The organism is Streptomyces sp. ERV7, assembly GCF_001653515.1.
In the GTDB taxonomy this organism is placed as follows: Bacteria; Actinomycetota; Actinomycetes; order Streptomycetales; family Streptomycetaceae; genus Streptomyces.
Genome location: NZ_LYOY01000001.1, coordinates 452136 through 903351, shown reverse-complemented (window position 1 = coordinate 903351; position 451216 = coordinate 452136). Strand labels below are relative to the sequence as shown.

General features: G+C 72.3%; 400 protein-coding genes, 1 rRNA gene, 28 pseudogenes, 3 riboswitches and 2 other annotated features (2 of these 434 only partly in view). Of the genes and pseudogenes, 212 read left to right on the top strand and 217 right to left on the bottom strand.

Going from position 1 to position 451216, the window contains the following annotated elements; translation table 11 throughout:
* Positions 1-1241 (top strand): annotated as a pseudogene (locus A8W25_RS04005) (replication-associated recombination protein A); it begins 149 nt to the left of the window's first position.
* A 60-nt stretch (positions 1242-1301) separates the two neighbouring features.
* Here the strand turns inward: A8W25_RS04005 and A8W25_RS04000 are convergent.
* Entirely contained in the window at positions 1302-2000 is a 699-nt protein-coding gene (locus A8W25_RS04000) for a DUF2470 domain-containing protein (protein ID WP_067155805.1), read from the bottom strand.
* A gap of 243 nt (positions 2001-2243) precedes the next feature.
* Between A8W25_RS04000 and rpsD the strand changes: the two genes are divergently transcribed.
* Positions 2244-2858 (top strand): 30S ribosomal protein S4, encoded by a 615-nt coding sequence (gene rpsD / locus A8W25_RS03995; protein WP_067156702.1) that lies wholly within the window; start codon positions 2244-2246, stop codon positions 2856-2858.
* Positions 2859-2872: 14 nt separating this feature from the next.
* Here rpsD and A8W25_RS03990 read toward each other — a convergent pair whose 3' ends face one another.
* Positions 2873-4996, bottom strand: a complete 2124-nt coding sequence (locus tag A8W25_RS03990; protein ID WP_067155802.1) for an ATP-binding protein — start codon at positions 4994-4996, stop codon at positions 2873-2875.
* A gap of 196 nt (positions 4997-5192) precedes the next feature.
* Here A8W25_RS03990 and A8W25_RS03985 point away from each other — a divergent pair, with 196 nt between their 5' ends.
* The 13 genes from A8W25_RS03985 to nusB all read left to right on the top strand — a co-directional run bounded on the left by A8W25_RS03985 (position 5193) and on the right by nusB (position 17738).
* Complete coding sequence (locus tag A8W25_RS03985) at positions 5193-5615, top strand: DUF948 domain-containing protein (protein WP_079125788.1); 423 nt, start codon at positions 5193-5195, stop codon at positions 5613-5615.
* Positions 5616-5622: 7 nt separating this feature from the next.
* Complete coding sequence (locus tag A8W25_RS03980) at positions 5623-5964, top strand: DUF6167 family protein (protein WP_067155796.1); 342 nt, start codon at positions 5623-5625, stop codon at positions 5962-5964.
* Positions 5964-8633, top strand: a complete 2670-nt coding sequence (gene alaS, locus A8W25_RS03975; RefSeq protein WP_067155793.1) for an alanine--tRNA ligase — start codon at positions 5964-5966, stop codon at positions 8631-8633. Before A8W25_RS03980 ends, alaS begins: the two co-directional genes overlap by 1 nt.
* Positions 8633-9097 carry a Holliday junction resolvase RuvX gene (gene ruvX, locus A8W25_RS03970; protein ID WP_067155789.1) on the top strand — a complete coding sequence of 155 codons (465 nt, stop codon included), beginning with the start codon at positions 8633-8635 and terminating at the stop codon, positions 9095-9097. Before alaS ends, ruvX begins: the two co-directional genes overlap by 1 nt.
* A 101-nt stretch (positions 9098-9198) precedes the next feature.
* Positions 9199-10917, top strand: coding sequence for an endolytic transglycosylase MltG (gene mltG, locus A8W25_RS03965; RefSeq protein WP_067155785.1), 1719 nt, complete (start codon positions 9199-9201; stop codon positions 10915-10917).
* Positions 10914-11759, top strand: a complete 846-nt coding sequence (locus tag A8W25_RS03960) for a shikimate dehydrogenase (protein WP_234386150.1) — start codon at positions 10914-10916, stop codon at positions 11757-11759. Before mltG (A8W25_RS03965) ends, A8W25_RS03960 begins: the two co-directional genes overlap by 4 nt.
* A 221-nt stretch (positions 11760-11980) precedes the next feature.
* Complete coding sequence (aroC, locus tag A8W25_RS03955) at positions 11981-13165, top strand: chorismate synthase (protein WP_067155782.1); 1185 nt, start codon at positions 11981-11983, stop codon at positions 13163-13165.
* On the top strand, positions 13162-13680 hold the full coding sequence (locus tag A8W25_RS03950) for a shikimate kinase (protein ID WP_067155778.1): 519 nt from the start codon (positions 13162-13164) through the stop codon (positions 13678-13680). Before aroC ends, A8W25_RS03950 begins: the two co-directional genes overlap by 4 nt.
* Positions 13677-14771, top strand: a complete 1095-nt coding sequence (gene aroB / locus A8W25_RS03945) for a 3-dehydroquinate synthase (RefSeq protein ID WP_067155774.1) — start codon at positions 13677-13679, stop codon at positions 14769-14771. The genes A8W25_RS03950 and aroB overlap by 4 nt, the downstream gene beginning before the upstream one ends.
* Positions 14768-15208, top strand: coding sequence for a type II 3-dehydroquinate dehydratase (gene aroQ, locus A8W25_RS03940; protein WP_067155771.1), 441 nt, complete (start codon positions 14768-14770; stop codon positions 15206-15208). Before aroB ends, aroQ begins: the two co-directional genes overlap by 4 nt.
* A 362-nt stretch (positions 15209-15570) precedes the next feature.
* Positions 15571-16677: an aminopeptidase P family protein gene (locus tag A8W25_RS03935; protein WP_067155767.1), complete on the top strand. Its 1107-nt coding sequence runs from the start codon at positions 15571-15573 to the stop codon at positions 16675-16677.
* A gap of 60 nt (positions 16678-16737) precedes the next feature.
* Positions 16738-17304 (top strand): elongation factor P, encoded by a 567-nt coding sequence (efp, locus tag A8W25_RS03930; RefSeq protein ID WP_067155763.1) that lies wholly within the window; start codon positions 16738-16740, stop codon positions 17302-17304.
* A 2-nt stretch (positions 17305-17306) separates the two neighbouring features.
* A complete protein-coding gene (gene nusB / locus A8W25_RS03925; RefSeq protein ID WP_067155760.1) occupies positions 17307-17738 on the top strand; it encodes a transcription antitermination factor NusB in 432 nt (143 codons plus the stop codon).
* Between the two features lie 198 nt (positions 17739-17936).
* Here the strand turns inward: nusB and bldD are convergent, their stop codons facing one another.
* Positions 17937-18437 (bottom strand): transcriptional regulator BldD, encoded by a 501-nt coding sequence (gene bldD / locus A8W25_RS03920; protein ID WP_067155757.1) that lies wholly within the window; start codon positions 18435-18437, stop codon positions 17937-17939.
* A 228-nt stretch (positions 18438-18665) separates the two neighbouring features.
* Between bldD and pyrR the strand changes: the two genes are divergently transcribed.
* From pyrR to A8W25_RS03850, 14 genes are all read left to right on the top strand, one after another.
* Positions 18666-19241, top strand: a complete 576-nt coding sequence (gene pyrR / locus A8W25_RS03915) for a bifunctional pyr operon transcriptional regulator/uracil phosphoribosyltransferase PyrR (protein ID WP_067155754.1) — start codon at positions 18666-18668, stop codon at positions 19239-19241.
* Positions 19242-19335: 94 nt separating this feature from the next.
* Positions 19336-20322: an aspartate carbamoyltransferase catalytic subunit gene (locus A8W25_RS03910; RefSeq protein ID WP_067155751.1), complete on the top strand. Its 987-nt coding sequence runs from the start codon at positions 19336-19338 to the stop codon at positions 20320-20322.
* A gap of 2 nt (positions 20323-20324) precedes the next feature.
* On the top strand, positions 20325-21611 hold the full coding sequence (locus A8W25_RS03905; protein ID WP_067155747.1) for a dihydroorotase: 1287 nt from the start codon (positions 20325-20327) through the stop codon (positions 21609-21611).
* Positions 21608-22198: a hypothetical protein gene (locus tag A8W25_RS03900; protein WP_067155744.1), complete on the top strand. Its 591-nt coding sequence runs from the start codon at positions 21608-21610 to the stop codon at positions 22196-22198. The genes A8W25_RS03905 and A8W25_RS03900 overlap by 4 nt, the downstream gene beginning before the upstream one ends.
* Positions 22195-23334, top strand: a complete 1140-nt coding sequence (gene carA, locus A8W25_RS03895) for a glutamine-hydrolyzing carbamoyl-phosphate synthase small subunit (protein WP_067155741.1) — start codon at positions 22195-22197, stop codon at positions 23332-23334. The genes A8W25_RS03900 and carA overlap by 4 nt, the downstream gene beginning before the upstream one ends.
* Positions 23327-26635 (top strand): carbamoyl-phosphate synthase large subunit, encoded by a 3309-nt coding sequence (gene carB / locus A8W25_RS03890; RefSeq protein ID WP_067155738.1) that lies wholly within the window; start codon positions 23327-23329, stop codon positions 26633-26635. The genes carA and carB overlap by 8 nt, the downstream gene beginning before the upstream one ends.
* 57 nt (positions 26636-26692) lie before the next feature.
* Positions 26693-27802 carry a quinone-dependent dihydroorotate dehydrogenase gene (locus tag A8W25_RS03885; RefSeq protein WP_067155735.1) on the top strand — a complete coding sequence of 370 codons (1110 nt, stop codon included), beginning with the start codon at positions 26693-26695 and terminating at the stop codon, positions 27800-27802.
* Positions 27799-28638, top strand: coding sequence for an orotidine-5'-phosphate decarboxylase (gene pyrF / locus A8W25_RS03880; RefSeq protein ID WP_067155732.1), 840 nt, complete (start codon positions 27799-27801; stop codon positions 28636-28638). The genes A8W25_RS03885 and pyrF overlap by 4 nt, the downstream gene beginning before the upstream one ends.
* A gap of 274 nt (positions 28639-28912) precedes the next feature.
* Positions 28913-29236: an integration host factor gene (locus A8W25_RS03875; RefSeq protein WP_030493613.1), complete on the top strand. Its 324-nt coding sequence runs from the start codon at positions 28913-28915 to the stop codon at positions 29234-29236.
* A gap of 38 nt (positions 29237-29274) precedes the next feature.
* Positions 29275-29868, top strand: a complete 594-nt coding sequence (gmk, locus tag A8W25_RS03870) for a guanylate kinase (protein ID WP_067155728.1) — start codon at positions 29275-29277, stop codon at positions 29866-29868.
* 26 nt (positions 29869-29894) lie between these two features.
* Positions 29895-30167 (top strand): DNA-directed RNA polymerase subunit omega, encoded by a 273-nt coding sequence (gene rpoZ / locus A8W25_RS03865; protein WP_003970369.1) that lies wholly within the window; start codon positions 29895-29897, stop codon positions 30165-30167.
* A 78-nt stretch (positions 30168-30245) separates the two neighbouring features.
* Positions 30246-31463, top strand: a complete 1218-nt coding sequence (gene coaBC, locus A8W25_RS03860) for a bifunctional phosphopantothenoylcysteine decarboxylase/phosphopantothenate--cysteine ligase CoaBC (protein WP_199831654.1) — start codon at positions 30246-30248, stop codon at positions 31461-31463.
* A gap of 241 nt (positions 31464-31704) precedes the next feature.
* Positions 31705-32913 carry a methionine adenosyltransferase gene (metK, locus tag A8W25_RS03855; RefSeq protein WP_067155725.1) on the top strand — a complete coding sequence of 403 codons (1209 nt, stop codon included), beginning with the start codon at positions 31705-31707 and terminating at the stop codon, positions 32911-32913.
* Positions 32914-33013: 100 nt separating this feature from the next.
* Positions 33014-35161, top strand: coding sequence for a primosomal protein N' (locus tag A8W25_RS03850; RefSeq protein WP_067155722.1), 2148 nt, complete (start codon positions 33014-33016; stop codon positions 35159-35161).
* A gap of 123 nt (positions 35162-35284) precedes the next feature.
* Here A8W25_RS03850 and A8W25_RS03845 read toward each other — a convergent pair whose 3' ends face one another.
* On the bottom strand, positions 35285-35875 hold the full coding sequence (locus tag A8W25_RS03845; protein WP_067155719.1) for a hypothetical protein: 591 nt from the start codon (positions 35873-35875) through the stop codon (positions 35285-35287).
* A 296-nt stretch (positions 35876-36171) separates the two neighbouring features.
* Between A8W25_RS03845 and fmt the strand changes: the two genes are divergently transcribed.
* Positions 36172-37101 carry a methionyl-tRNA formyltransferase gene (gene fmt / locus A8W25_RS03840; protein WP_067155716.1) on the top strand — a complete coding sequence of 310 codons (930 nt, stop codon included), beginning with the start codon at positions 36172-36174 and terminating at the stop codon, positions 37099-37101.
* A gap of 101 nt (positions 37102-37202) precedes the next feature.
* On the top strand, positions 37203-38660 hold the full coding sequence (locus A8W25_RS03835) for an RsmB/NOP family class I SAM-dependent RNA methyltransferase (protein ID WP_067155712.1): 1458 nt from the start codon (positions 37203-37205) through the stop codon (positions 38658-38660).
* Positions 38661-38713: 53 nt separating this feature from the next.
* Here A8W25_RS03835 and A8W25_RS03830 read toward each other — a convergent pair whose 3' ends face one another.
* On the bottom strand, positions 38714-40918 hold the full coding sequence (locus A8W25_RS03830; RefSeq protein WP_079125787.1) for an MMPL family transporter: 2205 nt from the start codon (positions 40916-40918) through the stop codon (positions 38714-38716).
* A 181-nt stretch (positions 40919-41099) separates the two neighbouring features.
* On the opposite strand from A8W25_RS03830, the gene rpe reads away from it, so the two are divergent.
* Both rpe and A8W25_RS03820 read left to right on the top strand, forming a co-directional pair.
* Complete coding sequence (gene rpe / locus A8W25_RS03825) at positions 41100-41783, top strand: ribulose-phosphate 3-epimerase (protein ID WP_067155709.1); 684 nt, start codon at positions 41100-41102, stop codon at positions 41781-41783.
* Between the two features lie 79 nt (positions 41784-41862).
* Positions 41863-42915 carry a sugar-binding transcriptional regulator gene (locus tag A8W25_RS03820; RefSeq protein WP_079125786.1) on the top strand — a complete coding sequence of 351 codons (1053 nt, stop codon included), beginning with the start codon at positions 41863-41865 and terminating at the stop codon, positions 42913-42915.
* Positions 42916-42944: 29 nt separating this feature from the next.
* Here the strand turns inward: A8W25_RS03820 and A8W25_RS35390 are convergent, their stop codons facing one another.
* Complete coding sequence (locus A8W25_RS35390) at positions 42945-44765, bottom strand: amidohydrolase family protein (protein WP_079125824.1); 1821 nt, start codon at positions 44763-44765, stop codon at positions 42945-42947.
* 178 nt (positions 44766-44943) lie between these two features.
* The gene (locus A8W25_RS03810; protein ID WP_067155701.1) at positions 44944-46488 is read right to left on the bottom strand and encodes an ATP-dependent DNA ligase; all 1545 of its coding nucleotides are present in this window, start codon (positions 46486-46488) and stop codon (positions 44944-44946) included.
* Positions 46489-46546: 58 nt separating this feature from the next.
* On the opposite strand from A8W25_RS03810, the gene A8W25_RS03805 reads away from it, so the two are divergent.
* The 3 genes from A8W25_RS03805 to A8W25_RS03795 all read left to right on the top strand — a co-directional run bounded on the left by A8W25_RS03805 (position 46547) and on the right by A8W25_RS03795 (position 48896).
* Positions 46547-46975, top strand: coding sequence for a ribonuclease domain-containing protein (locus A8W25_RS03805; protein ID WP_067155698.1), 429 nt, complete (start codon positions 46547-46549; stop codon positions 46973-46975).
* Complete coding sequence (locus A8W25_RS03800) at positions 46972-47316, top strand: barstar family protein (RefSeq protein ID WP_067155695.1); 345 nt, start codon at positions 46972-46974, stop codon at positions 47314-47316. Before A8W25_RS03805 ends, A8W25_RS03800 begins: the two co-directional genes overlap by 4 nt.
* 98 nt (positions 47317-47414) lie before the next feature.
* The gene (locus A8W25_RS03795; RefSeq protein WP_067155692.1) at positions 47415-48896 is read left to right on the top strand and encodes a GuaB1 family IMP dehydrogenase-related protein; all 1482 of its coding nucleotides are present in this window, start codon (positions 47415-47417) and stop codon (positions 48894-48896) included.
* A gap of 102 nt (positions 48897-48998) precedes the next feature.
* Here the strand turns inward: A8W25_RS03795 and A8W25_RS03790 are convergent, their stop codons facing one another.
* On the bottom strand, positions 48999-49982 hold the full coding sequence (locus tag A8W25_RS03790; protein WP_067155689.1) for a GDSL-type esterase/lipase family protein: 984 nt from the start codon (positions 49980-49982) through the stop codon (positions 48999-49001).
* Between the two features lie 335 nt (positions 49983-50317).
* On the opposite strand from A8W25_RS03790, the gene A8W25_RS03785 reads away from it, so the two are divergent.
* Together A8W25_RS03785 and A8W25_RS03780 are read left to right on the top strand one after the other, a co-directional pair.
* Positions 50318-51802 carry an amino acid permease gene (locus A8W25_RS03785; RefSeq protein ID WP_067155686.1) on the top strand — a complete coding sequence of 495 codons (1485 nt, stop codon included), beginning with the start codon at positions 50318-50320 and terminating at the stop codon, positions 51800-51802.
* 10 nt (positions 51803-51812) lie between these two features.
* The gene (locus A8W25_RS03780) at positions 51813-52268 is read left to right on the top strand and encodes an Lrp/AsnC family transcriptional regulator (RefSeq protein WP_067155683.1); all 456 of its coding nucleotides are present in this window, start codon (positions 51813-51815) and stop codon (positions 52266-52268) included.
* Positions 52269-52274: 6 nt separating this feature from the next.
* Here the strand turns inward: A8W25_RS03780 and A8W25_RS03775 are convergent, their stop codons facing one another.
* Positions 52275-52784 carry a Repetin gene (locus A8W25_RS03775; RefSeq protein WP_079125784.1) on the bottom strand — a complete coding sequence of 170 codons (510 nt, stop codon included), beginning with the start codon at positions 52782-52784 and terminating at the stop codon, positions 52275-52277.
* Between the two features lie 226 nt (positions 52785-53010).
* Between A8W25_RS03775 and A8W25_RS03770 the strand changes: the two genes are divergently transcribed.
* Complete coding sequence (locus A8W25_RS03770) at positions 53011-53808, top strand: carbon-nitrogen hydrolase family protein (protein ID WP_067155673.1); 798 nt, start codon at positions 53011-53013, stop codon at positions 53806-53808.
* A gap of 59 nt (positions 53809-53867) precedes the next feature.
* On the top strand, positions 53868-55577 hold the full coding sequence (locus tag A8W25_RS03765; protein ID WP_067155669.1) for a flavin monoamine oxidase family protein: 1710 nt from the start codon (positions 53868-53870) through the stop codon (positions 55575-55577).
* Between the two features lie 75 nt (positions 55578-55652).
* Here the strand turns inward: A8W25_RS03765 and A8W25_RS03760 are convergent, their stop codons facing one another.
* Both A8W25_RS03760 and A8W25_RS03755 read right to left on the bottom strand, forming a co-directional pair.
* Positions 55653-56582 (bottom strand): LLM class F420-dependent oxidoreductase, encoded by a 930-nt coding sequence (locus tag A8W25_RS03760; RefSeq protein WP_067155664.1) that lies wholly within the window; start codon positions 56580-56582, stop codon positions 55653-55655.
* Entirely contained in the window at positions 56546-57313 is a 768-nt protein-coding gene (locus A8W25_RS03755; protein ID WP_107470592.1) for a DUF5995 family protein, read from the bottom strand. The genes A8W25_RS03760 and A8W25_RS03755 overlap by 37 nt, the downstream gene beginning before the upstream one ends.
* A 107-nt stretch (positions 57314-57420) precedes the next feature.
* On the opposite strand from A8W25_RS03755, the gene A8W25_RS03750 reads away from it, so the two are divergent.
* On the top strand, positions 57421-58602 hold the full coding sequence (locus tag A8W25_RS03750) for a glycoside hydrolase family 6 protein (protein WP_420708397.1): 1182 nt from the start codon (positions 57421-57423) through the stop codon (positions 58600-58602).
* Here A8W25_RS03750 and A8W25_RS03745 read toward each other — a convergent pair.
* Positions 58584-60002 carry a uracil-xanthine permease family protein gene (locus A8W25_RS03745; protein WP_067155657.1) on the bottom strand — a complete coding sequence of 473 codons (1419 nt, stop codon included), beginning with the start codon at positions 60000-60002 and terminating at the stop codon, positions 58584-58586. The two genes, A8W25_RS03750 and A8W25_RS03745, sit on opposite strands and share 19 nt — an antisense overlap.
* A gap of 206 nt (positions 60003-60208) precedes the next feature.
* Here A8W25_RS03745 and A8W25_RS03740 point away from each other — a divergent pair, with 206 nt between their 5' ends.
* On the top strand, positions 60209-61525 hold the full coding sequence (locus A8W25_RS03740; protein ID WP_079125783.1) for an alginate lyase family protein: 1317 nt from the start codon (positions 60209-60211) through the stop codon (positions 61523-61525).
* 72 nt (positions 61526-61597) lie between these two features.
* On the opposite strand, the gene A8W25_RS03735 is transcribed toward A8W25_RS03740, so the two are convergent.
* Positions 61598-62836, bottom strand: a complete 1239-nt coding sequence (locus A8W25_RS03735; RefSeq protein ID WP_067155654.1) for an MFS transporter — start codon at positions 62834-62836, stop codon at positions 61598-61600.
* A gap of 127 nt (positions 62837-62963) precedes the next feature.
* Here A8W25_RS03735 and A8W25_RS03730 point away from each other — a divergent pair, with 127 nt between their 5' ends.
* Positions 62964-64097 carry an ROK family transcriptional regulator gene (locus A8W25_RS03730; protein WP_067155651.1) on the top strand — a complete coding sequence of 378 codons (1134 nt, stop codon included), beginning with the start codon at positions 62964-62966 and terminating at the stop codon, positions 64095-64097.
* 115 nt (positions 64098-64212) lie between these two features.
* On the opposite strand, the gene A8W25_RS03725 is transcribed toward A8W25_RS03730, so the two are convergent.
* Positions 64213-66609 carry a chitinase C-terminal domain-containing protein gene (locus A8W25_RS03725; RefSeq protein ID WP_067155648.1) on the bottom strand — a complete coding sequence of 799 codons (2397 nt, stop codon included), beginning with the start codon at positions 66607-66609 and terminating at the stop codon, positions 64213-64215.
* 287 nt (positions 66610-66896) lie between these two features.
* A riboswitch (FMN riboswitch) is annotated at positions 66897-67027 on the top strand.
* A gap of 161 nt (positions 67028-67188) precedes the next feature.
* Between A8W25_RS03725 and ribD the strand changes: the two genes are divergently transcribed.
* The 10 genes and pseudogenes from ribD to A8W25_RS31900 form a co-directional block, all read left to right on the top strand.
* Positions 67189-68271, top strand: coding sequence for a bifunctional diaminohydroxyphosphoribosylaminopyrimidine deaminase/5-amino-6-(5-phosphoribosylamino)uracil reductase RibD (gene ribD / locus A8W25_RS03720; protein WP_067155645.1), 1083 nt, complete (start codon positions 67189-67191; stop codon positions 68269-68271).
* A 2-nt stretch (positions 68272-68273) separates the two neighbouring features.
* On the top strand, positions 68274-68882 hold the full coding sequence (locus A8W25_RS03715; protein WP_067155643.1) for a riboflavin synthase: 609 nt from the start codon (positions 68274-68276) through the stop codon (positions 68880-68882).
* The gene (locus A8W25_RS03710; RefSeq protein ID WP_067155640.1) at positions 68879-69523 is read left to right on the top strand and encodes a nicotinamide mononucleotide transporter family protein; all 645 of its coding nucleotides are present in this window, start codon (positions 68879-68881) and stop codon (positions 69521-69523) included. The genes A8W25_RS03715 and A8W25_RS03710 overlap by 4 nt, the downstream gene beginning before the upstream one ends.
* Positions 69520-70809, top strand: coding sequence for a bifunctional 3,4-dihydroxy-2-butanone-4-phosphate synthase/GTP cyclohydrolase II (locus tag A8W25_RS03705; protein WP_067155637.1), 1290 nt, complete (start codon positions 69520-69522; stop codon positions 70807-70809). Before A8W25_RS03710 ends, A8W25_RS03705 begins: the two co-directional genes overlap by 4 nt.
* Before the next feature lie 52 nt (positions 70810-70861).
* A complete protein-coding gene (gene ribH / locus A8W25_RS03700; protein ID WP_067155634.1) occupies positions 70862-71347 on the top strand; it encodes a 6,7-dimethyl-8-ribityllumazine synthase in 486 nt (161 codons plus the stop codon).
* A 35-nt stretch (positions 71348-71382) separates the two neighbouring features.
* Positions 71383-71664, top strand: coding sequence for a phosphoribosyl-ATP diphosphatase (locus A8W25_RS03695; protein ID WP_067155631.1), 282 nt, complete (start codon positions 71383-71385; stop codon positions 71662-71664).
* Between the two features lie 45 nt (positions 71665-71709).
* Complete coding sequence (gene hisG, locus A8W25_RS03690) at positions 71710-72558, top strand: ATP phosphoribosyltransferase (protein ID WP_067155628.1); 849 nt, start codon at positions 71710-71712, stop codon at positions 72556-72558.
* 37 nt (positions 72559-72595) lie between these two features.
* Complete coding sequence (locus A8W25_RS03685; protein ID WP_067156687.1) at positions 72596-73051, top strand: PH domain-containing protein; 456 nt, start codon at positions 72596-72598, stop codon at positions 73049-73051.
* A 204-nt stretch (positions 73052-73255) separates the two neighbouring features.
* Positions 73256-74608: a hemolysin family protein gene (locus A8W25_RS03680; RefSeq protein ID WP_067155624.1), complete on the top strand. Its 1353-nt coding sequence runs from the start codon at positions 73256-73258 to the stop codon at positions 74606-74608.
* A pseudogene (locus A8W25_RS31900) lies at positions 74605-75628 on the top strand (hemolysin family protein); the annotation flags it as partial. The gene A8W25_RS03680 and the pseudogene A8W25_RS31900, both read left to right, overlap by 4 nt.
* 280 nt (positions 75629-75908) lie before the next feature.
* Here A8W25_RS31900 and A8W25_RS03670 read toward each other — a convergent pair.
* Together A8W25_RS03670 and A8W25_RS03665 are read right to left on the bottom strand one after the other, a co-directional pair.
* Positions 75909-77795, bottom strand: a complete 1887-nt coding sequence (locus tag A8W25_RS03670; protein WP_067156686.1) for an AAA family ATPase — start codon at positions 77793-77795, stop codon at positions 75909-75911.
* Between the two features lie 355 nt (positions 77796-78150).
* Positions 78151-78780 (bottom strand): uridine kinase family protein, encoded by a 630-nt coding sequence (locus A8W25_RS03665; RefSeq protein ID WP_067155618.1) that lies wholly within the window; start codon positions 78778-78780, stop codon positions 78151-78153.
* A 177-nt stretch (positions 78781-78957) separates the two neighbouring features.
* On the opposite strand from A8W25_RS03665, the gene A8W25_RS03660 reads away from it, so the two are divergent.
* Complete coding sequence (locus A8W25_RS03660) at positions 78958-80340, top strand: peptidase C39 family protein (protein ID WP_067155615.1); 1383 nt, start codon at positions 78958-78960, stop codon at positions 80338-80340.
* 136 nt (positions 80341-80476) lie between these two features.
* Positions 80477-80638: an SCO1431 family membrane protein gene (locus A8W25_RS33235; RefSeq protein WP_107470590.1), complete on the top strand. Its 162-nt coding sequence runs from the start codon at positions 80477-80479 to the stop codon at positions 80636-80638.
* On the opposite strand, the gene A8W25_RS03655 is transcribed toward A8W25_RS33235, so the two are convergent.
* From A8W25_RS03655 to A8W25_RS03645, 3 genes are read right to left on the bottom strand one after another with little or no spacing between them, the layout of a single operon-like run.
* The gene (locus tag A8W25_RS03655) at positions 80616-81503 is read right to left on the bottom strand and encodes a hypothetical protein (RefSeq protein WP_067155612.1); all 888 of its coding nucleotides are present in this window, start codon (positions 81501-81503) and stop codon (positions 80616-80618) included. The two genes, A8W25_RS33235 and A8W25_RS03655, sit on opposite strands and share 23 nt — an antisense overlap.
* A complete protein-coding gene (locus A8W25_RS03650; RefSeq protein WP_234386148.1) occupies positions 81500-82441 on the bottom strand; it encodes a DUF6114 domain-containing protein in 942 nt (313 codons plus the stop codon). The genes A8W25_RS03655 and A8W25_RS03650 overlap by 4 nt, the downstream gene beginning before the upstream one ends.
* A complete protein-coding gene (locus A8W25_RS03645; protein ID WP_420708405.1) occupies positions 82432-82980 on the bottom strand; it encodes a DUF6230 family protein in 549 nt (182 codons plus the stop codon). Before A8W25_RS03645 ends, A8W25_RS03650 begins: the two co-directional genes overlap by 10 nt.
* A 168-nt stretch (positions 82981-83148) precedes the next feature.
* On the opposite strand from A8W25_RS03645, the gene A8W25_RS03640 reads away from it, so the two are divergent.
* Positions 83149-83778, top strand: a complete 630-nt coding sequence (locus A8W25_RS03640; protein WP_067155606.1) for a TetR/AcrR family transcriptional regulator — start codon at positions 83149-83151, stop codon at positions 83776-83778.
* A 55-nt stretch (positions 83779-83833) separates the two neighbouring features.
* On the opposite strand, the gene A8W25_RS03635 is transcribed toward A8W25_RS03640, so the two are convergent.
* A complete protein-coding gene (locus A8W25_RS03635; protein WP_067155603.1) occupies positions 83834-85081 on the bottom strand; it encodes a glycoside hydrolase family 18 protein in 1248 nt (415 codons plus the stop codon).
* Between the two features lie 337 nt (positions 85082-85418).
* Here A8W25_RS03635 and A8W25_RS03630 point away from each other — a divergent pair, with 337 nt between their 5' ends.
* The 3 genes from A8W25_RS03630 (at position 85419) to A8W25_RS03620 (ending at position 88947) form a co-directional block, all read left to right on the top strand.
* On the top strand, positions 85419-86591 hold the full coding sequence (locus A8W25_RS03630) for an acyl-CoA dehydrogenase family protein (protein ID WP_067155600.1): 1173 nt from the start codon (positions 85419-85421) through the stop codon (positions 86589-86591).
* A 109-nt stretch (positions 86592-86700) separates the two neighbouring features.
* A complete protein-coding gene (locus A8W25_RS03625) occupies positions 86701-87822 on the top strand; it encodes a hypothetical protein (RefSeq protein WP_067155597.1) in 1122 nt (373 codons plus the stop codon).
* 30 nt (positions 87823-87852) lie between these two features.
* Positions 87853-88947, top strand: a complete 1095-nt coding sequence (locus tag A8W25_RS03620; protein WP_067155594.1) for a phosphotransferase family protein — start codon at positions 87853-87855, stop codon at positions 88945-88947.
* 7 nt (positions 88948-88954) lie between these two features.
* Here A8W25_RS03620 and A8W25_RS03615 read toward each other — a convergent pair whose 3' ends face one another.
* Positions 88955-89383 carry a hypothetical protein gene (locus A8W25_RS03615; RefSeq protein ID WP_067155590.1) on the bottom strand — a complete coding sequence of 143 codons (429 nt, stop codon included), beginning with the start codon at positions 89381-89383 and terminating at the stop codon, positions 88955-88957.
* A gap of 203 nt (positions 89384-89586) precedes the next feature.
* On the opposite strand from A8W25_RS03615, the gene A8W25_RS03610 reads away from it, so the two are divergent.
* The 4 genes from A8W25_RS03610 to fxsA all read left to right on the top strand — a co-directional run bounded on the left by A8W25_RS03610 (position 89587) and on the right by fxsA (position 93579).
* Positions 89587-90027: an Lrp/AsnC family transcriptional regulator gene (locus A8W25_RS03610; RefSeq protein WP_067155585.1), complete on the top strand. Its 441-nt coding sequence runs from the start codon at positions 89587-89589 to the stop codon at positions 90025-90027.
* 9 nt (positions 90028-90036) lie between these two features.
* Positions 90037-91716 (top strand): amidohydrolase, encoded by a 1680-nt coding sequence (locus A8W25_RS03605; protein WP_067155582.1) that lies wholly within the window; start codon positions 90037-90039, stop codon positions 91714-91716.
* 413 nt (positions 91717-92129) lie between these two features.
* Positions 92130-92897 (top strand): polyprenol monophosphomannose synthase, encoded by a 768-nt coding sequence (locus A8W25_RS03600; RefSeq protein ID WP_067155579.1) that lies wholly within the window; start codon positions 92130-92132, stop codon positions 92895-92897.
* Positions 92898-93009: 112 nt separating this feature from the next.
* Positions 93010-93579, top strand: coding sequence for an FxsA family membrane protein (gene fxsA, locus A8W25_RS03595; protein WP_067155576.1), 570 nt, complete (start codon positions 93010-93012; stop codon positions 93577-93579).
* Positions 93580-93707: 128 nt separating this feature from the next.
* On the opposite strand, the gene A8W25_RS03590 is transcribed toward fxsA, so the two are convergent.
* From A8W25_RS03590 to A8W25_RS03575, 4 genes are all read right to left on the bottom strand, one after another.
* Positions 93708-94082: an RNA polymerase-binding protein RbpA gene (locus A8W25_RS03590; RefSeq protein WP_067155573.1), complete on the bottom strand. Its 375-nt coding sequence runs from the start codon at positions 94080-94082 to the stop codon at positions 93708-93710.
* 254 nt (positions 94083-94336) lie between these two features.
* Positions 94337-95692, bottom strand: a complete 1356-nt coding sequence (locus A8W25_RS03585) for an MFS transporter (protein ID WP_067156684.1) — start codon at positions 95690-95692, stop codon at positions 94337-94339.
* Positions 95693-95749: 57 nt separating this feature from the next.
* Positions 95750-96514 carry a glycerophosphodiester phosphodiesterase family protein gene (locus tag A8W25_RS03580; protein WP_067155570.1) on the bottom strand — a complete coding sequence of 255 codons (765 nt, stop codon included), beginning with the start codon at positions 96512-96514 and terminating at the stop codon, positions 95750-95752.
* A complete protein-coding gene (locus A8W25_RS03575; RefSeq protein WP_067155567.1) occupies positions 96511-97242 on the bottom strand; it encodes a YczE/YyaS/YitT family protein in 732 nt (243 codons plus the stop codon). Before A8W25_RS03575 ends, A8W25_RS03580 begins: the two co-directional genes overlap by 4 nt.
* A 64-nt stretch (positions 97243-97306) precedes the next feature.
* Between A8W25_RS03575 and A8W25_RS03570 the strand changes: the two genes are divergently transcribed.
* Positions 97307-98803 (top strand): PLP-dependent aminotransferase family protein, encoded by a 1497-nt coding sequence (locus tag A8W25_RS03570; RefSeq protein WP_067155564.1) that lies wholly within the window; start codon positions 97307-97309, stop codon positions 98801-98803.
* A gap of 123 nt (positions 98804-98926) precedes the next feature.
* On the opposite strand, the gene A8W25_RS03565 is transcribed toward A8W25_RS03570, so the two are convergent.
* Together A8W25_RS03565 and A8W25_RS03560 are read right to left on the bottom strand one after the other, a co-directional pair.
* The gene (locus A8W25_RS03565; RefSeq protein ID WP_067155561.1) at positions 98927-100480 is read right to left on the bottom strand and encodes a hypothetical protein; all 1554 of its coding nucleotides are present in this window, start codon (positions 100478-100480) and stop codon (positions 98927-98929) included.
* Between the two features lie 36 nt (positions 100481-100516).
* Positions 100517-100711, bottom strand: a complete 195-nt coding sequence (locus A8W25_RS03560; protein WP_067155558.1) for a hypothetical protein — start codon at positions 100709-100711, stop codon at positions 100517-100519.
* Positions 100712-101033: 322 nt separating this feature from the next.
* On the opposite strand from A8W25_RS03560, the gene A8W25_RS03555 reads away from it, so the two are divergent.
* The 5 genes from A8W25_RS03555 (at position 101034) to A8W25_RS03535 (ending at position 109150) form a co-directional block, all read left to right on the top strand.
* Entirely contained in the window at positions 101034-101426 is a 393-nt protein-coding gene (locus A8W25_RS03555) for an ankyrin repeat domain-containing protein (RefSeq protein ID WP_067155555.1), read from the top strand.
* A gap of 257 nt (positions 101427-101683) precedes the next feature.
* Positions 101684-103099, top strand: coding sequence for a hypothetical protein (locus A8W25_RS03550; RefSeq protein ID WP_067155552.1), 1416 nt, complete (start codon positions 101684-101686; stop codon positions 103097-103099).
* A 131-nt stretch (positions 103100-103230) separates the two neighbouring features.
* Positions 103231-104340, top strand: coding sequence for a glycosyltransferase family 4 protein (locus A8W25_RS03545; RefSeq protein ID WP_067155549.1), 1110 nt, complete (start codon positions 103231-103233; stop codon positions 104338-104340).
* Positions 104337-105578 carry a glycosyltransferase gene (locus A8W25_RS03540; protein ID WP_079125782.1) on the top strand — a complete coding sequence of 414 codons (1242 nt, stop codon included), beginning with the start codon at positions 104337-104339 and terminating at the stop codon, positions 105576-105578. Before A8W25_RS03545 ends, A8W25_RS03540 begins: the two co-directional genes overlap by 4 nt.
* Positions 105575-109150, top strand: a complete 3576-nt coding sequence (locus A8W25_RS03535) for a hydantoinase B/oxoprolinase family protein (protein ID WP_067155546.1) — start codon at positions 105575-105577, stop codon at positions 109148-109150. Before A8W25_RS03540 ends, A8W25_RS03535 begins: the two co-directional genes overlap by 4 nt.
* Here A8W25_RS03535 and A8W25_RS03530 read toward each other — a convergent pair.
* The 4 genes from A8W25_RS03530 to A8W25_RS03515 are packed head-to-tail and all read right to left on the bottom strand — an operon-like array spanning position 109138 to position 112707.
* Complete coding sequence (locus tag A8W25_RS03530) at positions 109138-110031, bottom strand: biotin-dependent carboxyltransferase family protein (protein ID WP_067155543.1); 894 nt, start codon at positions 110029-110031, stop codon at positions 109138-109140. The two genes, A8W25_RS03535 and A8W25_RS03530, sit on opposite strands and share 13 nt — an antisense overlap.
* The gene (gene pxpB / locus A8W25_RS03525) at positions 110028-110648 is read right to left on the bottom strand and encodes a 5-oxoprolinase subunit PxpB (protein WP_067155540.1); all 621 of its coding nucleotides are present in this window, start codon (positions 110646-110648) and stop codon (positions 110028-110030) included. The genes A8W25_RS03530 and pxpB overlap by 4 nt, the downstream gene beginning before the upstream one ends.
* Positions 110649-110662: 14 nt before the next feature.
* Positions 110663-111433 (bottom strand): LamB/YcsF family protein, encoded by a 771-nt coding sequence (locus A8W25_RS03520; protein ID WP_234386143.1) that lies wholly within the window; start codon positions 111431-111433, stop codon positions 110663-110665.
* On the bottom strand, positions 111430-112707 hold the full coding sequence (locus A8W25_RS03515) for an MFS transporter (RefSeq protein WP_067156680.1): 1278 nt from the start codon (positions 112705-112707) through the stop codon (positions 111430-111432). Before A8W25_RS03515 ends, A8W25_RS03520 begins: the two co-directional genes overlap by 4 nt.
* A gap of 29 nt (positions 112708-112736) precedes the next feature.
* Here A8W25_RS03515 and A8W25_RS03510 point away from each other — a divergent pair.
* A pseudogene (locus tag A8W25_RS03510) lies at positions 112737-114947 on the top strand (hypothetical protein); the annotation flags it as partial.
* A gap of 33 nt (positions 114948-114980) precedes the next feature.
* Here A8W25_RS03510 and A8W25_RS03505 read toward each other — a convergent pair.
* The 8 genes from A8W25_RS03505 to A8W25_RS03470 all read right to left on the bottom strand — a co-directional run bounded on the left by A8W25_RS03505 (position 114981) and on the right by A8W25_RS03470 (position 126165).
* The gene (locus A8W25_RS03505; RefSeq protein WP_067155535.1) at positions 114981-116558 is read right to left on the bottom strand and encodes a GMC family oxidoreductase; all 1578 of its coding nucleotides are present in this window, start codon (positions 116556-116558) and stop codon (positions 114981-114983) included.
* Between the two features lie 19 nt (positions 116559-116577).
* Positions 116578-118173: an APC family permease gene (locus tag A8W25_RS03500; RefSeq protein ID WP_067155531.1), complete on the bottom strand. Its 1596-nt coding sequence runs from the start codon at positions 118171-118173 to the stop codon at positions 116578-116580.
* A gap of 83 nt (positions 118174-118256) precedes the next feature.
* Positions 118257-119726: an aldehyde dehydrogenase family protein gene (locus A8W25_RS03495; RefSeq protein WP_067155528.1), complete on the bottom strand. Its 1470-nt coding sequence runs from the start codon at positions 119724-119726 to the stop codon at positions 118257-118259.
* Between the two features lie 121 nt (positions 119727-119847).
* The gene (locus A8W25_RS03490; protein ID WP_067155526.1) at positions 119848-120984 is read right to left on the bottom strand and encodes an aromatic ring-hydroxylating oxygenase subunit alpha; all 1137 of its coding nucleotides are present in this window, start codon (positions 120982-120984) and stop codon (positions 119848-119850) included.
* Positions 120981-122192, bottom strand: a complete 1212-nt coding sequence (gene solA, locus A8W25_RS03485) for an N-methyl-L-tryptophan oxidase (RefSeq protein WP_067155523.1) — start codon at positions 122190-122192, stop codon at positions 120981-120983. Before solA ends, A8W25_RS03490 begins: the two co-directional genes overlap by 4 nt.
* Positions 122193-122276: 84 nt before the next feature.
* On the bottom strand, positions 122277-124742 hold the full coding sequence (locus A8W25_RS03480; RefSeq protein WP_067155519.1) for a GcvT family protein: 2466 nt from the start codon (positions 124740-124742) through the stop codon (positions 122277-122279).
* A 166-nt stretch (positions 124743-124908) separates the two neighbouring features.
* Entirely contained in the window at positions 124909-125712 is an 804-nt protein-coding gene (locus tag A8W25_RS03475; RefSeq protein ID WP_234386141.1) for an IclR family transcriptional regulator, read from the bottom strand.
* Positions 125713-125730: 18 nt separating this feature from the next.
* Positions 125731-126165, bottom strand: a complete 435-nt coding sequence (locus A8W25_RS03470; RefSeq protein ID WP_067155515.1) for a hypothetical protein — start codon at positions 126163-126165, stop codon at positions 125731-125733.
* A gap of 351 nt (positions 126166-126516) precedes the next feature.
* Between A8W25_RS03470 and A8W25_RS03465 the strand changes: the two genes are divergently transcribed.
* Genes A8W25_RS03465 through A8W25_RS03450 form a run of 4 tightly spaced genes read left to right on the top strand, consistent with a single transcriptional unit; the run spans position 126517 to position 130732 of the window.
* Entirely contained in the window at positions 126517-129258 is a 2742-nt protein-coding gene (locus A8W25_RS03465; protein WP_079125781.1) for a nitrate- and nitrite sensing domain-containing protein, read from the top strand.
* Positions 129255-129695 (top strand): roadblock/LC7 domain-containing protein, encoded by a 441-nt coding sequence (locus A8W25_RS03460; protein ID WP_067155511.1) that lies wholly within the window; start codon positions 129255-129257, stop codon positions 129693-129695. The genes A8W25_RS03465 and A8W25_RS03460 overlap by 4 nt, the downstream gene beginning before the upstream one ends.
* Before the next feature lie 10 nt (positions 129696-129705).
* A complete protein-coding gene (locus tag A8W25_RS03455) occupies positions 129706-130146 on the top strand; it encodes a DUF742 domain-containing protein (RefSeq protein WP_067155507.1) in 441 nt (146 codons plus the stop codon).
* A complete protein-coding gene (locus tag A8W25_RS03450) occupies positions 130127-130732 on the top strand; it encodes a GTP-binding protein (RefSeq protein WP_067155504.1) in 606 nt (201 codons plus the stop codon). Before A8W25_RS03455 ends, A8W25_RS03450 begins: the two co-directional genes overlap by 20 nt.
* 117 nt (positions 130733-130849) lie before the next feature.
* Here A8W25_RS03450 and glpK read toward each other — a convergent pair whose 3' ends face one another.
* The 5 genes from glpK to A8W25_RS03425 form a co-directional block, all read right to left on the bottom strand.
* Positions 130850-132361 (bottom strand): glycerol kinase GlpK, encoded by a 1512-nt coding sequence (gene glpK / locus A8W25_RS03445; RefSeq protein WP_067155501.1) that lies wholly within the window; start codon positions 132359-132361, stop codon positions 130850-130852.
* Between the two features lie 52 nt (positions 132362-132413).
* Positions 132414-133139 carry an MIP/aquaporin family protein gene (locus A8W25_RS03440; RefSeq protein ID WP_067155497.1) on the bottom strand — a complete coding sequence of 242 codons (726 nt, stop codon included), beginning with the start codon at positions 133137-133139 and terminating at the stop codon, positions 132414-132416.
* Positions 133140-133443: 304 nt separating this feature from the next.
* Positions 133444-134640, bottom strand: coding sequence for a lipid-transfer protein (locus A8W25_RS03435; protein WP_067155492.1), 1197 nt, complete (start codon positions 134638-134640; stop codon positions 133444-133446).
* The gene (locus A8W25_RS03430; protein WP_067156672.1) at positions 134637-135065 is read right to left on the bottom strand and encodes a Zn-ribbon domain-containing OB-fold protein; all 429 of its coding nucleotides are present in this window, start codon (positions 135063-135065) and stop codon (positions 134637-134639) included. Before A8W25_RS03430 ends, A8W25_RS03435 begins: the two co-directional genes overlap by 4 nt.
* 97 nt (positions 135066-135162) lie before the next feature.
* Positions 135163-135969: a M15 family metallopeptidase gene (locus tag A8W25_RS03425; protein ID WP_067156662.1), complete on the bottom strand. Its 807-nt coding sequence runs from the start codon at positions 135967-135969 to the stop codon at positions 135163-135165.
* A 92-nt stretch (positions 135970-136061) separates the two neighbouring features.
* Between A8W25_RS03425 and A8W25_RS03420 the strand changes: the two genes are divergently transcribed.
* Positions 136062-136592, top strand: a complete 531-nt coding sequence (locus A8W25_RS03420) for an NUDIX domain-containing protein (protein WP_067155489.1) — start codon at positions 136062-136064, stop codon at positions 136590-136592.
* Between the two features lie 4 nt (positions 136593-136596).
* Positions 136597-137172 (top strand): annotated as a pseudogene (locus tag A8W25_RS03415) (hypothetical protein); the annotation flags it as partial.
* Positions 137173-137269: 97 nt separating this feature from the next.
* On the opposite strand, the gene ptsP reads toward A8W25_RS03415, so the two are convergent.
* Together ptsP and A8W25_RS03405 are read right to left on the bottom strand one after the other, a co-directional pair.
* Complete coding sequence (gene ptsP / locus A8W25_RS03410; RefSeq protein ID WP_067155484.1) at positions 137270-138934, bottom strand: phosphoenolpyruvate--protein phosphotransferase; 1665 nt, start codon at positions 138932-138934, stop codon at positions 137270-137272.
* 95 nt (positions 138935-139029) lie between these two features.
* A complete protein-coding gene (locus A8W25_RS03405; protein ID WP_067155479.1) occupies positions 139030-139479 on the bottom strand; it encodes a PTS sugar transporter subunit IIA in 450 nt (149 codons plus the stop codon).
* A 438-nt stretch (positions 139480-139917) separates the two neighbouring features.
* Positions 139918-140136: a sequence feature (23S ribosomal RNA rRNA prediction is too short), on the top strand.
* A gap of 11 nt (positions 140137-140147) precedes the next feature.
* Positions 140148-140410 (top strand) — a sequence feature (23S ribosomal RNA rRNA prediction is too short).
* Positions 140411-140527: 117 nt separating this feature from the next.
* On the opposite strand from A8W25_RS03405, the gene rrf reads away from it, so the two are divergent.
* The 5 genes from rrf to A8W25_RS31890 all read left to right on the top strand — a co-directional run bounded on the left by rrf (position 140528) and on the right by A8W25_RS31890 (position 145368).
* Positions 140528-140644 (top strand): 5S ribosomal RNA (rrf, locus tag A8W25_RS03400).
* 159 nt (positions 140645-140803) lie between these two features.
* Positions 140804-141412, top strand: a complete 609-nt coding sequence (locus A8W25_RS03395) for a CDP-alcohol phosphatidyltransferase family protein (protein WP_067155476.1) — start codon at positions 140804-140806, stop codon at positions 141410-141412.
* Positions 141413-141522: 110 nt separating this feature from the next.
* Positions 141523-144018, top strand: coding sequence for a mannose-1-phosphate guanyltransferase (locus A8W25_RS03390; protein ID WP_067155473.1), 2496 nt, complete (start codon positions 141523-141525; stop codon positions 144016-144018).
* A gap of 97 nt (positions 144019-144115) precedes the next feature.
* Complete coding sequence (locus A8W25_RS31895) at positions 144116-145039, top strand: DUF881 domain-containing protein (RefSeq protein ID WP_079125780.1); 924 nt, start codon at positions 144116-144118, stop codon at positions 145037-145039.
* Positions 145036-145368, top strand: coding sequence for a small basic family protein (locus A8W25_RS31890; RefSeq protein WP_003970459.1), 333 nt, complete (start codon positions 145036-145038; stop codon positions 145366-145368). The genes A8W25_RS31895 and A8W25_RS31890 overlap by 4 nt, the downstream gene beginning before the upstream one ends.
* 177 nt (positions 145369-145545) lie before the next feature.
* Here the strand turns inward: A8W25_RS31890 and A8W25_RS03380 are convergent.
* Positions 145546-148575, bottom strand: a pseudogene (locus tag A8W25_RS03380) (S8 family peptidase); the annotation flags it as partial.
* Between the two features lie 200 nt (positions 148576-148775).
* Between A8W25_RS03380 and A8W25_RS03375 the strand changes: the two are divergent.
* The 3 genes from A8W25_RS03375 (at position 148776) to A8W25_RS03365 (ending at position 150785) form a co-directional block, all read left to right on the top strand.
* A complete protein-coding gene (locus tag A8W25_RS03375) occupies positions 148776-149750 on the top strand; it encodes a helix-turn-helix domain-containing protein (RefSeq protein WP_067155465.1) in 975 nt (324 codons plus the stop codon).
* Positions 149751-149842: 92 nt separating this feature from the next.
* Positions 149843-150325: a DUF456 domain-containing protein gene (locus A8W25_RS03370; RefSeq protein WP_199831651.1), complete on the top strand. Its 483-nt coding sequence runs from the start codon at positions 149843-149845 to the stop codon at positions 150323-150325.
* A gap of 88 nt (positions 150326-150413) precedes the next feature.
* Complete coding sequence (locus tag A8W25_RS03365) at positions 150414-150785, top strand: PPOX class F420-dependent oxidoreductase (RefSeq protein ID WP_107470589.1); 372 nt, start codon at positions 150414-150416, stop codon at positions 150783-150785.
* A 3-nt stretch (positions 150786-150788) separates the two neighbouring features.
* On the opposite strand, the gene A8W25_RS03360 is transcribed toward A8W25_RS03365, so the two are convergent.
* The 3 genes from A8W25_RS03360 to A8W25_RS34275 form a co-directional block, all read right to left on the bottom strand.
* On the bottom strand, positions 150789-151244 hold the full coding sequence (locus tag A8W25_RS03360; RefSeq protein WP_067155456.1) for a MarR family winged helix-turn-helix transcriptional regulator: 456 nt from the start codon (positions 151242-151244) through the stop codon (positions 150789-150791).
* 93 nt (positions 151245-151337) lie between these two features.
* The gene (locus A8W25_RS03355) at positions 151338-152435 is read right to left on the bottom strand and encodes a calcium:proton antiporter (protein WP_067155453.1); all 1098 of its coding nucleotides are present in this window, start codon (positions 152433-152435) and stop codon (positions 151338-151340) included.
* A gap of 68 nt (positions 152436-152503) precedes the next feature.
* Positions 152504-152959, bottom strand: coding sequence for a hypothetical protein (locus tag A8W25_RS34275; protein ID WP_067155450.1), 456 nt, complete (start codon positions 152957-152959; stop codon positions 152504-152506).
* Positions 152960-152999: 40 nt separating this feature from the next.
* Here A8W25_RS34275 and A8W25_RS03345 point away from each other — a divergent pair, with 40 nt between their 5' ends.
* The 6 genes and pseudogenes from A8W25_RS03345 to A8W25_RS03320 form a co-directional block, all read left to right on the top strand.
* On the top strand, positions 153000-153779 hold the full coding sequence (locus A8W25_RS03345) for a DUF881 domain-containing protein (protein WP_234386221.1): 780 nt from the start codon (positions 153000-153002) through the stop codon (positions 153777-153779).
* An 82-nt stretch (positions 153780-153861) separates the two neighbouring features.
* Positions 153862-154803 (top strand): FHA domain-containing protein, encoded by a 942-nt coding sequence (locus A8W25_RS31885; RefSeq protein WP_079125779.1) that lies wholly within the window; start codon positions 153862-153864, stop codon positions 154801-154803.
* A 58-nt stretch (positions 154804-154861) separates the two neighbouring features.
* The gene (locus A8W25_RS03335; RefSeq protein ID WP_067155444.1) at positions 154862-155605 is read left to right on the top strand and encodes a MerR family transcriptional regulator; all 744 of its coding nucleotides are present in this window, start codon (positions 154862-154864) and stop codon (positions 155603-155605) included.
* 53 nt (positions 155606-155658) lie between these two features.
* Entirely contained in the window at positions 155659-156132 is a 474-nt protein-coding gene (locus A8W25_RS03330; protein WP_006123076.1) for a bifunctional nuclease family protein, read from the top strand.
* A gap of 186 nt (positions 156133-156318) precedes the next feature.
* Positions 156319-156951, top strand: a complete 633-nt coding sequence (locus A8W25_RS03325; RefSeq protein ID WP_067155441.1) for a MerR family transcriptional regulator — start codon at positions 156319-156321, stop codon at positions 156949-156951.
* A 93-nt stretch (positions 156952-157044) separates the two neighbouring features.
* Positions 157045-158304, top strand: a pseudogene (locus A8W25_RS03320) (DNA polymerase IV); the annotation flags it as partial.
* 13 nt (positions 158305-158317) lie between these two features.
* Here the strand turns inward: A8W25_RS03320 and A8W25_RS34680 are convergent.
* Positions 158318-158698: a PRC-barrel domain-containing protein gene (locus tag A8W25_RS34680; protein WP_067155438.1), complete on the bottom strand. Its 381-nt coding sequence runs from the start codon at positions 158696-158698 to the stop codon at positions 158318-158320.
* A gap of 111 nt (positions 158699-158809) precedes the next feature.
* Positions 158810-158907: riboswitch (glycine riboswitch) on the top strand.
* A 195-nt stretch (positions 158908-159102) separates the two neighbouring features.
* Here A8W25_RS34680 and gcvP point away from each other — a divergent pair.
* Positions 159103-161988 carry an aminomethyl-transferring glycine dehydrogenase gene (gene gcvP, locus A8W25_RS03310; protein WP_067155435.1) on the top strand — a complete coding sequence of 962 codons (2886 nt, stop codon included), beginning with the start codon at positions 159103-159105 and terminating at the stop codon, positions 161986-161988.
* A gap of 135 nt (positions 161989-162123) precedes the next feature.
* Here gcvP and A8W25_RS03305 read toward each other — a convergent pair whose 3' ends face one another.
* The 3 genes from A8W25_RS03305 to A8W25_RS03295 form a co-directional block, all read right to left on the bottom strand.
* Entirely contained in the window at positions 162124-162330 is a 207-nt protein-coding gene (locus A8W25_RS03305; RefSeq protein ID WP_067155431.1) for a DUF5999 family protein, read from the bottom strand.
* A 338-nt stretch (positions 162331-162668) separates the two neighbouring features.
* Positions 162669-163256: a hypothetical protein gene (locus A8W25_RS03300; protein ID WP_067155427.1), complete on the bottom strand. Its 588-nt coding sequence runs from the start codon at positions 163254-163256 to the stop codon at positions 162669-162671.
* Between the two features lie 13 nt (positions 163257-163269).
* Complete coding sequence (locus tag A8W25_RS03295) at positions 163270-163674, bottom strand: hypothetical protein (RefSeq protein ID WP_067155424.1); 405 nt, start codon at positions 163672-163674, stop codon at positions 163270-163272.
* Positions 163675-163837: 163 nt separating this feature from the next.
* Here A8W25_RS03295 and A8W25_RS03290 point away from each other — a divergent pair, with 163 nt between their 5' ends.
* Positions 163838-164641: a CPBP family intramembrane glutamic endopeptidase gene (locus tag A8W25_RS03290; protein WP_067155421.1), complete on the top strand. Its 804-nt coding sequence runs from the start codon at positions 163838-163840 to the stop codon at positions 164639-164641.
* A 114-nt stretch (positions 164642-164755) separates the two neighbouring features.
* Here A8W25_RS03290 and A8W25_RS03285 read toward each other — a convergent pair whose 3' ends face one another.
* The gene (locus tag A8W25_RS03285) at positions 164756-165571 is read right to left on the bottom strand and encodes a PhzF family phenazine biosynthesis protein (protein WP_067155418.1); all 816 of its coding nucleotides are present in this window, start codon (positions 165569-165571) and stop codon (positions 164756-164758) included.
* Between the two features lie 191 nt (positions 165572-165762).
* On the opposite strand from A8W25_RS03285, the gene A8W25_RS03280 reads away from it, so the two are divergent.
* Positions 165763-166353 (top strand): PadR family transcriptional regulator, encoded by a 591-nt coding sequence (locus A8W25_RS03280; RefSeq protein WP_067155415.1) that lies wholly within the window; start codon positions 165763-165765, stop codon positions 166351-166353.
* 81 nt (positions 166354-166434) lie between these two features.
* On the opposite strand, the gene A8W25_RS03275 is transcribed toward A8W25_RS03280, so the two are convergent.
* The gene (locus A8W25_RS03275) at positions 166435-166863 is read right to left on the bottom strand and encodes an SRPBCC family protein (RefSeq protein WP_067155412.1); all 429 of its coding nucleotides are present in this window, start codon (positions 166861-166863) and stop codon (positions 166435-166437) included.
* A gap of 85 nt (positions 166864-166948) precedes the next feature.
* Positions 166949-167146 carry a hypothetical protein gene (locus tag A8W25_RS03270; protein ID WP_067155410.1) on the bottom strand — a complete coding sequence of 66 codons (198 nt, stop codon included), beginning with the start codon at positions 167144-167146 and terminating at the stop codon, positions 166949-166951.
* 231 nt (positions 167147-167377) lie between these two features.
* Between A8W25_RS03270 and A8W25_RS03265 the strand changes: the two genes are divergently transcribed.
* From A8W25_RS03265 to A8W25_RS03255, 3 genes are all read left to right on the top strand, one after another.
* Positions 167378-167920, top strand: a complete 543-nt coding sequence (locus tag A8W25_RS03265) for a Clp protease N-terminal domain-containing protein (protein WP_420708396.1) — start codon at positions 167378-167380, stop codon at positions 167918-167920.
* A gap of 31 nt (positions 167921-167951) precedes the next feature.
* Complete coding sequence (locus A8W25_RS03260) at positions 167952-169019, top strand: EamA family transporter (RefSeq protein ID WP_079125776.1); 1068 nt, start codon at positions 167952-167954, stop codon at positions 169017-169019.
* 161 nt (positions 169020-169180) lie between these two features.
* Positions 169181-170140: a DMT family transporter gene (locus A8W25_RS03255; protein WP_067155407.1), complete on the top strand. Its 960-nt coding sequence runs from the start codon at positions 169181-169183 to the stop codon at positions 170138-170140.
* Positions 170141-170185: 45 nt separating this feature from the next.
* Here the strand turns inward: A8W25_RS03255 and A8W25_RS03250 are convergent, their stop codons facing one another.
* On the bottom strand, positions 170186-170848 hold the full coding sequence (locus tag A8W25_RS03250; protein WP_107470588.1) for a pyridoxamine 5'-phosphate oxidase family protein: 663 nt from the start codon (positions 170846-170848) through the stop codon (positions 170186-170188).
* Between the two features lie 36 nt (positions 170849-170884).
* Between A8W25_RS03250 and A8W25_RS31880 the strand changes: the two are divergent.
* A pseudogene (locus A8W25_RS31880) lies at positions 170885-171559 on the top strand (GntR family transcriptional regulator); the annotation flags it as partial.
* 107 nt (positions 171560-171666) lie between these two features.
* Here A8W25_RS31880 and A8W25_RS03240 read toward each other — a convergent pair.
* Positions 171667-173760 (bottom strand): prolyl oligopeptidase family serine peptidase, encoded by a 2094-nt coding sequence (locus A8W25_RS03240; protein WP_067155397.1) that lies wholly within the window; start codon positions 173758-173760, stop codon positions 171667-171669.
* Between the two features lie 64 nt (positions 173761-173824).
* On the opposite strand from A8W25_RS03240, the gene A8W25_RS03235 reads away from it, so the two are divergent.
* The 6 genes from A8W25_RS03235 to A8W25_RS03210 all read left to right on the top strand — a co-directional run bounded on the left by A8W25_RS03235 (position 173825) and on the right by A8W25_RS03210 (position 179375).
* Positions 173825-174694: a HipA family kinase gene (locus tag A8W25_RS03235; RefSeq protein WP_067155394.1), complete on the top strand. Its 870-nt coding sequence runs from the start codon at positions 173825-173827 to the stop codon at positions 174692-174694.
* Positions 174691-175074: a DUF3037 domain-containing protein gene (locus tag A8W25_RS03230; protein WP_067155391.1), complete on the top strand. Its 384-nt coding sequence runs from the start codon at positions 174691-174693 to the stop codon at positions 175072-175074. The genes A8W25_RS03235 and A8W25_RS03230 overlap by 4 nt, the downstream gene beginning before the upstream one ends.
* 148 nt (positions 175075-175222) lie before the next feature.
* A complete protein-coding gene (gene fabG, locus A8W25_RS03225) occupies positions 175223-175984 on the top strand; it encodes a 3-oxoacyl-ACP reductase FabG (RefSeq protein ID WP_067155388.1) in 762 nt (253 codons plus the stop codon).
* A 17-nt stretch (positions 175985-176001) separates the two neighbouring features.
* The gene (locus tag A8W25_RS03220) at positions 176002-176769 is read left to right on the top strand and encodes an SDR family oxidoreductase (protein ID WP_067155385.1); all 768 of its coding nucleotides are present in this window, start codon (positions 176002-176004) and stop codon (positions 176767-176769) included.
* A 269-nt stretch (positions 176770-177038) separates the two neighbouring features.
* Positions 177039-178583 (top strand): ABC transporter substrate-binding protein, encoded by a 1545-nt coding sequence (locus A8W25_RS03215; RefSeq protein WP_107470610.1) that lies wholly within the window; start codon positions 177039-177041, stop codon positions 178581-178583.
* A 108-nt stretch (positions 178584-178691) separates the two neighbouring features.
* Positions 178692-179375, top strand: coding sequence for a uracil-DNA glycosylase (locus tag A8W25_RS03210; RefSeq protein WP_067155379.1), 684 nt, complete (start codon positions 178692-178694; stop codon positions 179373-179375).
* Positions 179376-179422: 47 nt separating this feature from the next.
* On the opposite strand, the gene A8W25_RS03205 is transcribed toward A8W25_RS03210, so the two are convergent.
* The gene (locus tag A8W25_RS03205) at positions 179423-179896 is read right to left on the bottom strand and encodes a hypothetical protein (RefSeq protein ID WP_067155376.1); all 474 of its coding nucleotides are present in this window, start codon (positions 179894-179896) and stop codon (positions 179423-179425) included.
* Between the two features lie 409 nt (positions 179897-180305).
* Entirely contained in the window at positions 180306-180827 is a 522-nt protein-coding gene (locus A8W25_RS03200) for a DinB family protein (RefSeq protein ID WP_067155373.1), read from the bottom strand.
* Between the two features lie 145 nt (positions 180828-180972).
* Here A8W25_RS03200 and A8W25_RS03195 point away from each other — a divergent pair, with 145 nt between their 5' ends.
* Positions 180973-181878 (top strand): Gfo/Idh/MocA family protein, encoded by a 906-nt coding sequence (locus A8W25_RS03195; RefSeq protein ID WP_067155370.1) that lies wholly within the window; start codon positions 180973-180975, stop codon positions 181876-181878.
* Here the strand turns inward: A8W25_RS03195 and lnt are convergent.
* A complete protein-coding gene (gene lnt / locus A8W25_RS03190; protein ID WP_067155367.1) occupies positions 181802-183406 on the bottom strand; it encodes an apolipoprotein N-acyltransferase in 1605 nt (534 codons plus the stop codon). The two genes, A8W25_RS03195 and lnt, sit on opposite strands and share 77 nt — an antisense overlap.
* Before the next feature lie 148 nt (positions 183407-183554).
* Positions 183555-184040, bottom strand: a complete 486-nt coding sequence (locus tag A8W25_RS03185; protein ID WP_067155364.1) for a nuclear transport factor 2 family protein — start codon at positions 184038-184040, stop codon at positions 183555-183557.
* A 109-nt stretch (positions 184041-184149) separates the two neighbouring features.
* Between A8W25_RS03185 and A8W25_RS34270 the strand changes: the two are divergent.
* Both A8W25_RS34270 and A8W25_RS34265 read left to right on the top strand, forming a co-directional pair.
* Positions 184150-184755, top strand: a pseudogene (locus A8W25_RS34270) (crotonase/enoyl-CoA hydratase family protein); the annotation flags it as partial.
* Positions 184747-185208 (top strand): annotated as a pseudogene (locus A8W25_RS34265) (acyltransferase); the annotation flags it as partial. The pseudogenes A8W25_RS34270 and A8W25_RS34265, both read left to right, overlap by 9 nt.
* 39 nt (positions 185209-185247) lie before the next feature.
* Here A8W25_RS34265 and A8W25_RS03175 read toward each other — a convergent pair.
* Positions 185248-186111, bottom strand: coding sequence for a DMT family transporter (locus tag A8W25_RS03175; RefSeq protein ID WP_067155361.1), 864 nt, complete (start codon positions 186109-186111; stop codon positions 185248-185250).
* Positions 186112-186233: 122 nt separating this feature from the next.
* Here A8W25_RS03175 and A8W25_RS03170 point away from each other — a divergent pair, with 122 nt between their 5' ends.
* From A8W25_RS03170 to fxsT, 5 genes are all read left to right on the top strand, one after another.
* A complete protein-coding gene (locus A8W25_RS03170; RefSeq protein ID WP_067155358.1) occupies positions 186234-186806 on the top strand; it encodes a helix-turn-helix domain-containing protein in 573 nt (190 codons plus the stop codon).
* A 201-nt stretch (positions 186807-187007) separates the two neighbouring features.
* The gene (locus tag A8W25_RS33795; RefSeq protein WP_158942375.1) at positions 187008-187196 is read left to right on the top strand and encodes a hypothetical protein; all 189 of its coding nucleotides are present in this window, start codon (positions 187008-187010) and stop codon (positions 187194-187196) included.
* A 16-nt stretch (positions 187197-187212) separates the two neighbouring features.
* A complete protein-coding gene (locus tag A8W25_RS03165; protein WP_067155355.1) occupies positions 187213-189681 on the top strand; it encodes an FxsB family cyclophane-forming radical SAM/SPASM peptide maturase in 2469 nt (822 codons plus the stop codon).
* Positions 189682-189775: 94 nt separating this feature from the next.
* Positions 189776-191140: a TIR-like protein FxsC gene (locus A8W25_RS03160; RefSeq protein WP_067155352.1), complete on the top strand. Its 1365-nt coding sequence runs from the start codon at positions 189776-189778 to the stop codon at positions 191138-191140.
* Positions 191124-195074, top strand: a complete 3951-nt coding sequence (fxsT, locus tag A8W25_RS03155; protein WP_067155349.1) for an FxSxx-COOH system tetratricopeptide repeat protein — start codon at positions 191124-191126, stop codon at positions 195072-195074. The genes A8W25_RS03160 and fxsT overlap by 17 nt, the downstream gene beginning before the upstream one ends.
* Before the next feature lie 161 nt (positions 195075-195235).
* Here fxsT and A8W25_RS03150 read toward each other — a convergent pair whose 3' ends face one another.
* From A8W25_RS03150 to A8W25_RS03115, 9 genes and pseudogenes are all read right to left on the bottom strand, one after another.
* Entirely contained in the window at positions 195236-196102 is an 867-nt protein-coding gene (locus tag A8W25_RS03150) for an alpha/beta fold hydrolase (RefSeq protein WP_067155345.1), read from the bottom strand.
* Positions 196103-196236: 134 nt separating this feature from the next.
* Entirely contained in the window at positions 196237-196644 is a 408-nt protein-coding gene (locus A8W25_RS03145) for a CoA-binding protein (protein WP_067155342.1), read from the bottom strand.
* Positions 196645-196672: 28 nt separating this feature from the next.
* Complete coding sequence (locus A8W25_RS03140) at positions 196673-197569, bottom strand: class I SAM-dependent methyltransferase (RefSeq protein WP_067155339.1); 897 nt, start codon at positions 197567-197569, stop codon at positions 196673-196675.
* Positions 197569-198363, bottom strand: coding sequence for an alpha/beta fold hydrolase (locus tag A8W25_RS03135; RefSeq protein ID WP_067155336.1), 795 nt, complete (start codon positions 198361-198363; stop codon positions 197569-197571). The genes A8W25_RS03140 and A8W25_RS03135 overlap by 1 nt, the downstream gene beginning before the upstream one ends.
* Positions 198360-199013: a LysR substrate-binding domain-containing protein gene (locus A8W25_RS03130; RefSeq protein ID WP_067155333.1), complete on the bottom strand. Its 654-nt coding sequence runs from the start codon at positions 199011-199013 to the stop codon at positions 198360-198362. Before A8W25_RS03130 ends, A8W25_RS03135 begins: the two co-directional genes overlap by 4 nt.
* Complete coding sequence (locus A8W25_RS34675; protein ID WP_234386219.1) at positions 199006-199239, bottom strand: DUF6182 family protein; 234 nt, start codon at positions 199237-199239, stop codon at positions 199006-199008. The genes A8W25_RS03130 and A8W25_RS34675 overlap by 8 nt, the downstream gene beginning before the upstream one ends.
* A gap of 1409 nt (positions 199240-200648) precedes the next feature.
* Positions 200649-201506, bottom strand: coding sequence for a class I SAM-dependent methyltransferase (locus A8W25_RS03120; RefSeq protein ID WP_067156653.1), 858 nt, complete (start codon positions 201504-201506; stop codon positions 200649-200651).
* 84 nt (positions 201507-201590) lie between these two features.
* A pseudogene (locus A8W25_RS31865) lies at positions 201591-202004 on the bottom strand (GH3 family domain-containing protein); the annotation flags it as partial.
* On the bottom strand, positions 201991-202641 hold the full coding sequence (locus tag A8W25_RS03115; RefSeq protein WP_067155327.1) for a hypothetical protein: 651 nt from the start codon (positions 202639-202641) through the stop codon (positions 201991-201993). The gene A8W25_RS03115 and the pseudogene A8W25_RS31865, both read right to left, overlap by 14 nt.
* Positions 202642-203026: 385 nt before the next feature.
* Here A8W25_RS03115 and A8W25_RS03110 point away from each other — a divergent pair, with 385 nt between their 5' ends.
* The 4 genes from A8W25_RS03110 (at position 203027) to A8W25_RS35670 (ending at position 206441) form a co-directional block, all read left to right on the top strand.
* Positions 203027-203653, top strand: a complete 627-nt coding sequence (locus A8W25_RS03110) for a YigZ family protein (protein WP_067155324.1) — start codon at positions 203027-203029, stop codon at positions 203651-203653.
* A 70-nt stretch (positions 203654-203723) separates the two neighbouring features.
* Positions 203724-204905: an exonuclease SbcCD subunit D gene (locus A8W25_RS03105; RefSeq protein ID WP_067155321.1), complete on the top strand. Its 1182-nt coding sequence runs from the start codon at positions 203724-203726 to the stop codon at positions 204903-204905.
* Positions 204902-205981: an AAA family ATPase gene (locus tag A8W25_RS03100; protein ID WP_420708395.1), complete on the top strand. Its 1080-nt coding sequence runs from the start codon at positions 204902-204904 to the stop codon at positions 205979-205981. The genes A8W25_RS03105 and A8W25_RS03100 overlap by 4 nt, the downstream gene beginning before the upstream one ends.
* Complete coding sequence (locus A8W25_RS35670; RefSeq protein ID WP_420708394.1) at positions 205890-206441, top strand: SbcC/MukB-like Walker B domain-containing protein; 552 nt, start codon at positions 205890-205892, stop codon at positions 206439-206441. Before A8W25_RS03100 ends, A8W25_RS35670 begins: the two co-directional genes overlap by 92 nt.
* A 29-nt stretch (positions 206442-206470) precedes the next feature.
* Here A8W25_RS35670 and A8W25_RS03095 read toward each other — a convergent pair whose 3' ends face one another.
* A complete protein-coding gene (locus A8W25_RS03095) occupies positions 206471-206917 on the bottom strand; it encodes an Lrp/AsnC family transcriptional regulator (protein WP_067155318.1) in 447 nt (148 codons plus the stop codon).
* Between the two features lie 94 nt (positions 206918-207011).
* On the opposite strand from A8W25_RS03095, the gene A8W25_RS03090 reads away from it, so the two are divergent.
* Positions 207012-207500 (top strand): rhodanese-like domain-containing protein, encoded by a 489-nt coding sequence (locus A8W25_RS03090; protein ID WP_067155315.1) that lies wholly within the window; start codon positions 207012-207014, stop codon positions 207498-207500.
* Between the two features lie 68 nt (positions 207501-207568).
* On the opposite strand, the gene A8W25_RS03085 is transcribed toward A8W25_RS03090, so the two are convergent.
* Positions 207569-209251: a DUF885 domain-containing protein gene (locus A8W25_RS03085; protein WP_067156650.1), complete on the bottom strand. Its 1683-nt coding sequence runs from the start codon at positions 209249-209251 to the stop codon at positions 207569-207571.
* 50 nt (positions 209252-209301) lie between these two features.
* Complete coding sequence (locus tag A8W25_RS03080; RefSeq protein WP_067155312.1) at positions 209302-209832, bottom strand: Lrp/AsnC family transcriptional regulator; 531 nt, start codon at positions 209830-209832, stop codon at positions 209302-209304.
* 59 nt (positions 209833-209891) lie between these two features.
* On the opposite strand from A8W25_RS03080, the pseudogene A8W25_RS34670 reads away from it, so the two are divergent.
* Positions 209892-211097 (top strand): annotated as a pseudogene (locus tag A8W25_RS34670) (trans-sulfuration enzyme family protein); the annotation flags it as partial.
* Here A8W25_RS34670 and A8W25_RS03070 read toward each other — a convergent pair.
* Both A8W25_RS03070 and A8W25_RS03065 read right to left on the bottom strand, forming a co-directional pair.
* A complete protein-coding gene (locus tag A8W25_RS03070; protein WP_199831669.1) occupies positions 211033-212499 on the bottom strand; it encodes a GNAT family N-acetyltransferase in 1467 nt (488 codons plus the stop codon). The pseudogene A8W25_RS34670 and the gene A8W25_RS03070 sit on opposite strands and share 65 nt — an antisense overlap.
* A 182-nt stretch (positions 212500-212681) precedes the next feature.
* Positions 212682-214265: an alkaline phosphatase D family protein gene (locus A8W25_RS03065; protein ID WP_067155306.1), complete on the bottom strand. Its 1584-nt coding sequence runs from the start codon at positions 214263-214265 to the stop codon at positions 212682-212684.
* Between the two features lie 314 nt (positions 214266-214579).
* Between A8W25_RS03065 and A8W25_RS03060 the strand changes: the two genes are divergently transcribed.
* Positions 214580-214993 carry a VOC family protein gene (locus A8W25_RS03060; RefSeq protein WP_067155303.1) on the top strand — a complete coding sequence of 138 codons (414 nt, stop codon included), beginning with the start codon at positions 214580-214582 and terminating at the stop codon, positions 214991-214993.
* 96 nt (positions 214994-215089) lie between these two features.
* Here the strand turns inward: A8W25_RS03060 and A8W25_RS03055 are convergent, their stop codons facing one another.
* Entirely contained in the window at positions 215090-216559 is a 1470-nt protein-coding gene (locus A8W25_RS03055; RefSeq protein WP_079125772.1) for a PLP-dependent aminotransferase family protein, read from the bottom strand.
* Here A8W25_RS03055 and A8W25_RS31860 point away from each other — a divergent pair.
* Positions 216550-217443, top strand: a pseudogene (locus A8W25_RS31860) (DMT family transporter); the annotation flags it as partial. The gene A8W25_RS03055 and the pseudogene A8W25_RS31860 overlap by 10 nt on opposite strands.
* Positions 217444-217494: 51 nt before the next feature.
* Here A8W25_RS31860 and A8W25_RS03045 read toward each other — a convergent pair.
* Positions 217495-218325: an alpha/beta fold hydrolase gene (locus tag A8W25_RS03045; protein ID WP_067155293.1), complete on the bottom strand. Its 831-nt coding sequence runs from the start codon at positions 218323-218325 to the stop codon at positions 217495-217497.
* A gap of 196 nt (positions 218326-218521) precedes the next feature.
* On the opposite strand from A8W25_RS03045, the gene sigJ reads away from it, so the two are divergent.
* The gene (sigJ, locus tag A8W25_RS03040) at positions 218522-219430 is read left to right on the top strand and encodes an RNA polymerase sigma factor SigJ (RefSeq protein ID WP_067155289.1); all 909 of its coding nucleotides are present in this window, start codon (positions 218522-218524) and stop codon (positions 219428-219430) included.
* A gap of 251 nt (positions 219431-219681) precedes the next feature.
* Positions 219682-220443 carry a GntR family transcriptional regulator gene (locus A8W25_RS03035; RefSeq protein ID WP_067155286.1) on the top strand — a complete coding sequence of 254 codons (762 nt, stop codon included), beginning with the start codon at positions 219682-219684 and terminating at the stop codon, positions 220441-220443.
* Between the two features lie 6 nt (positions 220444-220449).
* On the opposite strand, the gene A8W25_RS03030 is transcribed toward A8W25_RS03035, so the two are convergent.
* From A8W25_RS03030 to A8W25_RS03020, 3 genes are all read right to left on the bottom strand, one after another.
* Positions 220450-221607, bottom strand: coding sequence for an ROK family transcriptional regulator (locus A8W25_RS03030; protein ID WP_067155283.1), 1158 nt, complete (start codon positions 221605-221607; stop codon positions 220450-220452).
* Between the two features lie 88 nt (positions 221608-221695).
* Positions 221696-222346, bottom strand: a complete 651-nt coding sequence (locus tag A8W25_RS03025; RefSeq protein WP_067155279.1) for a response regulator transcription factor — start codon at positions 222344-222346, stop codon at positions 221696-221698.
* Between the two features lie 4 nt (positions 222347-222350).
* Positions 222351-223523, bottom strand: a complete 1173-nt coding sequence (locus A8W25_RS03020) for a sensor histidine kinase (protein WP_067155276.1) — start codon at positions 223521-223523, stop codon at positions 222351-222353.
* Between the two features lie 107 nt (positions 223524-223630).
* Here A8W25_RS03020 and A8W25_RS03015 point away from each other — a divergent pair, with 107 nt between their 5' ends.
* From A8W25_RS03015 to A8W25_RS33790, 4 genes are all read left to right on the top strand, one after another.
* Positions 223631-224680: an ABC transporter ATP-binding protein gene (locus tag A8W25_RS03015; RefSeq protein WP_079125771.1), complete on the top strand. Its 1050-nt coding sequence runs from the start codon at positions 223631-223633 to the stop codon at positions 224678-224680.
* 3 nt (positions 224681-224683) lie between these two features.
* A complete protein-coding gene (locus A8W25_RS03010; protein WP_067155273.1) occupies positions 224684-225430 on the top strand; it encodes an ABC transporter permease in 747 nt (248 codons plus the stop codon).
* A gap of 124 nt (positions 225431-225554) precedes the next feature.
* The gene (locus A8W25_RS03005) at positions 225555-225992 is read left to right on the top strand and encodes a hypothetical protein (RefSeq protein ID WP_067155270.1); all 438 of its coding nucleotides are present in this window, start codon (positions 225555-225557) and stop codon (positions 225990-225992) included.
* Positions 225993-226096: 104 nt separating this feature from the next.
* Complete coding sequence (locus tag A8W25_RS33790; RefSeq protein ID WP_067155267.1) at positions 226097-226498, top strand: hypothetical protein; 402 nt, start codon at positions 226097-226099, stop codon at positions 226496-226498.
* Between the two features lie 206 nt (positions 226499-226704).
* Here A8W25_RS33790 and mug read toward each other — a convergent pair whose 3' ends face one another.
* Genes mug through A8W25_RS02985 form a run of 3 tightly spaced genes read right to left on the bottom strand, consistent with a single transcriptional unit; the run spans position 226705 to position 229611 of the window.
* Positions 226705-227241 carry a G/U mismatch-specific DNA glycosylase gene (gene mug, locus A8W25_RS02995; protein WP_067155264.1) on the bottom strand — a complete coding sequence of 179 codons (537 nt, stop codon included), beginning with the start codon at positions 227239-227241 and terminating at the stop codon, positions 226705-226707.
* Between the two features lie 40 nt (positions 227242-227281).
* Positions 227282-228724 carry an adenylosuccinate lyase gene (gene purB / locus A8W25_RS02990; RefSeq protein WP_199831649.1) on the bottom strand — a complete coding sequence of 481 codons (1443 nt, stop codon included), beginning with the start codon at positions 228722-228724 and terminating at the stop codon, positions 227282-227284.
* 59 nt (positions 228725-228783) lie between these two features.
* Positions 228784-229611, bottom strand: a complete 828-nt coding sequence (locus tag A8W25_RS02985) for an SGNH/GDSL hydrolase family protein (protein WP_067155259.1) — start codon at positions 229609-229611, stop codon at positions 228784-228786.
* A gap of 65 nt (positions 229612-229676) precedes the next feature.
* Between A8W25_RS02985 and A8W25_RS02980 the strand changes: the two genes are divergently transcribed.
* Both A8W25_RS02980 and A8W25_RS02975 read left to right on the top strand, forming a co-directional pair.
* Positions 229677-230720, top strand: a complete 1044-nt coding sequence (locus tag A8W25_RS02980; protein ID WP_067155256.1) for a maleylpyruvate isomerase family mycothiol-dependent enzyme — start codon at positions 229677-229679, stop codon at positions 230718-230720.
* Between the two features lie 224 nt (positions 230721-230944).
* Positions 230945-231241, top strand: a complete 297-nt coding sequence (locus tag A8W25_RS02975) for a holin (RefSeq protein WP_079125770.1) — start codon at positions 230945-230947, stop codon at positions 231239-231241.
* A 16-nt stretch (positions 231242-231257) separates the two neighbouring features.
* On the opposite strand, the gene A8W25_RS02970 is transcribed toward A8W25_RS02975, so the two are convergent.
* From A8W25_RS02970 to bioB, 9 genes are all read right to left on the bottom strand, one after another.
* On the bottom strand, positions 231258-232277 hold the full coding sequence (locus tag A8W25_RS02970; protein WP_067155253.1) for a hemolysin family protein: 1020 nt from the start codon (positions 232275-232277) through the stop codon (positions 231258-231260).
* Positions 232274-233743 (bottom strand): hemolysin family protein, encoded by a 1470-nt coding sequence (locus A8W25_RS02965; RefSeq protein ID WP_079125769.1) that lies wholly within the window; start codon positions 233741-233743, stop codon positions 232274-232276. Before A8W25_RS02965 ends, A8W25_RS02970 begins: the two co-directional genes overlap by 4 nt.
* Before the next feature lie 225 nt (positions 233744-233968).
* On the bottom strand, positions 233969-236533 hold the full coding sequence (locus A8W25_RS02960; RefSeq protein ID WP_067155250.1) for an ABC transporter permease: 2565 nt from the start codon (positions 236531-236533) through the stop codon (positions 233969-233971).
* Positions 236534-236539: 6 nt separating this feature from the next.
* Positions 236540-237427 carry an ABC transporter ATP-binding protein gene (locus tag A8W25_RS02955; RefSeq protein WP_067155248.1) on the bottom strand — a complete coding sequence of 296 codons (888 nt, stop codon included), beginning with the start codon at positions 237425-237427 and terminating at the stop codon, positions 236540-236542.
* A gap of 134 nt (positions 237428-237561) precedes the next feature.
* The gene (locus A8W25_RS02950) at positions 237562-238233 is read right to left on the bottom strand and encodes a class I SAM-dependent methyltransferase (protein WP_067155245.1); all 672 of its coding nucleotides are present in this window, start codon (positions 238231-238233) and stop codon (positions 237562-237564) included.
* A 135-nt stretch (positions 238234-238368) separates the two neighbouring features.
* On the bottom strand, positions 238369-238722 hold the full coding sequence (locus tag A8W25_RS02945) for a VOC family protein (RefSeq protein ID WP_067155242.1): 354 nt from the start codon (positions 238720-238722) through the stop codon (positions 238369-238371).
* Positions 238722-239414, bottom strand: a complete 693-nt coding sequence (bioD, locus tag A8W25_RS02940; RefSeq protein ID WP_067155240.1) for a dethiobiotin synthase — start codon at positions 239412-239414, stop codon at positions 238722-238724. Before bioD ends, A8W25_RS02945 begins: the two co-directional genes overlap by 1 nt.
* A gap of 1 nt (position 239415) precedes the next feature.
* A complete protein-coding gene (locus A8W25_RS02935) occupies positions 239416-240723 on the bottom strand; it encodes an adenosylmethionine--8-amino-7-oxononanoate transaminase (RefSeq protein WP_067155237.1) in 1308 nt (435 codons plus the stop codon).
* Complete coding sequence (gene bioB, locus A8W25_RS02930) at positions 240716-241903, bottom strand: biotin synthase BioB (protein ID WP_067155234.1); 1188 nt, start codon at positions 241901-241903, stop codon at positions 240716-240718. Before bioB ends, A8W25_RS02935 begins: the two co-directional genes overlap by 8 nt.
* A 144-nt stretch (positions 241904-242047) precedes the next feature.
* On the opposite strand from bioB, the gene A8W25_RS02925 reads away from it, so the two are divergent.
* A complete protein-coding gene (locus A8W25_RS02925) occupies positions 242048-243190 on the top strand; it encodes an 8-amino-7-oxononanoate synthase (RefSeq protein WP_067155231.1) in 1143 nt (380 codons plus the stop codon).
* Between the two features lie 16 nt (positions 243191-243206).
* Here A8W25_RS02925 and A8W25_RS31855 read toward each other — a convergent pair whose 3' ends face one another.
* Together A8W25_RS31855 and A8W25_RS02920 are read right to left on the bottom strand one after the other, a co-directional pair.
* Positions 243207-243455, bottom strand: a complete 249-nt coding sequence (locus A8W25_RS31855; RefSeq protein ID WP_079125823.1) for a DUF397 domain-containing protein — start codon at positions 243453-243455, stop codon at positions 243207-243209.
* Between the two features lie 10 nt (positions 243456-243465).
* On the bottom strand, positions 243466-244323 hold the full coding sequence (locus A8W25_RS02920; protein ID WP_067155228.1) for a helix-turn-helix domain-containing protein: 858 nt from the start codon (positions 244321-244323) through the stop codon (positions 243466-243468).
* A gap of 242 nt (positions 244324-244565) precedes the next feature.
* Between A8W25_RS02920 and A8W25_RS02915 the strand changes: the two genes are divergently transcribed.
* A complete protein-coding gene (locus A8W25_RS02915; protein ID WP_067155225.1) occupies positions 244566-244997 on the top strand; it encodes an ATP-binding protein in 432 nt (143 codons plus the stop codon).
* Between the two features lie 109 nt (positions 244998-245106).
* On the opposite strand, the gene A8W25_RS02910 is transcribed toward A8W25_RS02915, so the two are convergent.
* The 3 genes from A8W25_RS02910 to A8W25_RS02900 form a co-directional block, all read right to left on the bottom strand.
* Complete coding sequence (locus A8W25_RS02910; RefSeq protein ID WP_067155222.1) at positions 245107-245580, bottom strand: C40 family peptidase; 474 nt, start codon at positions 245578-245580, stop codon at positions 245107-245109.
* A 3-nt stretch (positions 245581-245583) separates the two neighbouring features.
* A riboswitch (cyclic di-AMP (ydaO/yuaA leader) is annotated at positions 245584-245768 on the bottom strand.
* Positions 245769-246083: 315 nt separating this feature from the next.
* Positions 246084-246392: a hypothetical protein gene (locus A8W25_RS02905; protein WP_067155219.1), complete on the bottom strand. Its 309-nt coding sequence runs from the start codon at positions 246390-246392 to the stop codon at positions 246084-246086.
* Between the two features lie 5 nt (positions 246393-246397).
* Positions 246398-247030 carry an ATP-dependent Clp protease proteolytic subunit gene (locus tag A8W25_RS02900; protein WP_067155216.1) on the bottom strand — a complete coding sequence of 211 codons (633 nt, stop codon included), beginning with the start codon at positions 247028-247030 and terminating at the stop codon, positions 246398-246400.
* A gap of 103 nt (positions 247031-247133) precedes the next feature.
* On the opposite strand from A8W25_RS02900, the gene A8W25_RS02895 reads away from it, so the two are divergent.
* The 8 genes from A8W25_RS02895 to pstB all read left to right on the top strand — a co-directional run bounded on the left by A8W25_RS02895 (position 247134) and on the right by pstB (position 253572).
* Entirely contained in the window at positions 247134-247415 is a 282-nt protein-coding gene (locus A8W25_RS02895; RefSeq protein ID WP_067156647.1) for a type II toxin-antitoxin system Phd/YefM family antitoxin, read from the top strand.
* Positions 247416-247625: 210 nt separating this feature from the next.
* Positions 247626-247928 (top strand): urease subunit gamma, encoded by a 303-nt coding sequence (locus A8W25_RS02890; RefSeq protein ID WP_067155213.1) that lies wholly within the window; start codon positions 247626-247628, stop codon positions 247926-247928.
* A gap of 14 nt (positions 247929-247942) precedes the next feature.
* Complete coding sequence (locus A8W25_RS02885; RefSeq protein WP_067155210.1) at positions 247943-248254, top strand: urease subunit beta; 312 nt, start codon at positions 247943-247945, stop codon at positions 248252-248254.
* Positions 248247-249968: an urease subunit alpha gene (locus tag A8W25_RS02880; RefSeq protein WP_067155207.1), complete on the top strand. Its 1722-nt coding sequence runs from the start codon at positions 248247-248249 to the stop codon at positions 249966-249968. The genes A8W25_RS02885 and A8W25_RS02880 overlap by 8 nt, the downstream gene beginning before the upstream one ends.
* 13 nt (positions 249969-249981) lie before the next feature.
* Positions 249982-250656 (top strand): urease accessory protein UreF, encoded by a 675-nt coding sequence (locus A8W25_RS02875; RefSeq protein ID WP_067155204.1) that lies wholly within the window; start codon positions 249982-249984, stop codon positions 250654-250656.
* A gap of 44 nt (positions 250657-250700) precedes the next feature.
* Positions 250701-251690 carry a phosphate ABC transporter permease subunit PstC gene (gene pstC, locus A8W25_RS02870; RefSeq protein WP_067155201.1) on the top strand — a complete coding sequence of 330 codons (990 nt, stop codon included), beginning with the start codon at positions 250701-250703 and terminating at the stop codon, positions 251688-251690.
* Positions 251690-252766, top strand: coding sequence for a phosphate ABC transporter permease PstA (gene pstA / locus A8W25_RS02865; protein ID WP_067155198.1), 1077 nt, complete (start codon positions 251690-251692; stop codon positions 252764-252766). Before pstC ends, pstA begins: the two co-directional genes overlap by 1 nt.
* Positions 252767-252795: 29 nt before the next feature.
* The gene (gene pstB, locus A8W25_RS02860) at positions 252796-253572 is read left to right on the top strand and encodes a phosphate ABC transporter ATP-binding protein PstB (RefSeq protein ID WP_067155195.1); all 777 of its coding nucleotides are present in this window, start codon (positions 252796-252798) and stop codon (positions 253570-253572) included.
* Between the two features lie 367 nt (positions 253573-253939).
* Here the strand turns inward: pstB and A8W25_RS02855 are convergent, their stop codons facing one another.
* Together A8W25_RS02855 and A8W25_RS02850 are read right to left on the bottom strand one after the other, a co-directional pair.
* The gene (locus tag A8W25_RS02855; protein WP_067155191.1) at positions 253940-254938 is read right to left on the bottom strand and encodes an inorganic phosphate transporter; all 999 of its coding nucleotides are present in this window, start codon (positions 254936-254938) and stop codon (positions 253940-253942) included.
* A gap of 5 nt (positions 254939-254943) precedes the next feature.
* Positions 254944-255564 carry a DUF47 domain-containing protein gene (locus A8W25_RS02850; protein WP_067155188.1) on the bottom strand — a complete coding sequence of 207 codons (621 nt, stop codon included), beginning with the start codon at positions 255562-255564 and terminating at the stop codon, positions 254944-254946.
* Between the two features lie 206 nt (positions 255565-255770).
* On the opposite strand from A8W25_RS02850, the gene A8W25_RS02845 reads away from it, so the two are divergent.
* Positions 255771-256109 (top strand): metal-sensitive transcriptional regulator, encoded by a 339-nt coding sequence (locus A8W25_RS02845; RefSeq protein WP_067155185.1) that lies wholly within the window; start codon positions 255771-255773, stop codon positions 256107-256109.
* A 123-nt stretch (positions 256110-256232) separates the two neighbouring features.
* On the opposite strand, the gene A8W25_RS34255 is transcribed toward A8W25_RS02845, so the two are convergent.
* Together A8W25_RS34255 and A8W25_RS34665 are read right to left on the bottom strand one after the other, a co-directional pair.
* The gene (locus A8W25_RS34255; RefSeq protein WP_420708393.1) at positions 256233-256406 is read right to left on the bottom strand and encodes a hypothetical protein; all 174 of its coding nucleotides are present in this window, start codon (positions 256404-256406) and stop codon (positions 256233-256235) included.
* A 135-nt stretch (positions 256407-256541) separates the two neighbouring features.
* Positions 256542-256850: pseudogene (locus A8W25_RS34665) on the bottom strand (hypothetical protein); the annotation flags it as partial.
* 149 nt (positions 256851-256999) lie between these two features.
* Between A8W25_RS34665 and ureG the strand changes: the two are divergent.
* From ureG to A8W25_RS02820, 3 genes are all read left to right on the top strand, one after another.
* The gene (gene ureG, locus A8W25_RS02830; protein WP_067155176.1) at positions 257000-257677 is read left to right on the top strand and encodes an urease accessory protein UreG; all 678 of its coding nucleotides are present in this window, start codon (positions 257000-257002) and stop codon (positions 257675-257677) included.
* Positions 257674-258447, top strand: a complete 774-nt coding sequence (locus A8W25_RS02825; RefSeq protein ID WP_107470607.1) for an urease accessory protein UreD — start codon at positions 257674-257676, stop codon at positions 258445-258447. Before ureG ends, A8W25_RS02825 begins: the two co-directional genes overlap by 4 nt.
* A 109-nt stretch (positions 258448-258556) precedes the next feature.
* The gene (locus A8W25_RS02820) at positions 258557-260134 is read left to right on the top strand and encodes an alpha/beta hydrolase (protein ID WP_079125768.1); all 1578 of its coding nucleotides are present in this window, start codon (positions 258557-258559) and stop codon (positions 260132-260134) included.
* Between the two features lie 54 nt (positions 260135-260188).
* Here the strand turns inward: A8W25_RS02820 and A8W25_RS02815 are convergent, their stop codons facing one another.
* The 7 genes from A8W25_RS02815 to A8W25_RS02790 form a co-directional block, all read right to left on the bottom strand.
* On the bottom strand, positions 260189-261223 hold the full coding sequence (locus A8W25_RS02815; RefSeq protein ID WP_067155167.1) for an NAD-dependent epimerase/dehydratase family protein: 1035 nt from the start codon (positions 261221-261223) through the stop codon (positions 260189-260191).
* A 64-nt stretch (positions 261224-261287) separates the two neighbouring features.
* Positions 261288-261989 (bottom strand): lysophospholipid acyltransferase family protein, encoded by a 702-nt coding sequence (locus tag A8W25_RS02810; protein WP_067155164.1) that lies wholly within the window; start codon positions 261987-261989, stop codon positions 261288-261290.
* Positions 261990-262049: 60 nt separating this feature from the next.
* On the bottom strand, positions 262050-262208 hold the full coding sequence (locus A8W25_RS34250; RefSeq protein ID WP_180357116.1) for a hypothetical protein: 159 nt from the start codon (positions 262206-262208) through the stop codon (positions 262050-262052).
* An 83-nt stretch (positions 262209-262291) separates the two neighbouring features.
* Positions 262292-263242 carry a cytochrome c oxidase assembly protein gene (locus tag A8W25_RS02805; RefSeq protein WP_067155161.1) on the bottom strand — a complete coding sequence of 317 codons (951 nt, stop codon included), beginning with the start codon at positions 263240-263242 and terminating at the stop codon, positions 262292-262294.
* A gap of 105 nt (positions 263243-263347) precedes the next feature.
* Complete coding sequence (locus A8W25_RS02800; protein ID WP_067155157.1) at positions 263348-264373, bottom strand: 6-phosphofructokinase; 1026 nt, start codon at positions 264371-264373, stop codon at positions 263348-263350.
* Between the two features lie 159 nt (positions 264374-264532).
* Positions 264533-265261, bottom strand: coding sequence for a type 1 glutamine amidotransferase (locus A8W25_RS02795; protein ID WP_067155154.1), 729 nt, complete (start codon positions 265259-265261; stop codon positions 264533-264535).
* A 23-nt stretch (positions 265262-265284) separates the two neighbouring features.
* Positions 265285-266523 carry a MurT ligase domain-containing protein gene (locus A8W25_RS02790; protein WP_067155151.1) on the bottom strand — a complete coding sequence of 413 codons (1239 nt, stop codon included), beginning with the start codon at positions 266521-266523 and terminating at the stop codon, positions 265285-265287.
* Between the two features lie 117 nt (positions 266524-266640).
* On the opposite strand from A8W25_RS02790, the pseudogene def reads away from it, so the two are divergent.
* Positions 266641-267180: pseudogene (def, locus tag A8W25_RS31850) on the top strand (peptide deformylase); the annotation flags it as partial.
* Between the two features lie 31 nt (positions 267181-267211).
* On the opposite strand, the gene A8W25_RS02785 reads toward def, so the two are convergent.
* Positions 267212-267862 carry a TetR family transcriptional regulator gene (locus A8W25_RS02785; RefSeq protein ID WP_067155148.1) on the bottom strand — a complete coding sequence of 217 codons (651 nt, stop codon included), beginning with the start codon at positions 267860-267862 and terminating at the stop codon, positions 267212-267214.
* Between the two features lie 214 nt (positions 267863-268076).
* On the opposite strand from A8W25_RS02785, the gene A8W25_RS02780 reads away from it, so the two are divergent.
* On the top strand, positions 268077-269306 hold the full coding sequence (locus A8W25_RS02780) for an acyl-CoA dehydrogenase family protein (protein WP_067155145.1): 1230 nt from the start codon (positions 268077-268079) through the stop codon (positions 269304-269306).
* 81 nt (positions 269307-269387) lie between these two features.
* Here the strand turns inward: A8W25_RS02780 and A8W25_RS02775 are convergent, their stop codons facing one another.
* From A8W25_RS02775 to A8W25_RS02765, 3 genes are read right to left on the bottom strand one after another with little or no spacing between them, the layout of a single operon-like run.
* The gene (locus tag A8W25_RS02775; RefSeq protein WP_067155142.1) at positions 269388-269876 is read right to left on the bottom strand and encodes a glutathione peroxidase; all 489 of its coding nucleotides are present in this window, start codon (positions 269874-269876) and stop codon (positions 269388-269390) included.
* A gap of 32 nt (positions 269877-269908) precedes the next feature.
* A complete protein-coding gene (locus A8W25_RS02770; protein ID WP_067155139.1) occupies positions 269909-270787 on the bottom strand; it encodes an acyl-CoA thioesterase in 879 nt (292 codons plus the stop codon).
* Positions 270788-270815: 28 nt separating this feature from the next.
* The gene (locus tag A8W25_RS02765) at positions 270816-273329 is read right to left on the bottom strand and encodes a DEAD/DEAH box helicase (protein ID WP_067155136.1); all 2514 of its coding nucleotides are present in this window, start codon (positions 273327-273329) and stop codon (positions 270816-270818) included.
* A gap of 123 nt (positions 273330-273452) precedes the next feature.
* On the opposite strand from A8W25_RS02765, the pseudogene A8W25_RS02760 reads away from it, so the two are divergent.
* Both A8W25_RS02760 and A8W25_RS35530 read left to right on the top strand, forming a co-directional pair.
* A pseudogene (locus A8W25_RS02760) lies at positions 273453-274232 on the top strand (metal-dependent hydrolase); the annotation flags it as partial.
* Between the two features lie 83 nt (positions 274233-274315).
* Positions 274316-274558, top strand: a pseudogene (locus A8W25_RS35530) (hypothetical protein); the annotation flags it as partial.
* A 32-nt stretch (positions 274559-274590) separates the two neighbouring features.
* Here A8W25_RS35530 and A8W25_RS02755 read toward each other — a convergent pair.
* The gene (locus A8W25_RS02755) at positions 274591-276372 is read right to left on the bottom strand and encodes an ABC transporter ATP-binding protein (protein WP_067155133.1); all 1782 of its coding nucleotides are present in this window, start codon (positions 276370-276372) and stop codon (positions 274591-274593) included.
* Positions 276369-278198 (bottom strand): ABC transporter transmembrane domain-containing protein, encoded by a 1830-nt coding sequence (locus tag A8W25_RS02750; RefSeq protein ID WP_067155130.1) that lies wholly within the window; start codon positions 278196-278198, stop codon positions 276369-276371. The genes A8W25_RS02755 and A8W25_RS02750 overlap by 4 nt, the downstream gene beginning before the upstream one ends.
* 158 nt (positions 278199-278356) lie before the next feature.
* On the opposite strand from A8W25_RS02750, the gene A8W25_RS02745 reads away from it, so the two are divergent.
* Positions 278357-279931: a peptide-N4-asparagine amidase gene (locus A8W25_RS02745; RefSeq protein ID WP_324616178.1), complete on the top strand. Its 1575-nt coding sequence runs from the start codon at positions 278357-278359 to the stop codon at positions 279929-279931.
* A gap of 139 nt (positions 279932-280070) precedes the next feature.
* Here the strand turns inward: A8W25_RS02745 and A8W25_RS02740 are convergent.
* Both A8W25_RS02740 and A8W25_RS02735 read right to left on the bottom strand, forming a co-directional pair.
* Positions 280071-282230: pseudogene (locus A8W25_RS02740) on the bottom strand (FAD-binding and (Fe-S)-binding domain-containing protein); the annotation flags it as partial.
* A gap of 12 nt (positions 282231-282242) precedes the next feature.
* Complete coding sequence (locus A8W25_RS02735; RefSeq protein ID WP_067155124.1) at positions 282243-282686, bottom strand: MarR family winged helix-turn-helix transcriptional regulator; 444 nt, start codon at positions 282684-282686, stop codon at positions 282243-282245.
* Between the two features lie 150 nt (positions 282687-282836).
* Between A8W25_RS02735 and A8W25_RS02730 the strand changes: the two genes are divergently transcribed.
* Positions 282837-284642, top strand: coding sequence for an ABC transporter ATP-binding protein (locus tag A8W25_RS02730; protein WP_067155121.1), 1806 nt, complete (start codon positions 282837-282839; stop codon positions 284640-284642).
* A gap of 27 nt (positions 284643-284669) precedes the next feature.
* Positions 284670-285518, top strand: a complete 849-nt coding sequence (gene mltG, locus A8W25_RS02725; RefSeq protein ID WP_067155118.1) for an endolytic transglycosylase MltG — start codon at positions 284670-284672, stop codon at positions 285516-285518.
* Between the two features lie 70 nt (positions 285519-285588).
* On the opposite strand, the gene A8W25_RS02720 is transcribed toward mltG (A8W25_RS02725), so the two are convergent.
* A complete protein-coding gene (locus tag A8W25_RS02720; protein ID WP_067155115.1) occupies positions 285589-286686 on the bottom strand; it encodes an NAD(P)-binding domain-containing protein in 1098 nt (365 codons plus the stop codon).
* Between the two features lie 85 nt (positions 286687-286771).
* Here A8W25_RS02720 and A8W25_RS02715 point away from each other — a divergent pair, with 85 nt between their 5' ends.
* Positions 286772-287191, top strand: coding sequence for a secondary thiamine-phosphate synthase enzyme YjbQ (locus A8W25_RS02715; RefSeq protein WP_067155111.1), 420 nt, complete (start codon positions 286772-286774; stop codon positions 287189-287191).
* Here A8W25_RS02715 and A8W25_RS02710 read toward each other — a convergent pair.
* Positions 287175-287786, bottom strand: coding sequence for a TetR/AcrR family transcriptional regulator (locus A8W25_RS02710; RefSeq protein ID WP_067155108.1), 612 nt, complete (start codon positions 287784-287786; stop codon positions 287175-287177). The genes A8W25_RS02715 and A8W25_RS02710 overlap by 17 nt on opposite strands.
* A 246-nt stretch (positions 287787-288032) precedes the next feature.
* Between A8W25_RS02710 and A8W25_RS02705 the strand changes: the two genes are divergently transcribed.
* The 8 genes from A8W25_RS02705 to A8W25_RS02670 all read left to right on the top strand — a co-directional run bounded on the left by A8W25_RS02705 (position 288033) and on the right by A8W25_RS02670 (position 296406).
* Positions 288033-288596, top strand: coding sequence for a 2Fe-2S iron-sulfur cluster-binding protein (locus A8W25_RS02705; RefSeq protein WP_067155105.1), 564 nt, complete (start codon positions 288033-288035; stop codon positions 288594-288596).
* Positions 288593-289585: an FAD binding domain-containing protein gene (locus tag A8W25_RS02700; protein WP_067155102.1), complete on the top strand. Its 993-nt coding sequence runs from the start codon at positions 288593-288595 to the stop codon at positions 289583-289585. Before A8W25_RS02705 ends, A8W25_RS02700 begins: the two co-directional genes overlap by 4 nt.
* Positions 289582-291729, top strand: coding sequence for a xanthine dehydrogenase family protein molybdopterin-binding subunit (locus A8W25_RS02695; RefSeq protein WP_067155099.1), 2148 nt, complete (start codon positions 289582-289584; stop codon positions 291727-291729). Before A8W25_RS02700 ends, A8W25_RS02695 begins: the two co-directional genes overlap by 4 nt.
* Positions 291722-292909, top strand: coding sequence for an XdhC family protein (locus tag A8W25_RS02690; protein WP_067155096.1), 1188 nt, complete (start codon positions 291722-291724; stop codon positions 292907-292909). Before A8W25_RS02695 ends, A8W25_RS02690 begins: the two co-directional genes overlap by 8 nt.
* Before the next feature lie 183 nt (positions 292910-293092).
* Positions 293093-293563: a hypothetical protein gene (locus A8W25_RS02685; RefSeq protein ID WP_067155094.1), complete on the top strand. Its 471-nt coding sequence runs from the start codon at positions 293093-293095 to the stop codon at positions 293561-293563.
* A gap of 10 nt (positions 293564-293573) precedes the next feature.
* Positions 293574-294788, top strand: a complete 1215-nt coding sequence (locus tag A8W25_RS02680; RefSeq protein WP_067155091.1) for an MAB_1171c family putative transporter — start codon at positions 293574-293576, stop codon at positions 294786-294788.
* On the top strand, positions 294785-295843 hold the full coding sequence (locus A8W25_RS33785; protein ID WP_158942373.1) for a DNA-binding protein: 1059 nt from the start codon (positions 294785-294787) through the stop codon (positions 295841-295843). Before A8W25_RS02680 ends, A8W25_RS33785 begins: the two co-directional genes overlap by 4 nt.
* An 86-nt stretch (positions 295844-295929) precedes the next feature.
* Entirely contained in the window at positions 295930-296406 is a 477-nt protein-coding gene (locus A8W25_RS02670) for a DUF3574 domain-containing protein (protein ID WP_067155089.1), read from the top strand.
* Positions 296407-296424: 18 nt separating this feature from the next.
* Here A8W25_RS02670 and A8W25_RS02665 read toward each other — a convergent pair whose 3' ends face one another.
* The 5 genes from A8W25_RS02665 to A8W25_RS02645 form a co-directional block, all read right to left on the bottom strand.
* Entirely contained in the window at positions 296425-299277 is a 2853-nt protein-coding gene (locus A8W25_RS02665) for an NHLP bacteriocin export ABC transporter permease/ATPase subunit (protein WP_067156643.1), read from the bottom strand.
* A 4-nt stretch (positions 299278-299281) separates the two neighbouring features.
* Positions 299282-301555: an NHLP family bacteriocin export ABC transporter peptidase/permease/ATPase subunit gene (locus tag A8W25_RS02660; RefSeq protein WP_067155086.1), complete on the bottom strand. Its 2274-nt coding sequence runs from the start codon at positions 301553-301555 to the stop codon at positions 299282-299284.
* On the bottom strand, positions 301552-302358 hold the full coding sequence (locus A8W25_RS02655; protein WP_067155083.1) for an HlyD family efflux transporter periplasmic adaptor subunit: 807 nt from the start codon (positions 302356-302358) through the stop codon (positions 301552-301554). The genes A8W25_RS02660 and A8W25_RS02655 overlap by 4 nt, the downstream gene beginning before the upstream one ends.
* Positions 302359-302432: 74 nt before the next feature.
* Complete coding sequence (locus A8W25_RS02650; protein WP_067155080.1) at positions 302433-302660, bottom strand: hypothetical protein; 228 nt, start codon at positions 302658-302660, stop codon at positions 302433-302435.
* Between the two features lie 368 nt (positions 302661-303028).
* Positions 303029-304081: a chitinase gene (locus A8W25_RS02645; RefSeq protein ID WP_067155077.1), complete on the bottom strand. Its 1053-nt coding sequence runs from the start codon at positions 304079-304081 to the stop codon at positions 303029-303031.
* A 195-nt stretch (positions 304082-304276) separates the two neighbouring features.
* Here A8W25_RS02645 and A8W25_RS02640 point away from each other — a divergent pair, with 195 nt between their 5' ends.
* Positions 304277-305278 (top strand): tellurite resistance/C4-dicarboxylate transporter family protein, encoded by a 1002-nt coding sequence (locus A8W25_RS02640; RefSeq protein WP_067155074.1) that lies wholly within the window; start codon positions 304277-304279, stop codon positions 305276-305278.
* A gap of 89 nt (positions 305279-305367) precedes the next feature.
* On the opposite strand, the gene A8W25_RS02635 is transcribed toward A8W25_RS02640, so the two are convergent.
* Both A8W25_RS02635 and A8W25_RS02630 read right to left on the bottom strand, forming a co-directional pair.
* Positions 305368-305691 carry a cupin gene (locus tag A8W25_RS02635; protein ID WP_067155071.1) on the bottom strand — a complete coding sequence of 108 codons (324 nt, stop codon included), beginning with the start codon at positions 305689-305691 and terminating at the stop codon, positions 305368-305370.
* Between the two features lie 147 nt (positions 305692-305838).
* Entirely contained in the window at positions 305839-306534 is a 696-nt protein-coding gene (locus A8W25_RS02630; protein ID WP_067155068.1) for a type 1 glutamine amidotransferase domain-containing protein, read from the bottom strand.
* A 149-nt stretch (positions 306535-306683) separates the two neighbouring features.
* Here A8W25_RS02630 and A8W25_RS02625 point away from each other — a divergent pair, with 149 nt between their 5' ends.
* From A8W25_RS02625 to A8W25_RS02615, 4 genes are all read left to right on the top strand, one after another.
* On the top strand, positions 306684-307229 hold the full coding sequence (locus A8W25_RS02625) for a lanthionine synthetase LanC family protein (protein ID WP_158942371.1): 546 nt from the start codon (positions 306684-306686) through the stop codon (positions 307227-307229).
* Between the two features lie 78 nt (positions 307230-307307).
* A complete protein-coding gene (locus A8W25_RS34245) occupies positions 307308-307433 on the top strand; it encodes an ALQxL family class IV lanthipeptide (RefSeq protein ID WP_199831648.1) in 126 nt (41 codons plus the stop codon).
* 158 nt (positions 307434-307591) lie between these two features.
* Positions 307592-308308: a L,D-transpeptidase gene (locus A8W25_RS02620; protein WP_079125766.1), complete on the top strand. Its 717-nt coding sequence runs from the start codon at positions 307592-307594 to the stop codon at positions 308306-308308.
* Positions 308309-308434: 126 nt separating this feature from the next.
* The gene (locus tag A8W25_RS02615; protein WP_067155062.1) at positions 308435-309880 is read left to right on the top strand and encodes a glyceraldehyde-3-phosphate dehydrogenase; all 1446 of its coding nucleotides are present in this window, start codon (positions 308435-308437) and stop codon (positions 309878-309880) included.
* Positions 309881-310010: 130 nt separating this feature from the next.
* On the opposite strand, the gene katG is transcribed toward A8W25_RS02615, so the two are convergent.
* On the bottom strand, positions 310011-312236 hold the full coding sequence (gene katG / locus A8W25_RS02610; protein ID WP_067155059.1) for a catalase/peroxidase HPI: 2226 nt from the start codon (positions 312234-312236) through the stop codon (positions 310011-310013).
* Positions 312237-312265: 29 nt separating this feature from the next.
* Positions 312266-312649: a hypothetical protein gene (locus tag A8W25_RS02605; protein WP_158942369.1), complete on the bottom strand. Its 384-nt coding sequence runs from the start codon at positions 312647-312649 to the stop codon at positions 312266-312268.
* A 68-nt stretch (positions 312650-312717) separates the two neighbouring features.
* Between A8W25_RS02605 and A8W25_RS02600 the strand changes: the two genes are divergently transcribed.
* Positions 312718-313128: a Fur family transcriptional regulator gene (locus A8W25_RS02600; protein WP_067155053.1), complete on the top strand. Its 411-nt coding sequence runs from the start codon at positions 312718-312720 to the stop codon at positions 313126-313128.
* A gap of 162 nt (positions 313129-313290) precedes the next feature.
* The gene (locus A8W25_RS02595; RefSeq protein WP_067155050.1) at positions 313291-314442 is read left to right on the top strand and encodes a hypothetical protein; all 1152 of its coding nucleotides are present in this window, start codon (positions 313291-313293) and stop codon (positions 314440-314442) included.
* A 154-nt stretch (positions 314443-314596) separates the two neighbouring features.
* Here the strand turns inward: A8W25_RS02595 and A8W25_RS02590 are convergent, their stop codons facing one another.
* Positions 314597-315673, bottom strand: coding sequence for a polyprenyl synthetase family protein (locus tag A8W25_RS02590; RefSeq protein ID WP_079125765.1), 1077 nt, complete (start codon positions 315671-315673; stop codon positions 314597-314599).
* Between the two features lie 123 nt (positions 315674-315796).
* Positions 315797-317239: a dihydrolipoyl dehydrogenase gene (gene lpdA / locus A8W25_RS02585; protein WP_079125764.1), complete on the bottom strand. Its 1443-nt coding sequence runs from the start codon at positions 317237-317239 to the stop codon at positions 315797-315799.
* Positions 317240-317454: 215 nt separating this feature from the next.
* Here lpdA and A8W25_RS02580 point away from each other — a divergent pair, with 215 nt between their 5' ends.
* Together A8W25_RS02580 and A8W25_RS02575 are read left to right on the top strand one after the other, a co-directional pair.
* On the top strand, positions 317455-318345 hold the full coding sequence (locus A8W25_RS02580; RefSeq protein ID WP_067155044.1) for a LysR family transcriptional regulator: 891 nt from the start codon (positions 317455-317457) through the stop codon (positions 318343-318345).
* Positions 318346-318532: 187 nt separating this feature from the next.
* Complete coding sequence (locus tag A8W25_RS02575) at positions 318533-319222, top strand: phosphatase PAP2 family protein (RefSeq protein ID WP_067155041.1); 690 nt, start codon at positions 318533-318535, stop codon at positions 319220-319222.
* A 7-nt stretch (positions 319223-319229) separates the two neighbouring features.
* Here A8W25_RS02575 and A8W25_RS02570 read toward each other — a convergent pair whose 3' ends face one another.
* The 22 genes and pseudogenes from A8W25_RS02570 to A8W25_RS02465 all read right to left on the bottom strand — a co-directional run bounded on the left by A8W25_RS02570 (position 319230) and on the right by A8W25_RS02465 (position 347623).
* On the bottom strand, positions 319230-320564 hold the full coding sequence (locus A8W25_RS02570; protein ID WP_067155038.1) for a glutamate-1-semialdehyde 2,1-aminomutase: 1335 nt from the start codon (positions 320562-320564) through the stop codon (positions 319230-319232).
* Between the two features lie 24 nt (positions 320565-320588).
* Positions 320589-321137, bottom strand: coding sequence for a dTDP-4-dehydrorhamnose 3,5-epimerase family protein (locus A8W25_RS02565; protein ID WP_067155035.1), 549 nt, complete (start codon positions 321135-321137; stop codon positions 320589-320591).
* Positions 321134-322357: a polysaccharide pyruvyl transferase family protein gene (locus A8W25_RS02560; RefSeq protein WP_199831647.1), complete on the bottom strand. Its 1224-nt coding sequence runs from the start codon at positions 322355-322357 to the stop codon at positions 321134-321136. The genes A8W25_RS02565 and A8W25_RS02560 overlap by 4 nt, the downstream gene beginning before the upstream one ends.
* A complete protein-coding gene (locus tag A8W25_RS02555; protein WP_067155032.1) occupies positions 322354-323301 on the bottom strand; it encodes a glycosyltransferase family 2 protein in 948 nt (315 codons plus the stop codon). Before A8W25_RS02555 ends, A8W25_RS02560 begins: the two co-directional genes overlap by 4 nt.
* Positions 323298-324596 carry a hypothetical protein gene (locus A8W25_RS02550; RefSeq protein ID WP_067156634.1) on the bottom strand — a complete coding sequence of 433 codons (1299 nt, stop codon included), beginning with the start codon at positions 324594-324596 and terminating at the stop codon, positions 323298-323300. The genes A8W25_RS02555 and A8W25_RS02550 overlap by 4 nt, the downstream gene beginning before the upstream one ends.
* A gap of 5 nt (positions 324597-324601) precedes the next feature.
* Complete coding sequence (locus tag A8W25_RS02545) at positions 324602-325885, bottom strand: DUF4910 domain-containing protein (protein WP_067155029.1); 1284 nt, start codon at positions 325883-325885, stop codon at positions 324602-324604.
* On the bottom strand, positions 325873-326898 hold the full coding sequence (locus tag A8W25_RS02540) for an NAD-dependent epimerase/dehydratase family protein (RefSeq protein ID WP_067155026.1): 1026 nt from the start codon (positions 326896-326898) through the stop codon (positions 325873-325875). The genes A8W25_RS02545 and A8W25_RS02540 overlap by 13 nt, the downstream gene beginning before the upstream one ends.
* Positions 326899-326901: 3 nt before the next feature.
* A complete protein-coding gene (locus tag A8W25_RS02535; RefSeq protein ID WP_067156630.1) occupies positions 326902-327549 on the bottom strand; it encodes a PIG-L deacetylase family protein in 648 nt (215 codons plus the stop codon).
* Positions 327546-328340 (bottom strand): sugar phosphate nucleotidyltransferase, encoded by a 795-nt coding sequence (locus tag A8W25_RS02530; RefSeq protein ID WP_067155023.1) that lies wholly within the window; start codon positions 328338-328340, stop codon positions 327546-327548. The genes A8W25_RS02535 and A8W25_RS02530 overlap by 4 nt, the downstream gene beginning before the upstream one ends.
* Positions 328337-329572, bottom strand: coding sequence for a class I SAM-dependent methyltransferase (locus tag A8W25_RS02525; protein WP_067155020.1), 1236 nt, complete (start codon positions 329570-329572; stop codon positions 328337-328339). Before A8W25_RS02525 ends, A8W25_RS02530 begins: the two co-directional genes overlap by 4 nt.
* Positions 329569-330810 carry a glycosyltransferase gene (locus A8W25_RS02520; protein WP_067156632.1) on the bottom strand — a complete coding sequence of 414 codons (1242 nt, stop codon included), beginning with the start codon at positions 330808-330810 and terminating at the stop codon, positions 329569-329571. The genes A8W25_RS02525 and A8W25_RS02520 overlap by 4 nt, the downstream gene beginning before the upstream one ends.
* Positions 330811-330818: 8 nt before the next feature.
* The gene (locus tag A8W25_RS02515; RefSeq protein WP_067155017.1) at positions 330819-332117 is read right to left on the bottom strand and encodes an O-antigen ligase family protein; all 1299 of its coding nucleotides are present in this window, start codon (positions 332115-332117) and stop codon (positions 330819-330821) included.
* Between the two features lies 1 nt (position 332118).
* A complete protein-coding gene (locus A8W25_RS02510; RefSeq protein WP_067155014.1) occupies positions 332119-333654 on the bottom strand; it encodes a right-handed parallel beta-helix repeat-containing protein in 1536 nt (511 codons plus the stop codon).
* On the bottom strand, positions 333575-335701 hold the full coding sequence (locus A8W25_RS02505) for a heparinase II/III family protein (RefSeq protein ID WP_234386134.1): 2127 nt from the start codon (positions 335699-335701) through the stop codon (positions 333575-333577). Before A8W25_RS02505 ends, A8W25_RS02510 begins: the two co-directional genes overlap by 80 nt.
* The gene (locus A8W25_RS02500; protein ID WP_067155011.1) at positions 335698-337878 is read right to left on the bottom strand and encodes a bi-domain-containing oxidoreductase; all 2181 of its coding nucleotides are present in this window, start codon (positions 337876-337878) and stop codon (positions 335698-335700) included. Before A8W25_RS02500 ends, A8W25_RS02505 begins: the two co-directional genes overlap by 4 nt.
* Before the next feature lie 16 nt (positions 337879-337894).
* Positions 337895-339841 (bottom strand): asparagine synthase (glutamine-hydrolyzing), encoded by a 1947-nt coding sequence (gene asnB, locus A8W25_RS02495; protein WP_067155008.1) that lies wholly within the window; start codon positions 339839-339841, stop codon positions 337895-337897.
* A 3-nt stretch (positions 339842-339844) separates the two neighbouring features.
* Positions 339845-341371: a Wzz/FepE/Etk N-terminal domain-containing protein gene (locus A8W25_RS02490; protein ID WP_067155005.1), complete on the bottom strand. Its 1527-nt coding sequence runs from the start codon at positions 341369-341371 to the stop codon at positions 339845-339847.
* On the bottom strand, positions 341368-342735 hold the full coding sequence (locus tag A8W25_RS02485) for a Wzz/FepE/Etk N-terminal domain-containing protein (protein ID WP_067155002.1): 1368 nt from the start codon (positions 342733-342735) through the stop codon (positions 341368-341370). The genes A8W25_RS02490 and A8W25_RS02485 overlap by 4 nt, the downstream gene beginning before the upstream one ends.
* Positions 342732-344044 (bottom strand): annotated as a pseudogene (locus A8W25_RS02480) (glycosyltransferase family 4 protein). The gene A8W25_RS02485 and the pseudogene A8W25_RS02480 overlap by 4 nt, the downstream one beginning before the upstream one ends.
* Complete coding sequence (locus tag A8W25_RS02475) at positions 344001-345326, bottom strand: nucleotide sugar dehydrogenase (protein WP_067154999.1); 1326 nt, start codon at positions 345324-345326, stop codon at positions 344001-344003. Before A8W25_RS02475 ends, A8W25_RS02480 begins: the two are co-directional and overlap by 44 nt.
* 79 nt (positions 345327-345405) lie before the next feature.
* Complete coding sequence (locus tag A8W25_RS02470; RefSeq protein WP_067154995.1) at positions 345406-346884, bottom strand: sugar transferase; 1479 nt, start codon at positions 346882-346884, stop codon at positions 345406-345408.
* 97 nt (positions 346885-346981) lie between these two features.
* A complete protein-coding gene (locus A8W25_RS02465) occupies positions 346982-347623 on the bottom strand; it encodes a M16 family metallopeptidase (RefSeq protein WP_067154992.1) in 642 nt (213 codons plus the stop codon).
* Between the two features lie 398 nt (positions 347624-348021).
* Between A8W25_RS02465 and A8W25_RS02460 the strand changes: the two genes are divergently transcribed.
* The 6 genes from A8W25_RS02460 (at position 348022) to A8W25_RS02435 (ending at position 356247) form a co-directional block, all read left to right on the top strand.
* Positions 348022-348831, top strand: a complete 810-nt coding sequence (locus tag A8W25_RS02460) for a glucose 1-dehydrogenase (protein WP_158942367.1) — start codon at positions 348022-348024, stop codon at positions 348829-348831.
* Positions 348828-350771 carry a hypothetical protein gene (locus A8W25_RS02455; RefSeq protein WP_067154989.1) on the top strand — a complete coding sequence of 648 codons (1944 nt, stop codon included), beginning with the start codon at positions 348828-348830 and terminating at the stop codon, positions 350769-350771. Before A8W25_RS02460 ends, A8W25_RS02455 begins: the two co-directional genes overlap by 4 nt.
* Before the next feature lie 46 nt (positions 350772-350817).
* The gene (locus A8W25_RS02450) at positions 350818-351582 is read left to right on the top strand and encodes a dTMP kinase (RefSeq protein ID WP_067154984.1); all 765 of its coding nucleotides are present in this window, start codon (positions 350818-350820) and stop codon (positions 351580-351582) included.
* Entirely contained in the window at positions 351579-352802 is a 1224-nt protein-coding gene (locus A8W25_RS33215) for a hypothetical protein (RefSeq protein ID WP_067154981.1), read from the top strand. Before A8W25_RS02450 ends, A8W25_RS33215 begins: the two co-directional genes overlap by 4 nt.
* On the top strand, positions 352799-353200 hold the full coding sequence (locus A8W25_RS02440) for an NUDIX domain-containing protein (RefSeq protein WP_067154978.1): 402 nt from the start codon (positions 352799-352801) through the stop codon (positions 353198-353200). Before A8W25_RS33215 ends, A8W25_RS02440 begins: the two co-directional genes overlap by 4 nt.
* Before the next feature lie 89 nt (positions 353201-353289).
* Positions 353290-356247, top strand: coding sequence for an AfsR/SARP family transcriptional regulator (locus A8W25_RS02435; protein ID WP_234386132.1), 2958 nt, complete (start codon positions 353290-353292; stop codon positions 356245-356247).
* A gap of 55 nt (positions 356248-356302) precedes the next feature.
* On the opposite strand, the gene A8W25_RS02430 is transcribed toward A8W25_RS02435, so the two are convergent.
* Entirely contained in the window at positions 356303-356488 is a 186-nt protein-coding gene (locus A8W25_RS02430) for a hypothetical protein (protein WP_067154975.1), read from the bottom strand.
* Positions 356489-356729: 241 nt separating this feature from the next.
* Here A8W25_RS02430 and A8W25_RS02425 point away from each other — a divergent pair, with 241 nt between their 5' ends.
* On the top strand, positions 356730-357305 hold the full coding sequence (locus A8W25_RS02425) for a PadR family transcriptional regulator (protein ID WP_067154972.1): 576 nt from the start codon (positions 356730-356732) through the stop codon (positions 357303-357305).
* Positions 357306-357340: 35 nt separating this feature from the next.
* On the top strand, positions 357341-359059 hold the full coding sequence (locus tag A8W25_RS02420; protein ID WP_067154968.1) for an acyl-CoA dehydrogenase family protein: 1719 nt from the start codon (positions 357341-357343) through the stop codon (positions 359057-359059).
* A 104-nt stretch (positions 359060-359163) separates the two neighbouring features.
* Here the strand turns inward: A8W25_RS02420 and A8W25_RS02415 are convergent, their stop codons facing one another.
* Positions 359164-359610, bottom strand: coding sequence for a MarR family winged helix-turn-helix transcriptional regulator (locus A8W25_RS02415; protein WP_067154965.1), 447 nt, complete (start codon positions 359608-359610; stop codon positions 359164-359166).
* Positions 359611-359710: 100 nt separating this feature from the next.
* On the opposite strand from A8W25_RS02415, the gene A8W25_RS02410 reads away from it, so the two are divergent.
* Positions 359711-360103, top strand: coding sequence for a nuclear transport factor 2 family protein (locus A8W25_RS02410; RefSeq protein WP_067154963.1), 393 nt, complete (start codon positions 359711-359713; stop codon positions 360101-360103).
* Between the two features lie 104 nt (positions 360104-360207).
* Complete coding sequence (gene phzG, locus A8W25_RS02405; RefSeq protein WP_079125762.1) at positions 360208-360909, top strand: phenazine biosynthesis FMN-dependent oxidase PhzG; 702 nt, start codon at positions 360208-360210, stop codon at positions 360907-360909.
* Positions 360910-360983: 74 nt separating this feature from the next.
* Here phzG and A8W25_RS02400 read toward each other — a convergent pair whose 3' ends face one another.
* The 7 genes from A8W25_RS02400 to A8W25_RS02370 form a co-directional block, all read right to left on the bottom strand.
* Complete coding sequence (locus A8W25_RS02400; RefSeq protein WP_079125761.1) at positions 360984-362069, bottom strand: methyltransferase; 1086 nt, start codon at positions 362067-362069, stop codon at positions 360984-360986.
* A gap of 81 nt (positions 362070-362150) precedes the next feature.
* Positions 362151-363194 (bottom strand): phosphotransferase family protein, encoded by a 1044-nt coding sequence (locus A8W25_RS02395; RefSeq protein WP_067154957.1) that lies wholly within the window; start codon positions 363192-363194, stop codon positions 362151-362153.
* A gap of 96 nt (positions 363195-363290) precedes the next feature.
* A complete protein-coding gene (gene helR, locus A8W25_RS02390) occupies positions 363291-365462 on the bottom strand; it encodes an RNA polymerase recycling motor ATPase HelR (protein WP_067154954.1) in 2172 nt (723 codons plus the stop codon).
* 420 nt (positions 365463-365882) lie between these two features.
* Positions 365883-366752 carry a ribosome-inactivating family protein gene (locus tag A8W25_RS02385; protein WP_067154951.1) on the bottom strand — a complete coding sequence of 290 codons (870 nt, stop codon included), beginning with the start codon at positions 366750-366752 and terminating at the stop codon, positions 365883-365885.
* A gap of 61 nt (positions 366753-366813) precedes the next feature.
* The gene (locus A8W25_RS02380; RefSeq protein WP_067154948.1) at positions 366814-367704 is read right to left on the bottom strand and encodes a hypothetical protein; all 891 of its coding nucleotides are present in this window, start codon (positions 367702-367704) and stop codon (positions 366814-366816) included.
* 176 nt (positions 367705-367880) lie between these two features.
* On the bottom strand, positions 367881-368105 hold the full coding sequence (locus tag A8W25_RS02375) for a hypothetical protein (protein WP_158942365.1): 225 nt from the start codon (positions 368103-368105) through the stop codon (positions 367881-367883).
* A gap of 115 nt (positions 368106-368220) precedes the next feature.
* Complete coding sequence (locus A8W25_RS02370; protein WP_067154942.1) at positions 368221-370191, bottom strand: NB-ARC domain-containing protein; 1971 nt, start codon at positions 370189-370191, stop codon at positions 368221-368223.
* A 194-nt stretch (positions 370192-370385) separates the two neighbouring features.
* On the opposite strand from A8W25_RS02370, the gene A8W25_RS02365 reads away from it, so the two are divergent.
* Positions 370386-370913 carry a hypothetical protein gene (locus A8W25_RS02365; RefSeq protein WP_067154939.1) on the top strand — a complete coding sequence of 176 codons (528 nt, stop codon included), beginning with the start codon at positions 370386-370388 and terminating at the stop codon, positions 370911-370913.
* 35 nt (positions 370914-370948) lie between these two features.
* Here A8W25_RS02365 and A8W25_RS35665 read toward each other — a convergent pair.
* The 5 genes and pseudogenes from A8W25_RS35665 to A8W25_RS02345 all read right to left on the bottom strand — a co-directional run.
* Positions 370949-371011: pseudogene (locus tag A8W25_RS35665) on the bottom strand (DUF2510 domain-containing protein); the annotation flags it as partial.
* A gap of 28 nt (positions 371012-371039) precedes the next feature.
* On the bottom strand, positions 371040-372314 hold the full coding sequence (locus tag A8W25_RS02360; protein ID WP_067154936.1) for an HAD family hydrolase: 1275 nt from the start codon (positions 372312-372314) through the stop codon (positions 371040-371042).
* Positions 372315-372416: 102 nt separating this feature from the next.
* A complete protein-coding gene (locus A8W25_RS02355; RefSeq protein ID WP_067154933.1) occupies positions 372417-373199 on the bottom strand; it encodes a 3-oxoacyl-ACP reductase in 783 nt (260 codons plus the stop codon).
* A 6-nt stretch (positions 373200-373205) separates the two neighbouring features.
* A complete protein-coding gene (locus A8W25_RS02350) occupies positions 373206-374594 on the bottom strand; it encodes an aldehyde dehydrogenase family protein (protein WP_067154930.1) in 1389 nt (462 codons plus the stop codon).
* Between the two features lie 8 nt (positions 374595-374602).
* A complete protein-coding gene (locus A8W25_RS02345) occupies positions 374603-375967 on the bottom strand; it encodes a glutamine synthetase family protein (protein ID WP_067154927.1) in 1365 nt (454 codons plus the stop codon).
* Positions 375968-376044: 77 nt separating this feature from the next.
* On the opposite strand from A8W25_RS02345, the gene A8W25_RS02340 reads away from it, so the two are divergent.
* The 3 genes from A8W25_RS02340 (at position 376045) to A8W25_RS02330 (ending at position 379213) form a co-directional block, all read left to right on the top strand.
* Complete coding sequence (locus A8W25_RS02340; protein WP_067154924.1) at positions 376045-376770, top strand: FadR/GntR family transcriptional regulator; 726 nt, start codon at positions 376045-376047, stop codon at positions 376768-376770.
* 206 nt (positions 376771-376976) lie between these two features.
* Entirely contained in the window at positions 376977-378431 is a 1455-nt protein-coding gene (gene eat / locus A8W25_RS02335; protein ID WP_067154921.1) for an ethanolamine permease, read from the top strand.
* Positions 378432-378508: 77 nt separating this feature from the next.
* Positions 378509-379213, top strand: a complete 705-nt coding sequence (locus A8W25_RS02330; RefSeq protein WP_067154918.1) for a gamma-glutamyl-gamma-aminobutyrate hydrolase family protein — start codon at positions 378509-378511, stop codon at positions 379211-379213.
* On the opposite strand, the gene A8W25_RS02325 is transcribed toward A8W25_RS02330, so the two are convergent.
* Positions 379207-380145, bottom strand: coding sequence for a LysR family transcriptional regulator (locus A8W25_RS02325; RefSeq protein ID WP_234386130.1), 939 nt, complete (start codon positions 380143-380145; stop codon positions 379207-379209). The two genes, A8W25_RS02330 and A8W25_RS02325, sit on opposite strands and share 7 nt — an antisense overlap.
* A 70-nt stretch (positions 380146-380215) precedes the next feature.
* Between A8W25_RS02325 and A8W25_RS02320 the strand changes: the two genes are divergently transcribed.
* Positions 380216-381313, top strand: coding sequence for a TDT family transporter (locus A8W25_RS02320; protein ID WP_067154912.1), 1098 nt, complete (start codon positions 380216-380218; stop codon positions 381311-381313).
* Here the strand turns inward: A8W25_RS02320 and A8W25_RS02315 are convergent.
* The 4 genes from A8W25_RS02315 to A8W25_RS02300 form a co-directional block, all read right to left on the bottom strand.
* A complete protein-coding gene (locus tag A8W25_RS02315; RefSeq protein ID WP_067154909.1) occupies positions 381282-382022 on the bottom strand; it encodes a helical backbone metal receptor in 741 nt (246 codons plus the stop codon). The genes A8W25_RS02320 and A8W25_RS02315 overlap by 32 nt on opposite strands.
* Entirely contained in the window at positions 382022-382573 is a 552-nt protein-coding gene (locus A8W25_RS02310) for a helix-turn-helix domain-containing protein (RefSeq protein WP_067154906.1), read from the bottom strand. The genes A8W25_RS02315 and A8W25_RS02310 overlap by 1 nt, the downstream gene beginning before the upstream one ends.
* A 224-nt stretch (positions 382574-382797) precedes the next feature.
* Positions 382798-384594, bottom strand: a complete 1797-nt coding sequence (locus tag A8W25_RS02305; protein WP_067154903.1) for an ABC transporter permease/substrate binding protein — start codon at positions 384592-384594, stop codon at positions 382798-382800.
* The gene (locus A8W25_RS02300; protein ID WP_234386118.1) at positions 384587-385651 is read right to left on the bottom strand and encodes a quaternary amine ABC transporter ATP-binding protein; all 1065 of its coding nucleotides are present in this window, start codon (positions 385649-385651) and stop codon (positions 384587-384589) included. The genes A8W25_RS02305 and A8W25_RS02300 overlap by 8 nt, the downstream gene beginning before the upstream one ends.
* A gap of 252 nt (positions 385652-385903) precedes the next feature.
* Here A8W25_RS02300 and A8W25_RS02295 point away from each other — a divergent pair, with 252 nt between their 5' ends.
* Together A8W25_RS02295 and A8W25_RS02290 are read left to right on the top strand one after the other, a co-directional pair.
* On the top strand, positions 385904-386812 hold the full coding sequence (locus tag A8W25_RS02295) for a 5'-3' exonuclease (protein ID WP_067154896.1): 909 nt from the start codon (positions 385904-385906) through the stop codon (positions 386810-386812).
* A 148-nt stretch (positions 386813-386960) separates the two neighbouring features.
* On the top strand, positions 386961-387806 hold the full coding sequence (locus A8W25_RS02290; RefSeq protein ID WP_067154892.1) for a siderophore-interacting protein: 846 nt from the start codon (positions 386961-386963) through the stop codon (positions 387804-387806).
* Positions 387807-387979: 173 nt separating this feature from the next.
* Here A8W25_RS02290 and A8W25_RS02285 read toward each other — a convergent pair whose 3' ends face one another.
* The 11 genes from A8W25_RS02285 to A8W25_RS02235 all read right to left on the bottom strand — a co-directional run bounded on the left by A8W25_RS02285 (position 387980) and on the right by A8W25_RS02235 (position 399178).
* Positions 387980-390814: a DEAD/DEAH box helicase gene (locus A8W25_RS02285; RefSeq protein WP_067154888.1), complete on the bottom strand. Its 2835-nt coding sequence runs from the start codon at positions 390812-390814 to the stop codon at positions 387980-387982.
* A gap of 138 nt (positions 390815-390952) precedes the next feature.
* Complete coding sequence (tatC, locus tag A8W25_RS02280; RefSeq protein ID WP_079125760.1) at positions 390953-391909, bottom strand: twin-arginine translocase subunit TatC; 957 nt, start codon at positions 391907-391909, stop codon at positions 390953-390955.
* 62 nt (positions 391910-391971) lie between these two features.
* Positions 391972-392253 (bottom strand): Sec-independent protein translocase subunit TatA, encoded by a 282-nt coding sequence (tatA, locus tag A8W25_RS02275; protein ID WP_067154882.1) that lies wholly within the window; start codon positions 392251-392253, stop codon positions 391972-391974.
* A 209-nt stretch (positions 392254-392462) separates the two neighbouring features.
* Positions 392463-392660 carry a hypothetical protein gene (locus tag A8W25_RS02270; RefSeq protein WP_067154879.1) on the bottom strand — a complete coding sequence of 66 codons (198 nt, stop codon included), beginning with the start codon at positions 392658-392660 and terminating at the stop codon, positions 392463-392465.
* Positions 392661-392669: 9 nt separating this feature from the next.
* Complete coding sequence (locus A8W25_RS02265) at positions 392670-392942, bottom strand: hypothetical protein (RefSeq protein ID WP_067154877.1); 273 nt, start codon at positions 392940-392942, stop codon at positions 392670-392672.
* Positions 392943-392948: 6 nt separating this feature from the next.
* Positions 392949-393935 carry a helix-turn-helix transcriptional regulator gene (locus A8W25_RS02260; protein ID WP_067154874.1) on the bottom strand — a complete coding sequence of 329 codons (987 nt, stop codon included), beginning with the start codon at positions 393933-393935 and terminating at the stop codon, positions 392949-392951.
* Positions 393936-393950: 15 nt separating this feature from the next.
* The gene (locus A8W25_RS02255; RefSeq protein ID WP_067154870.1) at positions 393951-394925 is read right to left on the bottom strand and encodes a helix-turn-helix transcriptional regulator; all 975 of its coding nucleotides are present in this window, start codon (positions 394923-394925) and stop codon (positions 393951-393953) included.
* Positions 394926-395050: 125 nt separating this feature from the next.
* On the bottom strand, positions 395051-395422 hold the full coding sequence (locus A8W25_RS02250) for an FKBP-type peptidyl-prolyl cis-trans isomerase (RefSeq protein ID WP_067154867.1): 372 nt from the start codon (positions 395420-395422) through the stop codon (positions 395051-395053).
* A 57-nt stretch (positions 395423-395479) separates the two neighbouring features.
* The gene (locus tag A8W25_RS02245) at positions 395480-396433 is read right to left on the bottom strand and encodes an FKBP-type peptidyl-prolyl cis-trans isomerase (RefSeq protein ID WP_067154864.1); all 954 of its coding nucleotides are present in this window, start codon (positions 396431-396433) and stop codon (positions 395480-395482) included.
* Positions 396434-396547: 114 nt separating this feature from the next.
* A complete protein-coding gene (gene pafA, locus A8W25_RS02240) occupies positions 396548-397909 on the bottom strand; it encodes a Pup--protein ligase (RefSeq protein ID WP_067154861.1) in 1362 nt (453 codons plus the stop codon).
* A 24-nt stretch (positions 397910-397933) separates the two neighbouring features.
* Positions 397934-399178, bottom strand: a complete 1245-nt coding sequence (locus A8W25_RS02235; RefSeq protein ID WP_067154858.1) for an MFS transporter — start codon at positions 399176-399178, stop codon at positions 397934-397936.
* 53 nt (positions 399179-399231) lie between these two features.
* On the opposite strand from A8W25_RS02235, the pseudogene A8W25_RS34660 reads away from it, so the two are divergent.
* The 3 genes and pseudogenes from A8W25_RS34660 to A8W25_RS02225 form a co-directional block, all read left to right on the top strand.
* A pseudogene (locus tag A8W25_RS34660) lies at positions 399232-399447 on the top strand (LacI family DNA-binding transcriptional regulator); the annotation flags it as partial.
* Between the two features lie 177 nt (positions 399448-399624).
* A pseudogene (locus A8W25_RS02230) lies at positions 399625-400434 on the top strand (FUSC family protein); the annotation flags it as partial.
* A 112-nt stretch (positions 400435-400546) separates the two neighbouring features.
* Positions 400547-401590 (top strand): lactonase family protein, encoded by a 1044-nt coding sequence (locus tag A8W25_RS02225; RefSeq protein WP_067154855.1) that lies wholly within the window; start codon positions 400547-400549, stop codon positions 401588-401590.
* A gap of 99 nt (positions 401591-401689) precedes the next feature.
* On the opposite strand, the gene A8W25_RS02220 is transcribed toward A8W25_RS02225, so the two are convergent.
* The 4 genes from A8W25_RS02220 to A8W25_RS02205 all read right to left on the bottom strand — a co-directional run bounded on the left by A8W25_RS02220 (position 401690) and on the right by A8W25_RS02205 (position 405495).
* Positions 401690-402619 (bottom strand): sirohydrochlorin chelatase, encoded by a 930-nt coding sequence (locus tag A8W25_RS02220; RefSeq protein ID WP_079125758.1) that lies wholly within the window; start codon positions 402617-402619, stop codon positions 401690-401692.
* Between the two features lie 95 nt (positions 402620-402714).
* Positions 402715-403722, bottom strand: coding sequence for an N-acetylglucosamine kinase (locus A8W25_RS02215; RefSeq protein WP_234386112.1), 1008 nt, complete (start codon positions 403720-403722; stop codon positions 402715-402717).
* Positions 403719-404396, bottom strand: coding sequence for a uracil-DNA glycosylase (locus A8W25_RS02210; protein WP_067156612.1), 678 nt, complete (start codon positions 404394-404396; stop codon positions 403719-403721). Before A8W25_RS02210 ends, A8W25_RS02215 begins: the two co-directional genes overlap by 4 nt.
* Before the next feature lie 10 nt (positions 404397-404406).
* Entirely contained in the window at positions 404407-405495 is a 1089-nt protein-coding gene (locus A8W25_RS02205; protein WP_067154845.1) for a WD40/YVTN/BNR-like repeat-containing protein, read from the bottom strand.
* Positions 405496-405572: 77 nt separating this feature from the next.
* Between A8W25_RS02205 and A8W25_RS35660 the strand changes: the two genes are divergently transcribed.
* Positions 405573-405941 (top strand): neutral/alkaline non-lysosomal ceramidase N-terminal domain-containing protein, encoded by a 369-nt coding sequence (locus A8W25_RS35660; RefSeq protein WP_067154842.1) that lies wholly within the window; start codon positions 405573-405575, stop codon positions 405939-405941.
* 54 nt (positions 405942-405995) lie between these two features.
* Here the strand turns inward: A8W25_RS35660 and A8W25_RS02195 are convergent, their stop codons facing one another.
* On the bottom strand, positions 405996-407099 hold the full coding sequence (locus A8W25_RS02195) for an NADH:flavin oxidoreductase/NADH oxidase (RefSeq protein WP_067154838.1): 1104 nt from the start codon (positions 407097-407099) through the stop codon (positions 405996-405998).
* Positions 407100-407203: 104 nt separating this feature from the next.
* Between A8W25_RS02195 and A8W25_RS02190 the strand changes: the two genes are divergently transcribed.
* On the top strand, positions 407204-407551 hold the full coding sequence (locus A8W25_RS02190) for an ArsR/SmtB family transcription factor (protein ID WP_067154835.1): 348 nt from the start codon (positions 407204-407206) through the stop codon (positions 407549-407551).
* Between the two features lie 129 nt (positions 407552-407680).
* Here A8W25_RS02190 and A8W25_RS02185 read toward each other — a convergent pair whose 3' ends face one another.
* The 4 genes and pseudogenes from A8W25_RS02185 to A8W25_RS02170 form a co-directional block, all read right to left on the bottom strand.
* Positions 407681-409048: an FAD-dependent oxidoreductase gene (locus A8W25_RS02185; RefSeq protein WP_067156607.1), complete on the bottom strand. Its 1368-nt coding sequence runs from the start codon at positions 409046-409048 to the stop codon at positions 407681-407683.
* 69 nt (positions 409049-409117) lie between these two features.
* Positions 409118-409735 (bottom strand): TetR/AcrR family transcriptional regulator, encoded by a 618-nt coding sequence (locus A8W25_RS02180; protein WP_067154828.1) that lies wholly within the window; start codon positions 409733-409735, stop codon positions 409118-409120.
* A gap of 164 nt (positions 409736-409899) precedes the next feature.
* A pseudogene (locus tag A8W25_RS02175) lies at positions 409900-410589 on the bottom strand (HAD family hydrolase); the annotation flags it as partial.
* 33 nt (positions 410590-410622) lie between these two features.
* Positions 410623-410805: a phosphatase PAP2 family protein gene (locus tag A8W25_RS02170; protein ID WP_324616176.1), complete on the bottom strand. Its 183-nt coding sequence runs from the start codon at positions 410803-410805 to the stop codon at positions 410623-410625.
* On the opposite strand from A8W25_RS02170, the pseudogene A8W25_RS34650 reads away from it, so the two are divergent.
* Positions 410804-411023: pseudogene (locus tag A8W25_RS34650) on the top strand (hydrolase); the annotation flags it as partial. The gene A8W25_RS02170 and the pseudogene A8W25_RS34650 overlap by 2 nt on opposite strands.
* On the opposite strand, the pseudogene A8W25_RS02165 reads toward A8W25_RS34650, so the two are convergent.
* From A8W25_RS02165 to A8W25_RS02135, 7 genes and pseudogenes are all read right to left on the bottom strand, one after another.
* A pseudogene (locus tag A8W25_RS02165) lies at positions 411023-411754 on the bottom strand (FAD-dependent oxidoreductase); the annotation flags it as partial. The pseudogenes A8W25_RS34650 and A8W25_RS02165 sit on opposite strands and share 1 nt — an antisense overlap.
* Positions 411755-411823: 69 nt before the next feature.
* Positions 411824-412441 carry a TetR/AcrR family transcriptional regulator gene (locus A8W25_RS02160; protein ID WP_067154828.1) on the bottom strand — a complete coding sequence of 206 codons (618 nt, stop codon included), beginning with the start codon at positions 412439-412441 and terminating at the stop codon, positions 411824-411826.
* A 164-nt stretch (positions 412442-412605) separates the two neighbouring features.
* A pseudogene (locus tag A8W25_RS02155) lies at positions 412606-413295 on the bottom strand (HAD family hydrolase); the annotation flags it as partial.
* A 33-nt stretch (positions 413296-413328) separates the two neighbouring features.
* A complete protein-coding gene (locus A8W25_RS02150; RefSeq protein WP_067154825.1) occupies positions 413329-414021 on the bottom strand; it encodes a phosphatase PAP2 family protein in 693 nt (230 codons plus the stop codon).
* A 49-nt stretch (positions 414022-414070) separates the two neighbouring features.
* Positions 414071-415006, bottom strand: a complete 936-nt coding sequence (locus A8W25_RS02145; RefSeq protein ID WP_067154822.1) for a M56 family metallopeptidase — start codon at positions 415004-415006, stop codon at positions 414071-414073.
* A gap of 128 nt (positions 415007-415134) precedes the next feature.
* Entirely contained in the window at positions 415135-415701 is a 567-nt protein-coding gene (locus A8W25_RS02140; RefSeq protein ID WP_067154819.1) for a DUF5134 domain-containing protein, read from the bottom strand.
* A 149-nt stretch (positions 415702-415850) separates the two neighbouring features.
* On the bottom strand, positions 415851-416237 hold the full coding sequence (locus A8W25_RS02135) for a VOC family protein (RefSeq protein ID WP_067156605.1): 387 nt from the start codon (positions 416235-416237) through the stop codon (positions 415851-415853).
* Positions 416238-416330: 93 nt separating this feature from the next.
* Here A8W25_RS02135 and A8W25_RS02130 point away from each other — a divergent pair, with 93 nt between their 5' ends.
* Positions 416331-416876 (top strand): GNAT family N-acetyltransferase, encoded by a 546-nt coding sequence (locus A8W25_RS02130; protein ID WP_067154816.1) that lies wholly within the window; start codon positions 416331-416333, stop codon positions 416874-416876.
* A 15-nt stretch (positions 416877-416891) separates the two neighbouring features.
* Here A8W25_RS02130 and A8W25_RS02125 read toward each other — a convergent pair whose 3' ends face one another.
* On the bottom strand, positions 416892-417575 hold the full coding sequence (locus tag A8W25_RS02125) for a glycerophosphodiester phosphodiesterase (RefSeq protein ID WP_067154813.1): 684 nt from the start codon (positions 417573-417575) through the stop codon (positions 416892-416894).
* A 372-nt stretch (positions 417576-417947) separates the two neighbouring features.
* Between A8W25_RS02125 and A8W25_RS02120 the strand changes: the two genes are divergently transcribed.
* From A8W25_RS02120 to A8W25_RS02100, 5 genes are all read left to right on the top strand, one after another.
* The gene (locus tag A8W25_RS02120; protein WP_067154810.1) at positions 417948-419345 is read left to right on the top strand and encodes a DUF6421 family protein; all 1398 of its coding nucleotides are present in this window, start codon (positions 417948-417950) and stop codon (positions 419343-419345) included.
* Positions 419346-419368: 23 nt separating this feature from the next.
* Positions 419369-420130, top strand: coding sequence for an SDR family oxidoreductase (locus A8W25_RS02115; protein WP_067154807.1), 762 nt, complete (start codon positions 419369-419371; stop codon positions 420128-420130).
* On the top strand, positions 420127-421188 hold the full coding sequence (locus A8W25_RS02110) for a threonine aldolase family protein (RefSeq protein WP_067154804.1): 1062 nt from the start codon (positions 420127-420129) through the stop codon (positions 421186-421188). Before A8W25_RS02115 ends, A8W25_RS02110 begins: the two co-directional genes overlap by 4 nt.
* 84 nt (positions 421189-421272) lie before the next feature.
* Positions 421273-421872 carry a transglutaminase-like domain-containing protein gene (locus A8W25_RS02105; RefSeq protein ID WP_067154801.1) on the top strand — a complete coding sequence of 200 codons (600 nt, stop codon included), beginning with the start codon at positions 421273-421275 and terminating at the stop codon, positions 421870-421872.
* Between the two features lie 13 nt (positions 421873-421885).
* Positions 421886-422584, top strand: a complete 699-nt coding sequence (locus A8W25_RS02100; RefSeq protein ID WP_067154798.1) for a B3/4 domain-containing protein — start codon at positions 421886-421888, stop codon at positions 422582-422584.
* Between the two features lie 24 nt (positions 422585-422608).
* Here the strand turns inward: A8W25_RS02100 and A8W25_RS02095 are convergent, their stop codons facing one another.
* Positions 422609-423340: a lysophospholipid acyltransferase family protein gene (locus tag A8W25_RS02095; RefSeq protein WP_067154796.1), complete on the bottom strand. Its 732-nt coding sequence runs from the start codon at positions 423338-423340 to the stop codon at positions 422609-422611.
* A gap of 203 nt (positions 423341-423543) precedes the next feature.
* Between A8W25_RS02095 and A8W25_RS02090 the strand changes: the two genes are divergently transcribed.
* The 6 genes from A8W25_RS02090 (at position 423544) to A8W25_RS02065 (ending at position 429599) form a co-directional block, all read left to right on the top strand.
* Positions 423544-423891: a TlpA family protein disulfide reductase gene (locus A8W25_RS02090; protein ID WP_067154793.1), complete on the top strand. Its 348-nt coding sequence runs from the start codon at positions 423544-423546 to the stop codon at positions 423889-423891.
* A gap of 207 nt (positions 423892-424098) precedes the next feature.
* Complete coding sequence (locus A8W25_RS02085) at positions 424099-424608, top strand: flavin reductase family protein (protein WP_067154790.1); 510 nt, start codon at positions 424099-424101, stop codon at positions 424606-424608.
* Positions 424609-424808: 200 nt separating this feature from the next.
* A complete protein-coding gene (locus A8W25_RS02080) occupies positions 424809-425594 on the top strand; it encodes an electron transfer flavoprotein subunit beta/FixA family protein (RefSeq protein WP_067154787.1) in 786 nt (261 codons plus the stop codon).
* 68 nt (positions 425595-425662) lie between these two features.
* Positions 425663-426625 carry an electron transfer flavoprotein subunit alpha/FixB family protein gene (locus A8W25_RS02075; protein ID WP_067154784.1) on the top strand — a complete coding sequence of 321 codons (963 nt, stop codon included), beginning with the start codon at positions 425663-425665 and terminating at the stop codon, positions 426623-426625.
* Between the two features lie 174 nt (positions 426626-426799).
* Complete coding sequence (locus A8W25_RS02070; protein WP_067154781.1) at positions 426800-428098, top strand: DUF6986 family protein; 1299 nt, start codon at positions 426800-426802, stop codon at positions 428096-428098.
* A 70-nt stretch (positions 428099-428168) separates the two neighbouring features.
* On the top strand, positions 428169-429599 hold the full coding sequence (locus A8W25_RS02065) for a serine/threonine-protein kinase (RefSeq protein WP_079125755.1): 1431 nt from the start codon (positions 428169-428171) through the stop codon (positions 429597-429599).
* A 12-nt stretch (positions 429600-429611) separates the two neighbouring features.
* Here the strand turns inward: A8W25_RS02065 and A8W25_RS02060 are convergent, their stop codons facing one another.
* Together A8W25_RS02060 and A8W25_RS02055 are read right to left on the bottom strand one after the other, a co-directional pair.
* Entirely contained in the window at positions 429612-430298 is a 687-nt protein-coding gene (locus A8W25_RS02060) for an MBL fold metallo-hydrolase (protein WP_067154778.1), read from the bottom strand.
* A gap of 102 nt (positions 430299-430400) precedes the next feature.
* Complete coding sequence (locus A8W25_RS02055; protein ID WP_067154775.1) at positions 430401-431765, bottom strand: dipeptidase; 1365 nt, start codon at positions 431763-431765, stop codon at positions 430401-430403.
* A gap of 164 nt (positions 431766-431929) precedes the next feature.
* On the opposite strand from A8W25_RS02055, the gene A8W25_RS02050 reads away from it, so the two are divergent.
* On the top strand, positions 431930-433162 hold the full coding sequence (locus A8W25_RS02050; RefSeq protein WP_067154772.1) for a geranylgeranyl reductase family protein: 1233 nt from the start codon (positions 431930-431932) through the stop codon (positions 433160-433162).
* 69 nt (positions 433163-433231) lie between these two features.
* On the opposite strand, the gene A8W25_RS02045 is transcribed toward A8W25_RS02050, so the two are convergent.
* Complete coding sequence (locus A8W25_RS02045) at positions 433232-433699, bottom strand: nitroreductase family deazaflavin-dependent oxidoreductase (protein WP_067154769.1); 468 nt, start codon at positions 433697-433699, stop codon at positions 433232-433234.
* Between the two features lie 180 nt (positions 433700-433879).
* On the opposite strand from A8W25_RS02045, the pseudogene A8W25_RS02040 reads away from it, so the two are divergent.
* A pseudogene (locus tag A8W25_RS02040) lies at positions 433880-434143 on the top strand (helix-turn-helix domain-containing protein); the annotation flags it as partial.
* 29 nt (positions 434144-434172) lie between these two features.
* Positions 434173-434838 (top strand): response regulator, encoded by a 666-nt coding sequence (locus tag A8W25_RS02035; protein WP_067154766.1) that lies wholly within the window; start codon positions 434173-434175, stop codon positions 434836-434838.
* On the opposite strand, the gene A8W25_RS02030 is transcribed toward A8W25_RS02035, so the two are convergent.
* Positions 434799-435083 (bottom strand): DUF6332 family protein, encoded by a 285-nt coding sequence (locus A8W25_RS02030; protein WP_067154763.1) that lies wholly within the window; start codon positions 435081-435083, stop codon positions 434799-434801. The genes A8W25_RS02035 and A8W25_RS02030 overlap by 40 nt on opposite strands.
* 73 nt (positions 435084-435156) lie before the next feature.
* On the bottom strand, positions 435157-436644 hold the full coding sequence (locus A8W25_RS02025; RefSeq protein ID WP_067154760.1) for an MFS transporter: 1488 nt from the start codon (positions 436642-436644) through the stop codon (positions 435157-435159).
* An 87-nt stretch (positions 436645-436731) separates the two neighbouring features.
* On the opposite strand from A8W25_RS02025, the gene A8W25_RS02020 reads away from it, so the two are divergent.
* Entirely contained in the window at positions 436732-437133 is a 402-nt protein-coding gene (locus tag A8W25_RS02020) for a MarR family winged helix-turn-helix transcriptional regulator (RefSeq protein ID WP_067154757.1), read from the top strand.
* A gap of 72 nt (positions 437134-437205) precedes the next feature.
* On the opposite strand, the gene A8W25_RS02015 is transcribed toward A8W25_RS02020, so the two are convergent.
* Complete coding sequence (locus A8W25_RS02015; RefSeq protein ID WP_067154754.1) at positions 437206-437949, bottom strand: maleylpyruvate isomerase family mycothiol-dependent enzyme; 744 nt, start codon at positions 437947-437949, stop codon at positions 437206-437208.
* A gap of 141 nt (positions 437950-438090) precedes the next feature.
* A complete protein-coding gene (locus A8W25_RS02010) occupies positions 438091-439302 on the bottom strand; it encodes an MFS transporter (RefSeq protein WP_079125754.1) in 1212 nt (403 codons plus the stop codon).
* Between the two features lie 150 nt (positions 439303-439452).
* On the opposite strand from A8W25_RS02010, the gene A8W25_RS02005 reads away from it, so the two are divergent.
* Positions 439453-440667 (top strand): ROK family protein, encoded by a 1215-nt coding sequence (locus A8W25_RS02005; protein WP_067154748.1) that lies wholly within the window; start codon positions 439453-439455, stop codon positions 440665-440667.
* A gap of 28 nt (positions 440668-440695) precedes the next feature.
* Here the strand turns inward: A8W25_RS02005 and A8W25_RS02000 are convergent, their stop codons facing one another.
* The 4 genes from A8W25_RS02000 to A8W25_RS01985 are packed head-to-tail and all read right to left on the bottom strand — an operon-like array spanning position 440696 to position 443170.
* The gene (locus A8W25_RS02000) at positions 440696-441589 is read right to left on the bottom strand and encodes a phosphotriesterase family protein (protein WP_067154745.1); all 894 of its coding nucleotides are present in this window, start codon (positions 441587-441589) and stop codon (positions 440696-440698) included.
* Entirely contained in the window at positions 441586-442155 is a 570-nt protein-coding gene (locus A8W25_RS01995; protein WP_067154742.1) for a DUF4865 family protein, read from the bottom strand. Before A8W25_RS01995 ends, A8W25_RS02000 begins: the two co-directional genes overlap by 4 nt.
* A 20-nt stretch (positions 442156-442175) precedes the next feature.
* Positions 442176-442580, bottom strand: a complete 405-nt coding sequence (locus A8W25_RS01990; protein ID WP_067154739.1) for a cupin domain-containing protein — start codon at positions 442578-442580, stop codon at positions 442176-442178.
* 26 nt (positions 442581-442606) lie between these two features.
* Positions 442607-443170, bottom strand: coding sequence for a TetR/AcrR family transcriptional regulator (locus A8W25_RS01985; RefSeq protein WP_067156603.1), 564 nt, complete (start codon positions 443168-443170; stop codon positions 442607-442609).
* Between the two features lie 169 nt (positions 443171-443339).
* Here A8W25_RS01985 and A8W25_RS01980 point away from each other — a divergent pair, with 169 nt between their 5' ends.
* The 4 genes and pseudogenes from A8W25_RS01980 (at position 443340) to A8W25_RS01965 (ending at position 445105) form a co-directional block, all read left to right on the top strand.
* Positions 443340-443645 carry an SHOCT domain-containing protein gene (locus tag A8W25_RS01980; RefSeq protein ID WP_067154736.1) on the top strand — a complete coding sequence of 102 codons (306 nt, stop codon included), beginning with the start codon at positions 443340-443342 and terminating at the stop codon, positions 443643-443645.
* Positions 443642-444126: pseudogene (locus A8W25_RS01975) on the top strand (ABC transporter ATP-binding protein); the annotation flags it as partial. The gene A8W25_RS01980 and the pseudogene A8W25_RS01975, both read left to right, overlap by 4 nt.
* A 22-nt stretch (positions 444127-444148) precedes the next feature.
* Positions 444149-444505, top strand: a complete 357-nt coding sequence (locus tag A8W25_RS01970) for a hypothetical protein (RefSeq protein WP_067154733.1) — start codon at positions 444149-444151, stop codon at positions 444503-444505.
* Between the two features lie 48 nt (positions 444506-444553).
* On the top strand, positions 444554-445105 hold the full coding sequence (locus A8W25_RS01965; protein ID WP_067154730.1) for a DUF2165 domain-containing protein: 552 nt from the start codon (positions 444554-444556) through the stop codon (positions 445103-445105).
* Positions 445106-445118: 13 nt separating this feature from the next.
* On the opposite strand, the gene A8W25_RS01960 is transcribed toward A8W25_RS01965, so the two are convergent.
* On the bottom strand, positions 445119-446624 hold the full coding sequence (locus A8W25_RS01960) for an SDR family oxidoreductase (protein WP_067154727.1): 1506 nt from the start codon (positions 446622-446624) through the stop codon (positions 445119-445121).
* Between the two features lie 242 nt (positions 446625-446866).
* On the opposite strand from A8W25_RS01960, the gene A8W25_RS01955 reads away from it, so the two are divergent.
* A complete protein-coding gene (locus A8W25_RS01955) occupies positions 446867-447220 on the top strand; it encodes a nuclear transport factor 2 family protein (protein ID WP_067154724.1) in 354 nt (117 codons plus the stop codon).
* Here A8W25_RS01955 and A8W25_RS01950 read toward each other — a convergent pair.
* The 3 genes and pseudogenes from A8W25_RS01950 to A8W25_RS01940 all read right to left on the bottom strand — a co-directional run bounded on the left by A8W25_RS01950 (position 447168) and on the right by A8W25_RS01940 (position 450661).
* Positions 447168-449669, bottom strand: a complete 2502-nt coding sequence (locus A8W25_RS01950; protein ID WP_067154721.1) for an NACHT domain-containing protein — start codon at positions 449667-449669, stop codon at positions 447168-447170. The two genes, A8W25_RS01955 and A8W25_RS01950, sit on opposite strands and share 53 nt — an antisense overlap.
* A 73-nt stretch (positions 449670-449742) precedes the next feature.
* Positions 449743-450189 (bottom strand): annotated as a pseudogene (locus tag A8W25_RS31830) (ATP-binding protein); the annotation flags it as partial.
* Between the two features lie 145 nt (positions 450190-450334).
* Positions 450335-450661, bottom strand: a complete 327-nt coding sequence (locus A8W25_RS01940) for a hypothetical protein (RefSeq protein WP_067154715.1) — start codon at positions 450659-450661, stop codon at positions 450335-450337.
* A 282-nt stretch (positions 450662-450943) separates the two neighbouring features.
* Here A8W25_RS01940 and A8W25_RS01935 point away from each other — a divergent pair, with 282 nt between their 5' ends.
* Positions 450944-451216 carry the start of a PLP-dependent cysteine synthase family protein gene (locus tag A8W25_RS01935; protein WP_067154712.1) on the top strand. It continues 825 nt past the right edge of the window, so the window shows 273 of its 1098 coding nt (coding positions 1-273); its start codon is at positions 450944-450946; its stop codon lies beyond the right edge, outside the window.

The window sequence follows — 451216 nt, the reverse complement described above, 5'->3', positions numbered from 1 at the left end:
CCTGGTGGGGGAGGGGAGCGGCGGCCCCGCCGGACCCTCCTCGGTGATCCTCTGGGGCCCGCCGGGCATCGGCAAGACGACCCTCGCCTATGTGGTCTCCAAGGCGACCAACAAGCGCTTCGTCGAGCTCTCCGCGATCACCGCGGGCGTCAAGGAAGTGCGGGCCGTGATCGACGGGGCCCGCCGGGCCATCGGCGGCTTCGGCAAGGAGACCGTCCTCTTCCTCGACGAGATCCACCGCTTCTCCAAGGCCCAGCAGGACTCCCTGCTCCCGGCGGTGGAGAACCGCTGGGTGACGCTGATCGCCGCGACGACGGAGAATCCGTACTTCTCGGTGATCTCCCCGCTGCTCTCCCGCTCCCTGCTGCTGACCCTGGAGCCGCTCACCGACGACGACCTGCGCGGACTGCTGCGCCGGGCGGTCGAGGAGGAGCGCGGGCTCGGCGGCGCGGTGACGCTGGCGGAGGACGCCGAGGCGCATCTGCTGCGGATCGCGGGCGGCGACGCCCGCCGTGCGCTGACCGCCCTGGAGGCGGCGGCGGGCTCGGCCCTCGCCAAGGAGGAGGGCGAGGTCACGCTCCAGACGGTCGAGGAGACGGTCGACCGGGCGGCGGTGAAGTACGACAAGGACGGCGACCAGCACTACGACGTGGCGAGCGCCCTGATCAAGTCCATCCGCGGCTCGGACGTGGACGCGGCGCTGCACTATCTGGCCCGCATGATCGAGGCGGGCGAGGACCCGCGGTTCATCGCGCGCCGCCTGATGATCTCCGCGAGCGAGGACATCGGCCTCGCGGACCATGATCTCCGCGAGCGAGGACATCGGCCTCGCGGACCCGACGGCGCTGCCGACGGCCGTCGCCGCCGCCCAGGCGGTCGCCATGATCGGCTTCCCGGAGGCGGCCCTCACCCTCAGCCACGCCACCATCGCCCTGGCCCTCGCCCCGAAGTCGAACGCGGCGACGAACGCGATCTTCGCCGCGATGGAGGACGTCCGGAAGGGCCTGGCCGGTCCGGTCCCGCCGCATCTGCGCGACGGCCACTACAAGGGCGCGGCCAAGCTCGGCCACGCCCAGGGGTATGTGTATCCGCACGACGTCCCGGGCGCGATCGCGGCCCAGCAGTACGCGCCGGACGCGGTGGCCGACAAGCGCTACTACGAACCGACGCGCTACGGCGCGGAGGCGAGGTACGCGGACGTGGTGGAGAAGGTCCGCGAGCGGCTGGGCCGGGGGGAGTAGGACCCTCGCCCCCCCCTCGCCCCCGGCGCCCCCCGCCGCTCGGTCGCCCGCCCTCCTGCTTCAGTCGCTCGCCGCCTCGAAGAGCCGCCGCATGGCCCGGCGCAGCTGGACGAGGTCCGCCACCGGCTCCGGGAACTCGAAGCGCGCGTCGAAGCAGTGCCCGGCGGTGTCCTGGAAGCGGACCCGCAGACCGAACCGGTCCAGCGCCAGCGGCGTGACCGATTTCATCCCCCGGTCCCCGTCGGGTCCCGGCCGGCCCACCAGCCCGCAGAGCGAGCGCATCTGCTCCCCGTGATGGGCGTGCAGATGCTGGAGCAGCTCGGTCTCGTCCCGGACCATCGGATCGGGCTCGGCGGCCGCGAACGCCTCCGGCTCCACCGCGTCGGCGCCCCACAGGTCGTCCACGTACGCCTCGTTCACCTCCAGGCGCAGCGTCATGCTCCCGGGCGGGGCCAGACCGGGGACCCGGGTGAGCCAGCCGGTGACCCAGGCACGGCCCCGGATACGGTGGGGGACGGAGACCGGCGCCACATCGGTGAGCTCCAGTACGGCCGAGAGCTCGTCGTCCTGGGCGTGGGTGGCGGCCCGTACGGCGGGCGAGTCGGCGGGGAAGAGCAGGAACAGATCGCCCTCGGGTCCCACGTTCCGCACCCGGGGCATCAGCTGCTCCGGGCGGGCGCCGTCCAGGCCGGTGATGAGCAGCACCGACGAGCAGGTACTATGTACGAGAGTTCGTGTGCGCTCGGCTGCTGACGGCATCCGGGCGATCTCAAGTCCGCTGGGACGCGGCTGACCACGATCTGATCGGACCTCCGTCACGTGACCGGTGGCTTGCTGCGCACCGGTACCGGCCCCGTTTCGCGGGCCGGTGGAGTCGACCCCTTCTGCGGGTTCGGCCTTCTTCGTGCTGTCCGTGATGTGACTGGTGTTCCCCGGACGAGACATACGATCTCCTTGAGTAAGGTGAGCCTAACCTAACCCAACCATGGAGGTTTGGAGAACGTGCCTAACCAGTCGCGTCCCAAGGTCAAGAAGTCTCGTGCGCTCGGCATCGCGCTGACGCCGAAGGCCGTCAAGTACTTCGAGGCCCGTCCGTACCCGCCGGGCGAGCACGGCCGTGGCCGCAAGCAGAACTCGGACTACAAGGTCCGTCTGCTCGAGAAGCAGCGTCTGCGCGCCCAGTACGACATCTCTGAGCGTCAGATGGCGCGTGCCTACGACCGCGCCAAGAAGGCCGAGGGCAAGACGGGCGAGGCGCTGGTCGTCGAGCTCGAGCGTCGCCTCGACGCCCTGGTCCTGCGTTCGGGCATCGCCCGCACCATCTACCAGGCCCGCCAGATGGTCGTCCACGGCCACATCCAGGTCAACGGTGGCAAGGTCGACAAGCCGTCGTTCCGCGTCCGTCCGGACGACGTCATCACCGTCCGCGAGCGCAGCCGTGAGAAGCACCCCTTCCAGGTTGCCCGCGAGGGTGGCTACGCCGGCGAGGGCGAGACCCCGCGCTACCTCCAGGTGAACCTGAAGGCCCTGGCCTTCCGCCTGGACCGCGACCCGAACCGCAAGGAAATCCCGGTCATCTGCGACGAGCAGCTCGTCGTCGAGTACTACGCCCGCTGAGTCAGGCGCAGTATTCAGCGCTCCGCGCTCCGGCCCGCCGTCCCCTCGCTCCGCACGGAGCGGGAGGCGGCGGGCCCCCGCGTTTGTGGGGCCGCCTCCTCCCGGGCCGGTGGCGCCTGGGCACCCGTCTCCTCGGCGCCCGCAAGCGCCCGGGCCACCGCCGTGTCCAGGCCGAGCCCGCGGCCGCGCGTCCGGAACGTCTCGTACGCGGAGTCGCCGAGGCGCTCCCGGGCCCGCTGCTCGCACAGCACATGCGCCGCGTTGAAGCACGCCGAGCCGAACAGCGGCAGGCCCACCGACGGCCAGATCCCCTCGGCCGCCCCCTGCAGCACCGCCGCCTCCGCCGGATCGCCGCCGTCCACCGCGACCAGCGCCATCAGCTCCAGCGCGAGCACCGTGCCCAGCAGGTCGTGGAAGGCGTGGTCGATCACCAGGCACTCGCCCAGCAGCGCCCGCGCCCGGCCCAGGTCCTTGGCGTGCCAGGCCGCGTACCCGAGGACGTACAGCGCGTACGCCCTGGCCCAGCGCTCGCCGTGGTCCGCGCAGACCTCCACCACCTGCTCGCACATCACGACGGCCTCTTCGAGATGGCCGAGGAAGGCCACCGCCATCGCGAGCTCGATCCGCGCCATCAGCACATTGCTGTTGAGCTCGCCGATCTCCTCGTACTGCGCCAGCGCCGCCCGCAGCAGCTCCTCGGCCCTCGGCATGTCGTCCGAGACCAGCGCCAGACAGCCCGTCCGGTGCACCGCGTACGCGCGCGCCACCACGTCGCCGGTGCGCTCGGCCTCCTCGCGGCACTCGTGCAGCGCCGCGATCGCCGCCGTCGTCTCGCCCCGCAGCACCGAGACGTAGCCGAGCACCCACAGCGCCTTCAGCCGGGCGCCGTCGTGGTCGCCGCCCCCGGCCTCCAGGACGAGGCCCAGCCAGTGCGCGCCCTCGGCGAGCCGCCCGCAGCCCACCCAGCAGAACCAGAGCGTGCCCGCCAGGTACTGGGCCAGATGCGTGTCCCGCCCGGAGTCGAGCGAGTGGTCGAGGGCGGCCCGCAGATTGGGCAGTTCGGCCTCCACCCGCACCGCCACCTCGGCCTGGCGCGGGCTGAACCAGTCGAGCTCGCACCAGGTGGCGAGCCCCAGGTACCAGTCGCGGTGGCGCCGGCGCAGCCGCTCCGCGTCGCCGGTCGCCGCCAGCCAGTCGGCGCCGTACTCCCGTACGGTGTCGAGCATCCGGTAGCGCACCCCCGCCGGACCGTCCTCGCGGACCACGAGTGAGTGGTCCAGGAGCTCCTGGACCACGTCGAGCACGGCCTCCGGCGGCAGCTCCGGGCCGACGCAGATGTACTCGACGGCCTCCAGGTCGAACTGCCCGGCGAACACCGAGAGCCGGGCCCACAGCAGCCGCTGGGCCGGGGTGCACAGCTCGTGGCTCCAGCCGATCGTGGTGCGCAGGGTCTGGTGGCGCGCCACGGTCCCGCGTCCGCCGCAGGTCAGCAGGCGGAAGCGGTCGTCCAGGCGGTGCAGCAGCTGCTCGACGGAGAGTGCGCCGAGCCGTCCGGCCGCCAGCTCCAGGGCGAGCGGGATCCCGTCGAGCCGTCGGCACAGCTCCAGGGTGGGCGCCGCGAGCTCGTCGGTGAGCGCGAAGCCGCCGCGCCCGGCGGCGGCCCGGTCGGCGAAGAGCGCCACCGCGTCCTCGTCGTCCATCGGCGCGAGCGCGAGCAGCCGCTCGCCGGCCACGCGCAGCGGTAGGCGCCCGGCGGCGAGCACCCGCAGCCCGGGGCAGCGGCGCAGCAGCTCGCACACCAGCTCCGCGCAGGCGTCCACCAGCTGCTCGAAGCCGTCCAGGACGAGGAGCAGCGTGCGCTCGGCGAGGTGGTCGAGGAGGACGCGGCGGGGCGGCCGGCTGGTGTGGTCGGTGAGCCCGAGCGCCTCCAGCACGGCGTGGTCGAGCAGGTCCGGGTCGGTGACCGTGGAGAGGTCCGCCGGCCGGACACCGTCGCAGTAGCGTTCCTGCGCCGCCATGGCCGACGCGGCGCGCAGCGCCAGCCGGGTCTTGCCGACGCCGCCGACCCCGACCACGGTGGTCAGCCGCGCCTCGGCCAGCAGCCCGTGCAGCGCGGCCAGTTCACGTTCTCGCCCCACGAAGCGATTCAGCTCTGAGGGCACAGGGGAGCGCATGGAACACGCAGAGTACTGAAGGGTATGCACTGCGTACAATCGGCCTGCGGGACTCCGCTTCGGCGACCCCCTAATGCGGTAGGGGGCAAGACCCTCGGCGCGATAGGGTCGGGGGACAACTTTTCTTGTCCGACGGTCGATGCGCAGGGAGCGGTGCGAAGTGTCCGGTGGAGAGGTGGCCGGGATCCTGGTGGCCGTCTTCTGGGCGATCCTGGTGTCCTTCCTCGCCGTAGTCCTCGTGAGGCTGGCCCAGACGCTGAAGGCGACGACCAAGCTGGTGGCCGACGTGACCGAACAGGCCGTCCCGCTCCTGGCGGACGCCTCGACGGCGGTGCGCTCGGCGCAGACCCAGCTGGACCGGGTCGACGCGATCGCCTCGGACGTCCAGGAGGTCACCTCCAACGCCTCGGCGCTCTCCACCACGGTCGCCTCGACCTTCGGCGGCCCCCTGGTGAAGGTCGCGGCCTTCGGGTACGGGGTGCGCCGGGCCATCGGACGGAAAACCGGGCCCGCCGAGCCGCCTCGTACGGTGATCGTCGGGCGGACTCTGCCGTCCGCGCGGCGGAGCAAGCGAAAGGGCTGACGCTGCGATGTTCCGCCGTACGTTCTGGTTCACCGCGGGCGCCGCAGCCGGTGTGTGGGCCACCACCAAGGTCAACCGGAAGCTGAAGCAGCTCACCCCGGAGTCGCTGGCCGCGCGCACCGCCGACAAGGCGATCGAGGCGGGCCACAAGCTCAAGGACTTCGCGCTCGACGTGAAGACCGGAATGGTCCAGCGCGAGTCCGAACTCAACGACGCGCTGGGGCTGAACGCCTCCAATGTGCGGGAGCTCCCGGCGCAGCGCCGCCTCGCGGCCATCGACCAACCCAACCAGCAGAACCCGAAGATCTCCCCCAGGAAGATCTCGTACAACCGGAATGAGGACCACTGATGGAGTCGGCTGAAATCCGCCGCCGCTGGCTGAGCTTCTTCGAGGAGCGCGGTCACACCGTCGTCCCTTCGGCGTCGCTCATCGCGGACGACCCGACTCTGCTCCTGGTTCCCGCGGGCATGGTGCCGTTCAAGCCCTACTTCCTGGGTGAGGCCAAGCCCCCGGCCACCACGCTGACCAGCGTCCAGAAGTGCGTCCGTACCCCGGACATCGAAGAGGTCGGCAAGACCACCCGCCACGGCACGTTCTTCCAGATGTGCGGCAACTTCTCCTTCGGCGACTACTTCAAGGAAGGTGCCATCCGGTACGCCTGGGAGCTGCTCACCTCGCCCCAGGACAAGGGTGGTTACGGCCTGGAGCCGGAGAAGCTCTGGATCACGGTCTACCTCGACGACGACGAGGCCGAGGCCATCTGGCGCGACAAGATCGGCGTCCCGGCCGAGCGCATCCAGCGCCTGGGCAAGAAGGACAACTTCTGGTCCATGGGCGTGCCGGGACCGTGTGGCCCCTGCTCCGAGATCAACTACGACCGCGGCCCCGAGTTCGGCGTCGAGGGCGGCCCGGCCGTCAACGACGAGCGGTACGTGGAGATCTGGAACCTGGTCTTCATGCAGTACGAGCGCGGTGCGGGCGACGGCAAGGAGGACTTCCCGATCCTCGGTGACCTGCCGTCGAAGAACATCGACACCGGTCTGGGTCTTGAGCGCCTCGCCATGATCCTGCAGGGCGTGCAGAACATGTACGAGACCGACACCCTGCGCGTGGTCATGGACAAGGCCACCGAGCTGACGGGCGTCCGCTACGGCGCCGCCCACCCCACCGATGTCTCGCTGCGGGTGGTCGCCGACCACATCCGTACGTCCACGATGCTCATCGGTGACGGCGTCACCCCCGGCAACGAGGGCCGCGGCTATGTGCTGCGCCGCATCATGCGCCGCGCCATCCGCAACATGCGCCTGATGGGCGCCACCGGCCCGGTCGTCCAGGACCTCATCGGCGTCGTGATCGACACGATGGGGCAGCAGTACGCGGAGCTGATCACCGACCGCAAGCGCATCGAGACGGTCGCGCTGGCCGAAGAGGCCGCCTTCCTGAAGGCCCTCAAGGGCGGCACCAACATCCTGGACACCGCCGTCACCGAGACCAAGGCCTCCGGCGGCACGGTCCTGGCCGGCGAGAAGGCCTTCCTGCTCCACGACACCTGGGGCTTCCCGATCGACCTCACCCTGGAGATGGCCGCCGAGCAGGGCCTCTCCGTGGACGAGGACGGCTTCCGCCGTCTGATGAAGGAGCAGCGCGAGCGCGCCAAGGCCGACGCCAAGGCCAAGAAGACCGGCCACGCCGACCTGTCCGCCTACCGCGAGGTGGCCGACAACTCCGGCGAGACCGACTTCACCGGCTACACGCTCACCGAGAACGAGTCCACGGTCGTCGGCCTCCTCGTCGACGGCGTGCCCTCGCCCGCCGCCTCCGAGGGCGACGAGGTCGAGGTCGTCCTGGACCGCAGCCCGTTCTACGCCGAGGGCGGCGGCCAGCTCGCCGACCAGGGCCGTATCAAGCTCGACAGCGGCGCGGTCATCGAGGTCCGCGACGTGCAGAAGCCGGTCCCCGGCGTCCATGTGCACAAGGGCGTCGTCCAGGTCGGCGAGGTCACCGTCGGCGCCTCGGCCTACGCGGTCATCGACATCAAGCGCCGCCGCGCCATCGCCCGCGCCCACAGCGCCACGCACCTGACCCACCAGGCCCTGCGCGACGCGCTCGGCCCGACGGCCGCCCAGGCCGGCTCGGAGAACTCGCCGGGCCGCTTCCGCTTCGACTTCGGCTCGCCCGCCGCCGTTCCCGGCACGGTCCTCACCGACGTCGAGCAGCGGATCAACGAGGTCCTCTCGCGCGAACTGGACGTCCAGGCCGAGGTCATGTCGATCGACGAGGCCAAGAAGCAGGGCGCCATCGCCGAGTTCGGTGAGAAGTACGGCGAGCGCGTCCGCGTGGTCACCATCGGGGACTTCTCCAAGGAGCTCTGCGGCGGTACGCACGTCGGCAACACCGCCCAGCTGGGCCTGGTGAAGCTGCTCGGAGAGTCGTCCATCGGCTCCGGCGTGCGCCGCATCGAAGCCCTGGTCGGCGTGGACGCGTACCACTTCCTCGCCCGTGAGCACACGGTCGTCGCCCAGCTCCAGGAGTTGGTCAAGGGCCGCCCGGAGGAGCTGCCGGAGAAGATCTCCACCATGCTCGGCAAGCTGAAGGACGCCGAGAAGGAGATCGAGAAGTTCCGCGCCGAGAAGGTGCTCCAGGCCGCCGCCGGTCTCGCCGAGGGCGCCAAGGACGTCCGGGGCGTGGCCCTGGTCACCGGCCAGGTGCCGGACGGCACCTCCGCCGACGACCTGCGCAAGCTCGTCCTCGACGTGCGCGGCCGCATCTCCTCCGACCGGCCGGTCGTGGTGGCCCTGTTCACCACCGCCAACGGCCGTCCGGTGACGGTCATCGCCACCAACGAGGCCGCCCGCGAGCGCGGTCTCAAGGCCGGTGAGCTGGTCCGTACCGCCGCCAAGACCCTCGGCGGCGGCGGTGGCGGCAAGCCGGACGTCGCCCAGGGCGGCGGTCAGAACCCGGACGCGATCGGCGACGCCATCGACGCCGTCGAGCGCCAGGTCGGCGAGAGCGCCTGATGCGACGCGGACGACGCCTCGCGATCGACGTCGGGGACGCCCGGATCGGGGTCGCCTCGTGCGACCCCGACGGGGTCCTCGCGACGCCGGTGGAGACGGTGCCGGGACGTGACGTCCCGGCCGCCCACCGGCGGTTGCGCCGACTCGTGGAGGAGTACGAGCCCATCGAGGTCGTCATGGGGCTGCCCCGCTCCCTCAGCGGGGGCGAGGGCCCGGCGGCCGTCAAGGTCCGCAAGTTCGCCCAGGAGATGGCGAAGGGCATCGCCCCGATCCCGGTCCGGCTGGTCGACGAGCGGATGACGACGGTCACAGCCACCCAGGGACTGCGGGCCTCCGGTGTGAAGGCGAAGAAGGGCAGGTCGGTCATCGACCAGGCGGCCGCCGTGGTCATTCTGCAGAACGCGCTGGAGGCCGAACGGGTGTCAGGACGCCCGCCCGGCGAGGGCGTCGAAGTGGTTATCTGATCGCGATACGGTAACGTTCCGCGCGATGCGGCGACATTCGAACAGCTGCCGCACAGCAAAAGAGGCGGACCGTCCGGATGCCTCGCGGCTCTAGGGGACCGATGACTGAGTATGGCCGGGGCGCAGGCTCCGAACCGTGGCATCCCGAGGATCCTCTCTACGGGGACCAGGGGTGGGGAGCGCAGCAGGCTGCGCCCGGTCAGGCTCCGTACGGCGACCAGCAGGTCCAGCAGCAGTACCCCCAGCAGCATTCGCAGCAGCAACCTCAGCACCAGCAACACCAGCAGCATCCTCAGTACCAGCAGCAGTACGCACAGCAGCCGCAGGACCCCTACGGGCAGCAGCCGCACTACGGTGAGCAGCCCCAGCAGGGCTACCCGCAGGAGCAGCAGTACGTACAGCAGGCCCAGTACAACGCGGGATGGGACACCGGCCAGCAGGCCGCCATGCCCTACGCGGGCCAGCAGACCGAGGGCTACCCGGGCTACGGCACCGAGACCCAGGACTACTACGGCACGCCCGAGGCGTATCCGCCGCCGCAGCCCCCGGGGCAGCGGCGGACGGTGCCCGAGCAGGCGCCGGAGTGGACCCCCGAGGAGCAGGAGCCGGAGGAGGAGAACCACCCCTTCTTCAGCGACGGCGACGGCGGTGACAAGCCCGGGTCCGAGGAGGACGAGGACGAGCCGCGCGGCTCCCGGCGCGGCGGCTCCGGCCGCGACCGCCGGGGCAAGGGCAAGAAGAAGGGCAAGAGCGGACGCGCCTGCCTGGTGCTCGTGGTGGTCTTCTCGCTCGGTGTGGGCGGCGCCGGGTATGTCGGCTACCAGTTCTGGCAGAAGAAGTTCGGCGCGGCCCCCGACTACGTGGGAACCGGCTCCACCCCGGTCCAGGTGGAGATCCCGCAGGGCGCCGGCGGCTACGAGATCGGCGGCATCCTGGCGAAGGCCGGCGTGGTCAAGAGCCAGGGCGCCTTCGTCTCCGCGCAGAACGACAACCCCAAGGGCAAGACGATCCAGGCGGGCGTCTACACCCTCAACAAGGGGATGTCGGCGGCGAACGCGGTCGCGGCCATGCTCAACCCGACCAGCCGCAACAACCTCATCATTCCCGAGGGCAAGCGGAACGCCTGGGTCTACGAGCAGATCGACAAGCGCCTCGAACTCAAGGCGGGCACGACCAAGGACGTCGCGAAAGCACAGGCGAAGAAGCTCGGGCTGCCCGACTGGGCGAACGACGCCAAGGACATCCAGGATCCGCTGGAAGGGTTCCTCTACCCGGCCAGCTACCCGGTCGCCAAGGGCGCCAAGCCCGAGGACGTGCTGCGCAAGATGGTCTCGCGCGCCAACACCGAGTACGGCAAGGTCGACCTGAAGGGCATGGCGTCCAAGCTCGGCCTGAAGTCGCCCCTCCAGCTCATCACGGTCGCGAGCCTCGTCCAGGCGGAAGGCAAGTACAAGCACGACTTCGACAAGGTCGCGCGGGTCGTCTACAACCGCCTCAAGCCCAACAACACCGAGACCTACGGCCTGCTCGACTTCGACTCCACGGTGAACTACGCCAAGAGCCAGTCGACCCTGGACGTCGGTGCGGTCAAGCACCTGCGGGACTTCAAGCACCCGTACAACACGTACTACATCCACGGCCTGCCGCCCGGTCCCATCGGCAACCCCGGTGAGTCCGCGCTGCACTCGGCGCTCAACCCGACGCCGGGCCCGTGGTACTACTTCGTCTCCGTCACCGAGAACGAGACGCTGTTCGCGGTCACCAACGAAGAGCACGAGCAGAACCGCAAGAAGTACCAGAAGGAGCAGTCCGGCCAGTGAGTTCCGTGAGCCAGGAGAGCGGTGCGCGACGGGCGGCCGTACTGGGGTCGCCCATCGCCCACTCGCTCTCCCCGGTGCTGCACCGCGCCGCCTACCGGGAGCTGGGCCTCACCCACTGGTCGTACGACCGCTTCGAGGTGGACGAGGCCGCGCTGCCCGCGTTCGTCGGCGGACTCGACCGGTCGTGGGCGGGGCTCTCGCTCACCATGCCGCTGAAGCGGGCGATCATCCCGCTGCTCGACGGCATCAGTGACACGGCCTCCTCGGTGGAGGCGGTCAACACGGTCGTCCTGACCGCCGACGGGCGCCGCTACGGCGACAACACCGACATCCCCGGCATGATCGCCGCCCTGCGCGAGCGCGGCGTCGAGCGGGTCGGCTCGGCCGCGGTGCTCGGCGCGGGCGCCACCGCGTCCTCCGCGCTGGCCGCCCTCGCCCGTATCTGTACCGGCGAGGTCACCGCGTATGTGCGCAGCGCCGCCCGGGCCGAGGAGATGCGGGGCTGGGGCGAGCGGCTCGGGGTCGCCGTGCGCACCGCCGACTGGGCGGACGCGGCCGAGGCCTTCGAGACGCCGCTGGTCGTCGCCACCACCCCGGCGGGCACCACGGACGCGCTCGTGGCGGCCGTCCCCGAGCGGCCCGGCACGCTTTTCGACGTGCTGTACGACCCCTGGCCGACGGCGCTGGCGGCGGCCTGGTCCGCGAACGGCGGAGCGGTAGTGGGCGGCCTGGACCTCCTCGTACACCAGGCAGTGCTCCAGGTGGAACAGATGACAGGCACGGAGAAGGCTCCGCTGACGGCCATGCGCGAGGCGGGCGAGCAGGCCCTCGCGGCCCGCTGAGGCGTGCCCCGAAAGGGGCGCGGGGCTGTGACGTGTGCGGCTGGGCCGCGTGGGCGCGCCCGGCCACGACGAACCCGCACCTGACGAAATCACCGTCCGCCTGCTGGACCGGTGACCAGGTACGACCGGGGACGTGGGAGGATCAGAGGGTGGCGGGCCAGGGCCGCGCACCCCGGCCGCGCCGTCGAAGTACCAGGACGCGCGAGCAACGAGGAGCACCGTTGAGCAGGTTGCGCTGGCTGACCGCGGGGGAGTCCCACGGACCCGCACTGGTGGCGACGCTGGAGGGCCTTCCCGCCGGCGTGCCGATCACCACGGAGATGGTGGCGGACCACCTGGCCCGGCGGCGCCTCGGCTATGGACGCGGCGCCCGGATGAAGTTCGAGCGCGACGAGGTCACCTTCCTCGGCGGCGTCCGGCACGGCCTGTCGATGGGCTCGCCCATTGCGATCATGGTCGGCAACACCGAGTGGCCCAAGTGGGAACAGGTCATGTCGGCCGACCCCGTGGACCCCGAGATCCTGGCCGACCTGGCCCGCAACGCGCCGCTGACGCGCCCGCGCCCCGGACACGCCGACCTCGCGGGCATGCAGAAGTACGGCTTCGACGAGGCCCGGCCGATCCTGGAGCGCGCGAGTGCCCGTGAGACGGCGGCCCGGGTGGCGCTGGGTGCGGTGGCCCGCTCCTACCTGAAGGAGACGGCCGGGATCGAGGTCGTCTCGCACGTGGTCGAGCTGGCGGCGGCCAAGGCCCCGTACGGCGTGTACCCGACTCCGGCCGATGTGGAGGCGCTGGACGCGGACCCGGTGCGCTGCCTGGACGCGGACGCGTCGAAGGCGATGGTCGCGGAGATCGACCAGGCCCACAAGGACGGCGACACCCTCGGTGGCGTGGTCGAGGTCCTGGCGTACGGGGTTCCGGTGGGCCTGGGCTCGCACGTCCACTGGGACCGCCGCCTCGACGCCCGTCTCGCTGCCGCGCTGATGGGCATCCAGGCGATCAAGGGCGTCGAGGTCGGCGACGGCTTCGACCTGGCCCGGGTGCCGGGCTCGCAGGCGCACGACGAGATCGTCAAGACCGCCGACGGCGTCAAGCGCACCTCCGGTCGCGCGGGCGGCACCGAGGGCGGTCTGACCACCGGTGAGCTGCTGCGCGTCCGCGCCGCGATGAAGCCGATCGCGACCGTGCCGCGCGCCCTCGCCACCATCGACGTGGTCACGGGCGAGGCCGCCAAGGCCCACCACCAGCGCTCGGACGTGTGCGCCGTGCCCGCGGCCGGGATCGTGGCCGAGGCCATGGTGGCGCTGGTTCTCGCGGACGCGGTCGCGGAGAAGTTCGGCGGTGACTCGGTCCCCGAGACCCGCCGCAACGTCCAGTCCTACCTCGACAACCTGCAGATCCGGTGAGCACCGGTCCGCTGGTCGTCCTGATCGGCCCGATGGGGTCCGGAAAGTCCACCGTGGGCGCGCTGCTGGCCGAGCGGCTCGGCGCGCCCTACCGGGACACCGACGCCGACATCGTGGCCGCCCAGGGCCGGGAGATCGCCGACATCTTCGTCGACGAGGGCGAGCCGCACTTCCGTGAGCTGGAGCGGGAGGCGGTCGCCGCCGGCGTCGCCGAGCACACGGGTGTGCTCGCCCTCGGCGGCGGCGCCATCCTCGACGCGTCCACGCGCGCGCTGCTCTCCGGCCTGCCGGTCGTCTATCTGTCCATGGACGTCGAGGAGGCGGTGAAGCGGGTCGGTCTCAACACCGCCCGCCCGCTCCTCGCCGTCAACCCGCGCCGCCAGTGGCGCGAACTGATGGAAGCCCGGCGCCATCTGTACACCGAAGTCGCCAGGGTCGTCGTCGAGACCGACGGCCGTACCCCCGAAGAGGTCGCCCAGGCGGTCCTCGACGCACTGGAGCTGAAATCCGCATGAGCGAGCAGGCACCCACCCGGATCCACGTCGGCGCCACCGCCGGAACGGACCCGTACGAAGTGCTCGTCGGCCGCAACCTCCTCGCCGAACTGCCCGGCCTGATCGGCACGAAGGCCCGCAAGGTCGCCGTCGTCCACCCGGAGGCGCTGGCCGGCACCGGCGACGCCATCCGCGAGGACCTGGCCGCCCAGGGTTACGAGGCCATCGCCATCCAGGTGCCCAACGCCGAGGAGGCGAAGACCTACGAGGTCGCCGCCTACTGCTGGAAGGCGCTCGGCCAGTCCGGCTTCACCCGTACCGACGTCGTCGTCGGTGTCGGCGGCGGAGCCACCACCGACCTGGCGGGCTTCGTCGCGGCGACCTGGCTGCGCGGGGTGCGCTGGCTCTCGGTCCCGACCACCGTGCTCGGCATGGTCGACGCGGCCGTGGGCGGCAAGACCGGCATCAACACCGCCGAGGGCAAGAACCTGGTGGGCGCGTTCCACCCGCCCGTGGGCGTGCTCTGCGACCTCGCGGCGCTCGACTCGCTGCCGGTCCACGACTTCGTCTCCGGCATGGCCGAGGTCATCAAGGCCGGCTTCATCGCCGACCCGGTCATCCTCGACCTGATCGAGGCCGACCCGGCGGGTGCCCGCACCCCCGAGGGCCCGCACACGGCCGAGCTGATCGAGCGCGCGATCCGGGTGAAGGCCGAGGTCGTCTCCAGCGACCTCAAGGAGTCGGGGCTGCGCGAGATCCTGAACTACGGGCACACCCTCGCGCACGCCATCGAGAAGAACGAGCGCTACAAGTGGCGCCACGGCGCCGCCGTCTCCGTCGGCATGGTCTTCGCGGCCGAGCTCGGCCGGCTCGCCGGGCGGCTCGACGACGCCACGGCCGACCGGCACCGCTCCATCCTGGAGTCGGTGGGCCTGCCGCTCACCTACCGCGCCGACCAGTGGCCCAAGCTGGTCGAGAACATGAAGCTGGACAAGAAGTCGCGGGGCAACCTGCTGCGCTTCATCGTCCTGGACGGCCTCGCCAAGCCGACGGTCCTGGAGGGCCCGGACCCGGCGGTGCTGCTCGCGGCGTACGGCGAGGTGTCCTCGTGAGCCGTCGCGTCCTGGTGCTGAACGGCCCCAACCTGGGCCGCCTGGGCTCGCGCGAGCCGGACGTCTACGGGGCGACCACGTACGCCGGGCTCGTCGAGGTCTGCGAGAGCCTCGGCAAGGAGCTCGGCTTCGACGTGGAGGTCCGCGAGACCAACGACGAGGGCGACATGATCCGCTGGCTGCACGAGGCGGCCGACGGAAAGATTCCGGTCGTTCTCAACCCGGGCGCGTTCACCCACTATTCGTACGGAATGCGGGACGCGGCCGCCCAGCGCACCGCCCCGCTCATCGAGGTGCACATCTCGAACCCGTACACCCGCGAGGAGTTCCGCCACACCTCCGTGGTGGCGGCCGTGGCCAGCGGCACCGTCGCGGGCTTCGGCATCGGCTCGTACCGCCTGGCGCTGCGGGCGCTCGCCGACGAGATCGGCGGCTGACGGGGCACCTTCGCCGCACCCCGGCCGTTCACACTGCGACGGCCGGGGAAGGTACGGTTCTGGACCGGGCGCCCCGATGGGCGTCGGACCAGCGCCAGTTGCCTTGTACGAGACGGAGTGGCACCGGATGCAGCACGAAGCGGGAGCGCCGCTTCCGCCGCCCCACGCGCCGGGGCACGGAGCGGGGCCCGACTGGGCCTTCGTGGCCCACCAGCCCGTGACCCAGGGCGGCCCCCCGACGTCCTGCCGCGAGCGATCGCGAGCCCGCCGAGCTGGTAGGGGCGCGGCCGCGCCCCACGGACCGGCCCCCGGTCGGACGCGCAGAAACGGCCGATCCCCCTGCCCCCTCATACGCTCGACGCATGTCAGAGGTGTATGGGCTCCGCCGCGGCTGGCTACGGGACCGCTGCGCGGCCGCGGGCAGCGCGGCCGCACTGGTCTCGCGCCCCGCGAACGTCCGCTATCTCGCCGGCGGCGCCCCACCCGGCGCCGTCCTGCTGCTCGGCCCCGCCGAGGACGTCCTGCTCTGCCCCCGTACGCCCACCGGCGACCTCGTGGAGGGGCGGCTCGACGAGCTGCTGCGGATCACCGTGCTGCCCACGCCCTCGGGCGACCCGGCCGTGGCCGCGGCGGACCTCGCCCAGGCCTGCGGTGCCGATTCGCTCAGCGTGGAGGAGCACGACCTCACCGTCGCCCGGCACCGCGCGATCGGCTCGGTCGCGCCCCGGCTGCTCCTCGGCGACCTCGGGGGAGCGGTCGAGCAGAAGCGTCTGGTCAAGGACGAGGAGGAGATCGCGTGTCTGCGCATCGCGGCCGAGATCGCCGACCAGGCGCTCGGTGAGCTCCTGGAGTCGATCCTGGTCGGCCGCACCGAGCGCCACCTCGCCCTGGAGCTGGAGCGCCGCCTCGTCGACCACGGCGCCGACGGCCCCGCCTTCACCACCTCCGTCGGTACCGGCCCCAACTCCGGCCGCGGCGGCCACCGGCCCTCCGACCGACGGGTCGAGGAAGGCGATTTCCTCTCCGTCTGCCTGGGCGCCACCTATCGCGGCTACCGCTGCGAGATCGGCCGCACCTTCGTCATCGGGACCACCCCGGCGGACTGGCAGATCGAGCTCTACGACGTCGTCTTCGCCGCTCAGCGGGCCGGCCGGGAGGCGCTGACCCCGGGCGCCGAGTACCGGGCGGTGGACCGCGCGGCACGCCAGGTGCTGGACGCGGCGGGCCACGCGGAGGGCCTGGGAGCGTGTACCGGACACGGCGTCGGCCTCGAAATCAGCGAGGACCCGCAGCTCGCACCTGGAGCCATGGGTAAACTGGACGCTTGCGTGCCGGTCACCGTCGAACCGGGGGTCCACCTCCCGGGGCGGGGTGGTGTCCGAATCGATGACACGCTCGTCGTCCGCCCCGAGGCGGATGGCGGGCCAGAGCTACTCACCATCACGACCAAGGAACTGCTCGCGCTCTAGCCCCGTGCTGTGCCGCGCACCCTCGGTCCCACCAGCTTCAGTCCAGGAGATTCCGCAACCGTGGCTTCCACGAACGACCTCAAGAACGGCATGGTGCTCAAGCTCGACGGGGGCCAGCTCTGGTCCGTCGTCGAGTTCCAGCACGTCAAGCCCGGCAAGGGCCCGGCCTTCGTGCGCACCAAGCTCAAGCACGTGCTCTCCGGCAAGGTCGTCGACAAGACCTTCAACGCCGGCACGAAGGTCGAGACCGCCACCATCGACCGCCGTGACATGCAGTTCTCGTACATGGACGGCGAGTACTTCGTCTTCATGGACATGGACACCTACGACCAGCTGATGGTCGACCGCAAGTCCGTCGGCGACGCCGCCAACTTCCTGATCGAGGGCTTCACCGCCTCCGTGGCGCAGCACGAGGGCGAGGTGCTCTACGTGGAGCTGCCGGCCGCCGTCGAGCTCGTCATCCAGGAGACCGAGCCGGGTGTCCAGGGCGACCGCTCCACCGGTGGCACCAAGCCCGCCATCCTGGAGACCGGTTACCAGATCCAGGTCCCGCTCTTCATCACCACCGGTGAGAAGGTCAAGGTCGACACCCGTACCAGCGACTACCTCGGCCGGGTGAACAGCTAACCGTGGCTGCCCGGAACAAGGCGCGCAAGCGCGCCTTCCAGATCCTCTTCGAGGCCGACCAGCGCGGCGAGTCCGTGCAGACGGTCCTCGCGGACTGGGTGCGCCACTCGCGGTCCGACGACCGTCAGCCGCCGGTCAACGAGTACACGATGCAGCTCGTCGAGGGGTACGCGCAGTACGTTGCGCGCATCGACGACCTCATCTCCACGTACTCCGTCGACTGGACGCTCGACCGGATGCCGGTCGTCGACCGCAACATCCTGCGGCTCGGCACGTACGAGCTGGTCTGGGAGGACGAGACGCCGGACGCCGTCGTGATCGACGAGGCGGTGCAGCTGGCGAAGGAGTTCTCCACGGACGACTCCCCGGCCTTCGTGAACGGGCTGCTGGCCCGTTTCAAGGACCTCAAGCCGAGCCTCCGCCGGGACGCCTAGCCTCCGACGGACGCCTCAGGCACCGGACACACACGAAGGGGCCCGCTGTACGCACGTACAGCGGGCCCCTTCGTCATGTCCGGGCCCAGGAGACCCACCCGGCCGTCCGGGCCGCACAGAACGCCGCCGGGCCGGCCAGGACCCCGAAGGTCCCGGCCGGCCCGGCGGCGGCACGTTTCTGCTGAAGCGCCGGAGGCGTCAGTTGTCCTCGTGGGCGACCGCGCGGCGCGCGTCCGCGTCCAGGACGCCCCAGCTGATCAGCTGCTCGGTGAGGACCGAGGGCGACTGGTCGTAGATCACGGCGAGGGTGCGCAGGTCGTCCTGACGGATCGACAGCACCTTGCCGTTGTAGTCGCCGCGCTGCGACTGGATCGTCGCCGCGTACCTCTGCAGCGGGCCCGCCTTCTCCGGCGGGACGTGCGCGAGGCGCTCCAGGTCGAGCACGAGCTTCGGCGGCGGCTCGGCCGCGCCGCCGGGCGTGGTGCCGGGCAGCAGCTCCTGCACCGGGACCCCGTAGAAGTCCGCGAGCTCGGCAAGGCGCTGTACGGTCACGGCGCGGTCGCCGCGCTCGTACGACCCGACCACGACGGCCTTCCAGCGGCCCTGGGACTTCTCCTCCACACCATGGAGGGACAGACCCTGCTGGGTGCGGATGGCGCGGAGCTTGGCCCCGAGCTGTTTTGCGTATTCGCTGGACATATAGCTCCCCGGACGCTGAGGCAACGTGCGGCACCGCCGCGTGGCTGGTAACTCACTGTGAGGTTACGCAGCGTTACTTGGCTGCGTCAAGCCGAATGGTCCATACCCCCACCCCAGACGGGTGACGACCCCGTGTGAAGACGGGCAAAGGCCCTGGTACCGTGGACTGAGTAATTCCGACGTCCTTTAAGGTCCGTCCCGTGAGGCGGAGAAGGAGGTCCGTTTCGTATGGACACGCAACAGCCCGATGCGGCACGCCCGGTTCTCGAGGGCCCCGACATCGCGCGGGTACTGACCCGCATCGCCCACGAGATCGTCGAACGCGCCAAGGGCGCCGACGACGTGGTGCTCCTCGGCATTCCCACCCGTGGCGTCTTCCTCGCCCGCAGGCTCGCCGACAAGCTCGAAGAGATCACCGCCGGAAAGATCCCGGTCGGCTCCCTCGACATCACCATGTACCGCGACGACCTGCGCATGCATCCGCCGCGCGCGCTGGCCCGCACCGAGATCCCCGGCGACGGCCTGGACGGCAAGCTGGTCGTCCTCGTCGACGACGTGCTCTTCTCCGGCCGCACCATCCGCGCCGCGCTCGACGCGCTGAACGACCTCGGCCGCCCGCGCGCCGTGCAGCTCGCGGTCCTCGTCGACCGCGGCCACCGCGAACTCCCGATCCGCGCCGACTACGTCGGCAAGAACCTCCCGACGTCGCTGCGGGAGACGGTCAAGGTCCTGCTCGCCGAGGAGGACGGCCGCGACGCCGTGCTGCTCGGTGCCAAGCGGACCGCCCAGGACGGCGAGCAGTAAGCCACCTCCGCACGGAGCACGGGTCGCAGCGGCCCGTGCGGCACTTCTGCGCGCCCGCACGCCCGAACCTCCACCCTCCTGGAGAAGAAACCAGATGAAGCGTCACCTCATCTCGGCCGCCGACCTCACCCGCGACGACGCCGTGCTCATCCTCGACACCGCCGAAGAGATGGCCCGGGTCGCCGACCGGCCGATCAAGAAGCTGCCCACCCTGCGCGGCCGTACCGTCGTCAACCTCTTCTTCGAGGACTCGACGCGCACCCGGATCTCCTTCGAGGCCGCCGAGAAGCGCCTGTCCGCGGACGTCATCAACTTCACCGCCAAGGGATCGAGCGTGTCCAAGGGCGAGTCCCTGAAGGACACCGCCCAGACCCTCGAAGCCATGGGTGTGGACGCCGTCGTCATCCGGCACGGCGCCTCCGGAGCCCCCTACCGGCTCGCCACCTCCGACTGGATCGACGCGGCCGTCATCAACGCCGGCGACGGCACCCACCAGCACCCCACCCAGGCCCTGCTCGACGCCTTCACCATGCGCCGCCGCCTGGTCGGCCGGGACGCGGGCCTCGGCCAGGACCTGGCCGGCAAGCGCATCACCCTCGTCGGCGACGTGCTGCACAGCCGGGTGGCCCGCTCCAACGTCGACCTGCTGCACACGCTGGGCGCCGAGGTCACCCTGGTGGCCCCGCCCACCCTGCTGCCGGTCGGCGTCGACCACTGGACCTGCGACGTCAGCTACGACCTCGACAGCGTGCTGCCGAAGTCCGACGCGGTGATGATGCTGCGTGTGCAGCGCGAGCGGATGAACGCCGCCTTCTTCCCGACCGAGCGCGAGTACTCGCGGCGCTACGGCCTGGACGGCGAGCGGATGGCGAGGATGCCCGAGCACGGCATCGTGATGCACCCCGGCCCGATGGTCCGGGGCATGGAGATCACCGCCGAGGTCGCCGACTCCGACCGCTGCACCGTCATCGAGCAGGTCGCCAACGGCGTCCACACCCGGATGGCGGTCCTCTACCTGCTTCTGGGCGGCAACGAGCCCGCCGTCAGCCACGCCCGCCCCGTCGATTCGGAGACCAAGTAATCATGAGCAAGATCCTTATCCGTGGTGCGAAGGTGCTGGGCGGCGAGGTCCAGGACGTCCTGATCGACGGCGAGACGGTCTCGGCCGTCGGGGCCGGGCTCTCCGCGGAGGGCGCCCAGGTGATCGAGGCCGAGGGACTGGTCCTGCTCCCCGGTCTCGTCGACCTGCACACCCATCTGCGCGAGCCGGGCCGCGAGGACTCCGAGACGGTCCTCACCGGCACCCGGGCGGCCGCACGCGGTGGCTACACCTCGGTCTTCGCCATGGCCAACACCTTCCCGGTCGCCGACACCGCGGGCGTCGTCGAGCAGGTCTGGCGGCTCGGCCGCGAGCACGGCTACTGCGACGTGCAGCCCATCGGCGCCGTCACCGTCGGCCTGGAGGGCAAGCAGCTCGCCGAGCTCGGCGCGATGCACGACTCGGCCGCCGGCGTCACCGTCTTCTCCGACGACGGCAAGTGCGTCGACGACGCGGTGATCATGCGCCGCGCCCTGGAGTACGTGAAGGCCTTCGGCGGCGTCGTCGCCCAGCACGCCCAGGAGCCGCGCCTCACCGAAGGCGCCCAGATGAACGAGGGCATCGTCTCGGCCGAGCTCGGTCTCGGCGGCTGGCCGGCCGTCGCGGAGGAGTCGATCATCGCGCGCGATGTGCTGCTCGCCGAGCACGTCGGCTCCCGGGTGCACATCTGCCACCTCTCCACGGCCGGCTCGGTCGAGATCGTCCGCTGGGCCAAGTCGCGCGGCATCGACGTGACCGCCGAGGTCACCCCGCACCACCTGCTCCTCACCGACGAGCTGGTCCGCTCGTACAACCCGGTCTACAAGGTGAACCCGCCGCTGCGCACCGAGGCCGACGTCATGGCGCTGCGCGAGGCGCTGGCGGACGGCACGATCGACATCGTCGCCACCGACCACGCCCCGCACCCGCACGAGGACAAGGACTGCGAGTGGGCCGCGGCCGCCATGGGCATGGTGGGCCTGGAGACCGCGCTCTCCGTCGTCCAGCACACGATGGTCGACTCCGGCCTGATGAACTGGGCGGACGTCGCCGAGCGGATGTCCTTCAAGCCCGCCCGGATCGGCGGCGCCGAGGACCACGGCCGCCCCGTCTCGGCAGGCGAGCCCGCCAACCTGACGCTGGTGGATCCGGCATACCGTGGTCCCGTGAACCCCGCGGGCTTCGCCTCCCGCAGCCGCAACACCCCGTACGAGGGCCGTGAGCTGCCGGGTCGCGTCACCCACACCTTCCTGCGGGGCAGGGCGACGGTCGTGGACGGGAAGCTGGCATGACATCTGCACTCTTCAATCTCGGCGTGACGACGCTGGCCGACGAGCAGAAGTCGGCCGAGGTGACGCACTGGGGGGCCCGGATCGCCTGGGTCGTCGGCGTGCTGATCTTCATCGGCTTCGTCTACTGGCTGATGCGCCAGGGCTGGAAGTGGCGCGGCACCCTCCAGTCGGACCTGCCGGAGCTGCCCGCCGTGCCCAAGGCGACCGGCCCGGCGACACTGAGCATGAGCGGCCGCTACCACGGCTCCACCACGGCCGGGCAGTGGCTCGACCGGATCGTCGCGCACGGTCTGGGTGTGCGCAGCAAGGCCGAGCTCACCCTGACGGCCGAGGGAGTGAACGTCGTACGCCCCGGGGCGAACGACTTCTTCATCCCGGCCGCCGCGCTGCGCGAGGCCCGGTCCGAGAAGGCCATCGCCGGAAAGGTCCTCCCGGAGGGCGGCCTGCTGGTCGTCACCTGGGCCCACGGCGACAAGCTGATCGACTCCGGCTTCCGCTCCGACCGGGCGTCCGAGCACGCCGCCTGGATCGAGGCCATCAACTCCATGAACCACCCCACCACCACGACGGAAGGCGCCGCACGATGACGACCTCCACCAGAGGAGCCAAGGCTCCCGCAGTACTCGTCCTGGAGGACGGCCGCACGTTCCACGGCCGCGCCTACGGGGCCGTGGGGGTGACCTTCGGCGAGGCCGTGTTCTCCACCGGGATGACCGGCTACCAGGAGACCCTCACCGACCCGTCGTACCACCGCCAGGTCGTCGTGATGACCGCGCCGCACGTCGGCAACACCGGCGTCAACGACGAGGACCCGGAGTCGCAGCGCATCTGGGTCGCCGGCTACGTCGTGCGCGACCCCGCGCGCGTGCCCTCCAACTGGCGCGCCAAGCGCTCGCTCGACGAGGAGCTGCGGACGCAGGGCGTCGTCGGCATCTCGGGCATCGACACCCGCGCGCTCACCCGCCATCTGCGCGAGCGCGGCGCGATGCGCGTCGGCATCTTCTCCGGCAACGCGCTGCCCGACGCGGGCACCATGCTCGCCGAGGTCCGCCAGGCCCCCGAGATGCAGGGCGCGGACCTCTCCGCCGAGGTCGCCACCAAGGAGACGTACGTCGTCCCGGCGATCGGTGAGAAGAAGTTCACCGTGGCCGCCGTCGACCTCGGCATCAAGGGCATGACCCCGCACCGGATGGCCGAGCGCGGCATCGAGGTGCACGTGCTGCCCGCGACCGCCACGGCCGAGGACGTGTACGCGGTCGCCCCGGACGGCGTGTTCTTCTCCAACGGCCCCGGCGACCCGTCCACCGCCGACGGCCCGGTGGCCGTGATGAAGGCCGTTCTGGAGCGGAAGACCCCGCTGTTCGGCATCTGCTTCGGCAACCAGATCCTGGGCCGCGCGCTCGGCTTCGGCACGTACAAGCTGAAGTACGGCCACCGCGGTATCAACCAGCCCGTGCAGGACCGTACGACCGGCAAGGTCGAGGTCACCGCGCACAACCACGGATTCGCCGTCGACGCCCCGCTCGACAAGGTCTCCGAGACCCCCTTCGGCCGTGCCGAGGTCTCCCACGTCTGCCTCAACGACAACGTGGTGGAGGGCCTCCAGCTGCTCGACCAGCCGGCCTTCAGCGTCCAGTACCACCCCGAAGCCGCAGCGGGTCCGCACGACGCCGCCTACCTCTTCGACCGCTTCGTCCAGCTCATGGAGGGCCAGCGTGCCTAAGCGCACCGATATCCAGTCCGTCCTGGTCATCGGCTCCGGCCCGATCGTGATCGGTCAGGCCGCGGAGTTCGACTATTCCGGGACCCAGGCCTGTCGTGTTCTGAAGGCCGAGGGCCTGCGGGTCATCCTGGTCAATTCCAACCCGGCGACGATCATGACCGACCCGGAGATCGCGGACGCCACGTACGTCGAGCCGATCACGCCGGAGTTCGTCGAGAAGATCATCGCGAAGGAGCGCCCGGACGCGCTGCTGCCGACGCTGGGCGGTCAGACGGCGCTGAACACGGCGATCTCCATGCACGAGCAGGGTGTGCTGGAGAAGTACGGTGTCGAGCTGATCGGCGCCAATGTCGAGGCGATCAACAAGGGCGAGGACCGCGACCTGTTCAAGGGCGTCGTCGAGGCCGTCAAGGCGAAGATCGGGTACGGCGAGTCGGCCCGTTCGGTGATCTGCCACTCGATGGACGACGTCATCGCGGGTGTCGACACCCTGGGTGGTTACCCGGTCGTGGTGCGTCCTTCGTTCACGATGGGCGGCGCCGGTTCCGGTTTCGCGCACGACGAGGAGGAGCTGCGCCGTATCGCGGGCCAGGGCCTGACGCTGTCGCCGACCACCGAGGTGCTCCTGGAGGAGTCGATCCTCGGCTGGAAGGAGTACGAGCTGGAGCTGATGCGCGACACCAAGGACAACGTGGTGGTCGTGTGCTCGATCGAGAACTTCGACCCGATGGGCGTGCACACCGGTGACTCGATCACGGTGGCTCCGTCGATGACGCTGACCGACCGCGAGTACCAGCGGCTGCGTGACATCGGTATCGCGATCATCCGCGAGGTCGGTGTGGACACGGGTGGCTGCAACATCCAGTTCGCGATCGACCCGGTGGACGGGCGTGTCATCGTGATCGAGATGAACCCGCGTGTCTCGCGTTCCTCCGCGCTGGCGTCGAAGGCGACGGGGTTCCCGATCGCGAAGATCGCGGCGAAGCTGGCCATCGGTTACACGCTGGACGAGGTTCCCAACGACATCACCGAGAAGACGCCGGCGTCGTTCGAGCCGACGCTCGACTATGTGGTGGTGAAGGCCCCGCGGTTCGCCTTCGAGAAGTTCCCCTCGGCCGACTCGACGCTGACGACGACCATGAAGTCGGTCGGTGAGGCGATGGCGATCGGCCGGAACTTCACCGAGGCGCTGCAGAAGGCCCTGCGGTCGCTGGAGAAGAAGGGCTCGCAGTTCACCTTCGTGGGCGAGCCGGGCGACAAGGCCGAGCTGCTGCGCGAGGCGGTGCGTCCCACCGACGGCCGGATCAACACGGTGATGCAGGCGATCCGGGCGGGCGCCACCCAGGAGGAGGTGTTCGACGCGACCCGGATCGACCCGTGGTTCGTGGACCAGCTCTTCCTGATCAAGGAGATCGCGGACGAGCTGGCGGGCGCCGAGAAGCTGGAGCCGCAGCTGCTGGCCGAGGCCAAGCGGCACGGCTTCTCGGACGCGCAGATCGCCGAGATCCGCGGCCTGCGCGAGGACGTGGTGCGCGAGGTGCGCCACGCGCTGGGGGTGCGCCCGGTCTACAAGACGGTCGACACCTGCGCCGCCGAGTTCGCCGCGAAGACCCCGTACTTCTACTCCTCCTACGACGAGGAGTCCGAGGTCGCGCCGCGCACCAGGCCCGCGGTGATCATCCTGGGCTCGGGCCCGAACCGTATCGGCCAGGGCATCGAGTTCGACTACTCGTGTGTGCACGCCTCCTTCGCGCTGTCGGACGCGGGCTACGAGACGGTGATGGTCAACTGCAACCCGGAGACCGTCTCCACCGACTACGACACCTCCGACCGCCTCTACTTCGAGCCGCTCACCCTTGAGGACGTGCTGGAGATCGTCCACGCCGAGACGCTGGCCGGTCCGGTGGCGGGTGTGGTGGTCCAGCTGGGCGGGCAGACCCCGCTGGGTCTGGCCCAGGCGCTCAAGGACAACGGCGTGCCGGTCGTGGGCACCCCGCCGGAGGCCATCCACGCCGCCGAGGACCGCGGCGCCTTCGGCCAGGTCCTGGCCGAGGCCGGGCTGCCCGCGCCCAAGCACGGCACCGCCACCACCTTCGCGGGTGCGAAGGCGATCGCGGACGAGATCGGCTACCCGGTCCTGGTCCGCCCCTCGTATGTGCTGGGCGGGCGGGGCATGGAGATCGTCTACGACGAGACCCGCCTGCAGTCCTACATCGCCGAATCCACCGAGATCTCCCCGACCCGCCCCGTGCTGGTCGACCGCTTCCTGGACGACGCGATCGAGATCGACGTGGACGCGCTCTACGACGGCTCCGAGCTCTACCTGGGCGGCGTCATGGAGCACATCGAGGAGGCCGGTATCCACTCCGGTGACTCGGCGTGCGCGCTGCCCCCGATCACGCTGGGCGGCTTCGACATCAAGCGCCTGCGCGCCTCCACCGAGGCGATCGCCAAGGGCGTCGGGGTGCGCGGTCTGATCAACATCCAGTTCGCGATGGCCGGGGACATCCTCTACGTCCTGGAGGCCAACCCGCGCGCCTCGCGCACGGTGCCCTTCACCTCGAAGGCGACCGCGGTGCCACTGGCCAAGGCCGCGGCCCGTATCTCGCTGGGCGCCACCATCGCCGAGCTGCGCACCGAGGGCCTGCTGCCCAGGAACGGCGACGGCGGGACGCTGCCGCTGGACGCGCCGATCTCGGTGAAGGAGGCCGTCATGCCGTGGTCGCGCTTCCGCGACATCCACGGCCGCGGCGTCGACACCGTCCTTGGCCCGGAGATGCGCTCCACCGGCGAGGTCATGGGCATCGACACGGTCTTCGGCACCGCGTACGCCAAGTCGCAGGCCGGTGCCTACGGGCCGCTGCCGACCAAGGGGCGGGCGTTCATCTCGGTCGCCAACCGCGACAAGCGCTCGATGATCTTCCCGGCGCGCGAGCTCGTCGCCCATGGCTTCGAACTCATGGCCACCTCCGGCACCGCCGAGGTCCTCAAGCGCAACGGCATCAACGCCACCGTCGTGCGCAAGCAGTCCGAGGGCGAGGGCCCGGGCGGTGAGAAGACCATCGTCCAGCTCATCCACGACGGCCAGGTCGACCTCATCGTCAACACCCCCTACGGCACCGGCGGCCGCCTCGACGGCTACGAGATCCGCACCGCCGCCGTCGCCCGCAGCGTCCCCTGCCTGACCACCGTCCAGGCCCTGGCCGCCGCCGTACAGGGCATCGACGCCCTCAACCACGGTGACGTGGGCGTCCGTTCGCTCCAGGAACACGCGGAACACCTGACCGCGGCCCGCGACTAGCAACCGCCCGAGGGGGACACCGGATTCCGGTGTCCCCCTCCGCATGAGGACTCCCACATGTACAAGCTGTTCTTCAACCTGGTCTTCAAGCGGATGGACCCGGAGCAGGCCCACTACCTGGCCTTCCGCTGGATCCGCCTGGCCGCCCGTATCCCCGTCCTGCGCACCTTCGTCGCCGCCGTGCTCGCGCCCCGCCACGAGGAGCTGCGCACCGAGGCCTTCGGCCTGCGGATGCACGGCCCGTTCGGCCTCGCCGCGGGCTTCGACAAGAACGCCGTGGCGATCGACGGCATGTCGATGCTCGGCTTCGACCACATCGAGATCGGCACGGTCACCGGCGAGGCCCAGTCCGGCAACCCCAAGAAGCGGCTGTTCCGGCTGGTCCAGGACCGTGCGCTGATCAACCGCATGGGCTTCAACAACGAGGGTTCGGCGGCCGTGGCCGAGCGCCTGGCGGCCCGCAGGGCCGTCTTCCGTACGACGGTCGGCGTCAACATCGGCAAGACCAAGGTCGTCGCCGAGGCGGACGCCGCCGCCGACTACGTGAAGTCGACCGAGCGCCTCGCCGCGCACGCCGACTACCTCGTGGTGAACGTGTCGTCGCCGAACACGCCCGGACTGCGCAACCTCCAGGCGACCGAGTCGCTGCGGCCGCTGCTCACCGCGGTCCGCGAGGCCGCCGACCGCACGGTGACCGAGCGACGGGTGCCGCTGCTCGTCAAGATCGCCCCGGACCTCGCGGACGAGGACGTCGACGCCGTCGCCGACCTCGCGGTCGAGCTCGGCCTGGACGGCATCATCGCCACCAACACCACCATCGCGCGCGAGGGCCTCGGCCTGAAGTCGGACCCGGCGCTCGTGAAGGAGACCGGCGGCCTCTCCGGCGCCCCCCTCAAGGAGCGCTCCCTGGAGGTCCTGAGCCGCCTCTACGCGCGCGTGGGCGACTCCATCACCCTGGTCGGCGTCGGCGGCATCGAGAACGCCGAGGACGCCTGGCAGCGGATCCTGGCCGGGGCCACCCTGGTCCAGGGCTACAGCGCCTTCATCTACCAGGGCCCCTTCTGGGGCCGGGCGATCCACAAGGGCCTCGCGGCCCGGCTCGCCGCCTCCCCGTACGCCACCCTCGCCGAGGCCGTCGGCGCCGAGACCCGAAAGGCCGTGAAGTGACCCTTCCCTTCGGCGCGCGGCTGCGCCACGCCATGGACGAGCGCGGTCCGCTCTGCGTCGGCATCGACCCGCACGCCTCCCTGCTCGCCGACTGGGGCCTGAACGACGACGTCGCGGGCGTGGAGCGGTTCTCGCGCGCGGTCGTCGAGGCCCTGGCCGAACGGGTGGCCGTCTTCAAGCCGCAGGCGGCGTTCTTCGAGCGCTTCGGCTCGCGCGGCATCGCCGTCCTGGAGCGGACCGTCGCGGACGCCCGCGCGGCCGGCACGCTGGTCCTGATGGACGCCAAGCGCGGCGACATCGGCTCCACCATGGCCGCGTACGCCGAGACCTTCCTGCACAAGGACGCGCCCCTGTTCTCCGACGCGCTCACCGTCTCGCCCTACCTCGGCTACGGCTCGCTCAAGCCCGCCGTCGAGCTGGCCCGTGAGAGCGGCGCCGGGCTCTTCGTGCTCGCCCTGACCTCCAACCCGGAGGGCGCGGAGGTGCAGCGCGCGGTGCGCGAGGACGGCCGCACGATCGGCGCGACCATGCTGGCGCACCTGGCGGACGAGAACGCGGACGCGGCCCCGATGGGCTCGTTCGGCGCCGTGGTGGGGGCGACGCTCGGCGATCTGTCGTCCTTCGACCTCGACATCAACGGGCCGCTGCTCGCTCCGGGCATCGGGGCGCAGGGCGCGACGGCCGCGGACCTCCCCGCGGTGTTCGGCCCGGCCGTCCGCAATGTGGTCCCCAACGTCAGCCGGGGTGTTCTGCGTCACGGTCCCGACCTCGCCGGACTTCGTGATTCCGCAGCCCGTTTCGCGGACGAGATCCGTACGGCGGTGGCCTCGGCGTAGTGGTCCGCGGGCTCTTCGCGAGATTCCGCGCCACGAAGTTGACGCATTCCTTACCCAAAACCGGGGTGTTATGTCGCGAATGTCCTGGTCGGCAGAGGCTGACCAGGACTTTTCGTCTGTTCTCGCTGACTGGAGCGGTCCAGGCCGCTAGTCTCCGACGAGAGCAGAGACGAGCGAACGGGCATTGTGCGTCGCTCGTTGCTCGCCTGGTGTGGGGCGACTAGGTTCCTCACCGGTCCGTATCCGACAGTTCGACATCCGAGGTGACGTAGGCGTGGCTCTTCCGCCCCTTACCCCTGAACAGCGCGCAGCCGCGCTCGAAAAGGCCGCCGCGGCTCGCCGGGAGCGGGCCGAGGTCAAGAATCGACTCAAGCACTCCGGCGCCTCCCTCCACGAGGTCATCAAGCAGGGCCAGGAGAACGACGTCATCGGCAAGATGAAGGTCTCCGCCCTGCTTGAGTCCCTGCCCGGCGTGGGCAAGGTCCGGGCCAAGCAGATCATGGAGCGGCTGGGGATCTCCGAGAGCCGCCGAGTGCGGGGTCTCGGCTCCAACCAGATCGCATCCCTTGAGCGTGAGTTCGGCGGCGCCGGGGCCTGACGTCCCGGGCACCCCCGGGAAGCTGGAATAATCGCTGTATGGCAGCTTCACTCCGGGGGTCATCCCCCGTACCCCCGGACGCACGTCCGCGGCTGACCGTGCTCTCCGGCCCCTCCGGGGTCGGCAAGAGCACGGTCGTCGCTCATATGCGCAAGGTTCACCCCGAGGTCTGGCTCTCGGTGTCGGCGACGACCCGCAAGCCGCGCCCCGGCGAACGCCACGGCGTCCACTACTTCTTCGTGGACGACGAGGAATTCGACAAGCTGGTCGCCAATGGCGAGCTGCTCGAATGGGCCGAATTCGCGGGCAACCGCTACGGCACACCGCGCCGCGCCGTCCTGGACCGACTGGAGGCCGGCGAGCCGGTCCTCCTGGAGATCGACCTCCAGGGCGCCCGGCTGGTGCGCGAGTCGATGCCCGAGGCCCAGCTGGTCTTCCTGGCCCCGCCGAGCTGGGACGAGCTGGTCCGCCGGCTCACCGGCCGCGGGACCGAGGCGCCCGACGTGATCGAGCGCCGACTCGCCGCCGCCAAGGTGGAACTGGCCGCGGAGTCGGAGTTCGATACGACGCTGGTCAATACCTCCGTCGAGGATGTAGCGCGCGAGCTGCTAGCCTTGATGAAAGTTGTTTGATCTTTATTCCCCTTCGGAAGGCAGACGTGTCCTCTTCCATCACCACGCCCGAGGGCATCATCAACCCGCCGATTGATGAGCTGCTCGAAGCAACCGACTCGAAGTACAGCCTCGTGATCTACGCGGCCAAGCGTGCCCGTCAGATCAACGCGTACTACTCGCAGCTCGGTGAGGGCCTGCTGGAGTACGTCGGCCCCCTGGTGGACACCCACGTCCACGAGAAGCCGCTCTCCATCGCGCTTCGCGAGATCAACGCGGGTCTGCTGACCTCCGAGGCCATCGAGGGCCCGGCCCAGTAAGGCCTCCGTTCGTGTGACCACAGGCCCGGCAGAGCGACTGCCGGGCCTGTGGTGTGTCATAGGGGAGTACGTATCCGAATGCGGGGAGACGCGGTGGACAAGCCGAAGGTCGTTCTGGGGGTCAGCGGCGGGATCGCCGCCTACAAGGCGTGCGAGCTGCTGCGCAGGCTGACCGAGTCCGGGCACGACACGCGCGTGGTGCCGACCGCCTCGGCGCTGCACTTCGTGGGCGCGGCCACCTGGTCGGCGCTCTCCGGGCACCCGGTCTCCACCGAGGTCTGGAACGACGTCCACGAAGTGCCGCACGTACGGATCGGCCAGCAGGCCGACCTCGTCGTGGTCGCGCCCGCCACCGCCGACATGCTGGCCAAGGCGGCTCACGGCCTCGCCGACGACCTGCTCACCAACACCCTGCTCACCGCCCGCTGTCCGGTCGTCTTCGCGCCCGCGATGCACACCGAGATGTGGGAGCACCCCGCCACCCAGGAGAACGTGGCGACGCTGCGCCGCCGGGGCGCGGTCGTCATCGAGCCCGCCGTCGGCCGCCTCACCGGCGTCGACACCGGCAAGGGGCGGCTGCCCGACCCCGCCGAGATCTTCGAGGTCTGCCGCAGGGTGCTGGCCCGGGGTACCGGTGAGCGGGATCTGGAGGGCCGCCATGTGGTGGTCAGCGCGGGTGGCACGCGCGAGCCGCTGGACCCCGTCCGCTACCTGGGGAACCGTTCCTCCGGGAAGCAGGGGTACGCCCTGGCCCGCACCGCCGTGGCCCGCGGGGCCCGGGTCACGCTGATCGAGGCCAACACCGGGCTGCCCGACCCGGCCGGGGTGGATGTCGTCCGGGTGGGCACCGCCGTTCAACTGCGGGAGGCCGTGCTGAAGGCCGCCTCCGACGCGGACGCGGTGGTCATGGCGGCCGCCGTGGCCGATTTCCGGCCGGAGTCGTACGCCGCCGGGAAGATCAAGAAGAAGGACGGCCAGGAGCCCGCGCCGCTCGTCCTGGTCCGCAACCCCGACGTCCTCGCCGAGCTCTCCGCCGACCGGCCGCGCCCGGGCCAGGTGGTCGTCGGCTTCGCCGCCGAGACCGACGACGTCCTGGCCAACGGCCGTCAGAAACTGCGGCGAAAGGGCTGTGACCTGCTGGTTGTCAATGAGGTGGGGGAGCGCAAGACCTTCGGCTCGGAGGAGAACGAGGCGGTCGTGCTGGCCTCCGACGGAGCCGAGACACCGGTTCCGTACGGGCCGAAAGAGGCGCTCGCGGACGTGGTGTGGGATCTCGTCGTCCCGCGTTTCGCATAAATTCACGTTGGCCTTCACGGCGGCCCCAAACCCGCCAAAATCCGGTCCCCGAGCCTCTGGTGAGGCCCGATCTTCTTACCGCAGAATGCGGTGTCGCAGGTCACAGAGCTTTCAATGTGCGAGACAAGTGGCCCGGTGACCGGTACCGACCGATAAACTGGTGGTGGAACGACGCCGGGCGCAGCCTCCGGCCCGTGCCACCCATGATCAGCCAGCAGCCGCTGCAACCCCAGGGAGCGTTGTGTCCCGTCGTCTGTTCACCTCGGAGTCCGTCACCGAGGGCCACCCCGACAAGATCGCTGACCAGATCAGCGACACGATCCTCGACGCGCTCCTGCGCGAGGACCCGACGTCCCGAGTCGCCGTGGAGACCCTGATCACCACGGGTCTGGTCCATGTCGCGGGCGAGGTCACGACCAAGGCGTACGCGCCGATCGCCCAGCTGGTCCGCGACAAGATCCTCGAAATCGGCTACGACTCGTCGAAGAAGGGCTTCGACGGCGCGTCCTGCGGCGTCTCGGTCTCCATCGGCGCGCAGTCCCCCGACATCGCGCAGGGCGTCGACACGGCCTACGAGAAGCGGGTCGAGGGCGACGAGGACGAGCTCGACAAGCAGGGCGCCGGCGACCAGGGCCTGATGTTCGGCTACGCCTGCGACGAGACGCCCGAGCTGATGCCGCTCCCGATCCACCTGGCGCACCGCCTCTCGCGCCGGCTGTCCGAGGTGCGCAAGAACGGGACCATCCCCTACCTGCGCCCCGACGGCAAGACCCAGGTCACCATCGAGTACGACGGCGACAAGGCCGTCCGCCTCGACACCGTCGTCGTCTCCTCGCAGCACGCGAGCGACATCGACCTGGACTCGCTGCTCGCCCCGGACATCCGCGAGTTCGTCGTCGAGCACGTGCTCAAGCAGCTCGTCGAGGACGGCATCAAGCTGGACACCGACGGCTACCGCCTGCTGGTCAACCCGACCGGCCGCTTCGAGATCGGCGGCCCGATGGGCGACGCCGGCCTCACCGGCCGCAAGATCATCATCGACACCTACGGCGGCATGGCCCGCCACGGCGGCGGCGCCTTCTCGGGCAAGGACCCGTCCAAGGTCGACCGCTCCGCGGCGTACGCGATGCGCTGGGTGGCGAAGAACGTCGTCGCCGCCGGTCTCGCGGCCCGCTGCGAGGTCCAGGTCGCGTACGCGATCGGCAAGGCCGAGCCGGTCGGTCTCTTCGTCGAGACCTTCGGCACCGCCACGATCGACACGGACAAGATCGAGACCGCCATCGCCGAGGTCTTCGACCTCCGCCCGGCCGCGATCATCCGCGACCTCGACCTGCTCCGCCCGATCTACGCCCAGACCGCCGCGTACGGTCACTTCGGCCGCGAGCTCCCCGACTTCACCTGGGAGCGCACGGACCGGGTGGACGCGCTGCGCACGGCCGCGGGTCTGTAACCCGACCCGGCTTCCCGACGGCCCCGGACCCCTGCGGTCCGGGGCCGTCGTGCGTCCGGGCCCCGGGCCGCTGTCAGTGTCGTCTGGTAGGAATTTGGCTGTGAGCAGCGAGAACGAGAAGCCGGGTGGGGGCGCCGAAGGGGGCGGGGCGGAGCAGCTCGCGCTCATTCGGGAGAGCGTGCGCAAGGCCAAGGTGCCCAAGGCCAAGCCGCGGACCTGGCGCGGGGCCGCGCTGGCCAAGGGGCTGCCGGTGGCGCGGGTCGTGGTGGACAAGGGCGGCGTCCACCTCGACCGGTACTTCGACTACGCGGTCCCCGAGGAGCTGGACGCGGACGCGCAGCCGGGGGTGCGGGTGCGGGTGCGGTTCGGGGCCGGGGCGCGCAATGTGCAGGGCGGGCGCCGCGAGGGCGGCGGGCTGATCGACGGGTTCGTGGTCGAGCGCCTCGCCGAGTCCGACTACTCGGGCCCGCTCGCGGCGCTGGCGAGCGTCGTCTCGCCGGAGCGGGTGCTCAGCCCCGAGATGCTGGCCCTGGCCCGCGCGGTCGCCGACCGGTACGCGGGCGGCCTGGCGGACGTGCTCCAGCTCGCGGTGCCGCCGAGGAACGCGCGGGCCGAGGCCAAGCCCTCGCCCGAGCCGCCGGAGCCGCCCCCGGTGCCGGACGCGGGGACGTGGGTGCGGTACGGCAACGGGGGCGCGTTCCTGGGCGCCCTGGCGGCCGGCGGGGCGCCGCGCGCGGTGTGGACCGCGCTGCCCGGGGCGTCCTGGGCCGACGAGATCGCCCGCGCCGTCGCCGCGACGCTGGCGGGCGGGCGCGGCGCGCTGGTCGTGGTGCCCGACGGGCGCAGCGCCGGACGGGTCGACGCCGCGCTCACCGCGCTGCTCGGCGAGGGCAGGCACGCGCTGCTGACCGCCGAGTCCGGCCCGGAGAAGCGGTACCGGCAGTGGCTCGCCGTGCGGCGGGGCTCGGTGCGGGCCGTGGTCGGGACCCGGGCCGCGATGTTCGCACCGGTGGAGAGGCTCGGCCTCGTGGTGGTCTGGGAGGACGGAGACTCCAGCCACAGCGACGACCACGCGCCCTTCCCGCACGTCCGCGAGGTCCTTGAGCTGCGCGCCACCCACGACAAGTGCGCGTTCCTGCTGGGGAGTACGAGCTGTACGGTCGAGGCCGCGCAGCTCGTCGAGAGCGGCTGGGCGGCGCCGCTGGTGGCGGACCGGGCCACCGTCCGGGCGGCCGCGCCGCTGGTGCGTACCGTCGGCGACGGCGAGCTGGCGCGGGACGGGGCGGCGCGGGCCGCCCGACTGCCCAGCCTCGCCTGGCAGGCCGTCCGGGACGGTCTGAAGGCCGGCCCGGTCCTGGTCCAGGTGCCCCGGCGGGGCTATGTGCCCCGGCTCTCCTGCGAGCGGTGCCGGACGCCCGCGCGCTGCCGCCACTGCTCGGGCCCGCTGGAGGCGCCGGACCAGCGGGATCTGAGGTGCGGGTGGTGCGGGCGGGGCGAGCCGGAGTGGCGCTGCCAGGAGTGCGGCGGAGTGCGGCTCAGGGCGGCGGTCGTGGGGGCGCGCCGGACCGCCGAGGAGCTCGGCCGGGCCTTCCCGGCGGTGCCGGTACGGACGTCCGGCCGCGATCACGTACTGGACAGCGTGCCCGGCCGGCCCGCGCTCGTCGTCTCCACACCCGGGGCCGAACCGGTCGCCGAGGGCGGGTACGCGGCGGCGCTGCTCCTCGACGGCTGGGCCATGCTCGGCCGGCCCGATCTGCGCGCCGGGGAGGAGGCGCTGCGGCGCTGGATCGGTGCGGCCTCGCTGGTGCGCGGCCAGGACGAGGGCGGCACGGTGGTGGTGGTCGCCGAGCCGACCCTGCGGCCGGTCCAGGCCCTGGTCCGCTGGGACCCGGTCGGCCACGCCCTGCGCGAGCTGGCCGAGCGGGCCGAGCTGGGCTTCCCGCCGGTCTCCCGGATGGCCGAGGTCATGGGCCGCTCGGAGGCGGTCGAGACCTTCCTGACGAGCACTCAGCTGCCGCCCGACGCCCAGGTGCTCGGGCCGGTCCCGATGCGGCCGAGCGAGCCGGGCCGGGTCCGGCGCCCCGGCGACCCCCCGGTGGGGGAGTCCTGGGAGCGGGCCCTGCTCCGCGTACCTCCCGGCAGCGGCTCGGCGTTGGCCGCCGCGCTGAAGACCGCGCAGGCGGGACGGCTGGCGCGCGGGGGCGGCGACCCGGTGCGGATCAGGGTGGATCCGCCGGACATCGGCTGAGGGGGAGCGGGGGAGCCCTCCGCGTACGCCCCCGTATGCCGTACGCCCCCGTATTGTCCTCGCAGACAGGTGCCCCCGGCGCACGCTGGAGGCGCGACGAGGGCACGAGAAGAGGGCGGGCGGTCAGCCGTTGCGCGGGCCCGGGAACGCCGTCGTACGGGCCTCCTCGCGCAGTGACTGCGCGGTACGGACCTCTTCGCGCAGCGACTGCGTCGTACGGACCTCCTCGCGCAGCGACTGGGAGGTCGCCGTCGGCTGGGGCGGCATCGAGCGCGCGGCCGGCACCGCGGGGATCCCGGCGGGGACCGGCAGGGTGCGCGTCACGGTCGCCTCGGCCGGGTGCTCGGCCTCGGCGGTCTGGGCGGCGGCCCGCCGCGCCCCGTAACGCCGGTGCACCGCCTGCTTGGTGACCCCGAGCGCCGAACCCACCGCGTCCCACGAGAAGCCCAGGGAGCGGTCGAAGTCCACCGCCGCGGTGACCAGGGTCTCCACGCTGTCCCGCAGCTCCTGGGCGAGCCGGACGGTGGGGGCGGGTGCCCTGCCGTAGACGACGAAGCCCGTGGACGGGCCGGAGCGGCGCGGACGGTAGACGTTGCCGAGCTGGGCGGTGAGGGTGCGCAGCGCGTCCACCTGCCGGCGGACCCGCTCGATGTCCCGCACCAACAAGTGCAGACTGGCCCGTGCCTGGGCGTCGTGGGTTGCGTGGTCGGCCATGGACAAGCCTCTCGAACCGGCGTTGTTGAAAAGGGATCGGGCCGCACGCGCGGCCCGTTTCGGTCAATCTCTCTTGACCAACGCGCCACCTGCTGTTGTGGTCACGCTGCGGGGGCGTATGGGCATATGCACAGGGCGCGCGGGACCGCGTACGCCCCTGTCCCTGTATCGCATGCGGAACACCCCTGGGGGCACCCGGACGGGGCACCCCCGGCGCCGCGGCCGGGACACCCAACCGACCGGCCAGGACACCCAATAGACTGGGCGTCGCTCTCTACAAAGCGAGGTACTCCCCAGTGAAGCTCGTCTTCGCAGGCACCCCCGAGGTCGCCGTTCCCGCCCTGGACGCCCTGATCGCCTCCGGCCGGCACGAGGTCGCCGCCGTGGTGACCCGGCCCGACGCGCCCGCCGGACGCGGCCGCCGGCTGGTGGCCAGCCCCGTCGCCCAGCGCGCCGAGGAGGCCGGCATCGAGGTGCTGAAGCCGGTGAAGCCACGCGACGAGGACTTCCTGGCGCGGCTGCGCGAGATCGCCCCCGACTGCTGCCCGGTCGTCGCCTACGGGGCACTTCTCCCGCAGGTGGCGCTGGACATCCCCGCCCACGGCTGGGTGAACCTGCACTTCTCGCTGCTCCCCGCCTGGCGCGGCGCGGCCCCCGTCCAGCACGCGCTGATGGCGGGCGACGAGATCACCGGCGCCTCGACGTTCCAGATCGAGAGGGGTCTCGACTCCGGTCCGCTGTACGGGACGGTGACCGAGGTCGTCCGCGCCACCGACACCAGCGGCGACCTGCTGACCCGGCTCGCCTTCGCCGGGTCCGGGCTGCTCGCCGCGACCATGGACGGCATCGAGGACGGCTCGCTCAAGGCCGTTCCGCAGCCCGCCGACGGGATCACCCTCGCCCCGAAGATCACCGTCGAGGACGCCCAGATCGACTGGTCCGCCCCGGCGCTCCGGGTCGACCGCGTGGTGCGCGGCTGCACCCCGGCCCCGGGTGCCTGGACCGTCTTCCGCGGCGAGCGGCTCAAGCTGGTCCAGGCGGTGCCGGTCGCGGACCGCACGGACCTGGCCCCGGGCGAGCTGTCCGCGGGCAAGAACAACGTGTACGTGGGCACCGGCTCGCACGCCGTGGAGCTGCTCTGGGTCCAGCCCCAGGGCAAGAAGCCGATGAAGGGCGCGGACTGGGCGCGCGGTGTGCGCATCGCCCCGGACGAGCACGTCGGCTGACCCGGGCGCGCGACCCGGGCGCGCCGACCCGGCTGGGGGCGCGCGGCGAAGCGTCGTACGCTGGTCGGGTTCGCACCATCTGACCAGCGGAGCACCTTTCAGTGAACGATCAGCCGCACGGCCGTCCCCGGAACAGCGACGGCAAGGGCGGCGGCAAGCCGTACCGCCGCCCCAAGAAGGACCCCGTCCGCATCCTCGCCTTCGAGGCGCTGCGCGCCGTCGACGAGCGGGACGCGTACGCCAACCTCGTGCTGCCGCCGCTGCTGCGCAAGGCACGCGAGGGCGGGAACTTCGACGGGCGCGACGCGGCGCTCGCCACCGAGCTCGTCTACGGCACACTGCGCCGCCAGGGCACCTACGACGCGATCATCGCGGCCTGTATCGACCGGCCGCTGCGCGAGGTGGACCCGCCGGTCCTCGATGTGCTCGCGCTCGGCGCGCACCAGCTGCTCGGGACCCGGATCCCCAGCCACGCGGCGGTCTCCGCCAGCGTCGAGCTCGCCCGTGTGGTGCTCGGCGACGGACGGGCCAGGTTCGTCAACGCCGTACTGCGCAAGATCGCGGCAAACGACCTGGACGGCTGGCTGGAGAAGGTCGCGCCCCCGTACGACGAGGACGCCGAGGACCATCTCGCGATCGTGCATTCGCATCCGCGATGGGTCGTCTCGGCGCTCTGGGACTCGCTCGGCGGCGGCCGTGCCGGTATCGAGGACCTCCTTGAGGCCGACAACGAGCGGCCCGAGGTGACCCTGGTCGCCCGCCCCGGCCGGTCCACCACCGACGAACTCATGGACGCCCTCGGCGAGGAGGGCGCACTGCCCGGCCGCTGGTCGCCCTATGCCGTACGGATGGCCGAGGGCGGTGAGCCGGGCGCGCTGGACGCCGTGAAGGACGGCCGGGCCGGAGTGCAGGACGAGGGCAGCCAGCTGGTGGCCGTCGCACTCGCGAACGCGCCGATCGAGGGCAGGGACGAGCGCTGGCTGGACGGCTGCGCCGGTCCCGGCGGCAAGGCGGCGCTGCTCGCCGCGCTCGCCGCCGCGCGCGGTGCGGCCCTGCTCGCCTCCGAGAAGCAGCCCCACCGGGCCCGGCTGGTGGAGCGCGCGCTCGCCGGCAACCCCGGCCCGTACCAGGTGATCACGGCCGACGGCACCCGGCCGCCGTGGCGGGAGGGCTCCTTCGACCGGGTCCTGATGGATGTGCCCTGCTCCGGGCTGGGCGCGCTGCGCCGCCGCCCCGAGGCCCGCTGGCGCCGCCGCCCCGAGGACCTGGAGGGCTTCGCGCCGCTCCAGCGCGGGCTGCTGCGCGAGGCGCTGTCGGCGGTGCGGGTGGGCGGTGTGGTCGGTTACGCGACCTGCTCGCCGCACCTCGCCGAGACGCGGATCGTGGTGGAGGACGTGCTCAAGGGCCGGGGCGGCGCTCCCGTCGAGGCCGAGTGGATCGACGTACGGCCGCTGATGCCGGGCGTCGCGGGCCTGGGCGAGGGCCCCGACGTACAGCTGTGGCCGCATCTGCACGGGACGGACGCGATGTATCTCGCGCTGCTCAGGCGCACGGCGTGAGGGAAGGGCCCGGAGTCACGAACTCCGGGCCCTCTTCCGCTGGTTGGGGCCCCTCAGACACCCTGGTCGGTGGGTGCCCCGGCCGGCACCGGTGGCGCCGGAGGTCCCTCCTCGGGCTCCCGCGACAGCCGGTGCGGCCACCACACCCGCCGGCCCACGTCCAGGAACAGCGACGTCACCAGGATCGAGCGGACGACGAAGGTGTCGAGCAGCACGCCCAGCGCCACCGCGAAGCCGATCTCGGCGAAACCCGTCATCGGCAGGGTGCCGAGCACCGCGAAGGTGCCCGCCAGCACCAGGCCCGCCGAGGTGATCACGGCACCGGTGGCGGCCAGACCGGTCACGACACCCCGGCGGGTGCCCTGGTGGGCCGCCTCCTCGCGGATCCTGGTGGACAGGAAGATGTTGTAGTCGATGCCCAGGGCCACCAGGAAGACGAAGACGAACAGCGGGAAGTCGGTGGACTCGCCCGCGTAGTCGAAGAGGTGGCGGAAGGCGAGCGCGCTGATGCCCAGCGCCGCCGCGAACGACAGCACCACCGTGGCGATCAGCAGCAGCGGCGCGACCAGCGCCCGCAGCAGGATCCCCAGGACACACAGCACCACCAGCAGCACCAGCGGGATGACCAGCTTGTTGTCGTGCGTGGTGGCCTTCTCCATGTCCAGGACGGCAGCGGTGCCGCCACCCACACGCGCGTCGGCGCCGGGGACCGCGTGGACCGCGTCCCGCACCCGCTCCACGGTGGCGTGCGCGGCGTCGCTGTCCGGCCTCGCGGTCATGGTGGCTTCGAGCAGGACCTGGCCGTCGTGCTCGGCCGCCGTGCCCGGCGGCACCCCGATCGACGCGGGCACCACGCCGCCGGTGTCCGCGACGGCCCGGCGCACCTCAGGCGCCTTGTCCGCCGCCGTGATGATCACCAGCGGGTCGCCGCTGCCCGCCGGGAAGTGCTTCGCCTGCACCTCGGCGCCCACGATCGAGTCCGGTTTCCCGGTGAACGAGTCGGCGTTGCTCAGACCGTTCGCCTTCAGCTGGAGCAGGCCGAACGAGAGCGCCGCCAGCACCGCGGCGGTCGTCACCCAGACCGTACGGGGACGGGTGGCGATACGGCGGCCGGTGTGCGCCCACACCCCGCTCGCCGTCGGGTCGGGGGAGCCGAAGACGGGTCTGGCCGGCCAGAAGATCCAGCGGCCGAAGATCACCAGGAGTGCCGGGAACAGCGTGAGCATGGCGAGCAGCGCGACCGCGACGCCGATGGCCGCGACCGGGCCGAGGCCCTTGGTGGAGTTCATCTCGGCCACCAGCAGGACCAGCATGCCGAGGATGACCGTGGCGCCGCTGGCGAGGACCGCGGGCCCGGCCCGGTGCAGGGCGAGCGCCATCGCCTCGTGGCGGTCCTCGTGGCGGCGCAGCTCCTCGCGGTAGCGGGAGACGAGCAGCAGCGCGTAGTCGGTGCCCGCGCCGAAGACCAGCACGGTGAGGATGCCCGCGCTCTGGCCGTTGACGGTCAGGCCCGCGTGCCGGGCCAGCAGATAGATCACCGCCTGCGCGGCGGCCAGCGCCCAGACCACGGAGATCACCGGCACCAGGAGCAGCGTGGGACTGCGGTAGGTGATCAGGAGCATCACCACGACCACCGCGAGCGCCGAGAAGAGCAGGGTCGAGTCGATGCCGGAGAAGGCCTTGGCGAAGTCGGCGGAGGTGCCGCCCGGGCCGGTGATGTGCACCTGGAGCCCGCTGTCGCTGGTGCCCGATCTGTCGCGCAGCTTGTCGACCGCGTCCGCGATGTGGTTCCAGCCGTTCTTGTCCATCTTGATCGGCACGAGGATCTGCGCGGCGGTGTTCGCGGGGTCGAGGAGCGGGCCCTGGACGCGGGCGCCCTGGATCCCGTCCGCGCTCAGCGCGCGCATCGCCGCCGCGTCCGCGTCGATCTTCTGCCGGTCGGTCACGGTGAGGCCGCCGTCGCGCGCGTAGACGACGATCGCCGGGACCTCCTCCGGCCTGAACGCCTTGGCGGAGTTGAAGACTTGGGTGGACTCGGCGCTGCCGGGCAGCCACGAGGTGGCGTCGTTGTCCTGGGCGTCGGTGAGCTTCGAGGCGAGCGGGAAGGCCACCGCGACCACGATCAGCCAGAGGACCAGCACCAGCCATTTGGTGCGGCGGCCGCAGACCAGCCACGCGACTCCGCGGGGGCCGGGCCCCTGCCCGGTCGCCGCGGGGTGTTCCTGATGCGGGTTCTGGTGAGTGCGCGCGTCGGACATCACGTCCCCCAGGGGGCCCGCGGTCGGCGCGGGATGCCGCTTCCGAAATGGCCTGAAACACCAGGATTACACGGAGCATCCCGGTCCGGCGAGTCGTAGGAGAGACGTAGGTCTCGCCTCCCGCGGGCCCCGAGTCCGTACCGTGGCAGGCAAGTGGTGCGAGGCATGGCAGGCTTGGGGCATGGCTCAGATCAACCCCAGCATCCTCTCCGCCGACTTCGCGCGGCTCGCCGAAGAGGCCAAGGCCGTCGAAGGCGCCGACTGGCTGCACGTCGACGTCATGGACAACCACTTCGTGCCCAACCTCACGCTCGGGGTGCCGATCGTGGAATCCCTGCGCCGGGCGACGGAGACCCCGCTGGACTGCCATCTGATGATCGAGGACCCGGATCGATGGGCCCCGCAGTACGTCGAGGCGGGGGCCGGATCGGTCACCTTCCACGCGGAGGCCGCCGCGGCGCCGGTGCGGCTCGCGCGCGAGATCCGGGCCAAGGGGGCGCGGGCGTCGATGGCCCTCAAGCCCGCGACGCCCATCGAGCCGTACGAGGACCTGCTGCCCGAGCTGGACATGCTGCTCATCATGACCGTGGAGCCGGGCTTCGGCGGCCAGCCGTTCCTGGACGTGATGCTGCCGAAGATCCGCCGCACCCGGGAGCTGATCTCCAAGCACGGCCTCGAACTGTGGCTCCAGGTGGACGGCGGTGTCTCCGCCACGACCATCGAGCGGTGCGCGGAGGCGGGCGCGGACGTCTTCGTGGCCGGGTCGGCCGTATACGGAGCGAACGACCCCGCCGACGCGGTGCGTACCCTGCGCTCCATGGCGGAACGGAGCACGGCGAGCGCCCCCTGGGCATGCGGCCACTGAGCCACGGCTCGGTGAACGCGGCCCTACGGGGCTGATCAAGGACCGTTGGATCTGACAGGATGAACAGCGAGTCCAGAGTGTGAACAGCAGTGAGGAGATCGCGGTGTCTGCAATGTCGGCGGGTCGGTCAGCCCTGCGGATGGGACCCGCGGAGCTGGTGCAGGCGGCGGCCATGGCCCGCCGCTTCTATCTGGAGGGCAAGTCCAAGATCCAGATCGCCGAGGAGTTCGGCGTCAGCCGCTTCAAGGTGGCCCGGGTCCTGGAGACCGCCCTCGAACGTGACCTGGTGCGGATCGAGATCCGCGTCCCGGCGGAGCTGGACGCGGAGCGCTCGGACGCGCTGCGCGCCCGGTACGGGCTGCGGCACGCCGTCGTCGTGGAGTCCCCGGAGGCGGGCGAGGACGAGTCGTCGCCGGACCCGGAGAACCTGGGCGAGGTCGCCGCGGATCTGCTCGGCGAGCTGGTCAGCGAGGGCGATGTGCTCGGCCTGGCCTGGGGCCGGTCCACCATCCACATGGCCGCGGCCCTCGACCGGCTGCCGCCCTGCACGGTCGTCCAGCTCACCGGGGTGTACGACGCGGGCACGGCCGAGCGCGGCTCGGTGGAGGCCGTGCGGCGCGCCGCCCAGGTCTCCGGCGGTGACGCCCACCCCATCTACGCGCCGATGCTGCTGCCCGACGCGGCCACCGCGGCGGCGCTGCGCAACCAGACCGGGATCGCGCGGGCCTTCGAGTACTTCGACAAGGTGACCGTGGCGGCCGTGTCCATCGGTTCGTGGGAGCCGGGCATCTCCACGGTGCACGACATGCTGACCGACGAGGAGCGGGCGCACTACGCCTCGCTCGGCGTCGCGGCGGAGATGTCCGCGCACCTCTTCGACGCGGAGGGCCGACGGGTCGGCCGGGACCTCGGGGAGCGGTGCATCACCGTCGAGGCGGACCGGCTGCGGCGGATTCCGGAGGTCGTGGCGATCGCCGGGGGTGCGCGCAAGGCTTCCGCGATCGACGCGGTGCTGAGGTCGGGCCTGGTGACCAGCCTGGTGACGGACACCGCCGCGGCGGACTTCCTGCTGCACGAGACGGGTGTGCAGCCGCGGCCCGCGCTGGACCGGGCCGACCCGGACGGGGACTGATTCCTCCGCCCGGGCCGGGCCCCGACTTCTCAGGACGACGGAAGTGCTCCGTAGACGCGCTCCGCGTTCTGGCTCGCCAGTAGGTTCGTCACTCTGTACGCGTCCGCGTGCGACCACGCACCCGAGGCCGTCCAGGTTTCCAGGAGTTCGGCCAGGCCCTCCTTGAAGAGGCGGGCGCCGACCACGTACAGCTCGGGCAGGCCGTAGGCGTCGGTGGAGAAGAGCAGCTTGCCGAACGGGGTGAGCTCCAGCATCTCGGCCAGTACGGCACCGGCGCGGGCGCCCGTGTGGCTGAGGGTGAGGCCCATGTCCGCGTACACGTGCGGATACGCATGGGCGAGGTAGGCCGCGTTGCGGTGGTACGGGTAGCCGTGCAGCAGGATCAGCGGGGTGCCGGAGCGGCGGGTGGCCCGGATGAAGTCCGTCAGAAGCAGCGGGTCGCAGCGGTGCAGCCGGAGGTCCGGGTCGCCGAAGCCGGTGTGCAGCTGGAGCGGGAGCCGGGTGGCCACCGCCGACCACAGCAGATGGCGCAGCAGCACCGGATCCTTGAGGCGGTCGCCCTTCGGCCGTTTTTTCAGCCAATTCGCCGCCGCTTCGAGCACCTCGTGGAGTGCGGGCGGCTCGGGCGCGAGGTCGAGCCCGTACCGGTAGGCGGCCACCGACTTGAAGCCCACGGCCGTGGTCGCCGCCGAGCGGATCCCCGCCGCCAGCTCCGCCAGGAACGCGTCCGCGTCCCGGGCCGTGTCGGCGGCGAGCTCGGCCAGGCGCTCCAGGCGCACGATCTCGTGGACCGGGGCGCCGCTCAGCTCGGCGAGTTCGTCGGGCGTGGTGATGTCCCCGGGGAGGCCGGTGTCCATGACGTACGCGCCGATGCCGCTGCCCCGCAGCAGCAGCCGGGTCGCCTCGCGGGCGCCGAGCTCGCCGCGCCGGGCCAGATAGCGCTCCGGGGTGCAGTGCGGCTCCAGGCCGAGCAGCGGCGGGCACCAGCGGCGCACCGCGAAGCCGAGCTGGGTGTCGAAGAAGCTGGTCCCGGGCGCGGCGGGCCCGTCCGCCTCGGTCAGGAACGCCTCGAAGGCGGCCGGACCGGGGTCGGTGCGCAGCACGCCGTGGCAGTGGTGGTCCAGGAGCGTGCCGAGGGGGACCTCGACGGGGATACGGCGGGGCTCATCGGGCAGTTCGGCGAGCACGCCCGCCAGGAACGACTCGCCGTCGCCCGTCATGGCGAGGCGGCCGTCCCCGCCGCCGCACAGGTTCCGGCCGTCCTGCCAGAGGCTGAGGTGGAGGTGGGCGCCGTTGGCGACGCCGCCCGGTGTGACGACCGGGCCGAAGAACGGGGTGAGCCCGTGCCGTACCGAGACCGCGCGGACCGTCTCGCGCACCAGTACCGCCAGATCCGCCGCACCCACCGGATCCGTGGCGGCCACCGACACCTCGAACTGGCCCTCGGTGTACTCGGGGTGGATCTGGAGCACATCCACGCCCTGCTCCAGGAGTGCGCCGAGCACATCACCCAGATACGCGGACCGCTCCACGACCCGCGCCATCCCGTACGCGGGGCCTTCGAGGGAGGGCGAGACCGTCCACTCGGTCTCGAAGCCCATCCGCAGCGAGAGGCCCCGCTCGGCGGCCCGGCGCACCATCCGCCGGGCGAACAGGCGCTGGCAGCCCGGGTGTTCACCGCCCTGCTGGTCATAGCGGTCGACCGGGGCCCAGGCCCAGCCCGGCTGCCCGGCGAGCACGGTCAGCCGGTCCAGATCGGGGAAGAGCCGCAGATCGCCGTCCGGGCCGCCGCTGAAGCGGCTGGAGGTGGCCGAGTCGTCCACCAGGAAGGCGTCGAAGCACGGCGACATACCGACCCCGCGCTCCACGACCGAGGGGAGGCGGGCCGCGGGCACCGCCTTCACGCGCGCGATGCCCGCGTTGTCCACCGAGGTCAGCGCCACCGCGCGGACCCCCTCGGCGGCCAGCCGCGCCGCCTCCTGCCGAGCCCGCTGTACCCGCTCCCGCACCTGCTCCGACCGCACTTGTTCAGTCCCTCCCGCCGCCCAGCTCTTTCACCATGGCGACCGTGTCCGCCTCCGAGGCGCTCTTGTCCTCGCGGTAGCGCACTACCCGCGCGAACCTCAGTGTCACCCCCTCCGGGTAGCGCGACGATCTCTGCACCCCGTCGAAGGCGATCTCTACGACGAGTTCCGGCCGCACCCGCACTCCCCACGGCTCCTCGGCCACCGCCAGCTCCCGCAGCCGCTCGGTCTGCCAGGCGAGCAGGACGTCCGTGAGGCCCTTGAAAGTCTTGCCCAGCATGGCGAACGAGCCGTCCGGGCGGCGGGCGCCCAGGTGCAGATTGGAGAGCGTCCCGGTGCGCCGGCCGTGGCCCCACTCGGCCGCGAGCACCACCAGGTCGAGGGTGTGCACCGGCTTGACCTTGAGCCAGGAGGCGCCCCTGCGGCCCGCGCTGTACGCCGAGTCCAGCGCCTTCACCACCACGCCCTCATGGCCGCGCTCCAGCGTCAGCGCCGCGAACTCCCCTGCCGCCGCGCGCTGTTCGGGATCGGCCGGATCCTCCACCGTCACCCGCCGCACCCGGCGCGGCTCGGGCGCCACCCGGACGAGCTCGGCGCTCCGCTCCCGTACGGACAGGTCCAGGAGGTCGCGGCCGTCCACGGAGAGCAGATCGAAAAAGACCGGAAACAGCGGCAACCGGTCCTGCGCGCCGGCCACGTCCAGCCGTGAGCCGACCCGGCCCGCGATGTCCTGGAACTGCCGGGGCCGCCCCTCCCGGTCGAGCGCGATCACCTCGCCGTCGAGGATCGCCCGCCGGGTCGTCAACTCACGGGCGGCGGCGACCACTTCGGGCAGCCGTGCGGTGATCTCGTCGAGCGTACGGGTGAAGACCCGCACCTCGTCGCCGTCGCGGTGGACCTGCACCCGGATGCCGTCGAGCTTCTCCTCCACCGCGCACGGGCCCAGCCGGTCCAGGGCCTCGTCCACGTCCTTGGCGGTCTGCGCCAGCATCGGCAGCACGGGCCGGCCCACGTCGAGCCGGAAGGCGGCCAGCGCCTCGGTGCCGCCGCCGAGCAGCGCCCGGGCCACCGTTCCCAGCGAGCCGCCGAGCATCACCGCGCGCCGTACGTCCGCCGCCGGGGCGCCGGTCGCCTCGGCGAGCCCCTCCACGGCGGCCGCGTCGAGCGCGCCCTGGCGGACCTCGCCGGTGATCAGGCCGATGAGGAAGCGCTGCTCCTCCTCGGTGGCGGCGGCCATCAGCTCCCGGGCCAGCCGTCTGCGCTCGCCCTGCGCGCCCTTGCCCGCCAGGGCGCCGATCCGGTCGAGCGCCGCGTCGACCTCCCGCACCGTGAGAGCCGGGTCCGCCGCGGGCGGCGGGCGGTCCTTGAGGGTGCTCCAGCCGAGTCCGGTGCGGCGCTGCGGCAGCCGTCCCGCGAGATAGGTGACCACCAGCGGGGCCTCGTCCGGCGCGGTCCCCCGGAACAGCGCGGCGAGCAGGGCGGACTTCTCCGTACGGGAGGAGGTCGCCGCGATCTCCCGGGAGGTGGTGGCCACATCGGCGAGGAGCATGGGCCCATCGTCACCCGGCGCGTTCGCGCTCGCAGGTCCGAGGTGGCAGCATCGGCGCATGCTCACCAGGTCCGCCCGAACGACCGTGTCCGTCCTGCTGGCGTGCCTGGCGCTCCTGCTCACGGGGTGCGGCGGCGGGTCGAAGAAGGACGTGAAGCCGTCCGGGGCCACCGCCTCCAGCGCCGCCGCCACACCCGGCTGGGCCAAGGGCACGGCGACCGTACGCGCCGACCGGCTGCCGCCCGAGGCGCGCCAGACCCTGAAGCTCATCGACCAGGGCGGCCCCTTCCCGTACAGCAAGGACGGCACGGTCTTCGGGAACTTCGAGAAGGCCCTGCCGCAGCAGAAGCGCGGCTACTACCACGAGTACACGGTCAACACCCCGAAGTCGCGCGACCGCGGCGCCCGGCGGCTGGTCACCGGGCAGAGCGGCGAGATCTACTACACGGGCGACCACTACAAGACGTTCAAGGCGGTGCTGCGATGACGGCCGACCCGTTCGACGCCGTACGGGCCACCGGCTGGCAGGTCGACGTGCTCGACCTCGCCGGGGTCACCGACAAGGCCGGCTTCATGGACCGCTGTGCCCGCGCCCTGCGCCTGCCCGAGTGGTTCGGCCGCAACTGGGACGCCCTCGCCGACTGCCTGGGCGACCCCGACTGGGGCCCGGCCGACCCCGGCCGGCTCCTTGTGGTGCGGCGCTGGCAGGGATACGCGGCGGCGCGGCCCGAGGAGTGGCGGACCGCCAGGGACGTACTGGACGAGGCGGCCGTCAGCGGCGGCGGCGGCACCCTCGCGGTCGTCCTCGCGCTCGGCGCCTTCGTGTGATCGCACCAGCGCCTTGCCCCACCCCTGGATGATCGGCCCGGGCGGCGCAATCATACGAACATGGGACAATGAAGTACGTGCGTTTAGCCCCGGCTGAAATGCCTGGGGTCACTCCGATCGACTGGGATGTTCTGCACGTGCGTTTCCTCAATGACATCAAGCCGCCGTACGACCTGACGTACGACGATGTGTTCATGGTCCCCAGCCGCTCCGCGGTGGGCTCCCGCCAGGGCGTCGACCTGGCCTCGCCCGACGGCACGGGCACCACGATCCCGCTCGTCGTCGCCAACATGACGGCGATCGCGGGCCGGCGCATGGCCGAGACCGTGGCGCGCCGCGGCGGCATCGTCGTGATCCCGCAGGACATTCCGATCGAGGTCGTCACCGACGTCATCACCTGGGTCAAGACGCGTCACCACGTGCTCGACACCCCGATCGTCCTCGCCCCGACGCAGACCGTCGCCGACGCCCTCGCGCTGCTGCCCAAGCGGGCCCACAACGCCGGTGTCGTGGTCGACGCCGACCAGCGCCCGGTCGGCGTCGTCACCGACGAGGACCTGACCGGCGTGGACCGCTTCACGCAGCTCTCCGAGGTCATGTCCAAGGACCTGCTGCTGCTCGACGCGGACATCGACCCGCGCGAGGCGTTCAACAAGCTCGACAACGCCAACCGCCGCTACGCCCCGGCCGTGGACAAGGACGGCCGTCTGGCCGGCATCCTCACCCGCAAGGGCGCCCTGCGCGCGACCCTGTACAGCCCGGCCGTCGACGCCGAGGGCAAGCTGCGCATCGCCGCCGCCGTCGGCATCAACGGCGACGTGGCGGGCAAGGCCAAGCAGCTCCTGGACGCCGGCGCGGACACGATCGTCGTGGACACCGCGCACGGCCACCAGGAGTCGATGATCGCCGCGATCAAGGCCGTCCGCGGCCTGGACCCGCAGGTCCCGATCGTCGCGGGCAACATCGTCGCCGCCGAGGGCGTGCGCGACCTCATCGAGGCCGGCGCCGACATCATCAAGGTCGGTGTGGGCCCCGGCGCCATGTGCACCACCCGGATGATGACGGGCGTGGGCCGCCCGCAGTTCTCCGCGGTCCTGGAGTGCGCGGCCGAGGCGAAGAAGTTCGGCAAGCACGTGTGGGCCGACGGCGGTGTGCGCCACCCGCGCGACGTCGCCATGGCGCTCGCCGCCGGTGCCTCCAACGTCATGATCGGCTCCTGGTTCGCCGGTACGTACGAGTCCCCGGGCGACCTCCAGCAGAGCGCCGAGGGGCACCTGTACAAGGAGTCGTTCGGCATGGCCTCGGCGCGCGCGGTCCGCAACCGCACCAGCGACGAGTCCTCGTACGACCGCGCCCGCAAGGCGCTGTTCGAGGAGGGCATCTCCACCTCGCGGATGTTCCTCGACCCGACCCGGCCGGGCGTCGAGGACCTGATCGACTCGATCATCGCGGGCGTCCGCTCCTCCTGCACGTACGCGGGCGCGAGCTCGCTCGCGGAGTTCGAGGAGAAGGCGGTCGTGGGCATCCAGTCCGCCGCGGGCTACGCGGAGGGCAAGCCGCTGCACGCCAGCTGGAGCTAGCGCTCCCGGGCGGGGCTTTGTCCGCGGGCCGCATGTGGCTGGTCGCGCGGTGCCCCGCGCCCCTTTGAGGGATGGCCCCCGCGCTGTGCGCGGGGGCCATCCCTATAGGTGCGGTCCCAGCGCCTCCGTCACCGCCCTCGCGACCTTCTCGTGGCCCCCGTCGTTCGGGTGCAGACCGTCCGCCAGGTCCTCGGGTGTCAGCAGGGTGCGGCCAGAAAGCACGTGAAGGTGGCTGTCGCCGCCTGTGACGCGCTCGCGGGCCGCCGCCTCCATCGCTTCGCGCAGGGCGCTCAGCGTGGCGCCCAGGGCGTTCGGGGTGTGTTCGGCCTCCGGGCGCGGCAGCGGCGAGAGCAGCAGCAGCGGGGTGCGCGGGTGCCCCTGGCGCAGCAGCGTGAGGAACGCGCGCGTCGTCTCGTACAGCAGCGGCGCCGAACTCGGCACGCCCGACCAGCAGTTGGTGCCGAAGGCGAGGGTCAGCGCATCGGCGGGCAGGGACGCGAGCTGCTCGGCGGTGGCCAGTTCGCCGCGCGCGGCCCCCGCGTACCCGAGGTTGACCGTCTCCAGGCCGAGCGCCCGCCCGGCGACCGCGGGCCAGGCGTGGGCGGGGCGGGTCGACCACCAGCCCTCGGTGATCGAGTCTCCGTGGACCAGCCAGCGCGGCCCGCGCGGTACGGGCGCGAGCGTGCCGCCGACCCCGCGCAGGGCGAGGATCCGGGGCGAGCGGTCCTGCGGCGGATGGACCGTGAACGGCCCGCCGCCGGGCGGGAGTCGGAGCACTGCGACGGCCTCCTCGGCCGGGGCCACGGCCGTTTCGTGGACGCGGCGGCCCTCCGTCCAGAGCGCGAAGGTGTGGGCGAGCGCGCCCATGTGCTCGGTCGGGTCGGGTACCTCCGCGCGATAGCGGATCTCCACGGCCGACGCCCCGCCGGCGGCGAATTCCAGCCGCACCCCGATCGGCAGCCCGGCCCGTTCCGCGGTGTCCCAGGGCAGCCGGGCCAGGTCGTCGGGATCGGCGCGCATCGGCCGTCCCTTCGCGTCCCGCCACGCCACTCCGCGCAGAAACGGCTCCGGGTCCAGCCAGGTCATCGATGCCTCCGGGAGGGGTGTCGGGGACCTCACTCCTACCCCGCCGCGAGAGGCCCGCGCACACCGTTCACGCACGGATCGAACGCTGATGCGCAACAAACACCCATCCGTCGCCCTTGTGCGCAATGATCATTCACCGATGCGCAAGGTTGCTGCATTACGAGCGGGAAGCGGAACCCTTTACTCTTCTCGCCATACGTGGAGTGGCGGCGACCGTCTGCTCGGCGGTACCGGCCACGGTGTGCTCAGTCATGCCCGGATTGCCCCTTCGTACGGGAAGGGCCGGACCGTCGCGGTCGTCGGCTTCCGAAGGCAGCGACAAGGAGCCCACTGAAGTGTTGGACCACGGCACAGCGCCCCCCGCCGCAGAAGCACCCGCCGCTGGGGCGAAGCGGCCCGGCAATCCGCTGCTGCGGCGCAAGCCGGTAGAACTGCTGGTCGCCGAGGGTGGCAAGGGCGAGGGCGGCACTCTGCGCCGCACCCTCGGCATGTGGCAGCTCACGATGATCAGCATTGGTGCCACGCTCGGCACGGGCATCTTCGTCGTCCTCGGCGAGGCCGTTCCCGAGGCCGGACCGGCCGTCACGATCTCCTTCGTCATCGCCGGACTCACCGCGCTGTTCTCGGCCCTCGCCTATGCCGAACTGGCCGGTACCATCCCGGTCGCGGGCTCGTCGTATTCGTACGCTTACGCAACGCTCGGTGAGTTCATCGCCTGGATCTGCGGCTGGTGCCTGATCCTGGAGTACGGCGTCTCGGTCGCTGCCGTGGCCGTCGGCTGGGGCCAGTACCTCAACGAGTTCCTGGACGGGACGATAGGCGTCACCATCCCGGACGCGATCGCCGCGCCGCCGGGCGACGGCGGGTACTTCAACCTTCCCGCGCTGATCGTGGTCGTGCTCGCGATGGTGCTGCTGCTCGGCGGTGCGCGTGAGTCGGCCCGGGCCAACACGGTCATGGTGTGCGTGAAGATGGCCGCGCTGGTGCTGTTCTGCGTGATCGGCTTCCTGGGCTTCAAGTCGGGCAACTACTCGGACTTCATGCCGATGGGCACCGCGGGTATCAGCGGCGCGGCCTCGACCCTCTTCTTCTCGTACATCGGCTTCGACGCCGCCTCCACGGCCGGTGAGGAGGCGAAGAACCCGAAGCGCGATCTGCCGCGCGCGATCATGCTCTCGCTGGTCATCGTCACCGCGCTGTACGTCCTCGTGGCGGTCGTCGCGATCGGTGCCCGCCCCTGGAAGCAGTTCGAGGGCTCGGAAGCGGCCCTGGCCGGGATCATGAAGGACGTCACCGGCCAGTCCTTCTGGGCCACGCTCCTCGCCGCCTGCGCCGTGATCGCCATCGCGAGTGTCGTCCTGACCGTGCTGTACGGGCAGACCCGCATCCTCTTCGCCATGTCCCGCGACGGCCTGGTGCCGAAGACCTTCGCCAAGGTCAGCACGCGCACCAAGACGCCGGTCGTGAACACCGTCATCGTGTCGCTGTTCTGCGGTGTGCTCGCGGCCGCGGTCCCGCTCGGCGAGCTGGCGAACGCCACCAGCATCGGTACGCTCTTCGCCTTCGCCCTGGTCAACGTCGCTGTCGTGGTGCTGCGCTACACCCGCCCCGAGATGCACCGCACCTTCCGGGTGCCGTTCGGCTGGGTGATCCCGGTGCTCGGCTTCTTCAGCTGCGGCTATCTGATGTGGAACCTGCCGGGGATCACCTGGAAGTATTTCGGTGGCTGGATGGCCGTCGGTCTCGTGATCTACTTCGGATACGGCATCCGCCGCTCCCGACTGGCCACGGCCTCGGACACCGTATCCGTAGAGAAGTGATCCACCCGCAGTGCGACTCAATGACCTCGACGAGCGCATCGTCCACGCGCTCGCTGAAGACGCCCGCCGCTCCTACGCCGACATCGGCTCGCTGATCGGCCTGTCCGCGCCCGCCGTGAAGCGGCGCGTGGACCGGCTGCGCGCCGAGGGGGCCATCACCGGATTCACCGTCCGGGTGGACCCCGCGGCGCTCGGCTGGGAGACCGAGGGCTTCATTGAGATCTACTGCCGCCGCAACACCTCGCCCGAGTCCATCAGGCGCGGGCTCGAGCGGTACCCCGAGGTCGCGTCCGCCTCCACCGTCACCGGTGAGGCGGACGCGATCGTCCAGGTCTTCGCCTCGGACATGCGCCACTTCGAGCGGGTCCTGGAACGGATCGCGGGCGAGCCGTACGTGGAGCGCACCAAGTCGGTCCTGGTGCTGTCCCCCCTGCTGAGGCGGTTCTCGTCGGGCTCGCCCGCCTGACCGGCTCTACTCGTACGGGACCTGCCAGGGCAGCACGTGGAAGTCGCCCGTGCCCGCCTTCACCTTCTCGAACGGCGCCGCGCTCATGCACTTGGGCAGCTTCTTCGTCGCCTCGTCCTCCGAGCCGATCCAGCTGTAGCCGAGCCGGTCGTGCCTGCCCTGGTCGTTGACCGAGACACCGACGCGCTTGCCCGTGAACGGGGTGTCGCTCTCGGTGACGATCCCGGTCACCACCGCGACCTTGCCGCCGGTGATCAGACAGTCCACCTTCGCCTTGGCCGTTCCGGTCCGGCCGTCCGGGAAGACATGCCGGAAGCTGAACGTGCCGAACGCCTTCTCCGGGTCCTTGTTGTCCTTCGCCGCCAGATGGGCGTCGAAGGAGAAGGTGATGTCGTCACCGGCCGGGCGGTAGAGCTTGGCCGTGCCCGTCAGGGCGGCCGCCTCGCGGGGCGCGCCCGGCGCGGCCCCGCTGTCCGAGGCGACCGCCGACCCGGCGGGCCGGGGGGCCCGCCGCATCGCACCCGAGGAGGGAGCGCCTCCGCCGCGCGGGGGAGGGCCCGGCCCCCGGATGCGCCCCGAGGCGTAAGGGCCCCATCAAGCCACGCAACGAATCGCCGCAGAAGGCCACCGACGCGCAATGAATCATCCTCCCGCGCGCAACGGTCGCGCCTTGTCCGGGCCGAAGCCCGGAACGTACCGTCTAATGCGACCCCCTCACCCCCTTACGCCCCCGAGGTCTGCCATGCCGCCGCTGCGCACCGCCCTGCTTCAGAGCTCCGGCCGTCCGGGTGACGTCGCCGCGAACCTGAAGGTGCTGGACGAGGCGGCGGGCCGGGCCGCGGCGACCGGAGCGGGCCTGCTGGTCACCGCCGAGATGTTCCTCACCGGCTACGCCATCGGGGACGACGTGCCCAGGCTCGCCGAGGCCGCCGACGGCCCGGGGGCGCGGGCCGTCGCCGAGATCGCCGTACGCCACGGGCTCGCGGTCCTCTACGGCTACCCCGAGCGGGACGGCGAGACCGTCCACAACTCGGCGCAGCTCATCGCCGCCGACGGGCAGCGCCTGGCGAACTACCGCAAGACCCACCTCTTCGGCGACTTCGAGCAGAAGTGGTTCACCCCCGGCGACCAGCAGGTCGTCCAGGCCGAGCTGAACGGGCTGCGGCTGGGGATGATGATCTGCTACGACGTGGAGTTCCCCGAGAACGTCCGGGCGCACGCGCTGGCCGGCACCGACCTCCTCCTGGTGCCCACCGCGCAGATGCACCCGTTCCAGTTCGTCGCCGAGTCCTTGGTGCCGGTGCGCGCCTTCGAGAACCAGATGTACATCGCGTACGTCAACCGGACCGGCCCCGAGGGCGAGTTCGAGTTCGTCGGGCTGAGCTGCCTGGCCGGGCCCGACGGCACCGCCCGGGCCCGCGCGGGCCGCGAGACCGAACTGGTCGTCGGTGACGCCGACCCCGAGTTCCTGGCCGCCTCGCGCGCCAACAACCCGTATCTGCGGGACCGCCGCCCCGGCCTCTACACCACCCTCGTCTGACCCGGACCCCTTCCGGCCGCCCCCACCCCCCTCTGTACTGCGCAAGGAGTCCGTACCCCATGACGTCCACGGTGCCCACCGCCGTCCCGCACACCGACGGCCAGCCGCCGATCACCATGTTCGGTCCGGACTTCCCCTACGCGTACGACGACTTCCTGGCCCACCCGGCCGGGCTGGGCCAGATACCCGCGACCGAGCACGGCACCGAGGTCGCCGTCATCGGTGGCGGTCTGTCCGGCATCATCTCGGCGTACGAGCTGATGAAGATGGGCCTCAAGCCCGTCGTGTACGAGGCCGACCAGATCGGCGGACGGCTGCGCACCGTCGGCTTCGACGGCCCCGGCACCGAAGGGCTGACCGCCGAGATGGGCGCGATGCGCTTCCCGCCCTCCTCGACGGCGCTGCAGCACTACATCGACCTGGTCGGCCTGGTCACCGAGCCGTTCCCGAACCCGCTCGCCGAGGCCACCCCCTCGACCGTCGTCGACCTCAAGGGCGAGACGCACTACGCCGAGACCATCGCCGACCTTCCGCAGGTCTACCGCGACGTCGCCGCCGCGTGGAACGCGTGCCTCGACGAGGGCGCCGACTTCTCCGACATGAACCAGGCCATGCGCGAGCGCGACGTCCCGCGCATCCGCGAGATCTGGGCCAAGCTCGTCGAGAAGCTCGACAACCAGACCTTCTACGGCTTCCTCTGCGAGTCGGAGTCCTTCAAGTCCTTCCGCCACCGCGAGATCTTCGGCCAGGTCGGCTTCGGCACCGGCGGCTGGGACACCGACTTCCCCAACTCCATCCTGGAGATCTTGCGCGTCGTCTACACCGAGGCGGACGACCACCACCGCGGCATCGTCGGCGGCTCCCAGCAGCTTCCGCTGCGGCTGTGGGAGCGCGAGCCGGAGAAGATCGTGCACTGGGCGCAGGGCACCTCGCTCTCCTCGCTGCACGAGGGCACGCCGCGCCCGGCGGTGACCCGGCTGACCCGCACCGCCGGCAACAGGATCACCGTGACCGACGCGTCCGGCGATATCCGCACCTACCGCGCGGCGATCTTCACCGCGCAGTCCTGGATGCTGCTCTCCAAGATCGCGTGCGATGACTCGCTCTTCCCGATCGACCACTGGACGGCGATCGAGCGCACCCACTACATGGAGTCGAGCAAGCTGTTCGTGCCGGTCGACCGGCCGTTCTGGCTGGACAAGGCCGTCGACGACAGGGGAAACCCGACCGGCCGGGACGTCATGTCGATGACGCTCACCGACCGGATGACGCGCGGCACCTATCTGCTGGACGACGGGCCGGACAAGCCCGCCGTCATCTGCCTCTCCTACACGTGGTGCGACGACAGCCTGAAGTGGCTGCCGCTGCCGGCGCACGAGCGCATGGAGGTCATGCTCAAGTCGCTCGGCGAGATCTACCCGAAGGTCGACATCCGCAAGCACATCATCGGCAACCCGGTGACCGTGTCGTGGGAGAACGAGCCCTACTTCATGGGCGCGTTCAAGGCGAACCTGCCGGGCCACTACCGCTACCAGCGCCGGCTGTTCACGCACTTCATGCAGGAATCGCTGCCCGAGGACAAGCGGGGCATCTTCCTCGCGGGCGACGACATCTCCTGGACGGCCGGCTGGGCCGAGGGCGCGGTGCAGACCGCCCTGAACGCGGTGTGGGGCGTCATGCACCACCTCGGCGGCACGACGGACGGCACCAACCCCGGCCCGGGCGACCTGTACGACGAGATCGCGCCGGTCGAGCTGCCGGAGGACTGACGGCGAGGGCCGAGGCCCGACGGGAGGGGCTCGGGGGTTTCCCCCGGGCCCCTTGTCCGTTCGTGGTCCCGCCGCCTACAGGCCTGCCGCGCGCGCCAGCCCGTACACCTCCGCCGCCACGTCCTTGAGCTCCTCCGCGTCGCGTGCGCTGCCCTGGAGGTCCAGCAGGAACTCGTCTATGCCCTCGTGGGCATGGGCCGCCAGGTCCTCGACGATCTGGGCGGCGCTCCCGGCGAACGGCGGGCGCCCCTCGCCCTCGTACGGCTTCGGGCCGTACCGCGCGTTGACCCGCACGCACACCTCCATCGGGCGCTCCCGGCCGCGCTCGGCGGCCAGCTCCCGCAGCCCCGACCACCCGTTCGCCAGCTGGTCGGCGCCCTGGGCCACCGGCATCCAGCCGTCCGCCCGGTCCACCACACGGCGCAGCGCCTTCGGGCCCGCCCCCGCCAGGTACACCGGGATCGGCCGGGCCGGCTTGGGGCCGACCTCGGAGGGGGCGATGGTGGTCAACTCGCCCTTGTACGCGACCGGGTCCGGGCCCCAGACCGCCGCGAACACGTCCAGCGTCTCGTCGAGCACCTCGCCGCGCTTCTCGAAGGGCGCCACGGCCGCCGCCGCGTACTCGTCGAGGGACCAGCCCGTGCCGATCCCCGCCAGGACCCGGCCGCCGCTCGCCGCGTCGAGGGAGGCGAGCGAGCGCGCCAGCTGGAACGGCACGTGCAGCGGCGCCACGAGCACGCTGGTGCCCAGGCGCGCCCGCTCGGTGGCCGCCGCCGCGAGGGTGAGCGAGACCAGCGGGTCGGCCACCGACCGGTAGGTGTCGGGCCAGGCCAGGTCCGCTATCCCGTACAGCCCCTGGGTCGTGGGCGTCGGGAAGATCACCCGCTCGAACACCCACAGGCTCTCGTAGCCCAGCTCCTCGGCGGCGCGCGCCACATCGGGGATGTCGCGGCCGATGTCGTACTGCTTCATCTGAGGAAGGCCGAGTCCGAGCCGGATTGCCATGAGTGAACTCCTCGTGCGGAAGAAGGGCCTGCGGACGGCGTCAGCAGGCACCGCCCCACCAGGCCGACACCCGCGTCCATCCGGTCCCTGAACTCCCGGGACAGGTCCGGAAGTTCCCGCAGTCTCCACAGCAACCGGGCCGACGACCAGGCCGCGTCGCGGGCCCGCTCCAGGCTCCACGACGCCAGCAGATGCGTGAGCGGGTCCGCGACCTCCAGCAGGTCGGGCCCCGGCATCAGCTCCTCGCGCACCCGCTCCTCCAGCGCCACCAGCATGTCGCCGACCCGCTCGAAGTCCCGCTCAAGTCCGTCCGGCTCGCAGTCCAGGGCGCGGCAGCTGTCGACGACGGCGAGCGCCAGATCGTGCCCGATATGGGCGTTGATCCCGCAGAGCGCGAACTGGAGGGGCCGTACGCCGGGGTGGCGCCGGTACTGGAAGAGCGGCCGCCAGCAGGCGGGCGGCCGCAGCCCAGCCGCCACCGCGTCGACCGCCCGCAGATAGCGCCCGGCGAACAGCACGTCCAGCGTCGCCGCGGCCCTCGGGTCGTCGAACGCGCCCCGGGCGAGGGAGCGGCCGACCTCCTCGGTGACCGCCAGATACACCCGGTTGAAGACGGCCAGGCCGTCCTTGGGCGGGAGGCTCGCGCGCAGCGCCCGCATCCGCGCCGCTACGGTGTCCACCGACGCCCCGGCCGGCCCCGTGGCACCTGCCCGCTGTTCGATCCGCACCATGGGGGCAGCGTCCCAGTCCGGCGCTTTCCGGGACGTCGCCGTGCCCGGGGCTTCCCCGGAACGGGTGAACGCGGGGCCATCGGGGCCTTGGAGAAGGGGAGTTCACGGTGTCGGGAACACCGCCGTCACGCGCGCGCAGGCGCCGCGACGACAGAGCCGAGCGCCGCTCGGCCGCTCGGCGCGCCACCATGGTGGCGCTGGCCTGCGCGGTCGCGGCCGCCGGCGCGGTCTCGGGCGCGGTGGCGGCCCTCGGGCGCGGGGGCGGCGACACGGCCCGGCCCTCGGTGACCGCCTCGCCCGTCCTGCCCCTGCCCGCCGTGCCCACCTCGGCGTCCGCGACCCCTTCGCCCACGCGCGCGACCCCGCACACCGCCCGGCCCTCCAAGGCCCCGAAGCCCTCGGCCGCCCCGGCGCCGTCGCGGGCCGCGATATCCGCCGCGCTCTACCGCTCGCCCGACTCGCAGGTCCTCGACTGGGTCCGGGCCCACCCCGACGACCCCCGGCGCTCGCTGATCGAGCGGCGCATCGCGGACCAGCCCACGGCCGTCTGGTTCACCGAGTACGACCCCGGCTCGATCACCCGCGAGGTGCGGGCGGTGACCTCGGCGGCGGCCGCACAGGGCCGGGTGCCGGTGCTCGTCCCGTACGCGATTGTGGGCCGGGACTGCGGTGGCGCCTCGCAGGGCGGTGCGCCGAGCCTGGACGCGTACGACACCTGGATCGGGAACTTCGCGGCGGGGCTCGGGCGTTCACCGGTCATCGTGGTCCTGGAGCCGGACGCGATCGCCCAGTCGGACTGCCTCTCCGAGGGCGACCGCGCCGCCCGGTTCGCCTCGCTGGCCAGAGCGGGGCGGGCGGTCCATGCCGCCGACGCCCGGGCCAGGGTGTACTTCGACGCGGGCCACTCCGGATGGCGCGACGCCGGGGAGATGGCCGGCCTGCTGCGTGCGGCGGGCGCGGCCACCAGCGGCGACGGCATCTTCACCAATGTCTCCAACTTCCACGGCACGTCCGACGAAGTGGCGTACGCGCGGCGGGTGCTCAAGGCGCTGGGCGGTCCCGCGCGGCTGGGCGCGGTGATCGACACCAGCCGCAACGGCAAGGGCGCGCCGCCCGACGGCCAGTGGTGCGACCCGGCCGGGCGGGCGGTGGGGCGCGCCCCGACGACGCACACGGGCGAGGCGCGCATCGACGCCTATCTGTGGGTGAAGCTGCCCGGCGAGTCCGACGGCTGCCGGGGCGCCGCGGGCAGCTTCACCCCCGACTACGCCTACGACCTGGTGCGCTGAGCCCCTTCGGACGCGCCCCCCTCGTCACCGGCCTCGTCGTACGAGGACGTGCCCTCGTCGAGCAGCGGCTCCTGCTCCTTCATATGGGCCGGGGCGAAGGCGCGGAGCACGTGGTAGCCGGTGATGACCACGATGGTGCCGAGGGCGATCCCGCTGAGGCGGAAGTCGTCGGTGAACTTCAGGGTGACGCCGCCGATGCCGATGATGATGCCCGCGGCCGCCGGGACCAGGTTCAGCGGATTGCGCAGGTCCACCTTGGCGTTGATCCAGATCTGGGCGCCCAGGAGGCCGATCATGCCGTACAGGATGACGGTGATGCCGCCGAGCACGCCGCCGGGAATGGCCGCGACGATCGCGCCGAACTTGGGGCAGACGCCGAAGAGCAGGGCGAATCCGGCGGCGGCCCAGTAGGCGGCGGTCGAGTAGACGCGGGTGGCGGCCATGACGCCGATGTTCTCGGAGTAGGTGGTGTTGGGCGGGCCGCCGACGGCGGTGGAGAGCACCGAGGCGGCGCCGTCGGCGGCGATCGCGGTGCCCAGCTTGTCGTCGAGGTCGTCGCCGGTCATCTCGCCGACGGCCTTGACGTGTCCGGCGTTCTCGGCGATCAGCGCGATCACGACGGGGAGGGCGACCAGGATGGCGGACCACTCGAAGTGCGGGGCGTGGAAGGAGGGCAGGCCGATCCAGTCGGCCCTGCCGACACCGGAGAGGTCCAGCCGCCAGTGGTCGGTGGCCTCGCCCGCGCCCGGAACGGAGTGGATCTTGCCGAAGACGCGGTCGAAGAGCCAGGAGATGCCGTAGCCGAAGAGCAGGCCCAGGAAGATCGCGACCCGGGACCAGAAGCCGCGCAGACAGACCACGGCGAGGCCGGTGAAGAACATCACCAGGAGCGCGGTCCACTGGTCCTGCGGCCAGTAGGTGGAGGCGGTGACCGGCGCCAGGTTGAAGCCGATCAGCATGACCACCGCGCCGGTCACGATCGGGGGCATCGCGGCGTGGATGATCCGCGCGCCGAACCGCCGCACCGCGAGACCCGCCGCGAACAGCACGGCGCCGACGACGAGGACCGCGCCGGTGACGGTGGCGCTGGTTCCGCCGGTGGCCCGGATCGTGGCCGCGACGCCGACGAAGGAGAGCGAGCAGCCCAGATAGCTGGGCACCCGGCCCTTGGTGGCGAGCAGGAAGATGACCGTGGCGACGCCGGACATCATGATCGCGAGGTTCGGGTCGAGGCCCATCAGGACCGGCGCCACGAAGGACGCGCCGAACATGGCCACCACGTGCTGGGCGCCGAGGCCGATCGTCCGGGGCCAGGAGAGCCGCTCGTCCGGACGGACGACGGCGCCGGGGGCGGGGGTCCGCCCGTCACCGTGCAGGGTCCAGCGCACGCCGAGGCCCATGAGTTTGCTCCAGTTCGTTCCGTGCTGAGAAGAATCAGCGCAATGGTAGTGGGGCCCATGACCTCAGGTCCCATCCGTGAATCCTGCGCGGGGCATTGTCACCCGGAACTGCTGGCCCTACGCTCCAACGGCCTTGTTCGTGAACAGAGTTCAGGCTTGTGAATTCTTTGGTCGAAGGGGATGGCTATATGGGTGGAATGGCAGGAATGGGCGGCGGGAGAACGCGCAGCGGGCTCGTGGCTCTGCTGGCCGCGGCGGCGGCCGTCGCGTCGGCGCTCGCACCGACCGCCTCGCACGCCGCCGTAAAGCCCGCCGCCGTAAAGTCCGCCGCCGCGAAGCCCGCCGCCGCGAAGGCCCCGCACACCGTCGTCATCGACGGCGCGCGCATGAAGGACGCGCGGCTGCGGCTCGACGCGGGCGACCCGGCGCTGCGTACCGCCGTGGGGAAGCTGACCGCGGCCGCCGACGGTTGGCTCGGGCAGGGGCCCTGGACGGTCGTGGACAAGCCGAAGCCCGCGCCGGGCGGCGACCCCCACGACTACCTCAGCCAGGCCCCGTACTGGTGGCCCTCGAAGCCGAAGACCGCCGACAACCCCTGGGGCTGCCCGTACGTACAGAAGGACGGGCAGCGCAACCCCGAGGTCGACACCGGTACCGACCGGCCCGACCTCGGGAAGATGGTCGGCTCGGTGACCACGCTCAGCCTCGCCTGGTACTACACCGGCCGCGCCCAGTACGCCGAGCGGGCCTCGACCGTGCTGCGCACCTGGTTCCTGGACCCGGCGACCCGGATGAACCCCCAGCTGAACCACGGGCAGTTCATCCCCTGCAAGTACGACGGCCGGGCGATCGGCATCATCGACTTCTCGCAGCAGTACACCAGCGTCCTGGACGCGGTCGCCGTCCTCGACCTGGGCGCGCCCGGCTGGCGGGCGGACGACCGTACGCGGATGCTCGACTGGAACAAGAAGTTCCTGGACTGGCTGGTGACTTCGCCCTTCGGCAAGGAGGAGTCGGCCGCCCGGAACAACCACGGCACCTTCCAGGACATGCAGATCGCCGCACTCGCGCTCGCCACCGGCGACCGGGCCCTCGCGGCGAAGACGGTCCGGGCCGCCGGGAAGCTCAGGATCGATCCGCAGATCGCCGCCGACGGCAGTCAGCCCCAGGAGCTCGCCCGCACCCGCAGCTGGCACTACTCGGCCTTCGACCTGGTGGCGTACGCCAGGCTCGCGGCGATCGGCAAGCACGTCGGGGTGGACCTGTGGGGCTACCGGGGGCCGGACGGGCAGAGCCTGTTCAAGGCCGTCGACTATCTGCTGCCCGCGGCGACCGGTGCGGCCGTCTGGCCGCACCCGGAGCTGGAGTTCTACCGATACGCGGCGAGCGATGTGGTGCACGCGGCTGCCGACGCGGGCGACAGGAAGGCCCGGGCGGCCGTGCCGAAGCTCCAGGCGCCGCCCGGGGGCGACCTCTGGGCGCTGCGGCCCGCCGCCGAACAACTGGACTCGATCGCCGGCTGAGGCCGGGGCCCCGGGACGGGGCCGAAGGGGGAGCGCCCCGGCTGAACCGCCCCCATACGGTTCAGCCGCGGGCTACCGGGCGCCGCCGGTGGACCGCGCCGGCGCCGCCTTTGCCGCGCCCCCGCCGCCCGCCTTCCGGGCCTTCCGGGCGCGCACTCCCGTACGCAGCACCTCCGCCCCCGCCACCAGCCCGAGCGCCAGCACCGTGACCAGGCCGAACGACACCACCAGCGAGGTCAGATCGGCGATGCCGCCGATGGCCGAGGGAGCGATGAGGCCTGAGGTGTACGTGATGGTGGCGACGCCCGCGATGGCCTGGCTCGGGTTGGGGCCGCTGCGCCCGGCCGCCGCGAAGGCCAGCGGCACCACGACCGCGACCCCGAGACCGATCAGGGCGAACCCGCCCATCGCCACGGCCGGCGCGGGCGCGAGGACCACCGCCAGGCCGCCCGCAGTGGCCAGCACACCGCCGCAGCGGACCGTCCGTACCGCACCGAACCGGTCCACGACCTTGTCGCCCGCGATCCGCACCACCGCCATGGTCAGGGTGAACGCGGTGGTCGAGGCGGCGGCGAGGCCCGCCGACGCGTCCATGGTGTCCCGCAGATACACCGCCGACCAGTCCAGGCTCGCCCCCTCGGCGAACACCGCGCAGAACGCGACGAGTCCGATGGCCAGCGCCGTCCTGGGCGGCCGGGCGAAGCGCGGCGGCGGGGCCTCGTCGGGCGCGCTGCGCAGATCCAGCACACCGCCGCAGACGAGCGCGCCCAGCGCGGTGAGGACGGCCGCCGCGACGAGGTGGTGCACGCGCGCGTCGACGCCGAGGTGGGCGGCGAGCGTACCGGCGGTCGAGCCGATCAGGGCGCCCGCGCTCCACATGCCGTGCAGCCCGGACATGATGGAGCGGCCGAGCCGGTTCTCGGTCTCCACGCCGAGCGCGTTCATGGCCACGTCCGACATGCCCGAGGTGGCCCCGAACAGGAAGAGCGCCGCGCAGAGCGTGTAGAGGTTCGGCGCGAGCGCCGGGAGCGCGAGGCCCAGGGTCCACAGGGCGAGCAGCCCGCGCAGTGCCCGGCGCGCCCCGAACCGGTGCGTGATCGCGCCGGAGAGCGGCATCAGGAGCGACGAGCCGATGGCGGGAAACGCCAGCGCCAGACCGAGCTGACCGGTGGAGACCCCGGTGTGGTCCTGGATCCAGGGGACCCGGGTCGCGAAGTTCCCGGTGACCGCGCCGTGCACGCAGAACACCGCGGCGATCGCGATCCTGGCCCGCCTCAACCGCCGTGCGGCGTCGTCCGCTCCGCTCGCCATCTGCCCGATCCTCCCCTGGATGCCGGTGCGCTGCCGGTGCCCACCGGCGCGCGATAAACTATCAGGAACCCTGCCTGATAAATACTCCGCCGTCCATCGGGTTTCGGTCGTCTGGAAGGATTCCGGCATGCCCGCCTCACCCAGCACCGCCCGGGTCATCAACGACCGCCTCGCCCTGCGCCTGCTCCAGGACGAGGGCCCGTTGACGGCGGGTCAGCTCAAGAAGCTCACCGGTCTGTCCCGCCCCACCGTCGCCGACCTGGTCGAACGGCTCCAGGGCTCGGGCCTCGTCGAGGTCGTGGGGGAGTCCGGCGCCGAGCGGCGCGGACCCAACGCCAAGCTGTACGGGATCGTCGCGGACCGGGCCCACCTCGCCGCCCTGGACGTACGCACCGACAGCGTCACCGTGCTCGTGGCCGACCTCCTCGGCGCGACCCTCGCCGAGGCCGCCCTGCCGATCGGCGCCGAGGCAGGGACCGGGGCCGCCGTGGAGCAGGCGGTGGCGCTCCTGGAGCGCACCGCGAAGGAGGCGGGCGCCGAGCGGCCGCACAGCGTCGGCATCGGGGCGCCCGGTCTGATCGACCCGGCGACGGGCGAGCTGCGCGACAGCACGGGCCTGCCCGCCTGGCACCGCGAGCTGGTCCCCGCCCTGCAGCGGCGGCTGTCGGCCGCGGTCCTCGTCGAGAACGAGGTGAACCTGGCGGCGATGGCCGAGCACCGGCTCGGCGCCGCGCGCGGCCAGGCCGACTTCGTGCTGCTCTGGCTGGGCCAGGGCGTGGGCGCGGCGGTCTTCCTGGACGGGAAGCTGCGCCGGGGGGCCTCCGGCGGCGCGGGCGAGATCGGCTTCCTGCCCGTCCCGGGCACCGGCGCGCTGCCTTCCTCGACCGGCTGCGACGGCGGGTTCCACGGGCTCGCGGGCGCCGACGCGGTGGTGCGGCTCGCCGCCGAGTACGGGCTGACGGGCCGCGCCGAGACCCTGGTGCGCGAGGTGGGCGGCCCCTTCCTCGACGCGCTGGCCGAGCGGATCGCCATCGGCGCGGCGGCCGTGGTCTCCGTGCTGGACCCGGGGGTGATCGTGCTCGGCGGCGAACTCGGCCACGCGGGCGGCGCGTCGCTCTCCGCCCGGGTGCAGCGCCGGCTCGCGGCCCTCACCCCGCTGGGCGCGGAGGTCCGGCCCAGCGAGCTCGGGGACGGGGCGGTGCTGCGCGGGGCCCTGCTCGCGGCGCGGGACGCGGCGCAGGACGAGCTGTTCGCACCCTGAGACGCACCGCACCCCGGCCGGGAGGATCCGGCCGGGGTGCGGGCGCTTCACGGAAGGTGCCCGGCGAGGCGGCAAGGGCCTCGAGTCGCGCCGCCGGGCGTTCGGGGGCGGGGGTTCAGCAGGCGCCGAGGTCCTGCCAGACGCCCCAGTCACCGGTGGTTCCGGGCTCCTCGCCCTTCGTCCACCACTTCGCCTTCCAGTTGTGGGACTTGTACGACACGGTCGTGGAGCCACCGTACTCGGCCGTGGCCGTCCAGGTGGGCGCGGTGCAGGACCCGCCACCCGTGGAGCCACCGGTCGAGCCGCCCGTGGTGCCGCCCGTCGAACCACCGGTCGTACCGCCGGTCGTGCCGCCCGTCGTGCCCGTCTCCGGCTCGGTGAGCGTCGCGCCCCGGGTGAGGTCCCCGGCCACGGCGTAGTTGCGGCCGCCGAAGGTCACCGTCCAGTTGGAGGGCGTCGACACCGGCAGGTAGTAGACGAAGTCCAGCGTCACCGAGGCGCCCGGGGCCAGCGACTGCCAGGCCGGGAGCTTCAGCGAGACCCGGTTGTAGTCACCCTTCAGACCGCCCACGTTGCTGCCGCTGTGGTCGCTGCGGACGATCGCCGTGCCGAAGCCGGACTGGTCCTTGGCGTTCGCCGGGGCCGAGGTCCCGTAGTCGAACTGGAACTCCGTGCCGCCCGGCAGCGTCGCCTTGGTGCGGTTGGTGAGCGTCACCTTGGGGCTGATCGGGTAGTTGGAGTCGCCGAGCGGGAACTGCCCGAAGTCCACGCCGATGTCGATCGCCTGCGTCGGCAGGGTGACCGAGGAGCGCTTGGCGCCGTACGGGGCCGCCGACTTGAACTTGTCGTACATCGCGGACGTCAGCGTCGAGCCCGGCTCGTACTGCCCCTTGGCCGCGTCGTACCGGTAGTCGCCCGCGAGCTCCCAGACCATCGTGCCGCCGATGCCCTTGTCGACCACGTAGTCGGCCTTGGCGTTCACCGACTGCTCGTCCTCGGTGGAGAGGAAGACCTTCTTCTGGTCGTTCCACAGCCAGGGCGCCACCAGGGTCGAGCTGTACTTGCGCGCGTAGGTGCCGGTCAGCTTGGTGTCGGCGGGGAAGCCGTACTTGGTCACGTAGTCGCCGACGACGCCCTTCTCCAGGTTCTTGGCGTGCCACATCGGGTTGGAGCCCGCCGGGGCCTCCTTGCCGTCGGTGTCGTCGTCGTGCCAGAGGTTGTCGATGCCGGTCGCGCCGTCACCGCACTTGGTCAGCCCCGATCCGGCCGGGCAGGTGGTGGACGCGGCCTTGCCCCACAGCCCGTCCGTCCCGCCGGTCACGTTCTTGAATCCCCGGGTGTAGTACGGCAGGCCCATGTTGATGCGCCCGGCCGGCATCGAACCGCGGAAGTAGTGGTAGGCCCAGTCCGCGTTGAGATAGCCGATCCCGCCGTACTGCGAGGTCGAATAGACGCCCGCCGCCGCGAGTTCCGCGTCCTTGCCGTCGTCGAAGAGCGAGGCGTTCGGACCCACGTACTCGTTCCAGGCGCCGTGCAGGTCGTACGACATGATGTTGACGTAGTCCAGGTACTTCTGGACCTGGAAGGTCTCCATACCGCGCAGCAGATAGCCGGACGAGGGCGCGGCAACGGAAAGCAGATAGTGCTTACCGTCGGCCGCTCCCGCGCGGTCCAGCTTCTCGCGCAGTGACTTCATCAGCACCGCATAGCTCTTGACCAGGCCCGCCCGGCGGGCGTTGGACAGCGTCCAGTCCAGCGGATTGCCCGCGTCCTTCATCGTCGTGGGGTATTCGTAGTCGATGTCGACGCCGTTGAACCCGTACTTCTTGATGAAGGCGACGGCCGAGTCCGCGAACGTGTCGATGCCCGGCTGGTTCACCGAGCCGTCGGCGTTGGTGGCCATCGAATAGAAGCCGCCCGACGCGACGCGCTTTCCGTCGTCACCGAAATAGCCGCCGGTCTCGGCCCAGCCGCCCACGGAGATGAGCGTCTTCACATTCGGGTGCTGCTTCTTGAATTTGTTCAGGAGGTTGAAGTGGCCCTTGTACGGGAGCGCGGGGTCCATGTCGGCCCCGGCGACGCCGGGCCAGGTCATTCCGGTCGCCGCGTTCTTCTCGCCGTCGCCCCCGACGGAGATCTTGTTGTCGGAACCGATGTGCGCGAACGCGTAGTTGAGGTGGGTGACCTTGTCCCACGGGATGTCGGAGGCGAGGTAGGCGGGGGTCCCGTCCTGGCCGGTGCGCCAGCCGGTGAAGTACCCGATGACCCGGCGCTGGTGGTCGGCGCCCATCTTCTCGCGGCCGTCCGTGTCGTACACGGAGCAGTAGGGGACGTCGACGCCGGGCGTCTTGTAGAGCCCGTCGGGGCGGCAGGACTCTCCCCCAAGGACTTCGTCCAGGGGGGACCCCCAGGCGGCGTGCGAGACGCTCGCGGAGAGGGAGGAGAGCACCAGCCCCGCGACCGCGGCACCGGTCGCGAGCAGCGTGGCTCTCGTACGAGTGGGGGACAGCACGATCGGTTCCTCCAGGGGAGGTCGGTGGGACACGGCGGACTGCGGGCGGTCGTGCGGCGGCCCAGGTGTGCGCACACCGGCGGGCCTCACCTCGGAGGTGACACGGAGATTAAAAGGACTAGACCAGAGCGTCAATAGGTATGGACCAATACCGAGTCCACGGTGGACGCGCGATGTGGCGGACGGTGAACCTCCACTACGGGCCGCGACCGCACTGTGACCCAGGCCATAGATGTTCGCCCGTATGGCCGACGATCAGTCGTGGCACACTGACCCTGTACCAGCAGCAGCGCACTCCGGGGTCGGTGTAATTCCGAACCGGCGGTAATAGTCCGCGACCCGGCCGCATCCAGTGGCCGGTTGACCAGGTGAAATTCCTGGACCGACGGTGAAAGTCCGGATGGGAGGCAGTGCGCGGCGGGCGGGCCCTTCAGGGCTCATGCCGGCCGTCTCGCTGATCGCCGTCCGCGGCGACCGGTGTCCTTCGGCCATGCGTGAGCTGTCTGTACGGCCTTGTTCCCGCTCTCTGTCGTTCATCGACAGCCCCGGAGTCCGTGCCCGAAGAGGCAGGAGGACCCGGTGGCCACCGCAGCCGACGCAGACGCCATGCGCCGAGCCGTTGAGCTCGCCGCGCGCGGACTCGGCTCCACCAGCCCCAACCCGGTCGTCGGGTGCGTCATCACCGATGCCTCCGGCGCGGTCGTCGGCGAGGGCTTCCACCGGCGGGCCGGCGGCCCGCACGCCGAGGTCCACGCCCTGTCCGCCGCGGGCGACAGGGCCCGGGGCGGCACCGCCTACGTCACCCTCGAACCCTGCAACCACACCGGTCGCACCGGCCCCTGCGCCCAGGCGCTCGTCCAGGCCGGGATCGCCCGGGTGGTGTACGCGGTCGGCGACCCGAACCCGCAGGCCACCGGCGGCGCCGACACCCTGAGGGCGGCCGGGGTCGAGGTCGGGCAGGGCCTGCTCGCCGAGGAGGCCGAGGCGGGCAACGCCGCCTGGCTCACCTCCGTACGGCTCGGCCGGCCCTACGTCCTGTGGAAGTACGCGGCCACCCTCGACGGCCGGACCGCGGCCGAGGACGGCAGCAGCCGCTGGATCACCTCGGCCGCCTCCCGCGCGGACGTCCACCGGCTGCGCGCCGAGGCGGACGCCGTGGTGGTCGGCTCCGGCACCGCCCGCACCGACGACCCCCACCTCGCGGTGCGGGGCATCGAGGGCGCCGTCCAGCCGCTGCGGGTCGTCGTCGACACCGAGGCCAAGGCCGTACGGCCGGGCGCCCGGGTCCTGGACGACGCCGCGCCGACCCTGATCGCGGTCGCCGAGGACGCCGACACCGCCCATCTGGCGGACACCGACGTCGTCCGGCTGCCGCGCGGCGCCACCGGTCTGGACATCCCGGCGCTGCTGGCCGCCCTGCACAGCCGCGGGGTGCGTTCCGTACTCCTCGAAGGCGGCCCGGCCCTCGCCGGGGCCTTCGTCGCCGCGGGCGCCGTCGACAAGGTCGTCGGCTACCTCGCACCCGTCCTGCTCGGCGCGGGCCCGGCGGCCCTCACCGGCGCCGGAATCACCACGATCACCGAAGCGTTGCGGCTCGAACTGACCGAGACCGTCCGCATCGGCCCCGATCTCCGTATCAGTGCCACTCCCAAGGAGCGATGAGCGTGTTCACCGGAATCGTCGAAGAGCTGGGTGAGGTCACCGCCGTCGAGAAGCTCGGCGACTCCTCCCGCTTCCGTCTGCGCGGCCCCGTCGTCACCGAGGGCGCCCAGCACGGCGACTCGATCGCCGTCAACGGCGTCTGTCTGACCGTCGTGGAGTTCGGGGACGGCGAGTTCACCGCCGACGTGATGGAGGAGACGCTGAAGCGCTCCAGCCTCGGTGCGCTCGAAGTCGGCTCCCGGGTCAACCTGGAGCGGCCGATGGCCGTCGGCGGCCGCCTCGGCGGGCACATCGTCCAGGGCCACGTCGACGGCACCGGCGCCATCGTGGCGCGCACCCCCTCGGAGAACTGGGAGATCGTCAAGGTCTCGCTGCCCGCGGAGCTGTCCCGCTACGTCGTCGAGAAGGGCTCCATCACCGTCGACGGCGTCAGCCTCACGGTCGTGGACGCGGGCCCCGACTACTTCACCATCAGCCTCATCCCCACCACCCTCGCGCTGACCACGCTCGGCCTGAAGCAGCCCGGCGACCCGGTCAACCTGGAGGTCGACGTGATCGCCAAGTACGTCGAGCGGCTGCTCGGCGCACGCGGCCAGGAGGACCCCAAGTGAACTGGCTCAACTCCGAGGCCTTCACCGCCTTCGACCAGCACATCATGTGGTCCGACATGATCGGCAACACGGTCGGTCTCGCCGCCCTCGCGCTCGGCTGGCGGCGCTCGATATGGACCTGGCCCGCCCAGTTCCTCTCCGGTGTCATCCTGCTGGCCGCGTTCAGCACGGCCCACCTCTCCGGCAGCGCCGGCAAGCAGGTCGTGGTGATCGTGGTGGCGCTGTGGGGCTGGTACCAGTGGCAGAGCGGCAGGCGGCAGGGCCAGGACGGCTCCATCGCGGTGCGCTTCGCCACCTGGCGCGAGCGCGGACTGCTCGTCGCGGGCGCGGCGCTCGGCACCCTCGCGGTCGGCGCCCTGTTCACCGCCTACCCGACCCTGTCGTGGGACCCGTGGCCGGACGCGTACATCTTCGTCGGCACGATCGTCGCCATGTACGCCCAGGCGCGCGGCATGGTCGAGTTCTGGCTCGCCTGGCTCCTCGTCGACGCCGTGGGCGTGCCGCTCAACTTCGCCAACGGCTTCGCCTTCTCCGGCTTCGTCTACGTCATCTACGGCGCAATCGTCCTGTGGGGCCTGCGCGACTGGTGGCTGCGCTCCCGTACGAGCGCGCAGCCCGTCCTGGAAGGAGCGGCGGCATGAGCGCCACCACACCCACCTGGTACTCCACCGACAACCGCGAGGACCTCTCCCTCGACCCCGTCGAGCAGGCCATCCGCGACATCGCGGCCGGCCGGCCGGTCGTGGTCGTGGACGACGAGGACCGCGAGAACGAGGGCGACCTCGTCATCGCCGCCGAGAGGGCGACGCCCGAGATCATCGCCTTCATGATGAGCGAGTGCCGCGGGCTGATCTGCGCGCCCATGGAGGGCGAGGCGCTCGACCGCCTCCAACTGCCCCAGATGGTCGACCACAACACCGAGTCGATGAAGACCGCGTTCACCGTCTCGGTCGACGCGTCCGCCGCGCACGGCGTCTCCACCGGCATCTCCGCCGCCGACCGCGCCACCACGCTGCGCCTGCTCGCCGACGGCCGCTCGGACGCCGGGGACTTCGTCCGCCCCGGGCACATCTTCCCGCTGCGCGCCAAGCCGGGCGGCGTCCTCGTCCGCAACGGCCACACCGAGGCGGCGGTCGACCTGGCCCGGCTCGCGGGGCTCGCCCCGGCCGGCGCGATCGTCGAGATCGCGGGTGAGGACGGGGTGATGCTGCGGCTGCCCGAGCTCGTCCCGTTCGCCCGCAAGCACGGCCTGACGATCATCTCCATCGAGGACCTGATCGCCTACCGCCGCTCCTCGGAGCCGACCGTGCGCCGCGAGGCCGAGGTCCACCTCCCCACCTCCTTCGGGGAGTTCACCGCCTACGGCTACCGCTCCACCGTCGACGGCGTCGAGCACGTCGCCCTCGTCCACGGCGAGATCGGCGACGGCGAGGACGTGCTGGTGCGCGTCCACTCCGAGTGCCTGACCGGCGACATCTTCCGCTCGCTGCGCTGCGACTGCGGCCCCCAGCTGGAGGCCTCCATGGAGCGCATCACCGAGGCGGGCCGCGGCGTCGTCGTCTATCTGCGCGGCCACGAGGGGCGCGGCATCGGACTGCTCTCCAAGCTGCGCGCCTACGAGCTCCAGGAGCAGGGCCGCGACACGCTCGACGCCAACCTGGAACTGGGGCTGCCCGCCGACGCCCGCGACTACGCGGCCGGCGCCCAGATCCTGGAGGACCTGGGCGTCCGCAGCGTGCGGCTGATGACCAACAACCCGGAGAAGACCACCGCGCTGGTCCGCCACGGCCTCAAGGTCAGCGGGCGCGAGCCGATGCCCGTCCAGGCGGGCGAGCACAATCTGCGGTACCTGCGCACCAAGCGCGACCGGATGGGACACGACCTGCCGTGGCTGGACGCGAACGCGTCGGCCTGCGGCAACCAGTGAAGACACCAGCGGCGACACCCGTACACAGCAACAGATCACCGAGGAGTAGCACGTGAGTGGCAAGGGCGCACCCGAACTGTCCGTACGCAACTGCGCAGACCTCCGGGTCGCCGTGATCGCGGCGCAGTGGCACGAGAAGGTCATGGACGGACTCGTCGACGGCGCCCTGCGCGCCCTGCACGAGCTCGGCATCGACGAGCCGACGCTGCTGCGCGTCCCCGGCAGCTTCGAGCTGCCGGTCGTCGCCAAGGTGCTCGCGGGCCGCGGGTACGATGCGGTGGTCGCCCTCGGCGTCGTCATCAGGGGCGGTACACCGCACTTCGACTACGTGTGCCAGGGTGTCACCAACGGCCTCACCCAGGTCAGCATCGACACCGGCGTACCCATCGGCTTCGGCGTGCTGACCTGCGACACCGAGGAGCAGGCCCTGGACCGGGCCGGCCTCGAAGGGTCGAACGAGGACAAGGGGCACGAAGCGGTCACCGCCGCCGTCGCCACGGCCGCCACGCTGCGCACCGTCAGCGAACCCTGGCGCTGAGTGGCAGGGGCCCACCCCTTACCCTGAGAAGCATCATGGCGAACAAACCCACCAAGAGTTTCGAAGAGCTCTTCGCGGAGCTCCAGCTCAAGGCCGCCAACGGCGACCCGTCCACCTCCCGCACCGCCGAGCTGGTGGACAAGGGCGTGCATGCCATCGGCAAGAAGGTCGTCGAGGAGGCCGCCGAGGTCTGGATGGCCGCCGAGTACGAGAGCAAGGACGCCGCCGCCGAGGAGATCTCGCAGCTGCTGTACCACGTCCAGGTGATGATGGTCGCGCGCGGGATCTCCCTCGACGACGTCTACGCGCACCTCTGAGCACACCCGAACATCCCACCCCCTTACGTGAAGGAAGCTGACCTCATGCTGCGCATCGCCGTCCCCAACAAGGGTTCACTGTCCGGACCTGCGTCGGCGATGCTCCATGAGGCCGGCTACCAGATGCGCAAGGAGTCCAAGGAACTCGTCACGGTCGACCCCGACAACGAGGTCGAGTTCTTCTATCTGCGCCCCCGCGACATCGCGATCTACGTCAGCTCCGGCCGCCTCGACATCGGCATCACCGGACGCGACCTGCTGCTCGACTCCGGCGCCGACGCCGAGGAGATCCTGCCGCTCGGCTTCGCCCGCTCGACCTTCCGCTACGCCACCAAGCCCGGCACGGCCAAGGGCGTCGGCGACTTCGACGGGATGACGGTCGCCACCTCGTACGAGGGGATCGTCGCCCAGCACCTCAAGGACAGCGGCGTCACCGCCTCCGTCGTCCACCTGGACGGCGCCGTGGAGACCGCCATCGAGCTCGGTGTCGCCCACGTCATCGCGGACGTCGTCGAGACCGGCACCTCGCTGCGCAACGCGGGCCTGGAAGTCATCGGCGAGCCGATCATGAAGTCCGAGGCCGTGGTCATCCGGCGCACCGGCGCGGACATCGAGGAGCCCAAGGTGCAGCAGTTCCTGCGCCGGCTCCAGGGCGTCCTGGTCGCCCGGACCTACGTGATGATGGACTACGACTGCCGCGCCGAGCACCTGGAGCGGGCCGTCGCCCTCACCCCGGGCCTGGAGTCGCCGACGATCTCGCCGCTGCACAACGAGGGCTGGGTCGCGGTACGCGCCATGGTCCCGGCCAAGGAGGCCCAGCGGATCATGGACGACCTGTACGAGCTGGGCGCCCGGGCCATCCTCACCACGGCCATCCACGCCTGCCGCCTCTGACCGACCCTCTCATCCCCGTACGGAAGTGACGTTCCCCGTGTCCGCCCCCGCGCCCCAACTCCCCGTTCTCCCGGTCACGTTCCGGCCGACCCGCACCCGGGCCGTGCTGCTGAGCGTGGGCGCGGTGATGTTCGCCGTGATCACCGGCGTCGCACTGCTCCTGGAGAACATGAGCGGGGGCGAGCGGGCCAGCTTCGTGTTCACCGCGGCGATGTTCTTCGCGGTCCTCGCGCTGCTGAGCCGCCCCAAGGTCGTCGCCGACGACACGGGCGTCACGGTCGTCAACCTCACCCGGACCCGGCGGCTCGCCTGGGCGGAGATCCTGCGCGTCAACCTCCGCCCCGGCGACCCCTGGGTGTTCCTGGACCTCAGCGACGGCACCAGCCTGCCCGCGCTCGGCATCCAGCCCGGCATCGCCAAGGAGCGGGCCATCAGCGACGCCCGGGCGCTGCGTGCGCTCGCCGAGTCGCACGGCACCCGCCAGGACGGCTGACCCCCCCCATTTCAGCACCGGGGCAAGCATTGCGGCGACGATCTCAATAGCTACCCTGGTGACGGTGGCGCCCAACGCGCCCGCCCCGCGCACAAGGCGGCACCATCGGCCTGCGGGGCACCAGCGACCCGAGGAGTGACTCCCTCCAGCAATGGACGGATCGTCCGGTAGTACCTGCGCCGCCCCCTCGCAGGAGGCGGCGGCATGACCATCCCGCTTCTGCTGCTCGCCGCGGCATTCCTTCTCATCCTCGCCAACGGGTTCTTCGTGGCCGCCGAATTCGGCCTGGTCACCGTGGAGCGACCGGACGCCGAAAAGGCCGCCGCCGAGGGCGACCGCCGGGCCGGCACCGTCGTCAAGGCCCTGCGCGAGCTGTCCTTCCAGCTCTCCGGCACCCAGCTCGGCATCACCATCACCTCGCTCGTCGTCGGCATGCTCGCGGAGCCCGCGCTCGCCGGACTGCTCGACGGGCCGCTCACCGCGACCGGTCTGCCGGACGGGGTGGTGCCCGGGGTGAGCGTCGTCGTGGGCATGCTGCTCGCCTCCGCCGTCCAGATGGTGATCGGCGAACTCGTCCCCAAGAACTGGGCGGTGTCGCGGCCCCTCCAGGTCGCGCGGTTCGTCGCCGGGCCCCAGAGCCGGTTCTCCCGGCTCTTCCGGCCGGTCATCTCGCTGCTGAACACCGTCGCCAACCGGCTGGTCCGGGCGCTCGGCGTGGAGCCCGCCGACGAGCTGGCCTCCGCCCGCACCCCCGGTGAACTGGTCTCCCTGGCCCGCCACTCGGCGCGGGCCGGAGCCATCGAGCAGGACACCGCCGACCTCTTCGTACGCACCCTCGCGCTCGGGCGGCTCACGGCGGAGAACGTGATGACGCCGCGCGTGAAGGTGAGCGCGCTGCAGACCTCCGCGACCGCCGCCGACGTCCTCAACCTCACCCGGGCCACCGGGCTCTCCCGTTTCCCCGTCTACCGGGAGCGGATCGACGAGGTCGTCGGCATGGTCCACCTCAAGGACGCGCTCGCGGTGCCGCCGCAGGAGCGTCACCGCACCCCGGCCGCGCGGATCGCGGTGGCGCCGCTCCTGGTGCCCGAGACCCTGCCCGTGCAGCAGCTGCTTGAGCGGTTGCGCAGCGAGCAGCCGATAGCCGTGGTCGTCGACGAGTACGGCGGCACGGCCGGGGTCGTCACCCTGGAGGACATCGTCGAGGAGCTCGTCGGCGAGGTGCGCGACGAGCACGACGCCGAGGGCGACACCGGGCCCGACCTCGCCGCGGTGGCGAGCGACGACGGCCGCCCCGCGTGGGAGGCCGACGGCAGCTGCCGGGTGCTGAGCCTGCGCCGGATAGGACTGGACGCGCCGGACGGACCGTACGAGACGGTCGCCGGACTCGTCGCCGATCTGCTCGGCCGGATCCCGGTCCCCGGTGACCGCGCCGAGCTGCCCGGCTGGCGGATCCAGGTCCGCCGGGTCGAGCGGTACCGGGCGGAACGGGTGCGCTTCGTGCGTACCGCCGACCGCACCGCGGACGCCCTGACCATGGCGGAGGCCGTGCGATGAGCGTTCTGCAACTCTTCTTCGCCCTGCTCCTGGTGCTGGCGAACGGCTTCTTCGTCGGGGCCGAGTTCGCCCTGGTGTCCGTGCGCCGCAGCCAGATCGAACCGCTCGCGTCCCAGTCTGCGCGGGCCCGGCAGGTGCTGCACGGTCTGGAGAACCTGCCGCAGATGATGGCGGCCGCGCAGTTCGGCATCACCGTCTGCTCGTTGACCCTCGGCGCGGTGGCGGAGCCCACCGTGGCCCACCTCCTGGAGCCCGTCTTCGAGGCGGCCCGGGTCCCCGCGGGTCTGATCCACCCCCTCGGCTACACGATCGCGCTCGCCTTCGTCGTCTTCCTCCACCTCGTCATCGGCGAGATGGTCCCGAAGAACCTGGCGATGGCGGCGCCCGAGAAGACCGCGCTCTGGTTCAGCCCGGGGCTCGTCGCCTTCGCCCGGGTCTGCCGTCCGGTCACGGTGGCGCTGGGCGCGTGCGCGCGGCTGGTGCTGCGGGTGTTCCGGGTGGAGCCCAAGGACGAGGTGGAGGCGGTCTTCACCAGCGAGCAGCTCAACCGCCTGGTGGAGGACTCCGGGCAGGCGGGGCTGCTGGATCCGCGGGAGATGGAGCGCCTGGAGGACGCGCTGGAGCTGGGCAGCCGCCCGGTGACGGACGTCCTGCTCGACCGGTCGTCCCTGGTGACGGTCGGCTGCTCGGTGACGCCCCGGGAGGTCGAGGAACTCACCGTCCGTACGGGGTACTCGCGCTTCCCGGTGTGCGCGGAGGGGGGCGCCTTCATGGGCTTCCTCCACGTCAAGGACGTGCTGGACCTGGAGGAGCGGGAGCGGGCGGTGCCGCAGCAGGTGTGGCGCCCGCTGGTCACCCTGCGGGCCGAGCTGCCGCTCGACGACGCGCTGACCGTGATGCGGCGGGCGGCGGCGCACCTCGCGCAGGTGGTGGACGCGGCGGGGCGGGTGCTGGGGCTTGTGGCCCTGGAGGACGTCCTGGAGATGCTGGTGGGCGAGGTCCGCGACCCGTCCCACCGTCCGTTCCCCACCCGCCCCTGTACGCCTGGCGGGGGCTGTGCCCCCTGGACCCCTGCGGGCTGTCGCCCGGAACGCCTGGGGGCCCCGCTACCGGAGATGTCTCTCTGCTGCGGGCCGTGTCGCGTTGCTCGCGCAGTTCCCCGCGCCCCTGGGCAGTCAGGGGCGCGGGGAACTGCGCGGCCAGCCCCCACCCGTCCGCAGATACACAGGGGGTCTGGGGGCGAAGCCCCCTGCGGCTCGTTCCGGACCCGCTCAGCTGCCCGCCGGTGGGGCGGGGGGAGCTACAGCGGGTCCACCGGGCCGCCCCTCCCCGACAGGACCTCCCCGTACGCCTGCATCAGATCCGGCAGCCGCAGCGTCGCCAGATCCTCCCGCCCGGGCGTGCCGGGGTACGTCGACAGACGCAGATCCCGGTACGCACAGCTCTTCTCGTACAGGGTGCGCAGGAAGCGGCCGTTGCCCAGTTCGTCGATCCACCCCTGATCCACCACATGGCCACTGATGGAGCGGAGTTCGTCCAGCGCCTCCTCGTCCCACCCGTCCCCGTTCTCCGCCGCCAGCACCTCGCCGATCGCGGTGAGCTCCAGGGGGCGGTAGGAGGGGAAGTCCACCCGGGTGGTGAAGCGGGAGGACAGACCGGGGTTGGTGGCGAGGAGGCGGTCCATGCCCTCGGGGTAGCCGGCGAGGATGACCACCAGATGGTCGCGGTTGTCCTCGGCGCGCTTCAGCAGCACCTGGAGCGCCTCGTCGCCGTACGCGTCCCCCTTGCTGTAGCCGGAGTTGGAGAGGCTGTACGCCTCGTCCACGAACAGCACCCCGCCCAGCGCCGAATCGATCAGCTCGTTCGCCTTGACCGCCGTCTGACCGAGGAACTCGCCCACCAGATCGGCCCGTTGGGCCTCCACGAGATGGTCGCCGCCCAGCAGGCCGAGCGCGTAGAAGACCCGGCCCAGGATCCGCGCGACCGTGGTCTTGCCGGTGCCACTGGGGCCGGAGAAGACAAAGTGACGTTTCGGCGGCTGGACGGGCAGGCCCTGCCCGACCCGTAGCCGTGCCATGTTCAGCTGCGCGGACAACGCCTTCACCTGGCGCTTCACCGGCTCCAGGCCCACCATCCGCTCCAGCTCCGCAAGCGCCTGGGCGAGCAGCGCCGAGTCGGTCGGGCCGGTCGGCACCGGTGGCGGGGTCGGCTGGGCCGGGATGCCCGCCTTCTCCCGTACGCCGTCGGGCGGCGGCACCACCACCGCCGGGCCCACCAGCGGCACCCGCACCTCGCGCCCCTCCGGCGGTTCGAGGGCCGCCGCCTCGGGCTCGGTGCCGTCCGCCGCGCCGTCCTGGCCGAACCCGGCCAGCGAGACGGCCGCCAGATCGGCCGGGTCGTCGGAGCCGTACGATCCGTCCAGGACGTCCGACTCGGTGATCGCGGCCAGTCGCGCCGAGGTGTCCATGAACGCCGGGTCGACCCGGTGCACCGCCCGGTACAGCGGCAGCGCGGCGGCCGAGCGGCCGGTGCCCTCATGGGCGCGGGCCAGCCAGTAGCGCAGCTCCTTGCGCTGCGGCTGCTCGCTGCGGCAGCGCATCAGGGCCGCGGAGAGCAGCGGCTCGGCCTGCCCGAACATCTCCAGGCGCACCCGGGCCATCCCGCCGAAGAGCCCGGCCTCGATCCCGAGCAGCGGATCGTTCAGCAACGGCTCGGTGTGCCGCACCAGTTGGTCCCAGTCCTTGACCAGATACGCCCGGCAGGCGTGCAGGAAGCGGACCTGCGGGTCGGTGTCGACCGGCGGCAGCCCGGCCAGGGCGCGGTCCAGCTCCGGCACATGGCGCCCGTCCAGCCAGTGCGAGGCGTGCGCGAGCAGCAGATCGCGCGGGCTCTCCAGGACCGGCTGGACCCACCAGCCCAGCCAGTACCAGGAGTTGAGGGTGCGTCGGTGCCGGGCGCGCTGTTCGCCGAAGCGTTCTCGGTGGCGGTACATGCGCAGCAGCGCCGTGGTGGTGTCCACCCGCAGCGCATGCAGTCCCAGCCAGCCGTCCACCATGCCCGGATCCATCCGTACCGCGGCCCGGAACTCCTCCTCGGCCTGCGGATACGCGCCCATGGTGTACGCGTCGATGCCCCGCAGCCAGGCGAGATCGGCCGGGGCGTGCGCGCCCTGCGTGCCGAAGTCCATCACGTCCCCCACCGCCGTGCCCCCGTGCTGAACCGCCAATTCGCTGAATGCATAAAGGAATTGACGGGAATTGACCGCACCAGTTGCATCGTACCTGCGAGGGGGCCCCGGACCGAAGGGTGGCGCGAGGGGAGCGGCAGCACGACTTGGCCGGTGACCCAGGGTGAGCGAAAACCGCTGACGAGGCGCGGTGAAAGGTCCGGAAAAGGCAGAACGAAGCCCCCGATCACGGGGGAACAACCGGGGGCTTCGCGTCTGCGGCGGCTCCGGAAAGCCGCACATTCAGAACGTAAGACCTGTACGGCCCCCGGGTCAAGCGGAGTTGGACGAGTGCGAGGGGCGGTTTTGCGACGGTTCAACGCGACGGGGGGACCTCGTCACTGTCCGTGATGGAATGGTGTGCGGGGGGTGCGGAATCGCGCCTCGGGAGCCACTCGTACCCCTCCTGACACTGCCGTACCAGCGCATCCACATACGGAAGGGACGGATCCGCGTCGAAATGGCGCATCTCCGCCTTCGTCCACTCGTCCCAGAAGCCGGAAAGCGCCGCTCCGTCCCGTCGGCGACCGCGCGCCCAGGACCCCTCGGCATCCCTTTCCATCCACAGCAGCAACGCCAGCCACGGCCGCACCTCGGACCGGCCGGCCCCGACGCCCTCGATCAGCACCACGGGCGCGGGGTCGAGGGCGACGGCCGGACCGAACCGGCGCAGGGTCCAGTCGTACGCCGTGACGCGCCCGGCCTCCCCGCGCGCCAGCGGCTCGATCACCTGCGCGCGCAGCCGGGGCGTCCAGGCGAAGAGCTCCTCGTGGGTGGCCAGGTCGTCGAGGTGGACGACCGGCGCCCCGCCGAGCGCGGCGGCCAGCCGCCCCGCGAAGGTGGACTTGCCGGAGCCCGCGTGCCCGTCCACCCCGACCAGCCGGACCGGGCCGCACGAGGGCGGCAGTGCGCGCACGGCGGCCGCGATGCGGTCGATTTCTGCCATGCCTCCACCCTAGATCGACATCGCGCTTCGACGGCGACGCAGGTCATGCCAGTGGTCCAGACCCATATTGGTGGCGTGGCCCGGCGCGCGTCTCTGGCAGAAGTCGCCCGGGACCCGGGATAGTTGGCGCACTGTCGCGCCCACCGCCCCATCCTCGTCCGACTGGGGGTCCCGATCATGACCAGCTCCACTCCGCGCAGAACCGTCCTGGCCGCCGCGCTCGCCGCGGCGGCGGGCACGGCCGTCCCGGCCTCCGCCGCGGCCGCCCCGAACCCGTCACCCGCGCGTTCCGCCGCCGGCCGGCCCTCGAAAGGCGTCCCCTCCCTGGTGGACAACCGCGCCTGGACCACGCACTCCGACTGGCGCTCGGGCGACGCCGCCGGGGTCCGGGCCGTACCGGGCCGCCGCCCGGGCCTGGTCATCGCCCGCCCGGCGGGCAGCGTCGACTACACCGACCCGCACACCAAGAAGACGGCCACCTGGGAGTACGCCACCTGGACCTCGCCGGAGCACCGCTCGCCCGTCCCGGCCACCGAGGTCATCGCCCACTGGAACGCGCACGCCCCGGCCGGGACCTGGCTCCAGGTCGAGCTCCTGGGCACCTACTCCGACACCACGGCGACCCCGGCGTATGTGCTGGGCCGCTGGACGGCGGGCGACGGCGACACCGACATCCGGCGTACCTCGGTCGACGGCCAGAGCGACGGCCGGAGCACGGTCTACACCGACACCTTCGCCATCGACAACGCGGCGAGCGGGCTGCGCCTGTCCTCCTACCGGCTGCGGCTGACCCTCTACCGCACCCCGGGCACCCGCCTCACCCCGACGGTCTGGCGGCTCGGCGCGATGGCCTCCGACATCCCGGACCGCTTCACGGTGCCCGCCTCGGCCCCGGGGCACTCCGGCGAGCTGCTGGTGCCGCGCTACTCGCAGGAGATCCACAAGGGGCAGTACCCGCAGTACGACAACGGTGGCGAGGCCTGGTGCAGCCCGACCTCCTCGCAGATGATCGTCGAGTACTGGGGCCGGGAGCCCACGCCGGCCGACCTCGCCTGGGTGGACCCGGCCTTCGCCGACCCGCAGGTCTGCCACGCGGCCCGGTACACCTACGACTACCAGTACGGCGGCTGCGGCAACTGGCCCTTCAACGCCGCGTACGCCACCACCTACCGGGACATGAGCGCCGTGGTGACGCGGCTGCGCTCGCTGGGTGACCTGGAGAGGCTGATCCGCGCGGGCATCCCGGCCATAACCTCCCAGTCGTTCCTCAAGACGGAGCTGACCGGCGCCGGATACGGCACCTCGGGCCATCTGATGACGGTGATCGGCTTCACGGCCGACGGCGACGTGATCGCCAACGACCCGGCCTCGCCGAGCGACCCCGAGGTGCGCCGGGTCTATCTGCGGCGTGAGTGGGAGAACATCTGGCTGAGGACCAAGCGGTACAACGCCAGTGGCAAGGTCGTCTCGGGCACGGGCGGGGTCTGCTACCTGTACTGGCCCGCGCGTCCCAGCGAGCGGCAGCGCAGGGCCCTGGCCTCGGTGGGCGTACGGGCGTGACGGGCGGCGGGCGGCCCGGGAGGCCGTGACCGATCTCGCCCGTGACCAACGTCTCTCCCTCCGGGGCCGCATCCCCTGGCACTCTGAAGTGGCACCCGGGGGGACCGTCCACCGCCAGACGACCGAGTGAGTTCCCATGACCCTGCCTGCCACCACCGCAGACGACCCGCGCGCCCTGGCCGAGCTCCGCGCCCGCACCGGCGGCCCGGACGACGGGCCCAAGCTCCTGGAGCACTTCCTGGGGTGGACCCTCGTGGTGGTCCTGGCGATGCTGGTCACGCAGACCGGGCTGCTGTGACCTCCAGGTCGGCCTTCCAGTGCCGGCCCGGCACACCCACCAGGCCGTAGAGCCACCGCACCGGCGAGCGCCGGGTGAGCAGCGTCACACCCGCCAGGACCGCGAAGGCGGCGAGCCCCAGCGGCCACCCCGCCAGGCGTACGAGCAGACTCGCGCCCAGGGCGCCGATGAACGGCAGCCCGTAGACCCCGGCGGCCGCGATGCCCACCGCGACCGGCCGGGGCACCTTGCGCTCCTCGTCGGCGCCCGGCAGCTGCCACCCCTCCATCAGCCAGCCGATCTCGGTCAGGAACAGCGTGCCGAGCACGGCCGAGCCGAGGACCAGCAGGGCGAGGAACGTTCCCGAGGTCAGGAAGTGCAGCACGTTGTTGACCACGCTGTCCTTCGGCCACTCCCGATAGGCCCGGGCGCTGGCGGTCAGCGTTCTGCGGTAGCCGTCGCCGTCCCAGCCGTGGATCAGCGTGCCGAACAGCAGGAAGTGGCCGCCGACACTCTGGAGATACGCCCAGTACCCGGCCCCGACGAGGACCAGGAGCTGGGCCGCAAGGAATCCGAGCAGCGCGGCGACGACGATGCCGCCCGCGTAGAACAGCACGAAACCGGCCCAGACGCCGTCGTGGTCCCGGGCCACCTGCATGGTCGCCCAGGACGGGTCGCGCCACAGCATGAACAGACCGCTCGGGACGAGCAGCACCGCCGCGTAGAGCAGGGTGAGCGCCAGATAGGGGTTGGCGGCGCGGCTGCGAGTGCGGACCCCCTCCCCGTACACCGAACGCTCCCACCACTGGAGCTGGCGTCCGGCGGAGACGGCGAAGGCCGCGCCCGTCGCGTACGCCCAGAACAGCGCGGCCTGGATCTGGATCACGAGGCCTCCAGCCTGAGCCCGCCCGCCACGATCGAGTCCGAGGTGACCAGTGCCTGCTCGGCGCTCACCCGGGTCATGAAGACGAAGGGCGGGACGACCGGCGGTACCGGGAGCCGGTCAGGGGTGAAGGTCAGACACAGGACGCCTTCCAGACATCCGCTGAACCTGGTGAGGTAGAGCGTCACCTCGCCGCTGAGGTCCAGGGTGTCGGCGCTCAGGGCGAGTTCGCCGTGGCCGTCATGGGTGCGCAGCCGGTAGTCGGTGAGCGAGGCGGAGGCCATCCGGAGGACCATCACCTTCACCGGGCCGCCCGCGCTGGGCACCGTGCGCACCCCGGCGAGCAGGAAGCCGTTCGGCGCGAAGAGCGTGGTGGTGACGGTCGGCGGGACGCGCGGCACCGCGACGGCGCCGGGCCCGGGTGCCCGTTCCACAACCGCCCGCTCCACTCCGGCCCGTCCGCCGAGCGCCAGCAGCAGGGCCACCGGCAGCGCGGCCGCCAGCGTGCGGGTGCCGCGCCCGTCCCGCGGCTCCGGCGGTCCCGGCTCCGGCTCGCGCGCCGGGGTCCAGGCGAAGCCCATGGCGCTGCCCGCGATGCCCAGGCCCATCCCTACCAGGAAGCCGCCCAGGTTGGTCGCGACGAACGAGAGCACCGACAGGAGCAGCGCGTTGACCGAGACGTAGTGCCGGGTGTGCGGCAGGAACCAGAGGAAGAGCCCGGCGACGATCAGGGCGAGCCCGATCCCGATGGCGGCGATCCCGCCGAGCCCCAGGCTGACCAGGATCGTCAGCGGGGAGAGCGGGACGAGCAGCAGCTCCGCGCCGCCCAGGACCAGGAGCAGTCCGGCCCAGAAGGGGCGGGTGCGGCGCCAGTGCCGGGCGGCCCGCCGGGCGTCGGGCAGCGGGAGGCGCCGCTCCAGCCACCCCCGGCTCAGAAGCACTTCTTGCCGCCGATGCTCACATCGACCCGCATGCCCTTCAGCCGGAAGTTCCCGCCGGTCGCGGACCAGGCGTGCGAGCGCACCCCGGCGACCTCGATGTCCCCGGCCTGGAGGCCGAACTTCCCCTTCTCGCCGTGGACTCCGGGCACCCGGTCGAGGGTGGAGGCGTCCCGGCCGATCTCGGCGGTGCCGAACCGGGCGTCCCCGACCAGGTCCTCGCCGTCGATGACCAGGTTGCTCGCCGTGACCTCGCCCGCGTCGCCGCCCGCCGTCAGCTTGAACACGACCGTGCCGACCGGTGTCTTCACCTGGGCGGACTGGCAGATGTCGCTGAGCCGGGCGTCCCCGATGCCGAGCAGGGCGACCGGGTGCCCCTTGCCGTCCACGGACCTGTCGGTCTGCACATAGGAGGCGAGGCCCTGGCTGGTCAGTTTTCCGGAGGAGACCTGGAAGCTGGTGCCCGAGACGGCGAAGGAGGCGGCGAGGGCTCCCTCGGCCATCACATTGGCCATGACTCCCACGGCGAGGACCGCCGGCATCGCGACGAGCGCCGCCTTCTTCCAGGCGGTTCCTCCCTCGGCCAACGGCCGCCTGACTGCGCTCACTTGTGCCTCCCGTACGTCCGTGTCCAAGCGGTGCAGGGGGAGTGCGTGTGCAGGTCTGCCATACTGCGGAGATCCTGTGGCAGTTGGAGACTAGGGCCGAATTTGAATAATAGTCAACAGCGAGGCGCGACCGAGAGATCGCAGGTCCGTCGTTCCGAACTCATCGCGACCGGGCGGAAGTTGTTCGCCGACACGTCGTACGACGCCTTGTCGATGGATGACATCGCCAAGCACGCCGGGGTCGCCAAGGGCCTCATCTACTACTACTTCAAGAGCAAACGCGGCTACTACCTGGCCATCGTCGAGGACTCGGTGGCCGATCTGGTCGCCAGGGCCGGGAGCGACACCGAGCTGCCGCGCGCCGACCGCGTCCACCGCACGATGGAGGGCTATCTGCTCTACGCCGAGCACCACCAGGCGGCGTACCGCACCATCGTGACCGGCGGCGTCGGCTTCGACACCCAGGTCCAGGCGATACGCGACGCCGTCCGCGAGGAGCTGATCGCCACCATCGCGGAGGGCGCCTACGGCAGACGCGACATTCCGGTGCTCGCCCGGCTCGCGCTGCTCGGCTGGATGGGCTGTGTGGAGAGCGTGACCCTGGAGTGGCTGGGGACCCAGGAGCCGGAGCGCGCGACCGTACGCGATCTGCTGGTACGGATGCTGCGGCAGACCATGGACACCATCGGCGAGTTCGAGCCGGCCTGCCCCTCGCCCGAGCCCGGCGGCTGACGGCACGGGGGCGGCCGGGCCACACGGCCGGCCGCCCCTGTCCGCCCCCTCCGGGCTACTTGATGGACTTGATCAGCTCACCGTTGGAGGTGTCGCCGCTGAGCTCCCAGAAGAAGGTGCCGCCGAGCGCCTGGTTGTTCTTGTAGGTCATCTTCCCGGCGATGGTGGCGGGGGTGTCATAGCTCCACCAGTTGTTCCCGCAGTACGCGTACGCCGTGCCCGCGACCGTGCCGTTGGCCGGGCACTTGGTCTTGAGCACCTTGTAGTCGTCGATGCCCTGCTCATAGGTGCCGGACGTGGGACCGGTGGCCGTGCCGCCCGGGGCCTTCTGGGTCACTCCGGTCCAGCCGCGCCCGTAGAAGCCGATGCCGAGCAGCAGCTTGCCCGACGGGATGCCGAGGCCCTTGAGCTTCTGGATGGCCGCGTCGGTGTGGAAGCCCTGGGTGGGGATGCCGCTGTAGGAGGTGAGCGGGGAGTGCGGGGCCGTGGGGCCCTTCGCCGCCCAGGCGCCGAAGAAGTCGTATGTCATCGGGTTGTACCAGTCGACGTACTGGGCCGCGCCCGCGTAGTCGGCCTGCTCGATCTTGCCGCCCGCCGAGGCGTCGGCGGTGATCGCGGCGGTGACCAGGTTCGAGGAGCCGAACTTGGCCCGCAGCGCGGCCATCACGTTCTTGAAGGCCGCCCGCCCGCTGGTGTCGCAGGAGAGCCCGCAGGCGTTGGGGTACTCCCAGTCGATGTCGATGCCGTCGAAGACATCGGCCCAGCGCGGGTCCTCGACCAGGCCGTAGCAGGAGCTCGCGAAGGCGGCGGGGTTCTTCGCGGCCTCGCCGAAGCCGCCCGACCAGGTCCAGCCGCCGAACGACCACAGGACCTTGAGCCCGGGATGCTTCTTCTTGAGCTCGCGCAGCTGGTTGAAGCTGCCCGCCACCGGCTGGTCCCACTTGTCGGCGGTGCCGTCGACGCTGGAGGCGGCGTCATAGGTCTTCTGGTAGTCGGCGTAGGCGTCCCCGATGGCGCACTTGCCTCCGGTGACGTTGCCGAACGCGTAGTTGATGTGGGTCAGCTTCGCCGCCGAACCCGAGGTCTCGATGTTCTTGACGTGGTAGTTGCGCTGGTAGACGCCCCAGTCGGTGAAGTACCCGACGACCTTGGAACCGGCCGCCAACGGCGCCCGGGCTGCGGCGGGTTCGGGGGACGCGGTGGCGCTGCCGGTACCGGCGAGCAGGGTGACGCCGAGTGCGGCGGTACACGCGGCGGCCGTCAGCGCCCGGAATCCGGCGCGGCGACGGGGTGGTCCGATCATCGTGATCTCCTCGTGGGGGAGGGGAGCCGTTCACGGGTGATTGACATGAACGCGGTGAATCGTTCAACGGAACCGTAGGAGGACTAGACCAGTTCCGTCAATGGTTCGGACCATGTTCGGAGCAGTTCATTCCGTAACCGCGGTATGGGTAATCCGTGATCTTGGAACCGGTGACGGGAGGCGTCCGATCGGGCATACTCACAGCGCCACAGCCACCAGCCTGCAGCTTCCGTGATCCGGGAGGGTAGGCATCGGCTGTCCAGCAGAGTCACCGGCGGCGCCGCCACACCCTGCGCGCGCGACCGCCGAAGCGCCCGACAGGGAGGAGAGCGCCGCCATGCCCGACCGCGCCCCGCAGCCGGTGGACCGACAGCTGCCCACCGAGGAGGCCCGGGACCTCGTCGCACTGGTACGCGACATCGTCCAGCGGGAGATCGCTCCCCATGCCGCCGAGCAGGAGGACGCCGGACGCTTTCCGCGCGAGGTCTTCTCGCTGCTGTCCGAATCCGGGCTGCTCGGCCTTCCGTACGACTCCGAGTTCGGCGGCGGGGACCAGCCGTACGAGGTGTACCTCCAGGCCCTCGAAGAGCTCGCCGCCGCCCGCCTCACGGTCGGCCTCGGCGTCAGCGTCCACTCACTGGCCTGCCACGCCCTGGCGGGTTACGGCACCAAGCAGCAGCAGGCCGACCATCTGCCCGCCATGCTCGGCGGCGGTCTGCTCGGCGCCTACTGCCTCTCCGAGCCCGCCGCGGGCTCCGACGCGGCCTCGCTGCGCACCAAGGCCGTGAGAGACGGTGACGACTGGGTCATCACCGGCACCAAGGCCTGGATCACCCACGGCGGGATCGCCGACTTCTACACCGTCCTCGCCCGCACCGGCGCCGAGGGAGCCCGGGGCATCACGGCCTTCCTGGTCCCCGGCGACGCCGAGGGCCTGAGTGCGGCCGCGCCCGAGAAGAAGATGGGCATGAAGGGCTCGCCCACCGCCCAGCTGCACTTCGACGGCGTACGGGTCCCCGACAGCCGCCGCATCGGCGAGGAGGGCCAGGGCTTCGCGATCGCGCTGTCCGCCCTGGACTCCGGCAGGCTGGGGATCGCCGCCTGCGCCATCGGCGTCGCCCAGGCGGCCCTGGACGAGGCGGTGGCGTACGCGACCGGGCGGCAGCAGTTCGGCCGGCCCATCGCGGACTTCCAGGGCCTGCGGTTCATGCTGGCGGACATGGCCACCCAGATCGAGGCGGGCCGGGCGCTGTACCTGTCGGCCGCGCGGCTGCGCGACGCCGGACGGCCCTTCTCCAAGGAGGCCGCGATGGCGAAGCTGTTCTGCACGGACGCGGCGATGAAGGTCACCACCGACGCGGTCCAGGTGCTCGGCGGCTACGGCTACACCGCCGACTTCCCGGTCGAGCGCCTGATGCGCGAGGCCAAGGTCCTCCAGATCGTCGAGGGCACCAACCAGATCCAGCGGATGGTCGTCGCCCGCCACCTGGCGGGCCCGGAGACGCGCTGACCTCTGCTGCGGGCCGGGGTGCGCGGATCCGTGCGCCCCGGCCCCCGGGGGCTTGTTTTTCACGGCATCTGACGTACCGTCAACTTTCCTGTCGTCCAGGAGGTTCGCCGTGTCCCAGGACCGTCCGATCGCGCTCGACGAATACCCGATACACCAGGTCCCGCTCTCGCTGAAACACGTCGCCACCGGCGACCGCAACGCGTATGACCGCTGTATCTTCCACGTCTTCGACCACCACGGCCGCGCCCTGCTGATCGCCGGGCTCGGCGTCTACCCCAACACCGGGGTCATCGACGCCTACGCCACCCTGCGCCTCGGCGACCGGCTGCACGCCGTCCGCGCCAGCGACGCGCTCACCGACGACCGGATGGACCTCTCGGTCGGCCCGCTGCGCATCACCGTCGACGAGCCGCTGCGCCGCCTCACCCTGCACTGCGCCCCCGACCCCGCCGACCCGGCCTCGCTCTCGTACGAGATCACCTGGCAGGCCGACTTCCCCGCCGTGTGGGAGCCGCACCACGTACAGCGCCGGGGCGACCGCCTCACCCTCGAAGGCCGCCGCTTCGTCCAGGCCGGCCACTGCACCGGCACCATCCGGGCCGGCGGAGAGGAGATCCCGGTCACGGCGGGGGAGTGGACCGGCACCAGGGACCGCAGCTGGGGGGTGCGCCCGATCCCCGGCGAGAGCGACGGGCGCGCCGAGGAGCAGCGGCCCGAGGGGTTCCACTGGCTCTGGGTGCCGGTCCGCTTCGAGGACCGCTTCCTGATGGTGATCGCCCAGGAGGACGCCGACGGCTACCGCACCCTCAACGAGGCCGTGCTGGTCCGCGAGGGCCACCCCGACACCCAACTCGGCTGGCCCCAGGCCGATATCGCCTACCGCCCCGGCACCCGTCACCCCGAGCGTGCCGTCGTCCACCTCACCGACGCCGCCCGCAAGCCCCTCGAACTCGGCGTCGAGGTGCTCACCTCCTCGCCGCTGGCCGTCGGCGCCGGATATCCGCCGGCCGACGACTGGCAGCACGGCACCTGGCAGGGCCGGGGCTGGACCGACCGCCGCGGCTACGACCTCTCCGACCCCTCGGCCCACCCGATGGCCGCCTACGGCGTCACCGACCACGCCGCCCGCTTCACGCTCGACGGACGGACCGGGTACGGGATCTTCGAGCACGGCAGCTTCGGCCGCCACGACCCCAGCGGCTTCACCACGTACGCCTCCGTCGCGCCCTGACCCCTCCGCGTGCCCAGAAGGGAACCGCCCATGGCCACGGCACCACGCCCCCGCACCACCACGCGCGACCCCCAGGAGCTCGGCCGCAGGCTCACCGGCTGGCTCGACGCACGGCTGCCCGGCGCCCGGGTCACCGGCGTCGAGGTCCCGTCCTCCAACGGCATGTCGAGCGAGACCCTGCTCTTCGGCCTCGACCACCCGGACGCGCCGGTGCGCGGCTGCGCCCTGCGGCTCGCCGCCGACCCGGCCGCGTACACCGTCTTCCCGGTCTACGACATGGCCCGCCAGCACCGGGTGATGCGGCTGGTCGCCGAGCACACCGACGTCCCGGTGCCCCGGGTGCTGTGGCTGGAAGAGGACCCCACCGCGCTCGGTGCCCCCTTCTTCGTGATGGAGCGCGCCGAGGGCCGCGTACCGCCCGACGTCATGCCCTATACGTACGAGGGGAACTGGCTGCACTCCGCGAGCGACGCGCAGCGGGCGCGGCTTCAGGACGCCACCGTCGGGGTGCTCGCCCGGCTGCACGACCGGTTCCCGGCCGAGGAGGCCGCGTTCCTGCTGCCGCAGGGCGAGGGCTCACCCCTGCGGCGCCATGTGGAGGCCCAACGGGCCTACTACGCCTGGGTGGTGGACGGTCTGCCGCGCTCCGCGCTCATCGAGTCCGCGTTCGACTGGCTGGACGCGCACTGGCCCGCCGACGAAGGTCCCGCCGTGCTCTGCTGGGGCGACGCGCGGATCGGCAACATCGTGTACGACGGCTTCGAGCCCGCCGCCGTCCTCGACTGGGAGATGGCGGCCTTCGGCCCGCGCGAACTCGACCTCGGCTGGACCGTCTACCTCCACCGCTTCTTCCAGGATCTGACGATGAGTTTCGGCCAAGCGGGCCTGCCCGACTTCCTGAGACGCGACCACATCGAGGCGCGCTACGCCGAGTTGACCGGGCACACCCCGCACGCCATGGAGTTCCACACGCTCTACGCCGCCCTGCGGCACGCGGTGGTGATGCTCAGGATCGCCTACCGGCAGCTGCACTTCGGCGAGGTCCGGGCCCCCGAGGACCCGGACGCGCTGATCCTGCACCGGAGCAGCCTGGAGGCGATGGTGCGGGGAACGTACTGGAGCTGACGTGGACCTACGCGGCACGCCGCATACGCGGCACCCGCATCGGACGCGAGCCCGGACCGCCGACGTGCGAGAAGGGCTGCGTCCGCCAGTCGAGGCCCTGGGGGAGCGTCAGGAGCAGCGCGGTGTCCTGCTCCTGGACCTCCTTGGAGGTGTCCGCGGGCCTGCTCTGCGAGGCGGCGCGGCCGGTCCCGGCGCACACCGTGAGCACGAACGGGTTCCACGGGCTCGGGCACAGCGCGTGCTCCGGCAGCACCGTCTCGTCCGCGAGGAGCGCGATCGGCTGGGCGCAGTCCGGGCAGATCACCCGGTACATCTCGAAGGTGTCGTAGGCGTCCGCCGCCTCGTCGTCGGCGAGCTCGTCCTCGACGATGAGATCAACGGGCTCCGGATCGGTACGTTCATTCGGCACACGTCCGCCGCGCTTCATGTTCTGCATGTGGGTTCTCCCCCTCGGGTGGGCCGGCAAGGCGCCGTCGCCGCGACCACAGCAAGCAATTCCCGCCATGCACCGGCCGTAACCGCGCGGCCCCCCGGCAGGACGTCACAAGCCTGTGGCATTCGTCACATGCCCGCCGCAGGTGCCTCTTCCGGTCGCCATCGACTGTGCCTGAGGGGACCTGGGGGAATAGGTTGATCCGCATGGAGGAGCTGGACCGTCAGATCGTGGATCTGCTCGTCAAGGACGGGCGGATGAGCTACACCGACCTGGGCAAGGCCACGGGCCTGTCCACCTCGGCCGTGCACCAGCGGGTACGCCGTCTGGAGCAGCGCGGAGTCATCCGCGGCTATGTGGCCGTCGTGGACCCGGAGGCGGTGGGGCTGCCGCTGACCGCGTTCATCTCGGTCAAGCCGTTCGACCCGAGCGCCCCCGACGACATCGCCGAACGGCTGGCCGACGTCCCGGAGATAGAGGCGTGCCACAGCGTCGCGGGCGACGAGAACTACATCCTCAAGGTGCGCGTGGCCACGCCCCTGGAGCTGGAGCACCTGCTGACCCGCATCCGCTCGCTGGCCGGTGTCTCCACCCGGACGACCGTCGTTCTCTCGACCCCGTACGAGGCACGGCCGCCGCGTATCTAGGCTGTTCCCATGAGTTCCGAGAGCGCCGCCGCCCTTCCGGCCCGAACCGTCGCCCCGCTGTCCGCGGGCGAGCCCGACCACCGCACCGTGCTGCTGCGCGGCGGGGAGGTCCACAGCCCCGCCGACCCGTTCGCCACGGCGATGGTCGTCGAACGCGGACACGTCGCCTGGGTCGGCTCCGAGGGCGCGGCCGACGCCTTCGCGTCCGGCGTGGACGAGGTGATCGACCTCGAAGGGGCCCTGGTCGCCCCGGCGTTCACCGATGCGCATGTGCACACCACGGCCACCGGCCTGGCGCTCACCGGCCTCGACCTGTCGTCCGCCCGCACCCGTGCCGAGGCCCTGGCGGCGGTACGGGAGTACGCCGCCGCCCGTCCCGGCGACGAGGTGCTGCTCGGCCACGGCTGGGACGCGGCGCGCTGGCCCGAGCGGACCCCGCCCACCCGCGCCGAGCTCGACGGGGCCACCGGCGGCCGCCCTCTGTACCTGCCGCGCATCGACGTCCACTCGGCCGTCGCCACCACCGCGCTCCTCGACCGGATCCCGGGCGTCACCGGCCTCGACGGCTACCACCCGGACGCTCCGCTGACCGCCGCCGCCCACCACGCGGTGCGTGCCGCCGCCCATGCGGCGATCACCCCGCGCCAGCGCGAGGAGGCCCAGCGGGCCGCGCTGCACCGGGCGGCCTCCCTCGGCATCGGCACCCTCCACGAGTGCGGCGGCCCCGAGATCTCCGACGAGGACGACTTCACCTCGCTGCTGGGGCTCGCCCGCGAGGAGGCCGGCCCGCGCGTCTTCGGCTACTGGGCCGAGCAGGTCACCGGCCCCAAGGACGCCGATCGCATCCGCGAACTCGGCGCGCTCGGCGCGGCCGGCGACCTCTTCGTCGACGGCGCCCTGGGCTCGCACACCGCCTGTCTGCACGAGCCGTACGCCGACGCCGCGCACACCGGCACCGCCCACCTGGACGCAGCCGACGTAGCCGCCCATGTGACCGCCTGCACCGAGGCCGGGCTCCAGGCCGGGTTCCACGCCATCGGGGACGCCGCCGTCACCGCGGTCGTCGAGGGCATCCGGGCCGCCGCCGCCAAGGTGGGCCTGGCCCGCATCCGCGCCGCCCGCCACCGCGTCGAGCACGCCGAGATGCTCACCCCCGAGACGATCGCGGCCTTCGCCGAGCTCGGGCTCACCGCCTCCGTACAGCCCGCCTTCGACGCGCTGTGGGGCGGCGAGGAGGGCATGTACGCCGAGCGCCTGGGCGCCGAGCGGGCCCGCACCCTGAACCCGTACGCGGCCCTGCTGCGCGCCGGGGTGCCGCTCGCCTTCGGCTCCGACTCGCCGGTCACCCCGCTCGACCCGTGGGGCACCGTCCGCGCGGCCGCCTTCCACCGCACCCCCGAGCACCGGGTCTCGGCCCGCGCCGCCTTCACCGCCCACACCCGGGGCGGCTGGCGCGCCATCGGCCGGGACGACGCGGGCACCCTGGTGCCGGGCGCGCCCGCCGACTACGCGGTGTGGCGCACCGACGAGCTCGTGGTGCAGGCGCCGGACGACCGGGTGGCCCGCTGGTCGACCGACCCGCGCTCGGGCACGCCCGGACTGCCCGACCTCAGCCCGGGGGCGGCGCTGCCGGTCTGTCTGCGCACGGTGGTGTTCGGACAAACGGTCTTCGTCCGGCCGAACGAGTGACGTAAGGACGTTCCGTACGGCCGTCGGGCTGCCCGCGCCGCGCCGCCGCCACCTGCGGATCTTCCGCACTGACCTGCTGGTTTCGGTCGACGCCGCAGGTCAAACGACTGTTGACAGAGAGCGGCCGGGGGCCGGTAGGTTCGGCCGGGTCCACCACAGGACGTCCGGCCGACAGAAGGTTTCTGCCGTCCCGGGGGTCCCCCCTGCTCCACGGGAGCCCGGGGGGAGGGTGCGACCCGGATGGGGCCCGGACGTTCAGTAGACAACGGCTCCAGGCAGCCCGCAGCCAGCGGGTCCCAGGCCGGCCCGAAGGGCGCCGGGCCCCCATTCCGACACCCCGGGACCTCGCGGTGCGGCAGTGCCCCGACCGCTCGCTATGGTGGTGCCCTGCGTACGGACAATAAGGGGCAGCAGTGAACGACGGCGGTCAGAGGCGATACGGCCCGCTCGGCAGAGCCTTGGTGATCATCCCGACCTACAACGAGGCGGAGAACATCAAGCCGATCGTCTCCCGCGTCAGGGAGTCGGTCCCCGAGGCCCACGTCCTGATCGCCGACGACAACAGCCCCGACGGCACGGGCAAGATCGCCGACGAGCTGGCGGCCGAGGACGACCACGTCCACGTCCTGCACCGCAAGGGCAAGGAGGGCCTCGGCGCCGCCTACCTCGCGGGCTTCCGCTGGGGCGTGGACGAGGGCTACGGCGTACTGGTCGAGATGGACGCCGACGGATCCCACCAGCCGGAGGAGCTGCCCCGGCTGCTCACCGCGCTCAAGGGCGCCGACCTGGTCCTCGGCTCGCGCTGGGTGCCGGGCGGCCGGGTGGTGAACTGGCCCAAGCACCGCGAGTTCATCTCCCGCGGCGGCTCCACCTACTCCCGGCTGCTGCTCGGCGTGGACATCCGCGACGTGACCGGAGGCTTCCGGGCCTTCCGCCGGGAGACCCTCGAAGGCCTCGGCCTGGACGAGGTGGCCTCCCAGGGCTACTGCTTCCAGGTCGACCTGGCCCGCCGCGCCGTGGCCGCCGGCTACCACGTGGTCGAGGTGCCGATCACCTTCGTCGAGCGCGAGCGCGGCGACTCCAAGATGAGCAACGACATCATCGTCGAGGCGCTGTGGCGGGTCACCGCCTGGGGCGTCGGCTCGCGCGCCAACAAGCTCATGGGCCGCAAGCCGTCCTGAGGCCCCGCGAGAGGCCCTGAGGTGAGGGGGCGGCCGGGCCCCGGGCCCGGCCGCCCCCTCACCTGATGAATCCCTTACGCCGTCCTACGGCGCCGCCAGGCACACTGGGAGCATGACGACCGGCACCGTGCCCCCGACCCTGCCCAAGCGCTCCCGTGCGCGCACCCTCGTCCCGCTGGGGATCGCCGCCTGGCTCCTCGTGGAGATCTGGCTGCTGATCACCGTGGCGGACGCCGCCGGCGGACTGGCCGTGTTCGCGCTGCTGGTCGGCGGCGTCGTGCTCGGCTCCCTCGTCATCAAGCGGGCCGGCCGCCGCGCCTTCCGCAACCTCACCGAGCAGTTCCAGCAGCAGCAGTCCGGGACGGCGCCCGCCACGGGCCCCCAGCCGGGCAGCGAGGGCAACTCCCTGACGATGCTGGGCGGCCTGCTCCTGATCGTCCCCGGCCTGCTCTCCGACGTGCTCGGGCTGCTCTGCCTGGTGCCGCCGGTACGCAAGGCGGTCTCCCGGTACGCCGAGCGCTCGCTGGAGAAGCGGATGCGCGCGGCCGCGCCCGGCCCCCTGGGCGACGCCTTCCAGCAGGCCCGTATGCGGCACCCGGACGGCAAGGTGGTCCAGGGCGAGGTCATCCGCGAGGACGAGCGCCCCCAGCGGGACGAGCCCCGGCCGCCGCTGACCCACTGAGGCCGTACGCAGGGCCCGCTGAGGCCCGTACGTACCGCGAGAGCCCGGCACGAAAAAGAGGGCCGGTCACACCGAAACGGTGTGACCGGCCCTCTTCTTCTGAATCTTTTGCCCGAGCGCTGGCGCGCCTAGGCGGACTTGCGGCTGTCGCGCGGATGCACGGCAATGTTCATGGCGCCGGACCGCAGGACCTCCAGCCTCTCGGCCAGAACCTCCTCCAGCTCCTCGCGGGTGCGCCGCTCCATGAGCATGTCCCAGTGCGTACGCGCGGGCTTGCCCTTCTTCTCCTCAGGACCTTCGCCGTCCACCAGGAGTGCCATGGCGCCACACGCCTTGCACTCCCACTCCGGCGGGATGTCCGCCTCCACCGAGAACGGCATCTCGAATCGATGTCCGTTCTCGCATGCGTACTCCACCGCCTGGCGCGGGGCCAGATCGATGCCGCGGTCGGTCTCGTAGCTGGTCACCACGAGGCGCGTGCCGCGAAGAGCTCGCTCACTCATGAATCGTGCCTCCCGGGCTTGTCGCCCACAGGACAGGTGTCGCTGTCGTCGTCATCCGGTCAACGTCCGGTCGGCGTTAAAGATTCCCGTTGTGGGTCATGTGTCGCCGTCGTGCCGCCCCTTGTTGTACCCACCAGTGCCCGGTTTGTCACATCTGGCAGCAGATGTCACCCAGCGTCTTCACTAGTTGAGCACGCAGTAACGGTCCGCCTGGCAGGCCAAAGGCGTACACTACCGGCCTTTCACTTCAACGTCTAAATCCGCGCCGGAACCGGGTTCCCCGCGGCCGCCACGGCGGCCCGCACCGGGACCCGGGCGAGCAGTACGAACCCGACCGCGAAGAAGATCACGAGAGAGATGATCGCATCCCGGTAGCTGCCGGTCAGCTGGTACGCGAGCCCGAACACCAGTGGCCCCAGCCAGCTCAGTCCGCGGTCGCTCATCTCGTAGGCCGAGAAGTATTCGGCCTCCTTGCCGCTCGGCACCATGTGTGAGAAAAGCGACCTCGACAGCGCCTGGCTGCCGCCGAGGACCGTGCCGATCGCCGCGGCCAGGACGAAGAAGAGCGCGGGCGAGTGGGCGGGCAGGAAGTAGCCGGTGCCCAGGATCAGCGCCCACACCGCCAGCGAGCCCAGGATCGTGCGCTTGGCGCCGTACGTCCGCGCGAGCCGCCCCATCCCGAGCGCCCCGGCCACCGCCAGCACCTGCACCAGCAGCACGGCGACGATCAGGGTGTTCTGGTCGAGCCCGAGCTCCTCGGAGCCGTACAGCGACGCCTGCGAGATCACGGTCTGCACGCCGTCGTTGTAGATCAGGTACGCGGCCAGGAAGGCGAGGGTGAGCGGACGGGCGCGCATGTCGCGCAGGGTCGCGATGAGCTGGCGCCAGCCCGCGCCCACCTTGCCCTCGGCCGGGGCGTGCCCGGCGGGCGCGCCCCGGTCCCGCAGCCGCCGCAGCGGTACGAGCGTGAAGGCGCCCCACCACACCCCGGCCGAGGCCAGGCAGATCCGTACGGCCGTGCCCTCGGAGAGCCCGAAGCCGTCGTGGCCCGAGTAGAGGATCAGATTGAGGACCAGGACGAACGCGCCCGCGGTGTAGCCGAAGGCCCAGCCGCGCGAGGAGACGCGGTCGCGCTCCTCGGGGCCCGCGATCTGCGGCAGATAGGCGTTGTAGAGCACCATCGAGACCGAAAGGGAGGCATTGGCGACGATCAGCAGCACCGCGCCGAGCAGATAGCGGTGCCCGTCCAGGAAGAACATGCCCGCCGTCGCCGCGGCTCCGGTGTAGGCCGCCGCCGCGAGCAGCGGCTTCTTGCGGCCGGTGCGGTCCGCCGCGGCGCCCACCACCGGCATCAGGACCACCGCGAGCACCACCGAGGCGGACACCGCGTACGCGAAGAGGGACCCGGCCCGTACCGGGACGCCCAGCGGGTGCACAAAGCCGTCCGGGTCGGCGGCGTCCTTGGCGATCGCCGTCAGATAGGGCCCGAGGAACACCGTCAGGACGGTCGTCGAGTAGACCGAGCACGCGAAGTCGTAGAAGTACCAGCCGCGTTGCTCGCGGCGGCGGTCGGCGTCCGGCGCCGCCTGTGCGGCGGCGGTCCGGCCCATGGTCTCGGCGGTCAAACCCCGCGCCCTCTCGTTCGTTCCCAGGGCGCGCGCCGGGTGTCAGAACCCGGTTCCCCGGTCGCTCAGTACCGTGCGCAGCGTCTCCAGATGATCGGTCATGATGCCATCCACGCCGAGGTCCAGGAGTTTCGTCATCCGATCGGGATCATTGATTGTCCATACGTGGACCTGCAGGCCAAGAGCGTGCGCGGTCCTCACGAAGCGGCGGTCCACCACCGGGATCCGGCCCTGGGACTCGGGCACCTGCGCGCACACCGCGCCCCGGCGCAGCGGCACCGGCAGCCCCAGCGAGCGCAGCCGCAGAGCGGCCACACCCCGTACCCCGTACGAGGTCGCCAGACGGGGGCCCGCCAGCTTCGAGGCACGGGCGACCCGGGCCTCCGAGAACGACCCGACGCACACCCGGTCCCAGGCGTCCGTCCGGCGGATCAGCTCCACCAGCGGGACGAGCGCGGACTCCGCCTTGAGGTCGATGTTCCAGCGGGCCTCGGGGAACTCCTCCAGGAGCTCCTCGAAGAGCGGCAGCGGCTCGCGGCCCGCCACCCGGGCCTGCGCCACCTCGGCCCACGGCAGATCGGCGATCCGGCCCACGGCGTCGGTGACCCGGTCCAGGGTGGAGTCGTGGAAGGCGACGAGCCGGCCGTCCACGGTGGTGTGCACATCGGTCTCGAAGTAGCGGAAACCGGCCGCCGCGGCCCGGCCGAAGGCGGCCGCGGTGTTCTCGATGCCGTCGGCCGCCCCGCCGCGGTGGGCGAAGGCGATCGGCGTCGGGTGGTCCAGATAGGGGTGGCGTACGCGAGTCACCCGCGCAGTATCGCCCGTGCCGGTGTCCCTTCGGTGACGGGCTCGGCGACGGCGGCGGGCGCCGGCTCCGGGGAGGTCTCCGGCGTCCGCGCCTGCTCCGGGAGCTCCGGGACGGCGAAGAAGCGCAGGAAGAACTGGGCGAGCGGGCCGATGGCGAGGGCGTAGGCGACCGTGCCGACGCCCAGTGAGCCGCCGAGCAGGAAGCCGGTCGCCACCACCGCCACCTCGATCGAGGTGCGCACCAGCCGGATCGAGCGTCCGGTGAGCCGGTGCAGCCCGGTCATCAGACCGTCGCGGGGGCCGGGGCCGAACCGAGCCGAGATGTACAGGCCGGTCGCCACGCCGTTGAGCAGGATCCCGCCGGCCAGCAGGGGGATCTCGGCGGCGAGTCCGCGCACGTCCGGCACCAGGGCCAGGGTGGAGTCCATCGCGATGCCGATGGCGAAGACGTTGGAGACCGTGCCCAGGCCGGGGCGCTGCCGGAGCGGAATCCAGAGCAGCAGCACCAGCGCGCCCACGATGATCGAGACGACCCCGATGGTCAGCCCGGTCCGCTCGGCGATGCCCTGGTGCAGCACGCCCCACGGTTCGAGCCCGAGGCCGCTGCGCACGAGCAGCGCGGAGCTCACCCCGTACAGCGTCAGGCCGACGTAGAGCTGGAGCAGCCTGCGGGTGAGGTGCGTGGACACGTGAATGCCCCCCTGTCTGGTGGTAGTGGACCGGCGCATGACACTCTGTGGCTGGGAAACCCCTCCCAACCATGGCCAATTCGGGGAAGGTGGACTGACTTCCATGGCGCAGTGGACCTCGGCGGTCGGGCCGGCACAGCTCGCCCGTCAGCTCAACGCACAGCAGCAGCCCCGTCCGGCGGGCACCCGCAAGCCGCCCGCCTACCGGGCCCTGGCCGACGGGATCCGCCTGCTCGTCCTCGAAGGGCGGGTGCCGGTGGCCGCCCGCCTCCCCGCCGAGCGGGAGCTGGCCCTGGCGCTCTCGGTCAGCCGCACCACGGTCGCCGCCGCCTACGAGGCGCTGCGCGGCGAGGGCTTCCTGGAGTCCCGCCGGGGCGCGGGCAGCTGGACGGCCGTGCCGGCGGGCAACCCGCTGCCCGCGCGCGGTCTGGAGCCGCTGCCGCCCGAGTCGCTGGGCTCCATGATCGACCTGGGGTGCGCGGCGCTGCCCGCGCCCGAGCCGTGGCTGACCCGTTCGGTCCAGGGCGCCCTGGAGGAGCTGCCGCCGTACGCGCACACCCACGGCGACTACCCGGCCGGGCTGCCCGCGCTGCGCCAGATGCTCGCCGAGCGCTACACCGCGCGCGGCATTCCGACCATGCCCGAGCAGATCATGGTCACCACCGGTGCGATGGGCGCCATCGACGCCATCTGCCACCTCTTCGCCGGGCGCGGCGAGCGGATCGCGGTCGAGTCGCCCTCGTACGCCAACATCCTCCAGCTGATGCGAGAGGCCGGGGCCCGGCTGGTGCCGGTCGCCATGGCCGAGGGGCTCACCGGCTGGGACCTGCCCCTGTGGCGGCAGGTGCTGCGCGACTCGGCGCCCCGGCTCGCCTATGTCGTCGCCGACTTCCACAACCCGACCGGCGCGCTGGCCGACGAGGAGCAGCGCCGCGCCCTGGTGGACGCCGCTCGCTCGGCCGGGACCGTGCTCGTCGTCGACGAGACCATGTCCGAGCTCTGGCTGGACGAGGGCATCGACGTGCCGCGCCCCGTCTGCGCCTTCGACCCGGCGGGGGCGACCGTGCTCACGGTGGGCTCGGCGAGCAAGGCGTTCTGGGCGGGCATGCGCATCGGCTGGGTGCGCGCGGCCCCCGACGTGATCCGCTCCCTCGTCGCGGCCCGCGCCTACGCCGACCTCGGCACCCCGGTCCTTGAGCAGCTCGCCGTGAACTGGCTGATGGCCACCGGCGGTTGGGAGCAGGCGGTCGACCTGCGCCGCGCCCAGGCGCGCGAGAACCGCGACGCGCTGGTGACGGCGGTCCGCCGGGAGCTGCCGGAGTGGGAGTTCGACGTGCCGGTGGGCGGGCTCACCCTCTGGGTGCGCACCGGGGGGATCTCCGGCTCACGCCTGGCGGAGATGGGCGAGCGGGTCGGCGTACGGGTGCCCTCCGGCCCCCGGTTCGGCGTGGACGGCGCCTTCGAGGGGTACGTACGGCTGCCCTTCACGGTGAGCGGCCCGGTCGCCGAGGAGGCGGCGGCGCGGCTCGCGGCGGCGGCGCGGCTGGTGGAGAAGGGGGCGAGCACGGGGGGCGAGTCGCCGCGGACCTTCGTGGCGTGACGGGCGTCGGGGCGCAGGTGGGGGTTCAAGGACAGGCTCTGAGGAGCGTGGGCCTTGCGGGGGCGGGCTTGAGGGGCGCGGGCTTGTGAGGGGCGTGGACGGCTGCCCGTGAGCCGTCCCGGCTCACCCCTCCGCCGGTACCGCCTCCGCGCGCGGCGCCGCCTCCACCGGCAGGTCGCGCTCCGGAAGCAGGTCCAGGACCGCCTGGCGGTGCTGCTCGCTGGTCGCGTCGTCGTACGGGTCCGGCGTCGCCGGGACCTGGAGGCGCAGCACGGGCCCGGTGCCGAGCCGGGCGTAGCCGCGGCCGGGCGGGACCGCCGTGGTCGGGGTGGTGTGCGGCGGGACGCCGAGGACCCACTCGGCCTGCGCCGGGGTGGCGGGGCCGAGCACCACGCGCGCGCGGGTGTGCGTGCGTACCGGCTCGGTCAGCGCCTCCAGGCTGTCGAACTGCTCGGCGACCACCACGGTCACCCCGGCCGCCCGCCCGTGCCGCAGCGGGATCTGGAGCAGCTGCTGAGGGTCGGGGCGCCCGTCGGCGGCGGCCAGGTGCCCGAAGACGCTCGGCCGGTCGAGCAGGATCCACAGTGGCCGCTTGATGTCGTCCGGGGTCGGATGGCCCGCCTGGCGGGCGCGGTTGGCGGCGATCAGCCGGCGCTCGGTCTCGTGCGCGGCCCACTCCAGCGTGGCCAGCGCCCCGGCGAGGCCGCACTCGACGGCGAGCACGCCCCGGCGCCCGGTCAGGCACGCGTACTCCCCGGTGCCGCTGCCCTCGACCACGAGCACGTCGCCGTGCTGGAGCGCCTGGAGGGCGATGGAGCGCAGCAGGGTCGTGGTGCCGCTGCCGGGCTCGCCCACCGCCAGCAGATGCGGCTCGGTGGAGCGCGGGCCGGTGCGCCAGAAGACGGGGGGCGCGTCGCGGACGTCCTCGCCCTCGGCGACCGGCACGGTGCGCTGCACCGCGTCGGCGTCGGTGAACCCGAGCACGGTCTCGCCGGGGCCCGCCACGAAGTGCTGGGCGGCGATCGCGGTGGAGAGCGCGTCGAGGACGCGCATGACGAGCTGGTTGCCCTCCTCGTCCCACTCGAACCGGTACTCCCGGCCGCGCCCGGACTTGGTGTGCAGCAGCTGTTCGATACGGGCGCGCGCCTCGGGCTCGCCGTCCGTGAAATACGCGGGATAGCGGATGAGCAGACGGGTGACCCGGCCGGCGTCGTCGAACTCGTACTCGCTGAAGGCCCCGGCCCACTCCCCGCCGTGGGCGAAGAGCGGACTGGGGTCCTCCGGCACCGAGAAGTAGGGCACCAGCGCCTCGTAGAGGGCCTGGAGACGGCCGAGCTCGGCCTCGTCGGGGCCGGTCTTGACGGGGACGCGCTCGCGGCCCTTCCAGGCGGCCGCGGCCATCACCGTGATCAGGGCGAGCAGCGGCCCGTACGGGATGAGCGCGACCACCAGGACCACGGCCGCCAGCAGGAACAGCGCGGGACCACGCCGTTCCCTGGGCGTGGCGGTCCACCTGCCGCGCAGGGCGGCGGCGATCAGCCGCAGGCCGCGGCTGATCGTGATGAGCGGATGGAGGACGTCGGTGGCGCTGTCGGCGGCCGTGCGCGCGATCTCGCGGCTGCGGGCGATCGGCACGCTCGTGCTGCTCAGAATGCGGGGGAGTGGTCGCCGGGCCACGTCGGTCTCCTCATGGGTGATCGGGACTGCGGGAGGTCAGAACTTGATCCCGCCCAGCAGGCTGGCCAGGCTCTGGCCGCCGGCCTTGATGCTCGGGGCGATCGCGGTGCCCGCGAGATAGAAGCCGAAGAGGGCGCAGACCATGGCGTGCGACGCCTTCAGACCGTCTTTCCGGAAGAAGAGGAAGACGATGATTCCGAGCAGGACGACGCCTGAGATGGACAGGATCATGAGGAGTTCTCCTGGTTGATGGGGACAGTCACCATGAGTTCTTCCAGGATCACAGGAAGTATCTATGTGATAAAAGCTGCAATCGGGTGAAATTCTCTGATTTTCACTGGAGTGGCGGACAGGGAACCGGGTCGCGGGCGGGACACTGTGCGGCCGACGGGTCGGATGTCGTCACTCGCGGTGAGCTTTGCCCCGGGCGGACCGAACCATGTCGTCCGACGGGCAGTACCCTGTCGATTCACTCGTACGGCCCCGGTGCCGTACGAGGCCAGGTCACAGGCGTTCCGAGGAGCGCCCTCCCCAGCGAAAGGCGGTCCGTGCGATGAGCGATGCCCTCGATCCCGAGGTGGTGGAGCTGGCGGGCAGGATCTTCGATCTGGCGCGCCAGGGGGACGCCGAGGCGCTCGCCGCGTACATCGACGCGGGGGTCTCGCCCGACCTCACCAACGACAAGGGCGACACGCTCGTCATGCTCGCCGCCTACCACGGGCGCGCGGAGACGGTCTCCGCGCTCCTCGCGCGCGGTGCCGACGCCGACCGCGCCAACGACCGCGGCCAGACCCCGCTCGCGGGTGCGGTCTTCAAGGGCGAGGACGCGGTCGTCAAGGCGCTGCTGGCAGGCGGAGCCGATCCTTCCGCCGGAACGCCGTCCGCGCTCGACACCGCACGGATGTTCGGCAAGACGGAACTGATCGCACTCTTCGGCGACCGCTGAGGTTTGCGCCGGGTGCCCCCTGCGTACCTGGTGAGAGGGGCTCGTAAATGTGGTCGCGGTGGCGAAATGCCTGGGTCATCATGACGACGAGCCCCTTCACCGGGGGCAGGGTCCTTACATCGGGGGACACGAAGAGAGGCAGGAAGATGACTCACAGCAAGCGGAAGACGGCGGACGGCCGAACATGTTGGCGCGCGGCCTACTAGGGCACGGCACGAATCCCGGTTGCGTCGACAGCTTGATGTGAGGCTACTTCCATGTTTGATCCGGTCATAGCGCCGAGCGGCACGCTGCTCGGCCTGCTGCAGCGGGGCCGCGGCGACGGCACCCTGCACGCGCTCGCCGCCCCGCGCCCAGAGGCCCTGGCGGCCCTGAACCACTGTGTACTGGGCGACCCCCGCCACGACTGGCAGGTGGAGAACCGCTCCTTGTACTACGCGCGCCTCTTCCTGGATCTCGACGGCGGACTCGACGAGATCGAGGCCCACCTCTTCAGCGCCGAGGACGTCCTCGACGCCGACGAGCACCGCACCGGCCTCGCGCTGGCGGTCCTCGGACACCTCGCCTCCTACGGCAGGGACGACGCGCTGCGCCTGCTGCGGCGCTACGCCATGCGCGGTGCCAACTGGGGCTGGGCCCTGGACGAGCTCGCGCTGCGTGACGACGACGCGGGCCTGCGCGGCCTCGCCGAGCCCGTCCTCGCCCGCTTCCCCGGCACCCCGGAGGGTGACGCCGAACTGGCCGCCACCGTCCGGGACGCCTTCGAGCCCCGGCCCTGGCGGCTGTGGGCCGAGGACACCCGGGACGCGGTCGGCGCCCGGGTGCGCGCCGCCCAGGAAGCCGGGTCCTTCGACCGCTGGCAGCGCCAGATGCGGCCATCCGGGCCCCGGCCCGGCTGGAGCGTCCAAGCCGTCTTCGACTGGGCCCAGGAGGGCCTGGAGCGCGGCGCCGACCTCACCCTGCCCGCGGCCCGCTGCCTGGGCGCGGTCGCCGGACCCGACGACCGCGACGTGATCGTCGAGGCCGCGCGCGCCGGCTCGGACGGCGCCCGGTGCGCCGCCCTGCACTACCTCACCGAGTCACGCGACCCCCGGGTTCTCGACCTCATCGAGGCCGCCGTCGGCGGCTCCCGCACGGTGGCCGAGGCCGCCGTCCTCGCCTTCGAGCGGATGTGCGGGCCCGAGGCCGTCGACCGGGCGCGGGGCTGGGTGCACCGGCCCGACGCGCTCGGTGCCGCCGCCGCGGGCGTCCTCGCCTGCCGGGGCGAGGCCGACGACGCCCAGCTGGTCCTGGGCGCACTGCGTGAGTGCGTGCGCTCCGAGGGGCCCGACGCGCCCTCGCTGCGCCCCCTCGTCGACGGGGCCGGACGGCTCGGCATCGGCTGCGCCGCCCCCGTACTGAGGCATCTCTACCGCGAGACCGCCTCCTCCGAGCTGCGCGGCCGCACCGCCCGCGCGCTCGCCGCCACCGACCCCGCCTTCGCCACCGGCTTCGCCGTCGAGTGCCTGTGGGACTGCGAGGAGACCACCCGCGAAGTGGCCGCGCAGTACGCCGAGCTCGTCGACGCGCGCGTGGCGGAGCGGCTGCGGCGCCTGGCCGACGACCCGGCCGAGGAGGCCGAGGTACAGAGCGCCATCCACAACCGGATGGGCCCCGACGCGCCCGCGATATGAGCCGCGAGCGGCGTCCCGCCGAGCCGGAAGCGCTGTCCGAAAGACACGCTGTCTGAAATGCTCATGGGACGTTCCCCGGGCGGAAAGATCCAAGTCGGCGGGGCCACCCCGGCGGCGACGACAACACGGGTATGCGTGTCGTCATCGTCACCGAATCCTTCCCGCCCGATGTCAACGGCGTCGCCCACTGCGCCCTGCAGACCGCCCGCCACCTCGCCGCCCGCGGTCATGAACCGCTCGTCATAGCCCCGGCCGCGGCAGCCGGGGACGACATCACCGCCCCCTGTACGGTGATCCGCGTCCCCTCGCTGCCGCTGCCCGGCTATCCGCAGGTCAGGGTGGCTCTGCCGAGCCGCCGGGTGGCCGCCGCCATCACCGCGCACCGGGCCGAACTGGTCCATCTGGCGAGCCCGTTCGTGCTCGGGGTGCGCGGGATGGCGGCCGCCGCCCGGCTCGGGGTGCCCGCCGTCGCCGTCTACCAGACCGACCTCGCCGGATACGCCCGTACGTACATGGGCACCGGCGAGAACACCGCCTGGCGGCGGATCAGAGCCGTCCACGGCGCCGCCGACCGCACCCTCGCCCCCTCCACCGCCGCCGTCCGCGATCTTCAGGAGCACGGTGTGGAGCGGGTGCGGCTGTGGCCGCGCGGCGTCGACACCGTACGGTTCCGGCCAGAGCTGCGCGACGAGGCGCTGCGGCGTGAACTCGCCCCCGGCGGCGAGCTGATCGTCGGCTATGTGGGCCGGCTCGCCGCCGAGAAGCAGGTGGAGCTCCTTTCCGGGGTCTGCGCGCTGCCCGGGGTCCGGGTGGTGATCACCGGGGACGGGCCGAGCGCCGGGGCGCTGCGGGGCGCGCTGCCCGGGGCCCTGTTCCTGGGCCGCCGCACCGGCGACGAACTCGCCCGGGTCTTCGCCTCCCTGGACGTCTTCGCGCACACCGGGCCGTACGAGACGTTCTGCCAGACCGTGCAGGAGGCCATGGCGAGCGGGGTGGCGGTGATCGCCCCCGCGGCGGGCGGGCCGCTCGACCTGGTGGACCACGGGCGTACCGGACTGCTGGTCACGCCGGGCGACGCCGGAGCGGTCCGGGACGCGGTGCTGCGGCTGGCGGATCCGGCGACGCGCCACGCGTACGGGAGGGCCGGGCCCGTCGAGGGCCGGACCTGGGCCGCCGTCGGCGACCAGCTGCTCGGCCACTACGCCGACGTGCTGGGCGAGCGCCGGGTGGTGGCGGCATGAGCGGGCTGCGGATCGTCCGCCTCGCCAACTTCGTCGCGCCCTCCTCGGGCGGGCTGCGCACCGCGCTGCGGGAGCTCGGCCGCGGCTATCTGGCCGCCGGCCACGACCCCGCGCTGATCGTTCCCGGCGCCCACGCGCGCGACGAACACACCGAGCAGGGACGGGTGATCACCCTGCCGGGCGTGGTGCTGCCCGGCACCGGCGGCTACCGGGTGCTCGCCGACCGCCGCCGGGTGCGGCGCGTCCTGGAGGCGCTGGGGCCCGACCGGATCGAGGTGTCGGACCGCACCACCCTGCGCTGGACGGGGGAGTGGGCGCGGCGCGAGCGGGTGCCCTCGGTGATGGTCTCGCACGAGACGACGGACGGCGTGCTGCGGACCTGGGGCGCCCCCGAGAGCCTCGCGCGCGCTGCCGCCGACCGCGTCAACAGACGCTCCGCCTGGGCGTATTCACGCGTCCTGTGCACCACGGAGTGGGCCGAGCGCGAGTTCGTACGGATCGGGGCGCGCAATGTGACGCGCGCGCCGCTGGGCGTCGACCTGGCGCGCTGCCACCCCGGGCGGCGCTCCCTGCCGCTGCGCGAGCACTGGCTGGGGGAGGAGAGCGTGCTGCTGGTGCTGTGCTCCCGCCTCTCCGTCGAGAAGCGGCCGGGCACCGCCCTGGACGCGCTGGCGGAGCTGCGGCGCCGCGGTGTGCGCGCGGCCCTCGTGGTGGCCGGGGACGGGCCGCTGGCCACCGGTCTGGAGCGCCGGGCGCGGGCCGCGCGGCTGCCGGTGAGGTTCCTGGGCCACGTCCGTGACCGGGGACGGCTGGCCGACCTCCAGTCCGCGGCGGACGTCTGTCTGGCGCCCGGGCCCGCTGAAACGTTTGGCCTCTCGGCCCTGGAGGCGCTGGCGGGCGGTACGCCGGTGGTGTGCAGCCGCTCCTCGGCGCTGCCCGAGGTGGTGGGTGCGGCGGGACTGTCCGCCGCCGACACGGGCGCGGCCTTCGCCGACGCGGTCCAAGAGCTCCTGGACCGCCCGGAGGAGCCCCGCAGGCAGGCCGCACGCGCGCGCGGCGAACTCTTCGGCTGGGACGCCTCGGTGACGGCGTTCCTGGCGGCGCACGACGCGCCGGTGCGGGCGGGGGCGGGTGCGGCGTCGGGAGAGGTGCCGCGCGCCGTGGCGGCGCCCGCCGCCGCGCTCGGGGCCGTCGGTGCGCCCCCGGGCCCGGCCCGCCTTGCCAGAATGGAGGGATGACAGGGCGCTGGGAGTTCTGGATCGACCGTGGCGGCACCTTCACCGACGTGGTGGGCCGGCGGCCCGACGGCCGCCTGGTCAGCCGCAAGCTCCTCTCCCACGACCCGGAGCGCCACCGTGACGCCGCGGTCGCCGGGATCCGGCTGCTGCTGGGCCTCGGGCCCGACGAGCCGGTCCCGGCCGACCGGATCTCCGTCGTCAAGATGGGGACCACCGTCGCCACCAACGCCCTCCTGGAGCGGCGCGGCGAGCCGACCGTGCTGGTCGTCACCGAGGGCTTCCGGGACGCGCTGCGGATCGCGTACCAGAACCGGCCGCGCCTGTTCGACCGGCACATCGTGCTGCCGGACGCGGTCTACGAGCGGGTCGTGGAGGTGGCCGAGCGGGTCGACGCGCACGGTGCCACCGTCCGTCCGCTCGACCTCGCGGGCGTCACCGAGGGGCTGCGGGCCGCCCGCGCGGAGGGCTTCCGCAGCGCCGCCGTCGTCCTCATGCACGGCTACCGCCACCCCGACCACGAGGTGGCCGTCGCGGACGCCGCCCGCGCGCTCGGCTTCACCCAGGTCAGCTGCTCGCACGAGGTGAGCCCGCTCATCAAGCTGGTGCCGCGCGGCGACACCACCGTGGTGGACGCCTACCTCTCGCCGATCCTGCGCCGCTACGTGGACGAGGTCGCCAAGGAACTCGACGGCGTACGGCTGATGTTCATGCAGTCCAACGGCGGTCTGCGGGAGGCCGCGCACTTCCGGGGCAAGGACGCGGTGCTCTCCGGCCCGGCCGGCGGTGTGGTCGGCATGGCCCGCACCGCCGGACAGGCCGGCCACGCGCGCGTGATCGGCTTCGACATGGGCGGCACCTCCACCGACGTCTCGCACTACGCGGGCGCCTTCGAGCGGGACTTCGGCACACAGGTCGCCGGGGTACGGATGCGCGCCCCGATGATGAACATCCACACCGTGGCGGCGGGCGGCGGCTCGGTGCTCCACTTCGACGGGCAGCGCTACCGGGTCGGCCCCGACTCGGCGGGCGCGGTCCCGGGCCCGGCCTGCTACCGGCGCGGCGGCCCGCTGACCGTCACCGACGCCAATGTGATGCTCGGCCGGATCCAGCCCGCCCACTTCCCGGCGGTGTTCGGCCCCAACGGCGACCAGCCGCTGGACGCCGAGGTGGTACGGGAGCGGTTCGCCGCCCTGGCCGAGCGCACCGGCGGCGGCCGCACCCCCGAGGAGGTCGCCGCCGGATTCCTGGAGATCGCCGTCCTCAACATGGCGAACGCGGTCAAGAAGATCTCCGTGCAGCGCGGCCACGACGTCACCCGCTACGCCCTGACCAGCTTCGGCGGCGCGGGCGGCCAGCACGCCTGCGCGGTCGCGGACGCGCTCGGCGTCGACACCGTCGTCGTACCGCCGCTGGCCGGAGTCCTGTCCGCCTACGGCATCGGCCTCGCCGACGCGACCGCGATGCGCGAGCAGTCCGTGGAGGAGGAGCTCGACGAGGCCGCCGCCGGGCGGGTGCGCGGGCTGTGCCGGGAACTCGCGGCACGCACGCGTGCCGAACTGCGCGCCGACGGCGTCCCCGACGACGCGGTCACCACCCACGCGCGCGTACTGCTCCGCTACGCCGGTACGGACGCGAGCCTGCCGGTCGACCTGGACACGGCGCACGCCATGAAGGAGGCGTTCGAAGGCGAGCACCGCGCGCGGTACGCCTTCACCATGGACAAGCCGCTGACCGTGGAGGCGGTGTCGGTGGAGGCCGTCGGCGCCGCCGGGCCGCACGGCGCCCCCGAGGTCGAGGAGTACGCGCGCGAGGGTGCGGGCGGACCCCCGGCCACCGTGGGCATGTTCGTGGCGGGCGAGCGCCGGGAGGTGCCGCTGTACCGGCGCGCCGCGCTCGGGACCGGCGACACCGTCACCGGGCCGGCGATCGTCGCCGAGGCGGACGCCACCACCGTGGTGGACGACGGCTGGCAGGCCGCCGCCGGGGAGCTCGGGCATCTGCTCCTGACCCGGGTACGCCCCCGCCCCGGCCGCACCGCCGTCGGCACGGACGTCGACCCGGTGATGCTGGAGGTCTTCAACAACCTCTTCATGGCGATCGCCGAGCAGATGGGCGTCCGTCTGGAGAACACCGCCCACTCCGTCAACATCAAGGAGCGCCTCGACTTCTCCTGCGCGCTCTTCGACGCGGAGGGCAATCTGATCGCCAACGCCCCGCACATCCCGGTGCACCTGGGCTCGATGGGCGAGTCCATCAAGGAGGTGCTGCGCCGCAACGAGGACGCCATGCGGCCCGGCGACGTCTACGCGATCAACGACCCGTACCACGGCGGCACCCATCTGCCCGACATCACCGTGGTGACCCCGGTGTTCGACGGCGCGGAGCTGCGGTTCCTGGTGGCCTCGCGCGGCCACCACGCCGAGATCGGCGGCATCACCCCCGGCTCCATGCCCGCCTTCAGCCGGACCGTCGAGGAGGAGGGCGTGCTCTTCGACAACTGGCTGCTGGTACGGGACGGGCGGCTGCGCGAGGCCGAGACGCGGGAGCTGCTGACCGGCGCCGCCCACCCCTCGCGCGACCCCGGCACCAACCTCGCCGACCTGCGCGCCCAGATCGCCGCCAACGAGAAGGGCATCGCCGAACTGCGGCGTATGACCGACGAGTTCGGCACCGACGTCGTCCAGGCGTACATGAGGCATGTGCGGGCCAACGCCGAGGAGTCGGTGCGGCGGATCGTGGCGAAGCTGAGCGACGGCTCGTACACCTACGAGACCGACGGCGGCGCCGTCATCCGGGTCGCCGTCACCGTGGACCGCGAGAACCGCGGCGCCGTACTGGACTTCACCGGCACCTCGCCGCAGCAGCCGGGCAACTTCAACGCGCCCAGGTCGGTGGTGATGGCCGCGGTCCTCTACGTCTTCCGGACGCTGGTGGACGACGACATCCCGCTCAACAGCGGCTGTCTCGAACCGCTGGAGGTACGCGTGCCGCCGGGCTCGATGCTGGCGCCGGAGCCCCCGGCCGCGACCGTGGCCGGAAACGTCGAGACCTCGCAGGCCGTCACCGGCGCGCTCTACGCGGCCCTCGGGATCCAGGCCGAGGGCTCGGGCACGATGAACAACGTCACCTTCGGCAACGACCGGGTGCAGTACTACGAGACGGTGGCCAGCGGCTCGGGCGCGGGCGACGGCTTCGACGGCGCGGACGCCGTGCAGACCCATATGACCAACTCGCGCCTCACCGACCCGGAGGTGCTGGAGTGGCGCTATCCGGTACGGGTGGACGCCTTCGCCGTACGGGAGGGCAGCGGCGGGCGGGGCCGCTGGAGCGGCGGATGCGGGGTCGAGCGGCGGATCCGCTTCCTCGAACCGATGACGGTCGCCCTGCTGACCGGCCACCGGCGCGTGCCGCCGTACGGCATGGCGGGCGGCGCGCCGGGCGCGCTCGGCGCCAACCTGGTGGAGCGCGCGGACGGCCGCAGCGAGGCGCTGGGCGGCGTGGACACCGTCGAGGTGGACGCCGGGGACGTCCTGGTCGTCCGCACGCCCGGAGGCGGCGGCTACGGCTCCTGACGGCCCCGTACGGCGGAGCCGCGCACGGGCACGAACCGCAGCGGTGTGCCGGGCGCGGCCTGCGCGGCGGCGGCCAGGTCCGCTCCGGCCACCACACCGACCACCGGATACCCGCCGGTGGTCGGATGGTCGGCGAGGAACACCACCGGGCGTCCGTCCGGCGGCACCTGGACCGCACCTCGCACCATGCCCTCGCTGGGCAGCTCGCCGTGGACCGCCCGCTCCAGGGCCGGGCCCTCGGTGCGCAGGCCGATGCGGTTGCTCGCGGAGGAGACCCGGTAGCGGCCGCCCGCGAGGGCGGTGAAGGCGTTCGGCGTGAACCAGTCGGCGCGCGGCCCGGGCAGCACCCGCAGCACCAGCTCCCGAGGCGGCCCCGGCGCGGGTGCCGCGTCCACGCGCGCGCAGTGCTCGGCCGGATGCCCCAGGGGCAGTACGGCGCCGTCCGTGAGCGGGGCCGGGCCGAGCCCCGAGAGCAGGTCGGTGGAGCGGCTGCCGAGGACCGGCTCGACGGAGATCCCCCCGGCGAACCCCACATAGGAGCGCACTCCGCGCACGGCGGCGCCGACCTCCAGGACGGCCCCCGCGGGCACCCGCACCGGCGCGCCCCACGCCGCCGGGCGCCCGTCGACGGTCACCGGGCAGGGCGCGCCCGTCACCGCGACCGTGACGGTCCGGCGGGGGCGCACCGCGCACCCGTTCAGCGTCGTCTCCAGGACGGCGGCGCCCGGCGGGTTCCCCACCAGCCGGTTGGCGAGGCGGCTCGCGGGCAGGTCGAGCGCCCCCGAGCGCGGCACGCCGAGGTGGGCGTGGCCGGGGCGCCCCTCGTCCTGGACGGAGGTGAGCGCACCGGCCCGTACCACGCAGAAGGCCCGGTCGGTCATGCCCCGCCCCGGGGGACGAAGCGCACCCGGGTGCCCGGTGAGAGGAGCGCGGCGGGCTCGCGGTCCGGGTCCCAGAGCACGGCGTCCGTGGTGCCGACGAGCTGCCAGCCGCCCGGGGACGAGCGCGGATAGACACCGGTGTACGGGCCGGCCAGGGCGACCGACCCGGCCGGGACCGCGGTCCTCGGGGTGGCGCGGCGGGGCACCCCGTACCGCTCGGGGAGCCCGGTCAGATAGCCGAAGCCGGGCGCGAACCCGCAGAAGGCCACCCGGAATTCGGCCGCGCTGTGGATCCGTACCGCGGCCTCGGGCGAGACACCCCACACCGCCGCGACCTCGGCCAGGTCGGGGCCGTCGTAGCGGACCGGGATCTCCACCGCCGCGCCCGCGTCCGCGCGCGGCGGTGCCACCTCCCAGCCGGGGAGCAGGGCCGCGAGGCGCGCGGGGTCGTCCAGACCGTCGAGCAGGACCGTACGGGCCGCCGGGACGATCTCCCGTACGGGCGGCAGGCTTCCGGCGGCGCGGCGGCGCAGCAGCTCGGCGTGGAGGGCCTCGGCGTCCTCGCCGCTCGCCAGCTCGACGAGCAGCGCGCGGTCGCCGACCGGCAGCGTCCGCATCGGCAGGGCACGCCTCACGCGAAGGCCTCCACCCGTACGCCCGCGCCCTCCAGTTCCGCCCGCACCCGGCGGGCGAGGGCGGCGGCGCCGGGGGTGTCGCCGTGCAGACAGAGCGAACGCGCGCGTACCTCGACGCTCTCGCCCGTGGAGGCGGTCACCGTGCCGGTCCGGGCCAGGGCGAGCGACCGCTCGACGACCGTGTCCGGGTGGGTGAGGACCGCGCCGTCCTGGCCGCGCGGAACGAGGGTGGCGTGCGAGGTGTACGCGCGGTCCGCGAACGCCTCGCCGACGACGGGCAGTCCGGCCTTGGCGGCCCGCGCCAGCAGGCGGGAGCCGGGCAGCCCGAGCACCGGAAGCGCGGTGCTCGCCAGGCGTATCCCCTCGACGACGGCCGCCGCCTGCTGCTCGTCGTGGACGACGCGGTTGTAGAGCGCGCCGTGCGGCTTCACATAGGAGACCCGGCTGCCCGCGGCGCGCGCGAAGACCTCCAACGCGCCTATCTGGTAGGCGACCTCGGCCGCGAGCTCGTCCGGCGGCACGTCCATGGAACGCCGTCCGAACCCGGCCAGATCGCGGTAGGAGACCTGGGCCCCGATCCGCACCCCGCGCTCTGCCGCCAGGGCACACACGCGCCGCATGGTGGCCGCGTCGCCCGCGTGGAAGCCGCAGGCCACGTTGGCGCTGGTGACGACGGACAGCAACTGCTCGTCGTCGGTCAGCCGCCAGCGTCCGAAGCCCTCGCCCAGGTCGGCGTTGAGGTCGATGGGGGACGGGGAAACGATCACGTCAGCTCCTGGCCGCGGGTCTCGGGCAGCCCGAACAGGGCCACGAAGGCCAGCGCGTAGCCGGCCGCGCCCAGGGTCAGCGCGCCGCCCACGCCCCAGCTGTCGGAGAGGTAGCCCACGAAGGTGGGCAGGAAGGCGCCGACGGCCCGGCCGCTGTTGTACGTGAAGCCCTGGCCCGTACCGCGTACCGCCGTCGGATAGAGCTCGCTCAGGAACGAGCCGAACCCGCTGAAGATCGCGGACATACAGAAGCCCAGCGGGAAGCCGAGGACGAGCAGCAGGGTGTTCGCGCCGGACGGGATGTGTGTGTACACCAGGATGCAGACCGCGGACAGGACGGCGAAGAGCTGGATGTTCCGCTTGCGGCCGAGCCGGTCGCTGAGCACACCGCCGGTGAGATAGCCGAGGAAGGCACCGGAGATCAGGAACGTCAGATAGCCGCCGGTGCCGACGACGGTGAGGCCGCGCTCGGTCTTGAGGTACGTCGGCACCCAGGTGGCGAGCGTGTAGTAGCCGCCCTGGACGCCGGTGGAGAGCAGCGTCGCGAAGAACGTGGCGCGCAGCAGGTCCTTCTTGAAGATCGCGGCGAAGGAGCCGCGCCCGGAGCTCGCCGCGCGCTGCGCGGCGGCCTCGGGGGCGTCGCTGACGTTGCGCCGGATGTAGACCACCAGGAGGGCGGGCAGCGCGCCCGTCCAGAACATCACGCGCCAGGCGGTGTCCGCGTCCACGTAGTGGAAGACCAGCGTGTAGACGATGACGGCCAGCGCCCAGCCCGCCGCCCAGGCGCTCTGCACGGCTCCGAGGGTCCGGCCGCGGTCCTTGGCCGAGGCGTACTCGGCGACCAGGATCGCGCCGACCGCCCACTCGCCGCCGAAGCCGAAGCCCTGGAGGGCGCGGCAGACCATCAGCGTCTCGTACGTGGGCGCGAAGCCGCAGGCCACGGTGAACACCGCGTAGGTGATCACGGTGATCATCAGCGCCTTCACCCGGCCGATGCGGTCGGCCAGGATCCCGGCGAGCGCGCCGCCGACCGCCGAGACCACCAGGGTCACTGTGGTGAGCAGACCGGTCTGACCGTGGTCGAGGCCGAAGTACGCGCCGATCGCGACCATGCTCAGCGGCAGCGTGAAGTAGTCGTAGGAGTCGAGGGCGTAGCCGCCGAACGCGCCGCCGAAGGCGCGGCGGCCGCGCGGACCGAGGGCGCGCAGCCACCCGAACGGGCCGCCGCTTTCGGGGAGTTCGCCCTGTTCCGGCTGTGCCTGGGTCGTGCTCATCTGCACCTCGCAGGAGGAGGGGGGAGGGTGCGGTCGAGGAGAGGCAGGCGCTGCGCACCCGCGCCGCCGGCCGCGACGAGGAGATCCGCGCCCTCGCCGCGCGCCTCGCGGGCGACCGGGGGCTCGCCGCACGGCTCGGCTCCTGGCGCGCCGACTGTCCGCCCGGCATGCTCGACGAGCTCGCCACGGCCGCGCGGGACGCGCGCGAGGCCGCCCGGGCCGCCGGCGAGGAGCTGACCGAGGCCCGTACGGCACGGGCGGAGGCCGACGAGGCCGCCGCCGAGGCGTCCCGGGTCCGCGACGAGCGCCAGGAGACCGCCCAGCGCGCCCGCCGCGCCGCCGACGCGCTCGCCGGACTCGCCTTCCGGCTGCGCGAGCGCGCGGGCTGGCAGGCCACCCTGCGTGAACTCGTGGACGAGGCCGCGGAGTCCGAGGCCCGTGCCCAGACCCTGCTCGATCGCGCCCGGGCCGCCGACGAGGACCGCCGCGCCGCCCAGCGCGCCGCCGACGACGCCCACCGCACGGCCCGCGCGCTGCGCGCCGAGCGTGCCGAGATCGCGGGCGCGCCGGAGACCCTGCCGGAGCCGGACGGGGACGCCCCCAAGGCCGCGCTGCCCGCTCTGCGGGAGGCCTACCGGGCCGCGTCCCAGCTGTACGAGAAGGTCGGCGTCGGCGCCGATCTGCGCGCCGAGCAGGCGCGTGCGGAGAGCGACGAGAGCGCCGCGCTCGCCGAGCTGAACCGGCTCACCAACAAGGTCCGCACCCGCGCCGCCCAGCTCCTGGAGGGCACCGACGGCGCCGACGGCCCGTCCCGGCAGGCCGCCGCGGCCCGCGCCGAGTCGCTCGTACAGCTCCTGGAGACCAGGGCGTCGGCGGCGAGCGAGCAGTTGGGCCGGCTGCGCGGCGAGGCCGAGCGCCTGGCCCCCGAGGACGGCGAGGCGCACACCGAGCTGCCCGAGGAGCAGGTGCCCGGCGACGCCGAGCAGGCGCAGGCGCTGCTGCGCACCGCCACCGGCGAACTGGCCGCCCGCAGCGCCGAGCTGGAGACCTCGCGGGCCGCGCACGCCGAGCTCCTGCAGTCCCACCGGGCCGCCGAGGACGCGGCCGGGGGCTTCGACGAGACCGCCGCGCTCCTGCGCGACCTGCTCCGCGACCACCAGCAGGAGGAGGACGAGCAGGCGCCCGAGCCGTTCCCCGGCGACCTGGCCGAGGCCCGGCAGTCGGCGGCCGAGGCCAGGCGTTCGCTGCGCGGCTGCGCGGGCGATCTGTCGGGCGCCGAGGCCGCCGTCCGCGAGGCCTCGGACATCCTGGTCCGGCACGCCAACGCGACGCGGTACGAGCAGGTGCGCACCCCCGCCCGCCAGCAGATCCGGGAGCTGCCGGCCGCCGCGCTGCCCGAGCACGCGGCGGCGTGGGCGACGGCGTTCGCCCCCCGCCTGCGGGTCCTCACCGACGAGCTGGAGCAGCTGGAGCGCAACCGCGACTCGATCGTGGACCGGCTGCGCGGGCTCGTCGAGTCGGCGCTGGCCACACTGCGCTCGGCCCAGCGGCTCTCGCAGCTGCCCGAGGGGCTCGGCGAGTGGTCGGGGCAGGAGTTCCTGCGGATCCGCTTCGAGGAGCCCGACCAGGCGACGCTGGCCGAGCGCCTGGGCGAGGTCATCGACGAGGCCACGCGCGCGGCCGTGAAGAAGAACTCCGACATGCGCAGGGACGGGATGTCCCTGCTGCTGAGGGGAGTTCAGGCGGCCCTCGAACCGCGCGGCATCGCCGTGGAGATCCTCAAGCCGGACGCGGTGCTGCGCGCCGAGCGCGTCCCGGTCGGGCAGATGGGCGACGTGTTCTCCGGCGGGCAGCTGCTCACCGCCGCGATCGCGCTGTACTGCACGATGGCCGCGCTGCGCAGCAACGACCGGGGCCGCGACAAGCACCGCCACGCGGGCACGCTGTTCCTGGACAACCCGATCGGCCGGGCCAACGCCACCTATCTCCTGGAGCTCCAGCGGGCCGTGTCGGACGCGCTCGGCGTCCAGCTCCTGTACACCACGGGCCTGTTCGACACCACGGCGCTCGCGGAGTTCCCGCTGGTCATCCGGCTGCGCAATGACGCGGACCTGAGGGCGGGGCTGAAGTACATCAGCGTCGAGGAACACCTGCGGCCGGGTCTGCCGCAGCAGGACCCGGCCGGGGAGACGGTCCACGGGGAGATCACCGCGACCCGCATGTTCAAGAAGCCGGCGTGAGCCCGGGGGGCGCCTCGGCGCCCCCCGGCCCGCTCAGACCGCGTCGGCCTTGATCATGTCCGCGCACTTCTCGCCGATCATCATCGTCGTGATGCACGGGTTGACGGTGACCAGCTCCGGCATCACCGAGCCGTCGGCGACGCGCAGGCCGCGGATGCCCTTGACCCGCAGCCGGGCGTCCAGCGGCGCCATCGCGTCGTCGTCGGCGCCCATCTTCACCGTGCACGCCGGGTGGTAGACGGTGTTGTGGGTGGTGCGGATGTACTCGAACAGCTCGTCGTCGGTGCGCACGTCCGGTCCGGGCGCGAGCTCCGCGCCCGCCCAGTCGGCGAGCGCGGGCTGCGCCGCGATCTCCCGGGCGAGCTTCAGCCCGTACGTCATCACCCGTACGTCGTGCTCATGGGTGAAGTAGCGCGGGTCGACCATCGGCTTGTCGCGGTAGTCGCGGGTGCGCAGCCGCACGGTGCCGCGCGACTTGGCGTGCGTGACGTTGGGCGTCAGACAGAACGCGTTCTCGCTGGTCGGGTAGCCGTGCCGGGTGGTGTTCATGTCGAACGGCACCGAGCCGTAGTGGAACATCAGGTCCGGCCGGTCCAGGCCCGGCTCGGTGTCCGCGAAGATCCCGATCTCCCACCACTGGTTGGAGCGGGTCGGCATCGGCCGCTTGGCGTCCCACATGATGACGCCCTCGGGGTGGTCCTGGAGGTTCTCGCCGACGCCGGGGGAGTGCACCAGCGCCTCGACGCCCACCTCGCGCAGATGGTCGGCGGGGCCGATCCCGGAGAGCATCAGCAGCTTGGGCGTGTCGATGGAGCCGCAGCTGACGACGACCTCGCGCCGTGCGGAGACGGTACGGCTGTGGATCAGGTCCGGGTCCAGGTACTCGACCCCGGTGCAGCGGCGGTCCTCGCCGATCACCAGCCGCTTGGCGCGGATCCCGGTCCGTACGGTCAGATTGGGCCGCTTGCCGATGATCGGATGCAGATACGCGACCGACGAGGACTGGCGGATGTTGTTCTCGTCGGAGTTGATCTGGAACCAGTTGGCGCCTCTGATCACCGTACGGCCGGTGTTGAAGGGCGTGGTGGGGATGCCCGTCTGGGCGCACGCGTCGAGCAGCGCGCTGCCGCAGGGGTCCTCGCCCTTGATGGTGCGCAGCTTCACCGGGCCGCTGCGGCCGTGGTGCTCGCCGGGCGCGTCGTTGTTCTCCAGCCGCTTGTAGAGCGGGAAGACGTCCTCGGCGCCCCAGCCCGTACAGCCCTCGGCCGCCCAGCCGTCCAGGTCCTCGGCGGGCGCCCAGAAGGCTATGCAGGAGTTGTGCGAGGAGCAGCCGCCGAGCACCTTGGCGCGCGCGTGGCGCATCATGCTGTTGCCGCGCTCCTGCGGCTCGACCGGGTAGTCCCAGTCGTAGCCCGATTCGAGCAGCCCCATCCAGCGCTCCAGGCGCAGCACGTTGTCGTCGCCGACGTCCGAGGGGCCCGCCTCCAGGACGCACACGGTGACCGAGGGGTCCTCGCTGAGGCGGGCCGCGACAACGTTGCCCGCGGTGCCGCCGCCGACGACGACGTAGTCGAACTCGTCCGCGGCCGGTCCGGTGTTGGCCTCGTTCATGATTGCTTCGCTCCTTGCTTCAGCCGGTGGCGGCGGCGGTGTTGCCGGGGGTGGCGGCGGGGTCGGATTCCTGCTTCTCGGCGGCGTGGTCGGCCAGGACGCCGGTGCGGTGGCGCTGGACGAACCAGTAGTAGGCGAAGCCGCCGACGGTGACGGCGCCGACGAACAGCACACCGCCCCAGCGCAGGTACCAGTGGTACGGGGCCGCCGCGTTGTAGACGGCGGCGCGCGGCCACAGCAGGTTGACGGTCATGCCCAGGCCCCACAGCACCGCGACGATGTTGACGGGGAGACCGAAGCGGCCGAGCGAGAAGCGCCCGGGCGCGGGCTGCCAGGTGCCGCGCAGCCTGCGGACCAGCATGGGCATCGTGACCAGCAGATATGCCACGTAGATCATGATGATCGCGATGCTGGTGACGACCGAGAAGATCTGCGGCTGCTTGATGTTGACCAGCAGGATGCCGATCGCGACGAGCCCGCAGACCACGGCGGGCGCGATCGGGGTCTGGAAGCGCGGGCTGATCTTGGCGAGCCGGCTGCCGGCGGGCAGGTTGTTGTCCCGGGCCATCGCGAACATCAGCCGGATTCCGGCGGTGTGCACGGCGAGCTCGCAGACGACGACCGCGATCACCACGCACCACAGCAGGGCCTGGCCCATGGTGTCGCCCAGCGTGCTCAGGACCACGTACTGGAGCCCGTCGACGGAGAGTTCGGGCGCGCTCAGGTCCGGCGTGGCGAGCAGCGCGCACAGCAGGATGAGGCCGCCAATGACGAACGAGGCGATCAGGGCCCGCAGGATCGCGCGCGGCGCGTTGCGGCTGGGGTCGACCGCCTCCTCGCCGAGCGAGGACGCGGTGTCGAAGCCGTACATCACATACGCGGAGGCGAGCGAGGCGGTGAGGAACGCGCCGAAGTAGCCCAGGTTCTGGCCGGCGCCGATGCCGTGGGTCTCCACGATGGCGCTGGGGCCCCGGGTGATGTGCGCGGCCAGCAGCACGACCAGGATCACCGCGGCGACCAGCTCGATGAAGACGCCCGCCGTGTTGATCCGGGCCATCAGCTTGACGCCGAACGCGTTGACCAGGGTGGTGAAGAGGATCAGGCCGCAGGCGAGCACGACGGCGTTGGCGGCCGCGTCGTACTTCCCGCTGCCGTCTCCCACGAACTGGAACCACGAGGAGATCTGGGGGAGCGTCAGCTGAAGGGCCAGGGCGACGGCGGCCAGCGAGACCATGCTCGCCAGCGTCATCATCCAGCCGGCCAGCCAGCCGACGTGCGGACCGCCCAGGTTCTTGGCCCAGTTGTAGACCGATCCGGCCACCGGGTAGCGGGCGGCCAGCTCGCAGAAGCAGAGCGCGACCATCAGCTGGCCGACGAAGACCAGCGGCCAGGACCACCAGTAGGCCGGGCCGCCGAGGCTGACGCCGAAGTAGAACATCTGGAACGTGCCGGTCAGGATCGAGATGTAGCTGATCCCGGCGGCGAAGGTGTGGAAGTTGCCGAGGGTGCGCTTGAGTCCCGGCTTGTACCCGAGTTCGGCGAGCGCGGCGTCATCGGCGTCGGCGCCCGCCCGGGCTGGGGAGGGAGAGGGGGGCGGGGGTGTGGTGGCGGTCATGGGGATCACTCCTCGTACAGGGTCGCGCAGAGGGGAGGGCAGGGGACGGCGTGCGGTCCAACCGGTGCTGGTGCGGCGGTCGTTCAGTCGAACCAGCGCTGCGGGCGCGGGTCGGTGTTGCGCCAGATGTGCTTGATCTCCTGGTACTCGGCGAGCCCGGCGAGTCCGAGCTCGCGGCCCGTCCCCGACTGCTTCATGCCGCCCCACTCGGCCTGCGGGACGTACGGGTGGAAGTCGTTGATCCACACCGTGCCCGCGCGCAGCCGGGCCGCGACGCGGCGCGCGCGGGCCTCGTCGCGGGTCCACACCGCGCCGGCCAGGCCGTAGATGGTGTCGTTGGCCAGGGCGAGGGCGTGGTCCTCGTCGCGGAACCGCTCCACGGTCAGCACCGGCCCGAACGACTCGTCGCGGACCACGGACATCGCGGCCGTGCACTCGTCCAGGACGGTCGGCGGGTAGTAGTGGCCGCCCGCCAGCGCCGGGTCGTCCGGTCGGGCACCGCCGCAGCGCAGCACCGCGCCCTCGGCGAGCCCGGCCGCGACATACGCCTCGACCTTGGCGAGATGGCCCGCCGAGATCAGCGGGCCGGTGCGGGCCTGCTCGTCGAAGGGGCCGCCGAGCCTGATCAGCTGTGCCCGGCGCACCACCTCGTCGACGAAGCGGTCGTGCAGCGAGTCCTCCACCAGCAGCCGCGCGCCCGCCGAGCAGACCTGCCCGGAGTGCAGGAACACGGCGGTCAGGGCGTAGTCGACGGCCGTCTCGAAGTCGGCGTCGGCGAAGACGATGTTGGGGTTCTTGCCGCCCAGCTCCAGCGCGGTGCGCTTGACGGTGGCCGCCGCCGACGCCATCACGCGCCGCCCGGTGCTCAGTCCGCCGGTGAACGACACCAGGTCCACCCGCTCGTCCTCGGTCAGCGGCGCGCCGACCGCGGGGCCGGTGCCGAGGACCAGGTTGGCGACGCCGTCCGGCAGCCCGGCCTCGGTGAGCAGCCGCATCAGCATGATCGCGGTGTGCGGGGTCAGCTCGCTGGGCTTGAGGACGAAGGTGTTGCCCGCGCCGATGGCGGGCGCGACCTTCCACGCGGTCTGCAGCAGCGGGTAGTTCCACGGCGTGATCAGCGCGCAGACGCCCACCGGCTCGACGACCGTACGGCTGTCGGTCTCCGGGTTGCCGGTGTCGACGACCCGGCCCGCGTCCTGCGCGGCGACCAACTGGCCGAAGTGGCGGAAGCAGTTGGCGATGTCGGCCATGTCGTACTCCGACTCGACCAGCCGCTTGCCGGTGTCCAGCGACTCCGCGCGGGCCAGTGCGGCCGCGTCACGCTCGATGAGATCGGCGACGCGCAGCAGCAGCGCGGCCCGCTCGGCGACCGTCGACCGGGGCCAGGGCCCGCGGTCGAAGGCCTCACGGGCGGCGCCTACCGCGGCCGCCGCGTCCTTGGGACCACCTTCGTCGACGACGGCGACCAGCGAGCCGTCCGCCGGACAGCGGATCTCGCGGGTCTCCGCGTCGACGGCGGCACTCCACCGGCCGCCGATGAACAGTTCAGGCATGACGCTCCTCGACTTCTGATCACGAACAGAGGCGCCGCTACCCAGGAATTCACACTTCAGACATGTGACGATTCCGACAGTTTGAGTAACGGCGCAGCTCAGGGGCCCTGCGGTAGGGGGCCTAATTCCTGTCGGGACCCACGCGCGCCAGGACCCACTCGTGGAAGGCGCGGATGTGGTGCTCGCTGGGCACCAGGACGCCGCCGTGCCGGTACGCCCGCGAGTCCATGGCGGGCTGGGTGCGCTCGCACGCCTCGAAGTCCTGCACGTTGACGCGGTGGAACAGCTCCACGGACCGCGAGAGGTCGGCCCCGGACGCCACGACCTGCGGCGCGTACAGCCAGTCGCACTCGACGACCGTACGGTCGACGGCCAGCGGGAACATCCGGTGGACGATCACATGGTCGGGCACCAGGTTCACGAACACCTGCGGTTTCACGGTGATGGCGTAGTAGCGGCGGTCCTGCGCGTCCGCCAGGCCCGCCAGGCGCCCGAACCCCGCGCCGCCGTCCACGGTGAACCCCTCGGCGCCCCGCGCGAACTCGGCGCCGTGCCCCACGTAGTACTGGGCGGCGAAGCCCTTGGCGAACTCGGGGAGCACATGGGTGAGTTCGGGGTGGATCGTGGCGCAGTGGTAGCACTCCATGAAGTTCTCGACGATCAGCTTCCAGTTGGCGCCCACGTCGTACGAGATCCGGTGGCCCAGAGCCAGTTCCGCGGCCCCGTAGCGCTCGACCGCCGCAGGGTCGCCCAGGCGCTCGGTGGCGGCGGCGACCACCGTGTCCTCGAACGGCGGCGGCCCGTCGGCCAGGCACACCCAGACGTAGCCGAGCCACTCGCGCAGCGCGACCGGCAGCAGCCCGCGCTCCTCGCGGTCCACATCGGGCATCCGCGCCAGGTTCGGCGCGGCGACGAGCCGACCGTCGAGGTCGTAGGTCCAGGCGTGGTACGGGCACTGGAGGGTGCGCCGGACCGTGCCGCTCTCCTCGGCGCACACCCGGGCGCCCCGGTGCCGGCACACATTGAGGAACGCCCGCAGCGCGCCCTCGCGGGTCCGCACCACCAGCACGTTCTCGCGGCCCACCTGGACCGTGCGGAAGGCGCCGGGCCGGTCGAGGTCGGCGGCGCGCACCGCGCAGAACCACAGCGCCTCGAAGATCCGCTCCTGCTCGCGGGCGAAGACCGCCGGATCGAAGTAGTACCGGCCGGGCAGGGTCTCCAGGAGGCTGGGCGTGCGCTCGGTGGCCTCGGCGGTCATCGCGCGCCTCCTCCGGTACCCGTGACACCCGCGCCCGCCTCGTCGCTCGCGGCCGCCGCGGCGAACCGGCGCGGGTCGAAGAGGTCGATGGGGTGGGCCGTCGTGCCGTCGAGCGCCAGGTCGGCGAGGATCTCGCCGACCACCGGTACGAACTTGAAGCCGTGCCCCGAGAAGCCGCAGGCCACCGTGGTGGTCGCGGGGTGCGCCGGGTGCTGCGCGATCACGAAGTGCTCGTCCGGAGTGGTGGAGTACATGCAGGTCACAGCCCGCAGGAACGTTCCGGGCAGGGTGGGGGTCACCCGGCGCATGGCCGCCGCCATCTCCTCGACCTCGGCCGGAGCCACCGTACGGTCGACGGTGCCCGGCGTGCAGGGGGCGCCGTTCTTGCGGAAGAACGCGACCTTGACGCCGCCCGCGGGTCCGTCGATGGCCGGGAACCCGTAGACCTGGACCCCGTCCGCCTCCTCCCACACGAAGACCGGCTGGCGCTCGGGGAGGAACGGTTCGGTGCCGCCCTCGGGCCCGAACCAGTACATGACCTGCCGCTCGACGCGGATCGGCACCCCGAGGTCCGCCAGCAGCTCGGGCGCCCAGGCCCCCGGGCACATCACCAGCCGGCCCGCCGTGTAACTGTTCTCGGCCGTGTGGACCCGGACCCCGCGCCCGCCCGGCAGCTCCTCCCAGCGCGTCACCGGCTCCTCGAAGTGGAGCTCGGCGCCCGCCTTGGTGGCGAGCTGGAGATGGGCCGCCACCGTGGCCTCCGGGCGCAGTATCCCGGCCCGCGCCTCGTGGAGCGCCACCTCGTCGTCGAGCGGGTTCATCGTCGGGAAGCGGCGGCGGATCTCCCGGGCGTCCAGCATCTCGTGCGGCAGGTCCCACTGCCGGGCCGAGCGCACCGCGCCCGCGACCGTACGGCAGTCGGGGCGGCCCATCATCATCCCGCCGCACAGCAGCGCGATCTCGCGCCCCGAGTCCCGCTCGATCCGGTCGTACAGCTCGTACGCCCGCAGCAGCAGCGGCACATACGCCGGGTCCTCGAAATAGGACTGCCGGGTGATCCGCGAGCCGCCGTGGCTGGAGCCGTGCGCGTGCACCGGGCCGAACCGCTCCAGGCCGAGGACGCGGGCCCCGCGCTCGGCGAGATGCTGGGCGGCGGCCGAACCCATACCGCCCAGGCCGAGGACGATCACGTCGTACGTCGGAGCCATGTTTCCTCCCGGAGGGGTCGGGTGCCCGGCCGGCCCTGCCTCAGGACGCAGGTCGACGCGTGGGCCGTCGAACGCAGGGGCCTTTCAACGCAAGAGGTGGGCCATCCGCGGGTCGAACAGCGGCTCTTCGGCGACGGTCGCGGGGACCTTCTCGCCGAAGTACTCGACATGGACCGCCGTGCCCGGCGCCAGGACGGGCAGCCAGGCGTACGCGACGCACCGGCCGACCGTGTAGCCGTACGCGGCGCTGGTGACATGACCGGCGGGCACGCCGTCGACCAGCACCGGCTCGTTGCCGAGGACCACCGCCGCACGGGAGTCCAGGGTCAGACAGGTGAGCCTGCGGGTCACGGCCGCCGGGTCGCCCAGCGCGGCGCGGCCGGTGAACCCGCCCTTGCCGGGCCGGACCGCGAAGCCGAGCCCCGCCTCGTACGGGGTGTGCTCGGTGCTCATGTCGCGGCCCCAGGCGCGGTACCCCTTCTCCAGGCGCAGCGACTCGAAGGCGCTGCGGCCCGCCGCGATCACGTCCAGGCGCCGGCCCGCGTCCCAGAGCGTGTCCCACAGCCGCAGCCCGAGGTCGGCACTGGTGTAGAGCTCCCAGCCCAGCTCGCCGACGTAGCTCAGCCGCAGTGCGGTGACCGGGACGTTGCCGACGACCGTCTCCCTCGCCCGGAAGTAGCCGAAGGCGGTGTGCGAGAAGTCGTCGCGGGTCAGCGGCTGGACGAGCTCGCGGGCGAGCGGACCCCAGACGCCGACGCAGCAGGTGCCCGAGGTGATGTCCCGGACGGTGACGGAGTCCGGCGCGTGGGCGAGCAGCCAGTCCAGGTCGGCCGGGGAGTTGGCGCCCACCTGGAAGCGGTCGGGGGCCAGCCGCGCCACGGTCAGATCGGACCGGATCCCGCCCGCCTCGTCGAGGAGCAGGGTGTACGTGACCGAACCCGGCTTCTTCTCCAGCTGGTTGGTCGTCATCCGCTGGAGGAAGGCGAGGGCGCCGCGCCCGGTCACCTCCAGGCGCCGCAGCGGGGTCATGTCGTACAGCGCGACCCGCTCCCGTGTCGCCTTGGCCTCCGCCGCCGCGATCGGCGACCAGTACCGCGCCGACCAGGTGTCGCGCACGGGGATGTGCAGCCCGTCCACCAAGGGCGCGTTCGCCTCGTACCAGTGGGGCCGCTCCCAGCCGCCGCCCTCCAGGAAGTACGCCCCGAGCTCGCGCTGGCGTACGTGGAAGGGGCTGGTCCGCAGCGGGCGCGGGCGCTCCATCGGCTGGAGCGGATGGACGACGTCGTACACCTCGACGAAGCTCTGGGCCGACCGCTCCTCGATGTACTCCGCGGTGAGCTGGACGTCCTCGAAGCGCCGGATGTCGCAGGCGTGCACGTCGAGCGAGGGGCGGCCGTCCGTCATCCACTCGGCGACCGCCCTGGCCACGCCCGCCGAGTGCGTCACCCACACCGCCTCGGCCAGCCAGAACCCGCGCAGCTCCCGGGACTCGCCGAGCAGCGGCATACCGTCGGGCGTGAACGAGAAGACGCCGTTGAAGCCGTCCGCGACCGCGCCGTCCGCGAGCCCGGGCAGCAGCGCCACCGCGTCCGCCCAGCTCGGCGCGAAGTCCTCGGGGGTGAAGGCGAGCGAGGACGGCATGACGGGTGCGTCGTCGTACGCCGGGACCGCGAACGGGTCCACCGGCAGCGGCCGATGGGCGTACGAGCCGATGCCCAGCCGTGCTCCCCGCGCGTCCGTGTGCGTACGGAAGTACAGGTCGCGGTCCTGGTGGCGCAGGATCGGCAGGGCGTCCGCCACCTGCGCGGTGAGCCCGGCCGGCGGCGTGGTCGTCGCGTACTGGTGGGCGAGCGGCAGCAGCGGGACGGTCACCCCGGCCAGCCGTCCGATCACCGGGCCCCAGAAACCGGCCGCCGAGACCACCAGATCGGCCGGGAAGCGGCCCCGGTCGGTGACGACGGCGGTGACCCGGCCGTCCTCCCGCTCGACGGCGGTGACGGTGTGCCGCGCCAGGAACCGGGCGCCCCGGGCCTGCGCGCGTGCCTGGAGCGCCCGGGAGGCGAGCACCGCGTCGGCGAGTCCGTCGTCCGGGGTGTGGAAGCCGCCGAGGACCTTCTCCCCGTCGAGCGGCGGCCACAGCGCCCCGCACTGGTGCGCGGTGAGCAGCTCGCCCCGCACTCCCCAGGCGGCGGCAAGCCCCACCTTGCGGTGCAGATCGGCCCAGCGCTCCGGGGTGGTGGCGACCTCCAGCCCGCCGACCGCCCGGAAACAGGGCTCGCCGTCCACGCTCAGCCCACGCAAGGTGTCGACCGTGTACGCGGCGAAAGCCGTCATCGTCCGGGAGACATGGGTCTGGAAGACCAGACCGGGCGCGTGCGAGCTGGACCCGCCCGGCGCGGGCAGCGGTCCCTGCTCCACCACGGTGACGTGCGACCAGCCCCGTGCGGTGAGCTCGTCGGCGAGCGAACAGCCCACGATCCCGGCGCCGATGACGACGACGCGCGCGTGGGCGGGATCGGGTGCGGGGGTGGTGCGGACCTCGTGAGACACGGCCTCGCCCTCCTGTTGCGCAGAGCACTACCGGTTGCGCGATGTGAGACATCCTGAGGACGCCCCAGGAGAGCGTCAAGAGGGTCGGATCGGTCGCGAGAACAGGGCTGCCGAGCCATGAATTCGCCTGGCCGAAACGGATGGTGACGTCCCGTCGGATCCGGCGTTACCCGGGATGCCCCATGCGACGCGAGAGGTCCCTGGCGGCCTCCCGGACGCGCTCGGCGACCTTCGGGAGTGACTCCCGCGGCAGCCGGTAGGCCGGGCCCGAGACACCGATCGCGCCGATGACCGAGCCGTCGTGGCCGTACACCGCCACGCCCACGGCGTTGAGCCCCTCCTCCAGCTCCTCGGCCGTCCGCGCGTACCCCCGCTCCACCACCTCCGCGAGCTCGGTCCGCAGCGCCGCCGGATCCGTGACGGTGTGCGCGGTGAAGCGCGCGAGCCCCTGGGCGAGCAGGGCCTCGCGGCGCTCCTCGGGGAGGTGGGCGAGCAGCGCCTTGCCGCTCGCGGTCGCGTGCAGAGGGGTGCGCCGGCCCAGCCAGTTGAACGCCGTCACGGCCGCCGCACCGCGCGCCTGCATGATGTTCACGGCCGCGTCCCCGTCGAGCACGGCGACATTGGCGGTCTCGCCCGTGGCGTCCGCGAGCGCGCGGCAGACCGGCACGCCCTCCTGCGAGATGTCGAGCCGCACGGCCGCCGCACCGGCGAGCCGCAGCATCCCGGCGCCCAGAAAGTACTTCCCCCGTTCCTTCTCCTGGCCGACCAGGCCCCGCCGCTCCAGCGCGTCGAGCAGCCGGAACGCGGTCGACTTGTGCACCCCCAACTCGGCGGCGATCTCGGTGACTCCGGCCTCGCCGAGCCGGGCCAGCGCCTCCAGCACGCCGACCGCGCGGTCGACCGACCGCAGCGATCCGGCGCCGCCCCGCCGTCTGCCCGCGGCGGCGTCCGGCTCCTGCACCTCACCCACCGGCACCCCTTGAGGCCGCTATGCCCGGGAGAAGCTGCCCGTCTCGCTCTGGCCTATTCGGCCGGTCCCCGACCGCTCGGCCGCCCGGGCCACCCGCCGCACCCGGCGCCGCTCCCTGCGCCGTCGCCGAGCGGTGCTGCTCGGCACCGACACCACGCCGTTGCGCTGGTTCCACACCTGACGGGTGACCCACACGTCAAGCACCGCCCAGGTCGCGACCACCGTGCTCGCCACGCTGCTGAGGACCATCGGGAAGGCCAGCCAGGAGCCCGCCAGCGTGCACAGGAACGCGATCACCGCCTGGATCAGCGTGAGGGCGACGATCAGCACCGAGCGGACGGCCGCGTTCCTGATCGGATCGGGCAGCCGTGGCCGCACCGCGGGCTCCTCCACCCACAGCGGCGGCAGTTCACCCGCGCGCGAGCCCCGAGCCGCCACACCGTCCGCACTCATGCCTTCAGTGCCCATGGATACTCACTCCCCACCACCGGCGTATCGATGCCTTCCGATGCGCACGGGTCCGTACATCCCGTCACAACCCCCGTACAGAAGGACGAACGGAACTCCCCGAAGATTCCCGGGATTTGTGTGGAAGGCAGAATTCCAGCCAACCGGGCCGGTACGGGAACCACTGGCCCTACGGGTGTCCTCGGCCACACTCGGGAGGTGATCTCCCGTAATACCAGGACAACCCATGATCAACTCCTGGGAGGGCGGCCGAAAATCGTCCGGACGTGCCTTCGAGTTGTCTGTGTGGCAGTAGTAGGCTCGCGCCGTTTGTTGACGGTTGATCTGGGGGAGGCCATGCGCTTTCGCGGGAAGTCCATCCGCAGGAAGATCGTGGCGTTGCTGCTGGTGCCGCTCGTCTCCCTCACCGCTCTCTGGGGATTCACGACCTACATCACCGGCCGCGAGGCCAACGAGCTCCTGAACGTCACGTACATCGTGGACAAGGTCGGCTCGCCGATGGAGGACACGGTCCAAGTCATCCAGGAGGAGCGCCGCCAGACCATGGTCTACCTGGCGGACCAGCGGGCCGCCGACGCGCTCGCCGCGCTCCAGGGCCGCCGCCGGGACACCGACGAGGCCGTGGCGAAGATTCGTTCCGCCGCCGACGACTCCCAGGTGCGCGACGATCTGCGCCCGGCCGCGAGGGCGCGGCTGAAGACCGTCCTCCAGGAGTTCGACGGCATCCGCGACCTGCGCCGGCAGGTCGACCGGCGGAGCGTCAACCGCGCCCAGGCACTGGCGGCGTACAGCGGAGTCATCGAGCCCTGCTACACGTTCCTGACCAGTCTCCACGCGCTGGAGAACGTGGACATGGACAAGCAGGGCCGCGCGGTCGTGGGCCTCGCCCGGGCCCGCGAGATGGTCGCCCGCGAGGACGCCCTGGTCGCCTCCTCACTGGTCGCCCCGCCGCAGTTCACCTGGAACGAACTGCGCGAGGTGGTCAACCTGGTGGCCAACCGCACGCTCCTGTACGAGATAAGCCTGGAGAACCTGCCCGCCGGAGAACGCGAGATCTTCGAGCGCTTCTGGGCCGCCGCCGGCTCCGAGTCGCTGCGCGCCGCCGAGCAGAGCATCATCACCGCCGGTCCCACCAAGAACCCGCGCGTCGACCTGGCCCGCTGGCAGCAGACGGCCACGCCGCTGCTCTCGCGTCTCTCCGAGGCCGTCTCGGACGCCGACGACCGCTACCGCGACCGCGTCCACCCGGTCGCCTTCAACGTCCTGATCAAGGCGGGCGTCGCGGGCGTCCTCGGCTTCCTCGCGCTCGTCTTCTCGCTCTTCCTGTCCGTACGCATCGGCCGCGAGCTGATCCGCGACCTCACCCGGCTCCGCAAGGAGGCGCACGAGGTGTCCGGCGTGCGCCTGCCGAGCGTGATGCGCCGCCTCGCCGCCGGCGAACACGTCGACGTCGAGACCGAGGCACCGCGCCTGGAGTACGAGAAGGACGAGGTCGGCCAGGTCGGCCAAGCCCTCAACACCCTTCAGCGCGCCGCCGTCGAGGCCGCCGTCAAACAGGCCGACGTGCGGCGCGGAGTGGCCGAGGTCTTCGTCAACCTGGCCCGCCGCAACCAGGTCCTCCTGCACCGCCAGCTCACGCTCCTCGACACCATGGAGCGCCGCACCGAGGACACCGACGAGCTCGCCGACCTCTTCCGCCTCGACCACCTCACCACCCGTATGCGCCGCCACGCCGAGGGCCTGGTGATCCTCTCGGGCGCCGCCCCGTCCCGGCAGTGGCGCAAGCCCGTCCAGCTGATGGACGTGGTCCGGGCGGCCGTGGCCGAGGTCGAGGACTACGAGCGCATCGAGGTCCGCAGGCTGCCCCGGCTCGGTGTGGGCGGCCCGGCCGTCGCCGACCTCACCCACCTGGTGGCCGAACTCCTGGAGAACGCCACGGTGTTCTCGCCCCCGCACACCGCCGTCCAGGTGCACGGCGAGCGGGTGGCCAACGGCTTCACGCTGGAGATCCACGACCGGGGCCTCGGCATGACGCCCGAGGCGCTCCTCGACGCCAATCTGCGCCTCGCCGAGACCCCCGAGTTCGAGCTCTCCGACACCGACCGGCTCGGCCTGTTCGTGGTCAGCCGGCTCGCCCAGCGGCAGAACGTCCGCGTCTCGCTCCAGCCCTCCCCGTACGGCGGCACCACGGCGGTCGTCTTCATCCCGGCGGCCCTGCTCACCGACGCGCCGGACACCAACGGCACCGGATTCCGCCTCGACCGCAAGGCGGCCCACGGCGACGCGGCCGGACGCCGTGAGCGGGACGCCGGCCCCCGCGCGCTCTCGCCGCTCCCGGTGGGCACCCCCGACCGCGCCCTGCTCGACGGGCCGGTCGAACTGGAGGCCCCCGTGGACCCGTTGGAGTTGGACGCGCCGCACGTCATGGGCGCCGACGAGGGCGGCGCCGCCCGCACCGGCCTCATCGGCGCGCCCCGCGACTTCCCGGCCGAGCGCCGCCAGCACCAGCAGACGGCCGACGAGGGGGCCGGGGCACCGGACGGGCCGTTCGGCCCCGTGCCGCTGCCGCGCCGCCGCCCGCCCGCGCCGACCCTGGTCAGCGACCACGGGCGCCGGGTCGACGACCAGCCGGGCCGCGACCACCCGTCGCCCGCGCCGGAGCCGGTCCGTCCGGCCGTGCCGAGTGCCGAGCGACGGCGGGCCGACGCGCTGCGTGCCAGCGGGCTCGTCCCGGCCCCCGCGCCCGAGCCGCTGCGGCCCGCTCCAGGCCGCGAGAGCGCCGACGGAACCGGTCTGCAGGGCGCCCTGCCCCGCCGGGTCCGCCAGGCCAGCCTCGCCCCCCAGCTGAAAGCGACCTCCGCCGAGCAGGCGGTCCGCACCGGGCCGGGCGGCCCCGGCGCTCAGCCGCAGCCCGAGCGCGACGCGGAGGAAGTGCGCAACCGTATGGCGTCGATGCAGCGTGGCTGGCAGCGCGGGCGTCGGCACAACGCGATGACCAGCGCAGAGACCACAGCCGACGGGCCCGACCAGGCCCTCGGCGACGTACGACGCAACACATCGGAGGGGGACGGTCGATGACCGCACCGAAGTCCGCAGCACACGACGTCATGGGGAAGGGCGCCGGAGAACTCAACTGGTTGCTGGACGAGTTGGTCGACCGGGTCGGATCCATCCGCAAGGCGCTCGTCCTGTCCAGCGACGGCCTGCCCACCGGCACGTCCGGGGACCTGACCCGCGAGGACGGCGAACACCTGGCCGCCGTCGCCTCCGGCTTCCACAGCCTCGCCAAGGGGGTCGGCCGCCACTTCGACGTGGGGGGCGTGCGCCAGACGGTCGTGGAGCTGGACGACGCCTTCCTCTTCGTGACGGCCGCCGGGGACGGCAGCTGTCTGGCCGTCCTGTCCGACGCCGAGTCCGACGTCGGACAGGTGGCGTACGAGATGACCCTGATGGTCAAGCGGGTCGGGGCCCACCTCACCACGGCACCACGGACCGGCCTGCCCACCGCAGGGTGAGCGCGACGGTATGAATGACGCAGACCAGCGGGCGCCGGCGAACGGCCCGCAGCAGCCGGACGGGGCGTCGCCCCGGCAGCACCACTGGTTCGACGACGACGCGGGACCGGTGGTGCGGCCGTACGCGATGACCCGCGGCCGCACCAGCAGCGTCGGCCAGCACCGGCTCGACCTGATCGCGGTGGTGGTGCCCGAACCGGCCGCCGACGACCCGGGGCGGGACCACTCGCTCTCGCCCGAACACGTCGAGATCGTCGAACGCTGCGTCGGCACCCCGCAGTCCATCGCCGAGCTCGCCGCCGGACTCGACCTGCCCGTCGGGGTGGTCCGCGTCCTGGTGGGCGATCTCGTCCAGGACCAGCTGGTGCATGTCTCCCGACCCGTTCCGCCGGCCGAGCTGCCGGACGAGTCCCTTCTCCGCGAGGTGATCAATGGCCTTCGGGCGCTCTAGCCGCAGGAAGCGGCCCGTCGAACCGGTCACCCTCAAGATCCTGGTGGCGGGCGGCTTCGGCGTCGGCAAGACCACGCTGGTGGGCGCGGTCAGCGAGATCCGGCCGCTGCGCACCGAGGAGCGGCTCAGCGAGGCGGGCCGGCCGGTCGACGACGTCGCGGGCGTGGAGGCGAAGAACACCACCACCGTCGCGATGGACTTCGGGCGCATCACGCTCCGCGAGGACCTGGTGCTCTATCTCTTCGGCACGCCCGGCCAGGACCGCTTCTGGTTCCTCTGGGACGAGCTGGCGCAGGGGTCGCTGGGCGCGGTGGTCCTCGCGGACACCCGCCGTCTGGAGGACTCCTTCGCGGCGATCGACTACTTCGAGCGCCGGGGGCTGCCCTTCACGGTGGCCGTCAACTGCTTCGACGACGCGGCCCGTTACCCGGCCGACGCGGTGCGCTCCGCGCTCGACCTCGACCCCGACGTCCCGCTGATGATGACGGACGCGCGCGACCGCGAGGCCGTCAAGGACGTACTGGTCGCGGTCGTGGAGCACGCGATGGTCCTCTCCGAGCGCCGGCGCCGGACGGTGTCGATCTGACGCCTTCACGCAAGGACACCCCCGTACGCGGGGACACGGCCCGTACCCCCACCGACTGGGGTACGGGCCGTGCGTCTTGGGGGAGCGGCCGCTCCCGGTCCCCGAGGGGCGGGGCGGCTACGCCCCGTCCTCCTCGTGCCAGCCGAGACTGCGCTCCACCGCCTTGCGCCAGTTCTCGTACTCGCGCTCGCGCGGCCCCGCCTCCATCTCGGGAACCCACTCCACATCCCGCTGCCAGTGCGCCTTGAGCTCGTCGAGGCCCGACCACACCCCGGTGGCGAGCCCGGCGGCGTAGGCCGCGCCCAGACAGGTCGTCTCGGAGACCTTCGGCCGGATCACCGGCACCCCGAGCACATCCGCCTGATGCTGCATCAGGAGCCGGTTGACCGTCATCCCGCCGTCGACCTTGAGCGTGGTGATGCGCACCCCGGAGTCCTGGTACATCGCGTCCACCACCTCGCGCGTCTGCCAGCTGGTGGCCTCCAGGACCGCGCGGGCCAGATGCGCCTTGGTCACGTACCGGGTCAGGCCGGTGATGACGCCGCGTGCGTCCGAGCGCCAGTAGGGCGCGAACAGGCCGGAGAAGGCGGGCACGATGTAGGCGCCGCCGTTGTCCTCGACGCTCGCGGCGAGCGTCTCGATCTCGTCCGAGCTGCGGATGAGGCCGAGCTGGTCCCGGAACCACTGGACCAGGGCTCCGGTGATCGCGATCGACCCCTCCAGGCAGTAGACCGGCGCCTGGTCACCGATCTTGTAGCCGACGGTGGTGATCAGTCCGCTCTTGGAGGGCACCGGCCGGCCGCCGGTGTTGAGCAGCAGGAAACTCCCGGTCCCGTATGTGTTCTTGGCGGTGCCGGTGTCGTAGCAGGCCTGCCCGAAGACCGCCGCCTGCTGGTCGCCGAGCGCGGATGCCACCGGCACCCCCGCCAGCTGGCCCACCGCGGTCCCGTACACCTCCGCCGACGAGCGGATCTCCGGAAGGATTGCCTCCGGTACGTTCATCGCGGCCAGGATCGAGGAGTCCCACTGGAGGGTCTCCAGGTTCATCAGCATGGTCCGTGAGGCGTTGGTGACGTCGGTGACGTGCACCCCGCCGTCCGTGGCGCCGGTCAGATTCCAGATCAGCCAGGAGTCGATGGTCCCGAAGGCGATCTCGCCGCGCTCGGCGCGGGCCCGCAGCCCGGGTACGTTGTCGAGCAGCCAGGCCGCCTTGGGCCCGGAGAAGTAGCTGGCCAGCGGCAGGCCCGTGGCGTTCCGGAAGCGGTCCTGGCCGTCCTCGGCGCCGAGCTGGGCGCAGAGCGCGGAGGTCCTGGTGTCCTGCCAGACGATGGCGTTGTGCACGGGCTTGCCGGTCGCCCGGTCCCACAGCACCGTCGTCTCGCGCTGGTTGGTGATGCCGAGCGCGCTGAGCTGGTCGGCGCGCATCCCGGCCTTGGCCAGCGCACCCGCGACCACGGCCTGCACCTTGGACCAGATCTCGGTGGCGTCGTGCTCGACCCAGCCGGGCTTCGGGAAGATCTGGCGGTGCTCGCGCTGGTCCACGGCGACGATGGCGCCGGCCTGGTCGAAGATGATGCAGCGGCTTGAAGTGGTGCCCTGGTCGATGGCTGCGACGAACTTCTCCGTCATGGCTACCCCTTGGTCTGAGGGCCGCGGTGGTGCGGCGGGTGCGGGCGCGTGGTCAGAAGGCCGCGTGGTGGATGAGGCCGCCGAGCGCCCCGCCGGCCAGCGGCCCCACCACCGGTATCCAGGCGTAACCCCAGTCCGACGTCCCCTTGCGGGGGATCGGCAGCACGCTGTGCACCAGGCGGGGGCCCAGGTCGCGGGCCGGGTTGATGGCGTACCCGGTCGGCCCGCCGAGCGAGAGGCCGATGCCGACGACGAGCAGCGACACGATCAGCACGCCGGTGCCGGACTCGCCCAGGCCCTCGGTGTCGCCGAAGGCGAGCACGGGCAGCACCAGGCCCACGGTGGCGATGGTCTCGGTGACCAGGTTGGCGACCGGGTTCCTGATCTCGGGGATCGTCGAGAAGACGCCGAGCGTCGGGACGGAGCCGTCCCGGTCGGCGTTGGCCCGGAACTGGGCGAAGTAGACGAGATAGGCGAGGACCGCGCCGAGCATCGCCCCGGCCAGCTGCCCCAGGACGTAGAGCCAGACCTTGTCCCATTCGCCGGTGTCGACGGCGATGCCCAGGGTCACCGCCGGGTTGAGATGGCCGCCCGACAGCGGCGCCGCCGTGTAGGCCCCGGCCAGTACACCGAAGCCCCACCCGAAGGCGATGACCACCCAGCCGGCGCCTCTCGCCTTGGAGTGGTTGAGCGTGACCGCGGCGCACACTCCGGCGCCGAAGAGAATCAGGATCGACGTGCCGATGACCTCACCGAGGAAAATGTCTCCGTTGCTCATGGCTGCTCCTAGGCCCTCGCCCGGGGCGTGGCCCCGGTCCTCCGTGCAGGGTGCGCGCTTTCCATGGCTGCGGAGCCGGTGGCGGGGGTCGGACCGACCCCGCCCGGCATCCGGGACGAGCGTGCTCGTCTGGCGGTGTCGCCCGTGGGGGAGCAGCCCGGCGACCGCGTGCGACGGCACGCGGCCCGGAGCCGAGGAACGGCGACGCCGAGAGACAACGGGAAGTGTTCACCGGCCGTGATGGAGCGTCAAGGTCGCCGACAGCACCGGCCGCCGGGGTACGCACACGGCGGCGGCCCGGAGCTCAGCGCACCGCGATCACCGACGAGCCGTGCCCGAACAGGCCCTGATTGGCGGTGATCCCGGCCCTCGCCCCGTCGATCTGCCGCTCGCCCGCCGTGCCGCGCAGCTGCCAGGTGAGCTCGCAGACCTGCGCGATCGCCTGGGCGGGCACCGCCTCGCCGAACGATGCGAGCCCCCCGCTCGCGTTCACCGGAACGCGACCGCCGAGCGCCGTCACGCCCTCCCGTACGAGCTTTGCGCCCTCCCCGGCACCGCACAGCCCCAGATCCTCGTACCACTCCAGCTCCAGGGCGGTCGACAGGTCGTACACCTCGGCCAGCGACAGGTCCTCGGGTCCGAGCCCGGCCTCCTCGTAGGCGGCCCGTGCGATGGAGGCGCGGAAGGAGTACGGCGAGGGCTCCGCCGCGACCGCCGAGTCGGTGGCGATGTCCGGCAGGTCGAGGACGGTGTTGGGGTAGGTGGGCGTGACCGTGGAGACGGCCCGGATGCGCACCGGATCCACCGCCCCGTGCCGGCGCGCGAAGTCCATGCCGCACAGCACCAGGGCGGCAGCTCCGTCGGAGGTCGCGCAGATGTCGAGCAGCCGCAGCGGATCGGCGACCACGGCCGAGGCGGCGACCTCCTCGGCGGTCACCGCCTTGCGGTAGCGGGCGTACGGGTTGAGCGCGCCCGCCGCCGCGTTCTTCACCTTCACGCGCGCGAAGTCGTCGACCGTGTCGCCGTGCAGGGCCATGCGGCGGCGGGCGTAGAGCCCGAAGTAGGCCGGGTTGGTGGCGCCCAGGACCCGGAACCGCAGCCAGTCGGGATCGTCGTGCCGCTCGCCGCCCGCGGGGGCGAAGAAGCCCTTGGGCGCGGCGTCGGCGCCCACCACGAGCGCCACCTCGGCCATTCCCGAGAGGATCTGCGCCCGGGCCGCGTTGATCGCCTGCGCCCCGGACGCGCAGGCCGCGTACACACTCGTCACGCGCGCGCCCTGCCAGCCCAGCGCCCGCGCGAAGGTCGCCCCGGCCACATACCCGGGATAGCCGCCGCGCACGGTGTCGGCGCCGACCACGGACTGGATGTCGGGCCAGTCGAGCCCGGCGTCGGCGAGCGCGGCGCGGGCCGCGACCGTCCCGTACTCGACGAAGCCGCGCCCCCACTTGCCCCAGGGGTGCATTCCGGCGCCGAGGACCGCGATGTCACCCGTGCCGCTCATGCGCCCGCCTCCACGGGCCGCCAGTGCCAGGTCGTCCAGACCGTCCCGGCGTCCTCGTTGAGCACACCGGGCACCACCTCGACCTCCATCCCGACAGCGAGGTCGGCGGTGGTCACCCCCGGCGCGGCCTGGCCGAGGACGACCAGCCGCTCCGCCGCCAGCTCCACCGCGACCAGGGTGTACGGCTGCCAGACGGCCTCGGGGTCGCAGACGTAGGGCGCGGGCGGCCGGTAGCGCCCGTCGGTGTACGACCAGACGCGCCCGCGCCCGGACAGCGCCACCTCGGTCAACTCCCGCCCGGAGCAGGCCGGGTTGCGGCAGAAGGAGTCCTCGCGGGGGAAGAACACGGAGGCGCAGGCCGAGCACCGGGTGCCGAGCAGCCGGAACCCCTGATCCTCCGCCTCCGTGAACCAGCCCGCCACCACGGGCGTGCGCGTGCGCGTCAAAACCCCTCCCGGCCTCGAATCTGACGGAACGTCAGAAGTGTGCCACGGGTGGCCGCGCTCCGGCAGGGGGCGTCGCTCAGCGGTGTCCGGCGACCGAGCGCCACGCCACCGGGAAGTCGAAGTAGGTCTCGGGGAACGGCTCCGGCTGGAAGGTGTAGTGCCACCACTCCTGGGGGATCCCGACGAATCCGGCGGCCTGGAGCGTGCCCTTCAGGAGCTGGCGGTTGGCGCGCTGGACGCCCTGGATGCGGGGGTCGTCGGTGTGCGACAGGGTGTCGAAGCAGTCGAATCCGGTGCCCATGTCGACGGAGTTGTCCGGGAAGCGCTGGTCCTCGGGTGCGAAGCACGGCACGAGCGGCTGGCCGGGACGGTAGGGCGGCGTCGGCCACGCGGGCAGCTTGACGAGGGTGATGTCCACCGAACTGCCCCTGCTGTGCCCGGACTTGGCCGCGATGTAGACGTCCTCGAACAGCCTCGACTTGTCGACAAGCGGATAGAACTCGGTCTTCATTCTCTGGTCGTCCAGGTCCTTCGCCCACTCCACGAACGTGTCGACGGCCCGCTGCGGCCGGAAGCAGTCGTACACCTTCAGCGAGTAGCCCTCGCGGAGCAGCTTCAGCTGTGCCTGGTGCAGCGCCCGGGCCGCCTGGCGGGTCAGGATGCACACCGGCTGCCGGTAGCCGTCGATCGGGCGGCCCACGAAGTTGTGCGGCGTGATGTAGCGCATCTCCTGGATGATCGTCGGGTCCACGGTGGCCAGCGCCACGAACTCGGCGGGCGCCTTGGGCTCGGGCGTGGCCCGGGCGGTGGAGGTCGTGGCGGTCACGGCGAGCAGGGCGGCGGCAGCGGCGACGAAGCCGCGCATGGTCGATCTGAGTGTCATGTGCACACCCTTCATGGCTCAATGGGTCGTAGAAAAGGGGGAGTTGGGGCAATGTGATCCGATGGCCGAATGTATTCGGTTAAAGTCCGCGCGTGACCGGGACCCCGAAGACCTCGAAGCAGCCTGTGAAGGACTCGCACTGCGCCGCGTGCGGAGCGCCCTACCCCTCGGCCTCGGCCGGCTGGCCCCGCCGCTGCGCGGCGTGCGGGACCGTCACCTATCGCAATCCGCTGCCCGTCGCCCTCGCCCTGCTGCCGGTGCGGGACGCGCGCGGTACGGGAATTGTCGTCATCACCCGCGCCATCGAGCCCCACATCGGCCGCTTCGCCCTGCCGGGCGGCTTCGTCGACGACGGCGAACTGTGGCAGGAGGCGGTCGTCCGCGAGCTGTACGAGGAGACCGGAATCGATGCGTCCGCCGCGGATGTGCGCCTCGCGGACGCGCTCAGCTCCCCGCACCACGTGCTTCTGTTCGGCCTGCTGCCGACCCGCGCCGCGGCCGAACTCCCGCCGTCCGCCCCGACGGACGAGACCGCGGGCTGGCAGGTGCTGCGCCGCCCCGAGGAGCTGGCGTTCCCGCTGCACACACAGGCGGTACGGGCGTGGTTCGAGGGGGTGCGGTGAGGGCGGCGCCCGCGTCGCCTACGCGGGCCAGCCCATCGACCGCCTGGTGCCCGAGCTCATCAACAAAGCGGTCCGCCAGGCGACCTGGGACTACGCGACACTGCTCCTGGCCGACCTGGGGGAGTGCGCCGAATGCGGCCAGGACATCGGCCGCTCCGCCTTCGAACGCGCCTCGACGATCCTCACGCGCCTGATCGAGGCGGCGGGTCCGGGCCTGCACCACATGGTGTGCAGCGTCCAGGCCCAGCAGGAGCAGCTCATCGCCGTGCTCCACGCCGACGGCCGCGACGGCGACCCGGCCCTGCTCGACGAGACGGACGTCGCCGAGTTCGTCACCGTCCTCGCGGCGGGCCTCGCCCAGCACAGCCCGGGGGGCCTGGTCCTGCGGACGACGGGGCCGGACAAGCCCGACCGCGTCCACGGCTGGCGGCTGCACGAGGGCCGTCTGCTCCCGCTCACCGCCGGGGAGGTCTTCAGCGCGTACTGCACGGACGCGGACACCGGAGACCCGGTGGCACCCGAACCAGGAGTGGACTACCGCGCGGGCTTCCCGTTCGACCAGCCCGCCACCGACCACTGACGGTCCGGGGCCCGCAAGCGAAAGGGGCTCCCCGTCGCACCGGCGACGGGAAGCCCCTCTCACTCAGACACTGCGCGGCGGCAGCGGACGGCCCGGGTCACTCCCCGGACAGCACCGCCTGCGCGGCCACCCGGGCCTCCTCGGCCGAGTCCGCGGCACGGGCCGCGGCGGCGGCGCGCTCGCACTGGGCGAGCGTGTACTTCGCCAGCGTCGCGCGCACATAAGGAATGGACGCGGCACCCATCGACAGGCTGGTCACACCCAGACCGGTGAGCACACACGCGAGCAGCGGATCGGAGGCGGCCTCACCACAGACACCACAGCTCTTGCCCTCGGCCTTGGCCGCATCGGCGGACAGCGCGACCAGGTCGAGCAGCGCCGGCTGCCACGGGTCCTGCAGCCGCGACACCGCACCGACCTGCCGGTCGGCCGCGAACGTGTACTGGGCCAGGTCGTTGGTGCCCAGCGAAAGGAACTCGACCTCCTGGAGGATCGAGCGCGCGCGGAGCGCGGCGGACGGGATCTCCACCATCGCGCCGAACTTCGCCCGCAGCCCGGCCGCCCGGCACGCGTCCGCGAACGCCTTGGCGTCCGCACGGTCCGCGACCATCGGCGCCATGACCTCCAGATAGACCGGAAGCCCCTCGACGGCCTTGGCCAGCGCCGTCAGCTGCGTCCGGAGCACCTCGGGGTGGTCCAGGAGCGACCGCAGACCGCGCACACCGAGCGCCGGGTTCGGCTCGTCGGCGGGCGTCAGGAAGTCGAGCGGCTTGTCGGCGCCGGCGTCCAGCACCCGCACGACCACACGGCCCTCGGGAAACGCCTCAAGCACCTTGCGGTACGCCTCGACCTGCTTCTCCTCCGACGGCGCCTTGGCGGAGTCGTCGAGGAAGAGGAACTCGGTACGGAACCCCCCCCCGGCCCCCGCCTCCACCGCCGCCGGCACATCGGCGGGACCGCCGACGTTGGCGAGCAGCGGCACCTTGTGCCCGTCCGACGTCGCACCCGGACCGGACGACGCGGCCAGCGCGGCCCTGCGCTCGGCGGCGGCACGCTCCAGCTCGGCGCGCTTGTCGTCACTGGGGTCGACGAAGATCTCGCCGGTGCTGCCGTCGACGGCGATCAGCGTGCCCTCGGCCAGCTCACCGGCGCCCGGCAGCGCCACGATCGCGGGAACGCCGAGCGCCCGCGCCAGGATCGCGCTGTGGCTGGTCGGCCCGCCCTCCTCGGTCACGAAGCCGAGCACCAGAGCCGGGTCGAGCAGCGCGGTGTCGGCGGGAGCGAGGTCGCGTGCGATCAGTACGTACGGCTCGTCGCTGTCCGGGACGCCCGGCATCGGGACGCCCAGCAGGCGTGCCACGATGCGGTTGCGCACGTCGTCGAGGTCCGCCACCCGCCCGGCCATGTACTCACCGGCGCCCGCGAGCAGCTCGCGGTAGTGCGAGAACGCGTCGTACACCGCACGCTCGGCGGTGCTGCCGACGGCGATGCGCCGGTCGACGTCGGCGATCAGCTCCGGGTCCTGGGCGATCAGGGCCTGGGCCTCCAGCACGGCCTGGGCCTCGCCTCCCGCCAGGTTGCCGCGCGCGTTGAGATCGGCCGCCACGGCCTCCACGGCCTTGCGGGCACGCCCCTGTTCGCGCTCCGCGTCCTCCGCCGGAATCTGCTTGGCCGGCGGCTCCAGGACCGCGGTACCCATGTGCCGGACCTGGCCGATCGCCACACCGTGGCTCACGCCGACGCCTCGCAGCGTTGTCTCCATTTCACCCGTCTCCGATTGGTGCGGCGGTCTCCGCCACCGCGGTGGATGTCCGACTCACCGTCTCGACGACGGCGGCGTCACGACTGCTGGCCGAACTACTTCCAGGTGAAGAGGGCGTCGCCGGCCTTCACATCGCCGCTGTCGACGAGGGAGGAGAGGGACTCGGCCGTGGCCTCGAGAGCCACGATGGGGCACACCGGGGACTTCCCGGCCTCTTCCACGGCGGCCGGGTTCCAGCGCACGACGGCCTGGCCGCGCGTCACGGTGTCGCCCTTGTTGACGAGGAGCTCGAAGCCCTCGCCGTTGAGCTGAACGGTGTCGATACCGAGGTGCGTCAGCACACCGTGGCCCTCGTCGTCGACGACGACGAAAGCGTGCGGGTGCAGGGAGACGATGACACCGTCGACGGGGGAAACCGCCTCCGAGGGCTCTCGTACGGGGTCGATGGCGGTACCGGGGCCCACCATTGCGCCGGAGAACACCGGATCGGGCACTGCCGCGAGTCCGATGGCACGCCCGGCGAGCGGGGACGTCACGGTGGTCATGGATGGCCTCCCAGGGGGGTGGGGCTTCTTCGTGTCACCGCCACTACTTGCTGTGTGACGGCGTACTGTTCAGAAGGGTAAGTCATAAGAAGTCCGGGTTCGCCTGGTATGTCTCCAGGTCGGGCTTCCCCGACGGAGACTACTGGACTAGACCGGTGCGGTAGTGGACTAGACCATAAACCCCCGGAGGGCCCAGGGCCGATTTGCCCCGACCGCGCCGGGGCCTGTACTGTCCTAAGTCCCGCCTGACCGCAACGTGTGAACTTCACGTGAATGTGTCGGGACGGGCAAGCTCCTCCTCAACTTGCTGATCTTGATCTGTGCCTCTGCTTTGCCGTGTCGGTATTTCCGTACGCCGCAAAACGAAGTGGTCAGAACGAAGGAAAAGCACTGGTAGAGTCGGAGTCGCCGGAAAGGGAAACGCGAAAGCGGAAACCTGGAAAGCGCCGAGGAAATCGGGTCGAGAAAAGAGATAAAAGGTACCCCGGGGATAACAGGCTGATCTTCCCCAAGAGTCCATATCGACGGGATGGTTTGGCACCTCGATGTCGGCTCGTCGCATCCTGGGGCTGGAGTCGGTCCCAAGGGTTGGGCTGTTCGCCCATTAAAGCGGTACGCGAGCTGGGTTTAGAACGTCGTGAGACAGTTCGGTCCCTATCCGCTGTGCGCGTAGGAATATTGAGAAGGGCTGTCCCTAGTACGAGAGGACCGGGACGGACGAACCTCTGGTGTGCCAGTTGTCCTGCCAAGGGCATGGCTGGTTGGCTACGTTCGGAAAGGATAACCGCTGAAAGCATCTAAGCGGGAAGCCTGCTTCGAGATGAGTATTCCCACCTCCTTGAGAGGGTAAGGCTCCCAGTAGACGACTGGGTTGATAGGCCAGATGTGGAAGCCTCGTAAGGGGTGGAGCTGACTGGTACTAATAGGCCGAGGGCTTGTCCTCAGTTGCTCGCGTCCACTGTGTTAGTTCTGAAGCAACGAACAGTTGCTGGTTGAGCAGAACCCACTTAACTAAAAAGTGTGCTTGTTCGCTCGAAACCGATAGGGTTTCGGTGGTCATAGCGTTAGGGAAACGCCCGGTTACATTCCGAACCCGGAAGCTAAGCCTTTCAGCGCCGATGGTACTGCAGGGGGGACCCTGTGGGAGAGTAGGACGCCGCCGAACAATCTTTAGCCTCAACCCCCGTGCCCTTTTGGGCCGGGGGTTGAGGCATTTTTGCGTTCAGGACCCGTTCAGAACGGGCCCGTACCCCTGTGCACTCATGGCCGTTCGCTGCCGGTAAGGTCAGGGGGCATCGTTGGCACTTTCACAGGAGGCCCCCGGGTGGAGGTCCAGGAGACTCGCGTTCAGACGGACCGGGTGCTCACCATCCCCAACATCCTCAGCATGGCGCGTCTCGTCGGCGTACCCGTGTTCCTGTGGCTGATCCTCCGACCCGAGTTCGGCGGCCCCAAGAGCGATGGCTGGGCATTGCTCGTACTCGCGCTGAGCGGTGTCAGTGACTACCTGGACGGGAAGCTCGCCCGGCGCTGGAACCAGATCAGCAGTCTCGGCCGGCTCCTCGACCCGGCGGCCGACCGGCTGTACATCCTTTCCACGCTCGTGGGTCTCACCTGGCGGGAGATTCTGCCGGTCTGGCTGACCGCTGCCCTTTTGGCCCGGGAGCTGATGCTTCTGGTGATGGTGGGAATCCTCCGCAGGCACGGCTATCCGCCGCCGCAGGTGAACTTCCTGGGTAAGGCGGCCACCTTCAACCTCATGTACGCCTTCCCGTTGCTTCTGCTGAGCGACGGAAGCGGATGGCTCGCTGATCTGGCGGCGATTTTCGGATGGGCGTTCGCCGGATGGGGTACAACTCTGTATTGGTGGGCAGGGATCCTGTATGTGGTTCAGGTCCGCCGACTGGTCAAGGCGGACTCAGCGGCCGATTGAGCTCGTCGGCGGTCCTTCGGAGCAGAGGGGTCCGCGCATGATGCCAGGGGGCCCACCCGGACGGGTGCAGTCGGCTAGACCGTCGTCTCGTCAAGGAGGACGCTTCCGACATGAAGGCCGTCGTGATGGCCGGTGGCGAAGGAACACGCCTTCGCCCCATGACCTCGAGCATGCCCAAGCCGCTCCTGCCGGTGGTGAACCGGCCGATCATGGAGCATGTGCTGCGGCTGCTCAAGCGGCATGGGCTCCATGAGACCGTCGTAACCGTGCAGTTCCTGGCCTCGCTGGTGAGGAACTACTTCGGTGACGGCGAAGAGCTCGGCATGGAGCTCACCTATGCCAATGAGGAGAAGCCCCTCGGTACCGCGGGCAGCGTCAAGAACGCCGAGGAGGCCCTCAAGGACGATGCCTTCGTCGTCATCTCGGGCGACGCCCTCACCGACTTCGATCTGACGGATCTCATCAACTTCCACAAGGAGAAGGGCGCACTGGTCACGGTGTGTCTGACCCGGGTGCCCAACCCCCTGGAATTCGGCATCACCATCGTCGACGAAGAGGGAAAGGTCGAGCGCTTCCTGGAGAAGCCGACCTGGGGCCAGGTCTTCTCGGACACGGTGAACACCGGTATCTACGTGATGGAGCCGGAGGTATTCGACTACGTCGAGGCCGATGTGTCCGTCGACTGGTCCGGTGATGTCTTCCCTCAGCTGATGAAGGAGGGCAAGCCCATCTATGGCTATGTCGCCGAGGGCTACTGGGAGGACGTCGGCACGCACGAGAGCTATGTGAAGGCGCAGGCCGACGTGCTCGAAGGCAAGGTCGACGTCGACATCGACGGCTTCGAGATCTCGCCCGGAGTCTGGGTCGCGGAGGGTGCCGAGGTGCATCCGGACGCGGTGCTGCGCGGCCCGCTCTACATCGGTGACTACGCGAAGGTCGAAGCCGGTGTGGAGATCCGCGAGCACACGGTCATCGGGTCCAACGTCGTCGTCAAGACCGGGGCCTTCCTCCACAGAGCCGTAGTCCACGACAACGTCTACATCGGGCAGCACAGCAATCTGCGCGGCTGTGTGATCGGCAGGAACACCGACATCATGCGGTCGGCCCGGATCGAGGACGGCGCCGTCATCGGGGACGAGTGCCTGGTCGGTGAGGAATCGATCATTCAGGGCAATGTCCGCGTCTATCCGTTCAAGACCATCGAGGCGGGCGCGTTCGTCAACACCTCGGTGATCTGGGAGTCGCGGGGGCAGGCCCATCTCTTCGGGGCGCGCGGTGTCTCCGGCATCCTCAATGTGGAGATCACCCCGGAGCTCGCGGTGCGGCTGGCCGGTGCGTACGCCACGACGCTGAAGAAAGGGGCGACCGTCACCACGGCCCGTGACCACTCGCGCGGTGCGCGCGCGCTGAAGCGGGCGGTGATCTCGGCCCTCCAGGCCAGCGCCATCGACGTACGGGACCTGGAGAACGTACCGCTGCCGGTGGCCAGACAGCAGACCGCGCGGGGCAGCGCCGGCGGGATCATGATCCGGACCTCGCTGGGTGTGCCGGACTCCGTGGACATCATGTTCTTCGACGAGCGGGGCGCGGACCTCTCGCAGGCCGGGCAGCGCAAGCTGGACCGGGTGTACGCACGTCAGGAGTACCGGCGGGCGTTCCCCGGCGAGATCGGGGACCTCCAGTTCCCGAGCAGCGTCTTCGACTCGTACACCGGATCCCTGTTGCGCAAGGTCGACACGACCGGGGTCGCCGAGGCCGGGCTGAAGGTCGTGGTCGACGCGTCCAACGGCAGTGCGGGGCTGGTCCTGCCCAGTCTGCTCGGGCGGCTCCAGGTGGACTCGCTCACCATCAACCCGGGGCTGGACGAGTCGCGGCCGACCGAGACCGCCGACGGGCGGCGGGCCGGTCTGGTGCGCCTCGGGGAGATCGTGGCCTCGGCGCGGGCCGCGTTCGGCGTGCGGTTCGACCCGGTCGGGGAGAAGCTGTCGCTGGTCGACGAGCGCGGGCGGATCGTCGAGGACGACCGGGCGCTCCTGGTGATGCTCGATCTGGTGGCGGCCGAGCGGCGCAGCGGGCGGGTGGCGCTGCCGGTGACCACGACCCGTATCGCCGAGCAGGTCGGGGCGTACCACGGTACGCAGGTGGAGTGGACGACCACATCGCCCGACGACCTCACGCGCGTGGGCCGTGAGGAGTCGACCATCTTCGGTGGCGACGGGCGCGGCGGGTTCATCATTCCCGAGTTCAGCAGCGTCTTCGACGGCGCGGCGGCCTTCGTACGGCTGATCGGTCTCGTGGCGCGTACGCAGCTGACGCTCAGCCAGATCGATGCGCGGATACCGCGTGCCCATGTGCTGCGCCGGGATCTCGCGACGCCGTGGGCCGTCAAGGGCATGGTCATGCGGCGGGTGGTGGAGGCGGCCGGCGACCGGTCGGTGGACACCACCGACGGGGTACGGGTCGTCGAGGCGGATGGCCGTTGGGTGATGGTGCTGCCCGACCCGGCCGAGGCGGTCACCCATCTGTGGGCCGAGGGGCCCGACGACGCCTCCGCGCAGGCGCTGCTCGACGAGTGGTCCGCGATCGTGGACAGCGCAGGTCACTGAGGTCATCACCGGGTGCCGGGCGGGGTCGTGGGACGCCGCCCGGCGCACCGGTGGGGCCATTCGGCGGCAGGGGCGCCGACGTGCGACGATGTGCGGCATGTCGCAGCAGCCCCCCGTTCGGAGCACGCCGTCTCCGCCGTCCCGCCCGGACGCGTCCATGTCGCTGCTGACCAATGTGATGGACCACGCGCTCGACGACGGTTACGCGGAGGCGACGGCCCGGCGCAAGGCCGAGGGGCACGAGGGCATGCCCCGCCCCTTGAGCGCGAAGCTCGGGCTGGCCGCCGGTCTGCTGCTCGCCGCCGTGGTGGTGACGATCGGCGCCGCGCAGGCGCGGATAACGGCACCGGTGGTCGCCAAGGAGCGCCATGAGCTGATCGGGCGGGTGGAGGCCGAGACCAAGGCGGCGGACGACCTCCAGAAGGAGGTCGACTCACTGCGCCACGAGGTCGGTGACCGCCAGCGCAAGGCGCTGGAGAAGCACGGCGGTGACCAGGGCGAACTGGTCGCGCTGCTGTCCGGAGCCACCGAGGTGCGCGGCCCCGGGGTGAAGCTGGTCGTCGACGACGCCAAGAACACCGAGACGGGCGGGGGCGGCGGCCCGCGGGAGAACAGCGGCTTCTCGGACACCGGCCGGGTCCGCGACCGGGACATGCAGCGCATCGTCAACGGCCTGTGGCAGTCGGGCGCCGAGGCCGTCGCCATCAATGGGCAGCGGCTGACGGCTCTTTCGGCGATCAGGGCGGCCGGCGACGCCATACTGGTCGACAACAGGCCGCTGGTGCCGCCGTACACGGTGCTCGCGGTGGGGGACGGGAAGAGGCTCAGCACCGCCTTCCAGGACAGCGCCGACGGTCAGTATCTCCATGTGCTCCAGGAGAACTACGGCATCCGCTCCAGCATTTCGGACCAGGGTGAGGTGCGCCTGCCGGCCGCGCCGAGCCTGATCGTACGTACAGCACAGCCGCAGGCCACGGGCGCCGGCAGGGGCGCGGCCGCCACAAGGAAAGGCACATCGTGATCGCCGTACTTGGCCTCGTCGTGGGAGTCGTGGTCGGACTTTTGGTCCGGCCCGAGGTGCCTGCGGTGGTCGAGCCGTATCTGCCCATCGCCGTCGTCGCCGCGCTGGACGCGGTCTTCGGCGGTCTGCGGGCCATGCTCGACGGCATCTTCGTCGACAAGGTCTTCGTGGTGTCCTTCCTGTCGAACGTCGTCGTGGCGGCGCTGATCGTGTTCCTCGGTGACAAGTTGGGCGTGGGCGCGCAGCTGTCGACCGGTGTGGTGGTCGTGCTCGGCATCCGGATCTTCTCCAACGCCGCGGCCATCCGCCGCCACGTCTTCCGGGCGTGAGGCCAATGAGCAGCGAAGACACCCCTGAGCAGGGCTCGGAGCACACCTCGGGGCCCGCCGCCGGAAGCACTCCTTCCACGCCGGAGCCGCAGCAGCCTCCTCGCTCCGACACGCCGAAGGCACCCGGGATGCCGAAGGCACCCGACACGCAGGACTCGCCCCCGGCGCCCCCGGGTCGGTCATGGCCTCGCCGAACGGGAAGCTGGAGGAGGTGAGGTGGTCCCAGGCGGTGTCGCCGGGCGAGTAGTACTCGGTGCGGGTGCCCGGGGCCGGGACGGGGTCGATGGTGCCCGAGAAGACGCCCGCGCCGGAGGGCCGGTAGGCGGTGGTGCTGTCGACGTAGTCGGTGGCCACGCCCATCGCCCGATAGGCCGACTCGACCGTGCCGAGGCGGCTGTCGCGGACCCGGTAGGTGCGGTCGGAGCCGAGGGCCGCGGACTCGGGGAAGGCGAGGTTGTAGACGTACGGGCTCTTCGCCGTGGCCTTCCAGCGCAGCTCCACCTCACCCGCGCCGAGCTTGGCGAGCAGGGTGGCCGCCTCGCCCGACGGCACGGCCAGGACCGGGAGTTCGGGGCCGGTGAAGCCGCCCGAGGGGATCCAGCGGGCGGGCGCGGCGCGGTGGGCGAGGACGGCCCGCGCACCGGCCGCCTCGGCGGCGCGGGCGACCTCCAGGACGGAGGTGCTGTCGTCCGGGAGCCGGACGAGCGCGATCGCGCCCTTGGCGCCCGCCGCCTTGAGCTCCTCGGCCGTACCGGACCCGGCGTCCACCAGCCGCGCCCGGCCGGTGCCGTCGAGGTTGGCCGAACCGCTGCCCGCCGTGACCGGGTGCAGCGCGGTGCCGTCGGCGGTGCGCAGCTCGGAGACGAGCGGCGCGTAGGCGCGCCAGTAGCTGCCGAACTCGAACGTGCCGTCGTGGGCGCGGCCTTCGACCGAGGCGTAGTAGCCCTTGATCGAGGAGCCGCCGGCGGCGGTCCCGGCGTGCAGCCAGTAGCCGTCCCAGGCGCGGGAGAAGGCGAGCGTGGTGGCGCGGGCCTCGCTGGGCCGGTCGGTGGCGATGCCCAGCCGGTGGGCCTTGCGGGCGTCGAGGACGACCGTGGTGTCCTGCTTCAACTCCAGCTGGGGGCGCCCGAGATAGGTCAGCGAGTCGTTGAGTGTCGCGCCCTCCCCCGCGTCCGGCGTGGCGACGAAGGAGGAGAGGAAGTACGAGCCGGGGCGCAGGGTGTAGATCTGGTCGGCGGCGCCCTCGTTGAAGCGGCGCTCGCCGGTGGCGTCGTCCGTGCCGATCACGTCGAGCGAGGACGGGCCGTTCGCCGGCCTGCCGAGCCGGTCGATGACCTTGACCCGCAGGGTGACCGTGCGCGGCTGGACGTAGAGCGAGAACGGGGTGGAGACCTTGACCCCGTCGGCGCTCGCCAGCACGCGGCCGGTGACGTCGCCGTACTGGCTCCGCTCCAGCGGCGCGGCCGGGTCCAGCTGCAGCGGGACCTCGACGGTGGCTCCGGCCGGGACGGTGACCGTGCGGGCGCCGAGCCGGGCGACCGTGGACCGCACGCGCGAGCCGTCGTTGCCGGTGACGCCCTGGACGGTGAGCGAGAGCGTGACCGGCTCGGCGGTGGTGTTGGTGTACGGGACGCCGACCGTCGTGCGGTCACCGCTGTCCTGCGGCCAGTTGAAGGTGCCGCCCTGGACGGCGGGGGCGCCCAGGACGCTCTCGTCGATCGCCGCCTTGACGTCGAGGCGGCCGCCGCCGGTCTCGCGGACATCGCCGGGTATGCCGGCCTCGGCGGAGGAGACGAGCGCGGCCTTGATCTGCCGCGCGCTCCAGTCGGGGTGGCGCTGCTTGACGATGGCGGCGGCTCCCGCGACGTGCGGGGTGGCCATCGACGTACCGCTCATGGACTGGTACGCGTAGATGCCGCGGCCGCCCGCGTTGGCGGCGGATATGCCCACGCCCGGGGCGGTGATCTCGGGCTTGAGGGTGTGCGAGACGGGGGCCGGGCCGCGGCTGGAGAAGTACGCGGTGGAGTCGTCGCGGTCGACGGCGCCGACGGTGAGGACGCCGGGGGCGCAGCCGGGCGAGGAGACGGTGTTCTGGCGGGGGCCGGAGTTCCCGGCCGCGACCACGAACAACGTGCCCGTGTTCTGGGCGAGTTGCTCGGCAGCGGTGCTCATCGGGTCGGTGCAGTCGGTGGGTTCGGGGCTGCCGAGGCTCATGGAGACGACGTCGGCCTTGTTGTCGACGGCCCACTGCATCCCGGCGATGATCCACGACTCGGCGCCGGAGCCGCTGTCGCCCAGGACCTTCCCGGCGAGCAGGGCGGCGCCGGGGGCGACACCCTTCTTCTTGCCGCCGCCGGCCGCGCCGGAGCCGCCGACGGTGGAGAGGGTGTGGGTGCCGTGGCCCTGGCGGTCGTCGGTGGTGTCGGAGTCGGTGAAGTTCTTCGCGGCGGCGATCCGGCCCTTGAGGTCGGGGTGCTCGGCGTCGGCGCCGGTGTCCAGGACGGCGACCTTGGTGCCCTTGCCGTCGTAGCCGGCGGCCCAGGCGAGGTCGGCGCGTATCTGCTTGGTCGACTTGTCGAGGTTCACCTCGACCTTGCGGTCCAGCCAGAGCTTCTTCAGCGGGTTCGCGGTGCGCGGGCGGGGTGCGGTGACGTCCGCCCAGAAGTCGGCGGCCTTCGCCTTGTCGGCCTTGAGGGCGACGCCGCCGACGGCGGGCAGGGCGAGCCCCCGGGTGGCGCCGCGCGGGGCCGGGGCCAGGGAGCGGGCGCCCGCCGCGCCGTAGACGGCGATCAGCGGCAGCGCCTTGGTGTGCGCGTCGTCGTAGCCCTGGCGGATCAGACCGGAGACGTTGAAGAGCTGCTCGTCGGCGCGGTGGGCGGCGAGGGCGGCCACCGCGCTGTCCGGGTAGACGTACAGGTCGTCGCCGGAGCGGCGGGTCTGCAGCAGCGCCGTGGTGCCGTCCTCGCGGGGCAGCGCGGCGGCCGTGACGGCCTTGCCCCCGGCGTCCCGGCTCACCAGGACGCGGTCGCCGGTGACCAGGGTGACGGTGACCGGCCGCCCCTGCTGCCGGGTGGCGGCCTCGCCGCCGGTGATCGGTCTCTTCGTGGTCGCGGCGTCCGGTGGTGCGGCCCCGGACGGCGAAACCGCGGTGACGGCCAGGACGGCGGCGGTCGCCACCCCCAGAGCCGTGCGCGATATCGGACGCATCGCTACTCCCCAGGTGAATCCGGAACAAAGCACTCCGAGCACAAAGCGCACAAATGCCTTGTTGCCGACGGCTGTTGGTACTGCGGTTGCGCCACCTTGGCAGAGCGACGGAAGGTGCGGGGATCATGTGGTGAGGCGGGTTTGCGCCGTGGCCGTTTCCCGCCACGCGTGGACGGCGGGCGCGAGAGGGGCGGACGAGGGTGCTCGGAGCGATAGGCCTGGACGAGATGCAGGAGTCGGCGTACCGGACGCTGGTGGCGCTGGGCGCGGCCGAGGTCGTGGATCTGGCGCACCGGCTCGCGCTGCCCGAACCCGATACGGAACGGGCGCTGCGGCGCCTGGAGCGCCAGGGCCTGGCCGCCCAGTCCTCGGCCAGGACCGGGCGGTGGGTGGCGGCCCCGCCCGGCGTCGCGCTCGGCGCCCTGCTCACCCAGCAGCGCCACGAGCTGGAGCAGGCGGAGCTGGCGGCCGCGCTGCTGGCCGAGGAGTACCGGGCCGAGGCCGCCGAGCCCGCCGTGCACGACCTGGTGGAGGTGGTGACGGGCGCGTCCGCCGTCGCCCACCGCTTCCACCAGCTCCAGCTGGGCGCGGCCGAGGAGGTGTGCGCGCTGGTCACCGGCAATCCGGTCGCGGTGACCGGGATGGACAACGAGTCCGAGGAGCGGGCCGCGACCCGGGGCGTCGCCTACCGGGTGGTCATCGAGCGCGAGGTGCTCGCCCTGCCCGCCGGGATCGTCGAGGTCACGGCGGCGCTCGGGCGCGAGGAGCAGGTGCGCACGGTCGAGCGGGTGCCCACCAAGCTGGTGGTGGCCGACCGCAGCCTGGCGATGGTGCCGCTGACCGGCCGGGACGCGGAGCCCGCCGCCCTGGTGGTGCACGCCAGCGGCCTCCTGGAGTCCCTGATGGGCCTCTTCGAGGCGGTGTGGCGGGACGCGCTACCCCTGCGGCTGGCGGGCACGGCGGTACGGGAGGAGTCGTCCGGGCCCGACGCCACGGACCTGGAGATCCTGTCGCTGCTGCTGGCCGGGATGACCGACGCCAGTGCGGCCAAACAGCTCGATCTGGGGCTGCGGACCGTACAGCGCCGGGTGAAGGGCCTGATGGAGCTGACCGGCGTCACCACCCGGCTCCAGCTGGGCTGGCACGCGTACGAGCGCGGCTGGGTGGCCCGCTAGAGCCGGGCGCCAGGGGCGGGATCCAGCCGCTCACGGTGTCCGGCTCCGCGCCCGGACCTGCGCAAACGCCCCGATTACTGCACGCTGGGCAGGTGGGCGTGTGGCAGCTCCTGGAGATGGGCCTGGTGATGCTCCTCGGACTGCTCGGCGTGCTGGTGCCCGGGGTGCCCGGGCAGGCGATCGTGTGGGCCGCCGTGGCGTGGTGGGCCCTCACCGACACCACCGGCACGGCCTGGGCGGTCCTGGCCGGGGCGACGGGCCTGCTGCTGCTCGCCCAGTCGCTCAAGCTGGTGCTGCCGCCGAGGCGTCTGAAGGCGTCCGGCGCCCCCCGGCGCTCGCTGCTCATCGGGGGCGTCGCGGCGATCGCCGGCTTCTTCCTGCTCCCGGTGATCGGCGGGATCCTGGGCTTCCTGGGCGGTCTGTACGGGGCGGAGCGGGTGCGGCTCGGCAGCCACGGGGCGGGCTGGACCTCGGCCCGCACGGTGCTGCGCTCCGGCGGCTACTCGGTCCTGGTGGAGCTCCTGGCGTGTCTGCTGGTGGTGGGCGTGTGGGCGGGCGTGGTGATCTGTGCCTGAGACCGGCGCGGACGTAGGTCCCGGGACCGGGGCGCACTGGTTCCGCGAGCCGATGACCTTCGTCGGGTACGCGTGTGACGCTGGGGCCATGACCCAATTCAGCGCGGCCGAGCGCGCGTATCTGAAGTCCCAGCGGCTGGGCCGGCTGGCGACCGTCGATCCCAAGGGCCAGCCGCAGGCCAACCCGGTCGGGTTCTTCCCGCAGGACGACGGCACGATCCTGATCGGCGGGTACGCGCTCGGCACGACGAAGAAGTGGCGCAACCTGCTGGCGAATCCGCGGCTGGCGCTGGTCGTGGACGACGTGGTGAGCGTACGGCCGTGGCGGGTGCGGGGCGTGGAGATCCGGGGCGAGGCCGAACTGCTCAGCGGGCCCCACGAGTTGGGCCCCCACTTCAGCGAGGAGCTGATCCGGGTCCACCCGGCCAAGATCCACAGCTGGGGTCTCGACGAGGAGTAGCGCCTACGCGCGGCTCGCCGGGTCGGAGCCGTCGTGCGCCGCCTCGGCGAGGCGGCGCAGCAGCGGGCCGAGCGCGACGACCGCCCGGGCCTCCTCGGCGCCGAGCGCGCCCAGGCGCCAGGCCAGCACCTCGGCCTCGGCGCGGGCGGCGTCCACCAGGGCGCGGGCGCCGCGGTCGGTGAGGACGATCCGGGCGGCGCGGCCGTCCGTGGGGTCGCTCTCGCGCCGCACCAGACCCGTCGCCTCCAGACCCGAGACGGCCGCCGTTGCGGTCGGCTGGGAGCACGGCACCCGGGCCGCGAGCGCGCCGATACGGGCGGGCCCGCTCTCGGCGAGCAGCGAGAGCAGCACGATCTGGGTGGGCTGGATCCCGTCGGCCGGGGCGGCCCGGCGCAGGCTCCTCAGCAACCGGTGGAGCGAGACCACCAGTTGCAGCGCCGCATCGTCGTCGATGATCATCGCCCGTCCGCCGCCCCCCGCACCGAATCCAGGTCAGGCGAGTCTAATGGCTGGCGCGTACATGTCGAACAGGTACCGGGCGCTGCCGCCGGGTCAGGGGCTGATCGCGAGCACCAGGTATCCGGCGAAGAGCGCCAGGTGGACGCCGCCCTGCATCAGGGTCGCGCGGCCCGGGACGAAGGTGAGGATGCCGACGCCGACGGTGAGCGCGAGCAGCACCATATGGCTGGCGCCGAGCCCGAGGACCAGCGGTCCCGACAGCCAGATCGACGCCAGCGCGACCGCGGGGATCGTGAGCCCGATGCTCGCCATCGCGGAGCCGAGCGCCAGGTTGAGGCTGGTCTGCACCCGGTCGCGGGCGGCGGCCCGGGAGGCGGCGATGGTCTCGGGCAGCAGCACGAGCAGCGCGATGACCACGCCCACGACCGACGCGGGCAGCCCGGCGGCGGCCACCCCGCGCTCGATGGTCGGCGAGACGCCCTTGGCGAGGCCGACGACCGCGACCAGGGCGACCGCGAGCAGCCCGACGCTGATCAGCGCGGTACGGGCGGACGGCGGATCGGCGTGCTCCTCCTCCAGCACCTCGCCCTGCTGGGTGACGGGCAGGAAGTAGTCGCGGTGGCGCACGGTCTGGGTGGCGACGAACAGCCCGTAGAGGGCCACCGAGGCGAGGGCGGCGAAGACGAGCTGGGCGGTGGAGAACTCCGGGCCCGGCTTGCTGGTGGTGAAGGTCGGCAGCACCAGGCTGAGCCCGGCGAGCGTGGTGACCGTGGCGAAGGCGGCGCCGGTGCCCTCGGGGTTGAAGACGGCCAGTCTGCGGCGCAGCGCCCCGACCAGGAGGCAGACGCCGACGATCCCGTTGCAGGTGATCATCACGGCGGCGAAGACGGTGTCGCGGGCGAGCGTGGCGCTCTTGTCGCCGCCGTCCGACATCAGGGTCACGATCAGCGCGACCTCGATGATCGTCACCGCGACCGCGAGCACCAGCGAGCCGAACGGCTCGCCCACCCGGTGCGCCACGACCTCGGCGTGGTGCACCGCCGCCAGCACCGCACCCGCCAGGAAGCAGGCCACCAGCGCGACCAGGCCCGAGGGCAGCGACCGTCCCCAGGTGAACGCCAGCAGCACCACGGCGAGCGCCGGCACCAGCGCCGACCACCGGTCCAGGGGGACACGGGCGAGACGGATCATGTACCGACGTTCCCAGACGGGGCCGGGCTCCGCCCGTCGGCCGACGCCGTCCGCGCGCCCCGCGCGCCCTACGCGTCGGCCGCGAGCAGGTGCTGATGCGCGTACGAGCGCCAGGGCCGCCAGAGTTCGCCGTCGCCCCCTGCTCCGCCGGAGTCCTCCCCCGGCCCTTCGCCGAACCCCACGTCCGGCTCCCCGAGCGCCCGCATCCGGATCAGCGCGACGGCGCGGGCGCCGAGGCCGGGCAGGGTGCGCAGGAACCGGACGGCCTCCTCGCGGTCGGCGCCCGCGTCCAGGCGCAGCCTGCCGTCGGCGAGCGCGGCGGCGAGCCCCGCCAGGGCCGGATCCGGGTGCGCGGCGAGCGCGGCGGGCTCCGGGAAGAGATGGGTGAGCGAGCCGCACGGCAGGTCGAGCCGCTTCCCGTACGCCTCGGTCAGCTCCTCGGCCGTGCGCCGGCCCGGGGTGCGCTCGCCGGGGGCCGCCGACCCGGACGAGTACGCCGTGCGGGCGCTGGTGGGCCGGCGCACGGCCGAGGAGCTGACCGAGGCGTACGGGAAGCGGCTCGACCTGCCGTGCGGCTCGCTCACCCCGCCCGCCCCCGCGCCCCAGGAGCCGTCGGCGCCGCAGTTGACGGGCCGCCAGCGGCTGGCGGCCGGGCTGTGGCCGCCGCGGGTGACCCGGGCCCAACTGATCGTCGCCCTGCTGCTGTGCGTCCTGGGCCTGGGACTTGCCATCCAGGTCCGCTCCACCAGCGACAACAGCGCGCTGCGCGGGGCCCGCCAGGAGGACCTGGTGCGCATCCTCGACGAGCTCGACTCCCGTACCAAGCGTCTGGAAGACGAGAAGACGCGTCTGCAAGGGCAGCGCACCGAGCTGGAGACCAGCTCGAACCAGGCGGCGGAGGCGCGCAAGCAGACCCTGGAGAAGGAGCGCCAGCTGGGCATCCTGGCCGGCACGGTCGCGGCGCAGGGCCCCGGTATCACGCTGACCATCACCGACTCCAAGAAGGCGGTCGAGGCGGACAAACTGCTCGACACCATCCAGGAGCTGCGCGCCGCGGGCGCGGAGGCGATCCAGGTCAACGACGTCCGGGTGGTCGCCAACACGTACTTCTCGGACGCGGACGGGGGCATCGAGATCGACGGCCGGAAGACCACCGCTCCCTATGTCTTCAAGGTGATCGGGAAGCCACAGGATCTCGAACCCGCGCTCAACATCCCCGGCGGCGTGGTGCAGACTCTGGAGAAGGAGCAGGCCACGGCCAGTGTGGTCCGTTCCGAGAAGATCGTCGTGGATGCCTTGCGACCGGCGAAGCGGCCTGACTACGCTCGGTCGTCCTCGCGGTGACGCGGGGCCGCATGCGAGCGACCGCACAAGGGCATGAGCTTGCGGGGGGTCGGCGCACCCAACTCGTGGTGCGTGGTGGAAACTGTTTGGCGGATACGGACGTTGTGAGGATGTCCGGGTCGGCCGGTGTGTTGATTCTGGGTTCGTCCTGCCCCACGGGCGGGTCTGTTTCGGTCAAGGGGAATCGCCCGTGAAGTTGTTTGCGAAGTTGTTCGGCAAGAGCGCACGTGAGGACGGTGCCAGCGGCTCCGCCCGGCATCGTGCCCGAGGCCGTGGACAGGCGGAGGAGCAGGGCGGCGAGCGCCCGCTGTTCCGCGATGAGGTGGGCCGCCCCGGTGGTGACATTCCGGGCGGTCCGGGCGCGTCTTCTGTTGACCCTGCCGGTCCCGGCCGCATAGGTTTCGGGGAACCATCAAGTGCGGGTGGAGGGTTTGCGCCCGACCCGTATGCGACCAGCACCCACGCGGTCCAGCCCGGGCAGGAGGATCCGTCCATGCCGGTGTGTACGAGGTGCGGGCACAGCAACGCGGCGGCCAGCCGCTTCTGTTCCAACTGCGGCGCGCCACTGCGCCCGGGCGCGGTCCCCGAGCGTGCCGCGGAGACCACGTCGACGATCTCGATCTCCGGCCTGGAGGCGTACGACTCCGAGGTGACGGGCCAGACGGCGCTGCCGTCGCTGTCGCCGGAGGCGCAGGCCGCGGTCGACGCGCTGCCGCTGGGCTCCGCCCTCCTGGTGGTGCGCCGCGGGCCGAACTCGGGCAGCCGCTTCCTGCTGGACGGCGAGCTGACCACGGCGGGCCGTCATCCGCAGAGCGACATCTTCCTCGACGATGTGACCGTGTCGCGCCGTCATGTGGAGTTCCGCCGCAACCCGGACGGCCGTTTCACGGTCTCGGACGTCGGCAGCCTCAACGGCACCTATGTGAACCGGGAGCGGATCGACTCGATCGACCTGTCCAACGGCGACGAGGTGCAGATCGGGAAGTACCGGCTGGTGTTCTACGCGAGCCAGCGCGGCGTCTGACCCTCTCCCGGACTCCGTTCGGGGGCCCCTCGGGGGAAGAGCCATCCAGGGAAGGCCCATGCTGCATACACCGACTGGCGGTGCCGGACACGGCACCGCCACCGCGGGCGACCGGCTGATGAGCATCGGCACCGTGCTGAACCAGCTGCGCGAGGAGTTCCCCGAAGTCACCATCTCCAAGATCCGCTTCCTGGAGTCCGAGGGCCTGGTGGAGCCCCGGCGCACGCCGTCGGGGTACCGCAAGTTCAGCCCCGAGGACGTGGAGCGGCTCGGGCAGGTGCTGCGGATGCAGCGCGACCACTATCTGCCGCTGAAGGTCATCCGTGAGCACCTCGACGCGCTGAGCCGGGGGGAGCAGCCCACGCTGCCCGCTCCGGGCGGAGCACGCGATCTCGCGGACGGCGGTGGCGAGGGCGACCCGGAGCGCCCCACGGCGTCCCGTGTGGGGCGTACGGAGCTTCTGGTGGCCGCTGAGGTCTCCGAGGCGGAGCTGACCGAGTGGGAGTCCTACGGACTGATCTCGGCCGGTCCCGAGGGCGGCTACGACGCGGAGTCGGTGAATGTGGCGCGTCTTGTGGCGGACCTGGGCCGATTCGGTCTGGAACCGCGTCATCTTCGCGCCATGAAGGCGGCGGCCGACCGGGAGGCCGGTCTGGTCGAACAGGTGGTCGCACCCCTGCGGCTGCACCGCAACCCGCAGACCAGGGCGCATGCGGAGGCGACGGTCAAGGAGCTGGCGGCGCTGTCCGTACGGCTGCACGCGGCCCTGGTCCAGACCGCTCTCGGGGTCCGGCTGCACTGACCTCGGGGGTCCCCGACTACCCAAACCTGCCGGGCACGTCCTAGGGTTGCTGTGTGAACGAGCTCGACGTCGTGGGTGTCCGGGTGGAAATGCCCTCCAACCAACCGATCGTGCTCCTGCGTGAAGTGGGAGGCGATCGGTACCTCCCCATCTGGATCGGTCCAGGGGAGGCGACCGCGATCGCCTTCGCCCAGCAGGGGATGGCTCCGGCGCGGCCGCTGACGCACGACCTTTTCAAGGACGTGCTGGAGGCCGTCGGCCAGGAGCTGACCGAGGTCCGCATCACGGACCTGCGCGAAGGGGTCTTCTACGCGGAGCTGGTCTTCGCCAGTGGTGTCGAGGTGAGCGCGCGTCCGTCCGACGCCATAGCGCTCGCCCTGCGCACCGGAACGCCGATCTACGGCAGTGACGGGGTGCTCGACGATGCCGGGATCGCGATTCCGGACGAGCAGGAGGACGAGGTGGAGAAGTTCCGCGAGTTCCTCGACCAGATCTCGCCCGAGGACTTCGGCACCAACAGCCAGTGAGCCGCCGCGCCGGGAGCCCCCGCTCACCGGGCGGCTCCGGCGCATTCGAGTAGCCTTTCCCCGAAGAGGGGTACGCGAAACCACTCTCAGGGTGATTATCACTCGGCGTGCCGAGTGTGGCGATCGTTGACGCACCCCGAGTGACTGCCTACCGTCGTGAGGGCAGTTCTAGGACGGAGGGTCGGCGTGAGAAGCAGCGGCGGCGACAGTACGGCAGGGGAGGCCCCCGGACGTCCGGGGGAGAGCGGGCCGTACCCGCCTCCGAGCTCTCGGCCGGGATCGAGCGGTGGCTACCCCCTTCACGACAGTGCGGACGACACCGGCACCGACACCGTCGGATACCGGGGCCCGACGGCGTGCGCGGCGGCGGGGATCACCTACCGGCAGCTCGACTACTGGGCGCGTACCGGCCTGGTCGAGCCCAGTGTGCGTCCGGCGTACGGATCGGGCACCCAGCGGCTCTACAGCTTCAAGGACGTCGTAGTCCTCAAGATCGTCAAGCGTTTCCTGGACACCGGGGTCGCCCTCCAGAACATCCGCACCGCCGTGCAGCACCTGCGCGAGCGCGGCTTCCGCGATCTGGAGCGGATGACGCTGATGAGCGACGGGGCCACCGTGTACGAGTGCTCCTCGCCCGATGAGGTCGTCGACCTGCTCCAGGGCGGCCAGGGCGTCTTCGGCATCGCGGTCGGCGTGGTGTGGCGCGACGTCGAGGCGGCGCTGTCCCAGCTGCACGGCGAGCGGGTCGACACCGGCGAGACGCTGGTCCGCCCCAACCCCACCGACGAGCTCGCCCGGCGCCGCAACCGCGCGGTCTGAGAGCCCGTCTTCGAACCCCCGTCGTCCGAGGCTCCGAGGGGCCGCCGGGCCGCCCAGGGCCGATTGTCAGTGGCGTGAGGCAGCATCGGTGGTGTGAGAGCCGCGCCGACCATTCTGCATCTGGACATGGATGCCTTCTTCGCCGCCGCAGAGCAGGCGTCGAAGCCCAGCCTGCGCGGAAAACCCGTGATCGTGGGCGGCCTGGGACCGCGCGGTGTGGTGGCCACCGCGTCGTACGAGGCACGGCGCTTCGGCGCCCGTTCCGCGATGCCGATGGCCCAGGCGAGACGGCTGTGTCCCCATGGCGCCTACCTCGTCCCGCGCTTCGGCTTCTACCGGTCGATCAGCGAGCAGGTGATGGAGTTGCTGGGGCGGCTGTCGCCCCTGGTGGAGCCGCTGAGCCTCGACGAGGCCTTCGTGGACCTGGAGGCCGGGGGAGTCGCGTGGGACGCTCAGTCGGCCCGTGAGGCCGGTCAGCGGCTGCGTACGGACATCCTGGCGGTGACGGGTCTGACCGGGTCGGTGGGGCTCGCCGGGTCCAAGATGCTGGCGAAGATCGCCTCGGAGGAGGCGAAGCCGGACGGGCTGGTGCTCATCGAGCCCGGTACCGAGCGGGAACTGCTCGCCCCGATGCCGGTCAGGACGCTGCCCGGCGTGGGGCCCGCGACCGGGGAGCATCTGCGCAGGGCCGGGATGACCACGGTCGCGGATCTCGCCGAGGCGGGCGAGGACGAGCTCGTACGGCTCCTGGGCAAGGCGCACGGGGCCTCGTTGCACCGGATGGCGCTCGGGCTCGACGACCGGCCGGTGGTGGCCGAGCGGGACACCAAGTCGGTGTCGGTCGAGGACACCTTCGACGTGGACCTGCACGACCGGGTGCGGGTGATGAACGAGGTGGCCCGGCTCGCCGACCGGTGTGTGCGGCGCCTGCGGGAGTCCGGGCACTCGGGCCGCACGATCGTCCTGAAGGTCCGCCGGTTCGACTTCTCGACGCTGACCCGGTCGGAGACGCTCAGAGGGCCCACGGACGACCCCGCGGTGGTGCGCGAGGCGGCCGGCCGGCTGCTCGACTCGGTGGACACCACGGGGGGTGTGCGCCTGCTCGGGGTCGGGGTCAGCGGCCTGGCCGACTTCACTCAGGAGGACCTCTTCGCCCAGGCGGCCGGTGAGCGGGGCACGGTCGAGGAGGCGGCCGCCGAGGACGAGGAGGGTCCGGCCGCCCCCGAGCAGCCGGAGGCAGTGGACCCGGCCGAGCGGCGCTGGACGGCCGGGCACGACGTCCACCACCGCGAGTTCGGCCCCGGCTGGGTGCAGGGCAGCGGGGTCGGGCGGGTGACCGTCCGCTTCGAGAGGGGGGCGCGGGGGATCAGGTGTCGTCCTCCTCGCCCGCGAGCCGTCCGAAGTCCCGGTCGGGGCCGGGCGGCGGATCGGGGGCGGCGATGTCCAGACCGTAGTGGTGGTAGAGCTGCAGCTCCTGTTCGGGGGAGAGGTGGCGGCCGACGCCGAAGTCGGGAGCGTCCTTGATCAGCGCCCGGTCGTAGGGGATGTGCAGGGCCTCGTCGACGAGGCTGCTGGGTTCCAGCGGGACAAAGGCGTCCCGGCTGAACAGGCCGGTGCGTACGGCGGCCCACTCGGGCACTCCGGTGGCGTCGTCGAGGTAGACCTCGTCCACCGTGCCGATCTTGTTGCCGTTGCGGTCGAACGCCTTGCGGCCGATCAGGCTGCGCGGATCGATATCGGTCTGCACGGTCCCTCCAACTGGTCGCAACTGCTCGTAAGACTACGAAAGTGCACAACGCGGGCGTCGGCCACTCGAAGGATCAGGGCCGGAACGCGCTGGTACTCTGGCGATGGCTGCTGACCCCGTGCGGGAGAGTCCTTCGGAAAGATGTCCGGAGGCGCCGAAGGAGCAAATCCTCCCCGGAATCTCTCAGGCCCACGTACCGCGCGGACGAGGTCACTCTGGAAAGCAGGACGGGGGACGTGCGGGCATACGCCTGTGCGCGCACCCCTTCCTCACCGACGGTGAAAGCCGGGACGCCCCCACGCGGCCCGGTGAAACTCTCAGGTTGAGATGACAGAGGGGGAGGCCGTCCGGGCACCCGCGCCGTGGTGCCCCTCGCAGGTCGTGCAGACCAGGAGGCCTCCGTAATGACCGCCAACCGCATGCCGCTCACCGAGCTCGAGCGTGGCATCCCCTTCGAGCAGCGTCACATCGGGCCCGATGCCGAGGCCCAGGCGAAGATGCTCGCGCAGGTGGGCTACGGCTCGCTCGACGAGCTGACCGCCGCGGCGGTGCCGGACGTGATCAAGAGCGCCGAGGCGCTGGGTCTGCCCGGCGCCCGCACCGAGGCCGAGGTCCTGGCCGAGCTGCGCACCCTCGCGGACCGCAACCAGGTCCTGGCCCCGATGATCGGCCTGGGCTACTACGGCACGTTCACCCCGCCGGTGATCCTGCGCAACGTCATGGAGAACCCGGCCTGGTACACGGCGTACACGCCGTACCAGCCGGAGATCTCGCAGGGCCGTCTGGAGGCGCTGCTCAACTTCCAGACCGTCGTCGCCGACCTCACGGGGCTGCCCACCTCCGGCGCCTCGCTGCTCGACGAGGGCACCGCGGCCGCCGAGGCGCTCGCGCTCTCCCGGCGCGTCGGCAAGGTCAAGGGCGGGGTCTTCCTCGTCGACGCGGACACCCTGCCGCAGACCGTCGCCGTCATAGAGACGCGCGCCGAGCCGACCGGTGTCGAGGTCGTCGTCGCCGACCTGAGCCGCGGCATCCCGGCCGAGGTGGCCGAGCGCGGTGTCTTCGGCGTGCTGCTCCAGTACCCGGGCGCCTCCGGCGAGGTCCGCGACCTCAAGCCGGTCATCGACGAGGCTCACGAGCTCGGCGCGGTCGTCACCGTCGCCGCCGATCTGCTCGCCCTGACCCTGCTGACCTCGCCCGGCGAGCTCGGCGCGGACATCGCGGTGGGCACCACCCAGCGCTTCGGCGTCCCCATGGGCTTCGGCGGCCCGCACGCCGGCTACATGGCGGTCCAGGAGAAGTTCGCCCGCAGCCTGCCCGGCCGCCTGGTCGGCGTCTCCGTCGACGCGGACGGCAACCGGGCGTACCGCCTGGCCCTGCAGACCCGCGAGCAGCACATCCGCCGCGAGAAGGCCACCAGCAACATCTGTACCGCGCAGGTCCTGCTCGCCGTCATGGCCGGCATGTACGCGGTCTACCACGGCCCGGACGGCCTGCGGCAGATCGCGCAGCGCACCCACCGGTACGCGGTGATCCTCGCCGAGGGGCTGCGCGCCGCCGGTGTGGAGGTCGTGCACGGCTCGTACTTCGACACGCTGACCGTGCGGGTCCCCGGCAAGGCCGCCGAGGCCGTCGCCGCCGCCCGTGACGGCGGGGTCAACCTGCACCTGGTCGACGCCGACACCGTCTCGATCGCCTGCGACGAGACCACCGACCGCGACCGCCTCGCCGCCGTCTGGGCCGCCTTCGGCGCCGAGGGCGACATCGAGGCGCTGGACGCCGCGGCCGCCGACACACTGCCGGGCGCGCTGCTGCGCGACGACGAGGTCCTCACCCACCCCGTCTTCCACCAGCACCGCTCCGAGACCGCGATGCTGCGCTACCTGCGCAAGCTCGCCGACCGCGACTACGCGCTGGACCGCGGCATGATCCCGCTCGGCTCCTGCACCATGAAGCTGAACGCGACCACCGAGATGGAGCCGGTCACCTGGCCCGAGTTCGGGCAGATGCACCCCTTCGCTCCGGTCGAGCAGGCCGGGGGCTACCTCACGCTCATCCACGAGCTGGAGGAGCGCCTGGCGGAGGTCACCGGGTACGACGCGGTGTCCATCCAGCCCAACGCCGGTTCGCAGGGCGAGCTCGCGGGTCTGCTCGCGGTCCGCGCCTACCACCGGGCCAACGGCGACGAGCAGCGCACGGTCTGCCTCATCCCGTCCTCCGCGCACGGCACCAACGCCGCCAGCGCCGTGATGGCCGGTATGAAGGTCGTCGTGGTGAAGACCGCCGACGACGGCGAGGTCGACATCGCCGACCTGCGCGCCAAGATCGAGCAGTACCGCGACGAGCTGTCGGTGCTGATGATCACCTACCCGTCCACGCACGGTGTGTTCGAGGAGCACGTCGCCGACATCTGCGGCGAGGTGCACGACGCGGGCGGCCAGGTCTACGTCGACGGCGCCAACCTCAACGCGCTGGTCGGCCTCGCCAAGCCGGGCAAGTTCGGCGGCGACGTCTCGCACCTCAACCTGCACAAGACGTTCTGCATCCCGCACGGCGGCGGCGGCCCCGGCGTCGGTCCGGTCGGTGTGCGCGCGCACCTCGCGCCGTACCTGCCGAACCACCCGCTCCAGCCGACCGCCGGTCCCGAGACGGGTGTCGGCCCGATCTCGGCCGCCCCGTGGGGCTCGGCCGGCATCCTGCCGATCTCCTGGGCGTACGTCCGGCTGATGGGCGGCGAGGGCCTCAAGCGCGCCACCCAGGTCGCGGTGCTGGCTGCCAACTACATCGCCAAGCGCCTGGAGCCGCACTACCCGGTGCTCTACACCGGTCCCAATGGCCTGGTGGCGCACGAGTGCATCGTGGATCTGCGGCCGCTGTCGAAGTCGACCGGCGTCAGCGTCGACGACATCGCCAAGCGTCTGATCGACTACGGCTTCCACGCGCCGACGATGTCGTTCCCGGTGGCCGGCACGCTGATGATCGAGCCGACCGAGTCCGAGGACCTGATCGAGCTCGACCGGTTCTGCGAGACGATGATCGCGATCCGTGCCGAGATCGAGAAGGTCGCCTCGGGCGAGTGGCCCGCCGACGACAACCCGCTGGCCAACGCCCCGCACACGGCGGCGGCCCTGGGCGGCGAGTGGAACCACGCGTACAGCCGCGAGGAGGCCGTCTTCCCGGCCGGGGTCTCGGCCGCCGACAAGTACTGGCCGCCGGTCCGCCGGATCGACGGTGCCTTCGGCGACCGCAACCTGGTCTGCTCCTGCCCGCCGCTGGACGAGTACGACAACTGACGTAGGGCCGTCTACGGCTGACATACGTCGGGGCCGGTTCGGGAGTTGTTCCCCGGGCCGGCCCCTTCTTTTGTGTGGTGCTTTTTCTTCTGTGTGGTGCTGTGCGGTGTGCGTCCGTGTGCCCGCGAGGCCGCGCTAGGCGGCCTTCGCCACCTGTCCGGCTGTCAGCGCCCGGTGCGGGGCGATGATCCGCCCGTCCGGCAGCAGCTCACCGGTGTCCTCGAAGATCAGGACGCCGTTGCACAGCAGGCTCCAGCCCTGCTCCGGGTGGTGCGCCACGAGCTGCGCGGCCTCCCGGTCGGCGGAGTCGGCTGTAGGGCAGGCTGGCTGGTGCTGGCACATGGATGCGTTCTTTCGCTGCGTCGTAGAGTTGAGTGTCCTGCGGCTCGATGCGGTGTTCATGGCCGCCCCCCGTTGGTAAGTCGGTCGGTCCGCTCCCAGTGTTGCCCCACGGGCGTCAATCCGCAGGGATTTCGCGGCACCACTTCCTACTGCATATTGACGCATCACTCGTGCGGCCGGTTCAACTCAACTGCCCTGCCTCTTCGGATGGTTCGTGGTGACCGTTACGGGCTAGCCCGTACGGAGGAGGGCACGCGCGGGCGTACGGCACAGCGCCCCGGGCCGAAGGGGGCTCCGGGGCGCTGTGGGCTCGTTCTTCCGGGCGGGCGAGCGGGGTGTCAGACCGGCTGGCTCAGCAGGGGCGCGGGCGTGAGCCGCAGGGTCATCACCGGCAGCAGCTCGGAGACCCGGTGCGGGCGGTGGGCGCAGATGCCGGGCGGCGCGGGCGCGAGCGGAACCAGGAGGTCGGCCGGGTCCAGGGTGCCGGAGGCGGGGTCGGCGGTGATGTCGCGCCGCAGCCACAGGGTGAGCATGTACAGCTCGGGGACCGAGAGCAGTCGCGGCTCGAAGTCCATGGTGAGCGCCTCCGCCTGACGCAGCGCGTGCTGGGTCGAGGCGAGGTAGGGGCCCTCGAAGAAGTGCGAGAAGGCCCAGCCGTCCGGGGTGAGCACGGTGTCCGCGGCCGCGACCGCGCTGCCCGCGTCGCTGATGAGGAAGCGCCAGCCGGCCAGCCGGGCGCGCGGGGCGCGGGCGCTCGGGGTGATCCGGTCCAGCACATGGACGGGCAGCGGGAGTTCGGGCGTCAGCGGGCCTTGCGCGGATCGCAGGGCGGGGGTGCGCGCCGCGCGGACGGCGGTGGGGGAACCGAGTGCCGCGAGGACGCTGCGCAGGGCTGGCGCGGGGGCCGGGGGGACATGCAGCGGCATGGTGGGTCGCCTCTCACTTCGGAGACACGTTGGTGCGTGGGCAGTGCGGACAGCGCTGTCTGCGGTGATACGGGGTCAGAGGGGGGCCGGGGGACAGTGGCCGGGGCGCCAACTCTCTGCCTCGTTCGCGAAGTTTAATGCAGGACCCGTCGGAGGTGACCTTGTCGGCGCGCGCCCGCTCGGCGACCGACCGGACGGCCGGGGCGACGTCGGGGGAGGCGACGAGATCCAGCCGCACCGCGGAGTCCCGGCACGAGTCGCCGAAGGAGAGCAGTCCGCTGCTCGCGGCGATGGCCGCGCCGCCCGCCACGACGAGCACGAGCAGGGTGGCGAGGGCGACCGTGCGGCGGCGGGCGACGGCCGGGCGGCCCCGGGTTCCCTCGGTCGCGTGCTCGTCGGGCAAGCTGTGACGTCCCATGGCGGTGGTGCCCTCCTTGAATCCTGAACAAGGAAAAAGGGGGACCGCACCACCGAAATGGCGCTCGCCCCCCGGCCTGTCGCGCGCGATCTTCGTACTTTCATTCGAGACCCTAGCGGGGCAGTGGTGGGCGTGGGACGGGTTCGGTCAACTGGAGGCAGGTGTGCAGGTGGAGGCGGGGCGTGTGGCTGATTCTCTTCCCGAACAGGGGGTGTCGCCGCGGATCTTGCGGTCCGAGACGGTGCTCGTGCTGGCGCTCTCGCTCGGTGCGAGCGGTGTGTCGGCGCTGATCAGCTTTGTCGGATCGCTGACCAAGCCGGGTGGCCTCAAGGACCAGGCGGCCAAACTCAACACCTCGTACGCTCCCGGGCGGCCCTGGCTGGATCTGGCCTGGCAGCTCTTCGGCATCGCGACCGCGCTGGTACCCGTGGCGCTCGTCGCGCATCTGCTGCTGCGGGAGAGGGCGGGCGGTCTGCGGGTGCTCGGCTTCGACCGCGGACGGCCGTGGCCGGACCTCGGCAGGGGGGCGCTGATCGCCGCCGGGATCGGCAGCGCGGGGCTCGGGTTCTATCTGGTGGCGCGGGCGGTCGGGGGCAATCTGACGGTCGTCCCGGAGTCGCTGCCGGACGTCTGGTGGAAGTACCCGGTGCTCGTCCTGTCGGCGGTGCAGAACGCCGTACTGGAAGAAGTGATCGTCGTCGGGTATCTGCTGCGCCGGCTGGGCCAGTTGGGGTGGACCCCGCTGGCGGCCCTGGCCGCGAGCTCGGTCCTGCGCGGCTCCTACCACCTCTACCAGGGCATCGGCGGCTTCCTCGGCAACATGGCGATGGGCGTGGTGTTCGTCCTGCTCTACCGGCGCTGGCAGCGCGTCGGGCCGCTGGTCGTGGCCCATTCCCTGCTCGACATCGGGGCGTTCGTCGGGTATGCGCTGCTCGCGGGGAAGGTGGGCTGGCTGCCGACGGTGTGAGCGCGGCGGTGCACGCGCGCGTGGATGACGGGTGCTGACAGGTAAGGGGCGTACGGCTATCGCGTACGCCCCTTACACATGCCGTCGGTGCGCCCTGCCCGCCCGCGGCTGCCTCTACGGCGCGGTGAGCAGCTCGCCCTCGATGACGGTGACCGCCGTACCGGTCAGCAGGGTGCGCTCGCCGCGCAGCGACGTGCGCACCAGGCCGGTCCGGGCGGAGGCCTGGAGGCCGGTCAGCTCGGTGCGGCCCAGGCGCGCTGCCCAGAACGGCGCGAGCGCGGTGTGCGCGCTGCCCGTCACCGGGTCCTCGTCGATGCCGACGCCGGGGAAGAAGCCCCGCGAGACGAAGTCGTAGCCGAGGGAGGGGTCATCGGCCGCGGCGGTGGCGATGACACCGCGCTTGGAGTAGGCGGCCAGCGCCTTGAAGTCGGGCGCCAGGTTCCGCACCGTCCGCTCGTCCGCCAGCTCGACGACCAGGTCGCCGATGAACTCGGAGGTGTCGTGCACGGACAGGGGCCGCGCCCCCAGCGCCTGAGGTACGCCGTCCGGCGCCTCCACCGGGGTCAGCGGCGAGGTGGGGAAGTCGAGGGTGATCGACCCGTCCTCGTGCGCGGTCGCGGAGAGGATGCCGCACTGGGCCGCGAACCTGACGGTCCCGGTCGCGGCGCCCGTCGTGTGCAGTACGTGGGCGGTGGCCAGAGTGGCATGCCCGCACATACCGACCTCGGTGGCCGGGGTGAACCACCGCAGCGCCCAGTCGGCCTCGCCGCCGGGCGGCAGCGGGTGGGCGAAGGCGGTCTCGGAGAGGTTGACCTCCCGGGCGACGTTCTGCAGCCAGGCGTCCTCGGGGAACGCGTCGAGGAGCAGGACCCCGGCCGGGTTTCCGGCGAACGGGCGGTCGGTGAAGGCGTCGACGATTCGTATCCGCATGACCAGGACGGTACGGGCCTGAGCAGGCCACCAGCCAAGGCCAATCCAAGAATATTGGCCTCTTCGGTGGCCCTTCTGGAGCCCCCTGTGGAGCGCTTTCCGTGGGCTTGTCAAGCAAGAGGCTTGCTAACCGAACAGTTCCGATATATCGTTGAGCCATCGCGACGGATCAAGATGGAAGGAGCGTAGCGATGCGTTCACATGGACACGGACAGCACGGACCCGGCCATCGCGGTCGGGGCGACTTCGAGGGGCGGCGTGCCGCCTTCGGTCCCTTCGGTCCCGGCTTCGGCGGCGGACCGTTCGGACCCGGCCGCGGAGGCCGGGGCGGTCCGCGGGGCAGGGCGCGGCGCGGGGATGTCCGCGCGTCGATCCTGGCCCTGCTCAAGGACCGGCCGATGCACGGTTACGAGATGATCCAGGAGATCGGCGAGCGCAGCGGCGGGGCGTGGAAGCCCAGCCCCGGCTCGGTCTACCCGACCCTCCAGATGATGGAGGACGAGGGCCTGATCACCAGTGAGAGCGAGGGCGGCAAGAAGCTGTTCACGCTCACCGACGCCGGGCGCACCGAGGCCGAGTCGGGGTCCGAGGCCCCGTGGGAAGAGGCCGGGCGCGGAGTCGACTGGGAGAGCGTGAACGAGATCCGCCAGGCCGGGTTCGGTCTGATGGAGGCGTTCGGCCAGGTCTGGAAGACCGGCACCGCCGAGCAGCGCCAGAAGGCGCTCGGGGTCATCAACGACGCCCGTAAGAAGCTGTATCTGATCCTGGCCGACGAGGACTGACCCCGTCGGCCACCGAAAGCCCCGCGACCGCCGGTCGCGGGGCTTTCCCGTGCGCGCGGGCGGCCGGGGCGCACGGGCCGGTCAGGCCACCAGGCCGCCGAGCTTGCGCAGCGACTCGTTCAGCGCGGCCGTCGCCGAGTCCTTGAGCTTGCCCGCCATCAGCGAGACGGCCGCGCCGGTGAACTCGCCCTCGATCCGGACCACCGTCGCGTCCCCGTCGGGCGTGAGCGTGTAGCGGTTGCCGACGCTGACCCCCATCGGGCCCTTGCCCTTGATGCCGAGGAGCCGGCCCGCCTCGAACTCGTCCACGGTCCAGGTGACTTCGGCGGGGAAGCCCATGAGCCTCATGTTCTCGGCGTAGGTCGCGCCGAGCTCCAGCTTCTCGGGGCCGCCGTGCGGGAAACTCGTATGGGTGGCGTTCCACTCGCCGTACGCGGTGAAGTCCGTCAGCTGGGCCCAGACCTTCTCCGCCGGAGCCTCCAGGCGCGCCTGCGCGCTGACCTCGGCCATACGACCACCCCTTCGAGTCCTTCGAGCCGGGCACGTGTCGCGGAACGTAGCCGGGGTGCCGCGAACATTCAATACTGATGAACCGTCAGATCATCGAGCCGCTCACCGGTAACGCCCATATCTGCGCCGAGTCGAAGAGGTCGGACGCGCGCGGGCGCGACGACTCGTCGTGGCAGTGGAAGGCGGCCCAGAACAGATCGCCGCGCAGGGCGTCCCCAGGGGCGTACACGCGGTACACGTACTGCTGCCCGTCCTCGGCGAGCAGGGCGACCATCCAGCACATCGGGCCCTCCCGCGGTTGCCGGGGCGGCTGTGTCGTACGGGAGGGGACGTGTCCGGCGGCGGTGCGGTTGCGCGCGGGGCGTATCGCCAGGCGGTGCGCGCCCCTGAGGCGTAAACCGTAAATCTCATCCATAAGGAGGAGAACCCGGCCATCCGTACCCACCCAACGTGGGATGCGGAATGCTTCCCGGCGGGGATGACCCGGGGGTGTCGCGCCTGATGGGGTAGGAGGGTGCACCCCCCGATCCCGCGGGTCCCGGCCGTCTCGGCTCCGGTCCCCGCCGCCCCCGACCTCGAAGCCCGCCTCACCGACGAGATGGCCTCGGTGGTCGCGGGTGCCCGCAGGAGGGCGCTGCGCGACGGCGACCGGCAACTCGACACCGCCCATCTGCTGCACTCGCTGATGGAGACGGACCCGGAGGTGCGGGCCGCGTTCGACGGCGCGCCGCAGGTGGCGCGGGTGCTCGGCTATCTCGTCCAGCGCTCCATCGGATACGGGCTGCGCTGGCAGGGCTCGGTGGAGGACTCGGGGGCGCTGCCGTTGCTCGACCAGCCCGGCTGGTCGCCCGCCGCGGTCACCGCGATGGAGGGCGCGCTGGCCCGGGCCGGTGCCCATGACGATGTGCGGGTAGGGGGCACCGACCTGCTGGCGGCGCTCGTGAGCGACCCGGAGTGCCGGGCCGTGGAGGTCCTGGACCACGCCGGGGTCGACGCCCGGGAGCTCGCTGGACGGCTCGCCGGGACCCCGCCGTCTCGACAGGTGTCACAGGGGTGACGCTCCTGACTTCTCCTGTCATGATGTGCCGATGCAGGCGTCTCAGGGGAGAAACGTCGGCCTGGGACTGGCCCTGGCCTCGGCGTTCTCATTCGGTGGATCGGGTGTCGCGGCCAAGCCGCTGATCGAGGCGGGCCTTGACCCGCTGCACGTGGTGTGGCTACGGGTGACGGGCGCCGCGCTCGTCATGCTGCCCGTGGCCTGGCGCCACCGGAGCCTGCTGGTGCGCCGGCCCGCGCTGCTCGCCGGGTTCGGCCTGCTCGCCGTCGCCGGTGTCCAGGCCTGCTACTTCGCCGCGATATCCCGCATCCCCGTCGGCGTCGCCCTGCTCGTCGAGTACCTGGCGCCCGCGCTCGTCCTCGGCTGGGTCCGGTTCGTCCAGCGCAGGCCCGTGACCCGGGCGGCGGCCATCGGCGTGGTGCTCGCCGTCGGCGGCCTCGCCTCCGTCGTGGAGATCTGGTCCGGCCTGAGCTTCGACGTCCTCGGGCTCGTGCTCGCCCTCGGCGCCGCCTGCTGCCAGGTCGGCTACTTCGTCCTGTCCGACCAGGGCGGCGACACGGACGACGCGCCCGACCCGATCGGCGTCATCGCGTACGGCCTGCTCATCGGCTCCGTGCTGCTCACGCTCGTCGCCCGCCCCTGGGGGATGGACTGGTCGGTGCTCGCCGGCAGCGCCGACATGAACGGCTCGGACGTGCCCGCGGCCCTGCTGCTCGGCTGGATCGTGCTGATCGCGACCGTGATCGCGTACGTCACCGGGGTGATCTCGGTACGCAAGCTCTCTCCGCAGGTGGCCGGAGTCGTCGCCTGTCTGGAGGCGGTCATCGCGACCGTGCTCGCCTGGGTGCTGCTCGGCGAGCATCTCTCCGCGCCGCAGATCGCGGGCGGCGCGGTGGTCCTGGTCGGCGCCTTCATCGCGCAGTCCTCGGCGCCGAAAGAGGCCTCCGGGCCGGTGGCGGGCGGGGACGGGCATCCGCTGCCCGTCCAGGAGGCGTCTGTCCAGCAGGCGCCTGTCGAGGAGGCGTCTGTCCAGGAGGCGTCTGTCCAGGAGGCGCCCGCGCCCCAAAGTGAGTTGTCGGCCGGCCGGACCGCGCCGTAGGGTGACGATCATGCATTCGACCGTCCTGCCGCCTCCCGCCGCGTAACGCGGGCGGCCGCACCCCTGACGAAGACCGGGCTCGGGCAGTCCCCGAGCGGCTCGTCGCTGCCCGCGTACTCCAGGCATGCGACCTTTCCCGTCTTCCTCTCCGGAGTACGTACGTGTCGAACGCATCGACTTCCTCAGGCCTGCCCGTCGGGCGCGGTCTGCTCTATCTCGTCATCGCCGGTGTCGCCTGGGGCACCGCGGGCGGCGCGGCCGCGCTGGTCTTCGACGCCAGCGACCTGGGCCCGCTCGCCCTCTCCTTCTGGCGCTGTGTCGGCGGGCTCGTCCTGCTGCTCGCCGCCCGCGCACTGCGTCGGCGTCCCGTGCGCGGGCTCGCCGAGCCGCTGGGCCGGCGGCTGCTGCGGATCCTGGGCAACGGCGTGGGTCTCGCCGTCTTCCAGAGCGCCTACTTCGCCGCCGTCGCCTCGACCGGGCTCGCCGTGGCGACCGTGGTCACCCTGGGCGCCGGTCCCGTGCTCATCGCCGTCGGCGCCCGGCTCACCCTGGGCGAGCGGATCGGCGGCGCCGGGCTGACCGCGGTGGTGGGAGCGCTCGCCGGGCTCGCCGTCCTGGTCCTCGGCAACGGCGGCGGCGCGGTGCGCCCCGCCGGGGTGCTGCTCGCGCTGCTCTCGGCGGCCGGATACGCGGGGATCACGCTGCTCACCCGCCGGCTCGGCCGGGACGGCGAGGCCGCCGACCCCTCCACCACCACGGCCTGGGCGTTCACCGTGGCCTCGGTCCTGCTGCTGCCGTTCGCGGGGGCCGAGGGACTGGTGCCGCACACCGTCGAGCCGGTGCGGGTGGCCGTGCTGCTGCTGTACGTGGCGGCGGTGCCCACCGCGCTGGCGTACGCGCTCTACTTCGCGGGCGCGGCCGTCGTCCGGTCCGCCACCGTCTCCGTGATCATGCTGCTTGAGCCGGTGAGCGCCGCACTGCTCGCGGTGGCGGTGCTCGGCGAGCGGCTGAGCGCCGCCACGGTCCTGGGCACCTCGGTGCTGCTGGTCGCGGTGGTGGGGCTCGCCGGGGCCGAGGCGCGGGTCGCCGCACGGGCCCGCCGGGAGCCGGTCGCGGTCTGACCCGCCGGGGGCTTTTGGAACACGTCCGGAAGCCCCCGGGCGGCTTCAGAGCGCGCCGAGATAGTCGGGCAGCGCCACGGACGGGTCGAGGTCGTCGGCCGGGATCGGCGTCCCGTACCCCCGGACGACCGGGACCACGCCGGTCCAGTGCGGCAGGGTGCTGTCCTCGGGATCGTCGTTGGGGCCCCCGGTGCGCACCTTCGCCGACACCTCGTCGAGGTCGAGGCGGATCACCGCGGTCGCGGCGAGCTCCTTGGCGTTGGCCTGCCGCGAGTCGTATGAGCGGCCCGGCACCACCTGGTCGACCAGCGCGTCCAGGGCGCCGCGCCGCTCCTCGGGGTCGGTGACCTCGTACGCGAGGCCGTGGACCACGACCGAGCGGTAGTTGAGGGAGTGGTGGAAGGCCGAGCGGGCCAGCACCAGGCCGTCGACGTGCGTGACGGTGAGGCAGACCGCGAGCCCCGGGTCGGCCTTGCCGGTCATGCGCAGCGGCCGCGAACCCGTCGAGCCGTGCACGTACAGCCGCTCGCCGATCCGGCCGTACAGCGTCGGCAGTACGACGGGTGCGCCGTCGCGGACGAAGCCGAGGTGGCAGACGTATCCCTCGTCGAGTATCCCGTGCACCAATGCGCGGTCGTACGACGCGCGCTCGCGCGAGCGGGTCGGCACGGTGCGCTCGGTGGGCTCGTAGGAAGCGGTGTCGGACATTTGCGTTCTCCATTGCACTAGTGCATAGTTATGTTTGTGCTAGGAGAGTATCGGATCGTGGGGCGGCGCGCATCGGAGATCGCCGCCGATGTGGAGCGCGCGGTGGGCGCGGGGGAGCTGGAGCCGGGGCAACTGCTGCCGCCGATGCGGGAGTTGGCGACCGAGCTCGGAGTGAATCCCAATACGGTCGCGGCCGCCTACCGGCTGCTGCGGGACCGGGGCGTCATCGAGACCGGGGGGCGCCGGGGCAGCCGGGTCCGTCCGCGCCCGGCCAGCACCGCCCTGGACGCCCAGCGCATCGACGTGCCCGTCGGCGTGCGCGACCTCTCCGACGGCAACCCCGACCCCGCCCTGCTGCCGCCGCTCGGCGACGCGCTGGCGGCCGCCGCCCGCGAGCACGCCGAACGGCCCACGCTGTACGGGCAGGACCCGGTGGACCCGGAGCTGGCGCGGCTCGCGCGCGCGGCGCTGGACGCCGACGGAGTGCCGCAGGGCCCGGTCGGGGTCTTCTCCGGCTCCCTCGACGCGATCGAGCGGGTGCTCGCCGCGCATCTGCGGCCCGGCGACGCCGTCGCCATGGAGGACCCGGGCTGGGGTGCCCTGCTCGACCTCGTCCCGGCGCTCGGGCTGCGGCCGGTCCCGGTGGCGCTCGACGAAGAGGGGCCGCTGCCCGAAGCCGTCGAGCGCGCGCTGGCGGGCGGCGCGCGGGCGCGGCCGGGCCCGGCTCGGACGGAAGAGCTTGGGTGCTCATACTGGCTTTCCCTTCACCTTGCTACACGGGACTGCGTCAAGGGGTACGGTCCGGCGCGGCCGCTTGTTCAGACGTTCAAGGATTTCTTCAGGAACTCAAGATTCAGCCACAGCAGGGTGTCCGCCACACCCTCCCTGGTCACCAGGTGGCTCTCGCCCACCAGGGGAAGCACGGTGTGCAGCTTTCCCGCCGCCAGCAGTGCCCGCGAGAACCTCAGCAGGTGTGCGGGCACCACATTGTCGTCCGCCATCCCCTGGACGAGCATCAGCGGCCGGGTGAGTTTGTGGGCGTGCGCGACCAACGAACAGCGCTCGTAGTTCTCCGGCTGCACCTCCGGGTGGCCGAGATACCGCTCCTTCCAGTGGGTGTCGTAGAGCGTGAGATCGGTCGGGGCCGCGCCCGCCACGGCCGCGTGGAACACCTCGGGGCGGTGCAGCACGGCCGCCGCCGCCAGATACCCGCCGAAGGACCAGCCCCGGATGCCCACCCGTCCCGTGTCCAGATCGGGGTAGCGCTCGGCGGCCGCCCGCAGCGCGTCGGCCTGGTCCTCCAGGACGGGGGTGAGCTGGTCGCCGTGGATGCCGGTGCGCCAGGCCTCGCCGCGCCCCGGGGTGCCGCGTCCGTCGATCGAGAGGACCGCGAACCCCTGCTCGGCGAACCACTGGTTCACCGCGTGGTGCCAGGCGTTGGCCCGTACGACGGTCTGCATGCCCGGACCCCCGTAGGAGTGGATCACTACGGGCAGCCGGGCCGCGCCCTCGCGGTGCCAGGACGGCAGATAGAGCGCGGTGCGCAGCTCTCGCTCGCCCAGTGACAGGAACACCGGCCTCGGTGTCACCACCGGCCGCTCGGTCAGCACGCCGATCCGGCCCGTCGGCACGCCGTCGCGCAGGACCGTCACCGTGTGCTCGTGCAGGGTGCGGCTGTCGAGGACGAGGGTGCCGCCGCCGAGGACGGCCGTGTGCACCCCGGGGTCCTCGGTGACGCGGGCGCAGCCCGACCCGGGTGTGTACGCCCAGACGTGGGTCTCGGTCGGCTCGTCGCTCGCCGTGAAGTAGACCGTGCCGCCGGCCGAGCCGAGTATCGCGCGCACTTCGAGACCGGCCGGGAGCTCTTCTCCCAGCGTGCCCCCGGAACGGGCCAGCGCCGTGGCTCCCGGGGTGAACTCCAGCCAGTGGTCGTCGTGATGACGGCACGTCACTTCGATGGCGCCGCTAGCCGGGTCGATGGCGAGGCGGTACGCGGTGCGCTGGTCGCGGGTCTGGACGGTGGCGAACGCGCCCGCCCCGTCCCAGCCGCCCTCCACCACGTACTCGAAGGCCGAGTCGGTCCAGGCGCCCGCCGGGTGCGACGCGGGGTCCGCGGAGCGGGGCAGCCGCACCGGCACCCGCTCACCGTCCACGCGGACGACGACCAGCGACACCTCGGCGTTGGGCGTGCCCGCCGCCGGGTAGGGCAGCGGGCGCGGGGCCTTCGCCGGGTTCGCGGGATCGCTCAGATACCACCGCTGTACGGGCGAGTCGTCCACGCGGACGACCAGGAGCGCGGAGCCGTCGGGGGCCCACCAGGAGCTGCGCGCGCGGCCGATGGACTCGGCCGAGACGTGGTCGGCAAGGCCGTAGGAGATCTCCGGGCCCTCCGGCGCGGCCAGTCGCCGCTCGCCCGTGCCGTCGACGCGCACGACGTGCAGGGCGCGCCCGGTCACGTACGAGACGAGCGTGCCGTCGGGGGAGAGACGCGGGTCGACGGCCGGGCCCGCCGTGGGCAGGCGGCGCGGGGCCCTCCCGTCCGTCCCGGCCAGCCAGAGCGCGCCGGAGAGGGAGAAGACGACGGTGCGCACGGCCGCGTCGGTGGCGTAGGCGACGATGCCGCCGCTCGACTCGCGCGCCCGCTCGCGGCGGATCAGCTCCGCCTGCGGCGCCTCGCCCGGCTCGCCGAGTGCGAGCGGGTCGACGAGGAGACGCTCCTCCCCGTCCTCGAACAGCCACAGCGCGCTGAGCGCGGAACGCCCGTCGGCGGTACGGACGAACAGCACCCGGTCGCCGTCGGGGGAGACGGTGATGTTCCTGGGCGCGCCCAGCGAGAAGCGCCTGGTGCGGGCGAACTGGAGGGGAAGGTCCTCGGTGGCCGGGGCCTGAGCGGTCTTTTCTTCGGTGGGCATGGCGAAGCGTCCCTTCGGGGCGTGAGTGATCGAACAGTCGCATCCGCCCCAGTAGCCTGGACGGATGCTCAATGAAGTGACAGCGACCCGCTATGTCACGCCCTTGCGTGAGGGCGGCTCGCTCCCGGGGATCGTCGAGGCCGACGATCTCGGTACGTACGTCATGAAGTTCACCGGCGCGGGGCAGGGCCGCAAGACCCTGGTGGCGGAGGTGATCTGCGGAGAGCTCGCCCGACGGCTGGCTCTGCGCGTGCCCGAACTGGTCACCATTCAGCTCGACCCCGTCATCGGGCTCTCGGAGCCGGACCAGGAGGTGCAGGAGCTGCTGAAGGCGAGCGGCGGGCTGAATCTCGGAATGGACTACTTGCCCGGTTCGATCGGGTTCGACCCGCTTGCCTATCAGGTGAGTTCCGCTGAGGCGGGCAAGGTCGTCTGGTTCGACGCGTTGATCAACAACGTCGACCGTTCGTGGCGGAACCCTAACATGCTGGTGTGGCACGGTGATCTCTGGCTCATCGACCACGGCGCCACGATGATCTGGCACCACAACTGGCCGGGCGCGCAGGCCTCGGCCGCCAAGCCCTACAACGCCTCGGACCACGCACTGGCGCCGTTCGCGCCCGATGTGGCCTCGGCCGCCGCCGAGTTGGCGCCGTTGGTGACCGAGGAGCTGTTGGCGGAGGTGACCGCGCTGGTGCCCGACGAGTGGCTGGTGGACGAGCCCGGCTTCGACACGACGGACGCGCTGCGCCGGGCGTACGCGGCGCCGCTGCTGGCCCGCGCGGCCGACATCCACGAGCGGATCACGCTGGACGCGCCGGCCAAGGCCGTGCCCTCGCAGGCCCCCGGCTGGCTCACCGACCACCTCAAGCCCTGGCCGCACCCCACCAAGGACAGCAAGGCCGGCGCGCCCGGCGAGAAGGACGGCAAGTGAGCGACCGCGACGTCTTCGAGTACGCGCTGCTGCGCGTGGTGCCGCGCGTCGAGCGCGGCGAGTGCTTCAACGCCGGAGTGCTGGTGTACTGCCGGGCCAAGTCGTTCGTCGCGGCGCGTACGCATCTGGACGAGGCCAAGCTGAAGGCGCTCGACCCGCACGCGGACGTCGTCGGGGTGCGGGCGGCGCTGCGGGCCGTCGAGGGGGTCTGCGGTGGCGGCGAGGCGGCCGGGCAGGCGGCGGGCGACGACGCGGGGCGCCGCTTCCGCTGGCTGATCGCGCCCCGCTCGACGGTGGTGCAGCCGGGGCCGGTGCACACCGGGCTCACCGCGGATCCGGCGGCCGAGACCGAGCGGCTGCTCGACCTGCTGGTCCGCTGAGGGGCGGGCCGCGCGGGTGTGACCTTCGACGGGGGATCCGTGGGCCGTTGACACCGGGTGCCAGGGCTTCTAGCGTCTCGTCTGCTGAAGCTACTAAGCGGTTGCTCAGGGACGAGGAGCCGCGGATCCCCAGGGCGAGGAGAACAGCATGTCCACCACCGAGCAGCGCGTAGCCATCGTGACCGGGGCGGCCCGGGGCATCGGCGCCGCGACCGCCGTCCGGCTCGCGGCCGAGGGCCGCGCGGTCGCCGTACTCGACCTCGACGAGGCGGCCTGCAAGGACACCGTCGAGAAGATCACGGCGGCGGGCGGCAAGGCGATCGCCGTCGGCTGCGACGTCTCCGACAGCGCCCAGGTGGAGGCCGCCGTGGCGCGCGTCGCCGCCGAGCTCGGGGCGCCCACCATCCTCGTGAACAACGCGGGCGTGCTGCGCGACAACCTGCTCTTCAAGATGAGCGAGTCCGACTGGGACATGGTGATGAACGTGCACCTCAAGGGCGCGTTCCTGATGGCCAAGGCCGTCCAGAAGCACATGGTGGACGCCGCTTGGGGCCGTATCGTCTCGCTCTCCTCGTCCTCCGCGCTCGGCAACCGCGGTCAGGCCAACTACTCCGCCGTCAAGGCGGGCCTGCAGGGCTTCACCAAGACCCTCGCCATCGAGCTCGGCAAGTTCGGCGTCACCGCCAACGCCGTGGCCCCCGGCTTCATCGTCACCGAGATGACCGCGCAGACCGCCGCCCGGGTGGGCATGGGCTTCGAGGACTTCCAGGCCGCGGCCGCCACCCAGATCCCCGTGCAGCGCGTCGGCAGGCCCGACGACATCGCCAACGCCATCGCCTTCTTCACCGGCGACGACGCGGGCTTCGTCTCCGGCCAGGTGCTGTACGTGGCCGGCGGACCCCTCAACTGAAGCCGGGAGAGCACATCATGACGGACAATCAGCTTCCCGAGCCCTCCGGCAGGGTCGCCCTGGTCACCGGCGCCAGCCGGGGCATCGGCTACGGCGTCGCCGAGGCGCTGGTCGCCCGCGGCGACCGCGTCTGCATCACCGGACGCAATGAGGACGCCCTCAAGGAGGCCGTCGAGCGGCTCGGCGCGGACCGGGTCATCGGCGTCGCCGGCAAGGCCCACGACGAGGTCCACCAGGGCGTCGCGGTGGAGCGCGCCATGGAGGCCTTCGGCCGGGTCGACTTCCTGGTGAACAACGCGGGCACCAACCCGGTCTACTCGCCGATGGCCGAGCTCGACCTGAACGTGGCGCGCAAGGTCTACGAGACCAATGTGATCTCCGCGCTCGGCTTCGCCCAGCAGACCTGGAAGGCCTGGCAGAAGGAGAACGGCGGCGCGATCGTGAACATCGCGTCCGTCGCGGGCCTCGCCCCCTCGCCCTTCATCGGCGCGTACGGGATGAGCAAGGCGGCCATGGTCAATCTGACCCTCCAGCTGGCGCACGAGTTCGCGCCGGACGTGCGGGTCAACGCGATCGCCCCCGCGGTGATCAAGACCAAGTTCGCCCAGGCGCTCTACGAGGGCCGCGAGGAGGAGGCCGCCGCGGCCTACCCCCTCAAGCGCCTCGGGGTGCCCTCGGACATCGGGGGAGCGGTCGCGTTCCTCACCTGCGAGCAGTCCGCCTGGGTGACCGGGCAGACGCTCGTGGTCGACGGCGGGCTCTTCCTCGGCGCGGGAGTGCACTGACCGCGACAGGCGTGCACATGCGCCGGCCGCACCGGCGTCGAGGCATGCACCGACTTGTCGGGCATGCCTTGACCGCCCAGCGGGTACGCTGATCTTCATACCGGTGAGTAGTGTTCCGGTTTGCCCCTCGATGCCCCAAGTGCCCCGTCCCGTCCCCGAGTTGACCGGGCGGGGCGCTGCGGTATGGTCTGCCGACCCATGGCTGAACGAGGAGCGTGCACGTGTTCAACCGGACCATATGCCTGCGCACCACCGCGGCCCTTGCGTCCATGTCGTCGCTGGCCCTGCTGAGCGGCTGCGGACTGCTCTCCGGCAGCGGTTCCGAGGCCGAGCAGGCGATCAAGGTCGGCACGGTGAGCGAGCCGAGCACCCTCGATCCGGCCGCCTCCTGGGACGGCTCCTGGGAGCTGTTCCGCAACGTCTTCCAGACCCTGCTGTCCTTCCCGACCGGCAGCAACGCGCCCCAGCCGGACGCGGCCGAGAACTGCCAGTTCAAGGGCTCCGGCAGCCGTACGTATCAGTGCACTCTGCGCAAGGGCCTGGAGTTCTCCAACGGCGACAAGATCGACGCCGCTGCCGTGAAGTACTCGATCGACCGCATTGTGAAGATCAATGTGAAGGCGGGCCCCAAGGGCCTGCTCACCAGCCTCGACCGGGTCACCGCCGACAACGAGCGGACGGTCACCTTCCATCTGAACAAGCCGGACGCGACCTTCCCCTTCGTGCTCGGCGCGCCCGCGATGTCCATCGTGGACCCCAAGTCCTACCCGGCCAACGCGCTGCGCGACGACGGCGGCCTCACCGGCTCCGGCCCGTACGCCCTGGAGTCGTACCACGCGGGCGACCGGGCCGAGCTGAAGAAGAACGCGCACTACGCGGGGTTCGCCCAGCTCAAGAATGACGCCGTCTCGATCCGGTACTTCAAGGACTCCGGCGCCATGGTGGACTCCCTCAAGAAGAAGCAGATCGACGTCACCTACCGGGGACTGACCGCCGACGAGGTCGTGGACGTCCAGAACGAGAAGGCCGCGGGCAAGCCGCTCCAGCTGGTCGAGACGGTCGGTACCGAGATCCGCTTCCTGGTCTTCAACCCCAAGGACCCGCTCGCCGCCAACCCGGCCGTACGCCGGGCCGTCGCCCAGCTCGTCGACCGGGACGCGCTGGTGGCCAAGGTCTACAAGGGCACGGCCGAGCCGCTGTACTCGATGGTGCCCAAGGGAGTCGCCGGGCACACGGTGAGCTTCTTCGACACCTTCGGCGCCCCCAGCGCCCCCAAGGCCAGGGCGATCCTGCGCAAGGCCGGGATCACCGACCCGGTGCCGCTCACCCTCTGGTACACCACCGACCGGTACGGCTCGTCCACGGCGCTGGAGTTCGCCGAGATCAAGCGGCAGCTGGAGGCCTCCGGGCTGTTCACGGTGACCCTGCAGAACCGCCCGTGGAAGGCGTACACCCAGGGGATGCAGGACGGTGAGTACCCCGTCTTCGGGCGCGGCTGGTTCCCCGACTTCCCGGACCCGGACAACTTCATCGCGCCCTTCGTCGGCGAGGAGAACGCGGTCGGCACCCCGTACGAGCCCAAGGAGATCGTCAACCAGCTGATCCCGCAGACCCGGGAGGTCTCCGACCGGGGCGCGGTCAGCAAGAAGTTCGAGCGGGCCCAGGACGTGCTCTCCGACGACGTCCGGCTGCTGCCGCTGTGGCAGGGCAAGCTCTATGTCGCGGCCAGCGACGACATCGCGGGCGGCGAGCGCGCCATCGACCCCCAGACGGTCATGTGCATGTGGGAGCTGCACCGCAAGACCAGCTGGTAGGAGGCCCGGCGGTACGGGCGTGGGAGGCGTTGTCAGTGGCGGCCGGTAGGTTTTTCGGTATCTCGCACCGCAGGGTGCGGAACCGAACGTCCCACGGAGGTTGTTGACGTGACCGACATCGCCATGCTGCCCGAGTCCTGGCGCGGCGTCCTCGGCGAGGAGCTCCAGAAGCCGTACTTCAAGGAGCTCACCGACTTCATCGAGGAGGAGCGGGCGAAGGGTCCCGTCTATCCGCCGCGCGAGGAGGTCTTCGCGGCCCTGGACGCCACTCCTTACGACAAGGTGAAGGTCCTGGTCCTCGGCCAGGACCCGTACCACGGCGCGGGCCAGGGCCACGGGCTGTGCTTCTCGGTGCGGCCCGGCGTGAAGACGCCGCCGTCGCTGCGGAACATCTACAAGGAGATGAAGGAGGAGCTCGGCCACCCGGTGCCGGACAACGGCTATCTGATGCCGTGGGCCGAGCAGGGCGTCCTGCTGCTCAACGCGGTGCTGACCGTCCGCGAGGGCGAGGCCAACTCGCACAAGGCCAAGGGCTGGGAGAAGTTCACCGACGCGGTGATCCGCGCGGTCGCCACCCGCCCCGACCCGGCGGTCTTCGTGCTGTGGGGGAACTACGCGCAGAAGAAGCTCCCCCTGATCGACGAGGAGCGGCACATCGTGGTGAAGGGCGCCCACCCCTCGCCGCTGTCGGCCAAGCGGTTCTTCGGCTCGCGGCCCTTCACCCAGATCAACGAGGCGGTCGCGGCGCAGGGCCACGAGCCGATCGACTGGCGCATCCCGGACCTGGGCTGACCCGCACCCCCGGGCGCCCGCGCCGCGGGCGCCCGGGGACGGGGTCCTCAGACCTCGTCGAGCCGCCCCTCCAGCCGGTCGAGCGCCGCCCGGATACCGTTCCCGTACGCGTCGTCGGCGAGCGCGTCCAGGGCGGCGCGCCCCCGGTCCAGATGGATGCGGGCGGCGTCCGGGCGGTGCAGCTTCACATAGTCGGCCGCCAGGTTCAGATGGAGCGAGGGATAGAAGGCCCGGACCGCGAGCGAGGCGTGGTGCGCGTCGAGCCGCTCCTGGCCCAGCCCGTCGGCCGCGGCCAGCGCCCGCAGGTCCCAGGCCAGTTCGTCGCCCGCGTCGTCCTGCGCGTCCGCCATGTAGTGCGCCAGGGTGCAGCGGTGCAGTGGGTCGCCGTGCTCGCCGATCTCCGCCCAGATGGTGCCGAAGCGGTTGCGCGCCTCCTCCCGGTCGCCGCCGTGCAGGAGCATCAGCGCCTGCCCGATCCGGGTCATGACGACGTCCTCCGACGCCTCCTGCTGCTCCACCACTGCGGCCTCCGCGAGCCTGTCGTACGCATCCGGTCGGCCTGACGCTAGTCGCCCGCACCGACAATCGGGCTGAGGCTCGGGCGCGGCCCCGGGTCTGTCGCAGCGCCGCCTCCAGTGCCTCGCGGACGGGGGCCTGCACGATCTGGGGCCGTACGTCGCGGTCGGCCCGCTCGCTCGTCCGCGGGAAAGGCACCGCGGGCGGCCCCGGGGCGGGACCGTGGTCGACGGTGACACATCCGGAAACGGCCAGGGCGGCCACGCCGACGAGGAGTCTGGCTGCGGTTCGAGTTCGGTGCACCCGCTCAACTCTGCTGGGTGCGGGGCCCGTTGCGCGCGCGTGCGGGCCGGGATTGGCCCGCACGAGTGACGGCGGAGGGTGACGGGCTCAGGCGCCGGGCCGGCCCCGGTCTCAGTCGCCGATGGAGCCGTCGACGCCCTCGCGCAGCAGGTCGGCGTGGCCGTTGTGGCGCGCGTACTCCTCGATCATGTGGGTGTAGATCCAGCGCAGGTTGAAGTGCTGACCACCGCGTGCGGTACCGGCGCTCAGCTCGTCCAGGGCGTGGCCCTCGGCGTGGACGCGGGCCTTGGCGATCTCGCCGTGCCAGGTGGCGAGCGCCTCCTCGAAGGTGTCCTCGGGGCCGACGTGGAAGTCGCCGTCCGGGTCCTCGTCGGTGAAGTAGTGCGGCGCGCCCTGCTCACCGCCGAAGACATTGCTGAACCAGTGCTGTTCGACCTCCGACATATGCCGCATCAGCCCCATGAGGGTGAGCCCGGAGGGCGGCATCGAGGCGGTCCTGAGCTGTTCGTCGGTGAGCCCCGCACACTTCAGGGCGAGGGTCTCGCGGTGGTACTCCAGCCAGCCCACCAGCATCGACAGCTCCTCGGCGTCGAGGGCGGGCTCCTGGCGTTCGGGCGTCTCGATAGTCGTCATGGCGGCCATCCTCACGGATCGTCCACGCGACCGCCACGGGTTATCGCGCCCCGGCCCCGCCCGCCGCCGCCCATCGGTCGCGCCCCCGGCCCACGTATGCTGACCAGGCAAGGAAGCAGGAAGCCGGACGGCGACAGGAGACTTCGTGAAGGTCGGCTGCATCGGACTCGGGGACATCGCGCAGAAGGCCTATCTGCCGGTCCTGACCACCCTGCCGGGGACGGAGCTGCATCTGCAGACCCGTACCCCCGCTACCCTCGCGCGGGTCGCCGACACCCTCCACATCCCCCTCGCGCAGCGCCACACCGAGCTCGACGGGCTCCTCGCGCAGGGCCTGGACGCGGCCTTCGTGCACGCGCCGACCGCCGTGCACCCGACGATCGTGACCCGGCTGCTGGAAGCGGGCGTACCGACCTACGTCGACAAGCCGCTGGCGTACGAACTCGCCGACTCCCGGCGGCTGGTGGAGCTCGCCGAGGAGCGCGGGGTCAGCCTGGCCGTCGGCTTCAACCGGCGGCTCGCGCCCGGCTACGCGCAGTGCGCCGAGCACCCGCGCGAGCTCATCCTGATGCAGAAGAACCGCGTCGGGCTTCCCGAGGACCCGCGCACGCTGGTCCTGGACGACTTCATCCACGTCGTGGACACCCTGCGCTTCCTGGCGCCGGGCCCCGTCGAGCACACGGTCGTACGGGCCCGGGTCCGCGAGGGCCTGATGGAGCACGTCGTCCTCCAGCTCTCCGGCGACGGCTTCACCGCCATCGGCACCATGAACCGGATGAACGGCTCCACCGAGGAGATCCTGGAGGTCTCCGGACAGGACACCAAACGGCAGGTGCTCAACCTGGCCGACGTCGTCGACCACAAGGGCCAGCCGACCGTGCGCCGGCGCGGCGACTGGGTGCCGGTGGCCCGCCAGCGCGGCATCGAGCAGGCCGTCCACTCCTTCCTCGACGCCGTACGCGCCGGGAAGCAGCTCAGTGCACGGGACGCCCTTGCGACGCACGAGCTGTGCGAGCGGGTGGTACGGGAGGCTCTGGAGCAGGCCTCCTGAGCGAGCGCCGCCCGGTGAAGGCGCAGTACGCGGCGAGGACGAGCAGCGCCGTGTACACCGCCCAGTCGCCGAACCGCAGATAGAGGGTGCTGCCGTCGGCGAGCGGCACGTCGTGGACGGCGGCCGTGCTGCGGTCGGTGCCGACCCACTGGCCGATCCGCTCGCCGTCCGGGCCGTACATCGCGCTGATCCCGGTGAGGGTGGCGTGCACGGCCGGGCGGCCCGTCTCGGCGGCGCGCAGCGCGGCCAGCGAGGCGTGCTGCGCGGGCGCCCAGCTGTGCTGGAACGACGACGTCGAGGACTGGGCGACCAGCAGCCGGGCGCCCTCGCGCACCAGATGGCGGCTCATGTCGGGAAACGCCGACTCGAAGCAGACCACCGGGCCGATCCGCAGTCCGTCCGGCAGGGTCATCACCACCGGCGCCGAGCCCCGGCGCCGGTCCTCGCCCGCGGCCTTGCCGACGGAGGTGGCCCAGCCGAGCAGCGAGCGCGCCGGGATGTACTCGCCGAACGGCACGAGCCGCATCTTGTCGTAGCGGTCGCCCGTCGGCCCGTCCGGCCCGACCAGCACCGAGCTCTTGAAGATCCCCGGCCGGTCGGCGCGGCGGGCGTCCACGTTCACCAGGATGTCCGCGCCCACCGTGCGCGAGAGCGCGGCGATCCTGGCCGCGAGGTCCGGCCGGGCCGTCAGGTCCGAGCCGACGCTGCTCTCACCCCACACCACCAGGTCCACGTCCCGCCCCGCCAGCGACCGGGTCAGGGCCTCGCTGCGGGCGAAGCGGGCGTCGGCGCCCTCGTACATTCCCGGCTGGACGACCGCGACCCGCACCCGGCCCGCCCTTTCGGGGCGCGGCGCCCACGCCCACACCGCCCCTGCGGCGACGGCCCCGGCGAGCACCGCGGCCACCACGGGCGTCCGCGCCGGGCGCGAGACAAGCAGCACCGTCACGGCGACGTTGGCGGCCACCACGAACAGGCTCACCAGCCAGACCCCGCCGACCGAGGCGAGGCGCAGCGCCGGAGTCACCTGCCACTGGCTGGAGCCGAGCAGCCCCCACGGGCCGCCGAGGCCCTGCCAGGAGCGGACCAGTTCGACCATCAGCCAGCCCGAGGGCAGTACGACGAGCGCCGCCGCGGCCCGCCGGGGCGAGGGCCTGCCCGCGCCGGGACCGCCGAGCGCCGAGCGCACGAGCACGCCCCACGGGGCCCACAGCAGCCCCAGGAGCGCGGCCAGGACGACGATGAAGACGGTCAGGCTCGGCATCAGCCAGTGGTGCACCGCGAGCATGAACCCGGTGCCGCCCAGCCAGCCGTCGAGCGCCGCCCGCCGGCCGTCGCGGGCCGACCGGATCAGCAGCAGCCACGGCACCAGAGCGACGTAGGCGAACCACCACAGGCCCGGCGCCGGGAACGCCAGCGCCGGGAGCGCCCCGGCGAGCAGCGCCGCCGCGCCCCGCCACCACCGTGACACGGCCAGCCGGTGGCGCAGCCCGGTGAGAAGGTGTCGCAGCCCGACCGGAACCCGCATGCCACGCCTCCTCGCCCCGCCCGTGAGCAGTGGTTTCCGCCCGAGCGTGTCCCCTAGTGTGCGCCCTCAGTGTGCGACAGCGGGGCGGCCGCGCCCAACCGGATCGCGCACCCGGTGAATCCGCCCCGCCGCGCTCCCGTACGCCCGCTCACGCGGTGCCGAGCGCCCCCGACACATGCCGCCACTTCTCCTGCACGGTCACCTCGCGCAGCCGCCACCCGGCGTCGGTGCGCAGCAGCGAGAAGGCGTACCGGCCGCCGGAGACGAAGTTGGGCTCGACCGGCCCGCCGTCGCCGTTGTCCTGCGCGCCGAACCGCATCGGATTGAGGTAGTCGGCCCGCACCCGGGCCCGGTCGCCCGGGTAGCCGCCGAGGTCCTGGAGGGTGAGCAGCCGGTTGACGATCAGGTGCTGGCGGACCGGGAAGAGCCGCATGGTCTCCGCGAGCCAGGCCGCGACCTCGGCCGCGGGCCCCTCCACCCCGCCCGCCGCGCGGTAGTCGGCGCGCCCGTCCGGGGTGAACAGCTCCCCGTACGCGGACCAGTCGGCGTCGTCGACGGCGGCCGCGTAGCCGGTGACGATCTCATCGATGGCGAGCCGGTCCATCACGGTCGCGAGTTCCACACGCTGGGTCATCGCCACAGTCTCCGGCAGCGGGAGCGAGCGGCCAAGAGCCCCGACGGCCTCCGACCGGGCCGGGCCCGCTCTTGTGGGCGTGCGCCGGCGCGTGCTACCCGTGGGCGCCATGACCGTACCCAGCGAACCCGCCGGCCCCGCCGTCCGCAGCGAGCGCAGCGGCCCCGTCACGACGGTGGTGCTCTCCCGCCCCCGGGCCCGCAACGCGGTCGACGGGCCGACCGCCCGCGCGCTCGCCGACGCCTTCCGCGCCTTCGAGGCCGACGACGAGGCGGCGGTCGCGGTGCTCTGGGGCGAGGGCGGCACGTTCTGCGCCGGAGCCGACCTCAAGGCGATCGGCACCGAGAACGGCAACGCGGTGACCGAGGACGGTGACGGCCCGATGGGCCCGACCCGGATGCGGCTCACCAAGCCGGTGATCGCGGCGGTCTCCGGGCACGCCGTGGCGGGCGGACTGGAGCTGGCGCTCTGGTGCGATCTGCGGGTGGCCGAACAGGACGCGGTCTTCGGCGTCTTCTGCCGCCGCTGGGGTGTGCCGCTGATCGACGGCGGTACGGTACGGCTGCCCCGGCTGATCGGCGCGGGCCGCGCGATGGACCTGGTCCTGACCGGCCGCCCGGTGGACGCGGCCGAGGCGCTCGCCATCGGCCTGGCCGACCGGGTGGTGCCGAACGGAACGGCCCGCGCGGCGGCCGAGGCGCGCTCCGAGCCGATCCTGACGCTCGGGGACGGTGTGGTGCTGGGCCGGGGCAGCCATGTCATCGCGGACACGACGGTGACCATCGGCTCGAACACGTACTGCGGCCCGTACGTCTACATCACCTCGACCAACCACAGCTACGACGACCCGCACCAGCCCGTGGGCAAGCAGTGGCCCCGGATGGAGCCCGTGGAGATCGGGCCGGGCTGCTGGCTCGGCACCGGGGCGGTCGTGCTGCCCGGCGCCCGGCTCGGCCGCAACGTGGTCGTCGCGGCGGGCGCGGTGGTGCGGGGCGAGGTGCCCGACCACGCCGTGGTGGCCGGGGCGCCCGCCCGGGTCGTACGGACGTGGGACCGCGAGAACGGCTGGCAGCCGCCGCTGCGCACCCCGGCCCCGGTGCCGATCCCGGAGGGGGTCACCCCGGAACAGCTGCTCGCCGTCGCGGAGTTGGCGGCGGACGAGGCGTAGGGCCCGGCGGCATCCGTCGCGGGCTCGGCCGGGCGCGCGTCAGCCCGTGGCCAGCAGCAGTGTGCCGACCAGGGCGATGCCCGCGCCCGCCGCCTGCACCCCGCGCAGCCGCTCCTTGAGCACGCCCCGCGCGGCCAGCGCCGTCACCACCGGGTAGAGCGAGGCGAGCACGGCCGCGACGGTGACCGGCCCCTGCTGCGCGGCGATCGAGTACGTGCCGTTGGCGGCCACATCGGCCAGGCCGACGAAGGCGAGCGCGGGCAGGGCCGCGCGGACGACGCCCACTCCGCCCGGCGGCAGCGCGGCCGCGCCGCGCTTCACCGAGACGTACAGCGCCGCGCCGCCGACGGCCACATTGGTGACGCGCTGGACGAAGAGGGCGAGGAACAGCCCGGTGACAGAGGTCGACGCCTCCGCGATCAGCGCCATCACCGCGCCGAACCCGAACGCGGCGAGCAGGGTGAGCGCGATAGCCTGCCGCTGGACCGGCGCGCCCCGGAACTCCGGGCCGCCCGCCATGAGGATGCCGACGACCGCGACGGCGATCCCGGCGAACTGGAGCAGGCCGGGCCGCTCACCGAGCACCAGGCCGACCCCCACCGGCACGGCCACGCCGAGCGAGCCGAGCGGGGAGACCACACCCATCGGGCCGAGCGCCAGCGCCTTGTAGAAGCTGAGCATGGCGACCGGGCCGACCGCGCCCGCCGCCACCGCGAACCAGAGCTGCGGCCCCGCCTCCTGCCACCCGCCGGTGGCCAGCACCACCGCGCCGAGGACGGCCGCGGCGATGACCTGCGAGACGACGACCACGGTCAGCGCGGGGACGCGCCGGGTGAGCAGTCCGCCGCCGAAGTCGGCCAGCCCCCACAGGAGGCTGGTGGCCAGGGCGAAGAGTGCCGTCATGAGAGTGCCTCGCAGTACAGTGCGGTGAACGGTTCGGTGCACCGGACCGTAGTTCAATATACTGAACTTGTCATCCAAAATATTAGTCGGCCGCCCCGGGCGGCCCTCCTCATGGACGGAATGTGTCGGACCTCGATCTGCTGACCCAGTCACTGGCCCGCAACGTCAAGCGCCGGCGCACCGAGCGCGGCTTCACCCTGGAGGCGCTCGCCACCCGCGCGGCGGTCAGCCGCGGCATGCTCATCCAGATCGAGCAGGCCCGGACCAACCCCAGCGTCGGCACCGTGGTGAAGATCGCCGACGCCCTCGGCGTGAGCATCACGACCCTGCTCGACTACGAGAGCGGGCCCAGCGTGCGGATCGTGCCCCCGGACCAGGCCGTCCGGCTCTGGACCACCGAGCGGGGCAGCTCCAGCACGCTGCTCGCGGGCACCGAGGCCCCCGGCCCGCTGGAGATGTGGCGGTGGCATCTGATGCCCGGCGACGGCAGCTCCTCGGACCCGCACCCGGTGGGCACCTTCGAGCTGATCCACGTCACCGAGGGCACGCTCACCCTCGTGGTGGACGGCACCGAGTACCCCGTCCCGGCGGGCCACTCGGTCTCCTTCGAGGCCGGCACGAGCCACACCTACCGCAACGACGGCACCGAGCCGGTGGAGATGACCATGGCGATCTCGGTCCCCCTCGAACGCTGAGGGTCTGCCGGGGCCGGTGGTGCGGGAGTGGCCAGGGACGCGTGCCGTCGGGTTCCGGCGGGTGGCGCGAACTGGCCATCCATGCACCGGAGTCGGACCGATCGGCGCGGTCCTGTGCGAGAGTGGCCGATGCGGGGAAGACAAGTGCGGAGAGGGTAAGCACCCTCCCGCAACCAGGCACGCCCGCCGGTGGGGGGATTCATGGGACATCTCGTCACGGCCGCCGAACGACCTTGTCCGGCGCCCGACCGTCAGGGCCGTGAAAGGCCATCACTACACACACAGGCCGCCAAGGCGCGCGGCGGGGAACTCCCCGCGGCGGTACAGCGCCTGATCGCCGCCGAGAACGCCTCGACGGTTCCGGTCGCCGCCTTCCAGTCGGCGCTCTAGCCGGAGGCCCCGCGCCATGGACCGGTCGCCTCCGGCGGTGTCGCAGGTCGTACTGAAGATGCACAGCCGGTGCGACCTGGCGTGTGACCACTGCTATGTGTACGAACACGCCGACACCAGCTGGCGCGGCCGGCCCAGGGCCGTCTCGCACGAGATCCTGGCCGCCACGGCGGCCGGGATCGCCGCCCACGCCCGGACCCACCGGCTGCCCGCCGTCCATGTGGTGCTGCACGGCGGCGAGCCGCTGCTGGCCGGGCCCGCGCTCCTCAGACGCGCCGCCGAGGAACTGCACCGCGCCCTGCGCGGCATCAGCGCCCTCGACCTGCGCATCCACACCAACGGAGTGCTGCTCGACGAGGAGTTCTGCGAGCTCTTCCGGGAACTCGGCGTCCGCGTCGGCGTCTCGCTCGACGGCGACCGGGCGGCCAACGACCGCCACCGCCGCTACGCGGACGGCCGCAGCAGCCACGCCCGGGTCGTCGACGCGGTCAGCCTGCTCCGCCGCCCCCGCTACCGGGACATCTTCGCCGGGCTGCTGTGCACCATCGACCTGGAGAACGACCCGGTCGCGGTGTACGACGCGCTGGCGGCGCTGCGCCCGCCGCGCGTCGACTTCCTGCTGCCGCACGCCACCTGGGACCACCCGCCGCCCCGCCCCGGGAACTCGCCGACGCCTTACGCGGACTGGCTCGACGTCGTGTACCGGCGCTGGGCCGGGCAGGGGCGCCCGGTCCCCGTACGGCTCTTCGAGTCCGTGCAGCGCACCCTGCGCGGCGGCAGCAGCCTCACCGAGTCCCTCGGGCTCGCCCCGGCCGACCTGGTGGTCGTCGAGACCGACGGCACCTTCGAGCAGGCCGACAGCCTCAAGACGTCCTACGACGGCGCCCCGGCCACCGGGATGAACGTCTTCGAGCACAGCCTCGACGACGTGCTCACCCACCCCGGGATGCTGGCCCGCCAGAAGGGGATCGAGGCGCTGTGCGCGCAGTGCACCTCCTGTCCCGTGGTCGCGTCCTGCGGCGGCGGCCTCTACGCCCACCGCTACCGGACCGGAACCGGCTTCGACAACCCGTCCGTGTTCTGCCCCGACCTGATGGCGCTGATCATGAACATCCGCACGCACGAGTCGCTCCCCGAGCACCCGGAGCACGCCCGGGCCTCCGCCGAGCCCGCCCCGGCCGCCGCACCCGTCCGTCCCGACGCCGAACAGGCCCTGGAACCGGCCGACTTCGAGGAGCTGGCCGCAGGTCTGGGCGGCGCCGACGCCGTCGCCCGCCTCGCCCTCGCCCAGCTCGACCTCAACCGCGGTCTGCTCGCCGCCGTCGGCGGCCGGGCCGACCCGAAGGACCGCCGGGCGGGGGCCGCCTGGGAACTGCTGCTCGACCTGGACGCGGCGGCCCCGCACGCCCTGGAGGCGGCCCTCGCCCACCCCTACTTCCGGCCCTGGGCGCTCGGCGTACTCGGCGGCCGTGAACCCGGCGCGCTCGCGGGCGGTCTGGCGGAGCTGGCGGCGTCGGCGGCGCTGCGGGCCAGGCGCGCCGACACCGTCGTCGTACCGCTGCGCGAGGGCACCCTGCGGCTGCCCGGCATCGGCCGGGCCCTGCTGCCGGGCGGTGCCGAGGAGGCCGAACTGACCGCACAGGACTACGGGTTCACCGTCCGGGCCGGGGGCCGCAGGATACAGATGGGCTGGGGCGAGGGCCTGGACGGCCGCACCCCGCACTGGCAGCCCGTACGGCTCTTCGAGGCGGGCGGCTGGACCGTCGCCCTGGAGGACACCGACCCGCTGCGCGACCGCTACCCCTGGCCGGCCGAGGAGCGGCTCCCCGCGTCCGGGGCGCGCGCCTGGGCCGACGCACTCGCCGGAGCCTGGTCCCTGATCCAGCGCCGGCTGCCCGCGTACGCACCGGGAATCGCCGCCGGACTGCGCTCCATCACCCCGCTGAGCCCCCGGGCCGGCGGCGACACCAGCGCCACCTGCCGGGACGCATTCGGGGCCGTGGGCGCCGCCCGCCCGGCCGCCCCCGCGCTGCTCGCCCTGCTGATCGTCCACGAGTTCCAGCACGTGAAACTGGGCGCGGTACTCGACAGCCGCGACCTGTACGACCCGCAGGACACCGGCCGCTACTACGCCCCCTGGCGGGACGACCCGCGACCGCTGGGCGCCCTGCTGCAAGGGGCTTACGCGCATCTGGCGGTCACCGACTTCTGGCGGGTGCGGCGCACCACGGCGGAGACCCCGGCGGCGCGCGGACGGGCCGAGACGGAGTTCGCGCGCTGGCGGCGGCAGACGTCGGAGGCCATCGACACGCTGGCCCGCTGCGGCGCGCTCACCGGCCCGGGCAAGCGCTTCGTCGCCGGGATGGGGGAGACGGCCGCCGCCTGGAGGGAGGAGCGGGTGGCACCCGAGGCGCTCGCCGCGGCCGGCGACTCCGCCCGGCGCCACCGGGACGCCTGGCGGGCCCGCAACGCGCCGCGCGGGTGACCGGCCGCCCCCGAATCGGCGCGTACAGGCGGTTCCGCCGTGGATCGCTCGCTTTCTACACTGAGGACCCACCCACTCGGACCGGGAGGGAGCGGTGCCGCACGCAGCCGCGCGGGGCGGGGGGCACGAGCCGAGGCCGTACTTCTTCCTGAGCTACGCGCACACGCCGAAGAACGATCCCCGGGACAAGGACCCCGACCTCTGGGTGCGGCGCTTCTTCCGCGACCTGTCCGCGCACGTGATGCAGCTGACCGCGCTCCCGGCCGGGGTGCCCGCCGGGTTCATGGACCAGCACGTGCGCCCGGGCGAGGACTGGCAGGGAGACATCACCGAGGCGCTGGCGCACTGCCGCGTCTTCGTACCGCTCTACTCACCGCGCTACTTCCTGAGCGAGCAGTGCGGCCGGGAGTGGTTCGCCTTCGCCGGGCGGGACACCCTCCACCAGTCGCGCAGCGGGCACCGCTCGCCCCCGGCGATCATTCCCGCGCTCTGGGTCCCCGTCCTGCCGCACCAACTCCCCGAGCCCGCGCGCAGACTGCGGTTCGACCACGCGGACTTCGGTGAGGAGTACGCCGACGAGGGCTTCTACGGGATGATGAAGCTCACCTATCTGCGCGACCACTACGAACACGCCGTCTACCAGCTCGCCAAGCGGATCGTGAGCGTCGCCGAGCGGACCCGGATGGCCGACGGCGACCCGCTCCAGGACTACGCGACGCTCACCTCCGCCTTCGGCACGGCCCCCGGGCCCGGCCGCGATCTGGAGGTGACCGTGCTCGCCTGCTCCCGCGACGGGCTGCCGCGCGGGCGCGGCCCCGAGTGCTACGGCCCCCGGCCCAGCGACTGGAACCCGTACCACCCGCTGTCCGCGCGGCCGCTGGCCCGCCACGCCGCCGACCTCGTGGTCAACCTCAACTACTCGGTGCGGCTCGCGGAGTTCGAGGACAGCGCCGACCGGCTGCTGCGCCCGGGGCCGCCCGACGCCCCCGGACTGCTTCTGCTCGACCGCTGGGCGCTGGACTCCCCGCGCCACCGGGAGCAGGTGCGGCTGCTCTGCGCCGAGCCGCGCCCCTGGCTCAGCGTGATGGTCCCGTGGAACCGGGCGGACCCCGAATCGCCCCCGCGCGAGAGCGAGTTGCGCCATGTCGCCGAGGAAGTCCTCGGATCGAGGATGCGGCAGAGCCCCGGGCACCTGACGCAGGGCGGCGGGCTGCCTACTCTGGAAGCCTTCAGTCAGGAGCTCCCCAGGGCGGTCCGGTCGGCGGTCAGGCACTACGAGAACGCCGCGCGCACCGGCCGGCCGGCCGGGCCCGGCAGCCCGCTGCCCCACGTCCTGCCGGACGGGGTCGGGCTCGGCCGGGCGGCCCGCGGCCGCCCCGGGGACCAGCGAGAACAGCGCGCCGCCGGGAAGAGACAGGCCGACCAGGTGGAGGGCCCCCCAGATGGCCGAGAACCGTGACGGGACCGTCATCACGTTCTACTCGTACAAGGGCGGCACCGGACGCACGATGGCGCTCGCCAACTGCGCCTGGATCCTGGCGGCCAACGGCCACCGGGTGCTCGCCGTCGACTGGGACCTGGAGGCACCGGGACTGCACCGGTTCTTCCACCCCTTCCTCAACCTGCGTGACCTGGAGGCCACTCCGGGCCTGATCAACCTGATCACCGAGTACCAGGAGGAGGCCCGGCGCCCCGGCGAGCGCGCCCCGGACTGGCACCGCGCCTACGCGCGCGTCCGCCCGCACGCCGTCACCCTCGACTGGTCCTTCCCCAGCGGCGGCAGCCTGGACTTCCTCTCGGCGGGCCGCCGCAACCGCGACTACTCCTCGGTCGTGGGCCGGATGGACTGGGACCACTTCTACGAGCACTCCGGCGGCGGCCAGTTCTTCGACGCCATGGGCGACGACATGCGCCGCCACTACGACTTCACCCTGATCGACAGCCGCACCGGACTGAGCGACATCGCCGACATCTGCACGGTCCAGATGCCCCAGGTCCTCGTCGTCTGCTTCACCCTGAGCGACCAGAGCATCGACGGCGCCTCGGCCGTCGCCCGCTACATCGAGGAGCGCTACCAGGAGCGCGGCATCCGGATCCTGCCCGTGCCGACCCGGATCGACGACGGCGAGAAGGAGAAGGCCGACGCCGGGCGGGCGCTCGCCCGCGAGTGCTTCGAGGGCCTCCCCAGCGGTCTGACGGGCGAGGCCGCCGACAGCTACTGGGGCACCGTGGAGATCCCGTACCGGCCCTTCTACGCCTACGAGGAGGTCCTGGCGACCTTCGGCGACCCGCCCAACTTCGGCAGTTCGCTGCTCTCCGCCTGCGAGCGGCTCACCTCGGCGCTCACCTACGGGCAGGTCACCGGGCTGCCGCCGATCGACGAGTCGCTGCGGCTCGCCCATCTCGCCGCCTTCACCCGGCGCAGGCCCTCCTCACCCGCGAACATCGTGCTCAACCACGTCTCCGAGGACCGGATGTGGGTGGACTGGATGGCGGCCGTACTCGGCGCGGCGGGCTTCCGCACCTTCCCGGTGGACGTCCGCGACCCCCAAGCCGCCCTGATGGAGCCGGAGGTCCTGCACATCGCCTCACCGCCCTACCTCAAGTCCCGTGCGGGGCGCGGTCTGTGGGACAGCGGACCCGCCCCGGACCGGGCCGGCGGACGCCGCCAGGTGCTGCCCGTGCGCGTCGGCGACGTACGGCTCACCCCACCGCCCGGCGGGCTGCGGGCGGTGGACCTGGTGCGCGTGGACGAGACCGAGGCGGCGGCCGCACTGCTCGGCGCGCTGGGCCGGGGCGAGGCCGCCGCCGCGCTCCCGTGCGCCCCCGACCGGCCCCGCTTCCCCGGGAACTCGCCCCGGGTCTGGAACGTACGGCCGCGCAACACCTGGTTCACCGGCCGCACCGACCTGCTCGACCGGGTGCGCGACCAGCTGCGCGGCGACAGCGGCTCCGCCCAGCTCCTGCCCCAGGTCCTGTACGGACTCGGCGGCGTGGGCAAGACACAGGTGGCACTGGAGTACGCGCACCGCTTCCGGGCCGACTACGACCTGGTGTGGTGGATCGAGGCCGAGCGGCCCGACCTGGTGGTGGCCTCGCTGGCGCAGCTCGCCGCGGAGATGGACCTGCGGGCGGGCGACGTGGTGGCCGAGGCGGCCACGGCGGCCCTCCAGGAGCTGTGGCGCGGCGAGCGCTACCCGCGCTGGCTGCTGATCTTCGACAACGTCGAGGACCCGGACGAGGCACTGCGCCGGCTGCCCGAGTCCATGGGGGCGCTCCCCGGCTCCGTCTACGGGCATCTGCTCGCCACCTGCCGCAACAAGCCGGCCACCAACCGCGTCGAGACCACCCAGGTCGACGTCTTCACCCGGTACGAGAGCGTGGAGCACCTGACCTGGCGGGTGGCGGGGCTGCCGCCCGAGGACGCCGACCGGGTCGCCGACGCGGTCGGCGACCTGCCGCTGGCCGTGGAGGTGGCGGCGGCCTGGCTCGCCGAGACGGCGACGCCGGTGGACGCGTATCTGCGCCAGCTCGCGGAGCAGAGCACCTCGGTCCTCTCGCTCGGCACCCCGGAGGGGTACGGGCTGCGGTTCGGCGCGACCTGGGCCATCTCCATCAGAAGGCTCCGCGAGGAGTCCAGGGCAGCGGTGCGTCTTCTGGAGATCTGCTCGTTCTTCTCCGCCGAACCCGTCTCGATGCGGCTCATCGGCAGTGACGCGATGTTCGACGCGCTGCTCCCGTACGACGCCGATCTGCGCGAGCGGTACATGCTGGGCCGGGTCATCCAGACGCTGAACCGGTTCGCCCTGGCCAAGGTGGACCCGGCGGACAGCAGCATCCAGGTGCACCGCCTCGTCCAGGCGGCCGTGCGCGACGCGCTCACCGCCGAGGAGCAGACCGAGACCAAGAGCGTGGTGCACCGCATCCTGGCGCAGGCACGGCCGACCGAGGGCGTCGACCGGGACGACCCGGTGAACGACCCCAAGAGCTGGCCCGCCTTCGAGCTGATCTGGCCGCATCTGAACGCGTCCGGCATCGCCGACAGCGACGACGCCAAGGCCCGCGAGCTGATGGTCGACCGGATCCGCTATCTGCTGCGGCGCGGCGAGCTGGAGAGCGCCCGGGTCTTCGGCTCCCAGCTCGACCGGATCTGGACCGGCCGGCTCGGCGAGGACGCGCTGCAGACCCTCAACATCCGCTTCGAGCTGGCCAACGCCCTGCGGGCGCAGGGCCGCTACCAGGAAGCGCTGACGATGGACGAGGACACCCTCGCCCGCCAGCTGCGGCTCTTCCACGACGACCACCCCGGCGACGACCATCCCAGCGTGCTGGTCGTGACCGGCAGTCTGGCCGCCGATCTGCGCGCCGTCGGCAGGTTCACCGAGGCGCTCGAACGCGACCTGTGGGTCTACCGGGGCATGCGCAGCCTCTTCGGGGAGGCCCATCGCCGCACCCTGATCGCCGCGCACAACCTCGCGATCGACTACCGGCTGACCGGCGACAGCGAGGCCGCACGGCGGCTCGACGAGCGGACCGTGGAGCGCCGCGGCATGCTGCTCGGCGACGACCACCCCTACACCCTGGTCACCAAGGCGAACCTGGCCGGCGACCTGCGGGAGACCGGCGAGTACGCGGTGTCGGCCGAGGTGCTGCGGGAAGTCGTGGACGGCCTGGGCCGGGTCCTGGACCCGCACGCCCCCGAGGTGCTGCGTGCCGCCAAGAGCCTGGCCGTCTCCCTGCGCAGGGCCGGGCATCCGCACGAGGCGATGCGGCTGACGGGGGAGGCCTACGAGCGCTTCCGCGACCGCTACGGGCCGGGCTCGCCCGACACCCTCGCCTGCGGGGTCAGCCTGGCCGCCGACCTCGCGGCCACCGGCGACCCCGCCCACGCCCTGGACCTGGCGCGGCAGATGCTGCACGGGTACCGGGGGACGCTCGGCGAGTCCCATCCCTACAGCCTGGCGTGCCGGGCGAACGTGGTCGTCCATCTGCGGGCGACCGGAGGCGCCCAGGAGGCGGTCGCGGACGCCGAAGAGGTACGCGACCGGCTGGAACAGGCGCTGGGCCCCCAGCACCCGTTCACCCTCTGCGCGGCCGTGAACCTGGCGAACGTGTACGGGGACCTGGGCCGGGCGGACCTCGCCGAGCGGTGGGAGTACACGGCGCTGGAGGGCCTGCTCGACAAGCTCGGCCCGTGGCATCCGGACGTGCTGGTCTGCCGGTCCAACCTGGCGGTCACCCTGCGGGCGGCGGGCCGGGGCGAGGACGCGGCCGGGATGCGCGCGGCGGTGATCGAACCGGCCGCCGAACGCCTGGGCGTGGACCACCCGATCGCGGAGGCGGCCCGCTCCTGGCAACGCCTGGACCGGGACATCGAGATCCACCCGGTGTAGGGGCGACTGGTGCGGGCCCTGAGTTCGGTGGCCGGCGCGAGCGGCGCTGGTGGGGCCCGCGGGGACGACTGCGGGGTCCCGCGCCCCCAGTGGCGCGGGGAACTGCCCGACCAGCCACGGTCGGCCCGCGGCCGAATGCCCCCGCGTCCGGCGGAACGCGCCTAGAAGCGGGCCGCCCAGCGCAGCGCGCGGGTGAACACCGCGAGCGCGCCGAAGTGCGCGGCGTCCGGCGGCACTTCCAGACGCGCGCCCGGGATCCGCTCGGCCAGCCACCGGGTGTGCTGCGCGGGCGCGAAGACGTCCTGCTCGCCGTGCCACAGCAGCACCGGCGTACGGATGTCCTCCGGACGGAACTGCCAGGGCGAGCCCAGCGCCAGGATGTCGTCCACCCATCCGTCGGCCGAACAGCGCAGTCCCTCCGCGAAGTTGCGCACCAGCAGCGCCCGGATCGCGGCGTCGGTCAGCACCTCCCGGTCCGGCTCCGGCACCATGCCGTGCATCGCGGTGACCGTCGCCCTCGGATCCGCCCGTATCTCCTGAGCCCGCCCCTCGAAGGCGGCGGCCACCGCCTCCGGGCCGTCCGCCGCGACGGTGTACGCCCGGACGTTGTCCTCGGTCATCCCGTCGAACCAGTCGAGGCCGTCCGCGTCGCGCGGAGCGAGCGGTACGAGCGCCACCGCCCTGGCCGTACGCCCCGCGAGCAGCGCGGCACACGACAGCGCGTGCGGCGCGCCGCCCGAGCGCCCCACCACGGCGAACTCATCTATGCCCAGGGCGTCGGCGACCGCCGCCACATCCTCCGCCGCGTGCACGACCCGGCGCCCCGGCCGACGGTCCGAGTCCCCGTACCCCGGCCGGTCGAAGGTGATGAGGCGGACGCCCATCCGGTAGAGCACGGTGCTGCGGGGAGCCGGACCGTGCCGACTCCCCGGTGTGCCGTGCAGCAGGAACACCGGTCTGCCCAGGGGGTGCCCCCGGGTCTCGACGGCCAGCGCGCGGCCGTCCGGGGTGCGGACGATCTTCGGCAAGGGGCGCCTCCCGTGGGTCCGTTCGGGGGCTGGGGCTGGCGCCAGTATGAGCGCGCCCGGTCGGCCGGTACAGCGGTCGCAGGGGTGCGGCGGGACGACGGACGGGGTGCGGTGTGCGAGCCCCCCGGCCGCGCTCAGCCCAGCCGGGGTATCTCGATCGCCGGGCACCGGTCCATGACCATGTCCAGCCCCGCCGCCCGCGTCCGCTCGTACGCCGCGTCGTCGATCACCCCGAGCTGGAACCAGACCGCCTTGGCCCCGGCCGCCACGGCCTGGTCGGCCACATCCCCGGCCAGCTCGCTGTTCACGAACACATCCACCACGTCGACCTTGAACGGAATCGCGTCCAGCGACGGATACCCCTGCTCGCCGTGGACCGTCTCGGCCTTGGGGTGCACGGGTACGATCCGCTTCCCGTACCGCTGCAGCACCGCCGCCACGCCATGGGCCGCGCGGCGCTCATTGGACGAGAGACCCACGACCGCCCAGGTGTCCCCGGTCTCGGTCAGGACCTTGCGGATGGTGTCCTGCTCGCTGGTCACTCCGTGCCTCCTGCGGACCGCAGGTCCGTTAGATGTGCTCCTCTCCCGAAGAACGAACGACCCGCTCCCGGAATTCCCGCTCGCCGGGCACGGTGCCCACGGCCAGCACATTGCCCTCGCTGATGTATCCGTCGGGCCCGTCGAGCGGATGGTCCGCCGCGTCCGGGTCCGCGAACCGGCGCCACTCCTCGCTCAGCCCGAGCGCCAGGGCCTGTTCGGCCAGCCGGGCGCAGGTCGGCGCGTAGAACGCCCTGGCCTGCGGAGTGAGCGGCGCGAAGTGCTCGATCAGGACGGTCCGTTGCCGCACCTGCGACAGGCCCGCGGCCTTCAGATGGCGGTAGAGGTCACGGGTGCGCAGGAGCTGGGCCGCGTATCCGGGAGTACGCCCGGCCGCGCGGAAGAAGTCCGTGAAGAGATACGGATCCGCCGGCCGCGCCGTGATCAGCTGGGCGTCCAGGTCCTTCACCGCTATCGTGCCGCCGGGCCGCACCACCCGCCGCAGCTCCCGCAGCACCAGGGCCAGTTCGCTGTCGCTCAGGTACTGAACGGTGTTCGCGCACCAGACGGCGTCGAACGTGGCGTCCGCGAAGGGCAGTTCCAGCAGATCGGCGCGGCGGACGTCCACCGGGCAGCCGGGTGCCCACCGCGCCAGCCGTTCGGTGGCCAGCGCGGCGTTCTCCTCGGCCAGGTCCACCGCCGAGACCCGCCCCTGCGGGCCGACCAGGTCGGCCAGGTAGGGCAGGAAGTCCCCGCCGCCGCAGCCCGCGTCCAGGACGTGCGCACCCGGGTGGATGCCCGCCTGCCCCAGCAGGGCGAGGTAGGCGTCCCGGCACGCGTCGAAGTGGGCGTCGACGATGGTGTGGTGGGTGAAACCGAGGCCGGTGGAGGTGGTGAACCCCCAGGCCTGGTGGTCTTCGGTCAGCATCAGCGCGCGCCCACTTCCGCCGAGGACGAGTCCAGCTCGCCCAGCAGGGCGTCCAGTTCGGCCCGGGTCGCCTCCGGTGCCTCCAGCGGCGGCAGATGTCCCGAGCGCGGGACGACCACCAGGCGCCCCTGGGGCAGGGCCTCGACCATCGCGCGCGTGTCCGCCTCCGTCACCAGCTCGTCCTCCTCCCCGACGATCACTACGGCCGGGATGTCCGTGGCCCGCAGGACGTCCAGGGCGTCCGCCCGCGCCGCGATCGCCTGCTGGGCCCAGGCCAGCGACGCGGGAGCGGCTCCGGCCACCACGGAACGAACCCGGTCCAGCACCTGCGGACGCTCGGCCCGCGTGGTGGCGCCGACCAGGAGGGGCGCGGTCGACCCGATGGCCGCCGGGCCCTTCACCGGGTCCGCCATCAGGGCCACGAAGCCCTCCCGTGCCGTGCGCGCGGCCTCGTCGTCCGCCTCCGCCCGTGTGGAGAGCAGGGCCAGCGCCAGGGCCCGGCCGGGATGGCGGCGCAGGAACGCCATCGCCGCATAGCCGCCCATCGACACCCCGGCCAGCACCGCGCGCTCGATGCCGCGCCCGTCCAGCTCACGGGCCAGGTCGTCCGCGACCGTGTCCAGCGACGGGGGACCGTCGCCGAGCGGGGTGCCGCCGAAGCCGCGCTGGTCGGGAGCGATGACCAGGTGACCGCGCCGCTCCAGCGCCTCCCGCTGCGCGTCCCACATCGAGGAGTCGAGGGCGAGCGCGTGCAGCAGGACCACGGGCACCCGGCCGTTCGTCCCCGCCGTCATCGCGCCGTGCTCCCGTTCTCGGCGTCCGCGACGAACCTGGCCGTGTGCGCGGCCGGTTCGGGGTCCCGCAGCCAGGCCAGCGAGACCGGCGCGGGCGGCAGGTCGGAGATCGGGATCACCCTCATCAGCGGCGGCGCGATGGCCTCCAGGGACTGGAACGTCAGATGCACGGCGTCGGTCCCGGAGAGCGTCCCCATCAGCCCCTTCACCGTGCCCATCTCGTAGGCGCGGCGGATCCTGCGTCCCTTCGGGGTGCGGGGCGGCACCACTTCGTCCCACACGTACTCCGGGAAGGCGCCGGGGCAGCGGAAGCCCTCGTAGGCGGCCAGCTCCTCCACCGACACGGACGCGTGCGTGGCCAGCGGGTGATGGGCGCCGACGATCACCGCGCGCGGGTCCAGCGCCACGGGCCGGCTCACCGCCAGATCCGGCTCCTGCAGCCCGTACTTGACGATCATGACGTCCAGTTCTTTGGCCCGCAGCCCACGGAACGGGTCGGCCACGTCGTACCCGACCAGCTCGACCTCGCTCGCGTCGCGGCCCGCCGCGCGGACGATCGCGGCGGCGAGGTCGGGCGAGCCGTGGATGCCCAGGCGGACGGGCGGCGTGCCGGAAACGCTGCCGGTGGGAAGCGTGGTGGGGTCAGTCATCGGGAGTCTCCTCGGTCAGTGCGGCGAAAGCGCGGAGTCGGTCGGGATGGGCGGGGTCGACATCGACGCGGAGCGCGGCGAAGGGCGCGGTGGCGCCGGTCAGGCTCGGGACGGAGCGCAGGGTCAGCCGGTCTCCCGGCGCGATCAGGCCGTCCAGGGCCGCCTCGACCACCAGGTGGTTGAGGTGGATGAGCGCCTCGGGCACGGGAACGCCCGAGGCGGCCAGATAGAGGTCGCGGTGGATTCCGGCCCTCGGCGGGGGGCCGGGTCGCAGCGGGGCCGGTCGCCCCGGGTCGTGCTGCGGCGTCGGCCCGGAGGCACCCCTTCTCGTCCCCGAACACCTCGTCCGGAGTGCTCAGTCCCATCAGGACCCGCATCAGCCCGCGCCACACCGCCCCGTCCTGGGCGGCGGCCGCCCGTATGGACGTGTCGGGGCAGCCGGCGTAGGCGGGCGGCAGGGGCCGGCCGTGCACGACGGCGCTCCAGCGCCCGATCCGCTCCCGGTCGGCGCTCGACGCGTGCTCGTACCACGGTTGCAGCAGCACCTCCGCGAACTCGGCCGCGGCCTCGGTCCGCTGCCCGGCGGGGTGCGCGGCCAGCGTGTCGGCGAGGCCGAAGGCCTGGGCGAGCGCCAGCGACATCCCGCGCCCGTAGAGCGGGTTGGTCACACAGGCGGCGTCCCCGACGGGGAACAGGCCCGCCACCGGCGGGCGCACGGCGGTGGCGCGCAGCGCGTTCGCCGGGCTGCCGATCGCGTGCACGGCGGAGATCGGGGCGCTGACGGCGTCGTCGAGCCAGGCGGTCAGGCCCGGCGTGGCGCGCGCGACGGCGGTGAAGGAGCCGGAGTGCCGCAGCCGGTCCAGTTCCGTGTCGCCGGGCAGGGTGCCCAGGGCGATCGCGAAGGTGCCCGCGTCACCGGGGTGCAGCACGCCCGCGTAGTGGCCGAAGATGTCACCGGCGGCATGGCCCCGGTTCAGCGGTCCCGGCAGTGAGCTGCTTCTGAGCCGGTAGAAGCGCGTGAAGCCGCGCAGCCCGCCTGGGCTGGTCAGATCCCCCGCCACCGGAACCCCCGCGTCCGTGAGCCAGCCGCGGGCGGCCGCGCGGCGGCCGGTGGCGTCCACGACCACATCGGCGGAGAGGTGTGCGCCGTCCGTGGTCACCACGCCGCGCACCGACTGCCGGTCGGCGCTCAGCCGCAGCCCGCGCACCGTCGTGCCGTGCCGGATCTCCACCCGCGGCAGGGCCTCGACCACCCGGTACAGGACGAGTTCGAGCGTGGTGCGGCGGCAGCCCAGCGCGACCAGGATGTCGTCGCCCACCTCGCGCGCCCGGTCGGTCGCGCCCTGCGGCAACGCGCGCGTGAGGTCGAACAGCGGGGCACCGGCGGCCAGCAGCCGCTCCAGGACCTCGGGCGCGCGCGTGCGCAGGGTGCGCACGCCGAGCGAGGTCAGCGTGTGGGAGTGCTGGGCCTGGGGCACGGTCGGCCGCTGCCAGCGGCTGTGCAGATCGGCCATCGCGCCACGGGGCGGCGGGGCGGACCGCTCCAGGACGACGACCTGCCGTCCGGACCCGGCCAGCGCGAGCGCGGAGGCCAGACCCGCGACACTGCCTCCCACGACCAGAGCTTTCGCCATCTCAGCGCCGCCGACCGTGGATGAAGAACACCCGGCGCACATCCGTCTCGTGCCGGGGCGGCACCGGGTCCGGCCAGCGGCCGAAGTCCGCACCCGGTTCGCCCGGTTGCAGCGCCTCGACGGAGAACCCGAGGCTGTCGAAGAGCGCCTCGGGCTCGTCGGTCCCGAACAGCCAGGGGCAGCCCCAGCCCGCGAAGATGTCCAGCAGGCCGCGCATATGAGGAAGCGTCAGGGCGGCGGCGTTGACCAGGTCGGCGGCGATCCGGCTGCCGGGCGCCGAGAAGTCCGCGACGCGGCGCAGGATGCGGTGGGTGTCCTGTTCGGGGATGTAGTAGAGCAGCCCTTCGAGCAGCCAGGTGGACGGCAGGGCCGGGTCGTACCCCGCCTTCCGCAGGTCGTCCTCCCAGTCGGGCGAGGTGAGGTCCACGGCGACCGTACGGTGGTCGGTCCGCGGGCTGACGCCCTCCAGCCGGTCCTGCTTGTACGCGAGTACCGCGGGCCGGTCGACTTCGTAGTAGCGCAGCCCCTCGGGCCAGTCGAGCCGGTACGCGCGCGAGTCCATCCCGGCCGGGGCCAGCACGATCTGCTGCATCCCGGGCTCGCGGGCGGCCTCTTGGAGGTAGTCGTCGAAGAACCGGGTGCGGATGGCGTTGTAGTCGGGGGTGCTGGGGAGCGTACGCGAGGCGTCCGTCGGGAACGTCGCCTTCCGGATCTCCGCGAGCAGCTCCGGGCCGATCTCACCGCAGAGCGCGTCCGCGTACGGATCCTGGTAGATGCGGTCGGGCCGACGCGTCTCGGCGGCACGCAGGGCAGCGGTGAGCAGGGCGGTGCGTTCGACGGCGTCGAGCAACTCGGTCACGGGGTTCTCGTCTCCTTCGGTCGGATGGGTGGGGTGGGTGAGGACGTCGGGGAAGTGTTCGATGAGGGGTGCCCAGGCGGCGTAGTAGAAGGGGAAGAAGGTGGTGTGCATGAAGCGGGGGGTGACGGGGATTTTCTTGTGGGCGCCGGTGCTGCCGCTGCTGGTGAAGAAGACGGCGGGTCTGTCGGCGGTGAGGATGTTGTCCTCGCCTGCCGCGGCGCGTTCGATCCAGGGGGCGAGGGTGCTGTAGTCCTGGACGGGGACGGCTTTGCGCCAGTCGTCCAGGGTGCGTACGCGCGTGAAGTCGTGGGCGCGGCCGTAGGCGGTGTCGGCGTTGAAGGCGAGCAGGTCGGCAAGGACGCGCCGCTGGTGTCCGGCCGGGTCCGTGAACGCTGCCCGCAGCCGGGACCGCTCGGCGAACACCCGCGCCCGGTACCGCCCCACCCGCTCCGGATCTGTCCAGGTCAGACCGTCCCGGCGAGTCTCAGACGTAGTCATGGCAGACCGCCTCCCGCACGGCGTCGGCGGTCCGCTCGGGGGAGCCCTGCTGCTCCACGACCGTCACCGGGAGGGAGCGGATCTCGTCCCACATCAGCTTCTCCAGGTCGTTCTGGTACCGCTCGAACGACGTCCGGTTCGGCCGCTCGCCGTAGTGTTCGAGGGAGTTGAGCCGTGTTCCGCGGCGGCTGCGGCGCCAGGCCTCCTGCGGCGCGACCTTGAGGTAGACGACGTGCCGCGGCTGCGGGAACGAGCGCCACCAGTCGTACATGGGGTTCTCGCTCACCCCCGCGAGGCGGCACTTCGCGAGGATCTTGTAGTAGTACGAGTCCACGAGGAGCGGCTGTCCGTCGGCGGCGGCCGCGGCCGTGAGGAGCTGGTCGCGCAGGTGCACCACGGCGGTCTGGAGCATGCTGGCCATGAAGTCCGGCGAGTAGGCGCCGTCGGGCGCGGCGACGTCCTTGACCACGTCGCGCCGCAGCCGGCCGATCAGCGAGTGCCTCTCGGCGAGGAAGTGATCGTCGACCGAGACGACCCGGACCGGCTCCGGTCCTCCCGCGAGCCGCGCCATCGCCGATGACTTGCCCGCGTAATCGCCTCCCAGGAGGACGGAGAATAACGGGAGGTTTGATGACATATCGGGTTGCTCCTTACGGACCGGCGCACTCTCTGCTGTGGCACGACTCCTCCCCGCAGCCTGCGTGAGCCGGCTATAGGGAGAGTTGAGGATCAAGGGGGAGGTGCAGGTGAAGGTTCAACTGACGTCCACCGGGGAGTCGCCCAGGTGTGCCGCGAGACGTGGAGGCGGGAGCCGGTCGGACGTGCCGCGAGACGTCGAGGCGGGAGCTGCCCGGACGTGCCGCGGCAGGTCGACGCGGCAGCCGCCCATACGTGCCGTGGTGCCGGTCTCGGTGACATCCGTCACCCCTACGCCCCCGTGGCTACCGGGGATCCCCGCCCCCGCGCCCGGGGCGCCTGCGCGACCCGCAGGGCAAGGGCACCGCACCGCATAGGGTGGCCGTATGCAGGAGCAGTACCGGACGATCGCCCGCGAGGGCGTGCACGAGACCGAGGTCAACCGATCGCGGTTCCTCTGCGCGCTCGCGCCCGCCGCGACCGAGCAGGAGGCGCAGGACTTCGTCGCGCGCGTCCGCAGGGAGCACCCGACGGCGACCCACAACTGCTTCGCGTACGTCATCGGGGCCGACGCCTCCGTACAGAAGGCGAGCGACGACGGTGAGCCGGGAGGCACCGCCGGAGTCCCGATGCTCCAGATGCTGACCCGCCGCGAGGTGCGGTACGCCGTCGCCGTCGTCACCCGCTACTACGGCGGTGTGAAGCTCGGCGCGGGCGGGCTCATCCGTGCGTACGGGGGAGCGGTCGGCGAAGCCCTCGACGCGCTCGGCACCGTGGTGCGCCGGCGGTACCGCCTCGCCACCGTCACCGTCGACCACCAGCGCGCGGGCAAGCTGGAGAACGACCTGCGGGCCACCGGCCGCGCGGTGCGCGAGGTGCGCTACGCCGAAGCCGTCAGCATCGAGATCGGCATCCCGGAGGCGGACGTGGAGTCCCTGCGGCGCTGGCTCGCGGACATCACCGCGGGCACTGCGACGCTGGAGCTCGGCGGAGAGGCGTACGGGGAAGCGTGACAGCTCTGCGCCGTACCGGTAAGGCAGTTGCCGCCCGGGATGTCCGACCCCACCGTTACCCTCGGGGATCATGAGATTCCTGCACACGTCGGACTGGCACCTGGGACGCTCGTTCCACCGGGTCGCCCTGCTCGACGCCCAGGCCGCGTTCCTCGACCACCTGGTGGCGACGGTGCGCGAGCGCGAGGTGGACGCGGTCCTCGTGGCAGGGGATGTCTACGACCGGGCCGTGCCGCCGCTCGCGGCCGTGGAGCTCTTCGACCGCGCCATCCACCGGCTCGCCGACGAGGGCGTACCGACGGTGATGATCTCCGGGAACCACGACTCGGCCCGGCGCCTCGGCGTCGGCGCGGGCCTCATCGAGCGGGCGGGCATCCATCTGCGCACCGACCCGGCGGGCTGCGGCACCCCGGTGCTGCTGTCCGACGCGCATGGGGAGGTGGCCTTCTACGGGCTGCCGTACCTCGAACCGGCCCTGGTCCGCGACGAGTTCAAGACCGCCAAGGCCGGGCACGAGCAGGTGCTGGGCGCGGCCATGGAGCGCGTCCGGGAGGATCTCGCGGCACGCGCGCGGGGCGCCCGGTCCGTCGTCCTCGCCCATGCCTTCGTCTCCGGCGGCGAGCCGAGCGACAGTGAGCGGGACATCACGGTCGGCGGGGTCGCCGCCGTGCCCGCGGGAGTCTTCGACGGCGTCGACTATGTGGCGCTCGGCCATCTGCACGGCAGTCAGACCCTCTCCGACCGGGTGCGCTACTCCGGCTCTCCCCTGGCGTACTCGTTCTCGGAGACCACCCACCGCAAGTCCATGTGGCTCGTCGACCTGGCCGCCGACGGAGCCGTCGCCGCCGAGCGGATCGACTGCCCGGTCCCGCGCCCGCTCGCCCGTATCCGGGGCCGGCTCGACGACCTGCTCGAAGATCCCGCCCTCGATCCCCACGAGGACGCGTGGGTCGAGGCGACGCTCACCGACGCGGTCCGCCCCGACGACGCGATGGCCCGCGTCGCCGTCCGCTTCCCGCACACCCTGAGCCTCGTCTTCGAGCCGGACCGCGCCCCCGAGGACCCGCTCGCCTCGTACGCGCGACGCCTCCAGGGCCGCACCGACCAGGAGATCGCGGAGGACTTCGTGGCCCATGTGCGCGGCGGCAGCGGCCCGGACGAGCGGGAGCGGACGGTGCTGCGCGGCGCCTTCGACGACGTACGGGTGGAGTCGGCGCTCACCCAGGACCACGCGCGCGAGGGGGCCCGATGAGGCTGCACCGGCTGCGCGTCACCGCCTTCGGCCCCTTCGGCGGCACCCAGGAAGTCGACTTCGACGCGCTCTCGGCCGCCGGGCTCTTCCTGCTCCACGGGGTGACCGGCGCGGGCAAGACCTCCGTCCTGGACGCCGTGTGCTACGCCCTGTACGGGGCGGTGCCGGGCGCCCGCCAGAGCCCCGGCGCCGTGCTGCGCAGCGACCACGCGGCACCCGACACCGTCACCGAGGTCCTGCTCGATCTGACCGTCGGCGGACGGCGGTTGGAGATCACCCGGCGTCCGCAGCAGAACCGGCCGAAGAAGCGCGGCAACGGTTTCACCACCGAGAAGGCGCAGACCTGGCTGCGCGAGCACGACGCGCGCGACGGCGTCTGGGAGGCGCTGAGCCGCTCCCATCAGGAGGTGGGGGAGGAGATCGGCCAGCTCGTCGGTATGAGCCGCGAGCAGTTCTGCCAGGTCGTCCTGCTGCCCCAGGGGGACTTCGCGAAGTTCCTGCGCTCCGACGCCGAGGCGCGCGGCAGACTGCTCGGACGGCTCTTCGACACCGGCCGTTTCGCCGCCGTCGAGGAGCGTCTGGCCGAGCTGCGCCGCGCCGCCGAACAGCAGGTCAGAAGCGGTGACGAGCGGCTGCTCAACCTCGCCCAGCGGATGGCGCAGGCGGCCGGGGACGGCGCGGACGCGCGCGACTGGCCGCTGCCCGACCGCCGCCCCGGGGAGCCGGGGCTGGCCGAGGCCGTCCTGGAGTGGGCCGCCGTCGCGCGCGCCGGTGCCCGTGAGCGGCTCGCCGTCGCGGAGTGCGCCGTGACCCGCGCGCACCGAGGAGGCCGAGGCCGGCCACGCGCGCGCGGAGCGCGCACTGCGGGAGGCCGCCTCGGTGCTCGCCGCCGCGCGCGCCCGCTACACAGAGCTCGGCCGGCTGGGCCGCGAGGCCGCCGCCGAGACGCGCCGGATCGGGCCGCTGCGCGAGGAGTACGACCGGGTGGCCCGCCTCGCCGGGCTCACCGCGGGCACCTCCGCCGACAACGAGCGCAAGATGCGCCTGGAGTCCTACGTGCTGGCCGCGCGTCTTGAGCAGGTCGCGGCCGCCGCGACGGCCCGGCTGAGCCGGATGTCCGGCGGGCGGTACACCTTGGTGCACTCCGACGCCCGGGGCGGACGCGGCCGTTCCGGACTGGGGCTGCACGTGGTCGACGCCTGGACGGGCCGCGAGCGGGACACCGCGACGCTCTCGGGCGGCGAGACGTTCTTCGCGTCGCTCGCGCTCGCGCTCGGCCTGGCCGATGTGGTCACCGACGAGACCGGGGGCGTACGGCTGGACACGCTCTTCATCGACGAGGGCTTCGGCAGCCTCGACGACCAGGCCCTGGACGAGGTCCTGGACGTCCTGGACTCGCTGCGCGAGCGGGACCGCAGCGTCGGCATCGTCAGCCACGTCGGCGATCTGCGCCGCCGCATCCCCACCCAGCTGGAGATCGTCAAGGAGCGGAACGGCTCGCGGGTGCGCCACCGGACGGCGGGCGCCGGGGACTGAGCGCCCGTGGCCGCGCCCGGCGCCGGTGCTCAGCGGCCGATCGCGCGGCGGGGCAGGGGGGAGGAGTAGACGACGCTGGTCGTCACCGACCCCAGGGCGCCGATCTTCCCGGAGATCTCCTCCAGGTGGCTCATCGACCGCGCGCCCACCTTGATCACAAAGCAGTCGTCGCCCGTGACGTGGTGCGCCTCCATGATCTCCGGGGTCGCGTCCAGCAGATCGTGGAACGGCTTGTAGTTGCCGTTCGGATAGCGCAGCCGTACGAAGGCGAGGATGCCCCGGCCGAGCCGCTCCTGGTCGACGACCGCCGTGTAGCCCGAGATCACCCCCGCCTCCTCCAGGCGCCGCACCCGCTCCGTCACGGCGCTCGGGGACATGGCGACGGCGCGGGCCAGCTCCGCGAAGGTGGCCCGGCCGTCCTGCTGGAGGGCGTCCAGGATGCGCCAGTCGGTGGCGTCCGGGGAATACTCGGTCATGGCTGCCAGACAACAGTGAAATCCCCGGCGAATCAAGAGATGTTCCGGGGATCGCACCTTCCGGCCAGTGATCATGAGCCGTAGATTTCTGGCCATGACAACAACGCAGCTCGCCGCCGCCGCCAACCCCGTCCTGCGGGTAGCCCCGGCCGCGCCCGCCGACGCCGCCGCCTACTTCCGCGCCAGCCTGGTCTTCCACGCCGACGTCTCCGACGTGGCGTCCGTACTGGCCCAGGGCGGGGAGCCGGGCTTCGTCGTGCTGGACTCGCGCTCCACCGAGTCCTGGGACCAGGGCCACGTGCCCGGCGCCGTACACCTGCCGACCGCGCTCATCGCCGAGCAGGCCGAGCAACTGCTGGACAAGTCCGTTCCGGTCGTGACCTACTGCTGGGGCCCCGGCTGCAACGGTGCCACCCGCGCCGCCCTCGCCCTGGCCGAACTCGGCTACCAGGTCAAGGAGATGCTCGGCGGCTTCGAGTACTGGGTGCGCGAGGGCTTCGAGTTCGAGACCTGGGAGGGCCGCCAGAAGCCCGAGGCCGACCCGCTGACCGCGCCCGTCGGGGCGGAGAACTGCGGCTGCTGAGAGCGGCGGCGAGCGGCGGCGGTGGCCCTGCGGGGGTGGCGGGCCAAGAGGCCCACCACCCCGCGGACTCAGAGCTTGGACAGCTCGTCCACCAGGTCGTCGAGGCCCAGCGGCCCCTGCGAGAGAGCCGCCATGTGCCAGGCCCGGGCGTCGAAGGCGTCGCCGTGGTGCTTCTTCGCGTTCTCGCGGCCCATCAGCCAGGCGCGCTCGCCCAGCTTGTAGCCGATCGCCTGGGCGGGCACGGACAGATACCGGGTGAGCTCGCTCTCCACGAAGTCCGCCGGACGCCCGCTGTGGCTGCCGAAGAACTCCTGCGCCAGCTCCGGCGTCCACCGCTCGCCGGGGTGGAACGGCGAGTGGTCCGGGATCTCCAGCTCCAGATGCATGCCGATGTCGACGATGACCCGGCAGGCCCGCATCATCTGCGCGTCCAGATAGCCGATCCGCCGCTCCGGGTCGGGCAGGAAGCCCAGCTCGTCCATGAGCCGCTCGGCGTACAGGGCCCAGCCCTCGGCGTTGGCGCTCACCGTGCCGATGGTCGCCTGGTAGCGCGAGAGGCGGTCCGCCACGTGCCGCCACTGCGCGATCTGCAGATGGTGCCCGGGAACGCCCTCGTGGTACCAGGTCGAGACCAGGTCGTACACGGGGAAGCGGGTCTCGCCCATGGTCGGCAGCCAGGTGCGGCCGGGACGCGAGAAGTCCTCCGAGGGGCCCGTGTAGTAGGGCGCGGCCGCGCTGCCGGGCGGCGCGATGTGCGACTCCACCTTGCGTACCCGCTCGGCGAGTTCGAAGTGCGTGCCGTCCAGCGCCTCGATCGCCTCGTCCATCAGGGCCTGCAGCCACTCGCGGACCTCGTCCACGCCCTCGATGTGGACGCCGTGCACGTCCAGGTGGGCCAGCGCCTCCCAGGGGCCCGCGCCCGGCAGGATCTTGTCGGCCTCGGTCCTCATCTCACCGAGGATGCGGTGGTATTCGGACCAGCCGTACGCGTACGCCTCGTCGAGGTCCAGGGTTGTCCCGTTGAAGTAGCGCACCCAGCGGGCGTACCGCTCGCGGCCCACCGTGTCCGGCGCCCCGGCGATCGCGGGCGCGTACACCTCGCTCAGCCAGTCGCGCAGGGCGACCAGCGCCTCTCCCGCCACGCGCGCGGCCGCGTCCAGTTCGTCGCGCAGGGCGTCGGGGCCCGGCGCCACGAACTCCTCGAACCAGTTGCGGTCCGTGCCGATCCACTCGGTGAGCTGGCCGACGAAGGTGGCCGTGGCACGCGGTCCGGCGAACAGCTTGAGGTCGAGTCCCCGTCGCAGTGAGGCGCGGTAGCCCTCGAGCGCCGCCGGGACGGCGCGGAGCCGGGCGGCGACCGCCGCCCAGTCCGCCTCGTCGGCGACCGGCATCATGGTGAACACCTGGCGCACCGAGTGGACGGGCGAGCGCAGATTGCTGATGCAGCGCAGGCCCTCCTGCGCCTCGTGGACGGCGAGTTCGGACGTCAGACGCTCCCGCAGCAGTCTGGCGCAGCGCCGCTCGGAGTCGCTGTCCGCACCCGGCCGCCGTTCCGCTTCGTCGAGCCGCGCCAGCGTCGCGCGGGCGAGGTCGGCCACGGCCGCCTGCCCGGCGGGCGTGAAGTCCGGAAGCAGCCGGGCGCTCTTGCGCACGCCCAGATAGGTACCGGTGATGGGGTCGAGTTCGATGAGTGCGTCGACATGGGCGTCGGCGACCTGGCGGGGCAGCACGCTGCTGGAAGTGTCTGGCATGGTCCACATACTCGTACGAGCACGGGCTCCGCGTCACCAACAGGCGACCTTCAGCCACCGGAGACGGAAGGGGAGAGAGGGGACGAAGCGGAAGGTGACACCGGTGTCGACGAGGGGGGCAGCAGAGGACCGCACTCCCACTGCTGGAAGATCAACCGCGTCTCCACCCGGGCGACTTCGCGCCGCGAGGTGAACTCGTCGATGACCAGCCGCTGAAGATCGGCCGTGCCGGTCACGGCCACGTGGACCAGGTAGTCGTCCGGGCCGGTGAGGTGGAACAGGGCCCGGGACTCCGGCAGCGCCCGGATGCGCTCGACGAACGGACCGATCAGTTCACGCCGATGTGGTCGTACCTGTACGGAGAGGAGTGCCTCCAGGCCACGGCCCATTTTCGCCGGGTCCAGACGGAGCTGGTGGCCCAGGATGACTCCGGAGCGGCGCAGCCTGGTCACCCGGTCGAGGCAGGTGGAGGGCGCCACGCCCACCTGCGCCGCCAGATCGCGGTACGTGGTCCGGGCGTCGTTCTGCAACAGGCGCAGAATGTCCAGATCCACCGGGTCCAGTGCGACAGAATCGGCCATTGGCCGAACGTAGCACGGACCTCACCGCTCATTTCCGGTCATGGCTCCACAGTGCCGCCATGGACACCGACATGCAGGACCGTGCCCGGGCCGTACCCCGTGCCCTGGCCACCGAAGCAGTCCACGCCGGCCGCGACGACCTCGCGGGACTCGGTCTGCACGCCCCGCCGATCGACCTCTCGACGACCTACCCCTCGTACGACAGCGCGGCCGAGGCCGCCCGGATCGACGCCTTCGCGGCCACCGGACAGCTGCCCGAAGGACCCCCGGTGTACGCCCGCCTGGACAACCCCACCGTGGGCCGTTTCGAGACAGCGCTCGCACGGCTGGAAGGGGCCGCCGGCGCCGTGGCATTCGCCAGCGGCATGGCCGCGCTCTCCGCGGTGCTGCTCGCCCGGGCCTCGGCGGGCCTGCGGCACGTGGTCGCGGTCCGGCCGCTGTACGGCTGCAGCGATCACCTCCTGGACGCCGGACTGCTCGGTACGGAGGTGACCTGGGTGGACCCGGCGGGCATCGCCGACGCCCTGCGGCCCGACACCGGCCTGGTGATCGTGGAGACCCCGGCCAACCCGACGCTCGCCGAGGTCGACATCAGGGCCGTCGCCCACGCCTGCGGCTCGGTGCCGCTGCTCGTCGACAACACCTTCGCCACGCCGGTGCTCCAGCGGCCGCTCGAACAGGGCGCCCGGATCGTGCTGCACAGCGCGACCAAGTACCTGGGCGGTCACGGCGACGTCATGGGCGGCGTGGTGGCCTGCGACGACGCGTTCGCCCGGCAGCTGCGCCAGGTGCGGTTCGCCACCGGCGGCGTCCTGCACCCGCTCGCGGGCTATCTGCTGCTGCGCGGCCTGGCGACGCTTCCGGTACGGATGCGCGCCGCCGCGGGGAGCGCCGCGGAGCTGGCCCGCAGACTGGCCGCCGATCCTCGGGTGGCCCGCGTCCACTATCCGGCGGTGGGCGGGGCGATGGTCTCCTTCGAGGTGAACGGTGATCCGCACGGCGTCATCGCGGGCGTCCGGCTCATCACCCCCGCGGTGAGCCTCGGCAGCGTCGACACGTTGATCCAGCATCCGGCCTCCATCAGCCACCGCATCGTGGCCGAGGGAGACCGGCGGTCCGCCGGGGTGAGCGACCGCCTGCTGCGGCTCTCGGTCGGTCTGGAGGACGTGGAGGACCTGTGGGGCGATCTGAGCGCGGCGCTCAGCGCTCCGCCTGCTCGAACGACGGCTGATCGAACGACGCCTGCTCAAGCGACGGGCGCTCGAACGCCGGGCGCTCCCACGGCGGACGCGCCGCCACGCGAGCCTTCGGCAGCCGTGCGGTGACCACCAGGGTGCCCTCCTCGATCTGGTAGTCGAGCGGCAGGCCGAGGCCGCGCATCGCCGCCACCATCCCGGTGTTGGAGGACTGCGTCACCGCGTAGACGCTCTCGCAGCCCGCCTCGACCGCCAGCGCCACCAGGCGCTCCAGGAGCTCGGAGCCGACGCCCCGGCGCTGCCAGTCGTCCTCGACGAGCAGCGCCACCTCGGTCTCGTCGCCGTCCCACAGCAGATGGCCGAGGGCGACGAGCCGCCCCGAGGTGGTCTGGGCGGCGAGGGTGCGCCCGTAACGGGGGCTGAGCAGGTGGTTCAGGTAGCGGTCGGCGTCGCCGACGGGGCCGTGGTAGCGCAGGCTCAGCGTGCGGTCGGAGCAGCGCTCGTGCATGGCCTTGGCGGCCTCGACATCGTCCTGACCGGCCCGGCGGACGGCGATCTCGTTGCCCTCGGGCAGCGTGAGGACGTCCTGGCTGCGGGGGATGCGCGGGCCGAGCCGCGCGTCCAGCTCGACGAGCGCGCGCGCCCGCGCGAACTCGGTCGGCGTGAAGGGGAGGTAGGGCCGCTCGACGGTGATGACCCCGCCGTTCGGATCGCGCAGCCGCATGGTGGTCGATTCGAGTACGCCCTCGACCGGCGCCGTCTCACCGGTCGGGCGGCCGGACAGGGACACGGCGGGCAGCGAGTGGATGGAGCACCGGCCCAGCAACTGGCGCAGGGCGAGCGGCAGTTCGGCGGCGTCGAGGGCCGTACGGGTGGCCAGCCCGAGCACCCGGGTGGGCGCGTCCACCAGATCGTGCGCGTCCGCGCGCTCCAGCCAGATGTCGGCGCCGCCCGCCGCCGCGATCTCCCGGGTGAGCCGGGCGGCCGCGAGCTCGCCGGGGGCCCTCAGCAGGAGCTCGTCGACCGTGCCGTCGGCCAGCGGGTGCGTCTGGAGGGTGAGGATGTCGACCCGGCTGTGGGCGAGTGCGATGCACAGGGCGGCCAGGCTGCCCGGCTCGTCCCGCACGGTGGCCCGCATCCGCCACAGCGCGGTCTCGCGGGCGGCCGTTCCGCCTTCGCCGGTCCCGTCGGCGGGCGCGGCGAAGGCGGGGCCGGGCGCCGCGCCCGTATCGACGGGTGTGTCCGCCGGAGGCGCGTGGCTGTGGCGCCGGGCCCACCAGGTGTGGAACGCGGCCGTGGCCACCAGGGCGACCGCCGAGGCGATCAGCAGAAACGGTCCGTCCGGCCCGTGCACGACCGTGTTCGCCACGACGTCGGCCACCGCCACGGCCGTGAACAGCGCGGCCAGCTCGATCAGGTCCCGCCGCCAGTGGTGGCGGCGGGCGCTCTTGCGGGCAGTCAACTCAGGCATCTCAGTCATGCCTTCACTGTGACCGAGCGGTGTTGCGTGATCACGAACGCTTTGTGACTGATGGGTTAAGTGTGATTCTGGTGGTTTTCTGGCCGTTTCTTACGGCTTGTGGCGCGGAATGACCGTCCCGGTGCCGCAGTCCGTACGACGTCACCGGCGTCCGCCCGCACCCCCGTAGGCGGCTACTGGCCCACCAGCCCCGGCCTGAGGACCTTGGTGAAGAGTACCGAACCGCCCTGGGCGCGCAGCCGCACGGTCAGCTCGCCGCTGCCGCCGTCGATCTCGATCTCGCCGAAGTTCGGCGGGGTCTCCATCGGGGAGGCGTTGGCCGTGGCCGGCGCGTGGACGAAGACCCGGTCGGGGCCGAAGGTCGCGTCGAGCGCGTTCGCCGGGAACCCGCCCGCGGCGAGCGGCCCCGAAACGAACTCCCAGAACGGGGCGAAGTCCTTGAACGCGGCCCGCGACGGCTCGTAGTGCTGGGCCGCCGTGTAGTGCACATCGGCCGTCAGCCACAGGGTGCCGGTGATCCGGCGGTGCTTGATGAACCGCAGCAGCTCGGCGATCTGGAGCTCGCGCCCCAGCGGCGCACCCGGGTCGCCCTGCGCCACGGCCTCGAAGTTCGCGGGGCCGTCGGCGACGACCAGGCCGAGCGGCATGTCGGCGGCGATCACCTTCCAGACCGCCCGCGAGCGCGCGAGTTCCCGCTTCAGCCACTCCAGCTGCTCCGCGCCGAGGATGCCCACGGTGTCGTCGGCCTGGCGTCCGGGGGAGTTGGCGTCGCGGTACGTACGCATGTCGAGCACGAACACATCGAGGAGCGGGCCATGGCGCACGACCCGGTGCACGCGCCCCTCCCGGCTGCCCGGCCGCAGCGTGGAGACGGGGAAGTACTCGCTGAAGGCCCGCAGCGAACGCGCGGCCAGCACGTCGATGTTCTTCTCGGTGTAGCGGGCGTCGTCCAGGATCTGCCCGGGGTACCAGTTGTTCCTGACCTCGTGGTCGTCCCACTGGACGACGGAGGGCACCTGCGCGTTGAACCGCCGTACGTTCTCGTCGAGCAGGTTGTAGCGGAAGTTGCCCCGGTACTCGGCCAGGGTCTCGGCGACCTTGGACTTCTCCTCGGTCGTGATGTTCCGCCAGACCCGGCCGTCGGGCAGCGTCACGCTGGGCAGGATCACCCCGTCCGCGTAGATGTTGTCACCACTGGACAGGAAGAAGTCCGGGTCGAGCCGCCGCATCTCGTCGTAGACGCGGAAGCCGCCGATGTCCGGGTTGATGCCCCAGCCCTGCCCGGCGATGTCGCCGGACCACAGGAAGCGCACGTCCTGGTGGCGCGAGGCGGGCGCCGTACGGAACGTGCCGTACACCGGCTTGCCGGTACGGCGCGGGTCGTCGGGGTCGGCGAGCGTCACCCGGTAGTGGATCTGCTCACCGGAGGGCAGTCCGCGCAACTGCGTCGTACCGGTGAAGTCGGTGCCCGGTCCGAGCAGCGGGCCCTGCCATCGGCGCGCGCGGCGGAACGATTCGGTGGCGGAGGTCTCCACGACCATCCGGGCGGGCCGGTCGGACCGGGCCCACACGAGCCCCGAGGACGCGGTGATGTCACCGGTCTGCACACCCCAGTCGGCGCTCGGCCGCCCGGAGAGCGCCAGCGCGGGCGCGGCCGTGGCGAGCCCGGCGGGCAGGGCGAGCCCCGCGGAAGCGGCGAGCGAACCCTTCAGTACGGTACGGCGGTTGGGCGAGGGGATCCGAGGGCGGTACGGCATCGAGGCGCCTCCTGGGACGGTGTGGCGGGGCAGGGCTGTGTGGTCCGGCGCGTGCGGATCCGTGCCATGCCTACTGCCCGGCTGCGGCGCGGGTGCGAACCCCAGGTGAACAACCGGATGTTGGCCCTGGGGCAGGTGCTTCAAGGAGTCGGCCGAGGTCCGTCGACCGCGGCCGGGCGAACTGGGGCGACCTAGGGCGAGCGGCCGAGGACCAGGGGACGATCGCCGTGGTGATCTTGGGTGGGTACCTTCAGTGGAGGCTGCCCGCACGGCGGCCCCGGACATCAGCAAAAGCGAGAGCACAGGGAGCCCCCATGCCCGTCGGCGGCCGTTCACACATCCGTATCGCCCGCCCGTCGCGCGATCTGGCCGCGGCGGAGCGCTTCTGGGCCGAGGGTCTGGGCCTCGACGTCGTGTGGCGGCACGACGCGGAGGGCACCGCCCCCGGCGAGCACGCGCTGCTGATGGTCGGCTGGCCCGACGCCGACTGGCATCTGGAACTGGTCCACGAGCCGGCCGCTCCCGTCGAGCCCCGGCCGACCGAGGAGGACCTGCTGGTCATCTACGTGGACGACGAGGTTCCGCAGGATCTGGTGGCCCGCCTGGAGGCACACGGCGGCAAGCGGGTGGAGTCGCCCAACCCGTACTGGAACGAGTGGGGCGTGACGGTCGAGGACCCCGACGGGTACCGGCTGGTGCTGTGCGTGCGGGGCTGGTCCAACGGCTAGGCGCCGGTCCCGCAAGGGGTGCGCGGCTGCGACCTGTGCGGCTCCGCCGCTCGGGCGCGGCCGGCCCCGGACGTCCCCGCCGGTCCGGCGGAACACTCACGCACCACGCGCGCGTACCGCCCCGGCGAGCAGCCGTACCCCGCGCGCGATGTCGGACGGCGTCAGATGGGCGTACCCGAGCACCAGCGAGACGCCGTCGCCCGCTTCCGTCCCCCGTGAGCTGTAGTACGAGAGCGGGCGCACGGCCACGCGCGCGTGGGCGGCGTGTTCGAGGAGGCGGGGCTCGGGGCCGTACCGCTCGGGCAGTCGGGCGATGATGTGCAGCCCGGCCGCGATCCCGCTCACCTCGGCGCCGGGGACGTGCTCGTGCAACGCGCCGACCAGCGCGTCCCGCCGATCCCGGTAGGCGCGTTGGCAGCGGCGCAGTTGCCGGTCGTAGGCCCCGCCGGTGAGGAAGTCCGCGAGCAGCGCCTGGTCGAGGGCGGGGTTGCCGAGGTCCATGGTGCGCTTGCGGGTGACGATCGAGCCGGTCAGTCGCTCCGGCGCGAGCAGCCAGCCGAGCCGAAGGCCGGGAGCGAGCGACTTGCTCACCGACCCGGTGTACGCCACGTGCTCCGGATCGAGTCCCTGGAGCGCCCCGACCGGAGCCCTGTCGTAGCGGAAGTCCCCGTCGTAGTCGTCCTCGACGACCAGCCCGTCCACCGCCCGCGCCCAGTCCAGGAGTTCGGCCCGCCGACGCGCGGAGTAGGCGATTCCGGACGGGAACTGATGAGCCGGGGTCGTCACCGCGACCCGTACCCCGCTCGCGTACAGCGGGCCCATCGCCAGGCCCTCCTCGTCCAGCGGCAGCAGCCGGGTCCGTACGCCGGTGGCGGCGAACAGCGCGGTGTGCTCGGGGCTGCCCGGGTCCTCGACGCCCACGGTCCGCTCGCCCCGCTCCCCGAGCGCGAAGCCGAGCAGTGTCGTCGCCTGGGCGACCCCGGAGCACACCACGATCCGCTCGGGGTCGGCGACCACTCCGCGCCGCCGGGCCAGCAGCGCGGCCAGCGCGGTGCGCAGCTCCGGCAGCCCGCGCGGATCGGGATAGCCCAGTGAGCGGTGCGGCAGCCGCTCCAGGACGGCCCTGTGCGCGGCGGCCCAGGCGGCACGAGGGAACAGCGACAGGTCCGGGGTGCCGGGCAGGAAGTCGACCAGCGCTCCCGGGTCGCGCGGAGCGAGATCACGCGCGCGTGGTGCGTCGGCGGCGCGCGCGGCCCCGCCCACCCAGGTGCCCGAGCCCCGGTCGCTGCGCAGATAGCCCTCGGCGGTGAGCTGCTCGTACGCCTCGGTGACGAGGCCGCGCGAAACGCCGAGGTCGGCGGCGAGCTCACGGCTCGACGGCAGCCGCGTCCCGGCCGCGAGCCGCCCCGACCGCACGGCCTCCCGGAACGCCGACTGAAGCATCCGGCCCCGCTGCCGGGCGGGCGCCGCAGCGGCCGGAAGCAGTAGTTCCCAGGCCGCGTTCCACGTCGGCCGCGCGTCGTCGCCCTCCGGCGCGGAGGGCGAAGTGGTCCCCGATGACGTCATGGAAGTGGACCTTAAACAAGACCACCGCGCTGCCTAGCGTCGGGCCCATGAACGTGTCACAGCTGCGGGGCGCGGCGCTCGCCGCCGTCGCCTGCTTCCTCGTCGGCGGGTCCTTCACCGCCAACAGCGTCCTCGGCGACTATCCGCACGCGGGTGGTCAGGCCCTGCGCTACGGCCTCGCGTGCCTGTTGCTGCTCCCGCTGGTCGGCCGGGGCGGCGCCACCCCGCTCCGCCGCCTCGGCGCGGCGCAGTGGGGGCGGCTCGCGCTGGTCTCCGCCGTCGGCATGGTGGGCTTCAACCTGGCGGTGCTGGCCGCCGAGCGCACGGCCGAGCCCGCCGTCCCCGGTGTCTTCGTCGGGTGCGCACCGGTCGTGGTGGCGGTCCTCGTGCCGCTGCTCGACGGGCGGCGGCCCACCCGGCCGGTGCTGTACGGAGCGCTTCTGGTGGCTGCCGGGGCCTTCACCGTGCAGGGGTGGGGGCGCACCGACGCGGTGGGCATCGCCTGGTCGGCGGGCGCGCTGGTGGGCGAGGTGGGGTTCGCGGTGCTGGCGGTGCCGGTGTTGCGACCGCTCGGCCCCCGACTGCTGTCGGCGGCCGTGTGCGGCGTCGCGACCGTCGAGTCCGCCGTACTCGCCCTGGTCCTGGACGGCCGTGCGGCGCTGCGGCTGCCGGACGCCGGTGAGACGGCGGCCCTGGTGTGGCAGGCCGCCGTCGTCACCGTGGTCGGATTCGTCTGCTGGTACATGGGTGTCCAGCGGATCGGCGCCGAACGGGCCACGCTCTTCTCCGGCCTCATCCCGGTGTCGGCCGCGCTCACCGCCCCGCTGGTGGGCGCCGGAGCGTACGGCACGGCGCAAGCGGCGGGCAGTGCGCTGGTGGGCGCCGGGGTCGCGCTGGGCGCCGGTGTACTGGGCCGGCGCCCGAAGCCCGGGGGCTCAGCGGCTGGTGTCGAGGATGACGCGCGCGACCAGGGCGGGATCGTCGTTCATCGGGACGTGGCCGCAGCCGGGCAGCCGCACCAGCCGGGCGCCGGGGACGGTGTGCTTGGCGCGGATCCCCTGCCGGCGCAGCAGCAGCCGGTCCTTGGAGCCCCAGGCGACGGTGACCGGGACTCCGGTCACGTCGTCGCAGAAGCGGACGTCGATCCCGGCGGCCAGGGTCTCGTCGAAGCCGGTCGCGTTGCGCAGCGCGAGCGTCTCGGCGACGACGGCCTCGGGTGAACGGCGCCCGGGGCGCGCGTAGATGGTGCTCGTGAGCGCCGCGCGCCCGGCCACGCTCCTGGACAACCGCTCGATGGCGGGCAGCGGCAGCAGCCTCGCACCCCGCCGCATCGCGGTCAGCGTCGCGAAGGCGTAGCGGCGCTCCGCCTGGGTCCAGAACCCGGCGGGGGAGAGGGCCGTCACCGACCGTACGAGCTTCTCGCGCCCCAGCTCCAGGGCCAGCAGCCCGCCGAGGGAGTTGCCCGCCACATGCGGCCGTTCGATGCCCAGCTCCTCGCAGAGCGCGCCCAGCACGGGCACGACCGTGGACAGGCCGTACGAGAGGCCCTCGGGCAGTGCCGGGGACTCGCCGAAGCCGGGCAGGTCCACGGCGATGACGTCGCGCTCGGCGGCCAGCAGGTCGAACACCGGGTCCCAGGCCTGGCGGTGGTGGCCGATGCCGTGCAGCAGGAGCAGCGGATCGCCGGAACCGGCCCGCCGGTAGGAGACGGTCGCGGTGTGGCTGCCCCGGGGGGAGCCGATCGTGAAGGAGACCTCTTCGGCCATGCTGCTGCTCCCGGTCGTGGACGGACGGCGCCGCGCTGCGGCGACGGGCACGCGGTAGACGCCCTGTCAGCAACAATTACCCTTCGGTAGCTTGGAGTTCAAGAGGCGGGTCCCGGACACCGTGCAAGGGGCGAAGAATCGAACAGCGCGGGTTCTCCTTCTGGACAGCCGGTTGCCGGTCGGCTGGGATGGAGCGGTGACTGCCCCCACCGCCGCCGATCTCTTCGAAGACCACAGGTCCGTCCTCACGGGCGTGGCCTACCGCATGCTGGGCCGCGTGGCCGATGCCGAGGACGTGGTGCAGGAGGCATGGCTGCGCTGGTCGGCGCGGGACCGCGAGGACGTGCGCGACCCGCGTGCCTTCCTCGTACGGATCACCACCCGGCTCGCCATCGACCGGCTCAGACAGATCCAGGCGCGGTGCGAGGCGTACGTCGGGCCCTGGCTGCCCGAGCTGATCGCGACCGAATTCGGGCCCGTCGTGCCGGATACGGTCGAACAGGCCATGCTGGCCGATTCCGTCTCGCTCGCCGTTCTGGTGGTCCTCGAATCGCTCTCGCCGCTGGAGCGGGCGGTATTCGTCCTGCGCGAGGCCTTCGGCTTCCCCTTCGCGGAGATCGCGGCCACCCTCGACCGCTCCGAGCCCGCCGTGCGCCAGCTCGCGGGGCGCGCCCGGCGCCATGTCGACGAGCGCAAGCCACGCTACGACGTCGACCCCGCCCACCGGCGCGACCTCACCGAGCGCTTCATGGCCGCCGCGGGCGGCGGCGACCTGGACTCCATGCTCTCCCTGCTCGCCCCCGACGTCCGGTTCATCGGCGACAGCGGCGGCAAGTCCAAGGCCCCGATGCGGATCATCGAGTCCGCCGACAAGGTCGGACGCTTCCTGTACGCGGTGTCGCAGGAGGGCGGGCCCGACGGCGAGTTCCGCATCACCGAGATCAACGGCGGTCCCGCGGTACTGGTCCTCTATGACGGCAAGCCGGACAGCGTGTTGCAGCTCGACGTCCTCGACGGCCGCATCCACTGCGTCTACGTCGTACGGAATCCCGACAAACTGACCGCGCTCACCCGTGCAGAGTGCGTGGACCAGTCACCCTGTTAATCCTCACGCACCCCAGGAGTCACGACCCCGTGCCCGGATCCGGGCACGGGGCGCTTTGCTGCGCCCTGCTCACGGGACCGCGAACGTCGTGTGAACGCTCTGCGCCAGGGGTCGGATTCGTTCCGTAACGGAACGAGGATTGGTCTTGACCAAGGGGGTGTGCCGCCCTATGGTCGCAGAGTTAGTGCAGGAACCTTTAATAAACAAGGGCGCAGAAAAGCCGCCGGGGCACGGCGATTGCGGAGGACAGGGTGGGGACCACGCAGCTGGAAACGGTGCCGGAGCCGAAGTACTGGCACCTCAAGACCGTGCTGAGCGAGGCGCTCGACTCGGACTTCGCGGTGGGAGAGATCCTGCCCAACGAGCGTGAGCTGGCCGCCCGTTTCGGCGTCGCGCGCGCCACGCTCCGCCAGGCTCTGGAGCAGCTCGAACTCGAAGGCAGGCTGCAGCGCCGCCGCGGCGTCGGCACGACCGTCGCCCCGCCGCGCGTGGGCGTCTCCGTCGGCACCGAGCAGCACGACTGGCCCGGCACCGCCGGCGATGCCTGGCAGGCCGTCGACTGCGCCGTCGCCACCCCGCCGCTCGCGGCGGCCCGGCTCCTCGACGCCGAGCCCCTCGCGGAGGTGCACACCGTCCGCCGGATCCGCACCACGCACGGCCAGCCCGTCGCCGCCGAGCTCCTCTACGTACCGGCGTCCTCCGTGCCGGACCTCACCGCGATCGACGCGCCGTCCGGACCGGCCCGCGCGCGCAGCGTGCTGCGCGAGCTCCAGCGCCTCGACCTGGAGGGCCAGGACCGCGCGGTCGAGCTCGGCTCGGCCCGCGCCGACGACGCCAAGGAGCTCGACCGGCTGCCGGGCGCGCCCGTCCTGGTCGTGACCACGCGCTACTTCTCGCGCGGCCGGACCGTCGCCGTCTCGGTGGCGACCTACCGCGCCGACACCTGCCGCCTCACCTTCGGCGACTCGGGTGACGTGCAGATCAGCCACGACGGCCACCGCCAGGCCTCCTGACACCGCTCAGCGGCGAGCCGTCACCGTGCCCTCGACCGCGAACAACTGCTCTTCGACATGGTCGAGCGCGAGCCTCAGCGCACCGGTCGCCACCGCCGCTTCCCCGAGCAGGGACAGCGCCACACGCGGTGGCCGAAGGCAGTACCGAGCCAGCTCCTGCCGCAGCGGATCGAGTACTCCGTCGATCCCCGCCGCCCAGCCGCCGACGACCACCAGCTCCGGGTCGAGCGCGAGCACCAGGGCCGCCACATCGTGGACCAGCCGCTGGATGAACCGTTCGACCGCCTCCTGCGCGCCGCTGTCGCCCCGCTTGGCCAGCGCGAAGACATCCGCGACCGCCTGCTCGTCCAGCGGGTGCAGCGGCTCCCCGGTCGTCGACAGCAGCTTCTCCGGCGTCACATCGCGGCCCAGCAGATGCAGCGCGCCGATCTCGCCGGCCGCGCCGCCGAAGCCCCGGTGCAGCCGCCCGCCTATCAGCGACCCCGCGCCGGGACTCAGCCCGGCCATGACGAAGACGATGTCGTCGGAGTCCGTCGCCGCGCCCTTCCAGTGCTCGGCCACGGCCGCCGCGTTGGCGTCGTTCTCGACCAGCACCGGGCAGCGGAACGACCGCCGCAGCCGCTCGCCCAGGGGCAGCCCGGTCCACTCGGGCAGCGCCGTCCCCAGCCGAACGGTGCCGTCGGCCTCCACTATCCCGGGGCTGCCGACACCGACCGCGCGGAGTGAACTGCGCGCCACTCCGGCCCGCCGCAGCAGATCGGCCACCGTGGCTCGGACCCGCTCCAGACGCTCATCGGCGGAGGCCGTCTCGGACACCTCACGGGTCCCGGCGCCCACGATCCGCCCGTCGAGCCCGGACAGCAGCGCCGCCACCCGGTGCGGGCCGATCTCGATGCCCAGCAGATGGCCCGCCTCGGCCCGGAACCTGAACCGGCGTGCGGGGCGGCCCTGACGGCGCGCCTCGCCCTCCTCGGGAGCCGACTCGACGACGAGTCCGCCCTCCATGAGCCCCTCGACCACACCCTCGACCGTCGGCCTCGAGAGACCGGTGATCCGGGTCAGATCGGTCAGAGTGGGAGATTCCGCCCCACGCAGTGCATGGAGAACCACTGCGGAATTGATCCGCCGCAGCAGAGAGGGATCCCCGCCGGTCAGCCGCCCCAACGTGTGTCCTCCCAGCTCGTACGCGTGTCTGCCGGATCGTACTCGCTGGTCAGGTATACGGCGAGTGGCGGATGGTCACGGAGACGCATCAGCTCGGAGCCACGAATCCCGACTCGTACGCCGCGATGACCGCCTGGGTCCGGTCCCGGGCACCCAATTTGGCCAGCACGGCGCTGACATGGGTCTTCACCGTCTCGGTGCCGACGATCAGCCGGGCGGCGATCTCCGCGTTGTTGAGCCCGCGGGCCATCAGCCGCAGAACGGCCGCCTCACGCTCGGTGAGCGCCGCCTTGTCCAGCGCCACCCGGGCGTCCCGGTTGCCGTACTCGGCCGCGAGCGACCGGACCGCTGCCGGGAACAGCAGCGACTCGCCCTCCGCGACCAGCCGCACCGCGTGCACGATCTCGGCGGGCCGGGCCCGCTTCAGAAGGAACCCGTCGGCACCGGCCCGCAGAGCCTCGTACACGTACTCGTCGTTCTCGAACGTCGTGACCACCAGGATCTTCGGCGGATCCTGCACCGTGCGCAACACCGCCCTGGTGGCTTCTATCCCGTCGAGCAGCGGCATCCGCACATCCATCGCCACCACGTCGGGGCGCAGCCGGCGTACCAGCGGGATGACTGCGGCGCCATCGGCGGCCTCACCCACCACTTCGATGTCGGGCTGGGCCTCCAGAACGGCACGCAGACCCGCTCGGACCAGGGGTTCGTCGTCGACGAGAAGAACGGTAACCGGCATCCGGTCAGCGTAGGCCGTCCAGCGGCAGCCGGACGCGCACCCTCCATTCCCCCTCGTGCGGACCCGACCGGGCCTCGCCGCCCAGCAGTGCCGCCCGTTCACGTATGCCGCGCAGGCCGCTGCCGCCCTGCACCCTGGGCGTCGAACCCGGCAGTGGATTCGTCACATCGAGCTCCAATCGCTCTCCCAGCACAGCTATCCGCACCCTTACGGGCACCGGTCCTGAGTGCCGCAGCACATTGGTCAGCGCCTCCTGGAGGATCCGGTATCCCTCCCGGGAGACCGGGCCCGGCACCAGGGCCAGAGGGCCGCTCAACTCGGACTCCACCTTCGCCCCAGATGCCCGCGCCGATTCGAGCAGCCGGTCGGCCTCGTCGAGCGTCGGCCGCTGTCCCACCGGACCCCCGCTCTCGCGCAGCACCAGCAGAACGCGCTCCAGATCGTCCAGCGCCGCCCGGCCCGTCTCCTCGATCGCGGCCAGCGCCCGGGCCGTGAACGCCGGATCCCCCGCCGCCCGGGCGGCACCGGCCTGCACCACCGCGACGGTGAGCGCATGCCCGATCGAGTCATGGATCTCGCGCGCGATCCGATTACGTTCGAGCAGCCGCTCGGTCCGCTCCTCCAGCGCGGTCAGCCGCTCCTCCTTCGACGGGCCGAGCAGTCGCCGGGCGACAGCGGCATTGAGCTCTCCGAGGGCCGCGACACAGCCGAGCATGACGAGGAGGGGCAGCGGAGCCAGCGCCCACCACCACCAGTGGGGTGCCGCGTCGCGCAGGACGGGAATCCCCTGCGGGCCGCTGCCCGCGGGTGCGGTCAACAGCTCATAGGTGATCACGGGGAGCCACACCGATATGGCCATGGTCACCAGGGCGAGCGCCAGACGTATCTCCAGCCAGGCGACCGTCCGCCACCGCTCGGCCCAACTGGCCGACGACGCGGCGGAGACGGTTGCGTCATGCCGGCCCCGCTCCTTCGGCACGAGGAGCAACTGGGCCTGTATTCCCTCGGCCAGACGCGCGGCCGGTATCAGCCCTATCAACAGCAGAGCGAGAAACGGGACATAGGGCCTTTTCGTATCGATGAACAGCCAAATGCCGTACACCGTGGCGGGCATCGCGAGATGCAGCCATCGCGTGTACGTCACGGAGCGGCCCAGCGGGCGGAGAAAGCGGAACATGTCGCCATCGTGCCAGCGCCCGGATCGCCGCGGCTCCCCCGTGCGGGGGAGATGATCCCCTCGCACGGGGGAGGCCCTGGACCTGCCGGGACGGCGAATGTTGAGACATGACCAGCATCGACGTCCAGCAGCTCACCAAGGAGTACGGAACCACCCGCGCCGTGGACCGCCTGACATTCAGCGTGCGGCCCGGCCAGGTCACCGGCTTCCTCGGCCCCAACGGCGCCGGCAAGTCCACCACCATACGCCTCGTGCTCGGCCTGGATCGGCCGACCTCGGGTACCGCCACTCTCGGCGGCCGCGCGTACGCGGAGTACGAGGAGCCGCTGCGCCACGTCGGCGCGCTCCTCGACGCCCAGGCCGCGCACGGCTCGCGCACCGCACGGAACCATCTGCGGGCCCTCGCCGCCAGCAACCGAATACCGTCCCGACGTGTCGACGAGGTGCTGGAGGAGGCGGGCATCGCCCGTGTGGCGAGCCGACGCATCAAGACCTTCTCCCTTGGTATGCGCCAGCGGCTCGGGATCGCCGCGGCCCTGCTCGGCGACCCCTCGGTGCTGATCCTCGACGAGCCCTCCAACGGCCTCGACCCGGAAGGGATCATCTGGATAAGGGAGTTGATGCGCGATCTGGCACGGCAGGGTCGAGCCGTCCTGGTCTCCAGCCATCTGATGAACGAGACCGCCTCGTTCGCCGACCACCTGATCGTCCTCGGCCGGGGACGGCTGCTGGCGGACACGCCCATGCAGGACTTCATCGACTCCCGTATCCAACCGCGAGTGCGCCTGCGGACCACTGAAGACAGCCGCCTGCGCACTGTTCTGGCCTCGCGGGGCTTCGTACCCGTCCAGGGTGAGGACGGCCGCTGGATCGTCGAGGGCGCACGGGTCGAGGACGTGGGACCCCTCGCCGCGGCGGAGGGCATCCCGATCCTCGAACTGGCCACGGAGGAGGCAACGCTGGAGCAGGCCTATCTCGACCTGACGGCAGACGAGGCGGAGTTCGCATCCCTCTCGTCCGACAGCGCCGCCCGCGCCACTCGCCCCAACCCGTCCAACCGTTTCCCCCATGCAGCCAATTCAGCCGACTCGTCTCATTCAGTCGGTTCGCTTAAATCTGACCGTTCTGTCCGTCCGGCCGCCGACCAGGAGGTATGAGCCGTGTCGTTCCCCGCAGTTCTCCAGGCCGAGTGGATCAAGGTCCGCTCGCTGCGGTCCCTCGTCGGCTCGCTGATATCCGTGTTCCTGGCCACCGCCGGACTGACCGTCCTGGTCTGCGCCACGCTGGGACGCCCGGAGCCCGACAGCACCGACTTCGACCCCGTCCTGTTCTCGTACTACGGCCTCAACTTCGGGCAGATGGCGGCGCTCACTTTCGGGGCGACCGCGATGGCCGCGGAGTACAAGAACGGAGGGATACGCGTCTCGCTCGGCGCCGTGCCCAACCGGGGGCTGTTCTACGGGGCGAAGCTGGCCATGATCGGTGGTCTTGTCCTCGTCGTCGGCCTCGTCACCAGTCTGACCTCGTTCCTGTCCGGCCAAGCGCTCATGGACAAGGGGTTCGGCATAGGGATAGCCGATCCGGGGGCACTTCGCGCGGTGGTCGGCTGTGCCTGCTACCTCGCCCTGCTCAGCCTGCTGGCCGCAGGCCTCGCGGCCCTGCTGCGCAGTGTCACCGGAGCCATGAGCGTGCTGGTACCGCTGTTCCTGATCGTGCCCTTCGTCGTCGGGGACGTCTCGCAGGGCGGTGGCGCCGCGGACTTCCTGCCGGACCGGGCGGGTCAGCAGATCCTGCTGCTCCACCCGGACGGGCCGTTGGGGGCCTGGAGCGGTATGGCGGTGCTCGCCGCGTGGAGCGGGCTCGTCGTGGCGGCGGGCTGGTGGGCGCTGCGGCGGCGGGACGCCTGAGAGCCTGTCTTTGACCCCCGCCTGCGCACCGACCGCCGCTGCGCCCGCCCTCCGGGCGGACGACGGGGGTTCAAAGACAGGCTCTGAGAGACCAATTGTCAGTGGCGGCGGGTTTACTGACCGTATGACCACCGCACGGCATCTCGACGTCATCGACCTGCTGCGCGTCCGTGACTTCCCCGCGGAGCGCGGCAGGTCGGGGGCGATCACCAGCGGACCCGGCTACCACCTGGTGGAGCTCAGTACCAGCGAGGACTTCTGGGACGACGACGGCAGCAGACGCGTCGAAGTGCAGGAGCAGTACGAAGCGGAGTGCGAGGCCCTCGCCGCGCTGCTGAGCGCGCGATGGGGTGCCGCGCAGATGTTCAGCCTCTGGAGCGTGCTGACCCGGGGCATGGAAGGGGAGGAGATAGCCGAGCCGTGGGACGAGCTGAGCAACAGCGTTCCATACCTCCATCTCTGGCGGGCGGACGGCCGTTGGGTGGCCGTCGGGGTCTCGCAGTGGGACACGGAACTGGAGTTCCAGCTGATGGCAGTGGTGACGGAGGTCGACCCGCCGTGAGAGGCGAGGGCGGGGCGGGGGCTGCCGGGTGACGGGCCGGTGGGCCGAGGTGGCGTAACGTCCGTGTGCGTCGCCGTCTCCTGCCGGCGGGTGAGGAGATCGTGATGACGTACGCAGTGGCGGATCTGGGCGGCGGTACGACGGAGGTGTCCGTCGTGGCGGACGGCGTGGTGCAGATGACCGGCTACGCGGGCGGTGGTGAGGCTTCGGTGGGCGAGTTCACCCCCGCGCAGGCCCGGGAGCTGGCGACGGCGCTGGTGCGGGCGGCGGACGAGGCGGAGAACTTGGCGCCGAGCGAGCCCGTCTCGGTCAAGGCGCAGGACCTGCGGCGAGGCGATGTCAGGGACGGCGACCGGTCGATGACCGTGGACCGGGTCAAGGTGGACGAGGCCATCTCCACGGCGCATGTCACCTGGAAGTCGGACGCGGGCCGCACCTGGACGCAGAGCTATGCCATGGACACCGACATCCGTCTGCGAAGGCGGGGGCCGCAAGCAGCGGGGTGACGGAAGGAGGTTGGGCGCGGCGGTGGTCCGGAGAGCGACGGTGTCGGGCGCCGGCGCGGTGGTCGGGCCGGGTGAGTCCCGGGCGCGGCCCGATCGGGCGGGGCCGTCATCTCCCTGGATGAGAGGGTTTGCGACACATCGCCAACGGGTGCATGACACGCGGCCGTAGCCGAAGCCACCGCATTGTCAGATTGCCAGTGGAGCGCTCAGGCGTCCGCTGCCGCTCGGAGGCGGCCGTACTCTTCGGCCATCGTCTGGGCCGTCCAGTGGGCGTTGAGACCGCTGGGGTTGGGGAGGGCCCAGACGCGGGTCTCGCCGATCGTGCGGGTCTGGGGGCCTATCCGGGCCTTGCGGTCGTCGAAAGCGGTGCGATAGGCGGTGACGCCGACCACGGCGAGGTAGCGCGGGCGGAGTTGTTCGACCTTGGCGGTGAGGATGCGGCCGCCCTCGCGGAACTCCTCGGCGTTCAGCTCGTCGGCCCGGGCGGTGGCACGGGCGACGACGTTGGTGATGCCGAGGCCGTAGGTGAGCAACTCGTTCTGCTCCCAGGGCTTCAACTGGCGCGGGGTGAAGCCCGAGAGGTGCAGGACCGGCCAGAAGCGGTTGCCCGGGCGGGCGAAGTGGTGGCCGGTGGCGCCGGACATCAGGCTCGGGTTGATGCCGCAGAAGAGCACGGACAGACCGCCCGCGATCACGTCGGGGATGACGTTGTCGCGGGCGGCCTGGAGCTCCTCGGGAGTCATCGGGTGGTCCCGGCGGAACCGTGGATGGCCAGGGCCCGGATCAGAGGATCGAGCCGGGGGCGTACGCGGCGGCGGCCGGGTGCTGCTTGACGATCTCCTCGATACGGGAGACCAGAACGGCGACCTGGTCGCCCGCGGCGCCGGTGAAGGACAGCTTGTCGGCCATCAGGGTGTCGAGCTGGGCGCGGTCGAGCGGCATGCGGTCGTCGGCGGCCAGCTTGTCGAGGAGTTCGTTGCGCTCGGCACCCTGCTCGCGCATGGCCAGGGCGGAGGCGACGGCGTGCTCCTTGATGACCTCGTGCGCGGCCTCGCGGCCGACACCGGCGCGCACCGCCGCCATCAGCACCTTGGTGGTGGCCAGGAACGGAAGGTAGCGGTCCAGCTCGCGGGCCACGACGGCGGGGAAGGCGCCGAACTCGTCGAGCACGGTGAGGAAGGTCTCGAGCAGGCCGTCGAAGGCGAAGAACGCGTCGGGCAGCGCGACCCGGCGGACGACCGAGCAGGAGACGTCGCCCTCGTTCCACTGGTCGCCCGCGAGCTCGCCGGTCATCGAGGCGTAGCCGCGCAGGATGACCATGAGGCCGTTGACGCGCTCGCAGGAGCGGGTGTTCATCTTGTGCGGCATCGCGGACGAGCCGACCTGGCCGGGCTTGAAGCCCTCGGTGACCAGCTCGTGTCCGGCCATCAGACGGATCGTCTTGGCGACCGAGGAGGGCGCGGCGGCGAGCTGCACCAGGGCGGTGACGACGTCGTAGTCGAGCGAGCGGGGATAGACCTGACCGACGGAGGTGAAGGCGTGGGCGAAGCCGAGGTGCCCGGCGATGCGCTGTTCGAGCTCGGCGAGCTTCGAGGCGTCGCCGCCGAGCAGATCGAGCATGTCCTGGGCGGTGCCGACCGGGCCCTTGATGCCGCGCAGCGGGTAGCGGGCGAGCAGCTCCTCCAGACGGCCGTAGGCGACGAGCAGCTCGTCGGCGGCGGTGGCGAAGCGCTTGCCCAGGGTGGTGGCCTGCGCGGCGACGTTGTGCGAGCGGCCCGCCATGACCAGCTCGGCGTACTCGCCGGAGAGCTTGCCGAGCCGGGCGAGGACGGCCACCGTCCGGTCGCGCATCAGCTCCAGGGAGAGCCGGATCTGGAGCTGCTCGACGTTCTCGGTCAGGTCGCGGGAGGTCATGCCCTTGTGGACCTGCTCGTGGCCGGCGAGGGCGTTGAACTCCTCGATCCGCGCCTTCACATCGTGGCGGGTGACCTTCTCGCGCTCGGCGATCGACGCGAGGTCGACCTGGTCGAGTACGCGCTCGTAGTCGGCGAGGGCGGCGTCCGGCACCTCGATCCCGAGGTCCTTCTGCGCGCGCAGCACGGCGAGCCACAGCTGGCGCTCCAGCTTCACCTTCTGCTCGGGGGACCAGAGGACGGCCAGCTCCGTGGAGGCGTAGCGGCCGGCCAGGACATTGGGGATGCGAGGCTTCGCAGACACAGCAGTCACGTGTCCAGATTCTACTGGCGATTTCTGCAGGCCAGCGCCCCGGCCCGGTTTGTGGCTTGCTACGAGAGCCCGGTCACGTCGCCGGACGCCGTCCTCGGTCCTCCGGCGGCGGGCGGGGTCGTGTCGTACGGCAGGAGGTCGGGGCGCTTCGCCGGGCGGCCGTCGCCCGAGGACCGGCCGGTGAGCCGGCGGCCGATCCACGGGGCCAGATGCTGCCGGGCGAACCGGGCGTCGGCCACGCGGCGCGTCGCCCAGCGCGGCCGCGGTCCGTGCGGCAGCGGGGCGAGCCAGTCGTCCTCGGCCGGGAGGCCGAGCTTCTGCCAGACCGCCTCGGCGACCCGGCGGTGCCCCTCCCCGGTCAGATGGAGCCGGTCGACGTCCCACACCCGCGGATCGCCGAGGACGGCCGCGCCGTACAGGTCGACGACGAGGGCGTCGTGCTGGGCGGCGAGGTCCTCGACGTAGGAGAAGAGCTCTTCCATGCGGGGGCGGAAGCGTTCCATCACCGGGCCGTTGCGGCCGGGGCTGCGCATCAGGACGAGTTGGCCGCAGGAGGGCGCCAGCTTCTCGACGGCCTCGGTGAGCAGCCCGCGCACCCTGCCCATGTCGCACTTGGGGCGCAGGGCGTCGTTGAGGCCGCCCACCAGGGTCACCACGTCCGCCTTCATCGCGGCCGCGGGCTCGACCTGCTCCTCGACGATCTGGCCGATGAGCTTTCCGCGCACGGCGAGATTGGCGTAGCGGAAGCCGGGCGTCCGGGCGGCGAGCCGGGAAGCGAGCAGATCCGCCCAGCCGCGGTAGGAGCCGTCGGGCAGGAGGTCGGACATGCCCTCGGTAAAGGAATCACCGACTGCGACAAAGCTTGTGTAGCTGGCATTCATCTCCATGGCGGAGTGATCGTACCGCGCGGTAGTGTCACGCGGTCCGGGTGGAGACGGCAAGGGGGAAGCGGATGAGCGAGGCGCTGGAACACGCGCTGGCGGAGGCGCTGGCGGGGCTGGTCACCGCGGTGGACACCTGCGAGGACGACGTGCTCGACCCCGACACCGCCGTGAAGTGGCTGGAGGGCAGCGCGTACGTCCTGGACCGGCTGGCTCCGGGGGACCGGCGGCGGCTCGCCGGGCTGTTCCGGGCGGCCGCGCTGCGCGAACCTGCCGGTCCCTGGCGCGACGACCTCCTCAAGGTCGGGGACGGCTTCGGACTCGACGAGGACCAGCACGAGCGGTACTGCGACGCGGTCGAGGCGCATGTGCGGCGGTTCGTCGAGACCGTGCGGGGCGCCGACCCGGCGACCGAGGTCCCCACCTGCCCGGGCTGGACCCTCGCCGACCTCACCCGTCACCACGGCACCACCCACCGCTGGATCGCCCATCTCGTACGCCACCGGGTCACCGAGCGCGTCTGGTCGCGGGACGTGCCGCTGGAGCTGCCGGACGAGGAGGCGGACCGTCCGCACTGGCTGGCGGCCTCCGCCGAGGAGTCGCTCAGGGTGCTGCGCTCGGCCGACCCCGAGACCCCGATGTGGTCGCACGGCGCCGACCAGCACGTCCGGTTCTTCGCCCGGCGGCTGCTCTTCGAGGCCGTGGTGCACCTGGCGGACGCCGAGCTGGCGCTGGGGCGTACGCCGCACGTCGAGGCCTGTACGGCGGCCGACGGCATCGAGGAGTTCCTGGAGAACCTGCCGTTCCTCGGGCAGCGCGCACCCGTCGCCGCGCTGGGCCGCGACGGCGCGTCCCTGCGGCTGCGCGCCACCGACACGGGCGCCGCCTGGACGGTCGTCCTCGGCGGCGAGAGCGGCTTCCGCTGGGATAACGCCGCAGGCGGCGCGAGCGGTTCCGCGGGCCCCGGGGGCGACGCCACCGTGACCGTCGAGGGCGCGGCGGGTGAACTGCTGCTGCTCGTCCACGGGCGACGGGCGCCCGGTGCCGAGGAGCTGTTCACGGTGACGGGTGAGCGTGACGTGCTCGACGCGTGGCTGGCCGCGACGGCGGTCTGAACCGCTGTCCGTTCCCGCCGACGTCCTCCACCGAGGCGCCTCACCCATCCCCGGGGCGAACTCGGCCGATCTCCGGCGCACGGGCCCTGTCCGCGCGGGCCGTTACGCGGTATGCCGGGAACACTTCACCTGCCCGCGCCCCGACTGCCGTTGCACCAACTCCCCACATCTCCACGTCCCTTGTGGTCAGCGCGCCTGACCACGTACGAGAGAGCGAGCGTTCCATGTTCACCAAAGCCTTCTGGAAGGCGACCGCCGAGCGGGCCATTCGTACGTTCGCGCAGTCCCTCGCGGCGGTCCTGACGGCCGGGGCGACCAACCTGTTCGACGTGGACTGGAAGGCGGCGCTGGCCACCGCGGGTCTGGCGACGCTGGCGTCCGTGCTGATGGCCATCGGCTCGTCGGGCCTGGGGCGGCCGGGCCCGGGTCTCACCGAGACCACGGCGCCCGACGCCCCCGCCAAGCCGGCGGCGGCGACGGCGGCACCGGGAACCGAAGGCGCCGCCAAGCCCGCCGTATAGGCGGCGCCCCACCGTCCTACGCCGTGTCCGGTCTGCCGACCAGTTCGCGCAGGACGTCCTCCATCGTGACCAGGCCCGCCAGCCGTCCGTCCTCATCGAGCACCGCCGCGAGGTGCGTACGGCTGCGGCGCATGGCGGTCAGTACGTCGTCGAGCGGCGTCTCGGTCCGGACCCGGGCGATCGGCCACAGGGCCGTCACCGGGAACGGCACGTCACGCGGTGTCGCGTCGAGCGCGTCCTTGACGTGCAGATAGCCGAGGATGCGGTTGCCCGCGTCCACGACCGGGAAGCGCGAGAAGCCCGACAGGGCGGCGAGCCGCTCCAGCTCCTCCGGCGTCGTGCCGACCGGCGTGTGCACGACCTTCTCCAGCGGCACGACCACATCCCGGACCGGGCGTCGCCCCAGCTCCAGGGCGTCGTGCAGCCGCTCGGCGGCCCGGTCGTCGAGCAGTCCGGCGTCGCCCGCGTCCCGGACCATCCGGGCCAGCTCGTCGTCGGAGAACGTCGCCGCGACCTCGTCCTTGGTCTCCACCCGCAACAGCTTGAGCAGGGTGTTGGCGAAGGCGTTGATGGCGAAGATCACCGGGCGCAGCGCACGGGCGAGCGTCACCAGCGGCGGGCCGAGCAGCAGCGCGGTCCTGGCCGGCTCGGCCAGCGCGATGTTCTTCGGCACCATCTCGCCGAGCAGCATGTGGAGGTAGGTGGCGACCGCCAGCGCGATGAAGAAGGAGACCGGGCGCGCGGCGCCGTCGGGCACCCCGACCAGGTGGAACACCGGCTCCAGGAGATGCTCGATGGCGGGTTCGGCGACCACACCGAGCACCAGGGTGCACAGCGTGATGCCCAGCTGCGCCGCCGCCATCAGCGCGGAGACGTGCTCAAGACCCCAGATCACGCTGCGCGCACGGCGGTTGCCCTGCTCGGCGAGCGGTTCGACCTGGCTGCGGCGCACCGAGATCAGCGCGAACTCGGCGCCGACGAAGAAGGCGTTGACGACCAGCGTCGCCAGACCGATCAGCAACTGGATGACGGTCATCGGCCGGCCCCCTCGTCGTCGGAACCGCCCTGGAGACCGTCGCGGTCGACCGGGCCCTCGCGGCGTTCGCCGCGGCCGCGCCGGATACCGCCGTGCCCGCGGTGTCCGGCCCGGTGCTCCCTGCGGCGGCGGGAGCCGTCGTCGTCCGCGTCCTCGTCGCCGGGCAGCGGTGCGTGCAGCAGGACGCGCGCGGCGCGGCGGCCGGACGCGTCGACGACGTCGAGCCGCCAGCCCTCCAGCTCCACGCTGTCGCCGAGGGCCGGGATCCGGCCGAGCCCGGTGGCGATCAGGCCCGCCAGCGTCTCGTACGGGCCCTCCGGCACCCGCAGCCCGATGGCCTCCAGCTGGTCGGTGCGGGCGGCGCCGTCGGCCGAGTAGAGCGCGCGCCCGTCGGCGTCCTCGCCGGCCCGGGCCAGGTCGGAGGTCTCGTGCGGGTCGTGCTCGTCGCGCACCTCGCCGACGACCTCCTCGACGATGTCCTCCAGGGTGACCACCCCGGCCGTACCGCCGTACTCGTCGATGACCACGGCCATCGTCCGCCGGCCGTACAGCTGGTCGAGGAGCCGGTCCACGGTCAGCGTCTCCGGTACGAGCAGCGGCTCGCGCAGCAGCTCGGTGACCGGGTGGCGGGGCCGCCGCTCGGCGGGGATGGCGAGGACGTCCTTGATGTGGGCGATGCCGACGACGGTGTCGAGGCTGCCCCGGTAGACGGGGAAGCGGGACAGGCCGGTGGCGCGCGTGGCGTTGGCGACGTCCTCCGCGGTGGCGTGCACCTCAAGGGCGGTGACCTGCACACGGGGCGTCATCACGTTCTCGGCGTCGAGTTCCGCCAGGTTGAGCGTACGGACGAAGAGCTCGGCGGTGTCCGCTTCGAGGGCGCCCTCCTTGGCGGAGTGGCGGGCCAGCGCGACCAGCTCCTGCGGGCTGCGGGCGGAGGCGAGCTCCTCGGCGGGCTCCAGACCCAGTCGGCGCACCATGTGGTTGGCGGTGTTGTTGAGGTGGCTGATGAAGGGCCGGAAGGCGGCGCTGAAGGCGCGCTGCGGTGTGGCGACGACCTTCGCGACCGCCAGCGGTGAGGAGATGGCCCAGTTCTTGGGGACGAGCTCGCCGACGACCATCAGGAAGACGGTCGACAGGGCGGTGCCGAGGACCAGCGCGAAGGAGTGGGCCGTGGCGCCGGACAGGCCGAGGGAGCCGAGCGGACCGCTGATCAGCTTGGCGATGGACGGCTCGGCGAGCATGCCGATGACCAGGTTGGTGACGGTGATGCCGAGCTGGGCGCCGGAGAGCTGGAAGGTGAGGCTGCGGACGGCCTTGAGGGCGCTGCCCGCGCCGCGCTCGCCGCTCTCGACGGCCCGCTCCAGCTCGCCGCGCTCCACGGTGGTGAGGGAGAATTCGGCCGCCACGAAGGCCCCGCAGGCCAGCGACAGCAGCACGGCCACCACGAGCAGAAGCACTTCGGTCATCGGTTCACCTCCGTCCCATGATCGGGCAGGGTCAGGAGGATCGCGCGATGTCGCGTACCGGTACGGGGACGGGTACTGGGAGGCTCGCCCATGGGCGGACGCTCACACCTTTCAGTTGTGGGTAGATGCGCCCATGGTAAAGCATTGGCAAAGTAGTGGTCCGTGCGGGCTCCGGAACCTGGAGAACACCAGGTCAACGGGGTCCACCCCGCTGCGGGCCACTCGTTACTCGTGCGCGATCGCCGCCAGTACGTTCATCCGCGAGGCGCGCAGCGCCGGGAGCAGCGCCGCCACCAGGCCCACGGCCGCCGCGCCCACCGCGACCGCGATCACGGTCGACCAGGGCACGGCGAACGCCTTGAGGCCCTGGAGCGCGAGCACCTGCTGGATGCCCACGCCCCACACCATGCCGAGGACGAGCCCGAGGAGCGCCCCGAACACCGCGATCACCACCGACTCCAGCCGGATCATGCGCCGCAGCTGGACCCGGGAGAGCCCGATGGCGCGCAGCAGCCCGATCTCACGGGTGCGCTCCACCACCGACAGGGCCAGGGTGTTGACCACGCCGAGCACCGCGATGACGATCGCCAGGCCGAGCAGCGCGTACACCAGATAGAGCATCACCGCGATCTGGTCGCGGATCAGCTTCTTGTAGTCCGCCTGGTCCCTCACCTGCACCTGCGGATACGGCTCCAGGGTCTTCTCCAGCGCGGCCCGCAGGTCGTCCGCGCCGGTGCCGCCGCTCGCGTTGACGTACACCGCCGCGTCCTGGCCGCCCGGGAGATAGCGCTCCACGGTGGCCAGGCCCATGAAGATCCCGCCTTCCACACCGAAGCCGCCCGAGGTGTCCATGTCGGTCAGGGAGGCCACCCGCAGCCGCGCCCCGGCGCCGGTGGCGAAGGTGACGGGCAGGGTGTCGCCGAGGCGGACGCGGTGGTCGCGCGCGTAGGTGCGGTCCATCGCCAGGTTGCCGGGGGCGAGCGCCTCCGCCGAGCCGCCCGCCGAGTAGGTGAGATGGGCGACGTCGTCGAGCTGGGGGTCGTAGCCGGACGCGGTCGTCTCGGGGGTCTTCCCGTCGGGCAGGGTCAGCCGCAGCGGTGCGAAGCGCTGGCGTACGACGGTCTCCGTGCCCTTCACCGCGCGCACCTTGTCGGTGATCTCCTGCGGGAACGGCTGGAAAGTGCCGTTCTGTACGACGAAGTCGGCGCCCAGCGTCCTGTCGATCTGCTGGTCGAACGACTTGGTCATGGAGGCACTGGCCACCGAGAGCCCGGCGACCAGGGCGATGCCCACCATCAGGGCGGACGCGGTCGCGCCGGTGCGGCGCGGGTTGCGCAGCGCGTTGCGCTGGCTCATCCGGCCCACCAGGCCGTACAGCCGGGGGAAGGCGCCGCCGAGCACCCGGATCACCGGCCGCACCAGGAGTGGCCCGGCCACCACGGTCGCGATCAGCGTGAGCACCACGCCGAGCCCGAGCAGCGAGGAGGAGGCAGCGGTTTTCGTGGACGTGGCGCAGCCCGTGAGCGCCGCCGCCCCCGCGAGCGCGAGCACCGTGCCCGCCACCGCCCGTACCTTCAACGGCCGCCCCAGGCCCGAGACCTCGGCGTCCGCGAGCGCCGCCATCGGGGAGACCCGGGCGGCCCGGCGCGCGGGCAGATACGCGGCCACGAACGTCACACCGACGCCCACCGCGTACGCCGCCACCGGCGTCCCCCAGCCGATCACCATCTCGGCAGCGCTGAGCTTCATCCCGAACGCGCCCATCAGCGCCATCAGCCCGGCGGCGAGACCGATGCCCGCGCCGAGCCCGAGGGTGGAGCCGACCAGGCCGAGCAGCAGCGCTTCGAGCAGCACCGACCGGCGCACCTGCCGCCGGTCCGCGCCGAGCGCCCGCAACAGGCCGAGCTCCCGGGTGCGTTGGGCGATCAGCATCGAGAAGGTGTTGACGATCAGGAAGATGCCCACGAGCGTGGCGACCCCGGCGAAGCCGAGCATCACGTACTTGATGACGTCGAGGAACCCGCCCAGGTCGTCGGCGGCCGACTTGGCCTGCTGGGCGGCCGTCTTGATCTCGTACGAGCCGCCGACGGCCGCTGTGACGCGCTGTTTGAGCATCTCGTCCGACACCCCGGCGGCCGCGTCCACCGAGATGGCGGTGGCGGCGTCCGCCGTGCCCAGGAGCCGGGTCTGCGCGGTCGGGGTGTCCAGGAACACCAGCGCCGCACCGGGGTTGGTGGTGGTGAAGGTGGCGATGCCGACGACCTTGACCTTGAAGGAGCCGGGCTGGGCGAGGACGGTCAGCGGGTCGCCGATACGGACGTGCTTCTTGTCGGCGGTGTCCTTGTCGAGCAGCGCCTCGCCGGGGCCGTGCGGCTCGTGGCCCCTGGTCAGCTTCACCGGGCTGCGCTCGGTGACGTACCAGTTGGTGGCGATGGTCGGGGCGCCGCTGGTCGGCCCGACCGAGTCGTTGGCGCTGTCCACCACGGTGATGTTCTGGACGGCCGCGTCGACGTGCGTGGCGGCCACGCCGTCGACGCCCGCGATCCGCGCCGCCAGCGAGGCCGGAACCGTACGGGTCACCCCGGACGGCACGCGCTCGTCGAGCCCCTTGGGCGGTCCGACCGTCACATCCGCGGACGTCGAGGCGAAGAGGCGGTCGAAGGTACGGGCCACGGTGTCCGAGAAGATCAGCGAGCCGGCGACGAACGCCACCGAGAGGATCACCGCGAGCGCGGACAGCAGCAGCCGTCCCTTGTGGGCGAGGAAGCTGCGCAGGGTCGCCTTGAGCACGGCCGCTCAGCCCTTGCGCAGGGGGTCGAAGCCGGAGGTGCCGTCTTCGGCGCCGTCCGGGGGCGGGCTGCCGGGAGCGCGGCCGCCCGGCGAGCGGCCCTCGCGGGAGTGGTCACCCTGCGCCGTGGCCGCGTCCGTTCCGGCGCCGCCCGAGAAGAGCCGCAGCCGGTCGAGCACCGCCTCCGCCGTCGGCCGGGGCATCTCGTCGACGATCCGCCCGTCGGCCAGGAACAGCACCAGGTCGGCGCGGCCCGCCGCGACCGGGTCGTGGGTGACCATGACCACCGTCTGCCCCAGCCGGTCCACGGCCTCCCGCAGGAAGGTGAGCACCTCGGCCCCGGCCCGTGAGTCGAGGTTGCCGGTCGGCTCGTCCGCGAAGATCAGCTCCGGGCGGGAGGCCAGCGCCCGCGCGCACGCCACGCGCTGCTGCTGGCCGCCGGAGAGCTGGGCGGGCCGGTGCCGCAGCCGGTCGCGCAGCCCCAGCGTGTCGATGACCTGTTCCAGCCATTCCCGGTCGGGCTCGCGCCCGGCGATGTCCATCGGCAGCGTGATGTTCTCGGCGGCGGTGAGCGTCGGCAGCAGGTTGAACGACTGGAACATGAAGCCGATCCGGTCCCGCCGCAGCCGGGTCAGCTCGCGCTCCTTGAGCCCGGTGATCTCGGTGCCGCCGAGCCACACCTGCCCCGCCGAGGCCGAGTCGAGCCCGGCCAGGCAGTGCATCAGGGTGGACTTGCCCGAGCCCGAGGGGCCCATGACCGCGGTGAACCGGCCGCGCGCGATGTCCACGTCGACCGAGTCGAGCGCCAGGACCGCCGTCTCACCCGTGCCGTACGCCTTGGTCAGCGCCCGGGCCCGCGCGGCGACCCCTTCCGTTGCCGCTGCAGCTGTGGACAAGGCCGCCTCCCGGGTCGTTGCGTCATGCTGGACCGACTCCCGTACGGCATACGAGAGTAGAGGCGCGAACCGGCCCCGGGCCATCCGACGGAAGCAGGAGATCCGCCGGGGCGGGGTGCCGCCGGGCGGACGGGTCAGCCGAGATCCGGGCGCCGTGCGGTGCCCAGGACACAGGGGGAAGCCGGGTGACGCGGTCCGTTCTCGGGCAGCCGCAGCCGGCGGAACCCGACCAGGTCGAAGCCCGCCGCCTCGATCGCCGCCAGCGGATCGCGCGCGGTGTGGCAGCCGCCGAAGAGGACCGGCCACAGGGTGCGGTCCGCCGCCCGCTGGACGGTGGCGAGGAAGCGGCCCTCGGCGCGCCCGTGCTCGAAGAAGCGCAGCTCGCCGCCGGGGCGCAGGACCCGGCGGATCTCGGCCAGCGAGCGCGGCACATCGCGTACGGAACACAGGACCAGCGAGACCACGGCCGCGTCGAACGCCTCGCTCTTGACCGGCAGCGCCTCGGCCGCCCCCGGCACCACGTCGACCGGCACGTCCGCGCGCAGCGCCGCCCGGACGGCCAGCCTGCGCAGCCCGCGCTCGGGCTCGATGGCGACCACCTCGGAGACGGCGCCGGGATAGTGCGGGAAGTTGAGGCCGTTGCCCGCGCCGATCTCGATCACCCGGCCGGAGAGCCCGGCCAGCAGCTCGCGGCGGTGGGCGGCGATGCCCCCTCGGCGGTCGGCCACCTCGCTGAACCGGCCGTAGAAGCGGGCGAACAGGGGATGGTGCACGGCGTCCGGGGCGATCTTGGCACGCTGCTCCATGGGGGAACCCTCCAACCACAGGTGGAGAACGGCGGGGCGGACACCGGGATTGTCCCCGCCCTGCCGCCGTGTCACCCGTGCGCGGCCCAGGCGGCCGTCACCCCTTGGTGAAACGTCATCCGCTCCGTCATGACATCACCCGCTCACGAAGCAGAACTCGTTCCCCTCCGGGTCGCGCATCACCTGGAAGGAGCCCTGGGCGTCCGTCACGGGTGCACCCACCGACCGCGCGCCGAGGCGCACCGCGGCGGCCCGGGCCCGGGCGACGTCCTCCACCGCGAGGTCGAAGTGGAGCCGGTTCTTGCCCGCCTTCGCCTGAGGCACCCGCTGGAAGGCGAGCCGTGCCGTGCCCGGCGCGTCCAGATACGCCCAGCCCGCGTCGCGGATCACCGGCGTACCGCCGAGCAGCGCCGCCCAGAACCGCGCCAGGCGGTCCGGCGCGGCGCAGTCGACGACGATCTGCCGCAGTTGTGCCCGTAAGACCGCCATCACAGACTCCAGCCGCCGCCGAGCTCCGGACCGAGCCAGCTTGGCGCCGCCGCGCGGAAGTCGGCGCCCGAGAGCTGTCCGGCCCCCTGCGGCACCAGGCCCACCAGCGGTGAGCCCGAGGACTCCGGCAGGTCCGCCAGGTTGCAGCGGGACGCCAGATCGGGCTCGGCGGGCCAGCTGCCCACCACCACGCCCGCGCACGCGATGCCCCGGGCCCGCAGCGCCTCGCCGGTCAGCGCCGCCATGTTCAGCGTGCCGAGGCCGGCCGGGGTGACGACCAGGACCGGTGCGTCGAGGAGGCGGGCGACGTCCGCGAGCGTGCCGCCCTCGTCGTCGAGGCGGACCAGGAGCCCGCCCGCGCCCTCCACCAGGACCAGATCGTGCTCGGCGGCCAGCTTCCCGGCCGCCTCGGCGACCTCCTCCGGGCGCACGGCGCGCATCCCGGCCCGCCGGGCCGCCGTGTTGGGGGCCAGCGGCTCGGGGAAGCGGGCGAGTTCGGCGCCGGTGATCTCCTCACCCGCCAGCCGCCGCACCTCCGCCACGTCGCCGTGCTCGCCGGGGGCGACCCCGGTCTGGGCCGGCTTGAGGACGGCGACCGTACGTCCGGCGGCGCGCGCCACCGCGGCGACGGCCGCGGTGACGACCGTCTTGCCGATCTCGGTTCCCGTACCGCTCACTACCAGAACGGTCATCTCAGCCCTCCCGAGCCGCGGCGCCCACGGCACGGCAGATGCGCGCCAGGTCCTCGTCGTCGGTCACATAGGGCGGCATCGTGTAGACGAGGTCGCGGAACGGGCGCAGCCACACGCCCTCGCGGATCGCCGCCCGGGTCGCGGCCGCCATGTCCACCTCGTGGTCGAGCTGGACGACGCCGATGGCGCCGAGGACGCGGACGTCCTTGACCCCGGGCGCGTCGGCGAACTCGCCCAGACCGTCGCGCAGCCCCGTCTCCAGGCGCTTGATCTCGCCCTGCCAGTCCTGGGAGAGCAGCAGGTCGATCGAGGCGCAGGCGATGGACGCGGCCAGCGGGTTGCCCATGTAGGTGGGGCCGTGCGCCAGGACCGGGACCTCGCCCGAGGAGATGCCCTCGGCCACCCGGGTGGTGCACAGCGTCGCGGCCATCGACAGGTAGCCGCCGGTCATCGCCTTGCCCACGCACAGCACGTCGGGCGAGACGGCGGCGTGCTCGGAGGCGAAGAGCGTGCCGGTGCGGCCGAAGCCGGTGGCGATCTCGTCGAACACCAGCAGCACGTCGTGCTCGTCGCACAGCTCGCGCAGCACCCGCAGATAGGCGGGGGAGTGGAACCGCATCCCGCCCGCGTTCTGCACCACCGGCTCGACGATCACCGCCGCCACCTCGTCGGCGTGGCGCGCGACCGTCTCCCGCAGATGGCGTACGTACGCCTCGTCCGGCTCCGCGTCGTACCCGGTGGGGGGCGCGTCCGCGAAGGCCTGCTCCGGCAGCCGGCCGGACCACAGGGAGTGCATACCGCCGTCCGGGTCGCACACCGACATCGGCTGCCAGGTGTCGCCGTGGTAGCCGCCGCGCCAGGTCAGCAGCCGCTGCTTGCCCGGCCGCCCGACCGACTTCCAGTACTGCAGGCACATCTTGATGGCGACCTCGACCGACACCGAGCCGGAGTCGCTGAGGAAGACGTGCTGGAGCGGCTCGGGGGTGATCTCGACGAGCTTGACGCTGAGGCGCACGGCGGGCTCGTGGGTGAGCCCGCCGAACATCACATGGCTCATCCGGTCCAGCTGGCCGTGCGCGGCCGCGTTGAGGGCCGGGTGGTTGTAGCCGTGCAGCGCCGACCACCAGGAGGCCATGCCGTCGACCAGCTCGCGCTGCCCCTGTGTCTCCTCGGCCAGCCGCAGCCGGACCCCGGACGCGGACTCCACGACCAGCGGCTCCTGGCGGCCGGGCATGGGGCCGTAGGGGTGCCAGACGTGCTGCCGGTCCAGGGCCCGCAGCTCGGTGACGTCGTAAGCGCGATCAGGCATTGGGAGCGAGGTCCGTTCCCGCGCCCCGGCGGCGCACCGCCACCAGGTCCGTACGCGCCTCGTTGACCTCGGGGGCAGCCGGAGCGCTCTCGCCGCACGGGCCGCAGCCGCCGCCCTCGTGCGAGCCGCAGCCGCTCGCCGCGTGCGAGCCGCAGCCCGCGGCGGCCATCGCGTCGGCGCGGTGCTCGGGCAGCGTGGTGGTGCCCGTGCCCTCCACCTCGAAGCCGGCGTCCGCGATCATCTCCAGGTCGGCCCTGCCCTCCTGGCCCTCACTGGTGAGGTAGTCGCCGAGGAAGATCGAGTTGACCAGGTTGAGGGCGAGCGGCTGCATCGAGCGCAGATGCACCTCACGGCCGCCCGCGAGCCGCACCTCGACGTCCGGGCAGACGAACCGGACCATCGCGAGGATGCGCAGACAGCGCTGCGGGGTGAGGTTCCACTCCTTGGCGAGCGGGGTGCCCTCGAACGGGATGAGGAAGTTGACCGGCACCGAGTCCGGGTCGAGCTCGCGCAGCGCGAAGACGACGTCGACCAGGTCCTCGTCGCTCTCACCCATGCCCGCGATCAGACCGGAGCAGGCGGAGAGCCCGGCCCCGTGCGCCTTCTGCACCGTGTCGACGCGGTCGGCGTAGGTGTGGGTGGTCGTGATGTCCCCGTACGTCCCCTCGGACGTGTTGAGGTTGTGGTTGTACGCGTCGGCGCCCGCCGCGCGCAGCCGCTCGGCCTGGCCGTCCGAGAGCAGACCGAGGCAGGCGCACACCTCGACGCCCTCGTTCTGCTCCTTGATCGCCTCGATGGTCTGCGAGACGCGGTCCACGTCGCGGTCGGTCGGGCCGCGGCCGCTGGCCACCAGGCAGACGCGCTTGGCGCCGCCCGCGACACCCGCGGCGGCCGCCTTGGACGCCTCGTCCGGCTTCAGCCAGGTGTACTTGAGGATCTCGGCCTTCGAGCCCAGCCGCTGCGAGCAGTACGAGCAGTCCTCGGGGCACAGCCCGGACTTCAGGTTCACCAGGTAGTTCAGCTTCACCCGGCGCCCGAACCACTGGCGGCGCACCTTGCCGGCCGCGGCCACCACGTCGAGCAGTTCCTCGTCGGAGGTCGCCAGTACGGCGAGCGCCTCTTCACGGCTCGGCAGCTCGCGCCGCAGCCCCTTGTCCACCAGCGTGTTCAGCAGGTCCATGGCGCCGATCCTTGCCGAAGACCCCGCTTCCAGCCAAGGAGGGATCGTACAACTGCGCACCTTGAAGGTGTGTGTATTGCCACACCCTGACCTCGCCCGCGCCGGAATAGGGTCTGTGCGCTGCCTACAAAAGGGATCTCGACCATGCCCCGAGCGCCATTCGACTGGATCGACGGAGCGACCGAGCGGCGCGAGCGCGCCGGTCTCGTACGGGTGCTGCGGCCGCGCGCCGCCGACCAGGACCTCCTGGACCTGGCGAGCAACGACTACCTGGGGCTCACCCGGCACCCGGCCGTCACCCGGGGCGCCGCCGACGCGGCGCTGCGCTGGGGCGCCGGATCCACCGGGTCGCGCCTGGTCACCGGGACCACCGCGCTCCACACCGAGCTGGAGGACGCGCTCGCCCGGTTCTGCGGGTTCGAGGCGGCGCTCGTCTTCTCCTCCGGGTACGCGGCCAACCTCGCCGCGCTGACCGCGCTCGGCGAGCGGGACACGCTGATCGTCTCCGACGCGGGCAACCACGCCTCGATCGTCGACGGATGCCGGCTGGCGCGCGCGGAGACCGAGGTGGTCCCGCACGCCGACGCCGAGGCGGTGCGCAAGGCGCTGGACGCCCACGGCGGGCCCGCGCTCATGGTGAGCGACTCGGTCTTCTCGGTGGACGGCGACGCCGCCCCGCTGCCCGGACTCGCCGCCGTCTGCCGGGAGTTCGGGGCGGCGCTGGTGGTGGACGACGCCCACGGCCTGGGCGTGCTCGGCGAGGGCGGCCGGGGCGGGCTGCACGCGGCCGGGCTCGCGGGCGCGGACGACGTGGTGGCCACCCTCACCCTGTCGAAGTCGCTGGGCAGCCAGGGCGGCGCGGTCCTGGGCCCGGCCCGGGTCATCCAGCACCTGGTCAACGCCGCTCGTACGTTCATCTTCGACACCGGTCTCGCACCCGCGGCGGTGGGCGGCGCGCTGGCGGCGCTGCGGCTTCTGGAGGCCGAGCCGGAGCGGGCGGGCCGGGCCCGGGCCGTGGCGGCCGAACTCCACGAACGGCTGACGGCGGCGGGTCTTCAGGCGGCGCGGCCGGACGCGGCCGTGGTCTCGGTGCGGGCGCCGTCGGCGGAGCAGGCGGTGGCCTGGGCGGCCGACTGCCGGGGCGCGGGGCTCGCGGTGGGGTGCTTCCGGCCGCCGTCGGTGCCGGACGGCATCTCCCGGCTGCGGCTGACCGCCCGGGCCGATCTGACCCAGGAACAGATCCAGTGGGCGGTGGACACGATCCTGCGGACCGCGCCCACCGCCTAGTCCCCCGTTCGCATGATCAACTCCTGCCGTCGGGCGCCTCGTCGAGCTCGACCGGCAGACCGGAAAGGAAGGTGTGCCAGGCTCGCGCTCCGAAGAGCAGCGCGGGTCCGGCTGTCCGCTTGGAATCACGGACGGCGAGCAGCAGACCGGCGTCGAGGAATGCGGCCTCGACGCAATTGTTCATTCCTGTACTACGGCTGCTGCGCCGCCACTGCGCACCGTTCAGAGAAGTGCTGGAAGGTACATGCACGGGGGGTGCGGGCATCATGCCTCCCTTACACGCCGTCAGCCATCCCGGCGATGAGATTCAATGATTCCTTGAACGAGAGGGCCTGCGCCTCGACCGTGTGGAACGCGGCGCTGTACGCCTCAAGGTCTTCTCTCCGTTCGAGATAGAGGCTACTCGTCAAGTGGTCGATAACAACCACGTCCAGATCGGAAATGTGCGGAAAGGAGAAGATAATGAAAGGCCCGGTGAGGCCGATATGGCCACCGCTGCTGAAAGGCAGCACCCGCAACCGGACCTGAGGCAGCTGGGCCGCCTCCAGCAGATGCCGCAACTGCCGCCGCATCGCGGCCGCCCCGCCCACCTCCCGGCGCAGCGCCGCCTCGTCGACCACCGCGCTCAGCTCCAGCGGCGGATCGGCCCGCAGCACCTCCTGGCGCGCCAGGCGCACCTCCACCAGCGAGTCCACCCGCGCCGCGTCGAGCCCGCCGAGGGCCGCCCGGGTCACCGCGCGGGCGTACTCGGGCGTCTGGAGCAGCCCCGGCACCACGGACGTCTCCAGGGTGCGCGCCGCCGACGCCTGCGACTCCAGGCTGATGAAGTCGCGGTACTGGGGCGGCAGCAGCCCACGGTAGGCCTGCCACCACTGGCCGCCGCGCCCGTCCGCCGCCCCCGCCAGCGCTTCCAGCAGCGCCCGCAGTTCGGGGTCGTCCACCCCGTACACCTGGAGCAGCCGGGCCACGTCGGCGGGCTTCACCCCGCTGCGGCCGGTCTCGATCCGGCTCACCTTCGACTGGTGCCAGCCCAGGTGCCGGGCGACCTCGCCGCTCGTGAGGGCGGCCGCGCAGCGCAGCCGGCGCAGCTCCTCGCCGAGTTTGCGGCGGCGTACCGCGGGCCCGTGCCACATGTCGTTCTCCTTCCACCCGGCCGGGATTCGGGTGATGGGCAAGTGTGGCGCCCAAATACGGTCCTTCGTCGCAGAGTTCACCGCTTTGAGCGACAGATATATGCACATCTTGGTGGATCGGCGCATCCGGCGGCACGATGAGTGGCACTCTGGCGCGAAGCACAAGTCCGGGCCGTCCTCGCGGTTGTCCGCTCGTCACGAGTCCAGCAGGCCGGCCCGGGTGGGAAAGGGACAGCGTCGCCATGGCAGACCACCAAGAATCAACCCTCACTCTGCCGAGCGATCCCGCCTCGGTCTCCGCCGCCCGCAGACATGTCGCCGGCGTACTCACCGAGTGGGGTCTTCCCTCGGACGCCGACTCAGCCGATACGATCCGCCTGATCGTCTCCGAGCTCGCGACCAACGCCGTGCAGCACACCTTCGGCCAGTCGCCCACCTTCACCGTGGATCTGCGTCTGGAGCGCGACGAGCAGCTCCACATCGGGGTGACCGACAGTCATCCCCGCTGGCCGAAGCGTCTTCCCGCCGCCGTCCAGCAGGACAACGGACGCGGCATGGTGATCATCCGCTGGCTCGCCGCCGAGTGCGGGGGGCGGCTGTCCGTCACCCCGACCCCGGAGGGCGGCAAGACCGTCTGGATCGCGCTGCCGTGGACGGCGCCCGTCCAGAGCTGAGCCGGGGCCTGTCCTGCCCTGTCCGGCCCACGGGCCGGTGAGCGCTCACGGGCGTGCTCACCGGCCCGCCGTGCTCACCGGCCCCCCTGTGCCGCTTGTGCCCCGTGCGTCAGCGCACGCGCCCGTACCAGACGCTCTTCGACCAGATCTTCTCCAGCCGGACCACGGACCCGGTCTTGGGGGAGTGCCAGATCTTGCCCTCCCCGGCGTAGATCCCCACGTGGTAGACGTTCGAGCCGGAGTGGAAGAACACCAGGTCGCCGCGCTGGCGCGAGGACGACGAGATGTGCCTGGTGCTGTTGTACTGCTGCTGGGTGGTGCGCGGCAGCTTCTTGCCCGCCCGCTTGAACGAGTAGAGGGTGAGCCCCGAGCAGTCGAACCGGTACGGGCCGCTGGCGCCGTACTTGTAAGGTGCGCCCTTCTTCGACGCGGCGACGTTGAGCGCCTTCGTCGCGAGTGTGGCGGCACTCGCCTCACTGCCGGCGCCGGGCGCCAGCATCGTGCCGCCGACGGCGGCGAGTGTGAGGGCGGATACCGCGCCGACTCGGGTCAGCAGGGACGGGACGTTATTCAGCGCAGACATGCGCGACCCTTCGTCAAACCGCCTGCGAAGGATGACCTGTCGGGTTCGGACTGGCGAAGATGCCCGGCCGCTCGCGCGGCTTCACCCCAAGGGCCTCCCGGTCTCCCGGTGGGCCCGCACTGCTTGGGTCCTCCACTCCTGCCGATCCACTCAGTCGACCAGTCATCCGGGTACGGCGGCAGGACTCGGCGTCCGCCCGGACCGCCCCGCCGCGGTGGCGGGGGCTTGTCGTCGGAAGGGATCTTGACCCACGAAGTGTCGGATTTCCGAGCCGAAACGGCGTTTTGTGAGGCTCCTCACGACTGACCCATTCAGGTGTACATCTATGTTTCAAGGCTCCTGACGGGGTGTCCGACCTGCGTCGCAACGGTGCTGGAACGATTCATTCCGCTCGGTGTCTGCGCATACGGAGCAACAGCGCCGGTACGTCGTTCGGACCATCGGATGGTGCGAACGGGGGACGTCGACTCGTACCGGCGCGGGGGTGAACGGACACCGTGGCGTCAACTCGCCGATGACGGCGGCGGTACCGTGACGCGGCCCGCCCGGCGCTCCCCGTCGAGCAGCCGCAGGGTCCGGGTCAGCGTCTCGGAGTGCAGCTCCGTCTCGCCGCGCAGATGCATGGTCGTCAGCGCGTCCCGCAGCGCCACGGCCCGCCCGACGAGCGCCTGCGCGGCCCGCAGCGCGCCGTAGGTGTCGCGGTGCCGGGCGGGGTTGATCCGGCCCAGCTTGTCGAGCGCGTCGAGGTACGCGTCGATGAACTCGCCCTCGGCCCGCGTCAGCGCGGGCAGCGGCGGCAGTTCGGGCAGCACGGTGTCTACCTCCCTTGTGCGGCGGCCGAGTTCTTGCGGCCGGCGACCACGTGGTCGATCAGCCCGTACTCGGCCGCGGCGCCGGCGTCGAGGATGGTGTCCCGCTCGATGTCGGCGCCGATCCGCTCGACGGACCGCCCGGTGTGGCGGGCCAGCAGCTCCGTCAACAGCTCGCGTCCGCGCTGGAGTTCCTTGGCGTAGATCTCCAGATCGGACGGCTGGCCGCGGAGCGGTTCGTCGATCGACGGCTGACGGATGAGGACCCGCGCGCCGGGCAGCGCGAGCCGCTTGCCCGGGGTGCCCGCGGCGAGCAGGACGGCCGCGGACGAGGCGGCCTGGCCCATGCACACCGTCTCCACGTCGCAGGTGACGAACCGCATGGTGTCGTAGATCGCCGTCATCGCGGTGAGCGAGCCGCCGGGGGAGTTGATGTACAGCGAGATGTCGCGGTCCGGGTCGGCGTGCTCCAGATGCATGAACTGGGCCATCACGTCGTTGGCCGCGGTGTCGTCGACGGCGGTGCCGAGGAAGACGATCCGCTCCTCCAGCAGCTTGGAGTACGGGTCGAGGGTGCGGACCCCGGTGGAGGTGCGCTCGGAGAACTCGGGCAGGACGTAGCGGGCGGACGGGCCGTGCATGACGTACCTCTTCTCTCGTGCCGACGTTTCGGCGCCGATGCGTCTCGGTGCCGAGGTCTCTGTAAAAAATGTACAGGACGTACAGGCCGTTATGATGGGGAGCATGGCCTATGAGATTCCGGTGACGCAAGCCCGAGCTGAGCTCGCCGAGCTGATCAACCGCGTGGTGTACGGCGGGGAGCGCGTCGTCGTGACCCGGCACGGCAAGCCCCTCGTCGCCCTGGTGTCCGCCGCCGACCTGGAGCGACTCGAAGGCGCGGCGCAGCCGGCCGAGGAGCAGGTGATCAGCTCGGTGTCGTCGGTGCGCCAGGTCTCGTCCGCTCCCGGCGAACGGCGCCGCTTCGGCATCGCCGCCGAGCACCGGCAGCCACCGGCGGGCGACTGAGCGGTTCCGGTTCGTCGGAGCCGGTGATGGATGCATTGGCCATGGATATGCAAAGCGTCAGTTAACGAGCCGGAAAAACTTCGGCCGTAACGTGCAATGCCTCGCTGTGGAGCAGGGAACCCCAGGTCAACAGAGTGTTGAACTTGGACGGGGTCCCGCAGCGCCGAGGCGGGACTCCCCCGTTCCGGGCACGACTGTGAGGTGGGAAGCGTGCAACTGACGCCGCACGAGCAGGAGAGACTGCTCATCCATGTGGCCGCGGACGTCGCGGACAAGCGCCGCGCTCGGGGGGTGAGACTCAATCACCCCGAGGCCGTGGCGCTCATCACCTCGCACATCCTCGAAGGCGCCCGCGACGGCCGGACCGTCGCCGAACTCATGGTGTCCGGACGCGAGGTGCTCTCCCGCGGCGACGTCATGCCGGGCATCCCGGAGATGATCCACGACGTCCAGGTCGAGGCGACCTTCCCCGACGGCACCAAGCTCGTCACCGTCCACGAGCCCATCGTCTGACGGGGGAGCGCCGAGTGATTCCCGGAGAGATCCTGTTCGCGGACGAGCCCGTCGCCCTCAACGAGGGCCGCGAGATCACCACGATGACCGTCCTCAACGCCGCCGACCGGCCCGTCCAGGTCGGCTCGCACTACCACTTCGCCGAGGCCAACCCCGGCCTGGACTTCGACCGCGCCGCCGCCCGCGGGCTGCGGCTGAACATCGCCGCGGGCACCGCCGTGCGCTTCGAACCCGGCATCCCCGTGGACGTCGAGCTCGTGCCGCTCGCCGGACGCCGGGTCGTCCACGGGCTGCGCGGCGAGATCGGAGGCCCCCTCGATGGCTGAGCTCCACCGCGCCGTCTACGCCGACCTGTTCGGCCCGACCACCGGCGACCGCATCCGGCTCGCTGACACCGATCTGCTCGTGGAGGTCGAGGAGGACCGCTGCGGCGGGCCCGGACGGGCGGGCGACGAGGCGGTGTTCGGCGGCGGCAAGGTGATCCGCGAGTCCATGGGCCAGGCCCGCACCACCCGTGCCGAGGGCGCGCCCGACACCGTGATCACCGGCGTCGTCGTCCTCGACCACTGGGGGATCGTCAAGGCGGACCTCGGCATCAGGGACGGCCGCATCACCGCACTCGGCAAGGCCGGCAACCCCGACACCATGGACGGCGTCCACCCGGACCTCGTCATCGGCCCCGAGACCGAGATCATCGCGGGCAACGGGAAGATCCTCACGGCGGGCGCGGTCGACACCCACGTCCACTTCATCTCGCCGACCCTCGTCGACCAGGCGCTCTCCTCGGGCATCACCACCCTCGTCGGCGGCGGCACCGGCCCCGCCGAGGGCACCAAGGCCACCACCGTCACCCCCGGCCCCTGGCATCTGGCCCGGATGTTCGCGGCCCTGGAGAACGCGCCCGTCAACATCGGTCTGCTCGGCAAGGGCAACACCATGTCGCGCGAGGCGATGCACTCCCAACTGCGCGGCGGCGCCCTCGGATTCAAGATCCACGAGGACTGGGGCGCCACCCCGGCCGTCATCGACGCCTGTCTGCGCGTCTGCGACGAGACCGGCGCCCAGCTCGCCATCCACACCGACACGTTGAACGAGGCGGGCTTCGTCGGCGACACCCTCGCCGCCATCGCGGGACGCTCCATCCACGCGTACCACACCGAGGGCGCGGGCGGCGGGCACGCCCCGGACATCATCACCGTGGTCTCCGAGCCGTACGTCCTGCCCAGCTCCACCAACCCGACCCGGCCGCACACCGTCAACACCATCGAGGAACACCTCGACATGCTGATGGTCTGCCATCACCTCAATCCGGCGGTGCCGGAGGACCTGGCGTTCGCGGAGTCCCGCATCCGGCCCTCGACCATCGCGGCCGAGGACATCCTGCACGACCTGGGCGCCATCTCGATCCTCTCCTCCGACTCCCAGGCGATGGGCCGGATCGGCGAGGTCATCCTGCGTACCTGGCAGACCGCGCATGTGATGAAGGTGCGCCGGGGAGCGCTCGCGGGCGACGGGCGCGCCGACAACCAGCGGGCGCGCCGCTATGTCGCCAAGTACACGATCAACCCGGCGGTCGCCCAGGGCCTCGACGACGAGATCGGCTCGGTCGAGCCGGGCAAGCTCGCGGACCTGGTGCTGTGGGACCCCGCGTTCTTCGGCGTCAAGCCGCAGCTCGTCATCAAGGGCGGCCAGATCGCGTACGCGCAGATGGGCGACGCCAACGCGTCCATCCCCACGCCCCAGCCGGTGCTGCCCCGGCCGATGTTCGGCGCGCACGGGAAGGCCCCGGCGGCCAACTCGCTCAACTTCGTGGCGCAGACGGCCCTGGACGACGGGCTGCCCGAGCGGCTGGGCCTGGACAAGAGGTTCACCGCCATCAAGAGCACCCGGCGGGTGGGCAAGGCGGACATGCGCGAGAACGACGCCCTGCCGGACGTCCGGGTCGACCCGGACACCTTCACGGTGACCATCGACGGCGAGCCGGTGGAGCCCGCGCCCGCCGCCGAACTGCCCATGGCCCAGCGGTACTTCCTCTTCTGAGAGCGGCTGGTACATGACTCGCGCAGCTCTGCTCGTCCTCGCCGACGGCCGGTTCCCGGCCGGTGGGCACGCCCACTCGGGGGGTGCCGAACCCGCCGTGAAGGCCGGCCGGGTCCATGACGCGGCCTCGCTGGCGGAGTTCTGCCGGGGGCGGCTGCACACGGCCGGTCTGGTGTCCGCCTCGCTCGCCGCGGCGGCCGCCCTCGGCCTCGACCCGCTCGCCCTCGACGAGGCCGCCGACGCCCGCACCCCGTCGCCCGCGCTGCGCGCCACCGCGCGCAGGCTCGGCCGCCAGATGATGCGGGCGGCCCGGGCCACCTGGCCCGGCGAGGAGCTGGCCGCGCTCGCCGCGGCCCGGCCGCGCGGGGCCCATCAGCCGATCGTGCTCGGGCTCGCCGCGCGGGCGGCGGGGCTCGGCGCGGAGGACGCCGCGCACTGTGTGGCGTACGAGTGTGTGAGCGGGCCCGCGACGGCGGTGGTGCGGCTGCTGAGCCTCGATCCGTTCGACGCCACCGGGGTGCTCGCCCGGCTGGCGCCCGAGCTGGACGCGGTGGCCTCGCGGGCCGCGCGGCTGGCGGCCTCGGCCGCGGTGGAGGGGCTGGACGCGCTGCCCGCCGCGTCGGCGCCGCTGCTCGATGTCATGGCCGAGGCGCATGCGGCGTGGCCGGTGCGGCTGTTCGCGTCGTAGCTTTCCCGCACCCCGCCGTCCCCGCCCACAGACCGGAAAGATCGATGGCTTCCATAACCACGAACACCCCGCCGCCACCGGCGGCTCCCGCCCTGCGCAAGAAGTCCACCGGGCGCGCGGGCGACAAGGTCTTCCTCGGCCTCTCCCGGGGATCCGGCATCTTCCTGCTCGTCCTGATGGCGTCGATCGCCATCTTCCTGAGCGTCCGCGCGGGGATGGCCATCTCGAAGGACGAGGGCAACTTCCTCACCACCTTCGACTGGAACCCCGCCGGGGACAAGCCGGTCTTCGGCATCGCCGTCCTGCTCTTCGGCACGGTCGCCAGCTCGATCATCGCGATGGTCATCGCGGTTCCGATCGCTGTCGGCATCGCCCTCTTCATCTCGCACTACGCGCCGCGCAAGCTGGCCGCGCCCCTCGCCTACGTGGTGGACCTGCTCGCCGCGATCCCCTCGATCATCTACGGCATCTGGGGCGCCCTGATCCTCGTGCCGTACCTGGAGGGCCTGAACTCCTGGCTCGACGAGTACCTCGGCTGGACCTACGTCTTCGAGAAGACCGAGGTCGGCGTCGCCCGCTCGCTCTTCACCGTCGGCATCCTGCTCGCGATCATGATCCTGCCGATCGTGACCAGCGTGAGCCGCGAGGTCTTCCTCCAGGTCCCGCGGATGAACGAGGAGGCCGCGCTGGCCCTCGGCGCCACCCGCTGGGAGGTCATCCGGCTGTCGGTGCTGCCGTTCGGCCGCTCCGGCATCATCTCGGCCTCCATGCTGGGCCTGGGCCGCGCGCTCGGCGAGACGATGGCCGTCGCCACGGTCCTCTCCCCGAGCTATCTGATCTCGCTGCACATCCTCAACCCGGGTGGCGGCACCTTCGCCCAGAACATCGCGGCGAAGTTCGACGAGGCCAACGAGCTCGGGCGGGACGCCCTGATCGCCTCCGGCCTGGTGCTCTTCGTCCTCACCCTGCTGGTCAACGGCGCGGCCCGCCTGATCATCGCGCGCCGCAAGGAGTACTCGGGGGCGAACGCCTGATGTCGAACGCAGTAGTGCAGGACACCCGTCCCGCCCCCTCCGCGCCCCGCAGGGGCAGCCTGAGCCGCCGGGGTCTGCCCCGCTGGGCCACGGCCGCCTTCGGCGTCGCCGGCCTCGCGCTCGGCTGCGGCATCGGCCTCGTCTTCGGCCTGGACAGCAAGGTCCAGTGGGGCCTGCTCTCCGCGCTCCTGTTCGTGCTCGTCTCGTACGTGACCACCGCGGTCGTCGAGAACAAGCGCCAGGCCAAGGACCGCGTCGCCACCTCGCTCGTCTGGGTGTGCTTCCTCCTCGCCCTGGTCCCGCTGCTCTCCCTGCTGTGGACGACGATCAAGCGCGGCACCAAGGTCCTCGACGCGGACTTCATGACCCACTCCATGGCCGGCGTCCCCGGCTTCGAGAAGGGCGGCGGCGTCTACCACGCGCTGATCGGCACCCTGGAGCAGGTCGGCATCGCCACCCTGATCTCCGCCCCGATCGGGCTGCTGACCGCGGTCTACCTGGTGGAGTACGGCAAGGGCGCGCTCGCCAAGGCCGTGACGTTCTTCGTCGACGTGATGACGGGCATCCCCTCGATCGTGGCGGGCCTGTTCATCCTCACCCTGATGCTGATGTTCGAGCTCAAGCCCTCCGGCTTCATGGGCTCGCTGGCGCTGGCGATCCTGATGATGCCGGTCGTGGTCCGCTCCACCGAGGAGATGCTCAAGCTCGTACCGAACGAGCTGCGCGAGGCCTCGCTGGCCCTCGGTGTGCCGAAGTGGCGCACGATCCTGAAGGTGGTCCTGCCGACCGCGATCGGCGGCATCACCACGGGCGTCATGCTCGCCATCGCCCGTATCGCCGGTGAGACCGCGCCGATCATGCTGCTCGTCTTCGGCAGCCAGCTGATCAACACCAACCCCTTCGACGGCGCCCAGTCCTCGCTCCCCTTCTACATCTGGGAGCAGTTCCGGGTCGGCAGCGACGCGTCGTACGACCGCGCGTGGGCCGGTGCCCTGGTGCTGATCGCCTTCGTCATGATCCTCAATCTGGTGGCCCGCGGCATCGCCCGCTGGAAGGCCCCGAAGACCGGCCGCTGACGCGACCAACGAAAGAAGCAGTGATTTCCATGGCCAAGCGAATCGACGTCAGCGGCCTGACCGCGTACTACGGCTCCCACAAGGCGATCGAGGACATCTCGATGACCGTGGAGCCCCGCTCCGTGACGGCCTTCATCGGCCCGTCCGGCTGCGGCAAGTCCACGTTCCTGCGCACCCTGAACCGGATGCACGAGGTCACCCCCGGTGGCCGCGTCGAGGGCAAGGTGCTCCTGGACGACGAGAACCTGTACGGCAAGGACGTCGACCCGGTCGCCGTGCGCCGTACGGTCGGCATGGTCTTCCAGCGCCCGAACCCGTTCCCCACCATGTCGATCTTCGACAACGTGGCGGCCGGTCTGCGGCTGAACGGCTCGTACAAGAAGAACCAGCTGGCGGACGTCGTCGAGAAGTCCCTCAAGGGCGCGAACCTCTGGAACGAGGTCAAGGACCGCCTCAACAAGCCCGGCTCGGGCCTGTCCGGCGGCCAGCAGCAGCGTCTGTGCATCGCCCGCGCGATCGCGGTCGAGCCCGACGTCCTCCTGATGGACGAGCCCTGCTCCGCCCTGGACCCGATCTCGACCCTCGCGATCGAGGACCTGATCGGCGAGCTGAAGGAGCGCTTCACGATCGTCATCGTGACGCACAACATGCAGCAGGCAGCGCGCGTCTCGGACCGTACGGCGTTCTTCAACCTGGCGGCCGTCGGCCAGCCCGGCCGTCTCATCGAGCTCGACGAGACCGCGCGGATCTTCTCCAACCCGTCCGTCCAGGCGACCGAGGACTACATCTCGGGCCGCTTCGGATAGACCCCAAGCCGTCTGCGGTGCTGCATGGCGGTGCCACCGCAAGACGAAGGGCCCGCCTCCTGGTGTCAGGAGGCGGGCCCATTTTCCGTCCACGAAGCCGTTCGGGGGGGCGGGATTCCTCTGCGGGCCGGTGGGGGCTCGTCGCGCAGTTCCCCGCGCCCCTCAGGTAGTCCGCCGCAGCCGGACTACTCAGCTCAGCCCCCGGTCTTCAGGGGCGCGGGGAACTGCGCGAGCAACCCAGCACGGTCCGCGGGCGCGGGACGGCCCTTCAAGGGGCGCGGGGAACTGCGCGGCACGCCCCCACCGGACCGCAGGTAAACGAAAGGGGCCCGGGGCGAAGCCCCGAGCCCCTTCAAGCGAGCGGCGCTCAGCCGAAGAAGACCCGCACCACGTAATAGCTCGCCGCCGCGACGACCGCCGCCGCCGGCATCGTGATGAACCAGCCAAGAATGATGTTCTTGGCCACCCCCCACCGCACCGCGTTGACCCGCTTCGTCGCCCCCACACCCATGATCGCCGAAGTGATCACATGCGTCGTGGAGATCGGCGCGTGGAACAGGAACGCGGACCCGAACATGATCGACGCACCGGTCGTCTCCGCCGCGAACCCCTGCGGCGGATCCAGCTCGATGATCTTCCGCCCCAGCGTCCGCATGATGCGCCAGCCACCCGCGTACGTACCCAGCGACAGCATCGCCGCGCAAGCGATCTTCACCCAGATCGGGATCTCGTCGCCCGCGGACTGCACATCGGCGATGACCAGGGCCATCACCACGATGCCCATGGTCTTCTGCGCGTCCTGCAGACCGTGGCCGAGCGCCATTCCGGCCGCCGAGACGGTCTGCGCGATACGGAAGCCCCGCTTCGCCTTGTGCGGGTTCGCCTTGCGGAACATCCACAGGATCGCGCACATCACCAGATAGCCGGCGATGAGGCCGACCACCGGCGAGATGAACATCGGGATGACGACCTTGTCGAGCACGCCGTTCCAGTGGACGGTCGTGCCGCCCGCGAGCGCCGCACCGACCATGCCGCCGAACAGGGCGTGCGAGGACGAGGACGGCAGCCCGAAGTACCAGGTCACCAGGTTCCAGATGATCGCCCCGACCAGCGCGGCGAACAGGATCCCCATCCCCTTGTTGCCCTCGGGGGTGGCGATCAGGCCTTCACTGACGGTCTTGGCGACACCGCTGCCGAGGAAGGCACCGGCCAGGTTCATCACGGCGGCCATCGCCAGCGCCGCGCGCGGGGTCAGCGCCCGCGTCGAGACGGAGGTCGCGATGGCGTTCGCCGAGTCGTGGAACCCGTTCGTGTACGTGAATCCGAGCGCGACCGCGATGGTCACGACCAGTGCAAAGGTGTCCACGAAGCTCAGGACTCCTTGACCGCGATGGTCTCCACCGTGTTCGCCACGTGCTCGAAGGCGTCCGCGGCCTCTTCGAGTACGTCCACGATCTGCTTGAGCTTGAGCACCTCAATGGCGTCGTACTTGCCGTTGAAGAGATGGGCGAGCAGCTTGCGGTGGATCTGGTCGGCCTGGTTCTCCAGCCGGTTGACCTCGATCCAGTACTCGGTGAGGTTGGACATCGTCCGCAGGTTCGGCATGGCCTCGGCGGTCAGCTCGGCCGCCCGGGCCAGCACCTCGATCTGCTGCTCGACGCCCTTGGGCAGTTCCTCGACGTTGTAGAGGACGACGAGGTCGACGGCCTCCTCCATGAAGTCCATGATGTCGTCGAGGCACGAAGCGAGGTTGTAGATGTCCTCGCGGTCGAACGGCGTGATGAACGAGGAGTTCAGCTGGTGGAAGATCGCGTGGGTCGCGTCGTCGCCCGCGTGCTCCGCTGCCCGCATGCGCTCCGCGATCTCGGCCCGGGACGCGGAGTCCGCTCCGAGCAGTTCCATGAGGAGCTTCGAGCCCGTGACGATGTTGTCCGCGGATGCGGAGAACATGTCGTAGAAGCTCGTCTCCCTGGGGGTCAGACGAAAGCGCACGTGGGGTCCTCGGGGTGCTCTGGATTCGGTCAGGCTGATGCTAGGCGCATCATCCGGCCACGGCTAACCGGCGTACTTCAGTGTCGCCCATCAGGCACAGTGATCAGCACGGGCCCCCGGCCCGTTTCCGGGCCCGCTTTCGCAGGGTTCGGTACCCTATACCCACGAGGGGTATCCACCCCCTCTTCGCACAACGGGAGGACGCGATGACGACCACCGAGCCCGCCGAGCCGGACACCGTCCTCACGGACCAGCCGCACACGGTGCACGGCTACCACAAGCAGAAGGACGAGCACCTCAAGCGGCTGCGCCGCATCGAGGGCCAGATCCGCGGGCTCCAGCGCCTGGTGGACGAGGACGTCTACTGCATCGACATACTCACCCAGGTCTCCGCGTCCACGAAGGCCCTCCAGTCCTTCGCCCTCCAGCTCCTGGAGGAGCACCTGCGGCACTGCGTCGCGGACGCCGCGGTGAAGGGCGGCGGGGAGATCGACGCCAAGGTGGAAGAGGCGACCAAGGCGATCGCCCGGCTGCTCCGTACGTAAGGGATTCAGTCCCCGCGGACAGCCCGGCGCGTCCCGCGCGTCAGTGCAGCCACCCCGGCCACCTGGCCGAAAAGCAGCGGCCGGGGTCGGTCACGTCCACCGGGCGGACCGACTTGGCCGGAATCAGCCCCCGCTCCCCGAGGAGCCCTCGGGCTCGACCTTGAGCACCTCGTCGATCAGGTCCGGACTGAGCCGCTCCCCGTCCGCGGCCGACGCGGCGATCATCAGCTCACCGCACAGCTCGATCTCGACGAGGGCCACGTGGTCCTGGACGGTTGTGCTGCGAAGCCCGGCCACGCACCTCACCCCTCTACCCCTCTTTCTGCCGTCGTCGGCTTCCTAGCGTAGGGAGGAGGACACACACCGCGCATGGCACGGACGGACCATTTCCGCCACCGCCCATGACTGAATTCCCGAACGCCCCCCGAACCCCTATGACTCGATCTTTCCGGCGTAGATGTCCCGCTCGGCCGGAAGGTTCACGGCCGCGGGCACCCCGAATCCGTACAGCAGCGTGGTCGAGGCGACCGCGACCGTCCGCCCGTCGTTGACGTAGCTGAACCGCTGGCGCAGCTTGCGCAGCAGGCCCTGGGCGTCGAAGTACGCGTCGAACGGCACCGCGCCCTTGTCCCTGCCGAACCCTTTCGCCGCCGCCGCCAGCGATCCGCGCGCGTGCGGCCCGGCCGCGTCCGCCGCGCGGGGGATGTCGGCGGTGCCCCGGTAGTGCCGGACCCGGAGCCCCTTCCCGAACCCCTGCCGGGGGCGAGTCGGGGGCAGGGCCGCCGTTGCCGGGGGGCCCTGCCCCCGGACCCCCCTGTCGCCCTGAACGGGCTCGTCCTCAAACGCCGGACGGGCTGAAAGGCCCCCGACCCGACAAGTGGAGTCGCCCCATGCATCTCGACCACTCCCCTCACGGCCCCGCCGCCGTCAGCGCCGACGCGCATCGCCCCGACGGGACCCGCCGTGCGCTGCGCGTCGGGCTCGGCGGACCCGTCGGGTCCGGGAAGACCGCCACCGTGGCCGCGCTCTGTCAGGCCCTGCGGGACCGGTTCTCGCTCGCCGTCGTCACCAACGACATCTACACCCGCGAGGACGCCGAGTTCCTGCTGCGCAATGCCGTGCTGCCGCCCGAGCGGATCCAGGCCGTGGAGACCGGCGCCTGCCCGCACACCGCCATCAGGGACGACATCTCCGCCAACCTCGAAGCGGTCGAGGACCTGGAGGAGGCCGTCGGGCCGCTCGATCTGATCCTGGTCGAGTCCGGCGGCGACAACCTCACCGCGACCTTCTCCAAGGGGCTGGTGGACGCCCAGATCTTCGTCATCGACGTGGCGGGCGGCGACGACATCCCCCGCAAGGGCGGGCCGGGAGTGACCACGGCCGACCTGCTCGTCGTCAACAAGACCGACCTCGCCCCGTACGTCGGCTCGGACCTGGCGCGGATGGCCCGCGACGCCAAGGAGCAGCGCGCCGAACTGCCCGTCGTCTTCCAGTCGTTGAGGTCCGAGGACGGCGTGGACGCGGTCGCCGAGTGGGTACGGGAACGGCTCGCCGCATGGCGGGGATGACCACCGGCGCGGGGGTGCGCGCCACCGCCCGGATCGTCGCCACCCCCGAGGGCCTGCCCGTCCTGGCCGGTGAGGGGCCGCTGGCGCTGCGCCGCACCCGGGCCACCGGCGCGCACCACCGGGTCACCGTCGTCGGGGCGATGAGCGCCCCGCTCGGCGGCGACCGCCTCGCCGTGGAGGCCGAGGTGCGGGACGGAGCCCGGCTCACCGTCGACTCGGCCGCCGCCACCATCGCCCTGCCCGGCCGCACCGGCGAGCAGGCCCGGTACGACGTACGCCTGAGCGTCGGCCCCGGCGGTGAGCTGCACTGGCTGCCCGAGCAGCTGATCTCGGCGCGCGGCAGCGATCTGCGGATGCGCACCCGCGTCGAGCTCGCCCCGGACGCACGGCTGGTCCTGCGGGAGGAGCAGATCCTCGGGCGGCACGGCGAGGACCCCGGAACGCTCGCCACCCGGCTGACCGTGCACCGCGCGGGCCGCCCCCTCCTCGACCAGGCGCTGTCGTACGGACCCGGTGCGCCCGGTGGCTGGAACGGTTCGGCGGTCCTGGGCGGGCACCGGGCGGTGGGGCAACTCCTCGTCGTCGACCCGGAGTTGGCCGAGTGGCCCGTCGAGGCGCGGATGCTCGGCGGGAGCGCGGTGCTGACTCCGCTGGCAGGGCCCGCGTTCCTGGTGACCGCGCTGGCCCCGGACGCCCGGCTGCTGCGGCAGGTGCTCGAAGAAGTCCGCACCGCTCAGCGGGACTCCGCACCCCGGCTATCGGTTCGGTAAAGAAACACCAGTACGACCTGTTCTCGACGGCCACCGAGGCGCGAGGATCCCCCGAGACCATGGAACGCGCCGCTTCGACGCGGCGCACCTCAGCAGGGGGAGGAACCACTTGAGACGCACCGCAGTGCTCGGCTCGGCCGGCACTCTGATCGCGGGCACGCTCATAGCGGGCGCGATCGCGGCACCGGCGGCCACCGCCGAGAGCCGTCATCACGGCACGTCCGAGGCGCGCGGCGTGCAGCTCGCCGCCGAGCGGGCGGCCAAGAAGGGCATCGACTGGACCGACTGCCCGGCCGACTGGGGCTTCGCCAAGCCGATCCAGTGCGGTTCCGTCAGCGTTCCGCTGGACTACGCCCACCCGTACGGCCAGCAGATCAAGCTCGCCGTCGACCGCATCGCCTCGACCGGGACCCCGGCCGAGCGCCAGGGCGCGCTCCTCTACAACCCGGGCGGCCCCGGCGCCTCCGGCATGCGCTTCCCGACCCGGGTGACCGGCAAGAACCCCCTGTGGGCCGGCACCGCCAAGGCGTACGACTTCGTGGGCTTCGACCCGCGCGGCGTGGGCCACTCGACGCCGATCTCCTGTGTCGACCCGCAGGAGTTCGTCAAGGCGCCGAAGGCGGACCCGGTGCCGTCCAGCGAGGCCGACAAGCGTGCCCAGCGCAAGCTCGCCGCCGAGTACGCGGACGGCTGCGCCGAGCGCAGCGGCTGGATGCTGCCGTTCATGACCACGCCGAACACCGCCCGCGACCTGGACGTCATCCGCGCCGCGCTCGGTGAGAAGAAGCTCAACTACCTGGGCGTCTCCTACGGCACCTACCTGGGCGCGGTCTACGGCACGCTCTTCCCCTCGCATGTGCGCCGCATGCTGGTGGACAGCGTCGTCGACCCGTCGCGCGACAACATCTGGTACCAGGCCAACCTGAACCAGGACATCGCCTTCCAGGGCCGCTGGAACGACTGGGAGGACTGGGTCGCCAAGAACGACGCCACCTTCCACCTCGGCGACACCCGGGCCAAGGTCGAGGCGCAGTGGCTCAAGCTGCGCGCCCAGGCGGAGAAGAGCCCCCTCGGCGGTGTGGTCGGTCCGGCCGAGCTCATCGCGTACTTCCAGAACGCCCCGTACTACGACTCCGCCTGGGCGCCCACCGCCCAGACCTGGAGCAAGTTCGTGGCGGGCGACACCAAGGCGCTGGTCGACGCGGCCGCTCCCGACATGTCGGACACCAAGGGCAACATCAGCGCCGAGAACGGCAACGCGGTCTACACCGCCGTCGAGTGCGCCGACGCCAAGTGGCCCACCAGCTGGAAGAAGTGGGACCGGGACAACACCCGGCTCCACAAGAACAACCCGTTCATGACCTGGGCGAACGCCTGGATGAACCTGCCGTGTGCCACCTGGCAGACCAAGCAGCAGACCCCGGTCGAGGTCAAGACGGGCAAGGGCCTGCCGCCCGTCCTGATCGTCCAGAGCACGCGCGACGCCGCCACGCCGTACGAGGGCGCCGTCTCGCTGCACCAGCGCTTCAAGGGCTCGCGCCTGATCACCGAGAAGGACGCGGGTTCGCACGGTGTGACCGGTCTGGTCAACCCGTGCATCAACACGCGGGTCGAGGCCTACTTCCTGACCGGCAAGGTGGACAGCGCCGATGTGACGTGCACCCCGCACGCCACGCCGAAGCCGTAACGGCCTGGGCAAGGTGACCGAGGGGCGGCCGGGAACTCCGGCCGCCCCCTTCGTTCATCCCCGCGCCGCCAGCCAGGCGTCCTCGGCCGCGTAGTCGAACAGGTCCGGGTACTTGGCCATGCCTGGGAACGCCTCCCGCCAGTCACCGCCGCCCTCGCCGAGCCGCTCCGCGATCGAGGCGACCGTGGCGGGCAGCGACTCCACGTACCCGGTCACCGGCCGGTAGCCCAGCTCCCGCTCGGCCGCCGCCATGTCGTAGACGACGGAGTGCGGCGCGCTCCACGGGGTGAGGCCCAGCGTGCCCTCCTCCGGCGCCCCGTCGAAGAGGACCGTCTCGCTGCGGACGCCGAGCACCTCATCGACCGCCGCGCCGATCTCGGCGACGGTCGGTGCCTGTGGATCGGCCGCGTTCAGCACCCGCGAGCCGGGCCGGAGCGCGGCCAGCCTGATCAGCTCGGCGATATTGGCGACATGCGCCGGATGGAAGCGGCTCGCCCCGCCGTGGGCGAGCACCCGCACCGGGCGCCGGTCCAGCGCCCGCTTCACGAAGAACAGTTCGCGCGGGCTGCGGCAGTGCGGGCCGTGGACCGCGCCCGCCCGCAGCAGCGTCGAGGGCAGCGCCGAGGCGAGCAGCTCCCGCTCCAGCTGGATCTTGCGGGTGCCGTACGTCCGGTCGCCCGGCGCGACCGTGGCCAGTGACTCGGGGATCGGCACCGGGTAGCGGGGAGAGCCGTCCGGCTCGCCCTGGGTGTCGAAGCTGCGGCCCCGGTCGTCCTCGTACACCGCCCCGCTGGAGATCACCACCGCCGAGCCGATCCGGTCCCCGAGCGCGGCCAGCTGCCGGGCGTGCCCGCCGCCGTACGCCACCATGTCCACCAGGACGTCGCAGCCGTCCCCGAGGGCGGCGGCCAGCTCCCCGTCCGCGTCCCGGTCGAGCGCGAGCGGGCGTACGCCGTCCGGCCATCCGGGATCGCTTCCGCCGCCGCGCGAGGCGGCGCGCACCTCCCAGCCGTCCTCGGCGAGCACGCGCACCGCGGCCCGGCCGATCTGTCCCGTTGCCCCTATGACGAACGCCGTTCCCTTGCCCATGCACGGGACGCTACGGCCATGTGATCACCGGGGACAGGGGGTTGCGCCCTGCGCGGATCCGCTGTCAGCCGAGGATCCTGGGGAACTTTCCGGCCTCCTCGGCCTTCACGTCGGCCGCGTACCGGTCGACGTACTCCTGCCCGGAGAGCTCCAGGATCTTGTACATCAGCTCGTCGGTGGCGGCCCGCAGCACCGCCTTCTCGTTCTCCATCCCGGTGTAGCGGGAGAAGTCGAGCGGCGCGCCGAAGCGGATGGTGACCCGCCGGATCTTCGGCATCACCTGGCCGGGCGGCTGGATCTCGAAGGTGCCGACCATCGCGCACGGGATCACCGGGACCTGCGCCCTCAGTGCCATCACGGCGACCCCGACCTTGCCCTTGTAGAGCTTCCCGTCGTGCGAGCGGGTGCCCTCCGGGTAGATGCCCAGGAGCTCGTCCTTGCTCAGCACCCCCAGGCCCTCGCGGATCGCCGCCTGCCCGGCCTCCTTGCCGGAGCGGTCCACCGGGATCTGCCCGACCGCGCGGAAGAAGGCGGCGGTGAGCCGGCCCTTGACGCCGGGCCCGGTGAAGTACTCCTGCTTGGCGAGGAAGGTGATGCGGCGCTTGAGCATCACGGGCATCAGGAAGTGGTCGGAGAACGAGAGGTGGTTGCCCGCGACGATCGCCGGGCCCTCGTCCGGAATGTGCTCCAGCCCCTCGATCCTGGGCCGGAAGAGCAGCCGCAGCAGCGGCCCCAGAACGGCGTACTTGAGCACGTAGTACAGCAACGCACCAGCTCCTCACTCGGCCCGCCCGCCGGGCCGCCGCTCAGGTCCACCCGACAGGACCTAGGCGCTGCGCGAAGCCGCCATGCCCACCGTCGCCAGGCCGAGGACCACCCAGCCGAACCAGAGCCAGCCGCTGCTGCCGAGCGCCACCGTGTACGCAGTGATCATCACCAGCGCCACGACGGTGAGCACCACCATCGCCTTCGTCGTACCGGGCATGGGGTCCCCTTCCTCCCGGCCGCTGCCGTGAAGTCCATGGTCGCCCCGAGGGGGCCCGCCGCGCCATACCGGCGCACCGGGTGTTACTGCCCGCGTGCGTTCAGCGAAGCCAGATAGGCGTTGTAGGCGGCCAGCTCCTTGTCGCCGTCCCGGTCGGCGGCCCGGTCGTGCCGCCTCGCCTCGCGCTTCTCGGTCGCGTACCACTGGAAGACGAGCGCGATGAGGACCACCACCGACGGGATCTCGCTGAACGCCCAGGCGATGCCGCCGGCCGCCTCCTGGTCGGCGAGCGCGTCGATGCCGAGCGAGGAGGGCGGGTTCTTGTACGTGCCGATCATCGGCTGGGTCGCCATCATCAGGGCGATGCCGAAGAAGGCGTGGAACGGCATGCCCGCGAAGAGCTCCAGCATCCGCATGATGTAGCCGGGGCGGTGCGGGCCCGGGTCGACGCCCATGATCGGCCAGAAGAAGATCAGGCCGACCGCGAGGAAGTGGACCATCATCGCGATGTGGCCGGTCTTCGAGCCCATCAGGAAGTCGAAGAGCGGGCTGAAGTAGAGCCCGTACAGGCTCGCGATGAACATCGGGATGGTGAACGCGGGATGCGTGACCACCTTGAGATAGCGGCTGTGGAGCAGCGCGAGCAGCAGCTCGCGCGGGCCCTTGCGGCCGCGCCCGGCGACCGGCAGCGCGCGCAGCGTCAGGGTCACCGGCGCGCCGAGCAGCAGCAGGATCGGCGAGAGCATGCTGATGACCATGTGCTGGACCATGTGCACGCTAAACATGACCATGCCGTAGTCGTTCAGCTTGGTGCACATCACCAGGGCGATGCTCAGCACGCCGAGGGTCCAGAAGACCGTCCGGCTCACCGGCCAGCTGTCACCGCGCCTGCGCAGCCGCAGCACCGCCCAGCCGTAGAGGCCGAGCCCCGCGACACAGCCGATCAGGAAGAACGGGTCCAGGGACCACTCCAGGCCGCGCTCCAGCGTGAACGGCGGCAGATCCATGGTCATGCCGTGCCCGCTGTGATCCATCCGCTGACTCCTGATTTCGTACCGGTTGTCCGCACCCAGACTAGAGCCGCCCCCGGTCGCGATCGCGACCGGGGGCGGCTCGTTGTCCGTGAAACCACTCGGCTGTCAGAGCACGCACTCCGCCTCGGCGTACCGCTCGGCGGGGACGGTCTTGAGCGTCGCGGTGGCCTCGGCGAGCGGGACCATGGTGATGTCGGTGCCGCGCAGCGCGGTCAGCATCCCGAACTCGCCCCGGTGCACCGCCTCCACCGCGTGCCAGCCGAACCGGGTGGCCAGGACGCGGTCGTACGCGGTCGGGGTGCCGCCGCGCTGGACGTGGCCGAGGATGACCGCACGGGCCTCCTTGCCGAGGCGCCGCTCCAGCTCGACGGAGAGCTGGCTGGCGACGCCCGCGAACCGCTCGTGGCCGTAGATGTCGGTGCCGCCCTCGTCGAAGCGCATCGAGCCCTCGCGCGGCTTGGCGCCCTCGGCGACGACCACGATCGCGAACTTCTTGCCCGCCGAGAACCGGCGGCCGACCAGCTCGGTGAGCTCGTCGATGTCGAAGGGGCGCTCCGGCACCACGATCGCGTGGGCGCCGGCGGCCATGCCGGAGTGCAGGGCGATCCAGCCGGTGTGGCGGCCCATGACCTCGACGATCAGCACGCGCTGGTGCGACTCGGCGGTCGTCTTCAGCCGGTCGAGGGCCTCGGTGGCCACGCCCACGGCCGTGTCGAAGCCGAAGGTGACATCGGTGGAGGCGATGTCGTTGTCGATGGTCTTCGGCACGCCGACGATGGGCAGACCGGCCTCGGAGAGCAGATGGGCGGCCTTGAGCGTGCCCTCGCCGCCGATCGGGATGATCGCGTCGAGGCCGAGCTCGGCGACATGGCCCCTGGCGCGCTCGACGCCGTCGCGCAGATGCGCGGGCTGGACGCGGGAGGAGCCGAGGATCGTGCCGCCGAGGGCGAGGATGCCGCCGACCGCGTCCAGGTCGAGCTTGCGGTAGTCGGCCTCCAGGAGACCCTTCCAGCCGTCGTGGAAGCCGATGACCTCGTCGCCGTGGTCGACCACCGCGCGGTGCACGACGGAACGGATGACGGCGTTCAGGCCGGGGCAGTCGCCGCCGGAGGTGAGTACACCAATTCGCATTGCCCGGAAAACCTTTGCAACGTGGGCCGACGACCGGACCCCGTCGTCCGGTTGGATCCCCGCCACCCTACCGGCGCAGGGTGGCGGGGCCGAATCAGACGTCCGACTGATGGACGTCAGACGAAAGTACGAACGCCGTCCCGCGGCGCTCGGGCCGGGTCAGGCGGGCTGGGTCGCCGAGGCGATGCGCTCGGCGCGCAGCGCCTCGAACCAGCGGTCGTCGGTCGGCGGCAGCGCGTTCACATCGAGGGCCAGCTTGAGGAGCAGGTCCGCGATCTGCGGGTTCCGCGCGAGGACGGGACCGTGCATGTACGTGCCGAACACCGTCTCGTTGTACGCGCCCTCGGTGCCGTCGCCGGTTCCGTTGCCCCGGCCCAGACGGACCCGGGCGAACGGGCGGGCCGTGGGGCCCAGGTGCGTGACGCCCTGGTGGTTCTCGAAGCCGGTCAACTGCGGAAGGCCGAGGCGCTCGTCGATGTCGCCCAGCACGTCGCCGACGCACCGCTCGCCCTCGCCCCGGGTGGAGACCACGTCAAGCAGACCGAGGCCGGGCTCGCGCTCGCCGAGGTCGTTGATGAACTCGTGGCCCAGGATCTGGTACCCGGCGCAGACCGAGAAGATGATCGCGCCGTTGGCGGCGGCGCGCTGGAGGCCGCCGTCGCGGCGCAGCCGCTCGGCCGCGAGCCGCTGCGGCCGGTCCTCGCCGCCGCCGATCAGATAGATGTCGCCGGACGACGGCACCGGCTGGTCGCTGCGGACGTCGAGGCGCGCCACGTCGAGGCCGCGCTGGCGCGCCCGGCGCTCCACGACCAGCGCGTTGCCCTGGTCGCCGTAGGTGCTCAGCAGGTCGGGGTAGACCCACACGAGGCGCAGGCTGTTGTCGCTCATGCTCGCTTGCTCCTTAGGGGGTCTCAGTTGCCGACCGTGCGGCGCACGTCCTGGAAGGCGGTGTAGTTGGCGATCAGCTCGATCTGGCCGGGGGGCGCGAGCTGTACGCACTCCGCGAGGCTCTCGCAGACCCGGAAGTCCAGGTTCGCGACCTCCAGGCGGACCGCCAGGTCCAGCTTGCGGTCGCCGATCACGAAGATCGGGTGACCGGCGAGCCGGGTGTAGTCGACGTCCCACAGCCACGAGGTGTCCGTGCCGTCGGCGCCCCGGGCGTTGACCGAGAGGATCACCGGCGTCGGCGGCGGGTCGATCAGAGAAAACGTTTCGAGCCAGCCCGCCGGGTTCTTCGCGAGCAGCAGCCGCAGCTCACGGCCCTGGAAGGACACCACGTCGTAGCGCCCCGCGACCGCCTGCACCTGGTACATCCGCTCCAGCGCGACCTGCGGCGGCACCCCGAAGACCGCGGCGACCGCGGCGGAGGTGGCGGCGTTGGCCTTGTTGGCGCGGCCGGGCAGCTGGAGGTGGATCGGCCAGGCCGAACCGTGCGGGTCCAGCACGTAGTCGCCGTTGAGCACCCAGCTCGGGGCGGGGCGGCGGAAGCCGCACTCACCGCAGAACCAGTCGTCGCCGGGGCGCTGCATCACACCGCCGCAGGCGGGGCACGACCAGGCGTCGTCCTTCCACTCCTGGCCGGCCGCCACCCACACCACGTTGGGGGAGGAGGACGCCGCCCAGACGACCAGCGGGTCGTCGGCGTTGGCGATCACCACGGCCTTGGTGCCCTGGAGTCCCTCGCGCCACTGCTCGGCGAGCATCCGGGTCTCGGCGGCCCGGTCGAGCTGGTCGCGGCTCAGGTTGAGCAGTGCGATCGCCTTGGGCGTCACATCGCGCGCGACCCCCGCGAGGTACTTCTCGTCCACCTCGATCACGCCGAAGCGGGCGTCCGAGCCGCCCGCCAGCGCCGAGGTGATGCCCGCGGGCATGTTGGCGCCCAGCGCGTTGGACACCACCGGGCCGCTGGCCCGCAGCGCCTCGGCGATGAGCCGGGTCGTCGTCGTCTTGCCGTTCGTCGCCGAGACCAGGACCACGTCCAGGTGGTTCGCCAGCCGCCCCAGCAGATCGGGGTCCAGCTTGAGCGCCACCCGGCCGCCGATCACCGATCCACTGCCCCGCCCCGCCGCGCGCGACACCGCCGCAGCGGCCTTGCCCGCCGTCACGGCGAGCTTGGCCCGCGGTGACAGCGGCTCCGCGTTGCCTGCCATCGTCCTTGATCCTCCTTGCGCCTGGGTCGGACCTCAGCCTATCGAGATCCGGACAGCGGCCCGAACCGCGCCACCACCAGCGCGGCTCCGGGTGGCCCGGAACGTACGCTTGCGGCCATGCGCCACCGCCCGATTCCCGGCAGTTCCGGCACCGTACGAGAGATGTCTCTCCTCGGCGAACCGGTCCTGCACGCCCCTTGTGAGCCCGTCACCGACTTCGGTCCGTCCCTGGGCCGGCTGGTCGAGGACCTCTTCGCGACGATGTACGCGGCGAACGGGGTGGGCCTCGCGGCCAATCAGATCGGCGTGGGGCTACGGGTGTTCGTCTACGACTGCCCCGACGACGAGGACGTCCGCCACCTCGGACACCTCGTCAACCCCCGTCTGGTGTCGGCGGAGGGCCTGGTCGTCCGCGGCCCCGAGGGCTGTCTGTCCCTGCCGGGTCTGGAGGCCGGTACGGAGCGGTACGACGAGGCGGTGGTGGAGGGATGGACGGCATCGGGGGATCCGGTGAGGGTTTCCGGGACGGGGTTCTTCGCGCGGTGCCTCCAGCATGAGATGGACCACCTGGAGGGGTTGGTGTACGCGGATCGCTTGACGGGGTGGAGGAGGGGGAGGCTGCTGCGGGGCATCCGCCGTTCCCCGTGGGGCGCCCGAGGAATCTATCCCCCACCCCGGGGAGGGGCGGCTAGAAGCCCGGGCCGCCCGCGCGGTCTGCTGCCGCGGCGAGGCGGCCCCACAGCAGGTCCGCCAGGCCCCGTACCAACTCGGAGCGCGAGCAGGGGCGTTCGCCCAGCCACCAGTCGCCCGCCGCGTGCATCATGCCGACGATCCCGTGGCCCCACACCCGCGCCAGCGCCTCGCTCCCCGGCCCCAGGTCGATCCGCTCGGCGATCACCACGCCCAGCTCCTCGCCCATCCGCCGCAGCAGCGGCGCGGAGTGCCGGCCCACGTCGAACCCGGCGTGCTCACCGCCGGCGGTCTCCTCCGCGGGGTGCATGAGGAAGCGGTACACCTGCGGCCGCGCCTCGATCGCCGCGAGATACGTCTCCAGCGTGGCCTCGACGCGCTCACGGCGCTCCGCGGGCGCGTCCAGCGCCGCCCGCAGCGCCGCGAGCAGCGCGTCCGTGTGGCGCTGCGCCAGCGCCCGGTACAGCCCGCCCTTGTCCCCGAAGTGCCGGTACAGGATCGGCTTGGTGATCCCCGCCTCCGCGGCGATCGCGTTCATCGACGCCTTGGGGCCGTCCCGGAGCACCACCCGGTCCGCCGCCTCCAGCAGCTCCCGACGACGGCTCTCGGCCGACGTCCGCTGCTGCTCGGCCTGGTGTGTGGTCTCCATGGCTTCGTCTCCCCGCCCGTACTCGTACTGCGTCTTACGTGTTACGCGGTTCCGCCGACGTGTTCCGCCATCCGGAATGCCTGCGCAACGTAACACTCCGGCCAGGTCCCGCGCTGAGTGACGGTTCGCTGGTTGACAGGCTCTACCGGCGAGTAACATACTGCCGTTACCGCAAGTAACGCTTGTCTGTGGCACGGGAAGTGGTGGAGGGGACATGGCTGAGTTCACTATGGAGCTCAACGACGACCAGAAGCAGGTCAGGGACTGGTTGCACGGGTTCGCGAAGGACGTCATCAGGCCCGCCGCCGCGGAGTGGGACGAGCGCGAGGAGACCCCCTGGCCGGTGATCCAGGAAGCCGCCAAGGTCGGAATCTACTCCCTCGACTTCTACGCCCAACAGTTCTTCGACCCGACCGGTCTCGGCATCCCGGTCGCCATGGAGGAGCTGTTCTGGGGCGACGCGGGCATCGCCCTGTCGATCGTCGGGACGGGCCTGGCCGCCGTCGGCGTCCTCGCCAACGGCACCGAGGAGCAGATAGGCACCTGGATCCCGCAGATGTACGGCGACGTGGACGACGTGAAGGTCGCCGCCTTCTGCTCCTCCGAGCCGGACGCGGGCTCCGACGTCGCCTCGATGCGCACCAAGGCCGTGTACGACGAGGCCAAGGACGAGTGGGTGCTCAACGGCACCAAGACCTGGGCCACCAACGGCGGCATCGCCAACGTCCACGTCGTCGTGGCCGTCGTCGACCCCGACCTCGGCTCCAAGGGCCACGCCTCCTTCATCGTGCCGCCGAGCACTCCGGGCCTCTCCCAGGGCCAGAAGTTCAAGAAGCACGGCATCCGCGCCTCGCACACCGCCGAGGTCGTCCTGGAGGACGTGCGCGTCCCCGGGCACTGCCTGCTCGGCGGCAAGGAGAAGCTGGACGAGCGCCTCTCCCGGGCCCGGGAGAAGGCGAAGGCGGGCGGCGGCGAGCGCGTGAAGAACGCCGCCATGGCCACCTTCGAGGCCTCCCGCCCGGCCGTCGGCGCCATGGCGGTCGGCACGGCCCGCGCCGCGTACGACTACGCACTCGAATACGCCAAGGGCCGCGAGCAGTTCGGCCGCCCGATCATCGACAACCAGGGCGTCGCGTTCCAGCTCGCCGACATGCGTACGCAGATCGACGCGGCCCGCCTCCTCGTGTGGCGCGCCTCCTGGATGGCCACGGCGGGCCGGCCCTTCACCTCCGCCGAGGGCTCGATGTCCAAGCTGTACGCGAGCGAGACCGCCAAGAAGGTCACCGCGCAGGCGATCCAGATCCTCGGCGGCAACGGCTACACCCGCGAGTACCCGGTGGAGCGCATGCACCGGGACGCGGCGATCTACACGATCTTCGAAGGGACCAGCGAGATTCAGCGACTCGTGATCGCCCGCACCCTGTCGGGCATGCCGATCCGCTAGCTTTCTGCCGCTACACAACCGGCTCCGTTCCCGTGTGGCGGGAACGGAGCCGTATCGTTTCTCCGGAAGCTGTGCGGCCGCTCAGACCGTCAGCTGCGCCTCGATCGCCGCGACGACCTCCGGGGCCTCCGGCTCGGTGCGCGGACGGATCCGGGCGACCACCTCGCCGGCGGGGGAGATCAGGAACTTCTCGAAGTTCCACTGGATGTCGCCGGCCTCGCCGTCCGCGTCCGCGACCTCGGTGAGACGCGTGTACAGCGGGTGGCGGTCGTCGCCGTTGACGTCCGTCTTCTCCAGGAGCGGGAACGTCACTCCGTATGTCGCCGAGCAGAACGTCTGGATCTCGTCCGCGCTGCCGGGCTCCTGGGCGCCGAACTGGTTGCACGGCACGCCGAGCACGGTGAAGCCGCGCTCGCCGTACTGCGCCTGGAGGCGCTCAAGACCGGCGTACTGCGGGGTCAGACCGCACTTGGACGCCACGTTCACGACCAGCACCGCCTTGCCCTTGTAGTCGGCCAGCGAGGTGGCCTCGCCGGTCAGCGTGCGCAGCGGGATGTCGTACAGGCTCATCAACTAGCTCCTCGTAACAGGGGTGGGACGGATCAGTCGCGGGGCGGCAGCGGGCGGAACAGGCCCTCCTGGACCACGGACACCAGCAGCCGGCCCTCGCGGTCGTAGATGCGGCCGCGGGCCAGGCCCCGGCCGCCGGTCGCGATGGGGGACTCCTGGTCGTACAGGAACCACTCGTCGGTCCTGAACGGCCGGTGGAACCACATCGCGTGGTCGAGCGAGGCCATGTCGAAGCCGCGCGGACCCCACAGCGGCTCCACCGGGATGCGGACCGCGTCGAGCAGCGTCATGTCGGACGCGTAGGTGAGCGCGCAGGTGTGCACCAGCGGGTCGTCGCCCAGCGGGCCGACCGCCCGCATCCACACCGCGCTGCGCGGATCCGCGTCCTTGATCTCGTCCGGCGTCCAGCGCAGCCGGTCCACGTACCGGATGTCGAAGGGCTGGCGGCGCGCCATCCGCTCCAGGGCCTCCGGCAGCGCGCCCAGGTGCTCGCGGATCTCGTCCGCGACCGTCGGCAGCGACTCCGGCTCCGGGAAGTCCAGGCGCGGCGGCAGCTGGTGCTCGATGCTGCCCGGCTCCGGCTGGTGGAAGGACGCCGTCAGATTGAAGATCGTGCGGCCCTGCTGGACGGCGGTGACCCGGCGGGTGGTGAACGACCGGCCGTCCCGCACCCGCTCGACCTGGTAGACGATCGGGACGCCGGGGCGGCCGGGGCGCAGGAAGTAGGCGTGCAGCGAGTGCACCGGGCGCTCGCCGTCCGTGGTGCGCCCGGCCGCCACCAGCGCCTGGCCGGCCACCTGGCCGCCGAAGACACGCTGCAGCGACTCCTCGGGGCTGCGGCCGCGGAAGATGTCGACCTCGATCTGCTCCAGGTCGAGCAGATCGACGAGTCTCTCGGCGGGGTTGGTCATGTCGTCGCGGTCCTCTCGGGAGCGGGGGTCAGAGCTCGCCGACGTCGGTGACGCGCACCACCGCGCGGCCCTCTTCGTCGGAGGCCGCCAGATCGACCTCCGCGCTGATTCCCCAGCCATGGTCGCCGTTCGGGTCGGCGAAGGTCTGCCGGACGCGCCACAGGCCGTGCGCCGCGTCCTCCTCGATGGCGAGCAGCTTGGGACCGCGTGCGTCGGGCCCGGTGCCCAGGTCCTCGTACTCGTCCCAGTACTTGTCCATCGCCTCGCCCCAGGCGTCCGCGTCCCAGCCGGCCTCGGCGTCCATCTCGCCGAGCGCGTCCACGTTGTCGAGCGCGGCCAGCTCCACCCGGCGGAACATCGCGTTGCGCACCAGGACGCGGAAGGCACGGGCGTTGGCGGTGACCGGCTTGACCTCGTCGGCCTTCTCCTGGGCCTGCTCGGCGGTCTCGATCTCCGGGTTGGCCAGCTGCTCCCACTCGTCCAGCAGGCTGGAGTCGACCTGGCGGACCATCTCGCCGAGCCAGGCGATCAGGTCTTCCAGGTCCTCGGTCTTCAGGTCGTCCGGGATCGTGTGGTCGAGCGCCTTGTACGCGCTCGCCAGATAGCGCAGGACGATGCCCTCGGTGCGCGCCAGCTCGTACCAGGAGGTGAACTCCGTGAAGGTGAGCGCCCGTTCGTACATGTCACGGATGACGGACTTCGGCGAGACCGGGTGGTCGCCCACCCACGGGTGCGACTTCTTGTAGACGTTGTACGCGTGCCACAGCAGCTCTTCCAGCGGCTTCGGGTACGAGATGTCCTGGAGCCGCTCCATGCGCTCCTCGTACTCGACCCCGTCCGCCTTCATCTGGCCCACGGCCTCGCCGCGCGCCTTGTTCTGCATGGCGGCGAGGATCTGGCGCGGGTCGTCAAGGGTCGACTCGACGACGGAGACCATGTCCAGCGCGTACGAGGGCGACTCGGGGTCGAGCAGGTCGAAGGCCGCGAGCGCGAACGTGGACAGCGGCTGGTTGAGCGCGAAGTCCTGCTGGAGGTCGACGGTGAGCCGGATGGTGCGGCCCTCGGCGTCCGGGGTGTCCAGCTGCTCCACCACACCGCCGTCGAGCAGCGAGCGGTAGATGGCGATGGCGCGGCGGATGTGCCGCAGCTGCGCCTTGCGCGGCTCGTGGTTGTCCTCCAGGAGGCGGCGCATCGCCTCGAAGGCGTTGCCCGGCCGGGCGATCACCGAGAGCAGCATGATGTTGGTGACCCTGAAGCGCGAGGTCAGCGGCTCGGGCTCGGCGCCGATCAGCTTCTCGAAGGTGGTGTCCGACCAGGCCACGAAGCCTTCGGGGGCCTTCTTGCGGACCACCTTGCGGCGCTTCTTGGGGTCGTCGCCCGCCTTGGCGAGCGCCTTCTCGTTCTCGATGACGTGCTCGGGCGCCTGGGCGACCACGAACCCGGCGGTGTCGAACCCGGCCCGTCCGGCCCGGCCCGCGATCTGGTGGAACTCGCGGGCGCGCAGGGTGCGCACCCGGTTGCCGTCGTACTTGGTGAGCGCGGTGAACAGCACCGTGCGGATGGGCACGTTGACGCCGACGCCGAGGGTGTCCGTACCGCAGATCACCTTCAGCAGACCCGCCTGCGCCAGCTTCTCCACCAGACGGCGGTACTTGGGCAGCATGCCCGCGTGGTGCACACCGATGCCGTGGCGCACATAGCGGGAGAGGTTCTGGCCGAACTTGGTGGTGAAGCGGAAGTTGCCGATCAGCTCCGCGATCGCGTCCTTCTCCTCGCGCGTGCACATGTTGATCGACATCAGCGACTGCGCCCGCTCGACCGCCTGGGCCTGGGTGAAGTGCACGATGTAGACCGGCGACTGCCGGGTCTCCAGGAGCTCGGTCAGCGTCTCGGTGATCGGCGTGGTGACGTACTCGTACGAGAGCGGTACGGGCCGGGTCGCCGAGCGGACCACCGCGGTCTCCCGGCCGGTGCGCCGGGTCAGGTCCTTCTCGAACATCGAGACGTCGCCGAGCGTCGCCGACATCAGGACGAACTGGGCCTGCGGCAGTTCCAGGATCGGGATCTGCCAGGCCCAGCCGCGGTCCGCCTCGGCGTAGAAGTGGAACTCGTCCATCACGACCTGGCCGATGTCGGCGTGCCTGCCGTCCCGCAGCGCGATGGAGGCCAGCACCTCGGCGGTGCAGCAGATGACCGGGGCGTCGGCGTTCACGGACGCGTCGCCGGTCAGCATGCCGACGTTCTCGGTGCCGAAGAGCTTGCAGAGGTCGAAGAACTTCTCCGAGACCAGCGCCTTGATCGGCGCGGTGTAGAACGTGACCTCGTCCCGGGCCAGCGCCGCGAAGTGCGCACCGGCCGCCACCAGGCTCTTTCCGGAGCCGGTCGGGGTGGAGAGGATCACGTTCGCCCCCGAGACCACCTCGATCAGCGCCTCCTCCTGGGCCGGGTACAGGGAGATGCCCCGCTCCTCGGCCCAGGTGGAGAAGGCCTCGAAAAGGGCATCGGGGTCGGCACTCGGCGGCAGCTGATCGATAAGGGTCACGCCCCCATCTTGCCTGGCTTCCCCCCATGAGAGGGAACCGGAGGACGGGCAAGAAGATCATGAGCGATAGGCTGCCTCGTCAACTGGGTCACGGGACAACAGGAAATGGGGCGGGGCACGGTCATGATGGGACCTGCGCACTCACTGTCAGGAGCGGCAGCCTGGCTGGGGGTGGGGGCCGCCACCGCGGCCGCGGGGCACGCCATGCCGTGGCCGGTGCTCGTCGTCGGCGCGCTGATCAGCGCCGGGGCGGCGCTCGCGCCCGACCTCGACCACAAGTCCGCGACCATCTCGCGCGCCTTCGGACCGGTCTCCCGGGCCCTGTGCGGCATCGTCGACGACCTCTCGCACGCCGTCTACAAGGCGACCAGGGGCCCCGGCGACCCGCGCCGCAACGGCGGCCACCGCACTCTCACGCACACCTGGCTGTGGGCCGTCCTGATCGGCGCGGGCGCCTCGGCCGCGGCGGTGTTCGGCGGTCGCTGGGCGGTGCTCGGCATCCTCTTCGTCCATGTGGTGCTCGCCGTGGAGGGCCTGCTGTGGCGGGCCGCCCGGATGTCCAGCGACGTCCTGGTCTGGCTGCTCGGCGCGGCCGGCGCCTGGATCATGGCCGGGGTCCTGGACAAGCCCGGCAACGGCTCGGACTGGCTCTTCAGCGGCTCCGGCCAGGAGTACCTGTGGCTGGGCCTGCCGATCGTGCTCGGCGCCCTGGTCCACGACATCGGGGACGCGCTGACCGTCTCGGGCTGCCCGATCCTGTGGCCGATCCCGCTGGGCCGCAGGCGCTGGTACCCGCTGGGCCCGCCGAAGGCGATGCGCTTCCGGGCCGGGAGCTGGGTGGAGCTGAAGGTGCTGATGCCCGTCTTCATGGTGCTCGGCGGGGTAGGGGCGGCGGGGGCGCTCGAGGGGACCCGTCATCGCGGCGGCTCCCGCGTCTGGGCGGATGAGCCGCGCTCGTACGGCAGCGAGGGCGGCGGGGCGACCGCATGGGGCGGATTCCGACGATGCTGCTGGAGCGCGGCGGCCGGCCCGAGGACGTGCGGGCCGGGCTCTTCGTCGGCCGCGGGCGGGAGGTCGCCGGGCTGTGCGCGATGGTGCGGGACCGGCCGCTCGTCGTGGTCACCGGCCCGTCCGGGGTCGGCGAGTCCTCGCTGGTGGCGGCCGGTCTCGCACCCGGGCTGCTCACGGACGGCCGGTCCGTGGCCTCCTTCCGTCCGGGCGCGGGACTGACCGCTGACCGCCGCGCCCCCCGGCCGGGGTCTCACCCGTGCCAGGACCGCCACAGCGCCGCGTACGCCCCGTCGGCCTCGACGAGGGCGTCATGGCTGCCCAGCTCGCTGATCCGGCCGTTCTCGACCACCGCGATCACATCCGCGTCGTGCGCGGTGTGCAGCCGGTGGGCGATCGCCACGACCGTACGGCCATCGAGCACCCGGGCCAGCGAGCGCTCCAGGTGACGGGCGGCACGCGGGTCGAGGAGCGAGGTCGCCTCGTCCAGGACCAGCGTGTGCGGGTCCGCCAGGACGAGCCGGGCCAGCGCGATCTGCTGGGCCTGCGCCGGGGTGAGGGCGAGCCCGCCGGAGCCGACCTCCGTCTCCAGGCCGTCGTCGAGCGCCCGCGCCCAGCCGTCGGCGTCGACCGCGCCCAGGGCCGCCCACAGCTCGGCGTCCCCGGCGCCCTGCCGGGCCAGCAGCAGGTTGTCCCGCAGCGAGCCCACGAACACATGGTGCTCCTGGTTGACCAGCGCCACGTGTTCGCGCACCCGCTCGGCCGGCATCCGCGACAGCTCGGCCTCGCCGAGCGTGACGCGGCCCTCGCGCGGGGCGTAGATGCCCGCGAGCAGCCGCCCCAGCGTGGACTTGCCGGCGCCGGACGGGCCCACCAGGGCCAGCCGGGTGCCCGGCGCCACCGACAGGGAGACCTGGTGCAGTACGTCCACGCCCGCGCGGTAGCCGAAGCGCACCCCGTCCGCCTCGACGGCCCGGCCGTCCGGGCGCACCTCGGCGTCGCCCGCGTCCGGCTCGATCTCCCGGACGCCGACGAGCCGGGCCAGCGAGACCTGGGCGACCTGGAGCTCGTCGTACCAGCGCAGGATCAGGCCCACCGGCTCGACCAGCATCTGGGAGAGGAGCGCGCCCGTGGTCAACTGGCCGACCGTGAGCCAGTCGTTGAGGACGAACGTGCCGCCGATCATCAGCACCGCGAGCATGATCGTCATATGGGTGACGCTGATCACCGGGAAGAGTACCGAGCGCAGCCACAGCGTGTACCGCTCCCAGGCCGTCCACTCGGTGATCCGCTGCTCGGACAGCGCGATCCGGCGCTCGCCCAGGCGGTGCGCCTCGACGGTCCGGCCCGCGTCGACGGTCTCGGCGAGCACGGCGGCGACCGCCGCGTACCCGGCCGCCTCCGAGCGGTACGCCGAGGGCGCCCGCTTGAAGTACCAGCGGCACCCCGCCACCAGCAGCGGCACCGCGACCAGCACCGCGAGCGCCAGCGGCGGCGCGGTGACGCCGAGCGCGCCGATGAGCAGCAGCGCCCACACCACACCGATGGCCAGCTGCGGCACGGCCTCGCGCATCGCGTTGGCCAGCCGGTCGATGTCCGTGGTGATCCGGGAGAGCAGATCGCCGGTGCCCGCGCGCTCCAGGACGCCCGGCGGCAGCCCCACCGACCGCACCAGGAAGTCCTCGCGAAGATCGGCCAGCATCTCCTCGCCGAGCATCCCGCCGCGCAGCCGCACCAGCCGGACGAACACGGTCTGCACGATCAGCGCGAGGGCGAACAGCGCGGCCGTGCGCTCCAGATGGAGGTCCCGTACGTCGTTCGACAGGTCCTCGACCACGCCGCCGAGCAGATACGGGCCGACCATCGAGGCGATCACCGCGACCGCGTTGACGCCGACGAGCAGCGCGAACGCCTTGCGGTGGCGCCGCATCAGCTGACGTACGTACGCCCGGACGGTCGCCGGGGTGCCCACGGGCAGGGTGGTGGCCGACTGCGGGGCCGCCGGGTCGTACTCGGGTGCCGCCACGCCGATCATGCCGTCTCCTCCCACTTCTCCAGTGCTTCGGTCTCTTCGTCCGTCTCGCGGGTGACCACCGCCCGGTAGCGGGAGTCGGTGTGCAGCAGCTCGCGGTGCACCCCGACCGAGGCCACCTCGCCGTCGTGCACGAGGACGACCCGGTCCGCCAGGTCGAGCAGCAGCGGCGACGAGGAGAACACCACCGTCGTCCGGCCCGCGCGCAGCCGCTTGACGCCGTCCGCGACCCGCGACTCGGTGTGCGAGTCGACCGCCGAGGTCGGCTCGTCCAGGACGAGCACCTCCGGGTCGGTCACCAACGACCGTGCCAGCGCCAGGCGTTGGCGCTGGCCGCCGGAGAGCGACCGGCCGCGCTCGGTGATCCGGGTGCGCATCGGGTCGCCGTCGGTGTCCACCGACGCCTGGGCCAGCGCGTCGAGGACGTCGTCGCACTGCGCCGCCGCCAGCGCCTCGGCGGCCGCGACCTTCCCTGACGAGGGCACGTCCAGGAGCTCGTGGAGCGTGCCGGAGAGCAGCACCGGGTCCTTGTCCTGCACCAGGACGGCGGCCCGTGCCGTATCCAGCGGGAGCCCGTCGAGCGCGACCCCGCCGAGCAGGGCGGACGGCAGGCCGTCGGCCTCGACGGCGTGCCCGCCCAGGCGCTCGGCCAGCCGTCCCGCCGCGTCCGGGTCGCCGCACACCACGGCCGTGAACCGGCCCTCGGGCGCGAGCAGTCCGGTCGCCGGGTCGTACAGGTCGCCGGACGGGCCGTGGGCGGCGAGCCGGGAAGGACCGGCCCGCACGGCTTCCGTCCGGGACGGCACCCCCGTGTCCGTCCCGGACGGGTCAATGGACCGGCTCAGCGCCAGCACCCGGGCCGCGCGCTTCGCCGAGGGCCGCGAGAAGGAGTACGCCATGGCGATCTCCTCGAAGTGGCGCAGCGGGAACAGCATCAGCGTCACCGCGCTGTAGACGGTGACCAGTTCACCGACCTCGATCCGGCCGTCGCGGGCCAGCGACGCCCCGTACCAGACCACCGCGATCAGCAGCAGGCCCGGCAGCAGCACCTGGACCGCCGAGATCAGCGACCACATACGGGCGCTGCGCACGGCGGCCCTGCGGACCTCCTGGGAGGCCTCGCGGTAGCGGCCGAGGAAGAGCTCCTCGCCGCCGATGCCGCGCAGCACCCGCAGCCCGGCCACGGTGTCGGAGGCCAGCTCGGTGGCCCGGCCCGCCTTCTCGCGCTGGATGTCGGCCCGCCGGGTGGCGGGCGGCAGCAACGGCAGGACGGCCAGGGCCAGTACGGGAACGCCGATGGCGACCACGACGCCGAGCGCCGGCTGGTACAGCACCAGGCCGACACAGATGATCACCAGTGCGGCGGCGGCCGCCGCGAACCGCGACAGCGCCTCCACGAACCAGCCGATCTTCTCGACGTCGCCGGTGGAGACCGCCACGACCTCGCCGGCCGCGACCCGGCGCGTGAGCACCGAGCCGAGCTCGGCGGTCTTGCGCGCGAGCAGTTGCTGCACGCGCGCGGCGGCCGTGATCCAGTTGGTCACCGCGGTGCGGTGCAGCATGGTCTCGCCGACGGCGATGGCGACGCCGAGCAGCGCGATGAGGCCGCCCGCGAGCGCGAGCCGCGCCCCCGAGCGGTCGATCACGGCCTGGACGGCGATGCCCACGGCGAGCGGCAGCCCGGCGATGCCGCACTGGTGCAGCAGCCCCCAGGCCAGCGACTTGAGCTGTCCGGCGAGCTGGCCGCGGCCCAGCCACAGCAGGAAGCGGGGACCCGAGCGGACGTCCGGTTCGCCTGGATCCGTATAAGGAAGATCGCGAATCTGCATGACGTCCCAAGGATCGGAAAGAGTGGTTCAAACCGAACAAGGTTCGCCTTCCGCGGGGCCCCGGGGCAATCGATTTTCGCGTCCGGGTGACCGGAACACGCCAAGACTGGCGGTCCGCCCCTGGCGCGCGGCGCCCGCTCGCGCTTCACTCCTGACGCATGAGATCACTCAGGATCATGTCCATGATCGGCGGACTGGTGCTCGCGGCGGGCGCGCTGCTCGGCGCGGGCCCGGCCGGCACCGACTGGCACGACCCGGTCACCGCGGTGCCGCCGGTCGCCGTCCCGCACACCCGCAGCTGCCAAGTCACCCTGGCGCAGGCGCAGTTCCGCGACTTCACGCCGTACAAGGGGAGTTACGCGCCGCCCAAGGGGTGCGGCGACCGGTGGAGCAAGGTGGTGCTGCGGCTCGACGGGACCGTCAAGGGCAGGCAGTACGACCGCCTCGGCTATCTCCACGTCGGCGGCGTCGAGGTGCTGCGGACGTCGACGCCCGAGCCCTCGCCGGACGGCATCGCCTGGAACGTGGAGAAGGACGTCACCCGCTACAGCGACACCTTCCGCTCCGCGCGGCCCGTGGAGATGCTCATCGGCAACGTTGTCGACGAGACGTACACCGGCGTGATCGACGTCAAGGTCACCCTGACGTTCTACGCCGCCGAGGGCCGGGTGAAGCCCGCCGCCGCACCGGACCGGGTGCTGCCGCTGGACGGCACCGCGCTGACCACGCCGCGCAACTCCGAGCGGATTCTCGCCGAGGTGTACGCGACCGGCTCGGGCGGCGGCTGCGAGGAGTTCTGGTACCTCGCGGTGCCGGACCCCGCGCCCTACTCCTGCAAGGCCGCGGCCGGGCCCAACCGCGAGGTGCGGATCAAGGTCGACGGCCAACTCGCGGGAATCGCCTCACCGTTCCCGAACGTGTGGACCGGCGGCTGGTCCAACCCCTTCCTCTGGTACGTCGTCCCCGCGCCCCACGCCTTCGACGTCCGGCCGATCGAGTACGACCTGACGCCCTACGCGGCGCTGCTCAACGACGGCCGCGCGCACCAGGTGGAGGTGTCCGTCGCCGGGGTCCCCGAGGGGCAGTCCGGCTGGTCGGCACCGGTCAACGTCCTCGTCTGGCAGGACCGGGGCAGCGAGGTCGTCACCGGGGCGCTCACCCGCCACGAGGAGAGCGAGCCCGCCGGCTCCACCACCTACACGCCCGGCGCCGAGCAGCGCCTGGACGCCAAGGCGGCCCACCGGCTGACCACTGCGGGCCATCTCGACACCTCGCACGGCCGGGTCACCACCACGGTCGCCCGCAGCGTGGCCGCCGACACGGTCCACCGCTGGACCGAGGGCGAGAACACCGACGCCCTGAAGGGGAGGTGGACCGACGACAGCGCGGTCACCACGGACGGGCGCGGCCCGGCCGTCACCGCGCGCGTGCACCGTACGTACACGATGGACGGCGCCATCACCATCGGCGCGGACGACCGGCTGCGGACCGTGATCACCCTCGGGGACCTCGCGGACACCGCCACTCTGCGCGGCGGCCGGGCCATCTCCTGGTCGCGTCTGGACGACACCTACCGGGGCGATGCCTCCTGGACCATGAACGTCCCGCGCGACCAGCGGCACGCGACCGGCACCTCCGCCGAGCGCTACCGCCTGTTCGGCTCCGACGGCTGCTACGACCGAAGCCTCAAGACCGCCCAGGGCACCCTCACCGAGGATCTGCGGCGCTGCTGACGGCGGGTGCGGGGCCCGTGCTCGCCGCCAAGCACGGGCCCCGCGGCCTGAGAGCCTGTCTTTGAACCCCCGCCTGCGCCCCGACGCCCGGCGCGTGCGATCGCCGCACGGTGTCCCAGGACAGGTGGCTCCGCCACATGGGGATCTGGGGCAGCCACTCGGGCACCAGGTCGGGGCGCACGGCCTTGCGGGCGAGACCTGTCACGCGCGCGAGGGCGCGGTCGCCGAGGCGGTCCCCGAGGGCGCGGGCGGCGCCCACCGCGAGTCGCGCCGAGGCCTCGACCGCCTTGAAGTGACGGGCGGTGAGGGCGGCTGCCCGCTCCTCGCGCGGGCTGTGCCGCAGATGGCGGAAGCCCTTCATCAGGGCTCCGGTGTCGATGCCCACCGGGCAGTCGAGCGCACAGGTCGAGTCGCCCGCGCAGGTGTCCACGGCGTCGTATCCGTACGCGTCGAGCAGCGCGTCCTGGACGGGGGAGCCGTCGCTCTGGCGCAGCATCTCCCGCCGCAGCACGATCCGTTGCCGGGGCGTGGTGGTCAGATCACGGCTGGGGCAGGTCGGCTCGCAGAAGCCGCACTCGATGCAGGGGTCCGCGACCCGCTCCACCCTGGGGATGGTCTTGAGGCCGCGCAGATGGGCGCGCGGGTCGCGGTCCAGGACGACCCTCGGCGCGAGCACCCCGTCCGGGTCGATGAGCCGCTTGGTCCGCCACATCAGGTCGGTGGCCCTCGGACCCCACTCCAGCTCCAGGAAGGGCGCGATATTGCGGCCGGTGGCGTGCTCGGCCTTCAACGAGCCGTCGAAGCGCTCCACGGTGAGGCGGCAGAAGTCGTCCATGAACGCGGCGTACCGCTCGACGTCGGACGGCTCGGCCGCGTCGAACGCCAGCAGGAAGTGCAGGTTGCCGTGGGCCGCGTGGCCCGCGACGGCCGCGTCGAAGCCATGGGTCCCCTGGAGCGCGAGCAGCGCCTCGCAGGCCTCGGCGAGCCGGGCCGGCGGTACCGCGAAGTCCTCGGTGATCAGCGTCGTGCCGGCCGGGCGGGAGCCGCCGACCGCCGTCACGAACGCCTTGCGGGCCTTCCAGTACCCCGCGATCGCCTCGGTGTCGCGGGTGAACGCGTTGGTCACCGAGGCGACCGGGGCGACCAGGTCGAGCCCGGCCAGCACCCGGGCCGCGGCCTCCTCGTACGCCTCGCGGCCCGCTTCGGTGGGCGCGCGGAACTCCACCAGCAGCGCGGCCGTCTCCCTGGGCAGCGACGCCCAGTCGGCCGGGACGCCCGGCACGCTCACCGAGGCGCGCAGGGTGTTGCCGTCGATCAGCTCCACGGCGAGCGCCCCGGCCTCGTTGAAGAGCGGCACCGCGGCGGCCGCCGCCGGGAGCGTGGGGAAGAAGAGCAGCGCCGTGCTGAGCAGGCGCTCCAGCGGCAGGGTGTCGAAGACGGCCTCGGAGATGAAGCCGAAGGTGCCCTGCGAGCCGACCATCAGCCCGCGCAGGATCTCCACCGGCGTCGAACCGTCGAGGAACGCGTCCAGCCGGTAGCCGTTGGTGTTCTTGATGGCGAACTTGGCCCGGATCCGGGCGGTGAGCTCCGGGTCCGCCCCGATCTCCGCCTTCAGCGCCCGCAAGCCCGCGCACAGCCGGGGTTCGGCGTGCGCCAGGTCCTCGTCGGCGCGCGGGTCGCCGGTGTCGACCACGGTGCCGCTGGGCAGGACGAAGGTGAGCGAGGCGAGGGTGCGATAGGAGTCGCGGGCGGTGCCCGCGGTCATCCCGGAGGCGTTGTTGGCGACGACCCCGCCGATCGTGCAGGCGAGTGCGCTGGCCGGGTCGGGGCCGAGGACGCGGCCGTGCCGGGCGAGCGCCGCGTTGACGCGCGCGACGGTCGTGCCGGGCCGGACACGGGCGCGGGCGCCGCCGTCCAGGACCTCGACACCCGCCCAGTGGCGGCGCACGTCCACCAGGATGTCCTCGCCCTGCGCCTGGCCGTTGAGGCTGGTCCCGGCCGCCCGGAAGACGACCTCGCGGCCCTTGCCGTGCGCGTACGACAGGACGGCCGAGACGTCGTCGATGTCCTCGGCGACCACCACGACCTGCGGGACGAAGCGGTACGGGCTGGCGTCCGAGGCGTACCGCACCAGGTCGGAGACCTTCCACAGCACCTTCTCTGCGCCGAGCAGGGCGGTCAGTTCGCCGCGCAGCGGCTCCGGGGTGCCCTCCGCGAGCCGGTCCGGGACCCGGTCCGGGGACTCGGCGCGCCGCCCGGAGGGGCGCAGGGCCTGCGGCTTCGGCTCCAGGAGCGGCATACGGGGATCCCCTCAGCAGCGGCGCTCGGGCACTCCGTCGACCAGAGCGGACAGCAGACCGCCGAGCACCTCGCGCTGGTCGGCGGTCAGGGGCGCCAGGATCTCCTCCGCCGCGCCCCGGCGCGCGCCGCGCAGCGAACGCAGCGTCGCCCGGCCGGTGTCGGTGAGCTCGACGCGCACCACGCGGCGGCTGGTCGGGTCGGGGACCCGGCGCACGTTCCCACTCTCCTCCAGCGCGTCGACCAGCGTGGTCACGGCGCGCGGGACCACCTCCAGACGGGCGGCGAGATCGGCCATGCGGGGCGGGTTCTCGTAGTGCGCGACCGTGCGCAGCAGCCGGGACTGGGCGGGGGTGATGCCGACCGGCTCCAGATGCTGTTTGTGGATCCGGTGGAGTCTGCGGGTGAGCCGGAGCAACTGCTCGGCCAGCACGCCGTCGGCGTCGGTGGTGCTCATACGGGAACAATATCAGGACCATGTGCATTGTGAGTATAGGTAACAGTGAGCTATGCTCCGCCAAGTCTTGTCAATGGCGTCGCCGCGGTGGCCTGAACAGACCCTGCGAACGGCGCCGTCCTGCCGTCTCACCCCTTGTCGAAGGAGCCCATGCACCCCGAAGAATCCTCTTGGCGACCCCCGGCCCGTGACCAGGAACAGCCGCCCGCCCAGACGCGGCGCATTCTGCGGCTCTTCCGCCCCTACCGCGGCCGGCTGGCCGTCGTCGGCCTGCTGGTCGCCGCGTCCTCACTCGTCTCGGTCGCCTCGCCGTTCCTGCTGCGCGAGATCCTCGACGTCGCCATCCCGCAGGGCCGCACCGGGCTGCTCAGCCTGCTCGCCCTCGGCATGCTCGCGACCGCCGTCGTCACCGGCGTCTTCGGCGTCCTGCAGACGCTGATCTCGACCACCGTCGGCCAGCGCGTCATGCACGACCTGCGCACCGGTGTCTACGCACAGCTCCAGCGGATGCCGCTCGCCTTCTTCACCCGGACCCGGACCGGCGAGGTCCAGTCCCGAATCGCCAACGACATCGGCGGGATGCAGGCGACCGTCACCTCCACCGCCACCTCGCTCGTCTCCAACCTGACGGCCGTGATCGCCACCGTGGTCGCCATGCTGGCCCTCGACTGGCGTCTGACCGTCGTCTCGCTGCTGCTGCTCCCGGTCTTCGTCTGGATCAGCCGCAAGGTCGGCCGCGAGCGCAAGAAGATCACCACCCAGCGTCAGAAGCAGATGGCCGCGATGGCCGCCGAGGTCACCGAGTCCCTGTCGGTCAGCGGCATCCTGCTCGGCCGCACCATGGGCCGCGCCGACTCGCTCACCAAGTCCTTCGCCGCCGAGTCCGAGCGGCTGGTCGACCTCGAAGTGCGCTCCAGCATGGCCGGCCGGTGGCGGATGTCGACCATAGGCATCGTCATGGCCGCCATGCCCGCCGTCATCTACTGGGCCGCGGGCCTCGCCCTGCAGGCGGGCGGCCCCTCGGTCTCCATCGGCACGCTCGTCGCGTTCGTCTCGCTCCAGCAGGGCCTGTTCCGGCCCGCCGTGAGCCTGCTCTCCACCGGAGTGCAGATGCAGACCTCGCTCGCCCTCTTCCAGCGCATCTTCGAATACCTGGACCTGCCGGTCGACATCACCGAGTCCGAGCACCCGGTCCGCCTGGAGAAGGTCCGCGGCGAGCTCCGCTTCGAGTCGGTCGACTTCGGTTACGACGAGAAGAGCGGCCCCACGCTCAGCGAGGTCGACGTGGCCGTCCCGGCCGGCAGCAGCCTCGCCGTCGTCGGCCCCACCGGCTCCGGGAAGTCCACGCTCAGCTATCTGGTGCCCAGGCTGTACGACGTGACGGGCGGGCGGGTCACGCTCGACGGCGTCGACGTCCGCGACCTGGACTTCGACACCCTCGCGCGCGCGGTCGGCGTGGTCTCCCAGGAGACCTATCTCTTCCACGCCTCGGTCGCCGACAACCTGCGCTTCGCCAAGCCCGACGCCACCGACGAGGAGCTGGAGGCGGCCGCCCGTACGGCCCAGATCCACGACCACATCGCGTCCCTGCCCGACGGGTACGACACGGTGGTCGGCGAGCGCGGCTACCGCTTCTCCGGCGGCGAGAAGCAGCGGCTCGCCATCGCCCGGACGATCCTGCGCGACCCGCCCGTCCTCATCCTCGACGAGGCGACCAGCGCGCTGGACACCCGTACGGAACACGCCGTGCAGCAGGCGATCGACGCGCTCTCGGCGGGCCGCACCACGCTCACCATCGCGCACCGGCTCTCCACCGTCCGCGACGCCGACCAGATCGTCGTACTGGACGGCGGCCGGATAGCCGAGCGCGGCACCCACGAGCAACTGCTCGACCAGGACGGCAAGTACGCCGCACTGGTGCGCCGCGACGCACGGCTGGCGCCGGTCGCCTCCTGACGGGGTCCGCGGCGCTACCGTGCCCGTATGACGGAGTCCACGCGCGGGTCCGGACCCCGGACCCGGCTCACCCGGCGCGGCCGGCTGCTCCTGGGCGCGCTCGGCCTGCTGCTGGTGGTCGGGGCGGCGGTGCTCGTCCTGGTGCTGCGGCAGACCGGCGGCGAGGTGAAGTCCCTGGTCGTCCCGGAGGGCTGGCGGTCCGGGCAGGTGTACGCGGCCGTCGACAAGAGCCTCGGGGCGGAGGCGGGCACCACCCGCCGGGCGGCGTCCGAGTCCGGGCTCGCCCTCCCGGCCGACGCCCGGGGCAACCCCGAGGGCTATCTCTTCCCGGCCACCTATCCGGTGACCCGGAAGACCACCCCGGGCGGGCTGCTCGCCTATATGGTCGACACCGCCAACAAGCGGTTCGGCAAGGACCACATCGGGGCCGGTGCCCGCCGCCAGGGCATGACGGTCTATCAGACCGTGGTCGTGGCGAGCATCGTGCAGGCGGAGGCCGACACCGCGGCCGACATGGGCAGGGTCTCCCGGGTCGTCTACAACCGGCTGGCCAAGGGCATGCCGCTACAGATGGACTCGACGCTCAACTACGCGCTCAACCGCTCCACCCTGACCACGACCCACGCGGACACCCGCACCGACAGCCCGTACAACACCTACGCGCGCGGTGGGCTGCCGCCGACGCCGATCGACAACCCGGGCCAGCAGGCACTGGACGCGGCGATCGCCCCACCGCCGGGCAACTGGCTCTACTTCGTCACGGTCGCCCCCGGAGACACGCGCTTCACGGCGGACTACGCGGAACAGCAACGGAACGTCAGGGAGTTCAACAAGACGCGGGGCAAGCTCACGGCGAGCTCCGCCCCGGCCTCCTAGGGGCGCGGGGCTGTGCCATGTGCGGCTCCGCTGCGTGGGCGCGACCGGCCCAAGGCGGCCCGCGGACGCATCACGCCACTTCCACCGGGGCGTCCAGCAACGCCTTGATCTCCCGAACAGCCGCGCGCCCCGCTCGATTCGCCCCGATCGTGGAAGCGGAGGGCCCGTATCCCACCAGATGCACCCGCTCGTCCTTGACGGCGCGGGTGCCCTCGATCTGTATGCCACCGCCGGGCGTACGCAGCTTCAGCGGCGCCAGATGGTCGATCACGGGCCGAAACCCGGTGGCCCACAGGATGACGTCCGCGTCGACCGTCCGCCCGTCGTCCCACGCCAGCCCACTCGGCGTGATCCGGTCGAACATGGGCAGCCGGTCCAGAACACCGTTCGCGCGCGCGGCGCGGATCGCCTCGTTGAGCGGCAGCCCCGTCACCGACACCACACTCCTCGGCGCCAGCCCCTGCCGTACGCGCTCCTCGACCATCGCGACCGCCGCCCGTCCCCACTCCTCGGTGAACGGGCCCTCGCGGAAGACGGGCGGGCGCCGGGTCACCCAGGTCGTGGCGGCCGCGTAGTCCGCGATCTCCATCAGATGCTGGGTGCCGGAGGCGCCGCCGCCCACCACGACCACACGCTGACCTGCGAACTCCTCCGGTCCCGGATAGTTCGCGGTGTGCAGCTGGCGCCCCCGGAACGTCTCCTGGCCCGGATAGCGCGGCCAGAACGGCCGGTCCCAGGTACCGGTGGCGTTGATCAGCGCGCGCGTGGAGTACGCGCCTTCGGAGGTCTCGACGCGCAGCCGCCCGCCCTCGCCCTCCCGTACGGCGCTCACGTCGACCGGCCGGTGGACGTGGAGCCCGAAGGTGTCCTCGTAGTCGGTGAAGTACTTCCCGATCACCTCCGAAGAGGCCCGGGCCGGGTCCGCGCCGGTCAGCTCCATCCCCGGCAGCGCATGCATCCCGTGCACCTTGCCGTACGTCAGCGAGGGCCAGCGGAACTGCCAGGCGCCGCCCGGCCGGGGCGCGTGGTCGAGGACCACGAAGTCGCGGTCCGGCTCAAGCCCCGCCCGGCGCAGATGGTAGGCACCGGACAGCCCCGCCTGCCCCGCGCCGATGACCACCACGTCCACGTCCTGTGCCCCGAAGTCGTTCACGGCTCTACCAACCATGGGGGGTGCGTGGATCTTCCCGAAGGGGCGGCCCCGCGCTCGGCCCGGACGGGCGATCCGGCCGGACGGGCGCCAGGATGGAGCCATGTCCGTCTTCACCACGCGCGTACTGCGCCTCGCCACCGGAACGACCGAGACCGTCACCGATCTGACCAGGGAGTGCGAGCGGTTCCTCCGCGAGGCGTCCGGCGGCGGCGACGGCCTCCTGAACATCTTCGTGCCGCACGCCACGGCCGGGATCGCGGTCATCGAGACCGGCGCCGGCAGCGACGACGACCTGCTCGCCGCACTGCACACGCTGCTTCCGGCGGACGACCGCTGGCAGCACCGCCACGGCAGCTCCGGCCACGGGCGCGACCATGTGCTGCCCGCGCTGGTGCCCCCGCACGCGACGCTGCCGGTCGTCGCCGGGCGGCTGGAGCTGGGGACCTGGCAGTCGGTGTGTCTGGTCGACACGAACAAGGACAACCCCGACCGGCAGGTGCGGCTCAGCTTCCTCGGCTAGCGGAGCTTCCCGGCGCCCCCGCCCGCAGTCCGTCCATGACGAGGTCGAGGAGGCGTCCTGCGCGGGCCTGCCAGTCGCCGTGCGGGTCGAGCTGCCAGAGTCCGGCGATGGCGAGGACGAAGTCGTCGGGGGTCACCCCCGGCCGGATGGTGCCGGCCTCCTCGTTCGCGTTCAGGAGCAGCGTGACGGCCGCCGTCACCGGCCCGTGGCCGAGCCCGGTCAGCGTGCCCCGGGCGGTGGCCTTGCGCATCGCCTCGGCCAGTCCGGCCTTGGCCATCGCGTATTGGGCGAGACGGTCCATCCACTCGCGCAGCGCCCGGTCCGGGGTGCGGGTCGCGAGGAGCTGGGCGGCGGTGTCGGCGACCTGCTGGACCTCGTACCGGTAGACCTCCAGGACGAGGGCCTCGCGGTTGGGGAAGTGGCGGTAGAACGTCCCCTGCCCGACCCCCGCCTTCTTGGCTATCGCGCTCAGCGGGGCGTCGGCCGAGCGGGTCAGCTCGGCGAGCGCCACCTCCAGGATGCGCTCGCGGTTGCGCTGCGCGTCCGAGCGCAACGGGGTGTCCTTGCGCGGCGGCGCGTCCTTCTTCGGCTGCACCCGTCCTCCTTCCGCATGCGCGGGCACCGGCCGGAGCGGGATCCCGGCGGATTCGTGCTCTTGTTAAACGGACAGCTGTCCGTTAGGTTCTGAAGCTAACGGACAACTGTCCGTTTAGGTCCACCATAGCGGCAGCCGCGGCCGGAGTGGACGGCCGGAGCATGCCCGACCGGCCTCTCGCCCGCCGCGTGCCGCAGGTTCCCGATGGACGGCGCTTCGCATCACCCACGCGAGAGAAGGCTGCTCATGACCCCATCGACGTCCAGCGCCATCACCCTGAACATCAACGGCGAGAAGTACACGCTGCCCGTCGACCACCGCACCACCCTGCTCGACGCCCTGCGTGAGCGCCTCGATCTGACCGGCACCAAGAAGGGGTGCGACCAGGGCCAGTGCGGCGCGTGCACCGTACTGGTCGACGGGCGTCGCGCGGTCTCCTGCCTCCAGCTCGCGGTGGCCGCCGAGGGGCGCGAGATCACCACCATCGAGGGCGTGGCGGACGGCGAGCGGCTCCATCCCGTACAGCAGGCCTTCCTCGACCTGGACGGCTACCAGTGCGGCTACTGCACTCCGGGGCAGATCTGTTCGGCCCTCGCCGTGATCGAGGAGCACGCGGCGGGCTGGCCGAGCGCCGTGACGGCCGATGTGCGACCGGAGGCCGGGGCGGCGGAGCTGACCGCCGAGGAGATCCGCGAGCGCATGAGCGGCAACCTGTGCCGCTGTGGCGCCTATGTGTCCATCGTCGAAGCGGTGGCGCGGGCGGCCGAGGCAGCCCGGGGCGGCTCGGCCGGGACGGAGGCGGCGGCATGAGGGAGTTCGGCTATCGGCGCGCGGTCGACGTCGCCGGCGCGGTGGCGCTGCTCGGCGCCGACCCCGAGGCGCGCTTCCTCGGCGGCGGCACCAATCTCGTCGACCTGATGAAGTCCGGCGTGGAGCGGCCCGCGCTCCTCGTGGACGTACGTGAACTGCCCCTCGACCGGATCGAGGGGACCGAGGGCGGCGGGCTGCGCATCGGCGCGACCGTCACCAACAGCGACCTCGCCGCCCACCCCGAAGTGCGGCGCCGCTACCCGGCGTTGGCGCAGGCGGTCCTGGCCGGCGCCTCGGGCCAGCTGCGCAACATGGCCACCGTCGGCGGCAACCTCCTCCAGCGCACCCGCTGCGGATACTTCACCGACCTCGCCGCCCCCTGCAACAAACGCGTCCCCGGCAGCGGCTGCGCGGCCGTCGAGGGCGAGCACCACAACCACGCGATCCTCGGCGCCTCCGCACACTGCGTGGCCGTACACCCCTCGGACATGGGGGTGGCGCTCACCGCCTTCGACGCGGTCGTCTCCTACGAAACGGCCGACGGGCCGGGCGAGTTGCCGCTGGAGGCGTTCTATCGGCCGGTCGGCGACACCCCGCACCGGGAGACCGCGCTGCCGCCGGGCGCGCTGATCACGGCGGTGACGCTGCCGCCGGCGCCGGTCGCCGCCCACTCGCGCTACCGCAAGGTGCGCGAGCGCGCCTCGTACGCGTTCGCGATCGGCTCGATCGCCGCCGCCCTCGACGTACGCGACGGCGTCGTCCACGACGTGCGCCTGGCCTTCGGGGCGGTCGCCTCCCGGCCGTGGCGGGCCCGTGCCGCCGAGCGGGCGCTGACCGGGGGAGTGGCGAGCGCCGACGCCTTCGCCGCCGCGGCCGACGCGGAGCTCGCGGCGGCGAAGGCGCTGCCCCACAACGGATACAAGGTGACGCTGACGCGCAATCTCGTCGTGGCCGTGCTCACCGAACTCGCCGAGGAGGCCGCCCGATGACCACGACCACCGGACCCACCCGGCTCACCGGCGCGGTGGGCACCGCCCACACCCGTCTGGAGGGCCGCGACAAGGTCACCGGGGCGGCCCGCTACGCCGGGGAGATCCCCTTCGCCGACCTCGCCCACGGCTGGCTCGTGGTGTCCACCGTGGCGCGCGGCAGCGTCCGCTCGGTGGAGAGCGCCCCGGTCCTCGCCATGCCGGGCGTCCTCGCCGTGCTGCACCACGGCAACGCCCCGCGCGTGGATGCCGGCTATGTGGGCCTGCTGGGGCGGCCCGACCCGATCGTCGGGCTCTTCCAGAACGACCGGGTGCCGTGCGCGGGCTGGCCGGTGGCGCTGGTCGTCGCCGAGACCTCCGAGCAGGCGAGGGAGGCCGCCGAGGCGCTGGTCGTGCGGTACGAGACGGAGCCGCACGACGTCGAGTTCTCCCCGGACCGGGACGGTACGTACACCCCGGAGCCGCGCGAGACCATGGAGACGGACAAGGGGGACCTGGAGCGCGAACTCGCCGCGTCCGCCGTCGTGGTGGACGCGCGCTACAGCACGCCCGAAGAACACCACCACCCGATGGAGCCGCACGCGGCGACGGTCCGCTGGGACGGCGGCCGCCTGGAGGTCCACGACTCCAACCAGGGCAGCAAGTGGGTGGCCGACGAGCTCGCCAAACTCTTCTCCCTCGACCCGGCTTCCGTACGCGTACTGTCCGAGCACGTCGGCGGCGGCTTCGGCTCCAAGGGCGTGCGCCCCCACCAGGTGGCCGCCGCGATGGCGGCGACCGTGCTCCACCGCCCGGTCCGCGTCGTCCTGACCCGCCGTCAGATGTTCTCGCTGATCGGCTACCGCAGCCCCACCGCCCACCGGGTCAGGCTCGGCGCCGACGCCGACGGACGGCTGCGCGCCTTCGGGCACGAGGCCCAGAACGCCACCTCGACCGTCCATGAGTTCGTCGAGGCAAGCGCCGGGTTCGGCCGGGTGATGTACGACGCCGACGCGCACCGCACCGCCAACCGGCTCGTCCGGCTCGACGTGCCCACCCCGACCTGGATGCGCGCGCCCGGCGAGGCCCCCGGCTCGTTCGCCGTGGAGTCCGCGCTCGACGAGCTCGCCGAGCGGTGCGGCATCGACCCGATCGCGCTGCGGGCCCGCAACGAACCCACCGCCGGGCCGGTCTCCGGGCTGCCGTTCGCCGGCCGCGGTCTGCTCGCCTGCTTCGCGGAGGGCGCCCGCCGGTTCGGCTGGGCGGAGCGCGACCCGCGTCCGGGAGTGCGCCGCGAAGGGCGCTGGCTCCTCGGCACCGGCACGGCGGCGGCCACCTTCCCGGCGGGAGCCATGCCCTCGACCGCGGCCGTGACGGCCGAGGCGGACGGCACGTTCACCGTACGGATCTCCGCGGCCGACATCGGGACGGGCGCGCGCACCGCGCTGGCGCTGATCGCGGCGGACGCCCTGGAGGTCGAGTCCGGCCGCGTCCGGGTGCGGATCGGGGACAGCGACTTCGGGCCCGCGATGATCGCCGGCGGCTCGACGGGCACCCGCTCCTGGGCCTGGGCGATCATGGCCGCCGCGGCCGCGCTGCGCGAACAGTTGGCGCTCGGCGGCGAGATCCCGCCCGAGGGCGTCACGGCGCGGTCGGACACCTCCGCCGCGATCGCCGCGCTGCCGGAGAAGGAACGGCACTCGTACGGGGCGCAGTTCGCGGAGGTCGCCGTGGACCCCGCCAGCGGCGAGGTCCGGGTGCGGCGGATGCTCGGCATCTTCGCGGCGGGCCGGATCGTCAACCCGCTCACCGCACGCAGCCAGTTCATCGGCGGGATGACCTGGGGCATCTCCATGGCGCTGCACGAGGAGGCGGTCCGCGACCGGGCCTCGGGCGCCCATGTCGGGCCGGACCTCGCGGGCTACCACTTCGCCGCGCACGCCGATGTGCCGCGGATCGAGGCGGGCTGGGTGGACGACCCGGACGAGTCCGACCCGGTCGGGATCAAGGGCATCGGGGAGATCGGGATCGTGGGGGCCGCGGCGGCCGTCGCCAACGCGGTCTGGCACGCGACCGGCGTCCGCCACCGCGATCTCCCGATCCGCCCCGACCGCGTCCTGCTGGCCGGGACCGGGACCGGGCCGGACGGGAGCCGTCGTGCTTGACATCGCCGAGGAGCTGGACCGGTGGGCGCGGGAGGGCCGCGACTTCGCCGTGGCCACCGTGGTGGCCGTGGGCGGCAGCGCGCCGCGCGGCCCGGGTGCCGCGCTCGCCGTGGACGGCGACGGCACCGCCGTCGGCTCGGTCTCGGGCGGCTGTGTGGAGGCGGCGGTCTACGACCTCTGCGTCCAGGCGCTCCAGGATGGCGAGGCGGTGCGTGAGCGCTTCGGCTACAGCGACGAGGACGCCTTCGCGGTCGGGCTGACCTGTGGCGGGGTCGTCGAGGTGCTGGTCGCACCGGTGCGTGCGGACGCGCCGGACCGGGCGGTGGTCGCGGCGGCGCTCGCGGCCGCCGCCCGGGGCGGGGCCACCGCCCTGGCCCGGGTGGTCGCGGGTACGCCCGGACGGCTGGGCCGGGCGCTGCTCGTCCACCCCGACGGTTCGTACGAAGGCGGCCTCGGCGGGCTTCCCGGCCTCGACCGGGCGGCGGCGGCCGAGGCCCGCGCCCTGCTGGACGCGGGGCGCACCGGGGAGTTCGTCCTGACGGAGAGCGGGGAGCGCTGCGGGACGGACGGGCCGACCGTGTTCGTGGAGTCGAGCGTGCCGCCACCCCGCATGATCGTCTTCGGCGCCGTGGACTTCGCGGCGGCCCTGGTCCGTACGGGCACGTTCCTCGGCTACCGCGTGACCGTCTGCGACGCGCGCCCCGTCTTCGCCACCCGGGAGCGCTTCCCGGAGGCGGACGAGGTCGTGGTCGACTGGCCGCACCGGTATCTGCGGGGGACGGAGACCGACGGGCGCACGGTGCTGTGCGTGCTGACCCACGACGCCAAGTTCGACATCCCCCTGCTGGAGACGGCCCTGCGGCTGCCCGTCGCCTTCGTCGGCGCGATGGGCTCGCGCCGCACCCACGAGGACCGCGACCGCCGACTGCGCGAGATCGGCCTCACCGAGCACGAACGGGCCCGGCTGCACTCGCCGATCGGCCTCGACCTCGGTGCCCGTACGCCCGAGGAGACCGCGCTCTCCATCGCGGCCGAGATCGTCGCCGCGCGGCGCGGAGGGACGGGAGTTCCGCTCACGGGCTCACGTACACCCATTCACCATGACCCGGACGAAAGGGGCACCGGCACGATTCTGTCCCACCGGGCCGAATGGAACTCACGTCAATCTTTCGCCAGTTGAGCGTATGGCATCATGGCCGCATTGTCCGCGGGGATCAGGGGCCCTGAATCACGGGCTCGTTGAATCAGTGAGGTCAATTCCGTGCTGCCTGACTCAGCGTTACCGTCACCGGAGGACCGTCGGCGCAGGCGCCGCCTCAAAAAGGTCCGTCATACCTGTGAGGCGCTGCTCGCGGAGTGGGGCATGGAGCACGGCTGCGGCATCGAGGAACTGCACCGCTATCTCAGCGTGCAGAACCGGCGGCCGATCCATCTGATTCCGATGCCGTTCCCCGAGCGCCATCTCTTCGGTCTTTGGCTGAAAATGGACGACTTCGACGTCATCGCCTACGAGAAGGCCGCATCGCAGTCACACAAGGAACACATCATCGCCCATGAGCTGGCGCATATCGCCTTCCAGCATCGTGGCTCGGTGAATTTCGACCGCAGTGAGGCGGGACAGCTGTTCGCGGACGTCGAACCCGGGGTCGTCCAGAGCATGCTGATGCGCTCGCGCTACAGCGACGACGAGGAGCAGGAGGCCGAGACGATGGCCTCGTTGATCCTGGCCAGGGCCACCAAGCGATGGCTCGAACCCGCCTGGGGCGTCCCGGAGGAGGCCGCGGAGGTCGTCGCCCGTATCGAGAACGGTGTGGGGAAGCCGGACAACGGATGAATGACAACAGATGAACACTGTCTATGGATTTCTGGCGTGGGCCTGCGCCATCGGCGGCCTCGCGGCGTTCGCGTACCGGCTGCCGGATCTGCTGCGCAGAAAGCACGACATCGCCCTGTGGGCGCTCTGCACCTATTTCCTCTGCTCCGGCATCAGCTTCCTGGTCGATCTGGACGCCCTGCGGGTGCACATCTCGGCCCTCTTCGGACGCCCCAACGTCACCTCGCTCATCGTGCAGGTGGCGGTGGTCGTGCTCACCGCGGCGCAGCAGGTCGTCCTGGTGTACTGGTCGTGTCCGCCCGAGGAGGCCCGGCTCAGGGCCCGGCGCCGCGTGCTGTTCTTCGGGGCCGCGCTCTGTGTGCTGGTGGCCGCGTCCATCGCCGTCGGCCCCGTGACAAAGTCCAAAACGGCCACCTCGACGATCCTGCTCAGTATTCAGCACGGTGAATACGCGCTGTACATGTCGTTCTATCTGGTGATTTGCGCCATCGGTCAATTCGAGACCGTACGGCTTTCGCTGCGGTTCACCAAGATGGCCAACCGGCAATGGCTCAAGGTCGGTATGCGGACGGTGACGCTCGGCGCGAGTCTGATCCTGGTCTACTGCGTCACGCGCAGCATCCAGATCGCCGGAACCCGGCTGCACTTCGACGGCTCCGCCCTCGATCCCGTGCAGTGGTCGTGCGGCAGTGTCGGCGCCCTGCTCCAGATCACCGGCTGGACCATCCCGTCGTGGGGGATCCACATCACCCGCGCGTTCGGCTGGCTGCGCAGCTACCGTTCGTATCTGCGGCTGAGGCCGCTGTGGTGGGCGCTGTACCAGGCCTCTCCGGACATCGCGCTCGACCCGCCCCGGTCCTGGCCGCGCGACCTCATCCCGCCCCGCGACCCCCACTACAGCCTCTACCGGCGCGTCATCGAGATCCGCGACGGCCAGCTGACCCTGCGCACCTCGCTCTCCCTCGCGGACTTCGCCCGCGAGGCCCGCTCCCTCGACCTGCCCGAGGACCCCACCTCCCCGATGGGCGAGGCGCTCCAGGTGCGGGCCGTCCTGAGCCGTCCGCCCGAGGAGCGGGCCGAGCAGGCCGACGCGTCCGACATCCCCGCACGGCCGCCGTACGAGGACTTCCGCGACGAGGTGGAGTGGCTGACCGAGGTGGCCTCCTCCTTCACCGCGCTCGCCCAGGGCCGCCCCCGGCGCTCCGAGGCCCAGGTCACCTCATGACCGGGCGAACGGCCCGGGCCCCGTCGGCCCGTGAGGAGGCGTGCGCGGAGGAGCCGGGCACCCCGCTCCGGGGCGGGCCGGGCACCCCGGACCCGGCGGAGCCCGGCACCCTGGATCCCGTGGACCCCTCCGCCCTGATCCCCGCGGCCCTCGCCGCCGTCGAGGACCTCGTCGCCCTCGACGCCTCGCGCGGCGCCACGGCCGCCGTGCCCGCCGTGCGCGAGCTGCTGCGCCGCCTGCCGCAGCTGTCGGCCGACCCCGCCCGCCTGGGCGCCCTCGACCGCGATCTGCTCTCCGCCCTCGCCGAGTTGAGCGAGGTGATCGGCTGGATCCTCTTCGACGCGGGCCACTACCGCCGGGCACGCCGCATGAACGCGCGGGCCCTCGCCCTCGCGGAGCTCTGCGGCGACCGGGGCACGGCCCGGCTGACGCTGCTCAACCACAGCATGCTGGAGACCCACACCGGCCGCCCCCGGGCCGCACTGGAGACCGCCTCCCGGGTGGCCGGGCCCCGGCCCCTGCCCGCCCTGGTGGACAGCCTGGTCCTGGTACGCCGGGCACACGCGACCGCCGTGCTGGGCGGCGACCGGGACGCCGTGGCCCTGATCTCCCGCGCCCGCAGCCGGTTTCTCGACGGCGCCTCCCCGGACGACCCGCCGTGGGCCTGGTGGATCGACCGCACCGAACTGCTCGGCCACGAGGGCTGGGTGCTGTCCCGGCTGCGCGCCTGGAGCCGGGCCGTCCCCCTGCTGTACGAGGCGGCCACCGCGCCCGGCCCGTCCTATCGCCATCTGTTCACCGCCGAGCTCCTGTCGGCGCTGGTACGGGCGCGGGCCTGGCGCGAGGCGGAGCAACTGATCGCGGACGTCGCACCCCGGGCCGCCGGGATCGGCTCCGTACGCACCACCGAGACGCTCGGCGCCACGGCCGTCCGGCTGCTCGCGAGCCCCGGCGCTCCGGCGAACACCAGGGACGCGGCCGGCTTCCTGCTGGAGTCGCTGCCCGCCCGCGCCGGCGGCCGGCACCCCCTGATCCCCCGGAACCACCGCGCCTGAGAACGGCCCGTTCCGAGCACCACCCCGTTCCGTGAACCACCCGTTCCGAGAACCGCCCCCACCGCCCGTCGACAGACAGGACCCGCATGCTGCACATTCGGATTTCGACGCCCGCGGCCGCCGCCCTCGTGGCGGTCGCGCTCCTCTTCACCACCGGAGGAGCGGTGTCCGAGGCCGCCTACGGGACGTCCGCTCCCGCCGCCGCGACCGCGCAGAGCAACGAAGGGCACGGCAGCCCGTACATCTCCACGCACCTCTACTTCGGCACGGGCCGCCACCAGGGCAAACCGCCCATCACCGACGAGGAGTTCATGAAGTTCGTCGCCGAGGTGGTCACCCCGCGCTTCCCCTCCGGCCTCACCCTCCAGGAGGGCCGCGGCCAGTGGCGCGACAAGGACGGCGACATCAACCGCGAGCGCTCGTACGAGCTGACGGTGCTGTATCCCGTCAAGGAGGCCCGCGGCCGGGACCGCGACATCGAGTACATCCGCAAGCTGTACTGCACGATGTACGAGCTGGAGTCGGTCGGCCGCGCCGATGTCCGTGTGCAGGCCAGTTTCTGACGACCGTTCCCCACCCTGTTACCGCAACTGCCGCCGTACCAGCTCGTGGAGCCGTCCGCCCGTGTCCGCCAGGAGCTCGGAGGGCGGCCCCTGCTGGACGACGCGGCCCTCGGACATCACGATCACGCGGTCCGCGTCCAGCACCGTGGAGAGCCGGTGGGCGATCACCACACGCGTGGCGTCCAGGGTGCGGGTGCTCTCGATGACCACGCGCTGGGTCTCGTTGTCGAGCGCGCTGGTCGCCTCGTCGAAGAAGAGGATCCGGGGGCGCCGGACCAGGGCCTGGGCGATCATCAGCCGCTGGCGCTGACCGCCGGAGACGGCGCCGCCATTGGCGATCATGGTGTGCAGGCCCATCGGCATCCGCTGGATGTCCTCGGCGAGCCCCGCCATCCGGGCCGCCTCCCACACCTCCTCCTGGGTGAACGCCTCGGCGCCGCAGACGCACTCCAGGATCGACCCGCTGAGCGGCTGCGCGTGCTGGAGGACCACGCCGCACTGGCGGCGCACGGCCGCCCGGTCGAGCGCCGCCAGGTCCTGCCCGTCGTACAGGACGCTCCCCGCGACCGGCCGGTCGAAGCCGATCAGCAGCCTCAGCAGGGTCGACTTGCCGCAGCCGCTGGGGCCGACGATCGCCACGAACTCGCCGGGCCGCACCTTCAGGGACACCTCGTCCAGGACCAGCGGGCCGTCGTCGCCGTAGCGGAAGGACAGGCCGCGGGCCTCGATCTCGCCGGACAGCGCGCCCGGCCGGCTGCCGGAGCCGGGCACCTCGGGTGCCTCGTCGAGCACCGGCCTGATCTGCTCGAACATCGGCAGCGCGGCGGCGGCCGACAGGAACGCCCCGGTGAGCTGGGTGACCGAGGTCAGCAGCATGGTCACCGCGGTGTTGAAGGTCAGGAAGGCACCGGCCGTCAGCGACCCCCGGGCCGGGCCCGCGAGCAGCATGAACATCACCAGGGAACACAGCGGCAGATAGACGGCGTTGAGCACCGTCGTCAGGTTCTTGATGCGGTCCGCCCGCTGCTGGAGTTCCCGGCTGCGGGCGAACTCCCGCGCCCACGCCCCGTACGCGAAGCTCTCCGCCGCCGCGACCCGCAGCTTGGGCAGTCCGCGCAGGGTCTGGAACGCCTGGTTGTTGAGCTTGTTGCCGAGTTCGACCAGACGGCGCTGCCACCGCAGCTCCCAGACGCCGAGCGCGAGGAACACCGCCGCGATCACGGCGAGCATCCCTAGCGCCGTCAGGGCGAGCGGCACGCTGAAGCAGAGCAGCAGTACCAGGTTCACCACGCCGACCGTGCCCGCCTGGACCACCACCGGGGTCAGACCGGACAGCACCCGGCGGATGGCGCTCACGCCCATGGCCGCGCTCGCCAGCTCGCCGGTGGAGCGCTCGGTGAAGAACTTCGTCGGCAGCCTCAGCAGCCGGTCCCACACGGCGGGTTGGAGCGTGCTCTCGATGCGCCCCTCCATCCGCAGCAGCGTCAGGTTCTGCAGCAGCGAGAAGGCGGCCGCGACGACACCGCTGACGATGATCGACAGCGACACCTGGGCGATCAGGCTCGTCTGCGCCCCGGGCACGTACACCCCGAGCACCTGGCCGGTGGCGAGCGGGACCAGCGCGCCGAGCCCGACCGTGACGAGCCCGGCCAGGACCAGGTTGCGCAGATCGGCGCGGGTGCCGCGGAGCCCGAACCGCAGCAGCCCCCACTTGCTCAGCGGTGTCTCGGGCAGCGGCCGGTAGAACATGACGGCCCGCTGCTCGAACTCCTCGGCGTTGGTCTCGCCGACCCGGGTGCGCCGCCCGGTCGCCGGGTTCACCGCCTCGTACCCGCCGCGCCGCCACAGCAGGGCGACCGGCGTTCCGCTCGCCGCCCTGCGGCCCACCAGGGGGCCCGCGTTCTCGCGCCACCAGCTCCCGTCGAGCCGCACCGGGCGGCTCCGGATCCGGGAGGCGACCGCCACCTGCTCGACGGGGTCGATCCGCTCGCTGACCGCGCCGCTCCTGGAGGGCTCCGTGAGGGTGATCCCGGCGGCGCGGGCGACGAGGGAGCACACCGCGTACGTGACGTCGTCGCCCGCCCCGGCCGTACGCGAAGGGGCCTTGCCGGGGCGGCCGATGGAGGTCAGCAGGGCCCGGTCGGCCTCGTCGCGGACGGCCTCGCCCGCCTTGATGCCGGCCGCGGTGCGGTCCTCGTGCGCGCGCTCCATGCGCTCGATCCAGCGGTCGAGGGCGGACAGCAGGCGGTGCTGCCGGTTGACCATGCCCTGCCACAGCGCCCCGTCGACCAGCAGGTCGCCGGCCGCCTCGGCGCTGAACGCGGCGCCGTACTGGACGCTGCCGGGGGAGACCGGCAGCCACAGGACGTCGTCGTCGGCCACCGGCTCCTCGACCGTCGTCCGGCCGTCCAGCGGAGCCTCGAACAGCACGCGCTGGCCGCGCCCGACGCCGAGCGAGAAGGCGTGCTCCAGGAGGCTGAGGGCCGTGTCCCCGGTGTCGTAGTGGCTGCCGTATCCGCCTTCGTACGCCACCGCGTCCGCGTACGCGGTCCGGTACAGCTCCCGCAGCGGGATCCGGCGCAGCACACACTCGCGCAACGGCCTGCCGACGAGGGTGTGCTGGGGGCCCTCGACCGGGCCGAGCAGCAGTGTGCCGGGCTCCAGACGGCCGAGGAAGTGCCAGTGGCCCTGGGCCGCCGCGTCCACCGCGAACAGGTCGAGGGCGCCGCCCACCACCAGCCACAGCACCTGCGGCCCCTCCAGGGAGAAGCCGCGCAGCCCCGTGCAGTCGACCTCCTGGCCGAGGCCGCCGAGCGCGGCCAGGACCGGGTCGTGGACCGGGGCGGGCTCGGCGAGACCGGGTACGGACATCACCTCAGTGCTCCTTGACCAGCTCGGCGTACGGCCCGCCGGCCGCGAGGAGGTCCTCGTGGCGTCCGCGCTCCACGACGGCGCCGTGGTCCAGGACCACGATCTCGTCGCTGTCGCGGACCGTGCTCAGCCGGTGGGCGATCACCACGCAGGCGCAACCGCGCCTGCGCAGGTTGTCGATGATGACCTGCTCGGTCTCCGCGTCCAGGGCGCTGGTGACCTCGTCGAGCACCAGCACGCTGGGGCGGCGCACCAGCGCGCGGGCGATCTCCAGGCGCTGGCGCTGCCCGCCGGAGAAGTTGCGGCCGTCCTGTTCGACGCGGCCGTGGATGCCTCCCGGGCGGCGGGCGACGACGTCGTGGAGGGCCGCGTCCCGAAGAGCGGCGACGACCGCGTCGTCCGGGATCGACGGGTCCCACAGCGCCACGTTGTCCCGCACGGTGCCCTCGAAGAGGAAGACGTCCTGGTCGACGAAGGAGACCGAGGCGGCGAGCGTGCTGCGGGGGATGTCCTCCAGGCGCTGCCCGTCGATGCGGATCGCACCCTCCCACGGGGTGTAGAGCCCCGAGACGAGCCGGGACACCGTCGACTTGCCGCTGCCCGAGCCGCCGACCAGCGCCACCTGCTGTCCGGGTCCCACGGACAGGGAGAAGCCGGTGAGCAGCGGCGCGTCCAGCGGGCTGTAGCCGAAGGTGATGTCGTCGAGCGTCACATGGCCCTTGAGCCTGCGGGTGCCGTGCTCCGGCTCGTCGCGCGTGTACAGCGCGTCCACCGGGAAGTTCTCCACGTCCTTGAGGCGGGCCACGTCGGCCGCGAAGTCCTGGATCCGGCCCGCCACCGAGTTCAGCCGGGTGACCGGCGCGGTGAAGCGGGTCACCAGCGCCTGGAACGCGACGAGCAGCCCGATCGAGAGATGCCCCTCGACCGCCCGCAGCCCGCCGATCCACAGGATCAGCGCGCTGTTGAGCGTGGCGAGCAGCGGGGCGACGATCCCCAGCCACGCGCTCGGCACCCCCAGGCGCTGCTGCTCCTCCAGAGTGGTCGCGTGCTGCCCCGCCCAGCGGCGGAAGTAGCCGTCCTCACCGCCGGTCGCCTTCATCGTCTCGATCAACTGGAGCCCGGTGTACGAGGTGTTGGTCAGCCGGGCGCTGTCGGCCCGCAGCTTCTGCGTACGGGTGGCCCGCAGCCGTACCACCACGCGCATCGCGACCACGTTGAGCAGCGCGATGCCCACGCCGATGACGGTGAGCTGCGGATCGTAGGTCCACAGCAGGAAGGCGTAGAGCAGCACCACGACGCCGTCGACGCCCGCCGCGGTGAGGTCGCGGGCCAGGGTCTCGGCCACCGCGTCGTTGGACTGGAGGCGCTGGACGAGGTCGGCGGGGCTGCGCTGGGCGAAGAAGGTGACCGGCAGCCGCAGCAGATGCCGGAAGAAGCGGGCGCCGCCGAGCGTGGACGAGATCATCCGCCCGCGCAGCAGATTGGCCTGCTGGAGCCAGGTCAGCGCGGCGGTCAGCGCCACCGCGGCGCCCATGGCGGCGAAGAGCGTGCCGAGCAGCGAGGTCTGTTCGCCGATCAGGAACGTGTCGATGTAGGTGCGGCTCAGCGCGGGCAGCGTCGCTCCGACCGCCACCAGCAGCAGGCTGGCGAGGAGCGCGACCAGCATCGTGCCGGTGGTGCCGCGCAGCCGCGCGGGCAGCGCGCCGAGCACCCCGGGCCTGCGGCCGCCGCGCCGGAAACCGTCACCTGGTTCGAGGACCAGGACGACTCCGGTGAAACTGGTGTCGAAGTCCTCGGAGGGGACGAACCGGCGGCCCTTGTCGGGGTCGTTGATGTACACACCCCGCCGGCCGAAGCGGCGGCCCATGCCGTCGTAGACGACGTAGTGGTTGAACTCCCAGAACAGGATGGCGGGCGCACGCACCTCCGCGAGCGCGGCGGGCTCCATCTGCATGCCCTTGGCCGTGAGCCCGTAACCGCGGGCGGCCTTCAGCACGTTGCTGGCCCGCGAGCCGTCGCGGGAGACGCCGCACGCGATGCGCAGCTCCTCCAGCGGCACATGGCGGCCGTGGTGGGCGAGCACCATCGCCAGCGAGGCGGCGCCGCACTCCAGGGCCTCCATCTGGAGGACGGTGGGGCTGCGCACGGTCCTGGCCCGCTTCGCCTTCGGCGCCGGCCGGGCGCGGCGCCGGCCCGCCGGGGCGCTCTCGGGACGGTGGCGGCCGCGGCCGGGCGGCGGCAGCTGCGGGGGCGCGGCGGAGGCGGGCGGTGCGGTCACGGGAGGAGCCAATCGAGGGGACGCTGGTCGGCCAGGTGGACGGAGCCGGTGGCCTGGGTCATGGAGTCGACCGCGTACGGCGGGCCCTGGGCCGAGGACCAGCGGTAGCCCGACTCGGTGGCGGCCGAGCGGTCGAGCCGCACCAGGACCGCGACGGGCCTGCCGTGCCGCGAGAACTGCTCGCCGAGCTGGGCGTCGCCGAGGAAGGCGGCGATCCGCTCGCGCGTCTGGGCGGTGCGGCCGACGGCCGCCACCCTGCCGCGCAGCACCCCGTACTGCCGGCTGGGCACGGACTGGACGGCGAGGTCCACGGGGGCGCCCGGCCGGACGGAGGCGGCGCCGCCCTCGGGTACGTACAGCATCGCCATCAGCGGATCCTCGGCGCCGCCGGTCCGCTCGACGCTCGCCACATCGGCCCCGGTGGTGACCACGGCGCCGATGGCGGCCCTGAGCGCGGTCAGCCGGCCCGCCGCGATGGCGCGCACGACCCGGTCGCCGCGCTCGGTGCGGACCTTGAGCAGCGGCGCTCCGGCGATGAGGGCGTCACCCTCCTTGGCGAGCACACCGGTGACCTGTCCGGCCACGGGGCTCTGCAGGACGTAACTGCCCTGCGCGTGGGTGAGGATGCCGGGCGCGCTCAGGGTGGAGGAGACGGATCCGGTCACCGCCCAGAAGCAGGCGGCGGCCATGACGGCCACGGTGACGGCGAGGACGAGCCGCCCCTGCGGGCGCGCGAAACGCACCGGCAGGTCGAGTTCCTCCGGTGACTGGAGCTTGGAAAGGGCCTGTTGACGAAATTGCACGGAACGCTGCCCCTACCTGGGGACGGATGCGGGGAGCCCCGGAACCGAGCGGGTTCCGGGGCTCACGCGCCGTCTCAGAGACCGGCGACGAGGCCGGAGGCCAGGCCGGTGACCGCGCCGGTGTTCACACCGGTGGTCGACTCGACCAGACCCGTGACCGAGCCCACGAGGCCCGAGACCGGGAGGAGCGAGTCGGCGGTGCCGGTCACGTTGCCGAGCGCGGTGCCGACGAGGCCGCCGGACACGTTGTCGAGGTCGGCGTCGGAGATCTCGCGGGTCTCGACCTGGGGGGTGATGTTCATGGGGAAACTGCCCTTCATTCGGGGGGAATTCACTACGGAGAGCCCGTTGGCGGGGCTCCCGTATGGGGCAGGATCAAAGCACGCCGACGCCGTGCACAGCCAATCCCGAACGCCCTGATCAGGCATTCCTCGGGGTGGTTATTACCGCTGCGTGCAGAGGCGTCCATGGTTTGGGAGCAGCTTCTTCACGAGCTTCACTTCATGAATTCCTCGCCCCCGGAAGTCCATTTGCCCAACTGGGACACTCCGGCTGTTAAGGCACCCTCCGCCGACGTCGGCACCGCTGTGCGCAGGGGCGCGGTGACCGGTCTGCGCACGCGGTGTGCAGGTTTTCGGAAGGTGGGATTCCGGTGCGCCGCGCCGGGCTCTCAACGCCCTTGCAGCGCCTTCGCGTTGTTGCCGAAGCTCCAGCCCTTGGCGCCGTCCCAGTTGATCGACCAGGTCATCAGGCCCTTCAGGGCGCCGCCGTAGTGGTTCCACGCCTGCGACACCAGACCTGGTGACATGTAGCCGCCCCCGGCGCCCGGCTGCGCGGGCAGCCCCGGGACCTGCTTGTCGTAGGGGACCCTGACGGTGGTGCCCTGGACGACCAGCCCCTTGTTGAGGCAGTCGGTCTGGGCGGTGAAGCCCTGGACGGTGCCCGCCGAGTACGAGTCGCCGGAGCAGCCGTACATGTTGCCGTTGTAGTACTGCATGTTCAGCCACCACAGTCGGCCGTTGTCGGCGTATTTCTTCACGATGGGCAGATATGCGCCCCAGATCGACCCGTACGTGACACTGCCGCCCGTGACATAGGCCGTCTCCGGCGCCATCGTGAGTCCGAAGTTCGAGGGCATTTGGGCGAGCACGCCGTCGATGATGCGGACCAGATTCGCCTGGGAAGTGGAGAGTCGGCCGATATTTCCGCTGCCCACCAGACCGGTTTCGATGTCGATGTCGATTCCGTCGAAGTTGTACTTCTTGAGGATGGGCACGATCGTCGCGACGAATCTGTCCGCGACCGCACTGGAGTTGAGGTCGATCCCGGCCGCCGCCCCGCCGATGGACAGCAGGAGGGTCTGCCCGGACTCCTTGGCCGCGCACATCTCCGCGGGGGTCGCGACCTTCACGGTCGCGTCCATCCCGTCCTCCCACAGCGCGGTGCCGTCGGAGCGGATGACGGGGAAGGCCGCGTTGACGACGTTGTAACCGTGCGCGGCGATACGGGAGTCGGTGATCGGGGTCCAGCCGAACGGCGGATGGACGCCGTTGGAGGAGCCGTCCCAGTTCTCCCAGTAGCCCTGGAGCACCTTGCCCGCGGGCTTCGACTTGACCGCGCAGGTGTCGCCCTGCGGCGCCGCGGGTGAGGCCGCGGCGGGCAACTGGGCGGCGAGCGCCAGCGTGAGGCCGGCTCCCGCGAGACGTAACATCCGACCGAGCATGGGGGTACCTCCTGGGCTGTGGGGAACCTGGAGACGTACGGGTCCGGTTGCGGTACGGGGTCCGGCTGCGCCACACCGTAAAATGGTCCAGACCTTCCGTCAATAGGTCTGGACCAAACTGGGGTGGGTGTTCCCCCTACTCCCCTTGGCGCATCCGAGTGGCGCTCCCGGTGCCCGCCGCGTACCGATGGCACGGTGACCCGTCCTCCCGGCCCCTGGTGGGCCGAACTGCCCCCGGCGGCCGGCGCCGCCGTCATGGCCACCGGCATCGTCTCCGTCGGTCTGCACCTCGTCGGCCACGAGACCTTCTCGCGCGCCGCGCTGGCGCTGGCCGGCGTGGTGTGGCTGGTGCTCGCCGCCGACTTCACGGCCCGGTTCCTGCGCGACCGCCCGCGCTGGCACGCCGAGGCCGACACCCCGCCCGCGCTGACGGCCGTCGCCGCCACGGCGGTGCTCGGCACCCGGCTCTCGGCGCTCGGCTGGCAGACGGCCGCCGCCGCCCTGCTCGCCCTGGCCGCCGTGCTCTGGCCCGGGCTGCTGTACTCGGTCGTACGCCACTGGAAGCGGCGGATGCCCGGCGGGGCGTTCCTGGTGTGTGTCGCGACCCAGGGACTCGCGGTCCTCGCGGCCACGCTCGCGGCCGCGGGCGAGGGCGACTGGCTGGCCCGGGCGGCCCTCGTCCTCTTCTGCCTCGGGGTGCTGCTCTACGGGGAAGCGCTCGTTCGCTTCGACTTCCGCCAGGTGTGGACCGGAGCGGGCGACCAGTGGATCGCGGGCGGCGCGCTGGCCATCTCGGCGCTCGCCGGCTCGAAGCTCACCGCGTCCCCGCTGTGGACGGGGGGCGCCCACCAGGCGCTGCGCACCGCCACCCTGGTCCTGCTCGGCCTCGACCTCGCCTGGTACGCCATCCTGCTGACGGCGGAGGTGGTCCGGCCGCGCCCGCACTACGACGTACGGCGCTGGTCGACGGTCTTCCCCCTGGGGATGGCGGCCGTGGCCACGCTGTCCACCGGCGCCGCCGCGCACGTCAGGGGGCTGCACACCCTGGGCGAGGTGCTGTTGTGGGTCGCGGTGGCGGCCTGGCTCCTGACACTGGCCGGCTTGGTGGTGACCCGGACGAGCGGGGGAGCGGGGCGGCGCGGAGGGACGGCCGCCGGGGGCGAGGTGATCGGCCCGGGGCCCACTCCGCCGCGGTGACGGCGGTCAGGGGGAGGCGGCGGCGATCGGCTGGGGCTTGTTCCACCACGGTGACGGCCGTGAGGAGCGGGGCGGCGGTCGGGCGGGGCCTATTCCACCGCGGTGACGGCGGTGAGGAGCACCGCCGAGTCCTCCAGGGCGAGCAGCCCGTGGCGCTCCTTGGGGATCTCGCAGAGATCGCCCGCGCGGAGCTCCTTGTTGCCGCTGTTCGACGTCAGCCGGACATGGCCGCGCAGCACCTGGAGGGTGGCCGAGAGCGGCGCGTTGTGCTCGTCGAGCTCGGAGCCCGAGGTCAGCGCGATCACGCTCTGCCGCAGCGCGCCGTCGTGCACGATCAGATGGGCGCTGCGGCCGTGCGAGGCGAGGCGTGCCTTGGTCAGGTGCTCCTCGGCGAGTGCTGCGAGGTCCTGCATGGGTCTGTCCCCCTTGCTGAGCCGGATGGCCGTGCTCCGATTCGGGACGGGCGTCGCCCTCAAGCCTTCCGGCTCCCGGGCGGTACGCAACTCGGGGGCCGGAAGGCTGGAGGGCGAGGGGCCGACGGCCTCAGGCGGCCGGCTTCTTCACGCGCCCAGCTTCTTCAGGAGCTCGGCGGCCAGCGGACCGGAGGAGGACGGGTTCTGGCCGGTCACCAGATTGCGGTCGACGACCACGTGCGGGGCCCACGGCTCGCCCTCCTGGAAGTCGGCGCCCAGCTCCACCAGTCGGTCCTGGAGCAGCCACTTCGCCTTGTCCGCGAGGCCCGCCTGGGTCTCCTCGGCGTTGGTGAAGCCGGTCAGCCGGTAGCCCGCGAACGGGGAGCCGTCCTGGCCGGTCGCGGCGAGCAGCGCGGCCGGGGCGTGGCACACCACGCCGAGCGGCTTGCCCGAGGCGAGCGCGTCGGTCAGCAGCCTGCCGGAGTCGGCGTTCACGGCCAGGTCCTCCATCGGGCCGTGGCCGCCGGGGTAGAACACCGCGTCGTAGGCGCCGAGGTCGACCTCCGCCAGCTTCACCGGGCGCTTGAGCTCGTCCATCGAGGCCAGCGCCTCGGCGACCCGGTCGGCGTTCTCCTGGCCGCCGTTGACCTCGGCGGCGAGGCTGCCCTTGTCGACGGGCGGGACGACCCCGCCGGGCGTGGCGACCACGATCTCGTGGCCCGCGCCGGTGAACGCCTCGTACGGCGCCACGGCCTCCTCCGCCCAGAAGCCGGTCGGGTGCTTGGTGCCGTCGGCGAGCGTCCACTGGTCGGCGCCGGTCATCACGAAAAGGATCTTTGCCATGTCAGATGTCTCCGGGGGAGTCGGGCCGGGCCCGGGAGCCGGGTCGGCCCGGGGAAGGTGCGGGCTCCGGCGTCCCGCCCCACAGGGGCCGTCGCGCCGATGTCCTCGAACGTAGACCCGTCTTCGTTGGGCGGCCAATGGAGAACCGCATGGCAGCCATGGGAAAACCGATGGCTCCACGGGAATACGGCGCCGCCGCCCGGTCGGGCCCCGCCGGTGCCCTCTGGCCGGTCGACCGCGCCCGCCATCTCTCCGACTCCCCGGAGCTCGCCCGGCACTGGTGCAGCGGCTCGTCCGGAGTGGGCACCTTCCTGGTCCGGCTCCGGTCGGCCACCGGCGCCCGCGACGACGCCGTGCGCGAGCTGGTGGAGGGCGCGGCCCTCGCCGTACGGGCGGGCCGGGTGACCGACTCGACCTCCACCTGCCACGGGCTCGCGGGCAACGCCGAATTCCTGCTCGACGCGGCCGAGTTGACGGGCGAGGCACAGTACCGCGCCGGAGCGGAGCTGCTGGTCGAGCACCTGGCCGCGCAGGCGGTCCTGTACGACGGCCGGCTGCTGGTGCCCGACGAGAACCGCAAGACGGTGCTCGCCGAGTACGCCACCGGCCTGGGCGGAAGCCTCTCGCTGCTGCTGCGCCTCCGGTTCGGCGGCCCGCGCGCCTGGCTGCCCGAGGGCGAACGCGCCCACCCCTGAACGTCCGGCGGCCACCCGGCCACCGGCAGCCGGACCCCTTCCGGGTCCGGCGCAACCTCCGAAATGAAGGAGTCCATCATGATGGAGCACGACATCGACGCCCTCCAGGTCCTGCCCGAGGACGTCCGTACCGAGAGCCTCGGCGGCGAGGAGCACGCCGCCGCGCTGATCACCGCCTGCCGCATCCACACCAGCGGCTGCTGACGCGCCGGTGGAGGGGGTCGACCCCCCGGCCCCCTCCACCGCGATGCCCGGACAGGGATCGCCCTGAGCCGGGCTCCCCGGTCCCGGCCCCGGCGCGGGAGAGTGAAGTTCCGTCAGGTTCGGGTACGCACGCGACGGACGGTGCACATGTATGCGCCATGTGGAAGTTGCCGCGAGCCCGCCGCACCCTGCGGGCGCTGATCCCCGCCGCGCCCCTCGCGCTCACCGCCGGTGTCCTGCCCGCGTACGGCGTCGCCCTCGCGCCCCCGGCGCCCACGGGCGCCCCGCTGAAGTGCTCGACGGCCGACGGCCCGTATCAGCGCCAGGTCGAGGAGCTGATGGGCCTTCAGGCGGACGGCTCGCAGTCGCCCGCCGACTGCGAGGCGATCCAGAAGTACCAGGAGAGCCAGCTCATCGTGCCCGCCGACGGCTCTGCGGGACCGATCACGTACACCGCCCTGTACTGGGACTGGGCCCAGAACTACCCCGAGAAGCTGAGCGGCTGCCCCCAGCGCGAGGGCCGGGTCGCCTGCGTCGATCTGGGCCACCAGATCCTGTGGGTCGCGTCGAAGGGGAAGGTGGCCTTCACGCCCGTCGCCATCAGGTCGGGGCGGGCCGAGCTGCCCACCCGCACCGGCTGGTTCCGCGTCGAACGGCGCAAGGAGGACGACTGGTCGACGCTGTACAACTCGCCGATGACCTACAGCCAGTACTTCAGCGGCGGCCAGGCCATCCACGGCGTCTACAACAACCTCTACGAAGGCCCCGGCTCCCACGGCTGCGTCAATCTGCGCCACGCGGACGCCCAGCGCCTGTGGAGCACGCTGCAGCAGGGTGACGCGGTGTACGTGTGGGGGAAGAAGCCGGGGGCGTGATCGCTCACTCCTGGTCACCGGGCACGGCGTTTCCGTCACTGCGGCGGCCCGGGGGTGGCACCCCTTGAACGCTCGAACAGGGGTCGGGTTAGCATATGAGCGCCGCCTAGCTCGAAAGATAAACTCGTGACTGTCAATGACGACTCGTTCACCAATTGGAAGAACCGCGAGGAGATCGCGGAGTCGATGATCCCGATCATCGGGAAGCTGCACCGGGAGCGGGACGTCACCGTCCTCCTCCACAGCCGCTCCCTGGTGAACAAGTCGGTGGTCAGCATCCTGAAGACCCACCGATTCGCCCGGCAGATCGCCGGTGAGGAACTCTCGGTCACCGACACCCTTCCGTTCCTGCAGGCTCTCACCACCCTCGACCTCGGTCCCTCCCAGATCGACCTCGGCATGCTCGCCGCGATGTACCAGGCCGACGACCGCGGTCTGTCCGTCGCGGAGTTCACCGCCCAGGCCGTCGTCGGCGCCACCGGCGCCAACAAGATCGAGCGCGGCGAGGGCCGCGACGTCGTCCTCTACGGGTTCGGCCGCATCGGCCGGCTCGTCGCGCGCCTGCTCATCGAGAAGGCCGGTTCCGGCAACGGCCTGCGGCTGCGCGCGATCGTCGTCCGCGGGGGTGGAGAGGCGGACCTCGTCAAGCGCGCCTCGCTGCTGCGCCGCGACTCCATCCACGGCCAGTTCCAGGGCACGATCACCGTGGACGAGGCGAACAGCACCATCGTCGCCAACGGCAACGAGATCAAGGTGATCTACGCCAACGACCCGTCCGATGTCGACTACACGGCGTACGGCATCCAGGACGCCATCCTCATCGACAACACCGGCAAGTGGCGCGACCGCGAGGGCCTCTCCACGCACCTGCGCCCCGGTATCGACAAGGTCGTCCTGACCGCGCCCGGCAAGGGCGACGTGCCCAACATCGTGCACGGCGTCAACCACGACACGATCAAGCCGGACGAGCAGATCCTGTCCTGCGCGTCCTGCACCACCAACGCGATCGTCCCGCCGCTCAAGGCGATGGCGGACGAGTACGGCGTGCTGCGCGGCCACGTGGAGACCGTCCACTCGTTCACCAACGACCAGAACCTGCTGGACAACTACCACAAGGCCGACCGCCGAGGCCGCTCCGCGCCGCTGAACATGGTCATCACGGAGACGGGTGCCGCCTCCGCCGTCGCCAAGGCGCTGCCCGACCTCAAGGCGCCGATCACCGGCAGCTCGATCCGCGTCCCCGTCCCGGACGTCTCGATCGCGATCCTCAGCCTGCGGCTCGGCCGTGAGACCACCCGCGAGGAGGTCCTCGACTACCTCCGCGACGTCTCGCTGCACTCGCCGCTGAAGCGCCAGATCGACTTCACGACCGCTCCCGACGCCGTCTCCATGGACTTCGTCGGCTCGCGCCACGCCTCGATCGTCGACGCGGGCGCCACCAAGGTGGACGGCGACAACGCGATCCTCTACCTCTGGTACGACAACGAGTTCGGCTACTCGTGCCAGGTGATCCGCGTGGTCCAGCACGTCTCCGGTGTGGAGTACCCGACGTACCCGGTGCCGATGAGCTAAGCGCCACGGACCCACGGAAAGAGGCGCCTGCCGGGCGAAAGCCCAGGTCAGGCGCCTCTTCTCGTACCTCTGTCTCTCGTGCTCCGAAGATCAGCCGTGACCAGGCACGATCAGCGGTGATCAGGCACGATCAGGCCAGGTCGAACCGGTCCAGGTTCATGACCTTCTCCCACGCCGCGACGAAGTCCTTGGCGAACTTCTCCTTCGCGTCGTCGCTCGCGTACACCTCCGCGAGGGCGCGCAGCTCCGAGTTCGACCCGAAGACCAGGTCGGCGCGGGTGCCGGTCCACCTGACCTCGTCGGTGGCGGCGTCGCGGCCCTCGAAGGCGTGCGCGTCGTCGGAGGTCGCCTTCCACGTCGTGCCCAGGTCGAGCAGGTTGACGAAGAAGTCGTTGGTCAGCCTGCCCGGCGTCCGGGTGAGCACGCCCGCCGAGGACTCCTGGTGGTTGGCGCCGAGGACACGCAGGCCGCCCACCAGGACGGTGAGCTCGGGAGCGCTGAGCGTCAGCAGGTTCGCCCGGTCGAGCAGCAGGTACTCGGCGGGGAGCCGGTTGCCCTTGCCGAGGTAGTTGCGGAACCCGTCCGCGGTCGGCTCCAGCGCGGCGAAGGAGTCCACGTCGGTCTGCTCCTGCGTGGCGTCCGCGCGGCCCGGCGTGAAGGACACCCGCACGTCGAGACCCGCGTCCTTGGCGGCCTTCTCCACGGCCGCCGACCCGCCGAGCACGATCAGGTCGGCCAGCGAGACCTGCCCGGCGCCGGAGTTGAACTCCCGCTGGATCCCCTCAAGGGTGCTCAGCACCACCGCGAGGCGGTCGGGGTCGTTGACCTCCCAGTCGCGCTGCGGCTCCAGGCGGACGCGCGCGCCGTTGGCGCCGCCGCGCTTGTCGCTGCCCCGGAAGGACGAGGCCGAGGCCCAGGCGGTGGAGACGAGCTGGGACACCGTGAGGCCGGAGGCGAGGATCCGCTCCTTGAGGGAGGCGATGTCCGAGGCGGAGACCGGCTCGTGCGTCACCTCGGGCAGCGGGTCCTGCCACAGCAGGACCTCGGACGGGACCTCGGGGCCGAGGTAGCGCGAGACCGGGCCCATGTCGCGGTGGGTCAGCTTGTACCAGGCGCGGGCGAACGCGTCCGCGAACTCGGCGGGGTTCTCCTTGAAGCGCCGCGAGATCGGCTCGTAGACCGGGTCGAGGCGGAGCGAGAGGTCGGTCGTCAGCATCGTCGGCGCGTGGGTCTTGGACGCGTCGTGCGCGTCGGGGACGGTGCCCGCCCCGGCGCCGCCCTTCGGCCGCCACTGGTGGGCGCCCGCGGGGCTCTTGAACAGCTCCCACTCATAGCCGAAGAGGATCTCGAAGAAGCTGTTGTCCCAGGTGATCGGCGTGTTCGTCCAGATGCCCTCAAGGCCGCTGGTGATCGCGTCGGCGCCCTTGCCGGTGCCGTGGCTGTTCTGCCAGCCGAGGCCCTGCAGCTCCAGGGGCGAGGCCTCGGGGTCGGGGCCGACGGCGTCCGCCGGGCCCGCGCCGTGGGTTTTGCCGAAGGTGTGGCCGCCCGCGATGAGCGCGACCGTCTCCTCGTCGTTCATCGCCATCCGGCGGAACGTCTCACGGATGTCGCGGGCCGCGGCGATCGGGTCCGGGGTGCCGTTGGGGCCCTCCGGGTTGACGTAGATCAGGCCCATCTGTACCGCGCCGAGGGGGTTCTCCAGCTCCCGGTCGCCGGTGTAGCGCTGGTCGTCGAGCCAGGTGGTCTCGGGGCCCCAGTAGACGTCCTCGTCGGGCTCCCAGACGTCCGCGCGGCCGCCGCCGAAGCCGAAGGTCTCCAGGCCCATGGTCTCCAGCGAGACGTTGCCGGCGAGGATCATCAGGTCGGCCCAGGACAGGGACCTGCCGTACTTCTTCTTGACCGGCCACAGCAGCCGGCGGGCCTTGTCGAGGCTCGCGTTGTCCGGCCAGCTGTTGAGGGGGGCGAAGCGCTGCTGCCCGGCCCCGGCGCCGCCGCGGCCGTCGCTGATGCGGTACGTACCGGCGCTGTGCCAGGCCATACGGATCATCAGCGGGCCGTAGTGGCCGAAGTCGGCCGGCCACCAGTCCTGCGAGGTGGTCAGCACCTCGGCGATGTCCCGCTTCACGGCCGGCAGGTCGAGGGTCTTGAACGCCTCGGCGTAGTCGAACTCCGCACCGAGCGGGTTGGCCACGGCGGGGTTCGCGGCGAGGATCTTCAGGTTGAGCCGCTCCGGCCACCACTGACGGTTTCCGCCGCCCTGCGTGGGATGCGGGGCGCGACCGTGCGCGACCGGGCAGCCGCCGCTTCCGTCCTCCGGTTTCGGGTCCGTGACGATCGCGTCGTGGTTCTCAGACATCGGAATCCTTCCTGGGTGGATCGCACTGCTCAGGGGACTACGGGGTGGTCGAACGGTTCGATGCGGCGGAAGTGGCCGTCGCGATCAATGGTGGACGACGGACTGTCGGTCCGGAGTAAGGCGCGGGGGGAGCGGGGGACCTGTGCGGCGCGAGCGCGTACCCGGGAGAGGTTCACCTCGGGGCCGGTGTCCCGTACGGTCTCGGGGAAGGCGACACGGGCGGCGACGAGGGCGTTCGCCACCTTCGGGCCGGCACCGCTCGGCTCGACCGCGGTGGCCCCGTCGTGGCTCAGTCTCCTGCCGTACCGGACTTGTCCGCTCCCTTGGCCGTCGTTGGGATCGATCCTACGATGGACGGAGTCCAGGTCAAGAAGCTCACCGGTTTCGTCCTCGGTCGGAAGCTGTACGGCCACCGGCGAACGCGGGTATCCGCCCACTGCCCCTACTCGACTCTCCACCGAGCCGGAATGGATGGACCACTATGAGTGACCTGCTGGAGCGGCTCCGCGAGCGCGGCTGGCGGGTGACCTCCCAGCGGCGTGTGGTGGCGGAGGTCCTCGACGGCGACCACGTGCACCTCACGGCCGACGAGGTGCACGCCCGCGCGGCGGTGCGGCTGCCGGAGATCTCCCGGGCGACCGTCTACAACACCCTGGGCGAGATGGTCTCCCTCGGCGAGGTCATGGAGGTCTCCACCGACGGCCGGGCCAAGCGCTACGACCCCAACGCGCACCGCCCCCACCAGCACCTGGTCTGCTCCGGCTGCGGCACCATCCGCGACGTCAGCACCACGGGCGACCTGCTGTCGCACCTCCCCGCCGACGAACGGTTCGGCTTCACGGTCTCGGCGGCCGAGGTCACCTACCGCGGAATGTGCCCGTCGTGCGCCTAGCCGCCCGGCCCGGCCCACCCAGGGCCAACTCGTGGCCGGGGCAGGGGCAAGGGCAGGGGCCGGGGTGTGGTGCGATGTGGTGAAGCCGTAGACCCGGACCGCTTCCTTCCGCAGGTCGACGGAGGATACTGGACACGCCCCGATCACCTACAGAACGACTCCATGGCCAAGAACACCGCATCTTCGACCACCGTCCCCGACACCGCGTGGCTGGGGCGCGCGCGCCATCTCGGGCCCGAGCCCGAGCAGGACGTCCGGCGCAACCTGATCGCCCTCAAGGCGGCCGGGGTGCTCGACGACTTCCTGGACCTCGACCCCGTCGAGGCGGCCCGCTCCACCGTGCTGCACCCGCGCGACGAGTCCGCCGACCCCGGGCCCTCGGCCCGCCGCGTCTTCGAGGCCCGCTGGCGCGTGGCCGACGACGTCACGGTGCGGGCCCAGCTCACCACGTACGACCCGGAGGGCCGCCGCAAGGACGGCGAGGGCGTCACCTGGGTGCTCGCCGCCGAGGCCGAGCGGGCCTGGGAGGCCGAATGGCCCTCGCCCGCCACCATGTTCTGGCCCGACAGCGAGCGGATCGCCTGGGACCACGACACGGTCCCGGACGTACGGCTGCGGACGACGAACCACCTGCCCAAGGACGACGACCAGCTGCGCCACCGGCTGCGGGACTGCGCCCGGCAGAGCTGGTTCGTCCACGTCGTGGTGCACGAGGCGATGACGCCGGACGCGGCCGGGCAGCGACCGGTCTCGGCGTTCCTGCCGCCGAGCCTGCGCCACCGGGTGGTCGAGCACCGCAGCACGCCCGAGCAGGCGCAGATCGCCGACTTCGCGATGAAGAAGGAGTTCGGCGCGCGGCTGCCGCGCGGCGGCGCCGTCGTGCTGCCCACGTCACCGCAGGCCCCGGGCTACGACGCCGATCGCTTCACGGTGCGCAGTGTCTTCCTGGACGGCTCGGAGCCGACCGAACTCCTCGACAGGATCAAGGAGTTCGACGCCCTGCCGCGGCCGATGGAGGCCGACGCCGAGCGGGCCCTGACACGTCTGCGCCAGGGCTGGCACCTGCTCACCCCGGACGAGGAGCTGGTCCACGCCCAGGGCATGGTCGGCAAGTACGCCGAGGCGCTCGACGCCATGACCAAGTCCCGTGACCTGTACCGGGAGGCAGCCGAGGCGGCGCAGTCCGCGCTGGCCGAGGCGACCGGCGGCGACGGCGTGCCCGGGCTGCCCGCGCCGAGGCAGGCCAAGGCGGACGGCTCACCCCTGAGCGCCTTCACCAAGGCCTTCGGCCGCTTCCGGGACCCTGGCAAATAGGCCGCGCCGGGCCGTCGGGGTGCAGGCGGGGGTGCAACGCCTCTGAGGACCTGGTGCGACCGGTAGGCCTTGTGTACGTCGAGCACGCGCAGGGCGTACGGCCCGGGCGTCACGGCGTCTCCTCTCCCCTTTCGGCGTTCAGTTCTCCGTGGCGTCAGCTGCTGCGCCGCGACAGACCGCCGATGAGCGTGTGCCACTGCCGCCGTACGTCCGTGGGGAGTCGCGCGTCGTCCAGGGCGGCCACGGCGGACGCCACATGGCGAGCGGCCATCTCCTCGGCGCGCTCCCGGCTGTGGGTGGCCGCGAGCAGCGCCATGACCTCGGGGACGCGGGCCGACGGCAGCGGTGCCGGGCCGAGCAGGGTCGCGAGCCGCCTGCCGTCGTCCGTGTCGGTGCCTGCGGCCAGCACCAGGGGAAGCGTCTTCTTGCCGCGCACCACATCCGTGCCGACCGGCTTCCCGGTGAGAGCTCCGTCGCCCCACAGACCGAGCACGTCGTCCAGGATCTGGAAGGCCACGCCCAGATCGCTGCCGGCGCGGCCCAGAGCACGTACGACGGGTGGCGGTGCCTGCGCGAGGACCGCGCCGAGCGCCGCCGCGCAGCCGAACAGGGCCCCGGTCTTGCCGCGCGCCATGTGCACATAGCGGGGCACCGACACCTCCCGGGCGCTGAGGTGTTCCAGGGCGAGATCCTCCGCCTGCCCCGCCACCATCCGCTCCACCGCCGTGATGAGGCCCTCCATGGCGTCGGAGGCCCCGGGGGCCCGGGCGTGGAGGATCGTGGCGACGGCCTGGACGACGAGGGCGTCGCCGGTGAGCACGGCGGCTCCGGTGCCGAAGTGGGCCCAGGCGGTGGGCCTGCCGCGCCGCTCGGTGTCGCCGTCCATGATGTCGTCGTGGAGGAGGGAGAGCTGGTGCACGAGCTCGACCGCGGTGCCCGCGACGGCGGCGAGCCGCTCGGGAGCACCGGCCGAGCGCACCGAGAGGAGCGCGAGCGCCGGCCGGATCCGTTTGCCCGCGCGCACCGCCGAAGGCGCGCGGTCGCCGCCGTCCCACCCCAGGTGGTACCGGCACACCGTGGCCAGGGATGCGGGGAGCCGCTCCACGACCTCGCGCAGCGCGGGTTCGACGAGCGCCGTTCCCGACCGCAGAAGCTCTCGGAACTCCTCGTCCCGCGGCCCGGGCCCGACCGTGTGCCGGAGGCCGACGGCGTGCGGCAGCGTGTCAGTCATGTTCCTTCGGCCCGCCCTGTCGTCGTCCCCGGTGATCGCCTGAGCCCCCCGGCCCGCCTAACGAATGCGACGATCACGGGTTGCGGCCTGTGCGTTCGGGAACGGCGACGGGCGGCCCGTCCCTCAGAAGTTGATCATGTGCCCGGCCAGCCCGTGCACGGCCTCCTTGACCGCCTCGCCCAGCGTCGGGTGGGCGTGCACATTGCGGGCGACCTCGTGCACGGTCAGATCCCACTGCTGCGCCAGCGTCAGCTCCGGCAGGAGCTCGGTGACGTCGGGCCCGATGAGATGGGCGCCGATGATCTCGCCGTGCGTGGCGTCGCTGATCACCTTCACGAAGCCGACCGGATCGCCGAGGCCGTGCGCCTTCCCGTTCGCGGTGAAGGGGAACTTGGCGACCTTGACGTCGAAGCCCTTCTCCCGGGCCTGCGCCTCCGTCCAGCCGAAGCTGGCGATCTGCGGATGGCTGTAGGTGGCGCGCGGGATCATCGGGTAGTCCAGCTCCATCGTCTCCGCGTCCGCGATGGTCTCGGCGGCGATGACACCCATGGACTCGGCGGTGTGCGCCAGCATCAGCTTCGCCGTGACGTCGCCGATGGCGTAGATGTGCGGCACGGAGGTGCGGCAGCGGCCGTCCACGTCGACGGCGCCGCGCTCGGTGACCCGTACCCCCGTGGCCTCCAGGCCGTAGCCGGTGACATTGGGGGCGAAGCCGATCGCCTGGAGCACCCGGTCGGCCTCCAGGACCCGGGGCGTACCGTCCTTGCCGGTGACCGTCACCCGCACCTGCGGGCCGGACTCGTCGATGGACTCGACCCGGGTCGAGGTCAGCACCTCGATGCCCAACTTGCGGTACTGCTTGGCCAGTTCGGCGGAGACGTCCGCGTCCTCCAGCGGCGCGATCCGGTCCAGGAACTCGACCATGGTGACCTTGACGCCGTAGTTGTGCAGTACGTAGGCGAACTCGATGCCGATGGCGCCGGCGCCCGCGATCACGATCGAGCGCGGCACGTCCTCGGCGAGGATCTGCTCCTCGTACGTCACCACGCGCTCGCTGCGGCGTGTGCCGGGCAGCAGTCGCGGTGTGGCCCCGGTCGCGATGACGCAGTTGTCGAAGGACACGGTGCGCGTGGCGCCGTCCGCCTGGGCGACCTCAAGGGTGTGCGCGTCCAGGAACGTCCCCCGGCCGTCGAACTCGGTGATCCCGTTCTTCTTCATCAGGTAGTGGACGCCCTTGACCCGGCCGTCCGCGACGCGACGGCTGCGGCGGAACGCCTCGCCGTAGTCGAACGACACCTTGCCTTCCACCCTGATGCCGAACTCCTTGGCCTCGTGGGTGAAGACGCGCGCCAGCTCGGCGTTGTGCAGCAGCGCCTTGGTGGGGATACAGCCGACGTTCAGACAGACACCGCCCCAGTACTTCTCCTCCACGACCGCGACCCGCTTGCCGAGCTGGGCGGCGCGGATGGCGGCCACGTAACCGCCGGGGCCCGCTCCGAGGACGACCACGTCGAAGTGTTCTCGCACGAGGGTTTCTTCCTTTCGATCACATGGTGTTGATGACATGGGTTCGAACGCATGGATTTGATCACATGGTTTCGGTCAACGGGTCGGCGCCCGCGACCCGGCCATGCGCCGGGGCCGGCGGCGCCGCACCGCCGCCAGGTCCCCGGGCAGCGGTTTCCGGCACCCTGCCGATCCTTCGGCCCCTCGCCGCACGCATCAACACCGAAGATCCGTAGGATCCGATGACCAGGACTTGCTACGGGGGCCGACGGCACATGGAGATACGCGACATCGAGATCTTTCTGACACTGGCCGACGAGCTGCATTTCGGCCGGGCCGCCGCCCGGCTGCATCTCACCCAGGCGCGTGTCAGTCAGGCCATCAGCCGCCAGGAACGAAGACTCGGCGGGCTGCTGTTCGACCGCTCCAACCGCCGTCAGGTCCGGCTGACCCCGCTCGGCCGGCAGCTGCGCGCCGACCTGGAGCCGGTCTACACGAACCTGCGCAACAGCCTCGAACGCGCGCGGATGACCGTCCGCGGCAAGACCGCCCGGCTGCGCGTCGGCATGCTGCCCTTCAACGTGCCCGAGCTGCACCGCTACTGGCAGACGTTCTCCGCCCGCCATCCCGAGTGGGAACTCCAGCTGCGCCGGGCCCCCTACGTCGAGCCCTTCACCAGGCTCCGCGAGGGCGACATGGACGTCCTCATCTCCTGGCTGCCGGTGGACGAGCCCGATCTCACGGTGGGGCCGGTCCTGTTCCGCGACCCCCGCGTCCTGGCCGTCGCCGCCGACCACGAACTCGCCGAGCGCTCCTCCGTCCCCCTGGAAGCCCTCGCCGACTTCGCCCATGCCATGGCCCCCGACATGCCCGACTACTGGGAGGACGGCTATCTGTCGTTCCAGACACCCCGGGGCAAGACGATCGAGCGCATCGAGCCGATCACCGACGCCGACGAACTGATCAACCTCGTCGGCACCCGCGAGATAGTCCACCCCTTCCCCTCCCACGTCACCCGCTACTGGTCCATGTCCCACCTGCGCTGGGTCCCCGTCCCCGACATGGGCTCGCTCTCCTTCGCCCTGATCTGGCGCAAGGACGCGGAGAACGAGCTGATCCGGGGGCTGGCGCAGACGGTGCGGGACGTGGGGGTCCTGGAGTTCTGACGCACCTGCGACAGGGATTCTCGCGGCGTACTTGTCCGACGGCCGTTTGTGCGACCGTATTGCTGGTTAGGGTGGCGAGTGCCCCGTCATGCCGACGGGAGGGGGAGGTGCGTCGCATCTGCCGGATGGTCTGCATCGGTGTGCGGGCGTATCCCCGTCCCGGTCATGAGCGGGACGCGGTGGGCGTATGAACGGCCGGTCGGTGTGTGCGGTGGTGCCCCCGTCGCTGCGCGCGCGGCTCGGGCTGATCGCGGTGCTCGCCGCGCTGGTGGTCGTCGTGCTCGGGGTCCTGTACGCCGGCCACGGCGAGGGCGGCCGGGTGGACGTGTGGATCGTCCGGCCGACGGCGGACAGTGTGCGGCCACCGTGGCGGCGCGTCGCTCTGGCCATGGACTTCCTGGGGGAGCCCGCCGGATCGGCGGCGTTGCTCGTGGCCGCCGTGACGGGCTGCCTGCTGCTTCGGCGTCCTCGCGCGGCGGTGTTCGCCGTTGCCGGGGTCGGTATGACCGTGGGATCGGCGACGCTGCTCAAGCATCTGGTGGGACGCACCATCCACGGCGACGGCAACCTGTCCTATCCGAGCGGGCACACCGCCTTCTTCACCGCACTCGCCCTCGTCGTGGCGCTGCTCGTGGCCGACCGGCTCGGCCTCGGCAGGACGGCCGGTACGTCACTCGTGCTCGTCGCGGCGCTGGTCGCCGGTGCCGCCATGGGCTGGGCGCAGGTCGCCCTGGGCGCGCACTACCCGACCGACGTCCTCGGCGGCTGGTGCACCGCGCTGGCGGTGATACCGGCGACCGCGTGGCTCGTCGACCGGACGGCCGACCGGCTGGGCGAGGATCGGAGGTCCGACGCCGGTCGGCGGCAGCGCCGCTGACGTCACGTCATGCCAGGCGGCGGAACACCGGCTTCACCGGCCGCCCGGCCAGCCAGGGCGTGGGATCACCGGCATCCAGCGCCTTCCGGTACACCACACATGCCTGGGCCACCACATCGACGGTGTGGTCGATGTCGGCGTCGCTGAGCGCGCTGCTCACCACGAACGACGGGGCCAGCACCCCGCCCGCGAGGAGCCGGCGCAGGAACAGCGTGCGGTACCGCTGCGACGGCTGCCCACTCTCGTCGAGGGTGGCGAAGACCAGGTTGCTGGCCCGGCCCCGGACGACGATGTGCTCGCCGACGCCCATGCCGTCCGCGGCGGCGCGGACACCGGCGGCCAGCCGCTCGCCGAGGGCGTGCAGCCGCGCGGTGACCCCCTCCTCGACGTAGGTGGTCTGCACGGCCATCGCGGCGGCCAGCGAGTGCGTTTCCGCGCCGTGCGTGGTGGACAGCAGGAACACCCTCTCGCCGGAGTGACGCAGCCCGCCCCGCTCCATCAGCTCGCGGCGCCCGGCCAGCGCGGAGACGGCGAACCCGTTGCCCAGCGCCTTGCCGAACGTGGACAGGTCGGGGACGACGCCGTACAGGCCCTGGGCGCCCGCCTCGGACCAGCGGAAGCCGGTGATCATCTCGTCGAAGACCAGGACGCAGCCGTGCCGGTCGGCCAGCTCGCGCAGGTCGGCCAGGTATCCCGGCGGCGGCTCGCTGTGGGTGGCGGGTTCGAGGATGAGGCAGGCGACCTCGTCCTGGTACCGGGTGAGCAACTCCTCCGTGGCTGCCAGATCCCCGTACGGGAACGTCACGGTGAGCTCGTTGGTCGCGTCCGGGATGCCGGCGGACATCGGCGTGGTGCCGATGAACCAGTCGTCCACGGAGAAGAAGGGGTGGTCCGCGCAGAGGGCCACCCGTGGACGCCCGGTGGCCGCGCGGGCGAGGCGTACCGCGGCGGTGGTGGCGTCGGAGCCGTTCTTCGCGAACTTCACCATCTCGGCGGTCGGCACCGTGGCCAGGAAGCGCTCCGCGGCCTCGACCTCGACGATGGAGGGCCGTACGAAGTTGCTGCCGCGATCGATTTCCCGCCGCACCGCCTCGGTCACGCGGGGGTGGGCGTGGCCGAGGCTGACGGACCGCAGGCCGGAGCCGTACTCGATGTAGCGGTTGCCGTCGATGTCCCACACATGGGCACCGCGGCCGTGGCTGATGACCGGGGCGAGGTTCTCGGGGTACTGGTCGTCGCCCTTGGCGTAGGTGTGCGCGCCGCCGGGGATCATGGCGTGCAACCGCTCGTTCGCCAGTCGCGACCGGGGCAGGAGGAACTCTCCGGTGTTCTCGGTGTCCACGCCGACCTCAACTTTCCTTGCGCTTCAGTACTTTTGGTTCAGGACCTCGGCGAGGCTCGGCGCCTCCCGGTCCCGCTGGGACATCGAAGTGACCGGCAGCGGCCAGGGAATGGCGAGCTCCGGGTCGTCGAAGGCGATCGTCACATCCTCGGCCGGATCGTGCGGGCGGTCGATCCGGTACGAGGTGTCGGTGGTCTCGGTCAGCGCCTGGAAGCCGTGCGCGCACCCCGCCGGGATGTACAGGGTCACCTGTGTCTCGCCGGACAGCTCGAAGAAGGCGCGGCCCAGGTACGTCGGCGAGTCCGGCCGCAGGTCCACGACGACGTCGAAGATCTGCCCGTACGAGCACCGCACCAGCTTGGCCTCGCCGGCGCCGGAGCGCAGATGCAGGCCGCGCAGCACACCCCGGACCGAGCGGGACACGCTGTCCTGGATGAAGGCGCTCGGGTCCAGGCCCACCGAGCGGACCACGTCGGCGTCGAAGGTGCGGCAGAAGAAGCCGCGCTCGTCGGCGTACGGCGTCGGCTCGAAGAGGTAAGCGCCCGCGATCTCCGGGACTTCGACGGCTTTCATGGCGCCTCCTGGCGGGCGTGGGCTTGCTTGTGGTCGGTCGTCGGGAACAGGGCCGCGGTCAACTCGGTGAACTGGTCCTGGAGTTGCCGGGCGGCGGCGAGGTTCCGCTCGGCGAGGGTCTGCCGCAGCTCCGGCGCGTGCTTCTCCAACGCCCGGAACTGCTCGGTCAGGCGGTCGGCGTCGACCTCGCGAGCCGGGTGGACGTACGCGGCCAGGCCCATCCGGTCCATGAGCGCGTCGCTCTTCGCCGCGTAGCAGAGGGCGAGGGTCGGTGTGCCGGCCTTCAACGCGCTGATCAGGTTGTGGTAGCGGATCGCCACCACGGTGTCGGCGGCCGCCGTCTCCTTCATCAGGTCGGCCAGCGAGGCGACTTCGGCATCCGTGACCAGCGGTGAGCCCACCGCGTCGAGGATCGCGGCGACCACCGTCGCGTCGCAGGTGTCGCCGGTGAGCAGCCGGACCTGCCTGCCCTCCTCGACCAGCGTACGGACGAACCGGATCGTCCCGTCGAGGTAGCGCCGGTGGATCTCCTCGGCCCTGGCACGGTCGTCGTTGCCGCCGTGGAAGTCCATGACACCGAGGCAGACGGGACCCGGCGAGCCGGCGGGCGTGCTCACCCGTGGCGTCGGCAGGGCGAACGCCAGGTCCGGGTAGACCTCGTCCCGTGCGGTGTCCACGCCCATCGCCCGCATCGCGTCACGGGACTGGGTGTCCCGGTAGGACCGGTACGCGGCCAGCCGCGCCGACCAGCGCACCAGGGCCCGGGTCGGCCGGTCGCGGATCTCGGCGGCGCCGACGCTGACCAGCGCGACCCGGGTGCCAAGCAGCCGTCCGCTCGCGCAGAGCAGGAACAGCGAGTACGGAAAGCCCCACGGCCGCAGCGGCAGCGTGGCCTCCAGGACGCCCATGCCCGGCACGATCACCACGTCGTGCCGGCGCACCCAGGCGGCGGTGCGGAAGACGTCGACGAGCTTGCCCAGACCCTTGCCCGCGACCGCGCCCGCCCGCGACGCGGTCCGGTACTCCCCGCGGTACCAGTGCAGCCGCGTCGCGGGGATCCCGAACCGGGCCGTGACGGCCTCGGGGCCGCCGCACAGCGCGTCCACGACCGCGTTGGGGTGCTCGGCGCGCAGATACCCGAGCAGCGCCTCCAGCGATCCGTCGTTGCCGAGGTTGCCGGAGCCGAGCAGGCCGAACACCCCGATGCGGACAGCGCTCATGTCCGCCTCCCCTCACGGCCGGCGACGAGGGCGTCGACGGAGACGGTCAGCTTGGCGGGGTCGACCGGGGCGCGGTCCTCGACCCGCTCACCGGCGCCCGGCCGGACCCGGCTGGTCAGCCACGCGGTCAAGTGGCGGTAGCAGGCCCGCCGTTCGGCCGAGGACAACGGGGCCCGCCGGATCGCCGAGGCGAAGCCCCAGACGTACTCGGCGAGCAGCCGGGGCGTCGGGTGCAGCGGGCCCGCCCGGCGCGGGTCCAGGTTGACGCACCGGGAGCGCTTGGAGGGGTTCGCCCGCTCGGCGCGGGTGGGGTGGTCACGGCGGAAGTACAGCACCTCCGGCACCTGGTGGAAGGGGCCGTGCAGCGCGATCTCGGCCATGAACGTGCGGTCCGCGTGGTGGTAGCTGTCCATCGGCTTCACCCGGCGCAGCACGTCGGCGCGCAGCACCCCGTAGAAGTCGTCGCCGCCGGGCTCGAACAGCAGGCTGCGGAAGCGGTCCTGGGGGTGCGGTGAGTCGGTGGCGAGCGTGTACTCGTACGGGACCTTCACCTGGCCGTCGCCGTCGATGACCGCCTGGCCGGAGTGCGCGAGGATCATGTCCGGCCGCTCGTCCAGCGCCTCCACACAGCGCCGCAGCAGGTCGCGGGCGTACAGGTCGTCGTGTGAGGCCCACTTGAACAGCTCGCCGCGGGACTCGGCGAACACACGGTTGTGGTTCGGTGTGGCGCCGATGTTCCGGGACAGCCGCAGATACCGGATGCGCGAGTCCTTCGCGGCGTACCGGCGGCAGATGTCCTCGGTCCCGTCGGTCGAGGCGTTGTCGGAGACGACCAGCTCGAAGTCCTCGTAGGTCTGGCCGAGCAGGGCGTCGAACGACTCGGCCAGGTACTCCTCGCCGTTGTACACGGGCAGGCCGATGCTCAGCCTGGGTTGGGCGGTCATGAGGTCCTCACTTCGCGGATGGGTACGTGGTGGTGCTCGCGCAGGGCGGACCGCAGTTGCAGCCACCACACGGCCGAGCTGCAGCCGGTCGCGGCGGCGACGCCCCAGGCCGAGCCGACCGTGTCGGCCAGGGCCGCTCCGCCGAGCCCGCCGCTGACATAGCAGGCGGAGGCGAAGAGCTGGCAGCGCAGGCTGCGCCGGGCCGCGGCGAGCGCGCGCAGTCCGGCCGCCGCGCCGGTGCCGAGGCCGGCGCCCGCGACGCCGAGGGTGACCGGCACGATGAGCTGGGAGGCGGAGGGCCAGACGTCGCCGAGCACGAACGCGCCGAGCCGGTCCGGCATCAGCAGCAGCGCCCCGCCCCAGAGCAGTGCGGCGGCGGCCTGCCCGCCGCCCAGCAGGAGGCAGAACCTGCCGAGGCGGTGCGGGGCCCGCCGCAGCACCCGTGCCGCCTCCGCGACGGTGACCAGCGACAGACCCATCAGGATGGCGAGGAACGGGCCGAGCAGGAGCTCCGCGCCCCGGACCGCACCCACCGCGCCGACCCCGACGATGACGCCGAGGCCGTACGCCCGCAGCTGGTTCGCGCCGCTGAGGCTGACGTTCTCGACCAGGTACCGGGAGCCGAGGTCGCGCTGTTCGCGCAGCCAGCCGCGGGCCCGGGTCGTCCGGGGCAGGATGCCGGACTGGATGTAGCCGTACCCGGCGGCCACCGTGGCGGACGCGCCCCAGGCGAGCACGAAGGCGGCCACGCTGCCCACGCGGGCCGCCACCACCATGGCCGGGACGAGCGCGACGCCCCACACGACGTCGTTGACGAACGCCTTCCGCCCGGTGCCCGCGGCGAAGAACGAGTACCGCCAGGCGTCTTGCAGCAGCAGCCCCGGCAGCATGACGCCGAGGCAGGCGAACGCGGGACCCACACGGCCACCGAGAGCGAGGCCGACCACCAGACACGCCGCACCGATGGCGGCGCCGACGCCGAGCGCGGTACCCGTCGACCGGGCCACCGCCCCGCGCCACGACGCCTCCGGCACCCCGCTGAAGCGCACCACGAGCGGATCGGTGGCAAGCCCGCGGGAGACGTTGAGCACCACGCCGTAGGTCACCCAGGCGAGGCTGAACACGCCGAACGCGGTCACCCCCAGCGAGCGCGCCACATAGATCCCCACCGCGAAGTTGCTCATGCTGGAGGCCGCCTGGTCGGCCAGTCCCCAGGACAGCCGGCCGACGAGGGCCCGCCGGCCGGATCCGGCCGGCGGCGCCGTCGTCCGCGGATTCTCCCCCTCGGCGGTCATCGGCGTCACGCCTTGATCAGCCCGGCGCCGTGCAGGGCACCGGCCGCGGCGGCGACGGCGTCGAACGGCAGCCCGGACCGCTCGGCGACGTCCAGCAGACTGTGCTCGCCGTCGGAGAGGCTGAGCACCCAGAGCATCGCCATCTCGGCCTGCTTGGCATCGCTGCGGCCGCCGAGCGAGTCGTACAACCCGCGTCGGCCCAGCTGCGGTTCGCCGTACGGGCTGAGGTTGACGTACCGCCGGTTGCGGTCGAGCACGGCGAACGCCTCGCGGCAGACGGCGAGCGTGTCCGCCATCGCCTCCGGGGAGACGAAGTCCGGGTTGTCCGCCGAGGTGTGGTACTCGGGGTAGCCGGCGTACGGGGTCCGGCTGAGCGAGCCCACGCCGAGGTTGAACCCGGGGGAGCAGAACTGCCGCTCGTCGTAGCCGTACGGAGTGAACTCCCTGACGTGGTGCGGGCGTTCGGAGGCATCCAGGACGTGCCGCATCACCCGGTCGATCTCCGCGTCGCCGCGCTTGCTCTGCTTGTACGTCAATGAGCCCCGGTCGCCGGCGCAGGCCAGCACGAGCCCGTGCTTGACCCGATCCACCCGCTCCGCGTTGCGGGCCAGCCAGGTGATCGCCCCGATGGTGCCGGGCGCGAAGATGAACCGGTAGGTGTAGTACGGCGTTTCCTCGGCCAGTGCCCGGGCCAGGAACGTCGCCACCGCGATGCCGGCCAGGTTGTCATTGGCCAGCGAGGGGTGGCAGACGTGGCAGGAGACGATCACCTCGTCGGGGACCTGCCCGGGGACCACGTGCTCGGCGTAGGTGAGGTGGCCGTCGGCGAGCGTGGAGTCGACGCACACCTCGTACTCGCCCTCCGGCAGCGCGTCCAGGGTCTCCTGGGCCAGGCAGAACCCCCACTCCGGCTCGTAGTAGCTGGTGCGGTACGGCACCCAACCCGGGTGGTCCGGCAGGGTGTGCAGGTGTGCGCGGAGCTCGGCCAGCGGCATGGTCGCCGACACCGGCACGCTGTAGCCGAGTACGTGCAGGCTGGACGCGGCGAAGTCGACGACCCGGTTCCCGGCGGCGTCGGCGACGTACGCGTCCCGGATGTTCCACTCCTGCGGCACCGTCCAGTCCAGTACCTGCGTCCCGGTCGGCACCTCGTGCACCTGTAGCGGGATGTACTCGCCGACGATGTCCAGGGTGGCGCGCACACCGTCGCCGGTGATGCTCCGGCAGAGCGGATACAACCGCTTCACCAGCGCGTGCATCTCCTCGCCGGGTGTGGTCATCGGCGCCACCGCAGGGTGTCGTCGACGGCGCCTGCGTCGGACGCCGCGCGCAGCACGGCGAGGCGGGTGAAGCGCCGCTCGAAGTCCTCCTTGGTCAGCCCGAACTTCCGGTAGGCCTCGGCGAGTTCGACCGCGCCCTGCTTCACCGTCCACTCGCAGTCGAAGCCGGGAATCGCGGCGCGGAACCGGGAGAAGTCCACCCGGTACGACCGCGGATCGGCGCCGTTCTCCCCGGTGATCCTCACCTTCGATCCGGACACCGCCTCGGCGACCTGCTCGGCGATCTCGGCGACCGTGACGTTGTTGGTCTCGCTGCCGATGTTGAACGCCTCGTCGTGCACCGCTTCCCGTGGTGCGATCAGCGCGGCCGCGAAGGCCCGTGCGATGTCGGCGGCGTGCACCAGCGGGCGCCAGGGCGTGCCGTCGGAGAGCACCAGCACCTCGCCGGACAGGAGCGCGTGACCCACCAGGTTGTTCAGCACGATGTCGGCCCGCAGCCGGGGCGAGTAGCCGAAGGCGGTGGCGTTGCGCATGAACACCGGGCTGAAGTCGCCGTCGGCCAGCGTGTGCAGGTCGTCCTCCACCCGCACCTTGGACTCCGCGTACGGCGTCACCGGGCGCAGCGGGGCGTCCTCGGCCACCAGGTCGTCACCACCGGCGGCGCCGTAGACCGAGCACGTCGACGCGTACAGGAAGCGCCGCACTCCCGCCTCGCGGGCCAGCCGGGCCAGGCGTGTGGACGCGTGGTGGTTGATGTCGTAGGTGAGTTCAGGTGCGAGGGATCCCAGCGGGTCGTTGGAGAGCGCGGCCAGGTGGATCACGGCGTCCACCCCGGCCACGTGCTCGGCCGTGACGTCACGCAGGTCCACCTGCGGCCCCGGCGGGTCCACGGGCGGCGGGCCGAGGACGCAGTCGGCGAACAGACCGGCGTCCAGGCCGACGACTTCGTGTCCGGCGGCCGCGAGGACCGGGGCCATCACGGTGCCCAGGTAGCCCTGGTGCCCGGTCAGTAGTACACGCACTGTTCATTCCCCCAGGTCGAGAGTGAGTTTGGTGACGGCGAACGCCTCGGCGTAGCGCGCGTGGCATTCGATGCCGCGGATACGCGCGAGACCGAGGAAGGCCTCCCGGTCGTACCAGGGCCGGTGCCGCTGCGAGGGGTAGTGCTCCTGCAGCAGCCGCACCTTCTGTTCGGCGATCTCCGGCGACAGCGGCTGGTACGCCGTCGGACGGCCGAGATCGCCGTCCCACTTGACGATCTCGTAGCCGAGCACGAGGTGGTCGCGGAACGCGGTGGGTATCAACCGCGCCAGACCGCGGTGGTCCTGGTGCGCGTCGTCGGTGCGCGGGGCGAGCACGAGATCCGGCTCGGTCCGCTCGCGCAGCTCCTCCACCGCGGACTTGGCCTCCTCCCAGTGCGCCGGCAGCCGGCCGTCCGGCAGCTTGTGCACGGTCAGCCGCAGGTCGGAGCCCGGGCAGAAGGCGGCGAGCGCGGCCCGCTCCTCCTGCTCCCGCTCGCCGCCACCGCCGGAGAGCACCAGCGCGTCGACACGGATGCCCGGCCGCGCGAGGCACAGCGTGAGCAGCGTGCCGCCCGCCCCGATGGCGATGTCGTCGCAGTGCGCGCCCACCGCGACGATCCGGTCCAGGGGCCGGGCCCCGAGCCGGATCACGCCCGCACCCCCGCGCCGTCCCGTTCCCACACGGCCCACGGGCGGTCGCCCCGGGCGTAGGCGTCGTCGAGCGCGGCCCGCTCCTTCACGGTGTCGGTCGGCTTCCAGAAGCCGCGGTGCTGGTGCGCCACGAGGCGGCCCTGCTTGGCCAGTTGGGCGCAGCCGTCGGCGACCAGGTCACCGCCCTCCGGTATGTGGTCGAAGACCTCCTGGCGCAGCACGAAGTAGCCGCCGTTCTCCCACAGCGGCAGTTCGCTCACCGCGGTGATACCGCCCACCAGGCCGTCCTCGCCCAACTCCACGCAGTGGAACGAGGACTGGGGAGGCACCACCATCATCGACGCACCGGCGTCGCGCCGGGCGAAGTTCTCGATCATCTGCGGCAGCGGGGCGTCGGTGAGCACATCGGCGTAGTTGGCGAGGAACATCTCGTCGCCGTCCAGGTGGTGCCGCACCCGGCGCAGCCGCTCCCCGATCGGTGACTCGACGCCGGTCTGCGCGAACGTGATCGTCCAGTCGGCGATATCGGTGGACAGCAGCTCGGTACGCCCGCCCCGCAGCACGAAGTCGTTGGACGTCGTCTCCTGGTAATTGAGGAAGAAGTCCTTGATGTGGTGGGCCCCGTACCCGAGGCACAGGATGAACTCCGTGTGCCCGAAGTGCGCGTAGTAGCGCATCACATGCCAGATCAGCGGTCGCGGGCCGACCATCGCCATCGGCTTGGGCACGTCGTCGGCGGCTCCGCTGCGCATCCGCATCCCGTAACCGCCGCAGAACAGAACGACCTTCATGATGTGGCCTCGACAATGCTCAATTCCGGGATGGGGAAGACCAGCCGGCCGCCCCATTCGTGGACGAAGGACAGCTGCTCGACCAGTTCGGCCCGGAGGTTCCACGGCAGGACGAGGACGTAGTCCGGTCTGTCGGCGGCTATCTGCTCGGGCGGCAGGATCGGGATACGGGTGCCCGGGGTGAACCGGCCGTGCTTGTAGGGGTTGCGGTCGACGGTGTACGCGAGCAGGTCGGGCCGGATGCCGCAGTGGTTGAGCAGGGTGTTTCCCTTGCCCGGGGCTCCGTAGCCGACGACCCTCTCGCCGCGCTCGGCCGCCTCGACGAGGAACCGCAGCAGGTCCCGGCGCACCTTGGCCACCCGGGCGGAGAAATCGGTGTACCCGGACAGCTCCTGGAGGCCGGCGGCCTTCTCCCTGGCCAGCACGTCGGACACCCGCTGGGACGGCTCGCCCGCCACCTCGGTGGGCCGGGCCCACAGCCGGATGGAGCCGCCGTGCGTGGGCAGCAACTCGACGTCCACCAGGGCGAGTCCGCCGCGGGCCAGTGCCCGGATCGCGGACGCGACCGTGTAGTACTGGAAGTGCTCGTGGTAGATCGTGTCGTACTGGTTCTCCTCGATCAGGGTCAGCAGGTGCTGCACCTCGATGGAGACCCAGCCGTCGTCGGCGACCAGGGCGCGCAGCCCCTGGGTGAAGCCGACCACGTCGGGGATGTGCGCGTACACGTTGTTGGCCACGACCAGGTCCGCCGGGCCGTGCTCCTCGCGGACGGCCGAGCCGGTGTCCGGGCTCAGGAACTCCGTGAGCGTCGGCACACCCGCGTCCCGCGCGGCGGCGCCGACGTTCACCGACGGCTCGATGCCGAGACAGCGGATCCCCCGGTCCACCACGTGCCTCAGCAGATAGCCGTCGTTGCTCGCGACCTCCACCACGAAGGCGTCGGGGCCGAGACCCACCCGCTGGACGGCGTCGGCGACGAACGTGCGCGCGTGCTCCACCCAGGAGGTGGAGTACGAGGAGAAGTACGCGTACTCCTTGAACGTCTCCTCCGGCGTGATCAGCGGAGGAATCTGCGCGAGCCAGCAGTCGGTGCAGACCCGCAGGTGCAACGGGTACGCGGGCTCCGGCTGGTCGAGTTGGTCCGCGGCGAGGAAGCTCTCACATGGTGGCGTCGCCCCGAGGTCGACGACGCTCGCCATCGCTTCCGAGCCGCAGAGTCGGCATCGTGTCATCTACTGTCCCCATCCCCCCTGCTCGCGCGGGTGTCCCCGCCGCGAGTCAGTGCTGACCGCCCCGCGATCGCGGTGCGGTACTCCTCCACCAGGCGCTCCAGGCCGACGGCCGGGCTGAACCCCTGCTCGTAACGGCGCCGGGCCGCCCGGCCCATCTCCTGGTTGCGGTCCGGCTCGGCCGCGATCCGGCGCACGCAGGACGCGAGCGAGGCGGACTCGCCCGGCCGGTGCAGCAGCCCGGTCACGCCGTCCTCGACGAGTTCGACGAAGGCGCCGTGACCGGCGGCGACGGTCGGGACCCCGGCCGCCATCGCCTCCACGACCACCAGGCCGAACGCCTCCAGCCACGTCGATGGAGCCACCACCGCGACCGATCGCGCGATGGCCTCCCGGCACTGGGCCGGGTCGTACAGACCGACGTGGCGCACGTCGTCCCGGCCCGCCGCCCAGGCGGTCACCTCCGGCTCCAGCGGCCCCGTGCCGGCGATCACGAGCGGCACGCCCACACCGCCGCTCGCGGCGATCTCGTCCCACGCGGCCATGAGCAGCCGTACACCCTTGGCCTCCGCGAGCCGGCCGAGATAGAGCACGTGCTCGCCGGCGCCCGCTCGGCGGACGCCCGGTTCGGGCACGAAGTTGTGCTTCACCGCCAGCCGCTCGGCCGGCATGCCGGCCCGCGCCAGGACGTCGCGCTGCGCCGCGGAGATGCAGAAGAACCGGTCCACACCGGACCACCACCGCCGCCGGTTGACCGACAGGCTGACCGCGAGCGGCACCGTCGCGAGGCGGGAGCTGCGGTAGCAGCCGTGCCGGACGGCGGGCAGCGGAGTCGCCCCGACGCACTCGGTGCACGGCCGGCCGTCCCGCTGCAGCGTGCCGGGCGGGCAGACCTGGGTGTAGTTGTGCAGTGTGGCGACGGCGGGCACACCGGCGTCGGCGCAGGCGGCGAGCACCGCGGGCGACAGGAGCGGGAAGACGTTGTGGACGTGGACGATGTCCGGCCGCTCGGCGCGGAGCCGGGCGGTGAGCTCCGTGCGGACCGCCGGGTTCCACGGCACCCGCAGGGGCACCGCGACCTTGGCGAGGAGGGACATGGCGCCGATGTCGTCGCTGCGCCGCTCGAACACCTCGACCCGGTGGCCGGCCGCGCGCAGCAGCTCCACCTCCTGGTCGACGACCTTGTTCTCGCCGCTCGGCTGCGCTGAGGAGTAGCGGTTGTGCACCACGAGGACGTGCATCTGTGAGGTCACTTCCGATCCCTGGCCCATCGCGGGACACGTCGTCGGGGAACTGCGGGCGTGGAGAGGGGCGCGTCCTCGGCGGGCGCCGCGAGCAGTGAGGCCGCCACGGCCAGATGCAGCAGATACGGCGAGGCGTCGCCCAGACCGGCCTCGGTGTACGACGCGATCGCGCAGTAGCTGATCAGGAAGATCGCGCAGGCCCTCGACAGCGACGGCGGTCGCAGCAACGCGATGCCGGCGAGGACGATGATGATCGCCGCCACCAGGACGACGCCGATCAGACCCTGTTCGTTGTAGACGGCCAGCCAGCTGTTGTCGATCGGCAGCCCGCCGAACGACTTGTCGCCCAGGCCCACCCCGAACACCTTCTCCGCGGTCGTCCGGGGCGCGGCGAGCAGGGCGTCCCAGACCTTGGCCCGGCCGGTGAGGTTGGAGAAGTTCTCCTTGCTCTGTCCGCGCAGGAACCACGCCTGGAGCGCGGAGCTGAACCCCACCGCGGCCACCGTGGCGGACAACACCGCCCAGGTGAAGAACCGGCGGGCGGCGGCGCTGGTCAGGACGAGCGAGGTGATCGCCAACGTCAGCCCGACGAACAGGCCGAGCGTCGCCGTCCGGGTATGGGTCAGGGCGAGCAGGACGAGTGACGGCACGATGATCACCGCCGCGCTCGCCCGGTCGGTCCGGCGGCCCAGTACGAGCAGCACGGTGAGCCCGATGATCACCGCGGCGTACTGTCCGATCTGCGGCGGTGTGAGCGGCCACAACGCGCCGACGAGGCGCCCGCCGTAGAGCTCGGGCATGGCCGCGCCCGGGGAGACGACCAAGCCCGCGGCCACCGAACCGAGCACCGCGAAGTACATCCGGATGTGGTGCCGGACGAACGTCAGACCACCGTCCCACCAGCGGCCGAGCAGCCACAGCGTGCCGACGAAGAGAGCCAGCCTGGTGCACCGGAACAGCGCGCCGAACCCGGACTCCAGATGCGCGCTGGAGATCACGCTCGGTACGAGCAGCAGGGTGAGCAGGAACAGGAAGGCGCTGGATCTGATGCGCAGCCGGAGGTTGAGCGCCAGCGCCAGCGCGAACGCGGCGACCAGCGAGCCCATGGTGACGAGCTGGATGAGGGAGCGCGGCAGCGGGATGATGGTCTTCGCCCCGGCGGAGCCGAGCGTGTTGAGGATCAGCAGCCCCCAGACCATGCCGACGGTCCTCGGTGTGCCGTCGGGGCGCGGTTCGGCGCCGGGCTGTGCGTCCGCCGTCTCCGTTCCGCCCGGCAGCCCACCGCGTATCAGGTGTCCGCCCATCTCAACCACCGGCCCGTGGGGCCAGGGTGCTGCCGGCGTCCTGCAGATACGGCGTGGCCTGCCACTGCATGAATTCGAGCACCCGGCTCGGGTCGTGGGCGACGAACTTCCATGGTCCGACGTAGACGTTGTCGTGCCAGCGGTTGCGCTGCTTGAGGGTGATCGCCTCGGCCACCTGCTCGCCCTGGTACGGCGACCAGTCCGGATAGGTGCCGTAGTTGGCGAGGACCGCCATGCGGTCGCACTTGACCGTGCAGTCGACGACGGCGGTGTCCAGCAGGAAGCGGTTGTCGTGGATGTCCACCCGCTGGGTCTTCCACCGGCAGTCGGTGTAGAGCGGCGCGGTGGCGATCGCCGGCCGCGCGCAGCGGTCGGAGTGCGGCACCAGCAGCGTGCAGTCGCCGGACGAGGTGTTGGCCGGGCTGTTGCAGAACCGGTCGGCGTTCTCCCACAGGGTGATGCCGGACCAGTTGTTCTCCAGCACGTTCCGGTAGATGTCGATCTTGTCCGTACGGGCCCGGATCCGTGGTTCGCCGCCGGACTCCGACAGGTAGACGGTCGCGAACGGGAAGGTGTCGCCGCGGTCGGCGTACTTGCGGCCCTCGACCCAGTTGTTCCGCAGGATCGTGTTGTTCCGGATGACCGCGTTGTAGCTGGTCTCGTAGATCAGCGCGGCACCGTCGTTGGCCTCCAGCACGTTGTTCTCGATGCGGAAGTCGTTGTTGTTGGTGTCCGCCCACAACCCGGTTCCACGGTTGTCGTGCACCCAGTTGCCGCGTATGTCGGCGCCGTTGACGGCCCAGAACTTGATGCCTCCGGTGCAGCCGCAACCCTCCCGCCGCCGCTCCCAGTCGTCGGTGTTGTTGCCCACGATCTCGTTGCCCTCGACCACCAGGCCGCTGATGGGGTCACCGGTCTTGTACGCGTTCATCCCGTACTGTCCGTTGCCGCGCAGGCAACTGGCGCGGACCTGCTGGCGGGCACCGGCCATCAGCCCGGCGCCGGAGTTGTCCTGGATCGTCGCGTGTTCGATCACCCATCCGTCGGCCGAGTCATGGTTGACCACGCCCTCGTTCTGCGGCGCGACGAATCCCTGCACGGTCAGATAGCGGATGGTGACGTCGCGCGCGCTGCCGCCGAACGCGTACTGGTTGGTCTTGTGGCCGTCGAGCACCGCGCCCGGCGCGCCGAGGTAGCTGTTCCCCTCCTTGGGGATGACCTGGGCGTAGCGGTCCGGGTCGAGCCGGTGCTTGCCCGGCCGAAGCCAGAACGTGGTGTGCGGGGGGCTGCTCTTGGTCTTCGCGGCCAGATCACCGGCCACCGCGGGGTCGACCGTCACCGCGCCCGCAGGCGCCGTCGCCGGCCCGGCCGCGGGTTTGGCGCACACCCGGGCCACGGACCGGGCGGCGGATGTGGTCGGCGCGGCCTTCGGCTCCGCCGAGGCGCCCGGTGTGCTCTCACAGCCGGTCGTCGCCAGCAGGGCCAGCGCCAGCGGTGCCGCCGCCCACGCCCAGTGCCGCCTCTTGTTGATCCCCACGCGCGCCCCTAGCCGCGGAACCTGAGTACGGTGGTGAACTCCGCCATCCGCGCGGTGTCGTCGGCGAAGCCGGTGCCGACCAGCGCTGTGGTGGGTTCCTTGCGCCCGAAGCGTCGGCGAAGCCGGTGCCGACCAGCGCTGTGGTGGGTTCCTTGCGCCCGAAGCCGGGGGAGTACCAGCCCAGCGGCGGGTCGCTCTCGCCGCGATGCGCCCGCCAGGACAGCTCCGCGGGCAGGTCGAGCACCGCGGAGCGGTCCTCGCCGTCCCGGGTCCAGGTGAGCACGGCTCGGTTCCCCACCAGGTCCGCGGTGATCGCCGGGCCGAGGTGGAACACCAGGCGTGCGGCCCGGCGCGGGCTGTGTTGGCTGCGGACCTCGTCGACCACCCTCAGCTCCCCTCTCGCGGCCGTCAGTTCCACCCGGCGGCGGTGCACGGAGCCCTGGTAACCGTCGTGCTCGGCAGACCAGCGGGCCACACCGTCGCCGGATGTGTCCGCGGCCAGGACACGGCTCCTGGCGTGCCGGGTCCACAGGAACGGGCCGCCGGAGACGGACTGGTCACCGCCGTCCAGTTGCAGGGTGTTGTGGCCGAGGGTCGACCGGAAGTACCGCCGCCACTCGGGCTGCCCGTGGTAGCAGAACGTCCCCGGGTCGGCGAGCACATCGACCCCGTCGTGCCGGACCTCCACGGACAGCGCGTCCGCGTGGGCGTGCGCGGCGATGGACAGGAAGCCGTGCGGACCACCGTCGCAGCGGCACCAGATCTCTTCCGGACCGCGCAGGATGGTCATGCCCGCGTCGGCGAAGTGGGCCGGTCGGCTCGCCGGGCGGGACACGGCCGGTGCGGTTCCGCTCTTCGCGTACGGCTGGATGAGCGCGGCGAGCAGCGGGGTGCGCACATCGGTGCCGGTCACCGTGGGCCACCAGGCGAGCCGGCCGAACACGGCGTCCCCGGTGGCCAGCAGCGAGGCCCAGCGGTCGGTGCCCGCGCCGTCCACGACCAGACCGTGGCCGTCGTCCGCGTCCCCCTGGCGGGGCGGCCGCAGCCGGCTGTCCACGATCGCCGCGAGCGCGTCGGTCATCCGCAGCAGGACGAGCCGGACGGACGCGGGGACCGGCACGCCGGCGGCATCCGCCTCGGCCACCGCGGCCAGGCCGAGCTCAAGGACGAGCCCGTGGTACTCGGTGGCCAGCTCGCGGTTGAGGCCGGAGACGAAGGTGTTGGCGCGCAGCTGCCGCTCCAGCGACCGCAGCGCGTCGGCTCGCCACCGCGCCGAGGCGGGAAACCACCCGAACGCGCAGGCCGCCGCGAACTGCCCGGCGGTCTCGGCGATGACGTGGTTGTTCGCCGAGGACCCCCGGCTGGGGAAGGCGGCCAGCCAGCGCTGGTGGTGCCAGATCTGGTTGCGCGCCACCGGGTTGCCCTCGAACAGAGTGGCCGCGCCCGGCCAGCCGTCGAGCAGCCGGCGGATCCACACCCAGGAAAGCAGCCGGATGCCCAGCTCGATGCCGCTGATCCAGTGCACGCCGCGCAGCGGTGGATTGGCCGCCCACCACAACCGCAGATGCTTGGCCACCCGCTCGGCGTACCGCTCGTCCCCGGTGATCGCGTACGCGGCGGCGAGCACGGTGAGGTACTGATGCCGGGACAGCTCCCAGATCTGCTTGATGTCCCCGACCGCGTCCTCGTTCCGGTACGGCACGTCGAAGGCGTAGCCCCACGGAGCCCGGCGCCCGGTCTTCGGGTCGCCCCACCAGTCCGGGTCGGCCAGGTCGGCGCGGGCCACCCCGAAGTACTCGACGTGCCCGTCCATCAGCCGGTCCGCCTCGGCGATGAGACGTTTCGCGGCGTCCGGTGGCACCGCGGCGACGGCCCCGGCGGGCAGTACCGCGGTGAACCGGGCGCCGGTCACGGCCGGGCAGTCCGGCGGCGCCGAGCGCCAACGCCGCCTGCGCACCGCGTCGCCCACCCGGCCGCCGACCTCCCGCGGCCCCATCCGGGTCAGCCGCCGCAGGTACCAGCCCGGGCTCCCCGAGTTCACCGTCATCGTGTGCTCGCCAACGTCACGGGTGCGCCGCCGACCAGGCCGGCCTGCACGGCGAGGGTGGCCGCCGTGGTGGCGACGAGGGACTCCAGCGGCACCGGCATCGGCCCCCCGGTCCGCACGGCCCTGATGAACGCGGCCAGCTCGGCGTTCTGGCCCTTGTCCCGGGCCTTGGGCAGCCGCGAACTGACCCACTTCTCAGGGCCGTGGACCGAGGCGCGGACGAAGTCGTCGAGTCGCAGCACCTTGCCGTCCGCGACGAGATCCAGCGTCTCCTTGGGGAAGCCCGGCGCGCCGGTGGTGACGTAGCTGATGGTGGCGGTCGACCCGTCCGGGTAGCGCAGCACGACCTGGAGGTCCTCGTTGCCGGCCGGGGCGACCGCGTACACCGAGACGGGCTCGGCCCCGAGCAGCCAGCTCGCCGTGTCGATGAAATGCCCGCCCTCGCCGGCGAACCGCGAGCCCTCGGTGCCCTGCTGGAGGTACCAGCTGCCGTGCGCGAGGCGGCCCGCGTTGACCAGATAGCGCAGGCTGGCCGGGCCCGTCCGGGTGCCGAACCGCTTCCTGGCCTCCTGGAGCAGTGGCGCGAACCGGCGGTTGAAGCCCACCTGCAGCCGGTCGTTGCCGGACTCCTCCACCGCCGCGAGCACGCCGGCCAACTCGTCCTCGGTGAGGGCCAGGGGCTTCTCCACGAACACCGTCTTGCCGGCGAGGAGTGCCTGCCGGGTCAGCTCGGCGTGCGAGCTGTGCCGGGTGACCACGAACACCGCGTCGATGGACTTGTCGCCGAGCACGGCGTCGAGGTCGGTGGTCGCCTGGGCGAAGCCGAACTTCCGCCGGGCGTTGGCGGCGGACAGCGCCGTCGTGGTGACGACCGTCGACAACTCGACGCCGTCGCGCTGTGCCAGGTGCGGCAGCAGCATCGACGTCGCGTAGGTGCCCGCGCCGACGAACGCGAGCCGCACCGGCGACTTGGCGGCCCGGGCCGGACTCCGCTTCACGTTCACCGGGGGCACGGCCACCGTCGGCGCGGCCACTTCCTTCGCTTCCCCCGCCTGCTCCGGGTACCGGAACAGCACGGCCACGGCCTTCAGGTCGCCGTCCTTCAGACGCTGGTACGTGTCGACCGCGTCGTCGAAGTCGGCGATGTGGGAGACCAGGGGCTCCACGTCGACGCGGCCGCGGGCGACCAGGTCGAGGAAGCACGCCAGGTTGCGGCGCTCGGTCCAGCGCACATAGCCGATCGGGTAGTCGCGCCCGTCCAGCTCGTACTCCGGGTCATAGCGCCCGGGGCCGTAACTGCGCGAGAACCGGACGTCGAGCTCCTTCTCGTAGTACGCGTTCCACGGCAGGTCCAGACGGCACTTGCCGATGTCGACGACCCGGCCGCGGTCCCGGCAGAGCCGGGCGGCCAGCTCGACGGGCTGGTTGCTGCCGCCGCCGGCGGCCAGGTACACCTGGTCCACCCCGTGGCCGCCGGTGAGTTCGGCGACGGCGGCCTCCACGGCCGTGGACGCGGGATCGCCGCAGGCCGCCGCGCCCAGGCGCTCGGCGAGTTCGCAGCGCGCCGGGTCGGGGTCGGCGCCGATGACGCGCACTCCCGAGGCGGTGAGGAGCTGCGCCACCAGCTGCCCGATGAGACCGAGGCCGATGACCAGTGCCACTTCGCCGAGGTGCGACTCGCCCTGGCGGACGCCCTGCAACGCGATCGACCCGACGGTGCCGAAGGCCGCGTGCCGCGGTGCGAGGCCGTCCGGCACCCGGGCGTAGAGGTTCTTCGGCACCCAGTTCAGCTCGGCGTGCAGCGCGTGCTCATTGCCCGCGCAGGCCACGAGGTCGCCGACCGCCACATCGTCGATCCCGGCGCCGACCTGCTCGACCACCCCGCACAGCGAGTAGCCGAGCGGTGTGTAGGAGTCCAGCTTGCCCATCACTTTGCGGTAGGTGGCGGGCACGCCGTTGGTGGCCACGCTCTGCATGACCTTGGCCACCTGGTCGGGCCGGGAGCGGGCCTTGCCCAGCATCGACATCCCGGCCTCGGACACCTTCATGAGCTCGGTCCCGGTGGATATCAGCGAGTAGGCGCTGCGGACCAGCACACCGCCCGTCTTGCACCCCGGCACCGGCACGTCGAGCACCGCCAGCTCGCCGCTCTTGTAGTTCTGTACGACCTGTTTCACCGAAGTCCTCTTGTTTCTAAGCCGTTTTCTCAGCCGTCACGGGAGAGTTCTGGCCGGACCCGGAGGTCGCGCCGCGATACCAGTACTCGAGGGTCAGCACATGCCAGAGATGCTTGGAGAAGTCCCGCTGCCCGGCGGCGTCCTCGGCGACCATCCGCGCCAGGGCGTCGCGGCGCAGGAACCCGGAACGGACCAGCTCGCCGTCGTTCACCACCTCGCGCACCAGCGGCGCGAGATCCCGGCTCATCCAGGCGCGCAGCGGGGCGCTGAACAGGCCCTTGGGCCGGTACACGATCTCCCGGGGCAGGATCGAGGTGGCCGCCTCCTTGAGGACGGCCTTGCCCTGCCGTCCGACGATCTTGCGGTCGCCGGGCACGGCGAACGCCGCCCTGACCACCTCGACGTCCACGTACGGCACCCGCACCTCGGTCGACGCGGCCATGCTGGAGCGGTCCGTGTACGCGAGGTTCAGGCCCGGCAGGAACATCCGGGCGTCGCCCAGGCACATGCGGTTGACGAAGTCGTCGAGGGCGTTGTCCCGGTAGATGTCCGCGTGCTCGGTCAGCACGTCGTCGACCGTCCCGGCCAGGTCCGGATCGAGCAGGGCGAGCAGCTCGTCCTGGTCGTACATGGTGTAGCTGCGCCGGAACGCGGTCTCCTCCGGCAGATCGGCGAAGGAGAGGAACCGCTTCGCGAAGCGCACCGAGCGGTAGCCCCGGCGGGAGGTGGCGACCGGCAGCCGGTCCACGGCCCTGGACAGGCCGCGCCGCAGGGGGCGCGGGACGCGCTGGTAGCGCAGCGCGAGCAGGTTGGCCAGATGCTTGCGGTACCCGGCGAACAGCTCGTCGGCGCCCATCCCCGAGAGCATCACCTTGACCCCGGCCTCCCGGGCGGCCGAGCAGATCAGGAAGGTGTTGATCGCGGCGGGGTCGCCGATCGGCTCGTCCAGGTGGTACGTCATCCGCGGCAGCAGATCGAGCACGTTCGGAGCGATCTCGATCTCGTGCAGGTCGACGCCGAACCGCTCGGCCACCTGCCGGGCATAGCGCAGATCGTCCGGCATCGCCTCGAACTTGGCGTCCTCGGCGCGGAACCCGATGGTGTAGGCGGAGATACCGGGCCGGTGGCGGGCCGCGAGCGCGGTCAGCCAGCTGGAGTCGAGACCGCCGGAGAGGAAGGTCGCCACGGGGACGTCGGAGAGCAGGTGCTGCCGGGTCGACTCCTCGACGACGGCGGCGAGATCCGGCCGCTCGCCGGCCCGGGCCCGCTCCTGGCCCTCGGCGGCGACGTCCTTCAGGTTCCAGTACCGGCCGCGCTCCACCCGGCCGTCGGGCCGGCACCGCAGCCAGCTCCCCGGCGGCAGCTTCTCCGCCTCGCGGAACGCGCAGCGTGAGTCCGGCACCCAGTAGTACAGCAGCGAGGCCACCAGCGCCGCGTGGTCCACCTCCAGCTTCCCGCCGGTCGCGGCGGCGAGCGCCTTGAGCTCGGAGGCGAACACCAGGCCCTCGCCGCGTCGCAGCAGGAACAGCGGCTTGATGCCCAACTGGTCGCGGGCGAGCACCAGTTCACCGGTGCGTTCGTCGAAGATCCCCAACGCGAACATGCCGCGCAGCCGGGGCAGACAGTCCGTGCCCCAGCGCCGCCAGGCCTCAAGGAGCACCTCGGTGTCGGAGGTGCCGCGGAAGGACACCCCGGCGGCCGTCAGCTCGGCCCGCAGCTCGGGCGCGTTGTACAGCTCGCCGTTGTACGTCAGGACGAGGCCGTCCTTGACCATCGGCTGGGCGCCGGTCTCGGACAGGTCGATGATGGCCAGCCGGCGGTGCCCCAGGTGCACTTCGCCGTCACCGGCGGGATGGCTGTACCGGCCCGCCCCGTCCGGCCCGCGATGGGCGAGGGTGTCGGTGAGCCGGTCGGTCACGGCCTTCCCGTCCGGCCATCGGTACGTGCCTGCGATGCCACACATGTTCTACCGTGCCTCCTGGTCGCTGTCCGGGACGCGTGCGGCCGGCATCGACGGCCGCTCCGTCCGCGGCCGGCCTGTGCCGTTCTGCCGGGCCAGTCGTTCGTAATGGCCGCGCAGCGCGGTGTGCGGCCCGTCCCACAGCGTGCCGTCGGTCCGGTCACGGGGATCGGGGTCGATCAGCACCACCCCGGTCACCGCGATGCGCTGCTCCGCGAGTTGCCGCGCCACGGTGTGCAGCCAGGCGGCGCTGCCGTGCCCGGCACGCACGACGAGCACGGTCTGGCCACCGAGGTACTGGAGGTCCAGCCACGCCGTGCCGGGCGCGACCGAGCCGACGCCGAGCCGGTGCCCCTGCTGCTGCACGGCCGCGGCATGCTCGCCGCCGACCACGCTCACGCCTTCCGGCCGCTGGCGGCTGTCGGCGAGTTCTGGTCCCGGCAGACCGTCGACGACGACCACCGGCCCCTCCGCCGCCAGTGCCGCGGCGACGTTCAGGGCGATGACGCCCGTGCTGCGCGCGCAGCCCAGTTCCAGCAGCGAGACGGGTTCCGCGGAGCCGCGCACGGTGCGGACAAGGGTCGCGGTGAGCCGTTCGTGCGCCGCCCGGGTCCGTCGGCTCTGCCACAGCCCGGCGGGCCCGCGGGGTGTGCTGCGCAGCTCCGCGATGACCGAGGCGCCCAGGTTGGCCGCGATCTCCCGGCGCAGTACGGGGCGGTCCGCGACCACCGTGCCGACCGCGGCCAGCGCGAGCCCGAGGACGAGTCCGAGGACGAGCCCGATCACGCCGTTGGTGACCGCGGCCTTGGGCAGGGAGTGCCGCACCGCGCGCGGGGCGTCCACGATCTGGGTACCGGCGATGAGCTTGGGCGTGCCGGTGCGCGCTTCCGCGGCGCGCTGGTCGAAGTCGGCGATCCGCGAGTTGAGCTCGGCCCGGCGGGCGAAGAGCGACTCGATGCTCGCCGACGCCTTCGGGTCCTTCCCCGGTGTCCGGTCCCCGATCGCCTTGTTGACCTGGGTGAGTTCGTCCCGCATACGGTCGCGCTGGTCGAGCAGGGCCTTGGCCTCGGCCTTCGCGGCCTCCTGCATCCGTCGCACATGGTCCGCGATGAACGCGTCGGCCAGCGCCTTGGCACGGGCCACCGCTTCCGCGTCGCTGGCACCCGTCACATCGATCTGCAGCAGGTTGTTGGTCAGGCCGGTACCCCGGTAGTCCCGTATGAAGTCTTCGGGTTTCTCCGGGGACTTGAGGGCCCGCAGGGCCTGGTCGGCGATCCGCGTGGTGCCCAGCAGCGCGACATCGGTGCGGATCAGCGTTCCGGTGTCGTTCGGCTGGTCCGCCTGATGCGTGACCAGCACCTTGGCCACCGCGCTCGGCGGCGGCGGCATCAGGACCGCCATCGCCGCGCCGAGCAGCAGCCCCAGGAGCGCCATGGAGGACCAGAGGCGGCGGCGTCTGCGCACCGCCACCACCAGCGCCTGCAGGTCGAGTAGCGGAGCGGCCGGCGAATCCGAAGTCTTGCCCGTCGTCACGCAGATCCCCCCGTCGCGTGGCCGCGAACCGCGAGCGCCGGGGTGGCGTCATCCGGAAGTTGGCCGGAAGTACGCGTCGGACGGGTCCGGACCGTACCGGCGACGACGATGCCGACGACCTCATGCCGTGCGTCCGCACATGCCTCGGCGATGCCGGCGAGCTCCTCCGCGGTCCGGCTGCCCGCGCTGAGCACGACCAGGGCACCGGACTCGGTGTCGCGGTCCGGCACCATCGGCTGGGACACCGAAACGCCCACCACCCGCAGCAGCGGACCGCTCTTGGCCTCGGCGACGAGCTCACCGGCGGCCCGGCGGGCGATCTCGTCGCCGTCCGGCACGACGACCAACAGCCGCCGAGGGGCGGGCAGTTGATCGCGGAGGCGATCGCACACCCGCCGGTAGCGGACCCGTCTGCCGGCCTCGTCGCCGGACGCCCGCGGGGCCGGTAGGTCCCAGCGGGTGTCGACGCCGAGGAGTCGGCGGATCCACACCCGCGGGCTACGGTCTTGCGGCCGGTGCGCGGGCCGTTCATCAGGTACGTCGACGGTGCCGAGGAGTGCCGAGCCCAGGGCCGCGGCGATCTCCGGTTCGGTGCGCAGTCGGCGGTTCACCCGTGCGGCGGCGAGATGGCCGATCACCGCGAGGACGAGGGACAGCAGCGCTCCGGCGACGACGAGCTGCGTCCTCGTCGGCGGTGCCTCGCCGGTCGGCCGGGCGGCCGGCCCCATGACGACCATGCCGGCCTTGTTGGTCGCCGGGTCGGACTCGTCCAGCTTCTTCATCGCCTCCTGCAGCGAGGTGCGCAGCTTCTCGAGTTCGGTGCGGGCCTGCACGCTCTCCACGGTCTGCCCCGGATCGGCCGCATTGGCCAGATCGGTGATGCGGCGGCTGGTCTGCTCCACCTTCTGCCGCAGCGCCTCGGGCCCCGTGGCGGCGTCGGGTTCGCTGGTGTCGCCCGCGATCCGCGCGGCGAAGGAGACGAACTGCCGGGCCACCTGGTCGGCGAGCCGCTGCGCGTGCTCCGGGGTTCCGGCCGTGCCCGAGATCTTGATGATGTTCCCGTCGGTGGCCTTGGCGCTTACGTGGTCCCGCAGGTCGGTGCCGCTGACGCCGTTCCAGTGGAGTGCGGCGGCCGCGCGGTCGACCACCGCCGAACTGGTCGCGATCTCCGCCTGGGTCAGCAGTTCGCGCTCCTCCCACTGCCCCGGCAGCAGTACCGATGCCGACGTCGTGTAGCGGGGCGGGAACAGCAGCGAGGTGCCGTAGCCGACGAGCGCGCCCACCACGGCGAGGAGGGCGAGCAGCCGCCAGCGCCGACGGAGAATCCGCCCGACCGTGACCAGACGTATCGTGTCATCGCTCAATGGAGCGGCCTCCTCCCTGTGCGGACCGGCCGCGCGCCGACACCGCGGTGCGGTCACGGCAGGCAGCGGCGTAGGCGGCGAGCAGCGACGCTTGCGAGTTCCGCCAGGAGAGCGGCCCGCTGACCCGCTCCTGGCCGAGCTTGCCCATCCTGGCCCGCTTCTCCGGATCGTCAAGCAACAGCGCGATGAGCCTGGCGAATTCGGCCTCGTCGTCGGCGGGCGCGTAGACGGCGGCGTCACCGGCGGAGACGCGCGCCTCCTTCAGGTCGAACGAGACGATCGGCCGGCCCATCGCCATGTACTCCATGACCTTGTTCATGGTCGACACGTCGTTGAGCGGATTGCGAGGGTCGGGGGAGAGGCACACGTCCGCGGTGGACAGATAGCGCACCAGATCGGCGTCCGGAATGCGCCCGGTGAACTCCACCCGGTCAGAGAGCCCGAGCCGCCGGGACAGTTCGACCATCGCGTCGAAGGCGTCGCCGGAGCCGACGAACACCGCGTGCCAGTCGGTCCGCCCGAGCTCGTCGCGCAGCTTGGCGAGGGCGCGCAAGGCGTAGTCGACGCCGTCCTGAGGGCCCATGACGCCCAGGTAGCACAGCAGATGGGGCTTGCCGCGCTTCAACTGAGGCTCGGGCGGCACCGGTTGGAACCGCTCGACCTGGGGCGCGCTGCGCACCACGAAGACGTCCTCGGGGCGTCGGCCGCCACGGCTCACCGCGACGTCCTTGTAGCTCTCGTTCGTGGCGAGCACCACGTCCGCGGCCCGGTAGGTCCGCCGTTCCACGGCGCACACGGCGCGGTAGAGCAGGTCCTTGCCGCGGTCGAACCGGGAGAGGTACAGCTCGGGCACCAGGTCGTGCTGGTCGAAGACGAACCGCGCGCCGCGTCGCCGCAGCCACCGGGCCGACAGGAACAGCAGGTCGGGCGGGTTGCAGGCGTGGACCACGTGGACCGGGCCGACCTTGCGGGCCAGCCGGGCCGTGTGCCAGAGCGCCGATCCGTACTCCTTGAGATAGCCGGCCGGTCCTCCGGTGGCGGCGCGCAACGGGTAGCGGTGGATCCGCACCCCGTCGATCACCGCCTCCGGCTCCGTGTCCCGCTTGGTTCCCTGCGGGCAGATGACGTGCACTTCCCAGCCCGCGTCGCGCAGTGTCGTGCACTCCTGCCACACCCGCCGGTCGAACGGCACCGACAGGTTCTCCACCAGGATCAGCGCGCGTCGGCCCGGCCGGTCGCCGCCGACCGTGTTACTCAACGATGTGTTACCAAGCAAGGCCCACGTACCCAGGTTCGGCCCGGCGCGCATCGGCGTCGGGAAGGTGGATGAGGTCTATGAGCACCGGGCCGTCGCCGTGGGGCAGCGCCGAGAGCACGGCCGGATCCCTCGTCCCGACCAGGCACACCTCGGCGTGGTCGAGCACTTCGTCGACGGACTCCGCGAGCAGCTGCGCGAGGTGCGGCAGCCGGGTCTCGATGTACTCGCGGTTGGCGCCGATGAGCCGGGAGAGGCTCACGTTGGCGTCGTGGATCCGCAGGTCGTACCCCTTGCCGTGGAGTCTCTCCGCCAGCTCGACGAGCGGGCTCTCGCGGAGGTCGTCGGTGCCGGGTTTGAAGGAAAGACCGAACAGGCCCACTTTGCGCTTGCCGGTGCGCTCGACCAGCTCCACCGCGCGCTGCAGATGGTCGGAGTTGGAGGCCAGTACATGGGCGAGGATGGGCACCGAGACATCGGCCCGCCGCGCCGCGTGGACCAGGCTGCGCAGGTCCTTGGGCAGGCAGGAGCCACCGAAGGCGAAGCCGGGCCGCAGATAGGCGGGGCTGATGTTCAGCTTGCGGTCGGCCAGGAACACGTCCATCACCTGGTGCGAGTCCACCCCGAGCGCCCGGCACACCGCGCCCAGCTCGTTCGCGAAGCCGATCTTGAGACCGTGGAAGGCGTTGTCCGCGTACTTGATCGCCTCGGCAGTGGGGACCGGCACCCGGAACACCTCGCCGGGCAGGTCGTCGTACAGCGCCGCCACCACGTCGCCGCTCGCCGGGTCGAGCTCGCCGATGACGGTCTTCGGCGGGTCGAAGAAGTCCCGCACGCTGGTGCCCTCGCGCAGGAACTCCGGGTTGACCGCGACCCCGACGTCCACCCCGGCCGTGCCGCCGACGTACTTCTCCAGGATCGGTACCAGCAGGTTCAGACAGGTGCCCGGGAGCATGGTGCTGCGGAACACCACGGTGTGCCGGCCTCCCTGCTTGGCCCCCTCGGCCAGCACGGCGCCGATCTGCTCGGTGACCCGTTCCAAGTAGGTCGTGCACAGACTGCCGTTGGGCTCCGAGGGTGTGCCCACGCAGATCAGCGACACCTCGCTGCCCATGATCGCCTCGCGCACGTCGGCGGTGGCGCGCAGGGCTCCGGTCCGTACGACCTCGGCGGTGAGTTCGCCGATCCGTTCCTCGACCACCGGGGCCTTGCCGTCGTTGACCAGGTCGACCTTCACCTGGCTCACGTCCACCCCGATGACCTCGTGCCCCATGCTGGCCAGGCACGCGGCCGAAACACAGCCCACGTAGCCGAGCCCGAAAACGCTGACTCTCATGACCCGTTCCTCCCCCCACGCAGGCCCTCCCGGCCTGCGGTCCACGCGCCGGCGGTACGACGTCGCCGTCCCTCGCGCATCAGTAGGCTCCCTGGCCGTAGAGCACCGCACGCAGCGTCTTCCACAAGATCACTGTGTCCAGGGCGAGCGACCAGTCCTCCACGTACCGCAGGTCCAGGCGGACCGCCTCCTCCCACGGCAGATCACTGCGGCCGCTTATCTGCCACAGGCCGGTGAGTCCGGGTTTGACCAGCAGCCGCCGCCGGATGTCCGGGCCGTACGCGGCTGACTCCTCCGGCAGCGGAGGCCGCGGACCGACGAGCGACATCGATCCGGTGAGTACGTTGAAAAGCTGCGGGAGTTCGTCGATCGAGTACCGGCGCAGCACCGCTCCCACCCGCGTCACCCGCGGATCCCGGCGGACTTTGAACAGCAGGCCCGCACCCTCGTTGCGGTCGGCCAGTTCGGCACGTGCCTGGTGGGCCCCGGCGGACATGGTGCGGAACTTGAGAATGGTGAACTCGCGGCCGTCCTTGCCCACTCTGCGCTGGCGGTAGAAGGCCCCGCCCCGGCTGTCCACCAGCACGAGCAGGCCGACGAGCACCATCAGCGGCGTGAACAGCATCAGCAGGATCGCCGCGCCCAGCCGGTCGACGACCTCCTTGACCGCCCGGCGGCCACCGGTGAAGGTCGGCATGCTGACCCGCAGCAGCGGGATCCCCAGCACCGCGTCGACGTGCAGCCGCGGGCCGGCCACCTCCATCAGTACGGGGGCCACGACCATCTCGGCGTCGCTGCCTTCGAGGTTCCAGGCCAGCCGCTGCAGCCGGTCCGGTGACCAGTGCGGGTCCGGTGTGACCGCGACGACGCGGTAGCCGTCGCGGCGCACATGGCCCGCGACGTCCGCCAGCCGGCCGACGACCGGTACTCCGTCGAGTTGGTCACCGTCGGACCCGAGACCGTCCGTCGTGCACACCGCGTCCACCCGCCAGCCGAGGTGCGGGAACTTGCGGGTCCGGGTGATCAGGTCGTGCACGGTGTCCGGGCTCCCGGCGGCGAGCACCGGTCGCAGACACCGTCCTTCTTTGCGCTGCTTGTGCAGCCAGAGGCGCAGCAGATACCGCGCGGTCATCGTGATGAGCGCGATCGCGGGGATCGCGACGAAGATCCAGAGTTTGATGTTGCGCGAGGTGAGGGCGATCCCGCCGAGCGCAAGGACGACGGCCGCCGTGAAGAGCGAGCGTCCGAGCCGGCGGAATTCCTCGGCGCCCTGGCCGAGCACGGCCGGAGCCCACGCCCGGCTCACCGCGAGCGTTCCCAGCACCAGCAGCTCGGTGCAGAAGGTGAGGATTCCCCACTTCTCATGCCAGTTGGCCGCGTCACGGGCCCCGAAGAAGTTTCCTATGGCGACCACCACGAAGGCGGTGGCCAGGGTGTCGCTGGTGATCACGGTACGGCGATAGCGCTGTTCCCAGTCGATATCGGGCTGGCCTATCGCTCCGTTCGGCAGACGTCTTCGCGCCGACGGAAACGGGCTGACTACTCCCCCCTGCCGCACGGGACCCCCCAGGTCAGCAGTGGTTCGACGTATTCGCCTAACACTGTTCCTCCCCCCGGGAGGCGATAGGCCAGCCCGATATCGACTGGGAACAGCGCTATCGCCGTACGTGATCACCAGCGACACCCTGGCCCCGCCCGAGGCCGTCGAGGTCCGGCAGCCGGGGTCCGGTCACCACCAGCGTCATGGCGCTGGTGAGGAACCTGGTGCGATGGCCCTCCTGTACGGCGGGGAGGGTGATCCGGCGGATCTGCCCGACGTCGCCGCCGACCGGCCGGCCCAGCGGATGGGCGGGGAAGAGCCGGGACAGGAAGGCGTCCTGGACGACGTCGCCCGGGTCGGCCTGCGCCGCAGCGAGCTCCTGGAGGACCGCGTCGCGCTCGGTGTCCAGCACCTCGTCGGTCAACTCCGGCCGCAGCACGGCCTGGTGGAGCAGCCGTGCCACCTCGTCGGCGTCGTCGGCGTGCACCTGGGCGTAGAAGAGCATGATGTCGAGGCCGGTCTCGGCGTTGGCGTGACCGCCGAGCCGCTCCACCTGCTCGCAGAACGAGGGGCGCCCGCCCAGCGGGGCCGACATCAGCGTGTGCTCCAGCAGATGGGCGAGGCCGCCGTGCTCCGCCGGGTCGTGGCGGGAGCCGTAGCGGACGGCGAGGCAGATGCTGGTCGTGCGCAGCCGCTCGTCCAGCAGCGCGATCGTCGGCAGTGCGGAGGGTACGACGACGGTGGGCGAGGGCGGCATCTCGGCCTTTCCATGGTTTCTCGGGCGGTGCTGAGGGGGGACACGGTTCTGCGGGGAGAGACAAAGCAGGGCGGAGCAAGTGCTCCGCCCTGCTTTTATGAGCGGAAATTACCGCTGCTTCGTCGACGTCTTGTCCAGACGCGGACGGAGCGACACCTTGTGAGCTCGCATTTTCGTTTCCTCCCTTCTCGTTCTCGATCGGTTGGGGGTGCCCCAGAAACATATGAGCATCGAAAACGCCGCGTCAAGCCCGGATCTGAGGTCTCATTCGTTTTTCTCGCGTATAGATAATTCGTTGATGAGCCGTATATGCAGGGCCGGTCGGACGTAGATCAGGGATATATGGAGGCTTGCCAGGCTGAGCTGCTCACCAGCAGATGAGAGGGGTTCGGCCAGCCATGACCGACCAGCTGCCGATGGCAGGCAAAAGCGCCCTGATTACCGGTGCGGGTTCCGGGATCGGCCGATCAATAGCCTGGGGCCTGGCCCGGTCCGGCGCTCGTGTGGTGCTCAACGACCGTGACTGGAGCAGTACGGAAGGCCGCGTCCGGGAAAAGCAGGCCCGGGAATATCTGGACGGTCTCGGCGCCGACTACCAGCTCGTCGAGGCGGATGTCTCGTCGGAAGGCGCGGTGAAGGACATGTACCAGCTCGCGCTGAGCGGGACGAACTCTCTCGACTTTCTGGTCAACAATGCCGGTGAGCAGCTTCCCTCGGCTGCTCACCTCCATTCTCTGGCGGATTTCTCCCGGGTCGTCGACACCAATCTGGTCGGCGCGTTCCTGTGTGCCCGCACGGCACTTGAGCACTTCGTGGACACGGGGGTGCGCGGCGCGGTCCTGAACATCACGAGCGTCCACGAGACCGTCCCCAAGCCCGGGTTCGCCAGCTACGCGGCGAGCAAGGCGGCCCTGCGGATGCTCACCGCGACCCTGGCGCTGGAGTACGCGGGCCACGGGATCCGGGTCAACGCCATCGCCCCGGGCGCCATCGACACGGAGATGAACCAGGACTGGGTGTCCGACCGGGACAAGAAGGCCCGGGCCGAGGCGCGCATCCCGCTGGGCCGGATCGGACAGCCCGACGAGGTGGCCGAGCTCGCCCTCTTCCTGCTCTCGGACGCGGCGCGCTACATCACCGGGCAGTCGGTGCTGATCGACGGGGGCCTGAGCCTGCACACCGAGTTCCAGCAGGACTGGTCCTCGTGAACGGCCACCAGCCCTCGCCGGGGCCGCAGACGAAGGCCGGGGCCTGGCCCCAGCCCCGGGTCATCGCCCTCGACGGGGCCGACAACTCGGGCAAGACCACCCAGCTGAGGCTGCTTGAGCGGGCGAGCGGCGACGAGGTGCGCATCGGCGGAAGCCTCCACCACTACCTCCCGCAGTGGCCGAAGCTCTCCGGCGCCGAGCTGGCCCACTGGTGGTTCAGCGAGTCGCGGAGCGAGGAACTGGTCCGGCTGCTCCTCGAAGGCCACCGGCGGCGACTCGACGCGCTCACCGGCCGCCCCGGCTGGGTGATCCTGGACCGTGGCCCGGCCACCGTGGAGGCGAGCTGTGTCGCCTCGGTCATGCTCAAGGACGACCGTTCGGCTCGGGACGCGGAGGCCCTGGTCGCCGAGGTGCGCGCCGAGGTCCTGGGCGAGTCGGCGCCCGAGGCGTACAGCGTGCTGCTGTCCCTGGGCCCGCCGGCCGCCGGGGCCGCGCTCAGCGTCGGACGGGAGCGCGTCGCGGACGAGCGGTACGCCCGCTACCAGCAGTTGCTGCACACCGCCCTGGAAACCCGCCGGGGCCGCCACGACGCGGTGATCGAGGCGGACCGGGCCGACATCGTCGGCGTACAGAACCAGCTCCGGTCCCAGCTGGCCCAAGTCGGCCTGTACGTACGGCCATTGCTGGATGACGTGCGGCGGGTCGTCGGGCTCGGCGGTCTGTCGGAGAGCGGCAAGAGCAGCGCCGGGGAGTATCTGCGCCGCCGGTTCGGCACCACCCGGCTGAAGCTGGGGTACCTCGTCGAGCTGGCCGCCGCCCGGCACGGCCTCGCGACGCCCTACGACGAGGAGCCCCGGCTGCTGGCCGAGCTGGTGCTCGACGAACTGGACCGGTACGCCCGCGCGCACTACTACCTGCTCGACTACACCATCGAGAGCCTGCACCGCCCCGGGCTCACCCGGGAGCTGAAGCGACTGCTCGGCGACCGTCTGAGCGTGGTCTACCTGGACGCCGCCCCGCCGGTGCGGGCCCGCCGCTCGCTGGTCGATCCCGACGCCCTCGCCCACAACGACGAGGTGAAGCTGGCGAGGGGAGCCGACCGGATCGCCGGGTCCTGTGACCTGCTCATCGACAACACCGGCCCCCGCCCCGATCTGGAGCTCGCCCTCGACCGCCTGATGACGGGCTCCATGGCGCGTCCGGCCGCGGAGTCCCCGCGGATCACCGAGCCCCTGGAGCTGGCGGCCCCGCCCGCGCTGCGCCGGGCCGCGGCCTCCGCCTTGACGGGGATCCGCAACGCGCTGGGCGAGCGGCTGCTGCTGTTCGTCGTGGCCGGCAGCGTGGGATTCGGCACCGCCGACCCCGAACTGAGCGACCTCGACGTACTGGTGGGGGTCGAGGCGGGCTGCACCGCCGACCTGGCCGGTGAACTGGCCCGGCTGCGCACCGAGTTGGGCGTCAAGCTCGGCATGACCGTACTGACCCGCCATGAGCTGCTGCTGCGGCGCTGCGACTCACGCACCTTCAGCACGCTGCACTCGCTCCAGCGGGGCCGGATCGGCTGCCAGTACCTGAGTGCCGATCTGGAGCTGCCCGAGTTCGACGGGCCGCAGCGCCACCAGCAGACCATCCAGTACCTGGCCCGGACCCTGCACGAGATCCGGCGCCCCCTGCTGGGCGTCGAGACGAGCCGCTACGCCCTGTACAAGTCGGTGCTGAACGCCGCCAAGATGCTGCTGCGGCTCGCCGGCGCCGAGGAGACCGAGCCGGCCGCCATCTCCGCCCTCTTCGACCGGATGTTTCCGGACGCGGACAGGGCCACCATTCCGAGCCGTTCGGAGTACCGGGAGATGGGGCGCGACGAGATCGCGGCCGTCGCCTCGTCCGTCCTGAACTGGTTCGAGCGGTATCTGGCCGCCGCCCCGACGCCCCTCCGCTGATCCGAGTCCCCCCGAAACACCGCACGACCCGTAGGAGTACCGCACTGTGAAGATCGACGACGACGTTCCCGGCCCGGCCGAGGTCATCCGGCCCTACCCCCGCCTGGCTCCGGTGCGCAACATCGGCGCCGCGGCCGCCGATGCGGTGGTGCCGGGCCGGCTCATCGCGGTGGAGGGACCCGACGGCGCGGGCAAGACCACCCAGATCGAGCTGCTGAAGGCGGCGCTGACCGAGGACGGCTGGGACGTCCGGGTCTGCGCGTTCATCAGGAACCCGCTCATCTGGCATTCCAAGGCGCGCGGCAAGTACGACAACTGGGATCCGTACACCATGGCGCTGATGTACGCCGCCTCCCTCACCGACCTGGTCAACCGGGAGGTGCTCCCGCATCTCGCCGGGGGCGGTGTGGTCATCATGGACCGCTACCTCTACTCGGTGATCGGCCGCTCGGAGGCCCGCGGCTGTGACCGGCAGTGGCTGAGCGGACTGCTGGCCCCGGCCACCCTGCCGCACCGCACCCTGCATCTGCGCACGCCCGTCGCGGAGTGCTTCGACCGCAAGGCCGCACTGGCGGCGACGTTCTCGTACTGGGAGTGCGGGGTGGACCTGCACGGCGACGACGCGCTGCGCTTCGCCGGTCCCAAGGAGGCCTACCGCGACAGCTTCGTCGCCTACCAGCAGCGCGTCCAGGACATCGTCGAGGACCTGCTGAAGGACGCCGACGCCCTCGGTCTGCCGGGGGCGGAGCGGGCGAGGACGGCGGCCCGGGCGGCGGCCTGGGCGCGCACCGGCCTTGCCGGGTCCCCGTGACCGCGCCGGCGGCCGCGCTCTCCCCGCGGCAACTGCTCGCCGAGCGGGCCGACGCGCACGACTGGGCGGGCGTCGAGGCGCTCAGCGGGGTCCAGGTGCTCCCCCCGCCGCCGAGCGCCGCCGGCTCGCGTGCCCCTGCCTGGCGGCACGCCCTGGTGTCCTGGGGTTACCGGATCACCGGTGTGAGCGAGCTGAAGAACTCGACCTGCGGCTTCGCCCTGCGCGACGGGCGGCCGCACTTCTTCAAGTACGTACGGGCCCGGAGCGCCGTCGCCGAACTCGCCGGGTACCTGGAGTTCGGCGCCGGGGGCAATGAGGTGCCGACCTTGCTGTCCCTGCTGCGCACGGACGCCGGGACGGTGATGATGTACGAGTACCTGCCCTCGATGGGGCTGGGGCGGGGCACCCTGTTCGACCTGCTGTGCCGGGCCGAGCGGGCCGGAACACTGCTGCCGGAGCACGAGGTCGGCCTGCTGCTCGACCGGATCCGTGCGAACTGCGCCCGGCGGACGGTGTGTTCGTCCTCGCCCATCGACGCCTTCTTCGCCCACCGCGTCGGCGAACGGCTCGTCCCCTGGTACTTCGAGCGCCGTCTCCCCTGGCTGGACCAGCGGGTGGTGGTCGGCTCGGTGCCGCAGCCCGTGACGATGCGGGAGTGCATGGAGGGCACCGCGGCCTTCTTCCACGACCTCGGTGCGCGTGAGTGCATGCTGTCCCAGGGCGACTTCAGCGAGACCAACGTGGGCAGGGGCGCGGTCTTCGTCGACCTGAGCAACGCCGGGCACAACGACGTACGGGGTGAGCTGGCGACCGCCTTCTGGTCGCTCTTCCTCGGCGGTGGGTATCTGTTCCCCAAGTACCATCCGGCCGCCTACCGGTGGCGGGAGGCGCCCTACGCCGACGGGGCCCCGCTGTGCCGAGCGCGCCTGGACCCCCGCACCGCGACGCTGCGCATCGACCTCGCCCACCGGCTCTCGCCCGCCAGGGCCGACCTGCTCCGCCGGCTGCTGGACGTCTTCGCCGACGCCTTCGGCCCCGAGCTCTTCGACCACCGACTGGCCCCGTACCTGGTCATGCGGGCCGTCGGCGTCCTCGACCTCGACACCCTCGACCCCGCCGACCGGGCCGTGTGCACGGCCTTGGCACTGCACTTCTGGAACGGGCGCGACGACCTCGGTAACGTCCTGCGCACACTTGTCGATCATGGGAGGACCCGATGAAGTCCCGGGCCGTGGCGATCGTCCGGAGCGACGACGCCGTACTGCTGATCCACCGCCGCAAGGACGGCGCGGAGTACTACACCCTGCCGGGCGGAGGGGTCGAGGAAGGGGAGACACCCGAGCAGGCGTGCGTACGTGAACTGGCCGAGGAGACGGGGCTGCGCGCCGCGGTGGAGTCGCCCCTGCACACCCTCGACAACGCGGGGCGGGTCGAGCACTACTTCGTGATGGGCCCGGCCGCGGGCACGCCGCGGCTCGGCGGCCCCGAGAGCGAGCGGGACTGCGGCGACAACCAGTACCGGCTGGTCTGGGTGCCGCTGGCCGATGTGGCGACCATCGGTCTGAAACCGGCCGCCATCACGGCGTATCTGGCCGGAATCCCCAACACCGTAAGATGATCCTCCGTTTACCGGTCTGCGCCAGACCGCTGGAGACCAGCAGCCGGTGAGATTTGTGCGTGCGCGCCGGGGGAACTGTGGAATTCTTCGTGCTCGGATCCATCGGCATACAGATCGACGGGACCATCGTGCCCGGTGGCCCGCCCCAGCAGCAGGCGACGCTCGCCGCGCTGGCGCTGCGATCCGGTCATGTCGTCCCCCTGCACGAGCTGATGAGCGGCGTCTGGGGCGAGGCCGCGCCGGGCTCCGCGGTCATGATCCTGCGGACGTACGTATGGCGGCTGCGCAAGATCCTTGAGGGCGGCGGCCGCGATCCACAGGTCCTGGCCTCGGTCAACGACGGCTACCGGCTCGCCGTGCCGCCCGCGACGGTCGACGCCTTCCGCGCCGAGCAGCTGGCCGCCGACGCGGCACGGGCGCGCGAGGCCGGACGCCACGAGGAGGCGGCCGCACTGCTCGCCGAGGCCGTGGGCCTGTGGCGCGGCGAACCGCTGGCGGGGGTGCCGGGGCCGTTCGCCGAGCAGCAGCGCTCCCGCCTTTCCGAGCTGCGCCGGCAACTCCTGGAGGAACGCTTCGCCCTCGACCTCCTGCTGGGACGGCACACCCAGGTCATCCCGGAGCTGACCGCGTTCATCGGCGAACAGCCGCTGCGCGAGCGGCCGTACGGATTCCTGATGCGGGCGCTGTACGCCGCCGGGCGCCAGGGCGACGCGCTGGCCGTGTTCGGGTCGGCGCGCGAGGTGCTCGCGGCGGAGCTGGGGCTCGATCCCGGTCCTGAGCTGCGCACGCTGCACCAGCGGATGCTGGCCGGAGACGCCGAGCTGGCCGCGCCGGCCCCGGCGCCCGCCGTGCCACTGGCCACCCGGGAAGAGACCGCGGACGCCGGGGGCCCGGTCTCCGCTTCGCGTCCGGCGCAGCTGCCCGCGGACATCGCCGACTTCAGCGGCCGCGCCGACACGCTCTCCGCGCTGTGCGAGGCGCTCGGCGACCGGGACCGCACCGCTCTGGCCGTCGCCACCGTGAGCGGCATGGGGGGTATCGGCAAGAGCGCGCTGGCCCTGCGGGTGGCCCATCGCGTCAAGGAGGAGTTCCCCGACGGCCAGCTCTACGCGGACCTGCGCGGCACGGGCGCGGACGCGGCCGACCCCGGCGCGGTCCTGGCCAGCTTCCTGTCCGCGCTGGGCGTGCCGCGCCAGGAGGTGCCCGGCTCGGTGGAGGACCGCGCCCGGCTGTTCCGTACGGTCCTCGACGGGCGCAGGGTGCTGCTGCTGCTCGACGACGCCCGCGACACCGCGCAGGTCAAACCGCTGCTGCCCGGTGCCGTGCACTGCGCCGTCGTGGTGACCAGCCGGGCCCACCTCGCCGGTGTGCCGTCCGGTACCCATGTCCAGCTCACCGAGTTCAGCCCGGCCGAAGCCCTCTCCCTGCTGCGGCACGTCGTCGGAGCGCACCGGGTCGACAAGGAGGAGGCCGCCGCGGTCGCTCTGGTCGGCGCCTGTGCGCATCTGCCGCTGGCGGTGCGGATCGTGGCCGCCCGGCTGGCCGCACGGCCGGGCTGGACGGTGGCGTATCTGCTGGCCCGCCTCGCCGACGAGCGGCGGCGGCTGAGCGAGCTGCGGGCCGACGACCTGGCCGTCTCCGCCGTCTTCGAGCTCGGCTACCGTCAGCTGACGGTGAGTCAGGCGATGGTGTTCCGGTCGCTGGCCCCGGTGGCCTGGCCGAGCATCGGTCTGCCCGCCGCGGCGGCGGCACTGGGGCTGGGGGAGCCGGAGACGGAGACCCTCCTCGAAGCGCTGGTCGATGCCGCGCTGCTCGAATCGCCGGAGGCCGGACGGTACCGGTACCACGAGCTCGGCCGGGACTTCGCGCTGCACGTGCCGCAGCCGGACACCGATCCGTCGGGCGGGACGGACTTCGCGGTGGAGCGCCGGCTGCTCAACCATCTGCTGCGGAGGGCGGCCGAGGCGTTCCAGCGGATGGTGCCGGGAGACCCGGTGCACAGCACGATCGCCGTGGTGAGCGCCGAGCCGGGAGAGCAGCGGCTCGCGACCTTGGCGCAGGCGCGGGCCTGGGTCGTGGCCGAGGTCGACTGCGCCGTCCACGCCGTCCAGCTCCTGGTCGCGCGGGGCGAGCGTGCCGAACCGGAGCTGCTGACGGTGGCGGCGGACCTGCTGGTGGCTCTGAGCTCGTTCGGCCAGGACATCCCGTACGGGCGGATGGCCGTCACGGCGAGGGCGCTGGCCGATGTCTCCGCGCTGCACGGCAACCACCACGCGGCCGGCCGCGCCCATTTCATCTGCGGGAACGCGGCGCTCCAGGCGACCCAGCTGGCGCAGGCCAGGACCGAGTCCGAACTGGCCGCCGAGGCGTGCCGACGGGCCGGGGACCGCTCCATCCTGCAGCAGGCCTACAACGACCTGGGTGTCATCGCGCAGTTCGAGCAGCGCTACGACGACGCGGCCGGGTACTTCGACCGGGCGCTCGCCCTGGCCCGGGAGCTGGGGCACCGCTCGGGCGGGCTGACCACCACGCTCAACGCCGCGCTCGCCAGGATCCGCGGGGGCAGGGCGGACGAGGCGCTGCCCGCCTGCGACGAGGCGCTGAACGCGCTGCGCGCGATGGCGGACCACCACGGCATCGCGCACGCGCTGTGCGTACGCGGCCAGGCCCTGCACGAACTGGACCGTCTGCCGGAGGCGCTCGCCGACTACGAGCAGTGCCTGGAGCTCTGCGAAGCCGAGCGGATCCCGGGGCAGCGGGCGCAGGCCCTGTACCGCTACGCCGAGACCCTGCGCGTCCTGGGCCGCGTCGAGCCGGCGCTGGAGGCGGCCGCCCGTGCGGTGTCCTACTTCCGGACCGTGCCCGACCGTGACCGCGACCGGGGCTACGCGCTGCTGATCCACGCCCGTATATCCGTCGACGCCGAAGACCACGAGCAGGCGTTGGCGCACTCGCGGGAGGCGCTGGAGGTGTTCACCCGGGCCGGGCTGCCCGAGGCCGGGCAGGCGCGGCTTCTGGTGGACGCCACCGGGGCCGTACCGGTGTAGACCGGGGCCCGGCCGCCCCCATGCGGCCGGGCCCGCTCCCCGTGGTGGTTGGTCCTCACGCCTTGGTGTTGAACTCCTCGTGGTCCTTGCCGTGGCCCGGGGTGTCGGCCAGGGAGGTCCGTGCCGTCCCGCCGGAGTGGTCCGCCGAAAGGACCGGCCCCGAGACGGCGACGAGGGCGGCGAGGAGCACCGGGACGAGGACGGTCAGACGGCGGGCGACGGACTTCAGGTTGTGCTGCACGGGAGTTCCCTGTCTTTCGGGCAGGTCAACGATTGCGGCGTGGCCTGCGGGTTGTTCTGAGCCGAGTGTCGCAGCGGCGCATCTATGTTTCATATACGGACGCTCGCGGCGCGGCCCGCACCGCCCCGGGCGCCGACGGTGCCGCACGCTTCCCGCCGCGCCGCCCCCGTCCCGGGTGATCCGGGTCTCACTCGGGCGGTGCGGCTTGGCTATGCAACGAGTTGCATAGAAGGATCGCGGTATGGCGCTCGAACACGCGATCCTCGTCTCCCTGCTGGAGAAGCCGGGCTCAGGCTATGAGCTGGCCCGGCGGTTCGAGCGGTCCATCGGCTACTTCTGGACGGCGACGCACCAGCAGATCTACCGCGTCCTCAAGCGCATGGAGGGCGACGGCATGCTCGCCGTGCGCGAGGTGGCCCAGGAGGGCCGGCCGGACAAGAAGGAGTACTCCGTCGCCGGCCCCGGCCGTGCCGCCCTCTCCCAGTGGCTGCACGAGCCGATCGAACCCGAGAGCCTGCGGCACGACCTCGCGGTGAAGATCCGCGGCGCGGCCTTCGACGACCCGGCCGCGGTGCTCCACGAGGTCGAGCGGCACCGCCGGGTGCACAGCGCCCGGCTCGCCCACTACCTCGCCGGGGAGCTGCGCGACTTCACCGGCCCCGCCGCCCCCGTTCCGCTCGACACCGGCCAGGAGCTGCAGCACGTCGTGCTGCGCGGCGGCATCGCGTACGAGCGGATGACGATCGCCTGGCTCGACGACGTCCTCGCCACCATCCGTCGGCTGTCCAGCGGCTCACCGGCCACCGACGACCACTGACCCTCGACCCCGCCCCTCCCGAAAGGCGAACCCTCATGGCCGACGCCCTGCTGTTCAACCCGCGCACCTACGACCCGGCGCACTTCGACCCCGAGACCCGCAGGCTCCTGCGCGCCACCGTCGACTGGTTCGAGGAGCGAGGCAAGCGCAAGCTGATCGAGGACTACCGCTCCCGCGCCTGGCTCGGGGACTTCCTGGCGTTCTCCGCCAAGGAAGGCCTGTTCGCCACCTTCCTCACCCCGGCCGCCGACGCCGCGAACCCGGACCAGCGCTGGGACACGGCCCGGATCGCGGCCCTCAACGAGATCTTCGGCTTCTACGGCCTCGACTACTGGTACGCCTGGCAGGTCACCATCCTCGGCCTCGGCCCCGTCTGGCAGAGCGACAACGCCGACGCCCGCGCCCGCGCGGCCGAACTCCTCTCCCAGGGTGAGGTGTTCGCCTTCGGTCTCTCCGAGAAGACGCACGGCGCCGACATCTACTCCACCGACATGCTGCTCGAACCGGACGGCGACGGCGGTTTCCGGGCGACCGGCTCCAAGTACTACATCGGCAACGGCAACGCCGCCGGGCTCGTCTCCGTCTTCGGCCGGCGCACCGACATCGAGGGCCCGGACGGCTATGTCTTCTTCGCCGCCGACAGCCGCCACCCGGCCTACCACCTGGTGAAGAACGTCGTCGACTCATCGAAGTACGTGAGCGAGTTCCGGCTGGAGAACTACCCCGTCGTCCCCGCCGACGTCCTGCACACCGGCCGCGCCGCCTTCGACGCCGCCCTCAACACCGTCAACGTGGGCAAGTTCAACCTGTGCACCGCCTCGATCGGCATCTGCGAGCACGCGATGTACGAGGCCGTCACCCACGCCCAGAACCGCATCCTCTACGGCCGCCCCGTCACCGCCTTCCCGCACGTGCGCCGCGAGCTGACCGACGCGTACGTCCGCCTCGTCGGGATGAAGCTCTTCAGCGACCGCGCCGTCGACTACTTCCGCACCGCGGGCCCCGACGACCGCCGCTACCTGCTCTTCAACCCCATGACGAAGATGAAGGTGACCACGGAGGGCGAGAAGGTCATCGACCTGATGTGGGACGTCATCGCCGCCAAGGGCTTCGAGAAGGACAACTACTTCGCCCAGGCGGCGATCGAGATCCGCGGACTGCCCAAGCTGGAGGGCACGGTCCACGTCAACCTCGCGCTGATCCTCAAGTTCATGCGCAACCACCTGCTGGAGCCGGTGGACTACCCCGCCGTGCCGGCCCGCCTGGACGCGGCCGACGACGACTTCCTCTTCCGGCAGGGCCCGGCCCGCGGCCTGGGCTCCGTACGCTTCCACGACTGGCGCGCCGCCTACGACGGCTACGCCGCCCTGCCCAACGTCGCCCGTTTGCGCGAGCAGGCCGACGCGCTGTGCACGTTCGTCACGACCGCCGCTCCCGACGAGGAGCAGAGCCGTGACCTCGACCTCCTGCTCGCCGTCGGCCAGCTGTTCGCGCTCGTCGTCCACGGCCAGCTGATCCTGGAGCAGGCCCGTCTGACGGGCCTGGACGAGGACGTGCTCGACGAGCTGTTCGCCGTTCTCGTACGTGACTTCTCCGCGCACGCCGTGGAGCTGTACGGCAAGGACTCCGCCACCGAGGAACAGCAGACCTGGGCGCTCGGCGCGGTGCGTCGTCCGGTCGTCGACGAGGCCCGCTCGGCGCGCGTCTGGGAGCGGGTGGAGGCGCTGTCCGGGGCGTACGAGATGGCGCAGTGACCACCAGGCCGAGCCCCCCGAGCGTCGGCACGACGCACTGAAGCACCCGTCATCCGCCTTGGCCCACCGGCGCGTCAGCCGCCGGTGGGCCAAGCGCGTTCCGCCTACCGCGTGAACGGGCCGTCGGCCGTGAAGCGGCGCAGCTGCCGGGCGAACGCCTCGGCCTCGCCCGGCGGCCAGGAGGCCAGGCTCGCCGTGATGTGGGCGGCCAGGCGCGTACGCAGCTCCGTCACCGCGAGCCGGCCCTGCTCGGTGAGGACGAGCAGATGGGCGCGCCCGTCGTCGGGGTCGGGTTCGCGGCGGACGAGCCCCGCGGCCTCCAGCCTCGATGCGCGGCGCGTGACGCCGGAGCGGTCGATGCCGACGTCGGGGGCCAGATCGGCCGCACTGCGCGGCCCGGCCCGCGCCAGCGCGCTGAGCACCGGGTACGTCACCTCGTCCACCCCCTCGCCCATGCCCTCGGTGAGCTGCCGGTGCAGCTGCGCGCGCGTGGTGCGCCTCAGCAGCACGCCCAGCGCGTCCGCGATCTCGTGTCCCACTGCGTTTTCCACACTCCAAGAATAGCGTGCGCGGCGCACGCGGTTCCTGTTAGGGTGCTCCCAGAAGCGTGCGCGGCGCACGCAGTGTTCCCTTGTGTGGAGAGGACCCACCATGAACCGCATCGGTATCGCCACCGCCCTCGACGACCTGCTGTTCAACCGCGACATCACCGTCGAGGAGGCGGCCGGCCGTCACTTCGCCCCGGACTACCGCCAGCGCACGGACGGCGAGTGGGCCGACCGCGCCGAGTTCGTCGAGCACATCACCCACCTGCGCACCGTCGTCGCCGACGGCCGCGTCACCGTGCACGAGGAGCTGTACGACGGCGCCAAGTACGCCGACCGGCACACCGTCGACATCACCAAGGCGGACGGGGCGACGGTGAGCATGGAGGTGTACGTGTTCGCCGACCTCGCCCCCGACGGCCGCTTCCGCCGTATCGAGGAGACCACCTTGATGCTTCAGGGAGGCGAGGGAGACCGCGACCTCGGCAGTGCCCGCTGAAACCCACGGGTACCAGCCAAATGCGGCGGTCGAGGGGCGCAGTTGCGATCTCGACGCCACCGGGGCGGCAGGACATCATGGCGAAACAATCGAAAGGATTCTTCATGTCTGACCTGCCCCGGACCAACGGATCTCCTGTCGAGACCGCCAGCAGTGAGAGGCGCGGCCCTCGTTCGGAGACGCTCACCGGCAGCATCGCGGTGGAGTTCCCCGAGTTCTCGACACCGCCGCCCGGGCCGATGGGGTTATTGGCCTCCTGGCTGGAGAACAGCATCGCGCAGGGGGTGCGGGAGCCGCGCGCACTGGCCCTGGCCACCGCCGACGCCCGGGGCCGGGCCTCCTCCCGCATCGTGGTGCTCACCTCGGTGGCGGAGGAGGGGCTCGTCTTCCTCAGCCACAGCAGCAGCCAGAAGGGGCGGGAACTGGCGGAGAACCCCTGGGCGTCCGGCGTCCTCTACTGGCGGGAGACCAGTCAGCAGATCACCTTGGCGGGGCCGGTGGAGCAGTTGCCCGACGCCGAGGCCGACCGTATGTGGTTCGCGCGGCCCGTCTTCACCCACGCCATGTCCACCGCCGCGCGGCAGAGCCGTCCGATGGACGGACTCGCCGAGGTGGCCGAGCTGCGGGCCGCGGCACGGGAGTTGGCGCGGCCGAAGCTTCCGTTGCCGCGCCCCGTGACCTTCACCGCGTATCGACTCGTCCCCGCTTGTGTGGAGTTCTGGGCCGACGGCACCGACCGCCTGCATGAGCGGCTGCGCTACGACCGCACCGGCGGCGGCTGGGACATCAGCAGGCTCCAGCCCTGACCGGCCGGGCCTTCGCGGGACCGACCGGGGGCCGCAGGCGGCGGCCCCCGGCCTCACCGGGTGGGTAAGGGGCCTCAGTCGGCGACGACCGCCTCGATCACCGACGCGTGCGGCGAGGCCTCCAGAAGCCGGGCGGCCCTGAACCCCGCCGTGGCGAGCAGCGCCTCGTACTCCGCGCGGGTGCGGCCCTTGCCGTTCAGGACCGTCATCATCAGCAGATCGATGGTCTTGCCCGGGTGCGGCTCGTTGCCCGCCGGGATCATCGCGTTGATGACCAGCAGCCGTGCGCCCGCGGGCATGGCCGCGCGGCAGGTCCGCAGGATGCGTACGCACTCCTCGTCCGGCCAACTGGCCAGCACGTGCTTGAGGAGGTAGACGTCGGCGCCGGACGGCACGGAGGCGAAGAAGTCCCCGGCCTCGGCGCTCCAGCGGCCGGTCAGCTCCGGGGTGTCCAGTACGTGCCCGGCCACCACGGGCTCCAGGTCGACCAGGGTGCCCGTCATGTGCGGGTTGCGGCGCAGGATGGCGCGCAGCAGACCACCGCGCCCGCCGCCCACGTCGACCGCCGTCGTGGCGCCGGAGAAGTCGACGGCCTCGACGACGTCGTTGCTGAGCGTCTCGGAGAACGCCGCCATGCTGGAGTTGAAGGCCCTGCCGAGCTCCGGGTCGGCGGCGACGTGGTCGTAGAAGGGAACGCCGTAGACGTTCTCGAAAGCGGTGCTGCCGGTGCGCACCGCCTCGTGGAGCTGGGCCGCGGACTGCCAGAAGACCGGCTCGCCTCGGACCATGATGTAGTCGCGCAGCGAGCGCTCGGTGTCCGTGCGCAGGGGCTGCGCCAGCGGGGTGAGGTGGAAGCGGCCCTCGTCGTCCTCGCGGAAGACGCCCTTGGTGGCGAGGAAGCGCAGCAGACGGAAGAGGTGGGGGCCGTCGACCCCGGCGGCCTTGGCGAGTTCGTCGGCGCTGCGCGGGCCGTCCGCCAGGTGGTCGGCGATGTTGAAGCGCGCGGCGGTGTGCAGGGCGGCGGAGTAGAGGTAGCCCAGGGAGAGTTCGAGTAACTCGCTGGTCACCTGCTCCGGCGCGGCCGGGGCGCCGGGCGGCGTGCCCTGCGGGGTGCCGGACGTCTGCGAAGCTCCTGTGCCTTCGGGGCGAGCGCCTGCCATCGGTGGGTCCCCTCTCTCGTCCCTTGCGAGACACAAGGGCGCAAATGGAATATATGTACGATCAAGTAGCAGTGCTTCAGCCTACGTCCGGGGTTTCGCATTTCGCTCGACTGCCCCGCGAGTCCTCGAAGTCGCCGCGCCCGGCGGGTGGCCGGGTGGCGGCCAGGGGAGCCGCGAGCCCAGCCGGGTCCTGAGCCACTCCAGCGCCGCCGCGCCCTGCGCGGCCTGGAAGGCGCGCACGGTCGGCAGTCCGGGCGGCGCGCTCCGCAGCGACTGGCGTACGAAATAGCCGGCCAGGGCCGCGAGGGTGGCGGTCACACCCTCGGGGTCGGCGTCCCGGCCCACCGGGTGCGCGGTGAAGACGCCGTCCGGGGCAGGGCCGCCCTGGGCACGTACGCAGGGCAGTATCAGGAGCAGGTCGAACCAGGGTGCGGCCCGTACGGCATGGGGCCAGTCGACGAGGACGACACGGCCGTCGGCGGTGAGCAGCATGTTGTCGGCGCGCAGGTCGCCGTGGGCGAGGGTGTCGCCCGAGGCGAACTCGCCCCAGGGCGCGGCGAGATCGGCGAGAGCGGCCAGGTTCCGCCGCACCCAGGGGTCCAGCCGCTCCCGGCCGTGTGCGCTGTCGTCGAGGAGCTGCTCCCACCCCCGGAAGGACTCGGCCTCGCTCTCCACGACGGCCGGGAGGTCCAGGGGCGCCGGGGTGTGCGCGAGCTCGCCCATCGCGTCCAGAACGCGCGAAAACTCCTCGGCCTGCCACGGCACATGGGGCTGGCGGCCGTCGACGTCCTCGAAGGCGAGAGCCACCCAGGTCGCGTCGTCGTGGGTGGCCAGCAGCCGCGGTGCGGGGACGCTGGGCGGCAGGGCGGCGCAGACACGGGCCTCGGCGCGGTGGAGCAGTGGACTGGTGGGGTTGGCCTCGGCGCTCACCGCCTTCACGAAGGCACACCGCCCGTCCGCCAGCCGCACCCGCGCGGCCACGCCGGGCGAGAACCCGCCGTGCTGGGTCACCGCGTCGACGACCGGTGCGCCCAGCCGCGCCTCCAGCGCGGACCGGACGTGCTCGGGAACCTGTCCCCAGTCGGTGCGGACGCCGGTGGCGGGAGGTGCGACGAGGTTGCTCATACGGCCATGGTCGACGACGCGGCACGGGGGAGGCGAGGGGTTTTCCGCACGGGCGGTACCCCGCCACACGTCTCCGGTGCGGCGGGGTGCCGGGGGTCAGGCGCTCGTGAGGATGACGAGCTGCCGGGTCGCGCGGGTCATCGCGACATAGCGGTCGACGGCCCCTTCGATGCCGCTGCCGTACGTGTCGGGGTCGACGAGGACGACCAGGTCGAACTCCAGCCCCTTCGACAGCGTCGGCGTCAACGAGCGTACGCGGGGCGTCTCCCGGAACCGGGGGGCGCCGATGACACAGGCCACGCCCTCGTCGTGGGCCGCGAGCCAGCCGTCGAGGATCTCGTCCAGCTCCGCCACCGAGCCGTGCAGGACGGGGAGGCCGCTGCTGCGGATCGAGGTCGGCACGTTGGCGTCGGGGAGCGCGGCCCGGATGACCGGCTCGGCCTCGGTCATGACCTCTTCGGGTGTCCGGTAGTTGACGCTCAGGGAGGCCACCTCGATCCGGTCGAGGCCGATCCGCTCCAGCCGTTCCTGCCACGGCTCCGTGAAGCCGTGCCGGGCCTGGGCCCGGTCGCCCACGATGGTGAAGCTCCGGGAGGGGCAGCGCAGCAGCAGCATCTGCCACTCGGCGTCGGTCAGTTCCTGCGCCTCGTCCACGATGACATGGGCGAACGGCCCGGCCAGCAGATCCGGTTCGGCGGTGGGCAGCGCGCTCTCGTCGATCAGGGTGTCCTGCATATCCCGCCCGTGCAGCATCCCCAGCGCGCCCTCGCTCTCGTCGATCTCGACGTTCTGCAGCATGCTGGCCATCGCCTCGGCCCGACGGGCGCGTTCGGTGGCGGTGGCGGCCTCGCGCCGCTGATTGCGCACGGACGCCTCCGCGTCGCCGAGCCGCTGGCGTGCGGCGTCCAGGAGCGGCAGGTCGGACACCGTCCAGGCCTGGGAGTCCGCGCGCTGGAGCCTGCGTACCTCGTCGGCGCCGAGCCAGGGGGCGCACTTGCGCAGATACGCGGGCACCGACCACAGGTCGCCGACGAGGTCGGTGGCCTCCAGCATCGGCCAGGCGCGGTTGAAGGTTCCCATCAGCTCCCGGTTCTGGAGCAGCGACCTGCGGAGCAACTGGGGCGAGACCTCGTCGTCGTCCTCGTACTCCTCCGCGTGCTTGTCCATCAGGATCGTGAGCAGTTCCTCACGTATCTGGTCGCGCGCCTCGTTGTGCGGGGTGCCGGGCTCCACGGCCGCGAAGGCGTCGGCCCAGTCCTGGGCGCTGAGCCACACGTCGGACCAGTGGGTGGAGACCGTCATCCCCTTGGTGGGCGGCTCCTCGTACATGGCTACGGCCGGCTCGATCGCCTTCGTCATGTCCGCGGACGACTTCAGCCGGGCCACGTCCGGGTCGGTCTCGGTGCCCGCCGAGGCTCCCTCGGTGACCAAATCCCGTACGAGGCAGGTCTGCACGCCCTCCTCGCCGAGGCTGGGCAGGACGTCGGCGACGTAGTCCAGATAGGGCCGGTGCGGGCCGACGAACAGCACACCGCCCCGGCGGTGACCGAGACGGGGGTCGGAGTAGAGCAGATGGGCGGCGCGGTGCAGGGCGACGACGGTCTTGCCCGTACCCGGGCCGCCGTCGACGACGAGAGCGCCGCGCGAACCCGCGCGGATGATGGCGTCCTGGTCGGACTGGATGGTGGAGAGCACGTCCCGCATCCGGGCCGACCGGTTGCCGCCCAGGCTGGCGATGAACGCGGACTGGTCGTCGAGTGCGGCGCGCCCCTCCAGCCCCTCGGCGGTGAACACCTCGTCCCAGTAGTCGTTGATACGGCCGCGGGTCCACCGGTACCGGCGACGGCTGGTCAGGCCCATCGGGTTGGCGTGGGTCGCCGCGAAGAACGGCTCGGCCGCGGGGGAGCGCCAGTCGACGAGCAACCGGCGCCCCGTGCTGTCGGTGAGACCGAGGCGCCCGATGTACACGGGCTCGCTGTCGTCCTGGTGTACGAAGTGCCCGAGGCACAGGTCCAGGCCGAAGCGGCGCAGGGTGCGCAGGCGACCGGTCACGCGGTGGATCTCGATGTCCCGGTCCATGGCCTCCCGGCCTATACCGCCGGGCGCGCGGCGGGTGGCCTCAAGACGGTCGGACAGCTCGGCGATCGACTGCGCGAGGCTCTCCGCGATGGCCGCGAAGTGCCGCTCGTCGCCGCCGATCAGCGCCGGGTCGGCCTTGAGGGAGAGCCGCTGGGGAAGGTCGAACGCGCTGGTGGTCAGGTTGGTCATGTCATCAGCTCCGATCCGGGGCGGGGCTCGCGGCCTCGGCCGCGGGGAACGACGGCGCGCACACCCGCGGTCCGGTGCCGTGCGCCCGTGACGTCGGCGCGACCCCTCCCACCGGCTCGGTGTCTCCCCACGACCTGTGAACCGACAACAACACACGCACTTCGTGAATCCCCCTCTTGCCTGCAGCTTCTGAGCTCGATGCGCGATTCTGCCCCACCCCCGGGGCCTTGCGGCAAGCCCCCCACTGCGCTATAAGTTGAAAGTGGCAAGGAGTGGGTACACCTCCTTCCGAAGTCCCCTGGCACACCGAGTGGTTGCGCTGGCCGGACTTCTGGCTGCCCCGCGACCGCGTACGTCGCTTCGACGGCCACTCGGCCCGTGGGCGGCGGCCCCGGAGCTGACCCCCGGGGCCGCGTCGGCTCACTGCTTGGTGGACAGGAGCATGACCAAGACGTTGCGGACGTCCTGGATGTTGCGGAACCGGCGGCTTCCCACCCTCAGCTCGCGGGGGTTCTCGCCTCTCAGAAGCTGGCGGGTGAAGCCCGTCAGCGTGCTCCAGTCGTTCTCCAGCGCAAGGTTGTCGGCGGACTGGGTGCCATGGTCGCCGCCGTCCGGAATCGCGTTGAGGATGCCCTGGTACACCGGCTGGAGGCGAGCCGCCTCGGATGTCGCGGCCGCGAGGGTGAGTGCCGCCGTGGCCACTCTCTGGTTGCTGACACCCCCCGAGTCGGTCGCGAAGTTGTACAGGTCCGACAGCTGGCCGGCGAGCGTGGCGCGGTCGAAGGTGATCTGGGCACGCGTACGGGACGAGTTGGCCTCAAGGTGCCCGTGCTCCCTCCCGTACCGGCCGTTGAACGGCAGGACGCGCGAGGAGCGGTCCAACTCGTGGCCCAGGTCGAAGTCGTTGAACTGCACCACCCGCTCGTTGCCGACCGAGAAGCCGCGCAGGTAGAGGTTGTCGGCGGTGTAGTGGAGGTTGACCTGGCGGCGGTCGGGGAGGATCACGATCAGTGTGGCGATGTCCTGGCGGTCGCTGGTCTCCAGCAGCGACGGGTCGGCCGGGAGGTGGTGGCCGACCGCCGTGCGCAGCCGGTTGACGGCCTGGCCGTAGTTGCTGCGGACCGTGGCGTCGTCGGTCTGGGAGAAGTCCCAGTAGTACGGGGTCAGGGCCACCTGGGGCCGTACCGTGGCGGCCGCCGCGGGTGCGTGGCCGTCGGCGGCCTCCGCGGCGGGTGCCACGCCGGTGAGCAGGGCGGCGGTGAGCAGGAAGGCGGGTATTTCCTTGCGCATGGGGTGTTCCTTACGGGGAAGGTCGCGTGCTGGGTCGGGCCTGCGGCGGTGTGGGGGCCGGTCAGGCCTGGCGGACCCGGAAGTCGACGCGCGTGTTCTTGCCGTCGCCGCCCCAGCGGTCGCACACGAACCCGGCGGGGACGCTGCAGTTGTAGCTGTTGCCGCCGGCGAACGGGTTGTTCCAGCTGATCGAGACGGTGCCACCGCCCGACATCGTGTACGTGGCCCGTCCCTCGGTACCGGTCATGAAGCCGTCGGACTCGCTGGTCCAGATGCCGGTGCCGCTGGGGATGATGAGGGAGGGCGGCAGCGAGTTGTCGCTCCAGATGCCGTGCGACAGGCTTGCCCCGGTCCGCGCGAGCGAACGGCCCGAGTCGTTCGTCAGGGCGACCCTGGTGCTCCGCAGCGGGGTGGCGGCGGAGGTACGCGCCTTGAGTGCCGCGGGGCCGCCGGTGAGTGTCATGGTGACGTTGGCGTTGTTGCCCGCGCCGCCGTTGATCGCGCATTTGTAGCCGGACGGCGCCTCGCACCAGTAGGCGTTGCTGCCCGAGTACGGGTTGTTCCAGTGGGTCCGCACCTCCAGCTCGGTGCCCAGGATCCGGTAGTTGGTGTATCCCTCGGTGCCCGTGAGCATCCCGCAGGAGTGGCTGCCCCAGGAGGGGCTGGTGTGCTTGGCCACGAAGTCCGGCGGGAGGTTGTCGTCGTCCCAGCAGCCGTGCGAGAGGCTGGAGTAGGTGCGCTGCAACTGCTGGTCGGTGCTGTTGCTGAAGGCCACGCCCACACTGCGGGCGGACGACGCGCTGACGGTGGAGGACGTGCTGGAGGCGGCGGCGGTCGCGGCCTGCGCGGCCGGGGCGAGGCTCGCGCCGGCACCGGCCAGGGCGGTCACGGCCAGGGCCACGGCTCGCCGGCGTGCGGGGCGGCGTGCGGGACGTGCGGAGCGTACGGACATGGTGGAAACGCCTTCCGGGAAGGGGGAGAGGGGTGGTGGTCCCGCCGGGGCCGGGAACCTCGGCCGGGCGGGCAGGGGCGCGCGGCGTGGAGCCGCGCTGCGCTGTGCCGTTCTGCGCTGTGCTGTGTGACGGAGGGCCAGCTCGGCTGGGTGGTCGGTTCAGCCGGGCCCGGTGATCAGCTCACGTAGTACAGGTCGAACTGGTCGCGCCCGTCGTCCACGCACTCGTAGCGGCTGAACAGCCCCATGCCGATGCTGAGCGAACCGGCCGTGCTGCACGCGGTGTACGTGCTGTAGTGGCCGCCGAACATCCGGAAGCCGGCCGCCTGCGCCGACTCGGCGGTGGCACCGCCGAGCAGGAGTGCGGCCAGGAGCAGAGATCCGGTAGCGGTCTTTCGCATGCGCATGAGCCAGGTCCACCGTTCGGTGTGTGCCGCGTGCGGCTGTGTCTGTCAGGGACGTGACGAGCATTGCGGGGCCCGCCCACGTTTCGCCGACGTACCGCTGACGCCCCGCTTACGGCCGCCGTGCCGCTTGCCCCGCCCGTGCGGCCACCGCGGCGCGGCGTTCGGCGTACTCCCGGGAGCCGGTGATCCGCGAGAGCAGTTCCAGCGCGTGCCCGGCCGTCTCGTCGAGGCCGTGCGCCTCCGCCTGCCCGGCCGACTCCTCCAGTTCCACCAGTGCCTGGGCGGTGCGGCCGAGCTCCCACAGGGCCTGCCCGCTCTGTACGCGCAGCCACACCCGGCCGGCGATCTCCTGCTCGCAGGTGAGTGCGAGCGCGTGCCGGGTGTGGGCCAGCGCCTGTTCGGGGCGACCGCCGTCGAGGGCGATCCGGGCGAGGTGCTGCAGGGCCAGGCGCTGGGTCGGCAGATGGCCGCGGCGCGCCGCGAGGGCCAGTGCGCGCAGACACTGGGCGCGGGCCGGGCGGGGCTCGCCGGCCCGGGCGTACGCCATACCGAGGTTGATCCGGGCCGTCGCCTCGGAGACCGGATCGGCGGCCATCGCGGGGGCCGGCTCCAGCTGCCGCAGGGCCTCGGGCAGCCGGTCCTGCTCGATCAGCAGCCAGCCGAGCAGCGCGCGGACCCGCGACTCGCCGTCGCCCCCGGCCGCGTGCGGATCACGCTGGACGGAGTCGAGCGTGTCGGTGAGCAGGGGGCACCACTCGTCGCGCGGGCGCAGGATCATCAGCGGCCACTGCAGGATGCCCAGCCGCCACGCCTGCGCGTGCAGCCCCTCGGCACGGGCCGCGGTGACCGTCCGGGCGAGCAGTTCGCGCTGGTCGGCGTACCAGTCCAGAGCCTGGGGGCGGGAGGTGAACTCCGCGCGGCAGTACGGGATCCAGGTCCCCGGCGGCAGGGCGCAGCACACCTGGGACGCCGGTTCGGCCGCCTCGGCGGCGGCCAGACAGGTGTGCAGCAGCAGGTCCACCAGCCGCCGCAGCGCGCCGTCCGCTTCCGGCCCCGCCGCGCTGTCCTGTGTGTGCGGTCCGGCGGTGCGGGCGCAGAGGCGGATCAGGTCGTGCAGGGACCAGTCGCCGTCGCGCTCCTCCACCACGAGGTGCGCGCCGGCCAGGGTGTCGAGCGCGCCCAGGGCGGCCTCCTCGGTGGTCCCGGCCAGGGCCGCCGCCGCGTGGACGTCGATCCGTCCGCCCGGGTGCGAGGACAGGGCGTACAGCATCCGGCGGTCGATGGGCGCGATATGACGCAGGGAGGCGCCGAGCGCGGCGCGCGGCCCCCGGTCGTCGACGGACAGCAGGTCCAGTCTCCGGTCCCCGTCGAGGAGTTGTGCGGCCATCCGCTCCAGGGAGGTGTCCGGCTGATAGGCCAGCCGGGCCGCCACCACGCGCAGCGCCAGCGGCAGTCCGCCGCACAGCCCGGCCAGGCGTCGTGCGGCGGCGGGCTCGGCGGCGACGCGCCGGGCACCGAGTACGGAGACCAGCAGGGCCGTGGAGTCGCCGTCGTCCAGGACGTCGACCGGTACGGGCCGCGCCGCCTCGGAGACGACCAGTCCCCCCAGCCGGTCCCGTGAGGTGACCAGGGTGACGCAGCGTGCTCCGCCGGGCAGCAGGGGGCGCACGTGTGCCGAGGAGCCCGCGTCGTCGAGCACCACCAGGACGCGGCGGTCCCCGGTCAGCTCCCGGTACAGCGCACCGGCGCCCTCGGCCGAGTCCGGTATGTGCTGCGGGGCCACCCCGAGCCGCCGCAGGAACCCCTGGAGCACGAGTTCCCCGTCCGCCGGACCGCGTGCCCCGAACCCGCCCAGGTCCGCGAAGAGCAGGCCGTCGGGGAAGCGGTCGGCGTTGTGGTGGGCCCAGTGCACGGCGAGCGCGGACTTGCCGACGCCGGCGGGGCCCGTGACCAGGCAGACCGGGGAGTCCTCGTCGGTCAGCGCGTCGAGCCGGGCGAGTTGGGCCGCACGGCCGGTGAAGCCGCCCGGGGAGCGCGGCAGGGAGCCCCGGCCGCCGGAAGCGCTCGGCAGGGGTGCCATGGGCGCGGGGGACGGCGGCCCGGTGGGGGGCGGCCAGCGACTGGACGTAACCGCCGGGCCCCGCACCCGTCTTCACGCTCCAGCGCACCAGGTACCCGGTGCGCCCGGCGACCACCACGGACGCGGACCTCACCTCGCGGTGCGAGACGATCCCGCCGTAGCGCCGTCGGCCGAGGGCGTCCTCGCCGAACGCGGTGTCGGCCGCCTCCACGACGTCGTGCCTGGCGAGGGCCTCGGCGGTCCTGAGGTCGGTGCGGGTCGGCGTACGGGTGTCGACGGTGGCGTGGTGGCAGAAGGCACCGGAGTCGCCCGGGCAGTCGAAGGTGTCCTTGGTCTGCATGGTGGGCAGGCCGCCGATCCTGGATTCGGGCTTCTCCCAGCCCGGCAGGACCGGCAGGGTGATGCCGTTGAGCTGGTCGACCAGGAGGTTCGGGTCGTCACTGGGCGAGGGCGGCGGCGCGGGGGCCGTGCTCCGCACCGGCGAGGCCGTCGTGGCGGCGCCGCCGCTCGACGTGGCGGCGGCCGCCGGTTCCCCGTCGTCGTCCCCGTTCAGGACGACGACCCCGGCCACCAGCGCCGTGACGAGCACCGCGGCGGCCACCACCGCGGTGATCACCGGACCCCGCCCGCGCGGCCGGGGCTGCGCGGCGACGGGCCCCACGGGCACGGTCGGCGATGCGACGGGCCCCAGCGGAACGGTGGGCGGCGGCACCGCCTGCTGACCGGCGGCCCTGGTGTGCCCGGTCCAGGCGGTGCCGTCCCACCAGCGCTCCAGCACGGGGGTGCCCGGATCCGGGTACCAGCCGGGCGGTGTCGTCATGCTCATCGGGCCACCCTAGAGCGCCGCCTCAGCCGCCGTACACGGTGTCCCGCTGGTCGGGCACGACCGTGCCGTCGGCCCGGCGGACCGGTCCGGCGGTGCCGTCGTGGTCGGTGTACGCGGTGGTGGCGCACGGGTACGCGCCGCTCTTGGGCCCCTTGGGCTGGAGGAACATCGGGTTGACGATCCAGCGGCCGTCGCCGTTGTCGTAGGCCCGGCACATCAGCTCGTTCTTGTTGCGGTTCAGGACGAGCCGCAGCCCGGTGGCGTCACGCAGGAACGAGACGTCCGTGTCGGAGTCGCCGGCCGCGAACACCTGGCGCCGCGCGGCGGGCTGCACCCGCTCGGCGGCCGCCCCGCGCACCCCGAAGACCTCCTGGTTGATCCAGCACCGCTTGCCGTCGATGTACGTGATCATCGAGTCCTCGCCGTCGGCGACCGTGCCGCAGCCCTTGAGGTGCGGGGTGAGCCGCCCGTGCGCGGTGACCGGCCGGATGCCGATGGCGTGGTCCGGCGCGATACCGACGCCGCCCGCCCACACGTCGACGACGGGCTCGGGCGACGCCGAGGTGATCCAGACGTCGAACCCGGCCTTCTGGAGCGTACGGATCAGATCGCGCTGCTGGTCGTAGTAGCGCACCCAGCCCGTCACCTCGGCCGTGCCGACGCGCTGCTGTGCCCCGATCGGCGCGGCCAGGTTCTCGGCGCGGGCGGCCCGGGCGAAGGAGCGGATGTCGGCGGTGCGCCAGCCGCTCATCAGCTGGGCGAGCCAGGCGTACTGGGGCTCGGTCGTGCGCCGGTCCCAGCCCGCGAAGGCGGCGGCACCGCCCGTCGTCCTCCCGTCCCCGTACACCGTGCGTATCTCGTCGGCGCAGCGCGTGTCGGTGGCGGTGGGCAGGGTGGGGCGGCCGGCCGGGCAGACGGCGGCGAGCGCGGTGGCCGCCGGGCCGGTGAGATAGCGGCTGGTGGTGTGCCAGTCGCCGTGCTGGGGGCGGCGGATCTTGGAGTGGCGCAGCATCCAGTACATCGTGGCGTCGCCGACGTCGTTCTTGACCACGGTGTTGTCCCAGTCGAAGACCGCGACGGGCTGGTGGCCCTTGGCCGTACCCGCGCCCTTGCCGCACCTTCCGTAGGTGTCGACGAGCTCCTGGAGGCGGGCCCGGTTCTGCCCGTACCAGCCCTGCTTCACGGTCAGTTCGGGGCACGCGCCGCTCCGGGCCTCGGCGGTGGGGGCGGCGGCGAAGACGCTGCCCGCGATCGCGAGGGCGGCGGCCGCGGCCTGCCAACGACGTGCACTGCGCATGAACACTCCTGCCATGAACGGAAGATCACCGGGGACGGTAGACAGCACAGCCGGGCGTCGTGCGACGCCCGGCTGTCGGGTGGGTGGAGTACAGGTGAACGCCTAGAGCGGCGTCACGTACGCGCCCGAGATACCGCCGTCCACCAGGAAGTCGGTCGCGTTGACGAACGAGGAGTCGTCGCTGGCCAGGAAAGCCACGGCGGCGGCGATCTCGTCGGCCTCGGCGAACCGGCCGAGCGGGATGTGCACCAGGCGGCGCGCGGCCCGCTCCGGGTCCTTGGCGAACAGCTCCTGGAGCAGCGGGGTGTTCACCGGACCCGGGCAGAGCGCGTTGACGCGGATGCCCTCGCGGGCGAACTGCACGCCCAGCTCGCGGGACATGGCGAGGACGCCGCCCTTGGACGCGGTGTAGGAGATCTGCGAGGTCGCGGCCCCCATCCGGGCCACGAAGGACGCGGTGTTGATGATCGAGCCCCGGCGCTGCTCGCGCATGTACGGGATGGCCGCCTTGCAGCACAGGTACACCGATGTCAGATTGACCTCCTGGACCCGCTTCCAGGCCTCCAGGCCGGTCTCCAGGATGGAGTCGTCGTCGGGCGGCGAGATCCCGGCGTTGTTGAAGGCGATGTCGACACTGCCGTAGGTGTCGTACGCCGCCTTGAAGAGCGCGTCGACCTGCTCGGGGTCGGTGACGTCGACGCGTACGGCGAGTCCGCCGACCTCGTCCGCGGCCTTCTTGGCGGCGGCCTCGTCGATGTCGCCGCAGACCACGTGGGCGCCCTCGGAGGCGAGCCGGCGGGCGGCCGCCAGACCGATGCCGCTGCCGGCTCCGGTGATGACGGCGGTACGGCCGACCAGGCGGCGGCAGGTGATGTCGTCGGTCATGTGTGCTCAGGCCTCCGTGCTGATGAAGACGTTCTTGGTTTCGGTGAAGGCGGCCAGCGCGTCCGGGCCGAGTTCACGGCCGAGGCCGGACTGCTTGTAGCCGCCGAAGGGGGTCCAGTAGCGCACGCTGGAGTGCGAGTTGACGGAGAGGTTGCCCGCCGCGACGGCGCCGGAGACACGCAGCGCGCGCCCCACGTCACGGGTCCAGATCGAGCCGGACAGGCCGTACTCGGTCGCGTTGGCCAGCCGTACGGCGTCGGCCTCGTCGTCGAAGGGGAGGACGACCGCGACCGGCCCGAAGACCTCCTCGACCGCCACCGGGGCGTCGGGTGCGACGCCGGTGACGACGGTGGGCGCGAACCAGAAGCCGGGGCCCTCGGGGGCGGTGCCCCGGATGCCCGGCAGGTCGCCGGGGACGTAGCCGCGTACCCGCTCCAGCTGGGTCCGTGAGATCAGCGGGCCCATCTGGGTCTTCTCGTCGGCCGGGTCGCCGACCACGACGGACTCGACGCCGGGGGCGAGGAGTTCGAGGAAGCGGTCGTAGACCGGGCGCTGCACGAGGATGCGGGTGCGGGCGCAGCAGTCCTGGCCGCTGTTGTCGAGGAAGGACATGGGGGCGGCGGCCGCGGCGGCCTCCACGTCGGCGTCCGCGAACACGATGTTGGCGCTCTTGCCGCCGAGTTCGAGGGTGACCCGCTTCACCCGCTGGGCGCACTTGGCCATGATCTGCTTGCCGACGCGGGTGGAGCCGGTGAACACGATCTTGGCGACGCCGGGGTGCTCGACCAGTGCGTCGCCCGCGACCGCGCCCGCACCCGGCAGCACCTGGAACAGGTGCTCGGGCAGCCCCGCCGCCAGGGCGAGTTCGGCCAGCCGCAGCGCGGTGAGCGGGGTGGTCTCGGCGGGCTTGAGGATCACCGCGTTGCCGGCCGCGAGCGCGGGGGCGGTGCCCCAGGCGGCGATCGGCATCGGGAAGTTCCAGGGCGCGATGACGCCGACGACGCCGAGCGGTTCGAGCAGGGTGATGTCGAGGCCGCCCGCGACCGGGATCTGGCGTCCGGTCAGGCGCTCCACTCCCCCGGCCGCGTAGTCGAGCAGATCGCGGACGTTGCCCGCCTCCCAGCGGGCGTTGCCGACGGTGTGCCCGGCCTCGCGCACCTCCAGCCGGGCGAGCTCTTCGAGGTGTTCGTCGACGGCGGCGGCGAAGCGGCGCAGCAGCCGGGCGCGGTCGGCGGGCGCGAGCGCGGCCCACTTGGTCTGCGCCCGCGCGGCCCGTGCGACCGCCGCGTCCACGTCCTGGGCGGTGGCGGCGGTGACGGTCGCGATGACCTCCTCCGTCGCCGGGTTGAGCACCTGGTGCTCATACGGCTCGTACGCGTCGTACGGATCGGACACAGCGGGCCTCACAGGCGTTCGAAGGAGCGGCGGAGCTCCCAGTCGGTCACCGCGGCGTCGAAGGCGTCCAGCTCGACGCGCGCCATGTTGCGGTAGTGCGCGACCACCTCGTCCCCGAAGGCGGCCTTGGCGATGGGGCTGTTCTCCCACAGCTCGGCGGCCTCGCGCAGGGTGGTCGGGACGTGCTCGTAGTCGCCGGTGTAGGCGTTGCCGGTACAGGCGTCCGGCAGCTCCAGCTCGTGCTCGACGCCGTACAGGCCCGCGGCGACGAGTCCGGCGACCGCGAGGTGCGGGTTGACGTCGCCGCCGGGCAGCCGGTTCTCGAACCGCGTCGAGCGGCCGTGGCCGACGACCCGCAGCGCGCAGGTGCGGTTGTCGTGGCCCCAGGCGACGGCGGTGGGCGCGAAGGAGCCGGGCTGGAAGCGCTTGTAGGAGTTGATGTTCGGCGCGTACAGCAGCGAGAAGTCGCGCAGCGCGGCCAGCTGGCCCGCGAGGAAGTGGCGCATCAGCGGCGACATTCCCCCGGGCCCGTCGCCCTGCATGACGTTGCGGCCCTCTTCGTCGGTGAGCGAGAGGTGGATGTGGCAGGAGTTGCCCTCGCGCTCGTTGTACTTCGCCATGAAGGTGAGCGAGACGCCCTCCTGGGAGGCGATCTCCTTGGCGCCGGTCTTGTAGACGGCGTGCTGGTCGCAGGTGACCAGGGCCTCGTCGTAGCGGAAGACGATCTCGTGCTGGCCCGGGTTGCACTCGCCCTTGGCGGACTCGACGGTCAGGCCCGCCGCCGCCATCTCGTTGCGGATGCGGCGCAGCAGGGGCTCGATCCGGCCGGTGCCGAGCACCGAGTAGTCGATGTTGTACTGGTTGGCCGGGGTCAGGCCCCGGTAGTCGGCGTCCCAGGCCTCTTCATAGCTGTCCCGGAAGACGATGAACTCCAGCTCGGTGCCGACCTGGGCGGTCAGACCGAGCTCGGCGAGCCGGTCGAGCTGGCGGCGCAGGATCTGGCGCGGGGCGGCGACGACGGGCGAGCCGTCGTTCCAGCCGAGGTCCGCGATCAGCAGCGCGGTGCCCTCGTTCCAGGGCACCCGGCGCAGGGTCGTGAGGTCGGGGTGCATGGCGAAGTCGCCGTACCCCCGCTCCCAGGACGACATCGCGTAGCCCTCGACGGTGTTCATCTCGGTGTCCACGGCGAGGAGGTAGTTGCAGCCCTCGGTGCCGTGGGCCGCGACCTCGTCGAGGAAGAATCGTGCGGCGAACCGCTTGCCCTGGAGCCGCCCTTGCATATCGGGGAACGCCAGGACCACAGTGTCGATCTCGCCGCTCTCGACGAGGGCGCGCAGCGCCTCGATGTTGAGCGGGGGTGTGCGGTCTGCCACGGGAAAAGCCTCCTTCGGTCAGCCGGGAGCCATAAGGTATTGCCGAGAACCATTGCTTGGGAAGGGGGTGCGGCCAGATGTCGCGACCGGATTCCGGAGACCGGCTCGCTCCGGTGCTGCGGACCGTACGGGCCGGCAACGGCTTCGAGGAGGCGCTGGAGCAGATCCTCCAGGTCGTACGCCTGGGTCTGGTGCCCGGCGGCGAACGGCTGCCGTCGGAGCGGGAGTTGGCCGAGCGGCTCGGCATCAGCCGGGTGACGCTGCGCGAGGTCCTGAAGGTGCTGACCGACCAGGGCCTGGTGGAGGCGCGGCGCGGCCGCTACGGCGGAACGTTCGTGCTGCCCAGGGCCGAGTCGCCCGGCGAGGACGAGCTGCGGCGCCGGGTGGCCGGGGTCGACGTGGAGGACGCGCTGCGCTTCCGCGAGGTCCTGGAGGTGGGCGCGGCCGGGCTGTGCGCGGCGCACGGGCTCACCGACGAGCAGGCGGACCGGCTGCGCGAGGCGCTGGCCCGCACCCATGACGCGCCGCTCGGCGAGTACCGGCGGCTGGACACCCTGCTGCACCTGACCCTCGCCGAGCTCTCCGGCTCACCGACGCTGACCGCGCAGTACGCCGCCGTCCGGGCGACCGTGAACGACCTCCTCGACTGCATCCCGCTGCTGGTACGGAACCTGGAGCACTCCCAGCGCCAGCACACCGCGCTGGTGGAGGCGGTGCTCGACGGGGACGCGGACGGGGCGCGGGAGATGATGCGCGAGCACTGCGCGGGCACTGCGGCGCTGCTGCGGGGGTTCCTCACGTAGCTTCTTCGGCTGCGGGCCGCGGCGGGCTGCTCGCGCGGTTCCCCGCGCCCCGGAAGGGCGTCCGGTACCGCGGTGCACATCCGCACGACCGCTCGGACGCGCACCCTTTTACTCCGACGTAACGCACGGGGCTTGATTTCTGGCCGGGATCCCCGCAAAGGTATGCCCCCAGTCCATTGACCCCATCCCCCGTCGGGAGCCGCGTCATGACCATGAAGTCCACGGAATCCGCCAAGCCCCGCGCCGCCGAACCGGCGGACGACTACCTGGAGCGCCGCACGCTCCGCCGCGGCAGCGCCGGCTGGCTGCTGCTGACCGGCCTCGGCGTGGCCTACGTCGTCTCCGGCGACTACTCCGGCTGGAACTTCGGCCTCGCCGAGGGCGGCTTCGGCGGCCTCGCGATCGCCATGGCCCTGATGGGCCTGATGTACGTCTGTATGGTCTTCTCGCTCGCCGAGCTCTCCTCCGTGCTGCCCACGGCGGGCGGCGGCTACGGCTTCGCCCGGCGCGCGCTGGGCCCCTGGGGCGGCTTCCTGACCGGCACGGCCATCCTTATCGAGTACGTCCTGGCCCCCGCCGCGATCTCCATTTTCATCGGCGACTACGTCGAGTCCCTGGGCCTGTTCGGCCTCACCTCCGGCTGGCCGGTCTACCTCGCCTGCTTCGTCGTCTTCATCGGCATCCACCTGTGGGGCGTGGGCGAGGCGCTGCGGTTCAGCTTCGTGGTGACGGGCGTGGCGGTGGCGGCCCTGCTGGTCTTCGCGGTCGGCGCGTTCCTCGACTTCGACGCCTCGGGGCTGGACGACATCGCCGTCCACAAGGACGCGTTCGGCGCGAGCTCCTGGCTGCCGATGGGCGTGATGGGCATCTGGGCGGCGTTCCCGTTCGGCATGTGGTTCTTCCTCGGTGTGGAGGGCGTGCCGCTGGCCGCCGAGGAGACCCGCGACCCGGCCCGTACGCTCCCCAAGGCGATCCGCTGGTCCATGGGCATCCTGGTGGTCCTGGCCGTGCTCACCTTCTTCGCCTCGGCGGGAGCGCGCGGCTCGGCCGCGATCCAGGACGCGGGCAATCCGCTGGTCGAGGCGCTCCAGCCGGACGGGAAGGCCACGGCGCTGAGCCGGATCGTCAACTACGCGGGCCTGGCGGGCCTGGTGGCGTCGTTCTTCTCGCTGATCTACGCGGGCTCGCGCCAGCTCTTCGCCCTGTCCCGGGCGGGCTATCTGCCGCGCTTCCTGTCCCTGACCAGCCGCCGCAAGGCACCGTACCTGGGTCTGCTCGTGCCCGGCGCGATCGCCTTCTCACTGGCGGCGGCGACCGGCGACGGGGCCCGGATGCTGAACGCCGCGGTCTTCGGCGCCACCGTCTCGTACGCACTGATGTCGCTTTCCCACATCGTGCTGCGCCGCCGCGAGCCGGACCTGGAGCGGCCGTACCGTACCCCGGGAGGAGCGCTGACCTCCTCGGTCGCGCTGGTCCTCGCGTGCGCGGCGCTGGTGGCCACGTTCCTGGTGGACGTGGTGGCGGCGCTGATCGCGCTGGGGGTGTACGCGGCAGCCGTCGCGTACTTCGGCCTCTACAGCCGCAAGCACCTCGTCGCACGGGCTCCCGAGGAGGAGTTCGCGGCGCTCGCGGCGGCGGAGGCCGAGCTGGAACGCGAGTGAGGATCCATCGGCAGCACGAGAGCCGACCGTACGGGAGCCGACAGCGCGCGGGTCGGCGGCACGAGAGGGAGAACGCGGTGGGACGGCCACTGATCGGCGTCAGCACATACCTGGAGGAGTCGGTGCGCTGGGGGGTGTGGGAGTGGCCGGCCGCGCTGCTGCCCGCGTACTACCCCCGCCTGGTCAGGGCCGCCGGCGGCCTCACGGCGATGCTCCCGCCGGACGACCCGGAGACGGCCGCGGAGGTGGTGGCCCGGCTCGACGGCGTGGTGATCGCGGGCGGCCCGGACGTGGAGCCACTGCGGTACGGGGCCGCCCGCGACGCCCGGACCGGGCCGCCCGCGCCCGAGCGGGACGCCTGGGAAACCGCCCTGATCGAGGCCGCGTTGGCGGCCGGGACGCCGCTGCTCGGCATCTGCCGGGGGATGCAGCTCCTGAACGTGGCGCTCGGCGGGACCCTCGTCCAGCACCTGGACGGGCACACCGGCGGCCACGGCGTGGTCGGCCGCCACACCGTGCGCCCCGTGCCCGGCACGCGCTACGCGGAGATCGAGCCGTACGAGGCCTCCGTGCCGACCTACCACCACCAGGCCGTGGACCGCCTCGCGGACGGCCTGGTGGTGTCGGCCCGCGCCGAGGACGGCACCGCCGAGGCGGTCGAACTGCCGGGCGGGGCCTGGGTCCTCGGCGTCCAGTGGCATCCGGAGCTGGGTGAGGACACCAAGGTGATGCGGGCGCTGGTGGCGGCGGCCGGGGCCCGGACGGCGGCGACGGCCTACTGAGCCGGGCCCGACCGGGTCAGCGACAGCAGGTCGCGGGCCGGGCCGGTGGGGCGGTGGGCGGTGCGCCAGACCGCCCGCAGATCGCGGCGCAGCCGCAGCCCCTCCAGGGGGATGCGGACGAGCCGGCGGCCCGCCAGCTCCTCCCCCAGGGCGAGTTCGCTCAGCACCGAGGGTCCCGCGCCGCTCACCACCGCCGCCTTCACGGCCGTGGTGGAGGCGAGCTCCAGGAGCGGCCGGGCCACCCCGCCCAGATCCGCCAGCGCCGCGTCCAGGACCTGCCGGGTGCCCGAGCCCTCCTCGCGCAGGATCAGCGGGGTCGCGGCCAGTTCGGCGGCGGCGATCGGGGCGCGGCGCCGGGCCCACGGGTGGGAGGGCGCGGTGACCACCACCAGGCGGTCGTGGCCGATCACGGCCCCGTCGAGCCCGGCCGGTACGGTCAGGCCCTCCACGAACCCGAGGTCCGCCTCGTCGCAGAGCAGCCGCTCGGCCACGAACGCCGAGTTCCCGGCGAGCAGCGAGACGGCCGTGCCGGGGCGCTCACCCCGCAGTGCGATCAGCCAGCCGGGCAGCAGGTACTCGGCGATGGTCATGCTCGCGGCGACCCTGAGCCGGGAGTCGCGCCGCCCGCGCAGCGCCTGCGCGCCCGCGTCGAACGCCTCGGCCGCCTCCACCACCCGCCGCGCCCAGTCCGTCACCAGCGCACCCTCGGCGGTCAGCTTGGAGCCGCGCGGCGAGCGGTCCACGAGGGCGACGCCGAGGTGGCGCTCCATCGAGCGGATACGGCTGCTCGCGGCGGGCTGGGTGATCCCCAGGTCGCGCGCGGCGCGCCCGAGGCTGCCGTGCCGGGCGACCGCGATCAGCAGCTCCATCGCGCTCAGATCGGGCACCCGCCGGGACAGCGGACCGGTGTCCTCCGCACTGCTCATACTCATAAGCCCAGCTTATGTCCCCATAGGGAGACCGGGTCTGGCGACCCCCTCGTACCGGCGCGAAGGTGGACGCATGGTCACCCTCACCCACCCCAGCGCCCCCGCGCTCGCCGCTCGCCACGAGCCTCTGCGGCACCTCGGTCCCAACTGGTACGCCACGGTCATGGGCACCGCGATCATCGCCAACGCGGGCGCCGGGCTGCCGGTCCGCGTGCCGGGGCTCTCGGTGGTGTGGGGTCTGTCCCTGGCCATGCTCACCGTCCTCGTCGCCGCCCGCGCCGCCCACTGGCGCCACCACCGCGACCAGGCCCGCGCCCACCTCATGGACCCGGGCGTCGCCCCCTTCTACGGCTGTATGTCGATGGCGTTCCTGGCCGTCGGCATCGCCACCCTCACCGTCGGCAAGGACGTGATCGGCGAGGGCGCCGCGGTCCCGCTGGCCTGGGCGCTGTACGCGATGGGCACCGCCACCGGCCTCGCCGTCGCCGTGGGCATCCCCTATCTGATGGTGGTCCGCCACCGGGTCGCCCCCGGCACCGCCTCCCCGGTCTGGCTGCTGCCCGTGGTGGCCCCCATGGTCTCCGCGACCCTCGGCGCGCTGCTGGTCCCCCATCTCGCGGCCGGCCAGGCCCGTGAGGCGATGCTGCTCGGCTCGTACGCGATGTTCGGCATGAGCCTGCTCGCCGTCCTGGTGATGCTGCCCCTGGTCTTCGCCCGGCTGGTCCACGAGGGCCCGCTGCCCCTCGTCCTGACCCCTGCCCTGTTCCTGGTGCTCGGCCCCCTCGGCCAGTCCACCACCGCCGTCAACAAGCTCGCCGACGTGGCGCCCGGCGCGATCGACGCCCCCTATGCGGGCGGTCTGGGCGCCTTCGCCGTGATCTACGGCGTCCCCGTGATGGGCTTCGCCCTGATGTGGCTGGCCCTGGCGGGCGCCATGGTGGTCCGCGCGGTCCGCTCCGGGATGCCCTTCGCGATGACCTGGTGGGCGTTCACCTTCCCCGTCGGCACCTGTGTGACCGGCGCCGAGGGCCTGGCCCACCACACCGGCCTGGACGCCTTCACCTGGCTCGCCTACGGCCTGTACGCCCTGCTGGTCGCCGCCTGGCTGGTGGCCGGCGCCCACACCGTACGGGGCCTGGTCAGCGGAAAGCTGCTCGCAGCGCCCCGCTGAGCGCACCGGGCGCCGCCACGAGCGAGGGTCCGTACCAGGTGAGCGAGCGGCCGTCGACCAGCGCGGCCGGGAGGTGCCCGAAGGCCTCCGGGCCGTCGTCGGCGGTGAAGCGGTAGGGCTCGTCGGGGAGGACCACCAGGTCCGCCCCGGCGGCCCTCAACTCGTCCAGGGGGATGCGCGGATAGCGCTCGGCGTGCTCCGCGTACACATTGCGGACGCCGAGCCGGTCCAGCAGGTCGCCCGCGAAGGTGTCGCGGCCCAGCACCATCCAGGGGCGGCGCCACACGGGCACCACGGCGGCGACCGGCGCGGCCGGGCGCGCCACCCGCTCCCAGGCCTCGCGCGCCTCGTCGAGCCAGCGCGGCCGGGGCAGCCCGCAGGCGTCCACCAGGACCCGGGCCAGCTCCGCGAACGCCTGGTCCAGGTCGCGGACCTCGGTGACCAGGACATCGAGGCCCGCCGCGCGCAGCGCGTCCAGGTCGGGCCGCCGGTTCTCCTCCTCGTTGGCGATCACCAGATCGGGGCGCAGGGCCGCGATCGCGTCCGTGTCGGGGTTCTTGGTGCCGCCGATCCGCGCCGCCGCCAGGTCCGGCGGATGGGTGCACCAGTCGGTGGCGCCGACCACCAGGCCGGGGGCGGTGGCCGCCACCGCCTCGGTGAGCGAGGGCACCAGGGAGACCACCCGGGGACCGGCCGCGGGGCGCACCATCAGTGGCGGGTCTCCTCGATCGCCTCGATGTGGTCGGCGACCGCCACGAGCAGGATCCGGGTGCCGGGCACGGCCGCGCGCCAGCGGTGCCGCACCCCGCCGGACAGGCACAGTGTGTCGCCGCGCTCCAGACGGTAGGCCCGGCCCTCCGCCTCGACCTCGGCGGCGCCGTCGGCCACGTACATCAACTCGTCGTTGCGGTGCTGGAACTCGCGCGCGGTGTCGTGCTCGCCGGTGAACTCCATGGCGTGCAGCTGGTGGTGGCCGCGCAGCAGCTGGCGCACCCCGCCGCCGTCACCGTCGTCGGCGCGGGCGACCTCGACCGTACGCGCGGTGTCGGCCGCGTCGTACAGCTCGGGCACGGTGGTGCCCAGGGCGTCGGCCACGCGCGCGAGGGAGCGGGGGCTGGGGCGGGCGCGTTCGTTCTCGATCTGGCTCAGGAACGGCACCGAGAGGCCGCTGCGCTGCGCGACCGCGGCGAGCGTCAGCCCCAGCTCGCGTCGGAGCCGCCGCACCGCGACTCCCACCCGAAGAGTTTCCTTGTCGTCCATCTCTCCGGCTCCCTCCCCGTCACCTGGTCCACTCCGGCCGCCGCACTGCATGCACCCTACGCAGCTTCGGCGCCCTGGGGCACCATCACGCGGAAGAAGAGTGCCCGCACGGCGTGCTGGGCGTACCCGCACGGATGGGGCCCCGCCGGTGTCCGGCGGGGCCCCATCCGTGTGCGGGCGGCCGAAACCGTTCGGCCGTCAGAGGTGCCTTCGTGGCGGTGCGGTCAGCCGCCGACAGGCGTCCACTTGTCGGCGAGGCCCGGGTTGTCGTCGAGCCAGGCGCGGACCGCCTCCTGCTCCTTGCCCTTGCCGGTCGACTGGATCTTGGCTTCCAGACCGGTGAGCTGCTGCTCGGTCATCTTGAAGCCCTTCAGCCAGGCGGCGGCCTTCGGGTTGTCGCCGGCGAAGCCCTTTCGGGCCAGGGTGTGTACCCCGTCGCCCTTGCCCCAGGTGCCCTTGGGGTCCTTGAGCTTCTTGAGGTCGTACGTGCTGTACGCCCAGTGCGGCGACCAGAGGGTCACCGCGATGGGCTCCTTCTTGGCGTACGCGCGCTTCAGCTCGGCGAGCATGGACGGCGTCGAGCCGTCGACGACCTTGTACTCGCCGTCCAGGCCGTACTCCTTGAGGACCTTGTCCTTGAGCAGGCCCATCATCCCGGCGCTCGGCTCGATGCCGATGATCCTGCCCTTGAACTGGCCGGACTTCCCCTTGAGGTCGTCCAGCGAGTCGATGCCCTTCATGTACGAGGGCACGCTCAGCTCCAGCGAGGTCGGGCCGTACCAGGAGCCCAGGTCCTCCAGCTTGTCGTGGTACTTCTGCCAGTAGTTGGCGTGGGTGACCGGGAGCCAGGAGTCGGTCTCGAAGTCGATCTGGCCGCCCGCCATACCGGTGTAGAGCGCGCCCGCCTCGTACTGCTTGGTGTCGACCTTGTAGCCCCGCCGCTCCAGCAGCTCCTTCCAGAGGAAGGTGGAGGCGATGCCCTCGTCCCAGGGGATGTAGCCCAGGGAGACCTTCTTGCCCTTGCCGACGTTCTCGGCGCCGGAGGCGGTGGCCGTGGACGAGGAGCCGAACATGCCCATGCCGCCGGCCACGAGCGCGAGGACGACCACGCCGACGACCGCGACGGCGGGCTGCGGGCGGTGGTTCCAGATCTTGGCGCCGGAGGTCCGCGCGCGGGCGAGGGCCCGGCGGCCGACCGGCGAGACCTGGCGGCCGAGCGCGCCGGTCATCCGGTCCAGGTACATGGCGAGGATGACGATGGAGATGCCCGCCTCGAAGCCCAGGCCGATGTCGACGTTGCCGATGGCGCGGTAGACCGCGCCGCCGAGGCCGCCGCCGCCGACCATGCCCGCGATGACGACCATGGACAGGCCCAGCATGATGACCTGGTTGACGCCCGCCATGATGGTGGGCAGCGCCAGCGGGAGCTGGACCCTGAGCAGGGTGTTGCGCGGGGTGGTGCCGAACGCCTCGGCCGCCTCGACGAGTTCGGGGTCGACCTGGCGGATGCCGAGCTCCGTCATCCGCACGCCCGGGGGCAGCGAGAAGACGATGGTGGCGATGATGCCGGGGACCACGCCGACGCCGAAGAAGATGATGCCGGGGATCAGATAGACCATGGCGGGCATGGTCTGCATGAAGTCCAGGACCGGCCGGCTGATCGCGCTCACGGTCTTGGACCGGGACGACCAGATGCCGAGCGGCACCGCGAGGACCAGGGTGACGACGGTCGCCACGAGGACCAGCGACAGCGTCGACATCGCCTCGTCCCACAGCTCGATCGAGTCGATCAGGGCGAACCCGCCGAAGGCGAGCACCCCGGCGACCAGACCGCGCAGCCACCAGGCGACGACGGCGAGGATGCCCGCGAAGAGCAGCGGGTGGGGCGCGGACAGGACGGCGTCGATGCCGTCGTACATGCCGTTGACGACCTTGCTGATGGCGTCGAACAGCCAGGAGAGGTGGTTCTGGAGGAAGGTGACGGCACTGTCCACCCACTCGCCGAGAGGGAGCCTAGGCACGGGCCACCTCCTGGGCCGAGCAGACGACCGGCCCGCGCTGGTCGTCCCCGAGGAAGGCGATCAGCCGCTCCTGCGGTACGACGCCGAGCAGCGAACCGTCGCTGTCCTTGACGGCGACGGGGTGCGGCACGCGCGCGGCGACGGCGCACAGGTCCGCGACGCTGGTGTCGGCCGTGACGGTCTCGCAGTCGCAGCTCCCGGCGTCGGGGCGGTGCGGCTCGGTCATCACGGACAGGGCGGTGAGCACCCGGGAGCGGTCGACGTCCTGGATGAACGAGGCGACGTAGTCGTTGGCGGGCGTCAGGAGGATGTCCTCGGCGCTGCCGAGCTGGACGATCCGTCCGTCGCGCATGACGGCGATGTTGTCGCCGAGCCGCATGGCCTCGTTGAGGTCGTGGGTGATGAACACGATGGTCTTCTTCAGGCGCTTCTGGAGTTCGAGGAGCTGGTCCTGCATGTCGCGCCGGATCAACGGGTCGAGCGCGCTGAAGGACTCGTCCATGAGGAGCAGGTCGGCGTCGGTGGCGAGCGCCCGGGCCAGGCCCACGCGCTGCTGCATTCCGCCGGAGAGCTCATCCGGCCAGGAGTCGCCCCAGCCGGCCAGACCGGTGAGCTCCAGGGCCTCGGCGGCGCGCTTCTCGCGCTCGGCGCGCGGCACGCCCTGGACCTCAAGGCCGTACGCGGCGTTCTCCAGGACACTGCGGTGCGGGAAGAGCGCGAAGTGCTGGAACACCATGCTGATCTTGGTGGAGCGGACGGTGCGCAGATCGCGCGGGCTCAGACCGGTCAGGTCCTGCCCGTCGAAGAGCACCCGCCCGGAGGTGGGCTCCAGGAGCCCGTTGAGCATCCGCAGCAGCGTGGACTTTCCGGACCCGGACAGCCCCATGACGACGAAGATCTGGCCGGGCTCGACCGTGAACGACGCGTCGATCACCGCCGCGGTCGTCCCGTCGGCCCGCAGCTCGTCGCGGTCGGCGCCGCCTTCGAGCCTGCGGACCGCGTCGTCGGGTCGTCTGCCGAACACCTTGTAGAGCTGCTCGGCTTGCAGCGTGGACACATAAACCTCACGGGTAGAACTGAGAACGGCCCGCATCCCCCGCCGGCGGGCCGTGGAGCGGCGCGGATTCGGTCCGTCGCCCTGTACGCGGTGTCGTGGTCGTGAAAAACGCATACGAGAGTCCGCTCCGGCGCCGCGCCTGCCCGGCTTTACCCGGAGCAAACGGAAAGGTGATCCAGTTCACTGCCGCGCCCCGAGGCTGTCGGCGTTGTCGGTGGGCTGCGGCATCATCGGGGTGTGACGCGACGCCTGATGCTCCTCGACACCGCTTCCCTGTACTTCCGCGCCTATTTCGGGGTGCCCGACTCGGTCCGGGCCCCGGACGGCACCCCGGTCAACGCCGTGCGCGGCCTGCTCGACTTCATCACCCGCCTCGTCCAGGACCACCATCCGGACGACCTGGTGGCCTGTATGGACGCGGACTGGCGCCCGCACTGGCGCGTCGAGCTGATCCCGTCGTACAAGGCGCACCGGGTGGCCGAGGAGACGGCCGACGGCGTCCCGGACGAGGAGGAGGTCCCGGACACGCTGTCCCCGCAGGTCCCGGTGATCGAGGCGGTCCTGGACGCGCTGGGCATCGCCCGCGTCGGCGTGGCGGGGTTCGAGGCGGACGACGTGATCGGCACCCTGGCCGCGGCGGCGCCCGGCCCGGTGGACATCGTCACGGGCGACCGCGACCTGTTCCAGCTGGTCGACGACGAGCGCGGGGTGCGGGTCCTCTACCCGCGCAAGGGCGTCGGCGACTGCGACGCGGTCGACGAGGACCTGATCCGTACGAAGTACGGGGTCCGGGCCGATCAGTACGCGGACTTCGCGGCCCTGCGCGGCGACGCCAGCGACGGCCTGCCGGGCGTGAAGGGCATCGGCGAGAAGACGGCCGCGCAGCTGATCACGGAGTACGGCGACCTGGCGGGCGTGCGTACGGCGGCCGGTGACCGCACCTCCCGTCTCACCCCCGCCAAGCGCCGGGGCATCGTGGAGGCCGCCGCGTATCTGGACGTGGCCCCGAAGGTGGTCCGGGTGGCGCTCGACGTGCCGCTGCCCGCGTTCGACCCGGCGCTGCCGGCCGAGGCGCTGCATCCGGAGACGGTGGACGAGCTGGCGCGGCGCTGGGGCCTGGGCAGCTCCCTGACCCGGCTGCTCACGACGCTGGGGCGCTGAGTACCGAGGGGGGCCGGGGGCACTGTCGGCCGGGGCCGGTAATGAAGTGAACCCAGAGGGCCGGGGTGCTAACTTAGGTAAACCTAAGAAGAGCAGACGGTTCAGCGCGCCGGGCAGACGGGTCCGGCACACATCAGGGGAGAACGCTGTGGCAGAACGACCGGCCCGCAAGGGGCCGCGGGCCCATGAGACGCACGTCGTGCGGACGGAGTGGATCACTCCGCACATGGTGCGGGTGGTCCTGGGGGGCGCGGCGGCGAGCGGCTTCGCCCTCGACGGGTACACCGACCACTATGTGAAGCTGCTCTTCCCGGCGCCCGGGGTGACCTACCCCGAGCCGTTCGACCTGGAGCGCGTGCGGACCGAGTTCCCGCGCGACCAGTGGCCGAGCAACCGGACGTACACGGTCCGGGCGTGGGACGCCGAGCGGGACGAGCTGAGCATCGACTTCGTGGTCCACGGCGACGAGGGCCTGGCCGGCCCGTGGGCCGCCCGTGCCCAGGTCGGCGACGTCATCCGCTTCTCCGGCCCCGGCGGTGGCTACGCCCCGGACCCGGCCGCCGACTGGCACCTCCTGGTCGGCGACGAGAGCGCCCTCCCGGCGATCGCCGCCGCGCTGGAGGCGATGCCCGAGGGCGCGGTCGTCCACGCCTTCCTGGAGGTCCCCGGCCCGGAGGAGGAGCAGAAGATCCTCGCCCCCGACGGGGTCGAGGTGACCTGGCTGCACCGCGGCGACGCCCCGGTGGGCGACCCGCTGGTCGCGGCGGTGCGGGAGCTGGCGTTCCCCGAGGGCGACGTCCACGCGTTCGTGCACGGCGAGGCGGGCTTCGTGAAGGAGCTCCGCCGCCAGCTGCGTCTGGAGCGGGAGATCCCCCGCGACCGCCTCTCCATCTCCGGCTACTGGCGCCTGGGCCAGAGCGACGAGGCCTGGCGCGCGGTCAAGCGCGAGTGGAACGAGCAGGTGGAGCGGGAGCAGGAGTCCGCTTCGGCGTAGCGCGAAGGGGGAGGGCAACCCTGAGGGCAACCCCTCCCCCTGGGCTCCGCCCCCATGTGTCCGCGGACCGTGCCGGGTTGCTCGCGCGGTTCCCGCGCCCCTGGGTACCCAGGGGCGCGGGAACCGCGCGACCAGCCACAGACGGCCCGCAGACGAACCCCACAGAGGGACGCTCAGCCCACCGAGCTGTACGCCACCACACCCCTCAGCAGCGCCTCCACCGCCTTGCGGGCGTTCTTGGTGACCGTGCTGCCGGCGGCGGAGCCGGGGGCCGCCGCCGCGATCTGGCCGAGTACGTCGATGACCTGCTTGCACCAGCGGACGAAGTCGCCCGCGGGCATCTCCGCCTCGCGCAGGACCTCGTCCAGGCCCTGGCCCGATGCCCACTGGAAGGCCGCCCAGGCGAAGCCGAGGTCGGGCTCGCGCTGGCCGACGCCCTCCGCCTGGTTGATCTTGTGGTCCTCCTCCAGCGCGTCGAGGCGGCCCCAGATGCGGACCATCTCGCCGAGCGCCGCCTTGGCCGCGCCCGAGGGCAGCTTGGGCGCCACCGCGTCGTCGGCCTGGCGGGCCTCGAACACCAACGCCGAGACACACGCGGCCAGTTCGGCCGGGCTGAGGCCCTCCCAGACGCCCGCGCGCAGGCACTCGCTGGCGAGCAGGTCCAGCTCGCCGTAGAGCCGGGCGAGGCGGCGGCCGTGCTCGGTGACCTCGTCGTCGCGCAGATAGTCCAGCTCGGTCAGGAGCGCCACGATCCGGTCGAAGGTGCGGGCGATGGTGTTCGTCCGCCCTTCGATACGGTGCTCCAGCTGCTGGGTGTCCCGCTTGAGCCGGTAGTAGCGCTCGGCCCAGCGGGCGTGGTCCTCGCGCTCGTCGCAGCCGTGGCACGGGTGGGCGCGCAGCTCGCCGCGCAGCCGGGCGATCTCGCGGTCGTCGGCGGCCTCGGCGCGGCCCCTGCGGTGCCGTTCGGGCACGATGTGGCCCGCCTTGGTGCGCAGCGCGGAGGCGAGGTCACGACGGGACTGCGGCGAGCGCGCGTTGAAGGACTTGGGGACCCTCATCCGCTCGATCGCCTCCACCGGCACCGGGAAGTCGATCGCGGCCAGCCGCTTGACCTGCCGCTCGGCGGTCAGCACCAGCGGGCGCGGCCCGTCGTGCTGGTCGAAGCCGCGGTGGCCGTTGGAGCGCCCGGCCGGGATGCCCGGGTCGAGCACCAGCGCCAGCCCGGCGAACTTGCCGGTCGGCACATGGATCACATCGCCGGGCTTGAGCTTCTCCAGCGAGGCGGCCGCGGCGGCCCGCCGCTGGCCGGCGCCCTGCTTGGCGAGCTCGGTCTCGCGGTCCTTGAGGGCGCGGCGCAGCCGCGCGTACTCCTCGAAGTCCCCCAGGTGGCAGCTCATGCCCTCCTGGTAGCCCTCCAGGCCCTCCTCGTTGCGCTGCACCTGGCGGGAGATGCCGACGACGGACTTGTCCGCCTGGAACTGCGCGAAGGACGTCTCCAGGAGCTCGCGTGAGCGGTGCCGGCCGAACTGCTCGACCAGGTTCACCGCCATGTTGTACGACGGCTTGAAGCTGGAGCGCAGCGGATACGTACGCGTACCGGCGAGGCCCGCGAGCGCGCCCGGGTCCATGCCGCGCTGCCAGAGCACGACGGCGTGGCCCTCGACGTCGATGCCGCGGCGCCCGGCGCGGCCGGTCAGCTGGGTGTACTCACCGGGGGTGATGTCGGCGTGCTGTTCGCCGTTCCACTTCACCAGCTTCTCCAGGATGACCGTCCTGGCGGGCATGTTGATGCCCAGGGCGAGCGTCTCGGTGGCGAACACGGCCTTGACGAGGCCTCTTACGAACAGCTCCTCCACGACCTCCTTGAAGGTCGGCAGCATGCCCGCGTGGTGGGCCGCGATGCCCCGCTCCAGGCCCTCCAGCCACTCGTAGTACCCCAGGACGTGCAGGTCCTCGCCGGGGATGGAGGCAGTGCGCTCCTCGACGATCTCGCGCACCTTCTGGCGCCCGTCCTCGTCGTTGAGGCGCAGGCCCGCGTACATGCACTGCTGGACGGCGGCCTCGCAGCCGGCCCGGCTGAAGATGAAGGTGATGGCGGGCAACAGGCCCTCGGCGTCGAGCCGTTCGATGACCTCGGGGCGGCCCGGCGTCCAGATCCGGGAGCGCTGGCGGCGCTCGCGCTCGCGGTCGGCCTCGCGGACCATCTTGCCGCGTCTGCGCTCGCGCGGGTTGTACGTCTTCTGGTTCTCCATCCGGGCCATGCGCAGCAGGTCCGGGTTGACCTCGCGCCGGGCGCCGCCGCGGCCGCCGTGGTCGGTGGACTCCTCGAAGAGGTCGTACATCCGCCGGCCGGCCAGCACATGCTGCCAGAGCGGGACCGGGCGGTCCTCGGAGACGATCACCTCGGTGTCGCCGCGCACGGTGTCCAGCCAGTCGCCGAACTCCTCCGCGTTCGAGACGGTCGCCGACAGTGACACCAGCGTCACCGACTCGGGCAGGTGGATGATCACCTCTTCCCAGACGGCGCCCCGGAAGCGGTCGGAGAGGTAGTGCACCTCGTCCATGACCACGTGGCCCAGGCCGATCAGCGACTGGGAGCCCGCGTAGAGCATGTTGCGGAGCACCTCGGTGGTCATCACGACCACCGGCGCCTCGGAGTTGACGCTGTTGTCACCGGTGAGCAGGCCGACCTTGTCCGCGCCGTAGCGTCTGACCAGGTCGGCGTACTTCTGGTTGGAGAGCGCCTTGATCGGCGTCGTGTAGAAGCACTTGCGGCCCTGCCGGAGGGCCAGGTGCACGGCGAACTCGCCGACGATGGTCTTGCCGGAGCCGGTCGGGGCGGCGACGAGCACGCCCTTGCCGGCCTCGAGTGCCTTGCACGCCTCGATCTGGAAGGGGTCCAGATCGAAGTCGTACAGGTCGCGGAAGGGTGCGAGCGCGGTGGCCTGCTCGGCGGCGCGGAGCCGGGCAGCTGCGTACGCTTCGGCTGGTGAGAGGTCCTCTGTCATCTTGTCTTCGAGCCTACCCGCCGCCTCTGACAGAGGTCGCGATCTTTATCGGTACGGGTCCTCGCCGCAAAGGGGCCCGGGAACGCGGAAGCGGCCGGGTGCGCGCCGTGCGCGCCCCGGCCGCTTCACGGCGTGGGATCAGGTGATGTCGTCGTAGCCGTTGACCCGGCTGCCGGTGCGGCCGCCGTCGGACTGCTCGGGCAGGGCCGGGGTCGTCACCGGCTCGATCTCCCCGAGGTCCTGCGGCGTGAGGTCGAGGTCGGAGGCCTCGTCGTCGCCGGGACCGGAGGCCGCGCGCTCGCGGCGGCGCTTGTCGTTGAGCATCGAGATGCCGACGGCGATGAAGTACAGCACCACGATGGGGCCGGCGAGCAGCAGCATCGACATCGGGTCGACCGTCGGCGTCGCGAAGGCCGAGAAAACGGTGACACCCATGATCATGCCGCGCCACCAGCCGAGCATCCGGCGGCCGGTGAGCACCCCGCCGAAGTTCAGCATGATCAGAAGGAGCGGCAGCTCGAAGGAGAGGCCGAAGACCACGATCATCCGCAGTACGAGGTCGATGAGCTCGTTCAGCGGAAGCAGGTTCAGCGCGCCGTCGGGGGTGAATTCGAGCAGCACCTTCGCCGCGGCGGGCAGGACATGGTACGAGAACCAGCCGCCGGCCACGAAGAGCGGGAAGCCCGCCGCGACGAAGCCCAGCGAGTACTTCTTCTCGTTCTTGTGCAGGCCCGGGGCGACGAACGCCCAGAGCTGGTAGAGCCAGACCGGGCTGGCCCCCACGACGCCCGCCACCAGGGACGTCTTGATCATCAACGTGAACGGCGACATGAGGCCGGACATCGTGACGTTGCCGCAGTGGTCCTTGCTGTCCTTCTGGGCCAGCGTCTCGAAGCCGTCCGGGCAGCCGACCGACTCCCTGATCGGCTTGATGACCAGGTCGACGATGTCCTTGTAGTAGAACGCCGCCACCACGGCGCAGACAAGGATCGCGAGGACCGACTTGGCGAGCCGGTTGCGCAGCTCACGGAGATGGTCCGAGAGGGGCATCCGCCCCTCCGGGTCCTTCTGCTCATTGCGGGCAGACTTCAGCAACCCACGTCCTCATCTCGTGCGGCAGGGCACCTTGGTGATCAGCGCCTGCTTCGGCCCAGGTGTCAGCGGGTGGAGTCGGTCGGCTCGGTGACGGGACGCGAGCTGCTGACGTCGCCGGGGGCCGACTGGATGGTGCGCTGCGCCGGCGGCTGCTCGCCCGGCTGCGGCGGGTCGGCGGGGGCGGTCTGCTGGCCGTCGGACTTCATGGCCTTCGCCTCGCTCTTGAGGATCCGCGCGGACTTGCCGAGCGAGCGCGCCATGTCCGGAAGCTTCTTCGCACCGAACAGCAGGACGATGACGACGAGGATGAGAATGATCTCGGGGGCGCCGAGCCTTCCGAACATAAGCTTTTACCTTCTCACCGAGGCGACGTGGGTGGGGCTGCGGGTCCCGGTCGGACTGGTGTCCGACCGGTTGCGTGCAGCGATCGTAACGCGCAGGGGTGAACGCTGGGCAATCCCCGTGCGTCGTCCCGAACACGGCCCACTGCCTCGCTCCGTGGTCCGTGCTCTGAAGCGTACCTAAAGGGACGGACACACAGGAGTCCCCACCGTCACCGCAAGGTCTCTCCCGTGGCCGAGAGTTCAACTGCGGCGCGTTCGAGCTCCTCGGCGGCGCTGTTGATCTTCCGTGTGGTATCGGCCACTTGGCGGCCGAGCCGCTGGGCCTCGACGAACACCTTGATCGCGAGGACACCGAGGACGGCGATTCCGAGGAACCCGAGGGCGATGGCGGTCATCGGCCAGAACATGAGCGGACCCTAGACGCTGGAGTGGAGGCGGAGGGTGCGGACCCCTCCGCCGGTGAGGAGTTCGACGATGCGCTCACCGGCCGGCTTGCGTACGGCGGAGCCGCACTCGGGGCAGGTGAAGGAGTAGAAGGTGGTGCGGCGGCTGGCGCCGATGGCCAGCCGCAGCGCCCCGGCGGCCAGCTCGAAGCGGGCACGGCAGTCCGGGCAGGCGGCTTTGAAGAGCACCGACTGGACTGCGGCCACCTGACGAGAAATACCGGGCATCACCGACATATTCCGCATATCTCCTCAGCTCTGTCCGTCGTGCGCGCTCTGCTCTTCGTACGCAGCGAGCGCCGCCAGCGCAGCACTGCGGGCACTTTCGGCCAGTTCGTCGGGGGCGACGATCCGGCCGTCGCGGCCGAGGCGCAGCGCGAGGCGCCGCAGCGAGGCCGGCTCCGGGGTGCGCAGGGTGATCCGCAGACCGCCGTCCGCCAGCTCCTCGGCGCTGTCGTGCGGGTAGTACTCGGCGACCCAGCGCCCGCCGGGCCCCACCTCGACGATCACCTCCGGGTCCTCGGCGGCGGGCTGCACCAGTCCCTCCGAGAGGTCCCTCAGCTCCAGCTCGGGCGGTGCGGCCGGCTCGTCGAGCAGCCGGATTTCGGCCACCCGGTCGAGGCGGAAGGTGCGGCGCGCCTCGGAGAGGCGGCACCACGCCTCCATATACGTATGACCGACGGCGAAGAGCCGGATCGGGTCGACCTCGCGCTCGGTGAGCTCGTCGCGCGCGGGCGAGTAGTAACGCACCCACAGCCGCCGCCGCTCCGAGATCGCCCGGTCGACGTCGGCGAAGACCCCGCCCTCCGACTCGAAGGTCACCGAGAGCCGGGAGCTGGCGCCCGCGGCCTCCCCTGCCGCCGCCTCCAGCTTGGCGGTGGCGCGCAGCAGCGCCTGGCGGTCGCCCTCGCGCAGCCCCGGCAGCGTCGCCACCGCGCGGGCCGCGACGAGCAGCGCGGTCGCCTCGTCGGCGGCGATCCGCAGCGGCTCGGCCGCCTCGGCGCCCAGCGCGTTCGGATTGCGCCACCAGATGCGGTCGCCGTCGGTGTCGATGTCGAGCAGGTCGCCGCCGCGGAAGCTGGTCCCGCACATGGGCAGCACGTCGAGGTCCGAGATCAGCTCGTCCTCGGTGATCCCGAAGGCGCGGGCCACGTCGGCGACGTGCGCCCCGGGCCGCTCGCGCAGATAGGTGACGAGGGAGAGCATCCGCCGCGTCTGGTCGATGGCGTTGGCAGCCATGGTCGTCCGGTCCCCTCAGCCCTTGGCCACGGCGCGCAGCCGGTCCACCACGTCGGCCCGCAGATCCGCGGGCTCCAGCACGACCACATCGGGGCCGAACTCCACGAGCCAGGCGTCGAGCCCGTGCCCGTACGGAATCTCCAACTCGTCCCACCCGTCGCCGAGTTCCCGCGTCGAGGTGGCACGTGAGCGCAGCGGATAGCCGGCGCCGGCGCGCAGCCTGATCCGCGCGGAGCGGGTGGCGGTCTCCCCCGCCCAGCTCTCCACGGTCTCGCGCACGGTGACCACATCGGGCACCGGCGCGGTGAACGCGCCGGCCCGCGAGCGCACCTTGCCGGTGATCCGGGAGAGCCGGAAGACCCGCTCGGCGCCCCGGTCACGGTCCCAGCCCGCCAGATACCAGTGGCCGCGCCAGCACTCCAGGGTCCACGGCTCGACATGGCGGGTGCCGGGGCGGGCCGCGGTGGCCTTGCGGTACTCGAAGACGACCGGGCGGCGGTCGCGGCACGCCAGCATCAATGGCTCGAAAGCGGCCTCGTGCACCGGGATGCGCGGCTCGATCGCGCTGTGCTCGTACGGGTTGTCCGCCTCCGGCATTCCGGCGGCGCGCAGCTTCTGCAGTGCGCCGCTGGCCGCGCCCGCGAGCCGGGCCTGCTGCCAGACCCGGGCGGCGAGCCCGAGCGCCGCGGCCTCCTCGGCGTCCAGCTGGACGGGCGGCAGCCGGTTGGAGTCGCGGCGGGCCAGATAGCCGGTGTCGCCGTCGAGGTTCTCCACCGTCTCGATGACCAGGCCGAGTTCGCGCAGATCATCCTTGTCGCGCTCGAACATCCGGTTGAAGGCGTCGTCCGAGCCCGCCGCGCTTCCTTCCGGCCCAGCGGCCTCGACATACGCCTCGATGGAACCGCGCAGTTCGCGCTTGCTGAGCGGACGGCGCGTCCCCAGCAGACACAGCGCCAGGTTCATCAGCCGCTCGGCCTTGGCAATCGCCATCGACGCCCTTCGCCTCTCCTCGAATCCTGCTGCTCCCGACCGTTGACCGTACCGCCCCCGGCTCTCGTGGCAAAAGCCGAGGGCCCATGCCGGACGGCACGGGCCCTCGGTGTGATCGGGTGTGATCAGACAGCGACCAGGTCGCAGACGAAGATAAGCGTCTCGCCCGGCGCGATCCGGCCACCGGCGCCACGGTCGCCGTAGGCGAGGTGCGCGGGGATGGTCAGCTGGCGACGGCCGCCGACCTTCATGCCCTGGACGCCCTTGTCCCAGCCCTGGATGACCTGGCCGACACCGAGCTTGAACTCCAGCGGGTTGCCGCGGCTCCAGGAGGAGTCGAACTCCTCACCGGTGGAGAAGGCGACGCCCACGTAGTGGACCTTCACGAAGTCGCCCGCCTTGGCGACGTTGCCGTCGCCCTCCCAGATCTCCTTGATCTCCAGGTCCGCCGGCGGCTCGCCCTCGGGGAAGTCGATCTCGGGCTTCTCGATGCTCACTGAACTGCTCCTCTTGAATACGTGCAGGGCAACCCGGACAGTCTTACATCTTCACCGTCACATCTTGGACAGGATGTCGATCGAGAAGACCATGGTCGAGTTGGCCGGGATACCCGACTGCTCCTTGTCGCCCAGGCCCTGGTCCGGCGGGATGACCACCATGATGCGGCTGCCCACCTTCTTGCCGACCAGTCCGGCCTTGAGGCCCTTGAGGGTCAGGTTGGGCAGCGCGAAGGTCTGCGTCTTGCCCTGGTCGTAGGTGCTGTCGAACTTCTTGCTGTCCTTCCACAGGAAGGCCTCGTACGCCAGGACCACGGTGTCCGTGTCCTTCACCACGTCGCCGTCGCCCTCCAGCACGTAGTCGGAGACCAGCTTCTTGGGCGCGTCGGTCTTGGGGATGGTCAGCGTCGGCGCCTTGCCGTCGGTGTTGGTGCCCACCTTCGGCAGGTCCTTGTCGTCCTGCGCGACCTCCTTGCCCTTGGCGGAGGCCGGGATGGTGGTCGCCTTCACGATGTCCACGACGAAGACCAGGGTGGCGTTGGGCTTGATGCTGTCGCCCTGGCCCTGCGCGCCGTAGCCCAGCTCCGGCGGGATGCCCAGCTCGACGCGGCTGCCGACCTTCTGGCCCTCCAGGCCCTGGTCCCAGCCCTTGATGACCTGGCCGGCGCCGAGGGTCAGCGTGAACGGCTCCTTGCGGTCGAAGCTGTTGTCGAACGGCTTGTCCGAGTCCCAGGCCTGACCGAGGTAGTTCACGGACACGGCGTCGTTCTTCTTGAGCGCCGCGCCCTTGCCCTCGCTGATGACGTTCACCTTCAGGGCCTTGGGCGGGGTGCCCTCGCCCTTGGCGAGGGTCGGCTTCTCCCCGAACTTGGCGCCCGCGGTGATGGCGGGCAGGCCGTTCTTCATCGAGGCGGAGTCGGAGGGGGAGTCGGAGCCCTTGTCGTCGCTTCCGCAGGCGGCTGTGGCAACCAGCAGCAGCGGGACGGCGAGCAGGCCGGCAAGTCGGCGCACGTGTTCCTCAGATCTCAGACGGCACGGTAGTTTGCCGCCACTCTAAGGCGTACTACGGGCCCCGTACGAGGAACGTACGGGGCCCGTGTTCACGTCGCCGGTCTCATGATCCGGTCACATACCGGCGATCAGCTTCTCCACCCGGTCGTCCACGGAACGGAACGGGTCCTTGCACAGCACGGTGCGCTGTGCCTGGTCGTTGAGCTTGAGGTGCACCCAGTCGACGGTGAAGTCCCGCCGCTGCTCCTGCGCCCGGCGGATGAAGTCGCCGCGCAGCCGCGCCCGAGTGGTCTGCGGGGGCACCGACTTGCCCTCGAAGATCTTCAGGTCGTTGCAGATCCGCGCCGCCTGGCCCTTGCGCTCCAGCAGGTAGTACAGCCCCCGCTGGCGGTGGATGTCGTGGTACGCCAGGTCTATCTGCGCGACCCGCGGATGCGACATGGTCATGTTGTTCTTCGCCCGGTACCGCTCGATCAGCCGGTACTTCATGACCCAGTCGATCTCGGTGCCGATCCGGTCCAGGTCCTCGGCCTCGATCGCGTCGAGCGTGCGGCCCCACAGCTCCAGGACCTGGTCGACGGTGCCGGTGCGGATGCCCCGGCGCTCCACGAAGTCCACGGCCTTCTCGTAGTACTCCCGCTGGACCTCCAGCGCCGACGCCTCACGACCGCTGGCCAGGCGCACCTTGCGCTGGCCCGTGATGTCGTGCGAGACCTCGCGGATCGCCCGGATCGGGTTCTCCAGCGTCAGGTCGCGCATCACCGTGCCCGCCTCGATCATGCGCAGCACCAGGTCGGTGGCACCGACCTTGAGCAGCATGGTCGTCTCGGACATGTTGGAGTCGCCGACGATCACGTGCAGCCGCCGGTAGCGCTCGGCGTCGGCGTGCGGCTCGTCCCTGGTGTTGATGATCGGGCGCGAGCGGGTCGTCGCGGAGCTGACGCCCTCCCAGATGTGCTCGGCGCGCTGGCTGACGCAGTAGACCGCGCCGCGCGGAGTCTGGAGGACCTTGCCCGCCCCGCACAGGAGCTGACGGGTGACCAGGAAGGGGATGAGGATGTCCGCCAGCCGGGAGAACTCGCCGTGCCGGGCGACGAGATAGTTCTCGTGGCACCCGTAGGAGTTTCCCGCGGAATCGGTGTTGTTCTTGAAGAGGTAGACGTCGCCCGCGATTCCCTCCTCGTGCAGGCGGCGTTCGGCGTCGACGAGCAGGCCTTCGAGAATGCGCTCGCCGGCCTTGTCGTGGGTGACCAGCTCGGTCACGTTGTCGCATTCGGGAGTTGCGTATTCCGGATGCGAACCCACGTCGAGGTAGAGGCGGGCGCCGTTCCGCAGGAAGACATTGCTGCTGCGGCCCCATGACACAACACGGCGGAAGAGGTAGCGCGCCACTTCGTCAGGTGACAGTCGGCGCTGTCCCCTGAACGTGCACGTGACGCCGTACTCGTTCTCCAGCCCGAAAATGCGGCGGTCCATGACTGAACATTACGCCCGTTGCCCTCAGCTGAAACCGGGTTCGACGGCACGGGTTGGATCATTTTGGTCAACTCCCACGACGCTTTCCGTACGCCCGGGAGCTGCGAGGACCCCTCGGGTGGCGAGCAGCACCACCAGTGCGGCCGCCCCGCCCCCGCCCGCGACGGCGAAGCCGGCCGCGCTGCCGCCGAGTTCGACGGCGGGACCTGCGACGGCCGTGCCGAGCGCGGTGCCGACGCCGAACGCGGTCACCAGCCAGGAGAAAGCCTCGGTCACGGTGCCGCGCGGGGCGTGCCGGTCGACCACGATGAACGCGCAGGCGATGCACGGCGCGAGGAAGAGCCCGGACACCACGGCGAGCCCGGCCATGGGGACGACACCGGGGACGAGCATCAGCGGCAGATAGCCCACGGCGAGCAGCGCGACGAGCGAAACCAGCCTTTTCTCGGGAGCTCCGGCCCACTGGCGCGCCCCGTACACCAGACCGCCGAGCAGCGCCCCCAGGCCGTTCGCCGCCATCAGCCAGCCGTAGATCGCGTCTCTGCCGTGGTCGTCCGCGTAGGCGGAGGCCGCCACGATGATCGCGCCCAGCGCCAGGCCGACGAAGAAGAAGGCTCCGAGGAGCGCGAGCAGCCCGGTGGAGCGCAGGGCGCCCAGCCAGTGCGCCTCGCGCGGCGCCGAGCGCCACGCGCGCGAGGGGCGCGAGAGGACCACCGAGAGCGCGCCGAGCACCCCGAGCACGTTGATGGCGACCAGCGCGGTGGCGGGCGACCACAGGGCGATACCGAGGGTGACCAGGAGCGGTCCGACCGTGAACATCACTTCCTGGGCTATCGCGTCCATCGCGTACGCGGTGTGCACCTGGTCCTGGCGGGTCAGGACGCTGGGCCACAGCGCCCGCAGCCCGCCCTCCAGCGGCGGGGTGCAGAACCCGGCCACCACCATCGCCGTGTACGCCACCGCGACCGGGTCGAGGCCGCTGAACGCGAGGACGGCCATCCCCAGCGCGCTGGCCACCGACGCCGGCAGCATCACCCGGGGCTGCCCGTACAGGTCCACGGACCGGCCGAGCAGCGGCTGACCGGCGGCGGTGGCCAGGCCGTACACCGCGGTGAGCGCGCCCGCCAGCGAGTAGCTGCCGCCCTCGGCGCGGACGAACAGGACCACGGCGATGGCCGCCGTGGCGTTCGGCAGCCGCCCGGTCAGCGTCCCCACCAGCAGTCGCGCGGCGTGCCGCGTCCGGAGGATCTCCAGATATCCCGCCGCCATGTCGCCCCTCGGTTGGATGAGTTTTACGTATAACGTCCGACGTCATACGTACCATGTCGACAACCCCCGGGTCCACCCCGGAGCAAGGACACCCAGGCGCCCCACCCCACCCGGAGGACCCCGTGAAGACCCAGCCGACCAGCCGGGACGTCGCCCGCGCGGCCGGGGTCTCCCAGGCCACCGTCTCCCTCGTCCTCGGCGACAAGTGGCGCGGCCGGGTGTCCGAGCGGACGGCGGGCCTGGTGCGCGAGGCCGCCCGCGAGCTCGGCTACCGGCCCAACCTCGCCGCCCGCAGCCTCCGCCTCGGCCGCACCCGCACCGCCCTGCTGGTCGTCCCCGCCCTGACCAACGAGTTCTTCGCCCGCGTCTACACCGGCGCCGCCCGGGTCGCCGCCGAACACGGCTTCGGCGTGGTCCTCTACCCCTCCCCCGAGGGCGTCGGGCCGCTCGGCACGGTCGCGGGCATCGCCGCCGGTCTGCTGGTCGCCCTGCCGCTCCACGGCGCGCCCGCGCCGACGGCCGCACTGGTCGCGGTCTGCGTCTTCGGGATCTTCTACACGGCCGCGCCGTCGTACAGCTGGATGATGTTCTTCGTCACCGTCATGGCCGGCCTGCTCTACGGGCTGCTCGGCGTGCTCCACCCCGGGCTGCTGCTCCTGCGCTTCGAGGAGACCGCCGTCGGTGCCCTCGGCGCCGCCGCGGCCGTCGCGCTGGTCCTGCCGGTGACCACGCACGCGGCGACCGACGCCTGGATCCAGCGCGCGCTGCACTGCGTACGCGGCTGCACCAGCGCGGCCACCCGACGGCTCGCCGGGGACGAGGGCGCGGACCCCGCGCCGCACGCCGCCGAGCTGGAACTGCTGCTCGGCCGCGTCCGTCTCGCGCTCGCGCCGCTGGTCCACCCGCTCAGCCCGCTGAAGGGCCGCCGCTCGCGCGCCCGGCAGATCACCGCGCTGCTCGACGACTGCGCCCGCGAGGTACGCGGTCTGGCCGCCGTCGCCGCCGACCCGGCCGCCTCCCACGACGCCCGGCTGACGGCCGCGTGCCGCCGGGTCGAGGCGGCGGTCGAGGCACTGGTCACTCCGGCGGCGCGCGCGGGTGCGGCGACGGCGGCACCGGCCTCGGCCGTGGCCGCCGAGCACCACCATCCCGCCGCCGAGGCAGCCCTGCGTCATCTGCACGCCCTGGAGCACGCCCTCGCCGCTCTGGCCACGCCCCTGCGCACCTCGCCGCGCGCACCGGCCCTCACGGCCTGACCCCCGCCTCGGGAGCGTTGCCCGCCAGTTGGTCTAGACCGCCTGCTACGGTCGCCGCAGTCGGCGCCGGGCCCAGCCCCGTGCGCACAGTCGCGCGGAGAGGGGTAGCACGGTGGCCGAGAGCAGCGCCGGGCGGGCATTCATCGGGTCGTTCACCACGGCGGGCGGGCGGGGCGTCACCGTCGCCGCCGTGGACGCGGCGACGGGCGCGCTCACCCCGCTCGGCGCCACCGCCACCCTCCCGAACCCCTCGTTCCTGACCCTGTCGGCCGACGCCACCGTGCTGTACGCGGTGGGCGAGAGCGAGCCCGGCACGGCCGCCGCCTTCGACGTCACCGGCGACACCCCGGTCCTGCTCGGCGAGCCGGTGCCGGTGGACGGCGCCGCCCCGACCCACCTCGCGCTCGCCGCCGGCCACCTGGTGACCGCCAACTACACCTCGGGCAGCGTCACCACGCTCCCGGTGCTCCCCGACGGGCACCTGGGCCCCGCCTCGTACGTCCTGAAGCACCACGGCTCGGGGCCGGACCCCAAGCGGCAGAGCGGCCCGCACGCCCATCAGGTGCTGCCCGACCCGAGCGGGCGCTGGCTGCTCAGTGTCGACCTCGGCACCGACTCCGTGCGCGTCTGCGCCCTCGACGCGTCGACCGGCGCCCTGCGCCTGCACGGCGAGACCGCGCTGCGCCCCGGCACCGGCCCCCGCCATCTGGCCTTCCACCCCGACGGCCGTCACGCGTACGTCCTGAACGAGCTGGAGCCCACGCTCGTCGTCTGCCGCTGGAACGCCGCTGAAGGCACCCTGGAGCCCCTGGAGGAGACCCGGGTGGTCCACGAGGGGGTGACGACCGAGACGTTCCCCTCCGAGGTCGTGGTGGCGCGCGACGGACGGTTCCTGTGGGTCGCCAACCGGGGCCACGACTCCATCGCGACGCTCGCGCTCGACCCGGACGGCGGGCACGCGGCCCTGGTGGCCACCGTGGACTGCGGCGGGCGCTGGCCGCGCCATCTGACCCTCGGCCCCTCGGGCCGCCGCCTCTACGCCGCCAACGAGCGCTCCGGCGACGTCAGCTGGTTCGACCTCTACGAGGAGAGCGGCATCCCGCGCCTGGCCGGCTCGGTGCCCGCGCCTGCCGCCTCGTGCGTCGTCTTCGGCTGAGCTGCCGCCCGTCGCCCCCCGTGCCCATGCGAAGGGCCCGCACCCTCGTCGGGTGCGGGCCCTTTCGCGTCACGTGTACGCGTACGAGTAGCGGGTGCGTCAGTGCACCGGGGAGCCCTGCGGCTGCGGCGTGATGCCCAGCGCGGCCGCGTACTGCGACAGTACGAGCTTGCCGATCGCCGGGTAGGCGCCCAGCGGCTCGGCCGCCGGGCAGCCTGCTTCCTTGGTGGCGGCGTCGAGCAGCCCGTCCGCGACCTCGGGGCCGATCAGATACGGGGCGACCGCGAGCTGCACCGAGCCGGAGCCGCGCAGCTGCTCGGCCATGGCGGCGATCGAGCCCTCCTGGTCGAGCGCGGCGGCCATCACGGGCACGGCGAGGCGGGCGGCCAGCAGCATGCCGGTGATCCCGGCGGCCTGCACGGCCTCCTCGCCGCCGACCGTCGCCAGGATGATGCCGTCGGCGGCGGTCGCGACCGTGAACAGCCGGGCGCGGTCGGCGCGGGCCAGACCGGCCTCGGAGAGGCGCACGTGCAGGGCCTCGGCGAGCAGCGGGTGCGGGCCGAGCACATCGGTCAGCTCGGCGGCGGCACGGCTGTCCATGACGGCCTGGCGCACCCGGCGGATCAGCGCGCTGTCGGGACCCGCGAGCAGCGGCACGACGACGGCGACGGGGCCGTCGGGCGCGGCGACGTCCTGGCCGGCGGCACGGGCCCGCTCGTAGCGGGCGGTGCGCTCGGCGGCGGTGTGCGCGAGCACGGCGTCCAGCGGGGGGAACTCCATGGAGGCGTCATCCGCGCCGTCCAGGTAGCCGATCCGGGCATCGAGGCCGGGCAGCTCGGAGCGCGCGATGCTGATGACTTCCTCGGCCAGGGCGCGCACGGCGGGGGAAGGGGTACCGGGAACGGCGAGAACGAGCGCGGGCGCGCCCTCGGGAGCGACCGCCGGCTCCGGGCGGCGGTGCCGCCCTGGCTGGCGGGGTCGCGGCATTCGTACAGGCAGGCCGGATGCGGGCCCAGTGGGGGAGCTCATGGCGCCGCATGCTACTGGCTTTGCGGGCGCGGCTGTTCGGGTAGGGGGCAGGTGAGCGGTATCTGTCCTGATTTATCCCGTGAGTGACATTGCCCTCAAGTGTCCTGCTCTGTCGTGACCCACAACATGCGTGGATGGTGCGGCAGTCGCAGCTCCCCGCGGGCCAGCGCCGAGGCGATCACCAGGGCTCCGGCGAGCGGATCTCCCGCCGCGGGCACCCTGCGCGCATACGGCGCGAGGGCCGCGAGCTCCTCCCGTACGGGCGCGAGCAGCGCATCGCCCAGGTGGAACAGGCCGCCGGTGAGCGCCACTTCGCATTCGCTCACACTTTCGCCCGCACCCTCGCCGACCGGGCACACGGCCGCCGCCGACTCGGCGATACCGCGCGCCGCCTCCCGCAGGATCGACGCCGCGACCGGGTCGGACGCGGCGCAGCGCCCCACTTCGGGCGCGAACGAGGCCAGCACGGCGGGCCGGTCGGTGCGCGGATACAGCAGCCCGGGCAGCTCCGCCACCGGGCCGAACAGCGCCTCGGCCCGATCGAGCAGCGCGGCCGAGCCGCCGCGCCGGCCGTCGTGGGCGCGCATCGCCGCCTCCAGGCCCGCGCGGCCGATCCAGGCGCCGCCGCCGCAGTCGCCGAGCAGATGGCCCCAGCCGTCGGCCCGCCGCCACCGCGTCAGATCCGTGCCCAGCGCGATCATTCCGGTGCCTGCGGCGACCACCGCGCCGGGCCGCTGGCCGAGCGCTCCCGCGTACGCCGTCACCGCGTCGGCGGCCAGCGCGAGGCGCCGCACCCCGAGCGCGCCGAAGAGCGCCGGGGGCAGCTTGGCGCGCAGGTCGTCGCCGAGCGAGGCCATCCCGGCGGCGCCCACGGCCACCGCCGCCACCCGGTCCGCACCGGTGCGGTCCAGCAACTCCATCGCGGCGGGCACCAGTTGGCCGAGGAGCTGCCCGGCGTCGATCCCGGCGCGACCCGTCCGCACCGGCTCGTCGGACGCCAACACCTCGGCCGGGGCGCCCTCTTCGGCCCGGCGGAGGGCGAAGCGCACCCCGGACCCGCCCGAGTCGACCCCGAGCACCCAGGCGTCGGCGCCGACGGTCACGGCAGGCGCCAGTCGACCGGCTGCGCGCCCTGCCGCACCAGGAGGTCATTGGCGCGGCTGAACGGCCGCGACCCGAAGAAGCCCCGGTCCGCCGACATCGGCGAGGGGTGCGCGGACTCGATCGCCGGGAGCTCGCCGAGCAGCGGGCGCAGATTGCGGGCGTCGCGTCCCCACAGCACCGAGACCAGCGGGGTCCCGCGCGCGACCAGCGCGCGGATGGCCTGCTCGGTCACCTCCTCCCAGCCCTTGCCGCGGTGTGCGGCGGGCTTGCGGGGCGCCGTGGTCAGCGCCCTGTTCAGGAGCAGGACGCCCTGCTGCGTCCAGGGCGTCAGGTCCCCGTTGGAGGGCCTGGGCAGCCCCAGGTCGGTGTGCATCTCGCGGAAGATGTTCTCCAGGCTGCCCGGCAGCGGACGCACCTCGGGGGCGACCGAGAAGGAGAGCCCCACGGCGTGCCCCGGCGTCGGATAGGGGTCCTGGCCCACGATCAGGACCCGTACGTCCTGGAACGGCTGCTGGAAGGCCCGCAGCACATGCTGTCCGGCCGGGAGGTAGGTGCGCCCCTGGGTGATCTCCTGGCGGAGGAAGTCGCCCATCGAGGCGACCCTTCCGGCCACGGGCTCCAGAGCGTCCGCCCACCCGGGCTCGACGATCTCTTTCAACGGTCGTGCTGCCACGGCCGTCACTCTACTGGCGGATCACCGCCGCCCGGACGCAGAGCACATCCGGCAGGTGCGAGGTGAGCAGCCCCCAGGTGTCGCCGTCGTCCGCGCTCGCGTACACCTCGCCGTTGCGGTTTCCGAAGTACACGCCCGCCGGGTCGGCGTCGTCGGTGCACAGGGCGTCGCGCAGCACCGTCCCGTAGTGCGCCTGGGAGGGGAGTCCGGCCGACAGCGGCTCCCAGGTGCGGCCCCCGTCCTCGGTGCGGAAGACCCGGCACTTGTTCTCGGCCGGGACCCGGTCCGAGTCGGCCGTGATCGGGAAGACGTACGCCGTGTCGGGGCGGCGGGGGTGGGTCGCGGCGGCGAACCCGAAGGTGGACGGCAGGCCCTCGCCGATGTCCTGCCACCGCCCGCCGCCGTCGTCGCTGCGGTAGACCCCCCAGTGGTTCTGCAGGAACAGCCGGTCCGGGTCCGCCGCGTCCTGCGCGATCTTGTGCACGCACTGGCCGAACTCGGGGTGCTGGTCGGGCAGGAAGACCGCCGAGACGCCCTTGTTGGCGGGCGCCCAGCTCTCGCCGCCGTCCCGGGTGCGGAAGACCCCGGCCGTGGACACCGCGACGGTCACCGCCCGGGCGTCGCGGGGGTCGGTGACGATGGTGTGCAGGCCCTCACCGCCGCCGCCCGGCACCCACTGCGACCGCGTCGGGTGCTCCCACAGCGGGCGCACCAGCGCGAAGCTCTCGCCGCCGTCCTCGGAGCGGAACAGCGCGGCCGGTTCCGTGCCCGCGTAGACCACGTCGGGCGCCTCCGGGCCCGCCGGGTGCAGCTGCCATACTCGCTCCAGCGACCTCCCCGTGAACTCCGGGAACTTCACCGCCGGTTGGGGTGGCTCCACCCAGGTCGCGCCCAGGTCGTCCGAGCGGAAGACGGAGGGTCCCCAGTGCGCGCTGTCGCCGCCGACGAGCAGTCGGGGGACCGCGCGCCGGGTGTCGATCGCGATCGAGTAGACCGCCTGGGCATTGAAGTGCGGACCGCCGAACCGCCACTCGCCGCCGTGTCTGCGGCCGATGAACAGTCCCTTGCGCGTCCCCACAGTGAGCAGTACGTCAGTCATCGCGACCCCTCCAAAACGCCGTTGTCCCGGATAGTGGCCAGTCTGCACCCGACCACTGACAGCGGCCCCCGCAGACGGTGTCCGCGCAGGTCAAAGGGCGTGGGCCGACCTCGCGAGCCCGTCCGGGACGCCGCCCCGGCCGTATTCACCCGTACGAGAGCGGAGCGACCACGACCGAGCGCGCCACGGGGTCCGGGGCCGGGCGGGACACGGAGACCGGGGGCGGGACGGACACGGGGTTCCTCGCCGGGCGGGGCATCGCCGACATCACCGGCGAGGCAGCCGAGTGCGGCATGCTCGGCTACGGCAAGGCCGACCAGCGCACCGCGGGCATCCACACCCGCCGGCGCGCCCGCGCCTTCGCCTTCGCCGACCGGGCGGCCCCGGCGGCCGTTACCGCCTCGCCTACCACGGGGACACGGCGAAGGGCCCGTTCACCGGGGTGACCGAGCCCTTCGGGATCAGCTGAGGGAGGACCGGCCAGGGGCCTTCCGGGGGCTTCAGCGCGCGCGCAGGTACTGCTTCGGGATGTGCGGCTCGGCGCCCAGCTCACGGGCCGCCTGGCGTGCCCACGACGGGTTGCGCAGCAGTTCGCGGCCGAGCAGGACCGCGTCCGCCTCCCCGTTGGCGAGGATCTTCTCGGCCTGGGCCGGCTCGGTGATCAGGCCGACGGCGGCGACGGGCAGGGCGCTCTCGTCGCGCACCCGGGCCGCGAACGGGACCTGGTAGCCGGGGCCGACGGGAATGCGCACCCCCGCGGCGTTTCCGCCGGTCGACACGTCGAGGAGATCCACGCCGCGCTCCTTGAGCAGGGCCGCGAGGCGGACGGTGTCATCGGCGTTCCAGCCGCCCTCCTCCAGCCAGTCGGTGGCCGAGACGCGGAAGAACAGCGGCAGCTCCTCGGGCCACACCGCCCTTACGGCGTCGGTGACTTCGAGCGCGAGGCGCACCCGGTTCTCGAACGAGCCGCCGTACGCGTCCGTGCGCTTGTTGGAGTGCGGGGAGAGGAACTCGCCGATCAGATAGCCGTGGGCGCCGTGGATCTCGACGACCTTGAACCCGGCGTCCTGAGCACGCCGGGCCGCGTCGGCGAACTGCCCGGTGATCTCCTTGATCTGATCGACGGTCAGCTCGGTCGGCACGGTGTGGTCGGGGTCGAACGCCACCGGGCTCGGTCCGACCGGCTGCCAGCCCTCCTCGGTTCCCGGGGCGAGCGGCGCGCCGCCCTGCCAGGGGCGGTCGGTCGAGGCCTTGCGCCCCGCGTGGGCTATCTGGATTCCGGGCACCGTGCCCTGCTCCTCCAGGAGGCGGGTGATCCGGCGGAACGCCTCGACCTGGGTGTCGTTCCAGATGCCGAGGTCCGCGGGGGAGATCCGGCCCTCGGGGCTGACGCCGGTCGCCTCGACGAGGATCAGGCCCGTGCCGCCTGCCGCCCGGGCCGCGTAGTGGGCGAGGTGCCAGTCGTTCGCCACGCCCGCGCCCGGGCCGAACGCCTCGGCGCTGTACTGGCACATCGGCGCCATCCAGATCCGGTTCGGGATGGTCAGCGACCGCAGGGTGTAAGGCTCGAACAGGGCACTCGCAGCAGGCACGGCAGACTCCATTCAGAACGGCCGCGGCGCCACGGGGCGGCGCCGGGTTCGCTTCGTACGATACGCATCGTAGTACGGGGGATGTCAAACTACGATGAGTCTCGTACAATGGGGAGGTGTCCACAGCAACGAGCAAGCGCGAACTCGACCACCCGGCGCGCGAGGAGATCCGTCTGGAGGCGGTGCTGCACGCGCTCTCCGACCCCATCCGGCTGCGCGTGGTCCGCGAGCTGGCGACCGCCGACGGCGAACTCTCCTGCTCGTACTTCGACTTGCCCGTCACCAAGTCCACGACCACGCACCACTTCCGGGTGCTGCGCGAGAGCGGCGTCATCCAGCAGACCTACCGGGGCACCGCCAAGATGAACGGGCTGCGCCGCACCGACCTGGAGGAGCTCTTCCCCGGCCTGTTCGACCGCATCCTGGAAGCGGCGGCGCTCCAGGGGGCGCGCCTCGGCGGCTGAGCGCCGCTCGGCCCCGGCATCGCCCGCCCGCGCGGCCCTCGTGCCCCGGGCATGCCCTGCCCCGGCTCGGCCTTCGCGCGCGTACGCCCTGCCCCGCCTCGGCCCTCGCGCGCGTACGCCCTGCCCGGCTCAGCCCTCGCGCGGGCCCAGCGCCGCCGAGAGCAGCCCCTCCCAGTCGGCGATCTTCACCGAGCCCCGGCCCAGCGAGCGCCCGAGCTCCGCCTCCGCCCGCTCGATGTCCTGCCAGCCGCGCCACTGCACGGGCCGCAGCCCCGACTCCCGCATGGCGTCCACGGGTTCGCCGTCCACGGGCCGCCGCGCAAGGGCCTCCGCGTCCTCCAGGAGCGAGGTCACCGTCTCCTTGGCGCACGGGCGGTTGGTGCCGATGACGCCGGTCGGGCCGCGCTTGATCCAGCCCGCCACGTACTCGCCGGGGGAGGGTGCGCCGTCGCGCAGGACGCGTCCGGCCGCGTGCGGGACCGTCCCCGTCGCCGGGTCGAACGGCAGGCCCGCCAGCGGCACGCCCAGATAGCCGACCGCCCGCAGGACCAACTGCGCCTCGATCTCCTCGTACGTGCCGGTGCCCCGTACGCCCCCGGCCCCGTCCGGGGCGGTGTGCTCGAACCGGACGCCGCCCACCCGCCCGTCCCGCTCCAGGATCTCCACCGGGCGCAGGAAGAACCGCAGCCGCAGCGTGCGCTCCACACCGCGCGGCTCGCGGTCCGCCGCGGCCCAGCCGCGCAGTACCTCGACGTTGCGGCGGACGGCGGCGGGCAGCGCGGAGGGGTCCGAGCAGGCCGGGTCCAGGGCCAGTTCGGCGGCGTACGCAACGGCCTCGGCACCCGGCAGCGAGCCCAGCTCGCGCAGCTCCTTCGTGGTGAACTTCGCCTGCGAGGGGCCGCGCCGGGCGACCATGTGCACCTCGCGCACCCGGCTCGCCGCCAGCGCCCCCAGTGCCGCGTGCGGCACGTCGGTGGGGCGCAGCTCGTCGGCGCCGCGCGACAGGATGCGGGCCACGTCGACCGCCACGTTGCCCGCGCCGATGACGACGGCCGAGCGGGCGGTGAGCCAGTCGAGCGAGAAGCCGCCCGCCGAGGCGTCGGGGTGGGCGCTGTACCAGGCGACGAAGTCGGTGGCCGAGCAGCTGCCCGGCAGGTCCTCGCCGGGAATGCCCAGCCGGCGGTCGGCGGACGCGCCCACGCAGTACACCACCGCGTGGTAGAGCCGCAGCAGCCGCTCCGGCGACATGCCCCCGGGGCCGATCTCGACATGGCCGAGGAAGTTGATCCGCTCGTCCTCCAGGACGGTCCGCAGGTTGTTCTGGAGCGACTTGATCTTCTCGTGGTCGGGCGCCACCCCGTAGCGCACCAGTCCGTACGGGCAGGGCAGCCGGTCCAGGACGTCGACCCGCAGCCCCGGGACCGTGCTCTGGGTGACCAGGGACTGGGCGGTGTAGACCCCGCTCGGCCCGGAACCGACGACGGCGATGCGCAGCACGAAGGGTGCTCCCTTCCCGCAGGAGGATCCCACCAGGGACTCCAGCATCGCACCGGGGCGCGCGCGGCGTCAGGGGACGGGGAGGGGTTTCCCCTGCGGCGGCGGGTTGCCGAGCTCCCAGTCGAGCCCGAACCGCTGGAACAGCTCGGCGCGCAGCCGGGGCACCTCCATGGGGGCGCCGGGCAGCAGCGCCGCGAAGACCGCGCCCATCAGGAGCGCGCGCAGCATCGGGTAGTCGGCGTCCACGTCCGTCGAGCCGTACCGCTCCATGGTGTCCCGCAGCAGCCAGGACAGACGCTGCTGCTCGGGGCACTGCACGAACCCCTCGGCCTGCAGGATCCCGGCCATGTGGGCGCGCATCAGTACGGGATGGACCCTGGTGAGGCCCAGTATGGCGTCGATGGCGCGGGCGAGCAGCTCCCGGCCGTCGTCGGTGCGCGGCTCCTGCTCCAGGCCCGCCTGGAGGGCCAGGTGCATGACCCGGTGGACGGCCGACTGGAGCAGCTGGCGCTTGCCGGGGAAGTAGTACGAGACCAGACCGCGTGCCGAACCGGCCCGGTCGGCGATGTCGCCGAGGGTGGTCGCCTCGTAGCCGCGCTCCGCAACCAGCTCGACTGTCGCCTGGAGCAGCCGCTCACGGGAACGTCGGCGCAACTCTTCATTGACCGATGCGCTGCGCGGGGACATGCTGTAACTCCTGCGTTGACTGGCTCTGAGCCAATATACTCAGGTCACCGTATGCGGGAACCCCTCGCGGGGGTTCTGGCCTGCGGATTTGCTGCCCTTTCTGGGTGACGCGGGGGATCACCCAGGAGGGGCGGCCCAGTTCTGCCCTGCCCTTCGTCCCGGTCGACGACGGCCAGGACGGGGCCCAGCCCGGCCGGCCGCTCCTCGACCGGCAGATGGTCCACGAAGTGGACGGCGCAGCCCAGAGCCGCGGCGCCGCCGTCCGCCCGGCGGTCGTCGCCCACCATCAGCACCTCGCCCGGCTCCCGCCCGATCGCCTCGCAGGCCGCCCGGAACAGCCGGACGTCCGGCTTCTGCACCCCGTGCTCGTACGACAGGACGTACGCGTCCACCAGGCCGTCCAGGCCGTGGGCGCGGAAGACCGGCCGCAGATCCCAGCCGATGTTGCTCACCACCGCCACGCGCGCGCCCCGCTCCCGCAGCCCGCTCAGGACGGCGCGCGCGTCCGGATAGGGGCGCCAGGCGGCCGGCGCCATGTGCCGTTCGTAGAGCGCGGTGTACAACTGCGGATCCGGCAGCGTCACCGTTTTCGCGAGCCCCGTGTACGTGGCCCGGTGGAGCTCGGCGCTGCGGTCGCGGGTCGCCCAGAGCTCCGCCAGGGGCGGCGGTACGGGTGAGGGGTCAAGGCCGCCGGGCTGCGCTCCCGCCCGTGTCAACTCATCGGTGTACTTGGTGAGTTGCTCCTCGGGGAGCGTGATGCCCCGTTCTTCGAGGACGGCGTCCAGCCAGTCCCGTGTGGACTCGATGCGGAACAGTGTCCCGGAGAAGTCGAACAGCACACCCTTGATCGCCATGGCCGCGATCCTTCCCCGCCGCCCCTGGCCGGTTCAAGCCCCGTCGGCGGGTTGCGGCCGGTTCGCGCCCCATTTCCCGTACGCCGCCGCCGACACTGCCACCAGGGCCGCGCCGATCAGCCAGCCGCCGACCACGTCCGAGAGCCAGTGGACGCCGAGACAGACGCGGGTGAACCCCACCCCGAGCACCGAGACGGCACCAAGGATCGCGGCCATGGCGATCAAGGGTGTGCTGTTCGACTTCTCCGGGACACTGTTCCGCATCGAGTCCACACGGGACTGGCTGGACGCCGTCCTCGAAGAACGGGGCGCCGCCCCTGGCGGAGCTCTGGGCGACCCGCGACCGCAGCGCCGAGCTCCACCGGGCCACGTACACGGGGCTCGCGAAAACGGTGACGCTGCCGGATCCGCAGTTGTACACCGCGCTCTACGAAGCGGCGGGCAGCGCGGAGGGGTCCGAGCAGGCCGGGTCCAGGGCCAGTTCGGCGGCGTACGCAACGGCCTCGGCACCCGGCAGCGAGCCCAGCTCGCGCAGCTCCTTCGTGGTGAACTTCGCCTGCGAGGGGCCGCGCCGGGCGACCATGTGCACCTCGCGCACCCGGCTCGCCGCCAGCGCCCCCAGTGCCGCGTGCGGCACGTCGGTGGGGCGCAGCTCGTCGGCGCCGCGCGACAGGATGCGGGCCACGTCGACCGCCACGTTGCCCGCGCCGATGACGACGGCCGAGCGGGCGGTGAGCCAGTCGAGCGAGAAGCCGCCCGCCGAGGCGTCGGGGTGGGCGCTGTACCAGGCGACGAAGTCGGTGGCCGAGCAGCTGCCCGGCAGGTCCTCGCCGGGAATGCCCAGCCGGCGGTCGGCGGACGCGCCCACGCAGTACACCACCGCGTGGTAGAGCCGCAGCAGCCGCTCCGGCGACATGCCCCCGGGGCCGATCTCGACATGGCCGAGGAAGTTGATCCGCTCGTCCTCCAGGACGGTCCGCAGGTTGTTCTGGAGCGACTTGATCTTCTCGTGGTCGGGCGCCACCCCGTAGCGCACCAGTCCGTACGGGCAGGGCAGCCGGTCCAGGACGTCGACCCGCAGCCCCGGGACCGTGCTCTGGGTGACCAGGGACTGGGCGGTGTAGACCCCGCTCGGCCCGGAACCGACGACGGCGATGCGCAGCACGAAGGGTGCTCCCTTCCCGCAGGAGGATCCCACCAGGGACTCCAGCATCGCACCGGGGCGCGCGCGGCGTCAGGGGACGGGGAGGGGTTTCCCCTGCGGCGGCGGGTTGCCGAGCTCCCAGTCGAGCCCGAACCGCTGGAACAGCTCGGCGCGCAGCCGGGGCACCTCCATGGGGGCGCCGGGCAGCAGCGCCGCGAAGACCGCGCCCATCAGGAGCGCGCGCAGCATCGGGTAGTCGGCGTCCACGTCCGTCGAGCCGTACCGCTCCATGGTGTCCCGCAGCAGCCAGGACAGACGCTGCTGCTCGGGGCACTGCACGAACCCCTCGGCCTGCAGGATCCCGGCCATGTGGGCGCGCATCAGTACGGGATGGACCCTGGTGAGGCCCAGTATGGCGTCGATGGCGCGGGCGAGCAGCTCCCGGCCGTCGTCGGTGCGCGGCTCCTGCTCCAGGCCCGCCTGGAGGGCCAGGTGCATGACCCGGTGGACGGCCGACTGGAGCAGCTGGCGCTTGCCGGGGAAGTAGTACGAGACCAGACCGCGTGCCGAACCGGCCCGGTCGGCGATGTCGCCGAGGGTGGTCGCCTCGTAGCCGCGCTCCGCAACCAGCTCGACTGTCGCCTGGAGCAGCCGCTCACGGGAACGTCGGCGCAACTCTTCATTGACCGATGCGCTGCGCGGGGACATGCTGTAACTCCTGCGTTGACTGGCTCTGAGCCAATATACTCAGGTCACCGTATGCGGGAACCCCTCGCGGGGGTTCTGGCCTGCGGATTTGCTGCCCTTTCTGGGTGACGCGGGGGATCACCCAGGAGGGGCGGCCCAGTTCTGCCCTGCCCTTCGTCCCGGTCGACGACGGCCAGGACGGGGCCCAGCCCGGCCGGCCGCTCCTCGACCGGCAGATGGTCCACGAAGTGGACGGCGCAGCCCAGAGCCGCGGCGCCGCCGTCCGCCCGGCGGTCGTCGCCCACCATCAGCACCTCGCCCGGCTCCCGCCCGATCGCCTCGCAGGCCGCCCGGAACAGCCGGACGTCCGGCTTCTGCACCCCGTGCTCGTACGACAGGACGTACGCGTCCACCAGGCCGTCCAGGCCGTGGGCGCGGAAGACCGGCCGCAGATCCCAGCCGATGTTGCTCACCACCGCCACGCGCGCGCCCCGCTCCCGCAGCCCGCTCAGGACGGCGCGCGCGTCCGGATAGGGGCGCCAGGCGGCCGGCGCCATGTGCCGTTCGTAGAGCGCGGTGTACAACTGCGGATCCGGCAGCGTCACCGTTTTCGCGAGCCCCGTGTACGTGGCCCGGTGGAGCTCGGCGCTGCGGTCGCGGGTCGCCCAGAGCTCCGCCAGGGGCGGCGGTACGGGTGAGGGGTCAAGGCCGCCGGGCTGCGCTCCCGCCCGTGTCAACTCATCGGTGTACTTGGTGAGTTGCTCCTCGGGGAGCGTGATGCCCCGTTCTTCGAGGACGGCGTCCAGCCAGTCCCGTGTGGACTCGATGCGGAACAGTGTCCCGGAGAAGTCGAACAGCACACCCTTGATCGCCATGGCCGCGATCCTTCCCCGCCGCCCCTGGCCGGTTCAAGCCCCGTCGGCGGGTTGCGGCCGGTTCGCGCCCCATTTCCCGTACGCCGCCGCCGACACTGCCACCAGGGCCGCGCCGATCAGCCAGCCGCCGACCACGTCCGAGAGCCAGTGGACGCCGAGACAGACGCGGGTGAACCCCACCCCGAGCACCGAGACGGCACCGGCCGCGGCCACCGCCCGCCGCACCGCCGGGCGCGCGCCCCGGGCGACGGCCAGCCACAGCAGGAGGCCGAATGTCACCGTCACGGTGAGCGCGTGGCCCGAAGGGAAGGCCGCGTACGACGCGGAATCGACGGGATCCGGCCAACTGGGCCGCTCCCGCCCGAGCGCCGCCTTCAGGCTCTGCTGCACGAAGGTGCCCAGCGCGCTCGTCGCCGCCGCCCACAGGGCGAGGCGCCGTCCGCCGCGTACGAAGAGGGCGACGACCACCACGGCCAGCAGGGCGCGCATCGTCCAGGTGTCCCAGACCCAGTCGGTGAGCACCCGGTTGGCGTGGGTGAACCCCCGCTCGGCCACGGCCTTCCTGTGGAGCCCGTCGGCGACCTTGTGGTCCAGGGACATCAACGGCCCCCACTCGGCCGCCACAAGGGCCGTCAGGAGGCCGGAGAGGGCCACCAGGGCCGCGCCCGCGCGGGCCGTACCAGTGGCGCGGGCGGGGGCGTGGGTCGGCGGGGGGGCGACGGGCATGGGCTGGATCCTCGCTGAGGGTGCCGGTCGGTCCTTCGCGGGGCGCGTGCTAGCCGAGGGCGCGCAGGCCCGGGACGAAGGCCACCAGCAGGGGCACGACCGGGACCAGGGCGGCCGCCGCCGTCAGCCGCAGCCGGTGGCCCGCGGTGAGCCGGGGCGAGGCGGCGAGCAGGCGCTTCACCCGCTGCGGGACCTCGCCGTGCGCGGTGGGGCAGGGGCCGAACAGGCCCCGGTCCTCGTTGAGTTCGACCAGGGCGAGCGCGATCGTGAGGCGGCCGTAGCGCCGCGAGGCGACGTCGTCCGCGGCCAGCTCCACCAGCCGGTGCATCTCGTCCCGGAAGGCCGCGAACACCGGGATCTTCGGGAAGCCGTTGGCCAGCGCGGCCGAGCAGTGCAGCAGCCAGTGGTGGCGGGCGCGCGCGTGGCCCTGCTCATGGGCGAGCACCGCATCGAGCTGACGGCCCTTCAGACGTCGAAGTGCCGCTGTGGTGATGACCAGTTGGGGGCTGGGGCCGGGCAGCCACCAGGCGTCCGGGCGCCGTCCCTCCAGGACCACCAGCGGCGCCCCGCCGGGCTCCTCGCCGGGCAGCAGCGGCGCGCGCACCAGCAGCTCCGAGCGCCGCGCCCGGCGCCGTGCCCGCGCGTCGCGGACCTCCCGGGTGAGCATCGCGGCCGTCCAGGCGCCACCGCAGAAGAGCAGCACCGCGAGCGCCGCCGACCACGGGCCGTACGGGCCGAGCCCATAGGCGTCGATCACCGCGCGCGGGGCCGCCGCGAACACCTGCATCCGCACTGTCTGCCAGGCCGCCGCCGCGCTGAAGACCATCGCCAGCGCGAAGCAAAGCAGCACCGCCCCCACCACGCACTGCCAGACCCACAGCGCCACCACCGGCTCGCGCTCGGCCCAGTGGGCGCGCGCGAACAGCCGCGGGGCCACCACGGCGGACACGACGCCGAGCGCCAGCAGCGCGAGGGAGACCATCATGGCCTCAGCCTATGAGCGGGGCCGTCCCGATAGGTACGACCTCGCGCGCCAAGTGACGCACGCCACGTTTTGATCACGATCGGCGGCGGCCGTCGCGGGGTGGACGGCAGACGAACCGCGGGCGGACGTCAGAGGGCGAGCAGCATCGCCAGCATGGCGATTCCCATCGACAACCGGCAGGCCAGGGTCAGTTCGGGCCGCGCGCCCCAGCCGGGCGCACCGCCGTCGCCCGCCGGACCCGCCGTGGGCAGCAGCCGCGCGCCCGTGGTGAGGACGTAGCCCACGTAGTAGACGAGCAGCGCGCCGGTGACGAGCGGGATCCCGCCCGCGGGGCCCGTGTGGCCCCCGTGTGCCGCGTGGCCGCCCACGCCGCTCATCGCCAGCGCCATGTAGACCATGGCGAGCGAGCCGATCGCATGGTGCAGATGGTGGCCGCCGCCGTTCCCGCGCGCGAGCCAGCCCGCCCGCAGGGCCGCGGCCCCGAAGACCCCCGCGTACGCGGCGGAGATCCAGGACGGCGGGGTGGCGAACGCCGCCGGGACGGCCATCGCGGCCATGCCGAAGCCCATCACCGCCTCGCCCCCGGCCGAACTGCGCGCGCGTGGGCAGGTGCTGCGCAGCCGCAGGACGCAGTACGCGCCGGTGGCCGCGCACACCGCCACGAGCAGCCAGCCGGACAGCGCGGTTCCGTGCATGGCACACCTCCCCGCTCGACATGTCGCCCTGCCGAGGGGTCGATTCCCGTATCGGCCGTTGCGCACGCGGGCGCAAGGACACACAAGGGGGCGCGTGAGGGGCTCGCGTGACGCCGGGCTGTCGGGTCGGCCGCCGCCGGCCGCCGGCGTCAGGGGCGAAAGCGCAGCGGATGGTCGGCGGGCACCTCGACCACCACGATCTCCACCCCGTCCGGGTCCTGGAGCCACATCTCGATCAGCCCCCACGGCTCGCGCACCGGGGGACGCGGGACCTCCACCCCGCGCCCGGTCAGCTCCTCGTACGCCTCGGCCGCGTCCGCCACCTGGAGCCACAGCCGCAGACCGGGGGAGGGCGGCGCCTCGGCGCGGCCGGAGACCTCCAGGAAGCCGCCGCCGAGGAAGTAGACCGTGCCGCGCTCCGGCCCCGTACCGAACTCGCGGTGGACGGCGAGCCCCAACTGCCCGCCGTAGAAGGCGCGGGAGCGGTCGGGGTCGGTGGGGCGGAGGAGGGTCCTGCTGCTCAGCACATGCACCATGCCCATGCAGCCTAGGGGCTCTCCGGCGGGGCGGGGTTAGGCTCGGGGGGGGTGCGCCCGCCACGTCATGATGCAGTTGGGAGAACGTTCGCCATGGACACCACCCGCGCCGGAGAGCTGAGCTACCGGGACGCCACCGAGGCCGATGTCGAGGAGCTGGTGCCGCTCATCGAGTCGGCGTACCGCGGGGACTCCAGCCGGACCGGCTGGACCACCGAGGCGGACCTCCTCGAAGGGCAGCGCACCGACCCGGAGGGGGTGCGCCAGGTGATCGCCGCGCCCGGCAGCCGACTGCTCACGGTGGAGCGGGACGGCCGGATCGTCGCCTGCTGCCAGCTCGAACACCGGGGCCACGCGGCCTACTTCGGCATGTTCGCGGTCCGCCCCGAGCTCCAGGGCGGCGGCCTCGGCAAGGAGATCATCTCCGCGGCGGAGCGCAGCGCGCGCGAGGCGTGGGGGGTCACCGAGATGCATATGACGGTGATCTCGGTGCGGGACGAGCTGATCGCCTGGTACGAGCGGCGCGGCTACCGCCGTACGGGAAAGATGACGCCCTTCCCGTACGGCGACGAGCGCTTCGGCATCCCGCAGCGCGCGGACCTCGCCTTCGAGCTTCTGGTGAAGGAGCTGGCCCAGTGACTCCGCGGGGCCTTCTCAGGCGGTGAAGCGGCCGGTGCGGCGGATTTCCGGATAGTCGGTCGTCGCGCCGTCCAGGCCCAGCGCGCGCACCAGCCGCAGATGGTCCTGGGTGTTCACCACCCAGCCGATGACCTGCACGGACGCGGCGTGCGCCCGTTCGACCTCCGCCAGGGTGAGACGGCGGATGTCCAGGGAGAGGGCGTGCGCGCCCACCGCCGTGGCCCGGTCCACGATGTCCGCGTCCCAGTGGCTCGCGACCAGGACCGTCCGTACCCCCGGCACCAGCGAGGACATCCGCGCGAGCGCCTCGTCGTGGAACGAGGAGACCGTGACCCGGCCCACGGCATCGCGCGCGTGGATGACGCGGGCGAGCCCCTCGGCGGCCCTGACGTCCTTGATCTCGGCCTGGAGCGGTGAGCCGACCGCGTCCAGGACCTCCTCGAACAGCGGGATGCGCTCGCCCTGACCGGCGTCGAGCTCCCGCAGCTCGGCGACGGTCTTGTCGGCCACCGGGCCCTTTCCGTCCGTGGTGCGGTCCACCTCGGCGTCGTGCAGCACGACGAGCGCGCCGTCCTTGCTGAGGTGCAGATCCAGTTCGATGACGTCCATGCCCGAGCGTTCGGCGCGGACGAAGGAACGCAGGGTGTTCTCCGGCTCTACACCCATGACCCCGCGATGACCGATGGTGAGGAACGTCAAGACAGGCCTCGCTTCCGTCGACGGCGGTTTCCGCGCGGGCCATCCCGAGCGCACGCGGCAGTGCCGCAGCCTAACGGCCGGGGCGCGCGATGGACCCCGGCTCGCGCGGGGCGGTGGAGGCGTCGGCCCGGTCGCCGCACGGCGTACGGGGGCCCGACGGGTCACCCGGAGGTGGGCGAGTCCCGGCGCCCTTGACGCGGGGGAGCACTACGTCTGCGCCGTGGCAGAACCGAGCGCCCCGGCGGAGCATTGCAGGAAGAACAGCGGCTTGTGTGACGGCGCACAGGATAATTTCCTGGGATCCCTCTTGAGCGGGGTAACCGAACACGGATACGGTGTCTTAACGCGAGGTTCTCCTGTGGAGGAAGTGACATGACGGAAATTCTTGTGCAGGACGTGGCTGCCAGTGGCGTGATCGCCGCCCGGCCCGTGGTCGAGCACCCTGCCTGGACCGTGCTCAAGAGTTCCGTCGAGGAGATCCGGCCCTGGCAGTCCAAGGACGGATCCATCGACTTCGACGCCGAGGGCGCGCCCACCCGCGCGGCCGCCGAGGCCGTCGTCGAGCGGATCGTCTCCGCCGTCGAGGAGCTCTCGCCGCTGCTGCCGCACGACGCCGCCTACCACCGCGCCGTCGTCGCCGACCTGCGCAAGTGGGCCGACAGCGCCTTCGACGTGCCGGACTTCCTGGACTCGCTGCTCGCCTTCCACCCGGCCGCGGACCGCGCCGACGGGCTGCAGCGCCTGGTGGTCTTCCCCATGTACACGCAGAACGGCAACCTGGACCGCAACTTCGAAGCGGTCGTGCTGCGCATGGTGTGGCCCGACTGGCTGGCCGAGCTGGAGGCCACCCGCTACGACAACCCGCTCTTCTGCGGCATCGCCTTCGAGGACTTCACCGCCGGGTACGACACCCACTCGGCCGTCCTCTTCCCGGAGACCATCGCCGTGCGCGAGGCGCCCGAGCGCTTCACCTGGGGCGGCATCTTCTGCGACCGCGAGGCCGCCCGCTTCCGCCGCGTCACCGAGGCGGCCGTCGACCTCCTCGGCGTCGAGCTGCCCGAGGACATCAAGGCGATGGTGGGCGACCAGGAGCGCTGCGAGAAGGCCTTCGTGCTCTGGGACATGGTCCACGACCGCACCCACAGCCACGGTGACCTGCCGTTCGACCCGTTCATGATCAAGCAGCGCCAGCCGTTCTGGATGTACGGCCTGGAGGAGCTGCGCTGCGACCTCACCGCCTTCAAGGAGGCCGTGAAGCTGGAGGCCGAGGGCAACCAGCACGGACGTGACGTGCAGTACGCGGTGCTCTTCGACCGGATGTTCCGCTTCCCGGTCTCCGGCGACCGCAACCGCAACTACGACGGTCTCGGCGGCCAGCTGCTCTTCGCGTACCTGCACAAGCACGACGTGGTGCGCTGGACCGACAACAAGCTGCACATCGACTGGGAGCAGGCCCCCCGGGTCACCAACGAGCTCTGCGCCGAGATCGAGAAGCTCTACCGGGACGGCATCGACCGCCCGAAGCTGGTGCACTGGTTCGCCGCGTACGACCTGGTCTCCACCTACCTCGCGCCGCACCCGGGGTCCCGCTGGGCCAAGGGTCCGGACGCCCTGGACCTCTCGCTGCCGCCGCGCAAGCTCGTCGACGACGTGCTCGCGGACGAGTTTCCCCTGAGCATGTTCTATGAGGCGCTCGCCAAGAAGCTGAAGGACGTGATTGCCTCCACCAAGGGGATCACCGCGGCGAACGCCGAGCGAGCTGCCGCGTGAGCAGTCGTGCGGAGGAGACGATCATGAACGGCAACGGGAATGGCAACGGGTCGCTGAGCGGCGCCGTGGTCGCGGTGGCCGGGGCGGCGGGCCCCGCGGGCCGCGCCGCCCTGCTCAGGCTGGCCGAGGCGGGTGCCACCGTGGTGGCGTCCGACGCGGACGCGGCGCGGCTGGCCGAGGCCGTCGACGCGGCGCGCTACGCCCACGGCGGCGCGACGGTCGTGGGCGACACCGTCGACCTGCTCGACCTGGAGGCCACCCGTGAGTGGGCCGCCAGGACCGAGAAGGAGTTCGGCCGGATCGACGGCCTGGTCCACCTCGTGGGCGGCTGGCGCGGCGCCTCCTCCTTCACGGAGGCCGACCCGGCCGACTGGGAGCTGCTGGAGAAGCTGCTCGTCAAGACCGTCCAGCACACCTCGCTGGCCTTCCACGACGGGCTGCTGCGCAGCGACCGCGGCCGCTATGTGCTGGTGAGCCAGTCCGGCGCGCACAAGCCCACCGCGAACAACGCCGCGTACAACGCGGGCAAGGCCGCGGCCGAGGCGTGGACCCTGGCGATGGCCGACTCGTTCCGCAAGGCGGGGGGCGAGGAGGGGCCGAACGCCGCTGCTGCCATCCTGGTGATCAAGGCACTGGTGCACGACGCGATGCGCGCCGAGCGCCCGAATGCGAAGTTCGCGGGCTTCACCGACGTCAAGGAGCTGGCCGAGGCCATCACCGGAGTCTGGGACCGGCCCGCCGTGGAAGTGAATGGACAGCGCCTGTGGCTGACCCCCAAGCCGTGAAGACGGACGCGCGACGGCACCACGACCCCGAGGTGCGCGGCTTCGCCAGCGACAACTACGCGGGCGTGCACCCCGAGGTCCTGGCCGCCATCGCGCTCGCCAACGGCGGGCATCAGATCGCGTACGGAGAGGACGACTACACCGACCACCTCCAGCGCGTCATCCACAGCCACTTCGGCGCCGGCGCCGAGGCGTTCCCGGTCTTCAACGGGACGGGCGCCAACGTGGTCGCCCTCCAGGCGCTGACCGACCGCTGGGGTTCGGTGATCTGTGCCGAGTCCGCGCACATCAACGTGGACGAGGGCGGCGCGCCGGAGCGCATGGCGGGCCTGAAGCTGCTCACCGTGCCCACGCCGGACGGCAAGCTCACCCCCGAGCTCATCGACCGGCAGGCCTGGGGCTGGGAGGACGAGCACCGCGCGATGCCGCAGGTCGTCTCGCTCGCCCAGAACACCGAGCTGGGCACGGTCTACACGCCCGACGAGATCCGCGCGATCTGCGACCACGCCCACCAGCACGGTATGAAGGTGCACCTCGACGGTGCCCGGATAGCCAACGCGGCAGCGTCGCTGAACGTGCCGATGCGCGCGTTCACCAACGCCGCGGGCGTCGACGTGATCTCGTACGGCGGCACCAAGAACGGCATGCTCTTCGGCGAGGCCGTCGTCGTGCTCAACCCGGACGCGGTGCGCCGGATGAAGCACATCCGCAAGATGTCGATGCAGCTCGCCTCCAAGATGCGTTTCGTCTCGGTGCAGTTGGAGGCGCTCCTCGCCAAGGACCTGTGGCTGCGCAACGCGCGCCACGCCAACGCGATGGCGCAGCGGCTCGCCGAGGGCGTCCGCGCGGTCGACGGGGTCGAGATCCTCTACCCGGTCCAGGGCAACGCGGTCTTCGCCCGGCTGCCGCACGACGTGAGCGAGCGGCTGCAGAAGCGCTACCGCTTCTACTTCTGGGACGAGGCGGCGGGCGACGTCCGCTGGATGTGCTCGTACGACACCACCGAGGGCGACGTGGACGGCTTCCTCCTGGCGCTCAAGGAAGAGATGTCCCGCTAGCCGCCCCGTGCGCGCGTGAATTTGTATGCGGTCGACCGTAAAGTCATTGACTTGCGGTCGGCCGCTTTCGTACGCTCGCGTGCCATGCGACTCACTCAGCGGAACCCTGAACTCGCGGCCTATCTCGCCTCGGACGAGGCCATCGACCATGAGCACCCGGTCGTGCGCGCCCACGTGGCGAAACTCGCGCCCCTCGCGCCCGACGCATATGCATACGCCAAGCTCGCCTATGAATACGTCCGCGACACCATCCCGCACTCCCAGGACGTGGGCGATCCGCGCGTCACCTGGCGCGCCTCCGACGTCCTGGAGCAGGGCACCGGCATCTGCTACGCCAAGTCCCACGCCTGTGCCGCGCTGCTGCGGGCCGAGGGCATACCGGCCGCCCTCTGCTATCAGCGGCTCGCGGACGACGACGGATCGAACCCCGTCGTCCACGGCCTGGTCGCCCTGAAGCTGCCCGGTGAGCGGGAGTGGGCGCGGCAGGACGTGCGCGGGAACAAGCCCGGGGTCGACGCCCAGTTCTCCCTGGGAGTGGAGCGGCTGGCCTGGGCGGTCCGTCCGGAGTTCAGTGAGGTGGACTATCCGGTACTCTATGATGTACCGCATCCGGTGGTGCTGGCCGCTCTGAAGGCCGCGCCCGACCGTCCGTACCTCTGGCGGACGCTCCCGACCGAACTGTGAGGCACGACCGACCATGACGCTCACGCTCACCGTGTCCGACGAGGTGCGCGCGCTCGCGCCCGGCTTCACCCATGTCGCCGTCGAGGCCCGCGGACTCGTCAACGGCCCCGGCGACGAGGCGAGTTCGGCGCTGCTCGACGAGGCCGCCCGGCGGCTGCGCGAGCGGCTCGGCGCGCTCGCCCCGCACGAGGACCCGCACATGGCCGCCTGGCGGGACGCGTACTCCGCGTTCGGCGCCAAGCCCTCGCGCACCCGCAACTCGGCCGAGGCGCTCGCCAGGCGCGCCCTCGCCGACGGCGGGCTGCCGCGCATCAACCGGCTCGTCGACGTCTACAACGCGATCAGCGTCGCGCATCTGATCCCGGTCGGCGGCGAGGACACCGACCGCATCGCGGGCTCGATGCGGCTGGTGCGGGCCACCGGCGACGAGCCGTTCCACACCGTCGCCGGCGGCGAGGCGGCCGTCGAGCACCCGGACGCGGGCGAGGTGGTGTGGTGTGACGACGAGGGCGTGACCTGCCGTCGCTGGAACTGGCGCCAGGGAGTGCGGACCCGGCTCACCGAGGAGTCCGTCAACGCCCTCTTCCTGCTGGAGGGGATGACCGCGCACTGCGGCCTGGAAGAGGCGGCGGCGGAGCTCGCCGAGCTCCTGGCCAAGGTGAGCCCCGGGGCGCGGATCACCGTCCACGCCCCGGTCACCGCCGGGGCGTGACGATTCAGCTGCCGCCGTGCGGACTCAGCGGCTGGCCTCGCGCTCGCGCACCTCTTCGGGCGTGGGCGCGGTGCCGCCGAGGTGGGCCGGGATCCACCAGGTGTCCCCGGCGTCCTTGGGGCGTACGGGATAGGCGCGCTGGGCGGCTTCCAGGAGCTCCTGGCAGCGCTCGCGCAGCCGCCGGGTGATCGCTCCCGCGTACTGGTCGGCGGGCGCCTCGACCGGCTCGCCGACCCGGATGGTGACGGGGATGTGGCTGCGCCTGAAGTTGCGCGGACGGCCCTTGGTCCACACGCGCTGGGTGCCCCACAGTGCCATCGGGATCAGCGGGACGCCGGCCTCCTGCGCGAGCCGGGCGGCGCCCGACTTGAAGGTCTTCAGCGTGAACGACTGCGAGATGGTCGCCTCCGGGAAGACACCGACGATCTCTCCCGACCGCAGCGAGTCCAGGGCGTGCGCGTACGCCGCCTCGCCCTGCTTGCGGTCGACCGGGATGTGCTTCATCCCGCGCATCAGCGGGCCCGAGATCTTGTGCCGGAACACCGACTCCTTCGCCATGAAGCGCACCAGGCGCTTCTGCGGCAGGGCGGCGAGCCCGGTGAAGATGAAGTCCAGATAGCTGATGTGGTTGCTGACCAGCACCGCGCCGCCGGAACGGGGGATGTTCTCCGAACCCTGGGTGTCGATCTTCAGGTCGAGCGCCTTGAACATCGTGAGGGCGGCGCCGACGACCGGCCGATAGACGAGTTCTGCCATCTGGAGAAGACCCTTCTGTTTCCCGGGGAGGGTTCTCCCGGTGGAAGTTACGCAGCCGTAGGTTTTCGGCGTTGGGCAGATCGTGCCCGATACGCGCCGTGGTGGCCAGTCCTGGGGCCTTCGGACGGGGAGATTCTCATCACGTACGCCCAGGTCGGGGCGGGCGGGAATCTTCCGGGCGGCCTTCGGCGCTGAACAGCTCGATGGCCGGATCGAGGAGAGGAAGCGCGGTGCGCGAGGACGGGCCGAGGCTGGGAGCAGCCCAGTTGGGCGCGGAGCTGGGCGAGCGGGCGACGCTGGTGCAGTTCTCCAGCGCCTTCTGCCAGCCCTGCCGGGCAACTCGGCGCACCCTGGCGGACGTTGCCGCGATGGTGGACGGGGTCGCGCATGTGGAGATCGACGCCGAGGCGCGGCTGGCGCTGGTGCGCGCTCTGGACATCCGGGCCACACCGACCGTCCTCGTCCTGGACGGCGCCGGCCGGATCGTGCGGCGCGCGACCGGTCAGCCGCGCCGGGCCGATGTGATCGCGGCGCTGGGGGAGGCGGTGTGAGCGGGGAGGAGCGGTCCGTGACGGATCTCCCACATCGTAGAAGGCACTTGACTGAGGCCACCGGCAATCGTCAATCTGACGATGTGGCGAACAGAATCCTTCTCTTCGGGCGCGTCCATGTGGACCTCGCCCGCAACGCAAGTGCGCGCTGTCCGGGCTGCTGAGCAGTCCCCAGCCCCACCGCACCCACCGCAGAAGGTCAACTCCATGACGGCTTCGCCCGAGCTCGGCACCGCACACGCCGCCTCTCCCCAGCTGTTCCGCGCGGTCTTCCGCCAGCATGCCGCCGGTGTGGCGGTGATCACCGCGCAGCGTGACGGCCGGCCCGTCGGCTTCACCGCCACCTCCCTCAACTCGGTCGCCGCCGAGCCCCCGTTGCTCTCCTTCGGTATCGGCACCGGCTCCTCCAGCTGGCCGGTCGTCTCCGAGGCCGAGCACATAGGCGTCCACATACTCGGCGAACACCAGGAAGGCCTTGCCGCGACCTTCGCCCGCAGTGGCGCCGACCGCTTCGGCGGCGCCACCCGCTGGCAGCCGGGCCCCGAGGGCGTGCCCGTCCTCGACGGCGTCCTCGCCTGGCTGGTGTGCCGGGTCGTCGCGCGCATCCCGGCCGGGGACCACCGCATCGTGGTCGGCGAGGCGGTCTTCGGCGAGCCCGCCGGCGCGGGCCGTCCCCTGCTCTACCACCAAGGTCGCTTCAACGCGTTGCGCGACTGAATCGTCTCCGTACCCACCGGTTACTCAGCGTTGGCAACGTCACAGTTCAAAGCGCTTGCTTACGGGGAACACAGTGGGTGTACTGACGAGTAATATTTCCTTCGGGACGTCGGTCGCCCCGACCGGAAACCGCCCCATCAGGCGCCTATGCTGCGTGCAACAAGGCAGCCCAGAAATGACGATGCAGTAGGAGAGCCGGCGTGAGCTTGAGGATCGTTGTCTGTGTGAAGTACGTGCCCGACGCCACCGGCGACCGGCACTTCGCCGATGACCTGACCGTCGACCGCGACGACGTCGACGGCCTCCTTTCGGAACTCGACGAGTACGCGGTCGAGCAGGCACTGCAGATCGCCGACGAGGCGGACGACGCGGAGATCACCGTGCTGACCGTCGGCCCCGAGGACGCCAAGGACGCGCTGCGCAAGGCGCTGTCCATGGGTGCCGACAAGGCCGTCCACGTCGAGGACGACGACCTGCACGGCACCGACGTCGTCGGCACCTCGCTGGTGCTCGCCAAGGCCATCGAGAAGACCGGTTACGACCTGGTCGTCTGCGGTATGGCCTCGACCGACGGCACCATGGGCGTGCTGCCGGCGCTGCTCGCCGAGCGTCTGAACGTTCCGCAGGTCACCCTGCTCTCCGAGGTCTCGGTCGACGGCGGTGTGGTCAAGGGCCGCCGCGACGGCGACACCGCCTCCGAGCAGCTGGAGGCGTCCCTGCCGGCCGTCGTGTCCGTGACGGACCAGTCGGGCGAGGCCCGCTACCCGTCCTTCAAGGGCATCATGGCCGCCAAGAAGAAGCCGGTGGAGTCGCTGGACCTGGGCGACCTGGACCTCGACGCCGACGAGGTCGGCCTCGAAGGCGCCTGGACCGCGGTCGACTCGGCCGCCGAGCGTCCGGCCCGTACCGCCGGCACGATCGTCAAGGACGAGGGCGAGGGCGGCAAGCAGCTGGCCGAGTTCCTCGCGAGCCAGAAGTTCATCTAGGGCTCGTCGACAGCTCGTAGCTCCCCACCGCCCCCAGATTCTTCGTACTTCGCAGGAGATTGAGTCCCATGGCTGAAGTTCTCGTCTACGTCGACCACGTCGACGGTGCCGTCCGCAAGCCCACCCTGGAGCTGCTGACGCTGGCCCGCCGTCTCGGCGAGCCGGTCGCGGTCGCCGTCGGTGCCGGCGCCGAGGCCACCGCCCCGGCCCTCGCCGAGCACGGCGCCACCCGCGTCCTGACCGCCGACGCCCCGGAGTTCGCCGACTACCTCGTCGTGCCGAAGGTGGACGCGCTCCAGGCCGCGTACGAGGCCGTCTCCCCGGCCGCCGTGCTCGTCCCCTCCTCCGCCGAGGGCAAGGAGATCGCGGCCCGCCTCGCGGTCCGCATCGGCTCCGGCATCATCACCGACGCCGTCGACCTGGAGGCCGGTGACGAGGGTCCGGTCGCGACGCAGTCCGCGTTCGCCGCCTCCTTCACCACCAAGTCCCGTGTCTCCAAGGGCACTCCGGTCATCACGGTCAAGCCGAACTCGGCCGCCGTGGAGGCCGCCCCGGCCGCGGGCGCCGTCGAGGCCCTCGCGGTCACCTTCTCCGCGCAGGCCACCGGCACCAAGGTCGTCTCCCGCACCCCGCGCGAGTCGACCGGCCGCCCCGAGCTGACCGAGGCCGCGATCGTGGTCTCCGGCGGCCGCGGCGTCAACGGCGCCGAGAACTTCGCCATCATCGAGGCGCTGGCCGACTCGCTCGGTGCCGCCGTCGGCGCCTCCCGCGCCGCCGTCGACGCCGGCTGGTACCCGCACTCCAACCAGGTCGGCCAGACCGGCAAGTCGGTCTCGCCGCAGCTGTACATCGCGTCCGGCATCTCCGGCGCGATCCAGCACCGCGCCGGTATGCAGACCTCGAAGACGATCGTCGCGATCAACAAGGACGCCGAGGCGCCGATCTTCGACCTGGTCGACTACGGCGTGGTGGGCGACCTGTTCGACGTCGTACCGCAGCTGACCGAAGAGGTTCAGACGCGCAAGGGCTGACCTGCTCGTTCGTACCGTCCCGGGGGCCGCGTGGTGATCTTCACCGCGCGGCCCCCGGCCGTTTCGGGCAACCATTGACGCGAGCGGAGCCCATAACTAAATTCTGCTATGCGGATCGATGATTCCGGCCAGTGGAAAACAGTCAGTGGAAACTGAACGTGCGGAGGGTGCAGGATGGGTCAGCAGGAGAAGGTGGCGACGAGCCTCGCGGGCGCGGTCAGCGAGGAGATCAGCGCCTCGCTGGTGGCCGTGGACGAGGAGCTCGCCCGCCGCTACCCGGGAGACCCCGGCACCCGCCAGCCCGTGCACACCGTCTACGTACCCGGTGACCTCTTCGACGCCGCCACCCTGCGCTCCTGGGGCGACCAGGCGCTGGCCGCCCTCGACGAGCACGCCCCCGACGCCGCCTCCTTCGCCCAGGTCCTGGGCATCTCCGACGAGCTGGCCGCGCCCGTGTACGAGCGGGTGCGCGCCAAGCTGGAGCGCGAGCCGGTGGAGGACCTGCGCGTGGACTTCGAGGACGGCTACGGCCCGCGCCCGGACGCCGAGGAGGACGCGGCCGCCGCCCGCGCCGCCCGACTGGTCGCCGAGGCCTTTCGCGACGGCACCGCGGCCCCGTACATGGGCATCCGTATGAAGTGCATGGAGGCGGCGGTACGCGACCGCGGCATCCGCACCACCGACGTCTTCCTCACCGGTCTGATGGAGCACGGCGGCCTGCCCGACGGACTCGTCCTGACCCTGCCGAAGGTGACCTACCCCGAGCAGGTCTCCGCCTTCGTACGGCTCCTGGAGGCGTTCGAGAAGGCCCACTCGCTGCCCGCCGGGCGGCTCGGCTTCGAGATCCAGATCGAGACCAGCCAGTCGATCCTGGCCGCCGACGGCACCGCCGCCGTGGCCCGCATGATCGACGCCGCCGAGGGCCGCGCGACCGGTCTGCACTACGGCACCTTCGACTACAGCGCGTGCGTGGGCGTCTCCGCGGCCTACCAGGCCAGCGACCACCCCGCCGCCGACCACGCCAAGGCCGTGATGCAGGTCGCCGCCGCGGGCACCGGGGTGCGGGTCTCCGACGGCTCCACCAATGTGCTGCCCGTCGGCTCCACCGCCCATGTCCACGAGGCCTGGCGGCTCCACTACGGCCTCACCCGCCGGGCCCTGGCCCGCGCCTACTACCAGGGCTGGGACATGCACCCGGGCCATCTGCCGACCCGGTACGCGGCCGTGTACGCCTTCTACCGCGAGGGACTGGAGGCGGCCGCGGCGCGCCTGGCGGCGTATGTGGCCAAGGCCGGCGGGGACGTGATGGACGAGCCCGCCACCGCCAAGGCGCTCAGCGGCTTCCTGCTGCGCGGTCTGGACTGCGGCGCCCTCGACACCGAGGAGGTCACCCGGCTGACCGGGCTGAGCCGCGCCGACCTCGACGGCTTCGCGTCCCCGCGCCGGGCCGCCCTCACCGTCACCGCCCCGTAGCCAGCGGGAGCTGTCACCGCCGCCCCTTACCCTGGACGCGACCACCATCACCACAGGGAACGGGGCAGCGGTGTCTTCGGGGGAGAACGACCGGCTTGCGGGCCGCTACCGGCTGATCGGGCAACTGGGCCGGGGCGGCATGGGCGTCGTCTGGCGCGCCGTCGACGAGGTGCTCGGCCGCGAGGTAGCGGTCAAGGAACTGCGGACGTACTCGGACATGTCCGGGCCCGAACTGGGCGATCTTCGGCTGCGTATGCAGCGCGAGGCCCGCGCCGCCGCGCGCGTGCGCCACCCCGGAGTGGTCGCCGTCCACGACGTCACCGAGCACGAGGGCCGCCCGGTCATCGTGATGGAGCTCGTCGAGGGGCCCTCGCTCGACGGGGTGCTGGCCGAGCGGGGCGGCCTGGATCCGCGCGAGGCGGCCGCGATCGGCGCCCGGGTCCTGGAGGCGCTCGCCGCCGCCCACCGCGCGGGCGTGCTGCACCGGGACGTGAAGCCCGGCAACATCCTGCTCGAAAACGGTGGCCGGGTGGTGCTCACCGACTTCGGCATCGCCGCCATGGACGACCCGGGCGACGGCTCGGCCACCCATCTGACCCGCAGCGGCGAGCTGGTCGGCTCCCTGGACTATCTGGCGCCCGAGCGCGCCCAGGGCCAGGACCCCGGCCCCGCCTCCGACGTCTGGGCGCTCGGCGCCACGCTGTACGCGGCGGTGGAGGGCTCCTCGCCCTTCCGCCGCACCTCCACCTGGTCGACGCTCTCCGCGATCGTGGCCGAGCCGCTGCCCGAGCCGGTGCGGGCGGGGCCGCTCGCGCCGGTACTGCGCGAGCTGATGCACAAGGACCCGGCCCACCGCCCCGACGCGGACTCGGCGGCCCGGATGCTGGCGGCGGTGGCCGACGGCCGGGACCCGGGCCTCACCCACGCGATGGACGCCCCGCCCGTACGGACGCCCGCTCGCGCTCCGCAGCCGGTCGCGCCGCGCGAGGCGACCGTACGGGACGTGCTGCCGCACCGGCCGCAGGGCTTCGGCCCGGTGGTCACCCAGCAGCCCGCGCCGGAGCCCGCCCGGGGACGCGGGCGCGCGCGGGGCCTGGTGGCGGCGGGTGTCGCGGCCGTCGTCCTCGCGGGCGCCGGTGTCACGTACACCCTGATCGGCGACGGGGACGACGACGGCACCCGGCAGCAGGCCGTCGGCTCGGCGTCCGGCGCGAGCCCGTCGGCCTCCGGCGCCCAGGACGGCACGGGCGGCGCGTGGGACGGCGGCGGGCCCGGAGCCGCGAGCCCCGGCGCGACCGGCAAGCAGGACCGCGCCGCCGCCTCCCCCGGCGCCGGGCAGGTCCTGCTGCCGGGCTCCGAACTGCGCGACTGGCGGTTCGTCGGCGAGGAGGAGGCGTCCCGGCTGCTGCCGCCCGCCCGCTACGAACGGCTGCGCTGGGCGCTGCGGGCCCGGGAGAAGTCGACGGTGCTCAACCTGGAGGCGGGGGTGCCGGTGGGCTGAGGCCGCCGCCCGTCAGTCCTGTTCCGCCGTCTCCCGCAGCACCCTCGCCGCGTCCCGTGTCAGCGGGTCCCCGTGCCCGAAGCACGCCACCGACGGGGCGAGTGCGGCGAGACGGCGGAAGGAGGCCTGCGCGCGGGCCCGGTCCACGTTGAAGACGCCGAGCATCACCTGGCCGACCCCGGCCACGCAGTCGCCGGTGAAGAGCACGCCGTGGCGCGGCAGATGGACGCCGATCGAGCCGTCGGTGTGACCGGGGGAGTGCACCACCACCGCGCCGCCGCCGAAGTCGAGCACCTCGCCGTCCTCGACCTCGCGGTCGACCCGCGTCGGGGGTGCCTCCGGCACCGTCAACGCGTGCTCGTACAGCGGAAGTTCCCATTCCAGCAGATCCGGCTCCGGTACCGGCCGCTCACCCCGGATCACCGGTGCGTCCAGCCGGTGGGCGACCACCTCGGCGCCGTACCGGGCGGCCAGCTCCCCGGCCGCGCCGTAGTGGTCGCGGTGGCCGTGGGTCACCACGATCCGGCGGAGGGCGGCCGGGTCGAGGCCGAGGTCCCGTATCGCCTTCTCCATGGGCGCCGCGGCGTTGACGTCGCCCGCGTCCACCAGCGTCAACTCGTCCCCGTCGCGCCACAGATACGCCTGGCCGATCGGGAAGCGGAACATGTGCAGTTCGGGAGTGACCCGTACGAGATCCATGCGGCGAACGTACGGCGGCGCCGGGGTCCGCCGCACGGATCTACGCTCAGCGCGATTCCGCCCAGAGCGTCACGCCCTCGGGAAGGAGGGCGTGACGTTTCATCAGGCCTGCTTGGAGCGCGCGTAGTTCACCAGGAAGTGCGCCTCCGCGACCGAGAGCCGCTCCAGCTCCTGCGGCGAGACGCTCTCGTTCACCGCGTGGATCTGCGCCTCCGGCTCGCTCAGACCGATCAGCAGGATCTCGGCCTGCGGGTAGAGCGCGGCCAGGGTGTTGCAGAGCGGGATCGAGCCGCCCATGCCGGAGGACTGCATCTCCTCGCCCGGGTACGCGATCCGCATCGCCTCGGCCATCGAGGTGTACGCCGGGCTCGTGATGTCCGCACGGAACGCCTGGCCCTGGCCGACCTGCTCGAAGGAGACCCGGGCGTTCCACGGCACGTTCTTCTCGATGTGCGCGTACAGCAGCTTGGTGGCCTCGGCCGCGTCCACGCCCGGCGGCACCCGCAGGCTGATCTGCGCCCGCGCGCTCGCCGGGATGGACGGGGTGGCGCCCGCCACCGGGTGGCAGTCGATCCCGATCACGGTGACGGCCGGACGCGCCCAGATGCGGTCGGCCACCGTGCCCGTACCGGGCAGCGCCACCCCGTCCAGGACCTTGGCGTCCTTGCGGAACTCGCCCTCCGGGTACTGCAGCCCCTCCCACGCGGAGTCGGCGGCCAGCCCCTCGACGACCGTCTGCCCGCTCTCGTCCCGCAGCGAGTCCAGTACGCGGATGAGCGCGGCCAGCGCGTCGGGCGCGGCACCGCCGAACTGGCCCGAGTGCAGGTTGCCTTCGAGCGTGTCGATCCGCACCCGGATCATCGTCATGCCGCGCAGGGTCGCGGTGACCGTCGGCAGCCCGACCCGGAAGTTGCCGGTGTCGCCGATGACGATCGCGTCGGCCGTCAGCAGCTCGGGGTGCGCCTCGGCGTACCGCTCCAAGCCGCCGGTGCCCTGCTCCTCGGAGCCCTCGACGATCACCTTCACGGAGACCGGGACGCCGCCGTTCGCCTTGAGGGCGCGCAGCGCGAGGAGGTGCATGATGAAGCCGCCCTTGCAGTCGGCGGCCCCGCGTCCGTACCAGCGGCCGTCGCGCTCGGTCAGCTCGAACGGCGGGCTCAGCCACGCGGACTCGTCCAGCATCGGCTGGACGTCGTAGTGCGCGTACAGCAGCACGGTGGGCGCGTCCGCCGGGCCGGGCAGGAAGCCGTAGACCGACTGGGAGCCGTCCGGGGTGTCGAGCAGCGCCACGTCCCGGAAGCCCTCGGCGCTCAGCGCCCCGGCCACCCACGCCGCGGCCGCCTCGCACTCGCTCCTCGGCGCCACCGCCTCGTCCGCCACCGATTGGAACGCCACCAGTTCGGTGAGCTCCGCCTGCGCGCGGGGCATCAGTGAGGCGACGGTCTCGGCGATCGGATTCGCGGTCATGGGCACGCTCCTCGTGGGTGCGACGTTGAAGTACGTGTACGCGAGTACACGTGAATGTAAGACGACGGTAGGCCCGATCCTCCCACAGGGTGGACGGGCGCTACCGCGCCGTAGGATGCCGTCATCAGCTTGACCACGGGTCGGATCAGGAGCAGAAGCACATCGTGAGCAGCGAGAACGCAGATGCCGGGACGCAGCACGACGAGCCGCAGGACTCGTCCGTGTGGGATGTAGTCGTGGTCGGCGCCGGACCCGCCGGGGCCTCGGCGGCCTACGCGGCGGCGGTCGCGGGCCGGCGGGTGCTCCTCCTGGAGAAGGCGGAGCTGCCCCGCTACAAGACGTGCGGCGGCGGCATCATCGGACCGTCGAGGGACGCCCTGCCGCCCGGGTTCGAACTGCCCCTCAAAGAGCGGGTGAACGCGGTCACCTTCTCCCTCAACGGGAGGCTGACGCGCACCCGCCGTTCCCGGCAGATGCTCTTCGGCCTGATCAACCGGTCGGAGTTCGACGCCGCGCTGGTCGAGACGGCCCAGAAGGCGGGCGCCGAGCTGCGCACCGGAGTGACCGTCCAGCGCGTCGAGCAGCACGGCTCGGCCGTGCCCGACCGGCGTACGGTGGCGGTCGTGCTGGCCGGCGGCGAGACGGTCCTGGCGCGCGCGGTCGTCGGGGCGGACGGCAGCGCGAGCCGGATAGGGGCCCATGTCGGCGTCAAGCTCGACCAGGTGGACCTCGGACTGGAGGCGGAGATCCCGGTTCCGGCGACGGTGGCCGAGGACTGGGCGGGCCGGGTGCTCATCGACTGGGGGCCGATTCCCGGGAGTTACGGCTGGGTCTTCCCCAAGGGCGACACGCTCACGGTCGGCGTGATCTCGGCCCGCGGCGAGGGCGCCGGGACCAAGCGGTATCTGGAGGACTTCATCGCACGGCTCGGCCTGGCCGGTTTCGAGCCCGCGATCTCGTCGGGGCATCTGACCCGGTGCCGCAGCGACGACTCGCCGCTCTCGCGCGGCCGGGTCCTGGTGTGCGGGGACGCGGCGGGGCTCCTTGAGCCCTGGACCCGGGAGGGCATCTCGTTCGCGCTGCGCTCGGGACGGCTCGCGGGTGAGTGGGCGGTGCGGATCGCGGAGTCCCAGGACGCCGTGGACGCCCGCCGCCAGGCGCTCAACTACGCCTTCGCCATCAAGGCGGGCCTCGGCGTCGAGATGGGCGTCGGCCGCCGGATGCTGACGCTCTTCGAGAAGCGCCCCACGATGCTGCACGCCGCGATCACCGGCTTCCGCCCGGCCTGGAAGGCGTTCGCGGACATCACCCGGGGCTCGACGACCCTGGCCGGAATGGTGCGTACACACCCGATGGCGCGGCGCGTCCTGGACGCGGTGGACCGCCGCAGCTCCTAGGGCGCGGGGCCGGACCCCGTAGCTCGGGAGCACCGGAGGCGGAGGCGGGCCCGGGAGGCCGGGCCCGGCTCACGCGTCGACGGTGATGCGGAAGACCGGGTGGTCGGGCGCGGCGGCGAGCAGCTCGTCGTCGCTCGACTTCGCGGTGACGCCCTGGAAGTACTGGTTCACCTCCCACCCCCAGCGCTCCAGGTAGGTGCGCAGGACGGCGGTCTTCTCGCTGTCCGACACCTCCACGGCCGTGAAGGCGCGGACCTTGCGGCCCACCCGCAGCTCGCCGCCGCCCGCAGCCCGCATATTGCGCACCCACTGGGAGTGCCCACGCGCCGAGATGAGGTACTGGGCGCCTTCGTACGAGTGCGGGTTGACCGGTACCCGCTGCGGCCGGCCGCTCTTGCGGCCCCGGACCGACAGCTCGGCGGTGCCGGCCAGGCTCAGACCGTGGCGGGCGAGCCAGCCGATGGCGCTGTTCATCCGGGTGGTGAAGCGGCCGGCCTTGAAGTAGTACGGCTGCGGCTGCGACGGCGTCGATGACATCGGGACTCCCTGGCTCGGACTTGAACTGTGCTTCCGAGAGCACTGCTCTCGCTTGAGAGCAGTGTGCACGCAACTGGTGCTCCAAATCAAGAGCAGTGCTCTCGAATGTGGACAGGACTCGCTGGCTGGATCAGTGCTCTCGTTTCGGGTCGCCGCTCTCGGTGATGGCAGAATGGCCTTATGAGCACCGTCCAGGGGGCCCGAGCCCGCGCGCGTACCGAGATCACCGCCGCCATCAAGGACGAGGCGAGAAGACAGCTCGCCGCCGAAGGCGCCTCGAAGCTGTCGCTGCGCGCCGTCGCCCGCGAGCTCGGCATGGTCTCCTCCGCCCTCTACCGCTACTTCCCGAGCCGCGACGACCTGCTCACCGCGCTGATCGTGGACGCCTACGACGCCGTGGGCGAGGCTGCCGAGCGGGCGCTCGCCCAGGCCGCCCCCGCCCGCACCGCACCCGCCGCATCGAGGGAGACATCGTGATCCGCGTACTGCTCGCCGACGACCAGTCCCTCGTGCGGGCCGGTTTCCGGGCGCTGCTCACCGCCCAGCCGGACATCGAGGTCGCGGGCGAGGCCGCCGACGGCGAGGAGGCGGTGCGTCTGGTGGGCGAACTGCGGCCGGACGTCGTCCTGATGGACATCCGTATGCCCCGCCTCGACGGGCTCGCCGCCACCCGGCGGATCACCGGCGACGGGGAGCTGGACGGGGTGAAGGTGGTGATGCTGACCACCTTCGAGCTCGACGAGTACGTCTTCGAGGCGATCCGTGCCGGAGCCTCCGGGTTCCTGGTCAAGGACACCGAGCCGGAGGAACTGCTGCGGGCCGTTCGGGCCGTGGTGGACGGGGACGCGCTGCTCTCGCCCGGAGTGACCCGCCGGCTGATCGCCGAGTTCGCCGCCCGCTCCAAGGAACCGGCCACGGCCGAGAGCCTGGGCGGACTGACCGAGCGGGAGCGGGAGGTGATGGCCCTGGTCGGGATCGGGCTCTCCAACGGGGAGATCGCGCGCCGCCTGGTCGTGAGCCCGCTCACCGCCAAGACCCATGTCAGCCGCACCATGGTCAAGCTCGGCGCCCGCGACCGGGCCCAACTGGTGGTGCTGGCCTATGAGTCGGGCCTGGTGCGGCCCGGCTGGCTCGGCTGACGGCGGGCGTCGCCCGCGTACGAGAAGCGCCACAGGACGTGTACGGTCCTGCCGACGAACGCGAGTACGGCGGCAGCCGCCCCGGCGAGCAGCAGCAACCCCCGGGCGGGATGGCGCAGTTCGAAGAGGAAGACGGGTCCGGCGACCGCGCCGAAGGCGAGCAGGGCGGCCAGCGAGGCGGTCACGACGGCGTACATGATCTCGACGGTGACGGCGTCGCGTTCGCCCTGGCTCCGGTTGCTCATGGGAGCAGTCTCCGCGCAGATGCGGCCGACGGGCAAGAAGCACCCGTCGGCCGCACCCTCCCCCGTGGTGGCGTCAGTCGCGGACGGCGACCTTCGCGGGCTCCTGTGCGGCGGCCGCGTCCTGGGCCGAACCCGCGACGACCAGCGTCTGCCGGTCGGTCTTGGTGCGCAGTCCGGTCAGGGTGATGAGGAGACCGGCGAGCGCGATGCCCGTCACCACGATCAGACCCGGCCGGAAACTGTCGAGCAGGTCCTGCGGCGAGTCGCCCCGGTCGCCCGCGGTGATCACGGCCGTCACCACGGCCAGGAAGATCGCGCCGCCCACCTGGATCGAGGTGTTGAGCAGACCCGAGACCATGCCCTGCTCGCTGTCGTCGACACCGCTGGTGGCCTGGATGTTGAGCGAGGGGAAGACGAGCGCGCAGGCCGCGCCGAGCAGCAGCATCGAGGGCAGGATGACCTCCGCGTACTGCGGGGTGAGGCTGATGCGCAGGAACAGGGCGTACGCCAGGACCAGGGCCGCGAAGCCGATGGCGAGGATGCGCGGGGTGCCGAAGCGGTCGACGACCGAACCGATCATGGTCGAGGAGAGGGCGACGAGCACACCGGCGGGCAGGAACGCCAGCGCGGTCTGGAGCGCGGTCCATTCGAGCACCGACTGCATGTACTGGGTGACCATGAACTGGAAGCCGACGTACGAGCCGAAGAAGGCGGCGGCGCCCAGCTGGGTGCGGACCTGGGTGCCCGAGCGCAGCACGCCGAGCCGGACGAGCGGGCTCGCGGTGCGCTGCTCGATGGTCACGAACGCGGTGAGCAGGATGGCGACGGCGAGGAAGGACAGCAGCGTACGGGCGGAGGCCCAGCCGACCTCGGGTGCCTGGACGACGGTGTAGACGAGGAGCAGCATCGAGCCGGTGCCGGTGATGGCGCCGGGTATGTCGTAGTGGCGCTTGCCCTCGCCGCGGTCGCTGTGCGGGATCAGCTTGAGGCCGGCGATCAGGGCGATCACGGCGACCGGCGCCGGGAGCAGCATGGTCCAGCGCCAGCTCAGCTCGGTGAGCAGACCGGAGAGCACCAGGCCCATGGAGAAGCCGGTGGCGGCGCAGGTGGTGTAGATGGAGAGGGCGCGGTTGCGCTGCGGCCCCTCCTTGAAGGTCGTGGTGATGATCGAGAGGCCGGCCGGCGCGGTGAACGCGGCGCTGAGGCCCTTGATGAAGCGGCTGGCGATCAGCAGCGGCCCGGAGTCGACGAGCCCGCCGAGCAGCGAGGCCAGGGCGAAGACGGCGAGCGCGATGAGGAACACCTGGCGCCGGCCGAGCAGGTCGGCCGCGCGGCCGCCGAGGAGAAGCAGACCGCCGTAGCCGAGGATGTAGCCGCTGACGATCCACTGGAGCGTCGAGGTGGTGAGGTGCAGATCGGTCGCGATCGAGGGCAGCGCGACGCCGACCATGGAGACGTCGAGCGCGTCCAGGAACATCGCGGCGCACAGCACCAGCAGGGTGCCCCACAGTCGCGGGCTCCAACGCTCCTGGGCGGACTGGACGTTGAGCGGAGAGGTCATGCGGAGCAGACTACATGCACATGCATCGAGTGCAAGTGCATTTAATTACCGTGCAACAAAGGGCGTTATCTCTGCTAACGTGCGGTCATGGCGGCCAAGAAGTCCGAGCGCATGCTCGTGGACGAGTGGCGCGGCATCCTCGCGGTGCATGCGCGCACGACGTGCGAGCTCGATCGCGAGCTGCATCAGTACGGCATCGGAGCGAGCGACTTCGAGGTGCTCGACGTGCTCGTGGAGGGCTGTGCGGAGGACGGCGGTACGGCGTACCGCGTCCAGGAGCTGGGCTCGCGCGTCCATCTGAGCCAGAGCGCGCTCTCCCGCCTGATCGGCAGGCTGGAGAAGGAGGGCCTGGTCACCCGTGGGATGTGCAGCGAGGACCGGCGCGGCGTCCGGGTCATGATCACGGACACCGGCCGGGCGCGCCATGCCGAGGTGCGACCGCTGCAGCGCGCGGTGCTCGCCCGGATGCTGGCGGACCGGCCCGCGTAACGTCGCTCGTGACGTCTCCCGTACGGCGACGGGGCCACGGCCGCACCTGCCGTGACCCCGTGCGAAGAGGTCCTATCCCCAGGTGATGGCCGAGTTCTCCCGCCACAGCGCGGCGAGCGAGGCGTCGCCCGCGAGGGTCACGGACGAGAGCGGCCGCCGGTTCCACAGCGTCAGATACAGCTCGTGCGCGGAGCCGCTCAGCTCGCAGTCGGCGGGGCCGTCGTCGTCCCGGACCGTGCGCGGCGTCCCGTCCGACAGATGCACGGTCCACACCGCGTCCGTGTCCGTCGCCCGTACCCGAAGGGTGCGCGGCGTCGACGTCCGCACCCGGCTCTTCTCCCGGCCGTGGAAGGCGCGGAGCAGCTCGTCGATGCCGTCGACGGCGAACTCCGGCTCCGGCGCGGTGGGTTCGCCGCCCCGGGCCGACTCCGCGTCCACCCGGTGGATCGCCGTCTCGTGCGCCTGACGGCGGGCCCAGAACGCCAGCGGCGAGGGCGCGGGCATGAACTGCCAGCACTCCAGGTCCTTGGGCGCCCCGCTCAGCGCGTCGACGAGCGCGCGGTGGCCCTCGCGGAACCAGTCGAGCAACTCGTCGCCGTCGAGGTCGGGCTCCTCGCCGCTGGGGTGGAACGCGGTGTGGCCCTCGGTGATGTAGGCGGTCGCCCAGCGGTGCACCGTCCCGGTGTGCCGCAGCAGATCCCGTACCCGCCAGTCGGGGCAGGTCGGCACGGGGGTGCCGGGGCCCGCCGCGCCGGCGGCATCGGCCAGCAACCGGCCCTCGCGGTCGAGGGCGTTGATGAGTTCAGCGGTGTCCATGCCGGAATTCTGCCAGGGGTGCGGCGGGGGCGGTGATCTTGTCCGTGCCGCGGTCACGCGCGCGTAGGGCCACGAGCCGGTGGTGGCGGAGTAGATCGGGCTCAGCGCCGCGGTCACGCGCGCGTAGGGCCACCCCCGGGGTTAGGCCCCCGCCGTCGCGTGCCGCGAGCCGTACGCGATCAGGGCGGCCGCGGCCGAGAGCGCGGCCACCGTCGTCAGGGCGACGGGCAGGGAGGACCACTGGGCCAGGAAGCCGATCGCGGGCGGGCCGAGGAGCATGCCGCCGTAGCCGAGCGTGGAGGCGGCGGCGACCCCGCCGGGTCCGGCCAGCGCGCCCGCGCGGGCCACCGCGACCGGGAAGATGTTGGCCAGCCCCAGGCCCATCACCGCGAACCCGGCGAGCGCGAGCCACACCGTCGGGGCGAGCGCGCCGAGCAGCATCCCGGCCGTGGCCGTCGTGCCGCCCGCGACCAGGGCGCGGGTCTGGCCCAGGCGTTCGAGCAGGAAGGTGCCGCTGAGCCGGCCGGCCGTCATGGCCAGGGCGAACAGGGAGTAGCCGATGGCCGCGACACCGGGCGCCGCGTCGAGGTCCTGCTCCAGGTGGAGCGCGCCCCAGTCGGCCATGGCGCCCTCGCCGTACGCCGTGCACAGCGCGATCACGCCGAACAGGAGCACAAGCCGCCGGGCCCGGCCGTCGAGCCGCCGCCCCTGCGCGTGCGGGGTGGCCCGGTGCGTCGGGGCGGGATGGCGGAGCAGGGCCGGCGCCGCGAGGGCGGTCACCAGGAGGCCGAACCCGGTCAGGGCGAGCAGGTGCGCGGTGGGGGAGAGACTGCCCGCGACCAGCGCGCCGACGCCTGCGCCGAGCATTCCGCCGAGGCTGAACGCGGCGTGGAAGCTGGGCATCACCGGGCGCCGCAGGGCGGCGACCAGATCGACGGCGGCGCTGTTCATGGCCACGTTGATCCCGCCGTACGCGGCGCCGAAGAGCAGCAGCACCGCTCCCAGCGAGAGCGCCGAATGCGCCTGCGGCGGCAGGGCGATGGCCAGCGCCATCAGGGCGGCGCAGGCCACGGTCACGGGGTGGCTGCCGAAGCGCCGGCAGAGCCGGCCGGTGAACACCATCGTCACCACGGCGCCCGCCGAGACGCCGAGCAGGGCGAGGCCGAGGTCACCGGCCGAGGCGCCGGTCTGCTGCTTGATGGCCGGGATGCGGACCACCCAGCCGGCGAAGAGGAATCCGTCGAGGGCGAAGAACACGGTCAGGGCGGTGCGGAGGCGGAGCAGGGAGGGCGCGGAGGTGTGCGCGCCGGATCCTGCCGGAAGGGCCGTCCGTACTTTGTTTAGTAGCGGCACAAACTCAGGATAGGGGTCCCCGACCCCTGCGGACAACCCGTTACCCCCTCACCGGTCGGCCCGCGCGAGGACCGGCGGGTGAGCGGCGAGTGAACGGGGGCCGCCGCCGGAGGGAATGCCTCCGTCCTGGATCATGGGAGACTCGCCCCCATGAACGGCAAGGCGACGCACACCAAGACGAGGCTGGACAGGGGCCGTGGGGCACTCGGCCCCGCGCTCGAACTGGTCCACACGGGCCGCGCCCCCACCCGCGCCGTCCTCACCGCCGAGCTGGGCGTCACCCGGGCCACGGCCGGAGCGGTCGCCGCCGAACTCGAAGCGCTCGGCCTCATCCAGGTCGACTCCCGCCCCGGCGCCGCCGCCGGTTCCCAGGGCCGTCCCTCGCACCGCCTCGCCGTCAACGACTCGGGCCCCGTCGCCCTCGCCGCCCAGGTGCACGCCGACGGATTCCGCGCCGCGCTGGTCGGTCTCGGCGGCCGTACGGTCGCCACCGCGCCCGGCTGCGTCACCGTCTCCGCCGACCCGGCGCAGGTGCTCGGCGAGGTCGTCGAGGCGGGCGCCGAACTCCTGCGCGGCAGCGGGCTGCGCTGCGTCGGCGCCGGCCTGGCCGTGCCGTCGGCCGTCGCCGAGCCGGACGGCACCGCGCTGAACCCGCTGCACCTGGCCTGGCCGGCGGGTGCGCCGGTGCGCGAGATCTTCGCCGAGCAGGTACGGGCCGCGGGCATCGAGGGCCCGGCCTTCACCGGCAACGACGTCAACCTCGCCGCCCTCGCCGAGCACCGCCACGGCGCCGGGCGCGGCGCGCAGCACCTGCTCTGTGTGGCCACCGGGCACCGGGGCGTCGGCGGCGCCCTCGTCCTCGACGGCCGTCTGCACACCGGGAGTTCGGGCCTCGCCCTGGAGGTCGGCCACCTCACCGTCAACCCCGAGGGCCGCCCCTGCTACTGCGGCGGCCGCGGCTGCCTCGACGTCGAGACCGACCCGCTCGCCTTCCTGGTGGCGGCGGGCCGCGACCCCGGTCCCGAGGTCTCGCTCCTGGAGCAGTCCCGCGAGCTGCTGCGCACGGAGTACGAGGACGTGTCGGTGCGCGGGGCCGCGGAGGAGCTCGTCGACCGGCTGGGCCTGGGGCTCGCCGGGCTCGTCAACATCCTCAACCCCGACCGGATCATCCTCGGCGGGCTGCACAAGGCCCTCCTGGAGGCGGACCCGGACCGGCTCCGCGCCGTCGTGGCCGACCGCAGCCTGTGGGGACGCAGCGGTGGGATGCCGATCCTGGCGTGCTCGCTCGACCACAACAGCCTGGTGGGCGCGGCGGAGTTGGCGTGGCAGCCGGTCCTCGACGACCCGCTGGGCGCGCTGGGGTGACGGGCGCCCGGCCGGATCCGGTCGGGTCCTAGTTCCGCAGCGCGAACGCCGCCGCCGGATTCCCCACCAGGATCCGCCCCACCAGCTCCTCGCCCAGGGCGAGTTCGAGCCGGGGGCGCACTCCGCGCAGCAGATACGGCATGCCCGGTGTGTCCGGGGTCACCGTGTCCCCGCCGAGCAGCAGCCGGTCCGCGAACCCCGCGTCGGCGAGCTCCTTGAGCGCCTCCGGCATCCGCCAGTCCGTGGCGTGGTTGGCCCGGGACGGCCCGTCGAAGCCCAGATAGGCGCCCGCGGCGGCGGCCTGCCGGTGGACGGCGAAGTCGGGGGAGCGGTTGAGGTGGCCGAGGATCACCCGGTCCGGCGCCACTCCCGACTCGCCGCACAGCAGGTCGAGTACGTCCAGGGCCCCCGTCCCGAGCTCCAGGTGCACCGCGATCGCCGCGCCCGTGCGGTGATGGGCCTCGGCGGCGGCGCGCATGGTGAGCCGGGCGTGCGCGTCGAGCCCGTGGAACCCGCCGGCGACCTTGATCAGCCCGGCCCGCACCCCACCGCCGTCCGCCACGCCCTCGGTGATCTCGCGCACGAACAGCTCGGCGAGGCAGTCGCGTACGGAGTCGAGCAGCTCGGGCGCGTAGTGGACCGCCTGGTGCATGCCGGTGGCGGCCACGATGTGGACACCCGACTGCCGTGACAGCGCGGCGAGTCGGTCCGCCCGGCGGCCCATTCCGTACGGCGTCCACTGCACCACCGTGCCGCCGCCGAGCTCGCGGAAGGCGGCGAGCCGGGCGGCCGCGTCGTCGAGGTCGTGGAGCTCCTGGCCCGGCAGCAGCGGGCTGCGGATGAAGAGGTGGTCGTGCGCGTCCACCACGCCGAGCCGGTCGGCGGGCACATCGCCGTCCACGGTACGGACGACGGCGCTCACCAGTGCCGTCCCCGGGTCAGCTCGCCGCGCTCCGGTGCCGACAGATGCAGCACCTGGAACCGGTCGCCGGGCGCCTGCGGGGCCTCCTGCTCCCAGAGCGTGAAGCGCAGCAGCTCCCAGCGGCGGGGGTCGACCGCCAGCGCGCTCGCCACCGTCCCCGGCGCGGTCGCCCGCCCCAGCTGCTCGGCCACGTACTCGGCAGGGCGTATCCCGTCCGGCACCACGAGGCGCTCGCGCGTCGCGGAGAGGGGCGCGGCCCCGGCCGCCGGTCCTTCCTCGTACGAGAGGCCCATCCAGTGCTGGACCTCCGGGCGGCCGAAGTCGTCGACGATGCCCTGGAAGCCCGCGCCCCACAGGAAGGCGTTCATGCCCTCGGGGGTGTTCCAGAGGTAGAAGGGCGCATAGGCGTTCACCGGTGAGCCGGCGCCGCGCTCGCGGATCAGATACGCCTTGAGGCCCAGGCCCGGGAAGGCGTCGAGGAGATGGCCGCGGGTGGCGACCCGGGTGCGGATGATGTCCATGTCGTAGTCGGCGGGCAGGGTGATCTCGTACTGCAGGGCGTGCACGGCGTACTCCTCAGGAAGTATCAGGGTGTGGACGACGGGTAGGCGTCGGCGGCGACATGGCGGTCCCAGTCGACCGAGGTGCCGTCCTGGGCGGCTTCGACGACCGCGAGATGGGTCATGAACGTGTGCGGCCCGGCGCCGTGCCAGTGCCATTCGTCCGGCTCGATCCAGACGGTGTCGCCCGCCCGGATCGGCTCGACGGGACCGCCTCGGCGCTGCACCAGACCCTCGCCCTCGGTCACGTGCAGGACCTGGCCGTGCGGGTGGCGGTGCCAGGCGGTGTGGGCGCCCGGAGTGAAGTGGACGCTGAACATCCGCAGCCGGGACGGGGACGGCGGCGTGGCGATCTCGTCGAGCCAGACCGTTCCGGTGAAGTGCTCGGCCGGGCCCCGCGCACTGGCGGGACGCTGACGGGTGACGTGCATGGGTGGCGCTCCTCGGGTGGTGGCGGTCAGGGGGTGCGGGGCGCGAGCAGGGCGAGCAGACCGCGCACCCCCGCGTCGAAGGCGGCGGGCGAGCCGGACGCGCGGGCCAGGACATAGCCGCCCTGGACGGTGGCGACCACCGTCGCCGCCACCTCCTCGGGCACCAGGGGAGCGGTGAACTCGCCCGCGTCCAGGCCCTCCTGGACGATCGCGGCGAGCCGCCCGCGCAGCCAGTCGATGGTCTCGGTGACGGGCGCGCGCAGCTCGTCGCTCGCGATGACGTCCGGGTCCATGGTCAGCCGGCCCACCGGACAGCCGCGCAGGACTTCGCGCTCGCGCAGCAGATAGCCGCGGATCCGTTCGTACGCGGTGCCCTCGCCCCCGAAGGAGGCCTCGGCGCTCGCGCGCAGTTCGTCGGCGGTGCGCCGGATGGCGGCGAGCGCCAGATCCGGCTTGCCCGCGAAGTGGTGGTACATGCTGCCCTGGCCCGCGCCCGCCTGCCGCTGGATCGCCTTGGGGCTGGTACCGACGTAGCCCCGCTCCCACAACAGCTCCCGGGTGGCCTCGATCAGACGCTCGGAGGTGCTCATGATCGCCACTGTACATACTAGTAAGTACAGACTCCAGAGCAGTCGTCGGCGCCCGAACTACTCCCCGGGGGGTACGCCAGGTGCCGCTGGCTGTACGACGCCCCGGACCGCCCCTCGGCGGGAGTCTCGAAAGCACCACGAGAGAACCCCTACCGAGGAGCTGAGCACGATGAACACCCTGGCCTACGACGGACCCGGACCCTGGATCCTGTTCTTCCCGGTGATCTGGGCGGCTGTGATCCTCACGGTCGTGACCCTGCTGCGCCGCACCGTCTGGCGCGGCCGGCGCGGCCCCTGGCGCCCGCCCTTCGCCGACCCCCGGTCCTTTGACGACCGCCCCTCGCTCGACGAGCGCTCACCGCTCGCCGTGCTCGGGCGCCGCTTCGCCGCCGGGGAGATCGACGAGGACGAGTACTGGCGCCGGCTCTCCGTCCTGGACGAGGAGTTCGGCCGCCGCAAGGGCGGTGCGGCATGACCACCGCACTGCGGCCCACCGCCACCGCCGCGGCCCGGGTCGCCGACGCCGTCAGGACGTACGGCGTCGGCGACACCGAGGTGAGGGCCCTGGACGGGGTGAGCGTCGGCTTCCCGGCCGGGCGCTTCACCGCGGTCATGGGGCCCTCGGGCTCGGCAAGTCCACCCTGATGCACTGCGCCGCCGGGCTGGACACCCTCACCTCGGGCTCCGCCTTCACCGACGGCAGCGAGCCGAGCGGCCTGGACGACCGCGCGCTCACCCTGCTGCGCCGCGAGCGCGTCGGCTTCGTCTTCCAGGCCTTCGATCTGCTCCCGACCCTCACCGTGGCCCAGAACATCACGCTGCCCCTCGATCTCGCGGGGCGGCGCGGCGACCGCGAGTGGATCGACGCGCTCATCGACACCGTGGGACTGCGTGACCGGCTGCACCACCGGCCCGCCGAGCTCTCCGGCGGGCAGCAGCTGGGGGTCCCCCAGGCCCTTCAGACACTGGGGGAGGGCGGTGCCCACGCCCGCCCTCGCCGCACAGGACCAGGTCGAGGCGTTCTTCACCGCCTACCGCAACGCCCGTCTGGGCACCACCGAGGACGCGACCCCGGCCGAGGTGCGGGCCAGGTTCCTCACCCAGGAGCTGAACCGGGCGCTCGACGCGTGGGCGGCGGCCCACACCGACCGGGACCCGGTCTTCCGCGCCCCGAACGTCCCCTCCTCCTGGACGTTCCGGTCCTCCGGCGCCGACGGGTCGAACGTCGTCGTCACCCAGAAGTGGGGCGACGGCACCACCGCGGACGTGACCTACACCGTCCGGCCGGGCGACCTCGCCATCACCGCGATCGCGGACGCGCCCGCCACCGCCTGATCCCGGGGCGGCGGGTTTCACCGGCCGGCCCGCCGGGGAGAGTCCGGCATGATCCCAAGGCTCCGGTCCAGGTCCTCCTTCCGCCGGCGGGCGGGCGCGCTCCCCGTACTGCCCCTCACCGCCGCGCTGCTCACCTCAACCGTCGCCCTCTATATGGCACTTGTGGCGTTCGGGAACATCACCGACTTCGACACCAACCGCGCCTTCGTCCACCATGTCCTGGCCATGGACACGACGTTCAAGGACCCGGACCTCACCTGGCGGGCCATCGACTCGACGGCGCTCCAGGACATCGCGTACGTACTGATCATCGCCTGGGAGACGGTCGCCGCGGTGGTGCTCGTCGCGGCGGGCGCGGTCTGGGCGCGGGCGCTGCGGGGCGGCGGCGGCTTCGCCCGGGCGCGACGGCTGAGCACGATGGGGCTGCTGATGGTGCTGCTGCTCTTCGGCGCCGGGTTCATCGCCGTCGGGGGCGAGTGGTTCGCGATGTGGCAGTCCAAGACGTGGAACGGCCTGGACGCGGCGATCCGCGACTTCCTGCTGGCCGGGGTGACCCTGCTCGTCGTCCACCTCCCCGGGGTCGAGGAGCGGGACGTCTGACCCCGCACGGACATCAGTCCGGCGCCGCCTCCCGGGCCCGAGCGGCCGCCCGCGTGATGTTCCGCGCCATGCCTCCGAACACCACGGCGTGGAACGGCGACACGCTCCACCAGTACGCGTGCCCGAGCAGCCCGTGCGGATGGAACAGGGCGCGCTGGCGGTAGCGGGTGCGGCCGTCGCTCTCGCGCTCCGCGCACATCTCCAGCCAGGCGAGCCCCGGCAGCCGCATCTCGGCGCGCAGCCGCAGCAGACGCGGCCGGGTGATCTCCTCCACGCGCCAGAAGTCCAGCGAGTCCCCGACCCGCAGCCGGGCGGCGTCGCGGCGGCCCCGGCGCAGTCCCACTCCCCCGGTCAGCCGGTCCAGCCAGCCGCGTACGGCCCAGGCGAGCGGGAAGGAGTACCAGCCGTTCTCCCCGCCGATGCCCTCGATGACCTGCCACAGGGCCTCCGGCGAGACGTCCACGACGCGTTCGCGGCGGTCGGTGTAGAGGCTGCCGCCCGCCCAGTCGGGGTCGGTGGGCAGCGGGTCGCTGGGGGCGCCGGGGAGGGCGGCGGAGGACCAGCGGGTGGCGACGTTGGCCTCCTTGATCCGCCGCAGGGCGAGCTCGATGGCCTCGTCGAATCCGATGGGCGTGCCGGGCGGATCGGGCACGTACCGCGCGATGTCGTGCTCGTGGCAGACCACCTCGTGGCGCAGCGACTCGGCGAGCGGCCGTGCCAGCCCGCTGGGGACCGGGGTGACCAGGCCGATCCACTCGCTGGAGAGCCGCGGCGGCAGCATCGGCACCCGCAGGATCAGCCGGTGGGGCAGCCTGGCGACCTCCGCGTACCGGCGCATCATCTGCTCGTACGTGAAGACCTCGGGACCGCCGATGTCGAAGGTCCGGCTGACGTCGGTGGGCATCCGCGCGCTGCCGACGAGATAGCGCAGGACATCCCGTACGGCGATCGGCTGGACGCGGTTGCCCAGCCAGCTCGGGGTGATCATCACCGGCAGCCGTTCGGTCAGATGACGCAGGATCTCGAAGGAGGCGGATCCGGAACCGATGATGACGGCGGCGCGCAGCACGGTCGTCGGCACGGCCGAGCCGAGGAGGATCGCGCCGACCTCGGCGCGGGAGCGCAGATGCGGCGACAGGTCCCGCTCCGGCACTCCGACGGGGGTGAGGCCGCCGAGGTAGACGATCCGCCGGACGCCGGCCGCGGCGGCCTGCTCGGCGAAGATCCGGGCGGCCGAGCGGTCGGTCTCCTCGAAGCCCGGCCCGGCGCCGAGCGAGTGCACCAGGTAGTACGCCACGTCCACGCCCCGCAGCGCCGCCCCGACCGACTCCGCGTCCGTCACGTCGCCGCGCACGGTCTCCACACGCCCGGCCCACGGGTGGTCGCGCAGCTTGCGGGGCGTACGGGCCAGACAGCGCACCCGGTAGCCCGCGTCCAGGAGCTCGGGCACCAGCCGGCCGCCGATGTAGCCCGTCGCGCCGGTGACCAGGACGAGTCCCGGGGTGCCGTCGCTCTTCATACCGCCTCCGCCGCTCGCCGTGCCCTGGGCCAACGATCTCCCGCGGGCACCGCTTCCGGGCGGCGCGACACCCCGGCCGCGCTCCGGGGTGCGTACGGGCGTCCCGTGCGCGTGACGGCCGTCGCGGGGGTGCGACGGGCGGGCGGGGCACGGTTTGCCGTCCGCGTTCCGGCGGAGGACGCTCGAAGCGTAGGCCCCTCGCGGCCCACCGGGCGGGCCGCGACCTTCTGGAGGAGGTCATCATGGGCACCGCCTTCGACATGGAGACGCTGCGCCGCGGCATCGAGAGCCACGACGCGAAGACCCTGCTGTCGCTCTACTCGGACGACGCGGAGATCCGCGTCGTCGACCGCAACACCCAGCCGAGCCACCCGATGGTGATGCACGGCCAGGGCGAGATCTCCAAGATGCTCGACGACGTCTACGGCCGGGACATGACGCACAAGCTGGAGCAGTGCGTGGTCCAGGGCGACAGCGTCGCCTACACGGAGTCCTGCGAGTACCCCGACGGCGTACGGGTCCTCGCCAGCTCGATGATGTCGCTCAAGGAAGGGAAGATCGTCGATCAGACCGTGATACAGGCCTGGGACGAGTAGGAGGAGCGGGCGGAGCGGCGAGGCGCTCCTGGAGCCGCGCGTGCCGGAACTGGTACACCGCGCCCGCCTGCCGCAGCACCCCGAGCCGGTGGGCCTCGCCCAGGAACGCCATCAGCCGCCAGGGCAGGGCGCCGCACGCGCACAGCCACAGCCGGGCCGCGGCCAGCCGCCCCCACGCCGACATCGCCACCGTGACCACACCCGTGGGGACCAGCGCGTACGCGCCGATGCGCGCGGCGTCCGGGAGACCGAGCAGACCGGGCAGGGCGCTGCCCACCAGCACGGCGGCCAGATAGATGAACAGCGCGCGGGCGAGCGCGGTGCCCCGGTCGGTCGCGATGCTCGCCGAGGGGCTGATACCGCGGGTGACGTCGACCGGTGCCCCCAGCCACCGGTGCAGCCCGGCCGCGATGCCGCCGACCAGGCCGAGGCCGAGGCCGCCCGCGAGACCGAAGGCCACGGCGGTCCGCAGGATCGCGCCGGGGCTCTGCCGGGTCAGCCACTCGCTCCGGGCGCGGTCGAGGAGCGGCGACAGGTCGTACGAGCCGGTGTCGCGGCCGTCGTTCTCCAGCCGCACGGTGAAGACCTCGCCGTCGGGCCGGTAGTCGTGCGCGGAGATGGCGAGCCGCTGGGCGACGGCGGTGCAGCGGGCGGGCGCGGCGCACAGGTCCAGCTCGCTCACGTCGGCGGGCAGCGCGAACTCACGGGTGCCGCCGCGCTCGATCAGGGTGCCGTGGACGGGCTCCGGCAGTACCAGGTAGGGGTGGCCGTGGGCGCGCAGGCCGTAGCGGGTGCCGTCGGGCGCGTCGACATGGCGCGAACCGTCCGGCGCGTGCCGCACCGGCCCGCTGACCGGGAAGTCGTCCCGCAGCGTGGCGCGCGCCGCCGCCGTGCCCCCCTCGGCCAGGGTGAAGACCGCCCCCAGGGCCAGCCCGGCGAGCAGACCGACGGCGAGGCCGTGGGCCAGTGCCCGGCCCAGCCGGCGCGCCCTGCCGACGGGGTCGCGCCGCCCGCCCTTGGCCACCACGGCCGACTCGCCCCGTACGAGGTACGCGGTCAGCGCGCCCGCGACCGCTGCCCCGAGCGCGGTGAGCAGCGGTGAGTCCGGCAGGAATCCGGCGCCGACGAGCACCACTCCGGCCGCCGCGAGCAGCCCGGCACCCGCCCTGCGCGTCCAGCGGCCGCGGGCTCCGCGCCGGCGGCGGCCGAAGAAGGGCATCGTCGACGGCAGCGGCGAGGTCGGCAGGCCGATCGCGGCGAGCCCGGTCGCGATCACCAGGCCGTACAGCCCGCCCACCGCGAGCCAGCCGAGCGCCCGCGGCATCCCGGCGAACGGCACGGCGAAGTAGGGGTCCTGGCTGAGCGGCCGGGTGAGCCCGACGGCGAGGCTGAGCGGCACCGCGTACAGCACGGGCAGCAGGAACCGTCTTCGGGGCCGGCTCTGCGGGGCGTACCCGGCGCAGACCCCGGCCACCGTGGCGGCGGTCACCGCGGGCAGCGCGGGGTCCTGGCCGAGCGCCCACAGCGGCAGGCAGACGGCCTCCGCGAGCAGTCCGAGCAGCAGCAGCGGCCCCAGGCGCGGCAGCGGCCGGGGCAGTGCGGTGTGCAGCTCCCACCAGGCCAGGTCGCGGGTGTCGCGGTGTTCCAGATGGCGGGCCAGGAAGCGCAGCCAGCGCACGGCGCGGCCGGTGTCCCAGCGCGTGGACCCGGCGAAGGCGGCGGGGACGAAGGCGTCGAGCAGATACTCCTCCAGGGCCGTCGGCTCGGCGAACTCCGGGCGCCCCAGCAGCTCCGCGGGATCGTTGCCGGACTCGCCGTAGACGGCCCGGGCCATCGCCACCATCAGGGGCGAGGCGAGCACTCGGCGCACCGGGTCGCCCGGCCGCGTCCGGGCGAGCACCGGGTCCCAGGCGGTGGTGCGCTCCCCCGAGGGGCCGCGCACGGGCCGCGCGGTGCGGCGCAGGAAGTCGGCGGCCTCCTCGAAGGCGAGCGGCTGGAGCTCGACGACCGCCGCCGCCGTGAACACGTCGCCGTCGGACACGACTTGGGCGTACACCTGGCTGCGGCAGGTCAGCAGCAGCGGACTGCCCGCGTCCAGCGCGGAGTTGAGCCGGCGGACGGCCTCCGCGCGCAGGGGTGCGGCGAGTTCGTCGAGACCGTCGAGCACGGGCAGGACGCGCCCGGCGCCGAGGAGCTCCGCCGCCAGCGGCGCCCCCGAGCGCTGGATGGATCCCAGGGCCGGATACCCCTCCGCGAGCCGGGCCGCGAGCCAGGCGTGGAGCTCCGTGCTGTCGGGCTGCCAGGTGGCGAGCGGGAAGATCACCGGCACCGGGTCGCCCGCGTCGCGGCGCTCCAGGAGGTCGAGGGCGAAGCGGACGGCGAGGACGGTCTTGCCGCTGCCGGGGGCGCCGAGCACCACGAGCCGGCGCGAAGGCAGGCGGGCGAACACCCCGGCGATGGCCTCCCCGGCCCTCGGTGCGCACCAGGGCGGGCCTTTTGTGCAGACACGGGCCGGTCGCCTTGGGGGCGGCGGCCTTCGTCCCGTACGCCGGGCGGGGCGGCAGCGCGACCGTGGGCGGCGGCGCGGGGAGCGTGAACCACACGGTCTTGCCCGAGGCGCCCGGACGCACCCCCCAGCTCTCGCTGACCGCCGCGATCATCGCGAGGCCGCGGCCGTTGGTGGCGAAGGGGTCGGCGCTGCGCACCGTGGGCATCCGGGGGTCGTGGTCGTGGACGGACACCGTGAGGCGGTCGCTCAACAGCTCGATCTCCACGGTGCAGATCTTGTCCGGCTGGGCGTGCCGGTGGACATTGGTCAGCAACTCGGTGACGCCCAGCGCCGCCTCGTCTATCAGAGGATCGAGATGCCAGTAACGCAACTGTGCTGAAACGATTCTGCGGACTTGCCCGATCCGCGACGGCAGGGCTTGGAGCTCCACCGTGCAATGCCTGCTCGACTGGCTGATCACGGCTGCGACTCCCCGATTGAGGTCCGGAAGAAGCTTTCTGGTCCGGCGGGCTGGATCACAGCGTGACCGCCGGTAAACCCTCAGTGATGTGAGACCAGGGTGGCGCAGGGGTCGGCGCTCCGCAACTCGCGCCCCACCAGCCCCCTCAGCCGCGCGGCTCCCCAGCCGGGCGCACGGCTTGCAGGAAGCGCTGGGCGAGCTCCGCGCCGCGCGGCCTGCCGTTCTGCTGGCCCATGGTCAGCCGGTAGCGGTGGCCGTTGATCCTGGCCACGGTCCGGTCGGCCTTGGCGGCCCAGGGCAGCAGTGGCTTGCCCGCACTCACCGCGCGCAGCGGTGCGCTGTCGATCTCCCGCCCGCTGCTGGTGAGCAGGGCGAGCCGGCCGTCCTTGATCAGGACCTGTCCCGCCCTGGTCAGTGAACGCGTCCAGCGTTCGATCCGCACACCCCTGGCGCTGAACTCCGGCTCGGTCATGGCCGCTGTGCCCCCTTCGTACCGTTCCTGCTGGGCAGTCTGCACAACGATGGCCGTACGCACCAGGGCGCGCGGCGGATCGGCCGCCACCCGCCGCCGTACGCCCCTTCACCGGCGTCCCACAAGCCACCCCTATGGATCCCCAAAGGGAATGTTTGTGCAGGTGAGGGCGGTATTGTCAAGTGACGGAGCCGCGCTTTTCCAGCCGACTTCATCCGCAGGCTTCACGACATTTCCAGCCCGGGCGCCCAGTCCCGGGGGCCCGAGACATGGAGGAGTGGCATGGAGACCATCGACGTGGACCGCAGCGACGCGGCCTACCGGGCGTGGCTCAAGGACGCCGTGCGCAAGGTCCAGGCCGACGCCAACCGCTCCGCCGACACACATCTGCTGCGCTTCCCGCTGCCCGAGCGGTGGGGGATCGACCTGTACCTCAAGGACGAGTCCACCCACCCCACCGGCAGCCTCAAGCACCGGCTCGCCCGCTCGCTCTTCCTGTACGGGCTGTGCAACGGCTGGATCCGTCCCGGCAAGCCGGTCATCGAGGCGTCCAGC

What these genes read in the sequence shown, in the direction of transcription:
- A8W25_RS02220 (WP_079125758.1), bottom strand. Translation starts at nt 402,619, where the DNA reads ATGAGCTCCCCCACTGGGCCCGCATCCGGCCTGCCTGTACGAATGCCG.
- A8W25_RS02380 (WP_067154948.1), bottom strand. Translation starts at nt 367,704, where the DNA reads ATGTCCGTACGCTCCGCACGTCCCGCACGCCGCCCCGCACGCCGGCGA.
- A8W25_RS03080 (WP_067155312.1), bottom strand. Translation starts at nt 209,832, where the DNA reads ATGGCCGATTCTGTCGCACTGGACCCGGTGGATCTGGACATTCTGCGC.
- A8W25_RS03705 (WP_067155637.1), top strand. Translation starts at nt 69,520, where the DNA reads ATGAGCGCCACCACACCCACCTGGTACTCCACCGACAACCGCGAGGAC.
- coaBC (WP_199831654.1), top strand. Translation starts at nt 30,246, where the DNA reads ATGCGGGGAGACGCGGTGGACAAGCCGAAGGTCGTTCTGGGGGTCAGC.
- A8W25_RS02320 (WP_067154912.1), top strand. Translation starts at nt 380,216, where the DNA reads ATGGTCACCCTCACCCACCCCAGCGCCCCCGCGCTCGCCGCTCGCCAC.
- A8W25_RS02120 (WP_067154810.1), top strand. Translation starts at nt 417,948, where the DNA reads ATGACGGAAATTCTTGTGCAGGACGTGGCTGCCAGTGGCGTGATCGCC.
- A8W25_RS03795 (WP_067155692.1), top strand. Translation starts at nt 47,415, where the DNA reads ATGCCTGGGGTCACTCCGATCGACTGGGATGTTCTGCACGTGCGTTTC.
- A8W25_RS03335 (WP_067155444.1), top strand. Translation starts at nt 154,862, where the DNA reads ATGCTGCATACACCGACTGGCGGTGCCGGACACGGCACCGCCACCGCG.
- gcvP (WP_067155435.1), top strand. Translation starts at nt 159,103, where the DNA reads ATGACCGCCAACCGCATGCCGCTCACCGAGCTCGAGCGTGGCATCCCC.
- A8W25_RS02965 (WP_079125769.1), bottom strand. Translation starts at nt 233,743, where the DNA reads ATGACCGAAGTGCTTCTGCTCGTGGTGGCCGTGCTGCTGTCGCTGGCC.
- A8W25_RS02680 (WP_067155091.1), top strand. Translation starts at nt 293,574, where the DNA reads ATGAACACTGTCTATGGATTTCTGGCGTGGGCCTGCGCCATCGGCGGC.
- A8W25_RS03070 (WP_199831669.1), bottom strand. Translation starts at nt 212,499, where the DNA reads ATGCCTGAGTTGACTGCCCGCAAGAGCGCCCGCCGCCACCACTGGCGG.
- A8W25_RS03100 (WP_420708395.1), top strand. Translation starts at nt 204,902, where the DNA reads ATGAGGCTGCACCGGCTGCGCGTCACCGCCTTCGGCCCCTTCGGCGGC.
- A8W25_RS02180 (WP_067154828.1), bottom strand. Translation starts at nt 409,735, where the DNA reads ATGTCCCCGCGCAGCGCATCGGTCAATGAAGAGTTGCGCCGACGTTCC.
- A8W25_RS02590 (WP_079125765.1), bottom strand. Translation starts at nt 315,673, where the DNA reads ATGACTGACACGCTGCCGCACGCCGTCGGCCTCCGGCACACGGTCGGG.
- A8W25_RS03570 (WP_067155564.1), top strand. Translation starts at nt 97,307, where the DNA reads ATGGCGCAGTGGACCTCGGCGGTCGGGCCGGCACAGCTCGCCCGTCAG.
- bioB (WP_067155234.1), bottom strand. Translation starts at nt 241,903, where the DNA reads ATGGACCTGCTGAACACGCTGGTGGACAAGGGGCTGCGGCGCGAGCTG.
- A8W25_RS03470 (WP_067155515.1), bottom strand. Translation starts at nt 126,165, where the DNA reads ATGAGTGCGGACGGTGTGGCGGCTCGGGGCTCGCGCGCGGGTGAACTG.
- A8W25_RS02465 (WP_067154992.1), bottom strand. Translation starts at nt 347,623, where the DNA reads ATGCCGCCCTCGCCCACCGTCGTCGTACCCTCCGCACTGCCGACGATC.
- A8W25_RS02025 (WP_067154760.1), bottom strand. Translation starts at nt 436,644, where the DNA reads ATGACCTCTCCGCTCAACGTCCAGTCCGCCCAGGAGCGTTGGAGCCCG.
- bldD (WP_067155757.1), bottom strand. Translation starts at nt 18,437, where the DNA reads ATGTCCAGCGAATACGCAAAACAGCTCGGGGCCAAGCTCCGCGCCATC.
- A8W25_RS03090 (WP_067155315.1), top strand. Translation starts at nt 207,012, where the DNA reads ATGACAACAACGCAGCTCGCCGCCGCCGCCAACCCCGTCCTGCGGGTA.
- A8W25_RS03495 (WP_067155528.1), bottom strand. Translation starts at nt 119,726, where the DNA reads ATGCCTGAACTGTTCATCGGCGGCCGGTGGAGTGCCGCCGTCGACGCG.
- A8W25_RS03270 (WP_067155410.1), bottom strand. Translation starts at nt 167,146, where the DNA reads ATGTGCTGGATGGTCGCCCTGCTCGCCGAGGACGGGCAGCAGTACGTG.
- A8W25_RS02160 (WP_067154828.1), bottom strand. Translation starts at nt 412,441, where the DNA reads ATGTCCCCGCGCAGCGCATCGGTCAATGAAGAGTTGCGCCGACGTTCC.
- A8W25_RS02645 (WP_067155077.1), bottom strand. Translation starts at nt 304,081, where the DNA reads ATGCTCGGTCGGATGTTACGTCTCGCGGGAGCCGGCCTCACGCTGGCG.
- A8W25_RS03555 (WP_067155555.1), top strand. Translation starts at nt 101,034, where the DNA reads ATGAGCGATGCCCTCGATCCCGAGGTGGTGGAGCTGGCGGGCAGGATC.
- pstC (WP_067155201.1), top strand. Translation starts at nt 250,701, where the DNA reads ATGGCTTCCATAACCACGAACACCCCGCCGCCACCGGCGGCTCCCGCC.
- A8W25_RS33235 (WP_107470590.1), top strand. Translation starts at nt 80,477, where the DNA reads ATGACCCTGCCTGCCACCACCGCAGACGACCCGCGCGCCCTGGCCGAG.
- A8W25_RS02630 (WP_067155068.1), bottom strand. Translation starts at nt 306,534, where the DNA reads ATGGCAAAGATCCTTTTCGTGATGACCGGCGCCGACCAGTGGACGCTC.
- A8W25_RS03635 (WP_067155603.1), bottom strand. Translation starts at nt 85,081, where the DNA reads ATGATCGGACCACCCCGTCGCCGCGCCGGATTCCGGGCGCTGACGGCC.
- A8W25_RS03185 (WP_067155364.1), bottom strand. Translation starts at nt 184,040, where the DNA reads ATGACCCAGCGTGTGGAACTCGCGACCGTGATGGACCGGCTCGCCATC.
- A8W25_RS04000 (WP_067155805.1), bottom strand. Translation starts at nt 2,000, where the DNA reads ATGCCGTCAGCAGCCGAGCGCACACGAACTCTCGTACATAGTACCTGC.
- phzG (WP_079125762.1), top strand. Translation starts at nt 360,208, where the DNA reads ATGTCTGACCTGCCCCGGACCAACGGATCTCCTGTCGAGACCGCCAGC.
- A8W25_RS02665 (WP_067156643.1), bottom strand. Translation starts at nt 299,277, where the DNA reads ATGTCCGTACCCGGTCTCGCCGAGCCCGCCCCGGTCCACGACCCGGTC.
- A8W25_RS03540 (WP_079125782.1), top strand. Translation starts at nt 104,337, where the DNA reads ATGAGCGGGCTGCGGATCGTCCGCCTCGCCAACTTCGTCGCGCCCTCC.
- A8W25_RS03735 (WP_067155654.1), bottom strand. Translation starts at nt 62,836, where the DNA reads ATGGCGAGCGGAGCGGACGACGCCGCACGGCGGTTGAGGCGGGCCAGG.
- A8W25_RS02475 (WP_067154999.1), bottom strand. Translation starts at nt 345,326, where the DNA reads ATGAGAGTCAGCGTTTTCGGGCTCGGCTACGTGGGCTGTGTTTCGGCC.
- A8W25_RS03305 (WP_067155431.1), bottom strand. Translation starts at nt 162,330, where the DNA reads ATGTGCCAGCACCAGCCAGCCTGCCCTACAGCCGACTCCGCCGACCGG.
- A8W25_RS02115 (WP_067154807.1), top strand. Translation starts at nt 419,369, where the DNA reads ATGAACGGCAACGGGAATGGCAACGGGTCGCTGAGCGGCGCCGTGGTC.
- A8W25_RS03550 (WP_067155552.1), top strand. Translation starts at nt 101,684, where the DNA reads ATGTTTGATCCGGTCATAGCGCCGAGCGGCACGCTGCTCGGCCTGCTG.
- fxsT (WP_067155349.1), top strand. Translation starts at nt 191,124, where the DNA reads ATGGCCGAGAACCGTGACGGGACCGTCATCACGTTCTACTCGTACAAG.
- A8W25_RS02900 (WP_067155216.1), bottom strand. Translation starts at nt 247,030, where the DNA reads ATGCACGGCCCGTCCGCCCGCTACGTCCTGCCCGAGTTCTCCGAGCGC.
- A8W25_RS02790 (WP_067155151.1), bottom strand. Translation starts at nt 266,523, where the DNA reads ATGGCAGGCAACGCGGAGCCGCTGTCACCGCGGGCCAAGCTCGCCGTG.
- A8W25_RS03450 (WP_067155504.1), top strand. Translation starts at nt 130,127, where the DNA reads ATGGCCTTCGGGCGCTCTAGCCGCAGGAAGCGGCCCGTCGAACCGGTC.
- A8W25_RS33785 (WP_158942373.1), top strand. Translation starts at nt 294,785, where the DNA reads ATGACCGGGCGAACGGCCCGGGCCCCGTCGGCCCGTGAGGAGGCGTGC.
- A8W25_RS03615 (WP_067155590.1), bottom strand. Translation starts at nt 89,383, where the DNA reads ATGCAGAACATGAAGCGCGGCGGACGTGTGCCGAATGAACGTACCGAT.
- A8W25_RS02145 (WP_067154822.1), bottom strand. Translation starts at nt 415,006, where the DNA reads ATGATGGTCTCCCTCGCGCTGCTGGCGCTCGGCGTCGTGTCCGCCGTG.
- A8W25_RS03845 (WP_067155719.1), bottom strand. Translation starts at nt 35,875, where the DNA reads ATGGCCGACCACGCAACCCACGACGCCCAGGCACGGGCCAGTCTGCAC.
- A8W25_RS02550 (WP_067156634.1), bottom strand. Translation starts at nt 324,596, where the DNA reads ATGACCGCCGAGGGGGAGAATCCGCGGACGACGGCGCCGCCGGCCGGA.
- A8W25_RS03775 (WP_079125784.1), bottom strand. Translation starts at nt 52,784, where the DNA reads ATGCGGCGGGCCCCCCGGCCCGCCGGGTCGGCGGTCGCCTCGGACAGC.
- A8W25_RS02800 (WP_067155157.1), bottom strand. Translation starts at nt 264,373, where the DNA reads ATGCGAATTGGTGTACTCACCTCCGGCGGCGACTGCCCCGGCCTGAAC.
- A8W25_RS03355 (WP_067155453.1), bottom strand. Translation starts at nt 152,435, where the DNA reads ATGATCCGTCTCGCCCGTGTCCCCCTGGACCGGTGGTCGGCGCTGGTG.
- A8W25_RS03215 (WP_107470610.1), top strand. Translation starts at nt 177,039, where the DNA reads ATGTCGTCGCTGGCCCTGCTGAGCGGCTGCGGACTGCTCTCCGGCAGC.
- A8W25_RS02195 (WP_067154838.1), bottom strand. Translation starts at nt 407,099, where the DNA reads ATGGAGTCTGCCGTGCCTGCTGCGAGTGCCCTGTTCGAGCCTTACACC.
- A8W25_RS03280 (WP_067155415.1), top strand. Translation starts at nt 165,763, where the DNA reads ATGCGTTCACATGGACACGGACAGCACGGACCCGGCCATCGCGGTCGG.
- A8W25_RS02985 (WP_067155259.1), bottom strand. Translation starts at nt 229,611, where the DNA reads ATGGAGATGAATGCCAGCTACACAAGCTTTGTCGCAGTCGGTGATTCC.
- A8W25_RS01955 (WP_067154724.1), top strand. Translation starts at nt 446,867, where the DNA reads ATGGGCACCGCCTTCGACATGGAGACGCTGCGCCGCGGCATCGAGAGC.
- A8W25_RS02295 (WP_067154896.1), top strand. Translation starts at nt 385,904, where the DNA reads ATGCTCCTCGACACCGCTTCCCTGTACTTCCGCGCCTATTTCGGGGTG.
- A8W25_RS02505 (WP_234386134.1), bottom strand. Translation starts at nt 335,701, where the DNA reads ATGACGGTGAACTCGGGGAGCCCGGGCTGGTACCTGCGGCGGCTGACC.
- A8W25_RS02085 (WP_067154790.1), top strand. Translation starts at nt 424,099, where the DNA reads ATGACGGCTTCGCCCGAGCTCGGCACCGCACACGCCGCCTCTCCCCAG.
- A8W25_RS02100 (WP_067154798.1), top strand. Translation starts at nt 421,886, where the DNA reads ATGACGCTCACGCTCACCGTGTCCGACGAGGTGCGCGCGCTCGCGCCC.
- A8W25_RS02525 (WP_067155020.1), bottom strand. Translation starts at nt 329,572, where the DNA reads ATGACACGATGCCGACTCTGCGGCTCGGAAGCGATGGCGAGCGTCGTC.
- A8W25_RS03095 (WP_067155318.1), bottom strand. Translation starts at nt 206,917, where the DNA reads ATGACCGAGTATTCCCCGGACGCCACCGACTGGCGCATCCTGGACGCC.
- A8W25_RS02910 (WP_067155222.1), bottom strand. Translation starts at nt 245,580, where the DNA reads ATGTCTGCGCTGAATAACGTCCCGTCCCTGCTGACCCGAGTCGGCGCG.
- lnt (WP_067155367.1), bottom strand. Translation starts at nt 183,406, where the DNA reads ATGCGGGTTCCGGTCGGGCTGCGACACCTTCTCACCGGGCTGCGCCAC.
- katG (WP_067155059.1), bottom strand. Translation starts at nt 312,236, where the DNA reads ATGTCTGAGAACCACGACGCGATCGTCACGGACCCGAAACCGGAGGAC.
- A8W25_RS02875 (WP_067155204.1), top strand. Translation starts at nt 249,982, where the DNA reads ATGACTCGCGCAGCTCTGCTCGTCCTCGCCGACGGCCGGTTCCCGGCC.
- A8W25_RS02375 (WP_158942365.1), bottom strand. Translation starts at nt 368,105, where the DNA reads ATGCGAAAGACCGCTACCGGATCTCTGCTCCTGGCCGCACTCCTGCTC.
- A8W25_RS02750 (WP_067155130.1), bottom strand. Translation starts at nt 278,198, where the DNA reads ATGCAGATTCGCGATCTTCCTTATACGGATCCAGGCGAACCGGACGTC.
- A8W25_RS02440 (WP_067154978.1), top strand. Translation starts at nt 352,799, where the DNA reads ATGAAGTCCCGGGCCGTGGCGATCGTCCGGAGCGACGACGCCGTACTG.
- A8W25_RS02815 (WP_067155167.1), bottom strand. Translation starts at nt 261,223, where the DNA reads ATGGGCAAGGGAACGGCGTTCGTCATAGGGGCAACGGGACAGATCGGC.
- A8W25_RS02925 (WP_067155231.1), top strand. Translation starts at nt 242,048, where the DNA reads ATGCCCCGAGCGCCATTCGACTGGATCGACGGAGCGACCGAGCGGCGC.
- A8W25_RS02260 (WP_067154874.1), bottom strand. Translation starts at nt 393,935, where the DNA reads ATGGCTGCCAACGCCATCGACCAGACGCGGCGGATGCTCTCCCTCGTC.
- A8W25_RS02805 (WP_067155161.1), bottom strand. Translation starts at nt 263,242, where the DNA reads ATGGATCACAGCGGGCACGGCATGACCATGGATCTGCCGCCGTTCACG.
- A8W25_RS02105 (WP_067154801.1), top strand. Translation starts at nt 421,273, where the DNA reads ATGCGACTCACTCAGCGGAACCCTGAACTCGCGGCCTATCTCGCCTCG.
- A8W25_RS03585 (WP_067156684.1), bottom strand. Translation starts at nt 95,692, where the DNA reads ATGGGCCGGACCGCCGCCGCACAGGCGGCGCCGGACGCCGACCGCCGC.
- A8W25_RS03490 (WP_067155526.1), bottom strand. Translation starts at nt 120,984, where the DNA reads ATGACCGCCGAGGCCACCGAGCGCACGCCCAGCCTCCTGGAGACCCTG.
- A8W25_RS03235 (WP_067155394.1), top strand. Translation starts at nt 173,825, where the DNA reads ATGCTCAATGAAGTGACAGCGACCCGCTATGTCACGCCCTTGCGTGAG.
- A8W25_RS02795 (WP_067155154.1), bottom strand. Translation starts at nt 265,261, where the DNA reads ATGAGCGACAACAGCCTGCGCCTCGTGTGGGTCTACCCCGACCTGCTG.
- A8W25_RS03110 (WP_067155324.1), top strand. Translation starts at nt 203,027, where the DNA reads ATGCAGGAGCAGTACCGGACGATCGCCCGCGAGGGCGTGCACGAGACC.
- A8W25_RS03300 (WP_067155427.1), bottom strand. Translation starts at nt 163,256, where the DNA reads ATGCCGCTGCATGTCCCCCCGGCCCCCGCGCCAGCCCTGCGCAGCGTC.
- A8W25_RS03165 (WP_067155355.1), top strand. Translation starts at nt 187,213, where the DNA reads ATGGACCGGTCGCCTCCGGCGGTGTCGCAGGTCGTACTGAAGATGCAC.
- A8W25_RS03260 (WP_079125776.1), top strand. Translation starts at nt 167,952, where the DNA reads ATGCAGGCGTCTCAGGGGAGAAACGTCGGCCTGGGACTGGCCCTGGCC.
- A8W25_RS03440 (WP_067155497.1), bottom strand. Translation starts at nt 133,139, where the DNA reads ATGAGCAACGGAGACATTTTCCTCGGTGAGGTCATCGGCACGTCGATC.
- A8W25_RS02700 (WP_067155102.1), top strand. Translation starts at nt 288,593, where the DNA reads ATGAGGGAGTTCGGCTATCGGCGCGCGGTCGACGTCGCCGGCGCGGTG.
- A8W25_RS03500 (WP_067155531.1), bottom strand. Translation starts at nt 118,173, where the DNA reads ATGACCGCCACCACACCCCCGCCCCCCTCTCCCTCCCCAGCCCGGGCG.
- A8W25_RS02970 (WP_067155253.1), bottom strand. Translation starts at nt 232,277, where the DNA reads ATGACCGTCATCCAGTTGCTGATCGGTCTGGCGACGCTGGTCGTCAAC.
- A8W25_RS03730 (WP_067155651.1), top strand. Translation starts at nt 62,964, where the DNA reads ATGCCCGCCTCACCCAGCACCGCCCGGGTCATCAACGACCGCCTCGCC.
- A8W25_RS03740 (WP_079125783.1), top strand. Translation starts at nt 60,209, where the DNA reads ATGGGCGGCGGGAGAACGCGCAGCGGGCTCGTGGCTCTGCTGGCCGCG.
- A8W25_RS02340 (WP_067154924.1), top strand. Translation starts at nt 376,045, where the DNA reads ATGTCGCGACCGGATTCCGGAGACCGGCTCGCTCCGGTGCTGCGGACC.
- A8W25_RS03295 (WP_067155424.1), bottom strand. Translation starts at nt 163,674, where the DNA reads ATGGGACGTCACAGCTTGCCCGACGAGCACGCGACCGAGGGAACCCGG.
- A8W25_RS02980 (WP_067155256.1), top strand. Translation starts at nt 229,677, where the DNA reads ATGAGCGAGGCGCTGGAACACGCGCTGGCGGAGGCGCTGGCGGGGCTG.
- A8W25_RS03545 (WP_067155549.1), top strand. Translation starts at nt 103,231, where the DNA reads ATGCGTGTCGTCATCGTCACCGAATCCTTCCCGCCCGATGTCAACGGC.
- A8W25_RS02395 (WP_067154957.1), bottom strand. Translation starts at nt 363,194, where the DNA reads ATGAGCAACCTCGTCGCACCTCCCGCCACCGGCGTCCGCACCGACTGG.
- A8W25_RS03140 (WP_067155339.1), bottom strand. Translation starts at nt 197,569, where the DNA reads ATGCTGACCGAAGACCACCAGGCCTGGGGGTTCACCACCTCCACCGGC.
- A8W25_RS33795 (WP_158942375.1), top strand. Translation starts at nt 187,008, where the DNA reads ATGGGACATCTCGTCACGGCCGCCGAACGACCTTGTCCGGCGCCCGAC.
- A8W25_RS02895 (WP_067156647.1), top strand. Translation starts at nt 247,134, where the DNA reads ATGGCCTATGAGATTCCGGTGACGCAAGCCCGAGCTGAGCTCGCCGAG.
- A8W25_RS02530 (WP_067155023.1), bottom strand. Translation starts at nt 328,340, where the DNA reads ATGAAGGTCGTTCTGTTCTGCGGCGGTTACGGGATGCGGATGCGCAGC.
- A8W25_RS02235 (WP_067154858.1), bottom strand. Translation starts at nt 399,178, where the DNA reads ATGGCGGCGGGATATCTGGAGATCCTCCGGACGCGGCACGCCGCGCGA.
- A8W25_RS03590 (WP_067155573.1), bottom strand. Translation starts at nt 94,082, where the DNA reads ATGAGTGAGCGAGCTCTTCGCGGCACGCGCCTCGTGGTGACCAGCTAC.
- A8W25_RS02005 (WP_067154748.1), top strand. Translation starts at nt 439,453, where the DNA reads ATGAACGGCAAGGCGACGCACACCAAGACGAGGCTGGACAGGGGCCGT.
- A8W25_RS02030 (WP_067154763.1), bottom strand. Translation starts at nt 435,083, where the DNA reads ATGAGCAACCGGAGCCAGGGCGAACGCGACGCCGTCACCGTCGAGATC.
- A8W25_RS02325 (WP_234386130.1), bottom strand. Translation starts at nt 380,145, where the DNA reads ATGAGTATGAGCAGTGCGGAGGACACCGGTCCGCTGTCCCGGCGGGTG.
- A8W25_RS01985 (WP_067156603.1), bottom strand. Translation starts at nt 443,170, where the DNA reads ATGAGCACCTCCGAGCGTCTGATCGAGGCCACCCGGGAGCTGTTGTGG.
- A8W25_RS02555 (WP_067155032.1), bottom strand. Translation starts at nt 323,301, where the DNA reads ATGACCGCCCAACCCAGGCTGAGCATCGGCCTGCCCGTGTACAACGGC.
- A8W25_RS03810 (WP_067155701.1), bottom strand. Translation starts at nt 46,488, where the DNA reads ATGCTCCTCGCCGATGTGGCCACCACCTCCCGGGAGATCGCGGCGACC.
- A8W25_RS02265 (WP_067154877.1), bottom strand. Translation starts at nt 392,942, where the DNA reads ATGCGGAATATGTCGGTGATGCCCGGTATTTCTCGTCAGGTGGCCGCA.
- A8W25_RS03275 (WP_067155412.1), bottom strand. Translation starts at nt 166,863, where the DNA reads ATGGCCGAGGTCAGCGCGCAGGCGCGCCTGGAGGCTCCGGCGGAGAAG.
- A8W25_RS03515 (WP_067156680.1), bottom strand. Translation starts at nt 112,707, where the DNA reads ATGAGCACGACCCAGGCACAGCCGGAACAGGGCGAACTCCCCGAAAGC.
- A8W25_RS02255 (WP_067154870.1), bottom strand. Translation starts at nt 394,925, where the DNA reads ATGGCGATTGCCAAGGCCGAGCGGCTGATGAACCTGGCGCTGTGTCTG.
- A8W25_RS02580 (WP_067155044.1), top strand. Translation starts at nt 317,455, where the DNA reads ATGGAGATACGCGACATCGAGATCTTTCTGACACTGGCCGACGAGCTG.
- mltG (WP_067155118.1), top strand. Translation starts at nt 284,670, where the DNA reads ATGACGGAGTCCACGCGCGGGTCCGGACCCCGGACCCGGCTCACCCGG.
- A8W25_RS02595 (WP_067155050.1), top strand. Translation starts at nt 313,291, where the DNA reads ATGGCCAAGAACACCGCATCTTCGACCACCGTCCCCGACACCGCGTGG.
- A8W25_RS02355 (WP_067154933.1), bottom strand. Translation starts at nt 373,199, where the DNA reads ATGACCGACGACATCACCTGCCGCCGCCTGGTCGGCCGTACCGCCGTC.
- A8W25_RS03085 (WP_067156650.1), bottom strand. Translation starts at nt 209,251, where the DNA reads ATGCCAGACACTTCCAGCAGCGTGCTGCCCCGCCAGGTCGCCGACGCC.
- A8W25_RS03630 (WP_067155600.1), top strand. Translation starts at nt 85,419, where the DNA reads ATGCCCGACCGCGCCCCGCAGCCGGTGGACCGACAGCTGCCCACCGAG.
- tatA (WP_067154882.1), bottom strand. Translation starts at nt 392,253, where the DNA reads ATGTTCGGAAGGCTCGGCGCCCCCGAGATCATTCTCATCCTCGTCGTC.
- A8W25_RS02520 (WP_067156632.1), bottom strand. Translation starts at nt 330,810, where the DNA reads ATGCACGTCCTCGTGGTGCACAACCGCTACTCCTCAGCGCAGCCGAGC.
- A8W25_RS02070 (WP_067154781.1), top strand. Translation starts at nt 426,800, where the DNA reads ATGGGTCAGCAGGAGAAGGTGGCGACGAGCCTCGCGGGCGCGGTCAGC.
- pyrR (WP_067155754.1), top strand. Translation starts at nt 18,666, where the DNA reads ATGGACACGCAACAGCCCGATGCGGCACGCCCGGTTCTCGAGGGCCCC.
- A8W25_RS03220 (WP_067155385.1), top strand. Translation starts at nt 176,002, where the DNA reads ATGACGGACAATCAGCTTCCCGAGCCCTCCGGCAGGGTCGCCCTGGTC.
- A8W25_RS02270 (WP_067154879.1), bottom strand. Translation starts at nt 392,660, where the DNA reads ATGTTCTGGCCGATGACCGCCATCGCCCTCGGGTTCCTCGGAATCGCC.
- A8W25_RS03755 (WP_107470592.1), bottom strand. Translation starts at nt 57,313, where the DNA reads ATGGTGCGGATCGAACAGCGGGCAGGTGCCACGGGGCCGGCCGGGGCG.
- A8W25_RS02715 (WP_067155111.1), top strand. Translation starts at nt 286,772, where the DNA reads ATGTCCGTCTTCACCACGCGCGTACTGCGCCTCGCCACCGGAACGACC.
- A8W25_RS01965 (WP_067154730.1), top strand. Translation starts at nt 444,554, where the DNA reads ATGATCCCAAGGCTCCGGTCCAGGTCCTCCTTCCGCCGGCGGGCGGGC.
- A8W25_RS02720 (WP_067155115.1), bottom strand. Translation starts at nt 286,686, where the DNA reads ATGGTTGGTAGAGCCGTGAACGACTTCGGGGCACAGGACGTGGACGTG.
- A8W25_RS02060 (WP_067154778.1), bottom strand. Translation starts at nt 430,298, where the DNA reads ATGGATCTCGTACGGGTCACTCCCGAACTGCACATGTTCCGCTTCCCG.
- A8W25_RS02745 (WP_324616178.1), top strand. Translation starts at nt 278,357, where the DNA reads ATGAGATCACTCAGGATCATGTCCATGATCGGCGGACTGGTGCTCGCG.
- A8W25_RS02845 (WP_067155185.1), top strand. Translation starts at nt 255,771, where the DNA reads ATGACGACCACCGAGCCCGCCGAGCCGGACACCGTCCTCACGGACCAG.
- A8W25_RS35390 (WP_079125824.1), bottom strand. Translation starts at nt 44,765, where the DNA reads ATGTCGCCGTGCTTCGACGCCTTCCTGGTGGACGACTCGGCCACCTCC.
- A8W25_RS03830 (WP_079125787.1), bottom strand. Translation starts at nt 40,918, where the DNA reads ATGTCCGACGCGCGCACTCACCAGAACCCGCATCAGGAACACCCCGCG.
- A8W25_RS02410 (WP_067154963.1), top strand. Translation starts at nt 359,711, where the DNA reads ATGAACCGCATCGGTATCGCCACCGCCCTCGACGACCTGCTGTTCAAC.
- A8W25_RS02360 (WP_067154936.1), bottom strand. Translation starts at nt 372,314, where the DNA reads ATGCGCAGTGCACGTCGTTGGCAGGCCGCGGCCGCCGCCCTCGCGATC.
- eat (WP_067154921.1), top strand. Translation starts at nt 376,977, where the DNA reads ATGACCATGAAGTCCACGGAATCCGCCAAGCCCCGCGCCGCCGAACCG.
- A8W25_RS02705 (WP_067155105.1), top strand. Translation starts at nt 288,033, where the DNA reads ATGACCCCATCGACGTCCAGCGCCATCACCCTGAACATCAACGGCGAG.
- A8W25_RS03240 (WP_067155397.1), bottom strand. Translation starts at nt 173,760, where the DNA reads ATGCCCACCGAAGAAAAGACCGCTCAGGCCCCGGCCACCGAGGACCTT.
- A8W25_RS02575 (WP_067155041.1), top strand. Translation starts at nt 318,533, where the DNA reads ATGAACGGCCGGTCGGTGTGTGCGGTGGTGCCCCCGTCGCTGCGCGCG.
- A8W25_RS02770 (WP_067155139.1), bottom strand. Translation starts at nt 270,787, where the DNA reads ATGACCAACCCCGCCGAGAGACTCGTCGATCTGCTCGACCTGGAGCAG.
- A8W25_RS03175 (WP_067155361.1), bottom strand. Translation starts at nt 186,111, where the DNA reads ATGACGGCACTCTTCGCCCTGGCCACCAGCCTCCTGTGGGGGCTGGCC.
- A8W25_RS02945 (WP_067155242.1), bottom strand. Translation starts at nt 238,722, where the DNA reads ATGGCGGTCTTACGGGCACAACTGCGGCAGATCGTCGTCGACTGCGCC.
- carA (WP_067155741.1), top strand. Translation starts at nt 22,195, where the DNA reads ATGACGACCTCCACCAGAGGAGCCAAGGCTCCCGCAGTACTCGTCCTG.
- A8W25_RS02090 (WP_067154793.1), top strand. Translation starts at nt 423,544, where the DNA reads ATGGCCGGATCGAGGAGAGGAAGCGCGGTGCGCGAGGACGGGCCGAGG.
- A8W25_RS02170 (WP_324616176.1), bottom strand. Translation starts at nt 410,805, where the DNA reads ATGGCCGCGATCCTTGGTGCCGTCTCGGTGCTCGGGGTGGGGTTCACC.
- A8W25_RS02425 (WP_067154972.1), top strand. Translation starts at nt 356,730, where the DNA reads ATGGCGCTCGAACACGCGATCCTCGTCTCCCTGCTGGAGAAGCCGGGC.
- ruvX (WP_067155789.1), top strand. Translation starts at nt 8,633, where the DNA reads ATGCGACGCGGACGACGCCTCGCGATCGACGTCGGGGACGCCCGGATC.
- A8W25_RS03465 (WP_079125781.1), top strand. Translation starts at nt 126,517, where the DNA reads ATGCGCTTTCGCGGGAAGTCCATCCGCAGGAAGATCGTGGCGTTGCTG.
- A8W25_RS03405 (WP_067155479.1), bottom strand. Translation starts at nt 139,479, where the DNA reads ATGACCACCGTGACGTCCCCGCTCGCCGGGCGTGCCATCGGACTCGCG.
- A8W25_RS02420 (WP_067154968.1), top strand. Translation starts at nt 357,341, where the DNA reads ATGGCCGACGCCCTGCTGTTCAACCCGCGCACCTACGACCCGGCGCAC.
- A8W25_RS02370 (WP_067154942.1), bottom strand. Translation starts at nt 370,191, where the DNA reads ATGGCACCCCTGCCGAGCGCTTCCGGCGGCCGGGGCTCCCTGCCGCGC.
- A8W25_RS03910 (WP_067155751.1), top strand. Translation starts at nt 19,336, where the DNA reads ATGAAGCGTCACCTCATCTCGGCCGCCGACCTCACCCGCGACGACGCC.
- A8W25_RS02135 (WP_067156605.1), bottom strand. Translation starts at nt 416,237, where the DNA reads ATGGTGCATGTGCTGAGCAGCAGGACCCTCCTCCGCCCCACCGACCCC.
- A8W25_RS03045 (WP_067155293.1), bottom strand. Translation starts at nt 218,325, where the DNA reads ATGGCCGAAGAGGTCTCCTTCACGATCGGCTCCCCCCGGGGCAGCCAC.
- A8W25_RS03055 (WP_079125772.1), bottom strand. Translation starts at nt 216,559, where the DNA reads ATGACGTCATCGGGGACCACTTCGCCCTCCGCGCCGGAGGGCGACGAC.
- A8W25_RS02140 (WP_067154819.1), bottom strand. Translation starts at nt 415,701, where the DNA reads ATGCACGGAACCGCGCTGTCCGGCTGGCTGCTCGTGGCGGTGTGCGCG.
- A8W25_RS02950 (WP_067155245.1), bottom strand. Translation starts at nt 238,233, where the DNA reads ATGGAGCAGCGTGCCAAGATCGCCCCGGACGCCGTGCACCATCCCCTG.
- alaS (WP_067155793.1), top strand. Translation starts at nt 5,964, where the DNA reads ATGGAGTCGGCTGAAATCCGCCGCCGCTGGCTGAGCTTCTTCGAGGAG.
- helR (WP_067154954.1), bottom strand. Translation starts at nt 365,462, where the DNA reads ATGACCAACCTGACCACCAGCGCGTTCGACCTTCCCCAGCGGCTCTCC.
- A8W25_RS01940 (WP_067154715.1), bottom strand. Translation starts at nt 450,661, where the DNA reads ATGACCGAGCCGGAGTTCAGCGCCAGGGGTGTGCGGATCGAACGCTGG.
- A8W25_RS03680 (WP_067155624.1), top strand. Translation starts at nt 73,256, where the DNA reads ATGACCATCCCGCTTCTGCTGCTCGCCGCGGCATTCCTTCTCATCCTC.
- A8W25_RS02075 (WP_067154784.1), top strand. Translation starts at nt 425,663, where the DNA reads ATGGCTGAAGTTCTCGTCTACGTCGACCACGTCGACGGTGCCGTCCGC.
- A8W25_RS02670 (WP_067155089.1), top strand. Translation starts at nt 295,930, where the DNA reads ATGCTGCACATTCGGATTTCGACGCCCGCGGCCGCCGCCCTCGTGGCG.
- pstA (WP_067155198.1), top strand. Translation starts at nt 251,690, where the DNA reads ATGTCGAACGCAGTAGTGCAGGACACCCGTCCCGCCCCCTCCGCGCCC.
- A8W25_RS02730 (WP_067155121.1), top strand. Translation starts at nt 282,837, where the DNA reads ATGCACCCCGAAGAATCCTCTTGGCGACCCCCGGCCCGTGACCAGGAA.
- A8W25_RS02015 (WP_067154754.1), bottom strand. Translation starts at nt 437,949, where the DNA reads ATGGACACCGCTGAACTCATCAACGCCCTCGACCGCGAGGGCCGGTTG.
- A8W25_RS03360 (WP_067155456.1), bottom strand. Translation starts at nt 151,244, where the DNA reads ATGATCATCGACGACGATGCGGCGCTGCAACTGGTGGTCTCGCTCCAC.
- A8W25_RS03670 (WP_067156686.1), bottom strand. Translation starts at nt 77,795, where the DNA reads ATGGACTTCGGCACGCAGGGCGCGCACGCCCCGGCCGATCTCGCCTGG.
- pafA (WP_067154861.1), bottom strand. Translation starts at nt 397,909, where the DNA reads ATGGACCGCCGCATTTTCGGGCTGGAGAACGAGTACGGCGTCACGTGC.
- A8W25_RS02880 (WP_067155207.1), top strand. Translation starts at nt 248,247, where the DNA reads ATGGCTGAGCTCCACCGCGCCGTCTACGCCGACCTGTTCGGCCCGACC.
- A8W25_RS02650 (WP_067155080.1), bottom strand. Translation starts at nt 302,660, where the DNA reads ATGAACATCACCCCCCAGGTCGAGACCCGCGAGATCTCCGACGCCGAC.
- A8W25_RS33790 (WP_067155267.1), top strand. Translation starts at nt 226,097, where the DNA reads ATGACGTACGCAGTGGCGGATCTGGGCGGCGGTACGACGGAGGTGTCC.
- A8W25_RS03935 (WP_067155767.1), top strand. Translation starts at nt 15,571, where the DNA reads ATGTCAGAGGTGTATGGGCTCCGCCGCGGCTGGCTACGGGACCGCTGC.
- A8W25_RS03800 (WP_067155695.1), top strand. Translation starts at nt 46,972, where the DNA reads ATGACGGCCGACCCGTTCGACGCCGTACGGGCCACCGGCTGGCAGGTC.
- A8W25_RS02625 (WP_158942371.1), top strand. Translation starts at nt 306,684, where the DNA reads ATGGCAGCCATGGGAAAACCGATGGCTCCACGGGAATACGGCGCCGCC.
- A8W25_RS01980 (WP_067154736.1), top strand. Translation starts at nt 443,340, where the DNA reads ATGAACACCCTGGCCTACGACGGACCCGGACCCTGGATCCTGTTCTTC.
- A8W25_RS03005 (WP_067155270.1), top strand. Translation starts at nt 225,555, where the DNA reads ATGACCACCGCACGGCATCTCGACGTCATCGACCTGCTGCGCGTCCGT.
- A8W25_RS03695 (WP_067155631.1), top strand. Translation starts at nt 71,383, where the DNA reads ATGGCGAACAAACCCACCAAGAGTTTCGAAGAGCTCTTCGCGGAGCTC.
- A8W25_RS03020 (WP_067155276.1), bottom strand. Translation starts at nt 223,523, where the DNA reads ATGTTCCGCTTTCTCCGCCCGCTGGGCCGCTCCGTGACGTACACGCGA.
- A8W25_RS02635 (WP_067155071.1), bottom strand. Translation starts at nt 305,691, where the DNA reads ATGCAGGACCTCGCAGCACTCGCCGAGGAGCACCTGACCAAGGCACGC.
- A8W25_RS03900 (WP_067155744.1), top strand. Translation starts at nt 21,608, where the DNA reads ATGACATCTGCACTCTTCAATCTCGGCGTGACGACGCTGGCCGACGAG.
- A8W25_RS03105 (WP_067155321.1), top strand. Translation starts at nt 203,724, where the DNA reads ATGAGATTCCTGCACACGTCGGACTGGCACCTGGGACGCTCGTTCCAC.
- A8W25_RS02755 (WP_067155133.1), bottom strand. Translation starts at nt 276,372, where the DNA reads ATGATCGGCGTGGCGGCACCCGAGTACGACCCGGCGGCCCCGCAGTCG.
- A8W25_RS03505 (WP_067155535.1), bottom strand. Translation starts at nt 116,558, where the DNA reads ATGAACGAGGCCAACACCGGACCGGCCGCGGACGAGTTCGACTACGTC.
- glpK (WP_067155501.1), bottom strand. Translation starts at nt 132,361, where the DNA reads ATGACGGAGAAGTTCGTCGCAGCCATCGACCAGGGCACCACTTCAAGC.
- A8W25_RS03285 (WP_067155418.1), bottom strand. Translation starts at nt 165,571, where the DNA reads ATGCGGATACGAATCGTCGACGCCTTCACCGACCGCCCGTTCGCCGGA.
- A8W25_RS03530 (WP_067155543.1), bottom strand. Translation starts at nt 110,031, where the DNA reads ATGACCGACCGGGCCTTCTGCGTGGTACGGGCCGGTGCGCTCACCTCC.
- A8W25_RS31895 (WP_079125780.1), top strand. Translation starts at nt 144,116, where the DNA reads ATGTCGCAGCAGCCCCCCGTTCGGAGCACGCCGTCTCCGCCGTCCCGC.
- A8W25_RS03115 (WP_067155327.1), bottom strand. Translation starts at nt 202,641, where the DNA reads ATGTCATCAAACCTCCCGTTATTCTCCGTCCTCCTGGGAGGCGATTAC.
- A8W25_RS02515 (WP_067155017.1), bottom strand. Translation starts at nt 332,117, where the DNA reads ATGGGCGGACACCTGATACGCGGTGGGCTGCCGGGCGGAACGGAGACG.
- A8W25_RS03605 (WP_067155582.1), top strand. Translation starts at nt 90,037, where the DNA reads ATGAGTTCCGAGAGCGCCGCCGCCCTTCCGGCCCGAACCGTCGCCCCG.
- A8W25_RS03770 (WP_067155673.1), top strand. Translation starts at nt 53,011, where the DNA reads ATGCCGCCGCTGCGCACCGCCCTGCTTCAGAGCTCCGGCCGTCCGGGT.
- A8W25_RS31855 (WP_079125823.1), bottom strand. Translation starts at nt 243,455, where the DNA reads ATGCCCGCACCCCCCGTGCATGTACCTTCCAGCACTTCTCTGAACGGT.
- A8W25_RS02780 (WP_067155145.1), top strand. Translation starts at nt 268,077, where the DNA reads ATGGCTGAGTTCACTATGGAGCTCAACGACGACCAGAAGCAGGTCAGG.
- solA (WP_067155523.1), bottom strand. Translation starts at nt 122,192, where the DNA reads ATGGCTCCGACGTACGACGTGATCGTCCTCGGCCTGGGCGGTATGGGT.
- gmk (WP_067155728.1), top strand. Translation starts at nt 29,275, where the DNA reads ATGGCAGCTTCACTCCGGGGGTCATCCCCCGTACCCCCGGACGCACGT.
- A8W25_RS03980 (WP_067155796.1), top strand. Translation starts at nt 5,623, where the DNA reads ATGTTCCGCCGTACGTTCTGGTTCACCGCGGGCGCCGCAGCCGGTGTG.
- A8W25_RS03065 (WP_067155306.1), bottom strand. Translation starts at nt 214,265, where the DNA reads ATGCCGTACCGCCCTCGGATCCCCTCGCCCAACCGCCGTACCGTACTG.
- A8W25_RS03015 (WP_079125771.1), top strand. Translation starts at nt 223,631, where the DNA reads ATGACCAGCATCGACGTCCAGCAGCTCACCAAGGAGTACGGAACCACC.
- A8W25_RS02055 (WP_067154775.1), bottom strand. Translation starts at nt 431,765, where the DNA reads ATGACCGCGAATCCGATCGCCGAGACCGTCGCCTCACTGATGCCCCGC.
- A8W25_RS02285 (WP_067154888.1), bottom strand. Translation starts at nt 390,814, where the DNA reads ATGACAGAGGACCTCTCACCAGCCGAAGCGTACGCAGCTGCCCGGCTC.
- A8W25_RS02735 (WP_067155124.1), bottom strand. Translation starts at nt 282,686, where the DNA reads ATGAGCACCACCGACGCCGACGGCGTGCTGGCCGAGCAGTTGCTCCGG.
- A8W25_RS03575 (WP_067155567.1), bottom strand. Translation starts at nt 97,242, where the DNA reads ATGCGCCGGTCCACTACCACCAGACAGGGGGGCATTCACGTGTCCACG.
- A8W25_RS03365 (WP_107470589.1), top strand. Translation starts at nt 150,414, where the DNA reads ATGACCCAATTCAGCGCGGCCGAGCGCGCGTATCTGAAGTCCCAGCGG.
- A8W25_RS03560 (WP_067155558.1), bottom strand. Translation starts at nt 100,711, where the DNA reads ATGATCCTGTCCATCTCAGGCGTCGTCCTGCTCGGAATCATCGTCTTC.
- A8W25_RS01990 (WP_067154739.1), bottom strand. Translation starts at nt 442,580, where the DNA reads ATGCACGTCACCCGTCAGCGTCCCGCCAGTGCGCGGGGCCCGGCCGAG.
- A8W25_RS02775 (WP_067155142.1), bottom strand. Translation starts at nt 269,876, where the DNA reads ATGAGCCTGTACGACATCCCGCTGCGCACGCTGACCGGCGAGGCCACC.
- A8W25_RS02400 (WP_079125761.1), bottom strand. Translation starts at nt 362,069, where the DNA reads ATGGCAGGCGCTCGCCCCGAAGGCACAGGAGCTTCGCAGACGTCCGGC.
- A8W25_RS03060 (WP_067155303.1), top strand. Translation starts at nt 214,580, where the DNA reads ATGCCCGTCGGCGGCCGTTCACACATCCGTATCGCCCGCCCGTCGCGC.
- A8W25_RS02785 (WP_067155148.1), bottom strand. Translation starts at nt 267,862, where the DNA reads ATGGAGACCACACACCAGGCCGAGCAGCAGCGGACGTCGGCCGAGAGC.
- A8W25_RS02020 (WP_067154757.1), top strand. Translation starts at nt 436,732, where the DNA reads ATGGCGGCCAAGAAGTCCGAGCGCATGCTCGTGGACGAGTGGCGCGGC.
- A8W25_RS03435 (WP_067155492.1), bottom strand. Translation starts at nt 134,640, where the DNA reads ATGAGCGGCACGGGTGACATCGCGGTCCTCGGCGCCGGAATGCACCCC.
- A8W25_RS03250 (WP_107470588.1), bottom strand. Translation starts at nt 170,848, where the DNA reads ATGTCCGACACCGCTTCCTACGAGCCCACCGAGCGCACCGTGCCGACC.
- A8W25_RS02975 (WP_079125770.1), top strand. Translation starts at nt 230,945, where the DNA reads ATGTTCACCAAAGCCTTCTGGAAGGCGACCGCCGAGCGGGCCATTCGT.
- A8W25_RS02310 (WP_067154906.1), bottom strand. Translation starts at nt 382,573, where the DNA reads ATGGACGACAAGGAAACTCTTCGGGTGGGAGTCGCGGTGCGGCGGCTC.
- A8W25_RS03665 (WP_067155618.1), bottom strand. Translation starts at nt 78,780, where the DNA reads ATGGCAGAAATCGACCGCATCGCGGCCGCCGTGCGCGCACTGCCGCCC.
- A8W25_RS34245 (WP_199831648.1), top strand. Translation starts at nt 307,308, where the DNA reads ATGATGGAGCACGACATCGACGCCCTCCAGGTCCTGCCCGAGGACGTC.
- A8W25_RS03760 (WP_067155664.1), bottom strand. Translation starts at nt 56,582, where the DNA reads ATGGCAATCCGGCTCGGACTCGGCCTTCCTCAGATGAAGCAGTACGAC.
- A8W25_RS03745 (WP_067155657.1), bottom strand. Translation starts at nt 60,002, where the DNA reads ATGGGCCTCGGCGTGCGCTGGACCCTGCACGGTGACGGGCGGACCCCC.
- A8W25_RS03805 (WP_067155698.1), top strand. Translation starts at nt 46,547, where the DNA reads ATGCTCACCAGGTCCGCCCGAACGACCGTGTCCGTCCTGCTGGCGTGC.
- A8W25_RS02935 (WP_067155237.1), bottom strand. Translation starts at nt 240,723, where the DNA reads ATGCCTGATCGCGCTTACGACGTCACCGAGCTGCGGGCCCTGGACCGG.
- A8W25_RS02915 (WP_067155225.1), top strand. Translation starts at nt 244,566, where the DNA reads ATGGCAGACCACCAAGAATCAACCCTCACTCTGCCGAGCGATCCCGCC.
- A8W25_RS02695 (WP_067155099.1), top strand. Translation starts at nt 289,582, where the DNA reads ATGACCACGACCACCGGACCCACCCGGCTCACCGGCGCGGTGGGCACC.
- A8W25_RS02150 (WP_067154825.1), bottom strand. Translation starts at nt 414,021, where the DNA reads ATGCCCGTCGCCCCCCCGCCGACCCACGCCCCCGCCCGCGCCACTGGT.
- A8W25_RS03390 (WP_067155473.1), top strand. Translation starts at nt 141,523, where the DNA reads ATGAAGGCCGTCGTGATGGCCGGTGGCGAAGGAACACGCCTTCGCCCC.
- A8W25_RS03790 (WP_067155689.1), bottom strand. Translation starts at nt 49,982, where the DNA reads ATGACCTGGCTGGACCCGGAGCCGTTTCTGCGCGGAGTGGCGTGGCGG.
- A8W25_RS03135 (WP_067155336.1), bottom strand. Translation starts at nt 198,363, where the DNA reads ATGACGGCGGGGACGAACGGCCGGGTGCCCGTGGTCCTGCTGCACGCG.
- A8W25_RS02825 (WP_107470607.1), top strand. Translation starts at nt 257,674, where the DNA reads ATGACCACCGGCGCGGGGGTGCGCGCCACCGCCCGGATCGTCGCCACC.
- mltG (WP_067155785.1), top strand. Translation starts at nt 9,199, where the DNA reads ATGACTGAGTATGGCCGGGGCGCAGGCTCCGAACCGTGGCATCCCGAG.
- pstB (WP_067155195.1), top strand. Translation starts at nt 252,796, where the DNA reads ATGGCCAAGCGAATCGACGTCAGCGGCCTGACCGCGTACTACGGCTCC.
- A8W25_RS02565 (WP_067155035.1), bottom strand. Translation starts at nt 321,137, where the DNA reads ATGAAAGCCGTCGAAGTCCCGGAGATCGCGGGCGCTTACCTCTTCGAG.
- mug (WP_067155264.1), bottom strand. Translation starts at nt 227,241, where the DNA reads ATGACTCCCGAGGAGCTCCAGGCCGCCCGCGACAACGTCATCCCCGAC.
- A8W25_RS03885 (WP_067155735.1), top strand. Translation starts at nt 26,693, where the DNA reads ATGTACAAGCTGTTCTTCAACCTGGTCTTCAAGCGGATGGACCCGGAG.
- A8W25_RS02205 (WP_067154845.1), bottom strand. Translation starts at nt 405,495, where the DNA reads ATGACTGACGTACTGCTCACTGTGGGGACGCGCAAGGGACTGTTCATC.
- lpdA (WP_079125764.1), bottom strand. Translation starts at nt 317,239, where the DNA reads ATGTCATCAACACCATGTGATCGAAAGGAAGAAACCCTCGTGCGAGAA.
- A8W25_RS02600 (WP_067155053.1), top strand. Translation starts at nt 312,718, where the DNA reads ATGAGTGACCTGCTGGAGCGGCTCCGCGAGCGCGGCTGGCGGGTGACC.
- A8W25_RS03660 (WP_067155615.1), top strand. Translation starts at nt 78,958, where the DNA reads ATGACCAGCTCCACTCCGCGCAGAACCGTCCTGGCCGCCGCGCTCGCC.
- A8W25_RS02385 (WP_067154951.1), bottom strand. Translation starts at nt 366,752, where the DNA reads ATGCGCAAGGAAATACCCGCCTTCCTGCTCACCGCCGCCCTGCTCACC.
- fabG (WP_067155388.1), top strand. Translation starts at nt 175,223, where the DNA reads ATGTCCACCACCGAGCAGCGCGTAGCCATCGTGACCGGGGCGGCCCGG.
- A8W25_RS03620 (WP_067155594.1), top strand. Translation starts at nt 87,853, where the DNA reads ATGGCCACGGCACCACGCCCCCGCACCACCACGCGCGACCCCCAGGAG.
- A8W25_RS03645 (WP_420708405.1), bottom strand. Translation starts at nt 82,980, where the DNA reads ATGCCGGCGGTCCTCGCCGTGGGAGTCATGGCCAATGTGATGGCCGAG.
- A8W25_RS03130 (WP_067155333.1), bottom strand. Translation starts at nt 199,013, where the DNA reads ATGACTGACCCCACCACGCTTCCCACCGGCAGCGTTTCCGGCACGCCG.
- A8W25_RS02045 (WP_067154769.1), bottom strand. Translation starts at nt 433,699, where the DNA reads ATGTCATCGACGCCGTCGCAGCCGCAGCCGTACTACTTCAAGGCCGGC.
- A8W25_RS03455 (WP_067155507.1), top strand. Translation starts at nt 129,706, where the DNA reads ATGAATGACGCAGACCAGCGGGCGCCGGCGAACGGCCCGCAGCAGCCG.
- bioD (WP_067155240.1), bottom strand. Translation starts at nt 239,414, where the DNA reads ATGACCGTTCTGGTAGTGAGCGGTACGGGAACCGAGATCGGCAAGACG.
- A8W25_RS03535 (WP_067155546.1), top strand. Translation starts at nt 105,575, where the DNA reads ATGACAGGGCGCTGGGAGTTCTGGATCGACCGTGGCGGCACCTTCACC.
- A8W25_RS03460 (WP_067155511.1), top strand. Translation starts at nt 129,255, where the DNA reads ATGACCGCACCGAAGTCCGCAGCACACGACGTCATGGGGAAGGGCGCC.
- A8W25_RS02620 (WP_079125766.1), top strand. Translation starts at nt 307,592, where the DNA reads ATGTGGAAGTTGCCGCGAGCCCGCCGCACCCTGCGGGCGCTGATCCCC.
- pxpB (WP_067155540.1), bottom strand. Translation starts at nt 110,648, where the DNA reads ATGCGGACGCTGCCGGTCGGCGACCGCGCGCTGCTCGTCGAGCTGGCG.
- rpe (WP_067155709.1), top strand. Translation starts at nt 41,100, where the DNA reads ATGGCTCAGATCAACCCCAGCATCCTCTCCGCCGACTTCGCGCGGCTC.
- hisG (WP_067155628.1), top strand. Translation starts at nt 71,710, where the DNA reads ATGCTGCGCATCGCCGTCCCCAACAAGGGTTCACTGTCCGGACCTGCG.
- A8W25_RS03610 (WP_067155585.1), top strand. Translation starts at nt 89,587, where the DNA reads ATGGAGGAGCTGGACCGTCAGATCGTGGATCTGCTCGTCAAGGACGGG.
- A8W25_RS34250 (WP_180357116.1), bottom strand. Translation starts at nt 262,208, where the DNA reads ATGCCCGGTACGACGAAGGCGATGGTGGTGCTCACCGTCGTGGCGCTG.
- ureG (WP_067155176.1), top strand. Translation starts at nt 257,000, where the DNA reads ATGCATCTCGACCACTCCCCTCACGGCCCCGCCGCCGTCAGCGCCGAC.
- A8W25_RS02560 (WP_199831647.1), bottom strand. Translation starts at nt 322,357, where the DNA reads ATGAGCGCTGTCCGCATCGGGGTGTTCGGCCTGCTCGGCTCCGGCAAC.
- A8W25_RS03200 (WP_067155373.1), bottom strand. Translation starts at nt 180,827, where the DNA reads ATGACGACTATCGAGACGCCCGAACGCCAGGAGCCCGCCCTCGACGCC.
- A8W25_RS01960 (WP_067154727.1), bottom strand. Translation starts at nt 446,624, where the DNA reads ATGAAGAGCGACGGCACCCCGGGACTCGTCCTGGTCACCGGCGCGACG.
- A8W25_RS03025 (WP_067155279.1), bottom strand. Translation starts at nt 222,346, where the DNA reads ATGCCGGTTACCGTTCTTCTCGTCGACGACGAACCCCTGGTCCGAGCG.
- A8W25_RS02130 (WP_067154816.1), top strand. Translation starts at nt 416,331, where the DNA reads ATGGACACCACCCGCGCCGGAGAGCTGAGCTACCGGGACGCCACCGAG.
- A8W25_RS02920 (WP_067155228.1), bottom strand. Translation starts at nt 244,323, where the DNA reads ATGTGGCACGGGCCCGCGGTACGCCGCCGCAAACTCGGCGAGGAGCTG.
- A8W25_RS02315 (WP_067154909.1), bottom strand. Translation starts at nt 382,022, where the DNA reads ATGGTGCGCCCCGCGGCCGGTCCCCGGGTGGTCTCCCTGGTGCCCTCG.
- A8W25_RS02685 (WP_067155094.1), top strand. Translation starts at nt 293,093, where the DNA reads ATGGAGCACGGCTGCGGCATCGAGGAACTGCACCGCTATCTCAGCGTG.
- asnB (WP_067155008.1), bottom strand. Translation starts at nt 339,841, where the DNA reads ATGTGTGGCATCGCAGGCACGTACCGATGGCCGGACGGGAAGGCCGTG.
- ptsP (WP_067155484.1), bottom strand. Translation starts at nt 138,934, where the DNA reads ATGGAGACAACGCTGCGAGGCGTCGGCGTGAGCCACGGTGTGGCGATC.
- fxsA (WP_067155576.1), top strand. Translation starts at nt 93,010, where the DNA reads ATGACGACCGGCACCGTGCCCCCGACCCTGCCCAAGCGCTCCCGTGCG.
- A8W25_RS03425 (WP_067156662.1), bottom strand. Translation starts at nt 135,969, where the DNA reads ATGACACTCAGATCGACCATGCGCGGCTTCGTCGCCGCTGCCGCCGCC.
- aroB (WP_067155774.1), top strand. Translation starts at nt 13,677, where the DNA reads ATGAGCGAGCAGGCACCCACCCGGATCCACGTCGGCGCCACCGCCGGA.
- A8W25_RS03765 (WP_067155669.1), top strand. Translation starts at nt 53,868, where the DNA reads ATGACGTCCACGGTGCCCACCGCCGTCCCGCACACCGACGGCCAGCCG.
- A8W25_RS02095 (WP_067154796.1), bottom strand. Translation starts at nt 423,340, where the DNA reads ATGGCAGAACTCGTCTATCGGCCGGTCGTCGGCGCCGCCCTCACGATG.
- A8W25_RS02460 (WP_158942367.1), top strand. Translation starts at nt 348,022, where the DNA reads ATGACCGACCAGCTGCCGATGGCAGGCAAAAGCGCCCTGATTACCGGT.
- A8W25_RS03905 (WP_067155747.1), top strand. Translation starts at nt 20,325, where the DNA reads ATGAGCAAGATCCTTATCCGTGGTGCGAAGGTGCTGGGCGGCGAGGTC.